Origin of the sequence: Novosphingobium kaempferiae, from assembly GCF_021227995.1 — a bacterium.
In the GTDB taxonomy this organism is placed as follows: domain Bacteria; phylum Pseudomonadota; class Alphaproteobacteria; order Sphingomonadales; family Sphingomonadaceae; genus Novosphingobium; species Novosphingobium kaempferiae.
Genome location: NZ_CP089301.1, coordinates 3,481,784 through 3,938,634, shown reverse-complemented (window position 1 = coordinate 3,938,634; position 456,851 = coordinate 3,481,784). Strand labels below are relative to the sequence as shown.

417 protein-coding genes, 5 tRNA genes, 1 pseudogene and 2 riboswitches (2 of these 425 running past the window's edge) are annotated in these 456,851 nt (G+C 66.2%); of the genes and pseudogenes, 201 read left to right on the top strand and 222 right to left on the bottom strand.

From position 1 onward, the window contains the following. A protein-coding gene (locus tag LO787_RS17975) for a TonB-dependent receptor (protein ID WP_232492358.1) crosses the window boundary here: on the top strand, positions 1-380 show its 3' end. Its footprint begins 2,107 nt before the window's first position; the window shows 380 of its 2,487 coding nt (coding positions 2,108-2,487); its start codon lies off the left edge, out of view; the stop codon is at positions 378-380. 455 nt (positions 381-835) lie between these two features. Here LO787_RS17975 and LO787_RS17970 read toward each other — a convergent pair whose 3' ends face one another. The 3 genes from LO787_RS17970 to LO787_RS17960 form a co-directional block, all read right to left on the bottom strand. Beyond that, positions 836-1,264, bottom strand: a complete 429-nt coding sequence (locus tag LO787_RS17970) for a nuclear transport factor 2 family protein (RefSeq protein ID WP_232492357.1) — start codon at positions 1,262-1,264, stop codon at positions 836-838. Between the two features lie 181 nt (positions 1,265-1,445). Further along, positions 1,446-1,796 carry a Rieske (2Fe-2S) protein gene (locus LO787_RS17965; protein ID WP_232492356.1) on the bottom strand — a complete coding sequence of 117 codons (351 nt, stop codon included), beginning with the start codon at positions 1,794-1,796 and terminating at the stop codon, positions 1,446-1,448. 22 nt (positions 1,797-1,818) lie between these two features. Continuing rightward, a complete protein-coding gene (locus LO787_RS17960; RefSeq protein WP_232492355.1) occupies positions 1,819-2,826 on the bottom strand; it encodes an NADP-dependent oxidoreductase in 1,008 nt (335 codons plus the stop codon). 113 nt (positions 2,827-2,939) lie between these two features. On the opposite strand from LO787_RS17960, the gene LO787_RS17955 reads away from it, so the two are divergent. After that, a complete protein-coding gene (locus LO787_RS17955) occupies positions 2,940-3,350 on the top strand; it encodes a nuclear transport factor 2 family protein (RefSeq protein ID WP_338045386.1) in 411 nt (136 codons plus the stop codon). Between the two features lie 4 nt (positions 3,351-3,354). Here the strand turns inward: LO787_RS17955 and LO787_RS17950 are convergent, their stop codons facing one another. Together LO787_RS17950 and LO787_RS17945 are read right to left on the bottom strand one after the other, a co-directional pair. Next, positions 3,355-4,686, bottom strand: coding sequence for an ATP-binding protein (locus LO787_RS17950; protein ID WP_232492354.1), 1,332 nt, complete (start codon positions 4,684-4,686; stop codon positions 3,355-3,357). Continuing rightward, the gene (locus LO787_RS17945) at positions 4,686-5,366 is read right to left on the bottom strand and encodes a response regulator (protein WP_232492353.1); all 681 of its coding nucleotides are present in this window, start codon (positions 5,364-5,366) and stop codon (positions 4,686-4,688) included. The genes LO787_RS17950 and LO787_RS17945 overlap by 1 nt, the downstream gene beginning before the upstream one ends. 141 nt (positions 5,367-5,507) lie before the next feature. On the opposite strand from LO787_RS17945, the gene LO787_RS17940 reads away from it, so the two are divergent. The 3 genes from LO787_RS17940 to LO787_RS17930 all read left to right on the top strand — a co-directional run bounded on the left by LO787_RS17940 (position 5,508) and on the right by LO787_RS17930 (position 8,228). Continuing rightward, on the top strand, positions 5,508-6,242 hold the full coding sequence (locus tag LO787_RS17940) for a hypothetical protein (RefSeq protein ID WP_232492352.1): 735 nt from the start codon (positions 5,508-5,510) through the stop codon (positions 6,240-6,242). Positions 6,243-6,337: 95 nt separating this feature from the next. After that, positions 6,338-7,561: a glycosyltransferase family 4 protein gene (locus LO787_RS17935; protein WP_232492351.1), complete on the top strand. Its 1,224-nt coding sequence runs from the start codon at positions 6,338-6,340 to the stop codon at positions 7,559-7,561. A gap of 16 nt (positions 7,562-7,577) precedes the next feature. Further along, positions 7,578-8,228, top strand: a complete 651-nt coding sequence (locus tag LO787_RS17930) for a DedA family protein (RefSeq protein ID WP_232492350.1) — start codon at positions 7,578-7,580, stop codon at positions 8,226-8,228. 11 nt (positions 8,229-8,239) lie between these two features. Here LO787_RS17930 and LO787_RS17925 read toward each other — a convergent pair whose 3' ends face one another. Genes LO787_RS17925 through LO787_RS17910 form a run of 4 tightly spaced genes read right to left on the bottom strand, consistent with a single transcriptional unit; the run spans position 8,240 to position 13,945 of the window. Then, the gene (locus LO787_RS17925) at positions 8,240-9,472 is read right to left on the bottom strand and encodes a TolC family protein (RefSeq protein ID WP_232492349.1); all 1,233 of its coding nucleotides are present in this window, start codon (positions 9,470-9,472) and stop codon (positions 8,240-8,242) included. Continuing rightward, positions 9,469-9,768 carry a DUF3240 domain-containing protein gene (locus tag LO787_RS17920; RefSeq protein ID WP_232492348.1) on the bottom strand — a complete coding sequence of 100 codons (300 nt, stop codon included), beginning with the start codon at positions 9,766-9,768 and terminating at the stop codon, positions 9,469-9,471. The genes LO787_RS17925 and LO787_RS17920 overlap by 4 nt, the downstream gene beginning before the upstream one ends. Beyond that, positions 9,765-12,842 carry an efflux RND transporter permease subunit gene (locus LO787_RS17915; protein ID WP_232492347.1) on the bottom strand — a complete coding sequence of 1,026 codons (3,078 nt, stop codon included), beginning with the start codon at positions 12,840-12,842 and terminating at the stop codon, positions 9,765-9,767. The genes LO787_RS17920 and LO787_RS17915 overlap by 4 nt, the downstream gene beginning before the upstream one ends. Then, positions 12,842-13,945 (bottom strand): efflux RND transporter periplasmic adaptor subunit, encoded by a 1,104-nt coding sequence (locus LO787_RS17910; RefSeq protein ID WP_232492346.1) that lies wholly within the window; start codon positions 13,943-13,945, stop codon positions 12,842-12,844. The genes LO787_RS17915 and LO787_RS17910 overlap by 1 nt, the downstream gene beginning before the upstream one ends. A gap of 91 nt (positions 13,946-14,036) precedes the next feature. On the opposite strand from LO787_RS17910, the gene LO787_RS17905 reads away from it, so the two are divergent. From LO787_RS17905 to LO787_RS17890, 4 genes are all read left to right on the top strand, one after another. Continuing rightward, entirely contained in the window at positions 14,037-14,693 is a 657-nt protein-coding gene (locus LO787_RS17905; RefSeq protein WP_232492345.1) for a response regulator transcription factor, read from the top strand. Beyond that, the gene (locus LO787_RS17900; protein ID WP_232492344.1) at positions 14,690-15,997 is read left to right on the top strand and encodes a sensor histidine kinase; all 1,308 of its coding nucleotides are present in this window, start codon (positions 14,690-14,692) and stop codon (positions 15,995-15,997) included. Before LO787_RS17905 ends, LO787_RS17900 begins: the two co-directional genes overlap by 4 nt. Positions 15,998-16,071: 74 nt before the next feature. Further along, the gene (locus LO787_RS17895; RefSeq protein ID WP_232492343.1) at positions 16,072-18,336 is read left to right on the top strand and encodes a S9 family peptidase; all 2,265 of its coding nucleotides are present in this window, start codon (positions 16,072-16,074) and stop codon (positions 18,334-18,336) included. 185 nt (positions 18,337-18,521) lie between these two features. After that, complete coding sequence (locus LO787_RS17890; RefSeq protein WP_232492342.1) at positions 18,522-19,220, top strand: pirin family protein; 699 nt, start codon at positions 18,522-18,524, stop codon at positions 19,218-19,220. A gap of 60 nt (positions 19,221-19,280) precedes the next feature. On the opposite strand, the gene LO787_RS17885 is transcribed toward LO787_RS17890, so the two are convergent. From LO787_RS17885 to LO787_RS17875, 3 genes are read right to left on the bottom strand one after another with little or no spacing between them, the layout of a single operon-like run. Continuing rightward, positions 19,281-20,906, bottom strand: coding sequence for an alpha-L-fucosidase (locus LO787_RS17885; protein WP_232492341.1), 1,626 nt, complete (start codon positions 20,904-20,906; stop codon positions 19,281-19,283). Between the two features lie 7 nt (positions 20,907-20,913). Further along, the gene (locus LO787_RS17880; RefSeq protein ID WP_232492340.1) at positions 20,914-22,554 is read right to left on the bottom strand and encodes a DUF5597 domain-containing protein; all 1,641 of its coding nucleotides are present in this window, start codon (positions 22,552-22,554) and stop codon (positions 20,914-20,916) included. 5 nt (positions 22,555-22,559) lie between these two features. Next, positions 22,560-24,800, bottom strand: a complete 2,241-nt coding sequence (locus tag LO787_RS17875) for a hypothetical protein (RefSeq protein ID WP_232492339.1) — start codon at positions 24,798-24,800, stop codon at positions 22,560-22,562. A gap of 192 nt (positions 24,801-24,992) precedes the next feature. Between LO787_RS17875 and LO787_RS17870 the strand changes: the two genes are divergently transcribed. Further along, the gene (locus LO787_RS17870; protein ID WP_232492338.1) at positions 24,993-26,000 is read left to right on the top strand and encodes an alpha/beta hydrolase; all 1,008 of its coding nucleotides are present in this window, start codon (positions 24,993-24,995) and stop codon (positions 25,998-26,000) included. A gap of 108 nt (positions 26,001-26,108) precedes the next feature. Here the strand turns inward: LO787_RS17870 and LO787_RS17865 are convergent, their stop codons facing one another. From LO787_RS17865 to LO787_RS17850, 5 genes are all read right to left on the bottom strand, one after another. Continuing rightward, positions 26,109-28,997 (bottom strand): TonB-dependent receptor, encoded by a 2,889-nt coding sequence (locus LO787_RS17865; protein WP_232492337.1) that lies wholly within the window; start codon positions 28,995-28,997, stop codon positions 26,109-26,111. 206 nt (positions 28,998-29,203) lie between these two features. Further along, complete coding sequence (locus tag LO787_RS26120; protein ID WP_255700808.1) at positions 29,204-29,329, bottom strand: hypothetical protein; 126 nt, start codon at positions 29,327-29,329, stop codon at positions 29,204-29,206. Between the two features lie 192 nt (positions 29,330-29,521). Then, complete coding sequence (locus LO787_RS17860; protein ID WP_232492336.1) at positions 29,522-30,532, bottom strand: SMP-30/gluconolactonase/LRE family protein; 1,011 nt, start codon at positions 30,530-30,532, stop codon at positions 29,522-29,524. Next, on the bottom strand, positions 30,529-31,632 hold the full coding sequence (locus LO787_RS17855; protein WP_232492335.1) for a Gfo/Idh/MocA family protein: 1,104 nt from the start codon (positions 31,630-31,632) through the stop codon (positions 30,529-30,531). Before LO787_RS17855 ends, LO787_RS17860 begins: the two co-directional genes overlap by 4 nt. A gap of 43 nt (positions 31,633-31,675) precedes the next feature. Beyond that, a complete protein-coding gene (locus tag LO787_RS17850) occupies positions 31,676-31,933 on the bottom strand; it encodes a helix-turn-helix domain-containing protein (RefSeq protein ID WP_232492334.1) in 258 nt (85 codons plus the stop codon). A gap of 316 nt (positions 31,934-32,249) precedes the next feature. On the opposite strand from LO787_RS17850, the gene LO787_RS17845 reads away from it, so the two are divergent. Together LO787_RS17845 and LO787_RS17840 are read left to right on the top strand one after the other, a co-directional pair. Further along, positions 32,250-33,596: a GntP family permease gene (locus tag LO787_RS17845; RefSeq protein WP_232492333.1), complete on the top strand. Its 1,347-nt coding sequence runs from the start codon at positions 32,250-32,252 to the stop codon at positions 33,594-33,596. A gap of 43 nt (positions 33,597-33,639) precedes the next feature. Further along, entirely contained in the window at positions 33,640-34,317 is a 678-nt protein-coding gene (locus tag LO787_RS17840; protein WP_232492332.1) for a FadR/GntR family transcriptional regulator, read from the top strand. 3 nt (positions 34,318-34,320) lie between these two features. On the opposite strand, the gene LO787_RS17835 is transcribed toward LO787_RS17840, so the two are convergent. After that, a complete protein-coding gene (locus LO787_RS17835) occupies positions 34,321-34,857 on the bottom strand; it encodes a gluconokinase (protein ID WP_420847761.1) in 537 nt (178 codons plus the stop codon). Between the two features lie 172 nt (positions 34,858-35,029). On the opposite strand from LO787_RS17835, the gene LO787_RS17830 reads away from it, so the two are divergent. The 5 genes from LO787_RS17830 to LO787_RS17810 all read left to right on the top strand — a co-directional run bounded on the left by LO787_RS17830 (position 35,030) and on the right by LO787_RS17810 (position 47,098). Further along, positions 35,030-38,065 carry a glycosyl hydrolase family 28-related protein gene (locus LO787_RS17830; protein WP_232492331.1) on the top strand — a complete coding sequence of 1,012 codons (3,036 nt, stop codon included), beginning with the start codon at positions 35,030-35,032 and terminating at the stop codon, positions 38,063-38,065. 129 nt (positions 38,066-38,194) lie between these two features. After that, positions 38,195-41,161 carry a TonB-dependent receptor plug domain-containing protein gene (locus LO787_RS17825; RefSeq protein ID WP_232492330.1) on the top strand — a complete coding sequence of 989 codons (2,967 nt, stop codon included), beginning with the start codon at positions 38,195-38,197 and terminating at the stop codon, positions 41,159-41,161. A gap of 218 nt (positions 41,162-41,379) precedes the next feature. Then, entirely contained in the window at positions 41,380-44,403 is a 3,024-nt protein-coding gene (locus LO787_RS17820) for a glycosyl hydrolase family 28-related protein (RefSeq protein ID WP_232492329.1), read from the top strand. A gap of 8 nt (positions 44,404-44,411) precedes the next feature. Next, positions 44,412-45,185 (top strand): ThuA domain-containing protein, encoded by a 774-nt coding sequence (locus tag LO787_RS17815; RefSeq protein WP_232492328.1) that lies wholly within the window; start codon positions 44,412-44,414, stop codon positions 45,183-45,185. Positions 45,186-45,256: 71 nt separating this feature from the next. After that, on the top strand, positions 45,257-47,098 hold the full coding sequence (locus LO787_RS17810) for a DUF885 domain-containing protein (RefSeq protein ID WP_232492327.1): 1,842 nt from the start codon (positions 45,257-45,259) through the stop codon (positions 47,096-47,098). 115 nt (positions 47,099-47,213) lie between these two features. On the opposite strand, the gene LO787_RS17805 is transcribed toward LO787_RS17810, so the two are convergent. The 6 genes from LO787_RS17805 to LO787_RS17780 form a co-directional block, all read right to left on the bottom strand. Further along, the gene (locus LO787_RS17805; RefSeq protein WP_232492326.1) at positions 47,214-48,830 is read right to left on the bottom strand and encodes a family 43 glycosylhydrolase; all 1,617 of its coding nucleotides are present in this window, start codon (positions 48,828-48,830) and stop codon (positions 47,214-47,216) included. A gap of 13 nt (positions 48,831-48,843) precedes the next feature. Beyond that, positions 48,844-50,448, bottom strand: a complete 1,605-nt coding sequence (locus tag LO787_RS17800; RefSeq protein WP_338045384.1) for a GH39 family glycosyl hydrolase — start codon at positions 50,446-50,448, stop codon at positions 48,844-48,846. 62 nt (positions 50,449-50,510) lie between these two features. Beyond that, positions 50,511-51,977 carry a GH1 family beta-glucosidase gene (locus tag LO787_RS17795; protein ID WP_232492325.1) on the bottom strand — a complete coding sequence of 489 codons (1,467 nt, stop codon included), beginning with the start codon at positions 51,975-51,977 and terminating at the stop codon, positions 50,511-50,513. A 34-nt stretch (positions 51,978-52,011) separates the two neighbouring features. Then, on the bottom strand, positions 52,012-54,381 hold the full coding sequence (locus LO787_RS17790) for a glycoside hydrolase family 31 protein (RefSeq protein ID WP_420847760.1): 2,370 nt from the start codon (positions 54,379-54,381) through the stop codon (positions 52,012-52,014). A 442-nt stretch (positions 54,382-54,823) separates the two neighbouring features. After that, a complete protein-coding gene (locus LO787_RS17785) occupies positions 54,824-55,957 on the bottom strand; it encodes a LacI family DNA-binding transcriptional regulator (RefSeq protein ID WP_232492324.1) in 1,134 nt (377 codons plus the stop codon). A gap of 96 nt (positions 55,958-56,053) precedes the next feature. Further along, positions 56,054-58,114, bottom strand: a complete 2,061-nt coding sequence (locus tag LO787_RS17780; protein ID WP_232492323.1) for a DUF3857 domain-containing transglutaminase family protein — start codon at positions 58,112-58,114, stop codon at positions 56,054-56,056. A 290-nt stretch (positions 58,115-58,404) separates the two neighbouring features. Here LO787_RS17780 and LO787_RS17775 point away from each other — a divergent pair, with 290 nt between their 5' ends. After that, complete coding sequence (locus LO787_RS17775) at positions 58,405-60,468, top strand: putative bifunctional diguanylate cyclase/phosphodiesterase (RefSeq protein WP_232492322.1); 2,064 nt, start codon at positions 58,405-58,407, stop codon at positions 60,466-60,468. Positions 60,469-60,738: 270 nt separating this feature from the next. Here LO787_RS17775 and LO787_RS17770 read toward each other — a convergent pair whose 3' ends face one another. Continuing rightward, the gene (locus LO787_RS17770) at positions 60,739-62,178 is read right to left on the bottom strand and encodes an NAD-dependent succinate-semialdehyde dehydrogenase (protein ID WP_232492321.1); all 1,440 of its coding nucleotides are present in this window, start codon (positions 62,176-62,178) and stop codon (positions 60,739-60,741) included. Between the two features lie 233 nt (positions 62,179-62,411). Here LO787_RS17770 and LO787_RS17765 point away from each other — a divergent pair, with 233 nt between their 5' ends. Next, a complete protein-coding gene (locus LO787_RS17765) occupies positions 62,412-63,473 on the top strand; it encodes an aromatic ring-hydroxylating oxygenase subunit alpha (RefSeq protein WP_276574168.1) in 1,062 nt (353 codons plus the stop codon). A 48-nt stretch (positions 63,474-63,521) separates the two neighbouring features. Here LO787_RS17765 and LO787_RS17760 read toward each other — a convergent pair whose 3' ends face one another. After that, positions 63,522-65,864 (bottom strand): TonB-dependent receptor, encoded by a 2,343-nt coding sequence (locus LO787_RS17760; protein WP_232492320.1) that lies wholly within the window; start codon positions 65,862-65,864, stop codon positions 63,522-63,524. A 75-nt stretch (positions 65,865-65,939) separates the two neighbouring features. Continuing rightward, complete coding sequence (locus LO787_RS17755; protein WP_232492319.1) at positions 65,940-66,611, bottom strand: type IV toxin-antitoxin system AbiEi family antitoxin domain-containing protein; 672 nt, start codon at positions 66,609-66,611, stop codon at positions 65,940-65,942. Between the two features lie 207 nt (positions 66,612-66,818). Here LO787_RS17755 and LO787_RS17750 point away from each other — a divergent pair, with 207 nt between their 5' ends. Next, positions 66,819-68,153, top strand: a complete 1,335-nt coding sequence (locus LO787_RS17750) for a sensor histidine kinase (RefSeq protein ID WP_232492318.1) — start codon at positions 66,819-66,821, stop codon at positions 68,151-68,153. A 4-nt stretch (positions 68,154-68,157) separates the two neighbouring features. Here the strand turns inward: LO787_RS17750 and LO787_RS17745 are convergent, their stop codons facing one another. Beyond that, the gene (locus tag LO787_RS17745; RefSeq protein ID WP_232492317.1) at positions 68,158-68,817 is read right to left on the bottom strand and encodes a response regulator; all 660 of its coding nucleotides are present in this window, start codon (positions 68,815-68,817) and stop codon (positions 68,158-68,160) included. A gap of 113 nt (positions 68,818-68,930) precedes the next feature. Further along, complete coding sequence (locus LO787_RS17740; protein WP_232492316.1) at positions 68,931-69,374, bottom strand: Rrf2 family transcriptional regulator; 444 nt, start codon at positions 69,372-69,374, stop codon at positions 68,931-68,933. A gap of 87 nt (positions 69,375-69,461) precedes the next feature. Between LO787_RS17740 and LO787_RS17735 the strand changes: the two genes are divergently transcribed. Next, positions 69,462-70,241 (top strand): class I SAM-dependent methyltransferase, encoded by a 780-nt coding sequence (locus LO787_RS17735; RefSeq protein WP_232492315.1) that lies wholly within the window; start codon positions 69,462-69,464, stop codon positions 70,239-70,241. A 10-nt stretch (positions 70,242-70,251) separates the two neighbouring features. Here the strand turns inward: LO787_RS17735 and LO787_RS17730 are convergent, their stop codons facing one another. Further along, entirely contained in the window at positions 70,252-70,653 is a 402-nt protein-coding gene (locus LO787_RS17730; protein ID WP_232492314.1) for a hypothetical protein, read from the bottom strand. A gap of 172 nt (positions 70,654-70,825) precedes the next feature. On the opposite strand from LO787_RS17730, the gene LO787_RS17725 reads away from it, so the two are divergent. Further along, positions 70,826-71,437, top strand: a complete 612-nt coding sequence (locus tag LO787_RS17725; protein WP_232496357.1) for a 5'-methylthioadenosine/S-adenosylhomocysteine nucleosidase — start codon at positions 70,826-70,828, stop codon at positions 71,435-71,437. Here the strand turns inward: LO787_RS17725 and LO787_RS17720 are convergent. The 3 genes from LO787_RS17720 to LO787_RS17710 all read right to left on the bottom strand — a co-directional run bounded on the left by LO787_RS17720 (position 71,415) and on the right by LO787_RS17710 (position 74,487). Continuing rightward, positions 71,415-72,020: a hypothetical protein gene (locus LO787_RS17720; protein ID WP_232492313.1), complete on the bottom strand. Its 606-nt coding sequence runs from the start codon at positions 72,018-72,020 to the stop codon at positions 71,415-71,417. The genes LO787_RS17725 and LO787_RS17720 overlap by 23 nt on opposite strands. A 112-nt stretch (positions 72,021-72,132) precedes the next feature. After that, a complete protein-coding gene (locus tag LO787_RS17715; protein ID WP_232492312.1) occupies positions 72,133-73,122 on the bottom strand; it encodes a sterol desaturase family protein in 990 nt (329 codons plus the stop codon). A gap of 381 nt (positions 73,123-73,503) precedes the next feature. Further along, entirely contained in the window at positions 73,504-74,487 is a 984-nt protein-coding gene (locus LO787_RS17710) for an aldo/keto reductase (RefSeq protein ID WP_232492311.1), read from the bottom strand. A 145-nt stretch (positions 74,488-74,632) separates the two neighbouring features. Between LO787_RS17710 and LO787_RS17705 the strand changes: the two genes are divergently transcribed. Then, positions 74,633-75,520, top strand: a complete 888-nt coding sequence (locus tag LO787_RS17705) for a LysR family transcriptional regulator (RefSeq protein ID WP_232492310.1) — start codon at positions 74,633-74,635, stop codon at positions 75,518-75,520. A gap of 28 nt (positions 75,521-75,548) precedes the next feature. On the opposite strand, the gene LO787_RS17700 is transcribed toward LO787_RS17705, so the two are convergent. Continuing rightward, entirely contained in the window at positions 75,549-76,154 is a 606-nt protein-coding gene (locus tag LO787_RS17700; protein ID WP_232492309.1) for an OmpA family protein, read from the bottom strand. A gap of 267 nt (positions 76,155-76,421) precedes the next feature. Here LO787_RS17700 and LO787_RS17695 point away from each other — a divergent pair, with 267 nt between their 5' ends. The 15 genes from LO787_RS17695 to LO787_RS17625 all read left to right on the top strand — a co-directional run bounded on the left by LO787_RS17695 (position 76,422) and on the right by LO787_RS17625 (position 103,535). Next, entirely contained in the window at positions 76,422-77,753 is a 1,332-nt protein-coding gene (locus LO787_RS17695) for a tetratricopeptide repeat protein (protein WP_232492308.1), read from the top strand. Between the two features lie 20 nt (positions 77,754-77,773). Then, entirely contained in the window at positions 77,774-80,890 is a 3,117-nt protein-coding gene (locus LO787_RS17690; RefSeq protein WP_232492307.1) for a FecR family protein, read from the top strand. A 51-nt stretch (positions 80,891-80,941) separates the two neighbouring features. Continuing rightward, positions 80,942-84,070: a CHAT domain-containing tetratricopeptide repeat protein gene (locus LO787_RS17685; protein ID WP_232492306.1), complete on the top strand. Its 3,129-nt coding sequence runs from the start codon at positions 80,942-80,944 to the stop codon at positions 84,068-84,070. Between the two features lie 15 nt (positions 84,071-84,085). Then, entirely contained in the window at positions 84,086-85,324 is a 1,239-nt protein-coding gene (locus tag LO787_RS17680; RefSeq protein WP_232492305.1) for an alkaline phosphatase family protein, read from the top strand. A gap of 53 nt (positions 85,325-85,377) precedes the next feature. Then, positions 85,378-87,033 (top strand): FAD-binding protein, encoded by a 1,656-nt coding sequence (locus LO787_RS17675; protein WP_232492304.1) that lies wholly within the window; start codon positions 85,378-85,380, stop codon positions 87,031-87,033. Between the two features lie 492 nt (positions 87,034-87,525). Continuing rightward, complete coding sequence (locus LO787_RS17670; RefSeq protein ID WP_232492303.1) at positions 87,526-88,026, top strand: RNA polymerase sigma factor; 501 nt, start codon at positions 87,526-87,528, stop codon at positions 88,024-88,026. A 1-nt stretch (position 88,027) separates the two neighbouring features. After that, positions 88,028-88,957, top strand: coding sequence for a FecR family protein (locus tag LO787_RS17665; protein ID WP_232492302.1), 930 nt, complete (start codon positions 88,028-88,030; stop codon positions 88,955-88,957). A 171-nt stretch (positions 88,958-89,128) separates the two neighbouring features. Further along, entirely contained in the window at positions 89,129-92,077 is a 2,949-nt protein-coding gene (locus LO787_RS17660) for a TonB-dependent receptor (protein ID WP_232492301.1), read from the top strand. A gap of 82 nt (positions 92,078-92,159) precedes the next feature. Further along, entirely contained in the window at positions 92,160-93,602 is a 1,443-nt protein-coding gene (locus LO787_RS17655) for a CehA/McbA family metallohydrolase domain-containing protein (RefSeq protein WP_232492300.1), read from the top strand. 142 nt (positions 93,603-93,744) lie between these two features. Continuing rightward, on the top strand, positions 93,745-94,920 hold the full coding sequence (locus tag LO787_RS17650; protein ID WP_232492299.1) for a TetR family transcriptional regulator: 1,176 nt from the start codon (positions 93,745-93,747) through the stop codon (positions 94,918-94,920). A gap of 127 nt (positions 94,921-95,047) precedes the next feature. Then, positions 95,048-97,333: a TonB-dependent receptor gene (locus LO787_RS17645; RefSeq protein ID WP_232492298.1), complete on the top strand. Its 2,286-nt coding sequence runs from the start codon at positions 95,048-95,050 to the stop codon at positions 97,331-97,333. Positions 97,334-97,400: 67 nt separating this feature from the next. Further along, on the top strand, positions 97,401-98,204 hold the full coding sequence (locus LO787_RS17640) for a hypothetical protein (RefSeq protein WP_232492297.1): 804 nt from the start codon (positions 97,401-97,403) through the stop codon (positions 98,202-98,204). Positions 98,205-98,386: 182 nt separating this feature from the next. Beyond that, the gene (locus LO787_RS17635; RefSeq protein WP_232492296.1) at positions 98,387-101,215 is read left to right on the top strand and encodes a TonB-dependent receptor; all 2,829 of its coding nucleotides are present in this window, start codon (positions 98,387-98,389) and stop codon (positions 101,213-101,215) included. A gap of 77 nt (positions 101,216-101,292) precedes the next feature. Next, a complete protein-coding gene (locus tag LO787_RS17630; protein WP_338045383.1) occupies positions 101,293-102,705 on the top strand; it encodes a purple acid phosphatase family protein in 1,413 nt (470 codons plus the stop codon). A gap of 131 nt (positions 102,706-102,836) precedes the next feature. Further along, positions 102,837-103,535, top strand: coding sequence for a response regulator transcription factor (locus LO787_RS17625; protein WP_232492294.1), 699 nt, complete (start codon positions 102,837-102,839; stop codon positions 103,533-103,535). Positions 103,536-103,551: 16 nt separating this feature from the next. Here LO787_RS17625 and LO787_RS17620 read toward each other — a convergent pair whose 3' ends face one another. From LO787_RS17620 to purL, 3 genes and pseudogenes are all read right to left on the bottom strand, one after another. Continuing rightward, positions 103,552-104,913, bottom strand: coding sequence for a HAMP domain-containing sensor histidine kinase (locus LO787_RS17620; RefSeq protein ID WP_232492293.1), 1,362 nt, complete (start codon positions 104,911-104,913; stop codon positions 103,552-103,554). After that, positions 104,906-105,580, bottom strand: coding sequence for a response regulator transcription factor (locus LO787_RS17615; protein ID WP_232492292.1), 675 nt, complete (start codon positions 105,578-105,580; stop codon positions 104,906-104,908). Before LO787_RS17615 ends, LO787_RS17620 begins: the two co-directional genes overlap by 8 nt. A gap of 515 nt (positions 105,581-106,095) precedes the next feature. Then, positions 106,096-108,249, bottom strand: a pseudogene (gene purL, locus LO787_RS17610) (phosphoribosylformylglycinamidine synthase subunit PurL); the annotation flags it as partial. 179 nt (positions 108,250-108,428) lie between these two features. On the opposite strand from purL, the gene LO787_RS17605 reads away from it, so the two are divergent. From LO787_RS17605 to LO787_RS17555, 11 genes are all read left to right on the top strand, one after another. Then, positions 108,429-108,674 (top strand): exodeoxyribonuclease VII small subunit, encoded by a 246-nt coding sequence (locus tag LO787_RS17605; protein ID WP_232492291.1) that lies wholly within the window; start codon positions 108,429-108,431, stop codon positions 108,672-108,674. Next, positions 108,671-109,579, top strand: coding sequence for a polyprenyl synthetase family protein (locus LO787_RS17600; protein ID WP_232492290.1), 909 nt, complete (start codon positions 108,671-108,673; stop codon positions 109,577-109,579). Before LO787_RS17605 ends, LO787_RS17600 begins: the two co-directional genes overlap by 4 nt. Then, positions 109,579-110,115 carry a pantetheine-phosphate adenylyltransferase gene (gene coaD / locus LO787_RS17595; protein WP_232492289.1) on the top strand — a complete coding sequence of 179 codons (537 nt, stop codon included), beginning with the start codon at positions 109,579-109,581 and terminating at the stop codon, positions 110,113-110,115. Before LO787_RS17600 ends, coaD begins: the two co-directional genes overlap by 1 nt. Positions 110,116-110,227: 112 nt before the next feature. After that, positions 110,228-110,938, top strand: a complete 711-nt coding sequence (locus LO787_RS17590; protein ID WP_232492288.1) for a peptidylprolyl isomerase — start codon at positions 110,228-110,230, stop codon at positions 110,936-110,938. Between the two features lie 365 nt (positions 110,939-111,303). Further along, entirely contained in the window at positions 111,304-112,332 is a 1,029-nt protein-coding gene (gene queA / locus LO787_RS17585) for a tRNA preQ1(34) S-adenosylmethionine ribosyltransferase-isomerase QueA (RefSeq protein ID WP_232492287.1), read from the top strand. A 19-nt stretch (positions 112,333-112,351) separates the two neighbouring features. Next, complete coding sequence (locus tag LO787_RS17580) at positions 112,352-112,837, top strand: hypothetical protein (RefSeq protein ID WP_232492286.1); 486 nt, start codon at positions 112,352-112,354, stop codon at positions 112,835-112,837. 74 nt (positions 112,838-112,911) lie between these two features. Further along, positions 112,912-113,874, top strand: coding sequence for an ABC transporter ATP-binding protein (locus LO787_RS17575; RefSeq protein ID WP_232492285.1), 963 nt, complete (start codon positions 112,912-112,914; stop codon positions 113,872-113,874). Then, positions 113,871-114,644 (top strand): ABC transporter permease, encoded by a 774-nt coding sequence (locus LO787_RS17570; RefSeq protein WP_232492284.1) that lies wholly within the window; start codon positions 113,871-113,873, stop codon positions 114,642-114,644. The genes LO787_RS17575 and LO787_RS17570 overlap by 4 nt, the downstream gene beginning before the upstream one ends. Positions 114,645-114,668: 24 nt before the next feature. Beyond that, positions 114,669-115,715, top strand: coding sequence for a DUF481 domain-containing protein (locus LO787_RS17565; RefSeq protein WP_232492283.1), 1,047 nt, complete (start codon positions 114,669-114,671; stop codon positions 115,713-115,715). A gap of 170 nt (positions 115,716-115,885) precedes the next feature. Continuing rightward, a complete protein-coding gene (gene tgt, locus LO787_RS17560) occupies positions 115,886-117,013 on the top strand; it encodes a tRNA guanosine(34) transglycosylase Tgt (protein WP_232492282.1) in 1,128 nt (375 codons plus the stop codon). Positions 117,014-117,054: 41 nt separating this feature from the next. Beyond that, entirely contained in the window at positions 117,055-117,699 is a 645-nt protein-coding gene (locus LO787_RS17555; protein ID WP_232492281.1) for a pentapeptide repeat-containing protein, read from the top strand. Here LO787_RS17555 and LO787_RS17550 read toward each other — a convergent pair. The 8 genes from LO787_RS17550 to rpiB form a co-directional block, all read right to left on the bottom strand. Next, positions 117,696-117,890 carry a hypothetical protein gene (locus LO787_RS17550; protein WP_232492280.1) on the bottom strand — a complete coding sequence of 65 codons (195 nt, stop codon included), beginning with the start codon at positions 117,888-117,890 and terminating at the stop codon, positions 117,696-117,698. The genes LO787_RS17555 and LO787_RS17550 overlap by 4 nt on opposite strands. 154 nt (positions 117,891-118,044) lie before the next feature. Then, complete coding sequence (rpsD, locus tag LO787_RS17545; protein WP_232492279.1) at positions 118,045-118,659, bottom strand: 30S ribosomal protein S4; 615 nt, start codon at positions 118,657-118,659, stop codon at positions 118,045-118,047. Between the two features lie 239 nt (positions 118,660-118,898). Further along, on the bottom strand, positions 118,899-119,189 hold the full coding sequence (locus LO787_RS17540) for a hypothetical protein (protein ID WP_232492278.1): 291 nt from the start codon (positions 119,187-119,189) through the stop codon (positions 118,899-118,901). Positions 119,190-119,289: 100 nt separating this feature from the next. Beyond that, positions 119,290-120,030 (bottom strand): RNA methyltransferase, encoded by a 741-nt coding sequence (locus tag LO787_RS17535; RefSeq protein ID WP_232492277.1) that lies wholly within the window; start codon positions 120,028-120,030, stop codon positions 119,290-119,292. Next, entirely contained in the window at positions 120,014-120,490 is a 477-nt protein-coding gene (gene nrdR / locus LO787_RS17530) for a transcriptional regulator NrdR (RefSeq protein WP_232492276.1), read from the bottom strand. Before nrdR ends, LO787_RS17535 begins: the two co-directional genes overlap by 17 nt. A 40-nt stretch (positions 120,491-120,530) precedes the next feature. Further along, the gene (locus LO787_RS17525; protein ID WP_232492275.1) at positions 120,531-120,755 is read right to left on the bottom strand and encodes a hypothetical protein; all 225 of its coding nucleotides are present in this window, start codon (positions 120,753-120,755) and stop codon (positions 120,531-120,533) included. 4 nt (positions 120,756-120,759) lie between these two features. Beyond that, positions 120,760-122,058 (bottom strand): serine hydroxymethyltransferase, encoded by a 1,299-nt coding sequence (gene glyA, locus LO787_RS17520; RefSeq protein WP_232492274.1) that lies wholly within the window; start codon positions 122,056-122,058, stop codon positions 120,760-120,762. Positions 122,059-122,072: 14 nt separating this feature from the next. Further along, complete coding sequence (gene rpiB / locus LO787_RS17515) at positions 122,073-122,510, bottom strand: ribose 5-phosphate isomerase B (protein ID WP_232492273.1); 438 nt, start codon at positions 122,508-122,510, stop codon at positions 122,073-122,075. A gap of 158 nt (positions 122,511-122,668) precedes the next feature. Here rpiB and LO787_RS17510 point away from each other — a divergent pair, with 158 nt between their 5' ends. Further along, positions 122,669-122,911 (top strand): subtilase-type protease inhibitor, encoded by a 243-nt coding sequence (locus LO787_RS17510; protein ID WP_232492272.1) that lies wholly within the window; start codon positions 122,669-122,671, stop codon positions 122,909-122,911. A gap of 52 nt (positions 122,912-122,963) precedes the next feature. Here LO787_RS17510 and rpoD read toward each other — a convergent pair whose 3' ends face one another. From rpoD to LO787_RS17495, 3 genes are read right to left on the bottom strand one after another with little or no spacing between them, the layout of a single operon-like run. Then, positions 122,964-124,994, bottom strand: coding sequence for an RNA polymerase sigma factor RpoD (gene rpoD / locus LO787_RS17505; protein WP_232492271.1), 2,031 nt, complete (start codon positions 124,992-124,994; stop codon positions 122,964-122,966). A 47-nt stretch (positions 124,995-125,041) separates the two neighbouring features. Beyond that, positions 125,042-126,928 (bottom strand): DNA primase, encoded by a 1,887-nt coding sequence (gene dnaG, locus LO787_RS17500; RefSeq protein ID WP_232492270.1) that lies wholly within the window; start codon positions 126,926-126,928, stop codon positions 125,042-125,044. A gap of 22 nt (positions 126,929-126,950) precedes the next feature. Beyond that, the gene (locus LO787_RS17495; RefSeq protein WP_232492269.1) at positions 126,951-127,403 is read right to left on the bottom strand and encodes a GatB/YqeY domain-containing protein; all 453 of its coding nucleotides are present in this window, start codon (positions 127,401-127,403) and stop codon (positions 126,951-126,953) included. 163 nt (positions 127,404-127,566) lie between these two features. Between LO787_RS17495 and carA the strand changes: the two genes are divergently transcribed. The 4 genes from carA to greA all read left to right on the top strand — a co-directional run bounded on the left by carA (position 127,567) and on the right by greA (position 133,223). Beyond that, positions 127,567-128,733, top strand: coding sequence for a glutamine-hydrolyzing carbamoyl-phosphate synthase small subunit (carA, locus tag LO787_RS17490; protein ID WP_232492268.1), 1,167 nt, complete (start codon positions 127,567-127,569; stop codon positions 128,731-128,733). A 146-nt stretch (positions 128,734-128,879) separates the two neighbouring features. Next, positions 128,880-129,263: a hypothetical protein gene (locus LO787_RS17485; RefSeq protein WP_232492267.1), complete on the top strand. Its 384-nt coding sequence runs from the start codon at positions 128,880-128,882 to the stop codon at positions 129,261-129,263. 37 nt (positions 129,264-129,300) lie between these two features. After that, positions 129,301-132,624, top strand: a complete 3,324-nt coding sequence (carB, locus tag LO787_RS17480) for a carbamoyl-phosphate synthase large subunit (RefSeq protein WP_232492266.1) — start codon at positions 129,301-129,303, stop codon at positions 132,622-132,624. A 122-nt stretch (positions 132,625-132,746) separates the two neighbouring features. Then, positions 132,747-133,223, top strand: a complete 477-nt coding sequence (gene greA, locus LO787_RS17475; RefSeq protein WP_232492265.1) for a transcription elongation factor GreA — start codon at positions 132,747-132,749, stop codon at positions 133,221-133,223. 74 nt (positions 133,224-133,297) lie between these two features. Here greA and LO787_RS17470 read toward each other — a convergent pair whose 3' ends face one another. From LO787_RS17470 to LO787_RS17450, 5 genes are all read right to left on the bottom strand, one after another. Beyond that, a complete protein-coding gene (locus tag LO787_RS17470) occupies positions 133,298-133,519 on the bottom strand; it encodes a DUF4170 domain-containing protein (RefSeq protein ID WP_232492264.1) in 222 nt (73 codons plus the stop codon). Positions 133,520-133,665: 146 nt separating this feature from the next. Beyond that, on the bottom strand, positions 133,666-134,235 hold the full coding sequence (locus tag LO787_RS17465; RefSeq protein ID WP_232492263.1) for a hypothetical protein: 570 nt from the start codon (positions 134,233-134,235) through the stop codon (positions 133,666-133,668). Positions 134,236-134,253: 18 nt separating this feature from the next. Then, the gene (locus LO787_RS17460; RefSeq protein ID WP_232492262.1) at positions 134,254-134,556 is read right to left on the bottom strand and encodes a hypothetical protein; all 303 of its coding nucleotides are present in this window, start codon (positions 134,554-134,556) and stop codon (positions 134,254-134,256) included. 16 nt (positions 134,557-134,572) lie between these two features. Then, positions 134,573-134,956: a phage holin family protein gene (locus tag LO787_RS17455; RefSeq protein WP_232492261.1), complete on the bottom strand. Its 384-nt coding sequence runs from the start codon at positions 134,954-134,956 to the stop codon at positions 134,573-134,575. A gap of 26 nt (positions 134,957-134,982) precedes the next feature. Then, a complete protein-coding gene (locus LO787_RS17450) occupies positions 134,983-135,462 on the bottom strand; it encodes a hypothetical protein (RefSeq protein WP_232492260.1) in 480 nt (159 codons plus the stop codon). 187 nt (positions 135,463-135,649) lie between these two features. Between LO787_RS17450 and eno the strand changes: the two genes are divergently transcribed. Beyond that, positions 135,650-136,933 carry a phosphopyruvate hydratase gene (eno, locus tag LO787_RS17445; RefSeq protein ID WP_232492259.1) on the top strand — a complete coding sequence of 428 codons (1,284 nt, stop codon included), beginning with the start codon at positions 135,650-135,652 and terminating at the stop codon, positions 136,931-136,933. Between the two features lie 67 nt (positions 136,934-137,000). Here the strand turns inward: eno and LO787_RS17440 are convergent, their stop codons facing one another. From LO787_RS17440 to LO787_RS17410, 7 genes are all read right to left on the bottom strand, one after another. Then, complete coding sequence (locus LO787_RS17440) at positions 137,001-137,567, bottom strand: helix-turn-helix domain-containing protein (protein ID WP_232492258.1); 567 nt, start codon at positions 137,565-137,567, stop codon at positions 137,001-137,003. After that, on the bottom strand, positions 137,546-137,728 hold the full coding sequence (locus LO787_RS17435; protein WP_232492257.1) for a hypothetical protein: 183 nt from the start codon (positions 137,726-137,728) through the stop codon (positions 137,546-137,548). Before LO787_RS17435 ends, LO787_RS17440 begins: the two co-directional genes overlap by 22 nt. Positions 137,729-137,750: 22 nt before the next feature. Continuing rightward, positions 137,751-138,026: a hypothetical protein gene (locus LO787_RS17430; RefSeq protein WP_232492256.1), complete on the bottom strand. Its 276-nt coding sequence runs from the start codon at positions 138,024-138,026 to the stop codon at positions 137,751-137,753. 205 nt (positions 138,027-138,231) lie between these two features. Then, positions 138,232-138,654 (bottom strand): 6,7-dimethyl-8-ribityllumazine synthase, encoded by a 423-nt coding sequence (ribH, locus tag LO787_RS17425; protein ID WP_232492255.1) that lies wholly within the window; start codon positions 138,652-138,654, stop codon positions 138,232-138,234. A gap of 14 nt (positions 138,655-138,668) precedes the next feature. Further along, a complete protein-coding gene (ribB, locus tag LO787_RS17420; protein ID WP_232492254.1) occupies positions 138,669-139,979 on the bottom strand; it encodes a 3,4-dihydroxy-2-butanone-4-phosphate synthase in 1,311 nt (436 codons plus the stop codon). A gap of 57 nt (positions 139,980-140,036) precedes the next feature. After that, positions 140,037-140,840 carry a crotonase/enoyl-CoA hydratase family protein gene (locus LO787_RS17415; RefSeq protein ID WP_232492253.1) on the bottom strand — a complete coding sequence of 268 codons (804 nt, stop codon included), beginning with the start codon at positions 140,838-140,840 and terminating at the stop codon, positions 140,037-140,039. Positions 140,841-140,937: 97 nt separating this feature from the next. Further along, the gene (locus tag LO787_RS17410) at positions 140,938-141,768 is read right to left on the bottom strand and encodes a coniferyl-alcohol dehydrogenase (protein WP_232492252.1); all 831 of its coding nucleotides are present in this window, start codon (positions 141,766-141,768) and stop codon (positions 140,938-140,940) included. Positions 141,769-141,962: 194 nt separating this feature from the next. On the opposite strand from LO787_RS17410, the gene LO787_RS17405 reads away from it, so the two are divergent. Next, positions 141,963-142,658 carry a TetR/AcrR family transcriptional regulator gene (locus LO787_RS17405; RefSeq protein WP_232492251.1) on the top strand — a complete coding sequence of 232 codons (696 nt, stop codon included), beginning with the start codon at positions 141,963-141,965 and terminating at the stop codon, positions 142,656-142,658. Here LO787_RS17405 and LO787_RS17400 read toward each other — a convergent pair. Next, positions 142,642-143,715, bottom strand: coding sequence for a YihY/virulence factor BrkB family protein (locus LO787_RS17400; protein ID WP_232492250.1), 1,074 nt, complete (start codon positions 143,713-143,715; stop codon positions 142,642-142,644). The two genes, LO787_RS17405 and LO787_RS17400, sit on opposite strands and share 17 nt — an antisense overlap. 107 nt (positions 143,716-143,822) lie before the next feature. Between LO787_RS17400 and LO787_RS17395 the strand changes: the two genes are divergently transcribed. Genes LO787_RS17395 through LO787_RS17380 form a run of 4 tightly spaced genes read left to right on the top strand, consistent with a single transcriptional unit; the run spans position 143,823 to position 151,028 of the window. Next, positions 143,823-146,174: an autotransporter assembly complex protein TamA gene (locus LO787_RS17395; RefSeq protein WP_232492249.1), complete on the top strand. Its 2,352-nt coding sequence runs from the start codon at positions 143,823-143,825 to the stop codon at positions 146,172-146,174. Further along, on the top strand, positions 146,174-150,451 hold the full coding sequence (locus tag LO787_RS17390; RefSeq protein ID WP_232492248.1) for a translocation/assembly module TamB domain-containing protein: 4,278 nt from the start codon (positions 146,174-146,176) through the stop codon (positions 150,449-150,451). Before LO787_RS17395 ends, LO787_RS17390 begins: the two co-directional genes overlap by 1 nt. Further along, entirely contained in the window at positions 150,451-150,642 is a 192-nt protein-coding gene (locus LO787_RS17385) for a hypothetical protein (protein ID WP_232492247.1), read from the top strand. The genes LO787_RS17390 and LO787_RS17385 overlap by 1 nt, the downstream gene beginning before the upstream one ends. Before the next feature lie 59 nt (positions 150,643-150,701). After that, the gene (locus LO787_RS17380; protein ID WP_232492246.1) at positions 150,702-151,028 is read left to right on the top strand and encodes a PilZ domain-containing protein; all 327 of its coding nucleotides are present in this window, start codon (positions 150,702-150,704) and stop codon (positions 151,026-151,028) included. A 5-nt stretch (positions 151,029-151,033) separates the two neighbouring features. On the opposite strand, the gene LO787_RS17375 is transcribed toward LO787_RS17380, so the two are convergent. The 10 genes from LO787_RS17375 to LO787_RS17330 form a co-directional block, all read right to left on the bottom strand. Further along, positions 151,034-151,450 (bottom strand): putative quinol monooxygenase, encoded by a 417-nt coding sequence (locus tag LO787_RS17375; protein WP_232492245.1) that lies wholly within the window; start codon positions 151,448-151,450, stop codon positions 151,034-151,036. A 26-nt stretch (positions 151,451-151,476) separates the two neighbouring features. Continuing rightward, positions 151,477-152,310, bottom strand: coding sequence for a VOC family protein (locus tag LO787_RS17370; RefSeq protein WP_232492244.1), 834 nt, complete (start codon positions 152,308-152,310; stop codon positions 151,477-151,479). A gap of 142 nt (positions 152,311-152,452) precedes the next feature. Continuing rightward, positions 152,453-152,528 (bottom strand) — tRNA-Lys (locus tag LO787_RS17365). 26 nt (positions 152,529-152,554) lie between these two features. Continuing rightward, positions 152,555-152,630: transfer RNA gene (locus LO787_RS17360), tRNA-Lys, on the bottom strand. A gap of 24 nt (positions 152,631-152,654) precedes the next feature. Next, positions 152,655-152,730 (bottom strand) — tRNA-Lys (locus tag LO787_RS17355). Positions 152,731-152,855: 125 nt separating this feature from the next. Next, on the bottom strand, positions 152,856-153,968 hold the full coding sequence (rodA, locus tag LO787_RS17350; protein ID WP_232492243.1) for a rod shape-determining protein RodA: 1,113 nt from the start codon (positions 153,966-153,968) through the stop codon (positions 152,856-152,858). Beyond that, complete coding sequence (gene mrdA, locus LO787_RS17345; protein WP_232492242.1) at positions 153,965-156,052, bottom strand: penicillin-binding protein 2; 2,088 nt, start codon at positions 156,050-156,052, stop codon at positions 153,965-153,967. The genes rodA and mrdA overlap by 4 nt, the downstream gene beginning before the upstream one ends. Further along, positions 156,049-156,597, bottom strand: a complete 549-nt coding sequence (mreD, locus tag LO787_RS17340; RefSeq protein ID WP_232492241.1) for a rod shape-determining protein MreD — start codon at positions 156,595-156,597, stop codon at positions 156,049-156,051. The genes mrdA and mreD overlap by 4 nt, the downstream gene beginning before the upstream one ends. Positions 156,598-156,599: 2 nt before the next feature. Next, positions 156,600-157,484 (bottom strand): rod shape-determining protein MreC, encoded by an 885-nt coding sequence (locus LO787_RS17335; protein WP_232492240.1) that lies wholly within the window; start codon positions 157,482-157,484, stop codon positions 156,600-156,602. Between the two features lie 103 nt (positions 157,485-157,587). Then, on the bottom strand, positions 157,588-158,634 hold the full coding sequence (locus LO787_RS17330; RefSeq protein WP_103094580.1) for a rod shape-determining protein: 1,047 nt from the start codon (positions 158,632-158,634) through the stop codon (positions 157,588-157,590). Between the two features lie 237 nt (positions 158,635-158,871). On the opposite strand from LO787_RS17330, the gene mutL reads away from it, so the two are divergent. Both mutL and LO787_RS17320 read left to right on the top strand, forming a co-directional pair. Continuing rightward, the gene (mutL, locus tag LO787_RS17325; RefSeq protein ID WP_232492239.1) at positions 158,872-160,686 is read left to right on the top strand and encodes a DNA mismatch repair endonuclease MutL; all 1,815 of its coding nucleotides are present in this window, start codon (positions 158,872-158,874) and stop codon (positions 160,684-160,686) included. After that, complete coding sequence (locus LO787_RS17320; RefSeq protein ID WP_232492238.1) at positions 160,683-161,177, top strand: hypothetical protein; 495 nt, start codon at positions 160,683-160,685, stop codon at positions 161,175-161,177. Before mutL ends, LO787_RS17320 begins: the two co-directional genes overlap by 4 nt. A gap of 6 nt (positions 161,178-161,183) precedes the next feature. On the opposite strand, the gene LO787_RS17315 is transcribed toward LO787_RS17320, so the two are convergent. After that, entirely contained in the window at positions 161,184-162,419 is a 1,236-nt protein-coding gene (locus LO787_RS17315) for an alkaline phosphatase family protein (protein WP_420847819.1), read from the bottom strand. Between the two features lie 106 nt (positions 162,420-162,525). Continuing rightward, positions 162,526-163,626, bottom strand: coding sequence for a redox-regulated ATPase YchF (gene ychF / locus LO787_RS17310; protein ID WP_232492237.1), 1,101 nt, complete (start codon positions 163,624-163,626; stop codon positions 162,526-162,528). A gap of 122 nt (positions 163,627-163,748) precedes the next feature. Between ychF and LO787_RS17305 the strand changes: the two genes are divergently transcribed. Then, entirely contained in the window at positions 163,749-165,266 is a 1,518-nt protein-coding gene (locus LO787_RS17305) for a tetratricopeptide repeat protein (protein WP_232492236.1), read from the top strand. 103 nt (positions 165,267-165,369) lie between these two features. On the opposite strand, the gene LO787_RS17300 is transcribed toward LO787_RS17305, so the two are convergent. The 8 genes from LO787_RS17300 to LO787_RS17265 all read right to left on the bottom strand — a co-directional run bounded on the left by LO787_RS17300 (position 165,370) and on the right by LO787_RS17265 (position 170,302). Continuing rightward, positions 165,370-165,756 carry a PEP-CTERM sorting domain-containing protein gene (locus tag LO787_RS17300; RefSeq protein WP_232492235.1) on the bottom strand — a complete coding sequence of 129 codons (387 nt, stop codon included), beginning with the start codon at positions 165,754-165,756 and terminating at the stop codon, positions 165,370-165,372. 147 nt (positions 165,757-165,903) lie between these two features. After that, positions 165,904-166,479, bottom strand: a complete 576-nt coding sequence (gene pth / locus LO787_RS17295; protein ID WP_232492234.1) for an aminoacyl-tRNA hydrolase — start codon at positions 166,477-166,479, stop codon at positions 165,904-165,906. Positions 166,480-166,581: 102 nt separating this feature from the next. Beyond that, complete coding sequence (locus tag LO787_RS17290) at positions 166,582-167,196, bottom strand: 50S ribosomal protein L25/general stress protein Ctc (RefSeq protein ID WP_232492233.1); 615 nt, start codon at positions 167,194-167,196, stop codon at positions 166,582-166,584. A gap of 184 nt (positions 167,197-167,380) precedes the next feature. Then, entirely contained in the window at positions 167,381-168,232 is an 852-nt protein-coding gene (locus LO787_RS17285) for a TraB/GumN family protein (protein ID WP_232492232.1), read from the bottom strand. Positions 168,233-168,238: 6 nt separating this feature from the next. Beyond that, on the bottom strand, positions 168,239-169,150 hold the full coding sequence (locus LO787_RS17280) for a TraB/GumN family protein (protein ID WP_232492231.1): 912 nt from the start codon (positions 169,148-169,150) through the stop codon (positions 168,239-168,241). Between the two features lie 38 nt (positions 169,151-169,188). Continuing rightward, entirely contained in the window at positions 169,189-169,833 is a 645-nt protein-coding gene (locus LO787_RS17275; protein ID WP_232492230.1) for a hypothetical protein, read from the bottom strand. After that, positions 169,817-170,014: a helix-turn-helix transcriptional regulator gene (locus LO787_RS17270; RefSeq protein ID WP_232492229.1), complete on the bottom strand. Its 198-nt coding sequence runs from the start codon at positions 170,012-170,014 to the stop codon at positions 169,817-169,819. Before LO787_RS17270 ends, LO787_RS17275 begins: the two co-directional genes overlap by 17 nt. A 6-nt stretch (positions 170,015-170,020) precedes the next feature. After that, the gene (locus tag LO787_RS17265) at positions 170,021-170,302 is read right to left on the bottom strand and encodes a hypothetical protein (protein WP_232492228.1); all 282 of its coding nucleotides are present in this window, start codon (positions 170,300-170,302) and stop codon (positions 170,021-170,023) included. Between the two features lie 187 nt (positions 170,303-170,489). Between LO787_RS17265 and LO787_RS17260 the strand changes: the two genes are divergently transcribed. From LO787_RS17260 to ppdK, 3 genes are read left to right on the top strand one after another with little or no spacing between them, the layout of a single operon-like run. Then, positions 170,490-171,392 (top strand): glycine--tRNA ligase subunit alpha, encoded by a 903-nt coding sequence (locus LO787_RS17260; protein WP_232492227.1) that lies wholly within the window; start codon positions 170,490-170,492, stop codon positions 171,390-171,392. Continuing rightward, positions 171,389-173,653 carry a glycine--tRNA ligase subunit beta gene (gene glyS / locus LO787_RS17255; protein ID WP_232492226.1) on the top strand — a complete coding sequence of 755 codons (2,265 nt, stop codon included), beginning with the start codon at positions 171,389-171,391 and terminating at the stop codon, positions 173,651-173,653. The genes LO787_RS17260 and glyS overlap by 4 nt, the downstream gene beginning before the upstream one ends. A gap of 55 nt (positions 173,654-173,708) precedes the next feature. Beyond that, entirely contained in the window at positions 173,709-176,372 is a 2,664-nt protein-coding gene (gene ppdK / locus LO787_RS17250) for a pyruvate, phosphate dikinase (RefSeq protein WP_232492225.1), read from the top strand. Positions 176,373-176,457: 85 nt separating this feature from the next. On the opposite strand, the gene LO787_RS17245 is transcribed toward ppdK, so the two are convergent. Then, entirely contained in the window at positions 176,458-177,216 is a 759-nt protein-coding gene (locus tag LO787_RS17245; protein ID WP_232492224.1) for a methyltransferase domain-containing protein, read from the bottom strand. A gap of 86 nt (positions 177,217-177,302) precedes the next feature. On the opposite strand from LO787_RS17245, the gene LO787_RS17240 reads away from it, so the two are divergent. Next, positions 177,303-178,043 (top strand): ComF family protein, encoded by a 741-nt coding sequence (locus tag LO787_RS17240; protein ID WP_232492223.1) that lies wholly within the window; start codon positions 177,303-177,305, stop codon positions 178,041-178,043. Between the two features lie 348 nt (positions 178,044-178,391). Further along, complete coding sequence (gene hisI / locus LO787_RS17235; protein ID WP_232492222.1) at positions 178,392-178,769, top strand: phosphoribosyl-AMP cyclohydrolase; 378 nt, start codon at positions 178,392-178,394, stop codon at positions 178,767-178,769. A 75-nt stretch (positions 178,770-178,844) separates the two neighbouring features. Here hisI and LO787_RS17230 read toward each other — a convergent pair whose 3' ends face one another. From LO787_RS17230 to tyrS, 6 genes are all read right to left on the bottom strand, one after another. Then, complete coding sequence (locus LO787_RS17230) at positions 178,845-179,555, bottom strand: dienelactone hydrolase family protein (protein ID WP_232492221.1); 711 nt, start codon at positions 179,553-179,555, stop codon at positions 178,845-178,847. Positions 179,556-179,586: 31 nt separating this feature from the next. After that, a complete protein-coding gene (cysK, locus tag LO787_RS17225; RefSeq protein WP_232492220.1) occupies positions 179,587-180,504 on the bottom strand; it encodes a cysteine synthase A in 918 nt (305 codons plus the stop codon). Continuing rightward, positions 180,501-181,769 (bottom strand): MFS transporter, encoded by a 1,269-nt coding sequence (locus tag LO787_RS17220; protein WP_232492219.1) that lies wholly within the window; start codon positions 181,767-181,769, stop codon positions 180,501-180,503. The genes cysK and LO787_RS17220 overlap by 4 nt, the downstream gene beginning before the upstream one ends. Positions 181,770-181,826: 57 nt before the next feature. Then, the gene (locus LO787_RS17215; RefSeq protein WP_232492218.1) at positions 181,827-183,998 is read right to left on the bottom strand and encodes a TonB-dependent receptor; all 2,172 of its coding nucleotides are present in this window, start codon (positions 183,996-183,998) and stop codon (positions 181,827-181,829) included. Positions 183,999-184,090: 92 nt separating this feature from the next. After that, entirely contained in the window at positions 184,091-184,429 is a 339-nt protein-coding gene (locus tag LO787_RS17210) for a PilZ domain-containing protein (protein ID WP_232492217.1), read from the bottom strand. Between the two features lie 104 nt (positions 184,430-184,533). Further along, complete coding sequence (tyrS, locus tag LO787_RS17205; protein ID WP_232492216.1) at positions 184,534-185,763, bottom strand: tyrosine--tRNA ligase; 1,230 nt, start codon at positions 185,761-185,763, stop codon at positions 184,534-184,536. A gap of 135 nt (positions 185,764-185,898) precedes the next feature. Here tyrS and LO787_RS17200 point away from each other — a divergent pair, with 135 nt between their 5' ends. Beyond that, positions 185,899-186,435, top strand: a complete 537-nt coding sequence (locus LO787_RS17200; RefSeq protein WP_232492215.1) for a DOMON-like domain-containing protein — start codon at positions 185,899-185,901, stop codon at positions 186,433-186,435. Beyond that, a complete protein-coding gene (locus LO787_RS17195; RefSeq protein WP_232492214.1) occupies positions 186,432-187,631 on the top strand; it encodes an exo-beta-N-acetylmuramidase NamZ family protein in 1,200 nt (399 codons plus the stop codon). The genes LO787_RS17200 and LO787_RS17195 overlap by 4 nt, the downstream gene beginning before the upstream one ends. Before the next feature lie 131 nt (positions 187,632-187,762). On the opposite strand, the gene LO787_RS17190 is transcribed toward LO787_RS17195, so the two are convergent. The 3 genes from LO787_RS17190 to LO787_RS17180 form a co-directional block, all read right to left on the bottom strand. Continuing rightward, on the bottom strand, positions 187,763-188,944 hold the full coding sequence (locus tag LO787_RS17190) for a vWA domain-containing protein (RefSeq protein ID WP_232492213.1): 1,182 nt from the start codon (positions 188,942-188,944) through the stop codon (positions 187,763-187,765). 223 nt (positions 188,945-189,167) lie between these two features. Further along, positions 189,168-189,599 carry a GFA family protein gene (locus tag LO787_RS17185; RefSeq protein ID WP_232492212.1) on the bottom strand — a complete coding sequence of 144 codons (432 nt, stop codon included), beginning with the start codon at positions 189,597-189,599 and terminating at the stop codon, positions 189,168-189,170. A gap of 1 nt (position 189,600) precedes the next feature. Beyond that, entirely contained in the window at positions 189,601-190,446 is an 846-nt protein-coding gene (locus LO787_RS17180) for an AAA family ATPase (RefSeq protein WP_232492211.1), read from the bottom strand. A gap of 127 nt (positions 190,447-190,573) precedes the next feature. On the opposite strand from LO787_RS17180, the gene LO787_RS17175 reads away from it, so the two are divergent. Further along, positions 190,574-191,752, top strand: coding sequence for a glycosyltransferase family 87 protein (locus tag LO787_RS17175; protein ID WP_232492210.1), 1,179 nt, complete (start codon positions 190,574-190,576; stop codon positions 191,750-191,752). Here LO787_RS17175 and LO787_RS17170 read toward each other — a convergent pair. The 3 genes from LO787_RS17170 to LO787_RS17160 all read right to left on the bottom strand — a co-directional run bounded on the left by LO787_RS17170 (position 191,749) and on the right by LO787_RS17160 (position 196,502). Next, positions 191,749-193,044 (bottom strand): serine hydrolase, encoded by a 1,296-nt coding sequence (locus LO787_RS17170; protein WP_232492209.1) that lies wholly within the window; start codon positions 193,042-193,044, stop codon positions 191,749-191,751. The genes LO787_RS17175 and LO787_RS17170 overlap by 4 nt on opposite strands. Positions 193,045-193,072: 28 nt before the next feature. After that, positions 193,073-195,082, bottom strand: a complete 2,010-nt coding sequence (parE, locus tag LO787_RS17165; RefSeq protein ID WP_232492208.1) for a DNA topoisomerase IV subunit B — start codon at positions 195,080-195,082, stop codon at positions 193,073-193,075. A gap of 223 nt (positions 195,083-195,305) precedes the next feature. Then, a complete protein-coding gene (locus LO787_RS17160) occupies positions 195,306-196,502 on the bottom strand; it encodes a penicillin-binding protein activator (RefSeq protein WP_232492207.1) in 1,197 nt (398 codons plus the stop codon). Between the two features lie 42 nt (positions 196,503-196,544). On the opposite strand from LO787_RS17160, the gene rsmI reads away from it, so the two are divergent. Continuing rightward, the gene (rsmI, locus tag LO787_RS17155; protein ID WP_232492206.1) at positions 196,545-197,372 is read left to right on the top strand and encodes a 16S rRNA (cytidine(1402)-2'-O)-methyltransferase; all 828 of its coding nucleotides are present in this window, start codon (positions 196,545-196,547) and stop codon (positions 197,370-197,372) included. Further along, positions 197,369-197,737, top strand: coding sequence for a YraN family protein (locus LO787_RS17150; protein ID WP_232492205.1), 369 nt, complete (start codon positions 197,369-197,371; stop codon positions 197,735-197,737). The genes rsmI and LO787_RS17150 overlap by 4 nt, the downstream gene beginning before the upstream one ends. 116 nt (positions 197,738-197,853) lie before the next feature. Here the strand turns inward: LO787_RS17150 and LO787_RS17145 are convergent, their stop codons facing one another. Continuing rightward, positions 197,854-198,039 carry a hypothetical protein gene (locus LO787_RS17145; protein WP_232492204.1) on the bottom strand — a complete coding sequence of 62 codons (186 nt, stop codon included), beginning with the start codon at positions 198,037-198,039 and terminating at the stop codon, positions 197,854-197,856. Between the two features lie 121 nt (positions 198,040-198,160). Here LO787_RS17145 and gshB point away from each other — a divergent pair, with 121 nt between their 5' ends. Next, entirely contained in the window at positions 198,161-199,132 is a 972-nt protein-coding gene (gene gshB, locus LO787_RS17140; protein WP_232492203.1) for a glutathione synthase, read from the top strand. Positions 199,133-199,303: 171 nt separating this feature from the next. Further along, on the top strand, positions 199,304-199,906 hold the full coding sequence (locus LO787_RS17135; protein WP_232492202.1) for a DedA family protein: 603 nt from the start codon (positions 199,304-199,306) through the stop codon (positions 199,904-199,906). Positions 199,907-200,002: 96 nt separating this feature from the next. Here the strand turns inward: LO787_RS17135 and LO787_RS17130 are convergent, their stop codons facing one another. From LO787_RS17130 to rph, 5 genes are read right to left on the bottom strand one after another with little or no spacing between them, the layout of a single operon-like run. Next, a complete protein-coding gene (locus LO787_RS17130; RefSeq protein WP_232492201.1) occupies positions 200,003-200,899 on the bottom strand; it encodes a tyrosine recombinase XerC in 897 nt (298 codons plus the stop codon). Further along, the gene (gene hemW / locus LO787_RS17125; protein ID WP_232492200.1) at positions 200,900-202,051 is read right to left on the bottom strand and encodes a radical SAM family heme chaperone HemW; all 1,152 of its coding nucleotides are present in this window, start codon (positions 202,049-202,051) and stop codon (positions 200,900-200,902) included. A gap of 31 nt (positions 202,052-202,082) precedes the next feature. Then, positions 202,083-203,591, bottom strand: coding sequence for a tetratricopeptide repeat-containing sulfotransferase family protein (locus LO787_RS17120; RefSeq protein WP_232492199.1), 1,509 nt, complete (start codon positions 203,589-203,591; stop codon positions 202,083-202,085). Further along, positions 203,575-204,216, bottom strand: a complete 642-nt coding sequence (gene rdgB / locus LO787_RS17115) for an RdgB/HAM1 family non-canonical purine NTP pyrophosphatase (RefSeq protein WP_232492198.1) — start codon at positions 204,214-204,216, stop codon at positions 203,575-203,577. The genes LO787_RS17120 and rdgB overlap by 17 nt, the downstream gene beginning before the upstream one ends. Beyond that, positions 204,216-204,932 carry a ribonuclease PH gene (gene rph / locus LO787_RS17110; protein ID WP_103095892.1) on the bottom strand — a complete coding sequence of 239 codons (717 nt, stop codon included), beginning with the start codon at positions 204,930-204,932 and terminating at the stop codon, positions 204,216-204,218. The genes rdgB and rph overlap by 1 nt, the downstream gene beginning before the upstream one ends. Before the next feature lie 101 nt (positions 204,933-205,033). Between rph and hrcA the strand changes: the two genes are divergently transcribed. The 3 genes from hrcA (at position 205,034) to LO787_RS17095 (ending at position 207,087) form a co-directional block, all read left to right on the top strand. Next, positions 205,034-206,077, top strand: coding sequence for a heat-inducible transcriptional repressor HrcA (gene hrcA / locus LO787_RS17105; RefSeq protein WP_232492197.1), 1,044 nt, complete (start codon positions 205,034-205,036; stop codon positions 206,075-206,077). 17 nt (positions 206,078-206,094) lie between these two features. Further along, the gene (gene grpE / locus LO787_RS17100; protein ID WP_232492196.1) at positions 206,095-206,661 is read left to right on the top strand and encodes a nucleotide exchange factor GrpE; all 567 of its coding nucleotides are present in this window, start codon (positions 206,095-206,097) and stop codon (positions 206,659-206,661) included. A 162-nt stretch (positions 206,662-206,823) separates the two neighbouring features. After that, the gene (locus LO787_RS17095) at positions 206,824-207,087 is read left to right on the top strand and encodes a YgdI/YgdR family lipoprotein (RefSeq protein WP_232492195.1); all 264 of its coding nucleotides are present in this window, start codon (positions 206,824-206,826) and stop codon (positions 207,085-207,087) included. Between the two features lie 138 nt (positions 207,088-207,225). On the opposite strand, the gene LO787_RS17090 is transcribed toward LO787_RS17095, so the two are convergent. Beyond that, positions 207,226-207,723, bottom strand: coding sequence for a vgr related protein (locus tag LO787_RS17090; RefSeq protein WP_232496355.1), 498 nt, complete (start codon positions 207,721-207,723; stop codon positions 207,226-207,228). Beyond that, positions 207,720-208,256 carry a copper chaperone PCu(A)C gene (locus tag LO787_RS17085; RefSeq protein WP_232492194.1) on the bottom strand — a complete coding sequence of 179 codons (537 nt, stop codon included), beginning with the start codon at positions 208,254-208,256 and terminating at the stop codon, positions 207,720-207,722. Before LO787_RS17085 ends, LO787_RS17090 begins: the two co-directional genes overlap by 4 nt. Positions 208,257-208,451: 195 nt before the next feature. Between LO787_RS17085 and dnaK the strand changes: the two genes are divergently transcribed. Beyond that, complete coding sequence (gene dnaK, locus LO787_RS17080) at positions 208,452-210,359, top strand: molecular chaperone DnaK (protein ID WP_232492193.1); 1,908 nt, start codon at positions 208,452-208,454, stop codon at positions 210,357-210,359. Positions 210,360-210,440: 81 nt separating this feature from the next. After that, positions 210,441-211,571, top strand: coding sequence for a molecular chaperone DnaJ (gene dnaJ, locus LO787_RS17075; protein WP_232492192.1), 1,131 nt, complete (start codon positions 210,441-210,443; stop codon positions 211,569-211,571). 49 nt (positions 211,572-211,620) lie between these two features. Here the strand turns inward: dnaJ and LO787_RS17070 are convergent, their stop codons facing one another. Then, positions 211,621-213,933 carry a patatin-like protein gene (locus LO787_RS17070; protein WP_232492191.1) on the bottom strand — a complete coding sequence of 771 codons (2,313 nt, stop codon included), beginning with the start codon at positions 213,931-213,933 and terminating at the stop codon, positions 211,621-211,623. A 69-nt stretch (positions 213,934-214,002) separates the two neighbouring features. Here LO787_RS17070 and radA point away from each other — a divergent pair, with 69 nt between their 5' ends. The 9 genes from radA (at position 214,003) to rnr (ending at position 223,274) form a co-directional block, all read left to right on the top strand. Continuing rightward, positions 214,003-215,370 carry a DNA repair protein RadA gene (gene radA, locus LO787_RS17065; RefSeq protein ID WP_232492190.1) on the top strand — a complete coding sequence of 456 codons (1,368 nt, stop codon included), beginning with the start codon at positions 214,003-214,005 and terminating at the stop codon, positions 215,368-215,370. A 12-nt stretch (positions 215,371-215,382) separates the two neighbouring features. Continuing rightward, entirely contained in the window at positions 215,383-215,910 is a 528-nt protein-coding gene (locus LO787_RS17060) for a CvpA family protein (protein ID WP_232492189.1), read from the top strand. Between the two features lie 3 nt (positions 215,911-215,913). Next, positions 215,914-216,333: an iron-sulfur cluster assembly scaffold protein gene (locus tag LO787_RS17055; protein WP_232492188.1), complete on the top strand. Its 420-nt coding sequence runs from the start codon at positions 215,914-215,916 to the stop codon at positions 216,331-216,333. Between the two features lie 73 nt (positions 216,334-216,406). Then, complete coding sequence (gene alr, locus LO787_RS17050; RefSeq protein ID WP_232496354.1) at positions 216,407-217,438, top strand: alanine racemase; 1,032 nt, start codon at positions 216,407-216,409, stop codon at positions 217,436-217,438. Positions 217,439-217,544: 106 nt separating this feature from the next. Continuing rightward, entirely contained in the window at positions 217,545-218,108 is a 564-nt protein-coding gene (phaR, locus tag LO787_RS17045; protein WP_232492187.1) for a polyhydroxyalkanoate synthesis repressor PhaR, read from the top strand. Positions 218,109-218,130: 22 nt separating this feature from the next. Beyond that, positions 218,131-218,580 carry an NUDIX hydrolase gene (locus LO787_RS17040; RefSeq protein ID WP_232492186.1) on the top strand — a complete coding sequence of 150 codons (450 nt, stop codon included), beginning with the start codon at positions 218,131-218,133 and terminating at the stop codon, positions 218,578-218,580. A gap of 32 nt (positions 218,581-218,612) precedes the next feature. Continuing rightward, positions 218,613-220,160 carry a proline--tRNA ligase gene (gene proS / locus LO787_RS17035; RefSeq protein WP_232492185.1) on the top strand — a complete coding sequence of 516 codons (1,548 nt, stop codon included), beginning with the start codon at positions 218,613-218,615 and terminating at the stop codon, positions 220,158-220,160. An 18-nt stretch (positions 220,161-220,178) separates the two neighbouring features. After that, the gene (locus LO787_RS17030; protein ID WP_232492184.1) at positions 220,179-220,763 is read left to right on the top strand and encodes a DUF805 domain-containing protein; all 585 of its coding nucleotides are present in this window, start codon (positions 220,179-220,181) and stop codon (positions 220,761-220,763) included. A 195-nt stretch (positions 220,764-220,958) separates the two neighbouring features. Then, a complete protein-coding gene (rnr, locus tag LO787_RS17025) occupies positions 220,959-223,274 on the top strand; it encodes a ribonuclease R (RefSeq protein WP_232492183.1) in 2,316 nt (771 codons plus the stop codon). Positions 223,275-223,365: 91 nt separating this feature from the next. Here rnr and LO787_RS17020 read toward each other — a convergent pair whose 3' ends face one another. Then, a complete protein-coding gene (locus LO787_RS17020; protein ID WP_232492182.1) occupies positions 223,366-223,821 on the bottom strand; it encodes a universal stress protein in 456 nt (151 codons plus the stop codon). Between the two features lie 171 nt (positions 223,822-223,992). Here LO787_RS17020 and LO787_RS17015 point away from each other — a divergent pair, with 171 nt between their 5' ends. The 4 genes from LO787_RS17015 to lpdA are packed head-to-tail and all read left to right on the top strand — an operon-like array spanning position 223,993 to position 227,496. Next, positions 223,993-225,303: a pyruvate dehydrogenase complex dihydrolipoamide acetyltransferase gene (locus LO787_RS17015; RefSeq protein WP_232492181.1), complete on the top strand. Its 1,311-nt coding sequence runs from the start codon at positions 223,993-223,995 to the stop codon at positions 225,301-225,303. 1 nt (position 225,304) lies between these two features. Next, positions 225,305-225,694 carry an acyl-CoA thioesterase gene (locus LO787_RS17010; protein ID WP_232492180.1) on the top strand — a complete coding sequence of 130 codons (390 nt, stop codon included), beginning with the start codon at positions 225,305-225,307 and terminating at the stop codon, positions 225,692-225,694. Between the two features lies 1 nt (position 225,695). After that, positions 225,696-226,076 (top strand): acyl-CoA thioesterase, encoded by a 381-nt coding sequence (locus LO787_RS17005; protein WP_232492179.1) that lies wholly within the window; start codon positions 225,696-225,698, stop codon positions 226,074-226,076. 4 nt (positions 226,077-226,080) lie between these two features. Continuing rightward, the gene (lpdA, locus tag LO787_RS17000) at positions 226,081-227,496 is read left to right on the top strand and encodes a dihydrolipoyl dehydrogenase (protein ID WP_232492178.1); all 1,416 of its coding nucleotides are present in this window, start codon (positions 226,081-226,083) and stop codon (positions 227,494-227,496) included. A gap of 58 nt (positions 227,497-227,554) precedes the next feature. Here the strand turns inward: lpdA and LO787_RS16995 are convergent, their stop codons facing one another. After that, positions 227,555-227,872, bottom strand: coding sequence for a PilZ domain-containing protein (locus LO787_RS16995; RefSeq protein WP_232492177.1), 318 nt, complete (start codon positions 227,870-227,872; stop codon positions 227,555-227,557). 83 nt (positions 227,873-227,955) lie between these two features. Then, positions 227,956-228,468 carry a GNAT family N-acetyltransferase gene (locus tag LO787_RS16990; protein ID WP_232492176.1) on the bottom strand — a complete coding sequence of 171 codons (513 nt, stop codon included), beginning with the start codon at positions 228,466-228,468 and terminating at the stop codon, positions 227,956-227,958. Positions 228,469-228,677: 209 nt separating this feature from the next. On the opposite strand from LO787_RS16990, the gene acs reads away from it, so the two are divergent. Beyond that, entirely contained in the window at positions 228,678-230,627 is a 1,950-nt protein-coding gene (gene acs, locus LO787_RS16985) for an acetate--CoA ligase (RefSeq protein ID WP_232492175.1), read from the top strand. Positions 230,628-230,663: 36 nt separating this feature from the next. Here the strand turns inward: acs and LO787_RS16980 are convergent, their stop codons facing one another. After that, positions 230,664-231,110, bottom strand: a complete 447-nt coding sequence (locus LO787_RS16980) for a c-type cytochrome (RefSeq protein WP_232492174.1) — start codon at positions 231,108-231,110, stop codon at positions 230,664-230,666. 76 nt (positions 231,111-231,186) lie between these two features. Beyond that, positions 231,187-231,276: transfer RNA gene (locus LO787_RS16975), tRNA-Ser, on the bottom strand. Positions 231,277-231,420: 144 nt separating this feature from the next. Between LO787_RS16975 and LO787_RS16970 the strand changes: the two genes are divergently transcribed. The 10 genes from LO787_RS16970 (at position 231,421) to mazG (ending at position 240,487) form a co-directional block, all read left to right on the top strand. Further along, positions 231,421-232,446 (top strand): lytic murein transglycosylase, encoded by a 1,026-nt coding sequence (locus tag LO787_RS16970; RefSeq protein WP_232492173.1) that lies wholly within the window; start codon positions 231,421-231,423, stop codon positions 232,444-232,446. Continuing rightward, positions 232,430-233,446: an SPOR domain-containing protein gene (locus LO787_RS16965; protein ID WP_232492172.1), complete on the top strand. Its 1,017-nt coding sequence runs from the start codon at positions 232,430-232,432 to the stop codon at positions 233,444-233,446. The genes LO787_RS16970 and LO787_RS16965 overlap by 17 nt, the downstream gene beginning before the upstream one ends. 60 nt (positions 233,447-233,506) lie before the next feature. Next, positions 233,507-234,664: a D-alanyl-D-alanine carboxypeptidase family protein gene (locus LO787_RS16960; protein ID WP_232492171.1), complete on the top strand. Its 1,158-nt coding sequence runs from the start codon at positions 233,507-233,509 to the stop codon at positions 234,662-234,664. Then, complete coding sequence (tmk, locus tag LO787_RS16955; RefSeq protein ID WP_232492170.1) at positions 234,661-235,302, top strand: dTMP kinase; 642 nt, start codon at positions 234,661-234,663, stop codon at positions 235,300-235,302. Before LO787_RS16960 ends, tmk begins: the two co-directional genes overlap by 4 nt. Continuing rightward, positions 235,299-236,273, top strand: coding sequence for an AAA family ATPase (locus tag LO787_RS16950; protein ID WP_232492169.1), 975 nt, complete (start codon positions 235,299-235,301; stop codon positions 236,271-236,273). The genes tmk and LO787_RS16950 overlap by 4 nt, the downstream gene beginning before the upstream one ends. 83 nt (positions 236,274-236,356) lie before the next feature. Next, positions 236,357-237,916: a methionine--tRNA ligase gene (gene metG / locus LO787_RS16945; RefSeq protein ID WP_232492168.1), complete on the top strand. Its 1,560-nt coding sequence runs from the start codon at positions 236,357-236,359 to the stop codon at positions 237,914-237,916. Beyond that, entirely contained in the window at positions 237,916-238,695 is a 780-nt protein-coding gene (locus LO787_RS16940) for a TatD family hydrolase (protein WP_232492167.1), read from the top strand. Before metG ends, LO787_RS16940 begins: the two co-directional genes overlap by 1 nt. Further along, positions 238,692-239,474: an MBL fold metallo-hydrolase gene (locus LO787_RS16935; RefSeq protein WP_232492166.1), complete on the top strand. Its 783-nt coding sequence runs from the start codon at positions 238,692-238,694 to the stop codon at positions 239,472-239,474. The genes LO787_RS16940 and LO787_RS16935 overlap by 4 nt, the downstream gene beginning before the upstream one ends. Further along, on the top strand, positions 239,471-239,656 hold the full coding sequence (locus tag LO787_RS16930) for a hypothetical protein (protein ID WP_232492165.1): 186 nt from the start codon (positions 239,471-239,473) through the stop codon (positions 239,654-239,656). Before LO787_RS16935 ends, LO787_RS16930 begins: the two co-directional genes overlap by 4 nt. A gap of 54 nt (positions 239,657-239,710) precedes the next feature. Beyond that, the gene (gene mazG / locus LO787_RS16925) at positions 239,711-240,487 is read left to right on the top strand and encodes a nucleoside triphosphate pyrophosphohydrolase (RefSeq protein WP_232492164.1); all 777 of its coding nucleotides are present in this window, start codon (positions 239,711-239,713) and stop codon (positions 240,485-240,487) included. A 30-nt stretch (positions 240,488-240,517) separates the two neighbouring features. On the opposite strand, the gene hflX is transcribed toward mazG, so the two are convergent. The 7 genes from hflX to dusB all read right to left on the bottom strand — a co-directional run bounded on the left by hflX (position 240,518) and on the right by dusB (position 249,950). Next, entirely contained in the window at positions 240,518-241,864 is a 1,347-nt protein-coding gene (gene hflX / locus LO787_RS16920; protein WP_232492163.1) for a GTPase HflX, read from the bottom strand. A 16-nt stretch (positions 241,865-241,880) separates the two neighbouring features. Beyond that, complete coding sequence (hfq, locus tag LO787_RS16915) at positions 241,881-242,483, bottom strand: RNA chaperone Hfq (RefSeq protein ID WP_232492162.1); 603 nt, start codon at positions 242,481-242,483, stop codon at positions 241,881-241,883. Positions 242,484-242,628: 145 nt separating this feature from the next. Then, positions 242,629-244,026: a nitrogen assimilation response regulator NtrX gene (gene ntrX, locus LO787_RS16910; RefSeq protein WP_232492161.1), complete on the bottom strand. Its 1,398-nt coding sequence runs from the start codon at positions 244,024-244,026 to the stop codon at positions 242,629-242,631. A gap of 31 nt (positions 244,027-244,057) precedes the next feature. Then, positions 244,058-246,268 carry a sensor histidine kinase gene (locus LO787_RS16905; protein WP_232496353.1) on the bottom strand — a complete coding sequence of 737 codons (2,211 nt, stop codon included), beginning with the start codon at positions 246,266-246,268 and terminating at the stop codon, positions 244,058-244,060. Positions 246,269-246,379: 111 nt separating this feature from the next. Continuing rightward, entirely contained in the window at positions 246,380-247,807 is a 1,428-nt protein-coding gene (locus tag LO787_RS16900; protein ID WP_232492160.1) for a sigma-54-dependent transcriptional regulator, read from the bottom strand. Continuing rightward, a complete protein-coding gene (locus LO787_RS16895) occupies positions 247,804-248,922 on the bottom strand; it encodes a two-component system sensor histidine kinase NtrB (protein WP_232492159.1) in 1,119 nt (372 codons plus the stop codon). The genes LO787_RS16900 and LO787_RS16895 overlap by 4 nt, the downstream gene beginning before the upstream one ends. Beyond that, complete coding sequence (dusB, locus tag LO787_RS16890) at positions 248,919-249,950, bottom strand: tRNA dihydrouridine synthase DusB (RefSeq protein WP_232492158.1); 1,032 nt, start codon at positions 249,948-249,950, stop codon at positions 248,919-248,921. Before dusB ends, LO787_RS16895 begins: the two co-directional genes overlap by 4 nt. A gap of 80 nt (positions 249,951-250,030) precedes the next feature. On the opposite strand from dusB, the gene LO787_RS16885 reads away from it, so the two are divergent. From LO787_RS16885 to LO787_RS16875, 3 genes are read left to right on the top strand one after another with little or no spacing between them, the layout of a single operon-like run. Next, complete coding sequence (locus LO787_RS16885; protein WP_232492157.1) at positions 250,031-251,221, top strand: bifunctional 2-C-methyl-D-erythritol 4-phosphate cytidylyltransferase/2-C-methyl-D-erythritol 2,4-cyclodiphosphate synthase; 1,191 nt, start codon at positions 250,031-250,033, stop codon at positions 251,219-251,221. 34 nt (positions 251,222-251,255) lie between these two features. After that, positions 251,256-251,774, top strand: coding sequence for a hypothetical protein (locus LO787_RS16880; protein ID WP_232492156.1), 519 nt, complete (start codon positions 251,256-251,258; stop codon positions 251,772-251,774). Between the two features lie 2 nt (positions 251,775-251,776). Continuing rightward, positions 251,777-252,277, top strand: coding sequence for a CinA family protein (locus LO787_RS16875; RefSeq protein ID WP_232496352.1), 501 nt, complete (start codon positions 251,777-251,779; stop codon positions 252,275-252,277). Positions 252,278-252,346: 69 nt separating this feature from the next. Here LO787_RS16875 and LO787_RS16870 read toward each other — a convergent pair whose 3' ends face one another. After that, a complete protein-coding gene (locus LO787_RS16870; RefSeq protein WP_232492155.1) occupies positions 252,347-252,793 on the bottom strand; it encodes a type II toxin-antitoxin system RatA family toxin in 447 nt (148 codons plus the stop codon). A 1-nt stretch (position 252,794) separates the two neighbouring features. Further along, on the bottom strand, positions 252,795-253,748 hold the full coding sequence (gene lipA / locus LO787_RS16865; protein ID WP_232492154.1) for a lipoyl synthase: 954 nt from the start codon (positions 253,746-253,748) through the stop codon (positions 252,795-252,797). 94 nt (positions 253,749-253,842) lie between these two features. Between lipA and LO787_RS16860 the strand changes: the two genes are divergently transcribed. After that, positions 253,843-254,484 (top strand): carbonic anhydrase, encoded by a 642-nt coding sequence (locus tag LO787_RS16860; protein WP_232492153.1) that lies wholly within the window; start codon positions 253,843-253,845, stop codon positions 254,482-254,484. A gap of 81 nt (positions 254,485-254,565) precedes the next feature. Here LO787_RS16860 and LO787_RS16855 read toward each other — a convergent pair whose 3' ends face one another. Continuing rightward, positions 254,566-255,915, bottom strand: a complete 1,350-nt coding sequence (locus LO787_RS16855; protein ID WP_232492152.1) for an outer membrane protein assembly factor BamD — start codon at positions 255,913-255,915, stop codon at positions 254,566-254,568. A 321-nt stretch (positions 255,916-256,236) separates the two neighbouring features. Between LO787_RS16855 and gyrA the strand changes: the two genes are divergently transcribed. Beyond that, positions 256,237-258,999 carry a DNA gyrase subunit A gene (gene gyrA, locus LO787_RS16850; RefSeq protein WP_232492151.1) on the top strand — a complete coding sequence of 921 codons (2,763 nt, stop codon included), beginning with the start codon at positions 256,237-256,239 and terminating at the stop codon, positions 258,997-258,999. After that, complete coding sequence (locus LO787_RS16845) at positions 258,996-259,346, top strand: DUF952 domain-containing protein (RefSeq protein ID WP_232492150.1); 351 nt, start codon at positions 258,996-258,998, stop codon at positions 259,344-259,346. Before gyrA ends, LO787_RS16845 begins: the two co-directional genes overlap by 4 nt. Positions 259,347-259,978: 632 nt before the next feature. Here LO787_RS16845 and LO787_RS16840 read toward each other — a convergent pair. Further along, a complete protein-coding gene (locus tag LO787_RS16840) occupies positions 259,979-260,629 on the bottom strand; it encodes a hypothetical protein (protein WP_232492149.1) in 651 nt (216 codons plus the stop codon). Positions 260,630-260,730: 101 nt separating this feature from the next. Here LO787_RS16840 and trmFO point away from each other — a divergent pair, with 101 nt between their 5' ends. Next, positions 260,731-262,074, top strand: a complete 1,344-nt coding sequence (gene trmFO, locus LO787_RS16835; protein ID WP_232492148.1) for a methylenetetrahydrofolate--tRNA-(uracil(54)-C(5))-methyltransferase (FADH(2)-oxidizing) TrmFO — start codon at positions 260,731-260,733, stop codon at positions 262,072-262,074. A gap of 9 nt (positions 262,075-262,083) precedes the next feature. Here trmFO and LO787_RS16830 read toward each other — a convergent pair whose 3' ends face one another. The 5 genes from LO787_RS16830 to LO787_RS16810 all read right to left on the bottom strand — a co-directional run bounded on the left by LO787_RS16830 (position 262,084) and on the right by LO787_RS16810 (position 266,321). Further along, positions 262,084-262,533, bottom strand: a complete 450-nt coding sequence (locus LO787_RS16830; protein ID WP_232492147.1) for an EF-hand domain-containing protein — start codon at positions 262,531-262,533, stop codon at positions 262,084-262,086. 66 nt (positions 262,534-262,599) lie between these two features. Then, on the bottom strand, positions 262,600-263,289 hold the full coding sequence (locus LO787_RS16825) for a hypothetical protein (RefSeq protein WP_232492146.1): 690 nt from the start codon (positions 263,287-263,289) through the stop codon (positions 262,600-262,602). Between the two features lie 100 nt (positions 263,290-263,389). Then, positions 263,390-264,766, bottom strand: a complete 1,377-nt coding sequence (locus tag LO787_RS16820) for a pyruvate dehydrogenase complex E1 component subunit beta (protein ID WP_232492145.1) — start codon at positions 264,764-264,766, stop codon at positions 263,390-263,392. A 1-nt stretch (position 264,767) separates the two neighbouring features. Further along, entirely contained in the window at positions 264,768-265,835 is a 1,068-nt protein-coding gene (gene pdhA / locus LO787_RS16815) for a pyruvate dehydrogenase (acetyl-transferring) E1 component subunit alpha (RefSeq protein ID WP_232492144.1), read from the bottom strand. Between the two features lie 174 nt (positions 265,836-266,009). After that, positions 266,010-266,321, bottom strand: coding sequence for an FtsB family cell division protein (locus LO787_RS16810; RefSeq protein WP_232492143.1), 312 nt, complete (start codon positions 266,319-266,321; stop codon positions 266,010-266,012). Between the two features lie 209 nt (positions 266,322-266,530). On the opposite strand from LO787_RS16810, the gene LO787_RS16805 reads away from it, so the two are divergent. Both LO787_RS16805 and LO787_RS16800 read left to right on the top strand, forming a co-directional pair. Next, positions 266,531-268,411: an ABC-F family ATP-binding cassette domain-containing protein gene (locus LO787_RS16805; RefSeq protein ID WP_232492142.1), complete on the top strand. Its 1,881-nt coding sequence runs from the start codon at positions 266,531-266,533 to the stop codon at positions 268,409-268,411. Next, positions 268,408-268,869, top strand: a complete 462-nt coding sequence (locus LO787_RS16800; RefSeq protein ID WP_232492141.1) for a GreA/GreB family elongation factor — start codon at positions 268,408-268,410, stop codon at positions 268,867-268,869. The genes LO787_RS16805 and LO787_RS16800 overlap by 4 nt, the downstream gene beginning before the upstream one ends. Before the next feature lie 20 nt (positions 268,870-268,889). On the opposite strand, the gene serB is transcribed toward LO787_RS16800, so the two are convergent. Continuing rightward, entirely contained in the window at positions 268,890-269,771 is an 882-nt protein-coding gene (gene serB / locus LO787_RS16795) for a phosphoserine phosphatase SerB (RefSeq protein ID WP_232492140.1), read from the bottom strand. On the opposite strand from serB, the gene miaA reads away from it, so the two are divergent. The 4 genes from miaA to ilvC all read left to right on the top strand — a co-directional run bounded on the left by miaA (position 269,764) and on the right by ilvC (position 274,293). Continuing rightward, entirely contained in the window at positions 269,764-270,744 is a 981-nt protein-coding gene (miaA, locus tag LO787_RS16790; protein ID WP_232492139.1) for a tRNA (adenosine(37)-N6)-dimethylallyltransferase MiaA, read from the top strand. The genes serB and miaA overlap by 8 nt on opposite strands. Positions 270,745-270,913: 169 nt before the next feature. Next, positions 270,914-272,656, top strand: a complete 1,743-nt coding sequence (gene ilvB, locus LO787_RS16785; RefSeq protein ID WP_232492138.1) for a biosynthetic-type acetolactate synthase large subunit — start codon at positions 270,914-270,916, stop codon at positions 272,654-272,656. A gap of 15 nt (positions 272,657-272,671) precedes the next feature. Continuing rightward, entirely contained in the window at positions 272,672-273,190 is a 519-nt protein-coding gene (ilvN, locus tag LO787_RS16780; RefSeq protein WP_232492137.1) for an acetolactate synthase small subunit, read from the top strand. 83 nt (positions 273,191-273,273) lie between these two features. After that, positions 273,274-274,293: a ketol-acid reductoisomerase gene (gene ilvC / locus LO787_RS16775; RefSeq protein ID WP_232492136.1), complete on the top strand. Its 1,020-nt coding sequence runs from the start codon at positions 273,274-273,276 to the stop codon at positions 274,291-274,293. Between the two features lie 68 nt (positions 274,294-274,361). Here ilvC and LO787_RS16770 read toward each other — a convergent pair whose 3' ends face one another. Then, a complete protein-coding gene (locus LO787_RS16770) occupies positions 274,362-274,640 on the bottom strand; it encodes an HNH endonuclease (protein ID WP_232492135.1) in 279 nt (92 codons plus the stop codon). A 112-nt stretch (positions 274,641-274,752) separates the two neighbouring features. On the opposite strand from LO787_RS16770, the gene LO787_RS16765 reads away from it, so the two are divergent. Then, entirely contained in the window at positions 274,753-276,279 is a 1,527-nt protein-coding gene (locus LO787_RS16765; RefSeq protein WP_232492134.1) for a TadA family conjugal transfer-associated ATPase, read from the top strand. A 582-nt stretch (positions 276,280-276,861) separates the two neighbouring features. Continuing rightward, a complete protein-coding gene (locus LO787_RS16760) occupies positions 276,862-277,191 on the top strand; it encodes a DMT family transporter (protein WP_232492133.1) in 330 nt (109 codons plus the stop codon). Between the two features lie 37 nt (positions 277,192-277,228). Here the strand turns inward: LO787_RS16760 and LO787_RS16755 are convergent, their stop codons facing one another. Together LO787_RS16755 and LO787_RS16750 are read right to left on the bottom strand one after the other, a co-directional pair. Next, positions 277,229-277,843: a YceI family protein gene (locus tag LO787_RS16755; RefSeq protein WP_232492132.1), complete on the bottom strand. Its 615-nt coding sequence runs from the start codon at positions 277,841-277,843 to the stop codon at positions 277,229-277,231. Between the two features lie 283 nt (positions 277,844-278,126). Beyond that, entirely contained in the window at positions 278,127-278,333 is a 207-nt protein-coding gene (locus tag LO787_RS16750) for a hypothetical protein (protein WP_232492131.1), read from the bottom strand. An 83-nt stretch (positions 278,334-278,416) separates the two neighbouring features. On the opposite strand from LO787_RS16750, the gene LO787_RS16745 reads away from it, so the two are divergent. From LO787_RS16745 to LO787_RS16735, 3 genes are all read left to right on the top strand, one after another. After that, positions 278,417-279,322: a DMT family transporter gene (locus LO787_RS16745; protein WP_232496351.1), complete on the top strand. Its 906-nt coding sequence runs from the start codon at positions 278,417-278,419 to the stop codon at positions 279,320-279,322. Between the two features lie 72 nt (positions 279,323-279,394). Beyond that, positions 279,395-279,526 carry an entericidin A/B family lipoprotein gene (locus LO787_RS16740; RefSeq protein ID WP_232492130.1) on the top strand — a complete coding sequence of 44 codons (132 nt, stop codon included), beginning with the start codon at positions 279,395-279,397 and terminating at the stop codon, positions 279,524-279,526. A 122-nt stretch (positions 279,527-279,648) separates the two neighbouring features. Continuing rightward, positions 279,649-279,780: an entericidin A/B family lipoprotein gene (locus LO787_RS16735; RefSeq protein ID WP_232492129.1), complete on the top strand. Its 132-nt coding sequence runs from the start codon at positions 279,649-279,651 to the stop codon at positions 279,778-279,780. Positions 279,781-279,790: 10 nt separating this feature from the next. Here LO787_RS16735 and LO787_RS16730 read toward each other — a convergent pair whose 3' ends face one another. The 13 genes from LO787_RS16730 to LO787_RS16670 all read right to left on the bottom strand — a co-directional run bounded on the left by LO787_RS16730 (position 279,791) and on the right by LO787_RS16670 (position 291,608). Further along, positions 279,791-280,291, bottom strand: coding sequence for a CcdC protein domain-containing protein (locus tag LO787_RS16730; protein WP_232492128.1), 501 nt, complete (start codon positions 280,289-280,291; stop codon positions 279,791-279,793). Between the two features lie 26 nt (positions 280,292-280,317). Further along, entirely contained in the window at positions 280,318-281,916 is a 1,599-nt protein-coding gene (gcvPB, locus tag LO787_RS16725; RefSeq protein ID WP_232492127.1) for an aminomethyl-transferring glycine dehydrogenase subunit GcvPB, read from the bottom strand. Continuing rightward, positions 281,913-283,283, bottom strand: a complete 1,371-nt coding sequence (gene gcvPA, locus LO787_RS16720) for an aminomethyl-transferring glycine dehydrogenase subunit GcvPA (RefSeq protein WP_232492126.1) — start codon at positions 283,281-283,283, stop codon at positions 281,913-281,915. The genes gcvPB and gcvPA overlap by 4 nt, the downstream gene beginning before the upstream one ends. Before the next feature lie 164 nt (positions 283,284-283,447). Continuing rightward, positions 283,448-283,819 carry a glycine cleavage system protein GcvH gene (gcvH, locus tag LO787_RS16715; RefSeq protein ID WP_232492125.1) on the bottom strand — a complete coding sequence of 124 codons (372 nt, stop codon included), beginning with the start codon at positions 283,817-283,819 and terminating at the stop codon, positions 283,448-283,450. A gap of 11 nt (positions 283,820-283,830) precedes the next feature. Then, positions 283,831-284,985: a glycine cleavage system aminomethyltransferase GcvT gene (gcvT, locus tag LO787_RS16710; protein WP_232492124.1), complete on the bottom strand. Its 1,155-nt coding sequence runs from the start codon at positions 284,983-284,985 to the stop codon at positions 283,831-283,833. Positions 284,986-285,021: 36 nt separating this feature from the next. Continuing rightward, a riboswitch (glycine riboswitch) is annotated at positions 285,022-285,144 on the bottom strand. Position 285,145: 1 nt separating this feature from the next. Beyond that, positions 285,146-285,253: riboswitch (glycine riboswitch) on the bottom strand. Between the two features lie 37 nt (positions 285,254-285,290). Next, positions 285,291-285,983, bottom strand: coding sequence for an NAD(P)H-binding protein (locus LO787_RS16705; protein ID WP_232492123.1), 693 nt, complete (start codon positions 285,981-285,983; stop codon positions 285,291-285,293). 12 nt (positions 285,984-285,995) lie between these two features. Beyond that, complete coding sequence (locus LO787_RS16700) at positions 285,996-287,156, bottom strand: deoxyguanosinetriphosphate triphosphohydrolase (RefSeq protein ID WP_232492122.1); 1,161 nt, start codon at positions 287,154-287,156, stop codon at positions 285,996-285,998. A gap of 112 nt (positions 287,157-287,268) precedes the next feature. After that, positions 287,269-287,586, bottom strand: a complete 318-nt coding sequence (locus LO787_RS16695) for a hypothetical protein (protein WP_232492121.1) — start codon at positions 287,584-287,586, stop codon at positions 287,269-287,271. 202 nt (positions 287,587-287,788) lie between these two features. Further along, positions 287,789-288,214: a protein-tyrosine phosphatase family protein gene (locus LO787_RS16690; protein WP_232492120.1), complete on the bottom strand. Its 426-nt coding sequence runs from the start codon at positions 288,212-288,214 to the stop codon at positions 287,789-287,791. Between the two features lie 392 nt (positions 288,215-288,606). Beyond that, entirely contained in the window at positions 288,607-290,034 is a 1,428-nt protein-coding gene (locus LO787_RS16685; protein WP_232492119.1) for an NAD(P)(+) transhydrogenase (Re/Si-specific) subunit beta, read from the bottom strand. Then, positions 290,034-290,318: an NAD(P) transhydrogenase subunit alpha part 2 gene (locus LO787_RS16680; RefSeq protein ID WP_232492118.1), complete on the bottom strand. Its 285-nt coding sequence runs from the start codon at positions 290,316-290,318 to the stop codon at positions 290,034-290,036. The genes LO787_RS16685 and LO787_RS16680 overlap by 1 nt, the downstream gene beginning before the upstream one ends. A gap of 2 nt (positions 290,319-290,320) precedes the next feature. Further along, positions 290,321-291,451: an NAD(P) transhydrogenase subunit alpha gene (locus LO787_RS16675; RefSeq protein ID WP_232496350.1), complete on the bottom strand. Its 1,131-nt coding sequence runs from the start codon at positions 291,449-291,451 to the stop codon at positions 290,321-290,323. A 31-nt stretch (positions 291,452-291,482) separates the two neighbouring features. Continuing rightward, positions 291,483-291,608 carry an aa3-type cytochrome c oxidase subunit IV gene (locus LO787_RS16670; RefSeq protein ID WP_232492117.1) on the bottom strand — a complete coding sequence of 42 codons (126 nt, stop codon included), beginning with the start codon at positions 291,606-291,608 and terminating at the stop codon, positions 291,483-291,485. A 209-nt stretch (positions 291,609-291,817) separates the two neighbouring features. On the opposite strand from LO787_RS16670, the gene LO787_RS16665 reads away from it, so the two are divergent. Genes LO787_RS16665 through LO787_RS16655 form a run of 3 tightly spaced genes read left to right on the top strand, consistent with a single transcriptional unit; the run spans position 291,818 to position 294,488 of the window. Next, positions 291,818-293,236 carry a sigma-54-dependent transcriptional regulator gene (locus tag LO787_RS16665; protein WP_232492116.1) on the top strand — a complete coding sequence of 473 codons (1,419 nt, stop codon included), beginning with the start codon at positions 291,818-291,820 and terminating at the stop codon, positions 293,234-293,236. Between the two features lie 35 nt (positions 293,237-293,271). Then, positions 293,272-293,736 (top strand): nuclear transport factor 2 family protein, encoded by a 465-nt coding sequence (locus LO787_RS16660; RefSeq protein WP_232492115.1) that lies wholly within the window; start codon positions 293,272-293,274, stop codon positions 293,734-293,736. Continuing rightward, a complete protein-coding gene (locus LO787_RS16655) occupies positions 293,733-294,488 on the top strand; it encodes an SDR family NAD(P)-dependent oxidoreductase (RefSeq protein ID WP_232492114.1) in 756 nt (251 codons plus the stop codon). Before LO787_RS16660 ends, LO787_RS16655 begins: the two co-directional genes overlap by 4 nt. A gap of 67 nt (positions 294,489-294,555) precedes the next feature. Here LO787_RS16655 and LO787_RS16650 read toward each other — a convergent pair whose 3' ends face one another. The 3 genes from LO787_RS16650 to LO787_RS16640 all read right to left on the bottom strand — a co-directional run bounded on the left by LO787_RS16650 (position 294,556) and on the right by LO787_RS16640 (position 297,449). Further along, positions 294,556-294,912: a hypothetical protein gene (locus LO787_RS16650; protein ID WP_232492113.1), complete on the bottom strand. Its 357-nt coding sequence runs from the start codon at positions 294,910-294,912 to the stop codon at positions 294,556-294,558. A 226-nt stretch (positions 294,913-295,138) separates the two neighbouring features. Then, a complete protein-coding gene (gene folP, locus LO787_RS16645; RefSeq protein WP_232492112.1) occupies positions 295,139-296,251 on the bottom strand; it encodes a dihydropteroate synthase in 1,113 nt (370 codons plus the stop codon). 64 nt (positions 296,252-296,315) lie between these two features. Then, positions 296,316-297,449 (bottom strand): site-specific DNA-methyltransferase, encoded by a 1,134-nt coding sequence (locus LO787_RS16640; RefSeq protein ID WP_276574167.1) that lies wholly within the window; start codon positions 297,447-297,449, stop codon positions 296,316-296,318. A gap of 351 nt (positions 297,450-297,800) precedes the next feature. Between LO787_RS16640 and LO787_RS16635 the strand changes: the two genes are divergently transcribed. After that, complete coding sequence (locus LO787_RS16635) at positions 297,801-297,965, top strand: hypothetical protein (RefSeq protein ID WP_232492111.1); 165 nt, start codon at positions 297,801-297,803, stop codon at positions 297,963-297,965. On the opposite strand, the gene LO787_RS16630 is transcribed toward LO787_RS16635, so the two are convergent. Beyond that, positions 297,962-298,597 (bottom strand): ribonuclease HII, encoded by a 636-nt coding sequence (locus LO787_RS16630; RefSeq protein WP_232492110.1) that lies wholly within the window; start codon positions 298,595-298,597, stop codon positions 297,962-297,964. The genes LO787_RS16635 and LO787_RS16630 overlap by 4 nt on opposite strands. 10 nt (positions 298,598-298,607) lie before the next feature. On the opposite strand from LO787_RS16630, the gene LO787_RS16625 reads away from it, so the two are divergent. The 7 genes from LO787_RS16625 (at position 298,608) to LO787_RS16595 (ending at position 304,077) form a co-directional block, all read left to right on the top strand. After that, positions 298,608-299,780, top strand: a complete 1,173-nt coding sequence (locus tag LO787_RS16625; protein ID WP_232492109.1) for a PQQ-dependent sugar dehydrogenase — start codon at positions 298,608-298,610, stop codon at positions 299,778-299,780. A gap of 52 nt (positions 299,781-299,832) precedes the next feature. Then, the gene (locus LO787_RS16620) at positions 299,833-300,363 is read left to right on the top strand and encodes a GNAT family N-acetyltransferase (RefSeq protein ID WP_232492108.1); all 531 of its coding nucleotides are present in this window, start codon (positions 299,833-299,835) and stop codon (positions 300,361-300,363) included. 63 nt (positions 300,364-300,426) lie between these two features. Further along, positions 300,427-300,972 carry a DUF1285 domain-containing protein gene (locus tag LO787_RS16615; RefSeq protein WP_232492107.1) on the top strand — a complete coding sequence of 182 codons (546 nt, stop codon included), beginning with the start codon at positions 300,427-300,429 and terminating at the stop codon, positions 300,970-300,972. Further along, positions 300,969-301,592 (top strand): CoA pyrophosphatase, encoded by a 624-nt coding sequence (locus LO787_RS16610; protein ID WP_232492106.1) that lies wholly within the window; start codon positions 300,969-300,971, stop codon positions 301,590-301,592. Before LO787_RS16615 ends, LO787_RS16610 begins: the two co-directional genes overlap by 4 nt. Continuing rightward, positions 301,585-302,748: a CCA tRNA nucleotidyltransferase gene (locus LO787_RS16605; protein ID WP_232492105.1), complete on the top strand. Its 1,164-nt coding sequence runs from the start codon at positions 301,585-301,587 to the stop codon at positions 302,746-302,748. The genes LO787_RS16610 and LO787_RS16605 overlap by 8 nt, the downstream gene beginning before the upstream one ends. Further along, complete coding sequence (locus LO787_RS16600) at positions 302,745-303,389, top strand: retropepsin-like aspartic protease family protein (RefSeq protein WP_232492104.1); 645 nt, start codon at positions 302,745-302,747, stop codon at positions 303,387-303,389. The genes LO787_RS16605 and LO787_RS16600 overlap by 4 nt, the downstream gene beginning before the upstream one ends. A 49-nt stretch (positions 303,390-303,438) precedes the next feature. Next, positions 303,439-304,077 carry a retropepsin-like aspartic protease family protein gene (locus LO787_RS16595; RefSeq protein ID WP_232492103.1) on the top strand — a complete coding sequence of 213 codons (639 nt, stop codon included), beginning with the start codon at positions 303,439-303,441 and terminating at the stop codon, positions 304,075-304,077. Between the two features lie 7 nt (positions 304,078-304,084). On the opposite strand, the gene parC is transcribed toward LO787_RS16595, so the two are convergent. The 4 genes from parC to LO787_RS16575 form a co-directional block, all read right to left on the bottom strand. Beyond that, the gene (gene parC, locus LO787_RS16590) at positions 304,085-306,379 is read right to left on the bottom strand and encodes a DNA topoisomerase IV subunit A (protein ID WP_232492102.1); all 2,295 of its coding nucleotides are present in this window, start codon (positions 306,377-306,379) and stop codon (positions 304,085-304,087) included. 93 nt (positions 306,380-306,472) lie between these two features. After that, positions 306,473-306,805: a 2Fe-2S iron-sulfur cluster-binding protein gene (locus LO787_RS16585; RefSeq protein ID WP_232492101.1), complete on the bottom strand. Its 333-nt coding sequence runs from the start codon at positions 306,803-306,805 to the stop codon at positions 306,473-306,475. Between the two features lies 1 nt (position 306,806). Further along, positions 306,807-307,886, bottom strand: a complete 1,080-nt coding sequence (locus LO787_RS16580) for a cysteine desulfurase family protein (protein ID WP_232492100.1) — start codon at positions 307,884-307,886, stop codon at positions 306,807-306,809. After that, entirely contained in the window at positions 307,883-308,959 is a 1,077-nt protein-coding gene (locus tag LO787_RS16575; RefSeq protein ID WP_232492099.1) for a cysteine desulfurase family protein, read from the bottom strand. Before LO787_RS16575 ends, LO787_RS16580 begins: the two co-directional genes overlap by 4 nt. 125 nt (positions 308,960-309,084) lie before the next feature. Between LO787_RS16575 and LO787_RS16570 the strand changes: the two genes are divergently transcribed. Next, on the top strand, positions 309,085-309,741 hold the full coding sequence (locus LO787_RS16570; RefSeq protein WP_103095607.1) for an alpha/beta hydrolase: 657 nt from the start codon (positions 309,085-309,087) through the stop codon (positions 309,739-309,741). A 51-nt stretch (positions 309,742-309,792) separates the two neighbouring features. On the opposite strand, the gene LO787_RS16565 is transcribed toward LO787_RS16570, so the two are convergent. Further along, on the bottom strand, positions 309,793-310,005 hold the full coding sequence (locus tag LO787_RS16565) for a hypothetical protein (protein ID WP_232492098.1): 213 nt from the start codon (positions 310,003-310,005) through the stop codon (positions 309,793-309,795). Between the two features lie 64 nt (positions 310,006-310,069). Here LO787_RS16565 and LO787_RS16560 point away from each other — a divergent pair, with 64 nt between their 5' ends. After that, positions 310,070-311,926 (top strand): DUF885 domain-containing protein, encoded by a 1,857-nt coding sequence (locus LO787_RS16560; protein ID WP_232492097.1) that lies wholly within the window; start codon positions 310,070-310,072, stop codon positions 311,924-311,926. Positions 311,927-311,972: 46 nt separating this feature from the next. Here the strand turns inward: LO787_RS16560 and LO787_RS16555 are convergent, their stop codons facing one another. Next, entirely contained in the window at positions 311,973-312,326 is a 354-nt protein-coding gene (locus tag LO787_RS16555) for a hypothetical protein (RefSeq protein ID WP_232492096.1), read from the bottom strand. A gap of 256 nt (positions 312,327-312,582) precedes the next feature. Here LO787_RS16555 and LO787_RS16550 point away from each other — a divergent pair, with 256 nt between their 5' ends. Continuing rightward, complete coding sequence (locus LO787_RS16550; RefSeq protein WP_232492095.1) at positions 312,583-313,635, top strand: MlaA family lipoprotein; 1,053 nt, start codon at positions 312,583-312,585, stop codon at positions 313,633-313,635. A gap of 82 nt (positions 313,636-313,717) precedes the next feature. On the opposite strand, the gene LO787_RS16545 is transcribed toward LO787_RS16550, so the two are convergent. Further along, positions 313,718-315,331, bottom strand: a complete 1,614-nt coding sequence (locus tag LO787_RS16545) for a phosphoenolpyruvate carboxykinase (protein ID WP_232492094.1) — start codon at positions 315,329-315,331, stop codon at positions 313,718-313,720. A 499-nt stretch (positions 315,332-315,830) separates the two neighbouring features. Between LO787_RS16545 and LO787_RS16540 the strand changes: the two genes are divergently transcribed. The 8 genes from LO787_RS16540 (at position 315,831) to LO787_RS16505 (ending at position 321,741) form a co-directional block, all read left to right on the top strand. After that, entirely contained in the window at positions 315,831-316,595 is a 765-nt protein-coding gene (locus LO787_RS16540) for a response regulator transcription factor (protein ID WP_232492093.1), read from the top strand. After that, positions 316,588-318,168, top strand: coding sequence for a sensor histidine kinase (locus LO787_RS16535; RefSeq protein WP_232492092.1), 1,581 nt, complete (start codon positions 316,588-316,590; stop codon positions 318,166-318,168). The genes LO787_RS16540 and LO787_RS16535 overlap by 8 nt, the downstream gene beginning before the upstream one ends. Beyond that, on the top strand, positions 318,165-318,590 hold the full coding sequence (locus tag LO787_RS16530) for an HPr kinase/phosphorylase (protein WP_232492091.1): 426 nt from the start codon (positions 318,165-318,167) through the stop codon (positions 318,588-318,590). The genes LO787_RS16535 and LO787_RS16530 overlap by 4 nt, the downstream gene beginning before the upstream one ends. A gap of 73 nt (positions 318,591-318,663) precedes the next feature. Further along, positions 318,664-319,581, top strand: coding sequence for an RNase adapter RapZ (gene rapZ / locus LO787_RS16525; RefSeq protein WP_232492090.1), 918 nt, complete (start codon positions 318,664-318,666; stop codon positions 319,579-319,581). 48 nt (positions 319,582-319,629) lie between these two features. Then, positions 319,630-320,034, top strand: a complete 405-nt coding sequence (locus tag LO787_RS16520) for a PTS sugar transporter subunit IIA (protein WP_232492089.1) — start codon at positions 319,630-319,632, stop codon at positions 320,032-320,034. After that, complete coding sequence (locus LO787_RS16515) at positions 320,031-320,309, top strand: HPr family phosphocarrier protein (protein ID WP_232492088.1); 279 nt, start codon at positions 320,031-320,033, stop codon at positions 320,307-320,309. The genes LO787_RS16520 and LO787_RS16515 overlap by 4 nt, the downstream gene beginning before the upstream one ends. A 10-nt stretch (positions 320,310-320,319) precedes the next feature. Then, a complete protein-coding gene (locus LO787_RS16510; protein ID WP_232492087.1) occupies positions 320,320-321,153 on the top strand; it encodes a TrmH family RNA methyltransferase in 834 nt (277 codons plus the stop codon). An 84-nt stretch (positions 321,154-321,237) separates the two neighbouring features. Beyond that, positions 321,238-321,741, top strand: coding sequence for an META domain-containing protein (locus tag LO787_RS16505; protein WP_232492086.1), 504 nt, complete (start codon positions 321,238-321,240; stop codon positions 321,739-321,741). Positions 321,742-321,747: 6 nt separating this feature from the next. Here LO787_RS16505 and LO787_RS16500 read toward each other — a convergent pair whose 3' ends face one another. The 3 genes from LO787_RS16500 to recR form a co-directional block, all read right to left on the bottom strand. Further along, positions 321,748-323,301 (bottom strand): DNA recombination protein RmuC, encoded by a 1,554-nt coding sequence (locus LO787_RS16500; RefSeq protein ID WP_232492085.1) that lies wholly within the window; start codon positions 323,299-323,301, stop codon positions 321,748-321,750. Positions 323,302-323,381: 80 nt separating this feature from the next. Beyond that, positions 323,382-323,951, bottom strand: coding sequence for a peptide deformylase (def, locus tag LO787_RS16495; protein WP_232492084.1), 570 nt, complete (start codon positions 323,949-323,951; stop codon positions 323,382-323,384). Between the two features lie 67 nt (positions 323,952-324,018). Next, positions 324,019-324,615 carry a recombination mediator RecR gene (gene recR / locus LO787_RS16490; protein WP_232492083.1) on the bottom strand — a complete coding sequence of 199 codons (597 nt, stop codon included), beginning with the start codon at positions 324,613-324,615 and terminating at the stop codon, positions 324,019-324,021. A 60-nt stretch (positions 324,616-324,675) separates the two neighbouring features. Here recR and fmt point away from each other — a divergent pair, with 60 nt between their 5' ends. After that, positions 324,676-325,584: a methionyl-tRNA formyltransferase gene (fmt, locus tag LO787_RS16485; protein ID WP_232492082.1), complete on the top strand. Its 909-nt coding sequence runs from the start codon at positions 324,676-324,678 to the stop codon at positions 325,582-325,584. 3 nt (positions 325,585-325,587) lie between these two features. Here fmt and LO787_RS16480 read toward each other — a convergent pair whose 3' ends face one another. Further along, positions 325,588-326,112, bottom strand: coding sequence for a cupin domain-containing protein (locus LO787_RS16480; RefSeq protein ID WP_232492081.1), 525 nt, complete (start codon positions 326,110-326,112; stop codon positions 325,588-325,590). A gap of 92 nt (positions 326,113-326,204) precedes the next feature. Here LO787_RS16480 and truA point away from each other — a divergent pair, with 92 nt between their 5' ends. Further along, positions 326,205-326,951: a tRNA pseudouridine(38-40) synthase TruA gene (gene truA, locus LO787_RS16475; RefSeq protein WP_232492080.1), complete on the top strand. Its 747-nt coding sequence runs from the start codon at positions 326,205-326,207 to the stop codon at positions 326,949-326,951. A gap of 125 nt (positions 326,952-327,076) precedes the next feature. Next, positions 327,077-327,235: a hypothetical protein gene (locus LO787_RS16470; protein ID WP_232492079.1), complete on the top strand. Its 159-nt coding sequence runs from the start codon at positions 327,077-327,079 to the stop codon at positions 327,233-327,235. A gap of 38 nt (positions 327,236-327,273) precedes the next feature. On the opposite strand, the gene LO787_RS16465 is transcribed toward LO787_RS16470, so the two are convergent. The 3 genes from LO787_RS16465 to LO787_RS16455 all read right to left on the bottom strand — a co-directional run bounded on the left by LO787_RS16465 (position 327,274) and on the right by LO787_RS16455 (position 329,930). Continuing rightward, entirely contained in the window at positions 327,274-327,945 is a 672-nt protein-coding gene (locus tag LO787_RS16465) for a rhomboid family intramembrane serine protease (protein ID WP_232492078.1), read from the bottom strand. Positions 327,946-328,160: 215 nt separating this feature from the next. Next, on the bottom strand, positions 328,161-329,150 hold the full coding sequence (cobS, locus tag LO787_RS16460) for a cobaltochelatase subunit CobS (RefSeq protein ID WP_232492077.1): 990 nt from the start codon (positions 329,148-329,150) through the stop codon (positions 328,161-328,163). 63 nt (positions 329,151-329,213) lie between these two features. Beyond that, positions 329,214-329,930: a winged helix-turn-helix transcriptional regulator gene (locus tag LO787_RS16455; protein ID WP_232492076.1), complete on the bottom strand. Its 717-nt coding sequence runs from the start codon at positions 329,928-329,930 to the stop codon at positions 329,214-329,216. Positions 329,931-330,017: 87 nt separating this feature from the next. On the opposite strand from LO787_RS16455, the gene LO787_RS16450 reads away from it, so the two are divergent. The 8 genes from LO787_RS16450 to LO787_RS16415 all read left to right on the top strand — a co-directional run bounded on the left by LO787_RS16450 (position 330,018) and on the right by LO787_RS16415 (position 334,698). Beyond that, on the top strand, positions 330,018-330,446 hold the full coding sequence (locus LO787_RS16450) for a VOC family protein (protein WP_232492075.1): 429 nt from the start codon (positions 330,018-330,020) through the stop codon (positions 330,444-330,446). 30 nt (positions 330,447-330,476) lie between these two features. After that, positions 330,477-331,178 (top strand): glutathione S-transferase family protein, encoded by a 702-nt coding sequence (locus LO787_RS16445; RefSeq protein WP_232492074.1) that lies wholly within the window; start codon positions 330,477-330,479, stop codon positions 331,176-331,178. A 1-nt stretch (position 331,179) separates the two neighbouring features. After that, a complete protein-coding gene (locus LO787_RS16440) occupies positions 331,180-331,551 on the top strand; it encodes a DUF1428 domain-containing protein (RefSeq protein WP_232492073.1) in 372 nt (123 codons plus the stop codon). An 11-nt stretch (positions 331,552-331,562) separates the two neighbouring features. Next, the gene (locus tag LO787_RS16435) at positions 331,563-332,387 is read left to right on the top strand and encodes a VOC family protein (RefSeq protein WP_232492072.1); all 825 of its coding nucleotides are present in this window, start codon (positions 331,563-331,565) and stop codon (positions 332,385-332,387) included. A gap of 83 nt (positions 332,388-332,470) precedes the next feature. After that, positions 332,471-333,097: a glutathione S-transferase family protein gene (locus LO787_RS16430; RefSeq protein WP_232492071.1), complete on the top strand. Its 627-nt coding sequence runs from the start codon at positions 332,471-332,473 to the stop codon at positions 333,095-333,097. Beyond that, positions 333,094-333,591 carry a VOC family protein gene (locus LO787_RS16425; protein WP_232492070.1) on the top strand — a complete coding sequence of 166 codons (498 nt, stop codon included), beginning with the start codon at positions 333,094-333,096 and terminating at the stop codon, positions 333,589-333,591. Before LO787_RS16430 ends, LO787_RS16425 begins: the two co-directional genes overlap by 4 nt. After that, the gene (locus LO787_RS16420; RefSeq protein ID WP_232496348.1) at positions 333,588-334,241 is read left to right on the top strand and encodes a glutathione S-transferase family protein; all 654 of its coding nucleotides are present in this window, start codon (positions 333,588-333,590) and stop codon (positions 334,239-334,241) included. Before LO787_RS16425 ends, LO787_RS16420 begins: the two co-directional genes overlap by 4 nt. 10 nt (positions 334,242-334,251) lie before the next feature. Next, entirely contained in the window at positions 334,252-334,698 is a 447-nt protein-coding gene (locus LO787_RS16415) for an SRPBCC domain-containing protein (protein WP_232492069.1), read from the top strand. Positions 334,699-334,761: 63 nt separating this feature from the next. Here the strand turns inward: LO787_RS16415 and LO787_RS16410 are convergent, their stop codons facing one another. Next, a complete protein-coding gene (locus LO787_RS16410) occupies positions 334,762-335,391 on the bottom strand; it encodes a J domain-containing protein (RefSeq protein ID WP_232492068.1) in 630 nt (209 codons plus the stop codon). A gap of 40 nt (positions 335,392-335,431) precedes the next feature. On the opposite strand from LO787_RS16410, the gene LO787_RS16405 reads away from it, so the two are divergent. The 10 genes from LO787_RS16405 to LO787_RS16360 all read left to right on the top strand — a co-directional run bounded on the left by LO787_RS16405 (position 335,432) and on the right by LO787_RS16360 (position 344,462). Next, positions 335,432-335,704: a BolA family protein gene (locus LO787_RS16405; protein WP_232492067.1), complete on the top strand. Its 273-nt coding sequence runs from the start codon at positions 335,432-335,434 to the stop codon at positions 335,702-335,704. A gap of 164 nt (positions 335,705-335,868) precedes the next feature. After that, positions 335,869-336,522 (top strand): ATP phosphoribosyltransferase, encoded by a 654-nt coding sequence (hisG, locus tag LO787_RS16400; RefSeq protein WP_232492066.1) that lies wholly within the window; start codon positions 335,869-335,871, stop codon positions 336,520-336,522. Further along, the gene (hisD, locus tag LO787_RS16395) at positions 336,522-337,811 is read left to right on the top strand and encodes a histidinol dehydrogenase (RefSeq protein ID WP_232492065.1); all 1,290 of its coding nucleotides are present in this window, start codon (positions 336,522-336,524) and stop codon (positions 337,809-337,811) included. Before hisG ends, hisD begins: the two co-directional genes overlap by 1 nt. Then, positions 337,808-338,251 carry a transcription antitermination factor NusB gene (gene nusB / locus LO787_RS16390; RefSeq protein ID WP_232492064.1) on the top strand — a complete coding sequence of 148 codons (444 nt, stop codon included), beginning with the start codon at positions 337,808-337,810 and terminating at the stop codon, positions 338,249-338,251. Before hisD ends, nusB begins: the two co-directional genes overlap by 4 nt. A 189-nt stretch (positions 338,252-338,440) precedes the next feature. Next, positions 338,441-338,788 carry an endonuclease domain-containing protein gene (locus tag LO787_RS16385; protein WP_232492063.1) on the top strand — a complete coding sequence of 116 codons (348 nt, stop codon included), beginning with the start codon at positions 338,441-338,443 and terminating at the stop codon, positions 338,786-338,788. Further along, positions 338,785-339,744: a thiamine-phosphate kinase gene (gene thiL, locus LO787_RS16380; RefSeq protein WP_232492062.1), complete on the top strand. Its 960-nt coding sequence runs from the start codon at positions 338,785-338,787 to the stop codon at positions 339,742-339,744. The genes LO787_RS16385 and thiL overlap by 4 nt, the downstream gene beginning before the upstream one ends. Before the next feature lie 132 nt (positions 339,745-339,876). After that, positions 339,877-341,970, top strand: coding sequence for a sodium-translocating pyrophosphatase (locus LO787_RS16375; RefSeq protein ID WP_232492061.1), 2,094 nt, complete (start codon positions 339,877-339,879; stop codon positions 341,968-341,970). 134 nt (positions 341,971-342,104) lie between these two features. Then, positions 342,105-343,277, top strand: a complete 1,173-nt coding sequence (locus LO787_RS16370; protein WP_232492060.1) for a GNAT family N-acetyltransferase — start codon at positions 342,105-342,107, stop codon at positions 343,275-343,277. Further along, positions 343,274-344,134 (top strand): cupin-like domain-containing protein, encoded by an 861-nt coding sequence (locus LO787_RS16365; protein WP_232492059.1) that lies wholly within the window; start codon positions 343,274-343,276, stop codon positions 344,132-344,134. Before LO787_RS16370 ends, LO787_RS16365 begins: the two co-directional genes overlap by 4 nt. 103 nt (positions 344,135-344,237) lie before the next feature. After that, positions 344,238-344,462, top strand: coding sequence for a DUF2061 domain-containing protein (locus LO787_RS16360; protein WP_232492058.1), 225 nt, complete (start codon positions 344,238-344,240; stop codon positions 344,460-344,462). A gap of 64 nt (positions 344,463-344,526) precedes the next feature. Here the strand turns inward: LO787_RS16360 and uvrC are convergent, their stop codons facing one another. Next, a complete protein-coding gene (uvrC, locus tag LO787_RS16355) occupies positions 344,527-346,482 on the bottom strand; it encodes an excinuclease ABC subunit UvrC (protein WP_232492057.1) in 1,956 nt (651 codons plus the stop codon). Between the two features lie 73 nt (positions 346,483-346,555). After that, positions 346,556-349,717 (bottom strand): TonB-dependent receptor, encoded by a 3,162-nt coding sequence (locus tag LO787_RS16350; protein WP_232492056.1) that lies wholly within the window; start codon positions 349,715-349,717, stop codon positions 346,556-346,558. A 290-nt stretch (positions 349,718-350,007) separates the two neighbouring features. Between LO787_RS16350 and infA the strand changes: the two genes are divergently transcribed. The 8 genes from infA to LO787_RS16310 all read left to right on the top strand — a co-directional run bounded on the left by infA (position 350,008) and on the right by LO787_RS16310 (position 358,239). Then, complete coding sequence (gene infA / locus LO787_RS16345) at positions 350,008-350,259, top strand: translation initiation factor IF-1 (protein WP_103729615.1); 252 nt, start codon at positions 350,008-350,010, stop codon at positions 350,257-350,259. Positions 350,260-350,275: 16 nt separating this feature from the next. After that, complete coding sequence (locus LO787_RS16340; protein ID WP_232496347.1) at positions 350,276-350,863, top strand: Maf family protein; 588 nt, start codon at positions 350,276-350,278, stop codon at positions 350,861-350,863. Continuing rightward, a complete protein-coding gene (locus LO787_RS16335) occupies positions 350,856-351,830 on the top strand; it encodes a ribonuclease E/G (RefSeq protein ID WP_232492055.1) in 975 nt (324 codons plus the stop codon). The genes LO787_RS16340 and LO787_RS16335 overlap by 8 nt, the downstream gene beginning before the upstream one ends. Then, entirely contained in the window at positions 351,827-352,030 is a 204-nt protein-coding gene (locus LO787_RS16330) for a DNA gyrase inhibitor YacG (protein ID WP_232492054.1), read from the top strand. Before LO787_RS16335 ends, LO787_RS16330 begins: the two co-directional genes overlap by 4 nt. Before the next feature lie 99 nt (positions 352,031-352,129). After that, positions 352,130-352,205 (top strand) — tRNA-Phe (locus LO787_RS16325). Positions 352,206-352,396: 191 nt separating this feature from the next. Further along, positions 352,397-353,623, top strand: coding sequence for an efflux RND transporter periplasmic adaptor subunit (locus LO787_RS16320; RefSeq protein ID WP_232492053.1), 1,227 nt, complete (start codon positions 352,397-352,399; stop codon positions 353,621-353,623). Positions 353,624-353,629: 6 nt separating this feature from the next. Continuing rightward, entirely contained in the window at positions 353,630-356,830 is a 3,201-nt protein-coding gene (locus LO787_RS16315) for an efflux RND transporter permease subunit (RefSeq protein ID WP_232492052.1), read from the top strand. A gap of 29 nt (positions 356,831-356,859) precedes the next feature. Next, complete coding sequence (locus tag LO787_RS16310; RefSeq protein ID WP_232496346.1) at positions 356,860-358,239, top strand: efflux transporter outer membrane subunit; 1,380 nt, start codon at positions 356,860-356,862, stop codon at positions 358,237-358,239. Between the two features lie 19 nt (positions 358,240-358,258). On the opposite strand, the gene LO787_RS16305 is transcribed toward LO787_RS16310, so the two are convergent. From LO787_RS16305 to LO787_RS16295, 3 genes are all read right to left on the bottom strand, one after another. Then, positions 358,259-359,299, bottom strand: coding sequence for an NAD(P)H-dependent amine dehydrogenase family protein (locus LO787_RS16305; RefSeq protein WP_232492051.1), 1,041 nt, complete (start codon positions 359,297-359,299; stop codon positions 358,259-358,261). 84 nt (positions 359,300-359,383) lie between these two features. Further along, on the bottom strand, positions 359,384-361,594 hold the full coding sequence (locus tag LO787_RS16300) for a TonB-dependent receptor (protein WP_232492050.1): 2,211 nt from the start codon (positions 361,592-361,594) through the stop codon (positions 359,384-359,386). 101 nt (positions 361,595-361,695) lie between these two features. Further along, a complete protein-coding gene (locus LO787_RS16295) occupies positions 361,696-363,363 on the bottom strand; it encodes an MFS transporter (protein ID WP_232496345.1) in 1,668 nt (555 codons plus the stop codon). Positions 363,364-363,615: 252 nt separating this feature from the next. On the opposite strand from LO787_RS16295, the gene LO787_RS16290 reads away from it, so the two are divergent. Together LO787_RS16290 and LO787_RS16285 are read left to right on the top strand one after the other, a co-directional pair. Continuing rightward, complete coding sequence (locus LO787_RS16290; protein WP_232492049.1) at positions 363,616-364,869, top strand: acetyl-CoA C-acetyltransferase; 1,254 nt, start codon at positions 363,616-363,618, stop codon at positions 364,867-364,869. A gap of 23 nt (positions 364,870-364,892) precedes the next feature. Beyond that, entirely contained in the window at positions 364,893-365,396 is a 504-nt protein-coding gene (locus LO787_RS16285) for a MarR family winged helix-turn-helix transcriptional regulator (protein WP_232492048.1), read from the top strand. 106 nt (positions 365,397-365,502) lie between these two features. Here the strand turns inward: LO787_RS16285 and LO787_RS16280 are convergent, their stop codons facing one another. Next, positions 365,503-365,814, bottom strand: coding sequence for a hypothetical protein (locus LO787_RS16280; protein ID WP_232492047.1), 312 nt, complete (start codon positions 365,812-365,814; stop codon positions 365,503-365,505). A gap of 334 nt (positions 365,815-366,148) precedes the next feature. On the opposite strand from LO787_RS16280, the gene LO787_RS16275 reads away from it, so the two are divergent. From LO787_RS16275 to LO787_RS16255, 5 genes are all read left to right on the top strand, one after another. After that, positions 366,149-367,378, top strand: coding sequence for a CaiB/BaiF CoA transferase family protein (locus tag LO787_RS16275; protein ID WP_232492046.1), 1,230 nt, complete (start codon positions 366,149-366,151; stop codon positions 367,376-367,378). A 99-nt stretch (positions 367,379-367,477) separates the two neighbouring features. Next, complete coding sequence (locus LO787_RS16270) at positions 367,478-367,768, top strand: hypothetical protein (protein ID WP_232492045.1); 291 nt, start codon at positions 367,478-367,480, stop codon at positions 367,766-367,768. 13 nt (positions 367,769-367,781) lie between these two features. Then, entirely contained in the window at positions 367,782-369,281 is a 1,500-nt protein-coding gene (locus tag LO787_RS16265) for a class I adenylate-forming enzyme family protein (protein WP_232492044.1), read from the top strand. Then, positions 369,271-370,470 (top strand): CoA transferase, encoded by a 1,200-nt coding sequence (locus LO787_RS16260; RefSeq protein WP_232492043.1) that lies wholly within the window; start codon positions 369,271-369,273, stop codon positions 370,468-370,470. Before LO787_RS16265 ends, LO787_RS16260 begins: the two co-directional genes overlap by 11 nt. Further along, a complete protein-coding gene (locus LO787_RS16255) occupies positions 370,464-371,903 on the top strand; it encodes an amidohydrolase family protein (protein WP_232492042.1) in 1,440 nt (479 codons plus the stop codon). Before LO787_RS16260 ends, LO787_RS16255 begins: the two co-directional genes overlap by 7 nt. Here the strand turns inward: LO787_RS16255 and LO787_RS16250 are convergent. Then, entirely contained in the window at positions 371,802-372,791 is a 990-nt protein-coding gene (locus LO787_RS16250) for an enoyl-CoA hydratase/isomerase family protein (protein ID WP_232492041.1), read from the bottom strand. The two genes, LO787_RS16255 and LO787_RS16250, sit on opposite strands and share 102 nt — an antisense overlap. 339 nt (positions 372,792-373,130) lie before the next feature. On the opposite strand from LO787_RS16250, the gene LO787_RS16245 reads away from it, so the two are divergent. Beyond that, positions 373,131-373,943, top strand: a complete 813-nt coding sequence (locus tag LO787_RS16245) for a helix-turn-helix domain-containing protein (RefSeq protein WP_232492040.1) — start codon at positions 373,131-373,133, stop codon at positions 373,941-373,943. Between the two features lie 96 nt (positions 373,944-374,039). Here LO787_RS16245 and LO787_RS16240 read toward each other — a convergent pair whose 3' ends face one another. Then, positions 374,040-375,380, bottom strand: coding sequence for an amidohydrolase family protein (locus LO787_RS16240; RefSeq protein WP_232492039.1), 1,341 nt, complete (start codon positions 375,378-375,380; stop codon positions 374,040-374,042). 248 nt (positions 375,381-375,628) lie between these two features. On the opposite strand from LO787_RS16240, the gene LO787_RS16235 reads away from it, so the two are divergent. Beyond that, the gene (locus LO787_RS16235) at positions 375,629-377,815 is read left to right on the top strand and encodes an acyl-CoA dehydrogenase family protein (RefSeq protein ID WP_232492038.1); all 2,187 of its coding nucleotides are present in this window, start codon (positions 375,629-375,631) and stop codon (positions 377,813-377,815) included. A gap of 144 nt (positions 377,816-377,959) precedes the next feature. Next, complete coding sequence (locus LO787_RS16230) at positions 377,960-378,781, top strand: enoyl-CoA hydratase/isomerase family protein (RefSeq protein ID WP_232492037.1); 822 nt, start codon at positions 377,960-377,962, stop codon at positions 378,779-378,781. A gap of 147 nt (positions 378,782-378,928) precedes the next feature. Here the strand turns inward: LO787_RS16230 and LO787_RS16225 are convergent, their stop codons facing one another. The 11 genes from LO787_RS16225 to cysD all read right to left on the bottom strand — a co-directional run bounded on the left by LO787_RS16225 (position 378,929) and on the right by cysD (position 390,596). Beyond that, positions 378,929-379,639 carry a TetR/AcrR family transcriptional regulator gene (locus LO787_RS16225; RefSeq protein WP_232492036.1) on the bottom strand — a complete coding sequence of 237 codons (711 nt, stop codon included), beginning with the start codon at positions 379,637-379,639 and terminating at the stop codon, positions 378,929-378,931. 6 nt (positions 379,640-379,645) lie between these two features. Then, positions 379,646-381,127, bottom strand: a complete 1,482-nt coding sequence (locus tag LO787_RS16220; RefSeq protein ID WP_232492035.1) for an aldehyde dehydrogenase family protein — start codon at positions 381,125-381,127, stop codon at positions 379,646-379,648. A gap of 31 nt (positions 381,128-381,158) precedes the next feature. Then, positions 381,159-381,896, bottom strand: coding sequence for an SDR family oxidoreductase (locus LO787_RS16215; RefSeq protein WP_232492034.1), 738 nt, complete (start codon positions 381,894-381,896; stop codon positions 381,159-381,161). A gap of 318 nt (positions 381,897-382,214) precedes the next feature. Then, positions 382,215-382,652, bottom strand: a complete 438-nt coding sequence (locus tag LO787_RS16210; RefSeq protein WP_232492033.1) for a MarR family winged helix-turn-helix transcriptional regulator — start codon at positions 382,650-382,652, stop codon at positions 382,215-382,217. 67 nt (positions 382,653-382,719) lie between these two features. Further along, positions 382,720-383,139 carry a nuclear transport factor 2 family protein gene (locus LO787_RS16205; protein ID WP_232492032.1) on the bottom strand — a complete coding sequence of 140 codons (420 nt, stop codon included), beginning with the start codon at positions 383,137-383,139 and terminating at the stop codon, positions 382,720-382,722. Positions 383,140-383,143: 4 nt separating this feature from the next. After that, positions 383,144-384,865, bottom strand: coding sequence for a class I adenylate-forming enzyme family protein (locus tag LO787_RS16200; protein WP_232492031.1), 1,722 nt, complete (start codon positions 384,863-384,865; stop codon positions 383,144-383,146). Positions 384,866-384,872: 7 nt separating this feature from the next. After that, positions 384,873-385,856 (bottom strand): acrylyl-CoA reductase (NADPH), encoded by a 984-nt coding sequence (gene acuI, locus LO787_RS16195; RefSeq protein ID WP_232492030.1) that lies wholly within the window; start codon positions 385,854-385,856, stop codon positions 384,873-384,875. 241 nt (positions 385,857-386,097) lie between these two features. Next, complete coding sequence (locus LO787_RS16190; RefSeq protein WP_232492029.1) at positions 386,098-386,766, bottom strand: TetR/AcrR family transcriptional regulator; 669 nt, start codon at positions 386,764-386,766, stop codon at positions 386,098-386,100. A 227-nt stretch (positions 386,767-386,993) separates the two neighbouring features. After that, positions 386,994-387,731: a 3'(2'),5'-bisphosphate nucleotidase CysQ gene (locus tag LO787_RS16185; RefSeq protein WP_232492028.1), complete on the bottom strand. Its 738-nt coding sequence runs from the start codon at positions 387,729-387,731 to the stop codon at positions 386,994-386,996. Next, on the bottom strand, positions 387,731-389,692 hold the full coding sequence (cysN, locus tag LO787_RS16180; RefSeq protein ID WP_232492027.1) for a sulfate adenylyltransferase subunit CysN: 1,962 nt from the start codon (positions 389,690-389,692) through the stop codon (positions 387,731-387,733). The genes LO787_RS16185 and cysN overlap by 1 nt, the downstream gene beginning before the upstream one ends. 1 nt (position 389,693) lies before the next feature. Continuing rightward, positions 389,694-390,596 carry a sulfate adenylyltransferase subunit CysD gene (cysD, locus tag LO787_RS16175; RefSeq protein WP_232492026.1) on the bottom strand — a complete coding sequence of 301 codons (903 nt, stop codon included), beginning with the start codon at positions 390,594-390,596 and terminating at the stop codon, positions 389,694-389,696. A gap of 105 nt (positions 390,597-390,701) precedes the next feature. On the opposite strand from cysD, the gene LO787_RS16170 reads away from it, so the two are divergent. Further along, complete coding sequence (locus LO787_RS16170; RefSeq protein WP_232492025.1) at positions 390,702-391,790, top strand: helix-turn-helix transcriptional regulator; 1,089 nt, start codon at positions 390,702-390,704, stop codon at positions 391,788-391,790. Between the two features lie 3 nt (positions 391,791-391,793). Here LO787_RS16170 and LO787_RS16165 read toward each other — a convergent pair whose 3' ends face one another. From LO787_RS16165 to LO787_RS16150, 4 genes are all read right to left on the bottom strand, one after another. Next, complete coding sequence (locus LO787_RS16165) at positions 391,794-392,711, bottom strand: acyl-CoA dehydrogenase family protein (RefSeq protein ID WP_232492024.1); 918 nt, start codon at positions 392,709-392,711, stop codon at positions 391,794-391,796. Continuing rightward, complete coding sequence (locus LO787_RS16160) at positions 392,711-393,856, bottom strand: acyl-CoA dehydrogenase family protein (RefSeq protein WP_232492023.1); 1,146 nt, start codon at positions 393,854-393,856, stop codon at positions 392,711-392,713. Before LO787_RS16160 ends, LO787_RS16165 begins: the two co-directional genes overlap by 1 nt. Positions 393,857-393,951: 95 nt before the next feature. Continuing rightward, on the bottom strand, positions 393,952-394,725 hold the full coding sequence (locus tag LO787_RS16155) for an SDR family NAD(P)-dependent oxidoreductase (protein WP_232492022.1): 774 nt from the start codon (positions 394,723-394,725) through the stop codon (positions 393,952-393,954). A 20-nt stretch (positions 394,726-394,745) separates the two neighbouring features. Then, positions 394,746-396,494, bottom strand: coding sequence for an FAD-dependent oxidoreductase (locus LO787_RS16150; RefSeq protein ID WP_276574166.1), 1,749 nt, complete (start codon positions 396,492-396,494; stop codon positions 394,746-394,748). 153 nt (positions 396,495-396,647) lie between these two features. Between LO787_RS16150 and LO787_RS16145 the strand changes: the two genes are divergently transcribed. From LO787_RS16145 to LO787_RS16135, 3 genes are all read left to right on the top strand, one after another. Beyond that, positions 396,648-396,962, top strand: coding sequence for a Rieske (2Fe-2S) protein (locus LO787_RS16145; RefSeq protein ID WP_232492021.1), 315 nt, complete (start codon positions 396,648-396,650; stop codon positions 396,960-396,962). Positions 396,963-397,031: 69 nt separating this feature from the next. Beyond that, complete coding sequence (locus tag LO787_RS16140; RefSeq protein WP_232492020.1) at positions 397,032-398,213, top strand: acyl-CoA dehydrogenase family protein; 1,182 nt, start codon at positions 397,032-397,034, stop codon at positions 398,211-398,213. Position 398,214: 1 nt separating this feature from the next. Beyond that, positions 398,215-399,225 (top strand): acyl-CoA dehydrogenase family protein, encoded by a 1,011-nt coding sequence (locus LO787_RS16135; RefSeq protein ID WP_232492019.1) that lies wholly within the window; start codon positions 398,215-398,217, stop codon positions 399,223-399,225. A 220-nt stretch (positions 399,226-399,445) separates the two neighbouring features. Here the strand turns inward: LO787_RS16135 and LO787_RS16130 are convergent, their stop codons facing one another. From LO787_RS16130 to LO787_RS16115, 4 genes are all read right to left on the bottom strand, one after another. Beyond that, positions 399,446-400,468 (bottom strand): alpha-ketoacid dehydrogenase subunit beta, encoded by a 1,023-nt coding sequence (locus LO787_RS16130; RefSeq protein WP_232492018.1) that lies wholly within the window; start codon positions 400,466-400,468, stop codon positions 399,446-399,448. Further along, positions 400,465-401,478 (bottom strand): thiamine pyrophosphate-dependent dehydrogenase E1 component subunit alpha, encoded by a 1,014-nt coding sequence (locus LO787_RS16125; protein ID WP_232492017.1) that lies wholly within the window; start codon positions 401,476-401,478, stop codon positions 400,465-400,467. The genes LO787_RS16130 and LO787_RS16125 overlap by 4 nt, the downstream gene beginning before the upstream one ends. Before the next feature lie 240 nt (positions 401,479-401,718). Then, complete coding sequence (locus LO787_RS16120; RefSeq protein ID WP_232492016.1) at positions 401,719-401,940, bottom strand: response regulator transcription factor; 222 nt, start codon at positions 401,938-401,940, stop codon at positions 401,719-401,721. A 389-nt stretch (positions 401,941-402,329) separates the two neighbouring features. After that, positions 402,330-404,021 (bottom strand): FAD-binding protein, encoded by a 1,692-nt coding sequence (locus tag LO787_RS16115; protein ID WP_232492015.1) that lies wholly within the window; start codon positions 404,019-404,021, stop codon positions 402,330-402,332. Between the two features lie 191 nt (positions 404,022-404,212). On the opposite strand from LO787_RS16115, the gene LO787_RS16110 reads away from it, so the two are divergent. Then, positions 404,213-405,022 carry an enoyl-CoA hydratase/isomerase family protein gene (locus LO787_RS16110; RefSeq protein ID WP_232492014.1) on the top strand — a complete coding sequence of 270 codons (810 nt, stop codon included), beginning with the start codon at positions 404,213-404,215 and terminating at the stop codon, positions 405,020-405,022. Between the two features lie 289 nt (positions 405,023-405,311). Here the strand turns inward: LO787_RS16110 and LO787_RS16105 are convergent, their stop codons facing one another. The 3 genes from LO787_RS16105 to LO787_RS16095 all read right to left on the bottom strand — a co-directional run bounded on the left by LO787_RS16105 (position 405,312) and on the right by LO787_RS16095 (position 408,156). Then, positions 405,312-405,644, bottom strand: coding sequence for a DUF4286 family protein (locus LO787_RS16105; RefSeq protein WP_232492013.1), 333 nt, complete (start codon positions 405,642-405,644; stop codon positions 405,312-405,314). Between the two features lie 99 nt (positions 405,645-405,743). Beyond that, entirely contained in the window at positions 405,744-406,793 is a 1,050-nt protein-coding gene (locus tag LO787_RS16100; protein ID WP_232492012.1) for a helix-turn-helix domain-containing protein, read from the bottom strand. Positions 406,794-407,184: 391 nt separating this feature from the next. Next, positions 407,185-408,156, bottom strand: coding sequence for an enoyl-CoA hydratase/isomerase family protein (locus LO787_RS16095; RefSeq protein WP_232492011.1), 972 nt, complete (start codon positions 408,154-408,156; stop codon positions 407,185-407,187). Between the two features lie 155 nt (positions 408,157-408,311). On the opposite strand from LO787_RS16095, the gene LO787_RS16090 reads away from it, so the two are divergent. Beyond that, complete coding sequence (locus tag LO787_RS16090) at positions 408,312-409,361, top strand: helix-turn-helix domain-containing protein (RefSeq protein WP_232492010.1); 1,050 nt, start codon at positions 408,312-408,314, stop codon at positions 409,359-409,361. 139 nt (positions 409,362-409,500) lie between these two features. Here the strand turns inward: LO787_RS16090 and LO787_RS16085 are convergent, their stop codons facing one another. The 9 genes from LO787_RS16085 to LO787_RS16045 all read right to left on the bottom strand — a co-directional run bounded on the left by LO787_RS16085 (position 409,501) and on the right by LO787_RS16045 (position 419,355). Further along, on the bottom strand, positions 409,501-410,481 hold the full coding sequence (locus LO787_RS16085; protein WP_232492009.1) for an NADPH:quinone oxidoreductase family protein: 981 nt from the start codon (positions 410,479-410,481) through the stop codon (positions 409,501-409,503). Then, positions 410,478-411,233, bottom strand: coding sequence for an SDR family NAD(P)-dependent oxidoreductase (locus LO787_RS16080; RefSeq protein ID WP_232492008.1), 756 nt, complete (start codon positions 411,231-411,233; stop codon positions 410,478-410,480). The genes LO787_RS16085 and LO787_RS16080 overlap by 4 nt, the downstream gene beginning before the upstream one ends. Before the next feature lie 2 nt (positions 411,234-411,235). Further along, entirely contained in the window at positions 411,236-412,540 is a 1,305-nt protein-coding gene (locus LO787_RS16075; protein ID WP_232492007.1) for an acyl-CoA dehydrogenase family protein, read from the bottom strand. After that, the gene (locus tag LO787_RS16070; protein ID WP_232492006.1) at positions 412,540-413,610 is read right to left on the bottom strand and encodes a phosphotransferase family protein; all 1,071 of its coding nucleotides are present in this window, start codon (positions 413,608-413,610) and stop codon (positions 412,540-412,542) included. Before LO787_RS16070 ends, LO787_RS16075 begins: the two co-directional genes overlap by 1 nt. A gap of 6 nt (positions 413,611-413,616) precedes the next feature. Continuing rightward, the gene (locus LO787_RS16065) at positions 413,617-414,081 is read right to left on the bottom strand and encodes a MarR family winged helix-turn-helix transcriptional regulator (RefSeq protein ID WP_232492005.1); all 465 of its coding nucleotides are present in this window, start codon (positions 414,079-414,081) and stop codon (positions 413,617-413,619) included. Positions 414,082-414,112: 31 nt separating this feature from the next. Further along, complete coding sequence (locus LO787_RS16060; protein ID WP_232492004.1) at positions 414,113-415,183, bottom strand: alpha/beta hydrolase; 1,071 nt, start codon at positions 415,181-415,183, stop codon at positions 414,113-414,115. Between the two features lie 107 nt (positions 415,184-415,290). Further along, positions 415,291-417,819 carry a penicillin-binding protein 1A gene (locus tag LO787_RS16055; RefSeq protein ID WP_232492003.1) on the bottom strand — a complete coding sequence of 843 codons (2,529 nt, stop codon included), beginning with the start codon at positions 417,817-417,819 and terminating at the stop codon, positions 415,291-415,293. Between the two features lie 246 nt (positions 417,820-418,065). Beyond that, complete coding sequence (locus LO787_RS16050; RefSeq protein ID WP_232492002.1) at positions 418,066-418,935, bottom strand: N-acetylmuramoyl-L-alanine amidase family protein; 870 nt, start codon at positions 418,933-418,935, stop codon at positions 418,066-418,068. A 279-nt stretch (positions 418,936-419,214) separates the two neighbouring features. Beyond that, positions 419,215-419,355, bottom strand: coding sequence for a hypothetical protein (locus LO787_RS16045; RefSeq protein ID WP_232492001.1), 141 nt, complete (start codon positions 419,353-419,355; stop codon positions 419,215-419,217). 206 nt (positions 419,356-419,561) lie between these two features. On the opposite strand from LO787_RS16045, the gene LO787_RS16040 reads away from it, so the two are divergent. Together LO787_RS16040 and LO787_RS16035 are read left to right on the top strand one after the other, a co-directional pair. Further along, positions 419,562-422,345, top strand: coding sequence for an Rne/Rng family ribonuclease (locus tag LO787_RS16040; protein ID WP_232492000.1), 2,784 nt, complete (start codon positions 419,562-419,564; stop codon positions 422,343-422,345). A 199-nt stretch (positions 422,346-422,544) separates the two neighbouring features. Further along, positions 422,545-423,837, top strand: a complete 1,293-nt coding sequence (locus LO787_RS16035; protein WP_232496343.1) for a chloride channel protein — start codon at positions 422,545-422,547, stop codon at positions 423,835-423,837. A gap of 87 nt (positions 423,838-423,924) precedes the next feature. Here LO787_RS16035 and LO787_RS16030 read toward each other — a convergent pair whose 3' ends face one another. Beyond that, complete coding sequence (locus tag LO787_RS16030; protein ID WP_232491999.1) at positions 423,925-424,677, bottom strand: SDR family NAD(P)-dependent oxidoreductase; 753 nt, start codon at positions 424,675-424,677, stop codon at positions 423,925-423,927. Positions 424,678-425,196: 519 nt separating this feature from the next. Here LO787_RS16030 and LO787_RS16025 point away from each other — a divergent pair. Genes LO787_RS16025 through zapE form a run of 3 tightly spaced genes read left to right on the top strand, consistent with a single transcriptional unit; the run spans position 425,197 to position 427,581 of the window. Beyond that, entirely contained in the window at positions 425,197-425,979 is a 783-nt protein-coding gene (locus LO787_RS16025) for a succinate dehydrogenase iron-sulfur subunit (RefSeq protein ID WP_232491998.1), read from the top strand. Between the two features lie 28 nt (positions 425,980-426,007). Next, complete coding sequence (locus LO787_RS16020) at positions 426,008-426,469, top strand: PaaI family thioesterase (RefSeq protein WP_232491997.1); 462 nt, start codon at positions 426,008-426,010, stop codon at positions 426,467-426,469. Continuing rightward, the gene (gene zapE, locus LO787_RS16015) at positions 426,466-427,581 is read left to right on the top strand and encodes a cell division protein ZapE (RefSeq protein WP_232491996.1); all 1,116 of its coding nucleotides are present in this window, start codon (positions 426,466-426,468) and stop codon (positions 427,579-427,581) included. The genes LO787_RS16020 and zapE overlap by 4 nt, the downstream gene beginning before the upstream one ends. A 399-nt stretch (positions 427,582-427,980) precedes the next feature. Here the strand turns inward: zapE and LO787_RS16010 are convergent, their stop codons facing one another. The 13 genes from LO787_RS16010 to LO787_RS15950 all read right to left on the bottom strand — a co-directional run bounded on the left by LO787_RS16010 (position 427,981) and on the right by LO787_RS15950 (position 446,347). Continuing rightward, the gene (locus LO787_RS16010) at positions 427,981-430,284 is read right to left on the bottom strand and encodes an EAL domain-containing protein (RefSeq protein WP_232491995.1); all 2,304 of its coding nucleotides are present in this window, start codon (positions 430,282-430,284) and stop codon (positions 427,981-427,983) included. Positions 430,285-430,508: 224 nt separating this feature from the next. Continuing rightward, positions 430,509-432,404, bottom strand: coding sequence for an XrtA/PEP-CTERM system amidotransferase (locus tag LO787_RS16005; protein WP_232491994.1), 1,896 nt, complete (start codon positions 432,402-432,404; stop codon positions 430,509-430,511). An 11-nt stretch (positions 432,405-432,415) separates the two neighbouring features. After that, positions 432,416-433,954 carry an exosortase A gene (gene xrtA / locus LO787_RS16000; protein WP_232491993.1) on the bottom strand — a complete coding sequence of 513 codons (1,539 nt, stop codon included), beginning with the start codon at positions 433,952-433,954 and terminating at the stop codon, positions 432,416-432,418. Positions 433,955-433,967: 13 nt separating this feature from the next. After that, positions 433,968-435,191 (bottom strand): TIGR03087 family PEP-CTERM/XrtA system glycosyltransferase, encoded by a 1,224-nt coding sequence (locus LO787_RS15995; protein ID WP_232491992.1) that lies wholly within the window; start codon positions 435,189-435,191, stop codon positions 433,968-433,970. Next, a complete protein-coding gene (locus LO787_RS15990) occupies positions 435,191-436,267 on the bottom strand; it encodes a FemAB family XrtA/PEP-CTERM system-associated protein (protein ID WP_232491991.1) in 1,077 nt (358 codons plus the stop codon). Before LO787_RS15990 ends, LO787_RS15995 begins: the two co-directional genes overlap by 1 nt. Beyond that, a complete protein-coding gene (locus tag LO787_RS15985; protein WP_232491990.1) occupies positions 436,264-437,136 on the bottom strand; it encodes an XrtA system polysaccharide deacetylase in 873 nt (290 codons plus the stop codon). The genes LO787_RS15990 and LO787_RS15985 overlap by 4 nt, the downstream gene beginning before the upstream one ends. Before the next feature lie 13 nt (positions 437,137-437,149). Then, the gene (locus tag LO787_RS15980) at positions 437,150-438,505 is read right to left on the bottom strand and encodes an XrtA/PEP-CTERM system-associated ATPase (RefSeq protein WP_232491989.1); all 1,356 of its coding nucleotides are present in this window, start codon (positions 438,503-438,505) and stop codon (positions 437,150-437,152) included. Positions 438,506-438,519: 14 nt separating this feature from the next. Then, positions 438,520-440,244 carry a preprotein translocase subunit YajC gene (locus LO787_RS15975; RefSeq protein WP_338045382.1) on the bottom strand — a complete coding sequence of 575 codons (1,725 nt, stop codon included), beginning with the start codon at positions 440,242-440,244 and terminating at the stop codon, positions 438,520-438,522. Beyond that, positions 440,244-441,233 carry a P-loop NTPase family protein gene (locus LO787_RS15970; protein WP_232491988.1) on the bottom strand — a complete coding sequence of 330 codons (990 nt, stop codon included), beginning with the start codon at positions 441,231-441,233 and terminating at the stop codon, positions 440,244-440,246. Before LO787_RS15970 ends, LO787_RS15975 begins: the two co-directional genes overlap by 1 nt. Before the next feature lie 10 nt (positions 441,234-441,243). Then, positions 441,244-442,767 carry an XrtA system polysaccharide chain length determinant gene (locus LO787_RS15965; RefSeq protein ID WP_232491987.1) on the bottom strand — a complete coding sequence of 508 codons (1,524 nt, stop codon included), beginning with the start codon at positions 442,765-442,767 and terminating at the stop codon, positions 441,244-441,246. A 1-nt stretch (position 442,768) separates the two neighbouring features. Continuing rightward, complete coding sequence (locus LO787_RS15960; protein ID WP_232491986.1) at positions 442,769-443,413, bottom strand: XrtA/PEP-CTERM system exopolysaccharide export protein; 645 nt, start codon at positions 443,411-443,413, stop codon at positions 442,769-442,771. Positions 443,414-443,588: 175 nt separating this feature from the next. Beyond that, positions 443,589-444,815 (bottom strand): pyridoxal-dependent decarboxylase, exosortase A system-associated, encoded by a 1,227-nt coding sequence (locus tag LO787_RS15955; RefSeq protein WP_232491985.1) that lies wholly within the window; start codon positions 444,813-444,815, stop codon positions 443,589-443,591. Continuing rightward, positions 444,812-446,347: an acyl-CoA ligase (AMP-forming), exosortase A system-associated gene (locus LO787_RS15950; RefSeq protein ID WP_232491984.1), complete on the bottom strand. Its 1,536-nt coding sequence runs from the start codon at positions 446,345-446,347 to the stop codon at positions 444,812-444,814. The genes LO787_RS15955 and LO787_RS15950 overlap by 4 nt, the downstream gene beginning before the upstream one ends. A gap of 37 nt (positions 446,348-446,384) precedes the next feature. On the opposite strand from LO787_RS15950, the gene LO787_RS15945 reads away from it, so the two are divergent. Genes LO787_RS15945 through LO787_RS15930 form a run of 4 tightly spaced genes read left to right on the top strand, consistent with a single transcriptional unit; the run spans position 446,385 to position 449,139 of the window. After that, complete coding sequence (locus tag LO787_RS15945; protein ID WP_420847759.1) at positions 446,385-447,395, top strand: GNAT family N-acetyltransferase; 1,011 nt, start codon at positions 446,385-446,387, stop codon at positions 447,393-447,395. Between the two features lie 36 nt (positions 447,396-447,431). Further along, complete coding sequence (locus tag LO787_RS15940) at positions 447,432-447,692, top strand: acyl carrier protein (protein WP_232491982.1); 261 nt, start codon at positions 447,432-447,434, stop codon at positions 447,690-447,692. Continuing rightward, positions 447,692-448,366: an alpha/beta hydrolase family protein gene (locus tag LO787_RS15935; RefSeq protein ID WP_232491981.1), complete on the top strand. Its 675-nt coding sequence runs from the start codon at positions 447,692-447,694 to the stop codon at positions 448,364-448,366. Before LO787_RS15940 ends, LO787_RS15935 begins: the two co-directional genes overlap by 1 nt. Next, positions 448,363-449,139 carry a hydrolase 1, exosortase A system-associated gene (locus tag LO787_RS15930; RefSeq protein ID WP_232491980.1) on the top strand — a complete coding sequence of 259 codons (777 nt, stop codon included), beginning with the start codon at positions 448,363-448,365 and terminating at the stop codon, positions 449,137-449,139. The genes LO787_RS15935 and LO787_RS15930 overlap by 4 nt, the downstream gene beginning before the upstream one ends. 18 nt (positions 449,140-449,157) lie before the next feature. Here the strand turns inward: LO787_RS15930 and LO787_RS15925 are convergent, their stop codons facing one another. The 5 genes from LO787_RS15925 to rpmF form a co-directional block, all read right to left on the bottom strand. Further along, entirely contained in the window at positions 449,158-449,604 is a 447-nt protein-coding gene (locus LO787_RS15925; protein ID WP_232491979.1) for a MerR family transcriptional regulator, read from the bottom strand. Between the two features lie 28 nt (positions 449,605-449,632). Next, positions 449,633-449,929, bottom strand: coding sequence for an integration host factor subunit alpha (locus LO787_RS15920; RefSeq protein WP_232496341.1), 297 nt, complete (start codon positions 449,927-449,929; stop codon positions 449,633-449,635). A gap of 109 nt (positions 449,930-450,038) precedes the next feature. Further along, positions 450,039-451,010 carry a beta-ketoacyl-ACP synthase III gene (locus tag LO787_RS15915; RefSeq protein WP_276574165.1) on the bottom strand — a complete coding sequence of 324 codons (972 nt, stop codon included), beginning with the start codon at positions 451,008-451,010 and terminating at the stop codon, positions 450,039-450,041. Further along, positions 451,010-452,074 carry a phosphate acyltransferase PlsX gene (plsX, locus tag LO787_RS15910; RefSeq protein ID WP_232491978.1) on the bottom strand — a complete coding sequence of 355 codons (1,065 nt, stop codon included), beginning with the start codon at positions 452,072-452,074 and terminating at the stop codon, positions 451,010-451,012. The genes LO787_RS15915 and plsX overlap by 1 nt, the downstream gene beginning before the upstream one ends. Positions 452,075-452,110: 36 nt before the next feature. Continuing rightward, positions 452,111-452,290 carry a 50S ribosomal protein L32 gene (gene rpmF / locus LO787_RS15905; RefSeq protein WP_232496339.1) on the bottom strand — a complete coding sequence of 60 codons (180 nt, stop codon included), beginning with the start codon at positions 452,288-452,290 and terminating at the stop codon, positions 452,111-452,113. A 160-nt stretch (positions 452,291-452,450) separates the two neighbouring features. Here rpmF and LO787_RS15900 point away from each other — a divergent pair, with 160 nt between their 5' ends. After that, positions 452,451-452,843 (top strand): MAPEG family protein, encoded by a 393-nt coding sequence (locus tag LO787_RS15900; protein WP_232491977.1) that lies wholly within the window; start codon positions 452,451-452,453, stop codon positions 452,841-452,843. Between the two features lie 7 nt (positions 452,844-452,850). On the opposite strand, the gene LO787_RS15895 is transcribed toward LO787_RS15900, so the two are convergent. Together LO787_RS15895 and LO787_RS15890 are read right to left on the bottom strand one after the other, a co-directional pair. Then, positions 452,851-453,537: an MBL fold metallo-hydrolase gene (locus LO787_RS15895; RefSeq protein WP_232491976.1), complete on the bottom strand. Its 687-nt coding sequence runs from the start codon at positions 453,535-453,537 to the stop codon at positions 452,851-452,853. Positions 453,538-453,587: 50 nt separating this feature from the next. After that, positions 453,588-454,238: a S24 family peptidase gene (locus LO787_RS15890; protein WP_232491975.1), complete on the bottom strand. Its 651-nt coding sequence runs from the start codon at positions 454,236-454,238 to the stop codon at positions 453,588-453,590. 103 nt (positions 454,239-454,341) lie between these two features. On the opposite strand from LO787_RS15890, the gene LO787_RS15885 reads away from it, so the two are divergent. Both LO787_RS15885 and LO787_RS15880 read left to right on the top strand, forming a co-directional pair. Beyond that, complete coding sequence (locus LO787_RS15885; protein WP_232491974.1) at positions 454,342-454,542, top strand: hypothetical protein; 201 nt, start codon at positions 454,342-454,344, stop codon at positions 454,540-454,542. Further along, positions 454,532-454,936 carry a hypothetical protein gene (locus LO787_RS15880; RefSeq protein WP_232491973.1) on the top strand — a complete coding sequence of 135 codons (405 nt, stop codon included), beginning with the start codon at positions 454,532-454,534 and terminating at the stop codon, positions 454,934-454,936. The genes LO787_RS15885 and LO787_RS15880 overlap by 11 nt, the downstream gene beginning before the upstream one ends. Positions 454,937-454,984: 48 nt before the next feature. On the opposite strand, the gene LO787_RS15875 is transcribed toward LO787_RS15880, so the two are convergent. Beyond that, positions 454,985-456,658, bottom strand: coding sequence for an acetolactate synthase large subunit (locus LO787_RS15875; RefSeq protein WP_232491972.1), 1,674 nt, complete (start codon positions 456,656-456,658; stop codon positions 454,985-454,987). Between the two features lie 146 nt (positions 456,659-456,804). Further along, positions 456,805-456,851, bottom strand: the 3' portion of a protein-coding gene (locus LO787_RS15870) for a D-2-hydroxyacid dehydrogenase (RefSeq protein ID WP_232491971.1). The gene runs 892 nt beyond the window's last position; only the last 47 of its 939 coding nucleotides appear in the window; its start codon lies beyond the right edge, outside the window; its stop codon occupies positions 456,805-456,807.

The following is a 456,851-nucleotide window of genomic DNA, read 5'->3' as shown; positions in this document are numbered from 1 at the left end:
CGCAGCTTTCGGTTGCGCCCAAGTGGACCGGCAACCTCGGCATCGGTTACGAGATGTCGGTCGGTTCGGCCTACAAGCTGGGCTTCAACGTCGACTCCAAGTACTCGGGCAGCTACCTCGCCTCGGGCTTCGGCAACCCGCTGTCGCGCCAGAGCAAGTACGTGACGCTCGACGCCGGCATCCGCTTCGGCGCCGAGGACAGCAACTGGCAGCTCGCCGTCATCGGCAAGAACCTGACCAACCGCTTCTACGTGACCGGCGTGGTCGATGGTCCCTCGACCGGCGGCGGCACCGGCACCCCGGCGGGCGTCAAGGCCGACCAGCTCGGCTTCGGCACCCTGCCCCGCACCGTCATGGTGGAAGTGACGAAGAAGTTCTGATCCTTCCCAAGACCAAGAGAAGGGGGGCGGAGCCGCAAGGCCCCGCCCCTTTTTCTATGGCGCTTGTCCGGATTTGAATGACGACGACAGAATGCTATGATGCGGCAAGGAGGCCGATCATGAGCATTGCTGCGATAGTCTCGATAGCGGTCGGAGTGGCCGTCGCGATCATCATGAGTACCTGGGCGGTAGTCCAACTGCGCAAGAAAGCCTGAACGCGGTCTGTTCCGGCTTTCCGCGCGAGACGCCCCCTGAATCGTCATTGCGAGCGCAGCGAAGCAATCCAACGGCGCGAGGCCAGTCGTGGATTGCTTCGCTGCGCTCGCAATGACGAACCACGGGGCAAGGGCCTGTTACCCTAATCCCGCTCAGGCTGAGCTTGTCGAAGCCCCCGCCGATGGCACCCGCCTAAAGACGGCCAGCGGTCCCGGATCAAGTCCGGGACGACGGTATCCTCAGACGCCCTTCGGCGCGTGCTGGCGGTGGATGTTGCGGAACGAGCGGCTCTTGAACAGCCACTTGCCGTCGATCTTCACGCAGGTATCCTCGTAGACACCGCGGTCACGCATGGTCACGCCGTCCTGATCGTAGACCTCGGAGGTGTAGCTCCGCATCACAGCGTGCTCGCCGCTGACCTCGACCGAGCCGGGCCATGCCTCGAACATGATGCCGGGATAGGCCTTCATCGCCTCGATCCACATGCCGACGATGGCCGGGCGCCCCTTGGTGGTGCCAAGTTCGGGATAGTCGGGCAGCGACCATTCGGCGTCCTGCGCCCAGGTAGCGCCCCAGGCTTCGGCATCGCGGCGCGTCACCGCGTCGGCGTAAGTCTCAAGCAGTTCGCGAATGGCGAGGCGGTCCTCGAACGGGCCGGTGAAGGGCATTTCGGCATTCTCCCATATGATTTCGGGAGGATGCTAACCCCTGCCTCGACAGGCGAAACTATGCCTTGTGCGAGTAATCGAGCCCGCCCTCACCTCGTCATTGCGAGCGTAGCGAAGCAATCCAGCGCCATCACATCGCGCCGGATTGCTTCGCTACGCTCGCAATGACGCAGGAGGTGCGTCAGACCCCGACCGGCCGTTCGTTCGGACCCGGCGCCTCATCCGGCACGGCGACCTCGATGACGCCGCCCTCGATGCGCAGCGGGAAGGTGCGCAGGTCCGCGTAGGCGCCGCCGATGCAGCGGCCGGTGGCGGCCTCGAAGCGGGCGCCATGCAGGGGGCACATGATCGCCCCGCGCCGCACGCGGCCGGGGGACAGCAGCGCCGCCTGATGGGTGCAGCGGTCGTTCACCGCGCGGTAGCCGTCCTCGACCTTGACGACGAGGACGCTCCAGCCGCCCAGGCGGATGGCGGCCTTGCCCTCCTCGGGAAACTCGGCCTCGGCAATGACGGGGTGGAAGGTTTCGCTCATGGTAGCCATCGTTTGGAGGATCTCAGATGCAGACCAGCGTCTTGCCGATGGTGCGGCCGGACATGAGGTCGATGAAGGCGGCGGGCAGGTTCTCGAACCCGTCGCGCAAGTTGGCGAGCGGGCGCAGTTTGCCCTCGGCGACCCACTGGTCCAGCTCGGCCTGCGCCTGCTCCAGCACATGGGGGTAATCGTAGGTGATGAACCCCTCCATGCGGATGCGGTTCACCACCAGCTGCCACAGCGTCTTGACGCCATAGGGGTGATCGGCGTCGTTGTACTGGCCGATCATGCCGCACACCGCGACGCGGCCGTGCAGCCGCATGAGCGGCAGGATCGCCTCCAGCATCTCCCCGCCGACGTTGTCGAAATAGACGTCCACGCCCTCAGGCGCGGCTTTCGCGATCTCGGCGGCGATGTCGGGCGTGGCGCGGTAATCGATGGCGGCGTCGAAGCCGAGTTCGCGGATGACCTCGGCCTTCTCCGGCGATCCGACGAGGCCGATGACCTTGCACCCCTTGGCCTTGGCGATCTGGCCGACGGTCGATCCCGTGGCCCCCGCCGCCGCGCTGACGACGACGGTCTCGCCCGCCTTCGCCTCGCCCACCGCGAAGAGGCCGACCCATGCGGTCAGACCCACCGGGCCGAGCGCGCCCATGTAGTGATAGAGTTCGGTACCCGCCTGCTGGTGGACCTTCTCAAGCCCCCAGCTCTCGTTCGACAGGATATAGTGGTCCTGCCAGGTCGCGAAGGCGCGCACGAACGTACCCACCGGATAGTCCGGGTTGTTGGAGCGGACCACCTCGCCCAGCGACATCCCGTTGATCGGCGCGCCGAGCGCCACCGGCTCGATGTAGCTGGGCCGGTCATCAAGGAAGCCGCGGATCGCCGGGTCGACCGAACCGACGCGCATGGCCACCACGAACTCGCCGTCGCCGGGCTCGGGCATCTCCGCCTCGGCCAGCTGGAAGTCCTCGGGCACGGGCATCCCTTCGGGCCGCCGTGCCAGCAATATCTGTCTTACCTTTCCCATCCCCCCTGCTTAACCGCGCATCGGGCAAGCGGAAGGCTGGTCTAAACGCTAGGTTTGCGCGGGCGCAGGCTGGCGGCAAACTCCGTCCCAAACAGACACGGAGCAGGATCCCCATGAGCATGACCCCGGAAGAGATCACCGACCTCGTCGACCGCCTCTACGCCTCCGCAGGCGCGGGCGACTGGGAGACGGCGAACGCCATGCTCACGGACGATTTCGTCGCCTATGAAGCGGACGCGTTGCCGATGGCCGGGGCCTATCGCGGCAAGAACGGGCTGAAGGAACTCTTCGCCAAGGCCATGGGCATGGCTGACGTGGTCGGCCTCGACCGCAGCGACCTCCTCACCGGCAAGGACAGCGCCATCGCGGTCCTGACGATGCGCTTCGCCGACCCCGCGCTCAAGCCCGCCGAGCTGTGCGAGATGTTCCGCTTCCGCGACGGCAAGTGCTGCGAGATCAAGCCCTACTACTACGACCCGGCCCACTTCCATGCGGCGGCTGCGGCGAAGGCCGAGGCGGCCTGAGACCTCAGGCGTCGGCGGCCACGAAACCGAGGCGGAACAGCGCGCCCTGCGGCACGTTCGGCACCGCCTCTATGCTGCCGCCGACCTTGCCCATCAGTTCCTGTGCGATGGCGAGGCCGAGGCCGCCGCTGCGTGCCAGATCGCGCCGGGCGAGGCCGAAGCGCTCGAACCGTTCGGTCCCGTAATCCGCCAGCCCCGGCCCGGTGTCCGCGACCGAGAGCGTCGCGCCGGGACCGACGCTGACCGTCACGCTCGTCCCCGGCGGGGTGTGCTTCATCGCGTTCTCCAGCAGCACGTCGAGCGCGCGTTCGGCGAAATGGGCGGACGCGCGGGCCTTCGCGGCGGGCAGGCCGGTGATCTCGACATGCTTGCCTCCCGCGATGAGCAGCGGCGCGATGGCGGCCACGCGCTCTTCGGCGACGGCGCGCAGATCGACCACTTCCGAGGGATCGCAGACCATGGCATCGACCTCGGCGACGAGCAGCAACCGCTCGACGATGGCCTCCAGCGCATCGATCTGCCGCAGGAGCTGCGGGTCGCCGCCTTCCGGCTGCTGGCCGACCCGCAAGCGCAGGATCGCCAGCGGCGTGCGCAGTTCGTGCGCGGCATCGGCGGCGAAGTCCCGCTCGATGCGATAGGCGTCCTCCACCCGATCGAGCGCGACGTTGAACGCGCGCAGCAGCGGCAGCACTTCGCCCGGCATGCCCTCGGTATCGACGCGCTGGTGAAGCTGGTGCGGCGACACCCGCTCCACCTCGCGCGAGGCGCGGTCGATGGGCGCGAGCGAGCGACGCACGATCCACGCATCGGCAGCGAGCAACCCGACGATGAACAGCGCGAGCAGCCCCCCGCCGACGACCGCGATCTGCGTGCGCAGGTCGTCGAAGATGACGTCGGGATGGTCTAGATCCTGCACGATCACCACCCATGTCGCCTTCTGGCCGGGCAGCGGCGCGGTCACGCCGGAGTAGATCTTGGAGCCGCGAAGGCGCGTGAAGTAGGCCGGTTCGCTCCGCGTCGGCACGTTGAGCGCCGGGCCGAAGCGCAGCCCCTCCACCCGCACGCGCCGCCCGCGATCCTCGATCCAGAAGCTGAGGCTGCTTCCCCCGCCGCGCAGCCACGAACCGGCCTGCGGCGAAAGCGTCAGCCCGCCCGCCGGGTTTCGGCTGAGCCCCGTGAGCATCTTGTCTGCATATTCGTCGAGGATCTGGCGGTGCAGCCGGTCGCCGGTGCTGTCCACCAGCATCATCGCCCCGCCCGCCACCAGCGCAGCCGTCACCAGCGTCGCCACCGCATGCAGCAGCAGGATGCGCCGCAGGATGGAGTGGCTGCGCATCAGCCCTCCTGCTCGGCCCGCATGAGGTAGCCGAGGCCGCGCACGGTGACAATCTCCGCCCGCGCGTCCAGCGTCTTCAGGCTGCGGCGCAGGCGGTGGACGCCCACTTCGGCGGCGTTGGAGGAGAACTCCTCCCCCAGCCCGAAGAACACGGATTCGATCTGGGTCTTGCGCACCACCTTGTCACGATGGCGCAGCAGCAGGTCGAGCAACTGGACCTCGCGCGGCGGCAGGACGACCGTCTCTCCATCCACGCGCACCGTCTGCGATCCGGCCTCGTACTGCAGGCGTCCGCAGGCGAGCGTGTCGGCATGCTCGCTGGCGCTACGCCGCAGCAGCGCAGCGACACGGGCGACGAGTTCCTCGGCGGCGAAGGGCTTGGGGAGGTAGTCGTCGGCCCCGGCATTGAGCCCCGCCACCCGGTCCGCGATGGCCGAGCGGGCCGTCAGCGCCAGCACCGGCAGCTTGTGCCCCGCCGCGCGCAAGTCGCGCAGCAGGGCCAGCCCGTCCCGGTCCGGCAGGCCGAGATCGAGCAGCAGCGCCGCGTGGTTACCGGCCTCCACCAGTATGCGCGCCTCCTCGGCGCTGCCGACGATGTCGTTCGCGAAGCCCGCCTGCCGCAGGTGCGAGCCGATCAGTTCGGCCAGTTCGGCGACGTCCTCGACGATCAGCAGCCGCATCGACCGCTCCGATGCAGGGCCGCGCCGTAAGGTCGCCGTAAGTCGCGCCATGCTGCTGGCCGCGCGCAGATGCCATGGATCGTCCTCATCCCGCTCCTATCGCGGCGATGGAGCCATGGCGCAACAGGAGTGTCCTTTCCCATGCGCCCGTGCCGCCCGCCTGCCGTCCCTATACTGGCCGCCCCCATACTGGCCGCCCTGATCCTTCTGTCGGCCACTCCGGCAGCCGCGCAGGACTATCCCGACGTGCCCGAGCCGATGGTCTTCGACATGGTCCGCCCGCTGGGCGCGCGGGCGGGCGAGCTTGAGGTCAACGCCCTCGCCCAGACGCGCCTTTCCGGGCCGGACCGCGTGGTCGAATGGGCGCCCGAGATCGAACTTGCGGTCGCGGACGGGTTCGCCGTGGAACTCGAACTGCCGTTCGAGGACGAGCACGTCACGGCGTACAAGGTAGGCCTTCAGGGCACATTCGGCACGTTCGCGGAAGGCCGGGGCGTCCACGGAGTCCAGTATCTCGGCGTCTACGACCGGGAAGGCGGCCGGTGGGAAAGCAGCCTGCTCTACCTTGCCGGTTACCGCTTCGACGAACGCTGGAGCATGATGGCGATGGCGGGCGTGGGTGATGTCAGCTCGGGCCGGGACGGCGGCGGGCGGCTGTTGCTCAACCATTCGACCTTCTACGACCTCTCGGACGCCAGCCGCGTGGGCCTGGAGGTGAACTTCCGGTCCGGGCAAGAGCGGCACGTCCTGGTCATGCCGCAACTGCACCAGCGCCTTGGCGGGCACCTTTCGATGCAGGCAGGGATCGGCGCGGTCCACAGCGAGGAACTGGGCTGGCGACCACACGCGGGCCTGCGGATCATCCGCGAGCTGTGATTTGGGCCGCTCTTGTAAGGTTGCCGTAAGCCGGGGCGCGGTAGCGCTCGGGAACGCAGGGGAAACGGAAAAAACAAGAAAAACCGGAAGAATTGATGTCGTATTTCGAGCCTGCCACGGCCCTTCGTTCGCAAGAAAATCCCGGTCGCCGTCCCCGTGTCGCGCTGTTCTCAGGCAACTACAACTATGTCCGCGACGGCGCCAACCAGGCGCTGAACCGGCTTGTCGGCTACCTTGAGCGGCGCGGCTGCGCGGTGCGGGTCTATTCGCCCACATCCCCGACGCCCGCCTTCGCGCCCGAAGGCACGCTGGTATCGGTCCCCTCGCTGCCGATCCCGGGGCGCGGCGACTACCGGCTCGGCCTTGGCCTGCCGCGCCCGATCCGCGCCGACCTTGCGGCGTTCGATCCCGAGATCGTGCATGTCTCCGCCCCCGACTGGACCGGCACGGCGGCGCAGCGCTTCGCAACGGAACGCGACATCCCGGTGGTAGCCAGCCTGCATACCCGGTTCGAGACATACGCCGCCTTCTACGGCGCGGCGCTGCTGCGCCCGGCGATGGAGCGACACCTCGACCGGTTCTACCGCAGCAGCGCGCGCATCCTCGTCCCCACCCCCGCCATCGCGCAGGAGTTCGCCGCGAGCGGCCTCGCCAGCCGCACGCGGGTATGGAGCCGCGGCGTCGACCGGAACCAGTTCACTCCCGCCGCGCGCAGTCTCGGCTGGCGCCGCGCGCACGGCATCGCCGACCACGAAGTCGCCGTGCTCCACTTCGGGCGCCTTGTGCGCGAGAAGGGCCTCGGCGAGTTCGCCACGCTCTGCGAACGGCTGCTGCGCGAGGGGCTGCCGATCCGACCGCTGATCGTCGGCGACGGGCCGGAGCGTTCGTGGCTGGCGCGCAAGCTGCCTCAGGCCCGCTTCGCCGGGCACCTGATGGGCGAGGATCTCGGCCGCGCCGTCGCCAGCGCCGACGTGTTCCTCAACGCCAGCACCACCGAGGCTTTCGGCAACGTCACGCTCGAAGCCATGGCGGCGGGCGTACCGGTAGTCGCCATCGACGTGGCAAGCGCGCGCAATCTCCTGCGGGAAGACTGCGGCCTGCTCTATCCGCGCGGCGACGACGAGCGCGCACCGGAGGCCCTGCGCCGCCTCGTCGGCGATGCTGCGCTGCGCCAGCGCATGGGCCGGGCCGGGAGGGAGGCAAGCGGCGCCTACGACTGGGACGCCGCCTCGCATCAGGTGCTCGAATGCTACATGGGCCTGCTCGGCCGCATCATCCGGCCATTGGAACGCGGCACGCGCGAAACCGTCGCGGCCTGACGCGGAGCGCGGCGGGATGATCGAACAGACCACGCAGTTCGTCACCACCCACGCCGCATGGGCGGGGCCGGTCGTCGGGCTGCTGTGTCTGGGCGAGTCACTCGCCATCGTCGGCCTGTTCATTCCGGCGACCGCCGTCATGCTGGCGATCGGCGGCCTCGTCGGGGCGGGGGCGCTGGAGCCCTGGCCGATCCTGCTCTGGGCCGTGGTCGGCGCGATCGCGGGTGACTGGCTTTCCTATACCTTCGGCAACCGGATCGGCCCGGGCATCTACCGGCGCAGGCCGCTCAACCGGCATCGCCATCTCATCGCCCGCGCCCGCCTGATGATCCGCCGATACGGGTTCGCCGCCGTGTTCATGGGCCGCTTCATGGGACCGGTGCGCGCCACCGTGCCGCTCGTCGCCGGGATACTGGCGATGCCGCGCCACGTCTTCCAGATCGCCAACGTCACCTCCGCCGTGCTCTGGGTGGCGGTGATGCTCGCCCCCGGCTACCTCGCGGTCGGGCGGATCGAGGATCTGTGGACGAGCGACGAAGGACGCGTCGTGCTCCTCGGCCTGCTGCTCGGCCTCGCCGCGACCGGCGCGACCTGCCTTGCGTTCCGCATGCTGCACGGCTGGTTCACCGAGACCGTGGCGAGGATCGGACGACACTCGCCCCGATAGGCAACCGGCGCTCAATCGATCCAGAGCGTGTGGGAATCGATCCGCAGCTTGAGGATGAGCCGCGCCGCCGCTGCCCGCGCCGTCAGTTCCTGCGCACGCGCCTCGTTCGCCTGCCGGTCTGCATAGAGCCGGTCGGCGAGGTCTATCGCCCCCAATTCCTGCCCGCGCGCGGCAAGGCTCGCGCCCTGCTCCGCTCGCTCGACCGACGTGCGGCTGGCCTGCCAGGCCATCTGCCGCGCGCGGAACTCGGCGACGTCGGCGGCTGCATTCCCCGCGATCTCGCGCTCCACCACGGTACTCTCGGCCTGCGCCGCGCCCGCCAGCGCCGACGCCTGATCGGCGAGCGCACGGCGATGGCCGCCGCCCAGCGGCAAAGAGACATAGAGGCCCGCCCCCTGCTCCTGCCCGCTGCGCTCGCTGAACACGCGCACGCCGAGCGAGGGATCGGCGAAGCGATCCGCCCGCGCGCGCCGCGCCAGCACGTCCTGACGCTCGGCCGTGCCGACGGCGGCGGCGATCTCGTGGCTGCGCGCCACGACGAGCCGCTGGAGTTCGCGCAGCCCTTCCGGCGGCACGGTGGGATCGGCAAGGCGCGGCGGTTCGACCGGGAGCGGCAGGTCGGGGAAATGCGCCTCCAGCAGCGCCCGCGCGCGGTCACGGGACGCAGCAGCATCTGCGACCTGCGCCTCGGCCAGCGCTGACGCTGCCGAAACCTGCTGGAAATCCAGCTCCGCCGCGTCGCGCAACTGCACACGGCGGCGAGTGGCGGCGACGAGCGCCTGCTGGTTGGTCGCCAGCGCCGAGGCATTGCGCAGAAGCTCACCTGCAAGCACCCAGTCGTACCACAACCCGCCCAGAGCGAGCGCCGACTGGTGCCGCGCATCCTCCATGCGGTTCCGCGCGATGTCGACGCCGAGCACACCCGCGCGGCGGTCGAGCGCGGCCTTGCCGGGCAGCCGGAACGGGCGGCTGACGGTCGCGTCGTACTCGACGTAGCTGCCCTCCCGGTCGACGTTGCGGCGCGACAGGGTGCCTTGGGCGGTTATCTCGTTCGGCCCCCGGCGCAGCGCCTCGGCCTCCGCGTCCGCTCCGTCGATGCGCGCCATCGCCGCCTTCACGCCGGGCTGTGCATCGAGCACGCCGTTGACCAGTTCGGGCGGCGGCAGGTCCGCGTCCTGTGCCTGCGCCGGTACGGCGATTGCGCAGGCGGCGGTGCCGGCCATCAGGAGCCACGCCCAGTTCATGCCACTCGTCCTCCAGCCAGTACCGCCACCGTGCGCCAGCGGAACGGCAGGCTCCGCCGCACCGCCTTTGCCGCGTCGACCGCTGCGGCCACGCGATCGGCACCCGTCTCCACTTCCACCGCCATGCGCGCGAGCGTTCCCGCGACGCGTTCCACGGTCGCGGCATCATCGAAATCGCGACCGAGCACTGCCTCGCGCCGCATATGGACGGGGGCATGGAGGCAATCGCCCAGCGCCGCCGCAATGGCCTCGGCGTCCTGCACGCCGCACAGCAGGGTCAGCACCACCCGACTCATGCCGACATCTCCGTTTCCTTGCGGCTTTCACCGAAGCGTTCGAACAGGATCGGCAGCAGCACCAGCGTCAGCAGCGTCGAGGTGACGAGGCCGCCGATCACCACGATCGCCAGCGGACGCTGGATCTCGCTGCCCGGCCCGGTGGCGAACAGCAGCGGGACGAGCCCGAAGGCGGTGATGCTCGCGGTCATCATGACCGGACGTAGGCGACGCTCTGCCCCGGTGCGCACGGTTTCCGCCATGGACAGACCGTCTTCCCGCAACTGCCGGAAGTAGGCGACGAGGACGAGGCCGTTCAGCACCGCGATGCCCAGCAGCGCGATGAAGCCGACCGATGCGGGGACCGACAGGTACTCCCCCGTCATCCACAGCGCGACGATGCCGCCGACTGCCGCGAAGGGAATGTTGGCGAGGATCAGCAGCGATCCGCGCAGCGACTTGAGCGTCGCGTAAAGCACCAGGAAGATCAGCAGCAGCGCGCCGGGGATCACCATCATCAGCCGTGCCGAAGCGCGCTGCTGGTTCTCGAACTGCCCGCCCCAGACAAGCCGGTAGCCCGGCGGCAGCGGCACCTGCGCGCCGACCTTGGCCCTCGCCTCCTCCACATAGCCGACGAGGTCGCGGCCCGAGACGAAGGCCTGCACCAGCGCGTAGCGCGAGCCGCTTTCGTGATCGAGACGGATCGGCCCCTGCGTCCGCTCGACACGGGCAAGGTCGCTGACGTGCGCGAGTTCCCCGCTCGGCGTGGTGAGCGGCATGTCGGCAAACCGGGTCTCGTCCTCCCGGGTGCCGTCGGCGGCGCGGATGACGAGCGGGATGCGCTTCTGCCCCTCGGCGACGATGCCCGCGGGCAGGCCCTCCAGCTGCGCGCGCAGGGTGTCCTGGAACTGGTCCACCGGCATCCCCGCGCGCCCGGCGGCGGCACGGTCGATGTCGAGCTGGAGGTAGTCCACCTTGTCGTTCGCCACCGTCAGCACTTCGGCCGCGCCGCGCGTCGATTGCAGGACGTGCTGCACCTTGCCCGCGAGATCGGCCAGCGTGTCGAGGTCCGGCCCGAAGATCTTGATCGCCAGATCGCCGCGCGCGCCGGTCAGCATCTCGGCCACGCGCATCTCGATCGGCTGGGTGAAGCTGGGGTCGAAGCCCGGCATCCCGTCGAGCGCCTTGCGCATTTCCGCCACCACGAACTCGCGATCGCCGCGCCACTCGGTCGAGGGCTTGAGCGTGACGAACATGTCGGTCTCGTTGAGGCCCATCGGGTCGAGCCCGATCTCGTCCGTGCCGGTGCGCGAAATCACGCCGGTCACTTCCGGCACCCTGGCCATCAGTTCCTTCTCGACGCGCCCGGCGACTTCCAGCGAGCGGTCGAGGCCGACGGTCGGCAGCTTGGCGATCTGGATCACGACCGAGCCTTCGTCCATCGTCGGCATGAAGGTCTTGCCGACCGCGCCATAGGCCAGTCCGGCCACGACGAGACCCGCGCCCGCCAGGGCGTAGACCAGCTTCTTGCGCGCGAAGGCTCCGCCCAGCAGCGCGGCATAGCGCGGCGCGAGCTGGCGCATGATCCACGGCTCGCCATGGTGGCCGCTCCGCAGGCCGTAGGACGCCAGCACCGGCACCAGCGTCAGCGCCAGCAGCAGCGATCCGGCCAGCGCGAACATGATCGTCAGCGCGACGGGAGCGAACAGCTTGCCCTCCAGCCCCTGCAACGAGAGCAGCGGCAGGAACACCAGCGCGATGATGACGAGACCCGCGGAGACCGGCACGATCACCTCGGCGGTCGCGCGGAACACGACGTTGAGGCGCGGCACATGCTCGTCACGCGCGTGGTTCAGGCGCTCGACGACGTTCTCCACCACCACGACCGCACCGTCCACCAGCATGCCGATGGCGATGGCGAGGCCGCCAAGGCTCATCAGGTTGGCGGACAGGCCCATGCCGCGCATGAACAGGAAGGTGGTGAGCGCCGCCATCGGCAGGGTGGAGGCGACGATAGCCGCCGCGCGCCAGTCGCCAAGGAACAGGATCAGCAGCACGACGACCAGCACGGTCGCTTCAAGCAGCGCCTTCTGCACCGTATGCACCGCACGTCCGATCAGGTCGGAGCGGTCGTAGAAGATCGTCAGCTTCGTGCCCTTCGGCATCGATCCCTGCAATTCGTCCACGCGGGCGCGGATGCCGTCCACCACCTGCCGCGCGTCCGCGCCGCGCAGGGCAATGACGAGGCCCTGCACCGCCTCGCCCTTGCCGTGAGCGGTGACGCCGCCGTAGCGGGTGAGCGAACCGGTGCCGACGCTGGCCACGTCGCCGACGCGCACGATCCGGCCTTCGCGGGCGGTGACGGCCATCTGCTCGATATCGCTCGCATCACGGATGGCGCCGACCGCGCGCACGATCAGCGCTTCCTCACCCGCAGCGATACGCCCGGCGCCGTCGTTGCGGTTGCCGCGCTCGACGGCGGCCTTGAGATCGTCCACCGAAAGCCGCGCAGCCGCGAGCGCGACGGTATCGGGCCGCACCTCGTAAGTGCGCACATGCCCGCCCAGTGCGTTGACGTCAGCGACGCCGGGCACGGTGCGCAGCGCCGGACGGATCGTCCAGTCGAGCAGTTCGCGCTTCTCGGTCAGCGAAAGCGGACCGTCGATGGTGAACATGAAGACGTCGGACAGCGGCGTCGAGATCGGCGCCATGCCGCCCGAAACGCCTTCCGGCAGGTCCGCCATCACGCCCGCGAGCCGCTCGCCCACCTGCTGCCGCGCCCAGTAGATGTCGGTGCCGTCGGTGAAGTCGATGGTGACGTCGGCGATGGCGTACTTGGCGGTGGAGCGCAGCGTCGCCTGATTGGGCAGGCCAAGCAGTTCGAGTTCGAGCGGGGCGATCACCCGCGTCTCGACTTCCTCGGGCGTCATGCCGGGGGCCTTGAGGATGATCTTGACCTGCGCCTGCGCGATGTTGGGATAGGCATCGACCGGAAGGGTCGAATAGGCCCATGCGCCGAGCCCGCCCACGACGAGCGTCAGCGCCAGCACGAGCAGGCGATAGGAGAGCGACCAGGCGACGAGCGCGCGCAGCATCAGTCCTGCCCCGCGATCGACTTGAGTTCGCTCATGCCCGCGACGGCGATCTGCTCGCCCGCACGCAGGCCGGAGCGCACCACGATAAGACCATCGGCGCGGTCGCCGACCTCGACCGGGCGGACCGTGGCACCCTTGGCGGTGCGCACGAAGACGGCAGGCCTGCCATCCACATCGACGACGGCGGCGGCGGGCACGACGACCGTGCCTTCGGGTGCAGGCGACAGCAGAGTGGCGCTGACCGCACGGCCCGACACAACGCCCGCACCCGCAGGAACCCGCGCGCGCAGCGTCGCCGAGCGGGTCTCGGGATCGAGGACGCTGCCCACGCTCGTCACTTCGCCGCGGACATCGCCGGCCAGCCTGACCGTCATGCCGGGGCGCACGCGGGCGAGCAGGCGCTCGGGCACCTGCGCGGTCAGTTCGTAACGGCTGGCGGCGTCGATGACATAGGCCGAAGTCGCCTCGTTGACCGGGCTGCCGGTCTGGATCGTAGCCTGCGTCACCTTGCCCGCGATGGGCGCGGTCAGCGTATAGCTGCCGCTGCCGGGCGCGCCGTTGACGAGGCGCACGACGCGGCGCTGTTCGTTCAGTTCCGCCTCCGCCTCGCGCAGCGCCGCACGGGCCTCGTCGGCGCGGGCACCGGCGATCACGCCTTCGCGGGCGAGCTGGCCGAGGCGTCGGTCGTTGGCGCGCGCCATGGCGGCGCGGGCGGAAGCCTGTTCCATGCCTGCCGCGATCGTGAACATCTCCCGCGCGGCGACGACGGCGAGCGGCTGACCCTGACGCACGGTGTCGCCCTCCACCACCAGCGTGCGGGTGACGACGCCAGGGATCACGGCCGCCACTGCGACGCGTGCGTTGGGAGGCGGCGCCAGAGTTGCGGGCACCGTCGCGACGGGCATCTGCGTCGCCGCATCGACCGGAGCAAAGCGGATGCCCAGCCGCTCCATCTGCTGCACCGAGAGCGGAAGTGCGCCCTTGGCCGGAGCCGCGGCCGCTTCACGCTGCGCAGCGTCGCCTTCCGCTTCGCCGCCGCCCGAGCACGCAGACAGGGCGGCGAACAACGCCAGCAACGGCAAATGCCGGTTCAGAACCATCATGAAAGCCCCCGATCTGTCGCTGCGCCCGAAATCTCGCAGACGCAGCAATTAGCTTCGCAACCTGTCGAAATCCTGTCAGTGAGGCTGCGTCATGAGAATCTTGCTGATCGAGGACGAAGCCGAGCTGGCGCAGCGCATGGTCGCGAATCTCGCGCGCCATGGCTTCACCTGCGAATGGCTGGGCGATGCCGAGGGCGCGCCGTCGTTCGCCGCCGATGGGTTCAGCGTCATCGTCGTGGATGTCGGATTGCCCGGGATGTCGGGGATCGAACTGGTGCGCGAACTGCGCGCGCGGGCCATCTCGACGCCGATCCTGATCCTGACCGCGCGGAGCGGGTGGCAGGAGAAAGTGGAGGGGCTCAACGCGGGCGCGGACGACTTCATCGTCAAGCCGGTGCGCACGGAGGAACTCGTCGCACGCATTCACGCGCTCGCCCGCCGGGCCGCCGGTCACAGCGCCACCCGCATCACCTCGGGCCGCATCGCGCTCGACACCGCGAGCAGCGAGACCTGGCTGGACGGCGCGCCGGTGGCCCTTACCGCGCGCGAGTTCACGTTGCTGCGGATGCTGCTCTACAGCGCGGGCCGCACGCTGACCCGGCAGGCGATCCTCGACAACCTCTACAGCCTCGACCGCGATTGCGACCCCAACGCCGTCGAGGTGCTGGTCGGCCGCCTCCGCCGCAAGATCGGTCGCGAGCATGTCGTGACGGTGCGCGGCCTCGGCTATCGGCTGGTGACCGCGTGACCGACACGGCACACAACAGCCTCAAGGCACGGCTCGTCACCGGCTCGGCGGTCGGCGTCCTCCTTGCCATGGTCATGGCAGGACTGTTCATCGGCAATCTCTACCGCGTCCACACCATCGACCGCTACCAGACCGAGCTAGACCATCACCTCGGCGAACTGATCGCGCAGATCGCCATCGATCCGCAGAACCGCGTGCATGTGACGCGGCCCTTGTCGGACCCTCAGTTCACCGTGCTCCACTCCGGCCTCTACTGGCAGGTCGAGGGGGCGGGCCAGCGATTGCATTCCGCCTCCCTGCGCCCGGATGCCCGGCTCGCGGCAGGACCGGACGACCAGTGGCTGTCGAGCCGTGTCGCGGGCCAGCCCGTGGACCAGCGCAGCGCCCGCATCATGGTGGACGGGCGCCCCCTCATCGTGACCATCGCTTCCGACAAGCGCCTGCTGGATGAGCAGATCGGCAAGTTCCGGGTGGACCTCACCCTGTCGATGGTGGCGATGGGGCTCGCACTCCTTGGCGGGGCGCTGGCGATGGTCCACTTCGGGCTGAGCCCGGTCCGGCGGCTGGGCAAGGACGTGGACAGCCTCCGCAACGGCGAGACCGACCGGCTCGGCAACGACGTGCCGACGGAATTCGCACCCATCGTCGAAAGCTTCAACGCGATGCTGGAAGGGCAGGCGCAGTTCATCACCCGCGCCCGGACGGAATCGGGCAACCTCGCCCACAACCTGCGCACGCCGTTGGCGCTCGTCATCGACGAGGCCGAGCAGATCCGCCTTGGCGGCAACCACCGCTCCGCCGACTTCCTCCTGTCCCGCTGCCGCGCGATGCAGTTGCAGATCGACTACCATCTGGCGCGCGCCAGCGCGGCGGGAACGCGCGGTGCGGGCACCCTCACCGAAGTGGCCCCGCTGCTGGCGCAGATCCTCGAAGCAATGCGCCGCCTTCACGCCGACCGGGCGCTGAGCGTCGAAATCGATATCCCGGATGGCCTGCGGCTGCCCTGCGACCGGGGCGACCTTGCGGAGATCCTTTCCAACCTGATCGACAACGCCTTCAAGTGGGCCTTCAGCCGCATCGTCGTATCAGGCGGACACCGCTACGTCGAAGTGCGCGACGACGGCCCCGGCATCCCGCCGAAGCAGCGTGCGGCGGTCCTTGGCGTAGGTGTCCGGCTCGACCCGGCGACACCCGGTTCCGGGCTGGGCCTTGCCGCCACGTTCGACCTGATGCGCGTCTATGACGGCCAACTCCTGCTCGATGTCGCACCCGAAGGCGGGCTGCGCGCGGAAGTGCGGTTCTGATATCCGCTCCATCCGGTTCCAGTCCTGCACAGGGGCGGCTTCCCCTCGGCTCTGCCTGCCTCTAGGTAGCTGCAATGAACCGATTCCGTCTGCTGAGCGCCTGCATCCTCGCGGCGCTTCCCCCCACCGCCCTTCCCGCATTCGCCGCCCCCGCCGAACACCGGAGCGCCCTCCCCATGTCTGAAACCGCCCTCACTTTCGAGCGCGTCTTCGCCAGCCCCTCGCTCGACGGTGCGCAGCCCCGCGCAGTCAAGGTATCGCCGGACGGCCGCTACATCTCGCTGCTGCGCAACCGCGCCGACGACAAGGACCGCTACGACCTCTGGGCCTTCGACCGGCGCGGCGGAGAGTGGCGAATGCTCGTCGATTCGCTCAAGCTCGGCTCGGGCCGCGCGCTGAGCGAGGCGGAGAAGATGCAGCGCGAACGCCAGCGCGTCGGCAGCCTGAAGGGCATCATCTCCTACGAATGGACCGAGGACGGCAGCGCGGTGCTAGTGCCGCTGGACGGCGACCTCTACCTCGCGGGCGTCGACGGCAAGGTGCGCCGCCTGACCGACTCCCCGCAGGACGAACTCAACGCCGCACTGAGCCCGAAGGGCGCGTTCGTCTCGTTCGTGCGCGAAGGACGCCTCTGGGTCGGCCTGCTCGATGGCGCGGAGCACAAGCCGATCACCCCGCAGGAGAGCGCCGACACCGTCCACTGGGGCGAGGCTGAATTCGTCGCGCAGGAGGAAATGGCGCGCATGGCGGGTTACTGGTGGTCGCCCGACGATGCGCGCATCGCGGTCGAGCGCTATGACGAGGCGCCCGTCGGCGTCGTCACCCGCACCGCGATCGGCGCCGAGGGCACCCACACCTTCGAACAGCGCTATCCGGCTGCGGGCACGCCCAACGCGCTCGTCTCACTCCATGTGATGAAGCCCGATGGCAGCGGCCGCGTCGAGGTGGACCTTGGCCCCGACCGAGACATCTACCTCGCCCGCGTCGACTGGGCCCGCGACGGCAGGACGCTCTACGTCCAGCGCGAGAACCGCGAACAGACCAGGCTCGACATGCTGGCGGTCGATCCGCAGACCGGGGCCAGCCGCGTCCTGTTCACCGAGACGGCGGCCAACGGCAGCTGGATCAACCTCACCGACAACTACCGCTTCCTCAAGGACGGCAGCCTCGTCTGGTGGTCCGAACGCGACGGCTTCGGCCACCTGTATCGCTTCAGGGACGGCAAGTGGCAGCAGCTGACCTCGGGCGACTGGATGGTGAGCAAGCTGGTCTCGGTGGACGAGGCCAAGGGCCGCCTGCTGTTCCTCGGCAACCGCGACGACGTGCTGGCGCAGCAGCTTTACGCGATTGACCTTACGAAGCCGGGTGCTCCGAAGCAGCTGACCGAGGCCGGCTGGAACAACGCGGCATCGGGCAGCCGCGATGGCTCGACGATGCTGGTGACGCGTTCGTCCACCGCCCAGCCCTCGCAGACCTACATCGCCGACGAGAACGGCAAGCGCCTCGCGTGGGTCGAGGAGAACAAGCTGGACGCGAAGCATCCCTATGCGCCCTACCTCGCCAGCCATCGCCCGACCACGTTCGGGACGATCAAGGCCGCCGATGGCTCGGACCTGCACTGGATGATGATCACGCCGGAGCTGAAGCCCGGCAAGCGCTACCCCGTGTTCTTCGAGCACTACGGCGGCCCGCACTCGCAGACCGTCACGCGCGGCTGGAAGGGCGCACTGGCGCAGGCCATCGTCGACAAGGGCTACATCTACTTCGAGATCGACAACCGTGGCAGCGCCAACCGGGGCGTCGCGTTTGAATCGCAGATCCGTCAGGCGATGGGCACCGTCGAGGTGCAGGACCAGCGCAGCGGGGCCGAGTACCTCAAGTCGCTCGCCTTCGTCGATCCGGCCAAGATCGCGACTTACGGCTGGTCCTACGGCGGCTACATGACGCTCAAGATGCTGGAGACCGACCCCGGCCTCTACGCGGCCGGCATCGCCGGTGCGCCGGTGACGAAGTGGGAACTCTACGACACCCACTATACCGAGCGCTACATGGGCGACCCGCGCCGCGTGCCGGAAGCCTATCGCAAGTCCGGCACGCTGGACGACGCCACGAAGATCGCCGATCCGCTGCTGCTGATCCACGGCATGTCCGACGACAACGTGGTCTTCGACAACAGCACCAGCCTGATCGCCCGGATGCAGGGCAGCGCGACGCCGTTCGAGATGATGCTCTACCCCGGCCAGACCCATGCCGTGCGCGGCCCGCGGATCAGTGTCCACTTGTGGAACACGATCTTCGGCTTCCTCGAACGCCGTGGCGTCACCCCGCCGCAGGACTGATCGCGTGCCCCTCGCAGCCGGACGACGATCGTCCGGCTGCGAGGGGTGTTCGGCACCGCATCAGCTTTTCTATTTTCTCGAACTGACCAGAAGATTTTATCCCTCTGATCCTGAAAGCTCGAATCTCCTAGATGGTCTTCAACGGAGCGGCTCCCCCAACCTGCCGCCTCCCACGGAGACTTACGATGATCGAACTTCGCCCCTTCGACAGCCTCGGCGGCGCCAACCACGGCTGGCTCGACGCCAAGCATCACTTCTCCTTCGCCGAGTATCATGACCCGGCCCGCATGCACTGGGGCAACCTGCGCGTGTGGAACGACGATACCATCGCGCCGAAGACTGGCTTCCCGCCGCACCCGCATCGCGACATGGAGATCATCACCTACGTCCGCGAGGGCGCGATCACGCACCAGGACAACCTTGGCAACAAGGGCCGCACCGAAGCGGGCGACGTGCAGGTCATGAGCGCGGGCACCGGAATCCGCCACTCGGAATACAACATGGAGGACGTGACCACCAAGATCTTCCAGATCTGGATCCTGCCCACCCGCGACGGCGAAGCACCGAGCTGGGGCGCCCGTCCCTTCCCCAAGGGCGAGCGTGCGGGCCAGTTCGTCACCCTCGCCTCGGGCTATGACGGCGACGGCGATGCCCTGCCGATCCGCACCAATGCCCGCATCGTCGCCGCATCGCTGAAGGCGGGCGAGACGGCAGAATACCCGATCGGCGCGGACCGCAAGGGCTACCTCGTCCCGGCGACCGGCGCGGTGAAGATCGACGACGTGCAGGTCAACGCCCGTGACGGTGCAGCGATCCGCGACCTCGACGTGATCCGCGTCACCGCGATCGAGGACAGCGAACTGGTCCTCGTCGACGCGGCGTAACATTCCGCGTCATTTCGTGACCGATACCGCGAGGCGGGCCGCAAGGCCCGCCTCGTTGTTTCAGGCAATCCCGCGTCCCTCGATCTTCACGACCGGCACCATGCCCGCGCTCGAGGGCAGGTCCAGCACCATCGCCGCATTCTCCTGCCGCCAGCGCACCGGTCCCGCGCCGAGCAGGGTCACCCGCTCCACCGCGCCGTGCATGGTCCCACGGCCCAGCGCGCGAATGGACAGCGGACCGGGCGACGGCTTCAGCACCAGCATGTAGAGCGCCCCGCCCTTCGCCGTGAAGCGCACGTCGCCGGGCACGAAGCCCTTGAAGGCCCGTTCGTTCTGCATCCCTGTCGGCAGTACCGTCGGCCCTTCACCGAAGACGCGCCAGGGGCGCGAGGCGAAGATCGCCTCCTCGTTCACCGCCATCCATTGCGCCATGCCGTCGAGGATCTTTTCCTCCTCGGCATCGATGGTGCCGTCGCCGCGCTGGGGGATGGAGAGCAGCAGGCAGCCATTCTTCGACACCACATCGGCAAGCCGCTGGATCACCGCCTCCGCGCTCAGGTAGCTGCGGTCGGTGAAGCGGGAGCGGTTGTAGAACCAGTCGCCGATGCAGGTATCGGTCTGCCACGGCTCGTCCCAGATGCGGTTGGTGAAGCCGCGCTCGACATCCTGCACCAGCCCGAACCGCGCCTGCGGGCCAAGCTGCTTGGCGGTGAGCACGACGTCGATCGCGCCATGCCAGTCGATCGAGCGGTTGTAGTAATCCGCCGCCGCCGCCAGCCCGTAGTCCCCGAAAGGCAGGCCATAGTCGTCGAAGTAGCACAGGTCCGGCTTGTACTTCGCCACGAGGTCCATCTGGCGCAGCAGCCAGTTGCGCGCGAAGCGGTCGTCGCCCGGTGGCGCGGTCTCGACCCACTGGCCGTCGTTCCGGTCATGCCAGTCATTCATCGCCGCGATGCCGTCGATCCCGTCCGGTGCGACCATGTGGCGGCCGGTGTAGAGCGCCTGCGGGTCGAGCCCGTCCCACCACTTGCCCCGGCCATCCGCGCGGGTGCGGGTGAAGGCGTCGTAGCGCTCGCCCTTGCGCGGACCTTCGGGGTCGTAGGCATAGGCGGGCTGATACCAGTGCCAGGCGTGGGAGATGTGGTTGGACACCCCGAACCGCAGCCCCGCCGCGCGCGCCGCCTTCTCCCATGTCCCCACAACATCGCGCCGGGGACCGGCCCGCAGCGCGTTCCATTCGTGATGCGCGCTGTCGAAGCAGTCGAAGTTGTCGTGATGGCTGGCGAGGCTGACGAAGTACTTCGCCCCCGCCTTCACGTAGCGGCGCATCAGCCCCTCGGGATCCCACTTGTCCGCCTTCCAGCGGTCGAGCAGGTCGAGCATCCCCGTCTCGGCCGGGTGGCCGTAGGTCCGCAGGTGATGCTCGTACATCGGATGCCCCTGCATGTAGAGGAAGCGCCCGTACCAGTCGCCCTGCTCGGGCACCGCCTGCGGGCCCCAGTGCGACCAGATGCCGAGCTTGGCGTCGCGGAACCACTCCGGGTAACGGTACTGCGAGACGAGCGAGTTCCACGTCGGCGCGACCGGGCCACTGACGGAGGCTCCGGCAGCCACGGCACGCCCGGCGATGCCCGTCGCCAGCGCGCCCGCCATGAAACTGCGGCGATCGGGTCGCAAGGCCGTCATCGCCCGCTCAGCGCTTGCCGGACGAATGGAAGCCGGTCGTGACCTTGAGCACCTGCGGGCGGTCGATCAGGTTCAGGCCATAGTCGGTCTGGTCCCCGTTCCACACGCGCGACATGACCCACTTTCCGTCCCTGAACGTGCCTTCCTCGACCGCGACGATCATCCCGTCCTCCCGACCGTCGGCGGGCGAAAAGCTGACGCGGACGTGGTCGCCCATGACGAGGTATTCGCTGTCGGAAAGCTGGGCCACGGCAAGGCCGCCGACCGGCTCCGAAGACCATGGCGTCGGCTCGGCCTTGATCCAGGTCCAGTCCTTCATGCCGAACTGCCACTGCCCCCAGCTTGCGGTGATCTTCCAGCCGCCCAGCGTCGCCGACTGGTCACTGCCGTCGTCGGGCTTGGCCGCGCCCCAGGTCTGGCGGGTGGCGGCGATCCGCGCCCAGTCACGCATGATCGAGCCGACCGCCGCATAGGGCAGCGCGAAGGCCGCGACCGTCTTCCTGTCGAGCGCCTGTGCGCCGAGCGGGTAGTTGAAGTACCCGGTCGCATCCATGCCGAACGGCGAGAAGCCGATGCCGCCGCGCCCGATGGTGGGCCAGAAGAACCGCGCGAACTCCTTCGCGTTGCCGATCTCGGGCACCATCAGCGCGTTGTCGGGCCGGGCATACTTGTCGAGGTACTGGATGACGTTGCCGCTGGCCCGATCGTAGATGTCGGGCGCGGCGAAGTCGATCGCCGGGGCGGCCGCCTTCCAGATGTCGAGCACGTCCCACTGCGGCCCGCCGCTGGCGACGCCGGTGGGATCGGGCACGTTGGACGGACCGGCGAGCGAGGCGTTGACGTACATCGGCAGCGGCTTCACCGCCTTGCCCGCTTCCGCCACGGCATTGACGTAGCTGGCGACGTGCCAGGTGTTGAAGGCACGCGGCGCCTGCTTGCCGAACGCCTGCTCCCAGGTGCCCGACTTGCCCAGCTTGCGCGCCAGCACCGCCGGGATCGGCTGCGCGAAGAGCCGGTTGCCCTCCGCCGAGAAATCGCGCGGAACGCGGTAGGAGCCGGTCTCGTTCTCCGGCTGCACCATGATGACGGTGTTCTGCCGGTCGTGGTCGCGCAGGTACTCCATCACCTTCACGAAGGCGCGGCGATCCGCCTCCATGGTGGGGCGCGACAGCGGGGTGAGGACGCCGTGGTCCTTGCCCTGCTGGTCCTTCATCCGGGGGAAGCGCGCGTTGTTCAGCTTCACCCAGGCGGGCGCATAGGCCGGGCTGGTGTTCTTCCAGGTGCCGAACCACAGCAGCACCACGCGCTTGTCATGCGCCCGCGCCTGATCGAGCAGTTCCTGCAGGAACGTGAAGTCGTAGCGCCCCTCCACCGGCTCCACCTGCTCCCATGCGATCGGCACTTCGACCGTGTTGGCGTGCATGGCGTCGAGCACCGGCCAGGCCGTGCTCAGCGGTTCGGCGTAGTTGCTGGAGTTGTTGACCTGCCCGGCGAGCATCAGGAACGGCGCGCCGTCGACGATCAGGGCATGGCGCCCGTCGCGCGTTTCCAGACGTGGCAGCGGTGTCGCCTTATCGGCTTCCGCCGCGACGGCCACTCCGTTCGCCACCATCGCGAGTGCGAGAGCCAGCGGTGCGATCTTCAGCATCTTCATCATTCCCCCTTCGCCGGATCGCCGGTCAGCAGGCCGCGTCCGTCCGTCGCTATGTAGACCCGCCCGAACAGGCGCGGGTCGCCCGAGACCATGCGGATGCGCAGGCCCCACTGGTGTTCGTCGTCGTTGATCCGCGTCCACGCGCCGCCGCCGTCGAGCGAGCGCCAGATGCCGCGCACACCGTCGACCGTGCCGAGCGCATAGAGCGCCGGGTCCGACGATCCGGGCGCGGCCTTTCCCAGCCCGAAGCGGTCGACGCGGATCGCCTGCCCGGTCTGCCGCCAGCTTTCGCCAAAGTCGGTCGAGCGCCACAGATCGCCGCCGAGCGCCAGCCACAGCGCGCCCGCGCGTCCGGGCTCGGCAAGGAGCGGCGCGGGATTTTCGCGGTTCGCGGAATAGGCGGGCGTCAGGTCGGCAGGCAGACCCTTGGCTTCGGCGGCATGGAATACCGCGCCGCCATCGTCGCTGCGCACGATGCGGCCTTGGGCGAAATCCACCGCATAGAAGCGCCGCGCATCGACCTTGTCCGCAGTTACCCGCGTGCGGGACGACAGGCCCGAAACGGGCTTCCAGCTTGCGCCGCGATCCCGCGAAACGATCGGCGCGTCCGTCTCGACGAGGAAAGCCTTGCCATTGGCCGAGACGGTGACGGCTGCGTCGCCGGTTGCCTCAGGACAGGGCGAACCGTCCGCGTGCGGCTCGCACGGCGGCACATGCAGGCCGCTCCACGACGCCCCGCCGTCCGCCGACCATGCAAGCGAAGTGTCGGGCACCGTGCGCGCATGGGTATTGCCGCTGCGCACCATGATCGCGGGCGCCTGCCCCGCATAGTCCAGCGTGTTCGTGTTGGTAAGGAACGGCTGGAGATGGATGCGCGGCGGCGAGACGGCGAAGTCGTCGTGCCGGAAGCCGCCGATGTCGCCGAAGCCGGACACCAGATGCGCGCCGCCGGTGGGGCTGGTGAGCGTGATGACGGCGGTCTGCTCGATCCCGCGCGTCCACGGCTGCCAGCGCATTTCGCCCGGCTTGTCGAGGTTCTGCGTGCCGTAGACCGTCGCCCCGGTGACATAGGCGGCGTGACCGGGATCGAACGGGTCGATCGCCAGCCCGGCGATCCAGTGCCCGAAGTTCGCCTTGCCGTCGAAATCGAGGAACGGTGAAGGTGACACATCACGCACAGAGCGACGCCAGAGTTCGTCCCAATGCGCACCGCCGTCACGACTGAGCCACACGGTATCGACGGGCTGGCCCCGATCCACCGTGCTGACGGCGATCATCTTCGGATCGGTCGCGGAAACCGACACGCCCATGTAGCCACCGACGGGGGCGTCCGCCCCGCGCAGCGGCGTCACGTCGCACCACTCCATGGTCGCGGTATCGAGTTGCCAAACCACGCCGCGCCGGATGCCGTTCGGGCCGATGCCGTCGTTGAGCGTCACCGTCAGCCTGCCGTCGCGCCCGAGCACGGCCTTGGCCGCCAGCAGATCGGCGGGCGGGCCGCCCGGCACCGCTGCCCATGTGCTCCCGCCGTCGTCCGAGCGGAACAGGTGATGCGCGCCCGGATCGGCGCTGCCTACGAAGATGCGGCCCTTGTGTGCGGGATCGAAGAGCGCGAAGGAAAGCCCGCCATGCGTCGTGCGGCGCTGGGTGGGCAGGCCCAGCCCTGCGAGCGGGAACGCGGCGACCTGCCGCCAGTGCGCGCCCGCGTCGTCGCTCGCCCACAGGCCCTGATGGCGCGAGCCGAACAGCAGCCGCTGGTTGTCGAAGGGATCGATCGCGAGCCGCTCGCCCAAGCCGCGCCCGTCCTCGTTGCCGCCCATGGCGAAGGGCACCGGAGTCACGCGCCAGTGCGCGCCCCGGTCGGTCGAGCGCAGGATCGCAGACGGCAGTCGCGCGCCCATCCCGGCGGCGAGATAGACCGTGCCGGCGTCCACCGGGTCCGGCGCGACGCTTTCCACGCCCATGTAGCTGCCTTCGGCCATGCCGTCCTGCAAGGGTATCCAAGCCTGCGCCTTCGCATCCCAGCGATAGGCCCCGCCCATGTCGCTGCGCAGGTAGGCAAGGCCCGGCTCCACCGTGCTGAAGACGATGCCCGGCGTGAACCCGCCGCCGCCGACCCGCACGTTGCTCCAGTCGTAGGCGACTTCGGTATGCGCCGCCTGCGCAGGGACCGGCCCCGCCAGCACCGCCACCATGGCGAGCGCGGACGCCAGCGCGTGTCTCGCTCCTGGAATGCCCAAGGCCCTGTCCTCTCGTCCCGATGCTTCTGCCGCCTTGTGCGGAATCGGCACGACGATATCGCTACCAATGCCCAAGGGGAATGCCTGAAACGCAAAAATATCCGATAAATCTTTTCTCGCCTGGCACCGCTGCGATAGCGCAATCATCGAACACCCGCTAACCTGCGCCGATACCCTGGAGAGGACAGCTTGATGAACGATACGACCACGTCCCGGCGCGCGCTGCTGGGCGACCTTGCGGTGGCGGGGCTCTCGGCCGCTGCGATGAGTTCGAAGGCCGGCGCCGGGCCGCGCGCCATCGCCTTTTCCGGCCCCTCTATCCCGCTGTGGCCGGGCGAGGCGCCCGGTGCGCCTGTCACCGCGCCTGCCACCGCTCCGGCCCGCGCCTTTCAGCAGCGTTCGACCGATCCCGCCTTCGACGACCGCTGGCTGACCGGCATCGCGCTCCCGACCGTCGAAGTGCGCCGCCCCGCCTATCAGGACGGATCGGCGGTCATCCTCCTGCCCGGCGGCGGCTACGGCTTCCTCTCCATCGACAACGAGGGCGAGGAGCAGGCCCGCTGGCTGACCGAGCGCGGCGTCACCTGCTTCATCCTCTACTACCGCCTGCCCGGCGAAGGCTGGAAGAACCGCGCGACCGTGCCCTTGCAGGACGTCCAGCGCGCCGTGCGCCTCGTGCGCTCGCGCGCGACAGAGTTCGGCATCGACCCGGCGCGCCTTGCCGTGCTCGGCTTCTCCGCAGGCGGACACCTTGCGGGCAGCATCGCCACGCGCTTCGACGAGAGCGTCTATGCCCCGGTGGACGCAGCCGACCGGCTCTCGGCGCGGCCCGACCTCGTCGGCATGATCTATCCGGTGGTGACGCTGGCGCAGCCCTTCGTCCACGCCGGATCGCGCGATGCGCTGCTCGGCCCGAACTCGGGCGCGGCGGAGCGCAAGGCCGCCTCGGTCGAGAACCGCGTGACCGAAGGCACCCCGCCGGTCTTCCTCGCGGCGGCGAGCGACGACGGCCTCGTCCCCATCGCCAACAGCGTGGCGATGTACGGCGCGATGCTCGCGAAGAACCGGCCCGCCGAGTTCCACGGCTTCGACAAGGGCGGCCACGGCTTCGGCGCGCGCTTGCCGGCCGACGTTCCCGCCCATGCCTGGCCGGACCTGTTCTACGCCTATGGACGGCGCAACGGCATCCATACCGCCTGAGCCGGAACGCCCCCGCAGACAGAAAGGGCCGCCGTCGCATCCCGCGACGGCGGCCCTTTCGTATCGGCAAGAGGCGGGTCCGAACCGGACCCGCCTCCCGTTGGGAGATCAGAAAGTGATGTTCATGCCCATGCGGTAGCGACGGTCGCTCTGGAACCAGCTGCGGCCGTAGAGCTCGCCCGGATAGCCGCCCATGAGCGTCTTCTGGGTGGCGTTGAGCAGGTTGGTGCCCTGCAGCTGCACCGAGAGGTTGTCATTCACGCGCAGCGTCACGCCTGCATCGAGCGTGCCGTAGTCGTCACCGTAGACGGGCAGATTGGTGGCGATATTGCTGCTGACGCCCGGTGCGGTGAAGAAGTTGTAGCTCTGGTTCGTACCGTTGGCGTTGGTCGACTGGAGGTACTTCGAACGCCAGCTGTAGGCGACCCGCAGCGAGAACGGATTGTGCTCGTAGAGGAACGCCACGTTGACGTTGTGCTTCGACAGGCCCTGAAGCGGCACGTCGTTATGTGCCACGCCGTCGATGTCGTAGTACAGGTCGCCCGGGTTCTTGCTGTCGAGGAACGTGTAGTTCGCCTCCAGACCGATGCCCGAGAGCCAGCCCGGAAGCTGGTCGAGGAACAGGCGACCGCCCAGCTCGAAGCCCTTCACCGTCGCCGCCTTGTCCGCCGTGCGGGCGTCGTTGGTGGTCGCCATCGCCTGCTCGGTGGTGCCGTCGGCGAACGTCACCGTCACCGCGCGCTGGGTCGAACCGTAGACGACGGAGTCGGTGATGCGCTTGTAGAATGCCGCCGCATGGAGGCTGGTGCCCGGGCTCGGATACCATTCCACCGAGAGGTCGAAGTTGTTCGACATCGTCGGCTTGAGCGTCGGGTCGCCGGTAGTCGTGGTGTAGTTGGCGAACTGCGGCGGGGTGCCGTTGCCGGTCGTCTGCGCGCTCAGGCTGCCGGAAGCGCGCAGGGCGTTGAACGACTGGTTGTCCATCGTGATGTTGTAGGCCGCGCGGATCTTGACGGGATCGGTCGGCGAATAGGTCACGTTGACGGCAGGCAGCACGCGGGTGAACTCCGCACCGCCGCCGCGCACCTGCGCTGCGTCGCTGAGGGTATAGATCACACCGTTACGCACGAAGCTTGCCGTGTTCTGCTGGAAGTAGCCGGAGCTGGCGTTCTTCACGTTGACCACGCGCGCGCCGACGTTGCCGGTGAGCGAGGATTCACCCCACTCGCTGCCGAAGTTGAGCATCGCGTAACCGGCCAGCGTCTTGGTGCTGTAGTCGGTCCGGTCGTTGGGCAGCACGAAGCCTTCGGGACGTCCGGCCTCGCCGCCGTAGATGTCGTGGATCTCGTCCACGCCGACGTTGTGCGCGAAGTCGGTCGAGGGGAAGTACTGGCTGGCGGGCAGGTCGATGCCGCCGTGGAAGAAGTTTTTGAAGGTGTAGAGCGGGTAATCGCCTGGACGGCTCTGCGAGAACGGAATGACCGGGAAGCCGTTCCAGACCACGCCCAGCGGAGCCCATGCGTAGCCGTTGTTGAAGTCGCGCTCGGTGCGCTCGGCCCAGCGGCCGCCCACCTTTACCGACTTCAGGAAGCCTTCGCCGATCGCGTAAGTCAGGTCGAGCGAGGCGGAGTCCAGCTTGCCGCGGTTGTCCTCGTCATGCGGCATCGCCGCCTGCCAGGCATAGTTCGCCGGATCGAGCAGGTTCGGCACGAAGGAGTCGGCGACAGTGATCGAGGGCAGCTTGCCACTGAGATCGAGCCCGTAGCTGGTCGGGAAATCGACCGTGCGGAACAGGTTCATGCGGTGCTGCTTCGAAGTCGACGTGATGTGCTGGTACGCCGCATCGACGGTGAGCGGGCCGCCGCCCGGGTTCCACTTGACCGAGCCCGAGATGTCCTGCGTCTTGGTGCGGTTCTGCCAGGCGCCGGTAGTGCCGCCGGTGGTGATCGGCGCGTCGCTGGGCAGGAAGGTCGCGCTGTCGCGCTGGAACACGGCAGGCGACGAGATCAGGCCGCCGAAGTCGTCGAAGGTGCTCTGGCTCGGATCGACCGCCAGTCCCTGCGAGGTCACGAACGAGCCGAACTCGTCCGAGCGGCTGCGGTAGCGCGACTGGAAGAACACGCCGGTGAACGTCAGGTCGTTGCTGGGCGCCCACTGCACGGCGGCGTAGAGGCCGTCACGCTTGCGGCGGAAGTCTTCCTGTCCATAGGCGTAGCCGCCGGGGATGAAGTAGTCGTCGCCCGAGATGCGCGTGCGGAACATCGGCTCCATGCGCACGAACTGCGAGGTCGAGGTTAACTGGCTGAACGCGCCGTCGAGCACGAAGCCGATGTCGCCGATGCCGGTATTCCACTTGCCTGCGACGAGGCCGGAGATCGAGTAGTCGGTCTTGAGCGCAAGGTCGCCGAAGCTGAGGTCGCCGCTGCCTGCGAAGTGCAGGCCTTCGCTGAAGTCGAACGGCAGCTTGGTGCGCAGGTCGACCGAGCCGCCGGTGCCGCCTTCGATCTGGTCGGCGGACGAGGACTTGTAGACGTCGACGGCCTGCATGAGTTCGGGCGTCACGTCGCCCCAGAGGAGCGAACGACCGGCATTTGCGCTGAAGATTTCGCGGCCGTTGAGGCGCGAGGCGACGCCGGACAGGCCGCGGATCTGGATGCCCGAGCCTTCGACCGAATAGTGGTCCGGATCGTTGATCGCGGCGAAGCGGACGATGGTCACGCCGGGAACGCGCTGCAGGACTTCGGTGATTGAATTGTCAGGCAATTTGCCCGCGTCATCGGCCACGACGGAGTCCACGATCGAGATCGCGTTCTTCTTGCGGTTCTCGGCGGACTCGAGAGCCGCGCGGCGGCCGGTCACGACGATCGCCTCGGCTTCATCGCCGCTCACCGATGCGGTGTCGTCGGCAGACTGCGCATAGGCCTGCGGCGTTGCGGCCACCGACAGCATCGCCAGGCAGATGGCGCTCGCACGGGTGTGGAACTTGGATTTACGCATGATTCCCCTCCTGACTCCAATGCAGAGAGGCATCACGTTCCATCCTCCCCACCGATCGACTTTGTCGCTATCGCGACTATTTGTCGGACTAGGCGATTAGGCCTCGCCAATGTCTCGGTCAAACGATTTATGAGAGCGATACCATAAATCGGATCAACCGTAGGGAAATGTGCGTCGAGGCATCATTTCTCTTGTGAAACTAATTTTCAGATGCGCAAAAACGCGCGAAAAATGGCGATGTTTAACGGTGATTTGACGATCATCTTGCCAGCGCTTGCACCTACGTATTTCCGACCTTTAGCATCTACATTCAGGTCAAGACTGCGATCCATCCGGTAACGCTCCCAACGGACAATGCCGGGTGAATGGCGCGAGATCCTCGCGACCATTCTCCTGCCGAACAGATGCCTTTCAGCAACACTTCGAGGGTGGAAAAATGGCCTGCAAGGTTAGCGCAAACCCACCGCGCCGGGCGGGGAGCCTGGCGACTCGGAAACACTCCGACACCGATTCGCCACGAGGCGTCAGGTCTGCTTGAGAGTAACCACTGCCAGACGATCGAACGAGGTCATGAACAGCCGCCCTTTCGATCCCAGAGCACAGTTCGCAACCGGCTTTCCGGTACCGATGATCCCCAGCAGTCGCCCGTCCGCGGAACAGACATGGACGCCGCCCGGCCCGGTGGCGAAGACGTCGCCTCTTGGGCTGACTTTGATGCCATCCGGCAGGCCGGGCAGCCCGGCATCGTATTGCGGACGCATGTCACGGAAACGGCGCTGGCCCGTGGGCATGCCCTTGGCATCGAGCGCGTAGGCCAGCACTTCGGGCTCCTTCTCGTCCGAAAGCGCGAGGTAGAGCGTCTTTTCGTCCGGCGACAGCGCGACGCCGTTCGGCCTGCGGTGGGTGCGGTCGAACAACGCCACCTTGCCGTCGGGCGACAGCCGATAGAGCCCGCACCACGCCAGTTCGCGCAGCGGGGAATCGTCCCCACCGGCAAGGCCGTAAGTCGGATCGGTGAAGTAGATCGCACCCGACGAAGCGATGCACAGGTCGTTCGGGCTGTTGAAGCGCTTGCCCTCGAACCTGTCCACCAGCGTGGTGCGCTGCATCGTCGCGAGGTCGATGCAGTCGATCGAGCGTGAGCCGCTGTTGGCACCGACCAGCCCGCCCTTGCCGTCGAGCGCGATGCCATTCAGCCCCGGCTCACTGATGCTCGGCGGCACCGGCAGCGGATGGCCGGAAGGCGAGAGGAAGGTCGAGATCCCCTGCCCCTCGCGCCAGCGATGGATGATGTTGTTGCCCGGATCGCCAAAGAGCAGGCAGTCTTCGGAAGGCAGCCAGACCGGCCCTTCCGCCCAGCGATAGCCCCGCCCGAGCACGTCCACGCGCGCATCGACGGAGACGATACGGTCGAGTTCGGGATCGAGGCGGCGCACGCCTTCGAATGCGGCTTCCTTCTCCGCCGCGAGCGCACGGGCGGCACCGAGCATCGGCACCGCGGCCAGGCCCGCCAGCAGCGCACGGCGGTCGATCATGCGCGCAGACTCACATGGCGGCGCTCGGCGGCGGAGCGGTAGATCGCCTCGATCACGCGCAAGTCGGCAAGGCCCTCCTCCCCGGCGACGATGGGCGTCGTGCCGTTCAGGACGCACTCTGCGAGATGGTCCAGCTGCCCCGCGAACTGGTTCTTCGCCGGGGCAGGCAGGACGCGCGGTTCGGTCTTGTTGCCCTTGCGGATCATCATGGTCTGGCCGGTATAGGGCGTCGCGGGCTCCATGCCGATCCACCCCTCGGTGCCGATGACGCGATAGCCGTTGTGCGCGGAACTGTAGCTGGAGATGCAGTTCGCCTCGATCCCCGAAGGAAAGCGCAGCGCGAACGTGATGCGGTCCTCCACGGTGCGAAAGCGCGGATCGGAGCGGTCGGTGGACTCGATCGCGCTGACTTCGACGGGCTCTTCCCCGGTGAGGTAGCGCGCGGCGTTCAGGCTGTAGATGCCGATGTCCATCATCGAGCCGCCACCGGACAGCGGCTTGTCGAGACGCCACTGGCCGGGCTGGATCGGAAAACCGTGCTCCGCCGTGATGAGCCTCGTCGGGCCGACATGGCCGCCGCGCGCGAGTTCTATCGCAAGGCGATTGTAAGGCTCGAAGCGCGAGCGGTAGCCGATCATCAGCTTCTTCCCGGCCTTGCGGCAGGCGGCGATCATCGTCTCGCACTCGGCCACCGAGGTCGCCATCGGCTTTTCGCACATGACATGCTTGCCCGCCTGCGCGGCGCGCACCGTGTACTCGGCATGGAGGCTGTTGGGCAGCACGATGTAGACCGCGTCGATATCCGGATTGTCGCGGATGCGGTCGAAGTCCGCGTAGCTGTAGCGGTGCGTCTTCGGGATGCCGTATTCGGCGCCGTACTGATCCAGCTTGGCAGGCGTGCCGCTGACCAGCGCGACGAGGCTCGAATGCTCACACCCTGCGAAGTTGGGCATGATCTGCCGGGTCGCATAGTAGCCGAGGCCGACCACCGCGTAGCCGATCTTGCGCGGCGCGCCGATCGCCCGGCCCGCACCCATTCCCGCAAGCACGAGGCCCGCGCCGAGACCGCCCAGAACATCGCGCCGAGAACCTGCCGACATCACCCTCTCCCCAATTCGCACCGGCACTTCGGCCAAGCGTTGCTCAGAACGCGGCCGCGCCTTCGAGACGGCCTGCGGCGATCGCCGCCTGGGTCCGGTTGCGCACGTTCAGCTTGCGCATCAGGGCGGTCATGTGGACCTTCACCGTCGCCTCGGCCATGCCGAGTTCGTAGGCGATCTGCTTGTTCAGCAGGCCCGAATGGACGCAGCGCAGCACCTTGAGCTGCGTGGGCGTGAGATGGGGAGCATCCGGTTCGCCCGGAGCGGTGGGAACGACACAAGGATCCGCAACAAGGTGCATCTCACTCTCCCTCGACATGACCCAGTTTGATGGTGGCAGCCGGAATCCCGACCGCCGTTGCCGGATTTCATTGAAGGCGATGATAAGGGAATCAGTCTGACAGGTTCAAGCGAAAAATCGCCGATACTTCGAAATTCTCTAGTACATCGCCTAATTCGAGCTATAACCTGTCCAACAGGTTTCAGGCGAACGCGCTTCAACGGCAGCGCGAATCGTCGACAAGGGAGAGGGAACGGATGACATCGTCATTACGTCTTGTGCGGTTGCCCGAAGGCCGCCGCCGCGTGCAGCATATCGTGGCCGGGACTGCGCGTTCATGACGCCGGAAGACTACCGGCTCGTCCTTTCCGCCATCACCGGTATCGCGCTTTCGATCCTGCTGATCGTGCGCGGACGGCTGCATCCGTTCATCGGCCTGCTGTGCGGCGCGTTCACTGTCGGCCTGCTCGCCGGGATCCCGCTGGAGAAGACGGCGGAAGCGGTCGAGAAGGGTGCGGGAACGATCCTCGGCGGAACCGGCCTCGTCGTCGCGCTCGGCCTCGGGCTTGGCGCCATGCTGCAGCTGTCGGACGGTGCGGGCGGTCTCGCGCGTGCAGCATTGCGCGTGTCTGGCGTTCGCGGCGCACCGTGGGCGAGCCTGTTCACCGCGTTGCTGATCGGCCTGCCGCTGTTCTTCGAAACGGGGCTGGTGCTGCTGCTGCCGATCGTCGCTTCCGCAGCCGCAGCATTGCCGAGCGGGCAGAACGACGACGCCGCGAAGCTGAGACTTATGCTGCCAGCGCTGGCCGGACTTTCGGTGGTCCATGCGCTGGTGCCGCCACACCCCGGCCCGCTTCTTGCCGTGGACGCATTGGGCGCGAACCTTGGCCTGACGCTGCTCTACGGCCTCATCGTCGGCATTCCGACCGCGATCATCGCCGGACCGGTGCTCGCCCGCTTCACCGCGCGCGGGGTCACGTTGAGCCCGCCGCCGCTCGCTCCGATGACGGTGGACGTGGCCGCGCCGCCGGTAGGCCGTGCGCTGACCGCCGTGCTGCTGCCGGTGGTGCTGATCGCGGCGGGGCAGGCCGTGGCGCTGATGCCGCCTGCCCTCGCCGCTTCGATGGCGTGGCTGGGCTGGGTGAGCGATCCGGTGGTCGCGCTGCTCATCGCCAACCTCGTCGCGCTGCCGCTGCTGTTCGGGCACCGGCTGGGCGACCGCACGATCCAGGGCGCGATCTGGACCGAGGCCATGGCGCCTGCTGGCGGCATCCTGCTTGCCATCGGCGCGGGCGGCGCGCTCAAGCAGGTGCTGGTGACGGCGGGCCTGTCGGACCTGCTGGTGCGCCTTGCGGGCGACGGCGCGATCTCGCCGCTGCTGCTCGCCTGGGGCGTATCTGTCTGCATCCGCCTGGCAACGGGCTCCGCCACCGTGGCGACGATTACCACGGCGGGTGTCATGCAGGGCCTCGTCGCGACATCGGGCGTCGAGCCAGAGTGGATGGTGCTCGCCATCGGCGCGGGATCGCTGTTCTTCTCGCACGTCAACGATCCGGGCTTCTGGCTGGTGAAAAGCTACCTCGGCACGGATATGCCGGGGACGTTCCGCACCTGGTCGATCATGGAGACGGTCGTCGCGGTGGTCGGGCTGCTGCTGGTGCTTGCCGCGAGCAGCATCTTCTAACAAAGGGGAAAACCATGACGCTTGCAGGCAGAAAGGAGCCCCGGTGAACCACGAGCGGCTTTCCGACCACGCCTACGCGGGCATCGTCGAGATCATCAACTCGCGCGATCTTGAGGTCGGCGCGCGGCTTCCTTCGGAGTCGCGGCTGGCCGAGATCTTCGGGGTATCGCGCGCCATCGTGCGCGAGGCGCTGGTGCGGCTCGCCTCTGACGGCATCACCGAGGCACGGCGCGGCGCCGGCTCCTTCGTCAAGAGCCGCCCGTCGGAGCGCCTCGCCGCCTTCGTTCCCGCCGCCGAACTGCCTTCGACGCTCGGGAGCTACGAAGTCCGCTTCGTGCTGGAGGCCGAGGCGGCGCGACTGGCCGCTACGCGCCGCACCGGGCAGGAGATGGCGCATGTGGAGGAGGGCATGGACCTGCTGCGGCAGGCCCTGCTGTCCAACGCCCCCGCCCATGCCGAGGACATGGAACTGCACCGTCGCATCGCCGCGGCGACCGGCAATCCCGCGTTCCTGATCGCCTTCGACGCGCTCTGGGCGGACGTCGAGAAGATCATGCGCGCAGGCGTCGATATCTCCCGCTCGCGCCCGCCGGAGGTCATCGCGACCATGCTGCACGAGCATGAGGTGATCGTCGGCGCCATTCGCGCGCAGGATCCCGACGGCGCGGCGCTGGCGATGCGCTGGCATTTGTGGGAAGGTCGCCGCCGCCTGATGCCCTAGGGCTCAGGCGCTCCGCAGCCAGTCGAGCACGGTATCGCGCAACACCTCGGGCGGCGCCTCGACGGCGAGCGTCATCGTCGCCATTTCCTGCTCGGGCGGCTCCAGCGTGGCGAGCTGGCTGTCGAGCAGGCTTGCGGGCATGTAGTGCCCCGAACGATCGCCGAGCCGCGCCAGCAGGCGCTCGCGCGTTTGCGCAAGGAACACGAAGCGCACCGGCGCATCGATGGCCTCGCGCAGCCGGTCCCGGTAGGCGAGGCGCAGCGCCGAGCAGGCAACGACGACGACGCCATGTTCGCGCAGCCCCTCCACCGCCGCCACGCCGAGCCGGTCCAGCCAGGGCCAGCGATCCTCGTCCGTCAGGGCCTGTCCGCCGCGCATCTTCGCGACCGCGTCGGCCGAATGGAAGCTGTCGCCTTCGAGGAACGGCCCGTCCAGTGCATCGGCCAGCAGCGCCCCGAGTGTCGATTTCCCGCAACCGCTCACGCCCATCACGACGATGGCGCAGGGAGAGGCGGGAACATGACCGGGCGTGGCAGGCAAGACGGCGTCCTTCGTGAGCCATGGCAGCAGGATGGCCTGCCTATAGGGGCACGCCCAAAGGCTTGGGAACTACGACCTTTGTCGCAAGTGCGGTGACGGATGGGCCGCTCTACCGAATTGCAGGCGCCGCAAAGGCGCAGTCGGACTCAAGAACCGGGACAGGGGAAGCGATATGATCGGACGCAGTGGCGCGATGGCTATCATGTTGGCCGGAACCGCGCTTGCGCACGCAGGCCCCGCGCTCGCGGCAGGCGTTTCCGTGTTCCCCGTCGCTCCCGAGGAGCCGACCGCCGTGACCGTGCGCGCCGGTGGCGACGGCAAGGCCGACGATACCGACGCGATCCAGCAGGCGCTCGACAAGGCGCGCGACCGCACCGGCCACGGCATCGTCTTCCTGCCATCGGGCACCTATCGCATCACCCGCAGCCTGATCGTCCCGGCAGGCGTGCGCGTCTACGGCGTCGGCCAGACGCGCCCGACGATCCTGCTCGGCGCGCGCACGCCGGGGTTCCAGAAGGGCGTCTCGACGATGATCGTCTTCGCCGGGGACGACCAGTATGCGGTGGGCAAGGTTCCCGTGCCCGTCCCCACGGTTGTCCCGCGCGACAAGGTGGTGCGCGATGCCAATTCAAGCACGTTCTACTCGGCAATGAGCAACGTCGACATCGAGATCGGCGCGGGCAATCCCGCGGCTGCGGGCGTGCGCTTCCGGCTCGCTCAGCATGCCTTCCTCAGCCACATGGACATGCGCCTCGGTTCCGGCTTCGCGGGGGTCTATCAGGCCGGGAACGTCATCGAGAACGTGCATTTCCACGGCGGCCGCTACGGTATCGTCACCGAGAAGACGTCCCCCGCATGGCAATTCACGCTGCTCGATTCCAGCTTCGAGGGCCAGCGCGACGCCGCCATCCGCGAGCATGAGGTCGGCCTCACCATGGTCAACGTCGCCATCCGCGACACGCCGGTGGGGATCGAGGTGGATCGCGGCTACGGCGATTCCCTGTGGGGCAAGGACGTGCGGTTCGAGAACGTCAGCCGCGCGGCAGTCGTCATCTCGAACGAGAAGAACGTCTTCACCCAGATCGGTTTCGAGAACGCGCTTGCTGCCAAAACGCCAGTGTTCGCGCGCTTCAGGGACAGTGGGAAGACCGTCGCGGGCAAGGGCTCGGCCTACAAGGTATCGGCCTTCTCCTATGGCCTCGCCGTGCCGAGCCTCGGCCAGTCCGGCGACTATGCGACGCAGGCCGAGATCGAGGCGCTGGGCGCCCTGCCCGCGCCGCGTACACCCGCGATCCGCGACCTGCCGCCGATGGCGGAGTGGGTCAACGCCCGCACGCTCGGCATCGCGGGGGACGGCAAGGCGGACGATACCGCCGCGATCCAGAAGGCCATCGACGCGAACCGCGTGCTCTACTTCCCGGTGGGCTTCTACCGCGTCACCGACCGGCTGAAACTGCGCCCGGATTCCGTGCTGATCGGGCTGCATCCGGCGATCACGCAGTTCTCCATCAACGACGGAAATCCGGGCCATGCGGGCCTCGGCCCGGTCGTGCCGATCATCGAGAGCCCACGCGGGGGCGACAACATCCTCTCGGGCCTCGGCCTGTTCACCGGGCGCGTGAACCCGCGTGCTTCCGCCCTCCTGTGGCGCTCGGGCGAGAACAGCCTGGTCGAGGACGTCAAGATCATGGGCGGCGGCGGCACGCCGACGGCGGACGGCAAGCCGCTCGGCGCGCTGACCGCGCGCAGCGGCGATCCGGTGGCGGACGGGCGCTGGGACGCGCAATATCCCAGCATCTGGGTGACGGACGGCGGCGGCGGCACCTTCGCGGACGTGTGGAGCCCCAACACCTTCGCGCAGGCGGGCTTCGTCGTCACCGACACCAGGACCCCCGGCCATGTCTACGAGATGTCGGTGGAGCACCATGCCCGCAACGAGATCGTGCTCGACAACGTGGAGAACTGGGAATTCCTGGCCCCGCAGACCGAGCAGGAGGTCGGCGACGGGCCGGATGCGGTCTCGCTGGAGATCCGCAATTCGCGCAACCTGCTCTTCGCGAACTACCACGCCTACCGCGTGACGCGCAGCTACCACCCCGCGAAGACGGCGGCCAAGCTGTTCAATTCAGGCGATATTCGCTTCCGCAACGTCCACGTCAACGGCGAGAGCGGCTACGCGAGCTGCGACGATGAAGGCTGCGGCACATTCCTGCGCGCGAGCAAGTATCCGTTCGACAACGCGATAGAGGACGTCTCGCGCGGGCTCCTCGTGCGGGAACGGGAATTCGCGCGTCTGGATGTCGGACCGGCGGGCGGGGGCTCCAACCCTCCACCCCCGCCTGCCGGTCCGGCGATCGACAAGCTGGCGGACGGATTCTGGTCGATTTCCGGGGCAGCGGTGGATGCGAAGGGGCAGCTCTATTTCATCGACCGGCGGTTCCAGCGGATCCATCGGTGGAGTGCCGCCAAGGGGCTTGAAATCGTTCGGGATCATGCACTTGATCCGGCGAATCTGGCCATAGACGGCTCGGGGCACCTGCTCGTCCAGTCCTCGCTGGGGGCCAAGGGCGGGGTCTACTCCATCGATCCGGACGGGCCGCAGGACCAGCTGACCGTGATCGCGCCGACGCCCGTGCGTCCCGGCTCCAAGGCGCGCACCCTGCTGCCGGTGAACTGGTGGAACAACGGCGAGTTCCGCGACCAGATCGACCCCAAGACCTATGAATTTACCACGCTTTCCCAGATGTTTGCGCGCGACGTCGGCACGCCGAAGGAGCGCGAGTACGTCTCGCCCGACGGCAGCCTTGCCCTCCCCGCGTTCCGCACCTGGCAGCAGGGGCCGACCGACCACGTCGGCTGGCGCTGGTCCGACAGCCTCAACGCGAACGGCCTGATCGGCGGAAAACCGGGCGATCGCGTCTTCGTGACCAACGGTTCGGAGAACGTCACCTACAGCGCACTGATCGGCACCAAGGGTACACTGACCGACCCCAAGGCGTTCGTGAACCGGGGCGGAGAGAGCGTCGCGGTCGACCGCAAGGGGCGTGTCTACGTCGCCAACGGACAGGTCTTCGTCTACGGCCCGGACGGCTCCGAACAGGGCCGCATCGACGTGCCCGAACGCCCCTTGCAGATCCTGTTCGGCGGCGAGGACGGCGGCACCTTGTTCATCCTCACCCACCACGCGCTTTACGCCACCCGGCCCTGATACCTCCGTATCTACGACCTAAGGCGTAAGTGCGGTGAGAGCGCTAGCAGGATAACCAGAAAACAACGCCTCAATGGCGCGGCCGAGTCCGAAAAGGAGCGGCCGGGGAGATCGAAGGGGAAGGATTTCATGAGCAGGATCACCACCGCGCACCGGCAACGCGCCGGCGTCAGCTTCGCCGCACTGGTAGCGGTTGCCCTCTGCGGCACCGCGCAGGCGCAAGACACCGCACCGGCAGCCCCCCCGCCCGCGCAGGAGGACAGCGCCGTCAGCGAGCGCACCGCCGCCGAGATCGTCGTCACCGGATCGCGCATCACCACCAGCGGCTTCAACGCGCCGACGCCGACCACCGTGATCGGCGAAGCGCAGATCACCGCCAACGCGCAGCCCAACATCTTCACCACGATCGCGCAGCTGCCCTCGCTCCAGGGCTCGACCGGAGCGTCGACCGGCACGTTCAGCACCTCGAGCGGCCAGCAGGGTCTCAGCTCGTTCTCGCTGCGTGGCCTCCAGCCGATCCGCACGCTGACGCTGCTCGACGGCCAGCGCGTCGTCGGCGCCAACGTGACCGGCGTGCCGGACATCAGCATGTTCCCGCAGCTGCTGGTCAAGCGCGTGGACGTCGTGACCGGCGGCGCCTCGGCCTCCTACGGGTCGGACGCGGTGGGCGGCGTCGTCAACTTCATCACCGACACCCGGTTCGAAGGCTTCAAGGGCAACATCCTCGGCAGCATCACCAAGTACGGTGACGACGAGACCGCGCTCGTCCAGGCGGCATGGGGCAAGTCGTTCCTCGACAACCGTCTGCATGTCGTCCTGAGCGGCGAGTACGACCACGAAGGCGGCGTCGGCGCGGGCGACTTCGGCACCGACCTTGCGGGCAGCCGCGACTGGTATCGCGCCACCACGCTGATGAACACCGGCCAGACCAACAACGGGCTGCCGCAGTTCAACTATCGCGACTACGCGCAGCCGTATCAGTACGCGCGCTACGGCCTCATCAACAACGGCCCGTTGCAGGGCATCGCCTTCGACGCCAACGGCACGCCCTACAACTTCAACTACGGGTCGAACGGCGCGCCGCTCGGCAACGGGCAGGTCAGCAACTGCTTCCGCGGCAACAGCTTCTGCGTCGGCGGCGACCTGACCGGCGCGCCGGGCTCGGGCGCATCGCTCAAGTCCGAGCTTGAGCGCATCAACGGCTACGGCCGCATCGGCTACGACTTCGCCGACAACAACGAAGCCTACATCTCCGTCAACATCGCGCAGGTGAAGACCAACAACCAGCCGAGCCCCGGCTACGGTCGCCCCTCGCTGACGGTGCAGTGCGCCAACCCGTTCCTGCCGCAACTGGTGCGCGACCGCTGCACCGCCGCCGGGATCAGCAGCTTCAACTTCGGCACCAGCAACGCCTCGTTCCCCGATCCGCACGTCTACACCGACCGCAAGCAGTACCGCTTCGTCGGCGGCCTCAAGGGCGCGTTCGACATGGCGGGGACTTCGTGGAACTACGACGCGTACTACGAGCATGGCATCACCATCTCGGACATCCGCGTCCGCGACATCGTGCTGCAGAACCGCTACGTCGCGGCGACCAACGCGATCTCGCTCAACGGCGCGATCGTCTGCGCCGATCCGGTGGCCCGCGCCAACGGGTGCCAGCCGATCAACATCTTCGGCAACTTCGCCCCCTCCGCTGCCGCGCTCGCCTATGTCGCGCCGCATGACAACGGCCCGTTCCAGCATACCAAGCTGACGCAGGACGTGCTCAGCGCCAACTTCTCGGGCAACCCGTTCGACTCCTGGGCAGGCCCGGTCTCGGTGGCGTTCGGTGGCGAGTACCGCCGCGAGTTCTACCGCGTGAACGCCGATCCCTACGGCGCGGGTGTCTCGGCGCTCAGCCCCAACAGCCCGGAATATCCTGCAGATCCGCTGCTGAACTCCACGCTCGGCAGCAACTGGGCGGCGGGCAACTACAAGAACGGCCGCGGCAAGTACGAGGTCTACGAAGGCTACGTCGAAGTCGACCTGCCGCTGCTCAACAGCGACAGCCTCGGCCGCGCGAACCTCAACGGCGCGGCGCGCGCCACGCACTACAGCACGTCGGGCACGGTCTGGACCTGGAAGGTCGGCGGCACCTGGGACACCCCGCTCGACGGCATTCGCCTGCGCGCGGTGACCTCGCGTGACGTGCGCGCGCCGAACCTGTCCGAACTGTTCGCCGCGCCCACCGTCACCACGGTGCCCAACTTCAACGATCCGTTCCGCAACGTGGCGGTCCAGATCTTCCAGAACACCATCGGCAACACCGCCCTCAAGCCCGAAGTCGCGCGCAACACCGAACTCGGCGTCGTGCTCTCGCGTCCGTCGTGGATGCCGGGCCTCAGCCTCTCGTTCGACTACTACCACATCAAGCTCGACGGCGTGGTCTCCACCCTGTCGGCGGACCAGATCGTGCGCTTCTGCTTCGACGGTAATCAGGCGTTCTGCGGCGGCTTCCAGCTGGACGGCGCGCAGGGGACCAACTTCGTCAACGTCCAGCCGTTCAACCTCGCATCGTGGAAGACCAGCGGCTTCGACATCGAGGCAAGCTACCAGTGGCAGCAGCCGCTGGGGCTGCCGGGCAACTTCACCGTCCGCGCGCTGGCGACGCACATCCAGAAGTTCATCGTCAACGCGGGCGTCGCCGGCGTCGATCCGATCGATCAGGCGGGCAACAACACCGGCGCCACGCCCGACTGGAAGTGGCTGGCGGTGCAGACCTACGACAGCGACCGCTTCACCCTGACCGTGCAGGAGCGCTGGATCAGCGACGGCACCTTCGGCAACCAGTACGTCGTCTGCCAGACCTCCTGCCCCGCCTCCACCGGCAACCACCCGACCATCGACTACAACAAGATGAAGGGCGCGTTCTACGTGGACGTCGGCGCGACGATCAAGTTCGGCGACAACCTGCAGTTCTACGGCAAGGTCGACAACGTATTCGACAAGGATCCCGTCGCCTCGCCGCAGACCAACACCGGGCTCGACATCAACCCCGCGCTCTACGACACGCTGGGCCGCATCTACCGCGCGGGCCTGAGGTTCAATTTCTAAAATTGCCCTTCGCGTCTTCCCTTCGTCATTGCGAGGCCCGCAGGGCCGCGGCAATCCGGGGCCTGACGGCTCGCCAGTGGATTGCTTCGCTGCGCTCGCAATGACGAACGGGATCGTACAGATTACCCCCCACGAACTGTCCCGGCCGCGCGGCCGGGACATTTTTGCCTTACGGAAAGAACCCTGAAATGAAACGCGGACTGATCGGAGCCTCAACCATGGCGCTGGCGCTTGTGGCCGCCGCGCCGGTCGCTGCATCGCCGTCCGTCTATACCGTCGCGCCGGACGAGCCCACCGCCGTCACCGTGGCTGCCAAAGGCGATGGGCGCGCGGACGATACCGCCGCGATCCAGCAGGCGATCGACAAGGCCGCGCAAGGCCCGGCGGGCAAGGGCGTCGGCGGGGGCATCGTGTTCCTGCCGCAAGGCACCTACCGCATCAGCCGCACGCTGTTCCTCTGGCCGGGCGTGCGCATCTTCGGCGTCGGAGAGAAGCGCCCGGTCATCGTGCTCGGCGCGAAGACCCCGGGCTTCCAGCGCGGCGTCGGCCACATGCTCGTCTTCGCCGGTTCGCCACGCGAACGCGACCCCAAGGACACGCGCGAGGTCGCGTTCCCGCCGCCGGGCTCGGTGCCGTTCAACAAGGACGTGGCGGACGCCAACCCCGGCACGTTCTACTCGGCGCTCGGCAACATCGACTTCCGCATCATGGACGGCAACCCCGCCGCCACCGCGATCCGCTTCCACTCGGCCCAGCACAGCTTCGTCAGCCATGTCGATTTCGACCTCGGCTCGGGCCTCGCCGGGCTCTACCACGTCGCCAACGAGGCGGAAGACCTGCACTTCAAGGGCGGTCGCTACGGCATCCTGGCCGAGAAGACCTCGCCCGCGTGGCCCTTCGCGCTGGTGGACGCCACTTTCGAAGGCCAGCGCGACGCCGCCATCCGCGAGCATGAGGCGGGGCTGACCCTGCTCAACGTCGCGATCCGCGACACGCCGGTCGGGATCGAGATCGACAAGGGCTACGGCGACTGGCTCTGGGGCCAGGACGTGCGGTTCGAGAACGTCTCGAAGGCGGGCGTCGTCATCTCCAACCCCGACAGCGTCTACATGCAGGTCGGCTTCCAGAACACGGTGGCGGCGAACACCCCCGTCTTCGCCCGCTTCCGGGAGAGCGGGAAGACCGTGAAAGGCAAGAGCGCAGCCTACAATGTCACGTCCTTCACTCACGGCCTGACCCTGCCCGCGCTCGGCCAGATGGGCGAATACCGGACGCAGATGGACGCCGAGGCGCTCACCGCCCTGCCCTCGCCCGGCGCCCCGGCGATCCGCGCGCTTCCGCCGGTCTCCGACTGGGTGAGCGTGCGCATCCTCGGCGCGAAGGGCGACAACGCGACCGACGATACCGCCGCGATCCAGAAGGCGATCGACAGCCACCGCGTCGTGTACCTGCCTGCGGGCTTCTACCGCGTCAGCGACACGCTGCGCATGAAGCCCGACACCGTCCTCGTCGGCCTCCACCCCAGCCTTGCGCGCATCGTCCTGCCCGACGGCACCCCCGCATGGCAGGGCGTCGGCGCGCCGAAGGCGCTGGTCGAGAGCGCGAGCGGCGGCGACGCCATCGTCGCTGGCATCGGCCTCGACACCGGCGGCGTGAACCCGCGCGCCACCGGCCTGCTGTGGAAGGCGGGCGCGAACTCGATGGTCAACGACGTCAAGTTCCAGAACGGCCACGGCACCAACGCCTTCGACGGCGCCCGCCTCGATCCCTACAACAACAACGCCACCGCCGACCCCGACGCGGCGAAGCGCTGGGACGGCCAGTACGCGAGCCTGTGGGTCACGCAGGGCGGCGGCGGCACGTTCGCCAACGTCTGGAGCCCCAGCACTTTCGCCAACCCCGGCATCCTCATCTCCGACACGCAGACGCCGGGGCGGCTCATCCAGGCCTCGGTCGAGCACCACGTCCGCACCGAGATCGGCCTCAACCGCGTGTCCAACTGGGAACTCCTCGCCCCCCAGACCGAGGGCGAGGCCGGGGAGAGCGGCGACGCGGTGGCGCTGGAGATCCGCAATTCCAGCAATATCCTCGTGGCCAACTTCCACGGCTACCGCGTCACCCGCACGCGCAAGCCCGCCCCGGCGGCGGTAACGCTCTATAACTCGCACGACATCCGCTTCCGCAACGTCCACGTGAACGGCGAGAGCGGCGTCGGCACCTGCGACGAGAATGGCTGCGCCACCTTCCTGCGCCTCACCAAGTTCCCGTTCGAGAACGCCATCCGCGACGTCACCCACGGCATCGACGTGCGCGAGCGGGAGTTCGCGGTGCTCGACGTGGTGCAGAGCCCCGTGCCGGTCGCCGCCTCCACCTTCGGCGGCGCGAAAGTGGAAAAGCTGGCGGATGGCTTCTACGCCGCGGGCGGCGGCGCGGTGGACGCGGCCGGCAAACTCTACTTCATCGACCGGCATTTCCAGCGCATCTGGAGCTGGTCCGACGCAGGCAGGCTGGAGATCGTGCGCGACGCCGCGCTCGATCCGGTGAACCTGATGGTCGACGCATCGGGCAACCTGCTGGTGCTGTCCTCCTTCGGGCGCAACGGCTCCGTCTACAGCGTGAAGCCCGGCGCGCCGGATACCGAGGTCACGGTGATCGCGCCGACGCCCACCGCCAAAGGCACCTCCAGCACCGTCCTGCCCGTCAACTGGTGGAACAACGGCGAGTTCAGGGACCAGCTCGACCCGAAGACCTACGAGTTCACCACGCTGGCCCAGATGTTCGCGCGCGACATGGCCGTGCCCAAGGCGCAGGAGTACCGCTCCCCCGACGGCAGCGTGGCGCTGCCCGCATGGCGCGTCTTCGCGCAGGGCCCGACCGACCATCGCGGCCTGCGCTTCTCGGACTCGCTGGACAGCTACGGCTTCATCCAGGGCAAGCCGGGCGAGCGGGTCTTCGTCACCAACGGATCGGAGAACCGCACCTACACCGGCACCGTCGGCGCGGGCGGCACGCTGACCGGCCTCAAGGTCTTCGCCGAGCGCGGCGGCGAGGGCGTCGCCACCGATGCGCAGGGCCGCGTCTATGTCGCCAACGGGCAAGTCTTCGTCTACGCTGCGAACGGCAGCGAGATCGGCCGGATCGACGTGCCCGAACGCCCGCTCCAGCTGGTGTTCGGGGGCGCGGACAGGAAGACGCTGTTCATCCTGACGCACCACGCGCTCTACGCGGCGCGCATCGACTGAGGACCGACGTGATCCGTTTCCTGCTGGCGCTGTTCGCCTTCGCCCTGCCCGCAAGCCTGCTCCCGGCGAGCGCATGGGCCGATCCGCAATACAAGCTGCTCGTCGTCGCGATCCCGAACAAGTACCACTACGAGTACATCCCGGTCGCGCGCGACAGTCTGGAACATCTGGCGAAGCTGCACGCCTTCGAGATGACCTGGACCAACCGGCCGGAGGTCTTCGAGGGCGACCTGAAGCAATATGCCGCCGTCATGTTCCTCAACACCCCCGGCGAGGAATTGGACGCGAAGCAGCGCGCCGGGTTCGAGGGCTACATGCGCGGCGGCGGCAACGCCGTGGTGGTCCATCGCGCGCTCATCATGCCGAAGAAGGACTGGCCCTGGTACGAGCAGATGGTGGGCCGCAGCTTCGTGACGCATCCCATGCTCCAGACCGGCGTGGTGACGGTGGAGGATAGCGGCTTTCCCGCCGCCTTCGGCCTGCCCGCCCGCTGGATCTGGAGCGACGAGTTCTACGTCACCGCGAACCCCTACAACGTGCGCATCGACACCGTGCTCGGCATCGACGAGAGCAGCTACGATCCCACCCGCATCTGGCCGGGACAGGTCGCCGGGCCGATGGGCAGGGATCATCCCATCGCGTGGCATCACCCGTGGGAAAAGGGCCGCGTCTTCGTGACCACGCTGGGACATGACGTGGAGATGTACCGCGATCCGCAGTACCTCTCGCACCTGATGGGCGGCATCTACTGGGCGGCGACGGGGCTGGGGCAGCGTAAGTAGGCGTCAGGCGGCGTTTGCCTTTCCGGGGAAGCATGACGTAGGCTCCTGTCATAAGCCACTTTGGAGCTTCCATGATCGATCGTCGTCACTTCCTCGCTTCCGCTTCGGCAGGCGCCGCCGCCGCCGCGGCAGCCGGTCCCGCACTGGCTCGGAAAGCGGCACCCTCGGCCGGTTCCAACCCCGCCCTCGCCCTGTTCATGGACAAGTACTTCGACGCCCAGATCGACGCCTCGCCCGAGACGGCGACGCAGCTCGGCCTCGACACCGGCGCCCGCGCCGCGCTGAAATCGCACCTGACCATCCCCACCCGCGAGGAGGAGGAAAAGAACCGCAAGCTGGTCCGCACCGCGCGGCAGCAGCTCGGCACGATCGACCGGGCGGCGCTGAATGCGCAGGACGCGATCTATTACGACACCATCGCCGCCAACCTCGACGCCGTCATCAGGACTTACGCCATTCCCTATGGCCAGGGCGGATGGCCGCAGATCTATCGCGTCAGCCAGGGCGGCGGCGCCTACCTCAACACGGCGGACTTCCTCGACAACCAGCACACCATCAAGACGGCGGCAGATGCCGAGGCCTATGTCTCGCGCGTCAACGACTTCGCCGACGTGCTGGCCGCCGAGACCGACCGGATGCAGGAGGATTTCGGCCTCGGCGTCATCCCGCCCGATTTCATCCTGAACAAGACCATCGGCCTCCAGAAAGGGATGCTGGGCACGCCTGCCGCCGACTCCACGCTCGTCGGATCGATCGCGCGGCGCACGAAGGAGAATTCCATCCCCGGCGACTGGGGCGCACGGGTGCAGAAGCTGGTCGCCGAGCGGGTCTATCCGGCCCTGCAGCGCCAGAACGACGCCCTGCAGGCCGCGCTGCCCAAGGCCGGGCATGAGGCTTCGGTATCGCGCCTGCCGCAAGGCGCGCAGTACTATGCCAACAGCCTGAACTACATCACCACCACCCGCCTCTCCGCCGAAGAGATCCACCGCATCGGGCTGGAGCAGGTCGCGGACCTGACGGCGCGCTCTGACGCGCTGCTGAAATCGCAGGGCTTCACCAAGGGGACGGTCGGCGAGCGCATGGCCGCGCTGAACGCCGACCCGGCCAACGTCTACCCCAATACGGACGCCGCCAAGGTCGAGCTGATCGGGCACCTCAACACGCAGATGGCGGCGATGCAGGCGCTGCTGCCCAAGGCGTTCGGTCGCCTTCCCAAGTCGGGCGTCGAGATCAAGCGGGTGCCGCCCGAGATCCAGGAAGGCGCATCGCAGGGCTACTACAATGCGCCCAGCCTCGACGGCACGCGGCCGGGCATCTACTGGATCAACCTGACCGACACCGCCAACTGGCCCAAGTACGGCCTGCCGACCCTGACCTATCACGAGGCGATCCCGGGCCATCACCTGCAGATCGCGCTGCAGCAGGAAAGCGCGGCGGCGCCCAAGCTGATGAACCTGCTGTTCTTCTCCAGCTACGCCGAAGGCTGGGGCCTCTACGCCGAACAGCTCGCCGATGAACTCGGTGCCTATGACAACGATCCGCTGGGCCGGATCGGCTTCTACCAGAGCCTGCTGTTCCGCGCGGTGCGTCTGGTCATCGACACCGGCATCCATTCGAAGGGTTGGAGCCGCGAGCAGGCGATCCGCTACTTCCTCGACAACACCGGCCGGGCCGAGGGCGGCGCGACTTCGGAAGTGGACCGCTATTGCGCATGGCCGGGTCAGGCCTGCGCCTACAAGGTCGGCCACAACGAGTGGACCCGCCTGCGCGAAAAGGCCCGGACGGCGCTCGGCAGCCGCTTCGACATCCGGGGCTTCCACGATACCGCGCTGGCAGGCGGCGGGATGCCGCTGACCGTGCTCGAACGCGTGGTCGACGACTGGATATCGACGCGCAAAGCGTCGGCCGGCTGATAGCGGAGCAATCCGGGGGCGCTGACCTCGCCCCCGGGAAAATCATCGGCGCACCGCCCCTTCGGAGGAGGGTTCGGGGGCGGTGCGCCGTGACCGTCGCCTTGCGCTGCGACGGTCAGCCGGTACGGACGCTGCCAAGAGCCCTGTACCGGAAGTCCCGCAGCTTCGCCTGCCCCTCGCCCGCGACATAGATGCCGAGGCGCAGGCTGAGAAAGCCGCCGAAGACGTTGTGATGGATGCCGGACACCTCCATGCGGGTGCCGTGCCGCTGCCAGGTGCGCCCCTCGTCGTAGGAGTAGTGGTGCGTCACCACGTTCTCCTCGTTGGTCACGCGAAGGCGCAGGCTGCGCGCCTGATGGGGCACCGCCGCCCACGGCAGGTCTTCGGAATATTCGTAGACCTTGAGCCTGTCCGGCGTGAAGCCGATGCCGACGAAGGCTTTGTGGTTGTAGAACAGCAGCACGCCCGCCTCGGCATCGCCGGTGAGGTCGATGGAGACTTCCGCCTCATAGCTGCGATCGCCGACGAGGCAGGTCAGCGGCGAAGAGTCGGCGGGCGACTTCCCGCTCGCCGCGATGACCAGACCGCCCCGCTCATACCGCGCGCGCTCCGCCTCGCCGCGCTTCGGCGCGTGGAAGCTCCACTGCACGCCCATGCGGTTGTTCGCGAAATCGTCCGACAGGCCCGGCGCGGACGGGCTCGGCCTGCCGCCCTTCGGCTTGGGCAGCGGCAGCGAGAGGTCGCCGCCCTTTGCCCGGAACCAGCCCTCCGCCGTCCACTCGATCGGCTCCAGCAGGGTCTGGCGGCCGAGCGTGCGCATGCCGTTCTCGTAGCCGTGATAGACCATCCACCAGTCGCCCGCCGGGCCTTCGACCAGCGTGGCATGGCCGCGCGACCACCACGGTTCGTCGGTGCTGACGGTACGCACCAGCGGATTGCGTGGGCAGTGCTCCCACGGCCCATGGATCGACTTCGAGCGCGCGGCGATGACCATGTGCCCCGTCACCGGCCCGGCCGTGCCGCCGATCGCGGTGACGAGGTAGAACCACTCGCCCTTGCGCAGCAGCTTGGGGCCTTCGGGGGCGAAGTTCTCGACCACCCAGTTGTCCGGGTAGCGCCACGGGTCATACGCCTTCTCCAGCGGGCCGTCGGTGGCGAGGCCGTCGTCGGTCAGGCGGATGCGGCGGATGCCGTTGGTGAAGAGGTAGCGCCTGCCGTCCTCGCCGACGATGTGGCCGGGGTCGATGCAGCCGCTGATCTTCAGGTCGACGGGCTCGCTCCACGGCCCGGCGATGTCGTCGGCCCAGATGACGAAGATCGACCAGCCCTCGCCCTTCGGGTCGGCGGGGATGTAGATGAAGTAGCGCCCGTCATGCTTGACGAGATCGACCGCCCAGATCGTCCCGAGATTGCGGTGCAGCGCCGGGCCGACCGGCGCCCAGTTGACGAGGTCGGTCGAGCGCCAGATCACCAGCCCCGGATAGGAATCGAAGGACGAGAACGTCATGTAGTAGACGTCGCCATCCTTCAGGATCGTCGGGTCCGGGTGGTCGCCCGAGACGATGGGATTGCGGTAGAGCCCGTTGCCGAGATCCGCCTTGCGCTGGCCGTCAGCGCCGGTGCCCCAATGCGGCGCGGCGGGCGTCTTGGCAGTTCCGAGGGCGTTTGCAAGCGCAGGCACGGCGGCCCCGGCAAGCGCCCCCTGGAACATGGTGCGGCGGGTGATGGTCATGCCCGTATCTCTCTCACTTGCCCGCAGGTTCGAGCGTGACGAGCGCCACGTCGTTGCTGCGCATCGCCACCTCCACCGTCGCGGTGCCGTCGCTGCCGACGCGGATCGGCTTGTCCTGCTCCGGCCTGTCCGCCGTCTCGCGCTGCAACTGCTCCAGTTGCGCGGGACTGAGCGCGGCGGGCATCCCCATGTCGATGTAGGACGAGAGCGGGTCGTTGAGCCGATATCCGGTCTTGCGAACCTGCAGGCGATAGGTGCCCTTGGCCAGATGCGCGAAGCGGAACGTCACCGGCCTGCTCTGCGTCGCGGGCACGAGGCGGGTGTAGAACGGCTTGTTGCTGACGCTCTGCACCGGCTGCTGGAAATCCCAGACGAGCGCGGCCACGCGCTTGCCGTCCGCCGCCGCCATCGCCTGCGCATCCCCGGTGGCGAGCGCCTGCCCCTTCACCGCGTTGAGGTATTTGTACGCGAACCACGCGGGCTTGCGGATGCCCTCGCGGTTCATCAGCCCGAAGCCGCCGTGGAACGGAGTGGGCGGCGGGCCGGGTTCCTCGAACAGGTCGGTATAGGCCCAGTAGCTCATGCCCTGCACCAGCCCCTCAGTCGCCTTGAGCTTGCTCAGGATGTAGGGCGCGCTCACGTAGCTGTCGTGAACGAAGTCGCGCGGGGTGTAGCTGGTGCTCCATTCGGTGAAGAACAGCGGGATGCCGGGGAAGGCCGACGCCTCGATCTCGCCGCGCACCTTGCGCACGTCGCCGACGATGGCATCGGGCGAGGGGGAGAGCTTGGTGTCCTGCTTGCCCTCTTCGTCGAGGAAGCCGCCGTCGACGCCGTAAGTATGCGTCGCCACGAAATCGACCGGCAGCCTGTTGTCGGCGGCGTATTTCAGGAATTCCGGCACCCACGCCGCGCCCGCCGTCGCCGGGCCGCCGACGCGCAGCGCCGGGTCGATCGCCTTGATGGTGCGCACGGTATCGGCATAGAGCGCGAAGTAGGCGCCCTGATCCGCCTTTTCCCAGAAGCCGTCGAGGTTGGGCTCGTTCCACAGCTCGAAGTACCACTGGCGCACTTCCTCGGCACCGTAGCGCTCGCGCATGTGCGTCACGAAGGCGGTGACGAGATCGCGCCACATCGCCGGGTCGGGGTGCGAGGTGTTGCCCTTCCAGTAGAACAGCTGCTGCGGCGAGGTGCGCATGACCGCGGGCGTCCAGCCGAGTTCCACGAAGGGGCGGATGCGCTTGGCCTTCAGGCCGTCGTAAAGCTGGTCGATCTTCGTCCAGTCGTAGACGACCTTGCCATCCACCTTGCGCACGGTGCCCAGCGCATCGTGGAAGATGTCGTGGAAGCGGATGTAGCGGAAGCCCAGCTCATCCGAGGCGACCTTGAGCTGCGCCTGGCTGTCCTCGCGGATCAGCGTGCCCGGAAAGTCGGAGCCGACCGAGAGGTCGAAGAAGCGGTCCACCGGCCCGGTCGGCGCGGCGACGTCGATGCGGATCTCGCGCGCGGACTGCGCCTGCGCCGCCCACGCCGGTTGCGCCGATGCGATCATCGCGGCTGCCGCGAGTAACCCGTTCCTGACCATCCACTCCTCCATCCGCGCCGAATTATGGTAGCGCAATCATTTTTCGTTGCAACATGGCCGCCACGCCGCCCCGGACATGCTCCGGGGCGGCGCCACGATCACACCAGCCGGTTGGTGCGCACCAGCTCGCGATACCAGTCGGCGCTGAGCTTGGGCGTGCGCTTCTGCGTCTTGAAGTCGACGTGGTGGATGCCGAACAGCTTGGTGTAGCCGTCCTCCCACTCGAAGTTGTCCATCAGGCTCCACAGGAAGTAGCCCTTCACCGGCAGCCCCTCGCGCGCGGCGCGCTGGAGGTGCGTCAGGTAGTTGCGCAGGTACATCACGCGATCGGCGTCGTAGACCTTGCCGTCCTGCGCCACCGGATCGTCCGCCGAGCAGCCGTTCTCCGAGATGTAGATCTTCTTCGGCTGCCACAGGTCGTTGACGGTGCGCACGCCCCAGTACAGCGCCTCCGGCCCGACGTAGAGCCAGGGCGAGGCCATGCGCGGCGAATTGGCGAGGTGCGGCAGGATCTCGTACCCGCTCGGCGTATCCGCCGCGCGCACGAAGTTGGGCGTGTAGATGTTGAGCGACACGAAATCGAGCGCGCTGCCGATCACCTTCATGTCGCCGTCCTTCACCTTGGGCGCATCGGCGCCCTGTGCGGCGAGGTAGCTGTCGAGATAGCGGCCTTCGAGGATCGCGGTGAGGAACATCGCGTTCTCTTCGCGCATGGCCTTCTTCGTCGCCTCGATATGCTCGGGCGTCTCGATGGCTGGCACGAAGATCGTCGCGTTGTCGGCAAGGCCGACCTCGGTGCCCGGCTTCGCCGCCGCGCGGATCGCCTGCACGCCGAGGCCATGGGCAAGCACGCCATGGTGGCGCACCTGATTGACCTCGCCCATCGGCAGCTTGAGGCCCGGTGCCTTGCCGCCGGTCATATAGGACAGGTCGGTGAAGCAGCGCAGTTCGTTCACCGTCATGATGTGCTTCACGCGGTCCGACACCTTGCCTGCCATGTACCCGGCGTAGTCGGCGAAGGCATAGGCGGTGTCGCGCGACTGCCAGCCGCCCTTGAGGCCGGTCGGCAAGTCCCAGTGGAACAGCGTCATGTGCGGCTGTATGCCCGCCGCCAGCAGTCCGTCGATCAGGCGGTTGTAGTAGTCGAGCCCCTTCTGGTTGGGCTTGCCCCGACCGTTGGGGAAGATGCGCGACCATGCGACCGAGAAGCGATAGGCCTTGACGCCCAGCGCCTTCAGCAGCGCGATGTCCTCCGCATAGCGGTGGTAGCTGTCGCAGGCGACGTCGCCGGTGCCGCCATCGGTGGTCTTGCCGGGGGTGTGGGAGAACACGTCCCAGTTGGTCTCGCCGCGACCGTCTTCCTTCACGCCGCCCTCGATCTGGTAGGCGGCGGTGGCGCAGCCCCAGAGGAAGTCGGCGGGGAAGGACAGCGCATCAGCGCCCTGCCCTGTCGCAGCGGCGGCGGATGCCTGCACCTGCGCGGCGGCGCCACGCCCGCCGAGCGCCGCGCCGAGCGCTGCGGCGCCAAGGCCCATGCCAAGCTGGCGGCGGTTGATTCCGGTCATCGGTTAATCTCCTGAAACGCTTTGAGGAGCAGGCTTACCGCCCGCCCATGATCCTGACGAGGCCCGGCAGCGCCTGCCCGGTCGGCAGCGGCTGGCGGCTGGTGAGCTTGCCCGTGGCGTCGTCCCATACCAGTTCGGCCTTCTTGCCGCCGCTCTTGCCGCGATAGGCGTTGGTCGTGCCGTCGTCGTCGTAGAGGGTGAAGGTCGCGTTGGCGCCCGGATAGACGCGGATGCTCTCCAGCGCCTGCTTGCTCGCGGTGCTTTCCACCTGCACGCCGAGCGGCACGATCGAGCCCGCCTTGACGAAGACCGGGATACGCTCGATCGGCGCGTCCACCTCGACGGTCTGGCCGCCTTCGTAGCGCTGGTTGGTCCAGTAGTCGTACCAGGCGGTCCCGGCGGGGAGGTAGACCGACTTCTTCGTCTGGCCCTGCTCGGTCACCGGCGCGACGAGGAACGCCTTGCCCAGCATGTACTGGTCGCCGATGGTCGCGACCTTGGGGTCGTTCGGGAAGTCCATGAACAGCGCGCGCATGAACGGCGCGCCGGTCTCGTAAGTGCCGCGCCCCAGCGAGTAGAGGTACGGGATCAGCGAATAGCGCAGGCGCAGGTTCTCGGCGAGGATCGGCTCGGCCGCCTTGCCGTATTCCCACAGCGCGGTGCCGGGGCGCTGCCCGTGGATGCGCAGCGTCGGCGAGAACACGCTGTATTCGAACCAGCGCACGAAGAGTTCCGGATAATCGGTGTAGTCCGCGCCCATCGCCGTCGCGCCCGCCGGATCGACCAGCAGCGGGTGCTGCGCCTTCGGGCCGCTCGGCCACTGCCAGCCGCCGATGTCGCTGCCCCAGTAGGCAAGGCCCGTCGCCGTGAAGCCGAGGCCCGCAGGCACCTGCCGCTTGAGCGCATCCCAGGTGGACTTCACATCCGACGACCAGAACAGCCCGCCCGTCCGCTGCGAACCGAGGTAGGCCGCGCGCGAGAGGATCAGGTTGCGGAAGTTGGGGCGATCACGCGCGGAACCGTCCGCGACGCCGCTCGTGTGAACCAGCGGGAACAGGTTGTGATAGCGGTCGCCCGAGCCGACCGAATAGAAGTAGTTGTCCGGCACCAGATCGGGCTCGGTCTCGTCGAGCCAGAACCAGTCGAAGCCTTCGGACGCGATGTTGTCGCGCAGCTTGCCCCAGAACCATTCCCGCGCTTCGGGGTTGGTGCTGTCGATCAGCGCACCGGCGCGGTCGAAGCGCACCGGCAGGCCGTCGACCGACTTGCCGTCCTTGTCCTTGAGCAGCCAGCCCTTGGCGTCGAGCATGTCGAAGTAGCGCGATTCCCGCTCGAAGCGCGGCCAGACGCTGATGATCGAGCGCATGCCCATCGACTTGAGCTGCGCGTTCATCCCCTTGGGATCGGGGAAGTAGGTGCGGTCGATGTCGAGCTGGCCCATGCGCGACCAGTAGAACCAGTCGAGCACCATGACGTCGATCGGCAGGTTGCGCTGGCGATAGCCCTGCGCGATGTCGAGCAGTTCCTTCTGCGTCTCGTAGCGGGCCTTGCTCTGGATCAGGCCGAAGGCGGCCTTGGGGGGCAGCGGCGTCTCGCCGGTCAGCTTCGCGTAGCCGGCGTAGAGTTCGTCGGCGGTCTTGCCGGTGATGACGAAGAACGAGACGCGCTCGCCCACCTGCGACTGGAAGCGGGTGCTGCCGTGGAGGCCGGGCCAGACGGTGGTGCGCGCCGGGTTGTCCCAGACGATGCCGTACCCCTTGTTCGTCACCATGAACGGCACGCAGACGGTCTCGCCCGCAGGCGCGTCATAGTTGTGGGCGCAGTCGATCTGGCGGCCCTTGAGGTCGAGCGTGCCTTCCTGGTTCTGGCCGAGGCCGTAGTAGTGCTCGTCCTGCGGCGCGTCGAAGGTCGCGCCCATCTTGAAGGTCTTCTCGCCGTTGACGGTGACGGGGGCCATTTCCCACCCGGTCATCTTCGTCAGCACGGTGCCGTCGGCACCCTTCACCGAAAGGCTGACCGGCGGCAGCGAGGGTGCGAAGTAGCGCTCCATCATCGTCGGCGCGGGCGGATAGGGCTTGGCGTCGACGGTCAGCGTCAGCGCGGCGGAGGTGAAGACGTCGCCCGAGGCGTCGCTGCGGTGCGACCAGCCGGTGGCGTCGGCCTTCGCATTCGGCCCCTCGCCCGGCGCGGCGCTGGCGAGCGCGGGGTCGAGCGCGATGGTGACGCGCACGATGTTGGGGGCATAGGGCTCGACGGCGACGCGGCTGCCGTTACGGTCCAGCAGCGCCATCGGCTCGGCCGCGGCGGCGCCCGCGTTCAGCGCCAGCCACGACAGGCCGAGCGCCAGCGCACCCTTGCGCGCGATCATGCGTGCGGCCTCACCGGCCCGTGCCCTGTTCTTCATCGTCCTGCTCCCACTCTGTTCATTGACCGCCCCTCGCCGAAAATCGTGCCCGGCGCAGGCGCGCCGGGCACAGTCGGGAGGAGCCTTGAAAATCCTGCTACGGAAATACCCGCAGCCATACCCGATGATATCGCTAGCAACGACGGGATGCGTTTCGCAGTACGACCAATGTCAGTCTTGCCAAACGCGAAACCCGCGCTCCACGATGCGCCGGCGAAGCGGACGGGGCTGACCAGCCCATCGGACCTGTGCTCCACTAACGACATCCTCTGCGGGTTCCGGCGGCGTCGAGGCTCCTGCCCCGATCACGCGCCATGATTAGACGAGCAATCTGTTACCGCTATCAAATCAAGGTGTCGAGTAGGAGTTGATCCTGACGCGCGCTTTTTTCTCAGAGTAATGAATTCCGGTCACGGCGAGTACGACAACCGCCGGAAACCCGTCAGGCCGCAGCCCCCTCCTGACGGCGCGGACGCGGCCGGGGGCGGCGGCGCGGGGCGGCGTCGGACTGGCGACGGATCAGCGCGTAGTCCAGCAGCACATGCCCGTGGGCATCCACCTTCGCCATCTTCGCGCCGTCGCGCCGGTCGCCGCGCAGGCGCTGCACGATGAGGTCGATCGCCGCGCGGGCCATGTCGCTGATCGGCTGGCGGATCGTGGTCAGCTCCGGCCAGATCGTCGTCGCCAGCAGGGTATCGTCGAAGCCGCAGACGGTGAGGTCGCCCGGCACGTCGAGGCCGCGCCGGTGGGCGACCGCCACGGTGGCGGCGGCCATGTCGTCGTTGCTGGCGAAGATCGCCGTCGGCGGCTCCGCGAGGTCGAGGATCTGCTCCGCCGCGTCGAGGCCGGAACGGTAGGTGAAGAACCCCTGCGTCACCAGCGCCGGATCGAGTTCGAGACCCGCCTCCGACAAGGCCGATACGTAGCCTTCGTAACGCCGCTCACTGGCCCGCTGGTTCGGGTTGCCCCGGATGAAACCGATGCGCACATGGCCGAGCGCGATCAGGTGGCGGGTCATCTCACCGGCGGCGTGGAAGTCGTCGATGCCGACGATCGCCGACTCCTCGAAGGCATACCCCCCCGCGACGGAGACCGCCGGAATCCCGGCCACCTGCAGCGCCTCGACCATCTCGGGAGAATCGCAAAGCGGCGGCGGCAGGACGATGCCGTTGAGGCGGCCGCGCTGCAGGTGGCGGACGAGTTCCTCGACCGACCAGCCCTCGTCGAACTGCTCGACCACCAGATGCGCGTTGTTGCGGCTGGCCTGATCCAGCCCGCCGACCAAGAACTCGCTGAGGTACGAGGACGAGGGGTTGCTGTAGAGCAGCCCGAGCCGCATTTCCTCGCCGCCCGCCAGCGCCCGCGCCGCGACGCTGGGCGCGTAGTTGAGCGCCTCGATAGAGCGCTCGACCCGCTCACGCGTGGATTCCCGCACCGTGGTACGGTTGTTTATCACGCGCGACACGGTCATCGGCGAGACGCCGGCGTGCTCCGCGACGTCGCTGATGGTCGGCGCCTCGCGCTGGCGGCGGGACGCCTTGGCCGTCTTTTCCCGGGTCTTCGTCTTGTCAGGCATTTCGCCCTTGTGAACCATCATGATGCGCACAGCAATATGGCCGCCCGCAGATGGTTCTTTTCGTGGCGGTTCTCCCGCGAACCTGGGGATTTTCGCCTACTTCGCCGCCATGGATGCGAGACAGGGCACGCCGTCCGCCGTCCAGTCGATGTCGTAGGTCGCCGGGACCGGCCTTCCCGCCTTGTTGTCGGTATCGGCGGCGGCGGGGTCGTAGGTGATCCAGGCCATGCTGTTGTCGAAGCTGGCGACCCGGCCGTTGTCGTGGAGAGCACGCGCGGCATCGACTTCCTTCTGCTCCACGCGCAGGCCGCGAACCATCCGCAGCGCGCCGTCGCGCACATCGAAGGCGCGGTAGTAGGAGCGACCGAACATGCGGTTGTCGATGTCGTCCTTGTGCGTCCACTGCCCCGGCCTGGTCTTCTCCGGCAGGCGCACGGTGGTGACGCGGCAGTCGAAATCGGGCTTGTTGTAATAGGGCAGGCTCTGGTCCTGCTCCGCGGCGCGCAGGCGCTTCTCGGGAGGGTTGAAGCCGCCGCCGGGCAACGCGAGGGACTTGGCGCCATCGCCGCCGTCATCCCAGTCGACCGTGCCGGTGCCGCTGATGGTCAGCACGCTGGCCTGCGCCTTGCGGTCGTAATGCCACTTCACGTCGTCGATCGTCTGCCAGGTGTCGCCGATTGCCTGCTGGCGAAAGCCGCTGAGCATCTGCGCGGGCGTCAGCGCGGAGAACTGGACTTCCTGCTGCAACCCCTCGATCCCGCGCCGGATCACGGTATTGGTGATGCGCGCGGGCTTGTCGAACCCGGCACGCGCGTCGATCTCGAACAGCGTCACCTGATCCGGCCGCGCGGCGGGCTTCCAGTCGAGATGCTGGAGCGTGCTGCCCTCGGTCGTGAGCGGCAGCACCCATTCGTAAGGCATGACCGGGTCCGCGCCGGGCAGCACCACGGCGGGCAGCGTTCCGTCGAGCCAGTAGCTCTTGCCCTCGATCCGGGCCTGCACCAGCACATGATCGAACATGCGCGGGCTCGGCAGGCGCTGGTCGAGGCCATCGTCGCCGCCGCCGTTGTTCACGAGCACCGGCTGCGCCTCGATCCCCATTTCGCGCAGGAGCGCCAGCAGCAGCGCGGTCTTGCCCTTGCAGTCGCCATAGCGCCGCCGCCACGTCTCGTCCGCCGCCGCGGGCGTGAAGTTGCCGCCGTCGAGCCCGACGTAGATGTAGCGGATGTCCTGCTGCACCAGCTTCAGCGCCGCGCTCGCCCGGTCGAGCGGACTGGCACTGGCCGCCGCGATGCGCGCCGCCTCCTGCCTGAGCGGCGACTTCGCATCGAGCTTCGAGGCGGTCGCGAACAGCGGCGCGAACCGGCGCGAGATGCCCTGCCAATCCGAGAACCGGCTGAATTCCACGACCCGCTGCCAGAGATAGCGCGGCGGCGCGTCCTTGGGCGGGGTCAGCGCGGCGGGATTGTCGAACAGGTAGTCGATCACCTGCGCGTCGGGACGCGCGGCCTTCTCCATGTCCGGGCTCATCTTCACCGCTGGCTTGTCCGCACCCTCCCAGCTCAGCCGCAGGTGGAAGCGTCCCGGCGCCGGCTCGGCGGCAAGCACCAGCAGCCCGGCGTCGTTCCTGCCCAGCGTCGGGTCGCTGGAGCGGATCGTCGCACCGAATTCCAGCTCGTCCCCCACGCGCAGGTCGGGGATGCGCAGCACCGCCGTCAGGTTGCCGTCAAGCTGCGCCGCCTCAAGCTGGTCTTCGCGTCGGAGCACTTCGAACGAAGCGTTCTTGAGGACATCGATCACCTCGTCCCCGCGGTAGATCCTGATCCCGTGGACGACCGGCGCCCCCGCCGCCGGGTTCCACGCGATCGACACGTTGCCCAGTTGCAGCGCATTGGGATGGAGAATCCTGGCGCGGTAGGCGTTGAACAGCACCTGCCCCTTTTCGTCGAGGTGAACCTCGGTGTCCTGCCGCCGCATGAACACCGCGCCTGCCGCGTCGTCCGGGACCGGCATCGGCTCCGACTGTACCGCCCATTTGGGCACCGGCCCGCGCTGCACCTGATCCCCGGCCGCATGAGCGGTCCCTCCGGCGAGCATCGTCGCCAGGCACACTGTAATCGCAAGACGCACATCAACCCCCTTGATCCGCGTCGCCATGTTCACCGTCGCCGTATAATAAGCAAGCGCTTGATGATCCGGTGAAATAATTGTCATCCTGGCGGGACGGCGCCGCATCCGGGCAGCGAAATCAACGGCGATCCCACAACGCCCGCTTCTCCCGTCGGTCGGGCTCATGGCTGCCGCTGCCGTCAGTGCGAATGATGACAGTTCGATGACTGTTTAAGACATCGAAGTGACTGTGTTCATTAGAAAATCTTAGGAAATAAACGTTAACCCTGATGCTCGAAGGCCCGGGACGGGGAATCCCGGCACAATTCGGGTGCAAAATGTTCAAAGAGAAGTCGAAACTGGGGCGCGCGTTCGCGTCGCTCGAAACGCGCCTTGTGGGCGCGCTCGCGCTGATCGTGGTGCTGACGATGCTGCTGCAGGTCGTCACCCAGCGCGAGGCCTATGCCCTGCGCGGGCAGAGCGATGCGCTGATTGCCGCCTCGGCCATCGCCGAGAATGCCGACCAGTTCGCCGATGCCGTCGACAAGCTGCGCATGGCGGCCAATCGCGGCATGGCGGCGACCGGCGGCAGCGACGAGCTGACCGACCAGGCCATCGGCATCGACGAGAAGCTGGGCAAGCTGCGCAGCAGCGGCGTTGCGCTCTACGACACGCCGGGGGCGGGAAACCCCTTCGCCGTGCTCGACCTGCACGTCGCCGAAATCCGCAAGATCCAGCAACGCGGCGCGACCAGCCGCGCCCTGATCGAGCGTGTCGAACGGCGCAACGCGGCGATGGCCGCCTTCGCCGACGGCATCGCCCGCCGCACCCATGAAGACCGCCGCGTCGCGCAGACGCAGCTGGTGAACTCCATCGGGCGCTGGCAGCTTCTGGTGGCGGGGACCGGCCTCGTCACGATCCTCGTCGTGCTGCTCGCGCTGTTCGACATCCTGCGCAACATCCTGCCCGCGATCCGCCGGATGCACGGTAACGTGCAGCGACTGGCCGACGGCGATCTCGACATCGAGATCGGCGAATTCCGTCTCAAGGAACTGAAGGCACTGTCCGGCCCGCTGGAAACGTTCCGCCGCAACGCCAATGCGGTGAAGAGCCTCGCCTTCAGCGATCCCGCCACCGGAATGCCCAATCGCCGTGCCTTCCAGGAGACGTTCGGCAAGCTGATGGCAGCGGGCAGCGAGGACCGCTTCGCCTGCATGGTCATCGACATCGACCGCTTCAAGCACGTCAACGACGACTACGGCCATGCCGCAGGCGACGAACTCGTCCGCCCGATCGGGGAGCGCGTGAAGGGTCTGCTCGGCACGGACAGCATGGTGGCGCGCGTCGGCGGAGACGAGTTCGCGGTCTGCGTGCCGCTCGGTGCCGACGGCTGCGGCCTCGCGCTGGCGGGCGACATCGTCGCGTCCATGCGCGCACCGTTCAGCCTCGGCGAATATTCCGTCGCCATCACCGTATCGATGGGCGTGGTGGATCTCGGCATCGGTGAGGTGGACGACGTCGAGGCGGTGCTGCGCAACGCCGACATCGCGCTCTATGCCTCCAAGAAGAACGGCCGCAACTGCGCCACCGCCTTCGATATGTCGATGGCGCGCGAACGGGCGGTGGACCGTGCGCTGGAGAAGGATCTGGAATTCGCCTTCGAGCGCGAGCAGCTGCGCATGGTCTACCAGCCGATCCATTCGGTTGTGGACGACGCGCGCGAGGTGGAGGCGCTGGTGCGCTGGCGGCACCCGGAACTGGGCGAGGTGCCCCCGTCGAGCTTCATCCCGGCGGCGGAGCGCAGCGGCCTGATGGTGCGGCTGGGCGAATGGATCATCGAGCGCGCGCTCGCCGATTTCTCCCGCTGGCCCGGCCTGCACCTCAGCATCAACCTGTCGCCTCTGCAACTGCAGCACGAAGGGTTCAGCGGCTTCCTGCTGGAACGCTGCCGCCGCCACGGGATCGCGCCGCAGCGCCTGTTCCTCGAAGTCACGGAATCGCTGTCGATAGAGCGCAATACGCGGGCTTTGCTGACGCTCAACCTGCTGCGCAACCTCGGCTTCCGCATCGCGCTCGACGATTTCGGGACGGGCTATTCCTCGCTCTCGATGGTCAAGAGCTTCAAGTTCGACCGCATGAAGCTGGACCGCAGCCTCGTCATGGATCTGGGGCAGGATCCGGCCTCGGTCGCGGTGCTGGAGGCGGCAGTCACGATGGCCCGCCACGTCGGCGCGGAAGTGGTGGCCGAGGGGATCAGCGACGCCCACCTCATCGGCGCCACCAAGAGCGCCGGATGCACGCACCTTCAGGGCTACTTCTACAGCAAGCCGATCGAGGCGGGCGAAGTGCCGGGCTATTTCGCGAAGCCGGAAGGGGAGCAGCCTCTGGCGGCGGTGGCCTGAGGCGGGGAGCGCCGCCGTTTTCCTACAGGATGCGGGGCGTGATACGACCGGCGGCGTGATGCCCTTGCCGCCGCTCTTCTCCCCCGTGTTTCCGCGTCCTGCGGAAGGTCACACGCGCTTTATGGGGAAAGCGCAGATTTTCGATAGAGAACACGGTTCTCCGACGACACTTTAAGGCCCTTCTCCCACAACAAGCCCCCTCGAACGAAAAAGGCCGCGCCACCTTTCGATGGCGCGGCCTTCGATGTCCCTGCGGTCGGGAGCGTCGGGTCAGACGTTGGCGACCACGACCGAGCGGATGTTCAGGTAGTTCTCCAGCGCCTCCGGACCGCCTTCGGTGCCGTAGCCGGAGTCCTTGATGCCGCCGAACGGCAGTTCCGCCGATGCTGCGGCAGGTGTGTTGATCCACAGCATGCCCACTTCGACCCGGCGGCTCAGCAGGTCGGCATTGGCGAGGCTGCTGGTGAAGGCATAGCCGGCAAGGCCGAACGAGAGGCGGTTGGCTTCGGCGATCGCCTCTTCCAGCTTGTCGAACCCGCGGATGCCCGCGACCGGGCCGAACGGCTCGTCGTTGAACAGCCGGGCATCGAGCGGAACGTCGGCCAGCACGGTGGGCGACCAGAAGTTGCCCGCTTCGCCGATGCGTCCGCCGCCGGTCAGCAGCCGGGCGCCCCGCGCCACCGCGTCCTCCTGGAACTCGGCCATGGCCGCGACCCGGCGCGCATTGGCAAGCGGCCCCATCTGCGTGCCTTCGGCGAGGCCGTCACCGACCTTCACCCCCTGCGCCAGCGTGGAGAGCGCCTCGGCGAAGCGGTCCTTGACGCTGTTGTGGACGAGGAACCGGGTCGGCGAGATGCAGACCTGCCCGGCGTTGCGGAACTTGGCGTTGCCCGCGCTCCTGACCGCAAGCTCCACGTCGGCGTCCTCGCAGACGATCACCGGGGCATGACCGCCCAGTTCCATCGAGACGCGCTTCATGTACTTGCCCGCCATTCCGGCAAGCAGCTTGCCCACCGGGGTCGATCCCGTGAAGGTGATCTTGCGGATGATCGGGCTTGCGATCAGGTATTCGGAAATCTCGGCCGGATCACCGAACACCAGGCCGAGCACGCCCTCGGGCAGACCGGCATCTTGGAACGCCTTGATGAGCGCCGCCGGGCTGGCCGGGGTCTCCTCGGGCGCCTTGACGATCAGCGAGCAGCCCGTGGCCAGGCCCGCCGAGATCTTGCGGACCACCTGGTTGACCGGGAAGTTCCAGGGCGTGAACGCGGCGACCGGGCCGACCGGATCCTTGACCACCATCTGCCGGATCGACAGGCTGGAACGGTGCGGCACGAGGCGGCCGTAGACGCGGAAGCCTTCCTCGGCGAACCAGTCGATGATGTCGGCGGCGGCGTTGATTTCGCCCTTCGCCTCGGGAAGCGGCTTGCCCTGCTCCTGCGTCAGAAGGAGGGCGATGTCCCCCGACCGCTCGCGCAGGAGAGCGGCGGCGGCGCGCATGATGCGGCTGCGGGCAGCGGGCGTGTAATCGCGCCAGACCTCGAACCCGCGCTGGGCGGCATCAAGCGCACGGTCGAGGTCGGCACGCCCTGCATGCGCGACACGGCCGATCTCCTCGCCGGTGGCGGGATTCTGCACCGCCAGCGTCCTTCCGTCGGTGGCATCGGTCCATTCGCCGTTGATGAAGAGGCGGGTATCCAGATAGGCCATGCGACGAGTCTCCAGTGGTTTCGCCCGTGGCTCCGTCGATGGGACGGGGCCAGCGGGCATCGCGACGGCCGCCATATCGGAACTGGAAGGCGGAAGCGCAACCTCGCCTTGCGTGTTTCCAGGCAATCCAATCCGCTCTAATTTTCGCAACACGACGTGCGGATCATTGCGTTTTACAGAGCATGTCCAAACGCCGAAAATGGGGGCCAGCACTCCACAACGGAAGAATTCCCATGGCCACCGCCGCCGCCATCGACACCGCGCGCCCATCGCTGCCGCTGGGCTGCACCTTCGATCCCGAAGACTGGTTCATCCTTGCCCGCCACTGGTATCCCGTCGCCCTCGCCAGAGAGGTCGGGCCGAAGCCGATCGGCACCAGACTGCTCGACCAGCCGCTGGTGATCTACAAGGCCGGGGACGAGGTCGTCATCGCCACCAACGTCTGCCCGCACCGCGGCGTGCCGCTAAGCCTCGGCGCGCAGCAGGAAGACGGCATCATCTGCCCCTACCACGGGCTGAAGTTCGGCGGCGGCGGCAAGTGCGTCCACGTCCCGGCCCATCCTTCGCGCGACATTCCCGCGCGGCTGCACTTGCGCACCTACCCGAGCTTCGAACGCTACGGCCTGATCTGGACCTGCCTCGACGCGGAGGGCGACACGCCCCCGCCCGGCGCCATCCCCGACATGCCGCACTGGGACGAGCCGGAATTCCAGCAGATCACCTGCCCGTGGATCGACATCAACGGCTTTGCCGGGCGCCAGCTCGAAGGCTTCCTCGACGTCGCGCACTTCGCCTTCGTCCATACCGAGACCTTCGCCGATCCCGACAATGCCGAAGTGCCTGCCTATGCCCCCAGGCGCACCGAGTATGGCTTCGAGGCCGAATACTGGAGCAGCGTCGGCAACTATCCGATCGGCCTGACGCAGCGCGGCGTGCTCGACTTCCAGTGGCTGCGGCACTTCCGCTGCCACCTGCCCTTCACCGCCACGCTGGAAATCCATTTCCCCGACAAGGACCGGCTCGTCATCATGAACGCCGCCTCGCCGGTCTCGGCCAAATTGACGCGCCTGTTCGCCCCGATCGCGCGCAACTTCGATACCGACCTGCCGGTGCAGGACGTCTACGACTTCAACCAGCGCATCTTCGAGGAAGACAAGGCCATCGTCGAAGCCCAGATGCCCGAATGGCTGCCGCTGGATCCCGGCGACGAAGGACACATCCCGGCAGACATGAGCTCCATGACCTACCGTCGCGGCCTCAAGGCGCTCGGGCTCAAGCGCTTCTTCGGATATTGAGCGGGAAAAGTCGGTGCCGCCCATACGGACGACACCGAGCTTCTGTCCTTAGTATTTCAGCGAGAGCGTCGCGAAGGCCGAACGGCCCGGCGCGATGTTCACGAAGTGCGTGGTGTAGGTACGGTCGTAATACCGCTTGTTCGCGAGGTTCTGCACGTTGACACGCAGCGCGATCTTATCGGTGACGTCCATCGCAGCGGTTGCATCGAAGCGCCAGTAGCTGGGGATCGAGCGGACGATGGTGTTGTTGGTGCCGGCGATAACGGCGTTGCCGAAGCTGCCGTACTGCTTCGAGTTGTAGATCGCGCCGCCGCCGATCTGGAAACGCCCGGCGATGTCGAACGTGGTCCAGGTCGTGAAGCTGTGCTTGGGCGTATTGGGGAACGGCTTGCCCAGCGCGAACGCCGTGGTCGGCGTGACGTTGGTGCCGATGCTGCGCACTTCGGAGTCCATGTAGGTGTAACCGCCGAAGATGCTCCAGAACGGCAGCGGCTTGCCGTTGAAGCCGACCTCAACACCCTGGATGCGACGCTCGCCGACATATTCGAGGAGGCCGTTGGCGCCGGTGGTGCGGGCGTTCTTGGTTTCGGTGCGGAACACGGCGAGGCTGAGGCCGAGCGCGGAATCCATGAAATCCCACTTGGTGCCGACTTCGTAGGACTTGGTGCTTTCCGCCTTGAGGTCGTCAAGCGTGGTCAGCGCGATCGCGTTGCCTTCCTGCCCTTCGCCGACGAGGCTGCCCGGAGGCGTGGTCGACTTGGCGTAGGATACGTAGAGGCTGCCGTTGGACATCGGCTTGAACACCAGACCCGCCTGATAGTTCAGGAAGTTGTCCTTCTTCTCCAGCACCGGCGCGGCGGTGGTGGTCGGGATCGTGGTCTGGACCGTCTTGTACCAGTCCTGGCGGATGCCGAGGTTCAGCTTCAGCGAATCCGAGAAGCTGATCGTGTCCAGCGCGTAGATCGCGTAGGTCGTCGCCTCGGTCTTGGCGGTGGCGGCGCTGCGGGTGATCGGAACGCCGGTGGTGCCGCCGACCGGGATGTTCTGCCAGTTGTCGTAGGGGTTCGGGTTGAACAGGCTGGTGCAGTTGAACGCCGCCTGCTGCGCGGCGCTGCAGCGCCCGGCACCGGTGTTGACCGAGGTGACGTTGGTGTTGACCGCGAAGTTGCCCCGCTTCGACTGCTCCCAGCTCGCCTCGACGCCTGCCGAGAACGAATGCTCGATCCCGCCGGTGTCGAACGTGCCCGAAAGGTCGATCTGGCCGACCATGGAGTCCACGTCGCTCCAGCGCGAGTTCGCACGGCGCCAGACGAGGCCGTTCTGGACATTGCCCTGGCTGTCGTCCGGCTGGGTGATGATGTAGGCCTGCTTGACGTTGGCGTACTTGGTCGTGCCGCGCAGCCTGATCCGGTCGGTCAGATCATGCTCCGCACGCATCAGGAACTCGTCGACGTTGGTCTTGCGGAAGTCGCGGTTGGCGAGGCCGTAGAAGTTGCTGCGGTCGACCTTCTGCCCGTTGACGACTTCGGCCGGGCCGATGTGCAGCAGCGAGGTGGACGTGACCTGACCCGCCGAACGCTCGAACGGGATGCCCGGATCGGGGATGTCGTCGCTCTGCATGTGATAATAGTTCACGAAGGCGCGGGTCGAGGTGCCGAGGCCCAGCGCGGCCGAGGGGGAGATGCCCCAGCGGTTGTAGGTGACGACATCGCGCTTGGCGACGTCGGCATCGTGCCACATGCCGTTCAGGCGAATCGCAGCGGTCTCGCCGATCTGGTAGTTTGCGTCGATGGTCGCGCGCTTGTAGTCGTCGGTGCCGTAGCTGAGGTCGGCGCGGGCATCGGTGCCCAGATGCGCCATCTTGCTGACGAGGTTGAGGCTGCCGCCGGCGCTGCCGCGACCGCCCATGGTGGAATCGCCGCCCTTGACCACTTCGATCTGTTCGACCGCGAAGATCTCGCGCGACTGGCCGCCGACGCTGCGGATGCCGTCGATATAGGTGCTGCCCTGTGCGTCGAAGCCGCGGATGAAGGGACGGTCGCCCTGCGGGTTGCCGCCTTCACCGGCGCCGAAGGTGATGCCCGGTACCGTGCGCAGCGCCTCGACGAACGTGGTGGAGCCGCTTTCGCGGATCACTTCGGAGGGCAGGACGACGATCGACTTGGGCGTGTCGAGCAGCGGCGCGGTGTACTTGGGCGATGCCGCGCGATCGACCTTGTAGGGGGTCTCCTCGATCGCGGTGTCGGAGACGGTCACGCCGCCGAGGCTGGGCGTCGTATCCTCCTTGGCGTCCTGCGCCAGTGCGGGCGCGGACGCGAAGCCGACGCAGGCAAGCGCCAGATAGGCCGGGGCGACCCGGGAGGGTGAACGACGGATACGGGAATTGGACAAGAGAGCCCCCTTGGTTGGATTAACACCTGATTTATTTGGTTTTTCGCCGATGGATCGCGGCGTCGATGACGGGGTCTAGGACGCGAGCATGGCGCCCGAGGCCCCCGGTTTCTTGTAGAGGCCGAGCGCGACCCGCTCGACATAGCCGCGACGGCATAGGCGGCTCAGCTTCTGGGTGGAGATGCCGAGCGCGCGGAACTGCGAGGCGGTGGCGAACCGGCAGCGCTCGACGAGCGCGAGCGCCCGTGCCTCGGCGCTTTCCGCACCCGCATCCGGCACCGGGTCGGCAGCGGTATCCGGCTGAAATTCCATGCGAAAACAGCCTTCTCGCGCGATCCGATCCTCGGCCAGAATCGAGCGTGCGGGCAGGCGGCGATCCTCATCCAGAAGCGCGTCGGCGAGCGCGCGCAGGGCCTGCTGGAAGGGATTGGCCATGTGCAGATGGGCCGATTGGGACGGGCGCTGGAGCATCGACAGCCAGCTCAGGATGGCGATTTCGTCGTCGCTGACGAAGCGCGATTGCTCTCCGAAGACGACGAGACCGTTGATTTCCACCTCGTCGGCAAGGCGTTCGAGGATGCCGCGAAGGGGTGACTGAACTGAACCTAGACCGTGCTGAACGTCACCGGCGGTGCGCAGGAGGGCAACGACGCGCCGTTCAAGCACGGTGAGCACGCTGAGAGGACGCCCCGCGCGACGTGCGGCGATCGAGCACGCGCCCGACCCATCGATCGTCTGCTTCTGCATTTTCCCTCACGGCTTGGCGGTATCGCTTGTTGATAGTGAATATTAATAGCGACTAAGGTCATATGCAGGCTGAACGGTGCGGTTCAGTTTCCGTTTCGATTTGTCGCAGTGGGTGCGTTCAGGTTCGGTTGGGGGGCACGGGATATGAGCAACACGCTATCGAGCAGCGTTGGGCGAAGACGCGTCGCGCATGGGGGCACTACCGATATGAAGCTGCTTCCGCGCTCGATCCGCGCCCGGTTGCTGATGGCCGGAGTGGCGCTGACCGGCGTCGCGCTGCTGCTCGCGGCGCTGCTGATCCGCGAGGGCGTCTACGATCTGGTGCGCCGCAGCCTCAACGAGCGGCTCGATGCGCAGATCGCGCTGTTGCTGCGCAGCGTCCGCGCCGACGGAAGCGTGGACGGCGCGATGCTCACCGAACTCGGCCCGTTCACGCAGCACCGGCGCGGCTGGGGCTGGCAGATCGAGACGCCCACGCGCGTCTACGCATCGCGTGACGTCTCGCGCCTCGACGATATCAGCTGGGAAGGGCCGCCGGGGCGCGAGGGGCATTTCCGGGGCGGCGACGAGAGCCTGCTCGCGGGCCGCACGCCGGATTCCTACGTGCGCACGCTGGAGAACCGCACCGCCGCTGGCACCATCCGCATCACCGCCTTCGCGCCCGCGCGGGTGTTCTCCGGCATGCTGGAGAGAGCGCTGACACCGATCCTGCTCATCCTCGGCGGGCTGAGCGTCGCGCTGCTGGCGGCGACGTTCGCGCAGTTGCACTTCGGGCTGGCGCCGCTGGCGCGGTTGCGCAAGGCGCTGACCGCCGTGCGCGACGGCTCGCTCGACCGGGTGCCCGCGCGCCAGCCCGCCGAACTCGCGCCACTGGCGCAGGAACTCAACGCCCTGCTCGACGAGAACGAGGCCGCCTTGGCACGCGCCAGAGGCCATGTCTCCAACCTCGCGCACAGCCTCAAGACGCCGCTGGCGACGCTGAGCATTCGCGTGGCCGAGCCGGGCTGCGATCCTTCGGGACAGCTTGGCGAACTGGTCGGCCAGATCGACGGTGCGATCCGCCACCACCTCGGCCGCGCCCGCGCCGCAGCGCCGGGATCGCCGGGCGGTACGCCGGTGCCGCTCGGCGAAAGCGTTGACGAACTGGTCCTTGCGCTCGGGCGCATCCACGCGGACCGGCACATCGCCTTCACCGCCGACATCGCCCCCGATCTCGCGGTCAGGAGCGATCCGCAGGATCTGGCCGAGATGCTCGGCAACCTGCTCGACAATGCGTGGAAGTGGGCCGCGCGCGAAATCCGGCTGTCGGCTCGGGAGACAGGCAACATGGTCCGCATCGTCATCGAGGACGATGGGCCGGGCATTTCCGCCGAAGCCATCGATCAGGCGCTGGTGCCTGGCCGCCGCCTCGACGAGCGCGAGGAAGGCCACGGCTTCGGCCTGCCCATCGCCCGCGAACTCGCCGAACTACATGGCGGCGCGCTCGATCTCGACCGCTCGTCGATGGGCGGATTGCGCCTGTGCCTGACCTTGCCGCGTTGAACCCTCAGTCAGCCGTCAGCAGGTAGCCGCGCCCCCGGATCGTGCGGATCATGTCCGCGCCGATCTTGCGGCGCAGGCGACCGACGATGACCTCCAGCGAGTTGGAATCGACGTCCGCGTCGTACTCGTAGACCCGGTCGAGCAGTTCGCGCCGGTCCACCACGGTGTCCTTGCGCAGCATCAGCGCGGAGAGCACGCGCCACTCGAACGCGGTCAGCCGCACCGGCAGACCGTCCATCTCGAAGTGGCCAAGCTGCACGTCGAACTCCAGCGCGCCGCAGGTCACCTTGTTCGAGGCATGGCCGCTCGACCGGCGCACCAGCGCGCGCAGGCGCAGGATCAGTTCCTGCACGCGGAACGGCTTGATGAGGTAATCGTCCGCGCCCGCCTTGAACCCGGCGACCTTCTCCGCCCAGGCATCGCGCGCGGTCAGGATCAGCACGGGCAGCGCCTGCCCTTCGGCACGCCAGGATTGCAGCACCGTCAGCCCATCCACCTTCGGCAATCCGAGGTCGAGCACCGCTGCATCGTACCGCTCGGTCGCGCCCAGATGGCGCCCATCCTCCCCGTTCGCGGCGACATCGACCGCGAAGTTCTCCGCCCGCAGGGCGCGGGCGATTTCATCGCTGAGAGCCGCGTCGTCCTCGATCACCAGTATGCGCATCGGTGTTGCGATAGTGCGAAAAGCGGAGACGAACCAGCAACAATGGAATGACCACAATCAATTCGTGACAGTCGTATGTTCGCACCCTCGTCCGGCAGAGCGCCCGGGCCGGATCAGTCCGCCGGCCATGATGCCGACCGGCATCGCGCATCGAAGCTGCGGGCGAGTTCGGCAAGGCTGACCGCGCCCAGCCGGGCGATGAGCTGCGCTTCGGCCTCGCGCAGCGCATCCTCCAGCGCCTCGTTCACGACCTTCTCCACCGCGCAGTCGGGATTGGCGTGCTCGCTGCCGATGGCGAAGAGGCGCGGGCCGCCCACCGCGCGGTGGACATCGAGCAGCGACACCTGTTCCAGATCCGCCGCGATCGCCCAGCCGCCGCCGTGGCCCTTCTCCGACCGCACGTACCCCGCATCGCGCAGGCCCGCCATCGTCCGACGCACGACCACCGGGTTCGTGCCGAGCATGCGCGCGATCGCCTCCGACGTCATCGGACCATCGTGCCGGGCCATGTGCAGCAGCACATGCAGCATGCGGGATAGGCGACTGTCGTTGCGCACCGTTCGCTCCTTCGCACGCTGGCCGGGATTGGCAAGGGAGGGATATCACGATACTTGTAATGTTACATGATTCGTGGAGCCTTCGAAATGTCCGAATTCCAGAGTCCCGACCACTGGGACACCGCCGCCCGGCACTATGAGCAGACCGCCCACCCCTTCACCGCACGCTATGCCGAAGCCGCGCTGGCGCGGGTGCCGCTGACGCACGGCAGCCGGGTGCTCGACGTCGCCGCGGGCACCGGGGCGCTCGCGCTGCTGGCGGCGCGGACGGGCGCGCGGGTGCTGGCGACCGACTTCTCGCCCGGCATGATCGCGCGCATTGCGGCGGCTGGCGTGCCCAATGTCGAGGCGCGGGTCATGGACGGGCAGGCGCTGGCCCTCGACGACGGCGGGTTCGACGCGGTCTTTTCGATCTTCGGCGTCATCATGTTCCCGGACTGGCGCAAGGGCCTTGCCGAGATGGCGCGGGTGACGCGGCCGGGTGGGCATGGCGTGGTGGCGACATGGCAGGACCGGGGCGCCGCGACCTTCCTGCTGCTCGGGCAGATCCGCCGCAAGCTGTTTCCCGAACTCGAAGGGATGACGATGCCGGAGGCGGTGCAGGCGCTCGGCGAGCCTGCGGACTTCGCCCGCGAGTTGATCGCCGCCGGATACCGCGAGCCCGAGATCGAGCACGTCACGCACGATTATCCGCTCGACGTGGCGGCGCTCGCCGAGCCCGACACGCTGTTCGGCATGTCGCCCGACTGGACCAGCCTGAGCGACGCGCGGAAGGCCGAAGTCGTGGTCGAGGTGCGGCGCATGGCGGGCGACCGGACGGTGCTGCCCATCCCCTCGACGGCGCTGATCGGCGTCGCCCGGCGCTGAGGCGCGGCAGCTAGAGAACGGTGCCGGAGGCGCGATGGTAATCGCTGGCGGCGTCGGGATCCTGCACGTCGTAGGTGAACCACGCGGCTTCGGCGTAATCGTAGACCTGCACCAGACCGCCTTCGACCCGCGCCGCAAAGAACGTCGACGAACCTCTGTCGTAGCCCTTCACGCCGGTTCCATCCGCCTCGATGGACAGGGACGTTCCATCTGCCAGATCGCGGATTTCCGGCAGCGTCCCGCCGAACTTCGCTCCGCGATCGCCGTCGAGGCCCTGTAGTTGGCCGTCGCGGAATTCGGCCGCGATCTGAAGGTCTCGCTGTGCGGCGTGGTCGTAGAGGCCCGCGACCTTCTTGCGGGTGACGATGGCGAAGGCGGCAGCGGCGATCAGCGCGCGGGTGTGGGTATGCATGGGCGGACTTGGCACTCCGGCGATCGGAAAATCAAGCCGCCATCAGTGGCGTATGACCGCCCGAGATGTCTTGCCTGTGTCTTGCGCGTTTGCGAAAGCTCGCGCCGCCACACCGATCCAGGAGCCAGTCGTGAAGCCAACGTCAATTGCAGGGAAGCGCGTGCTGTTCGTCATGGCGACCGACCACGAATACGGCCTGCACCTGAAGGCGCGGATGACGCCGCTCATCACCGGCGTCGGCCCGGTCGAGGCGGCGGTCAACACGACCCTGTGCCTCGAACGGCTTCGCGCCACCGGTGAATTGCCGGACCTCGTCGTCTCGCTCGGCTCGGCGGGATCGCGGCGCTGCACGCTGGGCGCGGTGTATCAGGTGGAGAGCGTATCCTGGCGGGACATGGACGCATCGCGCCTCGGCTTCGCCAAGGGTGTCACGCCGTTCGCCGATCACCCCGCGGTCCTGCCGATCCGCGCTCCGCTGCCGGACGTGCCCCGCGCATCGCTCTCGACCGGCGGCAATATCGTCGGCGGGGATGACTATGCGCAGATCGACGCCGATCTGGTCGAGATGGAGACCTATGCCGTGCTGCGCGCCTGCCAGCGGTTCGGCGTGCCGATGATCGGTCTGCGCGGCGTGTCCGACGGCCCCGGCGAACTGGACGGGCTGTCTGGCTGGACCGAACTGCTGGCGCTTCTCGACGAGCGGCTCGCCGACGCTGTGGACCGGCTGTTCGAGACTCTGGCCGCCAAAGTACCGGCGCAGGCTATCCCAGCAGATTCCGCCTGATGAGCGACCTGATCTTCCTGTCCTCCAGGATCCGCCCGATCACGTAGAGCGTCGCGAAGATACCCGCAAAGACGTAGGCGGAAGTGGGCGAGTGCTTCTTGTCCTCCTCCTTGGGCTTGTCCTTCTTGGGCTTGTCAGGAGCGGGGGCGCCGAGGAACTTGTCGATGGGGTTCATCGCCACTTCGGGCTTCTTCTTGTCGGCGTCCTTGTCCTTCTTCGCCGCTTCCTCGGCGGCGGGCTTCTCCATCTTGCCGAGCGTGATGTTGAGCTGCGCAAAGGCGAGGAACAGCAGCGGCGCGAGGAAGCAGAACAGCAGCGCGCGGCTGGTCATGTGATAGCGCAGCACCGATCCGGCCGCGCCGTTCTCGATCCTGAGCGTCCCCCCGTCGAAGACCGACATCCGGTCCTGCGCCGCCTGGTCCTTCTTGCTGAAGCGCAGCGTGTCGTCGCCGCGCTCATGGCTGGTTCCGGTCTGGTGGAACAGCGGGGCAAGCCGGTCGAAGGCGTCATCGCGGGATTGTCCGGGCGCGAGCGGCAGGCTGCCCCTGATGTGCCATATCCAGTCGATGAAACGCGCGTTCATGGTCTTCCTTTCGGCACGGCTTCCCCATGCTCCCCGGGCGGTCGGGGAGGTCATGGGCGCCGGGGCCCGGCATTGCGGGAAATGGTGGAGGGCTGCGGAACGGCGGCCCCGATCATTCGGCGGGGATGGCCGTGGTGGGACGCAGGCCGCCGAAGCGCTCTTTCAGGGTCTTCCAGCCTTCGGTGAAGGGGAAAGTCATCTGCTCGCGGATGCCCATGCGGCGGCCGCCTTCCATGCCCAGCAGCTCCGCCTCGCCATCGACGCAAGTGCCGAACATGCGGTCGATGAAGATGTAGGTGTTGGTGAAGTTGCTGCGGCTCGCCTCGAAATCCTGCGAGTGGTGGAGGCTGTGATGTTCCGTCGTGTGGAACAGGAAGCGCCACCAGCGCGGCGTGTTGAAGCGCACGTTGATGTGCTGATAGCTGCCGATCGCCATGCCGATCGCGCCGGCCAGCAGGAACGCGCGCGGCAGGAAGTCGAAGAAGCCGCCGATGCCGAGGCCGATCAGGAACAGCTCCACCGGGTTGCCGACCGCGCCCTTGTTGATGTTCAGCTGGGTGATGTAGTGATGGACCGAGTGGGGCAGCCACAGCGGATACCAGTTGTGCATCCCGCGATGCATCCAGTACTGGCCGAAATCGAAGATGAACGAGATCAGGAATGCCTGGAGCAGCAGCGGCAGTCCGGTGAACCACGCGAACTTGTCCCAGTCGAACTGGTGCTGGATCGCCTCGATCATCGCGCCGTCGCCGATGTAGTTGTCGACGATGCGCAGGATCGTGTAGCCGAGGCCGACGAAGAACAGGTCGGTGGCGAATTCCTTCCAGGTCAGCCGCCAGCTTTCGTAGCGGGGAAAGAACCATTCCATCGCCAGCAGCAGTGCGCGGAAACCGATGCCGATGCCGATCGCGGTGGACGCCTTGGCGATCGAGTTGGGAGCGTAGTACCAGAACGCGATCAGCGCGAAGAGCACCGTCGGCTGGAACCAGGTGAAGATGAACTGCTTGACCGGCCCGCCCTCGACCCGGCCGATGTTTTCCCATCCGACAGTGACCGGCGCCTCGGCACCGATCACCCGCTTACCAACAAGAACTCCGCCCATACGCCTGCCCTCGTAATATTTGACCACCCATGTCAGTAATACTTATTGCAGATATGGTAATACGGATTGTTTCCGCCGTCTACGCCCTATCGACGTTGCCGCGTCATGCCTTCAAACACGCGGGCTTAAGCGAGTTCGCAGCCGCAATATCGCCCGCTTCCGGACTTCCCATGACCTGAGTCGATCCGCGCGCGGCGCAGTTTTCCGCGCTCAAGATAACACAGCCCCCCGATCCGCTCATGCTGTTTTCGCCGGAGCTTCGAATCGCCAAAGCGCAGCGCGGCGGCCCTGCCGCTGCACTGCGCTTGTGCCTTGAAAGGCGCTGCTGCCCCGCAGGCGAATGCCGGTCCCCTGCGGGGATTCGGCTCGTGCCCGGAAGGCTCAGCGGTTGATGAGACTCTGGTGCGTGGCGGAGTAGCGCTCCCCCCGAAGCTCGATGCGGCCGAGTTCTTCGGCGATGCGCGCAAGGTCGTCGCCGGTCAGTTCGACGTCCGCGCCGCCCAGATTCTCCTCAAGCCGGTGCAGCTTGGTCGTCCCCGGGATCGGCACGATCCACGGCCGCTGGGCGAGCAGCCACGCAAGCGCGACCTGCGCCGGAGTACATGCCTTTTCGGAGGCGATGCCGGTCACGAGGTCGACCAGCGCCTGGTTCGCGGCAAGGGCATCGGCCTGGAAGCGGGGAACGGTGCTGCGGAAATCGTCCTTCGCGAACTCGGTCCCGGCAGTCATCTTTCCGGTCAGAAACCCCTTGCCGAGCGGCGCGAACGGCACGAAGCCGATGCCCAGTTCCTCCAGCAGCGGCAGGATTTCCGCCTCCGGCTCGCGCCAGAACATCGAGTATTCGCTCTGCAGCGCGGCGACGGGCTGCACCGCATGGGCGCGGCGGATCGATTCCGGCCCCGCCTCGGACATGCCGAAGTGCTTCACCTTGCCCGCCGCGATCAGATCTTTCACGGTGCCCGCCACGTCCTCGATCAGCACGTTCGGATCGACGCGGTGCTGATAGAACAGGTCGATCCGGTCGGTCTTGAGCCGCATCAGGGCTTCGTCGGCGACCTGCCGGATACGTTCGGGGCGGCTGTCCAGCCCGTCCGTGGGCACGCCGTTGCGGAAGCCGAACTTGGTGGCGATCACCACTTCGTCGCGAACCGGCGCCAGCGCTTCGCCGACCAGTTCCTCATTGTGGCCCGGCCCGTAAGCCTCCGCCGTATCGAAGAAAGTGACGCCCTTCTCGTGCGTCGCGCGGAGCAGTGCGATCGCATCGTCATGATCCGTCGGCGGGCCATAGCCGAAGCTGAGCCCCATGCATCCGAAACCCAGCGCAGAAACCTCAAGGCCTGACTTGCCAAGCTGCCGCTTTTCCATTTGTCGCTCTTTCGTTCACAGGCCGTCGCCGCCAACCTTCGTCGGAGGACGAGAACGGCATTTCACTCGGAGCACCAACATAGCCCTCGCCACCGCCATCGATTAGAACCTATAATCGGGATGTCGCGATTAGGCTGGCTAATGAATGACTGAGAGCTTCGATCATCTGGCCGCGTTCGTCGCCGTCGCGCGGGAGCGTAGTTTCACGCGGGCGGCGGCGAAGCTCGGGGTTTCGCAGTCCGCCCTCAGCCAGACCATCAAGGGCCTCGAAGCGCGGCTCGGCCTGCGCCTGCTGACCCGCAGCACCCGCAGCGTCATGCCGACCGAGGCGGGCGAGCGCCTGCTCCGCACGCTGGCCCCGCGCTTCGAGGATATCGAGCAGGAACTGGTGGCCCTCACCGCCCTGCGCGACAAGCCGGCGGGCACGGTGCGGATCACCGCCGGCGAGCATCCCGCGATCTCGATCCTGCAACCCGCGCTGAACCGCATCCTGCCGGACCATCCGGACCTGCATGTGGAGATCGTCGTCGATTACGGCCTGACCGATATCGTCGCGCAGGGCTTCGACGCAGGCGTCCGGTTGGGGGAGCAGGTGGCCAAGGACATGGTGGCGGTCCGCATCGGCCCGGACATGCGCATGGCCGTGGTCGGGTCGCCGGACTACTTCGCCCGCCATCCGGCTCCCGAGACGCCACAGGGCCTGACGGCGCACAACTGCATCAACATCCGCCTGCCCACCTACGGCGGTCTTTATGCCTGGGAGTTCGAGCGCGGCGGGCGCGAAATGCGGGTGCGCATCGAGGGGCAGGTGGTCGTCAACCACGGCGGGCTGCGGCTGGCATCCGTGCTCGACGGGCTCGGGCTGGCCTTCGTTCCCGAAGACCAGATCCTCGACCACCTCGCGTCAGGCCGCCTCGTCCGCATACTTGAGGACTGGTGCGCGCCGTTCCCCGGCTATCACCTCTACTACCCCAGCCGCCGCCATCCATCGGCTGCGTTTGCGGTCGTGCTGGAGGCACTGCGCCAGCGCTAAGGCGGCCCATCCCCGGCCGCCGCCATTCCTACTGCCGCACGATCTCGACGCGCCGGTTCGCGGGATCAGTGGCAGCGCGGTTGCCGAGCGGCCGCGAGAAGCCGTATCCCACAGTGCGCACCTTTCCCGGCGGGACTCCCTTGCCGATCAGATAATCGGTGACGGCCTGCGCGCGGTCGCGCGACAATTGCCGGTTATAGGCTGCGTTGCCGATCGCGTCGGTATGGCCTGCGATGGTGAACACCCGGTTGGCGCGGTCGGCAGACAAGGCCCGGGCGATGAGGTCCGCATTGGCCCGGGCCCGAGGCGTCAGTTCGTAGGAGCCGAGTTCGAACTGTATCCTCATGTCGAGCGATCTGCGCGCGGGCGGGCGGGCCGCTTTCGTGGATGTGCCCCCCTTGTCGCCACCCACGGGCAGAGCAAAAGGCCGGGGCGTAGTCATGCTCGGCATCCCGTTATCGGCGGGAGGGCACGCCGCTGCGTCTTCGCAACGCGCAGCATCCTCGTCGCAACCCGCAACGAAGCAATCGACGTCCCGCTCGGAAAGCGCCTCGGTGTCCTGCGCGTGGGCGACGGAACCCGGCGCGATGACGCAGCTCACGCAGAACAACACTGCCCGCACCGACTTGCCCATACGCGCCTCGCTCGAATCCCGCCGCGCTTATGCCCCATACCTATACTCATGACGATAACCGAATGCGCATCTATCGACCACGAGCGCAACGCCAATTAGCGAACTGATTGAAAAGAAATATAAATATAATTCATCGAGAAATTTTTATAAGGAAATTTCAGGAGGATATCATTGTCGTTAATTTACAATTTTCGCAACTCTTCTTGCCAATCGATAAAGAATATGTGTTGATTTAGAAGAATCGGGGCAACAAATGGCGGGGTTGATATGCGGTTTTGGGCTGTAACTGCTCAATTTATTTTCGCGCCACTGGCAATCATCGCTAGTAGTTCCGTTTCCGCGCAGGAGGCTCCGCAAGCCGATCTCGAACAACTCTCGCGCAATCTGGAGGACGCCGAGACATCGTTCCAGTACGCCCGCGCAGCGGCGGCCGCCGGGGACACCAAGGCCGCCATCGCCGCGCTCGAACGCGTGCTCCAGATCAATCCCGATCTGGCGAACATCAAGCTGGAACTGGGCCTGCTCTACCTCCGTGTAGGACAGGCGGATCTTGCGCGCTCCTACCTCGAAGCGGCGGTCAATGCGCCGGACGCACCGCCCGATGCGCGCATCCGCGCCCGGCAGGCGCTGCGCACCGCCGAAGGCAACCTCAGCACATTGCGGCTCGCAGGCTTCCTGTCCTCGGGCGTGCAGTATCAGTCCAACCCCAACGGCTCCCCCGACTTCGTCAGCGTGCAGCCGCAACTCGGCAATGTCTCCCCGATCATCCTGAGCGGCGACGACCTGACCATCCCGCGCGGCGGCGACTTCTCGTTCAACCTCTCCGGCAATCTGGAGGCTGCGGTCGGCCTCGGAGGGCAGGCCGGGCACGAACTGGTGCTCGACGGCTACGCCTCGCAGAACTGGTATCGCGACGAGACCGACATCGACCTGACGTACCTGCAGGGCCGGTTCGGACCCCGCTTCAATCTTGGCGGGGCGACCTCATCGACCGGCCTCGTGCGCCCTTACGTGCTGGGCACGCTGCTGTCGCTGGGCGGCGACCGCTATTACGGCAGCGTCGGCGGCGGCGCCGACCTGCTGTTCCGCACCGGACTGACCACCAGCGTCGCGATCGAGGGACGATACGAGGACCGCACTTACCGCAACTCGACCCTGCGCGGCGCGGCATCCGACCAGTCGGGCGATTACTGGACGGGTCAGGTGCAGGGCACCTGGCAGTTCCAGCCCCGAACCCGCCTGATCGGCAACGTCAACGGACAGATCGTCGATGCTGACCGCGCCTATCAGTCGCGCAAGTCCGGCGCGGCGCAGATCGGCCTCGGCCATGTCTTCGCGCCGCCGGTCGGCACGCTCGCCTGGTATCTCTCGGGCAGCTTCGGCTACCGCTATACCCGCTACGAAGAGCCCGACACACTGGTGGACCGAGACACCCGCCGGCAGGAGGACCGCTTCGACGTCGCGCTGGCCCTCAGCATCCCGCTGAACGCCAGCCTCGCCCTCGACGCGCGTTTCCAGCACACCTGGAACCGGGCCAATCTCCCGAATTACGATTACAACAACGTGTCCGGCCTGTTCGGCGTGACCGCGCGATTTTGAGCGAAGGGAAGGATTTGCCGATGACGAATTCCATCAAGCGCACCCGTTCCCGCACCGGCTGGCTGCGCGCCGCGCTGGCCTGCACGACTGCGGCGGCAGGACTGACGACGCCCACGGCTTCCCGGGCCGAGATCGCCGCGGGCACCGCCCTGCGGGTCGAACTCTCACCCCGCACCGTGGCGCGGACCGAGCGCGCCTCGGTGCGCGGAGAGCGCTTTGCCTCCGGTCCAAACGAGACGTTCGAGATCCTGCTGTCGGACGGCGGTTCGATCGTCCTCGGCCCGTCGAGCGCGGTTCTCGTCAGCGACTACACGTTCGATCCGGCGACCGGCACGGGAAGCTTCTCGGCGCAGCTTGAGGCCGGGTCGGTGCGCTTGATGGGCGGGCAGCTCAACCGTGCCGCGCCGATAGAACTGGTCGCGCCGGGCGGCCGTCTCAGCCTCGCGAACGGCGGGGCCTTCGTGACGACGGAAAGCGGCGGCACCCGCGCATCGCTGCTCGCCGGAACGCTGGCGGTGATGGCCGACAGGGGCGACGTCCGGATCGAAAAACCGGGCTTCGAAGCCGTCATCGCCGACGGCGGCGTGTCCGCTCCCCGACGCCAGAGCCGGGGACGGGCCTTCGCCGACGCCGCCGTCATCAATCCCGGCCTGCGCACGGGCGGCATGGCGCGACTGGTGAAAGTGGCCGAAAGCGACGTCGACGCCGAAGCCGAACAGGCGCCGGAGACCGACACGCAGCTCGTGCGCAGCGAAGTGGCCATCAACCAGCCGACGGGCTCGCTGGAGTTCGGCGGACCGGGGCGGACGATCACGCTGCCGGGGGGACAGGTCATCACCGTAGCGGGCGTGAGTACAGGGACAGTGCCTACGCAGGGGAACCCTTCACTGGGCGACGCTGCCAACGACCTGCTTCTGGCGCAAGATCTCACATCTTCGAGCGCCACGGCCTGCTCCAGCTTTCGTTGCAGAAGAGACGTCGGCCTAGCCTCCAACAGGTTTATCGGATCACCGAGCTTTGACTACGACTTGAAGGAAAACAGCCCCTCTTCCTTAACCAGACACACCATCGGCGGAGTGGAGACCGACAATTTTTCGGAAGACCTTTCATACATTTTCTCTTTAGGCTTGGCTCAAAGCGCGAACCAGGAGTTTTCTTTGGAAATCGAGAGAACCCAGATATCGCAATCTGCCGACAAGTCATTCATAGAATTCAATAACGAGTTATATTATCTGAACTCGGATGGATATGCATACGTAAGCTCGGACGGTAAAGAGATAGGCTACGTCGATTCGATGGACTATTTCTTCATATCGACAAGATTTGAAGAGCAGGATCTGCTTATCCTGACTTCTCAGCCGGAACTGGCAAGCATAAGCGATGCAGGGCGCGGTGGTTACGCTCTTATCCTCCCCATTCTTTCATTCCCCGATGATGGCACGATATCCGTCTCGCAATACAATGGCCCGGTTCTCGCAAAGAGCATAACCGGCGCGGGTGCGCCTTCGATAAGCGATCCGTCCAAGGCACCGACGACTTACGAAGGTTATGTCGCGTATATTAACGAGTATCTGGTCGATAAACTCAGCATAGGCGACATCGATGTCGGTATCGGAATTTTCCAGAAAGGCTTTGGCAGCCTGGAAAAGCCGCCGGGAACCAATGGCGACAGATCACCCAATAATTTCCTTTATATTGAACAAACGTCCTTGTCGGATAATTCGATCTTCGTCTTCGGCACAGGCGACGTTTCACGAACGTCCACCCGCCTTTCGAGCACAGCCAGTATCGATTCCTTCGCGCTGACCCGAGGCTTGAATACCGCTGACCTTGCAACGGACCTGACATTCAAGGCTTCCGACGCGCCCCTCGCCTTCCGCGCCTTCATGCCCACGCAGACATTGCCAGCCGGGATAGACGTCGGGACGCTGCAATCCACCCCGCTCTACGTCGCCAATCCGGCAGGAAGCCTTGTTTCACGGCTGTATCAGGCGGATTTCGGGCTCTCTGCCAACGGTTCCGCAAGCACGATCAGCGTCACGCTGGGCACCCTCACTTACGCCGACGGCGTATTAAATGACGATCGCGCCCAAGTGACGGTCGCAGGTCGCACTTTCGGCTCCACCCATTCGGGTAGCAGTTCGACCCTAGCGATCTCGAGCCCGCTGGTCGCCTCGTCCTTCGGTGGCGACGAGAGCAATCCCGGCTACGCCTCGTACTTCGTGCTGGAGAACGTCGGCGAAGGGTCAGGAACGACCGGCGGCACCATCGATCAACTCAACGGAAACTCCTCGCAATACGGCTTCCTTCGCCTCGCCACGCGTGACGAGACGGTGTTGCGCGGTGCGATCCCGGTTGCGTCGAACACCGGCTATGTCGCCGGTCTGGTCGAGACGGCTGCAGGCGGGCGCCTCGCGCTCGGTAGGGTGAGCAATGTCTCGGTGAACGGTGCGGACAACACCGTGGATGCGGCCATGCAGTTCGATGGCTCGACCTATCAACTCGGCGGCAGCGGCGGGGCGAGCGCCTTCATCGACAGGGAGAACTTCGCCGCCGCGACGACGACCGGCGCGGTGCTCGTCGCGGGCGCGGGACTGGTCGGGGATTCAACCGCGTTCGCGGATCTGAACACCAGGTATCAGCACGTGCAGTGGGGCTTCTTCTTCGGCGACATGTCGACCGGCTCGGCTACCGATCCGCAGCGCCACACCGCGCTGTCGAGCTGGGCCGTGGGCGAGCGGTGGGCCGGAGCGCCGGTGCAGTCGCTCTCCGGCCGGGCGACCTACAGCGGCCACGCCATCGGTTCGGTGATCGACAACCAGACATCGCGGGTCGATGTCGGCAAGTTCACGCAGGACTGGGACTTCTCCGGCCGCAAGTATGCGATGAGCCTGCAGTTCCCGGCGGCGAGCGGAAGCGGCCCCGATGCGACCTACAGCATCGGCCTGACGCCCGGGAGCGGCGCGTCCTACTCGGGCCTCTCGAACCTCGTGAACAATGTGCAGGCAAGCGTGACGGGCGAACTCGTAGGCAACGGTGCGGCCCTGCCGCTGGGCACGGTGGGGCAGTTCCAGATGCTCAATACGACGGGCACTTACTCAGTCGTCGGCACATTCGCGGGCGAAACACGGCCCTGAGCCATGCGGCGGCGCGTCTGGTTGGGGCTGCTCACGGGGCTTGCGGCGTTCATGGGCACCCCGCTCCCCGCAGCGGCGCAGAGCGTGGCGGAGCGCATCACCGCCTCGCGCGCGCTTGCCGCGCAGTGCCGGATTCCCGACGCCCTCACCGGGGCGCAGGCGGCGCTGACACAGGCCCGCACGGAATGGCCTGCGGGCAACCCGCAGCTTGCATTGCTCCTTGTCGATACCTCCTCGCTGCGCATGCGCCTCGGCGACCTTGCGGGAGCGGAGGCCGACGCCCGCGAAGCGATCGGGTTGACGCAGAATGCAGGAGCATCTTTCGCCTTGCTGTTCGCCGTCGCGCAATTGCGCCTCGCCGATGCGCTGATGGGGCAGGACCGGCTGGACGATGCCGCCGCGCCGCTGCAGGCCGCCGACCGTCACTTCCGAGAGACGGCACCCGACATGGCGGTCGGCAGCGCCATCGCTTCAAGCAGGCTCGCGATAGCACGCGGCCTGGGTGCCGAGGCCGTGCGCGAAGCGCAAGCCGCCGTGCAATCGGCCGGGACGGCGCAGGCGCTGCTCGCTCAGGCGCGGCTCCAACTGGCCGAGGCATACCGCTATAACGGACAGATCACGGAAGCCGGACAGGTTCTCGCGACACTCGGCCCGGGCACCGCAAGTGACGGACGCCTCGCACTCGCCCGCGCCGGCCTCGCCTTCGATCGCGGGCAGTTTCATGAAGCGCTGGCGCTGACGAGCGCCGCCGACAAGGCGCTCGATCCGGCAACGCTGGCCTGCGACCGGACGCTGCGCGTCGACCTGCTTCAGCGTCGCGCCTCGATCCACCTACTGCGCCGCGAGGTCAGCGAGGCGCGGCTGGACTACGACGCCGCGCTGCTGGAGCACCAGCGCGTCGGGATCGCGCATAGCCCACGCAAGGGCGAGATATACTTCGGGCTTGCCGATGCCGCCTATCTGGCGGGCGAATACCCCCTCGCCTCCTCCTTCTTCGACCGGTCCTCCGCTGCTTTCCGCGATGTCTACGGCGGCCCCAGCGCGCGCGAGGCGGAGGCGGAGATCGAGCGGGCTTTCGTGCTGGAAGCCGCGGGCGACGCGGCTTCGGCGATCACGACGGTAGAGCGGGGACTGGCGATGCTGGCCACGGTGCCCGGCGACCATACGCGCGCTCGTGCGGGCGCCAATGCGGCGCTGGGCCGATGCTATCGACAACAGAAGCGCATTCCGGAGGCGAAGGCCGCTTTCGCTGCGGCAATCGGCGGGTTCGAACGTGCCCGCGGAAAGGACTCCGCAGACCTGCCGCCCGGCCTCGTCGCGCTGGGCGAGATCGCGCTGGACGAGGGCAAGCCGGAAGTGGCCATGCCCCTGCTCCAGCGCGCGCTCGCGATCCAGCGTGGCGGGGGGAGCATGACGCCGCAATCGGCGGGCCTCACCCTGTCACGCATCGCCGCCGCTCATGCCGCGATGGCGCAGATGGCAGCGGCGCGCAAAGCCAGTTCCGAAGCGGTCGGCACGCTGGAGCAGCGGCTGAACCTCGGGGAAGACGCACCCTGGGCCGATGCCGAGGCGGAACGGCGGCGTTCGCGCGAGATTCTGCAACAGGATCTGGACCTTGCCTTCACCGCGTCCGGGGCAATCGGCAATGATCTCGTCAATCCGGCGTTTCGGACGGCGCAGCTTGCGTCCTCCATCAGCACCGGAGCAGCCATCGCGCAGATGTCGCGGCGCCTGCAGGCGAACCAGGGGCCGCTTGCGGAGATGCTCCGCCGCCGCGACGATCTCGTCCAGGAATGGAAGCTGCTGGATACCGAACGCAACCGTCAGCTTGCCAGAAGTGATCCCGATTCTGCCGAGAGCCCTCAAGCCGAACAGCGCGACATGCTGCAACGCCAGTCGGCCATCCTTGCCGAACTGAGCCGCCTCGATCTGGAACGCTCGCGCAGATTTCCGCAGTCGGATCTCGTGGTGCGTTCGCTCGTCGTCGATCTCGCGGACGTGCAGTCGGTGCTGAAGGACGGCGAACTGGCTCTCACTTTCGCAGTGATGGACAAGCGGACCTACGTATTCTGGGCGAGCCGCGAGGCGGCCTCGGCCTACGCGGTCGACATGGGCCGCGATGAGATGTCCCGTCTCGTCGCGGATCTGCGCGCCTCGATCGCGCCGCCACCGGGCGTGCGACAACTGCCGGTATTCGACGCCATGCTCGCCAGCCGTCTGTACGAGCGGTTGCTTCGCCCCGCCCTCGACGCAGCGCCCGAAGCGAAGACGTTGCTGGTGGTGCCGGACGGTGCGCTGTCGAGCATCCCGCTCGGCGTGCTGGTCAGCCAACCACCCGCCGCCGCCATTCGCCGCGCCTCGGACTTCCTATCCATCGAATGGGTCGCAAAGCGGCATGCGATCGGCGTTTTCCCATCGGCTGCATCGACCGTGGCTTTGCGGCGGCTCAAAAAGGGCGTTGCACCTTCCGGTTCGTTCCTTGGCGTCGGCGACCCGGAACTCTCAGGGAAGGCGGCGGTCAATGCACAGATCGTGCTGACACGCTCGCTGGGACGCACCCGGCTGGCGGATCCGTCGATCCTTTCCGGCCTTACCCCTTTGCCCGAAAGCCGCAGCGAGCTTGAGCAGATGGCGAGCGCACTGGGGGCGGGCTCGGCGAACCTGATGGTCGGCGCCGCGGCATCGGAACGTGCGATCAAGACCGCGCCGCTGGCCGACTATCGCGTCCTGGCATTCGCCACGCATGGCCTCGTGGCGGGCGATCTCGCGGGCTATGCCGAGGCGGCTCTGGTCCTGACTCCTCCGGCGGTAGCATCGGACCAGGACGACGGGCTGCTGTCTGCCAGCGAGATCGCCGGACTGCGGCTCAATGCCGACTGGGTGATCCTGTCCGCCTGCAATACCGCCGCAGGCAGCGACGGACATGCCGAGCCGCTGACCGGACTGGCAAAAGCCTTCTTCCATGCAGGCGTCCGCTCTCTGCTGGTATCGCACTGGCAGGTCGACTCCAAGGCGACGGTCGCCCTGACCACCCAGACGGTTCGCAACTTCGCCTCGGGACAGTCGTCACCGGAAGCTCTCAGGGCGACCGAAATGACCTTCGCCGATGGCAGCACCGGCGCGGGCTATGCGCATCCATTTTTCTGGGCTGCGTTCAGCGTGATCGGCTTTGACAACTGAACGAGCAGATACAACATGCGTCGAGCTCGGAAGGCGGCCTCGACGGGCTGGCCTACGAACAGTCCGCCCATCACCGGGCACAGGGAGACGTTCGCCGAACTCGCCTCTCACTATGACGAGATCGGCGGGCCGCAGGTCTACAACCACTTCAACGCGGCCTGGGCCTGGGCGATGAACAGCCCCTATCCGTGGTGGAAGCAGATCGCCTCGCAGGCGGGCGGGACGCGCAACGGCATGGTCGTCTCATGGCCCGCGCGGATCAGGGATGGCGGCACGTTCCGCAGCCAGTACGCCCACGTCAGCGATATCGCGCCGACCATCCTCGAAGTCGCAGGCGTGAAGGCGCGGGAAACGGTGAAGGGCGTGAAGCAGCAACCGATCGACGGCATCAGTCTTGCGTACAGCTTCGCCGCCCCCGCGGCTCCCTCCGCACGGCGCACGCAGGTGTTCGAGATGATGGAAAACTTCGGCATCTACCACGACGGCTGGATGGCCGGCACCCTGCCCAAGCGCATGGCTTGGGAAGTGGGCGTCGGCGAAGACCGCAAGCTCGGCGTCGGGCCGGGAGACCGCAAGTGGACCCTGTTCAACCTCGACAAGGATTTCACCACCGCCAACGACCTTGCGGCGAAGAACCCGGGCAAGCTCAAGGAACTTCAGGATCTGTTCTGGAAGGAAGCAGCGGCGAACAACATCCTGCCGATCCACGACTATTCGGAAGGGGCGCAAGGTCGTCCGACCATGGGCGGCAACCGTGCCGGCTTCACCTACTACGCCCCGCTCAGTCATCTCAACGAAGATGCCGCGCCACATACGATCGGCAGGTCGTTCACCATCGATGCCGACGTCGAGGTGCCAGAAGGAGCCAGAGGCGTACTGGTGACCCAGGGCGGCCGGTTCGGCGGCTACGCCTTCTACCTGAAGGACGGCGTGCCGGTCTTCCACTACAATGCGGTGGGGACGGACCAGTTCACCATCCGCGCGGACGCGGCCCTGCCCGCCGGATCACACACGCTTTCCGCCGCATTCCAGGCGGACAGGCCCGAACCCGGCTCGGGCGGGACGCTGACGATCAGCATCGACGGCAAGCCCGTCGGCAGCGGACGCATCGGGCGCACGATCAGGGGCTGGATGTCCCACACCGAAGGCTTCGATGTCGGCATGGACACGATCACGCCGGTCAACGGCGACTACACCATTGCCGGGAGCCGGTTCTCCGGAACCATCAAAAAGCTAGTTTTCAACCTGCGGTGAACTGACGCATTCGAAGAGCCGAACTTGTCGCACCAAAGCAGACGGGGAGATGGATGATGACGGAAGACTTCAACTGGGATCTGGAGGCGGACGTCGTCGTCCTCGGTTCCGGCGGCGCGGCCATGACGGCGGCGATCGCGGCACACGATTTCGGCGCCAAGGACGTCGTGATCCTCGAAAAGACCGGCATGGTCGGCGGTACGACCGCGATGTCGGGCGGCATGCTCTGGATTCCGGGCAACCACCACCAGCTCGAAGCCGGGATCGAGGAGGATGACGAGGACGTCGTCGCCTATCTCGACTCGCTCGCGCCCGGCAACCTCGATCCCGATACGCTGATGGCGTTCATGGAGACGGGGCCGGAGATGATCCGCTACCTCGCGGACAGGACGCCGGTGCGCTTCCACGCGTATGCCGATTTCCCGGACTACCAGCCCTACATGCCCGGCGCCAAGCCCGACGGCGGCCGCTCGCTGGACAACGACGCCTTCTCGTTCGAGCGGCTCGGCAAGTGGGCGACCCGCGTGAACCCGACCAAGATGGCCTATCCGGTGCGCGGCAGCCTGATGGAAGCCATCAACGGCACCCTCGATGAAGCCACCCTCGCCGAGCGCGAAGCGGGCGACTATCGCGGACTCGGTCAGGCGCTGGCGGGATCGCTGTTCCTCGCCGTCCTCGATCGCGGCATCCCGGTCGAGTTCGAGAAGCGCGCGCGCAAGCTCGTGAAGGACCGCGACCGGGTGATCGGCGTCGTGGCCGAAGACGCTGGCGGCCGTGATTTCCATGTGCGCGCGCGGCGTGGGGTCGTCATCGCCACCGGCGGGTTCGAGTGGAACGAGACGCTGGTGAAGACCTTCCTGCGCGGCCCCCTCACCGGCCCGGTCAGCGTGCCGGAGAACGAGGGCGACGGCCTGCTCATGGCGATCGAGGCGGGCGCCCAGCTCGGCAACATGCAGCACGCCTTCTGGCAGCAGAGCGTGCTGGAGTTCCAGCCGCAGCACCGCGCGGCCAAGCCCAACTACCTGCTCGGTTCGGACGAGCGGGCGCGACCCGGCGCCATCCTCGTCAACCGCAACGGCAAGCGTTTCGTCAACGAGGCAGCCAACTACAACGCCATGGGTAAGGCCCTCCATGCCTTCGACGCGGGCACCCATTCCTACGCCAACCTGCCTTACTGGCTCATCATCGACCAGCGCTATCGCAACAAGTACCAGACCTTCAACACCCCGCCCGGCGGCCCGGTCCCCTCGTTCATGATGCAGGCCGACACGCTGGAGGAACTGGCAGGGAAGGCCGGGATCGACCCGCAGGGACTGACAGCCACCGTGGCGCGCTTCAACGACATGGTGCGCAAGGGCCACGACGACGATTTCAACCGCGGCGACAACACCTACGACAACTTCTACATGTGGGGCGATGCCGAGTTCGATCCGCCGTACCGCACGCTAGGCGTGATCGATCAGGGTCCGTTCTTTGCGGTGAAGATGGAATCGGGCGCGCTGGGCACCGCCGGCGGGCCGAAGACCAACGCCGATGCGCAGGTTCTCGACTGGAGCGGCAACCCGATCCCCGGCCTCTACGCGGCGGGCAACGTCATGGCGGCAGTGCTGGGCGAAGCTTATGGTGGCGCGGGCGGGACGCTTGGGCCGGGTATGACATTCGGCTACATCGCCGGACGCCACCTCGGCACGCATATCCCCAATCACTGAAGGACGGCTGACGCCTCGGAGTGCAGGGCCGGGGCGTCAACTATAACATCCCGCCATAATCGCACCTAGCTGCGCGCAGAGGTCGAGAACTCCACGGCGAAACCCTGCAGACTTTCGAGGAGGCGGGCATGACCGCCGTGCGCTTGCGCGATCGCCCTCACCATGCTCAGTCCGAGACCAGCCCGGGTGTCGTGCGCCAGATCCCCCGCAGCATTCAGCCGCCCTGCAACATGTAGCCTGCGCCTCGGATCGTTCCGCATCGGCTTGCCCGAGCCAATATAGTGCGGCCCCCGATCTCACCGCACGGGGCGAGGACGGCGTTCGAGGTCAGCTCGATGCCGTGGCGACGACTACGCCGGCAGGTTTCACGCCAGCCTCCAATCAAGCCTGGAAGAAAATCCGGGGGTCAGGTCCGCATGTTTGCGTTGAATCGTCATGCGCCGAACTTGGATGTGTCATCAAACCTCATTTTCGCTTTTCTAAGTGGCCCCGATGGGGTTCTCGAACGCATCGAAGTACGCTCCGGGCTCGGCGTTCAGTTGGGCGCGGTTGCGGGATCAGGTCGCGCGCATGACGCGGCGTGACGATGCCGAGGATCTGCTGCATGATGCATGGGTCAACGTCAGCACCGGCTCGACCCTTGCGCGCAATGCCGACGCGCTTCTGGCTCGTGCGGCGACCAATCGCGGCATCGATGCCCACCGTCGTGAGCGACGGGCCAGGGAAACTCTCGTCTGGGATGCGGATGTGGCTACCGTTGCAGATGACCATCCCCTGCAGGACGAGGTGCTCATCGCGCGCGAACGGCTCGACCGTCTGCGCGTGGGGATCGAGGCGCTAAGCCCTCGAACCCGGCAGATTTTCTTGATGTATCGGCTGGACGGCCGTAAATATCGCGAGATTGCCGAGGAACTCGGCATCAGCCAGAGCGCTGTCGAAAAGCACATTGCCAAGGCGATGGCGCATCTGGCCGAGTGGATGGAGAAATGGTGACGTGATCTTCCGCAGCAAGCCGGAGAATATGAACCGGCAGGCGGCGGACTGGCTGGCTCGACTGCACGCGGATGACCGATCCTCTCGGGATGAGGCGGCATTCCATGCGTGGCTGAAGGCCGATCCGTCACACGCCCGTGCATTCGAGAATGCGTCCACGATCTGGGACGCCGTCGGCGGTCTTCGCGACGATCCGCGGCCTGCGCCCCCGCGGCAGCCGGAGCGCGTGTCCCGGCGCGCGGTGATGGCGGGCGGGGCCGGTCTGGTCCTGACTTGCGGGCTGGGGCTCGGCTGGCAGCAAGCCCGCGCGGGCGTGTACGAAACCGGTGTCGGCGAACAGCGGCGCTTCGTGCTGGACGACCGCACGCGCATCATGCTCGATACGAACACCCGCGTGCGCTTCACGGCGAGTTCCTCGCAGCGCCTGCTGACGCTGTCATCGGGCCGCGTCGATGTGGAGATCGCACGGGATGTGCGACCCTTCGTCATCGAAGCGGGCGACAGAAGCGCGGTCGCGCAATCGGGCAGGCTGGACTTGCGCCGGGACGACGGCGTCGTGCTCATCACTGCAGTGCAAGGCAGCGCGCAGGTGCAGTCGGCCGGTGCCCGTGTCGAACTTTCGACGGGACATCGCATCGCCATGGAGCCGGGCCGGCAGGACAAGCTCGACCGGCCCGAGATCGACGACCTGCTGGCATGGCAGAGCGGGCGACTGGCATTCCGCGACGAAACCGTGGCGCAGGCGGTCGCGGAGATGAACCGCTACAGCAGTCGCGAACTGGTCGTCGCAGATGCTCGCGCCGCCGACCTGCGCCTGAGCGGGGTCTACCGCGTCGGCGATCCCGAGGCGTTCGCCCGCTCGCTGGCGGTCCTGCTGCCCGTCGAGATCGCGGCAGAGCCGGACGTGATCCGGATTGCGACGGCTCGCTGAATTTTATTTGCCTCCGGGGGTGAGGAAAAGCCCGTCCAGAACGACGACGCATTAAGCGGCGCTCACGATGGGCGTCCGGACGGGGTATCGGACATGACTTCTTTCAAACGGCAGCTTTGCCGATCGGTGGCGCTTGCGCTGGTTCTTTCAACTGCGTCTCTGGCGCCCTCTGTGCATGCTCAGTCGCGGCAGGTGCGCGTCGCCATCGCCGCGCAGCCGATGGATCGGGCGCTGGAGCAGCTGGCTCGCCAGAGCGGGCAGGACATCCTGTTCACGCGTGATGCCGTGGCGCGCCTCAATGCTCCGGCCGTTTCCGGCGAGTTCGATGCGGAAACGGCTGTTCGCCGCCTGATCGCGGGCACCTCGCTGACGGTCGTGCGCGACCGTTCGGGCGCGCTCATCGTCCGCCCTCTGGCGGCGGCGGCCGCGCAAACGCCAGAAATCGCGAGCGGCGAGCCGACCCCGGCCAGTGAAATCGTCGTGACCGCGCCGTTTTCGGACGGTGTCGAGCGTTCGCTGGGCGTGAAGCGCAATGCGGATTCGATATCGGACGCGGTCGTCGCGGCCGATATCGGCAAACTGCCGGCCTTCAACGTCGCCGAAGCGCTGCAACGCGTGCCCGGCGTCACCATCGTGCGTGAGGCAGGCGAAGGCCAGTTCATCAGCGTGCGCGGGCTCGGGCCGAATTTCCAGGCGGTGACGTTCGACGGCATGCCGCTCGCCTACAACGAGAACATCCGCAATTCCGGCCAGTCCGGCCGCCAGTTCCGCCTGCAGGTGCTGCCCGCCACGCTGATCGACAGCGTCGTCGTTACCAAGTCGCCCACGGCCGACCTGGTCGAGAGCGGCATCGGTTCGACGGTCGACATCCGTCTCATCAAGCCGCTTGATCGGGAGTCCTTCGTCGCCGCCAATGCCTATGCGGGCTATGAGGAACGGACCGACACGGTCAATCCCAACGGCACGATCTCTGCCGGCTGGCGCAATGAGGACAAGACCTTCGGCGTACTGGCAGGCCTGTCCTATTCGCGCCGCAAGGTCCAGTTCGACCGCCTGCGCATGGGATGGCAGGATGCCGAAGTGGAGGGCCTCGGAACGCTGCGGGTGCCCGGCGATGCGCAGCCCTATCTGGAGACCGAGGATCGCGAGCGCATCAGCGCCGTCGTCGGCCTGCAGTGGCGCCCGTCCTCCAGCTTCGAGATCGACGTCGACGGCCTGTTCTCGCAGTTCAACAACGAAACGACCGAACGCCGCCTGACGTATTACATCCCGAGCCAGCTTTCGCGGCTCGACCTGTCCAGCGCAGTGGTCGAGGACGGCAGACTTGTCGCGGGCACGATCCGCGGCGCGCGGGTTCGCAACTACAGCGAATACATGGACCAGTCGCACCAGAACCTCCAGCTCAACACCACGTTCAAGCTGGACCTCGGCGACTGGCATATCGAACCGCGCGTCAGCTACGCCCGCGCCAGCAGCGACCTCGACACGCCGATCCAGCGCGTCCAGTACCGCACGGCGAGCGGACGGGGCGGCAACCTGACGTTCGATTTCAGCGGCGATGTCCTGAACGAAGGGCGCGTCACGTCGCTCTATACCGATCTTGACCTGACCGATCCTTCGCTCATGCCGTTCGAGAGTTTTGCCGTTCGCCCGATCAATTCGATCGACGAGGACAAGAGCTTCATCCTCAACATCTCGCGCGAGATGAACTTCGACGTGGGCGGCATCCGCCTGTCCAAGCTGCGGTTCGGCGGGCAGATATCGGATCGCTATCGTGACTATCAGCGCCGCGACCGTAACAGTGCGACCCTGCGCGACGGCTTCACGCGCACCGACGCCTTCCTCCAGTATCCCGTGCCGGGCAATGCCTTCGACCAGTCGATCGTGAACCGACAGGCGTGGACCAATGTGGACTGGTCGCTGTTCAACCAAGCCTATACGCTTGGCAGCGAGTACGATGGCGTCAGCCCCGATGCGTTGGATCTGGAACCGACGGCAGCGGACCTGCAGAACTCCTACCGCATCGGCGAGAAGATACAGGCGCTCTATGGCCGCATCGATTTCGAATCCGACGTGGGCGACGTGCCGGTTTCCGGCAACTTCGGCCTGCGTTACGTGCGCACCCAGACCGACGTGCGCGGCACCACTATCGCGCCCGTCGCGGATGGTTCGGGAGGCGTGACCACCGAAGTCCTTCCCACGACCACGCGCGCGACTTATGCCGAGTTTCTGCCCAGCGCCAATGCGATGTTCAAGTTCTCGGACAACGTGCAACTGCGTCTGGGTGTGGCCCGCACGATGACGCGCCCTTCGCTCTCCGAACTGCGCAATTCGATCAACACGAACAGCGTCACTGTGACGAGCATCTACAACCAGGGTGCGGCGGCGCTCGATGATCCGACGCTCAATCTGCAAGCATCGGGCGGGAATCCCGCTCTGCGTCCTTATACCTCGTGGAACTTCGACGCTTCGTTCGAATGGTATTTCGACAAGTTCGGTGCGTTCACCGTGGCCGCGTTCCACAAGGACATCAGCAACTACATCGCATCCGACTTCGAGACGCGCACGCTGGCCTTCGCCGTCAACGACGGCACCACGCTGCCGGTGGACATTCTGGTCGCCACCCCGACCAACGTGGGCGATGCCGCGATCTCCGGCGTCGAGTTCGGCTACACCAACAAGCTGCCGTTCGGTCTCGGCGTCACCGCCACGGCGACCTTCGCGACCTCCAAGCTGGAACTGAACACCACCGGCGTCGGCATCCAGTCTGCGGGCATCCAGGGTGTTTCGGATGTCAGCTACTCGATCACGCCCTTCTTCGAGACGGGACCGTTCGAGATCAACGTCAGCTACACCTATCGCAGCAACTACATGACCGATTCCGGCGCGAACGTGACCTCGCTGCCCAGCCCCGAGGATGTCGTGGCGTATTACCAGAAGGGCTTCGGTATCGTCGATCTCGGCGCCAGCTACAAGATCAGGCCCAATATCGAGATGTTCATGCAGGCCGTGAATGTCCTCGACGAACGGCAGGTCTCGTTCGCGGGCAGCGAAAGCGAAGTCAGCGAGATCCACACGTTCGGGCGTACCGTCAACTTCGGCGTCCGCGCCAAGTTCTGATCCCGCTTCCCGATTGACCTGCGGGCACCGCGCCGAAGCTTCGGCGCGGTGCCCGTATTCCCATTGAAGGCCCATGCGACAGATGATGCGTTCAGGACGGCTTCTTGCCTCGGCGATCACCCTTGTACATGCCTTGCCGGCGTATGCCGATGAGCCCGGCCAACGGCGCTGGCTGGCGGGCGATCATCATGTGCACAGCATCTACAGCGCCCGCTACGAAGCGGATCCCGAACATTCCGAGCACCTGCCGGATCCCGTGATCGGCGGCGATTCTTCCCATACGACCCTGCAGAACGTGGAGATGGCGCGCCGCTTCGGGCTGGACTGGATGGTCACCACGGACCACGGAGGCCCCAGGCATTCCGCGCTCAACCATGATCGTGCCTGGCCGGACGTCGTGGCGGCACGCAAGGCGGTGCCCGACATCGTCCTGTTCTACGGCATGGAATTCGACGTTCCGGGCGGCGAGCATGCCAGCCTCATCCTGCCAACCGATGCAACTGAGCGCGCCACGTTGCGGGATATCGAATCCCGCTTCGGCAAGCGCGAGGCGTTCCCTGCCGATCCTTCACGCAATACCAAGGCGAGGATGATCGAAGCGCTGCGATACATGGCCGGACTGCCCGTTCCGCCGGTTCTCATCGCCAATCATCCCTCCCGAACGGCGACCGGCTATGGCGAATGGGGCCTGCACACGCCTGCCGAGTATCAGGCGTGGCAGGAGGCCGCTCCGAATGTCGTTATCGGCATGGAAGGCGCGCCGGGGCATCAGGCTGCCAGACCGGAAACAGGCAAGGACAAGGCGCACGGCTCTCGCGGCCTGTATGGCGGTTTCCCGACGATGGGTGGTTTCGACCAGATGGTCGCCCGCCTGGGTGGCGCCTGGGATGCGCTTCTCGGGAGAGGGCTGCACTGGACCATTACCGCCAACTCGGATTCGCACGGTCACTGGCGTGAGGGCGGCGCCGACTTCTGGCCGGGGGAGTATCCCAAAACCTGGGTCTTCGCCGAGCCGAACGCCCCGGACATACTCGATGGTCTGCGCAATGGGCGTGTTTTCGTCGCCACCGGCAATCTGGTCGACCAACTGGAGGTCAAGGCGGCAATCGGGCCGACATCGCCAAGGACCGCGACCATGGGGCAAACGCTGGCGATACGCGACGGTGACGAACTCGATATCTCCATTCGCTTCCGTCCTGCGCGCACTCCGAATGCCGCTGGGCAATTGCCGAAAGTCGACCACCTGGACCTGATCGCAGGAGGAGCTTCGGGTGTTGAGGGTGACCATAACGACAGTACCCGGATCGTCAGACGCTTCACATCGCGTGACTTTCGGGCCGATGGGGAAGATATTCTCGTATCTCTGCGAATGAAGGTTTCGAAGGGAACGACCTATCTGCGCGTCCGGGGCACGAATACGGAGCAGGGTGAACCCGAACCCGATGTCGCCGGAGAGGATCCGTGGCGTGATCTGTGGTTCTATTCGAACCCGATCTACCTTTCCGGTGAGGAAATCGCACAATGATGTGATCGGTTCTTTGGTCTGAATCTAGGCGACCGGTCCCCATGCACGAACCGCGTGTCACGGGGACGGGCGAAGACCTTATGGCGTTTTGCCGTTCGATACTTGGCTGGACTGCGTCGGCGATGCCTATATGCCATAAGGCATGAACTCCCAGAGCATACCCCGGACCCGCACTAAGCCTCCCGAGATCGAAAGTGTCGTCGATGCCGCCCGCTGTGTGATCGCAGCCAGGGGCGTGGCGGGCATGAGCCTGCGGACCGTCGCCGAAGCGGCAGACACGTCCGTCGGCTCGATCAGCTATCGGATCGGTGATCGCGCGGCGCTGATAACGGCGGTGCTCGACCGCGAGATCGAACTGATGGCCGAAGCGCGCGCGCAGTGGCGGGAGCGGGTCGGCGAAGTCGACGTGCTCGCCAGCAGCATTCTTCCTGATCTCGTCTGCGAATGGCTGGATCAGGGCGCGGGCCCACGCCGCACTTCGGCGATCGTAGCCTGCGAACTGGCGCTGCTGGCCAGTCGGGAGCCGCAGGCGCTGCCCGCAATCGTCACGCTGTTCGAACAGGCGGAGGCCCTGTGGCGCGACCTGCTGCCGGGGTCTGCTCGCGGCGAAACGCTGGCACGGCTCATCGCGCGGTATTGTCTGGACGAGCAGGTGTTCTCCATCGTCCTGTCGGATGAGACGGACTATCGGCTGCTGCGCCATTCGACTGTGCGCGGCATGCTGCGCAGCGGTTCCGGCGCCATCGATCCGTCCTTTACCCAGTGGCACATGGCGCTGGTCGACCGCCTTGCCGTGCCGGCCGCGGCGGCCCTCGATGAGAAGGCAATCGTCCCGCAGGGGACCAAAGCCGCCATCGCGGAACATATCGCCGACATCATCGTGCAGCAGGGTGTCGGCGCCTTGTCCCATCGAACGGTGGCGCAGGCGGCAGGCGCCGCAACGTCAAGCGTGGCGCATCACTTCCCGTCGCATCGCGACATTCTGTTCGCCGGTGTAGAAGCCGTCTATCGCCGCCTGCGCAGCCAGATCCATGCCAGCAGCGCGCGGCTGGGCAATGGCGACATCATCCGCCTGACTCACGAATGCGCGCTCGCCGCACTCGCCGATACCGCCTTCCGCCCCTTCGCCATCGATATGCGCCGTCGCCGTGCCGAGAATGTCCACCACCTCTATGCGCAATGGCTGGGCATTCCCGAGAATTCCGATCGCGCGCGCGTGCAGGCGATGGTCATCGCCTCGATCGGCGACGGCCTGCGCACTTTGGCCACCGACGCCGAATGGGCTGATATGCGTGAGCTGATCGGAACGTTCACCTGAACAGTACGGATGTTTTTATAAAACATAAAACTGGGATAAAAATACCATACAATCGTCCTGAAAGAGTCATGAAGCGACCCTAGAGGCGCGTCCTGAAGATCCCCGATCAACAGGACGGAGCCCTGCCATGTCTGCTTTCAACCGCCAGCGAACGATCCACCTTCTCTCCACCATCCTTGCCGGCACAGTCTTGCCGTTTTGGGCCGTTACGGCGCAGGCCGAGGAAGCGGCACCCGCCGACGATGCGCTTCCGGAAATCACCGTGACGGCGGAGCGCCGCGCGGAAAGCAGCCAGAAGGTGCCGCTGGCGATCCAGTCGATCGATGGCGAGACGCTGGCCAAGACCGGCTACACATCGGTCACCGACCTGCAGTACACGATGCCCGGCGTGCAGTACGACCCGACCCAGGGCGCCGCGTTCCAGATCCGCGGTGTCGGCAGCACCTCCTTCGACTTTTCCAACGCCAAGTCGGTGAGCGTCGTCGTCGATGACGTGGTGATGGACGGACAGCGGGCGAACGGCCTGACCGGGCTTGTCGATATCGAGCGCGTCGATGTGCTCATGGGTCCGCAGGGCACGCTGTTCGGCAAGAACGCGACCTCGGGCGTGATCGCCGTGACCACCACCCGTCCCAAGATCGGCGAATGGTCGCTGCGCGCCAGCGCCAGCTTCGGCGAGCATGACGAGCGCATCCTCAACGCCACCGCCAACGTCCCGCTCGGCCCGATCGCGGCCCTGCGCGTGTCCGGCTTCGACCAGGCCTTCGACGGGTTCGGGCGCAACGTCACGCTCGACCGCAAGGTCGGCTCGCAGCACGAGTACGGTGGCCGCGCGCGCCTTTACCTGGAGCCGTCGGACAGCTTCAACCTGACGCTTTCCGGCGACTACGCCCATCACTGGGACAGCAGCGTGCGCACGCCGGTGTCCGGCCAGTCGGCAGCGTTGACCGCCATCCTTAACGAACTGGGCGTCTATCCCGGCCCCCGGAGCGCTGATACGGCGGACTCCTCTTTCGGCCAGATCGTCACCGAGGAATGGGGCACCTCGCTACGCGCCAATGCCAAGCTGGGCGATCATGACCTGACCTCGATCACCGCCTATCGCGTCACCGGCTACGACAACTCGACCCCGGCCAGCCTCGCGCCCTACGACCGCTATGCGTACATCCCGTTCAACCTCGGAGAGTTGGATACCGACAAGTTCAGCCAGGAAATCCATCTCGCCTCGCCGACCGGCGGCTTCGTGGAGTACCTTGTCGGCGCATTCTACAACCGCCTCCACGCCCGCCAGACCCAGTTGCAGTGGTCCACCGGCGGACAACCGCTTTACAATGTCGCAGGCACGCCGCTACCGACGCTGATCGCGCTGACCGGGGCGATCGGGCGGGACGGCAATGCGTCGCTGTTCGACTCCGTGAACGAGACGATGGCGGCCTTCGGCCAGCTCAAGTTCAACCTTACCCCGCGTCTCGCCCTGACGCTGGGCGGGCGCTACACGCACGACAACAACTCGCAGAGCATCGACTACGTCACGATCAACCCGCTTGAGATCGCGGGCTATACGCCGAACTTCACCGCTTCCAGCGCGGCGCCCGCATTCGATTTCGGCCGGGTTAAGGGCGACAACTTCTCGTTCCGCATCGCGCCGACGTATCAGCTTGCCGACAATGTGATGGTCTATGCGACCTACTCCACCGGCTACAAACCGGCGGGCATCGCCTTCGTCGGCAACAAGTATGCGCCGTATCAGGACGAGACCGTCAAGGCGTGGGAAGCGGGCATCAAGTCGGAATGGTTCGGCCGCCGCGTGCGGTTCAACCTCGACGCGTTCCGCTCCGACTTCAAGGACTTCCAGGCGACGATCCTGACCCAGATCCCCGATGGTTCGGGCGGCATGATAAACGCTACGGTCATCGGCAATGCCGGCGGCCTGCGCACGCAGGGCATCGAAGGTAGCCTGGTCGTCCAGCCCATGCGGGGCCTGCAGCTGTCAGGGGCGGTCACGTACACGGACGCCAAGTTCACCGACTACGTCTACAACGCGACCACGAACTACACGGGTTCGCGCCTGACGAATTCGCCCGAGTGGTCGGGCACCGCGGCCATCGACTACGATCACGAGTTCGGCTCCGGTCTGGGCCTGCGTGCCCATGCCGATTACGCCTATCGCAGCGAATACTGGACGGTGGTTGGACAGCCCGCCTACTCGAACGTGCCGGGCTACGGCCTCGTCAACGGCCGTCTCAGCGTGACCCTGCCGGGCCGCCCGATCGAGATCGGCGTCTACGCACGCAACCTGTTCGACAAGTACTTCTCGACCGGGTGGCAGCAGTACGGCTCGCTGGGCCTGCTCCACTACACCTCGCCCAATGCGCGTCGCACTGTCGGCGGCTTCGTCAACGTCAGCTTCTGAGCCTTGGGAGCCGGACCGGCCATCCGGTCCGGCTCATCGCTTCGCACCGTATTTCAGGGAGAATTCCATGACCACCCGCCGCGCGCTTCTCGTCGGTGCGCCGACCACGCTGCTGGCCGCTCAGGCGGCATTCGCACCCTCTGCCCTTGCCGCAACGCTGGGGGGAGACAGCAGCGACGTCGATGCCCTCGAACGGCTCATGACCAGGACGCTGGACGGCGAATTGGGCGACCAGGCTATTGCCCGTCAGCTCGCGTCGTACATCACCGAGGCGGGCTTCCGCTGGGAATACCCCACTTTCGCGGTGCGCGAAGCGGACAGCGTGGTCGCCTACAGCTTCGGCTATCGATCGGCGACGGGTAAGGTCGATCCGAATACCGGGCTTTCGGACGGCGCGGAAACCCCCGAGCCGGGCCCGGTCAACGTCCTGCTCGCCGACGCCGTGCATGCCATCGCGCGGGTTCGCCCGGTGCGAATCTACGCGCAGTGGGAAATCGCACAAGTCCTGACCGGGAAGCACGGCATGAAGGACATCGTGCCCATCCATCCCGTCAAGGGGCCGGACGGCAAGACGATCTACCTCAGCACCGATGGCGTGGCCAAGGCCGTGGTGGCCCATGCCGGCTCCGCTCAAGCCCTGGGCAAGGTGGCCGTCGTCGGGCATCGCGATCACGTGAAGCGCTGCGTGCTGGTTTCGCGCGACAACGGCATGACCGCCGCCGTCGCCCGCGAAGTGCCGCTGCCGGTCGAATACGATCCGCAGTCCGCACAGCCCTGGACCCGCCGCCGCGACGCCTATCTCCTCAGCGATCTGATCGCGCAACTCTCAATGACGCGCAACCGGGTCATCGGCGAGCTGGCAGGCCGATAGAACCGAGCCCCTATTCTCCGGCGCGTCGGACGCGTCGGGATGCGCCGAACATTGAAAAGTCCCAATGTTCGATGCTCGGGACAGGTCTTTGCCCGGATTGTAACAGAAGCGTCATGTCGCGCATCGACTAGGCCGCCCCGACAGCCTGCGCATTACCGCAGGCATCCTCAAGGGGGCAGACAATGGGTATCCGCAGCACACTCTGGCACAGCAGCCGGGGCATCATCGCACTTGCACTTCTGGCGCCCGGAGCGGCGTTGGCGGGCACCGTCAGCGGCACCGTGTCGGACGACACCGGAACCCGCGCGCTGCAGTCGGCGCAAGTGCGCATCGTCGAACTGGACCGCAGCGTGCAGGCCGAGCGCGACGGCAGCTTCCGCTTCGCGGACGTCGCGCCGGGCACGTACACGCTGGAGGCGCGCTACGTCGGGGCCGAGGTGACGACGCAGTCGGTCACGGTTCCCGCGACCGGCACTGTCACCAGCGACTTCTCCCTTGCCGGGATCGGCGGGGCGGACATCCTCGTCGTCGGCCAGATCGCCAGCCAGTCCTCCGCCCTGTCGCGCCAGCGCGCTGCGGACGGCGTGGAGAGCGTGCTGACGCGCGATGCGATCGGCCAGTTCCCCGACCAGAACGTCGCGGAATCGCTGCGCCGCCTTCCGGGCGTGAACATCCTGAACGATCAGGGCGAAGGCCGCTTCGTGTCGGTGCGCGGCCTCGATCCGTCGCTGAACGCCGCCTCGATCAACGGCGTGCGCGTTCCTGCCCCCGAGGGCGATACCCGCACCGTGGCGATGGACGTGATCCCGTCCGAGCTGATCGAATCGATCGAGGTGAAGAAGTCGCTCACCCCCGACATGGACGGCGACACCATCGGCGCCTCCATCGAGATCAACACCACCAGCGCCTTCGACCGCAAGAAGGATCTCTACTCGGTCAAGCTGGAGGGCAGCTACAACGACTACGCCGATGCGCTGACGCCCAAGGGCAGCGTGGACTTCTCCACCCGCGTGACCGACCGCTTCGGCATCGCCGGCGGCTTCAGCTACTATCGCCGCAAGTTCGAGAGCGACAACATCGAGGGCGCGGACTGGGCGCTGGACGACAACGGCAACGCCTATGCCGCCGAGATGCAGTACCGTGACTACGACGTCGAGCGCAAGCGCATGGGCGGGTCGCTCAGCTTCGACTGGCAGGCGACGGACACGACCAAGCTCTATGCCCGCGGCCTCTACAGCCAGTTCGAGGACCGGGAGTATCGCGGCGACGTGATCTTCGTGCTCGACGAGGCGCCGAGCCGCAGCACCGCCACCAGCGCAGAGTTCTCGTCCGAGGACGGCCGCGTCGAAGTGCGCCGCCGCATGAAGGACCGTTTCGAGAAGCAGAAGATCAAGTCGCTCACCATCGGCGGCGTGACCGAGGCGGGGCCGTGGAAGGCGGTCTATTCGGGCAGCTGGTCCGAGGCGAGCGAGCGCGAGAACGGCTCGGTCGATCCCACCCGTTTCCGTGCCCGCTTCGAGGAGGGCGACGATGTCACGGTCGGCTTCGACTACGCCAACCCGAGGAAGCCGCGCTTCAGCGTGACAGGCAACACCGATGCCTTCTACGATCCCGAGAGCTACGGGTTCAACGAATTGCAGCAGACGGTCCTGCTCGATGCCCGCGACCGCGAATATTCGGTGAAGGGCGATATCTCCCGCGAGTTCGCGACCGGCAGCGGCACCTTCACCGTGCAGGCGGGCATGAAGGCCCGCTGGCGCAAGAAGTCGCTGGCGCAGCGCGTCGATGCCTATGACGACTATGACGGCGATTATACGCTGGCCGACGTGCTGGGCAGCCAGACCTACCGCATCCAGGATATCCTGCCGCTGCCGAGCCAGCGCGGCCCGACAGACTTCTTCAACGCCAATCGCGACAACTTCGTCCTCAACCCGATCGACACCGCGGTCGAATCCAATTCGGCCGACTTCTCGGTGAAGGAGGACATCCTCGCCAGCTACCTGATGGGCCGCTGGGACAGCGACACCGTGCGCATCATCGCCGGTGTCCGCGTGGAGCAGACCCGCAACGACATCCGCGCCAAGCTGACGCAGGTGGTCGAGGAAGGGCAGGAATATCAAGGCGTCGAGGTGGAGGAGGACACCGTCTTCGTCACCCCGAACCGCTTCATACGCAACTACACCGACTGGCTGCCCAGTCTGACGATCCGCTACGAGCCGGTGCGCAACCTCGTGCTGCGTTTCGGCGGGTTCAAGAGCCTCGTCCGCCCGAACCTCTCCAGCCTCGCCCCGCGCTTCATGCTGAACGAGGATCTGGAGGCGGAGACCGGCAATCCGAACCTCAAGCCGTATCGCGCATGGAATATCGACGCTTCGGCCGAATGGTACTTCGGCAACAATGCGGCGCTGACGGCGGGCTTCTTCTGGAAGTCGATCGAGGATTTCACGGTCGAGCAGCGCTCGCGCACGCCGGGGACGATCTACGGCGTCGCCTATGACGAACTGACCAGCTTCATCAATGGCGACAACGCCAAGGTGAAGGGCTTCGAGGTTTCCTACAGCCAGGCGTTCACGTTCCTGCCCGCGCCGTTCGACGGCCTGCTGGTCAACGCCAACTACACCTACACCGATGCCCGCGGCACGGTGCTTAACGATGGCGACATCACCGATCCGCGCAGCATTCCGCTGGCGTCGGCCTCGAAGAACACGTTCAACGTCGTGCTGGGATACGAGAAGGGGCCGATCTCGCTGCGCGCGGCGGGCACCTATCGCGACAAGTACCTCGACGAGCTGGGCAGCACCCCCGAGCAGGACCGCTACGTCTCCGACCAGTTCCAGCTCGATCTCAGCGCCAAGTACCGCGTCATGCCGGGCGTGCGCCTGTTCGCCGAGTGGATCAACGTCACCGATGCGCCGTACTTTGCCTACCAGAACCTTGGCGGGGCACGTCGCCTGCTGCAGTATGAGCAGTACAACTGGACGGCCAAGTTCGGCGTGACCGCGAGCTTCTGATCCCGTTCCCGTCCTGCCGCCGCCGCCTTGCCTTCGGGCCGGGCGGCGGCGCCGTGTTTTTCCGGAGCTACCGAACCATGGCATCCCTTCGTCGTCTGTCCGCCCGGGTCGCGCTTGGCGCGCTGGCCCTTTGTCTCATTCAACCCGCGAGCGCCCAGGAGGCCGTGCCGCGCTCCGCCGGGACGCCTTATGCCGCCCGTAACCTGCCCGACAGGATCATGCTGACGCCCGCTGCCGATCCGACGAAGGGCATGGCTGTCGCGTGGCGCACCGATGCCGCGCAGAGCGCAAGCGAAGCCCAGATCGCCGTCGCGGTCGACGGGCCGACGCTGGAGGAGAAGGCGAGCCTCGTCACCGGCGCTCCGGGCGTCGCGAAGGACAGCGCCAACGGTCCCGCGCTCTATCATCAGGTCCGCTTCGAGAACCTGACGCCGGACACCGTCTATGCCTATCGGTTGAAGGGCAGCGCGGGCTGGACGGAGTGGATGCAGTTCCGCACCGCCAGCGCCGAGGCGAAGCCGTTCCGCTTCCTCTACCTCGGCGATATCCAGAACGGCATCCTGACGTATGCCAGCCGTGTCATCCGGCAGGCCTTCCATGCCAATGGCGGCATCGAACTGGTGCTCCATGCGGGCGACCTTGCCGCGCAGCGCGACGACCTCGACCATGATGACGAATGGGGTGAGTTCAATCAGGCGGGCGGCTACAACTGGGGCATCGTCCCGCAGGTGCCCGCGACCGGCAATCACGAATATGTCGACGTGGCGCTGCCGAACGGCGCGGAAAGCCGCAAGCTCGGGCCGTACTGGCCGCTCCAGTTCGCGCTGCCCGCCAACGGCGCGCCGGGCGTGAAGGCGACGACCTATTTCGTCGACTATCAGGGCGTGCGCTTCATCGTGCTCGACGGCACTTCCGCCATCGATCTGGGCACCATGAAGCAGCAGACCCGCTGGCTGGACGAGACGCTGGCATCCAGCAAGGCGAAGTGGAACGTCGTGCTGTTCCACCAGCCCGTCTTCACCTGCGCCCGTCCGCAGGATACGTCCGAGGTGAAGGCGGCGTGGAAGCCGGTGTTCGAAAGCCGCAAGGTGGACCTCGTGCTGCAGGGGCACGACCACTGCTACAGCCGCCTGACGTCGGAGGCCGGGCGCGAGGCTTCGGCGGCGATGCGCAAGGACGGCAAGGTGCAGGGGCCGGTCTATCTCGTCTCGGTGACGGGATCGAAGATGTACGGCCTCAACGATCGCGCCCGCACCCAGCCCGACCGGACGGCAGAGGCGACCGAACTCTATCAGGTGGTCGATGTGGCGGGGGATCGGCTGAAGTTCCGCACCTTCACCGCGTCGGGCAGGCTCTACGACGGCTTCGACCTTGAGCGCCGCACCGACGGCAATCACCTTATCGATATCGACGAACCGATGATCTCGGTGCGCACCTGCAACGGCAATGTCGGGCCCGATGGCGGCAAGTGCGTGGCGCGCGGCAAATAGCCCTGAAAACCGCCGGAATATTGCTTCTTCCCAATGTTCCGGCGGCGGCCTGTCAAATCGCGGGCAGCGGTCGCATTAGCCTTCCGGTCAGCCCTGTTCCGGCGCTTGGCTGGCCAGGAGTACCTTTACCGATGCGTCCGCCTTTCACCGTCCTGCACGATGTCCTGATCGTCGAGGACGACGTGCAGCTAGCCGAAAGCCTCTCGCAAAGGCTCCGCAGCGTCGGGCATGCCGTGACGCTTCTGACGAACGGGCAGGCAGCGCTTCGGGCCGTGATCGAAGGCGATTTCGACGTCATCGTGCTGGGGCTCGTGCTGCGCGGAATGGACGGCCTCAACGTCGTGCGCAGCCTGCGAGACGAGGGAGTGACGACGCCTGTCATCATGATGGCGGCTTTCGCGGACAGCGCCGAAAGGATCGACGGTCTGGAAGGCGGTGCCGACGACTACATGGTAAAGCCCATCGACATCGAGGAACTCCATGCCCGCATCAAAGCGGTGCTGCGCCGACGCAACTGGTCCACCGAAGGCGGCGGCACCATCGGCACGGACGATATCACGGTGAGCCCGAGCAGACTGCGCGCGTGGTATCGGGGCGTCGGGCTGGATCTGTCCGTGCAGGAATTTCGCCTGCTGGCGCAACTCGTCCGCAACGCCGATTCCGTCCTCTCGCGCGAGACGCTCTATGAGACCGTGTGGAGAAATGGTTCGCCCCCCAGTTCGAAAGTGGTCGATGCGCATGTAAGCCGGATACGTCGCCGCATGATCGAACAGGTTGGCGTCGATCCGATCGTCACCGTGCGCGGGGCAGGCTACATGGTCCGCAAGTGACAGGCGGGGCTTGCGGTCACGGTCGCTCAGCGAGTGGCAGCTCGATATCGACCCGGAGCCCCGGCTCCGCATCCGACAGGCGGAGGCGACCGCCATGCACTTCAGCCACCGCCTCGACGAGATTGAGGCCGAGACCGTAGCCCGGGCTGCCGCGGGATCGGTCGCCTCGCGTGAAGCGCTGCTTGAGCAGTTCCTGCCTGTGCTCAGGGACGCCATGGCCATCGTCGGTCACGCTCAGTACCACCTTGGTGCCGTTCAGGCACAGCTTTACACGTATGCTGGAACGCGGCGGCGTATGGCGGATGGCGTTCTCCAGCAGGTTGACGAGAGCCTGCGATACCAGCTCCGCATCGCCCAGAACCCGCATTTCCGGGCCGATGCTGCAGGTCAGCGACTTGTCGCTGTCCTCGGCGACGGCGGCATAGCTCTCGCAGACGCTGGCGACGGCGGCGCTGAGGTCGAAGACCCGGAAATACTGCCTCAACGCCCCCGCCTCCACCTCGGCGATACGCAGCAAAGCGCTGAAAAGTGACAGAGTTGCGTCGATTTCGACGATCGAACGCTCGACTTCGTCCTGCAACGCCCCCTCTTCGGGCGTCAGCACCATCATGCGTTCCAGCCTCTGCCGAACCTTGGCAAGCGGAGTGCGCAAGTCGTGCGCGATGCCGCTGGAAACCTGCCGCAAATTCTCGATCAGCGCACTGTTGCGGTCCAGCATCGCGTTGAGCGTCCCGGCAAGCTGGCCGAATTCGTCATCGGGTTGCGACACCGGCATACGCAGGCTCATATCCCCCGAGATGATGCCCTGAGCCGTGGCGTTCATGGCCCTCAGTCGAGACCGGATCGCGCGGGTCAGCCACACGCCGCCGATGATCCCGCCCAGCAGCGTCGCGCCAAGGCCTGCGAGCAGGATCAGCGCCGTAGTGCGGCGCAGCGCACGTTCCGGGGCGAGTTCCATCGCCACCGTCAGGCTGTTTCCGTCCTTCAGATCGACGGTGAAGGCACGCGCCACGTTGCGTCGGCCATCCTGGTCCCGGAACTGAATCTGCTCCCACCCGGTGCGCGGACGATCGGTCGTCAGTTCGCCGCCGAGCCTGCGCCCATTCCCGTCCGTCAGCAGGTAGCCGAGCGCATTGACGCCGCGGTCGTCCCGACGTTGCAGCGTGTCGCGAAGCGCGACGATGCCACGGTGGCGATGAATATCGGCCAGATAGTCGCTCTCGGCCGCGATCCGATCGTCAAGCTGTTCGCGCAATGCGCTTTCGCCGATGATATAGATCGTTGCGCCCAGTCCCAGCGTCGCAATCGTGTAGAACACGACGAACCAGCCCGCGATACGCGTGATCGCCCCAAGGCGGCCGTGACGTGGTTCAGACATCGCTGCGCAGCTTGTAGCCTACCCCGCGCACGGTAACTATCGGATCGCGCTCGAAACCCGCGTTCAGCTTCTGCCGCAGACGGCTCATGTGCGTTTCCACGATATTGGTCTGCGGATCGAAATGGAAATGCCAGACCTGTTCCAGCAGCATCGCGCGCGAAACCACCTGGTCCTGCTGGCGGATGAGTTGTTCCAGCAGTTCGAACTCCCGCGGCTGGAGGACGATCCTCTGCCCTTCGCGCCACACGTCCCTGCGGACCCTGTCGATCTTGATGGTGCCGCATGCCGCCGTATCGCCGAGACCTCCCCGTCCGCGACGACTGAGAGCATCGATGCGCGCGCACAGTTCGGCCATCGCGAAAGGCTTGACGAGATAGTCGTCCGCACCGCTTCCAAGCCCCTTCACGCGGTCCTCGATCGCGCCGAGGGATGTCAGCATCAGGATCGGTTCGGAAAGACCCAGCCCGCGCATCTCCGAAACGAGATCGGTCCCGTCGATATCCGGCAGCATGCGGTCGACGATCAGGACATCGCAGTTCTCGCCTTGCGCACGGCGCAGCCCCTGACGCCCTTCCTGCTCGGTCAGCGTGACATGGCCCTGCAGCGCCAGCCCATCTGTGATGAAGCCGGCCATCTCGGCGTCGTCCTCTATCAGCAATATGCGCATCGCACCCTTCAGCCTTCTTCTGCGCCGTTCCGTTAGCGTGAGTTTCGATCCGACCCAACTCGCGGATGCAGCCATATCCCGCGTGCTTCGCAGGCCTGCGCGCCAACATTGGGAAGAATCAATGTTTGCCATGCGGAAGGCGCGACCTCGTGAACCTATCTCGAGGCGGCCCCGTGAACCGTGACGGTTCGCCAGTTTCCGGCCGAGTGACGACATGCATCTGGATTTCGAAAAGACCGACTTCTCCACTTACGCGACGGACATCTGCATCGTCGGTGGCGGCGTCGCTGCCATTACGATGGCGCGCCGCCTGCTCGCGAGAGGTCGGACCGTCACGATACCGGAAGCGGGGGGCGCCGGCTCCCGTGCTGGTGCTACCCAAGCAGACGATTGACGGCGGTTTCGGCGCTTAGGCGGGGGTTGTGTGGGGCCGGGCGCATCAGCGTGCCGGTCCCGCGATGCGTGGAGTACAGACGCAAGAAAGGCCCCTTTCGGGGCCTTTTGCTTTGTCTTTGCTCCATCCACTCCTTGAAGAAAGCCTCGTTGGCCTGGCGCAGCGCGGCGATCTCGACGCCCGCGACCTTGGTTCCGCCGACGGTGCCGATCTTCACGGCTTCCGGCAGAACCGTACCGGCGGGTGCCGTCAGCACGTAGCGCGACTGGTCTTCGCCGAAGGCCTGCGCCGTGGTGAGATCGGCGTCGAGCGTGCAGCCGAGGCCGCTGGCCAGCGCCATTTCCGCCAGAGCGACGAGGAGGCCGCCATCGCTGATGTCGTGGACGGCAGTGACCTTGCCTTCGCCGACCCAGCCACGGACCACGCCGCCGTTGTGGGCTTCAAGCTTGAGGTCGACCTGAGGCGCTTCGCCGGCTTCCTGCCCTGCGATGTCCTTCAGCCAGAGCGACTGGCCGAGGTGCGTGCCTTCGCCGCCGAGGAGGAAGATATCCTCGCCCTCGGCCTTGAACGCGACGGTCGCCATCTTGTCGTGGTCGGCGAGGATGCCGACGCCGCCGATTGCCGGGGTCGGCAGGATCGCCGAGCCGCCGCCGGTGGCCTTGGACTCGTTGTAGAGTGACACGTTGCCCGAGACGATCGGGTAGTCGAGCGCACGGCAGGCATCGCCCATGCCGTTCAGGCAGCCGACGATCTGCGCCATGATCTGCGGACGCTGCGGGTTTGCGAAGTTCAGGCAGTTGGTGATCGCCAGCGGCAGGCCGCCGACCGCGCTGATGTTGCGGTAGGTCTCGGCCACCGCCTGCTTGCCGCCCTCGTAGGGGTCGGCGTAGCAGTAGCGCGGCGAGCAGTCGGTGCTGATCGCCAGTGCCTTGCGCGTACCGTGGACGCGCACGACGGCGGCGTCGCCGCCCGACTTCTGCATCGTGTCCGCGCCGACCTGGCTGTCGTACTGCTCCCAGATCCATTTGCGCGAGGCGAGGTCCGCGCCGCCCATGAGCTTGAAGAGGTCCGCACCGAGATCCGTGCTTTCGGTGACTTCACCGAGCGCCGGGACGGCAGCCCAGACCTTGTATTCCTCGGGCGAAACGTAGGGCCGCTCGTATTCCGGCGCGTCGTCGGCGAGCGGGCCGAGCGGGATGTCGCAGACCACTTCGCCGTTGAATTCCAGCACCATGTGGCCGGTATCGGTCACTTCGCCGATGACCGCGAAGTCCAGTTCCCACTTGCGGAAGATGGCTTCCGCCATGGCTTCCTTGCCGGGCTGGAGGACCATGAGCATGCGCTCCTGGCTCTCGCTCAGCATCATTTCGTAAGGCGTCATCGCCTCTTCGCGGCAGGGGACGGCGTTCATGTTGAGGCGGACGCCCGCGCCGCCCTTGCTGGCCATTTCGACCGACGAGGAGGTGAGGCCGGCCGCGCCCATGTCCTGGATCGCGACGATGGCGTCGGTCGCCATCAGTTCGAGACAGGCCTCGATCAGCAGCTTCTCGGTGAAAGGGTCGCCGACCTGCACGGTCGGGCGCTTTTCCTCGGAATTCTCGTCGAAATCGGCCGATGCCATGGTGGCGCCGTGGATGCCGTCGCGGCCGGTCTTGGAGCCGACGTAGACGATCGGATTGCCGAGGCCGGTGGCCGCCGAATAGAAGATCTTGTCGGTATCGGCGACGCCGACGGTCATCGCATTGACGAGGATGTTGCCGTCATAGGCCTTGTGGAAGTTCGTCTCGCCGCCGACCGTGGGAACGCCCACGCAGTTGCCGTAGCCGCCGATGCCCGCGACCACGCCCTTGACGAGATGCTTCATCTTCGGGTGGTCGGGACGGCCGAAACGCAGGGCGTTCATGTTGGCGACGGGGCGCGCGCCCATCGTGAAGACGTCGCGCAGGATGCCGCCCACGCCGGTCGCAGCGCCTTGATAAGGCTCGATATAACTGGGATGGTTGTGGCTTTCCATCTTGAAGATGGCGGCCTGACCGTCGCCGATGTCGATCACGCCCGCGTTCTCGCCGGGGCCGCAGATGACCCAGGGGGCCTTGGTCGGCAGCTTCTTGAGGTGGAAGCGGCTCGACTTGTACGAGCAGTGCTCCGACCACATCACCGAGAAGATGCCGAGTTCCACGAGGTTCGGCTCTCGTCCCAGCGCGTGCAGCACACGCTCGTATTCTTCGGGATTGAGGCCATGCGCCTCGACGACGTCAGGGGTGATTCCGGTCATGCGACGCGCCTTAGCCATGTCGGTGCGCCTGCGCTAGACCGCTTGAACATGGGTGTACTGAACGGCACCTAAGTCCACCTGAACGTCCCTGAAGCGTCACCGGCCGGTACAGGACACGATCCTGCGGTAAATCGGGCGGCCACCTTGACCGTTCCCATCCCGAAGGCCATTGCTTGCCCATGGATTCCGACAGCCAGACCATCGATACGCTCAGCTTCGAAGATGCGCTTCGTGCGCTCGAGACCATCGTGCGCCAGCTTGAGAGCGGGGACGTGCCGCTGGAGGATTCGATATCGCTTTATGAAAAGGGCGAGAAGCTGCGGCAGCATTGCCAGAAGCGCCTCGACGCCGCGCAGGCGCGGATCGAGCGCATCGTCGCCGGGCCGGACGGCGCGGCGACGGGCACGCAGCCGTTCGATCTGTGACCACTGTGGGGGCAAATGATTCGCTGCTGGCCGATGGCCTGTCGCGGATCGCGGAAGAGATCGACGGGGCGTTCGACGCGCTGCTGCCGGTCCCCGATGACGCCCGCGCAAAGCTGGTCGAGGCGATGCGCTATGCCGCCATTGGCGGCGGCAAGCGGCTGCGCCCGCTGCTGCTGGCGGCGGTGGCCGAGATGTACGGCGTCCAGCGCGAGGCGGCGATCCGGGCGGGCATCGCCATCGAATCGATCCACGTCTATTCGCTGATCCACGACGACCTGCCGTGCATGGACGACGATGCCCTGCGCCACGGCAAGCCGACGCTGCACCTCGCCTTCGACGAGGCGACCGCCGTGCTCGCGGGCGATTCGCTCCATGCCTTCGCCTTCGAGGTGCTGGCGGACCCCGCTACCAGCGCCGATCCCTTCACCCGCATCGAACTGGTCCGCACGCTTGGCCACGCCAGCGGCGCGCAAGGGATGGCGGGCGGCCAGATGATGGACCTCGTGGCCGAGACCAGCGAGTTCGACCTTCAGACCGTGACCCGCCTCCAGCAGCTCAAGACCGGGGCGCTGCTTGGCGCGGCGGTGGAGATGGGCGCGATCCTGGGGCGTATCCCGCCCGAGGGACGCGGTCACCTGCGTGGCTATGCCCGCGATATCGGCCTCGCGTTCCAGATCGCCGACGACCTCATCGACCATGAGGGCGACGCGGCGGTCGCGGGCAAGGCCGTGGGCAAGGACGCGGCGGCGGGCAAGGAGACGTTCGTCTCGCTGCTCGGCCCGGAGCGCGCGCGCGAACAGGCACGCATGCTGGTCGAGCAGGCCGTCGGACATCTTGCGCAGCATGGCCGCGAAGCCGACCTGCTGCGCGCCGTCGCACGCTATATCATCGAGAGGGATCACTGATGCCTACCAGCGATTTGGCCAGCGATCATGAACGCGTCGGCGTCTATCCCGGCACTTTCGACCCGATCACGCTGGGCCACGCCGACATCATCCGGCGCGGTTCCAAGCTGGTCGACAAGCTCATCATCGGCGTCACCACCAATCCGTCGAAGAACCCGCTGTTCACGCCGGAAGAGCGCATGGCCATGGTCGAGCGCGAGGTGGCGGCGATGGGGATCGACAATGTCACCGTGGTCGGCTTCAACGCGCTGCTGATGAAGTTCGCGCAAGTGCAGGGCGCCAGCGTGATCGTGCGCGGCCTGCGCGCCGTCGCGGACTTCGAATACGAATACCAGATGGCCGGGATGAACCAGCAGCTCAATTCCGCCATCGAGACGGTGTTCCTGATGGCGGACGTGAGCCTGCAGCCGATCGCGTCCAAGCTGGTCAAGGAAATCGCGATGTTCGGGGGTGATATCGCGAAGTTCGTCAGTCCTGCGGTGCGCGAGGATGTCGTCGCACGCATCGCCCAGAACGGGCTGATGGGAGACTACTGAGACCGTGCGGGCAGGCGGGCCCGCGCGACAACTTGTTCATTGTGTCGTCAGCGGGGGCGCTCTATCGCGTCCGACACGCGGCTCGACCGTTAATTGCCCAGGTGACAGATAGATGAAGTTTCGCCTTCCCCTGACCGCGCTGATGCTTGGTGCCGCGCTCGTCGCCGCCCCGGCCTTCGCGAAGGACAAGGATAAAAAGGACAAGGATGCGGCTGCGGAGGTGACTCCGACGCCCGCTCCGCTGTCGACGGTGATCGACACCGACGCCAGCCACGATCCCGATAACGTGCTGCTGCTCGACCTGTCGGACGGCGGCCGCGTGGCCATCCGCCTGATGCCGCAGTGGGCGCCGCACCATGTCGAGCGCATCAAGACGCTCGCCCAGCGCGGCTTCTACAACGGGGTGATCTTCCACCGCGTTATCGATGGCTTCATGGCGCAGACCGGCGACCCGACCGGCACCGGCCAGAGCGGCTCCGACCTGCCGGACCTCCAGGCCGAGTTCAACTCGATGCCGCATCTGCGCGGCACCGTGTCGATGGCCCGCACCAACGATCCGAACAGCGCCAACAGCCAGTTCTTCATCGTGTTCTACCCGCGCTTTGCGCTCGACCGGAAGTATACCGTGTTCGGCCGCGTGATCTCGGGCATGCAGTACGTCGACGCCATCCAGCGCGGCGAGCCGCCCGAGAACCCGACCAAGGTTGTGCAGGCCTCGCTGGCCTCGGAGAACAAGCCCGCCCCGGTGGCGCCGGTCGCGCCCGCAGCGCCGACGCTGAAGGCGCCTTCGATCTCGGACCTGAACAACTCGAAGTCGAACTGAGGCGCTCGTCTTAAGGCCCACGTCGTCCCGGACTTGCTCCGGGACCGCTGGCTGTCTTTAGGCGCGCCCTTGCGCGACGGGGCTTCGACAAGCTCAGCCTGAGCGGGGTTGGAGGGTGATGAATTACCCTTTTCCGTCATTGCGAGCATAGCGAAGCAATCTCATGCTGCCCCGTCCGCTGGATTGCTTCGCTATGCTCGCAATGACGAACGTTGGCGCAGGTCGATGTCATCGCGCCTTACGGGCGGCCTCTCAAACCCGCTCAGGCTGAGGCTGTCGAAGCCCCCTCGCACAGAGCACTGTCGCAGCCGAACACAAGCCCCGCGCCTTGCCGTCCGGCGCATAAAGGTCTAGCGCGCCCCGCCATGCGCGTAGACCTCTTCGATTTCGACCTTCCGCCCGAAAGCATCGCCCTGCGTCCGGCGCGTCCGCGCGATGCGGCGAAGATGCTGCTGGTTGATGGCGACGCGCCCTTCGCCGACCATCACGTCCGCGACCTGCCGGGCCTGCTGCGGGCAGGCGACGTGCTGGTCTTCAACGATACCCGCGTGATCCCCGCCCAGCTTGAAGGCATGCGCGGCGAGGCCCGCATCGGCGCGACGCTGCACAAGCGCATCGACCTGCGCCGCTGGCAGGCTTTCGTGCGCAACGCCAAGCGCCTGAAGGCAGGCGATCGCATCACCTTCCCCGCCGACGTTACCGCCATCTCCGAGGAGCGCCTGCCCGACGGCAGCTGGACGCTCGCCTTCGAGGGCAATGAGCCGGTCGAGGTGCTGCTCGAACGCGCAGGGCAGATGCCGCTGCCCCCCTACATCGCCGGAAAGCGCCCCACCGACGAGGCCGACGCCAGCGACTACCAGACGATGTTCGCGCGCGAGAAGGGCGCGGTCGCCGCTCCCACGGCGGCGCTGCACTTCACCCCCGAACTGGTCGAGGCGCTCGATGCTGCGGGCGTGGTGCGCGAGACGCTGACCCTCCACGTCGGCGCGGGCACCTTCCTGCCGGTGAAGGCCGACGACACCGTGGACCACCAGATGCACGCCGAGTTCGGCCGTATCGACGCGGCGACTGCCGACCGCCTAAACGCCGCGCGCCGCGCCGGTGGCCGCCTGATCGCAGTGGGCACCACCTCGTTGCGTCTCCTCGAAAGCGCGACGGGCGAGGACGGTGTGATCCGCCCGTTCGAGGGCGACACCTCGATCTTCATCACCCCCGGCTACCGCTTCAAGGCCATTGATGGACTGATGACCAATTTTCACCTGCCCAAGTCCACGCTGTTCATGCTGGTCAGTGCGTTGATGGGGCTGGAGCGGATGCAGTCGGTCTATTCCCACGCCATCGAAAACGGCTATCGCTTCTACAGCTACGGGGATTCGAGTCTGCTGATCCCCTGAGCGAAGGGGGATTTGCATCATGAAGACTTTTGCGGCCGCGTTGGCCGTCGTCGCCGTTTCCGTGTCCGGCTCCGCCTATGCGCAGGCCGCTCCTGCCGCGCCGCAACTGGCGCCCGCGCAGGAGGAGCAGTACGCGGCGAAGCTGTCGCAGTGCTTCACGATGAAGTCCAATGGCTCGGATCGGGTGACGCTGGCGCGCTGGTTCGTCGCCGCGCTGGCCTCCGCGCCCCAGATATCCGATGTCGCCCGCGTGGAGCCGGGTCGTAAGGACCAGCTCGACCGGCAGGTGGCGGCGATCTTCACTCGGCTGATGGCCACCGATTGCGCGCAGGAGGCGCGCCCGCTGTTCCGTGCGCGTAGCTCCGCCGGTATCCGCGCTGGCGGCGAAACGCTGGGCCGCCTCGCGATGCAGGAGATCATGGGCGACCCGAAGAGCGCGGCTGCAATGTTCAGCGGCTACGTCTCCTACCTGCGCGATGAGGACTTCGCCGCGCTCGCCAAATGACGCGGATAAAATTATCCGACAAATGATGGCATAGGGGCTTGGATCGGGGGCGATTTCATCCCATTCAAGCGCTCATGCAACCCATTCTCGAAATCAGCCGCCTGACGAAGACGTATGCGGGCGGGTTCACTGCGCTCAAGGGCGTCGATCTCACCATCAACAAGGGTGAGATCTTCGCGCTGCTGGGGCCGAACGGCGCGGGCAAGACGACGCTGATCGGCGCGGTCTGCGGGCTTGTCCGGCCGACTTCGGGCACGATCACCGCCTTCGGCGAGGACATGGGCAGGCACTGGCGCACCCTGCGCGCCCGCATCGGGCTGGTGCCGCAGGAACTGGCGACCGACATGTTCGAGCCGGTGCTGCGTTCGGTCAACCATTCGCGCGGGCTGTTCGGCCTGCCGCCCAATCCGGCGCTGATCGAGGAGATCCTGCGCGCGCTCAGTCTCTGGGAAAAGCGCGATGCGCAGATCCGCACGCTGTCGGGCGGCATGAAGCGCCGCGTGCTGATCGCCAAGGCGCTGGCGCACGAACCCGAACTGCTGTTCCTCGACGAGCCGACCGCAGGCGTCGACGTCGAACTGCGCCGCGACATGTGGCGCCAGATCGCCCTCCTGCGCGAGCGCGGCACGACGGTGATCCTGACGACCCACTACATCGAGGAAGCCGAGGAGATGGCCGACCGCGTCGGCATCATCCGCAACGGCGAAATCCTGATGGTGGACGAGAAGACCGCGATGATGGAGCGCCTCGGCCGCACCGAAGCGCTCATCACGCTGGCCGCGCCGCCGGCCGAACTGCCTGCGGAAATCGCCGCCTATCCGGTCAGCCTTATCGAGGATGGCCGCGTGCTCTGCTATCGCGGCGGCGGCGGGGAGGGGGCGAGCGCAGGCACCGCCGAAGTCGCCGAACTCACCAAGGCACTGACCCGCCTCGGCATCGACTACACCGCGATCGACATCCACGAATCGAGCCTGGAGGATATCTTCGTGAACCTGCTCGAAGGCCCTGAAGCTCCCGTTAAGGAGGACGCGGCATGAGCCTGTTCAACGCCCGCTCCGCCTGGACGATCTACAAGCAGGAACTGATGCGCGCCTTCCGCACGGCGATGCAGTCGATCCTCGCGCCCGTGCTGACCACCACGCTCTACTTCGTCGTCTTCGGCGCCGCCATCGGCGGGCAGATGTCGAGCGGCGTTAACGGCGTGAACTACGGCGCCTTCATCGTGCCCGGGTTGCTGCTGCTCACCATCCTCGGCGAAAGCGTCTCCAACGCCAGCTTCGGCATTTACATGCCGCGCTTCACCGGTGCGATCTACGAGCTGCTCTCCGCGCCCGTCGGCGTCGTCGAGACGCTGCTGGGCTTCGTCGGCGCGGCGGCAACCAAGTCGCTGATCCTTGCCGCGATCATCCTCGCCACCGCCAGCTTCTTCGTCGATTATTCCATCGCGCACCCGGTCTATGCGTTCTTCTATGTGCTGCTCGTCTCGGCCAGCTTCTCGCTGTTCGGCTTCATCCTCGGCATCTGGGCGGACAGCTTCGAGAAGCTGACGATCGTGCCGCTGCTGATCCTGACCCCGCTGACGTTCCTCGGCGGCACGTTCTACTCGATCGACATGCTGCCCGAGCCGTGGCGCTCGGTGGCGATGGCGAACCCGGTGGTCTACCTCGTCAACGGCCTGCGCTGGACATTCTACGGCAGTTCCGACGTGCCGATCGGTCTGTCGCTCGGCCTCACCATCCTGTTCCTCGCGGTCTGCATCGGCATCATCACCTGGGTCTTCCGGACCGGGTGGCGCCTGCGGACGTAACCGGTTACCTTACTGTCCATGACGATGCACCGCAGGGTTCTCGCCAGCCTTCCCGTCCTGTTGCTCGCCGTGCCTGCCCATGCGCAGGCACCGGCTCCGGCGCATGTGGAGGAGCAGCAGCCGCTCATCATCCTTCCGGAGATGCCGCCACCGCCGCTGGTCCTCGACCTGCCCGACTATCCGGAATACGTGCCCTTCGTGAAGGCCGGTCCGCCGCGCCTGCCGCTGCCTGTGCGCGCCATGCTGGAAGCCGCGATGAAGACCGACGACAGCGCCTCGGTCGCCGCGCTCGTCAAGTTCGCGCAGCAGACGCAGCCTTATGACAAGGACGAGATCCGCGACATGCAGCGGGCTTTCAACGACCGCCGCGCGAAGGAGATCGCCGCCAAGACCGAGGCCGAACTCGCTCGCATCCGCGCCTCGGGCGTGCTGGAGCTGTGGACCGGCAAGGTCGAGGTCGGCGCCTTCCGTTCGACCGGCAACACCGACAACTTCGGTTTCACCGCCGCGCTCAACCTCGATCGCAAGGGCATCAACTGGGAGCACATCATCCAGGCCCGTGCGGACTACCAGGAAGACCGCGGCCGCGTCACGCGTGAGCAGTACGCCGCCATCTACCAGCCGCGCTACACCCTGAACGAAGGCTTCTTCACCTACGGCCGCGTCCAGTACGAGCGCGATGTGATCCAGGGCTTCGAGGATCGCTACACGCTCTCGGGCGGTCTCGGTTACCGCGTGCTCGACCGCCCCGGCATGACCATGGCGCTGGAGGCCGGTCCTGCGGCGCGCCGCATCAACTACGTGGATCAGGTGGACCGCACCGACTGGTCGGTGCTCACTTCGGTCGACTTCGACTGGACGATCAACCCGACGATCAAGTTGACGCAGGACGCCAGCGCCTACATCGGGTCGGACAACAACACGCTGACCTCGATGACCGCGATCGAGGCGGGCATGGCCAAGGGCCTCAAGGCCAAGCTGTCCTACTCGATCGAGCACGAAACCTCGCCGCCGATCGGTTCGCTCAAGACCGACACGATCTCGCGCTTCTCGCTGGTCTACGGCTTCTGATCCTGCGCTCTCGACCTTCGTCATTGCGAGCGTAGCGAAGCAATCCAGAGCCGCGTAAACCGCACTGGATTGCTTCGCTACGCTCGCAATGACGACACGGGTCATGAGGGTCGCATTTTCCAACGGCCGGATATTTCCACTCGGCTGCAAAATGCTCTAGTGGGCGGCGCATGAAGCCCCGTTTCCAGTTTTCCATCCACGCCACCGACGGCAAGGCCCGCACCGGCGTCATCCAGATGCGTCGCGGCGAGATCCGCACGCCCGCCTTCATGCCGGTGGGCACCGCCGCCACCGTCAAGGCGATGAAGCCGCAGGACGTGCGCAAGACCGGCGCCGACATCCTGCTCGGCAACACCTATCATCTCATGCTCCGCCCCGGTGCGGAGCGCGTGGCGCGGCTCGGCGGGCTGCACAAGTTCATGAACTGGGACCGCCCGATCCTGACCGACAGCGGCGGCTATCAGGTCATGAGCCTGTCGGACCTGCGCAAGATCACCGAGCAGGGCGTGACCTTCGCCAGCCATATCGACGGCTCGCGTCACATGCTCAGCCCCGAGCGCTCGATGGAGATCCAGCGCCTGCTCGGCTCCGACATCGTGATGTGCTTCGACGAGTGCCCCAAGATCGACCAGCCGCGCGACGTCATCGCGCGGTCCATGGAAATGTCGATGCGCTGGGCGAAGCGCAGCCGCGACGCCTTCGACGCGGGCGGCGAACATGCGGAAAGCTCGGCGCTGTTCGGCATCCAGCAGGGTGCTCTCGACGAAGGGCTGCGCAAGACCAGCGCCGACGCGCTGACCGAGATCGGCTTCGATGGCTACGCCATCGGCGGCCTTGCCGTGGGCGAGGGGCAGGAGGCGATGTTCGCCACGCTCGAATTCGCGCCCGGCCAGTTGCCCGCCGACCGTCCGCGCTATCTCATGGGCGTCGGCAAGCCCGACGATCTCGTCGGCGCGGTGGAGCGCGGGGTCGACATGTTCGACTGCGTGCTGCCGACGCGCTCGGGCCGTAACGGGCAGGCCTTCACCTGGAACGGCCCGCTCAACATGCGCAACGCCCGCCATGCCGAGGACACCGGCCCGATCGACGAGCGCTGCTCCTGCCCGACCTGCGGCACCTACAGCCGCGCCTATATCCACCACCTCATCAAGGCGGGCGAGATGCTCGGCGCGATGCTGCTGACCGAGCACAACCTCTCGTTCTACCAGCAGCTCATGCAGGGCATGCGCGACGCCATCGCCGGGCAGCGCTTCGCCGCCTTCGCGAGCGACTTCCGGCGGGACTATCTGCACAAGTGACGGCTGCGTCGGCCACGGATGGAGCGATTCGCGACCGGACATTGACCCGCAGCGAGATCGAGGCACTGTCCGGCAGCGCACAGCGCCTCATCGGCTGCGATCTGGAGGAAGCCGATCTCGCGGGCGTCGATCTGTGGGGCTGGGCTTTCGAAAGCTGCACCTTGCGCCGAGCCGACTTCGGCGGTGCCAAGCTGGACGGCACGACATGGAAGTCCTGCCGGGGCGCATTCGTCGATTTCACGAACTGCGACCTGTCCGCCGCGACGTTCAATGCGAGCGACTTCAACAACGCTTCGTTCAGGCGGGCGACGCTGGCTTCGGCCCGCATCACCCGATGCAAGCTGACGGGCGGGGATTTCTCCGATGCCGCCATGCTCGATGTGGTGCTGGAAGAGACCCTGCTGGTGAACGCCCGGCTACCGGGCCATGCGTTCAGGCGGGCGGAATTCCGGCAGGTCGATTTCTCTCAGGCCGATCTCGCCAAATGCGATTTCCGGCAGGCGGCGTTCCATGACTGCAGCCTGCGCGATGCGGACCTGTCGGGCACGCGGTTCGATGGTGCCGATCTTCGCGGCGCCGATCTTGGCGGTCTTCGGCTGGTCGATGCGGCCCTGTTCCGGGGAGCGATCATCTCCCGTGCTCAGGCCGGACAACTCCTGAGCGAACTCGGCATCAGCGTGCGTTAGGCGGGGAGCGGGGTGTCCGCCTCTTCCTCGCCATGCATCACCTCGAGCATCGTCTCTACATAGGCGACGAAGCGGCCGGTCATTTCATCGAGAAATCCGGCGCCGATCTCGCACGCATGGCGCTGTGCTGTCCTGAGATCCTTGTACCACTTGCCGGTGCGGTGGGGCGTTACGAAACGGTAGCGAGTCATGATGCTGGGCTAATGCCCGATTCCCACGGCAGTTCCCTTACAAGTGCCGTGAAACGTGTAATTTTTCGTGTCGTTTGGACAGTTCGATACACATGCGAAAAGGGCGGCCCCGAAGGACCGCCCTTTCGTTTTTCGGAAGCCCGAAAAAGCCGGATCAGCGCGAGTAGAACTCGACGACCAGGTTCGGCTCCATCTTCACCGGATACGGCACTTCGTCGAGCGTCGGGACGCGGACGAAGGTCACCTTGTCGGTGCCGTCCTGTGCGACGTAGTCGGGCACTTCGCGCTCGGGCAGGTTCTGCGCCTCGAGGACGAGAGCCATTTCCTTGGCCTTGTTGCCGAGGGTGATGATGTCACCGACCTTCACGCGACGCGAAGCGATGTTGCACTTCACGCCGTTGACGCGGATGTGGCCGTGCGAAACGATCTGGCGAGCCGAGAAGATGGTCGGCGCGAACTTGGCGCGGTACACGACCATGTCCAGGCGCTGCTCCAGCAGACCGATCAGGTTCTGGCTGGTGTCGCCCTTCATCGACGACGCTTCCTGGTAGGTGCGCTTGAACTGCTTCTCGGTCACGTCGCCGTAGTAGCCCTTGAGCTTCTGCTTGGCGCGCAGCTGGATGCCGTAGTCCGACAGCTTGCCCTTGCGGCGCTGGCCGTGCTGGCCGGGGCCGTAGCTGCGGCGGTTGACCGAGCTCTTGGGGCGACCCCAGATGTTCTCGCCCATGCGGCGGTCGAGTTTGTACTTGGCGCTCTGGCGCTTCGACATAAGTCGTCCTTCAATCTGCTTGTCGCTCCGCCACCGTGGCGATGCGATCCTTGGTTCTCCCGGGGCGCACCATCCGACCTATCGTGCCGGACGCGGCCGCCGCTTCACCGGGAGTGCGGGGCCGAATGGACGACCTGCCGATGAGGACAGGTGCCACGTGAAGGGGTGGCCCTTACGGGCTTGGCGCGGAATGTCAAGTTTCTGGATTGTCGCCCGTCAAGTTCTGGCGCGGCGAGAGCTTACAGATCACCCTTGAGCGTGCGTGTATTGCGCAGCTTGTCGATCACCTTTTCCGAGACGTTGGTCGTTGCTTCCCGAATCTTCTGCCATTCGGCGACCGTATGGCATTCGCGCTGCGGAATGTAGGAACCAACGTTCTTGATCGAACGACAAACCCGCTTGTTCGGATCGGCAGGTGCCGCAGCGTTCTTTTCGCTTGGAGCCGAAGGCGCGCTGACATCAGCCAGCGCGGGAGTGGCAAGCGCGGTGGCGGCAGCGATCACGGAAACAAGAGTCAGTCGACGAAACATCTGATTGTACCCCAATAAGTCTGTTGCATTGCAGCGTATCGGTGCAGGTTCTGGGGGTCGAGTGGAAAAAATCCGCAATTTGTTGGAAATTGTTGGCTGACTATTGCTCGCGCGGCCGCCGATTGCCGCCCAGTGCGCTCAGAACGCCGCGCATCGTGCGAACCTCAAGACTGTTCCAGCCCGGCTTGGTCAGCATGTTGCGCAAAGTGCGCCGGGTCGCGGCGGCACGGCTTTCCGGGAAGAAGTAGTTGGTCGTCTCCAGCACGCGCTCGAACTGGCTGATCATGCCCTCCAGTTCTTCCTGCGGGGCAGGGGGGAGCAGTTCTTCGACCGTCGGCTGCGCCAGTGCTGCGCCCTTCGACCATTCGTAGGCGCACAGGATCACCGCCTGCGCCAGATTGAGCGAGGCGAAGGCGGGGTTGATCGGCACCGTCAGAATCGCGCGGGCGAGCGCCACGTCGTCGGTCTCCAGCCCCGAGCGCTCGGGACCGAACACGTAGGCCGAGCGGCCCGTCGCGGCATAGACCTCGCGCGCGGCTTCCTCAGGCGTGACCACCGGCTTGGTGACGCCGCGCTTGCGCACGGTGGTGGCGTAGACGTTGGTGCAGTCATGCACCGCCTCGGCCAGCGTTTCGAACACTTCGGCCTTTTCCAGCACCTCGTCGGCGCCCGCTGCCGCGGGGCCTGCCGAAGGATTGGGCCAGCCGTCGCGCGGGGAGACGAGCCGCATCTCGGTCAGCCCGAAGTTGAGCATCGCGCGCGCGGCTTTGCCGATATTCTCTCCCAGTTGCGGGCGGACCAGCACGATAACCGGCTGCTTCACTTCAATTGACGCCGACATCGCGCACGGTCCCTGCAAATTCTTCGAAATCCTTCGCCTCGTTGAAGGCGCGGTAGACGCTGGCGAAGCGGATGTAGGCGACCGAGTCGAGCTGACGCAGCCCGTCCATCACGAGTTCGCCGATGACGCGGGAGGGCACTTCGGTCTCGCCGATGGTCTCGACCTGACGCTGGACACCGGAGACGAGCCGCTCGATCTTCTCGCGATCGATGCCGCGCTTGCGGCAGGCGAGGGTGACCGATTGCTCGATCTTGCCCCGGTCGAACGGTTCGCGCCGCTCATGGCCCTCGGCGTCGTTGCTCTTGACCACCACGATCTCGCGCAGCTGCACGCGCTCGAAGGTCGTGAAGCGCGCACCGCAGCTCGAACACTGGCGGCGACGGCGGATCGCGGTGGCATCCTCGGTCGGGCGGCTGTCCTTGACCTGGGAATCATCGTGAGCGCAGAAAGGACAGCGCATTCAATCAGTTACTTTCAATATCTCAGGTAAACCCTGAAGCTCAGTCCGGACGGACGCGCTTGTAGAACTTGTAGCCCGCGCCTGCCGCCAGCCCGAGGCCGATGGAGACGAAAGGCAGGAAAGCGCCTGCGACCGCGCCCGCAGCGCCCCAGATCAGCACCGGCTTGGTCGAGGGATGGGAAAGCCCATCCTGCAACATTCCGGCAAGTTCCTGGCGCGCGTCGTTGACGAAGTGGCCATTCTGGGGGCGCTGCGGGTCGGTCATAAGCTCAGTCCTCGTAGATGGGGAAACGATCACACAGCGCTTCAACGCGCTCGCGGACGTTCTGCTCCACCTGAGCGTCGCCCTGTTCGCCGTTCTTGGCAAGACCGTCGAGCACGTCGGCGACCATGTTGCCGATCTCGCGGAACTCTTCCGGACCGAAGCCGCGGGTGGTGCCGACGGGCGAACCGACGCGGATGCCGCTGGTCTTCATCGGCGGCAGCGGGTCGAACGGGATGCCGTTCTTGTTGCAGGTGATGCCCGCACGCTCCAGCGCCTCGTCGGCGTCCTTGCCGGTCACGCCGAGCGGCGAGAGGTCGATGAGGGCGAGGTGCGTGTCGGTGCCACCCGAGACGATCGCGGCGCCGCGCGCCTTGAGCGTGTCGGCCAGAACCTGTGCGTTCTCGATCACGCGGGCGCAGTAGTCCTTGAACTCGGGGCGCAGCGCTTCACCGAAGGCGACCGCCTTGGCGGCGACGACGTGCATCAGCGGGCCGCCCTGCAGGCCGGGGAACACCGCCGAGTTCAGCTTCTTCGCCAGAGCCTCGTCATTGGTGAGGATCATGCCGCCGCGCGGACCGCGCAGGGTCTTGTGCGTGGTGGTGGTGGCGATGTGCGCGTGCGGGAACGGCGAGGGGTGCAGGCCGGTCGCGACGAGGCCCGCGAAGTGCGCCATGTCGACGTGCAGCAGCGCGCCGACCGAATCGGCGATCTCGCGCATGCGCTTGAAGTCGATCACGCGCGGATAGGCGGAGCCGCCCGCGATGATGAGCTTGGGCTGGTGCTCGGTGGCGAGGGCCTGGACCTCATCGTAGTCGATCAGGTGGGTGTCCTTGGTCACCCCGTACTGCACGGCGTTGAACCACTTGCCCGACAGTGCCGCGCGGGCGCCGTGGGTAAGGTGGCCACCGGCGTCGAGGCTCATGCCGAGGATGGTGTCGCCGGGCTTCACGGTCGCGAGCAGCACCGCACCGTTGGCCTGCGCGCCCGAGTGGGGCTGGACGTTGGCGAAGCCGCAGTCGAACAGCTTCTTGGCGCGCTCGATGGCGAGGGTCTCGACCTCATCCGAAGGCTCGCAGCCCTGGTAGTAGCGCTTGCCGGGATAGCCCTCGGCATACTTGTTGGTCAGCACCGAGCCCTGCGCTTCGAGCACGGCCTTGGAGACGATGTTCTCCGAGGCGATCAGCTCGATCTGCTTGCGCTCGCGCTTGAGTTCCTTGCCGATGGCCTTTGCGACGTCGGGATCACTGGTCGCGACCGAGTCGGTGAAGAAGCCGGGCGAACGGATGGCGGTTTCTACGGTCATGGTTCTGTGCTCCTTCAGCAGGACGGATTGGAGAGCTTCTCGACGCGGCCAGCATGGCGGCCGCCGCCGAAATCGGTGGAGAGGAAAGCGTCGAGACAGGCCTTGGCCATGTCCTCGCCGGTCAGGCGCGCGCCCATGGCGATGACGTTGGCGTTGTTGTGCTCACGCGCGAGCGCTGCCGAGAGCGGCTCCGAGACGAGCGCGCAGCGGCACGCTGGGTCACGGTTGACCGCGATCGAGATGCCGATGCCCGAGCCGCACAGGGCGACGCCGAACTGCACCGTGCCGTCGGCGACGACCGAGGCCAGCTTGTAGCCGTAATCGGGGTAATCGACGCGGTCGGCGGTCTCGGGACCGAGGTCCGCGACTTCGTGGCCGGCTTCGATGAGGTATTCGCGCAAGGTCGCCTTGAGGTCGACGGCGGCGTGATCGGATGCGATCGCGATACGCATGGAGAGCGTGCTTCCTTCCTGCGAGGGATTCGTTTGGCGCTCCCTTAGTCTCGTGATCGTCGCATTGCGAGTCTTGTGGGTGGCAAGCCTTGCAACTGCCATTTCGCAGGAGCACGATCAGGTGGTTCTACGTAGATTGGACCGAGAGAGGAGAAGCCATGAAGCGTTTTGTCCTGCCGACGCTGGGTCTGGCCGGCGTACTCGTTCTTGCCGGATGCCTCGAGACGATGCCCGGACCGGATCGTCCGCACCGACCGAGGCCGGAAAAGCCCGCGATGTGTACCCGGGAGTATGCGCCGGTCTGCGCGGTGAAGCGTGGCAAGCGGCAGACCTTCAGCAATGCCTGCATGGCGCAGGCCAAGGGCTACAACGTCATCGAACAGCGGCCCTGCGGACGCTAGGCACAAAAAAGCCCCGCCGAAGCGAGGCTTTTCCTTTAGCTGCTGAACCCGCTCACTGATCCAGGAACGAGCGCATCTTGCGGCTGCGGCTCGGGTGCTTGAGCTTGCGCAGCGCCTTCGCCTCGATCTGGCGGATGCGTTCGCGGGTGACCGAGAACTGCTGGCCGACTTCTTCCAGCGTGTGGTCGGTGTTCATGCCGATGCCGAAGCGCATGCGCAGCACGCGCTCCTCGCGCGGGGTGAGCGAGGCGAGGACGCGGGTGACCGTTTCCTTGAGGTTCGCCTGGATCGCCGCGTCGACCGGGATGATCGCGTTCTTGTCCTCGATGAAGTCTCCGAGGTGCGAATCCTCCTCGTCGCCGATCGGCGTTTCGAGGGAGATCGGCTCCTTGGCGATCTTCATCACCTTGCGCACCTTTTCGAGCGGCATCGACAGGCGCTCGGCCATTTCCTCGGGCGTGGGCTCGCGGCCCTGCTCGTGGAGGAACTGACGGCTGGTGCGGACCAGCTTGTTGATCGTCTCGATCATGTGGACCGGGATACGGATCGTGCGGGCCTGATCCGCGATCGAGCGCGTGATCGCCTGCCTGATCCACCAGGTCGCATAGGTCGAGAACTTGTAGCCGCGGCGGTACTCGAACTTGTCGACCGCCTTCATCAGGCCGATGTTGCCCTCCTGGATGAGATCCAGGAACTGCAGGCCGCGGTTCGTGTATTTCTTGGCGATCGAGATCACCAGACGCAGGTTTGCCTCGACCATTTCCTTCTTGGCGATGCGCGCCTCGCGCTCCGCCTTCTGGACCATATTGACGATGCGGCGGAACTCGGGGAGCGCCATGCCGGTGGCTGCGGCGATGTCGGACACCTCAAGCCGGATGCGCTCGACCGAGTCGGCTTCGTTCTCGGCGAACGCGGCCCACTTCTTGTCCTTCTTCGCGACGTCCGTGATCCACGTATCGTCCAGTTCGCGGCCGACGTAGCTTTCGAGGAAGTCGGCGCGCTTGACCTTGTGACGCTCCGCAAGGCGCAGCATCTGGCCGCCCAGCGTCGTCAGGCGACGGTTGAAGGCGTAGAGGTTGTCGACGAGGTATTCGATCTTGGTCGCGTGGAACTTGACCGATTCCACCTGCGCCGTGAGGTCTTCACGAAGCTGCTGGTACTGGTCTTCCTTGGCGGCCGGGAAATCGATGCCCAGCGCCAGCGCGTCGAGACGCTCGGACTGCAGGCGCTCGAAGGTCTGGAACAGCTCGGTGATGAGCATGAACTTCTCAAGCGCTTCGGGCTTGAGAGCCGCTTCCATCTGCGCGAGCGAAAGAGTGTTGTCCTCTTCCTCTTCCTCGGCCTGGCGCTTGGGGATCGGGTTGCCGTCCTCGTCGACTTCCTCGGAGTTGTCCTCCTCGACGTCGTCCTCGTCCTTGAACGAGGGGCCGGCGGTCTTTTCCGAGATTTCGCCGTCGTCGTCGCTCTCGCCGTCCTCGTTGAGGTTTTCCGGCGCAGGCTCCTTGGAGAGCATCGCGTCGAGATCGAGGATCTCGCGCAGCTGCATCTCGCCGTTGTTGAGCGCTTCGGACCACTGGATGATGGCGTGGAAGGTGATCGGGCTCTCGCAGAGGCCCAGGATCATCATGTCGCGACCGGCTTCGATGCGCTTGGCGATGGCGATTTCGCCTTCGCGGCTGAGCAGTTCGACCGCGCCCATCTCGCGCAGGTACATGCGCACCGGGTCGTCGGTGCGCTCGACCGTTTCCTTCTTCTTCGCGGGATCGACGTTGACGCGCGGAGAGACCTCGTCGCCGTCGTCGGCGTCGTTGTCGTCATTGTCGCGGTCGTCTTCGGCCTGGTTGTCGGCGTCCTCGTCGCTCTCGACGATGTTGACGCCCATCTCCGAGATCGCGGCCATGATGTCCTCGATCTGGTCGGTGGACATCTGGTCCTGCGGCAGCGCTTCGTTCAGTTCATCGACCGTGATCACGCCGCGACGCTTGGCGCGCGCGATCAGCTTCTTGATCGAAGCCTCGTTGAGGTCGATCAGCGGCGCGTCCATGCCGTCGGTGTCCGCGCCGTTGGTGTCGTTCTTGCTCATTCGTCCGCCGTTATCCCGTGCATCGCTGCGTTTGTATAATTATACAATCACGACACATGTCTGGTTGCCATTTGCCTGAGACGGCTATCGAATTCCAGCTTTCTCTTGAGCAAGCGTTGCTGTTCCGCAAACGCCGACTCGGAAAGTTCCGATTCGAAGCGCGCAGTCGCCTTCGCCAGGGCCGCTTCAAGCACGGGTCTCTCCACCAGAAGGTCGATCGCCTGGGCCAGTTCGGCTGCCGCCTGTTCCTCGCTCGTCTCGGGAATCAGGAAGCCGAATCGCAGGCCCGCGTACTCTGCGGCCATGGGCTGAGCCAGGCCGTTGTCGCGCAATATGGTGGCGAGAACGTCGGTTTCAAGCGCGTCGGCAGCGCCGCAGCAGTCCACCAGTGTCTCGAATCGCGGGTCGAGCCCCGGCGTGCGCGCCAGAGCCTCGGCATGGCGGGCAAGCTGGGCGGGCCAGCGAATAAGGCCCGCGATGATCGCGGCTGAAAGCGCGTCGCGATTGCCGCCCTGCGCGAATCGGCTGTTCAGGCGACTGATCGATTCGGGCGAGGAGGGGGCGGGCGTCGGCTTGCCGTTCCACTTGCCGCCGCCGCGCTGGTTCTGGCGGGGCTGGAAGCCTGAGCCTGCGCCTTGGTTTCCACCTTGCTGCCAGCGATTCTCGCGGCGCGGGAAGGCGAATTCGGAATAGCGGTCCTGCAGTTCGCGGCGGTAGAGGCTGGCGATGTCGGGGTGCTGTATCGTCTCGACATGCGCCATGAGGCGGGCCTTGAGCCCCGCCTTGTCCTCGGGCGTGTTGAGGGGAGAGGCGTCGCGCTCGACCTCCCACAGCACCTCGATCAGCGGGCGGGCGTCGGCGAGGATATCCTCCATCGCCTTGCTGCCGCGCGCCTTGATGAGATCGTCGGGGTCGAGCCCTTCGGGCAGGCGCACGATTCGCAGCGAATGGGCAGGGCGCAGCAGCGGCAGGGCACGGGTGATCGCGCGCATCGCGGCACGCTGGCCCGCCGCGTCGCCGTCGAAGCACAGGATCGGCATCTCGACATGGCGCCAGAGCATCTCGATCTGGTGCTCGGTCAGCGCGGTCCCCAGCGGCGCAACAGCATCGGCGATCCCGGCGGCGGCAAGGGCAATGACGTCCATATACCCCTCGACCACCACGATCCGCCCCGACTGCCGCGCGGCGGGCGCGGCGCGGTGCAGGTTGTAGAGCGTGCGCCCCTTGTCGAAGAGGGGCGTGTCGGGGGAATTGAGATACTTCGGGGCGTCGGTCTTGCCCTTGGTCAGGATGCGCCCGCCGAACGCGATGACCCGTCCTCGCGCATCCTCGATGGGGAGCATGAGGCGACCACGGAAACGGTCGTAGGGATCACGCTCCTCGACTGCGATGCGAAGGCCCGCCTCGATCAGCATGGCTTCCGGGAAGCGGGAGAGGGCCTCCTTGAGTGACTGGCGACCCTCCGGCGCGTAACCGAAGCCGAAACGCTGCACCGTATGCGCATCAAACCCGCGTGTGGCGAGGTAGGCGCGCGCTGTGTCACCCTCAGGTGCGCCTAGGTTCCGTTCAAACCACTCCTGCGCGGCGGCCATGACATCATGGAGCGAATCGCGCTTTTCCGCCGCGCGAGCCATCTTCGGGTCGGGGGCAGGGACGTCCATCCCGGCCTCCGCCGCCAGTTCCTTGACCGCATCCATGAAGGCGAGGCCCTGGTGATCGGTCATCCACCGGATCGCGTCGCCATGCGCGCCGCAGCCGAAGCAGTGGTAGAAACCCTTCTCGTCGTTGACGTAGAAACTGGGCGAATTCTCGTTGTGGAACGGGCAGCAGGCCCTGTGCTCGCGCCCCGCCTTCTGCAGACGCACCGACCGGCCGACCAGCGCGGAAAGCGTGGTGCGGGACCGGAGCTGGTCGAGCCATTGGGGGGTGAGCACGAGGTCTGTCGCCTGCCAGCCGTCAGGCCAGCGCGGCCTTCACCCAGCCGCTCGCCTTGGTCATGTCGAGGACGGTGCCGTGGCGGGCCTTCAGTTCGGCCATGACCTTGCCCATGTCCTTCATGCCGGCAGCACCGGTCTCGGCCTTGATCGCCTCGATGGCGGCCATGGTCTCTTCCTCGGAGAGCTGGGTGGGGAGGAAGGTTTCGATCACCTCCAACTCGGCCTGTTCATCGGCCGCCTTCTCGGGACGGCCGCCCTGTTCGAACAGGGTGATCGATTCGCGGCGCTGCTTCACCATCTTCTGAAGGACGTCGATGACGAGTGCGTCGTCGTCCGGAGTGGTCGCGGCGGTGCGCAGTTCGATGTCGCGGTCCTTGATCTTGGCGAGGATAAGGCGGACGGTGGCAAGGCGCTGCTTTTCGCCGGCCTTCATGGCCGAAATCTGGGCGGCCTTGATCGAATCACGGAGCATTGGTTTCCTGCGGATCTGGAGTGAATGGAAATGCGTGTTGCATCGAAGCTAGCAACCTGCGCGCCATTTTGCACGGGTCGTACCTTGACGCGGTGGACAACCCCCTCTAGCGGCCGCGTCTTAGCACACAACGTCAGAAACGCCGTCAACGGAGCGACCCACCATGGCCGACGCCGCATCTTCGCTTGCGCCCAAACCCGAAGGGGCAACGGGCGTTCTTGTTCTTAGCGACGGGCATGTCGTCTGGGGCCGCGGCTTCGGTCACATCGGCGAAGCGGTGGGTGAAGTCTGCTTCAACACCTCGATGACCGGCTACCAGGAAGTCATGACCGATCCGTCTTATGCGGGCCAGATCGTGACCTTCACCTTCCCGCACATCGGCAACGTCGGCGTGAACGAGGAAGACCTTGAATCGCAGGTCGACGGTGCCGTCGGCTGCGTCGTCCGCGAGGATGTGACGCTGCCGTCGAACTTCCGCTCGGCAGGCGGCTACAGCGAGTGGCTGGCGAGCAAGGGGAAGGTCGGCCTTTCGGGCGTCGACACCCGCGCCCTGACACGCCGCATCCGCAACGCCGGTGCGCCGAATGCAGTCATCGCGCACGAGCCGGACGGCAACTTCGACATTCCCGCGCTCATCAAGCGCGCGCAGGAATGGCCGGGCCTTGAGGGCATGGACCTTGCCAAGATCGTCAGCCGCGAAATCCAGGAAGGCTGGGAAGGCTCGGTCTGGACGCTCGGCGAGGGTTACGGCAACGGCGAAGGAGAAAGCCGCCCTCATGTCGTCGCCATCGATTACGGTGCGAAGGACAACATTTTCCGCAATCTCGTGAAGGCGGGCGCGCGCGTCACGGTGGTTCCGGCCGAGACTTCGCTGGAAACCGTCCTTTCGCTCGAACCGGCAGGCGTGTTCCTTTCGAACGGCCCCGGCGATCCGGCGGCGACCGGCGTCTATGCCGTCCCCGTCATCCAGTCGCTGATGGAGCGCGACATTCCGGTGTTCGGCATCTGCCTTGGCCACCAGATGCTCGGCATCGCGGCGGGGGCGAAGACCAGCAAGATGTTCCAGGGCCATCGCGGCGCCAACCACCCGGTCAAGCGCCATGCCGATGGCGTGGTCGAGATCACCTCGATGAACCACGGCTTCGCGGTCGATAACACCTGCCTGCCGGACAACGTCGAGGAAACCCACGTCTCGCTGTTCGACGGCACCAATTGCGGCATCTCCATCAAGGGCAAGCGCGCCTTCGGTGTCCAGTATCACCCGGAGGCGAGCCCTGGCCCGCAGGACAGCTTCTACCTGTTCGAGAAGTTCGTGGGCATGCTGGGCTGATGGTCGCAGCGGGTCAGGCTCCCCTCGCGGCGTTCGCGCCGTTCCCCGCATCGGCGATCATTGCCGCTGCGGCCAAGGGAGCTTTCGACCCGGCACAGCGGATTGCTTATGCATTCGGGCACCTGAAAACGAAAAAGGTGCCTGAAATGTCCGCTCTCATCGACCACATGATCGCCTACTATCTCGCCGGTCCCGCCGCCGACCTCTCGGTGGCACCGCGCTTCTATCCTTACGGTGAGCTCCAGCTCATCTTCGAGGACAAGGTCTCGGTCGCCGTGCGCAAGTTCGGTCCGAAAGTGCGCAAGCACTCCAAGGAAGCCGGCAAGGCCTTCATCGACCGCATGATCGAGAAGGGCGCCTGGTCGACCAGTCAGGGCGAATACGGCGGCTCCATGCACCAGTTCCAGGCCGATCGCTTCCGCGAAGTCATTCGCGCGCAGCAGGACGCCGACCCCATCATCCAGAACGCGAAGGCCGATCCCGAATATTGGGACAAGGCCTTCGGCGATCTGGTGGCGACCGCCACCTGATCGCATTACAAGACACACAGGACACCCAGGAAAGCCCATGCCAAAGCGCACCGACATCTCCTCGATCCTCGTCATCGGCGCAGGCCCGATCATCATTGGTCAGGCCTGTGAGTTCGACTATTCGGGCACCCAGGCGATCAAGGCGCTGAAGGAGGACGGCTACCGCGTCATCCTGGTGAACTCCAACCCCGCTACGATCATGACCGACCCGGACATGGCCGATGCGACCTACGTCGAGCCGATCACGCCCGACGTCGTCGCGCGCATCATCGAGAAGGAGCGCCCTGACGCGGTGCTCCCGACGATGGGCGGACAGACCGCGCTCAACTGCGCGCTGGCGCTGTTCAACGACGGTACGCTGGAGAAGTTCGGCGTCCAGATGATCGGTGCCGACGCCGACGCCATCGACAAGGCCGAGGATCGCCAGCGCTTCCGCGACGCGATGGACAAGATCGGCCTCAACTCGGCCCGCTCCGGCGTGGCGCACACCATGGACGAGGCGTTCGCGGTGCTGGAGCGCACAGGCCTGCCCTCGATCATCCGTCCCAGCTTCACCATGGGCGGCACCGGTGGCGGCATCGCCTACAACAAGGCCGAGTTCGAGGCGATCGTGCGTTCGGGCCTCGATGCCTCGCCGACCACCGAAGTGCTGATCGAGGAATCGCTGCTCGGTTGGAAGGAGTATGAGATGGAGGTCGTGCGCGACAAGCACGACAACTGCATCATCATCTGCTCGATCGAGAACGTCGATCCGATGGGCGTCCACACCGGCGACTCGATCACCGTCGCCCCGGCGCTGACGCTGACCGACAAGGAATACCAGATCATGCGCAACGCCTCGATTGAGGTGCTGCGCGAGATCGGCGTCGAGACCGGCGGTTCCAACGTCCAGTTCGCGGTCAACCCCAAGGACGGCCGCCTGATCGTGATCGAGATGAACCCGCGCGTGTCGCGTTCGTCGGCGCTGGCGTCGAAGGCTACCGGCTTCCCGATCGCGCGCGTCGCCGCCAAGCTGGCGGTCGGCTACACGCTCGACGAGATCATGAACGAGATCACCGGTGCCACGCCGGCCGCGTTCGAGCCGACCATCGACTACGTCGTCACCAAGATCCCGCGCTTCGCCTTCGAGAAGTTCAAGGGTGCCAAGAACGACCTGACCACCGCGATGAAGTCGGTCGGCGAAGTCATGGCGATCGGCCGCAACATCAAGGAATCGATGCAGAAGGCCTTGCGCGGTCTCGAAACCGGCCTTGACGGCTTCAACCGCGTGCCCGCGCTGGAAGGCGCCGGTCGCGACGTCATCACCGCCGCCCTTTCGCGCGCCACGCCGGAACGTCTGCTGCACGCCGCTCAGGCCTTCCGCGAAGGCTTCACCGTGGACGAGATCCACGCGATCGCGCACTACGACAAGTGGTTCCTGCGCCACATCGAAGAGATCATCGCCGAGGAAACCAAGATTCTCGCTGAAGGTCTGCCCAACGATGCGGCGGGCATGCGCAAGCTGAAGGCGATGGGCTTCTCCGACAAGCGCCTCGCCACGCTGGCGGTGCGTTCGGTCGGCGTTGCGGGTGGGCTGGGCGAGACCCAGGCCAAGCGCTCGGGTCTGTTGCACGACGCGCTGCGCGCCATGGCGGGCGCCACCAGCGAGAAGGAAGTGCGCCAGCTTCGCCGCAAGCTGGGCGTCGTTCCCGTCTTCAAGCGCATCGACAGCTGCGCCGCGGAGTTCGAGGCGGTGACGCCCTACATGTACTCGACCTACGAGGCCCCGATCTTCGGCGAGCCCGAGGACGAGGCGATGCCGTCCGACCGCAAGAAGATTGTGATCCTCGGTGGCGGTCCAAACCGCATCGGGCAGGGCATCGAGTTCGATTACTGCTGCGTCCACGCCTGCTTCGCACTGGCCGAGGCCGGGTACGAGACGATCATGGTCAACTGCAACCCCGAGACCGTCTCGACCGACTACGACACTTCGGACCGCCTCTACTTCGAGCCGTTGACCGCCGAGGACGTGCTGGAGATCCTGCGCGTCGAGCAGCAGAAGGGCGAACTCGTCGGCGTGCTCGTCCAGTTCGGTGGGCAGACCCCGCTCAAGCTGGCGCAGGCGCTGGAGGACGAGGGCATTCCGATCCTCGGCACCTCGCCCGACGCGATCGACCTTGCCGAAGACCGCGAGCGGTTCTCTGCTCTCGTCGACAAGCTTGGCCTCAAGCAGCCTGCCAACGGCATCGCCCGTAGCCGCGACGAGGCGGTGAATGTTGCCAACCGCATCGGCTACCCGGTGCTGATGCGCCCCAGCTACGTGCTCGGCGGCCGCGCGATGGAGATCGTCGACAGCGAACAGCAGCTTGACGACTACATCACCACCGCCGTGCAGGTTTCGGGCGACAGCCCGGTGCTGATCGACCAGTACCTGCGCGACGCCATCGAGTGCGACGTCGATGCCCTGTGCGACGGCGAGCGCGTCGTCGTGGCGGGCGTGATGCAGCACATCGAGGAAGCGGGCATTCACTCGGGCGACAGCGCCTGCACCCTGCCGCCTTACAGCCTCCCGCCCGAGATCATCGCCGAGATGGAGCGCCAGGCTGAGAAGCTGGCGTTCGGCCTCAACGTCCGGGGCCTGATGAACATCCAGTTCGCGGTGAAGAACGGCGAGGTCTACCTCATCGAGGTGAACCCGCGCGCCTCGCGCACGGTGCCCTTCGTCGCCAAGGCGCTTGGCCAGCCGGTCGCCAAGATCGCCGCGCGCGTGATGGCGGGCGAGAAGCTGGACACCTTCCCGCCGTTCAAGCGCGAGCTGCCATACATGGCGGTCAAGGAAGCCGTGTTCCCGTTCAACCGCTTCCCCGGTGTCGATCCGGTGCTCAGCCCGGAGATGAAGTCCACCGGCGAAGTCATGGGAATCGATGCCGATTTCCCCAAGGCTTTCGGCAAGGCGCAGCTTGGTGCGGGTTTCCGCCTGCCGACCAAGGGCACCGTGTTCATCTCGGTGAAGGACAGCGACAAGGCCATGATCGTGCCCGCCGCGCGCACGCTGGTGGAGCAGGGCTTCCGCATCATCGCGACCTCGGGTACGCAGAAGTACCTGTCGGAAGCGGGCGTTCCGGTGGACCTCGTGAACAAGGTGGCCGAGGGCCGTCCGCATATCGTTGACAAGATCGTCGATGGCGAGATCGCACTGATCTTCAACACCACCGAAGGCTGGCAAAGCCTCGTCGACTCGCAGTCGATCCGCGCTTCCGCGCTTACCGCGAAGGTCTCGATCTTCACCACTGCGGCGGCCAGCGTCGCCGCTGCGGAAGCGATCGCATCGATCAGCGGGAGCAAACTTGAAGTGCGCTCGTTGCAGGACTACTATAGCTGAAATCGATCTCGCCTTCCCCCACATCGCAGCAGATCGGCTCGACCTTCACGGTCGGGGCAGGAAACTAGTCGCAAGACCGGTCCGGAAGTTTCGGGGAAGGCAGCAGGAGGAAGTAGATAAGAATGGCAAGTGTCGAAAAGCTGCCGATGCTCGCGGAAGGTTACGAGCGGATGTCCGCCGACCTCAAGGCATTGCGCGATGAGCGGCCGCTCATCGTCGACGCCATCGAGGAAGCGCGCGCTCATGGCGACCTTTCGGAAAATGCAGAGTATCACGCCGCCAAGGAGCGTCAGGGCCAGGTCGAAGCGACGATTGCCGATCTCGAAGACAAGATCAGCCGCGCCCAGATCATCGACCCGACCTCGCTGTCGGGCGACAAGGTGATCTTCGGTGCGACCGTGACCCTGCTCGACGATGACGACAAGCCGGTGAAGTACCAGATCGTTGGTCCCTACGAAGCGGACGCCAAGGTTGGTCGCATCAGCTACAACTCGCCGCTCGGCAAGGCCCTGATCGGCCGCAAGGTCGAGGACGAGGTGGAAGTGACCGTGCCGTCGGGCGACAAGTTCTATCTTGTGCAGCAGATCCAGTTCATCTGAACCTGGACACCTTTCAGACAAAGAAAAAGGCCGGCGTTTCCGCCGGCCTTTTTCTTTGTTGTCTACTTCGCCGCTCAGGCTGCCGGGAGTTCCGGCTCGAGCAGGCGATGCAGATGCACGATGACATACTTCATCTCGGCATCGTCGACGGTGCGCTGCGCGGCGGACTTCCACGCATCCTGCGCCGAAGCGAAGTCGGGGAACACGCCCACGAGATCGAGTTCCTTGAGATCGGTGAATTCGAGGCTGCGCGGATCCTTGACCCGGCCGCCCATGACGAGGTGAAGCTTCTGCATGGGAGAGTGCCGCTTTCCTGAGTTGGGAGATGCGGCCCCTATAATTTTGGAGAGGTCAAGGCACAAGTGCGCAAGATGCATTAAACGCGCGCGTTAAGCGAAATTGCGACGCTTCAGCAAAAACTCACGCACCGGCCATGAGCGCGTCAGGATCGGACGCGCTTCTTCAGGTCTTCCGCCAAGTGAACCACCTTGGTCGAACGAGCCGCCGCGGCATCGCCCAGTCGGTTGGCGGTGTCGGCGGCAGCATCGCCAAGCCTGCTGGCGCGGCGTGCGGTCGCTCGACCGAGAGCGCTGGCCGTGGCAACTGCGGCGAGCCCGTACTTCTCAAGGTTGAGAATAGCGAGATCGCCCGCCTTCTCCGCCTTGCCCGCGAATTTCGATGCCTGCTTGCGGGCGTCGATGCCGAGGTCGTGGGCCTTGTCGCCGGCTTTGCGTCCCAGCACCACGCTGGCGGCACCCGCCGCTTCGGCGAGATCCAAGGAGCGCGAGACGATCTTGCGAGATACGCGACGCGGCAGAAGTGCGCTGACGGCTACACCTATCACGATACCGCCGGCGACGGTGATGGCCGGATGCTTCTTCACGAAGGCGATCACCTTCTCGGAGGGGCGCTGCTCCACCGTCTTGGCGGGAAGCGACACGACCGTCGCGCTCTTGGGCGCAGTGACGACGGTCTTGTCGATGGTCGAGGTGGACGGATCGGTCTTGCTCATGGGACGTTCCTTCCTGAGTTAAGAGGCCCGCTCGCGGATGCTGTCCGCCAGATCGCGCGCGAAGCCGATTATGGGATTGCGCAAGAACCAAAGCACCAGCGCCGCCAAGGTTCCGGCGATCGCGGCGGGATGTTCCTCGACCACGGCGACCGCCTCATCGAACACGAGCTTCGCCTGTTCCATCGCCTCGTCGGCTATACGACCGCCGATTCCGCGCTCGTCGATGTCCGCCTTGAACGCCTGATAATGCCCGTCGAATTGCGCCTTGGCGGCATCGCGGGCTGCCTTGTCCGCGATGACCTGTGCTGCCAGCTTGCCCATCAGCCTTCTACCCCCGTCAATCCCTGCTGCCGATGATCGCCATCATCCTCTTGAGCCGCGCGCGTGCGCTCCATGCGCTGAACCCTGCAATCAGTACCAGCGCAAGCGTAACCGCCGCCATCGCTCCCCACAGTCCAAGCAACGGACCCAGAGCAATGACCGTGCCGATGACGAAGGCCATCACCGCAAAGAAAAGCAGGACCACCGCAACGACAAGCAGCAGGGCGATCGAGCGGGTTTCCGCGCCGACATAGGCGGCGCGGGATTTCTGAAAGGCGAATTCTGCCTGGGCAAATGTCTTCGCTTCATCCGCCAACTGGCGCAGATCCTTCGCCAGCGACAGAGTATCGGCCTCCTCGACGCCGGGCGCGAGGTTCGGTGCGGTGTCCTGCATGTCCATCAAGGGTCAGGCGGGCGCGATGCGCCTCACTTTCCCTTGAACAGACGGGCGAGCACGAATCCGGTTGCGACGGCGATCCCGACGGCGAGGCCCGGGCTCTTGCGCACGAATTCCTTCGCGTCCTCGCCCAGTTCGTCGAGAGACTTCTCGTCGAGCTTCGCGCCTGCATCGGCAAGCGACTTGGATGCGCTGCGGGCATAGTCGCCGTACTTTACGCCGACCTTTTCGTCGATCAGGGCGGCATTGTCGTCGATAAGCTTGGAGACGCCGACGATGGCCTGGCTGGCCTTGGCTTTGCCGTCCTCGGCGTAGCCTGCCGCCTTCACCTTGGCATCGGCTGCGAAGGCGCTGGCCTTGTCCTTGGCTTCACCGCTGCGCGTCTTGCATTCGCTGGACAATTCGCCCGCCAGAGCCTGCGCGCCGGCCTTGGCTTCGTCGATCGCCTTGCCGAAATGATTCTTGGCGCTTTCGGTGCCGTTTCCGGCGGAGATGGTGGGGTCGACCATATGGTTATCCTTCCTTTTCTATCCTTGGCGCGGGGTGGCCGCGCGAGTCACCTCGCGGCCATGTGCATACGGAGTAACACAACTTGTCGTTCTGTGCTGCAACGCAACTTGTCACGCGAAGTTCCCCTGCTAAGACCGCCTCCGGACGGAAAGGCGCGCGACGCGCCCGCAGAGGAGAACCGCAGAAATGACCGCGATCATCGATATTCACGGCCGGGAAATTCTGGACAGCCGCGGTAACCCCACCGTCGAGGTGGACGTCCTGCTGGAAGACGGCAGCTTCGGCCGCGCCGCAGTGCCCTCGGGCGCCTCGACCGGCGCGCATGAAGCCGTCGAATTGCGCGACGGGGACAAGAGCCGCTATCTCGGCAAGGGCGTGCTGAAGGCCGTCGACGCGGTGAACGGCGAGATCGCCGAAGCGCTCGTCGGCCTCGACGCGGAGGACCAGCGCGACCTCGATCTTGCCATGATCGAGCTCGACGGCACCGAGAACAAGGCGCGCCTCGGCGCGAACGCGATCCTCGGCACGAGCCTCGCCGCTGCCAAGGCTGCAGCCAACGCACGCGGCCTGCCGCTCTACTCCTACGTCGGCGGCGTCTCCGCGCATGTCCTGCCGGTGCCGATGATGAACATCATCAACGGCGGCGAGCATGCCGACAACCCGATCGACTTCCAGGAATTCATGGTCATGCCGGTCGGCGCGTCGTCGCTGGCCGAAGCGGTGCGCTGGGGTGCGGAAATCTTCCACACGCTCAAGACGGGCCTGCACGAAAAGGGTCTGGCAACCGCAGTGGGCGACGAGGGCGGCTTCGCGCCGAACCTCGCCAGCACCCGCGATGCGCTGGACTTCATCATGGCCTCGATCGAGAAGGCCGGCTTCAAGGCGGGCACCGACATCAAGCTTGCGCTGGACTGCGCCTCGACCGAGTTCTTCAAGAACGGCAAGTACGAGATCAGCGGCGAGGGCCTGAGCCTCGATCCGGTCGCATTTGCCGATTACCTTGCCGATCTCACTGAAGCGTACCCGATCATCTCGATCGAGGACGGCATGAGCGAAGACGATTTCGAGGGCTGGAAGGCGCTGACCGACAAGATCGGCCATAAGGTCCAGCTGGTCGGCGACGATCTCTTCGTAACCAACCCGAAGCGTCTGACCATGGGCATCGAGAAGGGGCTCGCCAACTCGCTGCTGGTCAAGGTCAACCAGATCGGCTCGCTGACCGAAACGCTTGAGGCGGTCTCGATCGCCAACCGCAACGGTTATACCGCCGTCATGTCGCATCGTTCGGGTGAGACCGAGGATGCGACCATCGCCGACCTCGCGGTGGCCACCAACTGTGGTCAGATCAAGACCGGCTCGCTGGCCCGTTCGGACCGGCTTGCCAAGTACAACCAGCTCATCCGCATCGAGGAAGAGCTTGGCAAGGCTGCGCGCTATGCCGGCCTGAGCGCTTTCGGGCGCCTGGCGTAAATTGGATGTGGCGGGTGATCGACTTCGGTCACCCGCTGCCCTCCACTTTTTGCATTATCAGAGCTTATCACCGCGCTGCGACGCTTTCCCGCACCGTATCGTCGAGCAGCACGACCGAGCGTGATGCCGAGGCAAAATATTCGAGCATTGCCGCATAGCCGCGTGCGCTCAGCTTGACGTAGACTCGTCGGGCGTCACCGGGGTCCGCCTCTCGCATCAGCAGGCCCTGCTTTTCGAGGATTGTGATCCACCGCAGCGCCGTGGTGGACGGCACGGCCGATCCGATGCAGGCGCTCGTCACCGAAACACGCCGTCGTTCCTTCGCGGCGATGAACAGGTCGAGCAGGATGTCCCATGCCGGTTCACCAAAAAGTTCTTCCGAGCGGAAGATCTTCGTTCGGCGGCGTCGATCCTCATAGGTCTGCCGGGCAAGTTCGACCCAGATGGGATGGTCCTGACTGGCTGTCGGCTTGGTGCCCTCTCTTGGAGGACCGGCGACATTCAGGCTTTCGAGGATCGCGGAAGGGCTTTCTCCGATTTCCAGTTCCCGCGCCATCGCAAGTAATTCGTTGGCAATGCCGATAAGGCGGATCGCCTTGGCACGATTTCGCATCAACTGGTCGGTGTTCTCCATCGAATAGCATCACCAGAAGGAGGCCTCGAAACTTCATCTGTTGAAGTCATCGCTGCGATTGTTTCCAGCGTTGCGAGAAAAGCTGCGCTGATCGGCGCTTTACTGCCCATCATCGTCGCATTCATGCTTCGTCCGCCACGGATGAAATCATAGGCAATCATCCGCACCGACGTCTTGCGTAGCCTAATCCGTATCGGATGCTTTGCTCGGAAAGCCGAATTCGCGTTTAAGCGCTTCGACGGCAGCGGCAAGATGCGCGGCCGCCACCAGCGCGCCGATCTCTTCCATCTTGGAAAGATGGGCCTCAAGGTCCGTGATCAGCGATTTTGCTATCGTATATTTGTCCACCCAAGCGTTCTCCAGCAGGCGAATGGAGTGCCCTTCGCCCGGACTCGATACCCCGAGTCTCGGTTTGCGACCTGCCGGTTGGTCCGGTGTCGATTGATCCAGGTTATGCATCCGTTTTCGAACAAAATCGGAAGCACCTGAGATCCGACTACACGAAGAGGACAAATTGGGAATCGCCAATTTCGGAATGTCCTACATGTGAACATTTTGAAATGGGATTTACATCATGGAATTCTTGGTAAGAATTATTCGATTCACGTAAAAATACATATTCGGGTCGATCATCCGTTTTCTGCGAATGATCGACCCGAATGTGTCAGGCGCCGAAGCGTTCCTTGAGTTCGTACAGCGCAACCGCAGCCTTTGCAGCTTCGCCACCCTTGTCCTTTTGTGTGGAATCGGCGCGCACCACTGCCTGTTCCTCGTTCTCGACCGTCAGGATGCCGTTGCCGATGGCGATGCCGTCCATCGTCAGCGCCATGATGCCACGTGCGCTTTCACCGGCGACGATCTCGAAATGGTAGGTCTCGCCGCGAATGACCACGCCGATTGCGACGTAGCCATCGTAGTCACCGGTCGCGTCTGCAAGCGAGATTGCCGCGGGGATTTCCAGCGCGCCCGGCACGGTGATGACGTCTGCCCTGTGTCCGGTGGCCTTGAGAGCCGCCTTGGCTCCTGCGATCAGCATGTCGTTGAAGTGGTCGTAGAAGCGGGCCTCGACGATGAGGAAACGGGCCATGTCAGTTCGATCCTTCAGTTCGCATCTTCGTTGGGAGCGAGGATAGGCCGCTCGCCGACGATGTTCAGTCCGTATCCTTCGAGCGCGACCAGCGAGTGGTGCGTGTTGGTCAGCAGTACCATGTCGTGGATGCCCAGTTCTGCAAGAATCTGGGCGCCGACGCCATAGTCGCGCAGTTCCTCAAGGTCCGGTGTGCCGCCATTGCGGAACTCCTGCTTGATGTCCATCACTCGCGACATCAACCTGTTCATGGGCCGGTTGATGACGACGATGACGCCGGTTCCTTCCTCGGCGATGAGGTTCATCGACTGTTGAAGCAGGTCGGTACGGTCGCCGGTGGTCTCGCCGAAGATGTCGGCGAAGAGCGACAGCGTGTGCATGCGAACCAGCGTCGGCTTGGTCGGGTCGATCCGGCCCTTCACCAGAGCCACGGTTTCATCACCGGTGGCGCGGTTGAAGTAGGAGCGGGCAACCCAGTCGCCGCCGTGGCGGGAATGGAAGGACAGTTCGTTGCGCTTCTCGATCATGCGATCGTGACGGCGGCGATAGGCAATTAGATCGCGGATCGTGCCGATCTTGAGGTCATGCATGCGGGCGAAGCCGACGAGGTCGTCCATGCGGGCCATGGTGCCGTCTTCCTTCATGACCTCGCAGATCACGCCGGAGGGGTTCAGGCCGGCGAGGCGCGAGATGTCCACCGCAGCTTCGGTATGGCCGGTGCGGACCAGTACGCCGCCGTCGCGGGCGCGCAAGGGGAAGACGTGGCCGGGCGTCACGATGTCGTCGCGGCTCTTGGTGCCGTCGATGGCGACGGAGATGGTGCGGGCGCGGTCTCCAGCGGAAATGCCGGTGGTGACGCCCTCGCGCGCTTCGATCGAGACGGTGAAGGCGGTTTCGTGCCGGGTGCCGTTCTTGGCGCTCATCGGGTTGAGGCCTAGTTCGTCAACGCGCTGGCTGGTGAGAGCGAGGCAGATCAGGCCGCGTCCGTGCGTCGCCATGAAATTGATGGCAGCGGGCGTCGCCATCTGGGCGGGGATGATGAGATCGCCCTCGTTCTCGCGGTCCTCGTCGTCGACGAGGATGAACATGCGGCCGTTGCGCGCCTCGTCGATGATCTCCTCGATCGGGACCAGGACTTCGCGGTCATCGTTGGCGAACAGGACCCGTTCGAGCTTGCCGAGAGTGTCGGCAGTCGGATTCCAGTCGGCTTCCGTGCAGTCACGCAGGGTGTTGGCGTGAAGGCCGGCCGCTCGGGCGAGGCTGGATTTGCTCATTCCGCCCTCGGTTACGAGCTTGCGGACCTTGTCGATCACATCGGTTGCCATTGGAATGTCCAATCTCACATTTTGATGTGATCGAATTAGGCGTGGCTCACATTGAGATCAAGAGCCTTTGAATTGCGGCTGTCGCTTTTCGAGAAACGCCGCGACCGCCTCTTCGTGGTCGGCGGTCGCGTGCGCAGCGGCCTGCATGGCCGAGGCCATTTCGAGGAGCGTCGGCAGATCCGCCTTCCGGCCCTCCCACAGCAGGCGCTTGGTCATGCGCACGGCGTGAGGCGGATTGGCGGCGATGCGGCGGGCGAGGGTGCGGGCGGCATCGAGCAGGTCGGCGTCGGGCACCACGCGGCTGACGAGGCCGCAGGCGAGGGCTTCTGCGGCGTCGATGGCGTCGCCGGTGAGGGCCATTTCGGCCGCCTTGGACCAGCCGACCACACGGGGAAGGAGCCACGAACCACCGTCTCCGGCGATGAGCCCCAGCTTGACGAAGCTCTCCGCGAATTTCGCGCTCTCCCCGGCGATGCGCAGGTCGCACATGCAGGTGAGATCGCAGCCCGCGCCCATCGCGGCGCCATTGACTGCGGCGATCACCGGCACTTCCAGCGCCGCGAAGGCGAGGGGGAGGCGCTGGATGCCGCGCTTATAGGCAAGGCGGGTCGCGGCGGGGGAGCCGGAGTTGAGATTTCCGCCGGGCTTCATCTCGTTGATGTTGCCGCCGGAGGAGAACCCTTTGCCCGCCCCGGTCAGGATGGCGACGCGCGCCTTCGGGTCCGTTTCCAGCCGGGCGAGGGCGGCGAGAAGTGCCTCGATCACCTCGGCGTCGGAGATGGGATTGCGCAGTTCCGGGCGGTTGAGCGTCAGGAGGACGATGCCGTCCTCGTCGATTTCATAGAGTACCGCGTCGCTCATGGCCTGCCTTCCGGTTGTGAGATGCGCCGGAACCGGTCCGGCGCACCTCACCTAAAGACCGGCGCCGGTCCCGGATCAAGTCCGGGACGACGGGCGTTCAGGCGTCCTGCTTCTTGGCCATCATCTTGGTGATGTCGACCTGCCCGGTGGCGAGGCCGCCCATGAAGCCGCCGTCTACCGGCAGGACCACGCCATTGACCACGCCCGCGAGATCCGAATTGACGAGGACCAGCGGCCCGGCCTGTTCTTCCGGCGTGGTGTAGCGGCCGAGGGGTTCTGCTGCCGCATCAACGACTTCCTTGCCTGATACAGCGTGGAAGGTCGCCATCATCGGGGTTTGCGTGGGCGAGGGGAGCGAGCAGTTGATGCGGATGCCTTGCTTGATCAGCTTTGCGCCCATGAACTGCGTCCAGACGATCACGGCTTCCTTGGAGAAGGCGTAGCCCTCGCCGACCTGGTCCATGTTCGCCTCGCACCAGTCCAGACCGGCCTGGAATCCTTGTGTTGCAAGGAGTTGCATGTGGACAGGGATGCGGCGGCTCCAGCCGAGGCCGCCGGTGGAGGCGATGGAGACGATAGCGCCCTTGCTGCCCATCAGCGGGATCACCTGCTCGGTCAGGTGGCGGGTGCCGAGGAAGTTCACCTTCATCGTGTCCATCGGCGGAAAACCGCCGCCGCCGGGCATTCCCGCGCAGTTGAAAAGGGCATCCACCCTGCCGCCGACACCGGCCACGGCGGCCTCCAGACTGGCCGGATCGCGCAGGTCGATCTGCGTGAACGAGGCCATCGGCACGGCGCTTTCCTTGAAGTCGAAACCGTGGACTTCCGCGCCCAGCGAGACGAGCAGGCGCGCCGCTGCCTCGCCCATGCCGGAGAAGCAGCCGCTGACGATCACGCGCTTGCCCTGATAGCCGAGAACATCACTCATCTTGCCGATCCTTCCTCTCTCGGGCCGCCAGGAATCCCGCCGCAGCCGCCGTTCTTGGCCACTAGCTAGGCCCGGTCGCGGTGCGGGTTCAACCGTCTTGCCGGGTGATCGCAGGCACGATGCGGCCCCTCCGTCTCGCCATCATCGGAGCATCTTGCTAGCAGGTACTGAACGGCACCTAGGAAGGGTTGAGGGTGACAGAGAAGGCGGTGAGACGAGGCAGGCCGGGACAGGCCGACCGCAGGGACGTCATACTGGCGGCGGCCGCGCGCCGCTTCGCCGAATTCGGGTTCGAGGCGACCACCGTCCGCCAGATCGCCGACGATGTGAACATTCTATCGGGAAGTCTCTACCACCACTTCGCGACCAAGGAGGAGATGCTCGACAGCATCGTTCGCGACGCCGCGCTCGACCAGCGCGAGCGGGCGGTGCGGATCGCGTCGGCGGATGCGGATGCCGAGACGCGGTTCGTGACCCTGATCGCCGAGGAGCTTGCCGCGCTGGCCGGTCGGATCGAGGCCTATGCGATCATCTTCAATGAGCGCAAGTTCTTCCGCCGCAGCCCCGATTTTCTCTATCTGATGAAGGCGCGCAAGGAAGCGTTCGAGGCGTGGCGCGGCGTGCTCGACGACGGGATGGCGGCCGGGCTGTTCCATCCCGGCATCGACAGCTACCTGACGATCTCCACCATCCTGCGCATGCTCAATTCCGGCGCCGACTGGTATCGGCATGAGGACGGTTCCCCGCTCGACGCGATGGCGGACTATTCGCTCGACGCGCTGACGACGTTCTATGCCGGGTTCGCGCTGCGCTCCGTGCGTGCGCCGGGGAGGGCGGGCGAGCCGATCCCGTCCGCCCTGTTCTCACCGGCGCTCACGCCTCCTCGCTGATCCCGTCCGCGCGGCGCCGTTCGGCTTCGGCCCGGCGGTGCTTGCGGCGTTCGAGCTGGCGGGCCGATGGCACGTTGTCGTCGATGAGGTCCGCCAGCACCGCGCCGCGTTCTCCGGCCGGGCGGGTCGGGCCGACCGTGGTGTCGCAGAAGGTCTGCCGCTCGATCTCGGCATTGAGCAGCGCGCCCAGCAGCACGCCATAGGCCGAGAGGAACAGCCACATGAGGAACACGACGATGGCCGAGAGCGAGCCGTAAGTCGCGTTGTAGTCGCTGATGTAGGCGACGTAGAGCGAGAAGCCGAACGAAACCGCCAGCCACAGCAGCGTCGCCAGCAGCGAGCCCGGAGCAAGCCAGCGCCACTTCGCCGGGCGGCGGTCAGGCCCATAGCGCATGATGAGCGCAAAGCCGGAACTGCCCAGCGCGATCGCCGCGACCCAGGTCAGAACCTTGAAGGTCATCTGCGTCGCGCCGCCGAGGAACACGCTCGTCTGCGTCTGGAGCCATGCGAAGACGCCGCCTGACAGCACGCCGGTCAGCGCCAGCAGGATCGCCGCCAGCGTCAGCCCGCCCGTGCGCATCGTCAGCGCGAGGAAGCCGCGCGTCTCGCGCTCTTCGTTGATGATGTTGAGCGCGCTCACCATGCCGCCCGCGGCGCGCATCCCGCCATAGACCGCGAAGAACAGCGCGATCACCAGCGCCAGCCCGGTCACGCCCGAGTTGGTGGAGATGATGCGCAGCAACTGCTCCTGCAGCAGCCGTGCGACATCGGGCGGGACGACGTCGACGATGCTGTCCATCTGTTCCTGCACCATGTCGACATCGGCGACGAGGCCGTAGACCATCACCGTCGCCGCGATCAGCGGGGTCAGCGCAAGGAAAGTGTAGAACGCGAGGCCCGCCGAGAGCAGGCCGAGTTCGTGGAAGCCGATCATCGCATAGACGCGCTTGATGACGCGCACCCACGCCTTGCGGGGCATGGTCCATGGAGCATCGGCGTCGGCCCCCGGAACATCGTCGAAACCGGGTGTCTCTGTGGAGCCTTGCACGCTATTCATCGCCAGCCTGTGTAAACGAGGGAACTTTCGCTGTTGCAATGCGATAGGCATCTTCAGGAGGGGCCGGCCATACCGGTCCGGCAAAGGGGTGATTCGCTGCGGTGTCCATGTTCAGGCTAATCGACTACCGCAAGGATCGTTCCCCATCCCTGCGAGATGGATGTGCCACCGGAGCTCTGGCGCTGGCCCTCGCGCTGGCCGTGACGATGCCCGCCGGACAGGCGCTGGCGCAGGACAAGACCGGTGTGGAAAGCGAGCAGACCTCGCCTGACAGGACCGCTTCCGACCAGACGGCAGGCACGCAGGCCGAACAGGCTGCCGACCTCGAAGCAGGGCAGGTTCCCGTGCCGCCATTGCCGGAAGGCTCGACCTTGCCCGAGGTCAAGCCGATCATCCCTGACGGCGAATTCAATTCCTCGATCCCCGGCCTCGATGCCGGGGACGATCCCGAACTCGACAAGCCGCTCGAATCGATCGAGGCGTTCGAACGGCGCATGGCCACGCAGCAGTCCGGCGCGAAGCCGACCGAGGGGCAGACGGCCCCTGCGGGCGATCCCGCGCTGGCCGACGGCGATACGGTGGAGGAAGTGGGCGATGCCCCGATCCGCGATGCCGAACTGACCGCGCCGCTGCCGCCGATCGACCAGTTCGAGGTCACGCCGGTCAAGATCGCCGAAGATTCGGCCAATGGCGAGAAAGACGTCGAGGTCCGCTACCGCATCGACATCCGCGGCCTCGACCTTGCGGACAAGGAAACCGAGACGGACCTCGAAGCCCAGTTCAATTCCTTCTCCGCTCTGAAGAAGGGCGACGGCAAGGCCGCCAACACCGCGATGATCGCGGCGCGACTGACCGAGGACAGCCAGCTCATGCAAACCGTGCTGGCCTCCGAAGGCTGGTACAGTTCGCGCGTCCGCACGCGCATGGAGCCGTCGAGCGATCCGGCGGACAACACGCTGACCGCCGTCGTCCGGGTCAATCCGGGCAAGCGCTACGTCTTCTCCGATATCGTCGTGAAGGCCGACCCCACCGTGCCGCCGACGCTGATCGCGGACAATTTCCCGCTCAAGGTGGGCGAACCCATCGTGGCGGAGCGCGTGCAGGGCGCCGAGGCCCGCGTCGCGGTCGCGCTGCCGGAGAACGGCTACGCCTTCGCGGAAGTGGGCCAGCGCGACATCCTGATCGATCAGGACGAAGGCAACGGCGTCTATACCCTGCCGGTCAGCGTCGGCCCGCGCGGGCGCTTCGGCGGGTTCACCACCGATGGCGATCTCGCCTTCGATGCCGATCATGTGCAGGTGCTCGCGCGGTTCAAGCGCGGCGAACTCTACGACAGCCGCAAGGTGGACGATCTGCGCAAGGCGCTGGTCGCGACCAGCCTGTTCTCCACCGTCACGGTCGAGCCGCAGAAGACCGGCGAGGCGACGACCGAAGGCGACGGCACCGAATACGTGACGATGCACGTCAAGCAGGACGCCGGGCCGCCGCGCACCATCGCGGGCTCGATCGGCTATGCTGCGGGTGAGGGCATCACCACGCAGGCGACCTGGACTCACCGCAACATGTTCCCGCCGGAAGGCGCGCTGATCGCCCATGCCATCGCGGGTACGCGCCAGCAGGGCGCGGGCGTCACGTTCCGCCGCTCCAACGCGGGCAAGCGCGACCGCACCTTCGAACTCGTGGCCGAAGTGTTCCACAACGACTACGATGCCTACAGCGCCTACACCGGCCGTATCGCCGCGCGCATCGCGCGGGATTCCACACCGATCTGGCAGAAGCGCTACACTTACGCGTTCGGTGTCGAGATGCTGGGCACGGCGGAAACCGACTACAACGCGAACACCGGCGGGCGCACGCGGCGCACCTACTACGTCGCGGGCCTCAACGGGCAGGTCGGGTTCGACACTTCGGACGATCTGCTCAACCCGACCAAGGGCTATCGCATGACCGCGCTGGTCCAGCCGGAAGCGACCGTGCGCGGCGGATTCGATCCTTACGTGCGCGCCCGGTTCGACGCCTCGACCTACTATCCGTTCAGCGACAGCTTCGTGCTGGCCGGGCGCATCCGACTGGGCACGATCCAGGGCGCGGGGCTGTTCGATATCGCGCCGTCGCGCAGGCTCTACGCGGGCGGCGGCGGCTCGGTGCGCGGCTATGCCTATCAAGCGCTGGGCGAGCAGGCGCCCGACCGTAACCCGGTCGGCGGCCGCAGCCTCAACGAAGCTTCGGTCGAGGCGCGCTATCGCTTCGGCAACTACGGCGTCGTCGCCTTCGTCGATGCGGGTCAGGCCTATCGCGAGACGATGCCGCAGTTCAACGACCTGCGCTACGGCGTCGGCGTCGGCGGTCGCTTCTACACCAACTTCGGCCCGATGCGCCTCGACGTGGCGACGCCGATCAATCGCCGACCGGGCGAATCGAGGTTCAACATCTACGTATCGATCGGGCAGGCGTTCTGATGGCGGCCGGGGACGAAAACGAAGGCATGGCGCCGCAGGTCGAGGGTGAGACCACCGAGGTCGGGACGAGCGAAGTCGTGGTCGACCAGCCCTCGCGCTGGCACCGCATCCGTATGCGCGCGCTCAAGACGGTGCTGTTCGTGCTGCTGGGCGTGGCGGCGTTCCTCGTCGCCGTGGTGCTGGGCATCAACACCGGGCCGGGCCGCCGCTTCGTGGCCGACCAGATCGCCGCGCTCGAATTCGAGAACGGCATGCGCATCTCGGTCGCCCGGATCGACGGTTCGCTCTACGGCAAGATGATCCTGCGCGGCTTGTCCGTGCGCGATCCGCGGGGCGAGTTCCTCTATTCGCCCGAGATCCGCGTTGACTGGCGGCCCTTCGCCTACCTCGACAATCATGTCGACGTGCGCAGCGCGACCGCGCAGCGCGTGATCCTCAAGCGCACCCCGCACTTCCGCGCAACCCCGCCGAGCGACGCGCCACTGCTGCCCGATCTCGACATCGACGTCGGCGAACTGCGGATCGACCGCTTCATCGCCGAGCCGCCCGTCGCGGGCGTGCGCCGCATCGTGACGGTCGCGGGCAAGGCTCATATCTCCGATGGCCGCGCGCAGGTGAGCGCCAAGGGCGGCACCATCGCCATCGACGGCAAGGGCGGCGGCGACCGCTTCACCGCCGTGCTCGACGCGGTGCCCGAACGCAACCGTCTCGGCCTCGACGTCGACATGGAAGCGCCGAAGGGCGGCCTGATCTCCGGCCTGATGGGCTTCAACCAGCCGGTAACGCTCAAACTGGCCGGCAAGGGCGACTGGGCCGCGTGGAACGGCAACCTCAACGCCAACCTCGGCGACGGCGACCTCGCGCGCCTTGCCCTGACCGCGCGCAACGGCACCTTCACGATCAAGGGCCCGACCAAGGTCGCGAAGCTCTTCACCGGGCCGACCGCCAGCCTGCTCGGCCCGATCACCAACCTCGATGTCACCGCCGCCTTCGAGCAGCGCCGCGCGAAGCTGACCGGCCTGATCTCCAGCGACGCCTTCACCTTGCGTCCCGACGGCCTCGTCGATCTCGGCGAGAACAGGTTCGAGGATCTGCGCCTTGCCTTCGCGCTGCTCAAGCCATCGACAATGGCACCGAACCTGAGCGGTGCGGGCCTCACTGCCAACCTCGCGCTCGACGGCGCGTTCACCACGCCCTCGGTGAACTACGAACTGGCCGCCCGCCGCCTCGTCATGAACGACATGGGGCTGGACAACCTTTCGGCGAAGGGCGCGGCCAAGGTCGACGCCGGGCACATCATGATCCCCGTCTCGGCACGGGTGGCGCGGATCACCGGGCTCGACACCGTGGCCGGCGGCAAGCTCGCCAACGTCACGCTGAACGGCGATCTCGCCATCGAGGGGCCGCGCATCCTGTCGGACAACATGCGCCTGCGCTCCGACCGCATCGACGCCGGGCTGATCCTCGTCGCCGACATGAGCAAGGGCCTCTACACCGGCGCGATCGACGGCCGGATCGACAACTATCGCCTCGACAGCGTCGGCATCTTCAACATCCGCACCAACATGGACCTCAAGACCGAGGGACAGGGCTTCGCGCTGCAGGGCACCGTGCGCGCGCGTTCCACCCGGCTGCTGAACGAGAGTCTGCAAACCTACCTCGGCGGCAATTTCTCCGCCTCGTCGAACGTCAAGTACGGCTCGGACGGCGTCGTGCGGTTCAACGCGGTGCGCCTGACCGCGCCGCTGCTGTCGGTGACGGGCGGGCAGGGCAGCTGGTCGCCGGACGGACGCATCGCGCTCGCCGCCAATGGCACTTCGAAGCAGTACGGCAAGCTGGGCGTGCGCGTGAAGGGCACGATCACCAACCCGGACGCCCACGTCACCGCCGAGAAGCCGGGCCTCGGCATCGGCCTCGCCAACCTCGACGCGCGGATCACCGGCGCGAAAGGCGGCTATCGGCTGGATGCCAAGGCGGACACCGACTACGGCCCGCTGACTGCCGACGTGACGCTGGGCCTCGGCAAGCAGACCTCGGTCGAGATCAACAAGGCCAACCTGTCGGGCGTCGATTTCGCGGGCCGCATCGTCCAGACGCCGAGCGGGCCCTTCGCCGGGCAACTCACGGCCAACGGTAACGGCATCGGCGGCCTCGTGCGGCTCGATGCCGAGGGCAAGTACCAGGCGGCGGACTTCAACCTGCGCGCGCAGAACGCGACGTTCGACGGGCCCGCCAAGCTCTCCATCGGCTCGGCCATCATCGACGGGCGTGCCGTGCTCTACGACAAGCCCTACGTCGTCGCCGATGCCCAGATCGCGGGCGTCAGCATGGGCGCGCTGGACCTCGCCGCCGCGCGCGTCCTCGTCGATTACCGCGACGGGCGCGGCAAGGCCAAGGGCCTGATCGAAGGCGTCAGCGGCGTGCCGTTCCGCCTCGGCCTCAACGCCGACATGCAGCCCGAAGTCTGGCGTGTGGCGCTGCAGGGCCGCGTGCGCGGGCTCGACGTGAAGACGACCACGCCTGCCCGCATCGTGCCCAAGGACGGCACCTACGAACTGCTGCCGACCAACATCGCGTTCGGTGGCGGCAGCCTCAAGGTCGCGGGCAAGTACGGCGACGGCATGAAGGTGCAGAGCCGCATGGAAGGTGTCGACCTCGCGATCCTCAACGCCTTCGCGCCGGGCTACGGCATCGGCGGCAAGGTGAGCGGCAGCCTCGACTTCGAGCAGGCGACGCCCACCGCGTTCCCGCGCGCCGATGCCCGCCTCTCGCTGACCAACTTCACCCGCACCTCGTCCTCCACAGTGAGCCAGGGCGTCGACATCAATCTCGTCGGCAAGCTGCTGCCTGACGGCGGCGAAGCGCGGATGGTGTTCCGCCGTCGCGGCACCGTCATCGGACGGATGCAGGCCAGCCTCAACCCGCTGCCGCCGGGCGAGGGGCCGTGGATGACGCGCCTGATGGAAGCGCCGCTCGGCGGCGGCATCCGCTACAACGGACCTGCCGACACGCTGTTCTCCTTCGCGGGCATTTCCGGCCAGACCCTGTCGGGCTCGGTCGGGCTGGCGGCGGACTTCACCTGCCGCGTCTCCGATCCGTGCATCAACGGCGTCGTGCAGGGCCGCGACATGGTCTACGAGAATCAGGCCTACGGCACGCGCCTCAGCCGCATGGCCCTGTCGGGCAAGTTCACCGGCAACTCGCTGGAACTGACCTCGCTCACCGCCAAGGCGGGCGACGGTACCGTCAGCGCCAGCGGTCGCCTTAGCCTGGCTGCCGACGCGGGCTATCCGATGGACGTCAACGTCAAGCTCGACCGGGCGCGGCTGGCACGCAGCGATGCGCTTTCGGCGACCGCGACCGGCAACTTGCACCTGACCAAGGCAGCGGGCGAACCGGCTCTGCTCGCGGGCGAGATCCGCCTGCCGGAGACGCGTTACCAGATCGTGCGCGAAGGCGCGGCGCAGATCCCGCGCCTGACCGGCGTGCGCTTCAAGCCGCGTACCGGCGTGCAGCGCATCACCGGCGACGAGCAGCCGGACAACATGCCCAATGCCTTCGCGCTCATCCGCCTCGACCTGCACCTGCGCGCGCCGGAGAAGCTCTACGTCTCGGGCATGGGCCTCGAATCCGAATGGAGCGCGGACTTCAACGTCACCGGCACCAGCGCAGCGCCGTCGCTTTCGGGCGAGGTGGAACTGGTGCGCGGCACGCTGGGCTTCGCGGGACGATCGTTCCAGCTCAGCGACGGCCTGATCTCGTTCACCGGCGGCCAGACCATCGACCCGACCGTGCAGATCACCGCGACCGACGACATCGAGGACGTGACCGTTAACGTGAACGTCACCGGCCGCGCGATGAACCCGCAGATCGACTTCTCGTCCAGCCCCAGCCTGCCTGACGACGAAGTGCTGTCGCGCATCCTGTTCGGCAGTTCGATCGCCAACCTGTCGGCGTTGCAGGCAGTGCAGCTTGCGTCCTCGCTGAATTCGCTGCGGGCGACCGGCGGCGGCCTCAACCCGCTGGGCAAGCTGCGCTCGGCGGCGGGCATCGACCGGCTGCGCATCCTCGGGCCGGACGAGCAGGCCGGGCGCGGCACCGCCGTTGCGGCGGGCCAGTACCTGACCGACGACATCTACGTCGAACTCATCACCGACGCGCGCGGCTTCACCGCCACGCAGCTGGAAGTCAGCGTCACCAAGTGGCTGTCGGTGCTGAGCCAGGCCGGTGGTTCGGGCGTGAACAGCCTGAACGTGCGCATCCGGAAGGACTATTGATGCGCACCCGGCTGGTGCTCGCTCTCGCGCTTGCAGCGTCGCTCGGCGGCTGCAAGCGCGAGCCGACGTTCGAGGAACGCTATGACGCCGCCAACAAGTCCATCGTCGAGCGGGCGAAGCGCATCGACGCCCAGCTTGCCGGGACCGCCGCGCCGCCTGCCGACGCCGAGGACGCTTCTGCAGAGGATTGAAACGCAAGGTTTACTTCTGCCTGCTAGGCACCCTCGGGTAACTGCCTAGAGGACATTCCATGCTGGCCGAGGAGAACTGCGATCGACTGGCCGAGCGGCTACCTGTGCTGCTCCGTGCCCGCTGTCGCAAGTCGAGCTGGCACGTCTTTGCGGTCGAAATCGGCGATCTCTCGCAAGGCGGCTGTAGCATCGTCGGCAGTTCCGAAGCTTTCGTGCCGGGCGAGGTGGTCCGACTCAGCCTTGCGCACCTCAAGCCTGTGGAGGCCGAGGTGCGCTGGCTGCGGGAAGACAAGGTCGGCGTCGAATTCCGCATTGCGCTGAAGGCCCGCGTGATCGAGCAGATCGCGCAGGCCTACGCCATGGCAGTGAAGCCGCCGCAGGACTGACCGGCTTACTTCGGCTTGTGGCCGAGAATGCCCATCTGCATCACCGTCACCCCGCCCTGCGCCAGTTCGGGCAGCTTCTCGAACCACGTCTGCACGTAAGGCATGGCGTTGTGCGCCTTGAAATCCGATTCGCTCGCGAAGATCTCGTAGAACACGAAATGGCCGGGCGCGGCGCGATCTTCCTGCAGGAAATAGACGAGGTTCTTGGGATCGCTGCGGACGAGTTCAACCAGCGGCAAAGTCGCTTCGCGCAGGGCGGCTTCCTTGCCGGGTTTGGCGCGCACTTCGGCGACGATCGACCACGCACCTTCGGGCACGGCATCGTAGCGGATGGACGCGCCATCCCCCGCGATGGCGGAAGGGATGAACGTCACCGCCGCGATCGCGGGCAGCATCAGGCGGGCGATGGACATGGGGCGCATGTCAGGCTCCTTGGCGAAGGCGTTGGTCAGGAAGCGGCGCGCTTGCGAGCGGCGAGGGCGTCGGCGAAGCGCTTCTTCACCGGGCCGAGCGCCTTCACGAATTCCAGCTGCTCGCCTTCCGGGCCCTTGCAGTAGATGAGTTCCCAGCCGGTGGAGGGCTCCTCGGTCACCTTCGTGGTGTTGGCGTCCTGCGGTGCGGCCTTGCGCTCCTGTTCCGTGGTCACGCGGATCGAGCGGTTGGCGCGCACCTGCGTCATTCCGCGCCGCGCCGATTCGGCTTCGAGGTCGGTGATGAACTTGTTGAAGTCCACGTCGTCGCCGACATAGAAGCAGATATGCATCATGCGCGGATAGGCCGGGCTCATGTGCTCGACCGGCTCGGCGAAGGCGCGCGGCCCGCCCATCGGCTGGTCGGCGTCGCGGTACTGCAGCAGTTCCACCACCACGTTGTCGAACTGGACGAAGCGCACGTCGAGGCGCTGCGCCCCGCCACGCAGGTCGGGCACGCCCATCGTGCGGGGATTGACGCCGAGTTCGGTGGCGATGATCTCCTGGTCGGCGAGCAGGGTGTTCTGGACCTGGTCGCCCTGGAAGTCGCCATGGCGGAACACCTCGGTCCCGCCGAGCACCTGCGTGTAGAACTCGAAGGCGCGCTCCATGTTCTGCACGGTCAGGCCGAAATGCTGGATGCCCTGGAGCCGGGCACCGAGCGGCGCGCTGTTGCGCTGAGCAGCGGACATGCCTGAAGCGGGCTTGGCGGCCTGTGCTTCCGTGCTCAGCGCTGCGATGGCGGGCGCGGCAAGCGCGGCGGCGCCAGCGGCTCGAAGGATATCACGGCGATCGAGGTCGTTCCCGTTCATGCCCATCTCCCTGTTCACCTGCGGTGCGAGGGACCGGGATATTGGAGGACGACCCGTGCCATCTACGGGTGTTTGCGCATGAGCCCTGTGCGGCAGCGCACAGAGCGATGACTTGCCATCAGGAGAGGGAAGGTGTGGGAGGTGGTGGACGCACTTGGGCTCGAACCAAGGACCCGCTGATTAAGAGTCAGCTGCTCTACCAACTGAGCTATGCGTCCCCACGGATGTCCGCGGGAGATGGTAATGGTGGACGCACTTGGGCTCGAACCAAGGACCCGCTGATTAAGAGTCAGCTGCTCTACCAACTGAGCTATGCGTCCCCACAGGATCTCCGGGGGACAGGATGGTGGACGCACTTGGGCTCGAACCAAGGACCCGCTGATTAAGAGTCAGCTGCTCTACCAACTGAGCTATGCGTCCACGCTACCTGTCCTCGAAGGGCCTTGCGGCCCCGCCGATTCGGCGGCGGAGAGGCTCCTATAACGGCTGATTCCGGCATTGGAAGGGGAAACTTGAAAAAGTTTGCCCATTCGTCCGTCGGGCCCTCAGCGCAGCGAGCCGCGCCCCTGATTCCAACGGTTTACGGCCATGATCGTACCGAGGCAGATCATGTTGGTGAGCATCGAGGTGCCGCCGTGGCTCATGAAAGGCAGGGGAATCCCGACGACCGGGGCAAGGCCCATGACCATCATCAGGTTGATCATGACGTAGAAGAACATCGTCGCCGTCATGCCCGCCGCCAGCAGGCTGGAGAACCGGTCCGGCGCGCGCCGCGCGACGCCCATGCCCCAGCCGATGACGACGGTGAACACGAACAGCACGAACAGCCCACCCATCAGGCCCCACTCCTCCGACATGGTCGCGAAGACGAAGTCGGTGTGCGGTTCGGGCAGGTATTGCAGATGGCTCTGCGTGCCGTTGCCGAAGCCCTTGCCGAAGATGCCGCCGGACCCGATGGCGATCTTGGACTGGGTGATGTGGTAGCCGGTGCCGAGCGGATCGCCCTCGGGGTCGAGGAACACCAGCACGCGGTTGCGCTGGTAGTCGTGCAGCAGGGTGAAGAACGCGATGGGCGCGATGACGAGCAGCGCTCCCGCGGCGCTCGTGAACCACCAGAGCGGAAGGCCTGCAAGGAACATCGTCACCACACCGCCGAAACACACCGCCGTCGCCGTGCCGAGGTCAGGCTGGATGAGCACGAACAGCGCAGGCACGCCGATCAGCACGCCCGCCGGGACGAGCCCCCGCCAGCTTGCCGTCATCGCATGCGGCAGCGTCTCGTAGAAGCGCGCGAGAACGAGCACGATGGCCGGCTTCATCAGTTCCGAAGGCTGGAGCGACATGAAGCCGAGGTTCAGCCAGCGCTGGCTGCCGCCGCCGACCGCGCCGATCAGCTCGACCAGCACCAGCAGGACCGTGATGCCGCCGTAGACCGGGTAGGCGGCCATGCGGAACAGGTTGCGGCTCATCCGCGAGATGACGATCGCCATGACGAGGAACACGCCGAAGCGCACCACATGGCTCAGCGCGTAAGGCTGGAGGCTGCCGCCCGCCGCCGAATAGAGCACCGCCGCACCCAGCGCGACGAGGCCGCACAGCGGAATCAGCATCTGCCAGGGCTGGCGCGAGATCGCTTCCGGAACGATCGAGCGGTTCATTGCGTCGGTCCTCCGGTGGTGGGCGTCGGTGTGGGCGAGGGCGCCGCGGCGGGGCGGTCCGCCTCGTCAGGCTCGGGTGCGGGCGACTGCGCCTCGCTGATGGGCTGGCGGGGTTCGTCCCCCTGATCCGCGCCCTGCAGCTTGCGGCGCTCGTCTTCGGGCGAAACCTTGGGGGCTCCGACGCCGTATTGCGCGGAATAGGCCCGGAACCGCGCGTCGAGGCGCTCCTTCGCGGTGCCGCCCCACTTCTTCTCCAGTTCGTCGAGTACTTCCATGCCCTTCTGCTTGTCGAAGACGTAAGTCAGCACGTCGCGCGCGATCGGATAGGCAGCCCCGGAACCTCCGCCGTGCTCGACGACGACGGAGCAGGCGTAGCGCGGGTTGTCGGCGGGCGCAAAGCAGATGAAGTGGCCGTGGTCGCGGTGCTTCCACAGGCCGCCCTTGCCGTTGCCGACATTGAGCCCGACGACCTGCGCCGTACCGGTCTTGCCCGCAAGCTTGATGTCCGGGAACGGCAGTCGCGCATGCGGGGCCGAGCCGGGGCCGTTGGCGACGTCCGACATCGCCTGCCGCACGTAGGCGAGGTGTTCCTCCGGGATTCCGAGGGATTTCTGCGGCTCATGCTCGTGCCCGTGGATCAGCTTGGGCATGATGATCCGCCCGCTGGCGATGCGGGAAGCCTGAATGGCCTGCTGCAGCGGATTCACGAGGAAGTAGCCCTGTCCGATGGTGGCGTTGACCGTATCGAAGGTCTGCCATTCCTTGTCGTACTTCTTGAGCTTCCACGCGGGGCTGGGCACCGTGCCGTAGGACTGGCCGGCCACCGGCATCGGGAACTCCTGCCCGAGCCCGAGCCGCTTCGCCATCGCCGCGATCGGGTCCATGCCGATGCGCTGGGCGAAGTGGTAGAAGTAGACGTCGCAGCTCTGGTAGATGCCCTTGGCCATGTTGACCTGGCCATGGCCGCGCCGCTGCCAGCAGTGGAACACGCGGTTGCCCACGCGCAGGCCGCCGCCGCAGAACACGGACTCGTTCGGATCGAGCCCGGCCTCAAGGAACGAGAGGCCGACCATCGGCTTGACCGTGGAGCCCGGCGGATAGAGCCCGCGCAGCACCTTGTTGCGCAGCGGAACGTGGTCGTCGTCCGACAGCATCTTCCATTCGAGGCGGCCGATGCCGTCGGAGAAGCTGTTGGGATCGAAGCTGGGCATCGAGCACATCGCGAGCACGTCGCCCGTCTGGCAGTCCATCACCACGACGGCGGCGGACTCCGGGCCGATGCGGCGGGCGGCGTAGTCCTGGATGCCTGCGTCGATGGTCAGCTTGACGGTCTTGCCGGGCACGTCCTCGCGCGTGTCGAGGTCGCGCACGATGCGGCCCGATGCGGTGACTTCCACGCGCCGCGCGCCGGGCTTGCCGCGCAAGTCCTTCTCGTAGAACTTTTCGAGCGCGTCCTTGCCGACCTTGTAGCCGGGCGTGATGAGGACGGGATCGTGATCCTTCTCGTACTCCTCGGCTGATGCCGCGCCGACGTAGCCGATGAGGTGGCCGACCGATGGCCCGGTCGGGTAGAAGCGGGAGTAGCCGCGCTGCGTGACGACGCCGGGCAGGTCGGGCAGGCGCACGCTGACGGCGGCGAACCGCTCCCAGTCGAGGCGCGAGGCGACCTCGACCGGCGCGAAGCCGTGCGCGCGGTCCAGCTTGTCCTGCAAGTCCTGCATCGCGATCGGGGTCAGCGACAGCAGCTTGCCGAGTTCGGTGATCGTGCGTGCCGGATCGCTCATCCGTTCGGGGATCACGTCGACGCGGAAGTCGGCGCGGTTCGAGGCGAGCGGCTGTCCGTTGCGGTCGAGGATCCAGCCCCGGCGCGGCGGAATCAGCGAGAGGTTGACGCGGTTGCTCTCGGCCTTGAGCTTGTACTTCTCGTTCTCGAAGACCGAGAGGTAGGTCATGCGCGCGGCGAGCAGGCAGCCGATGCCGCCCTGGATGCCGCCGACGACGATCGTGCGGCGGTCAAAGCTGTTGCGCAGGGTGCCGGTGGTGACATGCGGCGGACGCAGCAGGCGCCGGAAGTTGAACTTCATCGCATGACCACGAACGGCGTGAGCCGGATACGGTCCATCAGGGCAACGAAACGGCCGACGAGCGGGTAGGAAATCACGGAAATCAGGACCTGGGGCACGATGACACGAAGGGGGGCGGATGCTCCGGCGATGTTCGAAACGCCGAGGCAGAGCACGATATACGCCACGATGAGCCCGATCGCCACCAGCCACTCGGTCAGGAAGTTACGCCAGGGCAGGCGGGCTTCCACGTTGTCGAGCACGATCGTGGATACCGACCAGAGCAGAACGGCGGTTCCGAACGGCGATCCTGAGAACAGGTCGTCGAACAGGCCCAGCGGCAGGCCCGCCCACATCGGCAGCAGGCCGGGGCGCAACTGGCGCCACGCGATGAACATCAGGAAGCCGAGCGGCGGTAGAACGGGTGCCGAGGCGATCAGGAACCAGCTCGGCACCAGCGATCCGAGCATGACCGTCAGCCACGGCAGTCCGGTCGCGATCGAGCGCGACGGCTTGCGGTTGATCCTCTGCCTCACGACCGTGTCGTTGCCGGACAGCAGGGGCATGCTCACTCGCTCCCGGGGGCGGATTCGGCGGGCGGCGGAGGCGGCGGGGGCGCCCAGGCCCTTTCGATCACGACGTAGTCGGTGTCGGAGGGATTGCTGAGGACGCGCGCCACTGCGCCGTCGCGAAGCAGTTCGGTGACGACCGCGAGCGGCGTGCCGGGGCGGTAGAGCCCGCCCGAACCCGAAGTCACCATCACGTCGCCCTTGCGCAGCGGATTGAGGCCGAGGTTGACGAGCCGGATGCGGATCGTGCCGTCGCCGTGTCCCTGCGCGAAGGCGGGGATGCCGTCCTTCGCGCGGCGGACGGGCACGACGCTTTCGGTGTCGGTGATGAGCAGCACGCGCGAACTGGACAGGCCGACTTCGAGCACGCGGCCGACGAGGCCGAGTTGCGAGCGCACCGGCATGCCCTTGACCACGCCCTTGTCGGTCCCTGCGCCAAGCGTCGCGAAACGGCGAGTGCTGGCGCCGGTCGAGCTGACGAGACGGGCGTAGGCGACCGGCTGCGCATCCTCCTCGCGCAAGTCCATCAGCTGCTTGAGCTTGCGGTTCTCGGTCTCGGTCGCCTGCGCCTTGGCGAGCCTTACCTTGGCTTCGGCAAGTTCGCGTTCGAGGCGCACATGCTCGCGGCCGGTCTGGAAGAAGCCGCCGATCTCGGCGAAGAAGTCCTTGCCCGCACGGCGGCCGCCAGCGGTGGCCTGCGCCGGGGACTCGGTCAGATCGGCAGCGGCGCCGCGCAGGGTCGCGAAGGCGCCTGGGTTGACGATCGAGACGACGAGCAGCCCAAGGCCCACCACCGCGCCGAGCACGCCGGCGGTGTAATTGAAGAACGTCGAATACTGCGCCCTGCGCGAAAAGCCGGAGCGCCGATTGGCTGGCGGTGCCATGCGCCATGCACTCCTGTCATTCCCGCGCGACGGTCCGTGCAGGGAGGTCCGCCGCGCCCTTCAGGAGCCCCGCGCCTTTCCCGGCGCGGTGCCCCCTGTTCGATCAGGCGGACATCAGGACGCCGCGATAGACCGGGTCTTCCATCGCGCGGCCAGTGCCGAGCGCGACGCAGGACAGCGGGTCTTCGGCGACGCTGACGGGCAGGCCGGTCTCTTCGCGCAGATAGTCGTCGAGGCCCTGGATCAGCGCGCCGCCTCCGGTGAGGACGATGCCCTGGTCGACGATGTCGGCCGCGAGTTCGGGCGCGGTGTTCTCAAGCGCAATGCGCACGCCCTCGATGATCGCGCCGATCGGCTCGGCCAGCGCCTCTGCGACGTTGGCCTGGGTGATCGTGATCTCCTTCGGCACGCCGTTGACGAGATCGCGACCCTTGATGTGGATCGTCTCGCCGATGCCGTCGGCAGGCATGACGGCGATGCCGTAGTCCTTCTTGATGCGCTCCGCCGTGGCGTCGCCGATCAGGAGGTTATGGTGGCGACGGACGTAGGAGACGATGGATTCGTCCATCTTGTCACCGCCGACGCGGACAGACGTGGTGTAGGCGAGGCCGCGCAGCGAAAGCACCGCGACTTCGGTGGTGCCGCCGCCGATGTCGACCACCATCGAGCCGACCGGCTCGGTGACGGGCATGTCGGCGCCGATTGCGGCGGCCATCGGCTCGAGGATCAGGTAGACCTGGCTGGCGCCCGCGTTCGACGCGGCATCGCGGATCGCGCGGCGCTCGACCGAGGTGGAACCCGAGGGGACGCAGATCACGATCTCGGGATAGCGGAACAGGTTCTTCTTGCCGTGGACCTTGCGGATGAAGTGCTTGATCATCTCTTCCGCGATCTCGATGTCGGCGATCACGCCGTCACGCAGCGGGCGGATGGCCTCGATGTTGTCGGGGGTCTTGCCCATCATCATCTTGGCGTCGTCACCGACGGCCTTGACCTTCTTCACGCCGTTCATCGTCTCGATGGCGACGACCGAAGGCTCGTTCAGCACGATTCCGCGATCCTGCACGTAGACCAGCGTATTCGCCGTGCCGAGGTCGATCGCCATGTTCTGGGAGCCGAGTTTGAAGAATCGCGAGAAGGGGCCGGCCATCTAAAATCCGTTTCTTACCAATCGCTTGTCGAATCATCTTCGACGACGACGACAGGGGGTTGCGGGTGGGAGGGCTCCCCTTAGCCCATCGATTCGCGAAAGGCCAAAATTTTGTGTCGCTTTCCGGGGGGAAACGATGCGCGCCCGTCTCGAATTAGCGGCGCTTCGTCGCTAGTTTGGCGAGCCATCACGATGCTGCCTCCATGGCAGTCGCGAAACGTTGTTGCCGAGACCTCCATGCCCACGATCCGCCGCCTGCCCGAACACCTCGTCAACCGCATCGCCGCGGGTGAAGTGGTGGAGCGCCCGGCCTCCGCGCTCAAGGAACTGGTGGAGAACGCCATCGACGCGGGCTCGACCGAGATCACCGTGCGGATCGCCTCGGGCGGGCTCGACATGATCGAGGTGACGGATGACGGCTGCGGCATGCGGCCGGACGAAATCGCGCTGGCGCTTGAACGTCACGCCACTTCCAAGCTGCCGGACGAGGCGATCGAACTTGTCGCCACGCTGGGCTTCCGGGGCGAGGCGCTGCCCTCGATCGGCTCCGTCGCGCGACTGACCATCGAAAGCCGACCGCACGACGCTGCCGAGGGCTGGAGGCGGGTGGTCGACCATGGCGTCGTCGCGCAGGATGGCCCCGCAGCCCTTCCGCCGGGCACGCGCATCCGCGTCGAAGACCTGTTCGGCAAAGTGCCCGCGCGGCGCAAGTTCCTGCGCTCGCCACGCTCGGAGTATGCCGTCTGCCTCGACGTGGTGCGTCGCCTCGCCATGGCGCGGCCCGATGTCGGTTTCACGATGGAGCATGACGGACGTCGCGTGATTTCGGTGCAGCCGCGCGAGGAACTGGCGGCGCGCGTGGCACGCCTCGTCGCCCGCGAACTGGCGGAGGACGGCGTCGTCATCGAGGCCGAACGCGGCACGGCGCGGCTCACCGGCGTCGCGGGCCTGCCGACGTACAATCGCGGGGTCGCCGACCACCAGTACCTCTTCGTCAATGGCCGTCCGGTGCGTGACAAGCTGCTCGTCGGCGCGGTGCGCGGGGCCTATTCTGACATGCTGGCGCGGGACCGCCATGCGGTGCTGGCGCTGTTCCTCGACATTCCGCCCGACGAAGTCGACGTCAACGTCCACCCTGCCAAGACGGAAGTGCGCTTTCGCGACCCCGCATTCATCCGCGGTTTCCTCGTCGGTGCCTTGCGTCATGCGCTGGAAGGCGCGGGACAGAAGAGCGCACAGCCGCCGCAGAGCGCCGCGATGAACATGTGGCAGGTGGAGCCGGTCACGCCTTCGCCCGCACCGTCGCTCGGTTCGCTGTTCGCCCGCGAGTACAGCGCGCCGCGCAGCGATTATCAGCCGTCTCGCGTGTCCGAGACGGGCGCGGCATGGCGTTCCTACGAAGCCGAGGTCATGGCCCAGCCCGCCGCGCGTGCCGAGGCTGCGGTCGAGGCGAGCGAGGAGGCCTTGCGCTATCCCCTCGGCGTCGCACGCGGGCAGGTGGCCGGCACCTATATCGTTGCGGAGGCGGAAGACGGCCTCGTCATCGTCGATCAGCACGCCGCGCACGAACGTCTCGTGCTCGAGAAGCTGAAGGCGGCGGGCGCGGAGGAGGCGATGAATCGCTCCCAGGCACTGTTGCTGCCCGAGGTCGTCGAGCTTGAGGAAGTCGCCTGCGACGCGCTGGAGGACAAGCTGCCCGAACTGGCGCGTCACGGGCTCGTCCTCGAACGCTTCGGCCCGGCGGCGATGCTGGTTCGGGCAGTCCCGTCGGTGCTCTCGAAGAGCGATGTCGGCGCGTTGGTTCAGGACGTTGCCGACGATCTCGCCCGTAACGGCGACGCCCTGCTGCTGGGGGAGAAGCTCGACCTCGTCCTCGCGACGATGGCCTGCCACGGCTCGGTGCGGGCAGGGCGCGTGCTCTCGGTGGCGGAGATGAATGCGCTACTGCGCGAAATGGAGCGCACGCCGCGTTCGGGCCAATGCAACCATGGCCGCCCTACGTGGGTTAAACTTGCCCATCAGGACATAGAGAAACTGTTCGGGCGGAAATGATGCGAAGACTAGCGACGACCATGGCCGCGCTCGCGATGCTGGCGGGCTGCGGAGAGGACACTCCTGCGGAGAAAGCGGCTGACGATGCCCATGACGTCGCCATGGTTGAGCGGATGAGCAGGGAGCCGTTCAAGCCCATCGTGCCGATCGCCATCACCACCGACGACATCCAGCGCTACGGCCTAGACAAGCCCGGTTGCACCTTCAGCAAGGGCACTGCGTCCGACCCGCTGTTCATCGCCACTCGCGATGAGGGCTACATGCGCGTTGGCAGCGATCTCAAGCGGTTCTCGGCGCGCAATCTCAGCGCCGACCTGCCGAGCGGGGCACGCACGACTTACATCGGGTTGTCGAGCTGGGTGGACATCGTGCGCCAGCCCGATGCGGGTACGAATGCCGATGCGGATACCTGGCCCGCCCGCATCATCATCCACGATGCGCAGGAGCGCGTGGCCTTCCGCGCCGACGGGACGATGCGCTGCCGGACCTGATCTGGTTCAGCGACGCAGAACTCCACGAAACGGAGCGCCGCTGCCGTCGGCATGGGGATCGGCGGGCAGTCCGATCAGGTCGCGCAGCAGGGCGGTGACATCGACGTTGGCGAAGCCGGGCAGGCGACCCGCGACGGCGATGGACGGACCGTTGGCGACGAACAGCGCGGCCATTTCGGGCGCGGTGTTGTCATAACCGTGCGCACCGCCGGTCGAAGCCTTGCCCGGCTTTGTCGCAAGGATCTGCCAGCCCGTCTGGGCAAGGCAGAAGTACGGGAAGACCCGCGGGTTGCTGCCGTAATGGAAACGGGCGGGAATAGCCTCGCGCGGCCAGCATTCCATGTGGGCGTTCGGCTTGGCCAGTGCCTTGGCCAGCTTCTTCTCGTTGCCCGGCGTGGGGGCTAGGCCTGCGAAGGGGCCGCTCTCTATCAGGCGATACCATTTCGGATTGGCGACCGTATCGAGCGCGATGACGCGCTCGCTCGATATCGCGGCCATGCCGTGATCGGCGACGATCACCAGATTGACGGGCTGCCTGAGCGCGCGGAGCCCCTCCACGAGCCTGCCGACATCGCCGTCGACATCGGCAAGCGCCTGCATGGTATGCGCGTCATCCGGCCCGTAGGTATGACCGGCAGTGTCCACTTCATCGAAGTAGAGCGTGATGAAGCGAGGACGGATACCGGCGGGGCGGCGCATCCAGTCGAGCACGGTCTCGACCCGCTGCAGCGGCGTGATCGACCCATCGAAGTGCTGCCAGTCCTGCGGGCGCGTGCCGCCGATCTGGCCGTGCGCGGGCTTGGGCGCCTGCACACCGCCCCACGCTATGTTCGATCCGGGCCAGAACATGGCGGCGGTGCGGATACCGGCCTTCTCTGCGGCGACCCAGATCGGTTCGGCCTCGTTCCACCAGAACGGATCGTCGCTCGCCATCGTGAATGTCTCGCCGGGGCGGTGCGGATCCTCGAAGCGGTTGGCGACGATGCCGTTGCGGTCGGGCACCTTGCCCGTGACTATGGCCCAGTGGTTGGGGAAGGTCTTGCTGGGGAACGAGGGGCGCATCGCGGCGCTGATGCCGCCTTGGGCCAGCCGCGACAGTGTCGGCGTCACGCCGCGTTCGAGATAGTCAGCGCGGAAGCCGTCGATCGATACGAGGATCGTCACCGGCTTGCGGATTTCTTCGGCGATGGCGTGGAATGGCAGGAGCGCGAGCAGCGCGGCGAGCACGAAATCGAAGCGAATCACGCGGGCTCTTTAGAAAGGCTGCGATGACAGTGCCATGTCGCAGTGTCCGGTCCGGCGCTTCGGCAAACGACCGCCCGCCAGATGTGGACGGCCGTTCCCGAGATCAGACGTTGAACTTGAAGTGCATCACGTCGCCGTCGGCGACGACGTATTCCTTGCCTTCCTGACGCAGCTTGCCGGCTTCCTTGGCGCCAGCCTCGCCGTTCAGGGCGACGAAGTCGTCGTAGGCGATGGTTTCGGCGCGGATGAAGCCGCGCTGCATGTCGGAGTGGATCGTGCCTGCCGCCTCGGGTGCCTTGGCGCCCTTGTGGATGGTCCAGGCGCGCGCTTCCTTGGGGCCGACCGTGAAGAAGGTCAGCAGTTCGAGCAGCGTGTACCCGGCACGGATGATGCGCGCGAGGCCGGCTTCGGCAAGGCCCATTTCCTCGAGGAAGACCATGCGATCCTCGATTTCCATGCCGGTCAGTTCGGCCTCGATGGCGGCGGAGACGATGACCGCGCTGGCGCCTTCTGCCGCGGCCTTCTCGAAGACGCGGGCGGAGAAGGCGTTGCCCTCGGCCGCTGCTTCTTCCTCGACGTTGCAGACGTAGAGCACCGGCTTGGCGGTGATGAGCTGCGCCTGCGCGAAGACGCGGGCCTCGTCCTCGTCCTTGGGCTGGGTCAGGCGCGCGGGCTTGCCTTCGCGCAGGAGTTCCAGCGCCTGACCGAGCACGGAAGCGACGATTTTGGCTTCCTTGTCGCCCTGCGTCGCCTTCTTCTGAGCGGCGGGGACACGCTTTTCGAGGCTTTCGAGGTCGGAGAGCAGCAGTTCGGTCTCGACCGTCTCGGCGTCGGCGATCGGGTCGACCTTGTTGTCGACGTGCTGGATGTCGTCGTTCTCGAAGCAGCGCAGGACGTGGATGATCGCGTCGACTTCGCGGATGTTGCCGAGGAACTGGTTGCCCAGGCCCTCACCCTTCGATGCGCCGCGCACGAGGCCGGCGATGTCCACGAACGACAGCTGCGTCGGGATGATCTTCGCCGAACCCGCGATTTCGGCGAGCTTGTCGAGGCGCGGATCGGGCACGCCGACCTGGCCGACGTTGGGCTCGATCGTGCAGAAGGGATAATTGGCCGCCTGCGCCGCCTGCGTCTCTGTCAGCGCATTGAACAAGGTCGACTTGCCGACATTGGGCAGGCCCACGATCCCGCAACGGAAACCCATCGAAAACTCCGGAAATATGTTTGTTGCGCGCCCATAGCGATGCTGGGGCGACTTGACCAGTCGGCGGCGAATATGGGGGCGGTTGACGGAAATTTCAGGTCTTGGGGCCAGAAGCTGCGCGTATGAAGCGCTCGATCCGTCTCGTACTGCCGCTGGTTGCTTTCGGTTCCCTCTCGGCTTGCGGCGACAGTCCCGAAACGCTGTTCGCCAGCGCGCGGGAGAATTTCGCGGCCGAGAACTATCAGGAAGCGCGCGTGAAGGTGGCCGCGGCCTTGCAGGAAAAGCCGCGCGATGCGGCCATGCTGGCGCTACTGGCGGAAACGCACTTGCGGCTTGGCGACCCGGATGGCGCTGAGGGCGCGATTGCGCGGCTGGAGCGGGCCGGAGGGCGCAATACCGCGCGGATGAAGGCCGAAGCGGCGCTCTTGCGGCAGAATCCGAAGCGGGCGCTGGAGCTGCTGGGCGATGATGCTTCGCCTGAGGGGTGGCGTGTGCGGGCCGAATCCCTGCTGGCGCTGGGCGAAGACGAGGGAGCGCGGGATGCCTACGAGAAGGGTATGGCGCAAGGCGGCGATATCCGGCTGGCCGCGTCCTTTGCGCGCTATCTTCTGGTGAACGAAAATCTCGTCCGTGCCGCCAGACTTCTCAAGCGAATGCAGCAGCTTGGACCAAACTCTTACGAGACTTTGGTGATGTCGGGAGACCTCGCTTCGGCTCAGGGACGCGACGAAGAGGCAGCGCGGGCCTATCGCAAGGCGATCGATGCGTTCCCGGATCGCGCTGCGCCGATGCTCGCTCTGGCCCGTCACTACGACGGAATCGGCAAGCTGGATGAGGCGTCGAGGCTGGTCGAACAGGCCGCAGAGGTGGCACCTAACGACACCGAGGTGGACCAGATGCGTATCCAGCTCATGTCAGAGAAGGGTGAGTGGGAGCAGATACGCCTTGCCTTGCAGGCCCGCGAGTCCGAACTCGACGCGGGCTCGCCGCTCAGCATGACCTATGGGGAAGCGCTGCTTCGACTTGGCCATGCGGAGCAGGCGCGGCTTCTGTTTCGCCGGGCAGTGCTGGTGCTTCCGGGCAATCCCTATGCGCGCCTGATGCTGGGCGAGGCGCAACTCGCGACCGGGGATGCGCAGGGTGCCTGGGCGACCCTTGCGCCGCTGGCGGCAAGTACGCTGGCGCAGCCGGAGGTAATCGAACGCGCGGCGCAGGCGGGGCGTGCGGTGGGGGCACCCGAGGCGGAGGCCTTGCAGGCACGGCTGGATCCTACGCGGATCAGGGAGACGATGGCGCTCGTCGAGCAGGGCGAAGGCGCGCTCGCCGGACGGCGGTGGGCCACGGCGGTGACGGTCTACGAACGCCTGCTGGCGCGGGGCGAGGATGGCGAGGTGCTGCGACGTCTGGCGCTGGCGAGCAGTGGGCTAGGCGATGCGGCGGCGGCGATCCGGCATGCCGACCGGGCGGTCTCGCTGGATCGGCGCAATGCCGACTATCTCTACGTCGCGGGCGCCGTTCGCCTCGTTGCCGGTCAGGACTTGCCTGAGGCGCGGCGGTTGCTGGAGGCGGCGGCCTTGATCGATCCGCGCAATGCCGAGATCGCGCGCGAGCTCAGGAAAGCAAAAGCCGCCGCCGGTTGAGACCGGCGGCGGCTGTAGTGTCGGCCCGGCAAGGGAAAGTGCGGGGCCGTATCCGCCCGATGTACCGACGCCCCCCGCGCCGGCCATCGAGCGTGCGGAACTGTCAGGCGCGCGTCTTGCGACGGCGGGCGTAGGCCAGCGCGATCAGGCCAGCGCCGAGCATGCCGAGCATGCCGGGCTCCGGAACCGCGGTGCCGCCCGACGAACTGGTGGTGCCGCCGCTCGAAGTCGAGGTGGTGGTACCACCCGAGGTCGACGTCGTGGTGCCGCCGGACGTCGAGGTCGAGGTGGTCGTGCCGCCCGAAGTGGTCGTGGTGGTTCCGCCCGAGGTCGAGCTGGTGCTGGTCGAGGTGCTGCCGCCACACTGCTTCTTGCTCAGGTGGCCGCAGCCGCAGGTGTGCTTGTGGCCATAAGTCGCGTGCGCCGGCGCGGTCATGGCGACGGTCGCACCGACGGTGAGCGAGAGTGCGATCAGAGTCTTGCGGAACATGGTAGTCTAACCCCTAGTTACCCGTGTTGGTTGACTGCTTCTAAGCAACGGCCATGCCAAACGCTGATTTTCGGGGTTTTTCTAGTTGTCGAGTCAGGTGAAGTGAACTGTTTGTAAGCTAACCCGACACTCGTTGAGCTGGTGGCATCAGGGCTGCTGCCGCAACGCGACGTCGTTCATGAAGCGAGTGTCGTCCCCGCTCGCCAGCCAGTCCGCTTCGGCGGCCACAGCGCCCAGCATGTCCGCCAGCGGGTCCATCTCCGCCTTGGCATAGTTGCCCAGCACGTAGCCGGTCACGCGGTCCTTGTGGCCGGGATGGCCGATGCCGAGGCGCACGCGGCGGAAATCCGCGCCGAGGTGCTGGTCGATCGAGCGCAGCCCGTTGTGCCCGGCATGGCCGCCGCTCTGCTTCACCTTGACCTTGAAGGGCAGGAGGTCGAGCTCGTCATGGAACACGGTCAGCGCCGACAGATCCAGCTTGTAGAAGCGCATCGCCTCTCCCACCGACCGGCCGCTTTCGTTCATGAAGGTCGCGGGCTTGAGCAGCAGCACCTTGTCGCTGCCGATGCGGCCTTCCTGCAGCCAGCCCTGGAACTTCTTCTGGACCGGACCAAAGCCGTGGATCTCGGCAATCGCATCGCAGACCATGAAGCCCACGTTGTGGCGGTTGAAGGCGTATTGCGGGCCGGGGTTGCCCAGACCGACCCAGAGCTGCGTAGCCATCGTGTTCCTTTCGGCCCTTCCGGTAGGGGGAGGGCGCATAAAAGAAAAGGCCCCTTCCACCGAAGCGGAAGGGGCCTGATCCGGACCCGAAGGTGGGAAGGCTTACTCGCCTGCCGCTTCCTGCGTGGTGTCGCCTTCTTCGCTGCGCAGGGCAGACGGAGCGGCGATCGTCGCGATCGTGAAGTCACGGTCGGTGATCGCGCTCTCGACGCCCTTGGGCAGCTTGACGTGGCTGATGTGGATCGATTCGCCCACGTCGAAGCCGGTCACGTCGATGGTGATCTCGTGCGGGATCTTCTCGGCGTCGCAGACCAGTTCGAGGTCGTGACGAACGATGTTGAGCACGCCGCCGCGCTTGAGGCCCGGCGAGAGTTCCTCGTTCTCGAACACGACGGGCACGTTCACGTGCACGGTCGCGCCCTTGACGACGCGCAGGAAGTCGGCGTGGAGCGGACGGTCGGTGACCGGGTGGAAGGCAACGTCCTTGGGCTGGGTGCGGAACTTCTTGCCGTCGACTTCGACTTCGATGATCGAGTTGAAGAAGTGGCCGGTTCCGAGCTGGCGGGCCAGCTCCTTTTCCTGCACGTGGATCGCGAGGGGCTCTTCATTGCCGCCGTAGATGACCGCGGGCACGCGACCGTCACGACGCAGTGCACGGGAGGCTCCCTTGCCAGCCCGATCACGCGTCTCGGCCGGCAGGTTAAGCGTATCGCTCATGGGACTTGCCTTTCAAAACTGGATAAAAGTACGGCGTCGGACCGCTCATCGGCCCGCACCGTCCCGCCACGCCTCCAGGGATGACCATGACGGGAAGGCGCGGCCCTTACTGGCAGATGCCCGGAAAAGCAAGGGGCATGTGGGGTGATGGGGCGCTGGCTGAGCTTGTCGAAGCCCCGGCGTCCTACTCAACGCGTGTGATCTTGAAACCCTCAGCCTCCAGCATCGCGGGCAGCCCCTGCGATCCCGCCATGTGCGCCGCACCGACCGCGACGAAGGGCTTTCGGCCCAAACGCACGGCCTGAGCGATCTTCGTCGTCCAGCTCCGGTTGCGCCCCGTGAACAGCACTTTGCGCAGTTCCGGGTCGGCGAGCAGGCCCGAGCGCGTCTCCTTCTCGATCGCGGCCATGTCGCCCTTGCGCCAGCTTGCGGCGAGGTCGCGATCGGGCGTCGAGGCTTCGACCACGACGGCGGAGAGGAGGTCGCGCTGTTCCTTCTCCGGCAGCGCGTCGAACAGGCCGAGTTGCGTAGCGGCGCCTTCGAGTTCCACCACCGGGCGCGTTCCGGCCGAGGCGATCACCCCCCGGTCTACGCCATTGCGCGTATCGCCCTCGTCCGCTCCGGAACGAGCCAGCGTGAGGGCGACGGCCCAGGTGTCCATCGCGGCGAAGTCGCCATCGGCATGGCCGCTCTTGTTCAGCAGTGTGGCGAGGGCAGGGCGGTCCTTCGGGGCCACTCGCTGCGACAGCGGCGGCTGCCCCTCGCTACCCGCAAGGCGCGCGAACGTGGCGGCGACTTCGGCCTCATTGGCAAGGTTGCCGACCTCGACCATGATCGTGCCCGAGCCGTTGAGCGCGGCATCGACCCTGGGCGTGCGCCAGGCCAGCGGGCGGTCCGATGAATGGATGGTGCCGAACAGCCAGCCTTCATGACCGTTGCCGTCCTCGATCCGCCAGAGCGCGGGGTTGGCCTCCTGCGGCTTGGGCGAGCAGGCGAGGAGCCCCAGAACGCAGAGCGCTACGATGAAGCGGCGCATGAAGGCTTACTGCACCCGCTGCGAACGGATGCCGGAGGCGGCAAGCTGGTCCTGCACGCTGCCCGGCCCGGCAAGGTGCCCTGCGCCGACCGCGACGAATACGGTGCCCGGCTTCTTCAGGCGGGCCTTGAGCCACTTTGCCCATGTGACGTTGCGGTCGGTGATGAGCACCTTGCGCACAAGCGGATCGCTCTCGTCCTCGTTCAGCAGTTCGGCGAGATGCTCGGCATCGCCCGTCTTCCACGCGGCGACCATGGCATCGACATCGGCCTTCACCGAGGGCAGCGCCTCCAGTACTTCGCCGAGATAGGCGCGCTGGGTCGGTTCGGGGAGCTTGTCGAACAGGCCGATCTGATATTCGACCGTCTCGAACGCCTCGTTCGTCAGGTGCCGTGCCTTCGCCCGGGTCGCGACCTGCTGGTCAATGCCGGTCTCGGTACTGTAGCCCGCCGTCTTGAGCGGGATCAGCGTCAGCATGAGGGCGGCGAACCACGCATCGTTGGCGTCGAACGCGGTCGTCGGCAGGCCGAGCCCGGAGAGCGCGGTGTCGTAGGCCTGCTGTTCGGCGGGCGCCAGCGTCTCGCGCAGGGTCTTGCCGTCGTCACGACGGCTCATGCGCAGGATCACGTCCTGCGACTGCGCGGTCTCGTCCATGCGGACTTCGGTGACGAGTTCCTGCGATGCGTCGAAGGCGGCGGCGATGGGGCCGCGATACCAGTCCACCTGCCCGGGCAGGACGTGGATGGTGCCGAACAGCCAGATAGTCGTGTCCTTGTCCGCGACCTTCCACAAGGCGGGCGTCACGACGGGAGCGGGGGCGGCAACCGCCACGGCCTCCGGCTCGGCGTAGGCGGGGAGGGCGGGGAGGACGAACAGCGCGCAAGTCGCGGCGTCGATCCAGAAGCGGAAGCGGGACATTGCAGTCTCCTTAGACGCCGCGCACGCGTTCGACCAGATCAACGATAGCGTCGCCATGCCCAGCCCAGCGACCAGACGGTGCACACCATCACGAAGATCGCGACGCCGTCAGGTTCGGGCGCCATGCCGCCGCGCCACGCCAGCCACCATGCGGGGGCGGCGAGCAGGTAGGCATACATGGCGAGCGTGCCCCCGGCCTCGTATTCGGCGCGCTCGATCTCGTCGAGCGTGAGGTGCCAGTAGATCGAGGCGCCCATCGCGATCAGCCATCCGGCGATGGCGCAGATCGCCAGCGTGCTGCTGATGGGGCCGTGCTCGAACAGCATCGGGAAGCCGTTGCCGTCTCCCGTCAGGTGTCCCGTGATCCCGGCGGCGCCTCCCGCGACGAAGGCGACGCCCAGCGAGAGGTAGAGCGCGATGCGAGAGCGTCTGGCGCGCGGGCTGCGCGGCAGGGGGAAGCGCGTCCGCATGGACAGGAGCAGCCAGCACGCGATGGCGATGCAGGCTGCGGCGACGCCCAGCGCGATGCCGCCCCTGGCTCTCAGCACGCCGTCCTCGATGACGCTCATCGTCACGCCGACCGCGAGGCCCGCGCCGAATATCCCGAGTATGCAGCCTCCCGCCAGTCGGAGCGATGCATGCATGGCGCTCATGGGGCGGACGGTATCAACGGTGTCCGTCATCGAAAATCTCCTCGATCGAGAGGTTGAACAGCCGCGCCAGGCGGAACGCCAGCGGGAGCGAGGGGTCGTGCTTGCCGGTCTCGATCGCGTTCACCGCCTGGCGGGACACGTCGAGGCGCTCGGCCAGTTCGGCCTGGCTCCAGTTGCGCTCCGCGCGCAGCACCTTGAGCCGGTTGTTCATCGCCGGTCAGGCCAGCGGGGCGATGAGGACGACGCGCGTGACAGGCTCCGCTGCGGCCTTGACGGGCTGTCCCGGGCGAGGGGCGGCGTCGGCCTGCACTGCCGTCACCAGCATGAGAATGGCCGCGATGGCAGCCGCCGCCAGCAGGATAATCTTGTGCTCGGCCGACGGCGCGACATGGCCCCAGCGCAGATAGTTGCGGGCTTCTTCCCGAGTGGCGTCGGGCTTGCCGTGAAACAGGGTCTTCAGGACGCTGCGGACGGTGACGCTCTTGAACTGCTCGATCATGGTACACCTCGTCATGCCATCCTGACGTTATGTCAGGTATGCATGACTTTATGTCGTGATTCGCTGACCATGTCAACAAAACCTGACATTGCGCCTCGGGCATCAGGGCATGGCAAAGCTTTGTGCTGTTGATTTGACGGGCCCGATCCGCCAAAGGCCGCGCATTCGATAAAACGACGGAACCGCAATGACCGCCGCCAAACAGCCGCTCAGCTTCCAGGACATGATCCTGACGCTCCACAACTTCTGGAGCGCGCAGGGCTGCCTTATCCTGCAGCCCTACGACATGCGCATGGGCGCGGGCACCTTCCATCCCGCCACGACGCTCCGCGCGCTCGGGCCCGAGCCGTGGAAGGCCGCCTACGTGCAGCCCTCGCGCCGTCCGACCGACGGTCGTTATGGCGAGAACCCGAACCGGCTCCAGCACTACTACCAGTATCAGGTGATCCTGAAGCCGAACCCGGAGAACCTGCAGGAACTGTACCTCCAGTCCCTCGCCGAGATCGGCGTGGACCCGCTGGAGCACGACATCCGCTTCGTCGAAGACGACTGGGAAAGCCCGACGCTGGGCGCCTGGGGCCTTGGCTGGGAAGTCTGGTGCGACGGCATGGAGGTGACGCAGTTCACCTACTTCCAGCAGATGGGCGGCTTCGACTGCAAGCCGGTAGCGGGCGAGCTGACTTACGGCCTTGAGCGTCTGGCGATGTACATTCAGGGCGTGGACTCGGTCTACGACCTCCGATTCAACAACGAAGGCGTCAGCTATGGCGATGTCTTCCTAGCGAACGAGCAGCAGCAATCGAAGTATAACTTCGAGATCGCCGACACGCACGCCCTGTTTGCCGGCTTCAAGGCCGCCGAGGCCGAGTGCATGCGCTGCATCGACGCGAAGATCCCGCTCGCCGCCTATGACCAGGCGATCGAGGCGTCGCACCTCTTCAACCTGTTGCAGGCGCGTGGCGTGATCTCGGTGCAGGAACGCGCCAGCTACATGGCCCGCGTGCGCGATCTCGCCAAGGGATCGTGCCAGGCATGGATCGACGTGAACAAGGACAAGTGGGAAGCCAAGTTCCCCGGGTGGACCGTATGACCGACTTCCTTCTCGAACTGCGCAGCGAAGAGATCCCGGCCCGCATGCAGGCGGGCGCGCGCGCCGATCTGGAAAAGCTGTTCCGCAAGGAAATGGACGCTGCGGGCGTCGCGCTTGGCCAGATTACCGTATGGTCGACCCCGCGCCGCCTCGCGCTGATCGCCAACAGCCTGCCGGAAACCACCGAAGCGGTGAGCGAGGAGACCAAGGGCCCTGCCACGACCGCGCCCGAACAGGCGCTCGAAGGCTTCCTGCGCAAGACGGGTCTGACCAAGGACCAGCTCGAAGTGCGCGACCTCAAGGGCAAGGACACGTACTTTGCCGTGGTCGAGAAGCCCGGCCGCGCCGTGAAGGACGTTCTGGCCGAGGCGATCCCCGCCATCGTGCGCGCCTTCCCATGGCCCAAGTCGCAGCGCTGGGGCGCCGCGTCGATCACCACGGAATCGCTGCGCTGGGTGCGCCCGCTCTCCGGCATCGTCGCCATTCTGGGCGAGGATCTGGTCGAGTGCGAAGTCGGCGGCATCAAGTCCGGCTACGCCACCAAGGGCCACCGCTTCCACGCGCCCGGAGAGATCACCATCGGCGGCGCGCATGATTACGCGCGCAAGCTGTCGGCCTGCCACGTCATCGTCGATCACGTCGAGCGTCAGGATCTCATCCGCGACGAGGCGCGCAACGTCGCTGCCGCCGCGGGCCTCAAGCTCGTCGAGGACGAGGGGCTGGTGATCGAGAACGCAGGGCTGACCGAATGGCCGGTGCCGCTGCTCGGCCGCTTCGACGAGGCGTTCCTCGAAGTCCCGCCCGAGACGATCCAGCTCACCGCGCGCGTGAACCAGAAGTACTTCGTGTGCGAGGATGCCGAGGGCAATCTGGCCGATGCCTTCGTCTGCACCGCCAATATCGACGCCACTGACGGCGGCACGGGGATCGTCGCGGGCAACCGCAAGGTTCTTGCCGCGCGCCTGTCCGACGCGCGTTTCTTCTGGCAGCAGGACCGTAAGGTTTCACTGGCCGATCAAGCGAAGAAGCTGGCCCGCATCACCTTCCACGAGAAGCTGGGCACCGTTGCCGACAAGGTCGAGCGCGTGGCCAAGCTGGCCGAGTGGCTGGCAGCCGAGGGCATCGTCCCGAACTGCGACCCGGCTCTGGCGCGTCAGGCGGCGGAACTGTGCAAGGCCGATCTCGTGACCGAGATGGTCGGCGAGTTCCCCGAACTGCAGGGCCTCATGGGCGGTTACTATGCCCGCGCCGAGGGTCTGCCCGACGCCGTGGCCGACGCCATCCGCGACCACTACAAGCCGGTCGGGCAGGGCGACGAAGTCCCCACCGCACCGGTGACGGTGGCAGTGTCGCTGGCGGATAAGCTGGATACGTTGGTCGGCTTCTTTGCCATTGAAGAAAGGCCTACGGGTTCCAAAGATCCATTCGCCTTGCGCCGTGCCACCATCGGAACTCAGGTTCAGATCACGCAGAATGATCTTCGAGCCGACTTGCTGCCGATATTCGATCGGGTTCTTGCGGTCCTTTGCGAGCAGAATGAGGCTATTCGCGGACGTCTGACTGCGCTTGGTAAAGCTGCCGAAAGCATCTCGGCGTCCCAAAATATACCGTTAAACAAACGTTATATGTCACCGCTGCAACTTGAGATTGAACAAAGATCGCTGGACCTGCTCAACTTCTTCGCTGACCGCCTCAAGGTCCAGCAGAAGGAAGCAGGCGTTCGTCATGACCTGATCGACGCCGTGTTTGCGCTCGGCGGCGAGGACGATCTCGTCCGCCTTCTCGCCCGCGTCTATGCGTTGCAGGCCTTCGTCGGCAGCGAGGACGGCGCCAACCTCCTCGCGGGCTACAAGCGTGCCGCCAACATTCTCCGCAAGGAGAACTGGACCGGCCCCGATGCTGCACCCGCACATCCGCATACCGGCGACGAGGATCCGCTCGAAAACGTCGACGATCCCGACATGCAGGAAATCTATGCTGCGGCGAAGTCGGCGCTCGGCTATGCGGCCGAACCGGCGGAGCAGGCGTTGATCGACGCGCTCGATGCTGCGGAACCTCGGGCGGCCACGGCAGTTGCTGACGAAGATTTCGCAAGTGCAATGAGCGCGCTGGCATCGCTTCGCGCGCCTATCGACGGGTTCTTTGAACAGGTGACGGTCAACGATACTGACTCCATAAAAAGAACATCTCGTCTTGCACTGCTTGATCGCTTCCGTGCTGCGGTGCACAACGTGGCGGATTTCTCGCGGATCGAGGGGTAGGAGGGTTTCCCCACGATCTGCATTCTTGCGCAAAAATCCCGGAGATTTGGGACTAATGACTAAGCAGGTCTACACGTTCGGCGGCGGCGTAAAGCACGACGATCCGCGCGCGAAGGACAAGGTGATCACCGGCGGCAAGGGCGCGAACCTTGCCGAGATGGCCGGGATCGGTCTGCCGGTGCCTCCCGGCTTCACCATCACCACCGAAGAGTGCGTGAAGTATCTCGCGGAGGGCGCGAACTTCTCGGACGAACTGCGGGCAGAAGTCGCCGAAGCGCTCGCCCATATCGAGAAGACCGTGGGCAAGGCGTTTGGAGACGCCGCCGACCCGCTGCTCGTCTCGGTCCGCTCGGGCGCCCGCGTCTCGATGCCGGGCATGATGGACACCGTGCTGAACCTCGGCCTGAACGATGTGACCGTGGAGGGTCTCAGCGCTACTTCGGGTGACGAGCGCTTCGCGTGGGACAGCTACCGTCGCTTCATCCAGATGTATTCGGACGTCGTCCTCGGCGTCGAGCACCATCTGTTCGAGGAAGCGCTGGAGATCGCCAAGGAAGACAACGGCTACGACAACGACGTCGAACTGACCGCGAACGACTGGCGCAAGCTGGTCAAGGAATACACCGCCATCGTCGAGCGTGAACTGGGCAAGCCGTTCCCGCAGGATCCGCAGGAACAGCTCTGGGGCGCGATCCAGGCCGTGTTCGACAGCTGGGACGCGGACCGCGCCAAGGTCTACCGCCGCCTCAACGACATCCCGGGTGACTGGGGCACCGCCGTCAACGTGCAGGCCATGGTCTTCGGCAACATGGGCGACACCTCGGCAACGGGCGTGGCGTTCACCCGCGACCCCGCGACCGGCGAGCGCGCCTACTACGGCGAATGGCTGGTCAATGCGCAGGGCGAGGACGTCGTCGCCGGCATCCGCACCCCACAGTACCTGACCAAGGCCGCGCGCGAGCGTGCCGGGGCCAAGCCGCTGTCGATGGAAGAGGCGATGCCGCAGGCCTACGCCGAACTCGCCGCCGTGTTCGACCTGCTCGAAAAGCACTACCGCGATATGCAGGACATCGAGTTCACGGTGCAGCAGAACAAGCTGTGGATGCTGCAGACCCGCTCGGGCAAGCGCACCGCGAAGGCCGCGCTGAAGATGGCCGTCGACATGGTCGAGGAAGGCCTGATCGACGAGGCGACCGCGATCAAGCGCGTCGATCCGATGGCGCTCGACCAGCTTCTGCACCCGACGCTCGACCCCAAGGCCCCGCGCGACATTCTCGGCAAGGGCCTGCCGGCGTCGCCGGGCGCGGCTTCGGGCGCGATCGTGCTCGATGCCGACACCGCCGAAAAGCGCGCGGAGATGGGCGAGGCGGTCGTCCTCGTTCGTGTCGAGACTTCGCCGGAGGACATCCACGGCATGCACGCGGCGAAGGGCATCCTCACCGCGCGCGGCGGCATGACCAGCCACGCGGCGGTCGTGGCGCGCGGCATGGGCCGTCCCTGCGTCTCGGGCGCGTCCGGCCTGTCGATCGACATGAAGACCCGCACCCTGCGCATGGGCACCCGTGAGCTGAAGGAGGGCGATCTCATCACCCTCGACGGCGCCACCGGCGACATCATGGCGGGCGAAGTGGCCACCATCGAGCCGGAACTCGCGGGTGACTTCGGTACGCTAATGGAGTGGGCCGACAAGCACCGCCGCATGAAGGTGCGCACCAACGCTGAGACGCCCGCAGACTGCCGCATGGCCCGCCAGTTCGGTGCCGAGGGCATCGGCCTGTGCCGCACCGAGCACATGTTCTTCGACGCCACCCGCATCTCGGCCGTGCGCCAGATGATCCTGGCCGAGGACGAGAAGGGCCGCCGCGAGGCGCTCACCAAGCTGCTGCCCGAACAGCGTGCGGATTTCCAGGCGATCTTCGAGGTGATGGCGGGCCTGCCCGTCACCATCCGCCTGCTCGACCCGCCGCTGCACGAGTTCCTGCCACACAGCGACGCGGAGTTCTCGGAACTGTCGGACGCCATCGGCATCGGTGTGGATACGCTCAAGCGCCGGGCGGACGAACTGCACGAGTTCAACCCGATGCTCGGCCATCGCGGTTGCCGCCTCGGCATCACCTTCCCCGAGATCTACGAGATGCAGGCCCGCGCCATCTTCGAGGCGGCCTGCGACGTCGCCCTGGCTTCGGGCGAGGCGATCGTGCCGGAAGTGATGATCCCGCTCGTCGCCACGAAGCGCGAACTGGCGATCCTCAAGAAGGTCGTCGACGAGGCTGCGACCAAGGTCTTCGCAGAGAAGGGCAAGACGCTCGACTACCTCGTTGGCACCATGATCGAACTGCCGCGCGCCGCGCTGATGGCAGGCGAGATCGCGGAAGAGGCGAAGTTCTTCTCGTTCGGCACCAACGACCTGACGCAGACCACGCTGGGCGTCTCGCGCGACGACGCCGCGCGTTTCCTCAGCCCCTACGTCGAGAAGGGCATCTATCCGCGCGACCCGTTCGTCAGCCTCGACGTCGAGGGCGTGGGCCAGTTGGTCCAGCTCGGCGCCGAGCGTGGCCGCGCGACTTACGATGCGCTCAAGCTCGGCATCTGCGGCGAGCATGGCGGCGATCCCGCCTCGATCGCGTTCTGCGAAAAGGTCGGCCTCGATTACGTCTCGGCCTCGCCCTACCGCGTGCCGATCGCGCGTCTGGCTGCGGCTCAGGCTGCGCTGGCCTGATGGCGTTGTCCCGGGCCTGACCCGGGACCGCTACCGGAAAAATTCATCGGCGAGGCTCCCATGGGCCTCGCCGATTTTTTGTGCCTCAACGCTTCCAGCCGGACAGCGTCAGGATTTCGAATCGCTCCACCGTACGTCCGCCTTCACCGGCAGCAGCGAACGCATCATGCGCCCGCGCCAGCGCCGCCTTGCCGAGCGGCGGGCCGGGATCGGCGAGCACGTTCGCCAGGCCCTGCGCACGCAGGTCGCCCGCAAGGCGCTCAAGGCTGCGGAAACCCACGTCGAGATGACGATGATCCGCCACCGGGTCCGCATAGAGGGTGCGCTGGAGCAGTTGTGCCCCCGCGCGCACATCGACCGAGGGGTGAACCCGCGCCGCCGGTCGGTCGCCGTCGGCTGCCAGCATCACGTCGCGCAGCTTCTGCACGCTGCCCGAGGCGAGGAAGCTGGCGATCAGCATCCCGCCCGGCGCCAGCGCCTTGCGCGCATGGACGAGCGCGCCCGGCAGGTCGTTCACGGTGTCGAGAGTGCCGAGGCTGGCGATGAGATCGATGTCCGCGAACGGCCAGGGCTGCTCCTCGACGAAGCCCATGGCGGGATCGACTTCGGTCACGGTCACACCCTGCGCGCGCAACTGAGTGGCGAGGGCACCCGAATAATCGCCCACCACCAGCGCGGTCTTCGGCTCGAAGCGCAGGAAGGACAGGCGCTCCAGCACATCCTCCACCATGTCGTCGATCAGGTAGCGCGGTGCATCGGGCAACTGCTGGAGTTGCAGCATGCGCCGGCGGAGGGCCATGCGGCGGGCCGGGGAGAAGATGCGGGGGGGAGCCTTGCTTGCCATGGACGTTCCCCTGCCGCGTCGATGAAAACCTTGCAATGCCCCTCGTGCGGGCTTGTTGCGCAAGGGCGGTTGCATAGGATCGCGCCATGTCGCCCGGACAGGCCCTTGCGCCGTTGATAGACCTGATCTTTCCGCCACGCTGCCCGCTATGCGGAGCGGCGATCGGTTCGGCGGCGGGGCTGTGCGTGGACTGCTGGAACACGCTCGTCATTCCGGGGGAGCCTTGCTGCGCATCCTGCCAGCGGCCGTTCGGCGACGCCATGCCGGAGGGCGGAACCTGCGCACCATGCCTCGCCGATCCACCGCGCCATGGCGGGATCGCTGCGGGCACGCTCTACAACGATCCGTCGCGCAAGCTTGTGCTTGCTTTCAAGCACGGCAACCGCATTGCGCTCGCGCCGATGATGGCGGGGCTGATGGTGCCCAAGCTGTCATTCGTGGACGAGGACTGGGTGCTCGTGCCCGTCCCTCTGCATCGCTGGCGCTTGTGGAAGCGCGGCTATAACCAGGCGGCCGAACTGGCCCGGCAGATCGGAAAGCGAACCGGGGCACGGCTTGCGGTCGATGCTCTCGTCAGGCGCAAGGCGACGCGCTCGCTGGGTGGGCTTGGCAAGCTGGCGCGCAAGCGGGCGCTGTCCGGCGCGATTGCGGTGCATCCCGGGCGAAAGGCCGTGCTGAAAGGGACGAAGGTGGTTCTCGTCGACGACGTGCTGACCAGCGGGGCCACGAGTGATGCCTGCGTCTCTGCCTTGAAACGGGCGGGGGCGGAGCGGGTGGTCATCGCCTGCTTCTCCCGCGTGCTGGACGAGGCGCTCGATATCGCCTGATCAAACGAAAACGCCCGGAACCTTGCGGCTCCGGGCGTCCTCGTGACGAAACTGTTGAACCCTGCTTGCGCAGTTAGACGGTGCCCCTGATACCGTCTGGTCCGATCCCTCATCGTAAGCATTCCCTGAACCGTGGCCCGCTTTCCGTTTCAGGCCGGTGTTCCTTGCCGAACACTTGCCTGCGAGCGACCTGTGGGTCAGAAGCAGCCCCCCAGCTGCAAGGACAGATTTCACCGAATCGTCTTTTTTGGAAAGAGGGTTCGCCGGTTAACGTGGATTTTGATCCGCCGCTGTGGCTGTGCTGCAACAATTATGCCGCTGGTAGCGGAAACAGGGATGATCGGGGCTATGACGGACGTGACGACTGAGGAACGGGAGATGGGAACAGCGTTCCTGCCGCGCTTCGATGCGCAGGGATTGCTCATCGCCATCGCCGTCGATTCGCGTTCGCGAGAGATCCTGATGGTCGCCTATATGGACGCCGAGGCATTGGCGAAGACCCGTGAGACGGGGCTGGCGCATTTCCACTCACGCTCTCGCGGGAAGCTGTGGCTCAAGGGCGAGACTTCAGGGCACTTCCTGCGTGTGGACGAAATCCGGGTGGACTGCGATCAGGACGCGCTGGAACTGCGCGTCACGCCCGAAGGCCCGGCCTGCCACACCGGTGCGCGCAGCTGCTTCTATCGCAAGCTGGATGGCGAAGTGCTGGAGCGGGTCGAGCGCTGAAGCCTCGCGCCACTGCCCCACCGTCAGCGCTTCGCGCCGCCACCTCCCCGAGACAAGCTCGGGGAGGAATGTATATCAGCCCAGGATTTCTTCGAAGAACGACAGCATCGACGCCCAGGACTGGCGATCGGCGCTGACGTTGTAGTCGAGGAACGCCATGCCCTTGTCGGGGCTGTGCGGGTCGGTGAACCCGTGCTTCACGTTGCCGTAGCTGTGGAAGTGCCAGTTCGCTCCGGCTGCGTCCATTTCCTCCCAGAACGCCACGACATGTTCGCGCGGAACGAGGGGGTCGGCATCGCCGTGGCAGACGAGGATGCGCGGGCGGATGCCGCCGGGCTGGGCCGGTGCCGTCGTCGGCAGGGTGCCGTGGAAGCTGACCACGCCTGCCAGTTCCTCACCCGCGCGCGCGGCTTCGAGCACCGCCTGGCCTCCCATGCAGTGACCGATGGCGAAGAGTTTCAGGCCATCCGCCAGCCCGCGCAGTACGTCGATCCCGGCGATGATCCGGGCACGGTAGTAGTCGTTGTTGGCGCGCAGCTTCTCGGCGATGGGGAACGACGCCTCGAAGCTTGCGATCGGCTCGCCGTAGAAGTCGGTGATCATCACCAGATAGCCTTCCGCGGCCAGCTTGCGGGCGCGCTCTTCCATCAGCGGGATGACGTTGGCGATGGTGGGAAACAGCGCCACGGCCGCACGGGCCGTGCCCTCCGGCCGGGCCAGCCAGCCGGTGAGGTCGACGCCCGCATGCGAGTAGGCGACGGGTTCGAGCGAAGGGGTGTAGGTCATTGTTCTCTCGGGCAATTCGCGGGAAGGGCGCTTATTCGGGCAGGAAATCCGGCACCGAGAGGTAGCGTTCGCCGGTATCGTAGTTGAAGCCGAGGACGCGGCTGCCGGCGGGCAGATCCTGCAACTTCTGTGCGATGGCGGCAAGCGTCGCGCCTGAACTGATGCCGACCAGCATCCCTTCGGTCGTGGCGCAGCGGCGTGCCCATTCCTTGGCGTCGGCCGGATCGACCTGGATAGCGCCGTCGATCGACTGGGTGTGGAGGTTGCCGGGGATGAAGCCTGCGCCGATGCCCTGGATCGGATGCGGGCCGGGCTGGCCGCCGGAGATGACGGGCGAAAGCGTCGGCTCCACGGCATAGGCCTTCATCGACGGCCATGCGGCCTTGAGCGTCTCGGCGCAGCCGGTGAGGTGGCCGCCGGTGCCGACGCCGGTGACGAGCACGTCGATGGGCTCTTCCGCGAAGTCCTTGAGGATTTCCTGCGCGGTGGTCTTCACATGGATATCGACGTTCGCGGGGTTGTCGAACTGCTGGGGCATCCACGAGCCGGGGGTAGCCTCGATCAGTTCCTTGGCGCGTTCGATGGCGCCCTTCATGCCCTTCTCGCGCGGGGTCAGGTCGAACTTTGCGCCATAGGCCAGCATCAGGCGGCGGCGCTCGACCGACATCGATTCGGGCATGACGAGGACCAGCGTGTAGCCCTTGACCGCGGCTGCCATGGCGAGGCCGATGCCGGTGTTGCCGGAGGTCGGCTCGATGATCGTGCCGCCGGGCTGGAGGCTGCCGTCGGCCTCGGCCGCCTCGATCATGGCGAGACCGATGCGGTCCTTGATCGAGCCGCCGGGATTGGCGCGCTCGGCCTTCACCCAGACCTCATGGTCCGGGAACAGGCGGGACAGGCGGATGTGCGGGGTATCGCCGATGGTGGCGAGGATGCTGTCGGCCTTCATGCTTTTTGCTCCCAACGGGCTTCAAAGGTGCGGGCCCGGCGGATTTCCGGGAAGAGCCAGGCCCAGGCAAGGGTGATGACTATGGCAGCGCTGCCTCCGAAGACAACCGCTCCGGTAGCGCCGAGCAGCGCGGCGGCGAAACCGGACTGGAACTCGCCCAACTCGTTCGAGGCGGAGATGGCGAGGCCGGAAATCGCGGAGACGCGGCCTCGCACTTCATCCGGGGTGCGCAACTGGACGAGCGAACTGCGGATGAACACGGAGATCATGTCGGCGGCGCCCAGCAGCGCCAGGAACGCCAGCGACAGCAGGAAATGGCGCGAGAGGCCGAAGCCGATGGTCGCCGCTCCGTAAGCCACGACGGCGGCGAGCATCTTGACGCCGACGTTCGACTGCATCGGTTGGAACGACAGCCACAGTGCGACGACCGCAGCACCAGCGGCGGTGGCGGCGCGCATCTGGCCGAGGCCCTCGGGGCCGACATGGAGAAGGTCGCGGGCGAAGACCGGCATCAGCGCGGTCGCGCCGCCGAGGAGCACCGCGAAGAGGTCGAGCGTGATGCAGCCGAACAGGAAGCGCTCGCTCCAGACGAAGTTGAACCCCTCGACGATCTGGCGGATCGGGTGGGCCTTGGCGGGATCGCGCGGGATCGCGGGCAGGTTGCGGATCGACTGGACCGAGATCGACGCGCCGAGGGTGAACAGCGCCGAGCACCAGTAGGGCATGGCGTGATGGCTCGCGAACATGAAGCCGTAGGCCGCAGGGCCGATGATGGTCCCGGCCTGCATCGCGATCGAATTGAAGCCGATGGCGCGTGGGATCAGCTTGGGCGGTACGATGTTCGGGGCGATGGCAGACATCGAGGGGCTGATGAAGACGCGGACCACGCCGTGCAGCACCGCGAAGGCGTAGAGCACGGGCAGGCTGCGCACTTCCATCGTAGTCGTGATGCCGAGCCCGATGGCGACGCACATGTCGAGCAATGAGGCAGTGCCTGCGACGCGGCGGCGGTCGAACCGGTCGGCGACGAAACCCGCCACGGGGGTCAGCAGGAACACCGGCAGGAACTGCGCGAAGCCGAGGAGGCCAAGCTGGAACGAGGCTTGGGCGATCGACATGCCATAGTCGGTCCGCGCCACGTCGTAGAGCTGGTAGCCGATGATGACGACGGTGCCCGTGGTCGCCAGTACGGCGAGGAAGCGGGCGAGCCAGAACTTGCGATAGTCGGCGATCTGGAGCGGCGATGTTGGGGCGGGGAGACTCACGCCGTGCTGAATGACAGCGTGGTCTCCCCTTGCCAAGACAAGCTTGGCTTGATTTTCTTAATAGGTGAATTTCGCCGTCAGGCGAACGTCGCGTCCGGCGATGGGCACGAAGTCGCTGGTGAACGAAGCCGAACGGCGGCCGATCACGTCGAACAGGTTGTCGGCCGAGAGCATCAGTGTGACGGGGCCGTTGTCGCCCATCGGGTGCCAGTCGGCGCTGAGGTTGACGAGTGTGAAGGAACTGGTCGGGTTCTCGTACTGGCCGACGCGGTCCTGCTTGGCGTTCCATTCGACTTCGCCGCGCAGACGGACATCGCCGAATGTCACCGCACTGCCACCACGCAGGCGCAGCGGGGGGATGCGCGGGACGGGGCCGTAGCCCTTGATCTGCGCATGGGTGTAGTCCGCCGCGCCGTCGAAACGCAGCTCGCCGTTGTCCCAGGCCACGGCCTGGAAGCTGCCTGCAGCCTCGAAGCCCTTGAAGCGCGCCTCGACGCCCGTGTACTGGTAGACCGGTTGGCCGTCCTGTTCGGCACCGGTCGCGAGCGGGGCGATGTAGTTGTCGAAGTCGGTGAGGTAGCCGGTCAGCGAGAAGTCCACCGTCGGCGTGTTGTAGCGGACGTAGGCCTCGAAGCCGTTGCTCTTTTCCTTGCCCAGCGTGCGGTCGCCGAGTTCGTAGGACTGGGTGGCGACGTGGATGCCGTCGCTCAGCAGTTCCTCGGGCGAGGGCGCACGTTCGCCATGCACGAAGTTCGCGCCGATATTGATGCCGGTGCCCGACTTCCAGCTTGCGCCGACTGCGCCCGACCACAGGTCGAAGCTCTTGTCGAAGTCGGCGCCGCGCGACTGGACGTGCGAGCTATCGTAGCGGCCAGAGGCATCGAAGGTGAAGCCGGAGCCGACGTCGAGCGATTGCAGGGTGAAGAAGCCGATGCGGTCGATCTCGTAATCGGGGACCACTGCTTCCGGACCGGTGACGGTCAGGCTGCGCCAGAGGTACTGCACGCCGCTGCGGCCGCGCCAGCCGCCGTGATTGGCCTGGACCAGATCGAGGCGGGTTTCGATGCCTTCGCCCTCGAAGACGGTGCCGACCTCGTCTCCCTCGAATTCGGTGTGCTGGTAGTCGGCATAAGCACCGCGCACCTGCACGCTGTCGAGGAAGCCGCTGAGCTTGAGTTCGCCGCGCAGGTCGAAGCGGTCCTGCTTGAGCCCGATCGTCACGGGGCCTTCGCCGTGATCGTGGCCGCCTTCGCCTTCCTCTTCGTGCCCGTGGCCGGTCTCTGGTCGCTCCGGCGCGCCGTAAGTCGTGTCGTAGTGCTGATAGGAAATGCCGAGGCTGCCGCCGGCGTCGATGAACGCAAGGCCTGCGCCGATGGTCGTGGTGCGTGCCGCGGAGTTTGGCAGACGGCCGCTGCGGCCTGCTTCGGTTTCGAGTTCGGCTGCTTCTTCGGTCTCGCCATCTTCGCGCAGATGCTCGGCAGCGTGGAGCATGTCGCCGCGCAGGGCCTTGGAATAGACGTTGCCTCCGACACGCAGGTCGTCCGCCTTCCGCCAGGACGCATCGACGTGCGCGACGAACCGGTCGCCGAGCGGGGCGTCGATGGCGCCGCTGACGGCGCGTTCGTCGGCCGCAGTGGCATAGCTGCCGATGCCGGTTGCAGTGATGCGGTCGGGAACTTGACGCGGGATGCGCTTGTCGATGGCGTTGACCGCGCCGCCGATGGCGTTGCCGCCGAAGAGCAGGACCGAGGGGCCGTGGAATACGTCGATGTGGTCGACCGTCAGTGCGTCGAAGACGACGGCGTGGTCGACCGATACGTTGGATGCGTCGAGAGAGCCGATGCCATCGGTCAGCACGCTCACACGGTCGCCGCTGAAACCACGTAGCACCGGGCGCGAGGCGCCGGGCGAGAAGCTGGTGGAGGAAACGCCCGGCAGCGAGTTCAGAATTTCACCGATCTGGCCACGCGTCTGGGCAACCAGCGTGTCGCCCGAGACGCTGGCAGTGGCAGCAAGGAGGCCATAGTCCGTCGGCGGATGCCCGACGACGACGATGTCCTTGCCCGCATCGTCGTCGGCATGAGCCGGCGCATGCGCCGCCTTCTCATTGCGTGGCGAGGCAGGCGTCGATGCCGTCTGCGCATGCACGATGTCTGGAGCAAATGCGGCGCCGGAAGACAGAACGCTGGCGCAGGCCAGCAGGGCGAAGCGGGAGGACCGGGTGTTCATGCTGCACCCGCTAACTGTCATGTTATACTATATCAAGATACAATGTATCGTCATCGGTGAAACGTGCTGCAGAAGCGGCAAGCCGTTACGGCTCAGCGACGAGGACGGAGCCGGGGGTTGGGTTGCAGGGTATCAACCAGCTTGAGGAAATCATCGATGCGGATGATGCGTTCGAACTGGAAGCCGGAACGACCTTCGTGAGTCCAGATCATGTGCGCTTCGATGCGGCCGATGACCGGCAGACGCATCACCAGTCGTTCGCCGCGCTCAAGGTTCATCTCGCCTTGAACCATGAAGCCCTGCGCCGAGATATTGACGATGTGCAGATCGAGGTCGCCAAGTTGGCGATGCTCGGCAATCACCGTATAATCGACCGGATGACGCGTCGCGCGCCGTTTGTCGGTTACAGTGAGCTGCGCTCCTGCACTCATGGTTCCTGACCTTCGTTCTTGATCGAGGCGGAACCTTGGCACCAATTGGCAAACAAGGGGTTAATTCCGGCCATCCATAGTATTCAGGATGGCCGGACTAACTATTATATACCCTTGATAACGCCGTGCTTTTTCTTGCCCAGACTGAGCTTGCGGCTTTCGCCTGCGGGCACGGTCACGAGCAGGGCAGGGTCATCCACCGCCACATCATCGAGGCGCACCGCGCCCTCGGCGATCTTGCGCTTGGCTTCACCGTTCGATGCCACGAAACCAAGGGCGGTGCATGCCGCGCCAAGGCGAATGCCTTCCGCATCGATTTCGATGGTCGGCAGGTCTTCGCCAAGGCCGCCGCCGGCAAAGGTTGCCTGTGCGGTGGCCTCGGAGGACCTGGCGGCTTCATCGCCACGGCATAGGCGTGTCGCCTCGTTGGCGAGCACGATCTTGGCGGCGTTGATCTCGCTTCCCTGCAGCGCTTCCAGACGCTCGATCTCGTCCAGCGGCAGGTCGGTGAAGAGGCGCAGGCGCTTGCCGACGTCGCGGTCGTCGGTGTTGCGCCAGAACTGCCAGTAGTCGAAGTGCGACAACTGGTCCTCGTTCAGCCAGACCGCGCCGCCGACCGTCTTGCCCATCTTGGTGCCGTCGGCGTTGGTGAGCAGCGGCGTCGTCAGGCCGAAGACCTGCGTGCCGTCGACACGGCGGGCGAGTTCCACGCCGTTCACGATGTTGCCCCACTGGTCCGATCCGCCCATCTGCAGGCGGCATCCGGCGCGGCGCGACAGTTCCAGGAAGTCGTAGGCCTGCAGGATCATGTAGTTGAATTCGAGGAAGCTCAGCGACTGCTCGCGGTCGAGGCGCAGCTTGACCGAGTCGAAGCTGAGCATGCGGTTGATCGAGAAATGCTGGCCGATGTCGCGCAGGAACGGGATATATTCCAGCTTGTCGAGCCATTCCGCGTTGTCGACCATGATCGCGTCGCTGGGACCGTCGCCGAAGGTCAGGAAACGTTCGAAGACGTGGCGGATCGAGGCGACGTTCTCCTTGATGAGATCCTCGGTCAGCAGCTTGCGCGCTTCGTCCTTGAAGCTGGGATCGCCGATCTTGCCGGTGCCGCCGCCCATGACCACGATCGGCTTGTGACCGGCCCGCTGGAGCTGGCGCAGCATCATGATCGATACAAGGTGCCCGACGTGCAGCGAGGGCGCCGTCGGGTCGAAGCCGATATACCCCGGCACCACCTGCTTCGCTGCCATGGCGTCAAGGCCCTCGGCGTCGGTGAGCTGGTGGATGTAGCCGCGCTCTTCGAGCAGGCTGAGCAGGGTCGAATTGTAGGTCATCGGTTCCGCTTCGTGTTGCAAGGGAGCGGCGCGCCTAGCACGCCGGTCCCGCGAAACAAAGCCGTGAGCGCTTGGAGGCATCCTCTCGACGAATCCGCATTGCCAGCAGCCACCGCCGACGATTAGCGGTTGGGAATGACCGAACTCGTCTTCCATCCCGCGCATCCCCCGCTTGCCGTTCGCAGCATCGAGGCGCGGATCATCGGGTTCGATGCGACCTGGCTGCGGGCACGGTGGAAGATCATGGGCGCCGGGAGCCTTATGGTGCCCTCGTTTGCGGGGAAGGGCAGGGCCGATGGCTTGTGGCAGACAACCTGCTTCGAACTGTTCCTCCAGCCGGGCGAGGGACCGGGCTACACCGAACTTAACCTGTCGCCATCGGAGAGGTGGAACGTTTATGATTTCACCGCCCCGCGCGAGGGTATGGCCGAGCGCCCGATGCCACGCGAGCCCGATTGCACCATGCGGCTCGGCACCGACATGGCGATCTTCGATGCCGCCATTCCCGCTACTGGCCTGCCCACCGCTCCGTGGCGCTGCGGATTTACCGCCGTGATAGAGGAGCAGGCCGGCCACAAAAGCTACTGGGCGCTTGTCCACGGTTCCGAGGTGCCGGACTTCCATGATCCGGCTTGCTTCACGGCGACCATTGCGGCACCCACCGCGCCATGAAGTTCGGCATCGACCGCCTGCTGGCGGACCACACCCTGCGCGCCCCGCTCGATGACAAGCGCGTCTCGCTCATCGCCCATCCTGCCTCCGTGACGCAGGATCTGGTTCATTCGCTCGACGCGCTCATCGCGGCGGGCGTCAATGTCACCAGCGCCTTCGGACCGCAGCATGGGCTCAAGGGCGACAAGCAGGATAACATGGTGGAGACCATGGACGAGGTCGATCCGCTCTATGGCATCCCCGTCTACAGCCTCTACGGCGAGGTCCGTCGCCCGACCAAGGCGATGATGGCCAGCGCCGATGTGTTCCTGTTCGACCTGCAGGATCTCGGCTGCCGCATCTACACGTTCGTCACCACGCTGCTCTACCTGCTCCAGGAAGCCGCTGCCGAGGGCAAGAGCGTCTGGGTGCTCGACCGTCCCAATCCCGCCGGTCGCCCGGTCGAGGGGACCACGCTGCTCCCGGGACAGGAGAGCTTCGTCGGGGCCGGGCCGATGCCCATGCGCCACGGGCTGACGCTGGGCGAGATGGGCCACTGGTTCGTTCGCCACTTCAAGCTCGACGTCGACTACCGCGTCGTCGCGATGGAGGGCTGGCAACCCGACGCCGCGCCCGGTCATGGCTGGCCGGAAGACCGCATCTGGATCAACCCGAGCCCCAACGCCGCCAATCTCAACATGGCCCGCGCCTATGCCGGGACCGTCATGATCGAGGGCGCTACCCTTTCCGAAGGCCGCGGCACCACGCGCCCGCTCGAAGTCCTGTTCGGCGCCCCGGACATCGACGCCAAGGCCGTGCTGGCCGAGATGCAGGCATTCGCTCCCGAGTGGCTGACCGGCTGCGCGATCCGCGAATGCTGGTTCGAGCCGACCTTCCACAAGCACGCCAAGACGCTGTGCAACGGCCTTATGATCCACGCCGAGGGCGCCTTCTACGATCACCACGCCTTCCGCCCGTGGCGGCTTCAGGCGCTGGCCTTCAAGGCGATCCGCAGGCTCTATCCCGACTATCCCATCTGGCGGGACTTCCCCTACGAGTACGAATTCGAGCGCCTTGCCATCGACGTCATCAACGGCGGTCCGGCCCTGCGTGAGTGGGTCGACGACCCGGCTTCGCTTCCGGTCGACCTCGATGCCATCGCAGGCCGGGACGAGGCCGCGTGGCGGGAGGAAGTGGCCGACCTGCTGCTCTACTGATCCCGTCGTCCCGGACTTGATCCGGGACCGCTGGCCGTGAACAGCCCACTTCGCCGCGCGCGCCTGAGCGCAAGCTCTCACCTAAAGGCCGCCACCGGTCCCGGATCAGGTCCGGGACGACGCCGTGATCCCTACCCCTTCTTCCGCGTCAGTTCCCGCATCGCGCCGTCCAGTCCGTCGAGCGTCAGGGAGAACATCGCCCCGCCCATGATCTCGCGGATCATGCGGGTGGAGCCGGAGTAGCCCCACTGCCGTTCGGGCGTGGGATTCAGCCACACCGTCGCGGGGTAGGTCTGCACGATCCGCTGGAGCCAGACCGCGCCGGCTTCCTCGTTCATGTGCTCTACCGAGCCGCCGGGGTGGCTGATCTCGTAGGGGCTCATCGCCGCGTCGCCGACGAAGATCACCTTGTAGTCGTGGCCGTACTTGTGGAGCACGTCCCATGTCGGAGTGCGCTGCGACCAGCGGCGGCGGTTGTCCTTCCAGACGCCTTCGTAGAGACAGTTGTGGAAGTAGAAGAACTCCATGTTCTTGAACTCGGCGGTGGCGGCGCTGAACAGTTCCTCGACCAGCCGGATGAACGGGTCCATCGAGCCGCCGACGTCGAGGAACAGCAGCACCTTCACCGCATTATGCCGCTCCGGCCGCATGACGACGTCGAGCCAGCCCTGCTTCGCCGTGCCCGCGATCGTGGCGTCGAGGTCCAGTTCCTCCGCCGCGCCTTCACGGGCGAAGCGGCGCAGGCGGCGCAGCGCGACCTTGATGTTGCGGGTGCCCAGTTCGCGCGTGTTGTCGAGGTTGGCGAATTCGCGCTTTTCCCAGACCTTGATCGCGCGACCCTGCTTGCCTTCTCCGCCGATCCGCACGCCTTCGGGGTTGTAGCCCGAATGGCCGAACGGCGAAGTGCCGTTGGTGCCGATCCACTTGTTGCCGCCCTGATGGCGTTTTTCCTGTTCCTCCAGACGCTTCTTCAGCGTCTCCATGATCTCGTCCCAGGAACCGAGCGCCTTCACCGCTTCCATTTCCTCGGCCGAGAAATAGCGCTCCGCCAGCTGCTTCAGCCAGTCCTCGGGGATCTCGACCGGCTGCTGGCCGTAGTCGCTCATCACCCCCTTGAAGACCTTCTGGAAGACCTGATCGAAGCGGTCGAGCAGGCCCTCGTCCTTCACGAACGTCGCGCGGCTGAGGTAGTAGAACGCCTCGGGCGTCTGCTCGATCACGTCCTTGTCGAGCGCCTCCAGCAGGACGAGGTGCTCCTTGAGAGAGGCGGGAATGCCCGCCGCGCGCAGTTCGTCGATGAAGTTCAGGAACATGCGATGGCCCTGACGAAGCGGGGTTTCGTTGAGCCGGAACGGCCCTGAAGTGTCTTCCGTTTGGCGCGATGAACCGCGGAAATCCGGGCATTCCCACGAAAACGGGTGTGACCTTCCGCGTGCACTGAAAAGACACCCGTCCGGGGAGTGGCGCAAGACGAGTACATGCCGGTCACGGCGCGCATCCTACGCATCGCGCGACCTGTAGGAAAACGCGCGCGCCTCACTGCTGCGAGACATTCGGCGGCGGGGGCTGCTGCGGCCAGCTTTCCAGCGCCGGGTCGATCACCGCCCATGGCGGGGCTTCCTCGGTCCAGATCGCCATTGCCGGGCCGAGGCCGTGGCCTTCGTCGAGCAGGCCGAGGCGGATGGTGCGGAACTGCGGCCGCGCGCTCGACCGGCCGAGCACCGGCGTGCCGCATTCGAGACAGAACTCCTGCGTCAGCACGTTGCCGCTGGCCGCGACGTAGACGTAGTCGCCGCGCAGGCCTTCCAGTTCCACCGCTTCGGTCGGGAACATCGCGTTGTTGGTCGGGCCGCCCGCCGCAGACTTCTGGCACTGGCGGCACCAGCACTGGCGCGTGGCGACGGGTTCGGCGGTGATGGTGACGCTCACCGCCCCGCAGTTGCAGCGTCCGGAATAGGGTGCCGTCATCTCACCGTCCTCCGCGCGCCATGAAGGCGAGCCGTTCGAACATCATCACGTCCTGCTCGTTCTTGAGCAGCGCCCCGTGCAGCGGCGGGATCGCCTTGCCCGGATCGCGGTTCTGCAACACGTCGAGCGGCATGTCCTCGTTCATCAGCAGCTTGAGCCAGTCGAGCAGTTCGCTGGTGGAGGGCTTCTTCTTGAGGCCCGGCACTTCGCGCAACTCGTAGAAGATCTCCATCGCCTTCCTCACCAGCGTCTTCTGGATGCCGGGGAAGTGGACGTCGACGATGGCTTCCATCGTCTCGCGGTCGGGGAAGCGGATGTAGTGGAAGAAGCAGCGGCGCAGGAAGGCGTCGGGCAGGTCCTTCTCGTTGTTGGAGGTGATGACCACGATCGGGCGTTCGACGGCGGCGACGTGCTCACCGGTCTCGTACACGTCGAAGGCCATGCGATCGAGTTCGGCGAGGAGGTCGTTCGGGAATTCGATGTCGGCCTTGTCGATCTCGTCGATCAGCAGCACCGGAAGCTGCGGCGCGGTGAACGCTTCCCACAGCTTGCCCTTGCGGATGTAGTTGTTGATGTCGTGGACGCGCGCGTCGCCAAGCTGGCCGTCGCGCAGGCGGGCGACCGCGTCGTATTCGTACAGGCCCTGATGGGCCTTGGTGGTGGACTTGACGTTCCAGGTGATGAGCGGGGCGTTCAGGGCCTCGGCGATCTGTTCGGCCAGCACGGTCTTGCCGGTGCCCGGCTCCCCCTTCACCAGCAGCGGGCGACGCAGCAGGACGGCGGCGTTGACCGCGACCTTGAGGTCTTCGGTGGCGACGTAGTTGCTGGTGCCTTCGAAACGCTGCATCGGCTCTTCCTGATCGCTTTAACTGTCCGATTAAGCCCTATGTGGTGCGTCGCAGCAAGGCAATACCGACGGGCCGTGCGCGAGAGCGCGATGGACAACCCCGCCGGGGCGTTGCACATCGGCGCGCATGGGGCTTCATTTCCTGCGGCGAATGGACTGGCTGGGCGCGGCGCGCAGCCTCGGATACCTGCGCCTGCTCGCACTGCTCAACGTGGCGATGCTGGTGCTGCTGGTGGCGACTTCGCGCGACGGCGTCGACCGCAACGGGTTCCTTCTGGGAAGCGACTTCATCAGCTTCTGGACGGTGGGTCGGATGCTGGGCGAGGGCGCGAACGTCTACGACGGCGCCGCCCACGTCGCGGCGCAGCGCGCCTATTTCGCGCCGGAAAACGGCTATACGGCGTTCTTCTATCCGCCCTCTTTCCTGCCGTTCTGCCGTCCGCTGGGGTGGCTTGGCTATTTCCCGGCGCTGGCGACGTGGCTGGTCGTTACGGGCGCGGCCCATCTCGCGGCGGTGCGGGCTTGGTGGCGGGATGCCGGAGTGCCTGCGCCGCTCTGGCTGCTGTTCCTGGGCTTTCCGGCGGTGCCGATCGTGGCGACGCACGGGCAGACGGCGTTCCTGGTCGCGGCGCTGCTGGGGGGAGGGGCATGGCTGGTCCGTTCTCGTCCGGTGCTGGCGGGCGTGCTGCTCGGCCTTGCGACGATCAAGCCGCAGTTCGGCCTGCTGCTGCCGGTGGCGCTGCTGCTGACGCGGGAATGGCGGACCATCGGGTCGGCTCTGGTGACGGCGATGGTGCTCGCCGCTGCGACGACAGCACTTTACGGCGCGCAGGTCTGGCCGGACTGGCTTGCCGCCAGCGCGAGGGCGCAGGACGCCATGGCCGAGGGCGCCGTCGGCTATGCCAAGATGGTGAGCCCCTTTGCCGCGCTGCGTCTCCTCGGGGTGCCGACCGGCGCGGCTTATGCCGTGCAGGCGGTTGTGTCGCTCGGCGTCGCGGGCCTGTTGGCCTGGGCAGCATGGAACAAGCGCTGGTCGCCCGGACTGGCCGCGCTGACCCTCGCAGGCGCGCCGCTGGTGACGCCCTTCGTGCTCGACTACGATCTGGTGCTGCTCGCCTTCCCGCTGCTCTGGCTGACCGGGCAGGGGCTGCGCGACGGCTTCCGCGACTGGGAGAAGCTGGCGATCCTCCTCGCCATCGCCGCGCCCGCCTTCGCCCGTCCGCTGGCGATGAACGCGGGCGTGCCGGTCATGCCGCTGGTGCTCGCGCTGCTGTTCGCGGTGGTCTGGCGCCGCGCGAGAGCCTAGCCCGCGACCTTTGCGAGCCTGCGCATCAGCATCTCTAAGCGCTGGTTGTCGACGGGGGCCCTGGCATCGTTCCAGCTTCCGGTGACGACCTTCCATGCGCCGTCCCGGCCGCGCAGCAGCCAGGTCATGCTGATGACCCCGTCTTCCGAGCCCCCCTTGTACCCGACATAGGACCACGCCCGCCCCGTCGCGCCATCCATCGCGGGATTGACGGCGAGGATGTCGAGCGCCTCCCGACTGTCGAAGCGGCGCAGGTCGTCCATCACGCCCGCGAGGTCGGCGGAGGAGGCGAACCATTCCACGCTGTCGATGGCGACCGGACCGTGGCCGAAGACCTCGCCGGGATCGGCCTGTGCCACGCCGGACAGATCGAGCGCTGCCAGCAGCCGGGCGCGCTCGGCAGGTGAGGCCTTGGCATAGCGCGCGGCCATCGGCGCGCCGCCGCGCTTGAGGGCGAAGAGTTGCGCCGTCGTCAGCATCGGCGCGAGGGCATCGGGCCTTGCATGGCCGGACAGCCGCACTTCGCGGGCCAGCGCCTCCTGCCCGACGAGGCGCACCAGCATGTCGGTCGCGCTGTTGTCGCTGATCGCGATCATCAGGCTGGCGAGCGTGTGCAGCGTCACTGGCGCGCCATCGGGCAGGGTGTGTACAGTGCCGCCGGGGAAGGACTTGCCCGAGACCGGCACCACGTCGTCCCACCGCCGCGCGCCGTCCTTCACCTGCCGGACCAGCGCCGCGAGGACATAGAGCTTGAACGAGGAACCGACCGCCAGAGCCTTGTCCGCGTTGCGCCCGCCGACCAGCGCCGGAGCGCCGTCACCCAAACGGTAGACCGCGAACCCGGCCTTGCCGGGCAATGCCGCGAACTCGGCCTCCAGCCTGTCGAGCGTGTCGCCCGCAGGCGTCAGCCCGAAGATGCGAAAGCCGGAGACGAGGCCCGGCGCAGCGGGGTTCAGCTCGATCCGGGCAGGCGCCGTGCCATGTGCGAAGCGGAGCGTGAACGTCGCCGACCCTGCCTGCTCGCGCCGGAAATCCGTCCAGTCTTCCAGCGCGCCGCCCTGATCGACAAGCTGTGCCGAAAGGGCGCGCAGCTTGTCGGGCGGCACTTCGGCAAGGAACCGTGCGTCAAAGGTATCCGCCGGGGCGCGGGTGCCGCGCATCACCGCGACGACCTCCGCTATACGGGATCGCAGCAGCGCCTCCCGGTCGTCAGCGGCCAGTGCGGTTGTGGTCACAACGCTGCCCAGCACGAGGACCATGATCCAGCGCAGGCAGCCAAGCCATCGGTTCACCGCCGAAAGCACCGCGCCTGCGTGCCGGTCACGCGTCGATCAGTTCGCGATCGACGTCGCCTGCGCGGTTCTGGATGAAGTGGAAGCGGTGCTCGGGATTGCGGCCCATGAGGCGGTCCACCAGATCCTTGACCGCGAAGCGCCCTTCGCTCTCCTGCGGCAGCGTGATGCGGATGAGCGAGCGGGTGTCCGGGCTCATCGTCGTTTCGCGCAGTTGCCCCGGGTTCATCTCGCCGAGGCCCTTGAACCGGCCGACTTCGACCTTCTTGCCCTTGAACTTGGTCGCTTCCAGTTCGGCACGGTGCGCATCGTCGCGGGCATAGGCCGAAGTCGCGCCCGAGGTGAGGCGATAGAGCGGCGGCTGGGCGAGGTAGAGGTGCCCGCGCCGCACGATCTCCGGCATCTCCTGGAAGAAGAAGGTCATCAGCAGCGTGGCGATGTGTGCGCCGTCGACGTCGGCGTCGGTCATGATGACGATACGGTCGTAGCGCAGGTTGTCCGCGTTGCAGTCCTTGCGCGTCCCGCAGCCGAGCGCGAGGCCGAGATCGGCGATTTCCTGGTTGGCGCGGATCTTGTCCGCCGTGGCGCTGGCGACGTTGAGGATCTTGCCGCGGATCGGCAGGATCGCCTGCGTCTTGCGGTCACGCGCCTGCTTGGCCGAGCCGCCTGCCGAATCGCCCTCGACGATGAAGAGTTCGGTCTCGCCGGGGCCGTCGCCCGAACAGTCGGTCAGCTTGCCAGGCAGGCGCAGCTTGCGGGCGTTGGTCGCGGTCTTGCGCTTGACCTCGCGCTCCGCCTTGCGGCGCAGGCGCTCGTCCATGCGCTCCATCACGCTGCCGAGCAGCGCCTTGCCGCGATCGAGATTGTCGGTGAGGAAGTGGTCGAAGTGGTCGCGCACCGCGGCTTCCACCAGCCGCGCGGCCTCCGGGGAGGTCAGGCGATCCTTGGTCTGGCTCTGGAACTGGGGCTCGCGGATGAAGACCGAGAGCATCACCTCGCTGCCGGTGATGACGTCGTCCGGCGTGATGTCCTTGGCCTTCTTGGCCTGCCCCACGAGTTCGGCGAAGGCGCGGATGCCCTTGGTCAGCGCGGCGCGCAGGCCCTGTTCGTGGGTGCCGCCATCGGGCGTCGGGATGGTGTTGCAGTACCAGGAATACGACCCGTCCGAGTAGAGCGGCCAGGCGATCGCCCACTCCACGCGGCCCTGCTCGGAGCCGTCGTCGCCCTTGGCGAAGTCCTGACGGCCGGAGAAGAACTGCGTGGTCACGCATTCGCGCCCACCGATCTGCTCGGCCAGATGGTCGGCAAGGCCGCCGGGGAACTGGAACGTCGCCTCCGCCGGGATGCCGTCCACCGCGAGCGAGGGCGCGCACTTCCAGCGGATTTCGACGCCTGCGAAGAGGTATGCCTTCGACCGGACCAGCTTGAACAGGCGGGCGGCCTTGAACTTCTGGTCGCCGAAGATCTCGGCGTCGGGGGTGAAAGTGACGGACGTGCCGCGCCGGTTGGGTGCCGCGCCGATCTTCTGGATGGGCCCAAGCGTGATCCCGCGCGAGAATTCCTGCGCGTAGAGTTCCTTGTTGCGCGCGACTTCCACCCGCGTCTTCACCGAAAGCGCGTTGACCACCGAGATGCCGACGCCGTGGAGGCCGCCCGAAGTGGCATAGGCTTTCCCCGAGAACTTGCCGCCCGAGTGGAGCATCGACAGGATGACTTCGAGCGCCGACTTGCCGGGGAACTTGGGATGCTCGTCCACCGGCATGCCGCGCCCGTTGTCGGTGATCGTGATCCGGCCCGGGGTGCCGGCTTCCTCCTCCAGCACGACCTCGATGCGGTTGGCGTGGCCGGCGACGGCCTCGTCCATCGCGTTGTCGAGGATTTCAGCCGCGAGATGGTGCAGCGCACGCTCGTCGGTGCCGCCGATATACATGCCCGGACGGCGGCGGACGGGCTCAAGCCCCTCCAGAACCTCGATCGCGGAGCTGTCATAGGACTCGCCGGTGGCGGCGGGGAGCTTGTCGAAGAGGTCGTCGGACATGAGCGCGACTATAGGACGCGCGGAATCGCGGCGGCAAGCGGTTGCTTGCGCTTTATCCGCAGGGGAGGTTCAAAGCGGGAACGAAGGCGCGTCGTCATCCCGGCGAATGCCGGGACCGTGGGCGGTTTTTAGGCGCAAGCTGGCGCCAGGGCTCCCGCCGTGAAGTGGGCTGTTCACGGCCCACGGTCCCGGCATTCGCCGGAATGACGCGGTTTCGGAAGCCTTACTCCCCGAACTTCACCGGAGCCGGGCTCACCACCTTGACGGTTCCGGCCCCAACCTCGCGCACTTCCAGCGCGCGCTCGATCAGCCCGCCGCGGGTGAAGCGGAATGCGCCGTCGACGCCGAGGAAGCCGCCGGGGAACGCCCTGGTGTCGCGCAGGGTATCGACCGGGAAGCGGGTGCCGGGCTTCCAGTCGCGGGCGACGCGCAGGGTCAGCAGCACCGCGTCGTAGCCGAGCGTGGCGATGCGGAAGGGCTGGCCGCCGAAGCGGGCGCGGTAGCTCTTGGAGAACTGGCCGAAGCGCTGGTCGGAAACGGTGGCGTACCATGCACCGGCAAGCGCGGGCGAGGCGTTGACGTCGCGCTCGCCGCTCCACAGCTCGGTGCCGAGCAGGCGCACGCCGGTGCCGGCAGGGGCCTTCGCGGTGCCCTTGAAGGCAGTGGCGGCGCGGACCGACAGGCTGCCGCTGTCGGCGATCAGCAGCGCCTGGAAGCCGCCCTTGGCCTTTACGCGCTGGGCTGCGGCGGCGATGGAAACGGAGCTGCGCTCATAGGGCTCGAGCGCGACGACCGATCCGCCGCCGGTGCGCACGGCGGCGAGCAGGGCGGCGCTGGTGCGGTCGCCATAGTCGCCGCGCGGGACGAGGGCGGCGAACGTCGAGACGCCCTGCGCGCGGGCGTATTCGACGGTGCGCGTCACCGACTGGCCGGGCAGGTTGCCCATGATGAAGACATCGCGGCTGGCGGCCTTCTCGTCGTTGGAGAACGAGATGACCGGGATCTTCGCACTACGCGCGACGGCGGAAACCGTGGGGATATCGTCCGCCAGCAGCGGGCCGAGGATCAGCTGGTTGCCGTCGGCGATGGCCTTGCGGGTGGCCTCCGCCGCGCCGGTCGAGGTGTCGTAGGTGGTGACGCGCAGGTTCTTCGCCGAAGTATCGAGCAGCGCCATGTTGGCGGCATTGGCGATGGCCTGGCCGACGCCCGCGTTGGTGCCCGAGACGGGAACCAGCAGCGCGACGCGGTGGCGCTCGGTGTCGACGGGGATGTCGCTCTGGCTGGGCGCGGGAGTAGGGGCAGGCGGCGGGGCGGGCTGCGGGGCCTTGGGCACCACGGCGCAACCGGCGACCAGTGCCATTGCGGCGGCGGCGAGAAGATTCCGGCGCTTGAGGCGAAGACCCTCGCTGACGTCGAACATGGCTTGCCGCTCCCTCGGTCTATGGGCCATGAGTCCGGCCCTATGGAAAACACACTGTCGCCGGGCCTTTACATAGTCGCAACCCCCATTGGCAACCTGGGGGACATTACGATGCGCGCCGTCGAGACCCTTCGCGGGGTCTCCGTAGTCGCCTGCGAGGACACTCGCGTGACGGGCAAGCTGCTGCATCACCTCGGCCTCAAGAAGAAGCTGGTGCGCTATGACGACCACGCCGGGGAGGGGGATCGCGAGCGCCTGCTGGCGACGATGGAGGCCGAGCCGGTGGCGCTCGTCAGCGACGCCGGGACGCCGCTGATCTCCGACCCCGGATACCGTCTCGTCCGCACCGCGCGGGAGCGGGGAATCGCGGTTACCAGCCTGCCAGGGCCGAATGCTGCGGTGGTGGCGATGACGCTTTCGGGCCTGCCGAACGACCGCTTCCTGTTCGCCGGGTTCCTGCCCAACAAGGCCAAGGCGCGCGAGGATACGCTGGCGGGGCTTGCCGCGGTTCCGGCTACGCTGATCTTCTACGAGACCGCGCCGCGTCTCGACGCCTCGCTTGCCGCCATCGCGCAGGTGCTGCCGGGACGCGAGGTCGCGGTGGCGCGCGAGCTGACCAAGAAATTCGAGGAATGCCGCAGCGGTTCTCCACAGGAACTGTCGGAATACTACGCCGCGCACCCGCCCAAGGGCGAGATCGTGCTGCTGATCGCCCCGCCCGGCGACGAGCCCAGGGGCGAGGTCGATGTCGACGCCCTGCTGCGCGAGGCGCTGGCCGGGGCCAAGGCGTCGCAGGCGGCAGCGGCGGTGGCCAAGGCGACCGGGCTCGACCGCAAGATGCTCTATGCCCGCGCGATGGAGCTTAAGTGAGCGGTGAGCGCAGGCGCACGGCAGAGCGGCACGGCAGGCGCGGGGAGTGGCTCGCGGGGCTCTACCTGTGGATCACCGGCTGGCGCGTCGTCGGGCGACGGGTGAAGACCCGCAAGGGCGAGATCGACCTCGTCGCGCGGCGCGGGCGGACGGTGTGCTTCGTCGAGGTGAAGTGGCGGCGGACGCAGGCGGAACTCGCGACGGCCATCGATGAGCGGCGGCTGCGGCGCGTGGCCGATGCGGCGGAAATGATCTCCAGCCGCTATGCGAAGCCCGGCGACGACCAGCGGATCGACGTGATCCTTATCGCCCCGCGCTCATGGCCGCGCCGGATCGTCAATGCCTGGCAACCCGGCGCGTTCTGAAAGGGCATTGGCCCACCGGTTCGTCATTGCGAGCGAAGCGAAGCAATCCGGCGGTCCGCGCCGACCATGGATTGCTTCGCTTCGCTCGCAATGACGAAGGGTGGTTTCAACCGATGTCAGCCTTTCGGATGATCGGTCGGATGCGGTGACGGGTGATCGGTGGGATGCGGGCTCGGATGATCGGTCGGAGCCGGGGTCGGGTGCGGTGTCGGATGGGGCTCCGGGTTGGCCAGGCTCATGCCCGGCACCGCAAGGATGCCGGCGGCGCAGACGAGGGCGATGAAGGTGTGCTTCGTGCTCATGGAAAATTTCTCTCCGCGATTAGAAGTTGAGGTTCGCTTTGCGCGCTGCGACCTATATGCGGCGAACCACAGCCGGCTCCTTAAGGGAGCACTCCGGACGCCCCCTTAGGAGCGCGATTACATGTCTTTGCGTATTGCCGTTCAGATGGACCCCCTCGAAACGATCAAGATCGGGGGCGATTCGAGCTTTGCCCTGATGCTGGCGGCGCAGGCGCGGGGGCACACGCTCTTCCACTACGACGTGAAGACGCTGGCCTACGACACCGCGCACGGCGCAGGCGGCCGCCTGACCGCATGGGGCGCGCCGGTCACGGTGCAGCGGGTGGAGGGCAACCACTTCACGCGCGGCGAGTACCGCCTGATCGATCTGGTCGAGGATATCGACGTCGTGCTGATGCGACAGGATCCGCCGTTCGATCTCGGCTACATAACCGCCACGCACCTGCTGGAACGGCTGGAGGGCCGCACGCTGGTGGTCAACGACCCGGCATCGGTGCGCAATGCGCCGGAGAAGGTCTTCGTGCTCGACTACGCGCGCTTCATGCCGCCGACATTCATCGCCCGCCGCATCGAGGACGTGAAGGCGTTCAACCTGCGCCATCCCGGCGACCTCGTCATCAAGCCGCTGCACGGCAACGGCGGCAAGGCGGTGTTCCGCGTGCCCGCCGACGGATCGAACCTCGGCGCGCTGATCGAGATGTTCGAGAACGCGTGGGTCGAGCCGTTCATGGTCCAACCCTTCCTTCCCGACGTGTCCGAGGGCGACAAGCGCATCGTCCTCGTCGACGGCGAGTTCGCGGGCGCCATCAACCGCAAGCCGGGCGCGGGCGAGTTCCGCTCCAACCTCGCGGTCGGCGGATCGGCGGAGGCGAGTACGCTCACTTCGGCGGAAGAGGAAATCTGCGCGGCGCTCGGACCGGAACTCAAGGCGCGGGGGCTGGTTTTCGTCGGCATAGACGTGATCGGCGGGAAATGGCTGACGGAAATCAACGTGACTTCGCCGACGGGCATCGTGGCGATCGACCGGTTCAACGGAACCGACACCGGCGCGCGTATCTGGGACGCGATCGAACGGCGCCACGCGGCGATGTGAAGGCTGTCGCCGCGCGGGATTGCTTCGCTTCGCTCGCAATGACGAGCTGTGGGGAAGCAATCCCCGGTACAGCTTTCGTGACGTATCGCCCCCACCGTCGTCATTGCGAGCGACCGCAGGTCGCGCGGCAATCCGGAGCGGCAGGCGCCTCGCCATCAAGGGCCAGCACGAATGTCTGAGTGGGTCTACGAGATCGTCCGTCAGGGCGGCTATCTCGGCATCATGTTCCTGATGGCGCTGGAGAATATCATCCCGCCAATCCCGTCGGAGCTTATCATGGGCCTTGGCGGCATCGCGGTGGCGCGCGGGGACATGCAGTTCTGGCCGCTGCTGTTCTGGGGCACGCTCGGCGCGGCTATGGGCAACTATGTGCTGTTCCTCGTCGCCGACCGGCTGGGTTACGAGCGGCTACGTCCCTTCATCGACCGCTGGGGTCGCTGGCTGACGCTGGAGTGGCATGACGTCGAGGTCGCGGGCCGTTTCCTGCGCCGCCATGGGCACTGGGTCGTGTTCCTGTTCCGCTTCATGCCGATGTTCCGCACGGTGATCTCGATCCCGGCGGGCCTTGCGCATATGGGGCACTTCAAGTTCCTGGGCTTCACCTTCGTCGGCGCGGCGATCTGGAACGTGGCGCTGATCCTCGGCGGCAAGTGGCTGGGGCACACGCTGTCCGAGGCGGAGCAGTGGCTGGGTTACGCGACGCTGGTGGTGGGCGCGGCGACGGTGGTGTTCTACCTGTGGCGCGTGATGAGCTGGAAGCCGCGGGAGAAGTGACGTTGCCGATCGTCATTGCGAGCGTAGCGAAGCAATCCAAGGCACCGCCACCGGCTGGATTGCTTCGCTACGCTCGCAATGACGAATGAAGCGAAGTCACCCCCGCTCCCGTGGATGCGCGTTCCGATAGACGTCCAACAAGGTCGCCGCATCCACCTTGGTGTAGATCTGCGTCGAGCCCAGCGAGGCATGGCCCAGCAGTTCCTGCAGCGAACGCAGGTCCGCTCCCGCGCCAAGCAGGTGGGTGGCGAAGCTGTGGCGCAACGCATGGGGCGTCGCGCTGGCGGGCAGGCCGAGCCACACCCGCGCCCGCGCCACCGCCTTCTGGACCATCCCCTGCGACAGAGGCCCGCCCTTGGCGCCGCGAAACAGCGCATGGTCGCGCTCGACCGGCCAGGGCGACTTGGCGAGGTAGTCCGCCACGGCATCGCGCACGATGGGCAGCAGCGGCACGACGCGCTGCTTGCCGCCCTTGCCGGAAACGGTCAGCGTCTCGCCCAGCGGCAGCACCGCGCCGGTCAGCGAAAGCGCCTCGGCAATGCGCAGTCCCGCGCCGTAGAGCAGCAGCAGCACCGCCCGGTCGCGTGCGCCGATCCACGGCTGGGAGGCATCTTCCTCCACACCGGCGGCGAGGTTCACCGCCTCGTCGGGCGTTACGGGGCGCGGCAGGCCCTTCTTGACGCGGGGACCACGCAAGCGCGGCGCGGAGGCCTGCGGCACGCCCGCCTTTTCCCGTGCGAAGATCAGGAACGCCTTGAGAGCGGACAGTTCACGGGCGGCGGAGACATTGCCGATCCCATCCTGCCTCCGAGCCGCCAGATGCGTGCGCAAGGCCGCCGCGTCGAGGTTCGCCAGCCGGTCCCAGTCGCAATCGCCAAGAGAGTCGATCAGCCGCCCAGCCGTCGCCAGATAGGCGCGCACCGTATGCGGACTGCGGCGACGCCCTTGCGCGAGATGGGCTCCCCACGGTTCGAGCAGGTCGGCCTTATGCACTCAGCCTTCCACCAGCTGTTCGGGCACCAGTTCCGCCAGCAGCGCGTCGAGCAGCACCATGCCATCGCCGGTCACGCCGATCCGCGCGCCATCGCGCCAGACGAGGCCCTGTCCTTCGTAGAACTGCGCCTTGGCGGGATCGCAAAGCTGCGCCTCGTCCATGCCGAAGCGCGCTGCCATGGCTGCAAGATCAACGCCTTCACGCAGGCGCAGGCCCATCAGCATGGCCTCGCTCGCCTGCTCGGGAATGCCGAGCGGGCGCTCTTCCACGATGCCGTGGCCGCTGCGGGCGATCTCCGCGAGCCAGTTCTCCGGCTTGCGGTGGCGCACCGTAGCCATGCCCCCGCGCCGCCCATGCGCACCGGGGCCGATGCCGCTGTAATCGTGGTAGCGCCAGTAAGTCAGGTTGTGGCGGCTTTCCTCGCCGATGCGGGCGTGGTTGCTGACCTCGTAGGCGGGCAGGCCCGCGCTGGCGGTCAGTTCGCGGGTGAGGGCGAACATGTCGGCGCAGGCGTCCTCGTCGAGCGGCGCGAAGTCGCCCTTGCGCACCATGGTCTCGAACTTCGTGCCGGGCTCGATGGTGAGTTGGTAGAGCGAGAGGTGCCCGGTGCCGAACGACAGCGCCCGCTCCAGTTCGGCGCGCCATGCGTCGAGCGACTGCCCGGGACGTGCGTATATGAGGTCGAAACTGACCCGCTCGAAGTGCGTCTGTGCCACCTCGAGCGCCTTCAGTGCCTCCTCGGTGTCGTGAAGTCGCCCGAGGAAACGCAGCGTCTGGTTGTCCATCGCCTGCACGCCGAGCGACACGCGGTTGACCCCGACCCCGGCGAGAGCGGCGTAGTTCCCGGCCTCGACCGAGGAAGGATTGCCCTCCAGCGTGATCTCGATACCGGGCGCGAAGCCCCACAGCCGTTCTGCTTCCTCCAGCAGCCGCGCCACCAGCGCAGGCGGCATCAGCGAGGGTGTGCCTCCCCCGAAAAACACGGATTCGAGCGGTTCTCCGCCTGCAAGCGCGTGCTCGTGGCGCATGTCGGCAAGCAGCGCCTCCTGCCAGTGCGCATGGTCCACGCGGTCGCGGACATGGCTGTTGAAGTCGCAGTACGGGCACCTGGCGAGGCAGAACGGCCAGTGGATGTAGAGGGCGCGGGCCATCGTTCTCTCAGGCGCGGGTCGGCGCGGGAAGTCAATAGCCCCAATCGTGCAGGGCGGGGGCAAGGATGTGCTCGACGGGGGCGAATTCCGGCTCGTAGTGCCGCCAGCGCTCCACCGAGGCGCGGTTCAGCGGGCGTGTCACCTGGCTGCGGCTGGGCGTGCTGATCGCGCGGGTAGCGGCGTTCTTGTGGAAATCGCGCATGGCCTCGGTCCACGCGATTCCGGTCGAGGCGAGGGCCTTGCGCATGGTACCCTCCAGATCGGAAACCAGCGCTTCGTAGCGCACTTCGCAGGCCTGCAACCCCAACGCATCGCGCCATTTCCGCCACGCTGCGGTGACGAGCGCGTGGAAGCGCACGGCGTCCTCCCAGCGCAGCAGGTTCACCGTCGAGGGCGAGGGCGGCATCATCTGCAGCACGCTGGAAAGGCACACGTCGCGCGGGTTGCGGACCATGAACAGGATCGGCGCTTCGGGAAACAGGCGCAGGATCACCGGCAGGTCGAGCACGTTGAGCGCGAACTTGTCGACGAGACGGCTGGCATCGGCATCGGGACCGAACCGCATGGCGGCAAGGCGACGATAGCGTGCGCGCAAGGCCGCAATAGCGTCGCGGCTGAGCGCATCGAGCGCGCTCAGCCGCGATGTGCCGATGCGAATCGCGGCCTGCGTTCCCGACAGCAGCGGGGCTTCGTCTGCCACTATCACGCCCGGCGCGCAGGCCAGCAGTTCCTGCATGAGGGTGGTGCCCGAACGCAGGTAGCCGATCAGGAAGACGGGAGCGGGATGGTCGTCCGCAGGGGCTTGTTCCCGCCAGCGCTGGATCATGGCGGCGTCGAAATCGGCGTCATCGCGAGCCAGCAGGCGGGCGACCAGCGACTTGTCCTGCGCCGCGTACTCGGGGAGTTCTCCCGCAAGGGCTGCGCCCGCCGCGATATCGGGAAAGACCTCCCGCCAGCGGCCCAGCTTGTCCCGCGCCCGGGCGCGTTCTCGATGGGCGCGCATGCGTTCGCGGGGGGCGGGCGTTCCGGCAAGCACGCGGTCGAGCCGCGCCGCAGCGTTCTCGGCAAGTCCCGCGTCGGTTTCGATACTGGCGGTCAGAACCTCGATCTGCGGCGCTTGCGGGTCGTGATGCAGCGCTTTGGTGCAGGCTTCGAGCGCGAGATCGTGCCGCGAAAGTTGCGCCGCTGCGGTGGCGGTGGACTGCCATAGGGGGAGGGTGTCGACGCCTCGACCAGCGATGGCGTCCAGCAGTGTCAGCGAAGCCACAGGCTGTCCGACAGTCTGCAACAAGTGCCCCACCGGGAGCAGATCGCCGGGAGCGACGCCCGCATCGATCCGCGCCAGCGCCCCGTCGCGCAGCAGGGGAGCCCCCTCGAACAGATGCCCTGACGCGCAGAGCGCCTGTCCGAGCCAGATGGTGATCGCGGGATCGCCGGGAGCCTGCTCCAGCGCCGCGCGGAAATGCCGGACGGCCGCGTCGAGTTGCCCCTTCGCGGCCGCCTCCCGGCCGAGGCGGATGGCCTCAGCCGTTGTGGCCATCGCCGAACTGCTCGGCCACCAGCTTTGCGAAAGCGTCCGCGCGGTGGCTCATCGCCTGCTTTTCGGCGACGGTGAGTTCGGCAAAGCTGACTTCATGTCCTGCGGGCACGAAGACGGGATCGTAGCCGAAGCCCATCGTTCCGCGCGGCGGCCACGAGAACGTGCCGTTCACGCGGCCTTCGTAGACAGCCTCGTCCCCCTCGGGCCAGGCGATGGCGAGGGTGCAGGAGAACCAGCAGGAGCGGTCGACGTCGAGGCCCTGCTCGCTCAGCAGGCCCTCGACTTTGCCCATCGCCATGTACCAGTCGCGGCCGGGTTCGCCTTCGAACCACTGCCGTTCCGCCCAGTCGGCGGTGTAGACGCCCGGCCGTCCGCCGAGCGCCGTCACCGACAGGCCGCTGTCGTCCGCCAGCGCCGGAAGGCCCGCCGCCTTGGCAGCGGCATGGGCCTTGAGCAGCGCATTCTCGACGAACGTGGTGCCGGTCTCCTCCGGCTCGGGCAAGCCGAGATCGCCCGCCGAGACGCAGTCCACGCCGAACGGGGCGAGCAGCGCGGAGATCTCGCGCAGCTTGCCCGCGTTGTGGGTGGCGATGACCAGCTTCGATCCGTCGAGCTTGCGGGTCATCAGCGACCGACCGCCTTGGCCTGCGCCGCGAAGATGCGCTCGCAGCCGATGCGGGCGAGGCGGAGCAGGCGCAGCAGGCCCTCTTCGTCGTACGTCGCGCCTTCTGCGGTCGCCTGTGCCTCGGCGATCAAGCCGCCTTCGATCAGCACGAAGTTGGCGTCGGCGTCCGCCGCGCTGTCCTCGATGTAGTCGAGGTCGAGCACCGGCGTGCCCTGGTGAATGCCGCAGGAGATCGCGGCGACGCGGGCGGTGATCGGGTCTTCCTTGATCTTGCCCTCGGCCATCAGCTTGTCGACTGCGAGGCGCAGCGCGACCCACGCGCCCGAGATCGAGGCGGTGCGAGTGCCACCGTCGGCCTGCAGCACGTCGCAGTCGAGCACGATCTGACGCTCGCCGAGCTTCTTCATGTCGACTACGGCGCGCAAGCTGCGGCCGATGAGGCGCTGGATTTCCTGCGTGCGGCCCGACTGCTTGCCCTTGGCGGCTTCGCGGCTGCCACGGGTGTGCGTGGCGCGCGGCAGCATCGAGTATTCCGCCGTCACCCAGCCTTCGCCCTTGCCGCGCAGGAACGGCGGCACCTTCTCCTCGACCGACGCGGTGACGAGCACGCGCGTGTCGCCGAAGGAGATCAGCACGGAGCCTTCGGCATGCTTGGTGAAGCCGGTCTGGATGTCGATGGCGCGCATTTCGTCGGGGGCACGGCCGGAAGGTCGCATTTCAGGAGTCCTTGCTGTGATTATCGTATCGTGGATTACCGGTTCGCCCTAGGCGCATTGGGCTTGAGGGTTCAAGGGCATTGCCTAAATTGAGGAGCAAGATGCCCACGCCTCCGATCACCGAACTGACCACCCGCGCGCGGGAGATCTTCCGCCTCGTGGTGGAGGGATACCTGGCGACCGGCACGCCGGTCGGCTCGAAGACCTTGGCCGGCCCGGGCGGGGTGAGCCTGTCGTCGGCCTCGATCCGCTCGGTCCTGGCCGATCTGGAGGGGCTGGGCCTGCTCGCCGCGCCGCATACGAGTGCGGGGCGGCTGCCGACCGAGGCGGGGCTGCGCCTGTTTGTGGACGGCATCATGCAGGTGGCCGAGCCCACGGTCGAGGAGCGGCAGGCCATCGAGCGCCGCATCGCCGCGCCCGGTCCGATCGAGGCCGCGCTGGAGGCGACGAGCGCGTTGCTGTCGAATCTCTCGTCCGGCGCAGGCGTCGTCATGGTGCCCCGCCGTGAGCCGCGTCTCATGCACCTGCAACTGGTACCACTGGCGCCGGGAAGGGCGCTGGCGGTGCTGGTGGGGCAGGACGGCGCGGTGGAGAACCGCGTGCTCGAACTGCCGATGGCGCTGCCTTCCGGTGCGCTGGAAGAGGCGTCGAACTACATCTCCGCGCATCTTGGCGGGCGCACGCTGGCACAAGCCGCCCGGGCGATGCGCGCCGAGATCGCCTCGGGCAAGTCGGCGCTCGATTCCGCCAGCCGTGATCTGGTGGAGCGCGGCCTTGCCGTGTGGAGCGAGGACGCGGCGGCGCGCCCCGTTTTGATCGTGCGCGGGCAGGCCAACCTGCTCGATGAGGCGGCGCTGACCGATCTGGAACGCGTCCGCTCGCTGCTCGACGATCTGGAGAACAAGCAGTCGGTCGCCGACCTGCTCGATACCGCCCGCGAGGCGCAGTCCACGCGCATCTTCATCGGCTCGGAGAACCGGCTGTTCGCCTTGTCGGGCTCATCCGTCATCGCCTCGCCCTATCGCGACCGCGAGGGCAGGGTGGTCGGCGTGGTGGGGGTAATCGGGCCGACTCGGTTGAATTATGCGCGGGTCGTCCCCATGGTGGACTTCACCGCCCAGAGCCTGGGCAAGCTCATCGGATAGCTGGAACAGATAGAATAATGACCGACGACAAGACGCAGTCGCCCGCCATCGATCCCGCAGTGGCGGAAGAACTTCAGGGCGTGCCGGAGGACTTCGTGGACACCAAGGGCGAGAACGAGGAAATCGCGAACCTGCGCGAGAAGCTGGCCGGTGCGGAACAGGACGTGCTCTACGCCCGCGCCGAGACGCAGAACGTGCGTCGCCGTCTCGAAAAGGACATCGCCGACACCCGCGCCTATGCCGCGACCAGCTTCGCGCGGGATATCCTGTCGGTGTCGGACAACCTTGCCCGTGCGCTGACCGCGATCCCCGCCGAACTGCGCGAGGACGAGAAGCTCAAGGGTCTCGTCGCCGGGATCGAGGCCACGGGTCGCGAAATCGACAAGGTCTTCGCCAGCCACGGCATCAGCCGCATCGCCTCGATGGGCCTGCCGCTCGACCCCAACCAGCATCAGGCGATGATCGAGGTTCCCTCGGCCGATGCCGAGCCGGGCACGGTGATCCAGGAACTGCAGGCCGGTTACATGATCAAGGACCGCCTGCTGCGTCCCGCCATGGTCGCGGTGGCGAAGAAGCCGGACTGAACCGACTTCCATTCGACTGAATAACGGGACGGCCCGCCTCGGAACGACCGAGTGCGGGCCGTTCACGTATCCGATGGGCAACGTGTCGTATTGTTGCGCGGGAACCCCTTGCGTTCACTTCCGTTCACTTTTCAGAACCAAGGAATTTCGCGGAGAACAACGATGCGCAAGCTCATCCTTCCCATTCTCGCCGCCGGTGCGCTGAGCATCGGTGGCTGCGCCAGCAACTATGCGGGCGAAGGTGCCCTCGCCGGTGGCGCGCTTGGCGCGGGCGTCGGTGCGATTGCCGGTGGTGACGTCGGCACCGGCGCTGCAGTAGGCGCGGCGGCGGGCGGCCTGATCGGCTCGCAGGCCAAGAAGAACAACGACCGGGGTTGCTACCGCTACGACCGTCGCGGCGACCGCTACTGGGATCGCGACTGCTGATCCATCGGTCCTGACGGATGTTGAAAGGGCGCGAGCACTGCGGTGTTCGCGTCCTTTTTATGGAGAGGTGGTGTGCGCTTATGCTTCGACAGGCCCAGCATGAGCGGGATAGAGCAGTTTCATCTTGTACAAATCCGCTCAGGTTGAGCTTGTCGAAGCCCCCGGCGTGAACGGAAGAATGCCCCGATAGGCGCCAAGCTCCGGCGCTCCCGGGAAGTGATACCCCTCGCGCAGCAGGAAGACATGGCGCACGATCTCGGCCTGCTGCTCGATGCCGTAGCGGTCCAGCGTCCAGCCCGGGCGCAGGGCGTAATCATAGCGACAGAACGGATGGCGCATGAGCGGCAGGTAGTATCGCCCCTTGTGCTGGGCCTGCCACACATGCGTCATCTCGTGGATGAAGAGCCCACGCAGATCACCCGATTGGTCCGCGAAATCATCGCGATAGAGCTGGCTGCGCGGATGGAAGTGCAGGTGCCCGCACGGCGCCATCACCGTATGCGCGGGCTGGAACGGAAACCACCGCCGCCGTCGGATGCGTACCGGCGCGCAGTCCACGGCGTCGCCGAAGACCGAGCGGACGAGGTCGACCTCGCCCGCCGTCAGTGCCCGTTCGTCGCCCGGTCCGGGGTTCAGTGGTGCATCCCTTCCATGCCGTCATGCTCGCCGGAACCGCCACTCGCAGCGCCCATCGCCTCCACCTTGAGCGGCATCGACAGCTTGTCTCCGTCGGAGAACGTCAGCGTCAGTTCCGCATTGCCGCCGGCCTTGAGCGAGGGCGCGATGTCGAACACCATCACATGCAGCCCGCCCGGCGTGAACACCATCGAGGCGCCGGGATCGATCGGCAGGCTCTCGACCTTGCTCATCGAGCCGCCGTTGGTCTGGTGCATTTCCGCCTTGCCCGCGCCGGAGACATCGACGCCCGCAAGCGTCACCGGCTCCGCGCCGTCGTTGCGCACGGTGAAGTAGACCACGCCGGGCCGCCCGGCGACGACGGGGAGGACCAGACGCGCGTCGCTCGCCACCATACCGGGCTTGGCGTCGGGGCCGCTCAGCGTCGCCTCGTTCGATTGCGTCGGACTGTCGGGCGTCTTCCCGCACCCGCCTAGCGTTGAAACGAGTGCAGCGACAGCGACAAGGGCGAGCGAAAGGTTGCGTTTCTTCACAGGTATTTCCTCTATCGTCGGCCCCGTTGGAAAATCGCCCGGGTAATGCCATTCGGACGGGCTTGTTCCAAGCGAAACGTCACCTATATCCGGGCTCGACGACTTGGAACGTCACAGAGCCGAGCAAGCCGCCTTGCCTTGATGGAAGGGAGGCGATCCGCTTGGTGTCATCCACTGACGTGAGGAATGGGGATAATGGCAAAAGTAATTGGTATCGACCTCGGCACCACCAACAGCTGCGTTGCCGTCATGGACGGCGGCAAGCCGAAGGTCATCGAGAATTCCGAAGGCGCACGCACCACGCCCTCGATCGTCGCTTTCACCCGTGATGGTGAGCGTCTGATCGGGCAGCCCGCGAAGCGTCAGGCCGTGACCAACGGCGACAACACGATTTTCGCGGTGAAGCGCCTCATCGGCCGCCGCTTCGACGACCCGGTGACCAAGAAGGACACCGAGCTGGTTCCGTACCACATCGTCAAGGGCAAGAACGGCGACGCTTGGGTCCAGGCCGGTGGTGAGGACTACTCGCCCTCGCAGATCAGCGCCTTCACGCTCCAGAAGATGAAGGAAACCGCAGAGTCGTACCTCGGCGAGGCGGTCACGCAGGCGGTCATCACCGTGCCGGCATACTTCAACGACGCGCAGCGCCAGGCGACCAAGGACGCTGGCCAGATCGCGGGCCTCGAAGTGCTGCGCATCATCAACGAGCCGACTGCCGCGGCGCTGGCCTATGGCCTCGACAAGCAGGACGGCAAGACCATCGCGGTCTACGACCTTGGCGGCGGCACCTTCGACGTCTCGATCCTCGAGATCGGCGACGGAGTGTTCGAGGTGAAGTCCACCAACGGCGACACGTTCCTGGGCGGCGAAGACTTCGACACCAAGGTCGTCGAATGGCTGGCCGACAAGTTCAAGGCCAAGGAAGGCATGGACCTGCGCAGCGACAAGCTCGCTCTGCAGCGCCTGAAGGAAGCGGCCGAGAAGGCGAAGATCGAGCTGTCGTCCACCGCGACGACCGAGGTCAACCTTCCGTTCATCACCGCGCGCATGGAAGGCGGCGCGACCACCCCGCTGCACCTCGTCGAGACGATCACCCGTTCCGACCTGGAGCGCATGGTTGCGGACCTCATCCAGCGCACGCTGGAGCCCTGCCGCAAGGCGATCGCCGATGCCGGTCTCTCGGCCAAGGACATCGACGACGTCGTGCTCGTCGGCGGCATGACCCGCATGCCCAAGGTCCGCGAAGTCGTGAAGGACTTCTTCGGCAAGGAACCGCACACCGGCGTGAACCCTGACGAAGTCGTCGCCATGGGCGCGGCGATCCAGGCAGGCGTGCTGCAGGGCGACGTCAAGGACGTGCTGCTGCTCGACGTGACCCCGCTGTCGCTGGGCATCGAGACGCTGGGCGGCATCATGACCAAGATGATCGACCGCAACACGACGATCCCGACCAAGAAGAGCCAGGTCTACTCGACCGCCGAGGACAACCAGCAGGCGGTGACGATCCGCGTGTTCCAGGGCGAGCGCGAGATGGCGCAGGACAACAAGCTGCTCGGCCAGTTCGACCTCGTCGGCATCCCGGCGGCGCGTCGCGGCGTGCCGCAGATCGAAGTGACCTTCGACATCGACGCCAACGGTCTCGTGAACGTGTCCGCCAAGGACAAGGGCACGGGCAAGGAACAGCAGATCCGCATCCAGGCCTCGGGCGGTCTCTCGGACGCCGACATCGACCAGATGGTCCGCGACGCGGAGAAGTTCGCCGAAGAGGACAAGAAGCGTCGCGAATCGGCCGAAGCCCGCAACCAGGCCGACAGCCTCGTCCACGCGACCGAGCAGCAGCTCGTCGAGCATGGCGACAAGATCGACGTCGCGCTCAAGGGTGAAGTCGAGGCTGCGATCGCCGCGACCAAGACCGCACTCGAAGGCAACGACGCCGCCGAGATCAACGCCAAGGCTCAGGAACTGACCCAGGTGGCGATGAAGGTCGGCCAGGCGATCTACGAGAAGGAGCAGGCTTCGGCGGCATCGCCGAACGCAGCTCCGGCCGGTGACGACGATGTGGTCGACGCCGAGTTCTCGGAAGTCGACGAAAACAAGGGCTGACAAGTCCTGATGAAAATCCTGACCGCCACCGGTGCAAACCGCGCCGGTGGCGGTTAGGTTATTCCCCAGGGGAAGAATCACGTGTCAGCGACTGAAATCGACTATTACGAACTGCTCGAGGTAGAGCGCACCGCCGACGACAAGGTATTGAAGTCGGCGTATCGCAAGCTCGCCATGCGCTTCCACCCGGACAAGAACCCGGGCTGCGCCGATTCCGAAGCCCGCTTCAAGCAGATCAGCGAGGCTTACGACTGTCTCAAGGATCCGCAGAAGCGTGCCGCCTACGATCGTTACGGCCATGCCGCGTTCCAGCAGGGCATGGGCGGTGGCGGTGGTCCCGGCGGCGGCGACTTCGGCGATATCGGCGACATCTTCGAATCCATCTTCGGCAGCGCCTTCGGTGGCGGCGGGCGACAGCAGCAGCGTCGCGGCGCCGATCTGCGCTACGACATGGAAGTCTCGCTCGACGAGGCGTTCCGCGGCAAGCAGACCGAGATCACCATCGAAGTCTCGCAAGGCTGCGAACCCTGCCACGGCAGCGGCGCGGAGCCGGGCACCAGCAAGCGCGGCTGCTCCATGTGCGGCGGCCACGGCAAGGTGCGCGCGCAGCAGGGCTTCTTCGTGGTCGAACGCACTTGCCCGACCTGCCACGGTCGCGGCGAGGTGATCGAGAAGCCGTGCCGCTCGTGCGGCGGCGAAGGCCGCGTGGACAAGCCCCAGACGCTGCAGGTGGACATCCCGCCGGGCGTAGATTCGGGCACCCGCATCCGTCTCTCCGGCAAGGGAGAGGCCGGGCCGTTCGGCTCGCCTCCGGGCGACCTCTATATCTTCCTCCACGTCAAGCGCCACCGCGTCTTCGAACGTGACGGGACGACGCTGGTGACGAAGGTGCCGATCACCTTTACCACGGCGGCGCTGGGTGGCTCCATCGAGATCCCCGGCATCGACGGCGAGACGATCGCGCTCGACATCCCGGCGGGCATCCAGTCCGGTAAGCAGCTGCGCAAGCGCGGCGAGGGCATGCCGGTGCTGCAGGGGCGTGGCCGCGGCGACCTCGTGATCGAGATCGCGGTGGAGACGCCGACGAAGCTCTCGGCCCGCCAGAAGGAAATCCTGCGCGAGTTGCAGGCAACCGAGACGGGCGACGAATGCCCGCAGTCGAAGGGCTTCTTCGACCGCATCAAGGACGCCTGGAGCGACCTGACGGAATAAGGACGAAACGGGCGGGGCCGATGCTCCGCCCGTTTTGCTTATTTGCCCCTCACTTCCCGCCCAGCACCTCGCGCCGCAATCGTCGCACCAGCCCCGGATCGGCGCGCAGCCGGTCCTTCTCCTCATCGAGAATCGCCAGGAACGCCCGGCGCTTGAACCCCAACAGTTCCTGCGCGCTCATCGCATGCTCGGCGGACAGTGTGGAGGCGATCAGGTCCATCATTCGTTCCGCGCCGTGCAGGCGGCCCCAGAGATAGTCGTTCTCCCGATAGGTCCGGCTGAAGAACGCGCCGAAGTTGAAGAACTCGGTGCCTTTGAGTGTCTCCCCAACACCGCGCCGGATCGCATGGCAGTCCTCGGGCGAAATGCGGTCGACGAGCACCGGATCGAACTCGGTCAGGCCCTCGCCGCGCAGCAGCGGCAGCGTCACCGTATCGTAGAACGGGAAGCCTAGGTAGGCGAGCAGCACCCGCCGCCGCAGCGCCTGCGGCATCGCCGCAAGCGCCTCGGCCAGCAGTTCGTCCACCGCCGCGTCGGTCTCCAGCAGCCTGCGGGCGCTGGCGAGATGCTCCATCGCAGGTTGCGGATCCTCGAAGAACACCGTCGCCAGAGCCGGGAAAGCCTCACCCATCGCCGCCAATGGCTCGCGCTCGATGTAGAGCGCCAGCGCGTTGTAGATCGCGGTGCGCGCCGCATCGCGGTCCTGCTCGGTGACGCCGGGCTCAGCCTCCCACTCCTGCGTCACCCGCCGCGCCAGCAGGCGAAGACGCCGGATGCGGAAGGCGATGTCGTGGGTGCGGAAGAACTCGATCATCGCCGGTGAGTGCGCGTCGCGCAGCGCCCGCGCGCGGTCGAGACCGTTGGCCGCCAGATGCGCGATCAGCCGTGCGCGCACCGGCTCGGGAGAGGGCAGGTCCAGTTCCGGCGCGGCTTCGAGGATCATGCGCGAGAGCATCATGGCAATTCCGCTGAACTTCACCTGCGCATAACCGTGATAGGCGAACCCGGCCTGCTCGAACGCGGCGAACTGCGCCTTGGTGCGCCACGCCGCAAGGCGCTTGGGAGTGGGCCGGTCGAGGAAGAAGGTGCCGCCGAACAGCTTCTCTACCGTCTCTTCGATCTCGGGCCGCAGCGCGATGACGATCTCGCGCAGCGCCGCCATCTCGCGCGAACGTTCCTCAAGAGCCTCCAGATTGTCGCGGATCGGCTGTTCGCGCGGGATGGCCGACAGCGAGCCGAAGATCACCGGGAAGAACCCCGGAACGCCGTTATCGCGCCGCATTTCCGCACCGACATGGTCGGGCGAGGGATCGACATAGACGAAGCGCCGATCCACCTCGCGCGTGGCGGGACGATCACGCAGCGCCTCCATGGCATCGGCAAAGGGCGCGTTCACCAGCACCGATCCGTCGATCAGCGACACGCAGTCGAGATCGCCGCGCCGTGCATGCTCGGGCATGATGCGGGCGAGGAACGCGTCGCGAGTGGGCCAGCGTTCGCCTTCCTCATCGACGAGACGGTCGATCTCCGCGATCTGGAGCGGCGGGAACGCGCCCGGAAAGCTGGCCGACGCACGCCCGGCCATCACGAGTTCCGGGATCGCTGCCAGCGGTTCCCCGTCATGGCCTGCCTTGGCATGGAACCCGAAGGTCAGCCGGTGCTCGCTCTCCAGCACCAGTGCGGGCGAGTGCAGGCGCAGCGTCTCCAGATGGCCCTTGAAGTCGGTGGCGGTGACGAACAGGTCGAGCGGATGCCCGCTCGGCAGCAGCGGCTTGCCCGCAGGCGCCTGCGCCATCGCGGTCAGCGCCCGGTGCAGCAGCCGCGCGAAGCCGATGCCGCTGAACGGCGGCTCGAACCAGCGCGAGCGGACGAGGCGCGACAGCTTCTCGCGCACTTCCGTCCGCGTCTCCGGCGCGACGCTCTCGCTCACCGCGTTGCCGGGCCGGTGGAGCAGGTACGTCACGAGCGGGCTCGCCCAGAACTTCGCCGCGCGCGACCACGGCTTCGCATCGGGATCGAGCAGCACATCGACGTCGGCGGTTTCCAGCCAGAGATCGGTCAGCGGCTCGAGCGACTGCCCGGAATGGATCGCCTGCGCGAGAAAGATCGAGTTGATGCCGCCTGCGCTCGCCCCTGCAACGATGTCGGAAAGCACACGCAGCTTCAGATTGCCGCCGCTCTCAAGCCGCCTGAGGAGATCGAGGTAAACCGCTGCGCTTCCAGAGGGAACCGCCTCTCCCGACCAGTGCACCCGACTGGCCTGGAGCGTCTTCCACAGCTCCTTGGTGACGCCGTGCATGTACACGGCGAGGCTGACTCCCCCGTAACAGACCAGAGCGATCCGCAGTTCTTTTTGCTGCATCCCGTTATCTTACGCAGGGTTACAGGATTGGCAATTGCGTTCTCATTCCGTTCCGGTTACGCGAACGCCATGGCGAAACCCAAGCGTCGATATGTCTGTCAGTCCTGCGGCGGTGTCTCCACCCGCTGGCAGGGGCAATGCGCCGATTGCGGCGAGTGGAACACGCTTGCCGAGGAGGCGCCGCAGACGGTGTTCTCGGCCAAGCATGACCTGTCTTCGGGCGGAAGGCCGATCCAGTTCACCCCGCTCGATGCGCCGGGCGAAGTGCCGCAGCGGCAGAAGAGCGGCATTTCGGAGTTCGACCGGGCGCTAGGCGGCGGTCTGGTGCCCGGCTCGGCGATCCTGATGGGCGGCGATCCCGGCATCGGCAAGTCCACGCTGCTGCTGCAGGTCTCGGCCAACATCGCCAATGCGGGCGGCCTCTCGGTCTACGTCAGCGGCGAGGAAGCGGCGGGGCAGGTGCGGTTGCGCGCGGAGCGGCTTGGCCTCTCGAAGGCGCCGATCCAGTTGGCGGCAGCCACTTCTGTGCGCGATATCCTGACCACGCTCGGCATGATGGACAAGCCGTCGCTGCTGGTGATCGATTCGATCCAGACCATGCACTCGGACCAGATCGAGGGTGCCCCCGGCACTGTCAGCCAGGTGCGCGGCTGCGCCTTCGAACTGATCCGCTACGCGAAGGAAACCGGCGTCACCCTCGTCCTCGTCGGCCACGTCACCAAGGATGGCAACATCGCCGGCCCGCGCGTGCTGGAGCATATGGTTGACGTAGTGATGAGCTTCGAGGGGGAGCGCAGCCACCAGTACCGCATCCTGCGCAGCCTCAAGAACCGCTTCGGCCCAGTGGACGAGATCGGCGTCTTCGCCATGGAGGGCGACGGCCTTGCCGAAGTCGGCAACCCTTCGATGCTGTTCCTGTCGGGCCGCGAGGAACCGATGGCGGGCAGCGCCGTGTTCCCGGCGATGGAGGGCACGCGCCCCGTCCTCGTCGAGATCCAGGCGCTGATCGTGCGGCTGCAGAGCGGTGCGACGCCCCGGCGCGCCGTCGTGGGCTGGGATTCGGGCCGCATGGCGATGCTGCTGGCGGTGCTGGAGGCGCGCTGCGGGCTCAGTTTCTCGAACTGCGAAGTCTATCTCAACGTCGCGGGCGGCTATCGCCTGAGCGACCCGGCCGCCGACCTTGCGGTGGGGGCGGCGCTGATCTCGGCGCTCGGCGACAAACCGCTGCCGACAGACGCGGTATGGTTCGGCGAAGTCTCGCTCGCCGGAGAGATCCGGCCGGTGGCCCACGGCTCGATCCGCCAGCGCGAATCGGCCAAGCTGGGCTTCTCCAAGGCCTTCGGTCCCGCCAACGGTCCGCCGCCTGAAAAGGGCCTGACGTTTTCGGGGCTGACGATGCTGCCCAACCTCGTTGACCGCATCCTTGCCGATGCCTAATTCAGCGGGTCTATGACAGGCTTCGACATCGCCGTTCTGCTCCTCGTGGGCCTCGGCGCCATTACCGGCTTCATCCGCGGCTTCGTGCAGGAGATTCTGGCCCTTGCGGCCTGGGTCTTCGCCATTTTCGCGATCCGCCTGTTCCACACGCCGGCAACGGCGTTCCTCGGCGACTACATCGGCTCGGATTCGGGCTCAGCGGTGCTGGCCTTCGCACTCCTGCTCGGCATTCCCTTCCTCGCCGTGAAGCTTGTCGCCAAGTGGGCGGGGGCGAAGAGCCGCGCCTCGGTGCTCGGCCCGATCGACCGAGTGCTCGGCCTCGGCTTCGGTGCAGTCAAGGGCGTCATCATCATCGTGCTCGGCTTTTCGGTGCTGGTGCTTGGCTACGACACGATCTGGGGCGTCGGCGGGCGGCCGGACTGGATCACGCAGGCGCGTACCTATCCCTTCATCAACGCGAGCAGCGAGGCGCTGGTCCAGCTCATCGCCGAACGCCGGGCGGAAGCTCGCGCCGCCGAAGCTGCGCGAGAGGCTGAATAAAGCGTGGCGACCGCCGTTCTCTACACGCCCGAAGTGCTCGGCCTCGCCATCGAACTGGCCGCCTGTCCACTGACCGACGACCTGCCGCTGCGGGGCGAAGCGCGCTCGAAAAGCTGCGGCAGCACCATCACGCTCGGCCTTGCGCTCGACGATGCGGGCAGGATCGCGCGGGTCGGCCTGCGCAGCCAGGCCTGCGCGATCGGGCAGGCTTCGGCCGCGATCTTCGCGCGAGCAGCCTCCGGCACATCCGGCGCGGACATCGTCAGGGTCAGGGGCGAAGTCGCGGACTGGCTGGCGGGCGAGGGCGGCCTGCCCGAATGGCCGGGCTTCGCGACCATCGCTGCCGCGCGCGACTATCCGGCGCGGCATGGCGCGGTCATGCTGCCGTGGGACGCCGCGGTAAAGGCGCTTTCCGCCGTCTGATCCGGCCCCTGAGTTGCCCTCGCGCGCAAGGTGACGCTATGGGCGCTCGGTGACGAAGTTTCCCGACCTTTCGATGCCGAGTCCGGCGCTGCGCCTGAACCTCGATCCCGATGCGCTGCAAGCGAACTGGCGTGCGCTCGACCGCATGTCCGGCAACGCCCGCGCAGGCGCGGCGGTCAAGGCGGATGCTTATGGCCTTGGCGTGAAGGGCGTCGTTCCGTTGCTCCGTGAGGCGGGGTGCCGGGACTTCTTCGTGGCGCACTGGTCCGAAGTCCCCGACGTCCTCGAAGTGGCCGAACCGCAGATGCTCGCGGTGCTCCATGGCCCGCTGAGCGATGCCGACGCGGCCTTTGCGCGGGAGACGGGAGTGAAGCCCGTCATCAACTCGCTCGAACAGGCCCGGCGCTGGCTCGACGCCGGAGGCGGGCGTTGCGATCTGATGGTCGATACCGGGATGAACCGTCTCGGCGTGACGCTCGACCAGCTTGGCGAGCCGGTGCTGGCGGCTCTCGATATCGACGTGCTGCTCTCGCACCTCGTCTCCTCGGAGGAGGATACGCCGCTCAACGAACTGCAGCGCCAGCGGTGGGAGCACGCCCGCACCGCGCTGCCCCACCGGCGGGCAAGCCTTGCCAACAGCGGCGGCATCGCGCTCGGCACGGCCTATCACGGTGACCTGACCCGCCCCGGCATCGCGCTCTACGGTGGCGTGCCACGCCCGGAAATGGCGGCATCGCTGCGACAGGTCGTGCAACCGCAGGCGGCGATATTGCAGGTGCGCGAGGTCGCGGCGGGCGAGACGATCGGCTACAACGCGACTTACACCGCCACCACCGCGATGCGCGTCGGCACGATCGCGCTGGGCTACGCCGACGGCTACCTGCGCTGCTGGTCGGACCAGGGCGAGTTCACGGCAGGCGGACATACGCTGCCCGTCCTTGGCCGTGTGAGCATGGACCTGACCGTCGTCGACCTCAGCCACGCGCCGGAAATCGGCGAGGGCGACTGGATCACCGCGCAATACGCGCTGCCTGAAGCTTCCGCCGCCTCCGGCCTGTCCCAATACGAGCTGTTAACCTTGCTTGGACACCGTTTTGGACGCTGAAATTCGCGGAATTTCGAGCGAATCCCTCTTTTGCTGCGCAGCAATTTGTGTTGCAATGCGATATCCCGGAATGGTAACTTAGCTATCCGGCAAATGGGGACTGGAAATGGCTGAAACGGCGTCTGGCGACGACAACACCGTAATCATCAAGAAGTACGCGAACCGGCGACTCTACAACACCCGTTCGTCGAGCTACATCACGCTTGACCACCTCGCGAAGATGACCCGCGAAGGCGTGGACTACAAGGTGCTGGACGCCAAGACCGGCTCCGACATCACGCACACGATCCTGACGCAGATCATCATGGAAGAGGAATCGAACGGGGAGCAGATGCTTCCGGTCAACTTCCTGCGCGAACTGATCAGCATGTACGGCAACCAGATGCAGTCGCTGATCCCGCATTACCTCGAAGCCTCGATGGAGAACTTCCGCGCCAACCAGGCGAAGCTCGCCAAGGCGTTCGAGGACAGCCTCGGCAACAACCCGCTGGCGAAGCTGGCCGAGCAGAACATGGCGATGTTCCGCGCCGCTTCCTCCGCCTTCATGCCGGGTGCGGAAAAGCAGCCGGAAACCAAGGCGCCGCCCGCTGCCGAGAACCCCGGCGACCTGTCCGCCCTGCGCGACCAGATGGCCGAAATCCAGAAGCGTCTCGACGCGCTGGGCAAGTAAGACCGCGCAAGGGGCGAGAGCGATGACCTCCCGCGTCGCCCGCCCTGCCGCGCGCATCATCCTGCTCGATCCGGCGGACCGCGTGCTGCTGTTCCGCTTCGACCCGCCCGACCGCGAGCCGTTCTGGTGTACGCCCGGCGGGGCGGTCGATCCCGGCGAAAGCTACGAGGACGCCGCAAGGCGCGAACTGCTGGAGGAGACCGGCTTCGTCGCCGAGCCCGGGCCGCAGGTCGCTCGCAAGATTGCCGACTTCATCACCATCGAAGGCGTGCCGGTTACGGCGGACGAGCGCTACTTCCGCGTCCGCACGCCCGCCGGGGCCGATCCCGAGGCGATTGACACGGGCGGCCACACCGAACTTGAACGCTCGGTCATGCGCAGCTGGCGCTGGTTCGACCGCGCCGGGCTCGCCGAACTGGCGGAGCCCTATTTTCCCGAGGATCTCGTCGATCTGCTCGATCCAGAGGTTTGAACCTTCCGGCGAGTCCCGCTAACAGGCGCGGCATGAATCAGAAGACAGCGATCCGCCACGCCCTCTCCACCAAGCGCGAAGACGATTTCGCCCAGTGGTATCAGGAAGTCATCTCCGAAGCCGAAATGGCCGAGGAATCGGGCGTGCGCGGCTGCATGGTCATCAAGCCGTGGGGCTACGGCGTGTGGGAGCGCATTCAGCGCCTGATGGACGACCGCATCAAGGCGGCGGGGGTGCAGAACTGCTACTTCCCGCTGTTCATCCCGCTGTCGTACTTCGCCAAGGAAGCCGAGCACGTCGAGGGTTTCGCCAAGGAAATGGCGGTCGTCACCCATCACCGCCTCGTCGGTGACGGCAAGGGCGGCCTCGTGCCGGATCCCGAAGCGAAGCTGGAAGAGCCGCTGATCGTCCGCCCGACGTCGGAGACGGTGATCGGCCAAGCCATGGCGCGCTGGGTGCAGTCGTGGCGCGATCTGCCGTTGATGGTCAACCAGTGGGCCAACGTGGTGCGTTGGGAAATGCGCACGCGCATGTTCCTGCGCACCAGCGAGTTCCTCTGGCAGGAGGGGCACACCGCCCACGCCGACCGCGACGACGCCATGGCCGAGACCCTGCGCGCGCTCGAAATGTACCGCGACTTCGTGGAAACCGAGCTGGCCATGCCCGTTATCGCCGGTGAGAAGCCCGAGAACGAGCGCTTCCCGGGCGCCGTCGCGACGTATTCGATCGAGGCGATGATGCAGGACGGCAAGGCGCTCCAGGCGGGCACCTCGCACTACCTCGGCACCGGCTTCGCCCATGCCGCGGGCATCACCTTCCAGGACCGCGAGGGCACGCAGCAGTATGCCCACACGACGAGCTGGGGCACTTCGACCCGCATGATCGGCGGCCTCATCATGACGCACGGCGACGACGACGGCCTGCGCGTGCCGCCCGCCGTGGCGCCGCACCAGATCGTCATCCTGCCGATGCTGCGCGACGCGCCCGAGGACGACGCGCTGCTCGCCTACTGCGAGGAACTGCGCAAGGCGCTCGCCAGCCAGTCGGCGCTGCGTGAGCCGGTGCGCGTGCTGCTCGACAAGCGCCCGGGCAAGGCCACGCAAAAGCGCTGGGCCTGGGTCAAGAAGGGCGTGCCGCTGATCCTCGAGATCGGTGGCCGCGATGCTGCGGGCGGACAGGTCTCGATGCTGCGCCGCGACCGCCTCTGGACCGAGGCGGGCAAGGCCAACTTCGTCGGCATGGCCAAGGACGATTTCGTCGCCCGCGCCGTGGCGGAAATCGAGGATATCCAGTCCTCGCTGCACGCCGAAGCCAAGGCGAAGCGCGACGCGAACATCTCGAAGGCGTCGACCTTCGACGAACTCGCGGCGTTCTTTTCGGACGACAAGCGCTATCCGGGCTGGGTCGAAGTCGAATGGGCGCGCCCGACCGGCGATGAACTGGAAGCCGTGGTGCAGAAGCTCAAGGGCCTCAAGCTGACGATGCGCAACACGCCGCTCGAAAGCGAGCCGGTGACGGGTGAATGCATTTTCACGGGACGCCCGGCGGTCGAGCGGATATACGTGGCGCGATCCTATTGATCCAAAAGGGGGAACCGGATGCTCGAAGCGATCAAGTACAACCTCGCCAACCTGACCAATTTCAAGGGGCGTGAGGGACGTTCGGCATTCTGGTTCTACGTGCTGTTCCTCGCGATCATCCAGATCGCGATCTCGTTCCTGATCTCGATCGCGCTGACCGGGCCGATGATGGCGGAAGTGTTCACGTCCGCGCAGCAGGGCCTCAGCGAGATCGAGATCCAGAAGCGCATGTTCGAGCGTCTCACCGGCATGATGCGCACTTCGGTGTGGGTGTCCGTGGCCGTGACGCTGGTGATGATGGGCCTGCTGGTCGCCTCGTTCACCCGGCGCCTGCACGATTCGGACAAGCCGGGCTGGGTGGCGGCGCTGACCGTGGTGATCCAGCTTGCGGCGCTTGGCATTCAGGTCGCGTCGATCGACGCGGTGGCACAGGTCATGGTCATTGCCCAGAGCGGCGACATGGCGAAGCTGCAGGCGGCGCAGGGGCAACTGATGCTCAACGGCCTGCTGGCATGGGTGCCGCTGGTGATCGTGGTCATCTTCGGCGTCTGGCCGTCGAGCGACGGCGTCAACCGTTATGGGCCGGAGCCCGATCACTTCTGAGTGGGGTTCGGCCCCGTTTACCTCTTTTCGTCATTGCGAGCGTAGCGAAGCAATCCGGCGTCACTGAACCGCGCTGGATTGCTTCGCTATGCTCGCAATGACGAAAGATGGGGCCGACGCGCGGGAACTACCTTTCAGTGTGCAGCCGTCCCTTGCGCGATTGCATTGCGCGGCGGCAGGGGGCATTTGCGAGGGATGCCCTTTAAGAACCGTCCCGCAAGCAATCGGCCCACCGGCAACCGCCCGATAAAAGATCGTTCGGTAAAGGATCGTCCCGCTCCCGGCCTGCCTACTCGCAAGCAGATTCTCGACTTCATCCAGAACTCGACCGAACCGGCGGGCAAGCGTGAGATTTCGCGCCACTTCGGGCTCAAGGGCAATGAGAAGATCCAGCTCAAGGCGCTGCTCAAGGACATGGCCGAAGAGGGCCTGATCGACGGCAAGCGCACCGCCTTCCACAAGATGGGCGGCCTGCCCAAGGTCACCGTCCTGCGCGTGATCGACATCGACGAGGGCGAGGCGATCGCCGTTCCCGATACCTGGCAGCCCGAGGACGCCACGCCGCCGCCGCGCATCCGCCTGGTCGAGAAGGGCCGCGGGTCCGCGCTCAAGAAGGGCGACCGCGTGCTGTCGCGCACCGAGGAGACCGGCACCGGCTGGCGCGCCTTCCCGATGAAGAAGCTGGAACTGCGCTCCGAGCAGATTCTCGGGGTCGTTGAGATCGACGGCGGCGGCAAGCCCTGGCTCGCGCCCGTGGACAAGCGCATCCGCAATTCCTCGCCGATCTCGGACCTCGGCGAAGCCAAGGCGGGCGAACTGGTGCTGGGCGTGCCCATCGGCCGTTCGGCGCGGCCTTCGGTGAAGATCACGGAAGTGCTGGGGGAGCCGCTGGCGCCCAAGTCGTTCAGCCTGATCGCCATCCACAAGCACGGCATTCCCAACCACTTCATCGAGGAAGTGCTGGAAGAGGCGCAGGTTTCGGCCAAGCTGCCGCTCAGCCCCGACCATCGCGAAGATCTGCGCCACCTGCCGATCGTCGCCATCGATCCGTCCGACGCGCGCGACCACGACGACGCGATCTGGGCCCAGCCGGACGGCCAGGGCGGTTTCGACGCGCTCGTGGCCATCGCCGACGTGTCCTTCTACGTGCGCCCTGGCGGCCAGATCGACCGCGAGGCGCGGCGGCGCGGCAATTCGGTCTACTTCCCCGACCGCGTCGTGCCGATGCTGCCCGAAGTGCTGAGCGCCGACGTCTGCTCGCTGCGCTCGGGCGAGGACCGCGCGGCAATGGCCTGCCATCTCAAGATCGATGCCGAGGGCAAGGTCGTCGACTGGCGCTTCACCCGCGCCATCGTGCGCATCGACGAAGTGATCGCCTACGAGGAGGCGCAGGCGCGCATCGACGAGGGCCGGGCTCAGGAGCACCTGACGAACCTCTGGGCAGCTTGGAAGGCGCTGGCGACGGCGCGCGCGAACCGCGATCCGCTGGAACTGGAACTGCCCGAACGCCGGGTAAAGCTGGACGAGAAGGGCCGCATCACCGAGATCGCCATTCGCGAGCGGCTCGATGCGCACCGCGTGGTCGAGGACTTCATGATCGCCGCCAACGTCGCCGCGGCGAAGGCGCTGGAGGCCAAGGTCGCGCCCGTCGTCTACCGCATCCACGAGACGCCGAGCCGCGAGAAGCTGATGGCGCTCAAGGACTACCTCGCCACGTTCGGCAAGAAGCTGGCGATGGGGCAGGTCATCACGCCGAGCCTGTTCAACCGCATGCTCAAGGACGTGACTGACGAGACCGAGAAGGCGCTCATCATGGAAGCGGTCCTGCGCAGCCAGACGCAGGCGTACTACGGCCCTGCCAATGCCGGGCACTTCGGCCTGGCGCTGGCGTCCTATGCGCACTTCACTTCGCCGATCCGCCGCTACGCCGACCTTCTGGTCCACCGCGCGCTGGTCGATGCCTATGGACTGGAGCAGCCGAAGCCCAAGGCGGACATCCCGGCGCTGTCGGGCCTGTCCGAGCGTGATCGCGAAGACCTAGGCCGCGTCAGCGACGCCATCAGTCAGGCCGAACGCCGCGCCATGGAGGCCGAGCGCGAGACGATCGACCGCTACGTCGCCGCATGGCTGGCGAGCCGCGTGGGCGAGGTGTTCGACACGCGCATCACCGGCGTCCAGAAGTTCGGCTTCTTCGCCACTATCGTCGGCCTCGGCGGCGACGGTCTGGTCCCGGTCTCGACGCTGGGCGACGAGCGTTTCACCTATGACGATAAGGCGCAGGTGCTGGTCGGCGACGAGACGGGAACGACCTTCTCCATCGGCCAGATCCTCAAGCTGCGACTGGCAGAGGCGAACCCGCTGACGGGTGCGCTCAAGTACGAACTGCCCGACGGCGGCGGCCGGATCGAACCGCGTGGGAACGCTCCGGCGCTCAAGCACAAGGGCAAGCACTTCGTCGGCCAGCGCGGTCGACCGAAGAACATCCGGCATCAGGGGCGCGGCAAGCGGTAGGAGTTCGTCGCCCCGGATTTGCTCCGGGACGACGACGTGTCTGTACCCCCTTGATGGCGCTGTGGTGCCGCTAGGTGCCGTTCAGTACACGCTAGCTGAGCCGTTCGATGGCCTCCGCATCGAGCCCGCCGGGCACCACGAACACCGGGCAGGTCATGTGCGCCATGCCGACCCCGGTGAAGTGCGAAACCAGCGCGCCGGGCCCGCCTTCCTTCGCCGCGCCGAGGACGAGCGCGGAAACCTCGGGGTGTTCCTCAAGGTATTTGCGCACGACCTTGATGTCCTCGCCCATCCGCACCGAGATGACCGGCATCTTGGCGCCTTGCGACAAAAGGTTGCCGGCAGCCGCTGTAACCAGCGTTTCCGCCCGCGCGCGCGCCTCTTCCTCGATGGTTGCCTGAACCCCGGCGAAGGCGTTGAAGGGCTGCGGCGGGACCAGCGCCAGAAGGTGCAGCGCACCGTCGGTCTTGGCCGCGCGGCGGGCCGCGAACTGCAGGGCGACGAGCGCTTCCTCGCTCTCGTCGACGATCACCAGATAGATGCGCATTGGCTGTACCCTCTCCATCGGGCTTATCGATACGTGAAGGCTGCAACACAAGCCACCACTGTTGCGAAAAAAGAAACTGTAAGGCGCTTGAACGCAACGCTCAAGCCGTCCAAGGAGGGGGCCAACTCCGATTAATGGCCTCCCCCGGACAATAAGGAACGCGAAGTTTCCATGCCCATCGAGATCAAGATGCCCGCCCTTTCCCCCACGATGGAAGAGGGCAAGCTGGCCAAATGGCTGGTGAAGGAAGGCGACACCGTTTCCTCCGGCGACATCATGGCCGAGATCGAGACTGACAAGGCGACCATGGAATTCGAAGCCGTCGACGAAGGCGTGATCGGCAAGATCACCGTCGCCGAAGGCACCGAAGGCGTCAAGGTCGGCACCGTGATCGCCATCCTCGCCGGTGAAGGCGAAGATGCGTCCTCGGTCGAGGCTCCCAAGGCCGATGCGCCGAAGGCTGCCGCGCCCAAGGAAGAAGCTCCGAAGGCAGAGGCTGCTCCGACGCCCACTCCCGCAGCGGCTCCGAAGGCCGCGGCTTCGGGTGATCGCGTCGTCGCATCGCCGCTCGCCAAGCGCATCGCCGATGCCAAGGGCGTCGACCTGTCGGGCGTGACCGGCTCGGGTCCGAACGGCCGTATCGTCAAGGCCGACGTCGAGGCCGCGCAGGGTGGCGCCGCAAAGAAGGCCGCTCCGGCTCCCGCAGCTTCTGCTCCGGTCGCAGCGCCCGCTGCCGCGACTTCCTCGGTCGAGATGGCCGACGAGACCCGCGCCCTGCTCGACGCCCGCGTGCCGCACACGGTCGAGAAGCTTTCCGGGATGCGCAAGACCATCGCGCGGCGCCTTACCCAGTCGATGCAGGAAGCACCGCACATCTACCTCACCGTAGACGTGCAGCTCGACAAGCTGATGGCGCTGCGCTCGCAGATCAACGCCACGCTGGAGAAGCAGGGCGTCAAGGTTTCGGTCAACGACATGCTGGTCAAGGCCCTCGGCATGGCGCTGATCGCGGTGCCGGAATGCAACGTGACCTTCGCCGGTAACGAGATCATCAAGTACGAGCGCGCCGACGTTTCGGTCGCCGTGTCGATCCCGAACGGCCTCATCACCCCGATCGTCACCGGCGCGAACGAGAAGTCGTTCTCGGCCATCGCCAAGGCGACCAAGGATCTCGGCACGCGCGCCAAGGAAGGCAAGCTCAAGCCCGAGGAGTACCAGGGCGGCACCGCCTCCATCTCCAACATGGGCATGATGGGCATCAAGCAGTTCACGGCCGTCATCAACCCGCCGCAGTCGACCATCCTCGCCATTGGTGCAGGCGACAAGCGTCCCTGGGTCATGCCAGACGGGTCGCTGGGAGTGGCGACGATCATGACGGCAACGGGCAGCTTCGATCATCGTGCCGTGGACGGCGCCGATGGCGCACGCCTGATGGCCGCGTTCCGCGAGTTCGTCGAGAACCCGCTTGCGATGATCGCCTGAGATGGACGCTGAGGCCGGAGATCTGGTCATTCGCGTTACCGCGATGCCCACCGACCTCAACCCCTATGGCGGCGTCTTCGGGGGCTGGCTGATGAGCCAGCTTGCCCTTGGCGCCGCCTCGCTGGTCACTCGCCGCACCGGCCACAAGGCCGTGGTGGTGGGGGCGACCGACTTCACCTTTCCCGGCGTCATGGTCGTGGGCGACGAGCTAAACGTCTATGCGAAAGTGCAGCGCACCGGCCGCACCTCGATGACGATCGCCACGCGCGGCTTCGGCCGGGCGCGGGCGAGCGAGCAGGAGGTGGAGGTTGCGACCGGCCTGTTCACTTTCGTGACGCTGGACGAGAACGACAGGCCGCGGGCCGTAACCCCGGCCTCGGAGATTGTGTGACATGGCGGAAGACTACCGCGAACCCGTCATCCGCATCACTGCCATGCCCGCCGATGCCAACGCCTATGGCGACATCTTCGGGGGCTGGCTGATGAGCCTGATGGACATGGGGGCGGGGCTGATCGCTGCGCGCCACTCGCATGGCCGTGCCGTGACCATCGCCATGGACGGGATGCAGTTCCACAAGCCGGTGAAGATCGGCGACGAGGTCAGCGTCTACGGTGAACTGCGCAAGGTGGGCCGTTCCTCGATGACCATCGCGGTCGAGGCATGGCGGCGTCACCGGCATGAAGAAGAACAGGTGAAAGTGACCGAGGCGGTCTTCACCTTCGTTGCGATAGACGACGCGGGCAGGCCCCGCGCAATCGAGCAGGAGAGCTAATTCAGTGGCTGATACTTACGACGTCATCGTTCTCGGTTCCGGCCCCGGCGGCTATGTCGCGGCGATCCGCAGCGCACAGCTGGGCCTCAAGACCGCCATCGTCGAGCGCGAACTGCTCGGCGGCATCTGCCTCAACTGGGGCTGCATCCCGACCAAGGCGCTGCTGCGCTCGGCCGAGGTGCTGCACCACATGAAGCACGCCAAGGACTACGGCCTGGCCGCAGAGAACATCACCGCCGACCTCGACGCCATCGTCAAGCGTTCGCGCGGCGTGGCCAAGCAACTCAATCAGGGCGTCACGCACCTGATGAAGAAGAACAAGATCACCGTCCACATGGGCACCGGCAAGCTCGTCGCGCCGGGCAAGCTGGAAGTGACCGGCGACAAGGGCACCGAGACCCTTTCGGCCAAGCACATCATCATCGCCACCGGCGCCCGTGCGCGCGAACTGCCCGGCGCCAAGTCGGACGGTAACCGCATCTGGACCTATCGCCATGCGATGACTCCGAAGGAAACCCCGACCAAGCTGCTGGTCCTCGGTTCGGGCGCCATCGGCATCGAATTCGCGAGCTTCTACAACGACCTTGGCGTCGACGTGACGGTCGTGGAGATGATGGACCGCATCGTTCCGGTCGAGGACAAGGACGTCTCCACGTTCCTCGAAAAGGCGCTGACCAAGCAGGGGATGAAGATCCTCACCGGCGCCAAGGCGAGCGACGTCAAGGCTTCGGACAAGGGCGTCTCAGTCAAGATCACGCCCAAGGGCGGCAAGGAAGAGACGCAGGAATTCAGCCACGTCATCGTCGCCATCGGCATCGTGCCGAACGTCGAGAACATCGGCCTGGAAGAACTCAAGATCGAGCCGGACGAGAAGTTCTTCGTCAAGGTGGACGACTATGGCCGCACCAACGTGCCAGGCGTCTGGGCCATCGGCGACTGCGTGAAGGGCCCGTGGCTTGCCCATAAGGCCAGCCATGAAGGTGTCACCACCGCCGAATCGATCGCCAAGGAACTCGGCAACAAGGAGGTGCACCCGCACCCGCTCGACCGTCGCAATATCCCGGGCTGCACTTACTGCCACCCGCAGATCGCTTCGGTCGGCCTCACCGAAGCCAAGGCCAAGGAAGAGGGCTACGAGGTCAAGGCCGGCACCTTCCCGTTCATCGGCAACGGCAAGGCTATCGCGCTGGGCGAGCCGGAGGGCTTCGTGAAGACCGTGTTCGATGCCAAGACCGGCGAACTGCTCGGCGCGCACATGATCGGCGCGGAAGTGACCGAGATGATCCAGGGCTACGTGGTCGGCAAGACGCTGGAAACCACCGAGCAGGAACTCATGAACACCGTGTTCCCGCACCCGACGATTTCGGAGACGATGCATGAGGCGACGCTGGCCGCCTATGGTCGTGCGATCCACATCTGACGTCTGGTTCAGAGCTGAAAAAGAAGAGGGCGGGCCGCAAGGTCCGCCCTTTTTCGTATCAACTGGCGGCGCGGACGATGTGTTCGAACACGGCGACGTGGAGGCTGTCGGTGAACTCGCAGCCGACCGCGCCGTCGCGGATCCAGCAGATACGGGCGCTCAGCAGTTGCAGGCCGGGAATGCGGATGCGCAGCGGCACTTCCATGCGCGCATCGGGCAGGCGCGCGATGCGAAAGCCGCCGGGTGACAGGTCTTCGAGCCGGGCCTGCTGCCACGGACGGGTGCCTTGCCGCACTTCGCACAGGATCGAGACACCGACTCGTGCGGAGCGCGGCATACGGTCGCCGCTGAAGCCGGTGATGGGGGAATCGCGCATGGGGTCTCCTTGGGGGGACCACCCCATGCGACGCAAAAGGTTACCAGTGCGTTAGCGATTTGCGAGCGCTTTCCCGCTGTCCCTCAGCGGAACGATTTTGCGAGCACCACCAGCGTCGGATCGCCTTCCAGCGGTTCGGGCCGGAAGCCCTTTTCACGCTCCAGTTCAATGGCCGCATGGTTGTCGCGGCTCTCGATTGCGATGGCTCGGCGACAGCCCCGCGCGGCAGCCTGATCGGCGATGTAGTCGAGCATTGCCCAGCCGATTCCCTTGCCGCGATGGCTCGCGCAGACCGATATCGCGATCTCGGCCGTATCGAGCGGCCCATCGCAAGCCAGCACGCCCGAGGCGACGACCTGTCCGCTCGCGCGGTTGAAGCCGAGCCACGATTCGGTGCGGAAGTGATCGGCATGGACGAGCGGCTCAAGCTGTTCCGCACAGACGTGATCGGCGGCGGCGAGAAAGCGGAAACGGCGGTCCTCGTCAGTCACGCGCTCGAAGAAATCGACGAGCGCCGGTCCGTCCGCCTCGGTTGCGGGACGCACGTCGAGGTCGATGCCCGAACGTGTGGGGAGGGTGACTGTCCAGAACGGCATGGGATGCTGTCTTTCATCAAGGAACGATGCGACATGGCTACGCCGAAGCGCGTCGCAGTACCTTGATCGAGATCACATAGCCCGCCATCCTGCACGAAACCGGCGGGGCCGTTCGACCATTGTCCAATGTGATCGGCACCCGTCCAGTGTGCTATTGCAGCATCAAGGCCGGGCGCCCCGGCGAGAGAGACCTGAGAGGAGAAACCGAAATGGCCGAGGCCGTCTATCCCGTTCCCGCCGCGTGGAGCCGGGATGCCCTGATCGACGACGCCCGCTATCAGGAGATGTACGCAAAGTCGGTCGCCGATCCCGAGGCATTCTGGGCGGAAGAAGCGAAGCGGATCGACTGGATCAAGCCGTTCAGCGTGGTCAAGCAGACGAGTTTCCATGAGGAGGACTTCGGCATTTCGTGGTTCACCGACGGAACGCTCAACCTTTCCGCCAACTGCCTCGACCGTCATCTAGCCACGCGCGGCGATGACATCGCGATCTTCTGGGAGCCGGACAGCCCCGATACCCCGGATCGCCGCATCACTTATCGCGAACTGCACGAACAGGTCTCCCGCTTCGCCAACCTGCTGAAAGCGCGCGGCGTGAAGAAGGGAGAGCGCGTCACCATCTATCTGCCGATGGTGCCCGAGGCTGCCGTGGCGATGCTGGCCTGCGCGCGCATCGGGGCGATCCATTCCATCGTCTTCGCCGGTTTCTCTCCCGATGCACTGGCGAACCGCATCCAGGACTGCGACAGCCGCATCGTCCTGACATCCGACGAGGGCCTGCGCGGCGGCAAGAAGGTGCCGCTCAAGGCCAATGTCGACGAGGCGCTGAAGATCTGCCCGGGTGTCGACAGCGTGATCGTGCTTGCCCGCACCGGCGCGGATGTGCCGATGGTCGAAGGCCGCGATATCGCCTGGGCCGCCGCCGTCGCCGAACAGCCTGCCGAATGCGCGCCCGAAGAGATGAACGCCGAGGATCCGCTGTTCATCCTCTACACCTCCGGTTCCACCGGCAAGCCCAAGGGCGTGCTGCACACTACCGGCGGCTATTCCGTCTGGGCCTCGATGACGCACGAATACGTCTTCGATTACCGCCCGGGCCAGATCTACTGGTGCGCCGCCGATATCGGCTGGGTCACGGGCCACTCCTACGTCGTCTACGGCCCGCTGATGAACGGCGGCACCACCGTGATGTTCGAAGGTGTGCCGAACTATCCCGATCCCAGCCGCTTCTGGCAGGTCGTCGACAAATACAGCGTCGAGATCTTCTACGGCGCCCCCACGGCCCTGCGCGCGCTGATGCGCGAGGGGGACGACTGGGTGAAGAAGACCAGCCGCACGTCGCTGCGGCTGCTCGGTTCGGTCGGCGAACCCATCAATCCAGAGGCATGGGCCTGGTATCACGAAGTCGTGGGCGAGGGGCGTTGTCCCATCGTCGATACCTGGTGGCAGACCGAGACGGGCGGCGTCATGATATCGCCGCTGCCCGGCGCCACCGCGCTCAAGCCCGGCTCCGCCACGCGCCCGATGTTCGGCGTGCAGCCCAGACTGCTCGACAACGACGGAGCGCAGATCGAAGGCTCGGGCGACGGCTGCCTCGTCATCACCGACAGCTGGCCCGGCCAGATGCGCACCGTCTGGGGCGATCACGAGCGCTTCTTCCAGACCTATTTCACCACCTTCAAGGGCAGCTACTTCACCGGCGACGGGTGCCGCCGCGACGAGGACGGCTACTACTGGATCACCGGTCGCATCGACGACGTGATCAACGTATCGGGCCACCGCATGGGTACGGCGGAGATCGAAAGTGCACTCGTCGCCCATCCCAAGGTCGCCGAAGCGGCGGTCGTCGGCATGCCGCACGAGATCAAGGGGCAGGGCATCTACGCCTTCGTCACCTGCAATGCCGAGGTCCAGCCCGACGAGGCGCTGCGCAAGGAATTGGTCGCCTGGGTCCGCCACGAGATCGGCCCGATCGCCACGCCCGACGTAATCCAGTTCGCCCCGGGCCTGCCCAAGACCCGTTCGGGCAAGATCATGCGCCGCATCCTGCGCAAGATCGGCGAGAACGACGTCTCGAACCTCGGCGACACGTCGACGCTGGCCGATCCTTCGGTAGTGGACAATCTGCTCGCCAACCGACCGCAACCCGCAACCGCGTGATATCTTCGGCGTCGCGGCGTAGTGCCGCGACGCCGTTTACGGTGCCCCGGACTGGCTGCGCAGATAGACGATGATATCGGCGCGATCGAGCGGGTCCGGAACGCCAGCAAACTGCATGGTTGTGCCTGGCACGAGCTTGGCCGGGTTCGCCAGCCATTTATCCAGCGTGCTCGCATCCCAACGACCACCTGCATTACGCAGTGCAGCGGTATAGCCAAAGCGCCCGCTCGTCCGTCCCATGGACTGCCCGTAGACGCCGTGCAGATTGGGGCCTCCCATATCCGGCGCCCCTTCCGTAATCCGGTGGCAGGCTGCGCATTGTCTGAACTTGCGGGCCCCGGCATCGACCTCCGCCACCTTCAACAGCGCATCGAGTGTCGGGTTTGGTCCTGCAGCGCGCATGCGCTCCTCATGCCTGTCGTCCGCGCATCCCGAAAGAAGCGCGGCAACAGTGACGAGGATTAGAAATCCGGCTCTGGTCATTACCGAGCTCTAGTCCCGCCGCCCGGGACTTCCCATCGGACGATTTGTCCCAGTGATCGGGGCTATGTGAGGGGTGTGGCGGACAGGGTGGGATTCGAACCCACGGTGAGCTTGCGCCCACGGCGGTTTTCAAGACCGCTGCCTTAAACCACTCGGCCACCTGTCCGCTGCGTCCCTGCGCATAGCTCAAAGTTGCGGCAGCGCAAGAGCGATCATGGGCGGTGAGGGGCATCGGGCTTGCGGCGACTGTCCACGACAGCAGGCGCACAGCCATTTGCAACCGCAGCGCTTTGTGCGAAGTTTCGTCGTGATGACCTTTGCCTCCTTCATCCGATCGCTACGCCTTCCCGTCTTTGCCATCACCCTTGCGCTCCCCGCGGCGCAGGCTTGCGCGCAGCCGGAGAGTTTCCCGGACTACCTGCAGACCGTCGCCTCCCATGCCCGTAAGCAGGGGGTCAGCGACAGCGCGATCACCAGCGTGCTGACCGGGCTCACCCCGAACGACCGTGTGATCGCACTGGACACATCGCAGCCAGGAAGCCGGGGCGCACCGCCACCGCTCGCGCCTTACATCGCGCAGCACGTCGGCGCGTCCATCGTTGCGCGAGGCAAGGCGCGCTATGCTTCGCTTGGCTCGATCCTGCCGCAGATAGAGCGGCGCTATGGCGTGCCCGCACCGATTCTCTTCGCGATCTGGGGCCATGAAACCAACTACGGCAGCTACACCGGCGATTTCGATCTCGCCCGCTCGCTGGCGACACTCGCCTGGGAAGGCCGTCGCCGCGAACTGTTCGAGAGCGAGTTGATCGCGCTCATGAAGATGGTCGATCGCGGCGTGCCCCGCTCGCAGCTCAAGGGCAGTTGGGCCGGGGCCTTCGGCTATCCGCAGTTCCTGCCGAGCGTCTATTTGCGCCTTGCAGTCGATGGCGATGGCGACGGACGCGCCGACATCTTCAACAGTTCCGCAGACACGCTGGCGTCGATCGCCAACTACTTCCGCGATGCCGGATGGCGACCGGGCCAGCCGTGGGGCGTCCGGGCCAGTCTGCCTGCGGGGTTCAACGTCAACAGCTATGCCACGAAGCTGTCGTCGCCAGCCTGCGCGGCCGTTCATGCGCGCCATTCGCAATGGAAGACCGTATCGCAATGGCGCGCGCTTGGCGTGACACCGCAGACGGCCATCGGCAGCGACGTGCTCGCCTCGCTGTTCCAGCCCGACGGACCAGGCACCCCGGCTTATCTGTTAACCGGTAATTATCGGGTCATCCTCCAGTACAACTGCTCCAACTACTACGCGATGTCCGTGGGGCTGCTTGCTGATGAGATTTCCCGTTAACCACGCCCTGCCGCTTGCGGCGCTGGTCCTGCTCGGCTCGGGCGGCGCTTTCGCCGCGACCCGCAGCCCGCAGCCCGCCTCTCCGGCAACAGGGCCGGCTGCCGACTACCCGGTTGTCGTGGGCGAGCCGTTCACCATCGGCAGCACCGTCTGGACGCCCAGCGACCAGCTCAACTACGACGCGGTAGGCAATGCAATCGTTGGCGAAGGCGTCGGCGTCACCGCCGCGCACAAGACGCTGCCGCTGCCATGCTATGTCGAAGTGACCTCGCTTGAGACCGGACGGACCATTCTCGTGCGCATCGAGCGGCGCGGGCCGATGGTCAACGATGCGCTGATCGAACTTTCCCCAGACGCCTCGGCGCAGCTTGGCATGGCACCGGGATCGAAGAGCCCCGTGCGGGTGCGCCGGGTCAACCCGCCCGAACAGGAGCGCGCTATGCTGCGCACGGGTGGCCGAGCACCGGAGCGAATGGCGACGCCGGACGGGCTGCTCAAGGTTCTGCGCCGAAAGCTGGCGGACCAGTCACCGCTGCTGCCGCCTCCCTCCACGCCACCCACCATGCCCAAGGGCGAGCCGCCTGTAGTATCTTCAAAGGTCGCGGCGCCTTCTGCAATCACCATGAAGCCCGTTCCGTCGGCCAAGACAGCTCCGGCTCCGAAGCCTTCCAAACCTGCAGTCGCTGCTCCTGCAATCGCGCAGCCAGCGAAGCCGCCGGTCGCCGCGACGCCGAAACCGTCCGCCAAGCCTTCAGTCGAAGTGGTCAAGCCAAAGCCGGATGTCGCCGAAAAGGGCGCATTCGTCGTGCAGGTCGCCGCGTTCTCGTCCGAAGCTTCGGCCCGCAAGGTCGCGGCACAGCTCGGCGGCAGCGTTTCGCCTGCGGGCAAGTTCTGGCGCGTGCGGCTCGGACCCTACGCCAACCGTGCAAAAGCTGCTCCGGCGCTGGAGAAGGCCAAGGCGGCGGGCTATAGGGATGCCCGAATCCTCGGCGCGGACTGAAACTGAAACGTCTCCCGCGCGCAAACCAGACGCCGCAGGGCGCGCGGGAGAAGTCGGGTCTTGAAGTCGTTTTCCAAAGTTCTGAAGCTGGCCCTCGCAGTGACGATTCCTGTGAGCGCGTCGGCCGCCACCATCCCGACGCCGCCCCCGCAAGTCGCGCCGATCCCGGTCAGCCTGCTGGTAGATCTCGGTTCCGGCCAGGTGCTCGAGCAGAAGCACCCCGACACGCCCTTCCTGCCCGCCTCCGTCACCAAGGTCATGACCGCGTTCGTGGCGTTCGAAGAGATCGGCGCGGGCCGCCTCAGCCTCGACCGGCAGTTCCAGGAGCGGCCCGAGACCGAGAAGGAATGGTTCGCCAAGGGCACCAACATGTACATCACGACCAAGGACAGGCCGACCACGCGCGATCTGCTCCACGGTATCATGACGGCCTCGGCCAACGATGCCGCCGTCGTGCTGGGCGAAGGCTATGCGGGCAGCGTTGCGGGCTGGGCTGCGAAGATGAACGACGCGGCACGGCGCCTCGGCATGACGCGCAGTCACTACAACACGCCCAATGGCTGGATGGATGAGGGCAACACTTACGTCACCGCCAGCGACCTCGTGCGCCTCGCCGATGCGATGATTACCCGCTACCCGGACCTGTACCGGGAATTCTCCGGCCACAAGCGCTGGGTCTGGCGCGACGTGAACATGCGCAGCCATGACCCGACGGTCGGCGTCGTGCCCGGCGCGGACGGCATCAAGACCGGCTACACGCGCGAGGCAGGCTACAACTTCCTCGGCACGGCCGAGCGCGGCGGGCGCCGTCTGGTGATGGTGCTGGCCGGCTCGCCGTTGCCCAAGGTGCGCGACGATGCCGCCAAGGCACTGCTCGAATGGGGATTCGCCGCCTGGGACACGCGCCATCTGTTCGATCAGGGGCAGACCGTGGCACAGGCGAAAGTGCAGGGCGGCGATGCCCGCTCTTTGCCGCTTGTCGCCAATCGAGAAGTCCACGCGACCATCCCGCGCGGGACGCAGCCCGGCATTACCCTCGCCGTCCATTATAACGGTCCGATCGTCGCACCCGTCCGCAAGGGCGAGCAGGTGGGTGAACTGGAAATCCGTGTCGCCGGCCTCGCTCCGGGCCGCGTGCCGCTCTACGCCGGGCGTGACGTCGGCACGGCGGGTTGGCTGGACAGGCTGCTGAACGGGCTTATCAACCTGTTCTCATGACGCAGGGTCGATTCATCGCGCTTGAGGGCGGGGAGGGGGCGGGCAAGTCCACGCAGGCCCGCCTGCTCGCAGATGCCCTGCGTATCCGCGGGTTCGACGTCGTGACTACGCGCGAGCCGGGCGGCACTCCGGGAGCGGAGGCGATCCGCGCGCTTCTTTTGAACGGCGTGGAGGGGGACGGCGGCGAAAGTTGGAACCCGCGCGCCGAGGCGTTACTGTTCGCTGCGGCACGCTCTGATCATGTACACCGCCTCATCCGCCCGGCACTGGCGCGCGGCGCCTGGGTGATCTGCGACCGTTACCTCGATTCGAGCAGGGCCTATCAGGGTGGCGGTGGCGGGCTGTCTGACGCGGATATCGCTACGCTCCACGACATCGGCAGCGATGGGCTCCTGCCCGACCTGACACTGCTGGTCGAGGTCAGTCCGGCGATCGCGGTACAGCGACTGGCGTTGCGGGACACCGAAGGCAGCGATCGCATCGGTGGTCGCGATGCCGGATATCACGCCCGCGTCGCCAGCGCCTTCTCGGCCTTTGCCGACGAAGAACCGGCCCGCTTCGCACGCATCGACGGTGACGGCGATCCGCAAGCGACGCATGCGCTGGTCGTCGCCGCACTGGCCCGGTTCCTGCCATGAGCGTGCCAACGCCCGTAGTCGGTCAGGACGCTGCATGGCAGGAATGGCTCGCCGCTCTGGCCTCCGAGCGCATGCATCACGCGTGGCTGCTGAGTGGCGCCAAGGGCCTCGGTAAGCGCGCCTTCGCCCGGGCAGCAGCAGCCGAACTGGTCCGCGTGCCCGGGGCGCCGGTGCCGGACATCGACGCGCATCCCGACATCCATATCCTCGACCATCTCCCCGCCAACGACGACGAAGCGAAGAAGAAGGCCGAGGGCAAGCCCTACCAGACCAAGCGGAACATCACCGTGGACCAGATCCGCGCGATGATTCGCCGCCTGGCCACCAAACCCACCTTCGGCGACCGCCGCGCCATCGTCATCGACCCTGCCGACGACATGGAGAAGGGCGCCGTCAATGCGCTTCTCAAGGCATTGGAAGAGCCGCCTGTGGGCACGTATTTCCTGCTCGTCGCCCACCAACCCGGACGCCTGCTGCCGACGATCCGTTCGCGTTGTCGCGTCCTGCGCTTCGCGGCATTGGGAACCGACGAACTCGACGCGGTAATCCGGCGCGATGCGCCACAGGCCGATGCTGCAGCGCGCGCCTCCGCCATCGCTGCCGCTCAAGGCTCGCCCGGTATCGCACTCGATATTGTCGAGCATGACCTCGGCATCATCCACGCCCTGATGATGCGCATCCTCCAGCGCGGCGACGCCGATTTCTCGCTACGCGGCGCACTGGCAGACGAGATGGGCGGGCGCCCCGCACGCGACCGGCAGATCGCCACGCTGGAACTCGCGCGCGCCGTGCTGGTACATGAACTGCGCGACGCGCCGCGACGCCGCCAGCTTGGTATCATCGAGGCATACGGGGCGTTGACCAAACTCGCGACTCAGGCTCCGACCTACAATTTCGACGCCGGGCTGCTCATAATGGAAATTGGCGGGTTGCTGGCCTCGGCTGCGATGCCTAGAGAAGCGGCACGCTAGCGCGTTTTACTGGGCCGTGGCCTGAGTTCAGAACGCACTTGAAGAACGACCTGTAAACACCAGCCAGGGAAGCGCGACGCCACATGGGCGAGCCCTATTACATTACGACCGCTATCAGCTACCCCAACGGGCGCCCGCACATCGGCCACGCCTACGAGGCGATTGCGGCCGACGTCATTGCCCGCTTCAAGAAAGCGGAGGGCTTCAACGTCCGGTTCCAGACCGGCACCGACGAGCATGGCCTCAAGATGGCGCAGAAGGCGCGCGACCTTGGCATTACACCTGCCGCTCTGGCTGATGAAATGTCGTCATATTTCAAGGAAATGTGCGACGCTCTGAACATCGGCTACGATGTCTTCATCCGCACCACCGAACCGCGTCACCATGCCGCGACACAGGAACTGTGGCGCCGCATGGAAGCCAATGGCGACCTGTATCTCGACCGCTACGAGGGATGGTACTCGGTCCGCGACGAGGCCTATTATGACGAGAGCGAACTCGTAGCGGGCGAGGACGGCGGCAAGCTGTCGCCCCAGGGTACGCCGGTCGAGTGGACGGTCGAGGAATCATGGTTCTTCCGTCTGTCGAAGTACCAGGACAAGCTTCTCGAACTGTACGCCACCGGTGACTTCGTCCGCCCGGAAAGCCGCCGCAACGAGACACAGCGCTTCGTCGAAGGCGGCCTGCGCGATCTGTCGGTTTCACGCACCAGTTTCGACTGGGGCATCAAGGTGCCCGGCAGCGACAACCACGTCATGTACGTCTGGGTCGATGCGCTGACCAACTACATCACCGGCCTTGGATTTCCTGAGGCGGACGGCGATTTTGGCAGGTTCTGGCCTGCAGACGTCCACCTTATCGGAAAGGACATCGTCCGCTTCCACACTGTCTATTGGCCCGCCTTCCTAATGAGCGCGGGCCTCGCCGTGCCGAAGCAGGTCTTCGGACACGGCTTCCTGCTCAACCGCGGCCAGAAGGAATCGAAGTCGCTTGGCAACGTCACCGACCCGATCGGGCTGGCGGAGACGTTCGGCGTCGATACCCTGCGCTATTTCTTCCTGCGCGAAGTGGCGTTCGGGCAGGACGGTTCGTGGTCTGCCGAAGCGATCGTCACCCGTGCCAACGCCGAACTGGCGAACAGCTTCGGCAACCTTGCGCAGCGCAGCTTGTCCATGATCTTCAAGAACATGGATGGCGAAGTGAAGGCCGGGCTTGAAGAAACAGAGGCAGACGCCGCCCTGTTCGCTGCCGTCGCCGAGGGCATCGCCGGGCTTCGCAGCGCCTTCGATGATCTTGATTTCAGCACCGGCCTGGAAAGCTGGATGCGCGCGGTATTCGCTTGCAACCAGTATGTCGACGAGCAGGCCCCGTGGGCGCTTCGCAAGAGTGACCCCGCCCGCATGGAAGCCGTGCTGATGACGCTGTTCCGCGTCGTGCGGGATCTCGCCATCGCGGTCAGGCCCGTCGTACCGACCGCGATCGATACCCTGCTCGATCAGATGGGGCAGGCTGCCGATGCGCGTCACTACGCCGCATTGGCCGACGCCGAATGGTTAGCAGCGCTCGCCGCCTCCGGCTACAAGGTGGACAAGCCGCAGGGCGTGTTCCCGCGCCTCGAACTGCCTGAGGAAGCTGCCGCCTGATGCTGATCGATTCCCACTGCCACCTCGAATACGAAGGGCTCGTCGAGGACCAGTCGGGCGTGCTTTCTCGCGCGCGTGAAGCCGGGATCAAGGGCTTCCTCAATATCTCGACGCGGCAGCGGGAATGGGATCGCGTCGTTGCGACTGCGGCGCGCGAACCCGATGTCTGGGCTTCCATAGGCATCCATCCGCACGAAGCGGACCAGCATGCCGATCTGGGCGAGGGGGCGCTGCTCGAAGCGGCAGCCCATCCGCGCGTCATCGGCATCGGCGAGACCGGCCTCGACTATTATTACGACAAGTCCGATCGCGACGTGCAGCAGGCGCTTTTTCGCACACACATCACTGTCGCACGCGAAACCGGCCTGCCGATAATCATCCATACCCGCGATGCCGAGGACGATACCGCGCGCATCCTTGAGGAAGAAATGGGGAAGGGCGCCTTCCCGGCGCTCATCCACTGCTTCACCGCAAGCGCCGATTTCGGCCATAAGGTGTTGGATCTCGGCCTCTCTATCAGCATTTCCGGCATCGTGACTTTCAAGAACGCGAAGGATTTGCAGGAGGTCGTGAAGACAATTCCCGAGGACCGGTTGCTCGTGGAGACGGACTCACCGTTCCTCGCGCCCGTGCCGCATCGCGGCCGCAAGTGCGAGCCAGCGTTTACGGCAGATACTGCGCGCTTCGTCGCCGATCTGCGCGGGACCAGCGTCGAGCAACTTGGCCAGGCGACGACGCGCAATTTCTTCGCGCTGTTTACCAAGGCCGCCTACGCGTGAAAGTGACGATCCTCGGCAGCGGCACCTCGACCGGCGTGCCGCGCCTTGGCGGCGAGAATGGCGGCCCGGACTGGGGCTCGTGCGACCCGGCCGAACCGAAAAACCGCCGAACCCGCGTCGCCATCCTGCTGGAGAGCGATGCCGGTTCTCGTATCCTCGTCGATACGCCGACGGATTTGCGTGCGCAGTTGCTGGCCAACGACGTCCATCGCATCGACGCGGTGTTCTGGACGCACGACCATGCCGATCACTGCCACGGCATCGATGATCTGCGTCCGCTGCGTTATGGCCGCGCCGGGCCGATCCCGGGTTACGCGGATGCAGAGACCGTGCGCCGGTTGCGCCAGCGCTTCGGCTACGTCTTTGCCGGGCAACATGGCTATCCGACGCTGATATCGCTGGAGAATCTCGACACTGTACGCCTGTGCGAAGGATTCCGCGTTGGCCACACGCAGATGCCGCATGGTGGAATGGACTCGACTGGTTTCCTGTTCGATGCGGACGGAAAATCAGTCGGTTACGCGACAGACTTCAACCAGATTACGCGCGGAATGATCGACTTGTTCTACGGTTGCGACGTGCTGGTGGTCGACTGTCTGCGTCGCGAACCACATCCGACCCATGCGCATCTTGCGATGTCGCTTGAGCTGGCGGAGGTCTGTCGCGCCGGCACGACGGTGCTGACGCATCTCGACAAGAGCATGGACTATGCCACACTGAGTGCATCCGTGCCTGCCAACGTGCAGGTCGCTTATGATGGACTGGTGATTGCGCCGTGAACTCGACCGCCATGATCGTATCGATGATCTCCATCATCGGCTGCCTGATCCTGGCGGTGCGCAATCCGGAAATACGTGGGCTCGGGGGAAGCAAAGCTTTACGGCTGGCATCGATATGGGCTGCGATCATCATCGGTCTGGTGCTGGTCATCCAATGGTCCGGCTTCCGTATCCAGCCATGAGAATGCACGCTCTCACCACTTCATATTTTACATAATCATAATTATCATCTTCATATGGCTATGACCCGACACCAGCAGATAGACCGCCTCCTTTCCATCATGGCCCGCCTGCGCGATCCGCAGGACGGCTGCGAATGGGACAAGGATCAGACCTTCGCGACCATCGCTCCCTACACGATCGAGGAAGCCTACGAGGTTGCCGAAGCCATTGCGCACGACGATCTCGGCGCGCTGCGTGAGGAACTCGGCGACCTGCTGCTTCAAGTCGTGTTCCATGCCCGCATGGCCGAGGAAGCCGGACACTTCGCGTTCCCCGATGTCGCCGCTGCGATTTCAGACAAGCTGGAGGCTCGCCACCCACATATCTTCGGCGACGATGCATCAGGCGATGCACAGACCGAACGTTGGGAAAGCCTTAAGGCCAAGGAACGCGCCGCCAAGGGTGCCACCAGCGCCATCGATGGCGTCGCGCTTTCGCTGCCCGCACTCATGCGCGCCGAAAAGTTGCAGAAGCGAGCGGCGCGTGTCGGATTCGACTGGCCGGACCCGAGCAGCGCGGCGGATAAGGTTCTCGAGGAAATGGACGAGCTCGCCGAAGCTTCTTCCGCCGAAAAGCTGGAGGAAGCAGGCGACCTGCTATTCGCCGCGGTCAATCTCGTGCGATTGAACGGCATCGCGCCCGAAGACGCGCTGCGCGCCGCCAATGCCAAGTTCGAGCGTCGATTCAAGGCGATGGAAAGCTTCGCCAAATCCGAAGGCGAGGACTTCGCGGCGCTCTCGCTCGATGAGCAGGAAGCCTATTGGCAGGTGGTCAAGCGCTCCGAACGCTGAGCCGGATATTCGCCCCGGTGCGAGTTTGTTTCACAGAGCCATGAAGCGCCCGAATTCACGTTCGGAAAGACGGACCTGCAACCGCAGTTGCGGGCCCTGCTCTCCCTCGCCGGAATCCTGTTCCGACACGACCTCGCCTCTCGCGTGCAGGAACGCCAGTCGTTGGCCATCTGCCGCAGGAATGACGAAAGTGTAAGTCTTCGCGTCCAGCGTCAGTTTGCGGCCGGCTGTTTCGAGCAACTCGTCACAGCCTTCGCCAGTCAGCGCAGACAACGGCACGATGGTTTCACCGTCGCGATGGTCCATCGCCTCGCGCAATCCTGCGGCCTGATCGGGGCCGAGCAGATCCCACTTGTTCCAGACCTCGATGATCGGAATTGCGGGCACGGCTTCATCAGAGGCCTCCCCTTCCCGATTATCCTGTTCGGCGAAGACGCCGAGATCGGCCAGAACTTCGAGGACCTGTCGCTTCTGCGCTTCGGTATCGGGATTGGCGATATCGCGCACATGGACGATGACGTCGGCGGCAGTCACTTCCTCCAGAGTCGCGCGGAAGGCCGCGACAAGCTGGGTCGGGAGGTCCGAGATGAACCCTACCGTGTCCGACAGGATCGCCTTTTCGAGCCCCGGCAGGCGGATCGCCCGCATCGTCGGATCGAGTGTCGCGAACAGCAGGTTCTCAGCCATGACATCCGCACCGGTCAGGCGGTTGAACAGTGTCGATTTGCCCGCGTTGGTGTACCCGACAAGCGCAATCACCGGCCATGGCGCTTTTTCACGCCGGTCGCGGTGAAGACCGCGCGTGCGGCGCACCTGCTCCAGTTCGCGACGGATCTTGGCCATGCGATCGCGGATCATGCGGCGGTCCGCCTCGATCTGCGTCTCACCGGGACCACCGAGGAAGCCAAAGCCGCCGCGCTGACGCTCGAGGTGAGTCCAGCTGCGCACGAGACGTCCGGCCTGATAGTCGAGGTGGGCGAGTTCCACCTGCAGTCGGCCTTCCGCCGTCGCTGCACGCTCACCGAAGATTTCAAGGATCAGGCCGGTGCGGTCGATGACCTTGCGCTTGAGCTTTTCTTCGAGGTTGCGTTGCTGGATCGCCGTCAGCGAACCATCGACGATGACGAGTTCAGCCTCGTTAAGCTCGCAGGCGACGCCGATGTTCTGGATCTGGCCTTCGCCAAACAGAGTGCCCGGACGCGGATCGCGGATGACAATCGCCATCGCCTCGACCACTTCAAGGCCGATGGCGAGCGCCAGCCCCCTGGCTTCTTCAAGGCGCGCTTCGGGATCAAGGTCGCCCCTGCCCCTCATTTGCGGATAGGCGACGAGGGCCCGCGCGCCGCGCGTGACCTCGCCCTTCAATTCGTCGTTCAATTCGGTTCAGCTTTTCTCAGTCGTCGGCTTCTTCATGCGCCTGAAGGTCGACCGGAGTCACGGGCTGAATCGTCGAGACGGCATGCTTGTAGGCCAACTGCACGTAGCCTTCGCGCTCAAGCAGCATGCAGAAGAGGTCGTAAGCGGCGACGCGGCCCTGGAGCATCACGCCGTTGATGAGGAACATCGTCACTTGCACGCCGGCATTGCGGATGCTGGAGAGGAAGACATCCTGCAGCACGCGCTGCTTCTTGGCGTTCTCCGGTCCGCTGCCGAACTGGCGCGCATCGACCGGGGTCGAAGGCATGATCGTCGAGATCGCGTGCTTGTAGACGAGCTGCGACTGGCCATCACGGCGCAGCAGGATCGAGAAGTTGTCGAACCAGGTAACGATTCCCTGCAGCTTCACGCCCTTGACGAGGAACATGGTGACCGGGGTCTTGTTCTTGCGCAGCAGATTCAGGAACTGGTCCTGAAGGTTCTGGCCGCCCTTGCCGGACGGAGCCGGAGCCGAAGTACCGGCGCTCACGGGCGCAGCGGCTACTGACTCGGCGGCTTCTTCGACCTCAGGGGTCTCAGGTGCCGGTTTGGGTCGCGCGGAAAGGGTACGACCAGCCATTGTGTATGCTCCTTCTTTTTGGCGGCCGCCCATGCGGTCCGCGATCTGGTCCCGCGAATTGCGCGGGCCGTTCTCGAATCAGAAACTACCCATTTGCTGCAATGCAGTAAACGGGGTTTTTGTAGCAGAAATGTTACACCGAAACTCAGATCGGTTCGTCGAGGTCCGGTTCGTCCTCGCGCCGCTCCGACATTCCGAGCAGCTTCAGCTTGCGATGCAGGGCCGAGCGCTCCATCCCGATGAACGCCGCCGTCTTCGAGATATTGCCGGAAAACCGCCGAATCTGGACGCGCAGGTACTCACGCTCGAAGGTTTCGCGCGCCTCGCGCAAGGGCGCGCTCATCATCACGGTGACGCCTGCGTCCGCCCCTCCCCGGCTGTTGAAGATTTCGGGCGGGAGCATATCCGCCTCGATCTTCGACAACTTCTCGCGCGGGGCCATGATGACGGTGCGCTCGACAACGTTACGCAACTGTCGCACGTTGCCCGGCCACTCATAGGCCTGGAGTGCGGTCATGGCCTCGCCGCTGACATGTGGTGGCGAAACGCCCTGTTCATTGGCATAGCGCGCGAAGAAGTGGTCGATCAGCGCCGGAATATCGTCGCGCCGCTCGCGCAGTGCCGGAATCACGATCGGGACGACGTTGAGGCGGTAGAACAAGTCCTCGCGGAAGCGGCGCTCGGCGATTTCCTTTTCGAGATCGCGCGAGGTCGAGGAGACAACCCGCACATCCACGCGAATCTGGCGTGTGCCGCCGACACGCACGAAGGCCTGGTCAGTCAGCACGCGCAGGATGCGCGCCTGCGTCGAAAGCGGCATATCAGCCACTTCGTCGAAGTAGAGCGTGCCGCCGTCCGCGCTTTCGAGCAGGCCGGAGCGGATCAGCGTGCCGTCCGCTTCCTCGCCGAACAGTTCCTGCTCGAAGCGTTCGGGCGTGATGCGCGCGGAGTTGACGCTGACGAAGGCGTTGCCCGCACGCGGGCTCCACGAATGGAGCAGGCGTGCGGCGACCTCCTTGCCCGATCCCGCCGGTCCGGTGATCAGCAGGCGGCTGCCGGTATTGGCGACGCGCTTGAGCGTGGCACGGACCTGGTTGATCGCGCCGCTGGAACCCGTGAACTCCTCATTGGTCGAGACGCCTTGACGAAGCTGCGCATTCTCGCGGCGCAGGCGCTCGGTCTCGGTCGCCCGGCCGACGAGATGGAGGAGTTTCTCGGCCTCGAACGGCTTCTCGATGAAGTCGACCGCCCCGCGGCTGATCGCGGCCACCGCCGTGTCGATGTTGCCATGGCCGGAGAAGATGATGACCGGCAGTTCTGGCTCACGCGCCTTGATCGCATCAAGCACTTCGAGCCCGTCCATCGGACTGCCATGGAGCCATACGTCGAGCAGAACCAGCGACGGGCGACGGGCATCGACGGCGGCGAGCGCGGCCTCGCTATCGCCCGCCGTTCGGCAATCGTAGCCTTCGTCGCTCAGCACCCCAGCGACCAGTTCGCGGATGTCGCGTTCGTCGTCGACGATCAGGATATCAAGTGCCATGCGCCAATCTTCTTCGTGCTGGTAAAACGGGTCATTGCGCTGCCTCCGGCTTGCGGGAGGGCAGCGCGCCGGCGGATTCCTGGGCGAGCGGGTCGTGCGCGAAGCGCATCGTCACTGTGGTGCCGCCACCTTGCGCGGCGGTGAACGTCATCTCGCCGCCGTGTTCCTCGATGATCTTGTTGACGATCGCGAGGCCGAGCCCGGTGCCCTTCTCGCGCGTGGTCACGTAAGGCTCGATCAGGCGTTCCTTGTCCTGCGACAAGCCGATGCCGTTGTCGGTGACGCGAACGAGGATCGATTCGTCCTGATGGGTGACTTCGACGAAGATCGCACCGCGATATGGCTCGCCCGTATCCCTCGCCTCCATGTCCTTGGCTTTCGCCTCGGTCGCCTCGACGGCGTTCTTGAGGACATTGGTCATCGCCTGGCCGAACTGGTGACGATCGCAATCGATGAGGCCAATGCCGCGATCGGCAGCAAAGCTGAAGTCGATGTCGGGGCGCGCGACTTCCTGCAGGAACAGCGCCTGTCGGGTCAGCGCGACGGGATCCTCGGCGCGGAACACCGGCTTGGGCAGGCGCGCAAAGGAAGAGAACTCGTCCACCATCTTGCGCAGGTCACCCACTTGCCGGATGATCGTGCGCGTAAGATCCTCGAACAGTTCGGGATTGTCGGTGATCTGCTTGCGGTAGCGGCGGCTGAGGCGCTCAGTCGCGAGCTGGATCGGGGTCAGCGGGTTCTTGATCTCGTGCGCGATGCGCCGCGCCACGTCGGACCATGCGGCGGTGCGCTGGTCGAGCAATTGGCGGGTGATGTCCTCGAAGGTGATGACATGCCCCGTGACGTCGCGGCTCGTCTTGACCGCGAGCGTGAGCAGATCACCGCCACGGTTGTACTGGACGATCCCGCCGGGCGTGCCCTGCTCCACCAACGCAGCGATGGCGGGCGCGAGATCGGCGATAGCCATTCCTTCCGGCACTTCACCTGCCCGGTCGGTCAGCAACTTCTGCGCGGTCGAGTTCATCAGCAGGATCCGCCCCTGCTCGTCGAGCGAGATGATGCCCGAGGTGACGGATTCCAGCACCGCCTCAATGAAGACGCTGCGCTCATGAACCTGCCGGTTCGCGCCGAGCAGTGCCTGCGTCTGCTTGTCGATCTGCGCGGTCATGCGGTTGAAGGCGCGGTTGAGCAGTCCGATCTCGTCGGCGCCGGTACGCCGCTCGATCCGCAGCGCATAGTTGCCCGCGCCGACCCTTCGCGCCGCATCGACCAATTCGTAGAGCGGCTCGACCTGTCGGTCTGCAAACCGTAGGGCAAACCACACCGACAGGCCGACAAGCGCAAGCGAAGCCACGAACAGCGCCACGTTGAAGCGCAACTGCAGCACGCGCGCACGGCTCGTCAGCACCTCGTAAGCCTGCACGATGTTCTCGGCCCGCTCTCCCTGGCTCAACGACAACAGGTCGGAACTGCGGACCACCAGCAGGTAGACGCCGGAGGAACGCTCGATCGGCGCGGCAGCGACAATGCGGTTGTCCTTCGCGCTGACGACATAAGGCTCACCCTTGTCGAGCCGTTCGAGGCCATCCGTGCTCAGGCGATTGTTCTCTGCGACGCCTTCGGGATCGACGATAATCGGCGTGCGCTGCTCGCCGTTCGCATCGATTTGCACGATCGCGGCGCCGCTGAGGTTCCGGCGCACGACCTGATAGGAGAGGAACGTCTGGAATTCGCGACTGGCGACCGGCACCCGGCTCAGTTCGTCGCGGGAGTCGGTAGCCATCGCCACCGACTCGTAGCCGACGTCGCGCAGAGTCTGTTCGTAGTAGCCGCGCGCCAGCTTGTTGGCGTTCTCCAGCAACCCGCGCGAACTGTCGGAGAACCAGAATTCGACGCCGGACTGGAACAGCCACGAAGCGAAGACCACCACCAGCAGCGTCGGGATCGCAGCGATCAGCGAGAAGATGAACACCAGGCGGACGTGCATCTGGCCCGTCCCGCCCGTCGCATGCTCGGCTGCGCGGCGCAGCGCCATGCGTCGGCCCAGCAGGACGAGGATCGCCATGGCCGGAACCAGAGTGCCGACGAGCAGGCTCGCAGTGAGGTTCGAAGGCAGCAGGTCGCGCCGATCACCGCCGCTGTTGAGCGCAAACCAGGTGATCGCCGTCATCGTCAGGAAGGCGACCAGCGAGAGCACCTCCATGATGGCGAAAAAGTTCGCGCGGCGTGCAGCCACCTGCATCCGTCGCCACCATCGCGGCCAGGCCCGTTTCTGGACTGCTCCTTCGCTCATCGTTGCGCCGTTACAACAGGACTGTGGCCTTGCTGCAAGAGCAAATCCACGAAGGCGCCTCTACGATCGACGAGCGAATTCCTCAGGGTCGAGCATCAGCTCGCCGAGCCGCTTGCGCAAAGTGTTGCGATTAATCCCCAGCGCCTGCGCTGCGCGCAACTGGTTACCGGCGGTTTCGCGGAGCACTTCGGCGAACAGCGGGCGCTCGAATGCGGCCATCGCACTGTCGTAGATCGTGCCGCTGGCGGGCCGCGTGCTCGAGAGCCACTGAGCGACGGCGCTGGCGATATCGAAGACGGTGATCGCCCCGTCCCCGTCGGCGGCAGGCGCCGCCGGTTCGGGCGTCAGCAGCGGCGCGATCGAGTCGATGTCGATCACATCCTCGCGCGCCAGCAGGGCGAGGCGATAGATGAAGTTCTTGAGCTCACGCACGTTGCCGCGCCATGGCTGGCGACTGAGCAGTTCTGCGGCCTCCCGCGTAAGCTGGCGGCGCGGCAGCCCCTCGTTGGCGGCGTGCTGGAGGAAATGACGTGCCAGCACGTCGATGTCGTCGCGACGGTCGCGCAGCGGCGGCATGTGGATCGGCACCACGTTGAGGCGATAGTACAAGTCCTCGCGGAACCGCCCGGCGGCAATCTCCGGTTCCAGATCCTTGTTGGTGGCGGCAACGATGCGGGTATCGAGGCGGATTTCCTCGCGCCCGCCGACGCGGCGCACGGTGCCGGACTGCAGGGCGCGCAGCAGGCGGGTCTGCGCCTGCATCGGCATGTCGCCGATTTCGTCGAGGAACAGCGTGCCGCCCGCCGCCTGCTCGAACTTACCGACATGACGCGCGACGGCGCCGGTGAAGGCGCCCTTCTCGTGCCCGAACAGTTCACTTTCGATCAGTTCGGCGGGGATTGCGGCCGTGTTGACCGCGATGAACGGCCCTTCCCGGCGGTTGCCAAGCTGGTGGATCGCCTCGGCCACCAGTTCCTTGCCGGTGCCCGACTCGCCGAGGATCAGCACCGTCAGATCATTGCGCAGCACGCGCGTAATCATGCGGAATACCGACTGCATCGCGGCGCTGCGCCCGACGAGGGGAAGCCCGTCGGCCACCGGTTCGTCGTCCGACGCCTGACCCTGCGCCGCCCCGGCAGCTTGCCGCACGGTCCGGGCCAGTTCGTCGATGTCGAATGGCTTGGGGAAGTATTCGAAGGCCCCGGTATCCGTCGCGCGCACGGCGGTGTCGAGAGTGTTCTGCGCCGAGAGGATGACGATCGGCATCTGCGGATGAAGCGCGCGGACGCGCTCAATGGTCTCGATACCGTCGCCGTCGGGGAGCATGACGTCGGTGACAAGCGCCGCAAAGCTGCGCTCCGCCAGCATCCGGTCGCGCTCGGCCAGCGTCTCGCAATGAGCGACGGCGAACCCCTCGGCCTCCAGCGCGGCGGTGATGACGATGGCGATGGACATGTCGTCCTCGACCAGGAGCACGTTCATCGTCATTCCGCTTTTCTCCGGGGACGGTTGCGCGTCTCGCGGGCGAGCGGCAGGTGGATGCGGAAGTGCGTCATGCCGTTCTCGTCGTCGCGGTCATGCGTGATGCGCCCGTTCATGTCGCGCACCAGCTTGCGAACCAGCGGCAGGCCGAGGCCTTGCCCCGACTTTTTGGTGGTGACGAAAGGCTCGAAGATATGGTCGCGCATGACCGCGTCGATGCCGGGGCCGTTGTCGCTGACGCGCACCTCGATCGGCAGGCGCAGCGGCGCGCCGTCGTCTCCGGTGTGAAGCTGGAGCCCGCTGGCGAAACGCGTGCGGATGGTGACACGCGGCTCGCGCGCCGTCTTGCAGGCATCGACGGCATTGGACAGCAGGTTGATGAGCACCTGCACCAGCCCGTCGGGGCTGCCCAAGACTGGCGGAAGGGACGGGTCGAACTCCTCGACGAGCCGGAACGAGGGCTTGTCGCCCTTCGCGGCATTCAGCACGTCGATGGCACGGCGGGCGGCCTCATGGAGATTGCAGGGTTCGACCGGCGGAGTGGTGCGCCCGCTCAGCTTCTGCATCCGCTCGATCAGACCGGCGATGCGATCGACCTCGCCGGTGATGAGGTCGGTGAGGGCCTTGTCCCTGTCCTCGATCTTGCGCGCGAGAAGCTGCGCCGCGCCGCGTATTCCTGCGAGCGGGTTCTTGATCTCATGGGCCATGATCTCGGGCCCGCGCAGGACGGCGTTGTCCGGACCTCCCGAATCGTCACCAAGCGCTTCGGCGGCGCTGTTGTCCTGCAGCGTCACAACCTGCCAGCCCGGGCTGTCGGCCACCGGTGCGACGTTGATGTCGACGCGCCGCGCGCCCTTCCCCTTGAGCTGGACCACCACTTCGCGCGCAGAGACCGGCGCTTCGGAATCGGAAAGCCGGTCGAGCAGGCGCCGGTCGGAAATCGACAGGATGTCCCGCAGCCGCGTACCGACAAGGCGCCGCGCCGACTGTCCGAAGAACTGCTCGGCGGCAGGATTCAGCGAGGTGATCGTCAGCCCGTTCTCCAGCAGCACCACGGCATGTGGCAGGCTGGAGAGCAGCCGATGGGCGTCAGGAAGTGCGGTCGCCGTCTCCGGGGTCATGCGGCCTGGCGCTGGCCGTCGTCGCTGTCGCGGTAGGGCGCGTAGAATTCGGCCAGTTCACGAAGAACTTCAGCGGGATCGGCGATGAAGTTCAACTTGTTCCTGAACTCGGCCGACCCGCGCACACCCTTGATGTACCAGCCCAGATGCTTGCGGGCCATCTTGACGCCGGTGTCGGCGCCATAATGGTCGAGCATGTCCTCGTAGTGGCGACGGATGATCTCGTACTGCTCGGCGACGGTCGGGTCTGCGGCGACCGGCTGGCCGCGCCACCACTGCATGACCTGCGCGAGGAACCACGGACGACCGTAGGCGCCACGCCCGATCATCAGGCCGTCCGCGCCGGACTGCTCCAGTGCCTGCGCGGCGTCGTTCACGGTGCAGATGTCGCCGTTGACGATGACCGGGATGGAGACCGCATCCTTGACCTTGCGCACGAAGGCCCAGTCCGCCTCGCCCTTGTACATCTGGTTGCGGGTGCGGCCGTGGACGGTGATCATCTTCGCGCCAAGATCCTCGGCGATACGCGCGAGTTCGGGGGCGTTGAGGCTGTCATGGCACCAGCCCATGCGCATCTTGACCGTGACCGGCACCTTGACCGCCTTGACGGTCGCCTCGATCAGCTTCGTCGCCAGCGGAACCTGTCGCATGAGCGCCGAGCCTGCGTCACCGTTGACGACCTTGCGGACCGGGCAGCCCATGTTGATGTCGATGATCGCGGCGCCGCGATCTTCCACCAGCTTCGCCGCCTCGGCCATCTGGTCCGGCTCGCAGCCGACGAGCTGCATGGAGACGGGATCCTCGATCACATCCCACATCGCCTTCTGCAGCGACACGCGCGTCTCGCGGATGGCGGCGGGGCTCGCGATCATCTCGGTGACGTTAAGGCCCGAGCCGAACGCGCGGACCATCTTTCGGAACGGCAGGTCGGACACGCCCGTCATCGGGGCGAGCACGACCGGACAGTCGATCGTCACGGGACCGACATGGATCGGCTTCAGAGCCGGCGGAAGGGGCAATGAGGTCATGATACGTGCAGCGCTGCCTAAAAAACAGGCAGCGCATAGTGGATTGCCCTTGGCACGGCAAGCTATTACCGGCGTCGACAATGTCGCAAATCGTCTCAGACCCCCGGAATTGTGCCGTGCATCGCTCTGGTGATGGCCCGAAAGTACGAACTGCCGCGCTCGTCGTGGCAGCCGGACAGGGCCTGCGTGCCGGTCAGCCGGTGCCCAAGCAGTTCGCACGCTGGCGCGGCAAGCCGGTCGTCCGGCACTCCGTGGAAGCGTTAGTCGGCGCTGGATGCGAGCCGGTGCTGGTGATGATCCCCGAAGGCGCGGACGCCGTGGCCGCCGAGGCGCTGGCGGGGATCGCGGGCGTGCAGTTCGCTCATGGCGGCGCGACACGGCAGGAATCGGTGCGCCTCGGCCTCGAAGTGCTGGCTGCGAGCAGCCCGGACCGCGTGCTGGTTCATGACGCCGCCCGCCCTCTGCTGCCCGGCGCGGTGATCGAGCGGCTGCACGCCGCGCTCGACGAGCACAAGGGCGCGATCCCGGTGCTGCCGGTGGTGGACAGCCTCACCCATGCCGAAGGCGCGATGATGGGTGCCCCCGCCCGCCGTGAGGACTTGCGCCGCGTGCAGACCCCGCAGGCCTTCCGCTTCGCCGAGATTCTCGCCGCGCACCGCGAGTGGGACGGCCCGACCAGCGCCGGAGACGACGCTCAGGTGGCGCAGGCATGGGGCATGGACGTGGCGCTCGTCGAAGGGGACGAAATCTTGCACAAGCTGACTTACGCCTCCGATTTTGGAACGACCCGTCCGCTGGTCCGCGTCGGCTCGGGCTACGATGTGCATCAGCTTGAGGAAGGCGAGGAACTGTGGCTGTGCGGCGTGCGCATTGAGCATACCCACGGCCTTTCCGGCCACAGCGATGCCGACGTCGCAATCCATGCGCTTGTCGATGCCCTGCTTGGCGCGATCGGCGCGGGGGATATCGGCCAACACTTCCCGCCCAGCGATCCGCAGTGGAAGGGCGCCGCGTCCGACCGCTTCCTCGCTCACGCGGGCAAGCTGGTGACGGAGGCGGGCTATGCGCTGTCCAACGCCGACCTCACCATCATCTGCGAGGCGCCGAAGATCGGGCCCCATCGCGAAGCCATGCGCGCGCGGCTTGCCGACATCCTCAGCGTTGACATCGCGGCGATCAGCGTGAAGGCAACGACCACCGAGAAGCTGGGCTTCACCGGGCGGCGCGAGGGGATCGCGGCGCAGGCGGTGGTCAGCCTGAGCCTGATGTAACCTGCGGGGGCCGCAAGGAATACCAATGCGCGCAATGCTTCGATCCGTCGCCTTCGCTATCGCCATGACGCCCTGCGCGGCGATGGCCGCACAGCCCGTCTGCATCACCAAGGCGGAGGCGACCTCGCTCATCTCCTATGCCCTGCCGCAGGCCATCAACGGCACCGCCAAGCGCTGCGCGCCCTCTCTGCCCGCCAATTCCTTCCTGCGCACGCAGGGCACGGCGCTGGCGAACCGGTACGCGGCCCAGAAGGGCCAGTACTGGGTCAAGGCGAAGCCCGCATTCATGAAGGCGATGAGCGCCCAGAACGACGGCTCGTCGAACATGATGGCCGGGCTTCCGGACGAGACACTGCGACAGCTTGCCGACGTCTTCGTCGAGGGCTTCGTGTCGCAGCGGATCGCCACGAAGTCCTGCAAGCAGTTGGACCTTGCGATCGACCTGCTTTCGCCCCTTCCCCCCGAGAACACCGCCGGGCTGATCGCGCTGACGCTCGACGCAGCGGGCAGCGCCGACCCGAAGCTCGGCAAGATTTCGCTCTGCAAGGATTGATGATGGCCGCGAACCCGTTCTTTCCCGAAGACCTCTATGAACTCGCCCGCCGCGTGATCGAGGAGAACAAGGCGGTCGGCCGCATGGTTTCGGTGGCGGAGAGTTGCACGGGCGGTCTCGTCTGCGCGGCGCTGACGGAGATCCCCGGCTCATCGGCGGTGCTGGATCGCGGGTTCGTGACCTACTCCAACGAAGCCAAGATGGAGATGCTGGGCGTCCACTCCGACATCATCGATTCGTTCGGCGCGGTGTCCCCGGCGACGGCGTGGGCGATGGCGCAGGGCGCCATCGCCAAGAGCCGCGCGGATGTCTCCGTGGCGATCAGCGGCATCGCCGGGCCTGACGGCGGCAGCGAGATGAAGCCGGTCGGCACGGTCGTGTTCGCGTGTGCGCGGCGGGGCGAGGAAGAGATCAACGCGGAGCAGAAACTGCTCGACGGCAAGAGCCGCGCGGAAATCCGGCATCAGGCCGCGATCATCGCGCTGGAGCTTCTGTTGCCGTGACGGCTGTCTCTAAGACAGCCCGCGCCTAAAGACAGCCACCGGTCCCGGATCAAGTCCGGGACGACGCGCTCATCCCGCCTGCGTCGCGCCGTAAAGCTCGGAAGCGCGCACCTCGAACGCCGCGACCATCTTGCGGAACGCCTTGTCGAAGTACTGGCCGGCCAGCTTCTCGAACAGCGGGTTGCGGAAGGTGAACTTTACGTCGAACTCGATGTCGCACGAACTCTCGTCGACCGCACGGAATGTCCAGACGTTGTGCAGGTCACGCATGGGACCGTCGACGTAGTGTACGCGGATCTCGTGAGGGCGCTCCTTCTCGACTCGCGAAGTGAATTTCTCGCGCAGGGCCTTGAAGCCGACGAGCATGTCCGCGATCATCTCGCTGCCGTCATCGGACTTCACCCGGGTCGCGACGACCCAGGGGAGGAACTCCTGATAGCGGCCGACGTCGGCGACAAGATCGAACATCTGCTCGGCGCTGTAGGGAAGGCGCCGGGTTTCGTGAATTCCGGGCACGTCAGGCCTTCGCGGTTGCCGGTGCCTGCTTCGCCAGCTTCGCCTCTCGCGCCGCGCGCATCTGGGCGAAGTCGTCGCCCGCGTGGTAGCTGGAGCGCGTCAGCGGCGAGGACGCCACCTGCAGAAAGCCCTTGGCACGGGCGATGGCACCGTAAGCCTTGAAAGCCTGCGGGGTGACGAATTCCTTCACCTCGGCATGCTTGGGCGTCGGGCGCAGGTACTGGCCCATGGTCAGGAAATCGATGTCGGCGCAGCGCATATCATCCATCACCTGATGGACTTCGAGGCGTTCCTCACCGAGGCCGAGCATGATACCCGACTTGGTGAAGATCGACGGGTCGTGCCGCTTAACTTCCTCCAGCAGCCGCAGCGAGGCGTAGTAGCGCGCGCCGGGGCGGATGGTCGGATAGAGGCGGGGCACCGTCTCGAGGTTGTGGTTGTAGACGTCCGGACGCGCTTCGACGATCGCCTCGACGGCGCGCTGCATCTTGTTGCGGAAGTCCGGGGTCAGAATCTCGATGGTGGTGGCGGGCGAAGCCGCGCGCACCGCCCGGATCACCTTGACGAACTGGCTCGCGCCGCCGTCCGGCAGGTCGTCGCGGTCGACCGAAGTCACGACGATGTGCTCCAGCCCGGTCTTGAGGACCATTTCCGCCACGTTGTCAGGCTCCGCCGCATCGACGCGACCGGGCATGCCGGTCTTGACGTTACAGAACGCGCAGGCGCGGGTGCAGGTGTCGCCAAGGATCATCACCGTGGCGTGCTTCTTCGTCCAGCACTCGCCGATGTTCGGGCAGGCCGCTTCCTCGCACACCGTATTGAGCTTGAGGTCGCGCATGAGCTGGCGAGTCTCGCCGTAGCCCTTGCTGGTCGGCGCCTTGACGCGGATCCAGTCGGGCTTGCGCTGGCGCTGCGGCGCGCCCTCGGGTGCGGGGACGGAAGAGAGATCGTTCATGCCGTTCAGATAGTCATATGGACGCAACCTTGCCAGCCCGAATATCCGGCGTAAGGAAAAGCGCAGCTTGATAAAAGAGCAACGGAGCCCCCGCATGACCGAAGTGCTGAACACCCTCCTCGACGGCTACCGCCGCTTCCGCGACACCGGCTGGTCGCACAACCGCGAACGCTGGGACCAGCTCGGCCAGGGGCAGTCGCCGCAGGTCATGGTGATCGCCTGCTCGGACAGCCGAGTCGATCCCAGCCAGATCTTCGACGTCGATCCCGGCACGATCTTCGTCGTGCGCAACGTCGCCGCCCTGGTGCCGCCGTTCGAGACGACGCCCGGCCATCACGGCGTCTCGGCTGCGCTGGAATTCGCGGTGCAGGTGCTCAAGGTGAAGGAAGTCGTGGTCATGGGCCATGGCCTGTGCGGCGGCTGCAAGGCGGCGCTGACGCAGGATTTGAAGGATGCAGAACTCGGTCAGGGCGGCTTCGTCGCCGACTGGATCTCGATGCTCGACGAGGCGCGTGAACCTGTCGCCCATACCCACGGCACCACTGGCCGCGATGCCGAACGCGCCATGGAGCAGGCGGCGGTCAAGGTCAGCCTCGACAACCTGATGACCTTCCCCTGCGTGAAGAGCAAGGTCGGCAAGGGCGAACTCACGCTGCGCGGCGCGTTCTTCGCGATCTCGGATGGCGTCCTGCACCTGCTGGACGAGCAGAGCGGTGAATTCTCGCCGGTATCATAATGCGGCCTTGATCCGACATCGAACACGAAAAAGGGCGCCGGGAAACCGGCGCCCTTCTCGTTTCGGCAATGCTTGCGAAGATCAGTTCGCAGCGGGAGCCGCAGCAGCCGTCGCCGGAGCGGCCTTGCCCTTGGCATAGGCCGACCACAGCTTGGCGACCGGCTGCCGGGTGCCGGTGACCTTGGCGAAGTTGGCTTCCGCATCGGCGTACTTGCCCTGCAGAGCCTGCGTCATGCCGAGGCGCAGCGCGACCTTGCTGGCGTCGACGCCAGGCATGGAAGCCGCCTTCGCGTAGAAGGTTTCGGCCTTGGCGGGCTGGTCGTAGCTCAGGAACACGTCACCTGCGGCAACCACGGTCGCGCCGGTAGCGCCCGGCTTGTTGGCATCGCGTTCAGTGGCGGGCAGCGAGGCCTTGTCGGCGGCAACGCGGCCTTCGGTGTTCGCCTTGTCCGGCACGTCGGCCGAGGTCAGCTTGCCCTTCGAGATACCGTCGTTCATCACCTTGCTCGCCTCGCCCGGGAAGGCGCGCGGATCGACGTTCTCGAGGTACTCGTAGTAGTCGCGCTTGTCGTTCATCGAACCCGTGAGGAACATCAGGCGCATGAGATCGAGGTTCTGGTCCCGCGGCAGCGAAGCAAGCTGGCGGACGACCGAGACCGCCGTGTTCCAGGTGCCGGGATAGTATTGCGCCAGCAGCGCCGCATACTCGGTCGAAGGCGCGAGCTGCTTGGCGGTGTAAGTCTGCTGCAAGACGCTGCGCAGCGCGGTTTCCGAAGGCGCGACACCCTTGGCCTGCGCGGCGGCAACATCGTCCTTGGCCATCTGCAGTGCGGCTTCGGGGTTGTTGTTGCGCTTGTACGCATCGGCAAGCACCAGGTCGAGCTGGCCTGACGAATCCACAAAGCCTGCATCCTTGGCAGCCTTGAGGTACTTTGCCGAGTTGGCATAGTCCTTGAGCTGATATGCCGTGACGCCGGCATCGTAGTTGGTCATCCCGACATTCGCAGCGTCGAGCTTGCCGCTTTCCAGCAGCATGAGGCTGCCCTGAAACTTCAGAGCGAGATCCTGCGAGATGATGCCGTAGTTGCGCATCATCGAACCGAGCGCATTCTTGTCGTCTGGCGTGGTGGCGGCTGCCGATGCCGACTGGAACGCAGCCTTGCCGTCACTGCCGACGCCTGCCTCGAACGCCTGCTTGGCAGCGGCGGTCGTTTCCGGGGTAGGCTTGCCACCGGGGATCTTTGCGATCGCGTCGTTCATAGCCTTTTGCAGCGGCTGCGCGACCTTCACGAACTCGGGGGAGAACTTGCCGGCGGCTTCCTTCTCCTTATCCTTCTTCGCGGCCATCGCGGGGGTGGCAACCGTCATCGCCAGTCCGCTCGACAGCGCGACTGCAAGGGCGACACGGGAAACAAGGAACTTGCGAGCCATCAAGGCTACTCCTCTCAAGGACAAAACCAACATCCTGCGGGACATGCGAAATCCTGCCCGACAGGATCGAAAATGGGCCGGGAGGGTTTGGCGGGGAAAAAGACCCTTGGCAACCTCTCGCCGCAAATAGGATCGCGCCACTGAACGCGCATTGAATGCAATTCGTCGCAGCCGTTCAGGTTCCCGTCCGAAGTGGCGTCCATATATGTGGAAAACGAGGCTCCCTGCCCCGCCCCACCCCCGGTTCCGGTGGCTTTCCCTGAGCGCATGTCCTAGTGCGATTCATCAACCCCTTCCCGCAACAACGGCGAAACAAAGCGCGTGAGCGACGACATCAACGATAGCCAGCCCGGTAGTCAGCCCCTTGGCCCGGAGGGCGAATTCACCCGCGTCGACATCGTCGACGAGATGAAGACGAGCTACCTCGATTACGCGATGAGCGTGATCGTCAGCCGCGCCCTCCCGGATGTGCGCGATGGTCTGAAGCCCGTTCACCGCCGCATCCTCTTCGCTTCGCAGGAAGGCGGCTTCGTCGCTGGCCGTCCGTACCGCAAGTCGGCCAAGATCGTCGGCGACGTGATGGGCAACTACCACCCGCACGGCGACGCCGCGATCTACGACGCGCTCGCACGCATGACGCAACCATGGTCGATGCGACTGCCGCTGATCGACGGTCAGGGCAACTTCGGCTCGATGGACCCCGATCCGCCAGCCTCGATGCGCTACACCGAGGCGCGTCTGGCCCGCGTCGCGAACTCGCTGCTCGACGATCTCGACAAGGACACCGTCGACTTCGCGGACAACTACGACGGGTCGCGCCAGGAGCCTACCGTCCTGCCCGCCCGCTTCCCGAACCTGCTGGTCAACGGCGCAGGCGGCATCGCGGTCGGCATGGCGACCAACATCCCGCCGCACAACCTCGGCGAAGTGATCGATGGCTGCTTCGCGATGATGGACAATCCGGGGATCACCTCGGAAGACCTGTTCCAGATCATCCCGGGCCCCGACTTCCCGACCGCACCGCTGATCCTCGGCCAGAGCGGCGCGCGCAATGCCGCGCTCACGGGCCGCGGCTCGATCATCCAGCGCTGCCGCAGCCACGTCGAGGAAGGACGCGGAAGCCGCAAGGACGCGCGCTCGATCGTCCTCACCTCGATCCCCTTCCAGGTCGGCAAGTCCAACCTCGTCGAGAAGATCGCCGAGGCCGCCAAGGACAAGCGGATCGAGGGCGTCTCCGACATCCGCGATGAATCCAACCGCGAAGGCGTGCGCGTGGTCATCGACCTCAAGCGCGACGCCTCGCCCGAAGTCGTGCTCAACCAGCTGTGGCGCAGCACTCCGGCGCAGTCGAACTTCGCCGCCAACATGCTGGCGATCCGCGGCGGCCGTCCCGAGATCATGTCGCTGCGCGACATCCTCCAGAACTTCATCCAGTTCCGCGAGCAGGTCATCACCCGCCGCACCAAGTTCGAACTGAACAAGGCGCGCGATCGGGCCCATATTCTGCTCGGCCTCGTCGTCGCGGTCTCGAACCTCGACGAGGTGGTGAAGATCATCCGCTCCTCGCCCGACCCGGCCGAGGCGCGCGCCAAGCTGATCGCCAAGGAATGGCCGATCGGCGACATCGCGCAGTACATCCGCCTCGTCGAAGCGATCGAACCGGAAGCCGAGGCCGAAGGCGGCATCTACCGCCTGTCCGAAGTGCAGGTGAAGGCGATCCTCGACCTGCGCCTGCACCGCCTGACGGCGCTGGGCCGCGACGAGATCGGCGACGAGCTGAAGCAGCTCGCCATCGCCATCGAGGAATACCTCTCGATCCTCGCCGACCGCGTGAAGCTCTACGCCGTCATGCGCGAGGAACTTCAAGCCGTGCGCGACGCCTATGCGACGCCGCGCGTGTCGGAGATCACCGCCGCCTTCGACGGGATCGACGACGAAGACCTGATCGAGCGCGAGGACATGGTCGTCACCGTGACCATGGACGGCTACATCAAGCGCACCGCCCTCTCCACCTTCCGTGCCCAGAACCGCGGCGGCAAGGGCCGCGCCGGCATGGCGACGAAGGACGAGGACGCGGTGACGACGATGTTCGTCACCTCCACCCACAACCCGGTGCTGTTCTTCTCGACCGCCGGAAAGGTCTACCGCCTCAAGGTCTACAAGCTACCCGAAGGCGGCCCGACCACGCGCGGTCGCCCGATCGTCAACCTCCTGCCCGCGCTGGACAAGGACGAGACGATCCAGACCGTGCTCGCGCTGCCCGAGGACGAGGCGGAATGGAGCAAGCTGTCGGTCGTGTTCGCCACGGCCAAGGGCAACGTGCGCCGCAACGCGATGGATTCCTTCGCGAACATTCCGAGCAACGGCAAATTCGCCATGCGCTTCGACGAAGGCAGCGATGACCGCCTGATCGGCGTGGCGCTGCTGGAGCCGAGCGACGACGTGCTTCTCGCCACCCGCCAGGGCAAGGCGATCCGCTTCCCCGGCGACGACGTGCGCGAGTTCACGAGCCGCACTTCCACCGGCGTGCGCGGAATGAGCCTCAAGGGCGACGACGAGGTCATCTCGCTCTCGATCCTCCACCGCGTCGGCACCGATGCCGAGGAGCGCGAGCAGTACCTGCGCTTCGCCCCGTGGAAGGGCGAGAAGGAAGGCGAGCCGACCATCGCTGCCGAGCGCGTCGCGGAACTGGCCGAGCGCGAGCAGTTCATCCTCACCGTCTGCGCCAACGGCTACGGCAAGCTGTCCTCGGCCTACGAGTACCGGCGCACCGGTCGCGGCGGTCAGGGCATCACGAACATCGACAACATCGGTCGTAACGGTCCGGTGGTCGCCAGCTTCCCGGCCACTCGCGCGCAGCAGCTCATGCTGGTGACCGATCAGGCGAAGCTGATCCGCCTGCCGCTCGATTCGCTGCGGGTGATCGGCCGTGGCTCTGCGGGCGTGCGCCTCTTCACCGTCTCGGGCGACGAGCACGTCGTCAGCGCCGTGCGCCTCGACGAAGAGAACGAGGAGGAGGCTTCGACAGTGGATACCCCCGCGAGCGAGACCGCCGCTCCGGAAGCACCCGAAGGCGAAGCATGACCGACGCTGCCGCGCCTGCGGTCGCTTATAAGATCTTGACCGGCGAGCAGCTTTCGCGGTTGCTCGCCGACGGGACTTTCGCAGGGGCCCCGGTCGATCTGGCCGACGGCTACATCCACATGTCCACCGCCGAGCAGGCGCAGGGCACGCTGGACAAGCATTTCGCCGGACAGGACGACCTTCACGTCGCCGCCGTCGATCTTGCGGCCTTGGGGAGCACCGTGAAGTGGGAAGTCTCACGCGGCGGCGCGCTGTTCCCGCACATCTACGCCGATCTGCCGCTTTCGGCGGTGATCGCTCATGCGCAGGTCGAGCGAAACAGCGATGGGGTGCTCGTTCTTCCTTGAGAGCGTCCGCGGATATCCTCGCGATCTTGACAAATATCGCCAAATAGGTTATATGGCCCAGCATCCGCCGGACCTGACGTACAAGGGTTCGACGGTGTATCGGGTCGGCGTCGTGGGCCGGGATGCGGTATCAAGCCGTAGCTACGCACCACGGTGTCCATCGAAGACCCGGACCGTCCTCTAGGCTCTGGCCCGGCCGTTCCCCCAACCGAGTATATCGGCCTGGGAGCGGCTCTCCCGGAAGTCCCATGACCGATACCGACGCGAGCCCCAACGTCGGCCATACCGGACAGGTCCGATGGAATACAGGTCGAGCCGGGCTGACTGCACCTACCCGGCCACTCGCAACGCGCTGTGGAAACCAGACCCCCGCGTCCCGTCCGGACGCTCACGACGCCGACCCGATGTTCACTCTCGGATCCTCGCGTTTCCTTCCCCGGCGTTAGGCCCGCACTCGCCAGCGGGCGTTTTCGTGTGTCCATTCCAGACGTTCGTCATTGCGAGCGTAGCGAAGCAATCCAGCGCAGTTCTATGCCGCTGGATTGCTTCGCTGCGCTCGCAATGACGAAGTGTGGGTGCGGATAACGCCAATCCCTCCCCGAGCTTGTCTCGGGGAGGGATTTACACAACGATCACCGCAACTCCTCGCGCATCCGCAATTCGCCGGTCACGCCCGTGGCCAGCACCAGATTGCCCAGATAGAACAGCGGCCATGCCGCCAGCGCCAGTACCGCACTGCCGCTCGACGCCGCGATCTCCAGCACCACGCCTGCGACGATCAGCGCTGCCCCTGCTCCCACGCGCGATCGCGGAAATGTGCTGATCCACGCTGCCGCAGCCATGCCGCCCAGCGCCAGTCCGAGAAACAGCGGCACTCCGACACCCGCGCGGTCGGCCGCGAAGAAGCAGAGCAGCGGCGTCCCCACCGTCAGCGCCAGCGCCGAAGCGCGCCGCCCGCTGTCCATGACCGGCGTGCGATGGACGAGGAACAGCGTGAGCCCGATCAGGAACGCAACCAGCATCGCGTTGAGCCCGATCACCGGCACCTCGTACCACAGCGCCGATCCGACAGCCTCCAGCCCCAGCATTCCCGCCAGTGAGCGGGTGTCGTTACCGCGATGGCGCAACACCGCATAGACCGCGAGCAAGGCCAGCGGCGCTCCCTTGAGCATCAGCAGGTAGAGGCCCGGAAGGCGGCTGTCCTGCAGCCATACCCACATCACGGCGAGGATCATGCTCGCCAGCAACCATGGGCGGCGTTCGATCAGCGCACGTCGGGACATTCATACTCCTTGCGATTGGCCGGGCGGAAACTTGCGCGAACGGCCATGGCAGATGCTCCGCCCCTTTTCCATGGCGGCGAGAAGGTCTAGGCGCATGCGCCATGACCCACCAGATCCACATCATCGGCGGTGGCCTCGCCGGAAGCGAAGCCGCATGGCAGCTCGGCCGCCGCGGTTTCAACGTGCGCCTTTCCGAAATGCGCGGCACCGGAGAGCGCAGCCCCGCCCACCAGGGCGACGGGCTCGCCGAGCTCGTCTGCTCGAACTCGTTCCGCTCCGACGACAGCGAGAAGAACGCCGTCGGCCTGCTCCACCACGAAATGCGCCAGTGCGACTCGCTCATCATGGGCGCCGCCGCCATGGCGCAGGTGCCCGCCGGCTCGGCGCTGGCGGTGGATCGCGAGATCTTCTCCGCCGAAGTCGAGGCGCGCCTGTCCGCCCTCCCCAATGTCGAGATCGTCCGCGAGCGCATCGACGCCCTGCCCTCCGACGGCCCGGTCATCGTCGCCACCGGCCCGCTCACCGCCGAGGCGCTGGCGGGCTCGATCGGCGCGGCGACTGGCGCGGACAGCCTCGCCTTCTTCGATGCCATCGCGCCCATCGTCTACCGCGACACCATCGACATGGACGTGTGCTGGATGGCGTCTCGCTGGGATAAGGGCGAGACCAAGGACTACATCAACTGCCCGATGACCAAGGAGCAGTACCTGACCTTCCACGCCGCGCTGTTGGCTGGCGAGAAGACCGCGTTCAAGGAGTGGGAAGAGAACACCCCCTACTTCGACGGCTGCATGCCCATCGAAGTCATGGCCGAGCGTGGCGTCGACACCCTGCGCTTCGGCCCGATGAAGCCGGTCGGCCTCGACAATCCGCACTGGGCGACGCCCGAGCATCCGAACGGCCGCTGGGCTTATGCCGTCGTGCAGCTGCGGCAGGACAACAACCTCGGCACGATCTGGAACATGGTCGGCTTCCAGACCAAGCTCAAGCACGCCGAGCAGGTCCGCCTGTTCCGCACGATCCCCGGCCTTGAAAACGCCGAATTCGCGCGCCTTGGCGGTCTGCACCGCAACACCTTCCTCAATTCGCCGATACTGCTCGACCGCACCCTGCGCCTCAAGACCGCACCGAATGTGCGCTTTGCAGGCCAGATCACGGGCTGCGAGGGCTACGTGGAAAGCGCGGCAGTCGGCCTGATGGCAGGCCTGATGGCGGCCGCCGATCTCGCCGGTCGAGAATGGCAGGCCCCGCCGCGCACGACCGCGCTGGGCGCCCTGCTCTCGCACATCACCGGCGATGCCGAGGCGGAGACCTATCAGCCGATGAACGTGAACTTCGGCCTCTTCCCGCCCCTGCACGACGTGAAGAAGAAGCAGCGCAAGGAAGCCTACACCGAACGTGCCAAGGAAGAGATCACACCCTGGCTGGCGACGCTGGCAGGCTGATCCGGACCGTCAGCAACTGCATCTGGCCTTTTGTTTGGGCGGCGGCGCGGTCTTGCGGAACTCGACGGGCGTGAGATAGCCGTCGCGATCGCCGTCCGCGCCGTCGAACTTGTCGACGGTGGCGACGGCCCATTCCTCGAAGGTCAGCAGGTTGTTGCCGTCCTTGTCGAGCTTGCGGAAGCCGTCGGAACGCGTCGACAGCATCTCGTTGCGGGAAATCCGGCGGTCGCGATCCCGATCGAAACGGCCGAAGCGCCGCTGCTCACGGCTGAGATCGGTCGCCTCGGGAAGTTCGGGCCCGACCATGTCGCCGGCATCGGCGCTCGGCAGAGGTGCGGGCTCGGTAGCCATGGGTTCGGGAGGCGGCGCCGCGGCTTCCACCTCCGCATGCCCCTGCCACCAGAACAGGCCGATCCCCAAGGCCACCAGCACGAGGCCACCTAGCAGAAAGCGATTCATTGCGAGCCATCCATACCCGCAAGACTAGGCGCGCCGCAGTGCCTGAGGGAAATTACAAGGCTGCAATCAGAAGCCGAGCAGCCCGAGCCGCATGGCCTTGAGCAAGGCAGCGGGCGAAGTCGCGCCAGCTTCGTCCCCCTTGGCAAGCCGCCGCTCGGCGAGGCCGTGGAGCACCATCAGCGGACGCAGCGGACGCGACACGCGCGCTTTCTGAGCAGAACGCGCCAGTTCATGCACCACTTCGCGCTCCTGCGGATGACCGAGGCGCATCGCGAGATCATTGAGTGCCCACGCCCGGCCGAGGCTCAGCACCGCCTCGCGCTCATTGCCTCGTCCCAGGACTTCGGCCAGCGCAACGAAAGCTTCGGCCCTGCCATTCGCCATCGCCTCCAGCGCATTCGCGGGCAGAGGCGCGGCACCGGTCATCGTTTCCCAGCCATCGACAAGCGCCGACAGGGCGCCGTGTCGGCCGTTCCAACTCCGAAGCAGCGCCAGCAAAGGCTCGCCCTCCGGCCATTGCTCCGCGGGCTGCCCCAGCGACTCGCGCCACCATGCAAGGCGCAGTTGCGCCATCATCGGCTCGCGCGAATGGCGCAGAAGGTGGGCAAGACGCGCGTCGAGCGCCAGGAGCGCCAGCGTCGGCTCGCGCGCCGCTTTCGGCGCATAGGCCAGCGCCAGTCGCGAAACCGTGGGCAGCGACTGGACGAGGATGTCCTCGTTCGAAACGGTAATTTCGGGGGATCGGGAGTCGGTCACGCGGCCTCCCTAAAGCAGCACCGCCACCATGCAAGCCCGTGGGCAAAGTGGCCGGTGCGAAGGCGGGCGGCGGTTTAGAAACCGCCGCCCGCGCGTCACATCAACGATAGGTGACCTTCTTCACCGCCGCGACGATGCGGTCGGCGTCGATGATCGCCAGCTTCTCGAGGTTCGCGGCGTAAGGCAGCGGCACGTCCTCGTTGCACACGCGCACGACCGGCGCGTCGAGGTTGTCGAAGCCTTCTTCCATGCAGATCGCGATGATTTCCGACGCGATCGAGCAGACCGGGAAGCCCTCTTCCGCCACGACCATGCGGTTGGTCTTGGCGAGGCTTGCCAGCACCGTTTCCTTGTCGAGCGGACGCAGGGTGCGAAGGTCGATGACTTCGGCGTCGATGCCGTCCTCGGCCAGACGCTCGGCCGCTTCGAGAGCGAGACCGACGCCGATCGAGTAGGACACGATCGTCACGTCCTTGCCTTCGCGCATGACTCGGGCCTTGCCGATCGGCAGGACGTGGTCGTCAAGCTCGGGCAGCTCGAACGAACGACCGTAGACCAGTTCGTTCTCGAGGAACACGACCGGGTCTTCCGAGCGGATCGCCGCCTTGAGCAGGCCCTTGGCATCCGAAGCGTCGTAAGGCGCGATGACCACGAGGCCGGGGACGTTGGCGTACCATGGACCGTAGTTCTGCGAGTGCTGCGCGCCCACGCGCGAAGCCGCACCGTTCGGACCACGGAACACGATCGGGCAACGCATCTGGCCGCCGGACATGTAGTTGGTCTTGGCGGCCGAGTTGATGATGTGGTCGATCGCCTGCATGGCGAAGTTGAACGTCATGAACTCGATGACCGGGCGCAGACCGCCCATAGCCGCGCCGGTGCCGATACCGGCGAAGCCGTACTCGGTGATCGGCGTGTCGATGACCCGGGTCGGGCCGAACTCTTCGAGCAGCCCCTGGGTCACCTTGTAGGCGCCCTGGTATTCGGCGACTTCCTCGCCCATCACGAAGACGCGGCTGTCGCGGCGCATTTCCTCGGCCATTGCGTCGCGCAGGGCTTCGCGAACGGTCGAGGTCTTCATGTTGGTACCATGCGGCAGTTCGGGATCGCGCGCGGTCTTGAGGTCGCTCGCGAGATTGGCCGTGCCGCTGGGGGCCGGCGTCTTCTCTTCCGACTTCGGCGCTTCGTCGGCCTTGGCTTCGGCCTTCGGAGCCTCGACAGCCGAGACGTCCTCGCCGTCGCCCGCCAGCATCGCGATCACGGTGCCGACCTTCACGCCCTCGGTGCCTTCGGCCACGAGGATCTTGCCGACGGTGCCTTCGTCGATGGATTCGAATTCCATCGTCGCCTTGTCGGTCTCGATTTCAGCAAGGATAGTGCCCGAGGAAACCTCGTCGCCTTCCTTCACCAGCCACTTGGCCAGCTTGCCCTCTTCCATGGTCGGCGAGAGAGCGGGCATCTTCAGTTCGATCGCCATCTCAGTAGCTCTCCACCAGGACGTCGGTATAAAGTTCGGGTGCGTTGGGCTCCGGCGAGTTCTCGGCGAAGTCAGCGGATTCGGCGACCTGCGCACGGACGCGCTTGTCGATTTCCTTGAGCGCCTCTTCCGTCACGCCCATGCCCATCAGCTCGGTCTTGGCGTGGTCGATCGGGTCGCGCTTTTCGCGCACGCCCTGGACTTCCTCGCGGCTGCGGTACTTCGCAGGGTCGGACATCGAGTGGCCACGATAGCGGTACGTGTTCAGTTCCATGAGGACCGGGCCGTTACCGGCGCGCACATACTCAAGGGCGATCTCTGCCGACTTGCGAACTTCGAGAACGTCCATGCCGTCCACCGACATGCCGGGGATGCGGAACGCGGTGCCGCGGCGGTGGAAATGGGTCTCGGCCGAGCCACGCTTCACGGCGGTGCCCATGGCGTAGCCGTTGTTCTCGATCACGAAGATGATCGGCAGCTTCCAGAGAGCAGCCATGTTGAAGCTCTCGTAGACCTGGCCCTGGTTGGCCGCACCGTCGCCGAAGTAGGCCATCGCGACGCCACCGTCCTCACGGTACTTGTGCGCGAACGCCAGACCAGCGCCGAGCGAGACCTGCGCGCCGACGATGCCGTGGCCACCGTAGAAGCGATGCTCCACGGAGAACATGTGCATCGAACCGCCCTTGCCCTTCGAGATGCCGGCTTCGCGACCGGTCAGCTCGGCCATGATGACCTTGGGGTCGATGCCGTAGGCGAGCATATGGCCGTGATCGCGGTAGCCGGTGATGACCGAGTCCTTGTTCCCGTCGAGGGCGGACTGCAGGCCGACGGCAACAGCTTCCTGGCCGATGTAGAGGTGGCAGAAGCCGCCGATCAGACCGAGGCCGTAAAGCTGGCCTGCCTTTTCCTCGAAACGGCGGATGAGCAGCATCTGCTCATAGAGATGGAGCAGCTCTTCCTTGGACGGCTTGAAGCGCTTGTCGGCATCCAGGGCTTCCTGGAGACTGTGAAGCGCGAAATCCTCTTCAGTGGCAGCCGTTTCGGCTACCGATGTCTTTGCTTTGGGCAACGGGTGCTCCCCATCGTTGGTGCGATCGTTTCAGTTCGGGCGGTATAGGAAGGACGCTCGCAAAGCGAAAGCGTCGAGGCTCGAAATCGGCCTTCGAACGTGGACTTTTTTGCAACGAGGTTTGCAAAAAACTGCATCGCGCTACCTCTCCGTCGGGAGAGAACGCGCAACTCCTCAGGGGAGTTGCATCACCATTTCGTCGGGGCGCGCCACATTGAGGTTGCTGCGCACCAGCTCACCAGCAAGATCCGGATCCATCTTCTTGGGATCGAGAAGCCCGACACGGTTCTTCAGATGATCGCGATCGACCTTAAGGTCAGCAAGCTGCTGCTGGCGCTGCTCAAGCAGGCGCTGGTTTTCACCCCAGGCGAGCAACCCGCTCGGTCCGGCGACGCACCAGAGCCCCATGAGCAAAAGCACCGCCAAGGCAAGGCCCTGCACGAGACGCTCTCTGGCTATGTTGGTGTCCTGTCGCACGGTCCGCATCAGTCGCTTGAATCACATGTGATTCGGGGTTGCAAGCCTAAACCTAAAGGATTCCTGCGGTTTGCGACAGGTGGAAGCAATTTGCTTCGAACTCCGCTGAAGGATTTCGTGTTGATAAGTTTTCATTCTCGTCAAGTGTTACCCAGTGAACATTCCCCGAGTGCGTATCGCGGTTCCGCTTTGCCGCCCTTCCTGCTAGGCGCGCCGCCATGTTGAGCATTCGTGACATCACCGTGCGCCTCGGCGGCCGCACCATCATCGACAGCGCCTCGGCGACTTTGCCCCAGAACGGCAAGATCGGCCTGATCGGCCGCAACGGTGCCGGCAAGTCGACGCTGGTCAAGACCATCATCGGCCAGCTGGAGCCGGACGGCGGCTCGGTCGACATGCCGCGGCGTGCGCGCCTCGGCTACATCGCCCAGGAAGCGCCGAGCGGTACGCGCACGCCGTTCGAAGCGGTGGTGGAGGCGGATACTGAGCGCACGGCGCTGCTGGCGGAAGCGGAAACCTGCACCGACCCGAACCGCCTCGGCGACGTTCACGAGCGGCTGATCGCCATCGACGCCTATACCGCCCCTGCCCGCGCCGCGCGCATCCTCGTTGGTCTCGGATTCGATGAGGAGATGCAGGGTCGCCCGCTAGACAGCTACTCCGGCGGATGGAAGATGCGCGTGGCGCTGGCGGCGCTGCTGTTCTCCGAGCCCGACGTTATGCTGCTCGACGAACCGTCGAACCACCTTGATCTCGAAGCGACTCTGTGGCTGGAGAATTTCCTCAAGAGCTATCCCAAGACGCTGCTGGTCATCAGCCACGAGCGTGACCTGCTCAACACCGTCGTGGATCATATCCTGCACCTGCAGGCAGGCCGCCTGACGCTGTACCCGGGCAACTACGACAGCTTCGAGCGCATCCGCGCCGAGCGCGCCGCGCAAGCTGCGGCCGCGCGTGCGAACCAGGAGGCGCAGAAGAAGAAGCTGGCCGACTACGTGGCCCGCAACTCGGCGCGCGCCTCGACCGCCAAGCAGGCGCAGTCGCGCGCCAAGATGCTGGCGAAGATGCAGCCCATCGCGGCGATGGCCGAGGACAGCTCGCTCAGCTTCAACTTCCCGAGCCCCGACGAACTGCGCCCGCCGCTGATCACGCTCGACCTTGCTGCGGTGGGCTACGAGGCGGAGAAGCCGATCCTGCGTCGTCTCAACCTGCGCATCGATCCCGAGGACCGCATTGCGCTGCTCGGGCGCAACGGCAACGGCAAGACCACGCTGGCCCGACTGCTCGCACGGCAGCTCGATCCGATGGAGGGTGAGATCAACTTCTCGCCCAAGATTCGCATCGGCTACTTCACGCAGTATCAGGTCGAGGAACTGCCGTCCGATGCCACGCCGCTCGAACTGATGACGCGCGCCATGGACGGTAAGCCGCCGGTGGCGGTTCGCGGCCAGTTGGGCCGGTTCGGTTTCTCGGGCGACCGCGCCACGGCCGGCATCCGCACCCTGTCGGGCGGTGAACGCGCCCGCCTCGCTCTCGCGCTGGTGACACGCGACGCACCGCACATGCTCATCCTCGACGAGCCCACGAACCACCTCGATGTCGATGCACGCGAAGCGCTGGTGCAGGCACTCAACGACTTTGCAGGCGCGGTCATCCTCGTCAGCCACGATCGTCATATGGTCGAACTCGCGGCGGACCGGCTGGTGCTCGTCGATAACGGCACGGCGGCGAACTACGACGGATCGATGGAGGACTACATCGACTTCGTGCTTGGCCGGAACCAGCCGAAGCCGGAAGCAGCCGCCAAGGTCGGCGAGGCTCCGGCGAAAAAGTCGGGGGCCATCGCGCGCGAGGAGTTGAAGGCCCTGCGCAAGAAGGTCACCGCCGCCGAGACGCGCATGAAGCGAGCGCAAGCGGAGGTGGACGCGCTGCTTGACGCCCTTGCCGATCCGGCGTCGGCCAAAGGAGATCTCAAGGGGCTGGCGATCGGCGCACTGGGCAAGCGCCATGGTACGGCGGCAGAGGCGCTCGAAGTGGCTGAAACCGAATGGCTTGAAGTTCATGAGGAACTCGAAACCCTGATGGGACGAGGCAAGTGAGCGTCGCCTTTCGGCGCGACGGAGACGAGGAGCATTTGGAGCCCAAGTTCGAGGTGCCGATTCCACCCGGCCCTAACCTCGTCACCACTCGAGGTCGCGAATTGATCGTCGAGCGGATCGCGGAACTGGAAGTGCGCGTTGGGGCACTGGTCGAGGAAACCGCTCTCGCGTCTGCCAATCGCGACTTGCGCTACTGGCGGTCACGCCTCGATACGGCGCAGGTCCAGCCAGAGCCGGTGGGCGACACTATCCGGTTCGGCAATCGGGTACGCTTCGTACTGGGAGGAAAGACCCGAGAAATCGTGATCGTCGGCCATGACGAGGCCGATCCGGCACATGACCGGCTGGCGTTCATCTCCCCGCTCGCCCGCGCGCTGCTCGGTGCGCAGGCGGGTGACTTCGTCGATTTCAACGGTCGCGAAGATGCAATCGAAGTTCTGGAAGTGGGCGCCGCATAAGGCGCCCACCCGCAAGCGCTTCAGCGCACCCAGTCCTTTTCAGGGATACCCAACAGGCGCAGCACGCTGGTCAAATCACCCCGGTCGATCCAGCCATTCGCGGAGGCACGCGCCTTGGGCTTGGCGTGATAAGCGATGCCGTAAGTAGCTGCCTCCAGCATCGGAATGTCGTTGGCCCCATCACCAGTCGCCAAGCTGGTGACGCCCTCGCCCGCAGCTTCCAATTCGGCCAGCAAAGTCGCCTTCTTTACTGACGAATCGACGATCCCGCCGACGAGGCCTCCGGTCAGCTTGGCATCCGCCACTTCCAGGCGGTTGCCTACTACATGCTCGAACCCGAGCATCGCTGCCACCGGATCGGCAAAATGGTGAAAACCGCCGGTCACCAGTACCGTGCGGCACCCCAGTTTCTTGAGCGTCTCGACCAACACCTTCGCACCCGGCATCGGTGTGATGCGAGTAGCGAGGCATTCGTCGATAGCGCTCGTCGACAGGCCTGCAAGCAAGCCGACCCGCTCGCGCAGGGCCTGCTCGAAATCGAGTTCGCCCTGCATCGCGCGTTCGGTGATCTCGGCGATGCGCTCCTTGAGTCCCGCGAAGTCGCCCAGTTCATCGATGCATTCCTGCCCGATCATGGTCGAGTCCATGTCGGAAATGAACACCTTGGGCACCACTGGTTCGTCGGCGGTGACAAGCCCATCGGTCTTGCCGAAATGCAGATCCAGCGCGGTACGCAGCACCTGCGCATCATCGTCAGGCGAGTCGATCTGCATGGTCTGCCCGCAGAAATCGAGCATCGCGGCATCCGCGATCCGCACGCCGCCTTCGGCCATCTGTGCTTTCGCCGCTTCAAGGCTGGTCGAAAGATGATCCGGTTCTGCTATCAGCCGGGCAATGAGCACTGCGAATTCCCTTGATGCGCCATACGATATCGAAGCCGGAGATCGGCCGCCGCTGGCGCTCATCGCAGGGCCGACCGCCAGCGGCAAGAGCGATTGTGCCGTCAGGCTGGCGCAGGAACTTGAACGCCGGGGCCGTCGTGCGGTCATCGTGAACGCCGACAGTTCGCAGGTCTACGCCGATCTCACCATCCTGAGCGCACGCCCGACCAGTGAGGAAATGGGCGGCATCGAGCATCGCCTGTTTGGCGCATGGGATGGTGCGCAAAGCTGCTCCGCTGCGGACTGGGCCCGCGTCGCATCGGCGACGATCACCGAACTGCATGCCGATGGCGCTGTCCCGATCCTCGTCGGCGGAACCGGTCTTTACATCCGCACTCTGCTCGATGGCATCGCGCCGATCCCATCAATTGATCCGCAGATACGAGAGGCCGTGCGCGCCTTACCCGTAGCCGAGGCCTATGCTGCGTTGAGCATCGAAGACCCCGAACGTGCCGCGCGCCTTGCTCCCGCCGATACCACCCGCGTGGCGCGTGCGCTCGAAGTCGTGCGCTCCACCGGTTATGGACTTGCGCACTGGCAGGCGCAGACCAGCGGGGGGATCGTCGACACGGTGCGACTCCATCCCGTCGTTCTGCTGCCTGAACGGCAAACGCTTTATGCGCGCTGCGATCTGCGCTTCGATCGCATGATCGAACGCGGAGCCGTCGCTGAAGTCGAAATGCTCCTCGCACGAAACCTTGACCCTACGCTGGCCGTAATGCGCGCCATCGGCGTGCCCGAACTGGCTGGCGCGATCCATGGAGAGTGGTCGCTGGAATCTGCGGTCTCGCGAGGTGCTCAGGCTACGCGAAACTACGCCAAGCGCCAGTTCACTTGGCTAAGGCATCAGCCTCCGGAACAATGGCCTCGTGTTAAATTTCAAAATTACAACGAAACGACACTGAGTGATATTTTATTGCGTTTTCTGGGTTGACCTGACATATCCGCATCCTTAGAGGCCCATCCTACCTGCTGATGGAAGTTATGCAGGAAGGAGAGGAGACGACCCGGTACGCCCAGACCGACGTGCCGGGTCGGATTCATTAGGGGCCAGCCGGAACTGCCGGCGCTCCTGTCCAGACGGATTTGTGAAGGAATGTGTTGTGAGTGAAGAGCGCAGCGGCGCGAGCATCCTGGTTGAAAGCCTGGTCCGACAGGGGGTCGAATTCGTATTCGGCTATCCCGGCGGCGCCGTGCTTCCGATCTATGACGCTCTCTTCGGTGACGAACGACTTCGCCACATCCTCGTCCGGCACGAAGCCGGTGCGGCTCATGCCGCCGAGGGGTATGCACGTTCGACCGGCAAGCCCGGTGTCGTGCTCGTCACCTCCGGCCCCGGCGCGACAAATGCGATCACCGGCATCGCCGATGCCTTCCTCGATTCGATTCCGCTCGTTGTCATCACCGGACAGGTTCCGACCGCGCTGATCGGCTCGGATGCATTCCAGGAAGCCGACACGGTCGGCATCTCGCGCCACTGCACCAAGCACAATTACCTAGTGAAAGACCCAGCCGACCTCGCCGCGATCGTCGACGAGGCGTTCCAGATCGCCACTACCGGCCGCCCCGGCCCGGTGCTGATCGACATCCCCAAGGATGTGCAGATCGCCCTGGCCACATGGAGCGACGGCCCGATCCAGCGCCATCAGCGCTACAACCCGCGCACCGAGGGAACCTCGGAGGAAATCAAGCGCGCGGTCGAGATGCTGGCCAATGCCAAGGCTCCGGTGTTCTACACTGGCGGCGGCGTCATCAACTCCGGCCCGCGTGCGACGGCACTTCTGCGTGAGCTGCAGGCGAAGACCGGCGCGCCCGTCACTTCGACGCTGATGGGTCTCGGCGCCTTCCCGGCCGACCATGCTGACTGGCTGGGCATGCTGGGTATGCACGGTACTTTCGAAGCCAACATGGCGATGAACCAGGCGGATCTGATCGTCTGCGTCGGCGCCCGCTTCGATGACCGTGTAACCGGCCGCCTCGACGCCTTCGCGCCGAACTCGGAAAAGATCCACATCGACATCGACCGCGCATCGATCAACAAGACGGTTCAGGTCGATCTGCCGATTATCGGCGACTGCGCGACCGTGCTCGATCAGATGCTGGCCGAGTGGGGGAGCCGCAAGCCGCAGGATCTCACCGCATGGAAGGCGCGCGTCGATGGCTGGCGTGAGCGCAAGAGCCTCGCCTACCCTTCGAACGCGCAGGCTATCATGCCGCAGTTGGCAGTCGAGCGTCTTTACGAGCTGACCAAGGCCAAGGATCCGGTGATCTCGACGGAGGTCGGCCAGCACCAGATGTGGGCGGCGCAGTACTTCCCGTTCTTCTCACCCAACAAGTGGCTGACCTCGGGCGGTCTCGGCACCATGGGCTACGGCCTGCCCGCCGCGATCGGCGCTCAGTGCGGCAACCCGGACAGCCTGGTCATCGACATCGCGGGCGACGCCTCTATCCAGATGAACATCCAGGAACTGGGCACCGCCACGCAGTACCGCCTGCCGGTCAAGGTGTTCATCCTCAACAACGAGTGGATGGGCATGGTCCGCCAGTGGCAGGAGCTCACTTACGAGAGCCGCTATTCCAACTCGTACTCGGACAGCCTGCCGGACTTTGTGAAGCTGGCCGAAGCCTACGGCTGGAAGGGCATCCGCATCGAGAACGAGAGCGAACTCGACGTGGGCATCCAGGCGATGATCGACTATCCCGGCCCGGTGATTGTCGACTGTCTGGTCCACAAGGAAACCAACTGCTTCCCGATGATCCCCTCGGGCGCGGCGCATACCGACATGATCCTCTACGGCGATACCGTTGCCGGCACGATGGATGATGAAGCCAAGGCGCTGGTCTGAGGAACGAGACGAACAATGATGCATATCCAGCATGAAGCCGAGGAACGGCACGTCCTGACCGTCACGGTCGACAACGAGGCGGGCATCCTCGCCAAGATCGCCGGGCTTTTCACCGCGCGCGGCTACAACATCGACAGCCTCACCGTGGCCGACATCACCGACAATCACGCGGTAAGCCGGATCACGATCGTCACCCACGGGCCGCGCAGCCAGATCGACCAGATCCACGCGCAGCTTGAACGGCTGGTGCCGGTCCACAAGGTGGTGGACCTCACCGAGGTCGGCCCTCACGTCGCACGCGAACTCGCGCTCGTGAAGGTGGCGGGCGTCGGCGACAAGCGCGTCGAGGCGCTGCGCATCGCCGAGGTTTTCCGTGCGCGCCCGGTCGATACCACGACCGAGAGCTTCATCTTCGAGATGACCGGCGCGCCGGACAAGATCGACAGCTTCGTGGCGCTGATGCGCGACCTCGGCCTTGTGGAAGTCGGACGCACCGGGATCGTCGCGATGGCGCGTGGGCCCGAGGAAGCCTGAGTTTCAAATTTGCGCCGCCCCGCCCGGGACGGCGCTTGGATCGATAACCGTCCCGGTCAGCCGGGATGACGGAAGGAAGAACGATGAAGGTCTATTACGACGCCGATTGCGACATCAACCTGATCACCGAGAAGAAGGTCGCGATCCTCGGTTACGGCAGCCAGGGTCACGCCCATGCCCAGAACCTGCGCGACTCGGGCGTCAAGGACGTTGCGATCGCCCTGCGTGACGGTTCGGCCACCGCCAAGAAGGCCGAAGCCGCAGGCTTCAAGGTGCTGTCGAACAAGGACGCCGCCGCCTGGGCCGACGTCATCATGATCCTCGCTCCCGACGAGCATCAGGCCGCGATCTACGCCGCCGACATCCATGAGAACCTCAAGCCCGGCGCAGCGCTCGCCTTCGCTCACGGCCTCAACGTCCACTTCGGCCTGATCGAGCCGCGCTCCGACATCGACGTGTTCCTGATCGCGCCCAAGGGCCCGGGCCACACCGTCCGCTCCGAGTACCAGCGCGGCGGCGGCGTGCCCTGCCTCATCGCGATCCACCAGGACGTGACCGGCAACGCGCAGGACGTCGCCCTCGCCTATGCTTCGGCAGTCGGTGGCGGTCGTTCGGGCATCATCGAAACCAACTTCCGCGAGGAATGCGAAACCGACCTGTTCGGTGAGCAGGCCGTGCTGTGCGGCGGCGCCACCGCACTCGTCCAGGCCGGTTTCGAGACGCTGGTCGAGGCCGGCTACGCTCCCGAGATGGCCTACTTCGAGTGCCTCCACGAGCTGAAGCTGATCGTCGACCTCATGTACGAGGGCGGCATCGCCAACATGCGCTACTCGATCTCGAACACCGCCGAATACGGTGACATCACGATCGGTCCGCGCATCATCACCGAAGAGACCAAGAAGGAAATGAAGCGCGTGCTCGACGACATCCAGTCGGGTCGCTTCGTCAAGGCCTTCGTCATGGACAACCGCGCCGGCCAGCCGGAGCTCAAGGCGGCCCGCAAGAACGCCCTGCGTCACCCGATCGAGGAAACCGGCGCAAAGCTGCGCGCCATGATGCCCTGGATCGGCGCCAACGCCCTGGTCGACAAGACCAAGAACTGATCTTCTAAGCGAGATCCTTGCGGCGGGCGGGCGGTCGAAAGACCGTCCGCCCGTTTTGCGTCGTGCCTCTATTTCCGCCGCCGGGTCGGTGCGTGGAAGTCCGGCGGCTTTCCAGCCACCCAGCGCACGAACCGCCCGATCTCCTCCACTTGCAGCAGTACCGCCGCCTCAGGCTTCATCCGCGCCAGCTGTGCGTTGCCGAGAGTCGCATGGATCGTGCGATGGCAGATCGGATGGAGCGGCACGGTCTCGCGCCCGCCCCGGCTCCTGGGCACCGGATGATGCCATTCCACCTTTCTTCCCAGTGGCCGGGCGCAGAGCCAGCAGGTCTTCGTATCGTCGTCCATGCGCCTCCACCCGATCCGGGGCATTAGTAAGTTATCAAAGTTTCAACCTTAACAGTGCCTTCATTCAGCACTGATCGCGCCCGATCGGGCAGCGTTTGAGGTTCACGGTTTCATGACGGCATTCGGTCGGCGTAGCGGTATTGGTGGGATGGGCCAGGGCGCCCGTCCGGCATTCGGCGTGGCAAAGCCGCTCAAGGGCGGCGCGGAAAAGGCGCCCGCGGTTCCCGGCGGCGCGCCGGTTCCCGGCGGCGCGCCGGTCCCCGGCGACCAGTTCCCGCCGATCCCCGGCGAGTCCCTCGCCCCTTCGCGCGACGATGCCATGTCTCGCCTTGCCGACCGCGCCAACGCGGTCCACGCGGAGTCCGAGCAGAACGGCTTCGAAGCCTCGATCCACAAGATCAAGGAACAAGTGCTCCCCCGCCTGCTGGAGCGCGTCGATCCCGAGGCCGCCGCCACGCTCACCAAGGATGAGCTGTCCGAAGAGTTCCGCCCCATCATCATGGAGGTTCTCGCCGAGCTCAAGATCACCTTCAACCGCCGCGAGCAGTTCGCGCTGGAGAAGGTGCTGATCGACGAACTGCTCGGCTTCGGTCCGCTCGAAGAGCTGCTGAACGACCCCGACATCTCCGACATCATGGTCAACGGCCCGAACCAGACCTACATCGAAAAGAAGGGCCGCCTCCAACTCGCGCCGACCAAGTTCCGCGACGAGCAGCACCTGTTCCAGATCGCCCAGCGCATCGTCAACCAGGTCGGCCGCCGCGTCGACCAGACCACGCCGCTGGCCGACGCCCGCCTCAAGGACGGCAGCCGCGTCAACGTGATCGTGCCCCCGCTGTCACTGCGCGGCACCGCCATCTCGATCCGTAAGTTCTCCGAGAAGCCGATCACCATCGACATGCTCAAGGACTTCGGTTCGATGAGCGACAAGATGGCCACCGCGCTCAAGATCGCCGGTGCCTGCCGCATGAACATCGTCATCTCGGGCGGCACCGGCTCGGGCAAGACGACCATGCTCAACGCCCTGTCGAAGATGATCGACCCCGGCGAGCGCGTGCTGACCATCGAGGACGCGGCCGAACTCCGCCTCCAGCAGCCGCACTGGCTGCCGCTCGAAACCCGCCCACCGAACCTCGAAGGCCAGGGCGCGATCACCATCGGTGACCTCGTCAAAAACGCCCTGCGTATGCGCCCGGACCGCATCATCCTGGGCGAAATCCGTGGCGCCGAGTGCTTCGACCTGCTCGCCGCCATGAACACCGGTCACGACGGCTCCATGTGTACGCTCCACGCCAACAGCCCGCGCGAGTGCCTCGGCCGTATGGAGAACATGATCCTGATGGGCGACATCAAGATCCCCAAGGAAGCCATCAGCCGCCAGATCGCCGAGTCGGTCGATCTCATCGTGCAGGTGAAGCGCCTGCGCGACGGTTCGCGCCGCACAACCAACATCACCGAAGTGATCGGCATGGAAGGCGACGTCATCGTCACGCAGGAGCTGTTCAAGTTCGAGTATCTCGACGAGACCGACGACGGCAAGATCCTCGGCGAGTTCCGCCCCTCCGGCCTGCGTCCCTATACTCTGGAAAAGGCGCGTCAGTTCGGCTTCGATCAGGCCTATCTGGAAGCGTGCCTCTGAGGGGGCAGCACGCTTTTCAGTTGAAGCAGCAGCCGACCGAACCGCAGGGCCCTCGGCATCGCGCCGGGGCTTCCTGCGCCGCGACCGCGCGAACTGGCCCCACAGCGAAATAAGCGCGCGATTGTCGAGGTTTACGTCAAGACCGACGTATTCCCGCCGGAAGATCCTCGGCTTGAGAAGCCCGACGCGGACACGCTGCACGCGCTCCTCGGGCGTGACCTTCCGCCGGACCTTCGCTTTCCTGCCGACGCACCGGTCCCACGCCGCCGCGAAACCGCCCGCTCCGGGACGACGGCGCAGGCGATAGGCCGTCTCCCGCGAGCGCCCGACCATGCGCGCGGCAAGCTCCACGGAGTTGCCCTGCGCCAGACCGGCCAGAAAACGCGCCTGCCGTTCCGGCGTCCACCCGTCGCTGCGCGTCCGCAACGGGACCGGGGTGAAAGCGGGCACGCGGACATGACCGGTGTTGCGGGGCAGATGAGCTGGCATCCGCGATGTTAGACGCGAATCCCGCCCTGTAGGAAAGCATGCCTTGCCAGCGCCGTGTTGCCGCTCGGGCAGCCGCGCTCTAACCCTGCACCGATGAGCTATCTCTACCTTGGCATCGCCATCGTCGCCGAAGTGATCGCGACCTCGTTCCTGCGCCAGTCGGCCGGGTTCACGCGACTGGTACCGACCCTTGTCATGGCGACGGGATATGGCGTGGCCTTCTACTGCCTGTCGCTTGCGCTGCGCGATATTCCGACCGGCATTGCCTATGCGATCTGGTCTGGCGTCGGCATCGTTCTCATCGCGCTGATCGCGTGGATCGTGCAGGGGCAGCGGCTCGACGCCCCTGCGATGGCAGGCATCGGCCTCATCATGGCCGGGGTTCTGGTGATGAACCTGTTCTCGAAGACCACCGGCCACTAACGGGCAGGACGACGCGAGGCACCGTCCCGCACCCGGATCAGTTCGCCTGCTTCTCGAACGCGGCGGTGATCGCGATCTGCGTCTCGTCGCTGACCAGCGGCGCGTACTTGCTGACGCCGAACTCGGTGCGCCTGATCGTGCCAACGGCGTTGAAGCCCAGCGTGTAGGCCTTGTTCATCGGGTTGACGTTGGCAGCCTTGAAGGTCGCCTTCAGCGTCACCGGCTTGGTCACACCATGGAACGTCAGGTTGCCGGAAATGTCGGCGGTTCGCGCGCCGGTCTTCACCACCTTGGTCGAGACGAAGCGCATTTCCGGATACTGCGCCGCGTCGAACCACTCGGCGCTGACCAATTCCTCGTCGAGCACCTTGTTCGTCGTCGAGACGCTCGCCACCGGCACCGAGACGTCCAACTTCGCCGCGCCGAGGTTCTTCGGATCGAGCGAAAGCGTGCCCTTGGCGCCCGGCAGCGTGCCGAAGAACTCGCTGATGCCGAAGTGGTCGACGGTGAAGCGCACCAGCGTGTGCGAACTGTCGAGCGCGTAGTTCCCGGCCTGGACCGCAGCGGCATTGGTGTCCGCCTGCTGGGCGACGATCGGCGCGGCGACAAGGACGGAAGCGGCAGCGAAGGCCGACATGAGGATGCGATTCATCGAGGACTCCGAATGGGTTGCGAGGAGGATTTCACTCGCCCTCCCGTTTCCATTCGTGGCGGAAATCGGCCACTCGGATAATGTCGATGCACTTGTTCGGGTTTTTCGAACATTGGGCCGCGCGGCGCTTGTTCGAATTTATCGAAAGGCTGGCTACCGGCCGTAGCCCCCCTTCTCGTCATTGCGAGCGGAGCGAAGCAATCCAGCGGCCTACCCTCCCGCTGGATTGCTTCGCTACGCTCGCAATGACGAAGTTATGGTGCTGAAACGGCGGAGAGCGCCCCTACCCCGCCAGCCACTCCCGCGCCGACAATCCCAGCAGCAGCACCGCCACCATCAGCGCGAAGAAGAAGATCGTCGTCCACGGCATGAAGCCGACCCGGTCGATGTGCCTGCGGCGATGGCGGCGGTGATCCCCCACCCACGCCACCAGCGCCAGTACGGCGGCCAGACTTCCGCAAATCACCATCAGTCGGAGAGAATCGTCCATGCCATGCCTTGCCCTCGGGCGAGGCGGAGTTAAAGCGCCGTCTCGTGAACGCTGCCGCAAAGCCTCCCCGCGCCGACCGCCCGATGCTCGCCATCGCCCTTCGCCTCATGGCCATGGTGATGCTCTCGACGATGTTCATGCTGGTGAAGGTCGCGGGAGAGGCGGGCGTATCGCTGCCGGAACTGGTGTTCTGGCGGCAGGCGATGGCGGTGCCGATCATCCTCGGCTGGCTGGCGGCGACCGGCAACCTCGGCCTGCTGCGCACCCGCCGCATGGGCAGTCATGCAATGCGTGCGACGACGGGGACGCTCGGCCTGTGCTGCAACATCGGCGCGGCCACCCTGCTGCCGCTGCCGGTGGGCACGACGCTGGGCTTCACGACGCCGCTGTTCGCCGTGCTCATCACCGCGCTCGTCCTGCGCGAGAAGGTCGGGCCGTGGCGCTTGACCGCAGTGGTGCTGGGCTTCATCGGCGTGCTGGTCATCGCGCAACCCGGCAGCGCCCCCGTCCCGCCGCTCGGCCTCGCGGCGGGCCTCGGCGCGGGGCTGATCGTCGCCATCGTCAGCTTCCAGATCCGCGACCTCTCCCGCACCGAAGCGCCGATATCGTGCGTGTTCTGGTTTGCGTTCTACGGCGCACTGATGACCGCCGTGGTCCTGCCGTTCTACGCCACCTCGCACGGGACATACGAGTGGCTCCTGCTTCTCGGCATCGGCCTCGCCGGAACGCTAGCGCAGTTCCTCATCACCTCGGCCCTGCGCTTCGGGCAGGTGGCAACCGTCGTGGTGATGGACTACACCGCATTGATCTGGGCGACGCTCTACGGCTGGACGATCTGGGGCCACGTTCCTTCCGCCGCGATGTGGCTGGGCGCGCCGATCATCGTTGCGGCGGGCCTCATCATCACCTCGCGCGAGCATTTCCTCGCCCGCCGCGTCTCGCCGACCTCGGCCATCGACGAAGGCGCTACGGAAGAGGCTGGAACCTGACCTGACCTTGCGTGTTCAGACCCGTGCGCGGCATGAGGACCACCCCGCCGCACCGAAAAAAGGAACACGAAGATGGTCAAGAAACTCGTTCTCGCCCTGGTCGCCGGCGGCATCGTTTTCTCCGCTGCAGCCTGCAACACCGTCAAGGGTGCGGGTCGCGACGTCGAGTCGGTCGGCCAGGCCGGACAGGATGCGATCAACTGATCGCGTTCGACTGACGGATTGACGGGCAGGCCCCAACGCCACCGACCGGGGCCTGCCTGCCATCTTTCCCGGCATCGAAACTTGGGCTAGTCCGACAGGACGAACCAAGGACCAAGCATTCGATGACCAGGAAGATTCTCGCCGCCATGATCCTGAGCGGCGTGCTTTTCACCGCCACGGCCTGCAACACCGTGAAGGGCCTCGGCCGCGACATCGAGTCAGTCGGCCAGGCGGGATCCAACGCTATAAATTGATCGCGACGCCTCAGGCGTCGAAGACGTGATTGGCCACCATGGTCCGCGCGCGCAGCCAAAGGACAAGGCGCAGCGCCACGACCATGCCGAGCGCGAAGCCCAGCGTGGCGTCCATCACCAGCAGCGCATTGCCCGCCGGATGACCTGAGCCCTGCATCCCGCCGGACGGCAGGACGAAGCGGCGGGCGATGAAGACCGCGACGATCAGCAGGATCGCCAGCGGCGACTGGCGCATCATCACGCGCGCCTTGCTGCCCTCACCCTCGATATGCAGGTGCATCAGCCGCGCCCGCTGCGCGCCGATGGCCCCGCCGACGACGACACCCGCCGCCGCGCAGAGCCAACCGAGGCCGCTCGGGGGCATGCCGTAGAACGCCAGCGCGACCGCCGCCGTCACGAACAGCGGCATGATCCACAACAGGGGAAGGCGAAGCGGCCGGGCCTTCTTCATCCGCATCATGCGCAGCGCCATGATGCCGACGAAAATCGCCAGCGGCAGATACGTCGCCATGGACCGTCCACCTTCCCCCATCTGTATCAGCTTCCCCCGATCTCGCTGAGCGAGGGCGTGCCCGGAACGCCCGGTTCGCCCTGCCACACCAGCACAGGCTTGCGTGCGGCGAGGGTTTCGTCAAGGCGCCTGCGCGGCGCGAAGTGCGGCGCGGAGTGCAGGCTCTCGTCACCGGCCTTCGCACGCTCGGCCAGCGAACGCAGCGAGGCGATGAAGCGGTCGAGGCCCGCCTTGCTCTCGGTCTCGGTCGGCTCGACCAGCATCGCGCCCTTCACCACGAGCGGGAAGTAGACCGTCATCGGGTGGAAGCCCTCGTCGATCAGGCCCTTGGCGATGTCGAGCGTCGAGAAGCCCTCGGCCAGCCCGGCGTCGCTGAACAGCGCTTCGTGCATGCACGGGCCGCTGTCCGCGAACGGAGCGGGCAGCAGGTCTTCGCACGAACGCAGCACGTAGTTCGCGTTGAGCACCGCGTCCTCCGCCACCTGGCGCAGACCGTCGGCGCCGTGGCTGAGGATGTAGGTCAGCGCACGAGTGAACATGCCCATCTGGCCATGGAAGGCGACCATGCGGCCGAACGCCTGCGCGTGGCCCTCACCCATGTTCTCCTCCTCGACGAGGTGGATCGAACCGTCGGCGCCGCGCGTGACGAAGGGCAGCGGCGCGAAGGGCGCCAGCGCTTCGGACAGCACGACCGGACCGGCACCGGGACCGCCACCGCCGTGCGGGGTGGAGAAGGTCTTGTGCAGGTTGATGTGCATGGCATCGACGCCGAGGTCGCCCGGGCGCACCTTGCCGACGATGGCATTGAAGTTCGCGCCGTCGCAATAGACGTAGCCGCCCGCCGCGTGGACCGCATCGGCGATCTCGCGCATGTCGGGCTCGAACAGGCCGCAGGTGTTCGGGTTGGTGATCATCACGCCCGCGACGTTGGGGCCAAGCTTGGCCTTGAGCGCCGCCACGTCCACGCGGCCCGCCGGGGTCGCGGGGATCGATTCCACCTTGAAGCCCGCGAAAGCGGCAGTGGCAGGGTTGGTGCCGTGGGCGCTCTCGGGCACCAGCACGACGTCGCGCGTCTCGCCGCGTGCATCCAGAGCGGCGCGGATGCAGAGGAGGCCGCACAGCTCGCCATGGGCACCCGCCTTCGGGCTCATCGCTACCGAGGCCATGCCGGTCAGCGTGATGAGCCAGTCGGCCAGTTGCTCGATGACTTCCAGCGCGCCCTGCACCGTCGTCTGCGGCTGCATCGGGTGCACGTCCGCAAAGCCCGGCAGGCGGGCCATCTTCTCGTTCAGGCGCGGGTTGTGCTTCATCGTGCACGAGCCGAGCGGGAACGGCCCGAGGTCGATCGCGTAGTTCTGGCGCGACAGCCGGGTGTAGTGGCGCACGGTTTCCGGCTCGGTCAGGCCCGGCAGCGCGGGCGCGGACTTGCGCAGGAACTTGCCGAGACCGGCGGCGGGAGCGCGTTCGGCTTCGTCGATATCGACGCCGCACTTGTCGGCGCTGCCCAGCTCGAAGCTGAGAGCCTCTTCCAACATCAGGCCATAATCGCCTGACGACGTTGCGAATTTTGCTTCTGAAGCCTCGCCCATGGAGGGGCGCCAGCCGGATGCGTTGGGGGCGTTCATGCGCTCGCTCCTGCAAGAACGGCTTCCAGCGCGGTGGCGAAAGCCTCGATGTCTTCGTCGGTGGTGGTTTCGGTCGCGGCGACCAGCAGGCCGTTGTGCAGGCCGTCGGCCACCGGGAACAGGCGGCCCAGTGACACGCCGCCGAGCACCTGACGGTCGGCCAGTTCGCGCACGACTTCGCGGGCGTCGCGCGGCAGGATAACCGTCGCTTCGTTGAAGTAGGCGTTGTTGAGGATCGACACACCCGGCACCTTGGCGAGACGCTCGAAGGTCGCCTGCGCCTTGGCGTGGTTCACCGCTGCCAGACGGGCAAGGCCTTCACCGCCCAGAAGGGTAAGGTGAATACTGAAGGCCAGCGCGCAAAGACCTGAATTGGTGCAGATATTGCTCGTCGCCTTCTCGCGACGGATATGCTGCTCGCGGGTCGAGAGCGTCAGCACGAAGCCGCGCTTGCCCTCGGCATCGACGGTCTGGCCGCAGAGGCGACCCGGCATCTGGCGCACGAACTTCTCGCGGCAGCCGAACAGGCCAAGGTAAGGCCCGCCAAACTGGAGTCCGACGCCCAGCGACTGGCCTTCACCGACGACGATGTCCGCGCCCAGCGCGCCCGGCGCTTCGATCAGGCCCAGCGCCACCGGCTCGGTGACGACGGCGATGACCAGCGCGCCCACAGCGTGTGCGGCTTCCGAGATCGCGGCGAGATCCGGGATGCGGCCCAGAACGTCAGGGTACTGAACGACGACGCACGAGGTCTTGTCGTCGATGGCGGCGATCACGGCGGCATCATCGGGATCGGCGGTCAGTTCGGGGGCGAGGCTGACGATGTCGTCCTTGGTGAACTTCGCCATGGTCCGCACGACTTCGCCGTAGTGCGGGTGCAGGCCGCCCGAGAGCACCGCGCGGCCCTTGCGGGTTACGCGCGCGGCCATCAGGATCGCTTCCCAGCACGCGGTCGAGCCGTCGTACATCGAGGCATTGGCGATGTCGGTGCCGAACAGGCGCGCCACCTGCGTCTGGAACTCGAACAGCACCTGCAGCGTGCCCTGCGCGATTTCCGGCTGGTACGGCGTGTAGGCGGTCAGGAACTCGCCACGCTGGATCAGGTGATCGACCGAAGCGGGGACATGGTGGCGATAGGCGCCCGCGCCGATGAAGAACGGCGCCGAACCGGCGCTCAGGTTCTTCGCGGCAAGCGCGGACATGTGGCGCTCGACGGCCATTTCGCTGGCGTGAGGGGCGAGGCCCTCGATCGGACCGGCAAGGCGGGCCTCGGCGGGCACGTCGATGAACAGATCATCGACGGTGGCGGCGCCGATCGTCTCCAGCATGGAGGCGCGGTCGGCCGGGGTCAGGGGAAGGTAGCGCATGAGGGGCGGGTTCCTGGGTCTTTTCTGGTTCCTCTCCGAGCTTGCTCGGGGAGGTGGCGCCGCCAAAGGCGGTGACGGAGGGGGAGCGGCTGGGCAAATCCCCCTCCACCACCCGCTTCGCGGGCGGTCCCCCTCCCCGAGACAAGCTCGGGGAGGAATTGGGCTCAGAGGCTGTCGACGAAGGCCTTGTACGCGGTCTCGTCCATCAGCGCGCCGAGTTCGGCGGCGTCGGAGAGGGTCACGCGGAACAGCCAGCCGCCGGTTTCGGCTTCGGTGTTCACCAGCTCAGGCTGGTCGGCGAGAGCGGCGTTCACTTCGGCGATGGTGCCCGAGACCGGGGTGTAGACGTCCGACGCGGCCTTGACCGAGTCGACGACCGATACGGAATCGCCCTTGCCGACGGTGCTGCCCTCGGCAGGCAGGTCGACGAAGGTGATGTCGCCAAGCTGGCCCTGGGCGTAGTCGGTGATGCCGACGGTGCCGAGGTCGCCTTCGACTTCGATCCACTCATGGTCTTCGGAGAAATAGCGGGTCATGGGATAGCTCCTCAGCGGTAATAGCGGTGGGGGACGAAGGGCATCGGCACGACGGTCGCGTCGAGCTTCTTGCCCCGCATCTCGATGGTAAGCGCGGTGCCCTCTGCAGTGAGGGCGGTATCGACGTAGGCCATGACGATGGGGTTCTGCAGCGACGGCGAGAAACCACCCGAAGTCACGACGCCAACTTCCTGATCTCCAAGAAGAACTTTCGCGCCTTCACGAGCGGCCATGCGGCCTTCGAGCACGAGGCCGATGCGGCGGCGGGCAGTGCCCTCGGCGAAGTCATTCAGCACGCGGTCGGCGCCGGGGAAGCCGCCTTCGGTGCGGCGGCGCTTGTTGACGGCGAACTTGAGGTCGGCGTCGATCACGCTGGTTTCGGGCGAAAGATCGTGGCCGTAAAGCGGGAGGCCCGCTTCCAGACGCAGCGAATCCCGCGCGCCGAGGCCGATGGGCTTCACTTCCGGCTCGCCGCAAAGCAGGTCGGCGACATGTGCCGCGGACTCGCCCGGGATGGCGATCTCGAAACCGTCCTCGCCGGTGTAGCCCGAACGGCTGATCCAGGCATCGACGCCGCCAAGCTTGTAGGCCGCGCCCTTCATGAACCGGAGGTCGGACAGCGGGATCTCGCCCTCGACGTGACGCTCCAGCGCGGCGAAGGCCTTCGGCCCCTGCAACGCCAGCAGCGCGCTCTCGTCGAGGTGGTTGAGAGTGACATCGTCAGGCAGCAGCTCGCGCAGGGTGCCGATGTCGTCCCACTTGGTCGCGCCGTTGACGACGAGGTAGAAGCCGGTCGCCCAGCGCGTGACCATCAGGTCGTCGAGGATGCCGCCGTTCTCGTCCAGCAGCAGCGAATAGCGCGGGGCGCCGTTCTTCAGCGTGGCTAGGTCGATCGGCAGCGCGGCTTCCACCGCGGCTTCGAGAGCCGGGGTCACGCCCTCCTCGCTGGAGATGTAGACCTGCCCCATGTGGCTGACGTCGAACAGGCCCGCGCTCTCGCGCGTCCACAGGTGCTCGGCCATGATGCCCTCATACTGGACGGGCATGTAGTAGCCGGCGAACTCGACCATGCGGCCGCCCTTCGCGCGATGCCACGCATCGAGCGGCAGGGTCAGCGTCTCGATCTCTTCGACGCCATCTTCTTCGGAAACAGGAAATTCGCTCAAGACACGACTCCGCGAGCAGACATGGTACACCAATCCGGTGCCCCCTCTGTCACGGAAACCTGAGAGCTTCCCCCGCGTCATCCCCAATGGGACGGGCCGGGTTACACCGTCGGCGGCCTTGCACGCATGACGCACAAGGCACTTTCCAGAGGCTCGCTGTCGACGCTGCGCGGTCCTTTTGCCTGAGAGATTCCGGGGCGGTTGCTCCTTCGGCGCCGTTCCGAAACAGCCGGGGCCGAATCAGTCAGGTCTCTCCCGCGCGTGTCAGCGAGTGGCCTGAGCCTTGGGTGAGGCTCCCGTGCAAGTCAACGCAAAGCTTCGGATATTCCCCGGCCCGCCCGTCGCAAGGCATCGTATTCATGCACGAAGCGGCCCTGCGCCTTTTCCTGCACGAGCCCGAGGATGGCGCGCGCCACGTCCTTCGCGTGGATCGACCGGAAGCGGCGCAGGCGGCCGTGGAGCGCGAGATGATCCAGCACCGGTGCGACGATCTGCCACGCCCCTTCCAACATGCGCCTTTCGGTACGCGGACCACGCAGCAGGCTGGGCCGCAAGATGTCGAGCCGCCGGAAACCGAGACGACCCAGCGCCTCCTCCGTCTCCCCCTTCACGCTCAGGTAGAAGCTGCGGCTAGCCCGGTCCGCCTCCACCGAGGAAACGACGATCATGTGCTCGATTCCCGCCGCGCGGGCCGCCTCGGCGGCGAAGCGGACGAGATCGTGGTCGACGGCGCGGAACTGTTCCTGGCTGCCCGCCGCCTTGATCGTGGTGCCCAGCGCGCAGACCAGCACGTCGGCCTGCGCCGCCTTGATGAGATGCGGCCAGTCGATCGGCTCGCCCACCAGCATCTCCATCCGCGCACCCGGAGGCAACACCGCCTCGCGCCGCCCGACGCCGATCACGCGCACGTCTTCGCGGCCCACGCACTCCGCCATCAGGGCGGAGCCGATCAGCCCGGTCGCGCCGACCAGGCAGATACGCCTGCACTGCTGGGCCATGGTCAGTCCCGGTCAGACATTGCTGAGACCCTCGGGCGTGCGGCCGTAGATCTCGGCATGACGGGCGATGGCGAAGCGGTCGGTCATCCCGGCGATGTAGTCGGCGATGTGGCGGCTGCGGGCGGGCTCGAAGCGGGGCATCGTGTCGATCCAGCTTTCCTCCATTAGCACCGTCTCCTGCGAGTAGGCGGAATAGAGTTCCGCCAGCACCGCCCGCGCGCGCTTCGCGGTCTCAAGCTGTTCGGGGTGGTAGTAGAGCTTGTCGTACATGAAGCGCTTGAAGGTGCGCTCCGCCTCGGCCATCTCCGGGGAGAACGCCACCAGCGCCCTGCCCGCGTTGCGCACTTCGTCCACGCTGCCGACGCCAACGAGGTTCGCCCGCGTATGCGCAACCAGATCGTTGACCATGACGCCGATCTGCCCGCGGATCAGTTCGGCCAACTGGCGGTCGAGCGGTACGCCGGGATAGCGCCTCTCCACCTCGTTCCAGCGCTCGACCACGAACGGGTGCGCAAGCAGTTCGTCGAGATCGAGGAACCCCGCGCGCAGGCCGTCGTCGATATCGTGGTTGTCGTAGGCGATATCGTCCGACAGCGCCGCAACCTGCGCCTCCAGCGAGGAATGGGTGCCGAGATCGAGATTGTAGGCTGCGTCGAGCTCCGCCAGCGCCCAGGTCGGCTCGGCCACCGGACCGTTGTGCTTGGCGAGGCCCTCCAGCGTCTCCCACGTCAGGTTGAGGCCGTCATGCTCGCAATAGGGGCTGTCGATGCGCATCAGCGTGCGCAGGGTATGGGCATTGTGGTCGAAGCCGCCCGCCTTATGCAGCGCCGCGTGCAACGCGTCCTCTCCGGCATGACCGAAGGGCGGGTGACCGATGTCGTGAGCGAGCGCCAGCGCCTCGGTCAGATCCTCGTCCAGCCCGAGGATACGCGCAATGACGCGGGCGATCTGCGCCACTTCCAGGCTGTGCGTCAGGCGCACGCGGTAATGGTCGCCGTCGGGCGCGATGAAGACCTGCGTCTTGTAGCGCAGGCGGCGGAACGCGATGGAATGGATGATCCGGTCCCGGTCGCGCTGGTACGGGCTGCGCGCACCGCGGGCGAGGCCGTTCTCGATCGGAAACTCGCGCCCGCGCGAACGGGCCGGGTCGGAAGCATAGGGAGCTAAGGTCAAGCGCGCGGTCTTTCGCGAGAGGCGACGAAGGGCTGGTTGGAAGCGTCCCTAGAGCATTTTCAAGTCAGGTGGAATCACCTGACGGCTCGGAAAATGCGGCACCAGACGATTATCAACGGGCGAGCCCAGTGCTGCACAGGAACAGCGAGGAGGCCGTCACCTTCACCACGCGCGGATCGTCGATCCGGTGCGCAGCCTCGACCATGCCCTCGGGCGTGTGCGCGGCATCCTGCAACGCCGTGAGCTTGCCGATCTGCTGGAGGGAGAGCTTGCGCACGAGGCGTTTGCCCATGCACTCCGCCGCCTTCTCGCTGAGCCCCGCATCGGCGAAGGCAGTGCGGACGCGGTACTCGGCATACCAGTGCGCACCGAACCATGTGACGATGCATAGGGCAGCGATGACGACGATGGTCTTCAGGAGGTGGATCATGTGCGGGGCATTACATCGGGCGGTGTCGAGCACAAACAGGTGAGTTTGCGGGCTCGGTTGGAGCGGCTAGCTTTTTGCCGCGCACCTTGCCCGGAGTCATTGAAAAGCTCCGGCTTTGCACAAGGTCAAGCTTTGGATGGATTACGGAACGACGGCTATCGAAACGGCACAAGCGAAAGCGGACCATCGAAGCGATGGAATTTCAACGTCGATCGAGGCTAAGTACCCATTCGCGTTGCGCCTCGGTATCTGGCACCTGCGTCCGACGCGCTATGCTGATCGCCGACAGCGCGGCTTCCGCACTGACACCACGACTGACCAAAACGGCGGCGGCGATGATCGAAGAGCGTCCAATGCCAGCGCGACAGTGAACGGCGACTGTCTTTCCCGAACTGGCAACCTCAGATGCAAAACGCCGCGCTTCGTTGAGGTCGCTTGGCACGCCGCGATCTTTGATGGGAAAGGAGACATACTCGATGCCCTTCTTCAGGCACAGAGGCGCTTCCGCTCGAAGATCGAGATCGTCGATCTCCTCCGCCTCAAGGAGGCTTACGACCATTTCGACGCCGGAGCGTTTCCAGTTTTCCACCTCATCTTCCAACCAATCCCCGGCGCGTGGTCGCGCCATGATTGCGAGTTTGGGTGGCGGGCCGACCTCGATCCAATATAATTCTGATAGCATCTTTTAAGATATCCAAATGGCAGGTTTAACGTAAAGGTGACGCGGCCTGGTTGACCGTAGAGGGGCGCGTCTCGACCGCCTGCAGTTTGCGTCAGGTACAGGTAGCTTCCGATTGCGCGCGGCATTCCAAAGAAGTCGAGAAAGTAGTTCAAGCAGAGGCGCGGAGGATCGGCGCTCGCGGTGAAGCCATGCTTGCTTTCAAAGGCTGCGGCTTACGCTCGGTCCAGTGACGGAATAACGCGGCGGATCAACGCAACACCTCTGCGTCTCCGCGCCTTTGCGTGAACCAATCTTTGTTCAACCGAACGACCATGCGGGGCGCAACCAGCCCCCTCGCATCAATCCGCCAGCGCCTTGTTGATGTCCTCCACCATCTTCTTGGCATCGGCGAGCAGCATCATCGTCTGGTCCATGTAGAACACGTCGTTGTCGACGCCCGCATAGCCCTGCCCGCCCATCGAGCGCTTGATGAAGAAGATTGTCTTGGCCTTGTCCACGTCGAACACGGGCATGCCGTAGATCGGGCTGGACTTGTCGGTCTTGGCGGCGGGGTTCACGACGTCGTTGGCGCCGATGATGAAGGCGACGTCGCACTGCGCGAATTCGCCGTTGATGTCCTCAAGCTCGAAGACCTCGTCATAGGGTACGTTGGCTTCGGCCAGCAGGACGTTCATGTGGCCCGGCATTCGGCCCGCGACCGGATGGATGGCATATTTCACCGAGACGCCATGCTTCTTCAGCTGGTCCGCCATCTCGCGCAGGACGTGCTGCGCCTGCGCCACCGCCATGCCGTAGCCGGGGATGATGATGACGTTCTCTGCCTCCTTCATGAGGAACGCGGCATCTTCGGCAGAGCCGCGCTTCCACGGGCGCTGTTCCTTTGCCTCGCCACCGCCCGCACCGACCTCGGCGCCGAAACCGCCGGCGATGACCGAGATGAAGCTGCGGTTCATCGCCTTGCACATGATGTAGGACAGGATCGCGCCGGATGAGCCGACCAGTGCCCCGGTCACGATCATCGCGGTGTTGTGCAGCGTGAAGCCCATCGCCGCCGCCGCCCAGCCCGAATAGCTGTTGAGCATCGAGACGACGACCGGCATGTCCGCTCCGCCGATCGGGATGATGAGCAGGAAGCCGATCACGAAGGCGAGGCCGACGAGCACCCAGAACAGCGGGTTCTCCCCCGGCCCGGCTGCGCCCGAATGCGCGAAGAGCGCCGTCAGGATCAGGATCGCGCCCAGGGTGCCGAGGTTGATGACATGGCGCGCGGGCAGCAGGATCGGCGCGCCGCTCATGTTGCCGTTGAGCTTGGCGAAGGCGATCACCGATCCCGAGAACGTGATCGCGCCGATCGCCGCGCCGAGCGCCATTTCCACCCGGCTGACCGGCAGGATCTGCCCGTTGCCACCAAGGATGCCGAACGCCTCCGGGTTGAGGAACGCCGCGACCGCCACCAGCACCGCCGCCAGCCCGACCAGTGAGTGGAACGCGGCGACAAGCTGCGGCATGTCGGTCATCTTGATGCGGCGGGCAATGACGAAACCGATGCCGCCACCCAGCGCGATGGCGACGAGTATCTCGGGCAGGCTGGCGATCTCGTGCGTGACGAGCGTTGTGGCTACGGCCACGCCCATACCGACCATGCCGTAGCGGTTGCCCGCCCGGCTCGTCGCGGGGGACGACAGCCCCCTAAGCGCCAGGATGAAGCAGATGCCCGCGATGAGATAAGCGACGGCGACCCAAGGGGAGATCGCGTGCGCTTCCATCACTTGCGGTCCTTCTTCTTGTACATCGCCAGCATCCGTTCGGTGACGGCGAACCCGCCGAAGATGTTGACGCTCGCCAGCACGACGGCACCAAGGCCCAGCCACTTCGCCAGCGGCGATCCAGAAGCCGCGCTCGCCACCAGAGCGCCGACGACGATGACCGAGGATATGGCGTTCGTCACCGCCATCAGCGGCGTGTGCAGCGCGGGCGTGACCGACCACACCACGTAATAGCCCACGAAGCAGGCCAGCACGAAGATCGAGAGGATCGAGACGAAGTCCATGCCTAGCTGACCACCTCATTCAAGCGCGGATGCACAACGGCCCCGCCGCGCGTCAGGCGCACCGCATCGCCGATCTCCTCGTCGAGCACCGGCCCGCCCTGCTCCTTGTCCCAGAATGCCGAGACGAAGTTGTAGAGGTTGCGCGCATAGAGCGCCGAGGCGTCCGCAGGCAGGTGCGCGGGCGTGTTGGAATAGCCGATGATCCTGACGCCATGCCGCTCGACCACCTGATCGGGCACAGTGCCCTCGACGTTGCCGCCCTGCGGTGCCGCTAGGTCGAAGATGACGCTGCCGGGTTTCATCGAAGCGATCTGCGCGTCGGTAATGAGACGCGGCGCCGCGCGGCCGGGGATCAGCGCAGTCGTGATGACGATATCCTGCTTCGCAATGTGGCTCGACACCAGTTCGGCCTGTGCGCGCTGGTATTCCTCACTCATCTCGCCCGCGTATCCGCCGGAGCCTTCGCCTTCGATGCCCGCGACGCTCTCGACAAAGATGGGCTTGGCTCCAAGCGACTGGATCTGTTCGCGCGTCGCGGAGCGCACGTCGGTGGCCGAAACCTGCGCACCGAGACGCCGGGCAGTGGCGATGGCCTGCAGCCCGGCGACGCCCACGCCCATGACGAAGCATTTCGCCGCACTTACCGTGCCCGCCGCCGTCATCATCATCGGAAAGGCGCGGCCGTAGGCATCCGCAGCGGCGAGGACCGCCTTATAGCCGGCAAGGTTCGACTGGCTGGAGAGGACGTCCATCGACTGCGCGCGCGTGATGCGCGGCATGAACTCCATCGCGAGCGCCTCCAGCCCGGCGGCGGCATAGCGGTCGATCCGGTCGCGCCGGACGTAAGGATCGAGAATGCCGACAATCCACGCACTGGGAGCCACCGCGCCCAGTAGTGCCACGTCCGGCCCCTGCACTCCGAAGACGATCTGCGCCCCCGCCAGCACGGTTTCGACCGGACCGACCTCGGCCCCGGCGCCGCGATAATCCCCGTCGGAAATGCTGGCAGCAAGCCCCGCCCCGCTCTCGACCGCTACACTGGCGCCGAGAGCGATGAACTTGCGGACAGTCTCGGGCGTCGCCGAGACGCGGGTTTCGCCGGGATCGCGTTCCCTGAGGACCGCGATCCGCAGGCCTGCGGGCGCGCTCAAGCGGCGCAGCCGGTCAGGAGGCGATGAGCCCGACGACGAAGGCGACGATCACGATGCAGCCCACCGTGCCCCAGGTCGCGACCTTGACGAAGCCGTTGTAGGTCTCGGTAGCTGCCTTGATGTCGTTGCCCGAAGCCATTGTCTCTTTACCCCAAAACCGTTTCTTTCCACATGACCGTAGCCGCCCCTCCCGTCCCGCTCAAGGGGGAAGAAAGTCCATCATGGTGGGCTTGATCGAGCAGGAGGCGATTGCTCCGCGCGATCTGCCGACAGCCTTAAGCGGGTATTTACCCGTTTGCTCTAGAAGCGGGCTTTCTACCCGAGGAGGCTAAGCAAAGCGGCACAATCATGGCGGATCTGGACCAACGCCTTCTCATGCTCATCGACGATGAGCCCGCGCAGAGCCGACTGATCTCGGCGCTCGCTTCGCGCGAAGGGTGGCGCACGCTCATCGTGCGCGATGCCGAGACGGCCATCGCGACGCTCGGCACCCGGCAGGGCATGCAGCTTTCCGCGATCATCCTCGACCAGTGGGTGCCCGGCGACGACGCCTGCGCGCTGATTTCCGAACTCAAGGCCCGCCGCCCGGCGCTGCCGATCCTGATGCTGACGGCCAGCACCTCGCCGCTCCTTGCGGTCGAGGCGATGCGCGCAGGCGCGACCGACTATCTCGTCAAGCCCGTCGCACCCGACAGGTTGATGCACGCCCTGCGCTCGGCGACGACACGCGAGGCCCCGCGCGACGAACTCGCACCGCTGACGGAAAAGATGCCGTCGAACCCCGATTTCGAATCGATGATCGGTGCGGCCCCCAACTTCCGCAAGGCGCTGGCCGTCGCCGCCAAGGCTGCGCGCGGTCATGCTCCGGTGCTGATCGAGGGCGAGAGCGGATCGGGCAAGGAAATGCTCATCCGCGCGATGCACGCTGCATCACCGCGATCGCGCATGCCGCTGCGGATCATCAACATCGGCGGCGTACCCGCGAACTCCATCGAATCCGTGCTGTTCGGGCACGAGAAAGGCGCATTCCCCGGCGCGTTCGACCGCCAGATCGGCGCGCTCCAGCACTGCGACGGCGCGACGCTCGCGCTCGACGAGATCGACCGCCTGCCCGAATCCGTTCAGGAGCGCCTGCTCGAAGCGGTGAAGAAGGGCGATTGCCGCCCCATCGGCGCACGCCATTCGTTCCGCGTCGATGTGCGCCTGATCGCGGCGAGCAACCTGCCGCTTGCCGACCTTACAGACCAGGGCCACTTCCTGCCCGAACTGCTGACGGCGCTGTCGCCCACCAAGGTGCTGCTGCCGCCACTGCGGGAGCGTACCGGCGATATCCCCGCCCTCACCCGCTTCTTCCTCGCGCGCATCGGCGAACAGCCGGGCCTGCGCGAGTTGGGCATCACCGACGGCGCGCTCTCGCTGCTGGCCGCCTACGACTGGCCGGGCAACGTGCGCCAGCTTCAGGCGGTGCTGTTCCGCGCGGCGGTGTTCTGCGACGGTGACGCGCTGACCTCGGAAGATTTTCCACAGCTTCTCAACATACTGGGCACAGGTCCATCCACAGCCCCGCAAGTGCCTGAAAGCGCGGGCGTCATGCTCTACACGCCCGATGGAAACCTGCGCCCGCTCGACGAGATCGAGGCCGACGTCATCCGCCTTGCCATCGGCCTCTACCGTGGCCGCATGACCGAAGTGGCGCGTCGCCTCGGCATCGGGCGCTCGACGCTCTACCGCAAGCTCAGCGAACTCGGCATCGACAACGCCGCCTGAGCCGTCCAGTCTTCTCCCGAGAACGGGAGAGATGGATGGAAACGGTGGAGCGGCTTGCCGCAATCGAAGCGATCAGGCAGGTCAAGGCGCGTTACTTCCGCGGCGTCGACAATCAGGACAGCGCTCTTGTGCGCTCGATCCTCGCCGAAGATTGCGTGCTCGACTATCGCGGCTGCTGCACCGACCCGGCCACCGGGATCGACCACCTGCCGATGATGAACAAGGTGATGGAAGGTCGGGCAAGCTGGCCGGACGCCGTTCCGTCGGAAGGGCCGCGCCTTGTGACCGTCCATCAGGGCCACGACCCTGACATCACCGTCGACAGCGAGAGTTCGGCCAGCGGCATCTGGGCCTTCACCGATCGCCTGTTCCTGCCGCCGGGAGGGCCTTTTTCGCAACTCACCGGCTGGGGCCGCTATCATGAGACTTACGTGAACCACGGCGATGGCTGGAAACTGCGCACGACCCGGATCGAACGGCTGCGGGTGGAGGTGGCGTGACCGCATTCTCCGGCCGTACCGCGCTTGTGACCGGCGCCGCATCCGGCATTGGCGCGGCTTGCGTCGAATGGCTCGCCAAGCAGGGCGTGGCGCGACTGCTGCTCGTCGATCTCGATGGCGACAAGCTAGATGCGCTTGATCCGGGCTGTGAGTGCCTGCGGTTTGCGGGCGACGTTGCCGACCCAAAGCTGTGGCAGCGGATCGGTGCGGCCTCCGCAGGACTGGACCTTGCCGTGCTGAATGCAGGCGTCGCGGATTCCGGCACCCTCGTCGATTTCGACTTCGCGCAGTGGCGCAAGGTCTTGAGCGCCAATCTCGACGGCATGGCCCTGTCGCTCGGCTGCGCCATGCGGGGAATGCGGGAGAACGGCGGCGCGATAGTCCTCACCGCCTCGGTCAGCGGACTGAAGGCGGAACCCGGAACCGCCGCTTACGGCGCGAGCAAGGCGGGCGTGATCCAGCTTGCCAAGGTCGCCGCGAAGGAAGGCGCGCCGCTCGGCATTCGCGTCAATGCGATTGCGCCCGGCGGCGTCGACACGCCAATCTGGGATCAGGTGCCGATGTTCCGCGATTTCGTGCAGGAACAGGGAGGACGAGAAGCCGCCATTTCCGCGATGGGCAAGCTCGCCACGCCGCTCGGCCGCTATGCCCGGTCCGACGAGATCGCCGCGCAGATCGGCTTCCTGCTCTCGGATGCGGCGGCGACGATAACGGGCACCGTGCTCGTCAGCGACGGCGGATATTCGCTCTGACATGCAAAACCGGGCCGCGCGATGTGCGCGGCCCGGCCAGGAGTACCGTCAGGGACGGGTGCAGGTGTCAGAGACCTTCGATGTAGACCGAGGGCACGCGATAGCCGCGCTTCACCATGGCCTTGGTATAGGTGCCGCGTTCGTGACGCAGTTCGGAGCCGTATTCCTCCCAGGCGTCGCGCTGGTCCTCGATGTCGCTGGCCTTGCGCAGATCGGTGGCGAGTTCCTTCTGGCTCTCGTTCACGTTGGCGCGATAATTGAACCAGTGCTTGTTCTCGATCCCGCCGAGAGGGCTCTGGATGATGCGGTTTTCCTCGACGCGGGCGACGCGCTCCTCGTACATGGCCGGGACAACGGCCATAGCAGTGGCGGGAACGATGGCGAGCGCCACGGCAGCGGCGCGGAACATGATGGTCTGCTTCATGGGTGAATCCCCTTTGTCGCTTTCCAGTGCGGAAGGCGGAATTGCCTCACGCTCGGTGGGACAAACGGGCACAAGTGCGATTGGCGTCCGGCAAAAGGACGAAACGAGGCGTCAACGGGACGTTTTGCAGCGCGGCATAGCGTTGTGATGCCACGGTCACATAACTTGCCCCCGCGGTTAATCTGGCAGAAATCTGCGGTTCATCCGACGTGCAGGATGGGAAGCCTCAATCCGGCAGTTGCGAGAAGTCGGTCAGTGCAGCGTCGCGCAGCCCACGCCAGACGCGGACGGCCTGCACCGTTTCGGGCACGTCATGCACGCGCAGGATGTGCGCACCCGCATCCATCGCCTTGACCGCAAGCGCCACCGAGCCACCGAGCCGCCGATGCGCCGGAGCCTCGTTGGACAACGCACCGATCATCCGCTTGCGGCTGACGCCGACCAGCAGCGGCTGGCCAAGCGCATGGAACAGCGGCAGCGCGTTGAACAGCGTGAGGTTCTCCGCCAGCGAGAGGCCGAAGCCGAAGCCCGGGTCGAGAATGATGCGCTCCGGCGCGATACCCGCCGCCACGCAGGCATCACGACGCTCCGCCAGCCAGTCGAACACGTCGAGCACCACATCGTCGAACGGCGTCCCCGAGTGCAGGTCGTCTGCCTTGCCCGGTGCGTGCATCAGTACCACGGGCGCGCCGGACGCGGCCGCCAGTTCCAGGCTGCGCGGATCATAGCGCAGGGCCGAGACGTCGTTGATGATGTGCGCTCCCACCTCCAGCGTCGCCTCCATCACTGCAGGACGGCGCGTGTCCACGCTGATCGCCGCGCCCATCGCCGCGAGCCGCTCCACCATCGGCACCACGCGCTTGAGTTCGTCGCCTTCCCACACGGCCGCCGCACCGGGCCGGGTGGACTCACCGCCGATGTCGATGATCGCCGCTCCCGCCTCAAGCATGGCAGCGGCATGTTCGGCGGCCGTCTGCGCATCGTCGAGGAACTTGCCGCCGTCGGAGAAGCTGTCCGGCGTCATGTTGAGGATGCCCATGACCTGCGGCTGCTCCAGCCGGATCGTCCGGGGGCCGCACTGGATGGGCGCATGGACCTTGCGCAAGTTCGCCCACTGCGCCTCCGCCGCCGCGCCGAGATCGGCCGGCAGAGAGGCGAGCGCGGCAGGCACCTGCGCGGTGGAGACCCGCTGGCGGGAGATCACGCGCCCGTTCTCGCGCACGATGATGGCGAACCGGCTCGCCCAGACCATCGCGCCGCCAAGGCGGATGGCCTCCCCCTCCTCGCTCTGCGGGCTTTCGGCGAGGGCGATCGGGCGGATGTAGAGCTTGCGGGTCATAGGCGCGCCTTAGCGCGCGCCGCCCCGGATTTGAAAGCCATTCGTCGTCCGGGCCAACCTGATCTCACGGCTCCGTGGCGAGGAGGTAAAGCTGGCGGATCGCGTCTATCGGCTTGATCTGGCCTTCGTGCTCCATGTGCCAGAACGTCCAGCCGTTGCATGACGGCGCGCCCTGCAGATCCTTGCCGACGCCATGGATCGAACCGTTGACGTCACCCGCCAGCAGCGAGCCGTCCGCGCGGACGGTGGCGACATGGCGACGCTTCTTGTCGAACAGCTGCGTGCCGGGCTCGATCCAGCCGGTCTCGATCAGCGTGCCGAACGCCACCTTGGGTGCGGTGCGCTTGGACTGCATGGTCTTAAGCGCGCTTTCGTCGAGCGGCAGCGCCATCTCGATGCGTTCCAGCGCGGCTTCGCGATAGTCGTTCTCACGCTCGCAGCCGATCCACTCGCGACCGAGGCGCTTGGCGACCGCGCCGGTGGTGCCGGTGCCGAAGAACGGGTCGAGCACGACGTCGCCCTTGTTGGTGGTCGCCAGCATCACGCGATAGAGCAGAGCCTCGGGCTTCTGCGTCGGGTGGACCTTGCGGCCGCCCTTCTTGAGACGCTCCGCACCATTGCAGATCGGCAGCACCCAATCGGAGCGCATCTGCAGTTCGTCATTGAGCGTCTTCATCGCGCGGTAGTTGAAGGTGTACTTCGACTTCTCGCCCATGCTCGCCCAGATCAGCGTCTCGTGCGCGTTGGTGAAGCGGGTGCCCTTGAAGTTGGGCATCGGGTTCGCCTTGCGCCACACGATGTCGTTGAGGATCCAGAACCCCATGTCCTGCATGATCGCGCCGAGGCGGAAGATGTTGTGGTACGATCCGATAACCCAGAGCGAACCTTCCGGCTTCAGCACGCGGCGGGCCTCGGTCAGCCAGTCGCGGGTGAACTGGTCGTAAGTCGCGAAGCTGGAGAACTTGTCCCAGTCGTTCGTCACCGCGTCCACGTGGCTACCGTCGGGACGCGACAGGTCGCCGCCGAGCTGGAGATTGTACGGCGGATCGGCGAAGACCATGTCCACCGACGCGTCCGGGATCGAGCGCATGGCCTCGATGCAGTCGCCGGGCAGGATGTGGCCGAGCGGAAGCAGCTCCTTCGGGGTGGGCGCAGGCGCCTTTGCCCGAATGCGTTCCCTGACCAAGATCTGACCCATGACTGCTCCGATAAACTGTGGATATGGCCCATAGGGTGATTCATCCGGAACTCCGCGTCAAGGCGCGACTCGCGGTGAATCCTTGTGATTCAGGTGTTCAGTTCGGAGGAACAAAACGAATCCGACACAAGATATCGAGTCAGGGCGAATCGGCGAGACTCAAGATGTGGTGGGTGTTGCCCTTGCGACTCGTGGATAACTTTTTGTCACAGCCACAAACGCGCCACGAACGAGCAATGCAGTTTTATGCAACCTCCGTCCGATACGTTGCATTTGCTACAACCGGCGCGGCGATCCAAATGGCACCTCGATGCTGCACCGCAGCAAGCCCATTATCGAAGGTCGCCTAGAATGTTTTCGCTTATCTCGCTCTATTTCGCCTACCGCCGCGACGTCGTCATGGCCGAGCGCTATGTCGCCGGTCTTGCCGAGCAGCCGGTCGCTGTCGAGCCTGCGGTTGAAACCGCACGGACCGCGGAAGTCCAGGCCTCGGAAGACCTCGCTCTCGCGGCCTAAATCGCCAGCGAAAGCTGCGCCACCGGCGCGAAGCTGCGGCGATGATGCGGGGTAGCCCCGTGCAGCCGCAGCGCCGCCAGGTGCTCGGGCGTGCCGTAACCGGCATTGCGCTCCCACCCGTAATGGGGATGCGCCAGCGCCAGATCGCGCATCAGCCGATCGCGGTGCTCCTTGGCGATGATCGACGCGGCCGAGATGCACGGCTCGATCGCATCGCCCCCGACGATGGCCCGGGCGGCCCAGCGCCATTCCTCGCGCCGCCCATGCGGCGTCATGTTGCCGTCGACCAGCACTTCATGCGGATCCTCGCCCAGCACCTCGCATAGCGAGGCCACGGCGCGGGTCATCGCCAGCATCGTCGCCCCGAAGATGTTGAGGCGGTCGATCTCCTCCACGTCGACCACGCCCACCGCCCACTTACAGCGCCGCTTGATCGTCGCCTCCAGTTCGGAGCGGCGGGCCGCGGAAAGCTTCTTGGAATCGTCCAGCCCGGCGGGACGCGGCTTGCAGAGCAATACCGCCCCTGCCACAACCGGGCCCGCAAGCGGGCCACGACCGGCCTCGTCGACGCCGATCACGTAACGTTTCGTGGCTGAAGGCTGCGGGGTGGAACCCGTGAGAGGTGCAAGCATTGGGCCTGTCATGATCGCAAGACGTCTCCTTGTCGCCCTATCGCCGCTAGCCGTGGCGCTCGCAAGCTGCGGCAGCGCCGCCACCGGGGAAAAGGCAACCGCCGCCGCAGTCGAAACCAACACTCCCTTCAAGGTCGAGACGCTCGATCAGTTCGACGAACCCTGGGCCATGGCGTTCGACGAAGGCACCGGCACGCTGTTCGTGACCGAAAAGAAGGGCGCGATGCGCTTCCGCACGCCCGACGGCCGCCTAGGCACCGTCAGCGGCGTACCCAAAGTGGACTACGGCGGCCAGGGCGGCCTCGGCGACTTCATCTTCGCGCCCGGCCAGACCGGCAAGACCCTCGACCGCCGCGTGGTATATCTGAGCTGGGCGGAAGCGGGCGACGGCGACACGCGCGGCGCGGCGGTGGGCAAGGCAGACCTCGTGTGCGAGGCGCCGACGCGGTGTGCGCTCCAGAACCTCGCCGTGATCTGGCGACAGACGCCGAAGGTCAGCGGACGCGGGCACTACTCGCACCGCCTGCGCTTCTCGCCCGACGGCAAGTACCTCTTTATCGCATCGGGAGAGCGGCAGAAGTTCACCCCCGCGCAGGATCTCGGCACCAACCTCGGCAAGGTGATCCGCCTGCTGCCTGACGGCACGCCCGCTCCCGGCAATCCCTATGCCGACAAGCCCGCGCCGACCAACCAGATCTGGTCCTACGGCCACCGCAACATCCTCGGCCTCGCCTTCGATCCGCAGGGACGGCTGTGGGATCTGGAACACGGCCCGGCGGGCGGCGACGAGCTGAACCTCGTCAAGCCCGGCGCCAACTACGGCTGGCCGCTGGTGTCGGACGGCGATCATTACGATGGCAAGAAGATACCCCGCAATTCGACCCGGCCTGACCTCGCGCAGCCCGCGATCAGCTGGAACCCGGTAATCGCACCGGGCGACTTCATCTTCTACACCGGCGACATGTTCCCCGCGTGGAAGGGACAGGCGCTCATCACCGGCCTCGTCGCCACCGGTCTCGTCCGTGTTAAGATCGATGGCGAAAAGGCCAGCGAGGAAGCGCGCTACCCGATGGAGAACCGCATCCGCGAAATCCGTCAGGGTCCGGACGGCGCGATCTGGCTGCTGGAGGATGGCGAAGGGCCGGACAGCGGCCACCTGCTCAAGCTCACCGCCGCAGGCTGACGCGGCGAATTGAATCGACAAAGGCGCGGCGCGCTCCTATCGCGCGCGCGCCATGACCCAGACCCAATCCGAAGCCGCCACGATCATTCCGCTCGACAACGTCGATCCCGCGCTCGTCGAAGCACTGCTCGATGCCGCCTTCGAACCGGAGCGTCATAAGCGCACCGCCTACAAGGTGCGCGAAGGTACCGACTGGCTCCCCGCGCTCAGCTTTGCAGCGCTCGACGGCAACGAGATGCTGGTCGGCACCATCCAGTGCTGGCCGGTTGCGCTCAACACGCCCGAGGGACGCCCCTTCCCGATGATCATGGTCGGCCCGGTCGCCGTCATGCCCGGCCATCAGGGCATGGGCTATGGGCAGGCGCTGATGTCGACCAGCATGGCGAGCATCGACGACCGCGCGCCGCTGCCGCAGGTCATGATCGGCGATCCCGAGTACTACGGCCGCTTCTGGGGTTTCTCCAACGAAGGGACCGAAGGCTGGGATCTCCCCGGTCCCTTCGAGCGTCGCCGCCTGCTGGTGCGCTGCGCGAACACCGCCGTGCTGCCGGAAAAGGGCATGCTCGGCCCCTGGTTGCGCTGACGCAACAGGGAGCGCGGGCATCTGGACCTTGGCGCACGCGCCCCTATCTGGCATCGCGAAACGATGCCTTATGAACCGCCTCCCGAACTCGCAGCGCTGAGCCTTGCCGAAGTCGCCGACCTCGTAGCGACGCGCAAGCTTCCGCCGGTCGCGGAATGGACGCCGGAAGCCCAGGGCGATAGCGAGATGCGCATCGCCGCCGATGGTCGCTGGTTCCATCAGGACGGCGAAATCCGCCGCCCCGCCATGGTCCGCGCCTTCGCCTCGCTCCTCACGCGGGACGAGGCCGGACAGCATTGGCTGGTCACGCCGATGCAGAAGCTGTCGATCGAGGTGGAAGATGCGGCCTTCATCGCCATCGACGTCAAGCGGGAGGGAGACGCCCTCGCGTTTCGCCTCAACACCGACGACCTCGTCATCGCCGGTCCGGAACACCCGATCACCGCCGAAGGCGACGCCGAAACGCCGGCGCTCTACGTCGCCGTGCGCAATGGCACCCGCGCGCGCCTGAACCGCAGCACTTATGCGCAACTGGTCGAGATCGCGCTGGAAGGCGACGATCTTTCGGTCGGCAGCAAGGGCGTCCGTTTCCCGCTGGTTCCCGCATGAGCGCCCTGTTCGAAGAAGTCTCCCGCCGCTTCGAGGCAGGCCACACCGGTGCGCCGCCACGCCTCTGGAGCGATCCGCGCATACACGACATCGAGCGCTTCACGCCCGCCGCCGTGCTCGTCGCCATCACCGAGCGACCGCGTCCCGGCGTCCTGCTGCTCCACCGCCCCTCCAACATGCGCGCGCACCCCGGCCAGATCGCCTTCCCCGGCGGCCGCGTCGATCCGGGCGAGAACGCGGTCGAGGCTGCCCTGCGCGAGGCGAACGAGGAACTCGGCATCTGCGCGAAGGACGTGCGCGTGATCGGCGAAAGCGACCTCTATCGCACCGGCAGCGGGTACGAGATCACGCCGGTCGTCGCCGTGATCCGGGCTGACGTCGACATCCATCCCAACCCCGCCGAAGTCGCGCAGTGGTTCGAGGCACCGGTCGATTTCGTGCTCGATCCCGCCAACCAGCTGACGCGAACCGTCGACTGGGAGGGCCGCAGGCACAGCTTCATCGAGATCACCTGGAACGATGCGCGGCAGGACCATGTGATATGGGGCGTCACCGGCGCGATCCTGCACAACCTTGCCGGACGGCTGAATTGGCCCCATGAACCGCGCCGGAATGACTGACCTGCTCGAAGCCCCCTGGATGCACCGTGAAGACCTTGCCGCGCTCGTCGCCGCGCTCGGTGTGGACAACGCGCGCTACGTCGGCGGCGCCGTGCGCGACACCTTGCTCGGCCTGCCGGTCAAGGACATCGACATGGCCACCACGCTGCTGCCCGAAGCCGTCATCGAACGGCTGGGGGGAGCCGGGATCCGCAGCGTGCCGACCGGCATCGAGCACGGCACCGTCACAGCCATCCTGCCGCACGGACCCGTCGAGATCACGACGCTGCGCCATGACGTATCCACCGACGGCCGCCGTGCCACCGTGGCCTTCGCCAGCGACTGGCGCGAGGACGCCGCCCGCCGGGACTTCACGATCAACGCGCTCTACGCCGATCCTCTGACCGGCGAGATCTTCGACTGGTTCGGCGGAAAGGCAGACCTCGATACCCGCCGCGTGCGCTTCATCGGCGATGCCCGCCAGCGCATCCGCGAGGATCACCTGCGCATCCTGCGGTACTTCCGCTTCCAGGCGCGCTTCGGTTCGACGCCCGCCGATGAGGAAGCCGAGAGCGCGTGCGCGGAACTGGCCGCGACGCTCAAGGGCCTGTCGCGCGAGCGTGTCGGCATGGAAATGATGAACCTCCTAAGCCTGCCTGACCCGGCTCCGACGGTGCGGCGCATGGAGGAACTCGGCGTGCTTGCGGTGATCCTGCCCGAAGCCGATCCGAAGGCGTTGGCGGCGCTCGTCGAGGTCGAACATGTTCGGCCCGATGCTCTCCGGCGCCTGGCTGCGCTGCTGCCTGCACAGCCCTCGCTCGCCGAACAGGTCGCATCACGCTTCCGACTGTCGGCTGCCCAGAAGAAGCGCCTTTCGCTCGCCGCTGCGCGTGACGGTGAGCCGGGTGAGCCCCGCGCCCTGGCATATCGCCTCGGCCGGGAGGCAGCGCTGGACCGGCTGCTGATCGCTGGCACGGACACCTCAGCACTGACTGATTGGGAAATCCCCGCATTCCCGCTCAAGGGCGGACAGATCGTCGCGCGCGGGGTCGGCGCCGGACCGGATGTGGCGCGCATCCTGCGCCGGGTCGAGGAGCGCTGGATCGCCGAGGCCTTCCCCGATGCAGCCCGCGTCGAGGCCCTCCTTGACGACGTGCTCGCTGAGGCGCGCGCATGAATCTCGGCGATCTCGGCGGCTTCCTGTTCGAACAGCCGCTGCTGTCGCTGACGATCCTCGCCATCCTGCTGGCGGTCGGCGCGGGCATGATCGCCGCGAGCCGTCCCCGCCTTGGCCGAGCCATGCGCAATACGGCCTACCTCGGCCTTGTCGCGGCGCTGTTGCTGACGGTGGCGGAGCTTGCCGGGCACAACAGCCGCTCCGAAGCCGCACTCTGGCTCGACGCCACGCGCCCCGCCGAGATCGTCGGCAAGGAAACGGTCGTCGCGATGCGCGCGGACGGGCACTTCTGGGTGGAAGCGGAACTGAACGGCGAGCCGGTCGAATTTCTGATCGACACAGGGGCGACCTACACCGGCGTATCTCGCCGCATCGCCGAGAAAGTGGGCATCCAGCCCGACGTCGAGGATCGGGGGATGATCCTCGAAACGGCGAACGGCTCCATCGTCGCAAGGCGCGGCACGGCGGATTCTCTGCGTTTCGGTGGGATCGAGGCCAACGCGCTTACCATCGCCATCGGCCCCGACAACGAAGTCGACACCAACGTAATCGGCATGAACCTGCTCTCGCAACTCGCCGCGTGGCGCGTCGAGGGTAACCGCCTGATCCTGACACCAAAGGCACGCACTGCCCGGACTTGAGGCGACAAAGTCAGCCTTGCGAAAGCTGGCCTGTGCTAGACCTGCTTGCATGAGCCTTTCCGAAATCCTCAGCTTCCTTGCCGGACAGCCGCTGCTGGCGCTTGCCTTTGCGGGCATTGTCGCGAGCGTTGTCGGCGGCATGCTGCGGCGGCCACTGCCCCTGTTCGGCGGCTTCCTGCGCGGGCTCGGCAATCTCGGACTGCTGGCGGCGATGCTGCTGACGATCGCGCAGGTCACGCGGCTGACTACCGGCACCGACTTCGCGCTCCCCCAACTCGGCATCGAGCGTCAGAGCGTGGCGGGCGGCGAAACGCGGGTGCCGATGCAGCCCGACGGTCACTTCTGGATCAGCGCCACGCTCAACGGAGTGAAGCGCGATTTCCTCGTCGATACCGGAGCGACGTTGACAGCCATTTCACCCGAGACGGCTCAGGAAGCCGGGTTGAAGGCCAATCCGCTCAACCGCTCGGTACTGATGCGCACCGCCAACGGCACCGTCGAGGCGCAGCTTGCAGTGATCGACGAGCTGCGGATGGGGAACGTCGTGGCGCGAGAGATCGACGCGGTCGTCGCGCCTGGCCTCGGCGATGCGAACGTCATCGGCATGAACCTGCTCTCGCGCCTCGCAAGCTGGCGGGTGGAGGGCAAGACGCTGATCCTCGTGCCCCATCATCCGCAGGAAACGTGACCCGGCGCTAACCCTGGAACTTGTTGTCCCGCGGGAATCCCACCGGAGGCAACCGGCCCGCTGCACCGCGCGCGACCTTCCAGAGCGCCATGTCCTTCTCGGTCCGCGTGCGGCCGGTATCGCCACCCATGGTCCAGGACAGACCGTCCTCCAGTTTCAGCGTCGTCACGTCGGCCATGCCGCCATCGCGGTAGCGCTGGAGAGTGACGCCCTGCCCCTTGGCCATGACCGGCAGTTCCTCAAGGCTGAAGATCACCAACTTGCGATTGTCGCCGACCACCGCGACGTGGTCGTGCTCGGCCGGGATCTCACGCACGACCGTCAGCGTTACGCCGGGCTTGGTGGACATGACGGCGCGGCCCTTGCGGGTCTCGGCCAGCAGTTCGTCCATCTCCGCCGCAAAGCCACGCCCGATGTTCGACGCAAGCAACAGTTGCGCCTTGGGCTTGTAGGGCACGACGGCAATGATGTGCGCCTCCGCGTCGATGTCCACCATCGTGCGGATCGGCTCGCCGAAGCCACGCGCGCCGGGCAGCTTGTCCGCGCCCAGCGTGTAGAAGCGCCCGTTGTCGAGCGCGATCAGCAGCTTGTCCGTCGTCTGCGCATGAAAGGCATAGGCGGGACCATCGCCTTCCTTGAACTTGAAATCACCATCCAGCGGCACGTGACCCCTGGCCGCCCTGATCCATCCGCGCTGCGAGAGGATCACCGTCACCGGCTCCTTCTCGATCATCGCATCCATCGAGAACTCGACCGTCTTGGCGGCCTGCGCGATCGTGGTACGACGACGGCCGAGCGCAGTATCCTCGGCATAGTCCTTGCGCAGCATTGCGAGATCGCGCTTGATGCGGGTGCGCTGGCGGGCCGGGCTTTCGAGCAGCTTGTTGAGATCGTCCTGCTCTTTAAGCAGTTCCTCATGCTCCTTGCGAAGCTCCATTTCCTCAAGCTTGCGCAAGCTGCGCAGGCGCATGTTGAGGATGGCTTCGGCCTGCCGGTCGGTCAGTTCGAACTCGGCGATCATCACCGGCTTGGGCTCGTCCTCGGTGCGGATGATCTCGATGATCCGGTCGAGGTTGAGGTAGGCGATGATGTAACCCGCAACCAGTTCGAGGCGCGAGGCGATCTTCTCAAGCCGGTGCCGGGTACGGCGAAGCAAGATGTCGATCTGGCTGTAGATCCACTCGGACAGCAGCAGCTTGATGCCCAGAACCCCCGGCGTGCGGTGCGAATCCAGCACATTGAAGTTCAGGCTGAACCGGCTTTCCAGCTCGGTCAGCTTGTAGAGGCTTTCCTTCAACAATTCCGGATCGACGTTACGGCTCTTGGGGACGAGGACGATGCGGATTTCCTCATCGCTCTCGTCGCGCACGTCCTCGAGGATCGGCAGCTTACGGTCGCCGATGAGGGCCGCGATCTGCTCGATCAGCTTGCCCTTGGGCAGCATGTAGGGAATTTCGCTGACGACGAGTTGCCACTGCCCCGCGCCCAACTTCTCGATCCCGGTCTCTTCCCACGAACCGTCGGGATTGCGCCCTGTGGAGAAGCGACCGCGCACACGGAAGGCGCCCTTGCCGGTTTCGTAGGCGTGGCTGATCGCCTCGGGGCTGTCGACCACGAGTCCGCCGGTCGCGAAGTCTGGGCCCTTGAAGACCTCCATCAGCTGCGCGTGCTCGGCGTGCGGATTGTCGATCAGCAGCAGCGTCGCGTCGATGATCTCGGCCACGTTGTGGCTCGGGATCGAGGTCGCCATGCCGACCGCAATGCCGGTCGCGCCGTTCGCCAGCAGGTTCGGGAACAGGCCGGGGAAGATATCCGGCTCGCTCTCCTCGCCATTGTAGGTCGGGATGAAATCGACCGTACCCTCGTCCAGCCCGGCCATGAGTTGGATCGCGGTCTTGGTCAGGCGTGCTTCGGTGTAGCGGTAGGCAGCGGCGTTATCGCCGTCGATGTTGCCGAAGTTCCCCTGCCCCTGCACCAGCGGATAGCGCAGCGAGAAGTCCTGCGCGAGGCGCACCATCGCGTCGTAGACTGAGGCGTCGCCATGCGGGTGGTACTTACCGATGACGTCGCCGACGACGCGGGCGGACTTCTTGTAGGCACTCGCCGGGTCCAGCTTGAGCTGGCGCATCGCCCAAAGCAGGCGGCGGTGGACCGGCTTCAACCCATCGCGCAGGTCAGGCAGCGAGCGGGCCGTAATGGTTGACAGCGCGTAGACGAGATAGCGCTCGGACAGCGCTGCATCGAAGGGCGCGTCGACGATGGCGTCGAACGGATCGGAGTCGTCGTCGGTCGTGGTCACCATGATAGGAACGTGTTAGCAACACCGCAGGCCGAGAGGAACCGGCCATCGCCAAGTTTTCCGCGATTCATTGCACTTGCGAAGCAGGCGGCTTCGTCAGCCGATCTGCATGTCGCGCACGACGCCCGGGATGCGTACCGCTATGCCATCCATCGCCTCGGTCACTTCGATCTGGCAGGAAAGGCGACTGGTACGCGTGACGCCGGCCGCGAGGTCCAGCATGTCCTCCTCATCGTCGGACGCGGGGACGAGCTTGTCGAACCAGTCGGGCGAGATGATGACGTGGCACGTGGAGCAGGCCATCTGCCCCTCGCACGTTCCCTCGAGCGGCATTCCGGCGTTCTGCGCGACTTCCAGCAGCCGCGAACCGGGCTCAGCCTGCGCCGTCACCCGCGATCCGTCGATATTCACAAACAGGACGTCAACCAAGTCATACTCCCTGCGCCGCCGCAGCGGCTTCTATTCTGGCGCAGGCATCCTCCACTTCCCGAAGTTCACTATATCGCCCGAATCCCAGACGGATAGAGCTTTTGGCATCCCTATCCGAAAGACCCAAAGCGCGAAGCACGTGGCTGGGGCGGCCCGACCCGCTGGCACAGGCCGATCCTGCCGAAAACGCCACGTCCCGCAACTCTGACATCAGACGGGCGACATCGAGCCCCGGCAGGCGCAGATTGAGGTTCCCGTGCCAGCGCCGGGTGGCCGAGCCGTTGAGCGTCCAGCGCGAGAGGATCGTCCGGGCGCATTCCCAAAGCAGCGCGACGTGCGCCGCATCTTCGTCCATCCGCGCCTTGGCGAGAGCCGCCGCAGCCCCGAAACCGGCGCAGAGCATCGGGCTCAGCGTTCCTGAGCGCAGGCCCTGCTCCTGCCCCCCACCGCGGATCAGCGGCGCGAGATCGAGCCCATCGCGAACCCACAGTGCGCCGATGCCCTTGGGTCCGTAGAGCTTGTGTGCGCTGATCGCGATCAGATCGGCGTCGGCCGGCGGCGTGATCTTGCCCGCGCCCTGCACCGCATCGCACAGAAACAGCGCTCCCGCCGCATGTGTGCGCGCGGCGAGGCGCTCTACCGGTTGCACCGTGCCGATCTCGTTGTTGACCTGCATCACGGCGACAAGGCCGGTATCGTTGGGCAGTGCGACGTCCACATGGACGAGCCCTTCGGTGTCGACCGGCAAGACCGCGAGCCCGGAATCGAGCGCCTGCGCGGTATCCAGCACGGCAGCGTGCTCGATCGCTGAGACGGCCAGCTTGCGTGCGCCGCTGCCGAGGATCGCAAGGTTGATCGCTTCGGTCGCCCCGGATGTGAATATCACCCGGCCACCGGGCGGCAGCAATGCGGCGACCTGCGCACGCGCTACCTCCACGGCTGCGGCGGCTGCACGACCGGGGCGATGCGGGCTGTGCGGATTGGCAAAACCTGTCGTTTCGGGCCCGCCGAGCCATGGCAGCATCGCCTCGCGCGCTTCGGGAGCGAGCGGTGTCGTCGCCTGATAATCGAGGTAGATCACGCGTTCACCTCGGCCAAGGCGGCGGCGAAAGCGTCGAGTTCCTCGGGCGTGGTGCTCCACCCTATGGATACCCGGACGGTGCGTTTGGCCAGATCCTCGCCAATGCCGAAGCCTTTGAGAACACGGCTTTGTTTCAGCGTTCCGGACGAACAGGCGCTGCCTGCCGAGATCGCGAAGCCCTTGGCGTCCATGCGGATCAGCATGGCCGTCGCCGAGATTTTCGGCGCAGCCACGGCGAAGATGTACGAGCACGGGACGCCGGGCTGGATCACTTCACCATGTTCCCGGAGCCGGTCCCGGAACGCCAAACGCTGCGCCTCACTGGTCGCCCATTGCCCGATCCCTCCGGCCTCCAGAGCCGCCGCGAAAGCCAGCGCTGCGGGAAGGTTTTCGGTGCCTGCGCGATAGCCGCGCTCCTGCCCGCCGGTCGGTTCCAGCATCGCGAAGTCGCGCACCAGCAGCGCGCCGATGCCGACCGGGCCGCCCAGCTTGTGCGCCGAAACGACCACCATGTCGGCATCCGGCAAAGCCCACTTTCCCGCCGATTGCGAGCAATCCGCAAGGAACAGCCCGCCCCCTTCCCGGACCCGAGAGACTAGTGCATCGGACCGTGCACTGAACGGCACCAAGCCGTCACCGAGAAGCACCGAACCGGTCTCTGAGTTCACCGACTGCACCGCGACGACAGCCCTGCCCTGCCCAGCCAGCGCCGCAGCCAGCGCATCGCCGTCCACCTCGCCACCCACCACCGGCAGCACCTGCGCATCGGGTGCCGCGCGAAACACGGCGTCATGCTCGACCGCCGAAACCAGTCGCCGTTCCGCCTTGGCACGACCGAGCCCCAAGGCCAGCGCCTCGCTCGCACCCGAAGTGAAGAGCACTTCGCCCTGCCAGCCCAGCGCCGCCTTCACGCGGGCGCGGGCATCTTCGAGAGCGGCACGGGCGGCGCGGCCGGCGGCGTGGGGGCTCGACGGATTGGCCCATAGGGCGGCACCCTCCAGCCAGGCCTCGCGGGCGGCGGGGAGGAGCGGCGTGGTCGCCGCGTGGTCGAGATAGATGTTCGGAAAGGCCATTGTTTGTGAAAGTTGTCTTTAGGACGAAGATTTCTATATAGCCAACCTTCCTCTTTTCCACTCCCGCGACTTGTCGCTGCAAAAGCGACTCGCGGGAGTTTCAACAGGTCAGGCCGCAAACACACATGCCCGCAGTCATCTTCCCCGGTCCCGAAGGTCGTCTCGAAGGTCGTTTCCAGCCCGCAACGCGCCCGCGCGCGCCGGTGGCGATGATCCTCCATCCGCACCCGCAAGCGGGCGGCACGATGAACGACCGCATCACGCAGCACCTGTACAAGACGTTCGTGGCGCGCGGCTTCGCGACCCTGCGCTTCAACTTCCGCGGCGTCGGCCGCAGCCAGGGCAGCTTCGACAACGGCATCGGCGAACTGTCCGACGCGGCGGCAGCGCTCGACTGGGTGCAGTCGATCCACCCGGAAGCTTCGACCACCTGGATCGCGGGCTATTCGTTCGGCGCGCTGATCGGCATGCAGCTGCTTATGCGCCGCCCGGAGATCCGCGGCTTCATCTCGGTCGCGCCGCCCGCGAACATGTACGACTTCTCGTTCCTCGCGCCCTGCCCGGCCTCGGGCATCATCATCCAGGGCACGGGCGACACGGTGGTGACGCCCAACGCCGTGCAGAAGCTGGTCGACAAGCTGCGCACGCAGAAGCACATCACCATCCACCACGACGAGATCCCGCGCGCGAACCACTTCTTCGAGCACGAGACGCCGGAGCTGATGCGCTCGGTCGACAACTACCTCGACATGCGCCTCGCCCCGGATTGCCCGATCAAGTAACCGGCCGGACCAGAGATCGATAGGTCACGGATCAACACAGGCGTCGGAGCATCACTCCGGCGCCTGTTCCTTTTTCGCCTCGCTCGACAGCGATTTGCCCTCGCGGTTGGGCAGCGTCCAGATGACGATGTTGACGATCATCACCCCCGCCAGCACCAGCATCAGCCCCGCCTGCTTGCGATATCCCCCGCGCCGATAGAGCACGATGGCGCCCAGGATCAGGGCGATGACCGTCAGCACGAGAAGCGAGAGCGCGATGTCCATGGCGCTGTCCTAGCTCAGCCCGGCGCGGTTTGACACCCGCCTGTCGCGCCGCCATCGTCCGGCCATGACAGACACCCCCAACTCGATTTCCGGCCACTCGATTTCCCGGCGCAGCACGCTGCACCTGCTCGCCGCAGGAACCGCCACCCTTGCCATGCCGATGCGCGCCGTCGCCGCTGCCCAAAGCACCGCTTCGACCGGAGCCGACGCCCTGCTCGACAACATCGCATGGAGCCTGCTGGAGCACGTCCCCGAAACCGCCACTGGCCTCGGCGTCGACACCGGCGAACATGCTGGCCTGCGCGCCCGCATGGAGGACCGCTCCGAAGCCGGACGGCAGGCTTATGCCGCCACCTTGCGCAAGGCGCTCGCGCAAGTGGAAACGTTCGACACGACCGGACTCGACCACTCCACCCGCACCAGCCTTGCCGTAGTAAAGAGCGCATTCGCCACCTCGCTCGAAGGTTTCGCGATGCCGTATGGCGATGTCGCCGTGGGCGGCTGGCGCAACACGCCCTACGTCGTCATCCAGAACGTCGGCGCCTATCTCGACGCGCCGCGCTTCCTCGACGCCGATCACCCGATCAAGGCTCCCGCCGACGCCGATGCGTGGATCGCTCGCCTCTCGCAACTCGATGCCCAGCTTGATGGCGAGCGTGGCCGGATCGAGGCGGCGGCGGCCAAGGGCCTCGTCCCGCCGGACTTCCTGCTCGACCGCGCCATCGCGCAGATGACGAGCACGATCGCGGACGCGCGCAAGGACGGCGGCAGCCTCGTCACCTCGATCGCCGGGCGAACGGGGCAGATGACCGGGACGTGGGCTGCGGACGCGAAGACAATCGTCGCCACCGAAGTCGTCCCGGCGCTGGAACGCCAGCTTGCCGAACTCCAGCGTCAGCGCGGCGTTGCCAAGGGCGATCCTGGCATGCGCGAGCGTCCGCACGGCGCGGAGTTCTACGCCTGGGCCCTGCGCGCCAGCACGACGACGCGCGTTCCGCCCGAGGAAGTCCACCAGCGCGGACTTCAGGAACTCGCCGATCTCCATGCCCGCATGGACCCGATCCTGAAGTCGCTCGGCTACACGCAGGGCACCGTGGGCGCACGCATGACCGCGCTCGGCGAGGACAAGCGCTTCATGTTCTCCGAAGGCGATCCCGGTCGTACCGAGATCCTCGCCTTCATCCAGAAGCGCATTGACTGGATCCGTTCGCAGATGCCCCGCGCCTTCCGCGAGGTCGTTCCCGGCAATGTCGAAGTGCGCCGCCTGCCGCTTTCGGAGGAACCCGGTGCGCCGACCGCCTATGGCGGCGCGGGCTCGAAGGACGGCAGCGTGCCGGGCAAGATGTGGATCAACCTTCGCACCACCGACCTGCACCGCAAGTACGACCTGCCGACGCTGGTCCATCACGAGGCGATCCCCGGCCACGTCTGGCAGGGCGAATACGCCAACCGCCTGCCGCTGATCCGTTCGATCCTCGCGTTCAACGCCTATTCCGAAGGCTGGGCTCTCTATGGAGAGCAGTTGGCGGACGAACTTGGCGCCTATGACGACGATCCGGTCGGACGGCTCGGCTACCTACAATCGCTGGCGTTCCGCGCCTGCCGCATGGTGGTGGATACCGGGCTCCATTCGAAGGGCTGGACGCGCGAACAGGCCGTGCGCTTCTTCATGGAGAAGAACGGCAACAAGCGCGAGGAAGTGGTCAACGAGGTGGACCGCTATTGCTCGTGGCCGGGTCAGGCCTGCGGCTACAAGATGGGTCATTCGCAGATCGTGGCGCAGCGCAACCGGGCGCAGGACGCGCTCGGCGCGGCCTATGACCTGCGCGATTACGATCAGGCAGTGGTCGATGGCGGCAACGTGCCGCTGGATGTGCTGGCGCAGAACGTCAGCGAATATATCGCGGGCAAGACGCGCTGAAATGGATACGTCGTCCCGGGTCGATCCCGGGACGACGTTCAAAAGCTCAGCTCTTGCCGAACAGGCCCTTGGCCATGCCGGTCAGGTCGTCGATGACGCTGCCGTCGCCGTCCTTGTCGAAGAAGCTGGCGGCCTTGCCGGGATCGGCCGCGATGGCGCTGGCGAACTGGGTCAGCGAACCTTCGCCGCCGATCTGAGTGATGAGCTGCTGGATGGTGCCGACATCGAGGCCGCTGCGCTCGGCGGCCAGTTCTGCGGTGTCGCCATCCTGCTGATGCGCGATGCCGAGGGCGGCGATCGCCTTTTCGGCCACGCTCGGGTCGAGGCCCAGCTTGTTGGCGAGATTGGTCACGTCAGCGTGCTCGCTGACCTGGCCGAGAATGCCGTCGAAAAGTCCCATGTGCCTCACTCCATTTGTGGCGGACGGCATCGAATATGGGCCTAACCCGTGACGAACGGAAGGCACCAATTTGTCCACCCCGACGCGTCGTTCACCTGCCTTCACGCATCGACGAGATGCATGGCGTGCAATTGACGAATAGGGCAGCGCCGCCTAGCGCGTGAATTCACCTAGAGTATGGTTGGGCCAGCCGTTTCCATGGTGTAACCTGTTGAAAGAGGCGCGCCCGGTGCGGGCGCCCGGCAAGGATCTGTGCATGAGCCTTACGGCCACCGCCGTTGCGGTAATGATAAGTTCGGTGGCTCCGCAGGCCGTTGATCCGGCGACGACCGCTCCGACTTCGCAGCCTGCAACGGAAGCGGGCGCGGCTCCGCAGATCCCGGTATCACCCGATGTCGCGACTTCCGAGGTTCCGGCAGCACCCGCCGCAGATGCGCCTGCCGCCGGGGCGCAGGATGCCGCTCCCGCCGCAGGCGCGGGCTCCGAAATCGTCGTCATGCCGCGCAAGGCGCCGCCGCCAGAAGACCCGCTGGAGCGGATCAACGAACAGTCGTTCAAGACGGTGCAGGCCGTCGACAAGGCCGTGCTGGAGCCGGTCGCCAAGGTCTACAACAAGGGCTTGCCCAAGCCGGTGCGGCAGGGTCTGCGCAACTTCTTCTCGAACCTCGGCGAACCGGTGGTCTTCGTCGCATACCTGCTGGAACTGAAGCCCGGCAAGGCGTTCGAGACGGCGGGGCGCTTCGCGATCAACACCACGATCGGCGCGGCGGGGTTCGTCGACATGGCGAAGCGCAAGCCGTTCAACCTGCCCTACCGCCCCAACGGCCTTGCCAATGTGCTCGGCTATTATGGCGTGAAACCAGGACCTTACTTCTACCTGCCGATCGTCGGCCCGACGACGCTGCGCGATATCATCGGCGATTCCGTGGACCGCTTGCTGCTCCCCGCCGCCGTGGGCAGCCCGTTCAACAAGCCGGAGGTCGTGATCCCCTCGACCATCCTCAGCCAGCTGGGCGAGCGCGCCGCGTTCGACGAGCAGATCCGCGATATCCGCCAGCAGGACAACCCTTACGCCTACTACCGCGAGCTGTATCTGAAGCAGCGCGAGGCGGAGATCGAGGCGCTGCATGGCCGCATCGTACCGGATGCTCCGGCGGTCTACGGCCCGGGCATGAAGACCGCAGGCAAGCCCAAACCCGCAGAAGAGGCCGCTCCCGCAACTGCTCCTGACACGCCGACCGATGCCACGCCGCCGCCTGCGGAAGCACCCGCGACGGCTCCCGAGCCAGCGCCCGCAACCATGCACTGAACGGCACCTAACCCGCACTGAAGCAAACAGAAGGGCTCCGGAGGCGAACCTCCGGAGCCCTTCGTGCATTCAGCGGTAAGCCTTACGCGGCGACGCTGGCCGCGACCGGAGCCGCCTTGCGAACGCCCTCGTCGACATGGGCTTCGAACTGCTCGAAGTTGTCGATGAACTGCTTCACCAGCGTCTGCGCCGTCTTGTCATACTCGGCGCCGTCGGCCCACGCACCGCGCGGATCGAGCAGCTTCGTGTCGACGCCCGGCACCGCCACCGGAACCTCGAAGCCGAAGTTCGGATCCTCGCGGAACTCGGCATCGTTGAGGCTGCCGTCAAGCGCAGCGTTGAGCAGCGCGCGGGTGGCCTTGATCGGCATGCGCTTGATGCCTTCCATCGTCGCCTTGCCGCCCGACCAGCCGGTGTTGACCAGCCAGCACTTCACGCCGCCCTTGGCGATCCGCTCCTTGAGCAGGTTGCCGTAGACCGACGGGTGGCGCGGCATGAACGGCGCGCCGAAGCAGGTCGAGAACGTCGCTTCCGGCTCGGTCACGCCGATCTCGGTGCCCGCGACGCGCGCGGTGTAGCCCGAGAGGAAGTGATACATCGCCTGGTCCGGGGTCAGCCGCGCGATCGGCGGCAGCACGCCGTAGGCGTCGGCGGTGAGGAAGATCAGGTTCTGCGGCACCGGCCCGAGGTTCTTCTCCGAGCAGTTCGGGATGAAGTCGATCGGGTAGGAACCGCGGCTGTTCTCCGCCAGCGAGTTGTCGTCGAGGTCGATCTTCCGGGTCTCCGGGTCGATCACCACGTTCTCCAGCACCGTGCCGAAGCGGCGGGTGGTGGCGTAGATCTCCGGCTCGGCCTCTTCCGAAAGGCGGATCATCTTGGCGTAGCAGCCGCCCTCGAAGTTGAAGACTGCGGTGTCCGACCAGCCGTGCTCGTCGTCGCCGATTAGCGTGCGCGAGGCATCGGCCGAAAGCGTCGTCTTGCCGGTGCCCGACAGGCCGAAGAACACCGCCGTGTCGCCGTCCGGGCCGATGTTGGCCGAGCAGTGCATCGGCATCACGCCCTTCACCGGCAGCAGGTAATTGAGAATGCCGAAGACCGACTTCTTCATCTCGCCCGCATAGGCGGTGCCGCCGATCAGGATCAGCTTCTCGGTGAAGTTCACCGCGATCACCGTCTCGGAGCGCGAGCCGTGGCGCGCAGGGTCCGCGCGGAAGCTCGGCAGGTCGATGATGGTGTATTCGGGCGCGAAGCTCTCCAGCTCGCCTGCGGTCGGGCGGACCAGCAGCGTGCGGATGAACAGGTTATGCCAGGCGAACTCGTTGATGACGCGCACGTTGACGCGGTGCTCGGGCTGCGAGCCGCCGAACAGGTCGGCGACGTAGAGCGTGTCCTTCTCACCCAGCGCGGCGAGGAAATCCTCCTTCAGCGCGGCGAAGTGCTCCGGCGTCATCGGCACGTTGGTCTTCCCCCACCAGACCGTGCCTTCCGTCTCCGCGTCCTTGACGATGAACTTGTCCTTCGCCGAACGTCCGGTGTGCTTGCCGGTGGCGACGACGAACGGACCGTCCGCCGAAAGAACGCCCTCTCCGTTCCTTACCGCATGTTCCACCAGAGGGGCCGTGCCGAGATTCGCGAAGATCCGGGCCGTCGTCGCGATGCCCTGTTTTGCTAGCGGATAGCCAAGGGAATTGGTCAAATGTCATCTCCTCCAAAAGATGGCGCCGTTACGGGTTTTCCCGCTGACGCTAAGCCAGATGGCTCTACCGATTCCTGCGCAAGAATCGTGCCGCACGTAGGCCGCCACTTCTTTTCCGTCAATTTGACTGCAATTGGAACCATCAAGGGTTGAACCCGCGGATTTTTGGGCATGTTTGCCTTTTCGAACATCCGATTAAGCTGATTTATGCTGCACCTGCTTCGCGTTATTTCCGACCATTCGTGACGATTGTCCGACAGTCGGTTTTCACCCAGCGAAGCGTCGCCCGACCGATCCGAAATTGCCACGCGCCAATGCAGTGGCTAGTGTCGGGTGACATTACCCTTGGATCGTCATTGCGAGCGCAGCGAAGCAATCCGGCACCGAACGACCCGCGTGGATTGCTTCGCTGCGCTCGCAATGACGAACTGCGGTTCAAGCCGATGTCGCCACGCCAGTCAGCGTGATCCATGCATGAGAAGGCAAAGTCCGGGCGCCCATGGCCGAACCACTGAACGCCCCGATCCCCGCCGACGAGACCCCTGCGCCAAAGCGCCAGCAGGTCATCGCGCTCGTCGATGACGACCGCAACATCCTGACCACGCTGTCGATCGGCCTGCACGCGGAGGGCTTCGCCACGCGCGTCTATGCCGATGGCGAGACGGCGCTGAAGGCCCTGCTGGAGAACCCGCCCGACCTTGCGATCTTCGACGTGAAGATGCCGCGCATGGACGGGCTCGATCTGCTCAAGGCCCTGCGCGCGCAGTCCAGCCTGCCGGTGATCTTCCTGACATCGAAGGACGAGGAGCCGGACGAGGCGCTGGGCCTTGCGATGGGCGCGGACGACTACATCGCCAAGCCCTTCAGCCAGCGCCTGCTCGTCGCGCGCATCCGCGCCATCCTGCGCCGCAGCGAACTGGCGAAGGCGACGCCCGAGGAAGCGCCCGGCGTCGAGGTTCCCGACCCCGTCGTGCGCGGCCGCCTCGCGCTCGACCCGGCGCGCCATCAGGTGACGTGGGACGGGCGCCCCGTCTCGCTGACGGTCACCGAATTCCTGATCCTCGAGGCGATGGCCCTGCGCCCCGGCGTGGTGAAGAGCCGCAACCAGCTGATGGACGCGGCCTACAGCGACGACGTCTACGTCGACGACCGCACCATCGACAGCCACATCAAGCGCCTGCGCCGCAAGTTCCGCGCCGCCGACCCGGAGTTCGCCGCGATCGACACGCTCTATGGCGCGGGATACTCCTTCACCGATGGCTAGGCGCCAGAACCGCCGCAGCCGAAGCCGCCTGCCGTCATGGCGCGTCTCGCTGACGGCGCGCATCCTCGCGGTCAACTTCATCGCGCTGGCCCTGCTGGCCGGCAGCCTGTTCTACATCGACAGCTACCGCAACGAACTGCTTGCCGAGCGCTACCGCCTCGCCAAGTCCGAAGCCGAGATCACCGCCGATGCGCTGGCGGACGAGAACCCCGCAGGCCGTCTCGCGCTGATCGCCCGCATCGGCCCGGAGCAGGACTTGCGCCTGCGCCTGTTCGATGCGCGCGGCGAACTGGCGGGGGACAGCTTCGCCCTCGCCAGGCCCGCCTACCGCCTGATCGACCCGGCGTCGGAACCGTGGTTCCAGGACGCCGCGCGGATGCTCGACCGCGCGATGGACTTCGTGCTCGGCGCGCCGGAGATACCGGACTATCGCGACCCGACCGACACCAGTGCCCGCGCATGGCCCGAAGTCGGCGCAGCGCTCGTCGGCAGGGAAACGTGGATCAGCCACAAGGCCGCGCCCGACCGCACGCCGATCATCATCGCCGCGACGCCGGTCGGCACCGACGGCTCGGCGCTGCTCGTCACCCGCAACGCGCGCGACATCACCGAGAACGTGCGCATGGCGCGCCAGACCCTCGCCATCATCGTCGGCGGCGCGCTCGGCGTCTCGATCCTGCTCTCGCTGTTCCTTGCCCGCACCATCGTCGAGCCGCTGCGCAAGCTGGTGCGCGCCGCCGTGCGCGTGCGCCTCGGCCGTGATCGCAGCGTCGTCGTGCCGCGCCTGCCCGACCGGCGGGACGAGATCGGCCTGCTCGCCCGCGCCATCTCCGACATGAGCGGGGCGCTGCGCCAGCGCATCGACGCGGTGGAAAGCTTCGCCGCCGACGTCGCGCACGAACTCAAGAACCCGCTGACTTCGCTGCGCAGCGCGCTCGAAACACTGGAGCGCGTGGACGAACCGGACTTGCGCGGCCAGCTCATCGGCATCGCCAAGGACGACGTGCGTCGCATCGACTTCCTCGTCAGCGAGATCGCCGACGCGAGCCGGATCGACGCGCAGCTCAGCCGCACCACCTTCGAGCCGGTGGACATGGGCGGCCTAGTCCGCGCCCTCGTCGGCGAGCGCGACCAGCGCGGCGTCAACGGCGGCAGCCCGATCCGGGTCGTGCAGGAACCGGGCGCCGACGCCGAAAGCGACAGCCTCATGGTGCCGGGCGACGCTGCGCGGCTGGAACGCGTGCTGCAAAACCTGCTCGACAACGCCGTCTCGTTCTCGCCTCCCGGCGGCTCCATCGAGATCGTGCTGTCGCGCGTGGACGGCCGCGTGAAGATCGCCGTCGCCGACCATGGCCCCGGCATCCCGCAGGCCTCGCGCGAGCGGGTGTTCGAACGCTTCCACTCGCTGCGCCCCTCGCGCGAGGAGTTCGGCACCCACAGCGGCCTCGGCCTCGCCATCGCGCGCACCATCGTCGAGGCGCACTTCGGCCGCCTCGTCGCCACCGACCGGACCGACGGCGAACCCGGCGCGCGGTTGGTCATCTCGCTGCCGGTCTGGGAGCCGGGCGCGTGAGCCTGTTCCCGCGCCAGTCCACCTGCGTCGCCATCGACGGACGCGGCGTGTTGATCGAAGGACCGCCGGGTGCGGGCAAGTCCAGTCTGGCGCTCACGCTGATAGACCGGGGTGCCGTTCTGGTCGGCGACGACTCCGTGATGCTGGAAGTTCGCGACGGCACGCTCATCGCGCACCCGCATCCCCGCACGCGCGGCCTCATCGAAGTGCGCAACCTCGGGCTGCTGGCGTTCCCCTGTGCCGAAGCCGTCCCCGTGGCCCTCGTGCTCGCGCTGGATGCCGACGCCCCGCGCTACATCGAGGAGCCGGAGACGCTCGCCATCGCGGACGTGACCCTGCCGCTCATCCGCCTCTGGCCGGGTGGCGAGGCTCTGCCCCTCAAGGCCGAACTGGCGCTGCGCCGCTACGGCCTTCCCGGCTGACCGCCCTCTCATATCGAGCATAGCCCTTTCGCCCCCTTCCCTTTCCGGGCGAGTGCGCGCAGAGAAGCAAGCTATGGGGAATCAAGCGGGAAATCCGCAGCGCGTGCTGCTGGTGACGGGAATGCTGGGGGCCGGCAAGACCACGGCGCTGCGCGTGCTGGAGGATCTCGGCTGGGAGATCGTCGACAACTTCCCGGTCCGCATGCTCGACGCCCTGATCGACGGCGCGCCCGAGGGCGATCCCACGCCACTGGCGATCGGCTTCGATTCCCGCACCCGCGGCTTCGACCCCGAACGCGTGATCGCGCAGGTCAAGAGCCTGAGCGAACGCCGCGACCTCCAGCTGACCACCATGTTCCTCGACTGCTCCAGCTCCGAGCTTGAGCGCCGCTACAACGAGACCCGCCGCCGCCACGCCCTCGCCGCCGACGCGCCGGTATCGACCGGCATCCGCGCCGAACGCGAACTGCTCGCCCCGCTGCGGCGCTGGGCGGACCTGCTCGTCGACACCAGCGAATTCACCTCGAACGACCTGCAGCGCGCGATTCGCGAACGCTTCGCCGACAGCGCCGCCGAGGAACTGACGGTCACCGTATCGAGCTTCGGCTTCTCGCGCGGGATGCCGCCGATCGCCGATCTCGTCTTCGACATGCGCTTCCTCGACAACCCGCACTGGGACGCCGAACTGCGCCCCCAGACAGGGCAGGATGCGGCGGTGGGCGACTACATCCGCAAGGATCCCGCATGGGAAGAGGCCTTTATCCGGATCCGCGATCTGGTCCTGATGTTGCTGCCGCGTTACCGCGCTCAGGGAAAAGCCTATGTTCACATAGCTTTCGGTTGTACCGGGGGGAGACACCGCTCGGTATTCACCGCCGAACAGATCGCAGCGGCCTTGCGTCTCTCAGGATTTTCGCCCACATTGCTGCACCGCAACCTGGGCTCGCGGGCAGCCGATCTTCTGGAAGGAGGTCTGCGGCGTGAGAAATAGGAACATCAACCGGGTGCGATTGCAGGAAATTCGGAGCGCTCTCCCGGCATGATCGGCATGATTCTGGTTACTCACGGCAATCTCGCCGAGGAGTTCGTACACGCGATGGAGCACGTCGTCGGCGACCAGCCCGACGTCGCGACCGTCTGCATCGGCCCGAACGACGACATGGAACGCCGCCGCTCCGAAATCGCCGACGCCATCACCAAGGTGGACAGCGGCGAAGGCGTCATCATCCTGACCGACCTGTTCGGCGGCACCCCCTCCAACCTCGCGATCTCGCTGATGCAGGCGGGCAAGGTCGAGGTGATCGCTGGCATCAACCTGCCCATGCTGATCCGTCTCGCCAAGGCGCGCGGCTGCATGCCGGTGCGCGAAGCCGTCGCCGCCGCGCGCGACGCGGGCCGCAACTACATCACCATCGCCAGCGAATACTTGGGGCAGGACGCATGATCGACTGCCGCGAGTCGGTGCTCATCGTGAACAAGCGCGGCCTCCACGCCCGCGCCAGCGCCAAGTTCGTCGGCCATGTCGCCGACCTGCCGCCTGCCGTCTCCGTCACCGTCAGCAAGGACGGCATGTCGGCCGCGGGCGGCTCGATCCTCGGCCTGATGATGCTCGGCGCCGCCAAGGGCGACACCATCGAGATCGCCTGCGCGGGTGACGGCGCCGACCAGGCGCTTGCCGTGCTCGCCGGCCTCGTGCGCGACGGCTTCGGCGAAGAGTGAGCCCCGGCCAGTGAGCGAGTACCCTGCACCGGGCGGCACCTATCGCCGCACGATCACCGGCTTTTCCAATCCCCTCGTCAAGTTCCTGCGCTCGCTGCGCGACAAGAAGCACCGCAAGCGCGAGCGGCGCTTCCTGGCGGAAGGCCTGCGCCTGCTGACCGATGCGCGCGAATGCGGCGTCCTGCCCGAGATGCTGGTGATGGCCATCGGCCGCGATCCGCATCCGCTGCTCGACGCGCTGGAGGCCGCAGTCTCCGCCAACGGCGGCGAGATCGTCGAGATGGACGTGGACATCCTCGCCAAAGTCACCGGCAAGGACAACCCGCAGGCCGTCGCGGGCGTCTTCGCGGAGTTCGACACCAGCCTCGCCAACCTCGACCGCGCAAGCTCGCCGATCTGGCTGGTGGCGCAGGCGCTGCGCGATCCCGGCAACCTCGGCACCATGCTGCGCACCGGCGACGCGGTGGGCGCGGGCGGACTGATCCTGATCGACGACTGCGCCGATCCCTTCTCGGTCGAGGCCGTGCGCGCCAGCATGGGTGCGATCTTCACCCAGAAACTCGCCATCGCGCGCTGGGACGAGTTCCAGCAATGGCTGCGCGAAGGCGACGGCCAGCTTGTCGCCGCCTCGCTGCGCGATCCGACCGACTACCGGCAGGCGCCTTACGCCGCGCCGTGCTTCCTGATGGTCGGCAACGAATCGCAAGGGCTGCCCGCCGCCTACGAGGAAGCGTGCGACCTGCGGGTCACCATCCCGATGCTGGGCCGTGCCGACAGCCTGAACGCAGCGGTTGCCGGAGCAGTGCTGGCCTACGAGGCGCTGGCGCACCTGCGCACGTCCTGATTTCGCCACACCCCTCGTCATTGCGAGCGTAACGAAGCAATCCACGGTCAGAGCGCGCCGCTGGATTGCTTCGCTACGCTCGCAATGACGAAAGGAAGCGGGCAGCGCGCCGTTGCGGCGTTCATCTGCCCCTCACCTGCCACGTCTTATCGTGCGCGCATCATGCAGCGATTCGGCTTTTTTCTGTTCTGTCCGATGCTTGTGGCGGGATGTTCAGACGCTGGCGACAGCTCTCACATCGCGCAGCGCGAGCCGCTGGCGAAAGCCTGGGTCGGTAGCCAATGGCGCTTCGACACCATCGACGGAAAGCGTCCCGCGTCCGAGGCTGCCGGGATTTCCTTCGACGGCAAGACGATCGTCATTCAGGCAGGCTGCAACCGCCTGCTCGGACCATGGCGCGTCGATGAAGACCGCCTGATCGCCGGTCCGCTGAACCAGGGCGAGGCTCCCTGCGAACAATCGTCATGGGAAGAAGGCAACGCCGTCAGCGCCCTCCTCGTCGCAACACCGCGCGTCACTGTCGAGGGTCAGCGCATGACCCTCCAATCGAGCGGCCACACTGCCGAACTGACCCGCCCCGCCGACTGAGGCCGCTTATTCGGCTGCCTCTTCGGTGATCTCTCCGGCGCGGTCCTCGATCTGCGCGGCGGGATCGGCATAGCGCGGCGCGGATTCGACAAGCGGCACTTCGTCGGAGATCTCGCGCTTGCCGATCTTGATGTGCTTCTCGCTCAGGCGGCGCGCACGGCTCATCACATTACCCTCATAAGTGCGCGCGAAGTCGTTGAAACTGTTCACCGCTCGGCCAAGGTGTGTGCCGACCTTCGACAGATCGTCCTGCGTCTTCGCAAGGCTGTCGTAGAGGTCCGCGCCAAGCTTGCCGATCTCGCGCGCTTCCTTCGCCAGACCTTCCTGCTGCCAGACCTGCGCGATGGTGCGGGCGATGGCGACGAGGTTGGTCGGGCTCGCCAGCAGTACCTTGCGGTCGAAGGCGAAGTCCCAAAGGCCGGAATCGTGGTCGAGCGCGGCGGCAATGAAGTGCTCGCCGGGGACGAACATGATCACGTAGTCGGGAGCATTCTCGAACTGGCTCTGGTAGCTCTTGGCGCCGAGCGTCTGGATGTGGTTGCGCATCGATCCCGCATGCTGGTTCAGGAACCCGATCCGCGTCGCCTCGTCCTCCGCCTCGAAGGCGTCCTGATAAGCGTTGAGCGAGACCTTGGCGTCGATCACCAGTTGCTTGTTGCCGGGGATGCGCACGATGGCGTCGGGCCGCAGGCGGCCGTCCTCGGTATCGATCGACTGTTCGGTCTCGAAATCGGTGTGTTCGGTCAGGCCGCACTGTTCGAGCACGTTCTTGAGCTGCTGCTCGCCCCAGCGCCCGCGCGCCTTGGGGGCATTGCGCAGCGAGTTGCCGAGCCGCACGGCTTCGGCCCGCACCAGTTCCTGCCCGACGCGCAGCGCCTCGATCTGGCCGGTCAACTGGCCGAAGGCATCCACGCGCTTGGCTTCCAGCGATGCGACCTGTTCCTCGTAGCTTTTCAGCCGCTGGCCAACGGGCGCGAGGATCGAGTTGATCCGCTCGGCGCTGGCCTTCTCGCTCTGCTCGAAACGCTCCCCGGCACGGCGCAGGAAGGCTTCCTGCGCGCCCGCCAGCACTTTGGCGCCAGCGTTTTCGAACTCCTTGCGCAGCGCTTCCTGCGCCTCGATGAGCAGGCGCTTCTGCTCGTCGAAGTTGGCGGTCTTTTCACGCAGGGTCGACAGTTCGTCCGACAGCGCGCGCTGTTCGCGCAGCAGCGTATCGACGCGGCCTGCATGTTCGGAGCGCGCCTTGTCGAGCATCTGGGTCAGTTCGCTGCGGGTCCGCTCGATGGCGGAGGCGCCGTCATGGCGCAGCCGCTCGGTTACGCCTTCGTGATCGATACGCGCACGTTCGAGCGCCTGTTCCAGCGCGTCTGCACGGCCCGCGCGTTCGCGCGCGGCTTCGAGATCGGCGAATGTCCGCAGATACCTGGCGTCGCCTTCGCGCGCCTCACGCTCGCGCGCCTCGGCCTGCGCGCGCCATTGCGCGACAGGCCGGGAGCCGAAGAACCAGCCTGCGGCGAGGCCGATGACGAGAGCGAGAATCGTGGCGACTGCGAGTTCCATTGCGCCAAACTAATGGAACATTTCAGGAACTCCAGCCCCTTTTCGGCGATTGTCCACTGCCCTCATCAGACGGCCGGAAATCAGGCCGCCTTGCGCAGCTTTTCGAGCTTCTTGAGCGCCATCTGGCGCTTCAGGCGCGAGAGGTGGTCGATGAAGAGGATGCCTTCGAGGTGGTCCATCTCGTGCTGGAGGCAGATCGCGAGCAGGCCGTCCATCTCCTCCTCATGAGTCGCGCCGTCGAGATCCTGCCAGCGGGCGCGGATGCGCGAGGGGCGCTCAACGTCGGCGAAGATCTCGGGGACCGAGAGGCAGCCTTCCTGATAGACGATATGTTCTTCGGAAGGATCGAGGATCTCCGGGTTGATGAAGATCCGCGGCTCCTTCTTGGTGGGCTGGTGCGTGTGGTGATGGTCGCCGTGCGAGTGGCACACTTCCGGCTCCGCATCCTCGTCCTCGGGCTGGAGGTCGATCACCAGCACGCGCAGCGGCACGCCGACCTGGATCGCGGCGAGCCCGATGCCGGGGGCGTCGTACATCGTCTCGAACATGTCCTCGACGAGCGTCTTCAGCTCGTCGTCGAACGTTTCGACGGGGACGGAGACCTGCTTCAGACGCTGGTCGGGAACTTCGAGGATTTCACGGATAGCCATGTGCGCCAGATAATCCCGAAGCCGCATTTTCGCAAGCAGGCCGCGGCGATCACCGTGATCGGTGTTCTCAGGCTACCGGACGGCGCGCGCGGATGGCCTGCGCCAGCGTGCCTTCGTCGAGGTAATCCAGCTCGCCGCCGACCGGCAGGCCGTGGGCGAGCTGCGTCACGCGGACCGGGAAGCCTTCGAGCCGCTCGGCGATGTAGTGCGCGGTGGTCTGCCCCTCCAGCGTGGCGTTCATCGCCAGCAGCACCTCGTCGATCCCACCCTCCTCGATCCGGCGCAGCAGCGTGTCGATGGCAAGATCCTCGGGCCGCACGCCGTCGAGCGCGGAGAGACGACCGCCAAGGACGTGGTAGCGCCCGGTGAACAACCGCGCGCGGTCGAGCGCCCAGAGGTCGGCGACTTCCTCGACCACGCAGATCGAGCGGGCATCGCGGCGCGGATCGGCGCAGATCGCGCAAGGGTCGGTGGTGTCGACGTTGCCGCAGGTCCGGCACTCGACGAGCGCCTCGCGGACCGCCGCCAGCGCATCGAGGATCTGGACGAGCGCGGACTCGCGCCGCTTGATGAGCCAGAGCACGGCGCGGCGGGCCGAGCGCGGGCCAAGCCCCGGCAGGCGCGACAGGGCGGCGGTCAGTGTCTCGATCTCTTGCGATGCCATGGCGAGGGAGATAGGGCCTGCGCCGGTTCTTAGAAAGCCCGCTCAGGAGTTCCCCACATCATGCGCATCGTCTTCATGGGCACACCCGACTTCGCGGTGCCCGCCCTCGTCGCGCTGGTCGAGGCGGGGCACGAGGTCGTGGCCGTCTACTCGCAGCCGCCCCGTCCCGGCGGGCGGCGCGGCAAGGAACTGACGCCCTCGCCGGTCCACAGGGAGGCGGAGACGCGCGGGATCGAGGTGCGCCATCCGGTCTCGCTGAAGGGCGCTGACGAGCAGGCTGCCTTCGCCGCGCTGGAGGCGGATGTCGCCGTGGTCGCGGCGTATGGGCTGATCCTGCCGCAGGCGGTGCTCGATGCGCCGCGCCTCGGGTGCCTCAACATCCATGCCTCGATCCTGCCGCGCTGGCGCGGGGCGGCGCCGATCCAGCGGGCGATCCTGGCGGGCGATCCGACGACCGGGATCACGATCATGCAGATGGAGGCCGGACTCGACACCGGGCCGATGCTGGCAACGCTGCGTACCACGATCGACCGCAAGACGGCGGGCGAACTGACTTCGGAACTCGCCGAGCGTGGCGCGCAACTGCTGGTCGGGACGCTGCGTGATCTTGCGGTGCATCGGGCGGTGCCGCAGCCGGAGGACGGCGTCACTTACGCGAAGAAGATCGACAAGGCCGAGGCGCGGCTCGATTTCGCGCAGGACGCGGAGCAGGTGGAGCGACAGATCCGCGCCTTCATGCCCGCGCCGGGAGCGTTCTTCGAACTCGACGGCGAGCGATACAAGGTGCTGGCGGCGGATATCGTCGAAGGCAGCGGCGAGCCCGGCGTCACGCTGGACGATGCGCTGACCGTCGCTTGCGAAACCGGGGCACTGCGCGTCACCCGCGTCCAGCGCGCGGGCAAGCCGGCCATGGCGACGGCAGACCTGCTGCGCGGCAGGCCGATACCGGCGGGCACAAAACTCGGCTGAGGTTCAGGCCTTTTCCGGCATCTTGCGCACCGGCGGCTGCTCGTCGGCCCAGCGGGCGTGGCCCTCGCGCAAGGTGGCGGCGGTCTTTTCCCAGGCGGCGACGGGCTTGTCCTTCACGCGGATGTTGAAGCGGTCCGTCGCGCGAAACTCCAGCACTTCGGCGCCTTCCGGCCCGGCGGTGTAGGCGTAGGGCACCTCGGCGCCGACGAAGAAGCCATCGCCGGTCGACAGCGTCTCCGTCCCCATGCGGATTGAGCCCGCGACGATGTAGTAGAGGCAATCGCAGTCGTGCGTGTGGAGCGGCAGCGGGAAGCCGCTCTTCACCCACAGGCGCGCAAGGCTCATGCCCTCGCGGCGATAGGGAACGTCGGCATATTCGCCGCGCACCGCCATCGCCTCCATGAGTTGCGGCTGCACGGCGGCGAGGTTCGGCGTCTCGCCCTCGTAGGTCATGCAGGCGCAGTCATCGAGCGTAGGCGCGTCCGCGCCGCGGAATATCTCGAAGCGGGGTTGCTGGTTGTCGGCCATGGTGGGCTCCTTTCCCGGTCGGGCATGGTGCCACCGGCAGGCCCTCGCGCCAATACTTGCGCGCACACGCCAGTCCTGTATCGGCGGGGCGAATGACCCGTTTCGCGCTCACCCTCGAATTCGACGGCGGCCCCTTCATGGGCCTGCAACGCCAGGCGCATGGCCCCTCCGTGCAGCAGGCGGTGGAAGACGCCGCCCATGCCGTCACCGGCGAGGCGGTGGTGATGCACGCTGCCGGGCGCACCGATGCGGGCGTCCATGGCCTTGGCATGCGGGTGCATATCGATATCGCCAAGCCCTTCGTGCCGTTCCGGCTGATGGAGGCGCTCAACGCGCGGCTGCGGCCCAATCCGGTCGCCGTGCTGTCGTGCGAGGTGGTGCCGGACGACTGGCACGCGCGGTTCTCGTGCATCGGGCGCGCCTATATCTACCGCATCGCCAATCGCCGCGCGCCGCTGACGCTGGAGCGGGGCAAGGCATGGCAAGTGACCAAGCCGCTCGACGAAGCCGCCATGCACCGCGCCGCGCAGGCGCTGGTGGGGCGGCATGACTTCACCACGTTCCGCTCGGCCCACTGCCAGTCGGCTTCTCCGCTCAAGTCGCTCGACCGGCTGGATGTGCGGCGCGAGGGCGAGATGGTGCTGATCGAGGCGGAGGCGCGCAGCTTCCTGCATCATCAGGTGCGCTCGATGGTGGGCACCCTCGCCCTCGTCGGCATGGGTCGCTGGCGCGAGGAGCAGGTCGCCGAAGCTCTGGAAGCGAAGGACCGCCAGAGGCTGGGCCTCAACGCACCGCCGGACGGGCTGTACTTCGTGCGGGCGGTGTATCCGGGCGAGTAATCGCGCGCCGCTATTGAGATTACCGGTCAATACAGTTTCGGACATATTGGTGCAGGCGCGGCATAGCCGTGCGACAACTGGCGGGCATTTGGGACAGGTCTTCCAATAGCCACGGCGCTGCGTACATGACCAGACTGCTCCCTGCCCTTTCCGCGCTCGCCCTGTCCTGCGGCATGTTCTCCGCCGTCGCCGCGATGCCGGTCGCCTCGCCGGAACCCAAAGTGATCGGCGCGGACAAGCCGGTGTTTCTGGGCTCGATGGTGGTGACGGCGACGGCGTTGTAAACGGAGATCGCTATTTCTCGATCATGCCGTGCGAGCCATCACAACGGTTTTCTGCGAAGATAGGGCGCAAGCGCCAGGCCTGCACAGAAGCCTCCAAGATGCGCCTCCCAAGCCAAGCCTCCAGATCGACCGAGAAGAAGCGGTAGCAATCCGAATTGCAGGAATAGCCAAAGGTGCTCCTTGACCTGTTCCACCAGCACTCTGAACATGTCCGATGACCAGATCGGGACCAGATTGTTATCATCCTTCGGTATTCTCACGAGGAAGCCGACAAGGCCGTATATTGCTCCAGATGCCCCCAGCATCGGCACGCTGCTCCACTGATGGATGCACAGGAAAGCGACGGCCCCGAACAATCCACATACCTCGAACAAGATGAGATAACGAAGCCACGCACCCAATCCGCTCCCCAATCGGTGAACTATGGCTCCGCTGACTGCCACCAGAGCCGAACCATTCATCAGGATGTGAATTACCGACCCGTGCGCGAACATATGAAGCTGCAGGGGCGCCCATAGGCCGGCGCTCAGCCTCTTTCGCGAGATGGCCCACTCCAGCATTCCGTCGCTCTTCGTGAACATCCAGACAAAAGGAATTGTCATCGCCACGAGAAGGATCGCGCCGGGAACGTGGTCATGCCAAAAGACCTTGGCATCCTCCTCGTCCTCGGCAGCGGGGGATTGAGCACAAGACTGTGTGGCGGTGGTCATAGGGCCACATGGCATGGGTATTTCGGTGGCGGAACCGAAATGCTCATCACGCACCAGATAGGCACGATTAAAATCCTGTCATTCCGATTTTGGCTGAAACCTCTGCTTTGCCATTCCGGCATTGGCGCATGCGATCAACCTTGAAACGAAAAGGGCGCGCTTCCCATCGGAAAGCGCGCCCTTTTCTGTCCGTCAGCGAGCCGAGGCCCGCAGCGTCACGCCTTGGCGACGACGCTTTCCGGCAAGTCCTGCCCGAAGACGCGCTGGTAGTATTCGGCCACCAGCATTCGCTCGGTCTCGTCGCACTTGTTGAGGAACGAGAGGCGGAAGGCGAAGCCCACGTCGTTGAAGATCGCGGAATTCTGCGCCCAGGTGATGACCGTGCGCGGGCTCATCACGGTGGAGATGTCGCCGTTCATGAAGCCCTGGCGCGAGAAATCCGCGACCTTGACCATGTTGGCGATCACGCCCCGGTCGATGCCCGGAACCTTGGCGGCGACGATGCCGGTCTCGGTCTCGGCGGGCAGGTAGTTGAGCGCCACGACGAGGTTCCAGCGGTCCATCTGGCCCTGGTTGATCTGCTGCGTGCCGTGATAGAGGCCCGACGTATCGCCGAGGCCGACCGTATTGGCGGTCGCGAACAGCCGGAAGTGCCGGTCCGGGCGGATCACGCGGTTCTGGTCCAGCAGGGTCAGCTTGCCCTCGGTTTCGAGGATGCGCTGGATCACGAACATCACGTCCGGGCGGCCCGCGTCGTATTCGTCGAACACCAGCGCGACCGGGTGCTGCAGCGCCCAGGGCAGCAGGCCTTCGCGGAATTCCGTCACCTGCATGCCGTTGCGCAGCACGATGGCGTCGCGGCCGATCAGGTCGATGCGGCTGATGTGCGCGTCGAGGTTGATGCGAATGCACGGCCACTTGAGGCGCGCGGCGACCTGCTCGATGTGCGTCGACTTGCCGGTGCCGTGGTAGCCCTGCACCATGACGCGGCGGTTGTAGGCGAAACCCGCCAGGATCGCGAGCGTGGTGTCCGGATCGAACACGTAAGTCTCGTCAAGGTCGGGCACGCGCTCGTCCGCGATCGAGAAGGCCGGAACCTTCATGTCGATGTCGATCCCGAAGGTCTCGCGCACGTCGAGTTCGATGTCGGGAGCGGCCAGTACGGTGGCGTCGCGATTCTCGGTCTGGATCTTGGAGTCAGTCATTGCGCGCACTCGCGTAAAGGACGGGGCGCTGCATCGCAATAAGCTTTGGGCGACTCAGTGCGCTCAACTCGCGCATTTGGGAGGGAGGCTGAACAGGTCGATGAAGCGCTGGGCCAGCGCCGCGTCGCCCTCGATCCGAAGCCCGGTGCCCTTGACCGGCCACTTGCCATAGAACACCGCGAGGAACGGGAAACCGCCGTCCGCCGCGAAGATCAGGTCCGGCGTACCGTCGTCATCGCGGGCGGGACGAATATCCAGGCCCTCGCCGTCCAGCCGCCCGGAGAACGCCTTGCTCCCCACATCGAAACGCACAGTCAGCGAAAGATCGCCGATACGCTCGGGGTGGATCATCGTCCGCAGCGAGAGCATCAGCGAGACGGGAGTGATCGGCAGCGTCGGGTCGTGCAGCGTCGATCGCACCGCCCAGCGGCCGAGTTCCTGCATCACCGGTTCCAGCGCGAGTCCCCACTCCGTCAGGCGATAGACCTGCACCGATGCGGGCGGCGGCAGCGTGGCGCGGGCGACGATGCCGGTCTGCTCCAGGCTTTCCAGCCGCTCGGTCAGCGTCTTGGCGCTCAGGCCCGGCAGTTCGGCGCGGATCTCGGAGAAACGGCGCGGTCCCAGCATCATCTCGCGTATGATCGGCAGCGCCCAGCGTTCGCCGATCAGTTCCATGGCGAATGCGGCCCCGCAGGCGTCGCCATACCAGCGGCCGTGAAGGCGAGATTTCTCGCCATTCATCGCGGCCTCGGAGCGACTCGTTTCTTTTTGTAACTTCATGGTTGCTTTTAGTTACCACTGTCGGCACGTTCGGGCAAGAGGCGATTCGGCGCGATCCCAAAAGCGCCCTTCTGAAGGAGAGAGCAGATGGCACGCATGATCTTCGTAAACCTTCCCGTTGCCGACCTGGAGCGCGCCAAGGCGTTCTATTCCGCCGTCGGCTTCGTCAACGAACCGCGCTTCACCGACGATACCGCCGCCTGCATGGTGTGGTCGGAAACGATCTTCGTGATGATCCTCACGCATGAGAAGTGGAAGACCTTCACCACCCGCCCGATCCCCGACACCGGATCGAGCGAGGTCATGCTGTGCCTCTCCTGCGAGAACCGCGAGGAAGTGGCCGACATCAACGCGAAGGCAGGCGCGGCGGGCGGCACCGCCGACATCAATCCGCCGCAGGACTATGGCTTCATGATGAGCCACGCCTTCGCCGACCCCGACGGCCACGTCTGGGAAGTCATGTGGATGGACCCGGCGGCAGCCTCCGGCGAGATGGACATGCCCGAGATCGCTTAAGCCAAGCAAACAAGACGGAAGGAGGAGACGATGCCGATCGATCCGAACGCCGAGATAGAAATCACCGCCTTCGAGTGGGTGCCCTCGTTCGCGCAGGGGCAGGTCCGCGACTTGCGCCCGCGCTGGGCCTGCGAGGAGTTCGGCTTGCCCTACAAGGTCCGCCTCATCAGCGCGATCGAGCGGCCGGAATGGTACTACGCCGACCAGCCCTGGGGGCAGGTGCCCTACGTCCGCGACGGCGAGGTGGGCGTCTTCGAAAGCGGCGCGACGCTGATCCACCTTGCGGAAAAGGCGGGTGCCCTGCCCCCGCCGGGCTCGCAGGAGCGTGCGAAAGTGCTGAGCTGGCTGCTGGCCGCTTTCAACTCGGTCGAGCCCTATATGATGGAACTGGCGAACGTCTCCATCTTCTCCCGCAAGGAGGAATGGGCACAGCTCCGCAAGCCCTCGCTGGTGAAAGACCTTGATGCGCGGCTCTCCCGGCTGGAGGCGGCGCTGGAAGGTGACTGGCTGGCGGGAGAATTCTCCATCGCCGACATCGCGATGGCGACCATCCTGCGCGCGCTGCCGAGTTCCGGCGCCGGGACCGAAGTGCTGGCCGCACATCCCAAGCTCGCCGCCTACCTCGACCGCGCAACGACGCGACCGGCGTTCCAGCGGGCACTGGATGCGCAACTCGCACCCTTTGCCGAACATGACCCCAATCAGAACAAGAAGCAGAAGGAAGGAGCCTGACATGACCTACGTAGAAGGTTTCGTGATCGCCGTTCCCAAGGCGAACAAGGACAAGTTCATCGCTCACGCCGAGATGGGCGACGCCGTCTTCATCGAGCACGGCGCCACCCGCATCCTCGAATGCTGGCAGGACGACGTGCCCGAGGGCAAGCAGACCGACTTCTTCCGCGCGGTCGAATGCAAGGAGGACGAAGCGGTGGTCTTCTCGTGGATCGAGTGGCCCGACAAGGAGACCCGCGAAAAGGGCATGGCCGCCGTCATGGACGCCATGAACACCGACCCGCGCATGGACCAGGAGAAGAACCCGATGCCCTTCGACGGCATGCGGATGATCTACGGCGGGTTCCAGCCCGTCGTGATGCTGACCAAGTAGGGAGAGACGCCATGGGCAACCCCACAGGCAGCTTCATCTGGTACGAACTGATGACCAGCGATTCCGACGCCGCATCCGCCTTTTACGGCAGCGTCGTCGGCTGGAAGATCGGCCCCAACGTCATGCCGCAGATGGATGAAACCTCCGGCATGGACTACCGCATGATCGAGCGCATAGACGGCGGCGGCGCGGGCTGCGGCTATACCGGCGGCGTCTTCGCGCTCGATGCCGGGATGATCGACCAGGGCGCGTCGCCGGGGTGGATGGGCTACATCTACGTACCCGACGTCGACGCCAAGCTGGCCGAGATCGTCGCCGATGGTGGCGCGGTCCATGTCCCCGCCACCACGATGGCGGGCGTCGGGCGCTTCGCCATGATGACCGATCCGCTGGGCGGGATGTTCTACATCATGACGCCCGAACCGCCCGCCGACGATCCCGACGCGACGAGCGACGTCTTCAGCGTCGACATGCCGCAGACGGTGCGCTGGAACGAACTCGTCACCCCTGACGACGATGCCGCCGTGGCCTTCTACACGAAGCACTTCGGCTGGACGCAGGAAGGCGCGATGCCGATGGGTCCGCTCGGCGACTATCGGTTCCTCCAGTTGGAGGACGTGCAGATCGGCGCGGTGATGAGGAAGGCCGACATGATGCCGGTGCCGGGCTGGACCTACTACATCGGCGTCGACGACATCGACCGCGCGCTGGCGGCGGTGAAGGACGGCGGCGGCAAGCCGATGGGCGATCCGCAGGAGATCCCCACCGGCGAGTACACCGTCCACGCCTTCGACCCGCAGGGGGCGTACTTCGGCCTCGTCGGACCGCGCAAGTAAGCGGCATGCGACGGACGACAGGCGGCGATTGACGCCGCCTGATCGTTCCACCAATGTTCCCCTGCTGCAATGGAGGAATCGCGATGGCCGACTACACCTTCTTCACCAACCCGATGTCGCGCGGACAGATCGCCCGCTGGGCACTGCACGAGGCTGGCGCGGACTACGAACAGGTTCTCGTCGATTGGAAGGACAAGCCCGCCGAGTTCCTCGAAGCGAACCCGATGGGCAAGGTGCCGACCATCGTCCACCACGCCGACGACCGCGACCGGGTGGTGACGGAAGCCGCCGCGATCTGCCTTTACCTCGCCGAAATGCACCCCGAGGCGAAGCTGCTCCCCAACGACGGGGAAATGGCCGAGTATTACCGCTGGACCTTCTTCGCATCCGGCCCGATCGAGCAGTCGATCACCTCGCGCGCGCTGAAGTTCGAGCCCAAGCCCGAACAGGAAATGATGGCCGGCTGGGGCAGCTTCGACCGCGCCATCAGCACCATCGAGGAAAAGCTGGCCGAGGACGACTGGATCTGCGGCGAACGCTTCACGATGGCGGACGTCTATGTCGGCAGCCAGATCGACTGGGGCATGACCTTCGGCATCATCCCGCCCCTTCCCCCGCTCGTCGCCTATGCCGAGCGTTGCCAGGCCCGGCCCGCCTACAAGGCCGCCAAGGCCATCGACGGCAAGCTGATAGAGGAGATGAAGAAATGACCGCAAGTTCCTCTGCTGCAAACAAGAGCCGTGTCTGCCTGTGGTATGATGGCGACGCGGAGGAGGCGGCGAACTTCTACGCTTCCGTCTTCCCGGACACGCACATCGATTCCGTCCAGCGCGCGCCTGCGGACTATCCCGACGGCCAGGCGGGCAACGTCCTCGTAGTCGAGTTCACGGTGATGGGCATCGGCTGCATCGGCCTCAACGGCGGACCGCAGTTCCCGCATTCGGAGGCGTTCTCCTTCCAGGTCGCCACCGACACGCAGGAAGAGACCGACCGCTACTGGAACGCCATTGTCGGCAATGGCGGAGCGGAAAGCGCCTGCGGCTGGTGCAAGGACAGGTGGGGCCTCAACTGGCAGATCACTCCGCGTGCTCTCACCGATGCGATGGCGAACCCCGACCGCGCCGCCGCCAAGCGCGCGATGGAGGCGATGATGACCATGCACAAGATCGACATCGCGACGATCGAAGCGGCAGTTGCAGGCTGATGCTCGCACTCTACGGCCACCCGTTCTCGTCCTACACCTGGAAGGCGCAGATCGCGCTGCTCGGCTCCGGGCTTGAGCATGAATTCCGCATCATCGACGGCGATCATCCGGACCATGTGAAGGTGATCCAGCTCGCCGGGCCGCAGGGCAAGTTTCCGGTCCTGCAGGACGGCCACAACCTGATCTTCGAGGCGACCTCGATTATCGAGTACATCCAGCAGCACCATGTCGAGCCCGATGTGCTGTTGCCCTCCGATCCCGATGCGGCGATCGGCGTCAGGATGCTCGACCGCGTGTTCGACAACTACGTCATGAACAACATGCAGGAGGTCGTGAACGAATACCTGCGCGACGCCCAGAACCCCGACATGGCCCGCGTCACCGAGGCGCGCGAGCGGCTCGAACGCAGCTATGCCTGGCTGGAGGGATGGCTCGAATACTACCCGGCGCAGGGACAGGTGACGCTGATCGAATGCGCCGCCGCGCCCTCGCTGTTCTACGCGGACTGGGTCCATCCCATCGGCGAGAGCTTCCCGCGCCTGAAGGAATGGCGCGCGCACCTGCTGGCCCTGCCGCCCGTCGCTGCCTGCGTCGAGGCCGCCCGTCCCTACCGCGCCGGTTTCCCGCTGGGCGCGCCCGACAGAGATTAAGGAGAGAACGATGTCCAACGAACTGTCCGTCACCCGCTACATCGCCGCGCCGGTCGAAAAGGTCTGGGACGTCATGGCCAACCGCCAGAACGAGTGGTGGTGCCCCACCCCCTGGCGTGCCGAAGTGGACGAGCAGGACAAGCGTGCCGGCGGCGTCTGCAAGATGACGATGTACGGCCCGGACGGCGAAGTCATGCCGCAGAACGGTATCTTCCTTGCCTACGACGAGGGCCGCCGCTTCATCTCCACCGATGCCGTGGTGGACGATTTCCAGCCCGCCGGGCCGTTCATGATCGGCATCTGGGAAGTCGCCCCCGAAGGCGAAGGCACCCGCTACACCGCCACCGCACGCCACTGGAGCGAAGAAACCTGCAAGCAGCACGAGGAAATGGGCTTCGTCGGCGGCTGGAGCGCCTGCGCGGACCAGCTTGCGGCGATCTGCGAGGGTGAGGGCTGAAGTGCCTGACCCTTCGACAAGCTCAGGGTGAGCGGGGTTGGGGTAACACCCTCTAAAACCCGCTCAGGCTGAGCTTGTCGAAGCCCCGTCGGCAGGGCGCGTTTCCGCCAGCGCTGCCGCCTTGCGAAGCGTCTGGTATGCTTCGACCACGCCCTGCAGCCGCGCGGCGTGGCTGTGGTCGCCGCCGTTGTGGTCGGGGTGATACTGCCGCAGCAGCCGCGTGTAGCGCAGGCGCACGGTCTTGCGGTCGGCATCGCCGTCGAGCCCCAGTGCCTCCAGCGCGCGCCGCTCGTCCGGGGTGAAGCGCGCGTTCTGCGGCTTCATGTCGGCCTGACGCCGCTTCACATGGGCCCGTGCCCGCGCCTGGATGGCCTCCAGCGGATCGGCGAAGTTCGCCCAGTTCGGCGCGCCGTCCACGCCCGCATCGGGGCGGAAGGCGCGGGTCTGGGTCTCCCAGCCGTGGAGCGGCGACTGGGCGCGCATGATCTCCTCGGCTTCCATGCCCTCGAAGTAGTCGTAGCCCGAATTGAACTGCCGCACGTGGTCGAGGCAGAACCAGCGGTAGTCGCCCGGCCCGTCGAAACCCGATGGCCGACCACCCGGCGCGCGGAACTCGCCTGCCTCTGCACACCCCGGCCAGGTGCATTCCCGACCGGTGGATTCGAACCTTCCATGAAATCTATGCTGTCTCACCGGGTTCCAGATGGGGCATGGATCGCCTAAATGGAACCCCATGTCCGGACCACTCGAACAGGAAATGCGGCAGCTGCTGACCGCCGCCTTCGCCCCCACGTCGCTCGACGTAGTCAACGATTCCGCCACGCACCGCGGCCACACCGGCGATGACGGCAGCGGCGAATCGCATTTCACCATCGTGATCGAGAGCCCGCAGTTCACCGGCGTCTCGCGCCTCCAGCGGCAACGGCTGGTCAATGCGGCGCTCGGCGACATTCCGGGCAACCGCGTTCATGCCGTGGCGATCAAGGCGAGCGCTCCGGGAGAATAAGACCCTACGCTCAGTTCGTCATTGCAAGCGTAGCGAAGCAATCCAGCGGTTTACGCCATGCCGGATTGCTTCGTCGGCTTCGCCTCCTCGCAATGACGAGGCATTGACGAGACGGATTCATCCCCGGTTGCCCTTTGCCGCCCGCGCGACTAATGCGCGCAACCATGCCGACACCTCTGACCTTCGCCGTGCCCAAGGGCCGAATCCTCGACGAGGCGCTGCCGTTGATGGCGCGCGCAGGCGTGATTCCCGAGGCGGAGTTCCATGACAAGAAGTCGCGCGCCCTCTCCTTCGCCTGCGAAGGCAGCGACACGCGCCTGATCCGCGTGCGCGCCTTCGACGTGGCGACGTTCGTCGCGCATGGTGCCGCGCAGGTCGGCATCGTCGGCTCGGACGTGGTGGAGGAGTTCGCCTATTCCGACCTCTACGCGCCGGTCGACCTCAACATCGGACACTGCCGCCTCTCGGTGGCTGAGCTTGTCGGAGAGACCGGCGGCCCGGTGCCCTCGCACCTGCGGATCGCCAGCAAGTATCCCAACCTGACCCGCCGCCACTTCGAGAAGCTGGGCGTGCAGGCGGAAGTGGTGAAGCTGAACGGCGCGATGGAACTGGCCCCCTCGCTCGGCCTGTCGAGCCGGATCGTCGATCTCGTCTCCACCGGCCGCACGCTCAAGGAGAACGGCCTCGTCGAGACGAGCCGCATCCTCGACATCTCCGCCCGCCTGATCGTCAACCGCGCCGCGCTCAAGACCGACGAGCGCGTGGGCGCGCTGGTCGAGGCGTTCCGCGCGCTGGTCGCCGAAGCGAAGGCGGCCTGATGCTGCGCCTTTCGAGTAGCGACTCCGGCTTTGCCGAGGCTTTCGCCCGCGTCGTCGCCGACCGGCGCGAGAGCGCGGTGGACGTCGCCGCCGACGTCGCCGCGATCCTCAAGGACGTGCGCCAGCGGGGCGATGCGGCACTGGCCGAACTCACCGCGAAGTTCGACGGCCACGATCTCGACCAGACCGGCTGGAACGTCGATGCCGCGACCTGCAAGGCCGCCTTCGACGCACTCGATTCCGATCTGCGCGCGGCGCTCGAACTCGCGGCGGAGCGCATCCGCGCCTATCACGCCGCGCAGTTGCCCGAAAACCGCGACTACACCGACGCCGCCGGGGTCCGCCTCGGCGCGACGTGGAACGCGGTGGACGCGGCGGGCCTCTACGTTCCCGGTGGCCGCGCGGCCTATCCATCTTCGCTGCTGATGAACGCCATTCCCGCCAAGGTCGCGGGCGTGGAGCGTCTCGTCGTCGTCACCCCGACGCCGAAGGGCGAAGTCAATCCGCTCGTTCTCGCCGCCGCGCACCTTGCTGGCGTTGACGAGGTCTGGCGCGTGGGCGGCGCCCATGCCGTCGGCGCCCTCGCCTACGGCACCGACCGCATCGCGCCCGTCGATGTCGTCACCGGCCCCGGCAATGCCTGGGTGGCCGAGGCCAAGCGCCAGCTCTACGGCGTCGTCGGCATCGACATGGTTGCAGGCCCGAGCGAAATTCTGGTGATCGCCGACGCGAAGAACGCGCCGCACCGGATCGCCGCCGACTTGCTGAGCCAGGCCGAGCACGATCCGACATCGCAGTCGATCCTCATCACCGACGATGCGGCCTATGCCGACGCGGTGGCCGAGGCGGTGGAACTCGAACTCTCGGCGCTCGCGACCGAAAAGACCGCCCGCGAAAGCTGGACGGTCAACGGCGTCATCATCGACGTTTCCAGCTTCGACGAGGCACCCGCGCTCGCCAATGCGCTGGCCGCCGAGCACGTAGAGATCGCCACCGACGATCCCGAAAGCCTGATGCGCCGCATCCGCCACGCCGGATCGGTGTTCCTCGGCCGCATGACCCCCGAAGCTGTCGGCGATTACGTCGCCGGACCGAACCACGTCCTGCCCACCGGGCGGCGCGCGCGGTTCTCCTCGGGCCTGTCGGTCCTCGATTTCATGAAGCGCACCAGCTTCATCCAGCTCGATACCGCGGCGCTGGAGGCCATCGGCCCCGCCGCCGTCGCCCTTGCCGAAGCGGAAGGGCTTCCCGCGCATGCGCGCTCCATTTCCGTAAGGCTAGAATCATGAGCAATTCCAAGCAGAAGCGGGCAGCCGCCCGTCTCGCCGCCGTCCAGGCATTGTACCAGTTCGAGATGGAAGCCACGCCGATGGCCAGCCTGCTCGACGAATTCCACCGCCACCGCATCGGCATGGAGATCGACGAGGCGCAGTTCGCGCAGGCCGAAGTCGCGTTCTTCGACGACGTCGTGAAGGGCACCATCGCCCGCCGCGACGAGATCGACGAACTGCTGGCCTCCAAGCTGACCGAGGGCTGGTCGCTCGCCCGTCTGGACAAGACCATGCTCCAGATCCTGCGCGCGGGCGCCTACGAACTGCTCGCCCGCCCGGACATCCCGACCGGCGCGGCGATCAGCGAATACCTCGACGTGTGCCACGCTTTCTTCGACGCGCGCGAAGCCAAGTTCGCCAACGGCGTGCTGGATTCGGTAGCCAAGGCCGTCCGCTGACAACGAATTAACTCCCCCTTCCCCCTTGATGGGGGAAGGATAGCGAAGCTTGGCCCGAAAGGGCCTAGCGCAGCTTGGATGGGGGTGAGAGGCAGGCGCTTAGCCTCGTCACCCCCACCCAACTTCGGCTAGGCAGCAAACTGCCAAGCCTTCGTATCCCTCCCCCATCAAGGGGGAGGAGGGGGTTTGATGAAACGCGCTCTGCCACCGCTCGCCGTCAAACGGGCGCGCGAACTGCGGCTCAACGCCACCGATGCCGAACGTGCCATGTGGCGTTTGCTCCGCCGGCACTTCCCGCGGGCCCACTTTCGGCGGCAAGTGCCGCTCCTCCACTACATCGCCGATTTCGCCAGCCATTCGCTGAAGATCGTCATCGAAATCGACGGCGGCCAGCATTCGCCTGAAACCGACGCGGCCCGCACACACGCCATCGAGAGCCAAGGCTACCGCGTCATCCGCTTCTGGAACACCGACCTGCTGTCCAATCCCGAAGGTTGCATGATCGCGCTCGACGCGGCACTTGCTCCGGCGTCATGACCACCGAGCACGCCTTCATCCACGCCCTGCGCGCCATCGCCACCGATCCGGCAGCGCGGCGACTGGCGGACGACGCCGCCGTGCTCCAGATCGGCGGCGAGGCGCTGGTGCTGACGCTCGACACGGTGGTGGAGGGTGTCCACTACCTCCCCGACGATCCGCCGGGCGACGTGGCGTGGAAGCTGGTGGCGGTGAACGTATCCGATCTCTCGGCCAAGGGCGCGACGCCGATGGGCTGCCTTTATTCCCACGCCTTGGGCGACGAAGCGTGGGACACCGCTTTCCTTGCCGGGCTGGACGAAGCCTGCCGCCACTTCGCCATCCCCCTGCTCGGCGGCGACACCGTGCGGATGCCCAAAGGCGCGCCGCGCAGTTTCTCGCTGACAGCACTGGGCAAAGGGCAGGCGCATTGCCCCGTACCGTCGCGCACTGCGGCGAAGCCGGGCGACCGCGTATGGGTGAGCGGCACCATCGGCGATGCCGGACTAGGGCTGAAGATCGCGCTAGGCGAACTCGACGGACCGAAGGCGGCACGGGCCACTCTGGTCGCACGCTACCGCCGCCCGACCCCCGAACCGCGCCTCGGCGTGGCGCTGGCGCCGCTGGTAAACGCCATGATGGACGTCTCGGACGGTCTGCTGGTCGACAGTGCCCGGTTGGGCACCGCCAGTGACGTCTCGGTGCATCTCAGTACCGCCTCTGTGCCGCTCTCCCCGGCGCTGAAAGCGGTCTGCGGAGAGACTCTGGAAGTATTGATGGCGGCGATGACGGCGGGCGACGACTACGAGCTGCTGTTCACCGCACCGCCCGAAAACACCGCGCAAATCCGCGAGATAGCGAGTGCGTTGGGCTGTCAGGTGACAGCCATCGGCACCGTGGCAACCGGCTCCGGCCTCTCCCTGACGCACGAAGGACAGCCCCTCCCATTGCCGGAACGCCTCGGTTATCAGCACTGAAACCGAACAGGCTCCAAAACCGCTCAGTTTGCCGCCAGTTACCGGCTTGCCACTCCCCCGGCTTGTCTATAGCCCTAGTGACCTCGAACGGGAAAACCCGTCGTAACAACATAATGGGAAGGGGACGTATTCGTGAATCTCATCACGATCGCAATTGTCCTGGGACTTCTGGCCATAGTCTATGGCTTCATCACCAGTCGCCAGGTGCTGAGTGCTCCCGCAGGCTCCGAAAAGATGCAGGAGATCGCCGCCGCCATTCAGGAAGGGGCTCAGGCCTACCTGAAACGACAGTATTCCACCATAGCCATCGTCGGCGTCATCGTCGCCATCATACTTGCCGTTACTCTGGGTACGATCTCGGCAACCGGCTTCGTGATTGGCGCGATACTGTCCGGAGTTGCCGGATTCATCGGGATGAACATCTCGGTCCGCTCCAACGTCCGCACCGCCGCCGCCGCGCAGAAGGGCCTGCAGGACGGCCTGACACTGGCCTTCCGCGCCGGCGCTATCACCGGAATGCTGGTGGCGGGACTGGCCTTGCTCGCGATCGCGGTGTTCTACTGGTATCTCACCGGACCCGCCGGACACACCGTCGGCGGTGAGGATCGCACTGTGGTAGAGGCGCTGACCGCCCTCGCCTTCGGCGCCTCGCTGATCTCGATCTTCGCCCGTCTCGGCGGCGGAATCTTCACGAAAGCCGCGGATGTCGGCGCCGATCTCGTTGGCAAGGTGGAGGCCGGAATCCCCGAGGACGACCCCCGCAACCCTGCCGTCATCGCCGACAACGTGGGCGACAACGTGGGCGACTGCGCCGGAATGGCCGCCGACCTGTTCGAGACTTACGTCGTCACCGTGGGCGCGACGATGGTGCTGACCGCGCTGCTGCTCAAGGGCGCGGACAACCTGAGCGCGATGATGGCCCTGCCCCTTCTGATCGGCGGCGTGTGCATCGTCACTTCGATCATCGGCACCTATTTCGTGCGCCTCGGCGGCGGAAAGAACATCATGGGAGCCATGTACAAGGGCTTCCTGGTAACGGCAGTACTGTCGATCCCGGCGATCTGGTGGGCCATTTCCCACGCGCTCGGCGACATGGAAACGGCCATTGCCGGAGGCGACTTCAACGGCCGCACACTGTTCTACTGCGCCCTCGTCGGCCTCGCGATCACCGGGCTCATCATCTGGATCACCGAGTACTATACTGGTACCAACTATCGTCCGGTCCGCTCGATCGCCAAGGCGTCGGTGACCGGCCACGGGACCAACGTAATCCAGGGCCTTGCAATCAGCCTTGAGGCCACTGCGCTGCCGACCATCGTGATCGTTGCGGGCATCATTATCGCCTACCAACTGGCTGGACTGCTGGGCATCGCATATGCAGCCACCGCAATGCTGGCGCTGGCGGGCATGGTCGTGGCGCTCGACGCCTATGGCCCCGTCACCGACAATGCGGGTGGCATTGCCGAGATGGCGGGCCTCGACGATGCGGTGCGTGAGAAGACGGACGCGCTCGATGCGGTGGGCAACACCACCAAGGCCGTCACCAAGGGTTACGCCATCGGCTCGGCGGGCCTCGCGGCGCTGGTGCTCTTCGCCGCCTACACCACCGATCTACGCGAGTTCTTCCCGAACCTGAAGGTCGATTTCAGTCTGGAGAACCCCTACGTCATCGTCGGCCTGCTGCTGGGAGCGCTGCTCCCTTACCTGTTCGGCGCGATGGGCATGACGGCGGTGGGGCGTGCGGCGGGCGACGTGGTGGTCGACGTGCGTGAACAGTTCCGCGAAAAGCCGGGCATCATGACCTATGCCGAGAAGCCCGACTATGCGCGCACGGTCGACCTCGTCACCAAGGCGGCGATCAAGGAGATGATAATCCCCTCGCTGCTGCCGGTGCTGGCGCCGATCGCAGTCTACTGCGTGATCGGCTGGGTCGCCGGACCACAGAACGGCTTCGCGGCTCTCGGCGCGCTGCTGCTCGGCGTGATCGTCGGCGGGCTGTTCGTGGCCCTTTCGATGACCTCGGGCGGTGGCGCGTGGGATAACGCCAAGAAGTACATCGAGGACGGCAACCATGGTGGAAAGGGTTCCGACGCCCACAAGGCGGCCGTCACCGGCGATACCGTAGGCGATCCCTACAAGGATACCGCAGGACCGGCCGTCAACCCGATGATAAAGATCACCAACATCGTCGCCCTGCTGCTGCTCGCGGCAATGGCGGCCGGATGAAACAACGGCGCCCTTCTCCTTCGCGGGAAGGGCGTTCCCGTTAGCGTTTCCTTGATTTCTGGGCGCTAATCTCGGCCAAGAAAGCGAAACGTCCCGGCAATCGGGGTGTCAAGCAAGTGGCGGGATCGCATCAAGTGGCAAGCGAGGCGCACCGTGAATACGGCTCCTCGGCGCTCGACGCCGAGGCTTCACCGTCGCGCGCGCCGATCGGTCGTCTGACATGCGTTCCGTGGCGGTCGCTTGAAGCTGAAGTCGCGGACTGGGACGGGCTCGCCGCCCGCGCAAGCGAGCCCAATCCCTTCTTCGAGAGCTGGTACCTCCTGCCTTCGTTGCGGCACCTTCCGGGCACCGATCGCCTTATGGTTCTGCGCTACGAGCAGGGCGGCAAACTCGCGGGACTGCTCCCGATCGAGCGAGCATCGCGCTATTACCGCTGGCCGGTTCCGCAAATGTCGAACTGGCTGCACTCCAACTGCTTCTGCGGCGTGCCGCTGGTGGCACGGGGTACGGAAGTTCCGTTCTGGCAGGCGGTCCTGCGCTGGGCCGACGATAGTCCCGGCGCGGCACTCTTCATGCATTTGCGTGGAATCGTGCTCGGCGGCCCTCTTCACACAGCGCTGGAGGCAGTCGCCTCGAACGAAGGTCGGCAGATCGAGATCGTCCATCGGGAGTCACGCGCTATGCTGGCTTCCAAGCTTTCGCCCGAGGCCTATCTGGAAGCCTCACTGACCGGCAAGAAGCGCAAGGAACTGCGGCGGCAGGCCAATCGGCTGGCGGAAGAGGGCAGCGTCGTCTTCGAACGGCGTACCGATGCCGAAGGCGTGGCGCGTTGGTGTGAGAGCTTCCTAGCACTGGAATCTGGAGGGTGGAAAGGCAAGGCAGGCTCTGCCCTTGCTTCGGCTAACGGCACCGCAAGGCTGTTCCATGATGCGCTTAACGGCGCGGCTGCGCGCGGGCGGCTCGAACGCCTGACCCTGAAGCTGGACGGCAGGCCCATCGCCATGCTGGCGACATTCCTGACGCCGCCGGGTGCCTATTCGTTCAAGACCGCATTCGATGAGACCTATTCGCGCTTCTCGCCCGGCGTTCTGCTCCAGATCGAGAACCTGCGCATTCTGGAACGCGCGGGGATCGCGTGGAGCGACAGTTGCGCCAGCGCCGATCACCCGATGATCGACCATCTCTGGCGTGAGCGTCGCGGAATTGGCCGACTCTCCATAGCCATCGGCGGCCGCCTGCGTCGCGCCGCCTTCCGCCAGTTCGTTCGCGCCGAAACCGCGCGCCATCCCGCCGGAACCCTGCCATGAACGCGCATACCCACCTTGATCCAGGCACCGTCTTCCCGGAAAACGCGCGCACGGACTTCGCTGCGAACTACCCCGAAATTCCGCACAAGCTCACGCATGTACTCGGCGCGCATCCGTTGATGGAACTGGAAGCGCTCGCCCGGCTGGCCGAAGCTCTGCCGCCTGCCTCCATCGAGTACAACGCCAGCGACCAGCCCATCGGTGTCGAGGGTAAGCCAACTGCCACCGGCATTCCGATCGGCGAAACCATCCGTCATATCGAGACGACGAAGTCTTGGGCCGTGCTCAAGAATGTCGAGCAGGATCCAGCTTATGCCGCCCTGCTGGCCGGTCTGCTCGACGAAATCCGCCCTGCCATCGAGGCAAAAACTGGCGCCATGCTCAAGACGCAAGCATTCGTCTTCATCACCAGCGCGGGCGGGGTCACGCCATACCATTTCGATCCCGAGCACAACATCCTCATGCAGGTGCGCGGATCGAAGATCATGACGCAGTTTCCGGCCGGAAACGCGGCCTATGCGCCCGACGAGGTGCACGAAACCTATCACACCGGAGGCGGTCGCGAACTGCGCTGGCGCGAAGAGTTGCTGGAAGGCGGCCGCGAGTTCGCGCTGGGGCCGGGCGAAGCACTCTACGTTCCCGTCATGGCACCGCATTTCGTGCGCAACGGGCCTGAGCCGTCCGTCTCGCTTTCGATCACCTGGCGCTCGGAGTGGAGTTTCGCGGAAGCGGACGCGCGGGCCTTCAATGGCCTTTTGCGACGGATCGGCATGAAGCCGGGTGCTCCCGGGCGATGGCCGCAAACCAACCGGGCCAAGGCGCTGGCATGGAGAGTCGCGCGCAAGCTGGGCCTCTGACTCAGGTCCACATTTAATCGCCGCTTACGATCACAGTGCTGACCATCGCCAGTTTCCAGTTGCAATCCATTCGCATTAAGAATGCATGCGAAAGGATCGACCGATGACCCGCGACCTCACAAAGACGCTCAGGTTCCTGTCCCTTCACCTGATGGTGGGCTTCACCGTCGCTTACCTGATCACTGGATCGGTGAGTATGGCTGGAGGCATCGCGCTGATCGAGCCCATGGTGAACGCCGTGGTGTTCTTCTTCCATGAGCGCGCCTGGAATGGCGAAACCACACCGTTGCTCGACCATCTCCTGCACCGCCACCACGCTGCCCACTGACCTTCGGTCGAGCCGCGAAACTTCCCATATACGGCAACCTTTCCCGTCGGTTGCCGTGCAGCTATCAGCCGTTGGGGTGGTAGAAGTCATAGATCGTCTGCGCGACCGCCACACTGACACCCGGCGCGCGACGCAGATCGTCTAGACTGGCCGCGCGGACCTTGCTCGCCGTGCCGAAGTGCAGCAGCAGGGCGCGTTTACGGGCCGGACCGATGCCCGGGATCTCATCGAGCGGGCTCGCCGTGATGGCGCGGCTGCGCTTCGCGCGGTGCGCGCCGATGACGAAGCGATGGACCTCGTCCCGCAGGCGCTGAAGGTGGAACAGCACCGGCGAGTTTACCGGAAGCATCTTCTCGCGACCGTCCGCGAAGTGGAAGACCTCGCGACCTTCCCGCCCGTGATGCGGGCCCTTGGCGATGGCGATGAGATTGACATCCTCGATGCCGAGTTCCTCCAGCGCATCCTTGACCGAATTCATCTGCCCCTTGCCGCCGTCGATCAGGACGAGGTCGGGCCAAGTGCCGCCGGTGCGCTCGGGATCTTCCTCCTGCACGCGGCCGAAGCGGCGGGTCATGACCTCGCGCATCATTGCGTAGTCGTCGTCGGTCTGGGCGCTCTTGATGTTGAACTTGCGGTACTGGCTGGTGATGAAGCCCTCCGGCCCGGCCACAACCATCGCACCCAGCGCCTTCGTACCCGAGATATGGCTGTTGTCGTAGACTTCCACGCGCTGCGGCACATCGGGCAGTTCGAGGAAATCCGCCATTTCGCGCCAGACTTTGGCCTGCGAACCCCGCTCTGCCAGACGGCGGTCGAGCGCTTCCACGGCGTTACGCGTGGCCTGCGCCATAAGCTGCCGTCGGTTGCCGCGCTGAGGCACTGAAATCTCGACCTTGCCGCCCGCACCTTCGCGCAGAGCCTCGGCGATCAGGTCCGCCTCAGGCAGTTCGCGGTCGACCAGAATGCAGCGCGCGGGCGGCACTTCCTCGTAGAACTGCGCGAGGAAGCTCTGCATGACTTCCTCCTCGCTCAACCCTTCGGTGTGCGTGGGGAAGAACGCGCGGTGCCCCCAGTTCTGGCCACCGCGTATGAAGAAGGCCTGCACACCGACCTGCCCGCCCTTGCTGGCCATCGCGAAGATGTCCGCGTTGTCGAGCCCTTCGGCATTGATGGCCTGGCTGCCCTGGATGAATGTCGCCGCTCGCAAACGGTCACGCAGCATCGCCGCGCGCTCGAAATCGAGATCGGCGGCCGCTTCGGCCATCTGTGCTTCGATCTTGCGCTGGACTGCGCTGGACCTCCCGCCAAGGAAATCCTTCGCCTCCTGCACGAGTTCGGCGTAGCCCGCCTCGTCGATACGATCGACGCAAGGGGCCGAGCATCGCTTGATCTGGTAAAGCAGGCACGGCCGGTCGCGACGGGAGAAAAAGCTGTCGGTGCAACTCCTGAGCAGAAAGAGCTTCTGCAGCGCGTTGATCGTCGTGTTCACCGAGCCGGCGCTGGCGAAGGGACCGTAGTAATTGCCCTTCATCTTGCGCGCGCCGCGATGCTTCATGATGCGCGGGAAAGCGTGGTCCGAGCGCAGCAGGATAAAGGGGAACGACTTGTCGTCACGCAGAAGCACATTGTAGGCGGGACGGAAGCGCTTGATGAGTTGCGCTTCCAGCAGCAGCGCCTCGGCCTCCGAGTTGGTCGTGACGATGGTCATCGAGCGCGTCTGGCTGACCATGCGCTGCAGGCGACCGGGCAGGCGCTCCCACTGGGTATAGTTGGCGACGCGGTTGCGCAGCACCCGCGCCTTGCCGACGTAGAGCACGTCTCCGCGCGCATCCTGCATGCGATAGACGCCGGGCTTGGCTGGCAACGTGCGCACCGTGTCGCGGATCACCTCGACCCCGGCCTGGAGATCGGGCTGATCGGAGCCGCGCACGGTGTAGGTCGCCCGCTCCTCGTTGAAGCGTTCGAGGCGATTGGGTTGGTCGGGAGTGCCGGCAGGCGTCCTGCCAGATGTTCGTGCCATGTTCGTCCAGATAGGACAGGATAGGCCGGATCGGTAGCCCCCGACCCGGCCTATCCTCAGAACAGGTAACGCCTCAGAACATCTTGCGGAAATCGATGCCCAGCACCCGGCCCTGCGGTTGGCGATAGGCACGCTGGTACGCGATCGGCGTCGCGCCGGTCTGGTCGGTGACCTTCTGGCGCGAGTCGAGCAGATTGTCCGCCACCAGCGACAGGCGCGCGCCCTTGAAGAAAGGCATCTTTGCAACGAGGTTCTCGTTGCGACCAAGGTCCGCGAACACGCGCAGCGAGACGTCGAAAGTGCTGCCGAAGCGCAAGTCCTGACTGCTGGGCGCACCCGAGCCGTCGACGCGGGCCGGTGCTTCCCACTCCGCCTTCAGGCGCAGGCCGTAGCCGTTCTTGAACAGGCCACCCTCCGCTTCGATCGAGTGACGTGGCGTGCCGCCGGCCGAGGTCGAATCGCCGTTGAGCTGGTCGAGCACCGGCACGCCCGGCGCGATGAGGATCGTGTCGGTGAAACGCCATGTGTGGTAGATCGACAGGTTCCAGCGGCTGCCATTGCGACCGCCCGGAGGTCCGAAACCTCCCCCCGGAGGACCACCCATGCCGCCCGGCCCCCGCCCACCGGCTTCGGAGCGAGTTCCGCCTGCGCCGCCACTGCCGGAATTCGATGCCATAGGCGGCGGTCCGCCGAAAGCGCCCGGCGGTGGGAACATCGGCTGCGCCTCGCCTCCACCATTGCCCCCGCGCTCGCCGCCCGCGCCCGGCGTCGGAGCATTCCCGCTGCAGAAGCGCTGCTTCAGTTCTTCGAGTTTGGCGGGATCGACCTTGCCGTCCGCGCCCATGATGCGCTCGCGCATACGGTCGGGCAGGCTCGCGACGTCGGGCGGGCCGCTGCCGCCTGAGCACAGCGCCGTGCGGATGCGCTCGAAACGCTCGGGATCCATCGGACCGCCCTGCCCCGGGCCGCCGGGACCGGCGCCCGGGCCGTCCGCTGAACAGGCGCGCTGCTTGAATTCGGCCAGCTTGGTCGGATCGAGCTTGCCATCGGGCCCGGAGAGGCGGTTGCGCAGCCCCTCGGGCAACGTCGCAGGATCGGGATCGGCCGCGCCGGGTGCGCAAAGCTTCTCGCGGATCGCGGCGAAGCGCGAGGGATCGAAGCCCTGCCGTCCAGCACCGGGCGCACCCGCAGGCTGCCCGCCCAAGGTCTGAGCACCAGCCATCGGACCGTTCGGCCCGGTAACGGACTGCGCCGGAGCAGAAGCCATGCGCGCGCCCGACGGACCGCCGGCATTGCTACCCGCTCCTGCGCCGCCGCTCGACGAAGAAGAACCCCCGAGACTGCCGGAGATGTTGAAGCCCCAGCGCAACGACGAACTCTTCACTTCGTCGAAAGTCACGGCACGGCGGTCGATGGCGATCAGGTTGCCCTCGGCGTCGCGGGTGACCCGGTTGGGGAACGCTGCCTCGATCGCCGGGGTAAGCAGCGGGAACGACTGCGTGACGTCGCTCGACCGATTGCGGAAATATTCGACGATCAGGTTGGAGCGCTGCATGAACGGCAGTTTCCATTGCGCCGAAATCTTCCAGTCGCGCTGCGTCTCCTTCCGGAGATCAGGGTTTCCGCCGGTGGTCGTGGTGACGAGCGCCGTCTGGCCGCGCGTGAAGTCGTAGACCGCGACGTTGTAGTTGACGATGTTCGGGGCCGCGAGTTGCGTCAGCTTGGGCGCGGCCTCGTCCACGATATAGCTGGCCTGCAGCATCAGCGTATCGGTCGGCGACCAGGTGACGCCCGCGCTCCAGTCCTTCAGCGTGCCGAAGTCGGACAGGTGATCGAGACCGCCGCTGAAGTTCAGCGTGATGTCGCCAACCGCGCCGAGGAAATCCTCTCCCTTGCTCGTCAGCGGCAGCGCCAGATTGACGCCGCCCAGCACGTCACCACGCTTGAGCGTGACATTGCCGAGCGTATTGCGGGTGTCCTCGCTCATCGAGCGGTCGTAATCGTAACCCGCCTTGATAGTCAGGTTCGCTTCGCCAGCGGGCATACGGAACGGCTTGCCCGAGATCGTCGCGAGATTGCTGAGCGTCAGTTGTCGCGTGCGCGCGGTATCGACGCCAGCGCCGGGCACGTCCGGCAGAGCTCCCGCAATGTCGAGCGCACCGGAAGCGACAGCGGCGCGCAGATCGGCGGTGGAATCGTCGCCTCGGCGGCGATCGACGCGGGTATTGGCGTCCGTGTAGGTCGCGTTGGCGGTGGCACTGAACTGCCACTCACCGATCATGGAACTGTAGCCGAGGCCGCCCTCGAACGTATCCGTGACCGACCGGTTGGTCAGCGGATCGGGCAAAGTGCGACGCAGCGTCTGTCCGTCATAAGTCAAATCGACGGTATCGAGGCCGGAGAGCGAGACGGTGTTCGAACGGGTGTAGCCACCCGTCACCGTGATCGCACCGGCCAAGCCCTTCTCGCCCAGGCCCTGCGTCATCGTGCCTTCGAGCGTCAGTTCGTGATCCTGCGCCGCGAGGCTGCGATAGCGCGCGGGATCGGGATCGCCGGCGACCTGCGACGTGCGCGATTCTTCCTGCGTGATGCCGCGCTCGGCCTCGGTCAGCATGCTCGTGTTGTCGAGCTTGCCGTTGATGTTGTAGCGGCGCGGGCCGGAAATCTTGAAGAGGCCGCCTTCCAGCTCGTAGTTGTCGTAGCCACCGCGCGTCGGGCGATTGTATTCGCCCGAGGTGGTGACCGCCGCGAACTGGTCCTTGAGGATGATGTTCACGACGCGCTGGTTGGCGGAATAGCCGAAGCGCAACGCCACTTCCTCAGGCAGCACCTCCACCCGGCGGATCGCCTCGGGCGGGATGCCGCGCATTTCGCGGAAGCTGGAGATGCGCTGGCCGTTCAGCAGCATCAGCGGGCGACCGTCTCCGCGGCCGCGACCGCTGCCGGTCTGTGGGCTGATCGCGTCCAGCAGCTCCTCGATCGAAGCCACGCCGTAGGAGGCGATGTCGTTCTCGTCGAAGACCTCGATCGGCTTCTGCGGAACGTCGATAGAGCCGATGATGCGCGGCGCAGTGACGAGAATCTCGTTCCCGTGAACCTCTAGGGGCGCTTCGGGGTCTTTATCGTCATCCTTGATGACCGGCGCGGCCGGCGCGTTGGCGCCGGCATCTGCCGCAGACGCCAGCGTCGGCATGGCGAGGCACGCCACGAGGCTGATCAGAGGTAAGGAACGCAAGTGCAATCTCCGCCAAGATACATGTTCGAAATAGTGCAGTGTTCCTTCCCCTCCCTCGCTATTGCCTCGCCCCCTTCCTCACGACAAGCCGCCGCGCGGTATCATTTTGTCGCAATCGTCTTGCGCCCGGATGAACCGGCGTCACTCCTTCGTGGACGGGACATTTGCGCACCGCTGTCGGGAAATCGCCGCCGTGCAGAAGGCAAAATGCCGCCAAGGCTTCCATTTTCGTGGAGTCGTGGCTATGTCGCGCGCCGATGACACACCAGAACAACGGAAACTGATCGCCGATGGCGAAAGAAGAACTCCTCGAAATGCGCGGCCGGGTGGTCGAGCTTCTCCCCAACGCGATGTTCCGCGTCGAGCTGGAGAACGGCCACGAGATCCTCGGTCACACAGCCGGCAAGATGCGCAAGAACCGCATCCGCGTGCTGGTCGGCGACGAAGTCCTCGTCGAACTGACCCCCTATGACCTCACCAAGGGGCGCATCACCTACCGCTTCATGCCGGGCCGTGGCGGCCCCGGCCAGTTCGGTTCCTGATCTGACCGTGGCTGACCTGTCGGCGGGGCCAGGCGCCCCCCGGCTCATTCTCGCCTCGGCCAGTCCACGACGCCGCGAACTGCTCTCCCGCATCGGGATGAGCGATTTCACGGTCGAGGCAGCAGACATCGACGAGACACCGCTTCCCCGTGAAGCGCCGCGCGACTACGCCCGGCGCATGGCGCGGGAGAAGGCGCTGGCATTGCCCGCGAGTGACGCCTTCGTGCTCGCCGGCGATACAGTCGTTGCCTGCGGGCGCCGCGTGCTGCCCAAGGCTGAGGACGAGAAGACCGCCCGCGATTGCCTGGCACTGCTTTCGGGCCGTCGCCATCGCGTGCTCTCCGCCATCGCCCTGCGCGCGCCGGACGGACCCATGCACGAACGCCTGAGCGAAACGATCGTCCGGTTCAAGCAACTCTCGCACGACGAGACCGAAGCCTACATCGCCGGCGGCGAGTGGGAGGGCAAGGCCGGAGGCTACGCCATCCAGGGCAGCGCCGAGGGTCTGATCGCCTGGATTTCCGGCAGCCATTCCGGCGTCGTAGGACTTCCCCTGTTCGAAACGCGCGCGCTGTTGCGCAGCGCGGGCTTCTCCATTGGCTGAATGGCTGGTCGAGGACGGGATCGGCGAAACCCGCGCGATCCTCGTCGAGAACGGTCAGGTCCACGCCGCAAGGCTCGACTGGCCCGGACGGCTGGCAGCGGGTGAAGTGGCCGACGCGGTGCTCGTCTCGCGTCGTTCCGGGTCTTCTCGTGGCACGGTAAGGTTCGATTCGGGCGAGCAGGCGCTGGTCGACGGCCTTCCCAAGTCGGCCAGTGAAGGCGCACCCCAGCGGGTCATCGTGACCCGAGCCGCCATGGCCGAAACGGGCCGCCTGAAGCTCGCGCAAGCTCGCGCCAGCGATCTCGCCCCCCGTGCTGCGCCTACACTGGCCCAAGCCCTCAGCGCCGATGGTGTTCCGGTAAAGGCGGTGCGTCGCTTTCCCGAAGACCCATGGCCGGAGATCGTGGCCGAAGCGCTAGACGGCGTGATCGCCTTCAACGGTGGCTCACTGGTCGTCACGCCGACGCCCGCGATGACGCTCATCGACATCGACGGTGCCTTGTCTCCGGCAGCGCTGGCGCTCGCAGCCGTGCCTGCCATTGCCGACGCAGTTGGTCGGCTCGACCTCGCCGGGTCGATCGGCATCGATTTCCCATCGTTGGAGCGCAAGGAAGATCGCCGCGCGGTGGACGAAGCCCTCGCAGCCGCGCTCGATCACTGGCCGCATCAGCGCACTGCCATGAACGGCTTCGGCTTCGTTCAACTCGTCGCGAAGCTGGAGCGCCCCTCCATCCCCCAGCGCGTGCGCTCGGCTCCTGCGTCTGCCGCAGCGCGCCTGCTGCTGCGCAGCGCCGAGGCGGTCTCCGAGCCGGGAGCACTGCTGCTTACCGCTAATCCCGCCGTGCGCGCCGCGACTACCGACGCATGGCTGGACCAGTTGTCGCGGCGCACTGGTCGCGTGGTCCGTTGGCACGAAGATCGCGCGCTTGCACTCACTGCCGGATTCGCTCAGGCCGTTCCCCTATGACCCTCTCCGAACGCAAATGCCCCATCTGCCGCAAGCCGCGCGTCGCCGAGCATGCACCCTTCTGCTCCAAGCGCTGCCGTGACCGCGACCTTCTCCAGTGGCTCGACGATGGCTACGCCCTGCCCGGCCAGCCCAGCGATCCCGAGGACTTCACGCATGGCCCGGAAGGCGGTCCGACAAACAATCCACAGGGCGATTGAAATTTGTTCGTCATTTAGGGGTTGCCAAGGTCGGCGCGCTTCTTCATAGGCCCGCCCACACCGCTCGCCGGTCTCTTCGAAGACCGCCGCCGATCGGATGCCCGAGTAGCTCAGTTGGTAGAGCATGCGACTGAAAATCGCAGTGTCGGTGGTTCGAATCCGCCCTCGGGCACCACTTCCTTCCTTGGTGCCATCAGCCGAAAAACTTCCCCATCGGGGACCAGCGCGCAGCCTTTGTGCGCCAGCGACAGGATTGTCGTGCGACTTTGATCTTTAGTCGCAAATTGTCGCACCTGCGAAATGGGCGCTTGCGGGCGCACCGCTTTGCTGAATAGGACAGGCACGACATCCAACAAGGCGTGCGACTTGACCACCTATCCCCCCAAAGCCCTTCGCCGGCCCTCCGGTTGGCGCTGGCCGCTCCTGCTCGTTGCAGGCGCGTCGCTTTCCGCGTGTTCCGGCGAATCGTCCAAGGGCCAGCAGCAGCGCATCGCCGAAGTCGGCTATATTGTCGCCCAGACGAGCAGCGTGCCCATTGCCGTTACGCTGAGTGGCCGCACGGTGGCTTTCGAGACCTCAGAAGTTCGCCCGCAGGTGACGGGCGTCATCAAGCGCCGCTTCTTCACCGAAGGCAGCACCGTGAAGGCGGGGCAGCCCCTGTTCGAGATCGACCCGAGCCTATACCGCGCTGCGGTGAACCAGGCACAGGCGAACCTCTCAAGCGCGCGCGCCACGGCAGATGCCGCGTCGGTCAAGGCGGAGCGCTATCGCCCGCTTGCCGACATGGAGGCGATCGCCAAGCAGGACTATACCGACGCGCAGGCGCAAGCACGCACTGCCAAGGCGGCGATCGCCCAGAACGCGGCTGCGCTCGACACGGCGAAGATCAACCTGCGCTTCACCACCGTGCCTGCGCCGATCAGCGGGCGCATCGGGCGTCAGTTGTTCACCGTCGGCGCACTCGTCAGCGCCAGCCAGGCCGATCCGCTGGCGGTGATCCAGCGCATGGACCCCGTGTACGTCGATATGCAGCAGTCCGCGACCGAACTGACCGCCCTGCGCCGTCGTCTCGCGGAAGGTGGCGTCAACCCCGGAAGCACCGAGGTGCATCTCCAACTCGACGGCGGCGCCCGCTATCCGCAGGCGGGCACAGTCCAATTCTCCGAAGTCACCGTCGACCAGACGACCGGCACCGTGACGCTGCGGGCGCGTTTCCCGAACCCGGACGGCATGTTGCTGCCGGGCATGTTCGTGACTGCCATGTTCGACCAGGCCAACGACCCCAACGCGATCCTGATCCCGCAGAACGCCATCCAGCGCGACTTCGACGGCTCGGCATTCGTGATGCTGGTCGGCGCAGACAACAAGGCGGAACGCCGCAAGGTCACTGCGGAGCGTACCTATAACGAATATTCGGTCGTTACCGCAGGATTGAAGAAAGGCGACAAGGTCATCGTGCAGGGTCTGAATGGTCTGCGCCAGGGTGCCGCCATCAAGCCGGTGATCAACACCACGCCGCAGAACGTAGCGCCGCCGAAGAAGGGCGAAGGTGGCGAGCACGCCGGCGGCCAATCGGGCCGCAAGGGCGCCTGAGCCGGCATGTCACGCATCTTCATCGACCGGCCGATCTTCGCCTGGGTTCTGGCGATCATCGTGATGCTCGCCGGCCTCGGCGCGCTGAACTTCCTGCCCAACGAGCAATACCCCGACATCGCGCCGACGCAGGTCAATATCCGCGCGACATATCAGGGCGCCTCTGCCCAGACGATCGAGAACTCGGTCACCCAGATCATCGAACAGCAGCTGACCGGCATCGACGGCCTGCTGTACTTCAGTTCGGAATCGAGCAATCGCGGACAGGCCACGATCAACGCGGTCTTCGCCAAGGGCACCGATCCCGACATCGCTCAGGTGCAGGTCCAGAACAAGGTCCAGTCCGCGATCCCGCGCCTGCCCCAGACGGTGCAGCAGCGCGGCGTGACCGTGACCAAGTCCAATCCCGATCAGCTCCTGCTGGTCGCGGTCTATGACGAGACCGACAGCCGCTCCAACCAGGACGTGTCGGACTACCTCGCGTCGAACATCCAGGATCCGTTGTCCCGCGTCGAAGGCGTGGGTGACGTCAACGTGTTCGGTGCGCCGCACGCGATGCGCATCTGGCTCGATCCGCGCAAGCTGGCGGCCGTGGCGCTGATGCCCAGCGACGTGACATCTGCGATCACCTCGCAGAACACCGAGGTCGCGGCGGGTGAGATCGGCGGCATGCCTGCGGTCGAAGGCCAGGCGATCAACGCCGTCGTCACCGCCGGTTCGCGGCTCCAGACCGCCGACCAGTTCCGCAACATCGTGGTCAAGACCAATCCCGACGGTTCGACCGTGACCATCGGCGATGTGGCGCGCGTCGAGATCGGCGCGGACAACTACACCACGATCAGCCGCGTGAATGCCCACCCCGGCGCCGGTATCTCCATTTCACTCGCCCCCGGCGCCGACGCGCTGCGCACTGCCGAGGCGGTGAAGGCCAGAATGCAGGAACTCTCGGCAGAGATGCCGGACGGCCTGAAATACAGCTACGGCACCGACTCCACGCAGTTCATCAAGCTGTCCGTCGAGGAAGTCGAGAAGGCGCTGTTCGAGGCGATCATCCTGGTCGTCATCGTGATGTTCGTATTCCTGCAAAGCTGGCGCGCGACGCTGATCCCCGCGATCGCCGTGCCGGTCGTGCTCCTCGGCACCTTCGCCGTATTCTACGTCATGGACTTCTCGATCAACACCATGACCCTGTTCGGGCTGGTGCTGGCCATCGGCCTGTTGGTCGACGACGCCATCGTCGTGGTCGAGAACGTCGAGCGCCTACTGGAGGAAAACCCGGGCATGAGCCCGCGCGAAGCCACCATCAAGTCGATGGAGGAAATCCAGATCGCGCTGATCGCCATCGCGCTGGTGCTGTCGGCGGTGTTCCTGCCGATGGCGTTCTTCGGCGGATCGACAGGTGTCATCTATCGCCAGTTCTCGCTCACCATCGTGACGGCCATGGTGCTGTCGGTCTTCGTAGCGCTGATCCTCAGCCCGGCGCTTACTGCCACGCTGCTCAAGCCCAAGGTCCATGCCGAGCATCGTGAACCGACGTGGATCGAACGCCACGCTCCATGGCTGGTCCGTGGTTGGGACAAGTTCGCAAACTGGTTCAACCGCAGCTTCGAGCGCACGACCGACGCCTATGTCCGGCAGGTCGACAGGGTCGTCGCCCACAAGTGGCGCTGGCTGGCGCTGTTTGCCGTCACCTGCGTCGCGACGTTCGTGCTGTTCCAGCGCCTGCCCACCGGCTTCCTCCCCAACGAGGATCAGGGCAACGTGATGGTGCAGTGGCGCCTCCCCGCCGGTACGCCGCGTGCGCGCACCGAGCAGGTGCAGCGCGCGGTGGAAACCTATTTCAACACGCACGAGAAGCACAACGTATCGGGCATGTTCTCGGTCACGGGCGGTGGCATGGGGGCATCCGGCCAGAACAGCGGACAGGCCTTCATCAACCTGACCGACTGGGAAGAGCGCAAGGGATCGGAGAACAGCGCACAGGCCATAGTCCAGCGCGCCAGTGCCGCATTCCGCAACCTTCGCGACGCACAGGTCTTCGTACTGGTGCCGGGCGCCGTGCGCGGCCTCGGCAGCTCGTCAGGCTTCCAGATGGAGCTGCAGAACGCCAGTGGCCTTTCCGCTGCCAAGTTCGCCGAAGCCCGTGAAAAGCTTCTGGCTGCGGCTGCTTCGAACGACCAGCTTTCGGGCGTTCGTCTGAGCAACCTGCCCGATGTTTCCACGCTCAAGATCGATACCGACATCCGTGCACTCACGGCATACGGCCTGACGGCGACAAACGTGAACTCCACGCTGTCGACCGCCTGGGGTGGCAACTACGTCAACGACTTCATCGACAAGGGCCGCGTCAAGCGCGTCTACGTCCAGGGCGATGCGCAGTTCCGTTCACGCCCGGAAGACCTTGCACAGTGGTTCGTGCGCGGCTCGGACGGGCAGATGGCGCCGTTCTCCGCTTTCTCGAAAGTCAGCTGGTCGACCGCCCCCAGTTCCACCTCGCGCTTCAACGGACTTCAAGCCTACGAATTCTCGGGTGAGGCGGCTTCCGGTGTGAGTTCCGGGACCGCGATGAACGTCATGGAGCAGCTTGCCGCCGACATCCCCGGCGTCAGCGTGGCATGGGCAGGCTCGTCCTATCAGGAACGGCTGTCCTCGGGTCAGGGCCCGATCCTCTATGCGCTGTCGTTGCTGGTCGTGTTCCTGTGCCTTGCCGCGCTCTACGAGAGCTGGTCGATCCCCGTCGCGGTGATCCTGGTCATTCCGCTCGGCCTGCTGGGTGCAATCGCCTTCGTGACGCTGCGTGGGCTGGAAAACGACGTCTATCTCCAGATCGGCCTGCTGACGACGATGGGGCTTGCCGCGAAGAACGCAATCCTCATGATCGAGTTCGCCGAGCAGGCCGAACGACAGGGCAAGCGCGTGATCGATGCGGCACTCGAAGCCGCAAAGATCCGCCTGCGCCCGATCCTGATGACCAGCTTCGCGTTCATCTTCGGCGTGCTGCCGCTCGCCATCGCGACGGGCGCGGGTGCCAACAGCCGCGTCGCAATCGGTACGGCGGTGGTCGGCGGCATGCTGACCGCGACGATCCTTGCGATCTTCTACATCCCGCTGTTCTTCGTGCTCGTCCGCCGCGGCGTGCGCGACGGCCTCGCCCTCGCCCGGGAGAAGCTGCACGAACATCGCGAGCATTCGGGAGATCAGGCGTGACCCGTCTCGCCATTCGCCTCTTGACCGGCATGCTGCCCGCAATCGCGCTGGGCGCATGCTCGATGGCGCCGAAATACGTCCAGCCAGCCGCACCTGTACCTACCTCATGGCCGGTTGGGGACGCATACCTCACGCAGAGTGAATCCGAGCTCCCGCTCGTGTCTTACAAGGACATCTTCCGCGATGCGCGGCTCCAGTCGCTGGTGGAGCAGGCCCTCGTCAACAATCGTGACCTTCGCGTGGCGGCGGCCAATGTCGCCGCAGCACGGGCGCAGGTGCGGGTGACTCGCGCGAACCAGTTCCCCGCCGTGGGGATCAGCGGTTCGGCCACCGATTCCGAGACAGGCGGCGGGTTCGGTCGCAATGGCATGAACTACGCGCTTCAGGGCGGCATTTCATCGTTCGAGCTGGACCTGTTCGGCAGGCTCGCCAACGCCACCCAGTCCCAGCGCGACACCGCGCTGGCGACCGAGGCGTCGGCGCGCACGGTACGTCTCGGCCTCGTCGCCGATCTGGCGCAGGCTTGGGCTACTTATGCCGCCGACGCGGATCTGCTCAAGGTCGCGCAGAATACCGCCGCGAACGCAAAGGACAGCGTGCGGCTCTCCGGCGCGCGCCTCAAGGGCGGCATCGCGGCAAGGACCGAACTACGGCAGGCGGAGCAGGTGCTCGAAACCGCCAATGGCGACGTGGCATCCCAGACCGCTGCGCTGGCGCAGGACGTCAATGCGATCCGCCTCCTCGTCGGCGCCGACTTCGATACCACATTGCTCCCCGCCGGGATCGACGAGGTGAACGGCAGCCTCGGCGAAGTACCCGCGGGCACTTCCACGCAAGTGCTGTTGCGCCGTCCGGACGTCGTTCAGGCCGAGTACCAGCTGCGCGCGGCCAATGCCGACATCGGGGTAGCACGGGCGCAACTGTTCCCGACCATATCTCTGAGCGCGCTCATCGGCTTCGCGAGCCAGTCGCTATCGAGCCTGTTCGACGCTGCCTCCCGCACGACCACGCTCGGCGCGGACGGAAGCTGGTCGGTGTTCAATGCCGGTGGTCGCTCGGCCAACGTGCAGGTCTCCAAGGCGCAGCGTGACGCTGCGCTGGCGACTTACGAGAAGGCGATCCAGTCCGCCTTCCAGGAAACCGCCGACGCGCTTGCCGATCAGGGTACGCTCACCGAACGCCTGCGCGCCGCAAGTGCCTTCACGAAGGCTGCGCAGGACACCGCGACGCTGACCGAGGCGACGTACCGGCGCGGCATCGTCAGTTCGCTCGACAACCTCGACGCCCAGCGCAGCCTCTATTCAGCCCGGCAGGCTGAAATCGCGGTACGGTTGGCGCAGGCGAACAACCGCATCACGCTCTACCGTGTGCTCGGTGGCGATCAGGCGACGGCAACGCCCTCCAACTAACGCCCTCCAACTAACGACCTCAGCCGTAGAGCGGTACGATCTGCGGCAGTTCCACGGTAGTGCGGATCCCCGGCGGCGCGGCGCATACGGCGGGGATCGCGTTGATCGGACGGTGGGCCGTCAGCCCCGGCGTATAGGCGGCATAGTCCTCCTCGGCCACGGGGAAGTAGATATCGACCTTTACCGGGGTGTCACCCTCGGTCGTGATCCGCCAACCGGACTCGCGCAGTGCCCAGTCGTGCTCGATGTCGGTCGTCACGTACCAGTTGGCGCGGAAACGCAGGATCGGCTTGCCGGCGTGCTTGCAGGTGATCGTCGTGCGCATCGCGCCGACCGTTCCGGCTGGCACCTTCCCTGCCGCGATGTCGAGATCCTGCCGCGTTGCGGAAAGTTCGCCGACCGCCTCAATATCATCGCAAGGCAGGCCGATGGCTTCGGCGATCTGTGACAGCGAACTGCCGAAATCGCCCTTGAGATGCTCGGAACGACGCTGGTCGAAGGGCGCCATCGGGGCGGCGAACCCCATGATATGGAACAGCATGTCAGGGGAATCGCGGCTCGAAACGTCCGCATATTCGTCGATCGTCAGCAGTCCGTGTTCGCGCTGCAGAGAAAGCAGCGGGATCGCCAGAGCCTCGGTCACGAAACCGGGGCTGGAACCCGTAGAATAGATCGAGGTTCCGCCAGCCGCGCAGGCTTCCTCGATCCGCGCCCGCCTGGCAGCGTCCATCATCGGCGGGAAATGGAAGTCCCCGCGCGTCGTCACCACGTTCTTGCCCGAGGCAAGCAGCGCGCAGAGCGCGTCCCAGTCGGTCCCCTGCGGCATGTAGAGAACGCAGTCGGCGTCCAGCGCAACGATCTCGTCGAGTGAACCGGTGGCCTTAACGCCGGTATCCGTCAGACCGCACAGTTCCCCCGCATCCTTGCCGAGCTTGTCCGGCGAACTGACCCAGAGGCCGACGAGTTTCATCCGCGGGTGCTCGATCACCATGCGCAGCGCGCGGCTGCCGACGTTGCCCGTCGCCCACTGGACGACGCGCCAGACCTTCTGCTCAGGCATCGCATTCTCCCACTCGTGCTCTCACGCACCGGACGATCATCGTGCCGCCCCACCGATGACGGACAATCCCCAAGCGGGAACGCCTCAGAACTCGACGCCGAACTCGATGCCGTAGGTCGTCGGCTTGCTCCAGTTCGCGCCGAGGCCGAAACTGGAATACTGCGCTTGCGTCAGATAGCGGCTGTTGGTCACGTTATCGCCGAACACCGCGACGTGGAACTTGTCGCCCGGGGCATTCCACTGCGCGCGCAGAGCCAGCGTCTCGTACCCGCGCTGCTTGAACTGCACGCCGGACGGCCCGAAGAAGAAGCTCGACGAGTAGAACAGGTTGCCCGACAGCGCGAGTTCGCCGCCCGCCAGGTCGGTCTCGTAGCGAGCGCCGATGAAGCCGGTGAATTCCGGCGTCCGCTGCATCGTCACATCTTCAAGCGTGGTCGGAACCACGACGAACGTCACGCCATTCGCAAGACAGGCCGCAGCCGTGTCCGCGTCGAGCGTCGCACAGCGCACGTAGACCGGCGCGTTGTTGAACCGCTTGTAGCGCGCGTGGACGTAGGAGGCGCCGGTGTTGATCTGGAACGCGGGCGTAACCTGATAATGCAGCGAGCCTTCGAGGCCATAGATTTCGGAGGTGGCCGCGTTGATGATCTCCGCCGTGCCGGTGCGGTATATGGAGACCTGCAGGTTCTTGTAATCATAGTAGAATCCGGCTGCCTCGAACGACAGGCCGCGATCCTCGTATTTGAAGCCGACCTCATAGGCGTTGATGTCCTCGGGCCGGACGTTGTTGCAGGTGTAGTTCGTGTCCGGAATCTGGCACGAGCCGCCCACGTCGGAAATCGCGGCCTTGTAGCCCTTGGTGAACGAGGCGTAGACGCTGGTCCGGTCGGTCGGCTTGTAGCGGAGCACGGCACGCGGCGTCAGCTTGCTGTTGGAAATGTCGGGCACCGGCACTTCCGTCACGACGAACTGGCGGTTCCAGTAGGCGTCGACGATCTTGTCCTTCGAGTATCGGGCACCGGCGGTCAGGAACAGCTGCGGCGTGATCTCGTAAGTCGCGTCCACGAAGGCGGCGTAGCTCTTCACCGTCGTGCTCGACCCGCCGAGCCGGATACGATCGTTGGGATCGTTGCCTGCGTTGTTGATGTAGGTGATGTAGGTGTCGGTGTTCTCGAAGTAGAACAGCCCTGCCGTCCATTGCAGCTTCGATCCGCTCTTGGAAGTCAGCAGCAGTTCCTGGCTCCACGTCTCGTTGAGATTGGGCAGGCCAAGTTGGAACAGGTCGAGGCCCGAGTAGTCGAGATCCTGCGACATCACCGTGTTTTCGCTGCGGTACTGGCTGTAGGATGTAAGGTCCGCGAAGCCGAGGTAGGCGCGGATCGTACCCTGCACCACATCGCTGTTCACACGCAGCAACTCGCCCACCGAACCGGTGGCGATCCGGTTCTTCGCCGTGGTGTAAGTGCCCGGAATACCGCCGAAGGGAGCGCCAAGGCCGAAGTCGGACGTGTTCAGGGTCGATGCCAGCATCGGCGACGGATCGTCGACCGCCGCGTGCTTGTAACGCAGCAGCACATCGACGGTATCGCTCAGTTCCGCCTTGAGGCCGAGGCGTATCGACCAGTTCTCGTAGTCGCCTACGCGCCGGTCGCTGGAGATGTCGCGCTGCCAGCCGTCGCCGCGGCGGTACTGCCCTTCCACGCTGAGCGCGACGCGGTCCGAAATGACGTAGTTGGTGTAAGCCTCCGCTCGGGCCTCGTTGTAGCGACCGTAGGAGACGCGGCCCTCGAAAGCGTTGGCAGAGGTGGACGGTTCATGCGTGGTGACGAGAATCGCACCGCCGGTGGTGTTGCGACCGAACAGCGTGCCCTGGGGACCTTTCAGTACCTGGATCGAGTCCACGCTGATGAGATCGAAGTCGGCTGCCAGCGGGTTCGGCGAGTAAAACCCGTCGATGTAGATGCCGACGTTGCCGCCGCCGCCCGAGGTCGTCACCGCCGTACCGATGCCGCGGATGGTGGGCTGAAAGAAACCGCCCGCGAAGTCGAAACGCAGGGCCGGCGTGACCTTGCCGATATCCGCAAGCTGCTGGACGCTGGCCGTCTGCAGCGCGTCACTGGACAGGTTGGTGATCGAGATGGGCACGTCCACCTGCGCCTCGGCGCGGCGCTGTGCGGTCACGATGATCGCGCCTTCCTCGACGCTGGCTGCGTCCTGCGCTTCCTGCGCGAATACGGGTAGCGGCGTCATTGCGGCGAGCGCCATGACGGACGCGCAAGTCCGGGCGTTTTTCACGATTTCCCTCCCATCTGCTTTTCGCGCAAACCTACACTACGGTCCTGCGCGTTCCAGCGACGCGACTGTGCATGCGCCCAGATATCGCGGAGGCAGATTCGTCAGGTGCCCGGCGTGATGTAGCCCATCGTCTCCTGCTGCGGATCGTAGGAATCCGCCTTCCATCGCACCGATCCGAAGGGTCGTTCCAGACGACGGCGGACGCGACGACCGTGATTGGTTCGGTTGAATCCGTCAGCCTGCGCCTGGATGTCGTAGTCGCCTTGCGTATAGCGGCCCCGCATGCGCAGGTAATCGCCCCAGGTCGGGCAGTGATAGCGCTCGGTCCAGAGCGCGGGATTCTCGATGTCGCGAGAGATCGTCCAGTCGAAGGCGCCGATGCGCTTTCGCACTTTCTGCATCTGCATCATGACCTCGTAGAACTCCCGCGCAAGTTCGGGATCGACGTCATATTCCACCTCGACGACGATCGGGCCGGAACGCAACGTCACGCCAAGGTTGGGCGCGGGGTCGTAGCCGATGTCCACTGTGTCCATGTCGGCCTCGGAATCCTTGCCGATAGGCAGAATGATGCCCAGCAGAGCCGTGCCGGCAACGGCCACGCCGGAGGCCACCAGCGCGAACGCGACATCGTGGTGCGCGGCGACGACGCCCCAGGCCCAGGCGCCGATTCCGATCCCGGCGGTGATGGCGGAGGAGAACAGCGAGAGCGCCCTCGCCGTCACCCAGCGCGGTGCGGACAGTTGCACGGTGACATTCAGCATCGCGATAGTGAGGATGTTGCATGCACCTACGACGAGGAACGCGAGGCAGGTCACCACCAGAGAATGGCTGAAACCCGTCACTACGAGAGCGACGCCGGTTCCGATTGCGAACAGACGCACCGCCCATTCGGTGGAGATCACAGCGCGGATCTGGCTCACGAAGAGGGCTCCGGCCACCGCACCCACCCCCTGCGCGCCGAGCAGGATGCCGAAAGTCGCCGCGTTGCCATGCAGCAGATCCTTGGCGACCAGCGGAGCCAGCGCCGAGGCTGTCGCGGTGGTCAGGCCGAAGCCCAGCACGCGCAGCAAGGCGGTGCGCACGGCTGGCGCGTGGAGAGCGTAACGCGCACCCGTCACGATCGCGCGGTCGATCCGCTCGGGCGGGAGGCGCGAAGGGACGTGTTCGCGCCGCCAGAAGAAGAACGCCGTCAGCAGCGGCAGGTACAGCAGCGAGGTCATGCCGAACACGGCCTTGACGCCGTAGACCACCACGATCAGCCCGCCCAGCGCCGGACCGAAACTGCGCGCGACGTTGTAGCTGATTGTGCCCAGCGCCACGGCGGCAGGCAGGTGCGCACGAGACACCTGCTCGGGGATCGAGGCCTGCCATGAGGGCGAGAACAGCGCCACACCGGCACCTATCAGCACGCAGAACGCCAACAGCAGCAACGGTGTCGTCAACCCGAGGAAGGTGACCCCCGCCAGCACCGCCGCGCTTACCGCACTGAACGCGAGGCCGCTCATGGCGATGCGGCGGCGGTCGAACATGTCGGCGATAGCGCCCGCGGGAAGCGTGACCAGCATCAGCGGGATCATCATCGCCGTCTGAACCAGCGCGACCATACTGGGCGAACTGCTCAGCCGGGTCATCTCCCACTGCGCGCCGACGCCGAGGAAGAGCTGTCCGAAATTGGAGAACAGGCTGGCGGTCCAGATATTGCGGAACGTGCGCTCGCGCAGCGGTGCGAACGCGCCTCCCGCTTCCTCATGCTGCGCCGTCGCCATCCCTGCTCGTCCCCTGCCTTCGTTCTTGGCGATCGATCTTGAACCGCCCTCGCCCGTCGTCAACCCGCCCATCGCGAAGACGATCCGTTGGTGCAGGCCCTTGATGCAACGCTGCGCGATTCCAACATACTAACCATAGTCAGCAATCGCCGCGGCGATAGCGCCGGGAGCGCCGATTGCCAAACCCTGCCCGCACTAGCATCACGCGGAAAACCGCGCTTTGCTGCGCGAAGGAACGCGAGGAGACCTGCTTTGACCGAGGCCTACATCATCGACGCCGTCCGCACCCCGCGCGGGATCGGCAAGATGGGCAAGGGCGCGCTCTCGCAGATGCATCCCGAACACCTTTCGGCGACCGTCCTCGCCGCGCTCAAGGAACGCAACGATCTTGAGACGGCCGATGTCGACGACGTGATCTGGGGCGTCTCCGCCGCACTCGGCCTGCAAGCGGGGGACATCGGCCGCATGGCGGCGCTCGATGCGGGCTACGACGTGAAGGCGGGCGGCGTGACGCTCAATCGCTTCTGCGGATCGAGCCTGACCGCGACCAGCCTTTCCGCGGCGATGATAAAGTCCGGCATGGCGGACCTCATGGTCGCGGGCGGCATGGACATGCTGTCCTACGCCAACATGTACGGCATGAAGATGCGTGAGGCCGGCGTCGGCAGCGCAGGAATGGGCGCGGGCAATCCCCGTCTCCAGGCCAGGCACCCGCAGTCCAACCAGGGCGTCTGCGCCGACGCCATCGCCGCGATGGAAGGCATCACCCGCGAGGAACTCGAAGCGCTCGGCGTCGAGAGCCAGCGTCGCGCCGCAATCGCCATCGCCGATGGTCGCTTCGACAAGTCCACCATCGTCGTGAAGGACGATGAGGGGAACGTCATCCTCGATCACGAAGAATATCCGCGCCCCGAGACGACCGCCGAAAGCCTGTCGCAGCTCAAGCCCGCCTTCGAGATGTTCCTGAACATGCCCTCGGCGCCCGGCGGCAAGACTTACGGCGAACTCATTAACCAGGTGTACCCGGACGTGGAGATCAAGCCGATCCACCACGTCGGCATCTCCTCCGGCGTGGTCGACGGCGCCTCGGCGATCCTGCTGGCGTCGAAGGACTATGCCGACGCCCACGGCCTGAAACCCCGCGCGCGCATCGTCGCCATGGCCGAGACGGGCGACTGCCCGACCCTCATGCTGAACGGGCCGGTGCCCGCCGCGCGCAAGGTTCTGGCGAAGGCGGGCCTCACCACCGACGACATCGACGTCTTCGAAGTGAACGAGGCCTTCGCCGTCGTCGTCGAGAAGTTCATCCGCGATCTTGACCTCGACCGCGCCAAGGTCAATCCAAACGGAGGGTCGATCGCGCTCGGCCATCCGATCGGCGGCACAGGGGCCATGCTGATCGGGACCGCGCTCGATGAACTCGAACGGACCGGCGGGCGTTACGGACTCATAACGATGTGCGCGGCGGGCGGCATGGCCCCCGCGATCATCATCGAACGCGTCTGACGGCGCACGACATGGAGCAGTTGGTGGCGACAGAAGCGCAGGACGAAACGACCGGCAACACGTCCAAGGGGACGATCAACGACCCGTTCATGATGCGGGACGAGAGTCCCAGGCGGCAGGTCGGCCTGCGCATGACCATCGTCTCGCGGCTCCAGCGCAACAACTTCGACCGCAAGGTGGCGGCGCTGAACGTCACGCGCTCGCAGTGGGCGATGATCGCCATCGTCGCGCGCTATCCCGGCTCCACCCAGCGCACCATAGCCGAATACCTGGAGATGTCCGAGGCTTCGGCAGGACGTCTGATCGACCGCCTCTGCGCCGACGGCCTGCTCGAACGGCGCGACCGTCGCGACGACCGTCGTGCCCGCGCCGTATTCCTGACGGAACAGGCAAGGCCCATGCTCGACAAGCTCGGCGCCATCGCCAACGAGAGCGAGCAGAAGATGTTCGCCGGGTTCTCCGACGCGGAAGTCGACACCCTGCTCGACTTCATGACCCGCATCTACGAGAACGTCAGCCGCGGCTGAGGCCGCGCTCCCGCACTTGCGGGGATGCCAGCACCATCATCCGGGCAAAGAAAAAGGGCGACGCCTCACGGCGCCGCCCTCTTCTTCTTGAGAGTATCCGCAGAACTCACTTCGCGGCAGCAAGTTCCTTCTTCGACATCGAAGTGGTGACCTTGCCAGCGACGTCGCTCAGGCTCGAGGCCGGGACGGTCACGAGACGACCGTTGAGAATGACCTGCGGGTTGCCCTCGGCGCTGACGCGATAGATCGGGGCGATGCGGAAGCCGTCGGCAGCGTAGAGCATCTTGCCGGCGTTGAGAGCGACCGGAGCGCCAGCGGCTTCCTCGGTGGCTTCGCGGACCTGGGTGGTCTCGGCGAAGGCGACTGCGGGAACCGAAGCGACGGTGGCGAGAGCGACGAGCGTGACGAACTTCTTCATGGCGTATCTCCGAAAACTGCGACCCTCAGGAGGTCGGGCTTATTTACTTACTAAGCTGGGTTAGTATTTTTTGAACGCATGGTCAATTGCGAAATATGCATGTTTCTCGGCGATTTCAGCAACGTTATCGCCGCTGCGGGTTTTTCGCCAACGCCTGACCGACTCTCTTTGTCAAACCCTCGGAAAACAGCGGATTTCCGGCATGATCGTCCGCACGATGGGCCGACCGGTTGATCCCTTCCGGCTTTGCGCGCACACCGGGCCGACGGGCGGAAACGGCAGAAAACCGGGCCGCCACGCACGATCATAAGAACACCACGGGGATTGGCAGCAGATGTCGACTAAGGTCATGCAGGGCGTGCGCGTCCTCGAAGTGGCGCAGTTCACCTTCACGCCCGCAGCGGGCGGGGTACTTGCCGACTGGGGCGCCGACGTCATCAAGATCGAGCATCCGGTGCGCGGCGACACGCAGCGCGGTTTCCTCAACATGGGCGGCGTCCAGCTCGACCCGCTGCGCCACACGCTGTTCGAGCACCCCAACCGCGGCAAGCGCAGCGTCGGCATCGACCTGTCCACGCCCGAGGGGCAGGAAGTGCTCTACGAACTGGCGAAGCAGTGCGACGTCTTCCTGACCAACTATCTCCCGCAGGTCCGCCAGAAGAACAAGTTCGACGTCGAGCACATCCGCGCCGTCAACCCGAACATCATCTACGCGCGCGGCTCGGCGCTGGGCAACAAGGGGCCGGAGCGCGAGGTCGGCGGTTTCGACGGCACCTGCTTCTGGGCCCGTAGCGGCGTCGCCTATTCGATGACGCCAGAGGAACTGGGCGCGCCGCTGTCGCAGGGGATTCCCGCATTCGGTGACTCGATCGGCGGCATGTTCATCGCCGGCGGCATCTCCGCCGCACTCTACCACCGTGAGAAGACGGGCGAGGCGACCGAACTCGATGTTTCGCTACTCAGCACCGCCGCCTGGGCATCGGGTGCGCTGATCGCGCAGGTGGCCGAGACGGGCATCCTCACCCGCAACCCGATGCCGGGCTCGGGCGGCGCCGCGCGCAACCCGTTCATGGGCAACTACCAGACGAGCGACAACGGCACGATCAACCTCTGCACGATCTCGCCGACCGGCCACATCCGCAGCCTGTTCGAGCATCTGGGCGTGCCCGAAGCCGCCGACGACCCGCGCTTCTCCGAACCGCGCGCGCTGTTCGAGAACGCAGGTGCCGCCAGCGACGTGCTGGTGAAGGCCTTCGCGCAGCATCCCTTCGAATACTGGCGCCAGCACCTCAAGACCTTCTCGGGTCAGTGGGCGCCGATCCAGAGCTTCCACGATCTGCTGACCGACGAGCAGGCGCTTGCCAACGACATGATAGTCGAGGTCGAGGGCGCGGACGGCGGCGCGCCGCTCAAGCTGGTGCGCGGCCCCGTCCAGTGGAACGGCGAGCCGGTGGAGACCACGCGCTCGCCGCAGGCCTCCGAGCATACCGAACTCGTGCTCATGGAAATGGGCGTCGAATGGGACAAGATCGAGGAATGGAAGGCCAAGGGCGCGATCGCCTGAGCGCCTATCGACCATACTGCAAGGGCACTCGGCCTCGTCCCTGCTTGAACGGACGACCACCGAGGGCGTAAACTGCGTCAAAAGAACAAGGAACCCGAGATGAAGCCTGGAACCCGCCTGAAGAGCGCCGCCTGCGACACCGAAGTCATGGTGATCCGCGCCGCCGACGGGCAGATCGAATGCGGCGGCGCGCCGATGGGCGAGGCCAAGCCCGCCGAAGCTGCGCCCCTCGCCGCCGATTTCTCGGCCGGGACGCTGATGGGCAAACGTTACGTCGATGCCGACGGAAAGTACGAACTGCTCTGCGTGAAGCCCGGCAAGGGCTCTCTCTCGGTCGACGGGCAGGCGCTCGTCGTCAAGGACGCCAAGCCCCTCCCCGCCTCGGACTGACGCGCAAACGCCGATGAACATCGCCCTCCTTCTCGAAATGGCCGCAGAGGCCGCGCCGGACCGCATCGCCCTCGTCTGCGACGGCAAGCGCTGGACTTACGGCGACCTCCTAGCCGCGGCGCGCGGGGCCTTCGCGCTGATCCAGGACAGCGAGGCCGAATACGTCGCCCTGCTCGACGAGAGCAGCGAGGCGGCGGTGATCGCGGTCTTCGGTGCGGCGCTGGCGGGCGTGCCCTACTGCCCGCTCAACTACCGCCTGCCCGACGCCGACCTCGCCGCCCTGCTGGGCCGCATAGCGCCCGCCCTCGTCATCGGTGACGAGGAGCGCGTCATGCGCATCGCGGGCGGTCAGGGCCACACCATCCTCTCGCGCGAGGAATTCACCCTCAAGGCGCAGGAAACCGTGCCCGACGACGATGCGCGCGAGTACGATCCGGGCGAAGGGATCGCGATCCAGCTCTTCACCAGCGGCACCACCGCCGCGCCCAAAGCCGCGATCCTGCGCCACTCCAACCTGCTCGGCTACATTCTTGGCACCGTCGAGTTCGCCAGCGCCGACGAGGCCGACGCCGCGCTGGTGGTCGTGCCGCCGTACCACATCGCGGGCATTTCGGCGCTGCTCTCCTCGATCTACGCACAGCGCCGGATCGTGATGCTGCCCGCATTCTCACCGGAGGCGTGGCTGGCGCTCGTGGCAGCCGAGACTATCACCAACGCCTTCGTCGTGCCCACGATGCTGGCCCGAATCGTCGATGCCATGGAAAAGGGCTCCAGCGCCGACACCGCATCGCTGCACGCCATCGCCTACGGCGGCGGCAAGATGCCGCTGGAGGTGATACACAAGGCGCTGGAGCGCTTCCCCTCGGCGGGCTTCACCAATGCCTACGGCCTCACCGAGACCAGCTCGACGATCGCCCTGCTCGGCCCGGAGGATCACCGCGAGGCGCTCGCCTCCGACGATCCGAAAGTGCGCGCCCGCCTCACCTCGCTCGGCCGCCCGATCCCCACCGTGGAGATCGAGATTCGGGGAGAAAACGGCGAAGTCCTGCCGCTTGGCGAAGCGGGTGAAATCTACGTGCGCGGCGATCAGGTATCGGGGGAATACAAGGAAAAGAGCGCGCTCGACGCCGCCGGCTGGTTCCCCACGCGCGACGCGGGCTACATGGACGAGGACGGCTACCTGTTCCTCTCCGGCCGCGCCGATGACGTGATCGTGCGCGGGGGTGAGAACATGTCCCCCGGCGAGATCGAGGACGTGCTCCTCACCCACCCTGCCATCGCCGATGCCTGCGCTTGCGCGATCCCTTCCGTGGAGTGGGGCGAGGCCGTGGGTGTCGCCATCGTCACGCGCGATGGGCATTCCGCACCCGACGAGGGTGAGTTGAAAGACCTCGTCCGCTCCCGCCTCCGCTCGTCGCGCGTGCCGGAGAAAGTCGCGTTCGTTCAGGAACTTCCGTACAACGAGATGGGCAAGCTGCTACGCCGCAAGGTCAAGGAAGTCCTTGCCGGCTGACCCTCTCCGCCCCGGTCCGGCGATCCCGCTCTCGCGCTGGGCGGACCGGCAGTTGCAGGCGATGGCCGAGCAATACGGCCTGCCGAGGCTAGACGGTGCGACACTCATGGGCGAGCGGGCCATGGCGGGATGTTACCGCATAAACGGCAGGATTTCTGCGGGTCTTGGTGGCTCCCACCTGATGCCGACGCGCGACGGAAGCTGGTTCGCGCTGACGGTGATCCGCGATGTGGATCGCGAATTGCTGCCTGCACTGTTCGGCGACGCCGCTGTCGACGTGACGAACTGGGACGCCATCGCAGCCGTCGTGTTGCGCCACGATGCCGCGCATCTGCTCGCCATCGGTCGCGCGCTTGGGCTGCCGGTTGCGAGCATCGACGAGACGCCGGTTTCGCCGCCGATCGAGATCATGACGCGCGGAAAATGGCGGAATCGCGGGAGTTTTCACCGGCCGCTGGTGGTCGATATGTCAGCAATCTGGGCGGGGCCGCTGGCGGGGCATCTGTTCTGGCTGGCCGGGATGGAGGTCGTGAAGGTGGAGAGTCGCAGCCGCCCGGACCTTATCCGGCGCGACGATCCGGCGACGTTCGAGCGCATCAACCAGGGCAAGGCCAGCCTGCTCGTCGACTTTGCGAATCCCGCAGAAAAGCGGGCCTTGGTGGACCTGATCCGGCGGGCGGACATCGTCATCGAGTCCTCGCGTCCCCGCGCCCTGCTGCATCTGGGGATCGATGCGGAGGCGCTGGTTCGGGAGGTTCCGGGGCTCGTCTGGCTGTCCGTGACGGGGCACGGGGCGAGCGGGGAGGCGGCGAACTGGGTCGGGATCGGCAACGATTGCGGGGTCGCCGGGGGTCTGAGCCGGGCGATGGCGGAGGCTGGGGGCGGGATCGGCTATGTCGGGGATGCGATTGCCGATCCGCTAACCGGGATCGTCGCCGCACGCGAGGGATTCCGCGCTTTTCGGAGCGGAGAGGCGCAGCGCATCGGGCTTTCGATGAGCGCCATCGTCGCCATGGCGCTCGCCGAGGAGCGTGCGCACGACCCTGCACTGAACGGCACTGAACTGAACCTATGGGGTACTTCGGTGGGCGAGAGGTTCCCCGAAGTGCCACTGCGACCGCTGACGGCACCCGTGAGCGCCATCGGTGCCGACACCGCGCGCTACCTCGGCGAGATCGCCCGATGCTGATCCGCGATGCCGAAGTCTGGACCACCCACGCCCGGCTAGTTCGTGGCGACGTTCGCATCGCGCACGATCGCATCGCTGCGATCGGAGCACTGCCTCCGTTACCCGGTGAGCACGTCATCGACGGGCGTGGCGGCTTGCTGCTGCCGGGGCTGCATGACCATCATATCCACCTGTCCGCCCTCGCCGCGCGGCGTTCCTCGGTCGAGTGCGGGCCACCGCAGGTCTTCGATGCGGAGGGGCTTGCCCTGGCGTTGCGTTTACCGGGCAGCGGGTGGCTGCGCGGCATCGGCTTCCATGAGAGCGTGCTGGGTGGCGTGCTGCCCGATGCGGCAGCGCTCGACCGCTTCGTTTCCGACCGGCCCTTGCGGTTGCAGCATCGCACCGGGCGGATGTGGCTGCTGAACTCGCGGGCGTTGGACATGCTGCTGGCAACCGCCGCGCCGCCGCCGGGACTGGAGCACCAAGAAGGTCGCTTCACCGGACGGCTGTTCGACGAGGACGACTGGCTGCGCCGGACCCTCGGTAGCGCGCCTCCTGATCTTGTTGATATCAGTGCCGATCTCGCACGCCGGGGCGTGACCGGCGTGACCGACATGTCGCCTCGTAACGACCCTCATGTTGCGCAGCATTTTGCGGCGCAGGTTGCGGATCGTCGAATGCTGCAAAGGCCGGTTCTGGCGGGCAGCCTTGCGCTGGCCGAGGCCGCACGACAGGGCTGGCGCCTTGGGCCGCTCAAACTGCACCTGCATGAAAGCGCCCTGCCCGATTTCGACGAAACGCTCGCACTCATCCGCGCGGGCCGCGATCAGGGGCGTGCGCTGGCGGTGCATTGCGTGACCGAGGTGGAACTCGTCTTTACCCTTGCGCTGCTGGAGACGGCGGGTGCCATGGCCGGGGACCGGATCGAGCATGTCTCGGTCGCCTCGCCCGATCTGGTGGCGCGGATGCGCGCGCTCGGGCTTGCCGCCTGCGTGCAGCCGCACTTCATCGCCGAGCGCGGCGACCGTTATCTTGCCGACGTGGAGCCACGCCATCACGCCGACCTCTACCGGCTGCGCAGCTTGCGGGATGCCGGGGTGCCTCTCGCGGGTGGGAGCGATGCGCCATATGGCGATGCCGACCCGTGGAAATCGATGGCCGCCGCCGTCAGCCGCCGCACGCCGTCCGGGGCGGTGATCGGCGCTGCGGAGGCACTGTCGCCGGAGGATGCACTGGCGCTCTACCTCGCCGATCCGCTTGGCCTTGCTCGTCAGCGTCGCATCGACGTGGGCGAGCAGGCCGACCTCTGCCTGCTGCCGCAGCCCTGGACCGAACTACGCGAAAGCCTCGAATCAGCCCGCGTCGTCGCCACCATCGCGGGCGGAAGGCTGATCCACGATGGCGTCGATCAGGCCCCATTCGAGCGCCTTGCGCGCCGGGATGCGGCGGCCTGACAGGACCATGAGCGCGGTGCGCTGGCGCCCGATCCGGCGCGTCAGCGACACGCAGCCGCCCGCGCCGGGGATGATGCCCATCGCCAGTTCCGGCAACTGGAACCACGAGCGCGCCGTCGCCGTGATCCGGCCCGCAAAGGCCGCGAGTTCGAGCCCCGATCCGACGCAGGCACCGTCGATCTCCGCCACGAACCGCTCCCCACAGCGCGCCGCCTCCAGCGCGGGCAGAGTGCGCATGCGGATCGCGTGAGCCATGGCGGGATCTCGCGTGGTGCCGAACTCGGCAAGGTCCGCGCCGAGACTGAATGTTCGACCAGCCCCGCGCAACGTGATCGAACTGATCGTCGGATCGAGGTTCACCAGCGCGAAGGCTTCGTGCAGCGCGTCGCGCATCGGGCGGTCGATGGCGTTGCCCGCCTCCGCGCGGTCGAGCATGGCCATGGCGCGGTCGTCCTCGCGGGTGAGCACGACGCGACCGGGCGGCGTCGGCGTGCCCGACTCGCGCACCGCGATCCATGTCCGATGCGCTTCGCTCGCCTGCAGCGTCGCATAGGCCAGCGACTCGGCGACGAGGCCGTCGGCCACCGATAGCGAAGGCAGCAGGCGCAGGAGCTGAATCAGCGTCGCGGCGGCCTTCGGCTGCGCCCGTACCGCAAGCACCAGTTGCACTGCGTCAAAACCCGGCTCGACCAGTGTATCCAAACGTGCAGCCAGCGGATGCGCGGGATTTCCTATGCCGATCACCGGCCATGGCGGCAGATCAGGCGCTTCGCCATGCTGCGGCGCAATGTCGAGATCGATCACGGCGACCGGCTCCGGCCAGGCGAATCCCTTAGGGGCAAGGTCATCCGCCGTTACCGTCAATCCCGCGATAGTCTGCGCCTGCATATGGTCTCTGGATGATTCCCTTTTCCCCTGCACAGGCATGGACCGGCCGCGCGGCATTGACCAGCCCTGCCCTCTGGCGGACCATCGGGCGACCACGGCACACGGCCCTGAAAGCGGGCGTTGAGCAGCGCGAAAGCAACTCGTCGGCCCGGAAACAACGCTCATCGCAGTCAACTTGATCGTATACAAAGATCGCGCTTGATGAACAGCGTTGTTGATGCTAACCAAAGTCAGCAAAAAACGAGAATGGCTCAGTTATCTGAGAAACGACTCGGGGATTGAGGCACGGCTCGGCAGCAAGATCGAGTTCAACAACCAACTGGAGGGAGGAGAGACCTCATGGCTGGAAAGACGTCGTCATCGAACAAGGCAAAGATCGCACGCCGCGTGATCGAGGTACTGGAGTACTTCGATGATGCGCACCGCGAGGCCACCGTCATGGACATCGTGCGTCGATACAATCGACCGCAGTCGAGCACTTCGGAATTGCTGTCGAGCCTGGTGGAACTGGGCCTGCTTCACAAGGATCCCTATTCCCGCGCCTACAGCCTGACGCCGCGCGCCGCGCTGATCGGCACTTCGGGCCAGCCCGAACTGGTGCGTGACGGACGCATCGTGCGCCTGATGGACCGCCTCGTCGCGCAGACCGGCCTTTCGGTGGCGCTGCATTCGATGGTCGGCCTCGACGCGCAGATCGTGAACTGGCGCCATGGCCCCCGCGCTCCCGCCGCCACCCGCGAACTGGCCGGCGGCGTCAAGGAACCGCTCGCCCGCAGCGCGCCGGGCTGGCTCATGCTCTCGACCGTGGCGCGCCAGCGCTGCGAGGGCATGGTGCGCCGCCTGAACGCCGAAGCCGCCGAGCAGGACAAGTTCGCCTTCTCGGAAATGATGGCCCGCATCGACGCATGCCGGGATCCGCGCCACCTCTTCGGTCCCGCGGGTTTCAGCACCGGCGCCGACGCACTGAGCGGCCTTGTCCCGCGCCAGCCGGACGGCCACCCGCTCGTCGTCAGCATCGTCTACGGCAAGGATGACAAGGTGAACCCCGAAGCGCTGTTCCAGTGCCTCGGCGATGCCATGCGCGCCTGCCTGCCCGACCCGGTCGCACAGCATGCGCAGTCGAGCGTGGAGCAGTTCTCGCACGCGGCCTAAGGTTAGAGTTCCCAACGAGGAAGGGCCTCGCGGGTTTGCCCGCGGGGCCCTTTCTTCGTGTGCGTCGTCCCGGGTCGAGCCCGGGACGACGTGGGGTCAGGCCTCCTGCCCCGCCATGCGGCTCAGCCGGTCCGCATCCTCGTGGCGCATGAACATCTTCATGATGTCGCCCGAAGTCACCGGGCGCACCTCGCCCTCTGCCAGCGGGCGCTCGCCGAGCGAGGACTTGGGCGTGATGTCCACGCCCTCCGCCGCCGCCTTCGCCCGCAGCGCGCCGACGGTGAGGTCCGCCTTCGCATGGTGCTGGAACGGATCGAAGCGGAACCAGCGCATCGCGTTGAGGTGCGTGATCTTGTCGATCTGCGCGTCGGTCAGGTGGTTGATGGTCGGCCAGAGGCGTTCGGGCACTTCGGGCCACAATGTATCCGAATGCGGGTAGTCGCATTCGTAGGCGATGTTGTCCTCGCCGATGAACTGCACGTTCTGGAGGCCGAAGGCGTCGTCGATGAAGCAGTTCAGGAAATGCCGTTTGAACATCTCGCTCGGCTTCAGATCCTGGAAGCGCGAATGCGTCCAGTACTTGTGGCGGGAATTCGAGAAGTCCGCCCGCTCGGTGAAGTAGGGCACCCAGCCGATCGAGCCTTCCGACAGCGCGATGCGCAGGTCCGGATACTCGTGCAGCGCCTCAAGCTGGAGCCAGTCGGACGCGGCGTAGGCAATGGTCATCGGCATCGTCGATATCCACGCCTCGATCGGCGTCTCCATCGAGGCATGCGGCGCGGGGTTGCCGCCGCCGATGTGGATGCAGATCGTCATGTCGAGGTCGTTGATGGCCTTGTAGAACGGCTTCCAGTATTCGTTGTGGATGCTGGGCAGGCCCTGGCAGGTCGGGTTCTCGCTGATCGAGACGGTGTGGCAGCCCTTGGCGCTCACCCGCTTCAGTTCGGCGATGGTGGCGTCCATGTTCCACGTCGGCAGGATGGCGCAGGGGATGAAGCGCCCCGGATGCGCGCCGCACCATTCGTCGATGTGCCAGTCGTTGTAGGCGCTGACGTGCTTCACCGCGAGGTCGCGGTCGGGCACGCGATGGAGGCGGCCGCCCGCAAAGTCGAACACCGAGCCGAAGTTGAGCGAGGCGGCCACGCCGTTGACGTCCATGTCCTTCACGCGCTCGTCCACGCGGTAGACCCCGTCGCGCAGTTGGTCGAGCGAGGTCGGCTCCATGCCGTATTCCTCGAAGGGCCGGCCGACCACGGCATTGAGCGCCACCGAGGCGAAGCTCTGCCCCTGGTAGACCCACACGTCCTTGCCGTTCTCGTCCTTGACCATCTTCGGCGCGGATTCGAGCAGCGCGCCGGACAGGTGGTTCCGGAACATGTCGGGCGGTTCGCTGATGTGGTCATCGACGCTGATGATGACCATGTCGTTCATTTCCATCTCTCGTCTCCCGTGAGTGCGTGCGCCGGTGCTTCGCCCCGCTTGTTCTTGTGCGCCCGAGAATACCGTTCCCGCCCTCGCCCGGCCACAGAGCGCGCCAGCCATCGCTTGTGCGATTGCCATCCCCATCCGGGAGGAGCCCTGCCGCATCGCGCCCGCGATTCCCGGTGGGGCCGGATTGAACGCCCCCCGAACCTGTGTTCAGGACGATGCAAAGCCACAACGATAAGCTCCCGGGAAAGCCTGCCATGAACTTCGATCTCACCGACGAACAGCACATGATGCGCGACACCTTCGCGCGCTTTCTCGACGAGCATTCGAGCACCGTGAGGGTGCGCAAGGCACAGGAGACCGACGGCTTCGACCCGGCGCTGTGGAGCGGCCTTGCCGAACTCGGCGCCTTCGCGATGCGCGTGCCCGAAGGCGCGGGCGGCATGGAGCTTGGCCTGTTCGATGCGGCGCTGCTGATGGAGGAGGCCGGGCGCACGCTCGTCTCCGGGCCGCTGGCGGAGGCGCTGGTGGCGGCGCGGCTGCTGGGCCAGCTTGGCGGTCAGGACGAACTGCTGGAGCAGGTCATCGGCGGCGAGGCGGTCGTTACGATCGCCATGCACGATCTGGCCGACAAGCCGAAGCAGTGGATCGCAGGCGGCGCGGTGGCCAAAGCCGTCGTAGCGCGGCGGGGCTCCGACGTGGTGCTCGTCACCGCGTTCGACGGCAAGGCCGAAACCAACCTCGCCACCACGCCCATTGCCGAGATCGAACTTGCGAACGCCGACGCCGTAGTGCTCGGCTCGGGCGACGCGGCGGTGGCCACTTTCGCGGCGGCGCTGGAGGAGTGGAAGCTCTACATGGCCGTCGCCCTATCGGGCATTGGTCGTCAGGCGCTGGAGATGGCCGCGGTCTACGCCGGGGAGCGCAAGGCGTTCGGCCAGCTGATCGGCACCTTCCAGGGCATTTCCCACCCCCTCGCCGACCTGCTCTGCGATACCGACGGCGCCAAGTTCCTAGCGTGGAAGGCGATCCGCGACATTCATGACGGCTCGGACGAGGCCGCGCCGACCATCTCGCTCGCCTACTGGTACGCCTGCGACGCGGCGGCGCGGGCGGTGGCGCAGGGGCTGCACACCTTTGGCGGCTATGGGCTGTCGAACGAGTACGACGTCCACCTCTACAACCTGCGGGCAAAGGCCTGGCCGCTCGTCGCCGGAGACCCGGCACTCGCGCTGGAGGAGGCCGGACGCCGCCTCTACGCGGGCGAGACGCCGCCACTCCCCGCTGCCGGCGAAGTCCCGCTCGATTTCGACCTCGGAGACGAGGCGCGGCAGGTCTGCGCCGAGATCGCCGAACTGTTCGCCACCAAGGTGACGCCCGAGCAGAAGGCGAAGTTCCACTATTCCTGGGAAGGCTACGTCCCCGAAGTCCACAAGATGCTGGCCGAGCACAGCCTGCTCTTCCCCGGCCTCCCCGAGCACCTGTCGGGCCGCAACATCACGCCTTACGCGCGCATCGCCGCGATGGGCGAGATGGAACGGCAGGGCTACAACACACCGGGCGCGAACGTCGCCGCGATGGTCGCGATGATGATCGACAAGTACGGATCGGACGAACTGAAGGCCGAAGTCCTGCCGAAGATCGTCGGCGGCGACGTGCTGTGCTCGCTCGGCTATTCGGAGCCCTCCTGCGGGTCGGACGTCTTCGCCGCGCAGTGCAAGGCGACGCAGCAGCCGGACGGATCCTGGCGCATCGACGGCACCAAGATGTGGACCAGCGGCGCGAACCTTTCGAGCTACGTCCTCATGCTGACGCGCACCAACCCGGACGTGCCCAAGCACAAGGGCCTGACGATGTTCATCGTCCCCCTCAAGACCAAGGGCGTCACCGTGCAGGCCGTCCACACCTTCCAGGACGAGCGTACCAACATCACCTTCTACGACGGCGTGGTGATCCCGGATTCGTGGCGCCTCGGCGAAATCGACGGCGGCACGAAGACAATGAGCGCCGCCCTGGAACTGGAGCACGGCGGCGGCTTCTCCAAGGTCATGAAGGCGATGATCCACGCCGCAGAGGAACTGACGCGCGACCTCGGTATCGCCGGGGAAGTGCGCACGCAGACCCGCCTCGCCCGCAGCGTGGCGCACTTGTGGATCTCCGACATGCTGACCTACCGCGCGCAGTGGTCGAGCGTGGAGAAGAAGCCCAACCACGCTTTCGGGCCGATGTCGAAGATGTACTCCTCCGAGAAGTTCCTCAGCGACAGCCGCGACCTGCTGGACCTGACCGCGCCCGCCTCGCTCTCCAAGCGCGATGGGCCTGCGGGCTTCCTCAACCAGTGCTATCGCCATGCGGCGGGCACCACGATCTACGGCGGCACCAGCGAGGTTCACCGCTCCATGGTGGCGGAACGCGGGCTGGGCCTGCCTCGCACGCGCGGGTGAGCCGTCGTTCGTCATTGCGAGGGCCGCAGGCCCGCGGCAATCCAGAGCACGGTGATGCCGCTGTGGATTGCTCCGCTACGCTCGCAATGACGAAGCATTGATTCCCGAAAAATGCCGCACGCCATGCCGTGGGAGTAAGACGAGATGACCGAAGAAGCCCCGCACCTGCTGACCGAGGAAGTGGACGGCATCCTGATCGCCACGCTCAACCGGCCGGACAAGCTGAACGCCATCAGTCGCGAGATGATGGACTTGCTCACCGAAGCAGTGTGGCGCCTGCGCGAGCGGGCGGACCTCAAGGTCATGCTGATCCGCTCCGCCGGACGCTATTTCTCATCCGGTGCGGACTTGCGCGGCGGCAACCGCAACATCCAGTCGGAGGCCAACGTCGCCGCGAACACCGCCAGCAAGGTGCGCGAGAACCATCGGCTCAACCTCAACAACATGCAGCAGCTGTGGGACGAGATGGAGCATGTCGAAAAGCCCATCGTCGCCGCGCACCATGCGATGTGCGTCGGCGGCGGGCTGGAGATGAGCCTGTCGTGCGACTTCCGCCTTGCCGCGAAAAGCGCGGGCTATGCCTTCCCGGAAGGGCTGTTCGGCGTGCTGCCCGCATCCGGCGGCGTCTCGCGGCTGACGCGGATCTGCGGACCGCACTGGGCGCGCTGGCTCATCATGGCGAACAAGCCCGCGAGCGCCGACATGGCCTTCACCATGGGCCTCGTCCACCAGGTCTACGAGGACGACACGTTCGAGGCCGAGGTGATGGACTTCTGCCGCCACCTCGCGAAACAGAACGGCGAACAGATGGGCGCGGCCAAGGTGGCGATCGAACTGTGCGCCGAAGTCGGGCGCGATTCCTCTCGCCATGTGGAGCGCATGGCCAACAGCGGGCTGATGCTGAACCCGGCCTACATCGAGGGCATGGAAGCCTACCTCAAGGGTGTAGGCGGCAAGGGGAAGTAAGCGGACGCAAATTCCTCCCCGAGCTTGTCTCGGGGAGGGGGACCGCCGCCGCAGGCGGTGGTGGAGGGGGAGAACCTCGCGCAATTCCCCCTCCGTCAGCGACTGCGTCGCTGCCACCTCCCCGAGACAAGTTCGGGGAGGAATTATTCACCCCCGCGCGTCGCTGATCGCGAACTCCATCAGCCTTGCCCCCGGCACCAGATAGCGGTCCTCGCTCAGTTCCGGCCACATGCCCACCAGCTTGCGCAGTTCGCGGTCGGTCACCAGCGTCACCGAGCGCTCGATGCCGATCATCACCATCGTCGCCATCGAGGTATGGGGCCCCAGGCCCACTTCCTCGTCGCTCATCTGCTGCACCAGCAGGGCGATGATCGGGCGGCTGGAGCGGATGCGGTGGGCCATCATGCGTGCGTCCTGCTGGTCGGCCAGCGCGTTGCGCATGTGGAGCAGACGCGAATGGCGTGACCAGAACCCGTGGTAGGCGCGCACGAAGCGGTAGCAGTGCTCGTAGAGATCCGCGTCAGACCACCGCTCGCGCACGGTGCAGAGGTAATCGTCCTCCGCCGTCGCCATGACCGGATCGAGCACCGCCAGCAGCAGTTCGGTCATGTCGGTGAAGTAGTTGTAGACCGAGGTCATGCCCAGCGACGCCCGCTTCGCCACGCGAGCGAGCGTCACGGTTTCCTCCGAAGTCTCGATCAGGTCGATCGCGGCGGCAAGTATCCGCTCACGCGTGACCCGTCCCTTGCGACCGAGGCGCTGGCCGTTGAGGTTGTGGCTGACCGCCCCGCAGGCCGCTGCCACCGCCGCTGCAAGCGACGGCGGCAGGTCCACGAGATGGTCGGCCTCGTCCTCCATCGCGCCTCAGGCGGCTTCCACCTGCCCGACCGGCCAGGCGAGCATCTTGACGTCGGTGAACTCCTCGATGCCCTCAAGACCCCATTCGCGGCCCATGCCGCTGGCCTTGAAGCCGCCGAAGGGGATGTCGCCGGCGATGCACATGCCGTTGTTCACGCTCATCGAGCCGGTACGCACCTTGCGGGCGATGTTGATCGCGCGGTCGTGGCTGCCCGAAACGCCGCCCGAGAGTCCGTAGGAACTCTCGTTGGCGATGCGGATGGCGTCCTCGTCGTCTTCATAGGGAATGACGACGAGGACCGGGCCGAAGATCTCTTCCTGGGCGATGCGCATGGAGTTGGTAACGTCCACGAAGCAGGTCGGCTCCACGAAATATCCGCCGCCCTTGTCAGGACGGATGTTCCCGCCCGCCAGCAGCGTCGCACCTTCCTGCTGGCCGAGATCGATGTAGCTCTTCACGCGCTCCATCTGCCGCTTCGATACGACCGGGCCCATGATGTGCGCCGGGTTCTCCACGTCGCCCCAGTTGTCGCCGAAGTTGCCGTAGGCGCCCTTGAGGATGGCCTTCGCCTCCTCGTAGCGGCTCTGCGGCACCAGCAGCCGCGAATGGACGGCGCAGCCCTGCCCCGCATGGAAGACCAGCATGGTCATCGCCACGTCCATGGCGAAGTTGGGCGCATCGTCGAGCACGATCTTGGCCGACTTGCCGCCAAGCTCCAGGAACACGCGCTTCAGCGTGCCCGCGCCCTGCTCCATGATGCGCTTGCCGACGCCGGTGGAGCCGGTGAACGAGATCAGGTCCACGCGCGGATCGGTGACGAGCATCTCTCCGGCCAGCGCCGGATCGGCGCCGAACACGACGTTCATGACACCATCGGGGAAGCCCACCTCGGCGGCCAGTTCACCGAAGATTGCGCCCATGCCCGGCGTGTCCGGCGCGGGCTTGAGGATAACCGTGCAGCCCGCCAGCAGCGCCGCCACGACCTTGCCGATGTTGACGTAGAGCGGCACGTTCCACGGGGTGATCGCGCCGACCACGCCCACCGCCTCGCGCACGCCGAGGCGCTTGTGGATCATCCCGAAGGCCGGCTTCTCGCCATAGTCCTTCTCCCACTCCAGCTTGTCGAACACGGCCATGTAATCGTCCCAGCCGTCGATCGCCATGCCGACATGCGCGCGGCCGACCGCGCCCTGCGCCGCGCCCGCCTCGTGGATGGCAAGCTGCGCAAGGCGCGGGCGTTCGCGCTCGAACAGTTCGCGGTACTTCTTCACCAGCGCCACGCGCTTCTCGACGTTGGTGGACCAGTCGGTCTCGTCGAAGGCGCGGCGAGCGGCGGCGATCGCCTCATTCACGTCGTCGGCGGATGCGTCCGCCGCCTTGCCCACCGGCTCGCCGGTCCACGGGCTGATGACGTCGAAAGTGGCGCCCCCGGCCGCATCGCGCAGCTTGCCGTCGATGTAGAGCCTGGCGTCGGGAAGAGTTGTCATTGCTATGTCCTTGCCGAGAGATTCGTGAAGATCAGGCTTTTCGCGCGCCGATGGAGACGTGGCTGACGCGCACGTCGGGCGGCAGGTCGATCACCGCGCGGAACACGCTGGTGGGCGAAGCCGAGTGCGAGACGGGCCGTGCGCGCAGGTCCAGCCCGTTCTTCGCGCAGCCCATGTGGAAGCGCATCGCCGCATCGCGGTCCCAGTTCGGCGAGGACTTGCCCTCGTCGTACATCGGCCCGGCGCGCAGCAAGGCGACGCGGATGCCGCTCTCTTCCAGTTCGGCTTCGAGCGCCGTCGTGAACATCTCCAGCCCCGCCTTGCTGGACTGGTAGAGCGAGAGCATCACGAACGGCACCGCCACCGATTCACTGCCCACGTTGATGATGAGGCCGCCCGCCTCCATCATCGGGATCGCCGCGCGGCAGCAGTAGATCGGACCCTTGAGGTTGGTGTCCAGGATCGCGTCGATCTGCGCGTCGCTGGCCTCCGCCACCGTGAACGGCTCGTAGATGCCCGCATTGTTGATGAGCACGTCGATCTTCGGATGCTGCGCCGCGATCGTCGCGAAGGCGGCGCGCACGGAGGCGGCATCCGCCACGTCGCACTCCACCGCCAGCGCCGGAGCGCCCAGTTCGTCCGCCAGCGCCTGCACTTTCGACAGCGTGCGGCCGAGCAGGATCACCGTCTCGCCCTCGCCCGCGAACCTTTGCGCCAACGCCTTGCCGAGACCGGCCCCCGCGCCTGTGATGACGATGGTCTTGCCCACGCTTCCTCCGCTCCCCGGCCGCCCGCTGCATGCGGGTCGGCTGCTTCGAGGGGCACCATAGCGCCTGCCCCCTGCCCCGCCTATCGCCGGGCGATGCGCCGGGGCGATGAAGATGAACGCGAGCCCTCTCCTTCGTCATTGCGAGCGCAGCGAAGCAATCACGCGTTATGCACTGCCGCTGGATTGCTTCGCTACGCTCGCAATGACGAACACCCTTTGAGCCCGCTCAGGCTGAGCTTGCCGAAGCCCCCGCATTCTGCACACAGACCGGCTGTTCACAGCCAACGGTCCCGGATCAAGTCCGGGACGACGAGGCCGTCAATCCTCCGAAACCGGCGGCTTCCCGGTCAGGTTCGCCAGCATCCGGTCGAGCGTGCGCATCATGTGCGCCTTGTCCGCATCGTCGATCCCGGCGAGCGCGGCCTCGGACGTCTCCTCCGCCAGCGGTTGCAGGCGCTCGATCATCTCGTCGCCGCGTGCAGTGAGGTATAGCCGCCAGGCACGGCGGTCGGCGGGGTCGGCGCGGCGTTCGACCATGCCGCCGTCCTGCATGCGGTCGATCATGCGCCCGGCGGTGATCGGCTCGACCTCCAGGATTTCGGCGAGTTCGGCCTGCTTGATACCGGGATGGCGGCGCAGCACGCTCAGCACCTGCCACTGCGGTCGCGTGACGCCGATCTCCCGCGCGCGCTCGTCGAAGGAGCGGCGCATGAGCCGCGCTACTTGCGCCAGAACCGTGCCCACCCTGCGTTCCATGGCCACAGGATTACTGAGCGTGCTCAGGATTGCCAGCCGAATTGTGCGCAGCAATTCGCGCGATGCGTCACGAAGCGGGACGCTCGATGTCGAGGATCAGGCGAGTCAAGCGCTGCTCGGCGATCTTCCAACCCTCGGCGGTCCGCACGCACGTTTCGTGATAATGGCCATAGCCGGTGAGTGCGAAGTCGTCCTTGATGACGCGGTCCTGCATCGCCCAGACCACTTCGGCCCGGTCGCCGTCGACGGTGATCTGCGGCGAATGGATCTGGTGTGCGGTCTTCGCCCCGGCCAGCGCCGTGCTGACCTGCGCCACGATACGATCCCGCCCCTGCTCGCGCGTGCCGCCGCTGCCCGTGGTATCTAGCACGCAGTCCTCGGTGAAGAGCTGCTTCCAGCCCTCCCAGTCCTTGGTGTCGAGCAGCCGGCAGTACGCGGCCTTGAGATTGCAGATGGCGAGCCAGTCGGCGAAGTCGGGGGTAGTCATGGCCTCACACCTCCGCCAGCCGCTCCGCCGCCAGCTTGCGCAGTTCGGCGGTCTTGATCTTGGAGCTGCCGGTGGTCTGGAGATCGTCCTCCGCCACGAACAGGATGCGGCGCGGCAGCTTGTAGCTGGCGAGCTTTTCCTTCGCGAAATCGCGGATCGCCTCGGCGCTCGGGCTCGCGCCTTCCACCGGCACGATGCACGAGACGACGAGTTCGCCCAGCAGTTCGTCCGGCACGCCCACGGTCTGCGACACCTTCACGTCCGGGTGCGCGCGGATCACTTCGTCGATCTCCAGCGGAGAGACGTTGGCGCCGCCGGTCTTGATGATGTCGTTGAGGCGACCTTCCCAGAACAGGCGGCCTTGCGCGTCCACGTAGCCGCCGTCCGCCGTGCGCAGGAAACCGTCGCCGTCGGTCGAATCGCTGAGCGGAATGCCGAGGTAGCCCAGCATCACCGTCGCGCCCTTAACAGCGATCTCGCCGCGTTCGCCCAGCGGCATCGTCGCGCCGGTCATCGGGTCGACGATCTTGATGGTGGAGCCCGCCGTCGGCTCGCCGTGGGACTTGCCCGCGACTTCCTCCGGCGTTCCGGAGGGGAAAACGGTGATGAGCGTGAACGTCTCGGTATTGCCGTAAGCCTGCCCCGGCTCGCGCCAGGTGCTGTTCACGGTGGGATGGCGCGCGATCGGCATGTGCATGTCGACGTAGACGAGCGAGGAGAGGTCGACGTCCTGATAGTTCGGCGCGGCCTCAAGCTGCGGCCACTGGTGCGGCCAGGCGAGCGCCATGTTGGCGCGCTCCTTTGCCATGAGGTCCAGTGCTTCTGCCGCGTCGAACCAGCGCTGGAGGACCAGCGTCCCCCCGCGCGAAAGCGTGCCGCCCAGCGCGCAGGCGAAGTTGCCGGACCAGAAGAAGCCGTTCGCCGACCATGTGCGCGCGGGCACCTCGTCGCGGATGGCGTACCACTGCGGCCAGCGCCAAAGTTGCAGGCAGACGCCGCGATGGGCGCTGAGGATGCCCTTGGCCTTGCCAGTGGAGCCCGAGGAGAACAGCAGGATGCCCGGATCGGCAGGCGTCACCGCATCGCTGGCGGCAAGCACGAGTTCCTCGGCCACGCCCGCGCCGCGCCGGCGGAACGCGGCGAAAGTCTCGATCATGCCGAGCGGTTCGTCGCTGTCGATCATTGCCGCATAGCGCAGGAACGGGAACCTGCGCGATGCCAGCGCGCCGGGCTGCGCCGCCATGACCTCGGGCTCAAGCCCGGCGAGCATCTCGGCGAAGTCCTTCTTTAGCACCGAGCGTTCGAGCAGCAGCACCGATACGCCCGAGGCCTTCAGCACCACTTCCAGTTCGGACGGCGTGAAGAACGTGCTGATCGGCGTCGCCACGCAGCCCGCCAGCGCCGCGCCCAAGACGCCCGCGAGGAATTCCGGCCGGTTGGTCATGAGGATGCCGACGCGGGTGCCCTTGCCGGTGCCGAGCGCGATGAGCGACTTCGCCACCTGTAGCGAGCGGGCGTAAAGCTCGTCATAGGTCCAGCGCACGACCTGCCCGTCAAGGTGGATCACTGCCGCCTCGCGCGGGCCGTAGCGCGCGGCGATTTCGCGCACGTAACCGCCCAGCGTGAGGGCGCCGATGCCCTGTTCGTCCTCCAGCGCGATGCCGTGGACCACGGAAAGGCCGTCCACCACCTTGACCGAACCCGTCATGCCCATCCTCTTAGTCATGGTGACGTCAGGCGTTCACATCGACGATGAAGCGGCCCTTGACCTCGCCCGACATGAACTTCTTGGCGGCATCCACCGCATCGCCAAGGCCGATGGTCTGGCCGATGGTGTCGAGCGCGGCGGGATCGAGATCCTTCGCCAGCCGGTCCCATGCCTTCAGGCGCTTGGCCTTGGGCGCCATCACGCTGTCGATACCGAGCAGCGCCACGCCGCGCAGGATGAAGGGCATGACCGTTGCCGGAAGGTCCGCGCCCTGCGCCAGACCGCAGGCCGCCACCGCGCCGCCGTACTTCGTCTGCGCGCAGGCATTGGCGAGGGTGAAGCTGCCCGCGGTGTCCACCACGCCCGCCCAGCGCTCCTTCTGGAGCGGCTTGCCCTTCTCCGCCAGTTCGGCGCGGTCGATGATCGTCTCGGCGCCCAGCGCCTTGAGATAGTCCGCCTCGGCAGGCTTGCCGGTCAGCGCGGCGACCGAATAGCCCAGCCTCTTGAGGATCGCGATGGCGACCGAGCCGACGCCGCCGGTCGCGCCCGTGACGAGCACTTCGCCCTGCTCCGGCATCACGCCCCAGTCGACCAGCGCATCGACGCAGAGCGCGGCGGTATAGCCCGCCGTGCCGATCGCCATGGCCTGCGCCGGGGTGAAGGCCGCAGGCAGCGGCACCAGCCAGTCGCCCTTGAGCCGCGCCTTCTGAGCCAGCCCGCCCCAGTGGCCCTCGCCCACGCCCCAGCCGTTGAGCACAACGGTGTCGCCCGCCTTCCAGTCGCCATGGCTGCTCTCGGTCACGGTGCCGACGAGGTCGATGCCCGGCACCATCGGGAACTTGCGCACGACCGGCGAACTGCCGGTGATGGCGAGGCCATCCTTGAAGTTGAGCGTCGAATAGGCGACGTCGATGGTCACATCGCCTTCGGGCAGCACGCTTTCATCCAGCTGCTGCAGGCCGACGGTCTGGCCCTCTTCGGTCTTGTCGATGACGATAGCGGAAAACATGGAACCGGCACTCCCTCTTCGGCCGCGACACGACCGAACTCGCCAACCCTGCTGACGGGTGGAGCCCCCTCGCGTCAATGGCGGCGGGGCATGGCATCGCGGAGGCGAAAGGTGTGCGGATGCTTTGGGACAGGGTGTTCCTCCGTTTCGTCATTGCGAGCGCAGCGAAGCAATCCAAATTTGGCTCTCGCCGCTGGATTGCTTCGCTGCGCTCGCAATGACGAAAGGCAAGGTTGCTCCCTCAATCGCGCTTCGGCGGGCCCTCCGCCGCCAGCCGCGCAGCGATGTCCGGGAAGCGCGAGGCGTTCATCGAGCCGTACATCGAAAGGCGCAGGATCTCGTGGCTGAAGCGGTGGCCCAGCGTGCTGCGCTCGGCATCGTCGGCGGCGTGGGAACGGGCGAAGATCGGCCAGAAGAACACGCCTGCAAGGTTCATTACCGCCAACACTTCGGCATCGATCCCCGGCATCGCGAGCTTCGTATCGGCGAACCGCTGGAGCGAGCCTGCATACTCGCGCCAGAAGGGATCCTGGCTCGGGTCGGGCGAGGCGAGCACCTGCTGGAGCCAGACCCGGCAGATCTCGGGATTTTCCATCGCGAAATCGCACAGGCGGTCGGTGAGCGCGGCGGTGTCCACCTCCTCGACGCGGCGTTCGCCGATGGTGTCGGGATCGCCGAAGACGGCACGGAACAGCTTGTCCGAGACCCATTCGATGGTCGCCTCGATCAGCTTCTCGCGCGTTTCGAAATGCTGGTAGGCGGTGCCCCGGTTGACCGCCGCCAGGTGGGCCACGGCGGAAAGGCTCACGCCCTCCAGGCCGTCCTTGGCGAGCAGGTTGCTGGCCGCTTCGAGGATCGTCTCGCGCGTGGCGATGGGATCCCTGACCCTGCGCCTGGTCCTCGCTTCCATGTCTGCCCCTGAATTCCCGGAAAAGGGGGCGGCTATAGCGGGGGCGTCACTGAACAGCAATGTTGACTGAGATGTGATCCACCGTCGCCAGCAAAATGCCGTCGGGGCGATTCTGCGGGGTCGGATCGTGTTTGCGAGCGTGGCGAGACAATCGAGCGTGGTGTGGTGCGCTGGATTGCTTCGCTGCGCTCGCAATGACGAAGAGTGGGTCGGGTACTGACGCTACCTCAAACCAGCGCCGCGACCTCGCGCAGCACCATCTCGGCATGTTCCTTCCGACAGATCAGCAGGTCGGGCATGTAGACGTCCTGCTGGTTGTAGACGAGCGGCGAGCCGTCGATCCGCGAGACATGCAGCCCCCAGCCGAGCGCGACGGCGGCAGGAGCGCAGCTGTCCCACTCGTACTGACCGCCCGAATGCAGGTAGATATCCGCCTGTCCCAGCACGATCGCCATGGCCTTGGCCCCGGCCGAGCCCATGGGCACGAGTTCCGCGCCGATCGTCTCGGCGACGCTGGTGGCCTCCCGCGCCGGACGGGTGCGGCTGACGACCATGCGCAGGCGTTCCGGTGCGGGCGGAATTTCGCCCGGCTGGTCCGAGCGCAGGACGAGGCCCGCGCCCGGCAGCGCCACCGCACCGAGCGCCGGCACGCCGTCCACCGCGAGACCGACGTGGACCGCCCAGTCGGCGCGCTCCTCGCCATATTCGCGGGTGCCGTCGACCGGATCGACAATCCACACGCGGCTCCTGGACAGGCGCTCGGCGTTGTCCTTCTCCTCTTCGGAGAGCAGGCCGTCATCCGGGCGCTGTTCGCGCAGGGCGTGGCAGAGGAACTGGTTGGCGGTCTGGTCGCCCGCCTTGCCCAGTGCCTTGCCGCCGAACAGGCCGCAGCCGCGCACGCTCAGCAGGATCTTGCCCGCCTCTTCGGCCAACTTCGCCGCGAGATCGCCGTCGGACAGGCTCATCAGGCGTCTCCCAGCAGGGTGTCGACGATGAGGTCGGCAGCTTCCTCGGGCGACATCACGGTGGTGTCGATGCGGACCTCCGGGTTGCGCGGCGCCTCATAGGGGCTGTCGATGCCGGTGAAGTTCTTCAGCTCGCCCGAACGCGCCTTCTTGTAGAGACCCTTCACGTCGCGCGCCTCGGCCACCTTCAGCGGGGTGTCGATGAACACCTCGATGAACTCGCCCTCGGGCAGCATCGAGCGCACCATCTCGCGGTCCGCCTGGAACGGCGAGATGAACGCGGTGATGACGATAAGCCCCGCGTCGGTCATCAGCTTCGAGACTTCGCCGACGCGGCGGATGTTCTCGATGCGGTCGGCCTCGGTGAAGCCGAGATCCTTGTTCAGACCGTGGCGCACGTTGTCGCCGTCGAGCAGGAAGGTGTGCCGGTTCATCCGGTGCAGCTTCTTCTCGACCATGTTGGCGATGGTGGACTTGCCCGAGCCCGAAAGGCCGGTGAACCACAGCACCGCGGGCTTCTGGTTCTTGAGCCCCGCGTGCTGCTTGCGGTCGATGTCTACCGCCTGCCAATGGACGTTCTGCGAACGGCGCAGCGAGAAATTGAGCATGCCCGCCGCCACCGTGGCGTTGGTCATCTTGTCGATCAGGATGAACCCGCCGAGCGTGCGGTTCTCCGCATAGGGCTCGAAGACGATCTGCTTGTCGGTGGTTATCTCGGCCACGCCGATGGCGTTGAGGTCGAGCGTCTTGGCCGCCATGTGCTCCATGGTGTTGACGTTGACCGTGTACTTGGGCTCGGCGACGGTCGCGGAAACCTGCTGCGTGCCGAGCTTGAGCCAGTAGGCACGGCCCGGGATCAGCGCCTCGTCGGCCATCCACACGATGGTCGATTCGAACTGGTCGGCGGTCTGCGGCGGATTGTCCGCGACCGAGATGACCGACCCGCGCGAACAGTCGATCTCGTCCTCGAAGCAGACGGTGACGGACTGGCCGGCGACGGCCTCGTCAAGATCGCCGTCGAAGGTCACGACGCGCGTGATCGTGCTGGTCTTGCCCGAGGGCAGGACACGGATCTTGTCGCCCGGCTTGACGCCGCCCGTGGCGATGAGGCCCGAGAAGCCCCGGAAGTCGAGGTTCGGACGGTTCACCCACTGCACCGGCAGGCGGAACGGCTTGTCGGCATCGACGGAGGACAGAACCTCGACGGTTTCGAGGTGCTCGACCAGCGTCGGGCCCTGATACCACGGCGTATTGTCCGAGAGCGTGGTGATGTTGTCGCCCTTGAAGCCGGAAATCGGCATCGCGGTGAAGCTCTCGATCCCGATGGACTTCGCGAACTCGGCGTAGTCCTTGACGATGGCATCGAACACGGCCTGGTCGTAGTCGACGAGGTCCATCTTGTTCACCGCCAGCACCACGTTCTTGATGCCGATCAGATGGCACAGGTACGAATGGCGGCGCGTCTGGACCAGCACGCCCTTGCGCGCGTCGATCAGGATCACCGCAAGGTCGGCGGTCGAGGCGCCCGTCACCATGTTGCGGGTGTACTGTTCGTGGCCCGGGCAGTCGGCGACGATGAACTTGCGCTTCTCGGTGTTGAAGAAGCGATAGGCGACGTCGATGGTGATGCCCTGCTCACGCTCGGCGGCGAGGCCGTCGACGAGCAGCGCGAAGTCGATCTCCTGCCCCTGTGTGCCGACCTTCTTGGAGTCCGACTGCAGCGCGTCGAGCTGGTCCTCGAAGATCATCTTCGAATCGTAGAGCAGGCGTCCGATCAGGGTGGACTTGCCATCGTCGACGCTGCCGCAGGTGATGAAGCGCAGCATCGTCTTGTGCTCGTGCTGGACGAGATAGGCGTCGATGTCCTCTGCGATGAGGCTGTCGGTGACGTAGCGTGCTTCGGCGTCGTTCTGCACGGGCTTGGTGTCGCTCAGTACCGTCTCGGTGTCGTTCTGTGCCATGTCAGAAGTACCCCTGCTGCTTCTTGACTTCCATGCCGGCACCGCCGGCGTCCTTGTCGATGGCGCGGCCCTGCCGCTCGCTGGTGGTGGTGAGGAGCGTCTCCTGGATCACCTCGGGAAGCGTCTTCGCCTCGCTCTCCACAGCGCCCGTCAGCGGGTAGCAGCCCAGCGTGCGGAAGCGGATGGAGCGCTCCACCGGCACTTCGCCGTCCTTCAGCGGGAAACGCTCGTCGTCGACCATCAGCAGCATCCCGTCGCGCTCCACGGTGGGACGCTTGTCCGCGAAATAGAGCGGGACGATGGGGATGTCGTTGAGGTGGATGTACTGCCAGATGTCCAGCTCGGTCCAGTTGGAGATCGGAAACACACGGATCGATTCCCCGCGCGCCTTCTTCGCATTGTAGAGGTTCCACAGCTCCGGGCGCTGGTTCTTGGGATCCCAGCCGTGCGAGGACGTGCGGAACGAGAAGATGCGCTCCTTGGCGCGGCTCTTCTCCTCATCGCGGCGGGCGCCGCCGAAGGCCGCGTCGAAGCCGTACTTGTCGAGCGCCTGCTTGAGCCCTTCGGTCTTCCACATGTCGGTGTGGAGCGCGCCGTGGTCGAACGGGTTGATGCCCTTCTCGGCCGCTTCGGGGTTCTGGTAGACCAGCAGTTCCATGCCGCTTTCACGCGCCATCTTGTCGCGCAGGTCGTACATCGCCTTGAATTTCCACGTCGTATCGACATGGAGCAGCGGGAACGGCGGCGGCGAGGGATAGAACGCCTTCCGCGCAAGGTGCAGCATCACCGCGCTGTCCTTGCCCACGGAATAGAGCATCACCGGCTTCTCAGCCTCGGCGACGACTTCGCGGATGATGTGGATGGATTCGGCCTCGAGCCTTTCGAGGTGCGTGAGGGTCTTCATCAGGATCTCTGGTCCTTTGGCCTTCGCAGGGTCGCCCTTTCCGTGGGCTCGAATCGCTCTTTGCAAGGATGACAAATCGGAGAACCTCCCATATGGGAGGAAGCCATGGCGCTTACATCGCGAGACGAGACAGATTTGCTGCTGCCGCTGATAGCGGGGATTGGCGATGCGGCGCAGTTCTCCGAGTTTCTGGAGCGCCTGCGTCGCCGGAGCGATGCCGAGTACGTCAGCATCGTGATGAAGCAGGGCGACGGTCCACACGCCCAGATCACCGACTTCCACGCCGGTCTCGACTTGCGCGCGGAGGCGCGGGAGGTCGATCCCTTCGAGATGCATGCGCTGGAGCGGCTGCACTACGACCAGCTGCGTCCGGGCCGGGTCTACAGTGTCGGCGAGTTCGTCGACCACGACCCGGTGTTCCGCGCTGAACGCATGGCCAAGATGGCCCGCCTCGGCATCGCCGACGAGCGCGTGGTGCGCCTGTCCAAGGCTGGAGAGACCGACGCCTGGCTGATCCTCGCCCGCGCCAAGCCGTGCGAGGCGGCGGACAGCGCCCTGCTCTCCTCCCTCGCGCCCTATCTGGAGGCGGCCCTGCGCAGCTACGTCATGCTGGAGGACCACCGCATCCGCGCCAGCGTCAGCGCACAGGGCATGGCTCGCAGCGCGACGGCATGGATGGTGTTCGACCGAGAGGCGCGTCTGCTCAGCATCGACCCGCGCCTTGATGCGTGGCTGCGCATCAACCTCGGCTACGTGCCGCGCATCGGGGATCGCCTGCGCGATCTCGGCGTCCATGCCGAACGGGAACTCAGCGCGGCAGCAGGGCTCTATGCCTCGGACAGTCCGCCGCCGCCGCGTGCGGTGATGCTGCACGAGGAACCGAGGCTGGAGGCGCTGCTTACGTCCACCAGCGACATGCCGCGCCCCTCGATGCTGGCGCTCTGCCGCCTGCCGAATGCGCGAACCCCTGCCAGCGTGGAACGCCTCGCCCGCCTGTTCGACCTGCCCGCGCGCGAGGCCGAACTGGCGATCGCGCTCAATGAGGGGCTGTCCATCGCCGAAGCCGCCGAGCGCATGGGCCTGACGCTGGAAACGGCGCGCAATTATTCCAAGCGGCTGTACGCCAAGCTCGGCGTGCGCGGGCAGGCGGAACTGGTCCGGCTGGTGTGCGACAGCGTGGCGGTGATGGGCTGATCGCTAGCCCCAAAGCGCCTCCGCCGCCGCCAGCCCCTGCTCCCCGCGTCCTCCCAGTTCCGCGCTCAACAGCTTGAGGCGATAGGTCCACAAGTGCAGCGGATGCTCCAGCGTCATGCCCATGCCGCCGAGGAACTGGTGATAGTCGTAGCAGACCCGCTTCGCCGCCTCCTGCGCGTGCAGCAGCGCCATCGCCGCATCGCCGGGATCGCCGGTCCCGGCCGCACGCAAGGCCAGCCAGTAGACGCTGTTGGTCATGACCTGATCCTCGGCCAGCCGGTGCCGCATCCCCTGGAACGTGGCGAGCGGGCGGCCGAACTGCTTGCGATCGGACACATAAGTGACGGTACTCGCCAGCGCCGCGCCCAGCAGGCCCGCTGCTTCCGCCGCCACTGCGACGCGCCATGCGCGCAGGACTTCGGACGGGTCCACGTCATGCGCCATCGTCGCATCGGGAATGCCGGTCAGGAAGGCGACCGGATAGCCGTAGAGCGTATCCTCCTGCGCAGGTGCGATCAGGCTTTCGACGGCCCTGAAGCTGCGCACGCCTGAAGCGCCCACGACCACGACGGTCGCACCGGAACGCAGGAAGCGTATGGGCGCGCCGTCTCGACCTTCCTCCACCAGACACAGCGGGCGCGGCAGGTCGGGATCGATCAGCGGTCGCACGAACGCCGAAGCCGCAGCCTCCACCGCGAAAGGCAGGCGCGCCAGCTTCTCCACCACCAGCGCGGCAGTCACAGGGCCGAGTTCCTCCACCGCCATCACGTCGAGGAAGCCGTTCTCCACCAGCGCCGCGTCCAGTTCCTCACTTTCCAGCGCCAGCGAGACGTCGTGCATCGGCACGCCCGCAAAGGGCCGCGCAAGGCTGTCGATGAAGTCCAGAACCTGCCGCTGGTCCTCGTTGAGGGACAAGTCCATCAGCGCGGCTCCCGGGGCAGTTCCAGCACGTCGCTGGCGATGATGTTGAGCTGGATTTCCGCCGACCCCGCCGCGACACCCGCCACGATCCCGCGCTGGTGGTGCATCTTGAGATATGGCGAGGCCCCGGCCAGCGCTTCGGGCAGGAACTCCACCACGAACTCGCACACCGCGCGCTCGGCCATGACGGTGGCGTAGCGGGCGGAACTGGACTCCGCGCCGATGGCAAGGCCATCCACGCGCTTCTGGACGACGGCGTAGTTCGCCGTGCCCGCCGCCTCGCACAAGGCCGCGCAACGCGCCGCCTCGATCCGCACATGTTCGCGCGAGAACCGCCCCTGCGCCTGCAGCATCTGCACCGCCCGGTCGAGCGCGGCGCGGGCCAGCGTGAAGCGCGGAATGCCGAGGCGTTCATTGCGTAGCGAATAGGCGACGATCTCCCACGCCTGCCCTTCCTCGCCGAAGCGGGCGGTTTCGGGCACGGTCACATCGTCGAAGAAAACTTCGTGGATGTCGCCCTCGCCGATCAGCGAGGGGATCTGGCGCACCGTGATGCCGGGCGTGTCCATGGGCACCAGGATGATGGTGATGCCCTTCTTGCGATCATCGCTGGTGCGCGTCAGCAGGAAGCAGGTATCGGCAAGGCCCGCATAGCTGGTCCAGATCTTCTGGCCGTTGATGACATAGTTGCCATCGGTCAACGTGGCGCGCGTGCGTAGCGAGGCGAGGTCCGACCCGGCATCGGGCTCCGAAAACCCCTGACACCACAGCGATTCCCCGCGCGTGATCGGCTCCAGATAGCGCGCCTTCTGCTCTGCCGTGCCGTACTTCTCCAGCGTCGGGCCGATCCAGTTGACGTTCATGTACTGGCCGCCGCGCGGCTCGCCCGCGATCCACATCTCTTCGGAGAGGATCTGCTGCTCCCAAGGCCCGAGCCCCTCGCCGCCCATTTCCACCGGCCAGTGCGGGAAGAGGATGCCCGCCTCCGCCAGCTTCACGCAGAACTCGCGCGCGAAGGCGGTCAGCGCGGGAGACGCAGGGCCGTGCTCTGAGAACTTCTCCCAGTCCGCAGGCAGGTTGGCATGCAGGAAGTCCCGGATCTTGTGCCGGAAGGCGTCCTGCTCCTCGGTCCATTCGAATTGCATCGGGGCGGCGCCCTCCTCTCAGGCCCGGGTTAGGCCCAAGGAGGCACCCGCGACAACGGCACCGCCGCCGGAATCGCGGGTGCGATTGCTGTGCGCTATTGCCTGAGGGCGCCGACCGCCTCGGGTGCCAGATAGCGTGTTGTCGATATGCCGCCGTCCACCGCGATGGTCTGGCCATTGACGAAGCCCGCATCGTCGGAGGCGAGGAACGCGGTCATTCTGCCGATGTCCTCCGCCGTACAGTCGCGCCGCAGCGGCGTCAGTTCGTGATTGGTGCGGCGGAAGAAGTCGAGATCCCAGAAGGCGTCGGTCATCTCGGTGCGCACCACCGTCGGCGCGATGTAGTTGGCGCGTATGCCGCGCGGACCGTATTCGGCGGCAAGGGTCTGCATGAGACCGATCTGCCCCGCTTTGACGGTGGAATAGGCCCCGCCGCCCGGTGTGCCATAGAGCCCCCAGGTGGAGCCGATGAACAGGATCGACGCGCCCTCTCCCATCCTCCCCAGAGCCTCGCGGCACAGGCGGAACGGCGCGCGCAGCGAGATGTTCAGAACCTCGTCGAGCATCGCATCGGTGGTCTGGTCGACCGGGCCGAAATTGAACGATCCGGCGTTGTTCACCAGCACATCGAGGCGGCCGAACCTCTCGACCGCCCGCTCGACGATGCGAACCGGCGCGTCTTCCGCAGCGGCATCGACCGCGACGAAATCGAACGCGAGTTCACCGTCCAGCGCCTGCTTCAGCGCCGCGAGTTTGGCCTCGTTGCGCCCGGTACCGAGCACGCTCACGCCCCGCGCGCCCAGCGAGCGCACGATCGCCTCGCCGATGCCACCCGCCGCGCCGGTGACGATCGCTACCTTGCCCTGCATACTGCTCTTCTCTCCCGTTCTCACAATTCGGCTTCGGCCAGCGCGGGCTCGATTGCGCCCCGCTGGTTGGCGGAGCGCGCGGCGATATCGTTCGCCGCGACGTACCCGAAGGTCATGCCCGGCCCGATGGTAGCGCCCGCGCCGGGATAGGTGTCCCCGAACGGCGTCCCGGCATTGTTGCCCGCCGCGTATAGCCCCGGGATCGGATCGCCCGCCCCGTCGAGCACCCGCGCCCGCGCATCGCATCTGAGGCCGCCCTTGGTGCCGAGATCGCCGTTGTTGATCGGCACCGCGTAGAACGGCGCGGTGTCGATGGGGCCGATGTTGGGATTGGGCGTCGAACTCGGATCGCCGAACATCTGGTCGTAGGGGTTCATGCCGCGCCCGAACTCCGGGTCCACGCCGGTCTTCGCATAGGCGTTCATGTTTGCGACGGTCTGCCGGACGGCCTCCACGGGAAGATGCGTCTTGTGCGCCAGTTCCTCGATGGTGTCGGCGCGGAAGACGTAGTGGTCCCACCAGTCTGCTGGCACCTTGCGCTCCGGTGTGTGGACCGTGGGCATGAGGCCGCCTGCACTGAACTTGCGGCGGAACTTGGCGTCGAAGATCAGCCAGCACGGCATGTTCGCGCCGGTTTCCAGATGGTCTCGCACCATGGCCTGCCCGAAGCGGTCGTAGCCGCAGGCCTCGTCGACGAAGCGCAGGCCCTTGCGGTTGACGACGACGCTCCACGGGCGGCCCACGTCGAAAGCCGCCTGATGGATCTCGTGGAAGTTCGACGCGCCCTTCATCGGCAGGGTCATCGTCGGTATCCACCAGCCCTGCCCGGTATGCTCGGTGCTCGCGCCGATACTTTCAGCGGCGATCAGCGCCTCGCCCCGGTTGCCGTCCTCGGGGGTTGAGGAATGGCGCGTCAGGCCGGGGACCGGGTAGAAGCGGTCGCGCAGTTCCTGGTTCCACTCGAAGCCGCCCGCCGCCAGCACGACGCCGTGCCGCGCCTCGACCGCGTAGATACGCCCGAAGCTGGAGACTTCCACGCCCGTCACGCGGCCGCCGTCATCGACCAGCAGGCGCTCCAGCTTCGTCTCCAGCCGCAGTTCGACCCCGCGCGCGAAGGCCTGCTCATACGTCGCGCCCATCAGCGCCGCGCCTTGCGTGAAACGCTTGTCGCGATGCGAGACGCGGCGAGTGCCGCGGTCCATCCAGTAGCGCCCGATCATCCTGCCCGCGACCGTACGCCAGCCCTTCGACTGCATCATCAGCGCGAACGTCTCGGTCAGGTCCATGGCGTAGCGGCCGAACAGCTTGAAGCGGTTGTACTGCTCGCGCATCAGGGCATAGCGCCCATCACCCAGCCGCCGCCCGTCGAAGGTCGGGACGATCACGGAGCGGTCGGCACGCGCTCCGGCACGGTCGGGGAAATAGTCCGGCCATGCCGCTGCCAGAACCTGCACCCCCGTCGATTTCAGGTAGCGCAGCATCTTTGGCGCCTCATCGACGAAAGCCTCCAGCCGCTCGCGATTGACCGGCACGCCGATGGTCGCGTCGAGGTATTCCAGCGCGCTGTCCCGACTGTCGCCGACATCCCCGTCGAGCCGGTGGTTAGGCACCCACATCACCCCGCCCGACGTCGCCGACGTGCCCCCGAACTTGTGCGCCTTCTCTACGATCAGCACCTTCATGCCGAGGTCCGCGCTGCGCAGCGCCGCCATGGCCCCGGCAGCGCCCGATCCGACCACGACGACATCAAAGCTCTCGGCGAATTGCACCCGTTCTCTCCCGGAGGTTTTCGGGTGTTATCGCGGGCGCGGCTTGCTCTGGAAATGACCGCCGGGGTACTGCGGGTTGCTTGGTTCTGCTCCAGCCCTTGCGCCATGGCGCGCGCCGAAGCAGACCCGGGTGGAGAGATGCGAAAGGGTACGATGAGCGAGAAGGCATTCGTCGCGGTCGCCAGGCTGGAAGAAGTTCCACAGGGCGGCAAGAAAGTGGTCGAGGTGAACGGGGTCAGCGTGATCCTCGTCGGCGCGAAGGACCGCGTCTTCGCGGTACGCAACTTGTGCAGCCACGCCTACGAAACGCTCGAATGCGGCCGCGTGCGCGCGGGTTGGATATCGTGCCCGGTCCACGGCGCGCGCTTCGACCTCGAAACCGGCAATCCGATGAACCCGCCCGCCTCGATGCCGATCGAGACGTATGAAGTGCGGATCGAGGGGGATGTGATCGAGGTCGCCGTCTAGCACCGCGATATCGCCCGCGCGTACCGCCCATTCTGGACGCGCCGCGGCTGGCCGTGCTTGGACGGTGGCATGACCGACAAGCCCGATCTCGAAGCGCTGCGCAGCGAAGTGCGCGCCTTCCTTGCCGCCGAGGCGCCGACCGGCTGGCGCGACGCGAGCCGCACGCAGGACGACTTCGTGCGTACCCAGCGCGACTGGTTCGGCAGACTGGTGAAGGCAGGCTATGCGATCCCGCACTGGCCCGCCTCGTTCCCCGGCGGCGGGCGGTCGCTGGCCGAGCAGAAGGTGATCTACGAGGAACTGGCGAAGGCCGATTGCCCGCGCCTGCTGCTCTCCTTCGTGTCGACCTACCACGCCTTCGCCACGCTGCACGAATGCGCGAGCGACGAGCAGCGGGCGCAGTACCTCCCCCGCATCCTCGAAGGCGAAACCTGGTGCCAGGGCTTCTCCGAGCCCGGCGCGGGGTCGGACCTCGCCGCGATCAAGACCCGGGCCGAGCGGAAGGGTGACGTCTACGTCGTAAACGGACAGAAGGTCTGGTCGACGATGGCCCAGTTCGCCGACAAGTGCCTGCTGCTAGTGCGCACCGCGTCCGACGGCCCCAAGCAGGCGGGCATCACCTACCTGCTGATGGACATGAAGACGCCCGGCGTCTCGGTCCGGCCGATCCACCAGATCCAGGGCGACGAGGAGTTCGCCGAGATTTTCCTCGACAACGTGGAGATTCCCGTCTCCGAGCGCGTCGGCGAGGAAGGCAAGGGCTGGGCCGTGGCGCAGGCGACGCTGGCCTCCGAACGCGGGCTGACGCTGATGGAACTGTCCTATCGGATGCGCGGTGCCCTCTCCCGCGTGGCCGCGCTGATCCGCGAGCATGGGCACGAGGAGGACCGCGGAATTCTGCGCGATTTCGGCGAACTCGTGACGCAGGTCGATGCTGTCTGCGCCATCGCCGACCAGTTCCTCGACAACCGCATCCGGGGGATCGAGCGGATCGGCGACGCCTCGATCGTCAAGAACAGCTACAGCCGCGCCCTGCGGGCCTACGCGAAGCTGGGCCTGCGGCTGGGCGGAATCGCCGAGCAGTACATCGCGCCGATCACTTTCGGCGATCTCAATACCGGCAACTGGATGGCGGATTTCATGAATTCCTACGCCTGGACCATCGCCGGGGGGAGCGAGGAAGTACAGCGCAACATCATCGCCGAACGCATGCTCGACATGCCGCGCGAACCCAGGGCGTGGGTGGCCTGAGATGATCGAACTCAACGAACTGACCGACGCAGCGCAGAAGGCGTTTCCCGCGGATTCGCTCTCTCCGGGGCGTGACGAGAGCTGGCGGCTGGTGGCGGAAATGGGCTGGCTGATGGTGCGTCTGCCGGAGGAGGACGGCGGGCTCGGCCTCGACCGGGAGGCTTCCGCCGCGATCCATTTCGAGATGGGCCGCGTGCTGGCAACGACGCCCCTGATCCCCGCGCAACTGGGCCTGCAGGCCGTTCTGGCGAGCACGATCCCGGCCCGAAGCGACTGGCTGGAGCGGCTGGCGGGCGGTGAATATGCGCCGCTGCACATGCTGCCCGCGAGTGTACTGAACGGCACCAAGGGCACACTGAGCGGCACCGTGGGGGGCGTATTCGACGCCGACATGGCGGTGGCGGTGGTAGCAAAGCTGCCGGACGGCTACGCGCTCATCCCCACCGACGCGCCGGGCGTCTCGGTGGTCGAACGACCGATCTGGGACACCAGCCGCCGCCTGTTCGACCTTGTGCTGGACGGCTACACGCCCGACCCCGACCTCATGCTCACCGACGAGGCGGGCGCGCAGGCGCTGCACGATGCGCTGGCCCCCGAGGCGCACCTCGCCATCGCCGCCGACTGCCTCGGCGCGGCGAACGCGGCGCTCGACATGACGGTGGAGTACATGAAGGTGCGCCGCCAGTTCGACCGGCCCATCGCCATGTTCCAGGCGCTCAAGCATCGGGCCGCCGACATGAAGATCCGCATCGCCGCCGCCGAAGCGCTGTTGTGGAACCGCGTGCGCGATCCCGAAGCGACGCTGACCCAGTGCGGCGCGGCCAAGACGCTGGCGGCGGAAGTCTTCGCCTATGTCACCGAAGAGGCGATCCAGCTTCATGGCGGCATCGGTCTCACCGACGAGCACCCGATCCACCGCTTCATGAAGCGCGCCATGCTGAACCTCCAGCTATGCGGATCGTCCGACCTGTGGAACGAGCGTACCGGGCGAGAGGCGCTGGAGGTTTCATAAAGCCCTCTCCCATAACCCTTCGTCATTGCGAGCGCAGCGAAGCAATCCAAGGCGGCTCGCACCGCTCAGGATTGCTTCGCTGCGCTCGCAATGACGAAAGGTGAGGCGGGAAATGCGTTTGCGACGGGGGCTTCGACAAGCCCCGCCGTAAGCCCCCGCCTAAAGACGGCCAGCGGTCCCGGAGCAAGTCCGGGACGACGCCGTTTTCACCGCGAAAGGCTTACCCCATCGCCGCCAGACGCTTCGCTTCGGCCACGATCTCGGGCGGCTGCACCAGATAGGCGTCTTCCAGCTTCTTCGCGAAGGGCACCGCGCAATACGGTGCGCCGAGGCGGCCCACCGGGGCCTTGAGTTTGCCGAACAGCGCTTCCTGCGCAGTTGCTGCGATTTCGGCGCCGGGGCCGAAGTTGCGGCCCGCTTCGTGGACGACGAGCAGGCGGCCGGTCTTCTCCGCAGAGGTCAGCACCGTCTCCTTGTCCCACGGCGAGATCGTGCGCAGGTCCACCACTTCGACCGAGACGCCCGCCGCCGTCAGTTCCTCGACCGCCTGCATCACCGTGAACATCATCTGCCCGTAGGAGACGATGGTGAGGTCGGTGCCCGGCATCACCACGTTCGCCTTGCCCAGCGGGATCGGCCCCTGGTTCACCGGCACGTCCATCGGCACGAACAGGGTCTTGCCGCTTTCGATGATGATGACCGGATCGGGATCCTGGATCGCCGAGAGGTAGAGGCCCTTCATGTCCGCCGGGGTCCAGGGGATCACCACCTTGATGCCTGCGGTATGCGCGAACCACGCCTCGTAGAAGTCGGCGTGCTGACCCGCCGTCTGGTTGCCCGCGCCCGTAAGCGTGCGGATCACCAGCGGCACCTGGCTCTGCCCGCCCGACATGAAGCGCAGCTTGGCCGCGTGGTTCACGATCATGTCCATGGCCACGGTCGTGAAGTTCATCAGCATGATCTCGGCCACCGGCTTGTAGCCCGCCATCGCCGCGCCGATCGCCGCGCCCATGATCGCCTGTTCGGAGATCGGGGTGGAGCGCACGCGCAGGGTGCCGAACTTGGAGGACAGCCCGCGCGTCACGCCGACGACGCCGCCGCCCTCGTTGTCGGCGATGTCCTCGCCCAGCACGAGAACCTTGGGATCGGCCTCCATCGCCTCGAACAGCGCGGCGTTGATGGCCTGCAGGCCGTTCATCTTCACCGTCTCGATGACGGGGGCTTCCAACGTATCGGTGCTCATGCATAAATCTCCTTGGCCGCAATCTCCTCGGCAAAGACGTCGCGGCGCAGTTCGTCGTCGGACGGGAATTCGCAGGCCATGGCGAAGTCGATGGCGTCGTTCACTTCGGCCTCGATCCTCGCGGTCAGCGCATCGAGGTCCTCGGCAGATGCGACGCCGTCGTCGATCAGCTTCTGGCGGAAGCGCGGCAGCGGATCGGCCTCGATTGCGGCGGCCTTCTCTTCCTTGGTCATGTAGGCGTCGTTGTCGCCGAAGACGTGGCCCATGAAGCGGAAGGTCTTGCACTCCAGCAGGGTCGGGCCTTCACCGGCACGGGCGCGCTCGATCGCGGCGTGGGCATGGGCGTAGACGTCGAGCGGATCGTTGCCGTCCACGGTGTAGCCCGGCATGCCGTAGCCCGCCGCGCGCTTGGCGATGAGGTCCACCGAAGTGCCGTTCTCGTACCGGGTATGCTCGGCGAAACCGTTGTTCTGGCACACGAAGATCACCGGCAGCTTCCAGACGGAGGCCAGGTTCAGCGCTTCGTGGAAGGCGCCGATGTTGCTGGCGCCGTCGCCGAAGTAGGCGACCGTGACCTGCTTGGTGCCGTCGAGCAGCGCCGCCCAGCCGAAGCCGTTGGCGATCGGCATGGAGGAGCCGACGATGCCCGTCGTCACCATGACGCCGGTTTCCGGGTGCGTGAGGTGCATCGGCCCGCCCTTGCCCTTGCAGGTGCCGTCGACGCGGCCGCAGATCTCGGCCCAGAGCGGGCGCAGCGGCATGTCCTTGGCGACCATGTCGTGAATGCCGCGATAGATCGTGCAGATCTTGTCGTCGTCGTTCAGCAGCACCGAGATGGCAGAGGGGATGCACTCCTGCCCGCGCGCCGAATAGTACGGCGCGGTGATGCGCCCACGGCGGATCTGCTGGCGGGTGAGGTCGTCGTTGCGCTCGATGCGGATCATGCGCCGATAAATGTCGAGCTGCGTGGCGGCGTCGGGGGTGGCCCGGTTGGTTAGCGTGTCGCTCATGGTTCCTCTCTCGGACAGCTCGTGGCTGCTGGGATGGCTGAACATTGGTTCAGGCCATGCCCCACTGGCAAGAGAGAGCGAACCGCCCCTGCGGTATCGTCATCGGTGTGGGTATCAAGGCAGGCGCACCCTGCCCTGAAAAGCCGAACGGCCGGAGATTGCCCCCCGGCCGCATGGTCATCCGACAGTCGGACTTGTTCGTGGGTGCCGTGGGCGATCCGCCGCCCTCGGCACGGGATTTCAGATCAGGTTATCCTGCAGGATCTGCGCGATCATGTGCGCGCGGTTCCGCGTGCGGGTCTTGAGGCGCACGTTCTCGACATGACGCTCGACCGTACACGGTGCGATCTTCAGCTTGATGGCGGCCTCCTTGGCGGAGAACCCGTCAGCTACAAGACGGAGGACTTCGGTCTCTCGACCTGTCAAGACGACGATGTTGTCTCCAGTATTGTTTCCAAACATTTCTAACCCCTCTTTGCTGAATCACAGTGAACCTTCACAGACCACGATTCGCCATTCACAATTGTTGTTATTCGAGTTTATTGATAGGATTCACTGGAGCACGTCCCGTTTCGGGACATATGCCGACGATAAATAACCTTGGGGAAAATACCCATGTCGCGCGAAGGCGGCGATCATCGGGAGTCGTGCTCAACGCGTTGGAGAAGCTGGAAAAGATCGCCATGAATGGCGACTGCGCGCAAGCTCATCCCAGCAACCTCTTCGGTAGCCTGCTACTCGGACCCCGAATGCAGTTCGATCTCCGGCGCGTGCCCGGATGAGCTTTGAAGAAGCGGAGTCAGCTACGGATGAGCGGGAATCGCGCTCTGCGAGCCCCCGCTGCGGCAGGCTCAGGCGAGCTGATTGCCCAGCCCCGCCGCGTGCTTCGCCGCGATCCAGCCGAAGGTCATCGAAGGCCCGACGCTTGCCCCCGCGCCCGGATAGACGCGGCCCATCGGCGATGCCGTGGTGACGCCGCAGGCATAGAGCCCCTCGATCGCCGAGCCGTCCGCGCGCAGCACGCGGGAATCGCTGTCGCACACCACGCCGCCGTAAGTGCCGACGTCGCCGGGATAGACCGGGAAGGCGTAGAACGGGCCCTTCTCTATCGTACCCATGGTCTGGTTCGGGCCATCCTTGAAGAAGGGATCGCCGAGGAAGTTGTCGTAGGCGCGCTCGCCCCTGTGGAAGTCCTCATCCCTGCCGCCGCGCACGAAGCCGTTCCAGCGCGCGACGGTGGTTTCGAGCGCGCCGGGCGGCACGCCGATCTCCTGCGCCAGCGCGCCCACGGTGTCGGCGCGGCGCATCCAGCCGGATTCGAGCCACTTTGCCATGTTCTTCTTCGCCATGCCCTTACCGGCGACGGCGTATTCGTCCATGTACTGCTGGTCTAGGATTGCCCAGCTCGGCACGGCGGGGACGGTGCGGTTGCGCACCAGCATCGTCTCGCAGAACTCCTCGTAGGAGCCGCCCTCGTTCATGTAGCGCAGGCCCGACTGGTCGACCTGGATCGCGTGGGGCTTGGCCGTGGTGCTCTGGGTGCCGGGCTTGACGTAATCGGTGTCCCAGCCGGGCGCCTCGGTCATCTGGAAGCCGACCATCTGGTCCATCTGCGCCAGCGCCGCGCCCTTGCTCTCAAGTTCGCGGTGCATGTCGCCGGTGTCGGTCTCGATCCCGTTGGACCACTTCGACTGCGTGCCCGGCATGTAGCGGTCGCGCATGGCCTGGTTCATCGAGAAGCCGCCCGCGTTCATCAGGATGCCCAGCCGCGCGCCGATGCGCCATGGTTTGCCGTCGCGCGTGGTGACGACGCCGGCAGCCTTGTCCCCGTCCATCACCACTTCCTCGACCGCAGAGTTGATGCGGATGTCCGCCGCGTCCTTCTCCAGCACCGCCTTGAGCATCCGCCCCTGCAGCGCCGCGCCCGCCGTGACCCAGTGCTTGCCGGTCAGCTTGCCCAGCACCAGCCGGAACGCGATCTTCATGAAGCTGCGCTTGATCGCCCACGAATGCTTCATGAAGGGCAGCTTCATCCCGTCGTCCAGCTTGGCGGGAACTTCGAGGAAGCCCTTGCGCAGCTTGGGCGCCCATTCCCTGCCCAGCTCGTTCTTGTCGAAGGGCACTGCGGTGACGGTGCGGCTGGTCTTCATGCCGCCGGGAAGCTCGTCGTAGTAGTCCGGCCAGAAGGTCGACCCGCGCTCCATCCGGACCCCCTGCCCGACGATGAAGTCCAGCATCTTCGGCGCTTCCACCGCGTAGGTGCGACGCCGCGCGGGGCTGGTGCCGGGCGAATCCTCGCCGTCGGGCACCACCGCGTCGAGGTAGCGGCAGGCCTGCTCCAGACTGTCCTCGCCGGGGTCCATGAAGCGGTTGTTGGGGATCCACATGACGCCGCCCGACTTGCAGGTAGTGCCGCCGACCCATTCGGCCTTTTCGAGGATGACGACCGACTTGCCCGCCTGCTTCATGAGCAGCGCCGAGGCCATCGAACCCGCCCCGCTGCCCACGACCACCCAGTCGAAAGTCTCGTCGAACTGCGTCATCGGGCTGCTTCCTCTCCACCGTGCCGCGCTGCTGCGCATGCGTTCAGTCCGGTAGATCGGACTTCGCCCGGTTTGGCAACGAAGCGCCCGCAGGTTTCGCCGGAGCGAAGGGTTGCCCGCCACGCACGTTTTGCGCTGGCCGGACGCGACCGCGCGCCTATGACGAAGGTTGGAAGAGGAGACCCACCGCGATGACCGACAATGCGCCTGATCTGCCCGTGCTCGGCACGATCGCGATGGCCCGCGAGGGACGGCTGCTGCGCATCACGCTGAACCGCCCCGATGCGCTGAACGCGGTGAACCTCGCGCTGCACGACGATCTGGCCGAGGCGCTGTGGTTCGCGCAGGGCGACACCGGCTCCGACGTCATCGTCCTGACCGGCGCGGGCCGCGCGTTCTCGGCCGGGGGCGACCTCGACCACATCGAGAACAATGCCCGCAATCCGCACCTGTTCGACCACGAGGCGCGCGTCGCCAAGCGCATCGTCTCCACCCTGCTCGACATCGACAAGCCGGTGGTGTGCCGGATGAACGGCCACGCGGTCGGCCTCGGCGCGACGCTGGCGCTGCTGTGCGACGTGATCTTCGCCGCCGAGGGCGCGAAGATCGGCGATCCGCATGTCGGCCTCGGCCTTGTCGCGGGGGACGGCGGCGCGGTGATCTGGGCGCAGCGCATCGGCCTGACGCGGGCCAAGGAATACCTGCTGACCGGAGACCTCCTGACCGCGAGCAAGGCGGCGGAGATCGGCCTCGTCAACCACTGCGTCCCCGCCGATGAACTCGACGCGCGGGTGGACGCCTTCTGCGCCAGGCTGCTGGCGGGCGCGATGGTGGCGATCCGGGCGACGAAGGTGCTCACCAACCTGGAACTCAGGCGACTGGCGACAGCGTTGATGGATGCGGGCATCGCTTATGAGAGCGTGTCGGTGCGCAGCGCGGATCACCTCGAAGGCATCCGCGCGCTGCGGGAAAAGCGCCAGCCGCAGTTCAGCGGGCGGTGAGAAGCCGTCCGGGCTTATCAGGCAGGATCGCGTGGGATCGAAAACAAGCCGTCATCCCCGCGAAGGCGGGGAATCCATCTGATGATCGTGCAACAGGCGCAGTCAGGAGATGGGTTCCCGCCTTCGCGGGAATGACGGTGATATGATCGGGCAATACCTCAGCCCTCGGGCGCATCGACAGCGCCTCTTGTCGTCATTGCGAGCGCAGCGAAGCAATCCAGCGTTGCAGGCCGTCCGTGGATTGCTTCGCTACGCTCGCAATGACGATGATGGTGGAGCGATTTGCACCTCAGCCCGGCACCACCCGCTCGCCGTGTTCGGTGAACAGCGCGGTATAGCAGGTGCCGAAGTCCTGCGCGTCGCTCTGCGTCAGCTCGCCCGACTGCGAGGCGGCACCCACCGCGCCGAGGAACGCCATCGGATCGTCGGCGTCGAGGTCGTAGATGGCGAGGTATTCGTTGGGATCGTTGCCCATCAGCCGCGCCGCCAGCTTGTAGCGCTGGGCGCCCGCCATGCCGAACTTGTTGACCAGTTCGGGCAGGTGCTTGGTGTCGTACCATTCGTGGTACTCGGCCTCGCGGCCGGGCTGCGGACGGGTCAGCGCGACGAGCTTCATCTTCATGGCATCTCTCCTGATTTCCTTGTCGCGAAGGATTGGTCAGCGGGAGGAGCGATGCAAGTGTCCGCTATCTAGCGTAGACAAAGCATCGCCCCGCCGTACTCACTGGAGAAGATTGCTGCCCACGGGATATTCGGCGGGATAATCGGAGAACGGCTCCACCGCGCTCACAAGTACCGGCTCATCCGCACCGCTTTCGCCGCGATATTCACGCGGGTTCGCGCCGAACACGCGCTTGAACATGCGGCTGAAGTGCGCCGGGCTCTTGAAGCCGACGCCGTAGGCGATCTCGCTGATCGAGATGTCGCGCGGGTCGGAGCTGGAAAGCCATGCCTTCGCCATCGCCAGCCGCTGCTCCCACACCAGTTCGGAGAACGAGGTGTCGCGCAGGCGCAGCAGGAACGAGAGGTAGCGCGGGGAAATGCCGCAGCCCTTGGCGACCATCGCGGTCGACAGCTGCGGGTCGGACAGGTGGACCTCGATGAAGCGCAGCACTTCCTCCAGCCGCCGGTCGGCTATGGACTGGCGGGCGGGCTGCATGTCCTCGGTCGCACGGATTGCGTTGCCGACAAGGCCGAGCGCGGTATCGACCAGCAGCCGGGCAGAGGCATCGCCGATCCCGCCGTCGTCGGCGAAGACCTCGGTCAGCAGGTGCTCGGCCATCGCCAGTTCGGCGCGCTCCATCGCCATGAACAGGCCGGTGCTGAAATCCTGCCGCACGAAGCCGCGCAGGATGTGGGTGGGCACGGTGACGTGCAGCACTTCGTGCATGCCATCGCCGCCGGTGCGACACTCCATGAAGAAGGGCGACATCGAACGGGTGATGATGAAATCCCCGGCGCGCGCCACCTTGTTGCCGCACTGGTTCGAGATCGCGAGTTCGCCGCGCTTCACGAACCACAGGATCGACAGGTCGGTCGCATCCTCGCGGATGTGCTGGCGCGAGCGGCGGAAGAACAGGTTCGCCGCCGAACGCTGCCGGATGATCGAGATCGCGCCCACCGCCTTGCGTTCCGAACGCACGTCGATGGTGGTCGATCCGTCCTCGATCCAGAAGTCGCCGCGATAGTATTCCTGGTCGCGGGCGCCGCGGAACATGCTCTGGCAATCGCGGTAATTGCGCTTGTCGAACGAGAACAAAGTCTCTGCCATGGCTCTCTCCCAATGGCGGGAAACGAAGCGCTTCTGCTGGCGTCGGTTCCTGCCCGTGACTGCCGCCGACTCTTTGCCGGTCGGGTCCATCTACTTCGTATCACCTGATCGCGAAGCTACTCTACAATGCGCGCAAATCGATCCGCATTGCGCGCATTGTAGATGCCATCGCCGGGGCGCTATCCAGCCGGTGCTCAGTCATTGCGAGCAGCGTGCGCGTCGCTGGATTGCCGCGCGGCTTCGCCGCTCGCAATGACGAAGGTGTGAAATGAGGGGGTGATCTGTCCCCTCCGCTCGTCATTGCGAGCGAAGCGAAGCAATCCAGCGCGGTTCGTGCCTCCATGGATTGCTTCGCCTGCGGCTCGCAATGACGAGCGGAAGGGCCGCATCATCACCCCTTGCGCCCCTCCTTCGAGAGCCGCCATTCGGGCGGATAGTTCAGGTCGTGGTTCTTCACGACCTTGCCGATGCCCTGCTGGAACGTGCCGTTCTTGCCGAGGTTCACGTCGTCGGCGCCGTCGTCCTTCATCAGCGGGAGCATACCTTCCAGCCAGCCGGTCAGCAGGCTGCCCATGTATTCGCCGCGATACTGCTTGTACGCCTCGATGAAGGTCTTCTGCGCCACCACCACGTCGGTCGGCCGCGTGATCGAACAGGCGTGGGCGTACTTGGCCGTCTCCGCCTCCAGCCGGTCGCGCGGGACGACGGAGTTCACGAAGTTGCAGTGGTACATCTCGTCCGCGGTGAACGGGCGGCCGGTGAACAGCATCTCGGAAAAGCGGCGCAGGCCGACCATCTCCAGCCACTGCCACATGCGCGGCCCCCATCCGGCGTAACGGAACGAGGGGTGCCCGAACAGCGCGTCGTCCGAGGACACGATGATGTCCGCATCGGCGCACTGGTAGAAGTGCCAGCCGTAGCAATAGCCCTTGGCCTCGACGATGGAGATCTTCTTGAACTCCTGCAGCGGGCGATTGCCCGAACGCGCCTTCGCGTAGAAGTCGGTCAGCCCGTGGAGGTAGCGGTAGGAACCCGGCGGCGGGTATTTCACGTCCGGATCCTCGATCTCCATGTCGACCAGGAATCCCTCGCCCGGCTTTGGGTTGAGGTAGAGGTCGCCATGCTCGTCGAGGTCGCCACCGCTGCCCAGGTTGTCGCCCTCGCCCCGGATCACCAGCACCTTCACGTCGTCGTCGATGTTGGCGCGGAACACCAGTTCGCCGAACCGCGCGCGCATCCCGATGGTGGCGGTGTTGTGCTTGTCCAGCCGGTTGAAGGTGATCGTCGCGATCTTGGTCGCCTTGTCCTTCTCGTAGCGGATGAGCTGGTCAGCCGCCTGCTTGTGATCGGCCATCGTCTTCATGCGTATCCTCTCCCGCCCGTTTCGAGCTTTCCCGTCTGCTGCCACAGGCAAGCGAGGGGGGATTGGCATTACGCGCAAGGCTCTCGATACTGGACGCCGAGCCAGTGAATGGCGGCAGGACGAAAACGTCCGCCAATCGTGAAAGAGGGACGGCGATGGGCCAGCAGCATTTCTTCAGTCTCGACGGACCGCTCGACGTTACCCCCGGCGGCGGACAGGTGCGCGCGGCGAACTTCGCAGGGCTGGCGGGACTGGCGCGCAGCCACGGACGCGACGCGCGCGGCATCGTCGAGCGGCACGGCATGGAGCCGCGCGTGCTGATCGACCCCGAAAGCCTCGTCGCGCCGCAGCAGGTGGCGGACACCTTCGAATATTGCAGCACCCTGTTCGACGATCCCCTGTTCGGCCTGCACATCGCGCAGACGCAGGATCCCGAGGTGTTCGGCTGCGTCACCGCGCTCTGCCGTTCGGCCCCGACGATGCGTGCCGGGATCCGCTGCCTGATCGACTTCCTGCCGGTCGTCCACGCGCCCGACTGCGAGGTCGTGCTGATCGAGGGGCGCGAGACGGCGGAACTGACCTGGCTGGTCAACACCGACATCGGCGTCAACGACCAGGCGCACTATCAGGCGGCGATGCTCAACGTGAAGCTGCTGCAGGCGATCGGCGGCCCCGCCTTCAAGCCCAGTTGGGTCAGCCTCTCCGCAGACCCGCGCGCCACCGACCTTCCGGAACTGGAAAAGACCCTCGGCTGCCGGGTGCAGAGCCGCGCCAACCGCAATTCGGTGGTCTTCCCGGTCCGCTCGCTAGAACAGCCGGTGCCGAGCGCCAACCGGCTGCTCTATCGCCTGCTCGGCTCGTACCTGCAGCGGGTAAAGTCGGCGCACAGCCAGTCGATCATCGACAAGGTGGACAGCTACATCCGCGGCGCGCTGGCGACGGGATCGTGCTCGATCGAGCGCTGCGCGGAGAAGACCGGCATGTCGGTGCGCACCCTCCAGTCCCGGCTGGCGGCGGAAAGTGCGAAGTTCTCCGAACTGGTGGAGAAGCAGCGCGAGACGCTGGCGAAAGGCCACCTCACCGAAGGCCGCCTCTCGCTGGACGAGATCGCCGACCGCCTCGGCTACGGTGAGCAGACCAGCTTCGGGCGCGCGTTCAAGCGCTGGACCGGGATGACGCCGCAGCAGTACCGGGCGGGCTGTTGATTTCGTCATCCCCTCCCTTCAGTTCGTCATTGCGAGCGCAGCGAAGCAATCCAGCGCCGTGCGGACCGCATGGATTGCTTCGCTGCGCTCGCAATGACGATGCAGGGTAAATCTTTGGACGTTGCTGGCTTTATCGACCTCACCGCATCACCAGCACCACCCGCCCCGCCGCCTTGCCGGAGAACGCCTCGTTCATCGCCGCCGCATAATCCTCCAGCGGGTAGCGCCCGGCGATGGCGGGGGAGAACACGCCCTCGCCCGCAAGCTCCATGACCTTGCGCCGCATCGCCGCCGCCGCTTCGGGCCGCCGCAGCGCATGGTCGCGCATCTGCACGCCGACGAGGCTGGCGCTCTTGAGCAGCGGCAGGTTCATGCGCAGCGCGGCGATCCCGGCGGTGAAGCCGATGACGAGGTGCCGCCCGTCATAGCCGAGGCTGCGGAAGGCCGGCTCGCTCGCCTCGCCGCCAACGGGATCGAAGACCAGATCGACCGGCTTGCCGCCGTTCGCCGCGATCACCCGGTCGCGCCAGTCATCGGCGCCGCTCGTCACCACCGCGTCGGCTCCTCCGGCAAGCGCCAGCGCCTGCTTTTCCGGGCTCGATGCCGAGGCGATGACCCTCAGGCCAAGGTGCCGCCCCACCTGCACCGCCGCGTAGCCGGTCCCGCCCGCCGCGCCGAGAACCAGCAGCGTCTCCCCGCTCTGCGCACGGCCCCGGTCGGCCAGCGCATAGTAGGCCGTCTGGTAATTCACCGCGAAGACGGCAGCCTGCTCGAAGCTCATCGCGTCGGGGATCTTCGCCATGTTGGCAGCACCGAACAGGTTGGCCTCGGCGAAGAGCCCGCCAAGGCCGCCGCAGAACACGCGGTCCCCTGCGGCAAGGTGGGTGACGCCCGCCCCCACCGCCTCGACCACGCCCGCCGCCTCGCTGCCGGGGATGAAGGGCATCGGCGGCTTGAACTGGTAGTGCCCCATGGCCGTCAGCACGTCGACGTAGGACACTCCCGCAGCCCGGATGGCGACCCGCACCTGCCCCTCGCCCGGAGCACCGGGGTCGAACGCTTCGAGGGCATAGCTCTCCGGCGGGCCGAAGGCGCGGCCGACGACGGCGCGCGGGCTCAATGCTGCCCCCCGTCGCAGCGCACGATGGAGCCGGTGACGTTGACCGAGGCGGGGCTGGCAAGAAACAGCGCGGCGGTGACGATCTCCTCCGGTTCCGCCGCGTGACCACGCGGGATCGGGATCGGCCCCTGCCCCTTGTCCGGCCATGCCTCGACGATATCGGTGCGGAAGGCTCCGGGCGACAGCGTGTTGACCCGCACGTGCGGCGCATATTCCCACGCCAGCGACCGGCTCATCGCGTTGAGCGCCGCCTTGGACGAGCCATAGGTCACCACCTGCGGCAGCGGCATCATCGAACCGGACGAGGTGACGTTGATGATGCAGCCCCCCGGCCCGCCCGCCTCCGCACGGTCGAACATGCGCTTGCCGACTTGCGTGGAGAGGCGGAACGGCCCCTTGAAGTTGAGGTTGAGCACGGAATCGAACAGCTTCTCGGTGACTTCGTGACTGGGCATGCGCGGACTCATCCCCGCGTTGTTCACAAGGATATCCACAGCCCCGAAGGCTTCGTAGGCCTCCGCGACCAGCCGATCGCACTCATCCCAGCGGCCGACATGGGCCGACAGCGCCAGCGCCCTGCGGCCCAGCCCGCGCATCTCCTCGCAGACCGCCTCACAGGCATCCAGCTTGCGGCTGGCGACGATCACGTCCGCGCCCCGCTCGGCGAAAGCGCGGACCATCTGGTAGCCGAGCCCGCGCGATCCGCCGGTGACGAGCGCGACCTTGCCGGTGAAGTCGAACAGCGGGTCCATGCTCAAGACCCTCTCGCATCGGGGTAGCGCTCCAAAGCGCGTGCCGTCCGCGTGGGGATGTGCTCGCTGGGGAACATGCCCTCCGCCGGTGTCACGCGCTTCATGTAGGCCCGCGCCAGTTGCGAGCGGTGCGCGTCGGTCGGGCCGTCTGCAAAGGCCAGCGCCATGTTGCCGCCGTACCACTTGGCCAGCGGCATATCGAGCGAGATGCCAAGCGATCCGTGGACCTCCAGCGCGCGGCCGACGACGTTCGCATAGACAGACGCCATCGCCACCTTGCACATGCCGATATGCTTGCGCGCCGCGCCGTGCTTCATGCGGCCCGCCTCGATCTCGTCGATCAGCCACGCGGTCTTGAGCACCAGCAGGCGGAACTGTTCCAGCTCGATCACCGAGTCCGCGATCTTGGCCTGCACCAACTGGTGATCGCCCAGCATCGCGCCCTTGGTGCGGCGCGAGACGGCGCGTTCCAGCATCATGTCGAGCGCGCGGTTGCACATGCCGACGGTGCGCATGGCATGGTGGATGCGCCCACCGCCGAGCCGCGCCTGCGCCACCTTGAACCCCTCGCCCGGCTTCCCGAGCATGTGGTCGAGCGGCACATTCACGCGGTTGTAGCGGATGTGCGCGTGGTGGCCGTTTTCGGGGTCGAAGTCCCCGGCGATGGCGACATTGCGCAGGATCTCGATCCCCGGCGTATCTGCGGGGACGACGAACATGCTCATCCGTCCGGTCAGCGGCGCGTCCGGGTCGGTCACGGCGATCACCAGAAGGAACGAGGCGAACCGCGCGTTGGAGGAGAACCACTTCTCCCCCTCGATCACCCATTCGTCGCCCTCCCGCGTGGCGCGGCAGGTGAAGACGTCAGGGTCCGCACCACCCTGCGGCTCGGTCATCGAGAAGCACGAGACGATCTCCCCCGCCATAAGCGGGCCGAGGTACTTCTGCTTCTGCTCCGCCGTGCCGAACAGGGCGAGGATTTCGGCATTGCCGGTGTCGGGCGCGGCGGTGCCGAAGACGGTAGGCGCCCATGTCGAGCGGCCGATGATCTCGTTCATCAGCGCCAGCTTGACCTGCCCGTAGCCCGGTCCACCCAGATGCGGTCCGAGGTGGCACGCCCACAGCCCCTGCGCCTTCACCTGTTCCTGCAACGGCTTCAGGTGCCGCCGCGCCGCCGCGTAGGACGGATCGAACTGCGCGCCCTGTTCGGGAAACAGCAGGTCCATCGTCTCGCACTCGTCCCGCACGAAACGGTCCATCCAGTCGAGCTTCGCCTGGAACTCGGGTTCGATTGAAAAGTCGATCATCAGGCAATCCTCCGCACCATCTTCGCGGTGTCCTCGAAACAGTTGAGGACGATCTTCGCGAAGAAGCGCCCTGTTTCCTTCGGCAGTATCCCCGCCTCGGCCTGCGCCACCTTGTATTCGAGCAGGCAGCCCGACTTGAACTTCGCGAGGATCGAGAAATAGTCGAAGTCGCGGATGTCGCGGCCCGTACCGGCGCAGTAGTAGCGGCCCAGTTCCTGCCGCGTCGGGAAATGCGCGGGGTTGTTGAGCGCGGTGGGGAACGTCTTGTCCGGCTCGTCCTCGTCGCGCATGCCGCCGGTGAACCAGCCCATGTCGATCATCGGATCGCCGATGGTCGAAAGCTCCCAGTCGATCATCGCTGCCAGCCGCGCGGGCGGGCCGTGGCGGAACATCATGTTGGGCGTGCCGACATCGCCGTGGATGATCCCGCGCCTCTCGTTCGGCAGCACGTTCGCGCGCAGCCATTCCTCGGTCTCGGCATAGCCCGGCAACTCGCGGCCTTCGTAGCCGTAGCGCTCCTTGTACGACGCCAGTTGCCCTGCCCAGCGGTCGACCTGTCGTTGCAGGAACGGGCCCGGCTTGCCGTAGTCGTCAAGGCCGATGGCCTCATGATCGACGTTGGCGAGCGCGATCAGCCCGTCGACGATGGCGAAGGGAATGCCGTATTCGTAAGGCATGCGGTCGAACGGCGGCTCGTTGTGGATCCGCTCGTCGCGCAGGTTCGGCGCCCAGCCCTCCACCTTGTCCATGACGTAGAACGGCGCGCCGACCACGCCGTCGTCCGCGCAGGAGCCATGGCACACCGGATGCGGCACGTCGGTCGCATTGAGCGCGGTCAGGATGCGCGCCTCGCGCAGCACGCCCTTTTCGGCACCGGGCGGGGGCACGGCGGGCGGGCGGCGCATGACCATGGGCCTGTCCCCACGGTCGAGCGTCAGCACCACGTTGGAGGTGCCGCCGGACAGCACCGCCGTCTTCAGCGGTCCCTTGCCCAGTTGCGGCACATGCGCGTCGAGCCATTCGGTAAGCGGCCCGATCGGGGCCAGCCGGTCGAGATCGGCGTCCATCATCTCTCCTTAGCGGGCGCGCAAATGCGCCTCTATCTGGCGGCGCAGCGCGCGCAGCGCGGCGACCGCATCGGCCACTTCCTCAGGGTCGAGGGAAGGCACCAGCTCGCGCGCGATGGCATCCGCCCGCGCGTCGATCGCGCGCTTGAGCGCAGCGCCTTTCTCGGTAGCGCGCAGCAGCAGGGCGCGCTTGTGATCGGGGTTGTCGAACGTCTCGATAAGCCCCGCATCGCGCAGGGCATTGGCGGCGCGCTGTACGAGCTGGCGCGCATGGCCCAGCGAACGTCCGATCTGCGCGACGGTGGGCGGCCGGTCCGCCTCCACCACCGCATTGAGCACCATGTGCTCGCTATCGTTGAGCGAACAGCCCGCCCGCGCCGTTCCGAAGACCGTGCGCAGGCGGCCGTTCAGCCGCAGCGTCTCATCGACGAGGCCCACCAGCGGATGGCGCGAATCAGGTCTGTCCCTCTCCATCCATCCGGGGTGTCATGTTGACACGATCGTGTCATTTCCCGGCGGGAGCGCCCTCGTCAAGCATCGCCCGGGCGACGTGGAGGAAGGCGACCGTATCGGCCTGCGCAGAGGGGATCGCCTTGCGGAACGTCGCGAAGCCGTGGATCAGCCCGCGCCCCTCGTAGTAGGCGGTCGGCACCCCCGCCTCGACCAGTTTGGCGGCGTAGGCGCGCCCCTGATCGCGCAGCGGGTCCAGCCCCGCCGTCACCAGTACCGTCGGCGGCAGGCCCGCCAGATCGCCGAGGATCGGCGAAGTGCGCAGGCTCTTCGGATCGGCGGCATAGTGCTCGGTGAAACTCGCCATGCTCTTCTCGTCGAGCATGTAGCCCGAGGCGAACGCCTTCGAGGACGGGTAGAGCTTGCCGAAGTCGGTCGCCGGATAGATCGGGATCTGCATCACCACCGGCAGCGCCGCGGGCTTGTCTCGCAGGGCAGCGGCGGCGATCAGGGTCAGGTTGCCGCCCGCACTGTCTCCGCTGAGGATCAGGCCGGTGAACTCGCGCCCGAACGCCTTGCCGTTGGCAGCGACCCAGCGTGCGGCAGCCTCTCCGTCATCGGGCGCGGCGGGCCAGGGATTCTCGGGTGCAAGACGGTACTCGACCGAGACGACCGGCAGGTCCAGCTGGCGCGCGATCTCCGCCGCGAGGCCCGCATGGGTGTCGATGCTGCCGAGCACGTAGCCGCCGCCGTGGTAGAACACCACGACCGGGCCGGGGCCGCGCTCGGGTCGGGGATCGAACAGGCGCAGTGCGATGGGGCCGCCGGCGCCGGGCATCGTCACGTCCTTCGTCGTCACCGCGCCGACCGGCAGATCCTGCTGCGCCATGCCTGCGAGCGCGGCGGGCGGCAGCTTGTGGATCTGCATCAGCAGTTCGCGGGTGAACGGCGGGTTCGGCTTGGCGTAATAGGCCTTGAGATAAGCCTCGACGTCCGGACGGACGTAGGGCTTGGCGTCTGTCGCAGAAGCCTGCGCAGCGACCGGCGCGGCTTCCTTTGCGGCGAGCGGCGCGCAGACCGTCGCCAGCACGAATGCGAGTGCAGATATCTTCGTCAGCTTCCTCATGACCGGACCTCTCCCTGAACGATCTCGACGATAACCGCATGTAAAGACGGCCAGCGGTCCCGGAGCAAGCCCGGGACGACGATATCGCGGATCGCAGCGTCAGCCGGTCAGTAGACGCCGCCCTGCTGCTCCGCGAAGTTGCCGAGATCGCCCGCAGCGGCTGCCGCCCCCGCCTCGCGCGCTTCGCGGGCATTGCGGATCGAGGCGACCAGCGCGTCGCGGCGGCGGCTGAATTCGTCCTCCGCAGTGTACTGGCGTGGCTCGGTGTCGGGCTTGAAGGCTTCCCAGATGACCGCGGCCTTGACCTCTTCCGAGGGTTCGACGCCCATGACGCGCTTGCCGGTCACGCGGTCGATGCGGACCATGCGGATGCCCTGCGGCGCGACGAAGGGCTGCTGACCCCAGCGGTCGCGCGTGGCGAGGATCACGTCCTTCATGATCGGCGCGGCGATGCGGCCGCCCTGCGCATAGCCGCCCAGCGAACGGGGCGTGTCGTAGCCGATGTAGACGCCGCCGACGTAGTCCTGGTTGCCGCCCATGAACCACACGTCGGTCGGGCCGTTGGTGGTGCCGGTCTTGCCGAACAAGGGCATCTTGAGATCGCGCAGGCGCTCCGCCGTGCCGCGCGTGACGACGCCTTCGAGCATATGGACGACCTGATAGGCGGTCGGCGCGTCCATCACCTGCTTGCCGACGCGCGGCATGCGCGGCATCGGCTTGCCGTCCCAGTCGGCCATGTTGCAGCCATTGCAGGTGCCCTTGTCGGCACGCCAGATGACCTTGCCATTGCGGTCCTGCACGTAGTCGATGACCGAGCCGGAATACTGCACGCCGTTGTTCGCCAGCGCCGCATAGGCGTTGATCATGCGCGCCACCGTCGTCTCGCCCGCGCCGAGCGCGAAGGAGAGATACTTCTGGTAGTCGCCGATGCCCATGTTGTGGAACGTGCGCGTGACCTTGGCCATGCCCACGTCGTTAGCGATGCGCACCGTCATCAGGTTGCGCGACTGTTCGAGGCCCCAGCGCATGGTGTGGCTGCCCGAACCGCCCGCGCCGCCGAAGTTGCGGAAGCACTTGTTGCCCAGCCCTGCGCCCTGGAACACGCAGAACGTGCCGTCGAGAACCTGCGTCGCGGGGGTCATGCCGTTCTGCAGCGCCGTCGCGTAGACGAAGGGCTTGATCGTCGAGCCCGGCTGGCGCTCGGCCTGGACCGCGCGGTTGAAGCTGTCGAGCCCGGAATCAAACCCGCCCTGCATGGCGACGATGCGGCCCGAGGACGGCTGCTCGATCACCATGCCGCCCGACACTTCGGGAATGCCGCGAAGCGCCCAGGTGCCGCCGCCGACCGGCTGCGCGGCGACGAGATCGCCGACCTTGGCCCGCTCCGAAACGCCCGTCAGCGTGCCGACATCGCCGTTGGAGAAGCCGATGCGCCCGGTGCTGCCCGAGGAATCGAGGATGACGCCCACGCGCCAGTCCTTGTAGTCGATCGTCTTGTTGGCGACGACGAGCTGGCTCTGCCAGTTCTCGAGGTCGTTCAGATGCGCGATCGGGCGCACGAAACCGCGATTGCCGTGGTAGAGCAGCAGCCCCTTGCGCAGCGCATCGCGCACCGCGACCTGCATCGTCGGATCGAGCGAGGTGCGCACCCACAGGCCGCCCGCATAGACGCTGTTCGGGCCGTCTTCGGCCTTTTCGCCGTACTTGCCGATCAGGCGGCGGCGCACTTCCTCAAGGAAGTAGCCGTTGGACGGCTCGTAAGTGCTGGTGCGCTGGGTGACGAGGCCGAGCGGCTCGGCCTTGGCGGCGGCGGCGTCCTGCGCGCTGACCCAGCCGTTGCGGACCATCTGGTCGAGCACCCAGTTGCGACGCTCGATCGCGCGTTCCTCGTTCTTGCGGCGACCATAGACTTCCGGCGCGCGCGGCAGGATCGCAAGGAACGCGCACTGGCTGAGCGTCAGGTCTTCCACGTCCTTGTCGAAATAGGCGCGCGAGGCGGCCTGAACGCCGAACGAACGGCGGCCGAGCGGGATCTCGTTGAGGTAGAGTTCGAGGATCTGCTGCTTGGTCAGCACGCCCTCGATACGGCGGGCGACGATCATTTCCTTGAGCTTGCGCGTCACGGAATACTCGTCGCCGATCAGGATGTTCTTGGCGACCTGCTGGGTGATCGTCGAGCCGCCCTTGGCGCGTTCGCCGCTGCCATACTTGGAAGCGTAATCGACCACCGCGCCTGCAAGACCGCCGATGTCGACGCCGCCGTGCGTCCAGAACGTGCGGTCCTCGGCCGAGAGGAACGCGTTCACCAGCGGACGCGGGAAATCGACGTAGCGCAGCTGCACGCGCCGCTCGCGGGCATAGGAATAGACGATCTCGCCGTCGATCCCGCGCACCATCGTCGGCAGCGGCGGCTGGTACTCCAGCAGCTTGTTGGCGTCGGGCAGATCGTGGGAGAGGAACACCCAGAACGCCACCACGCCGGCGAATCCCGCCATGCACAGATAACCGAAGCGGCGCAGCCACTTGCGTTCCCGCCATGCCTTCGCGAGAGCCGCCAGACGGCCGGAACCCTCACGGCGGATGCGGTAGGTCGCGTCTTCGGACGGCTGCTCGCCGGGATCAATCGCGTCGTTCATTGCGTGCGCCCTCTAGCACGTCGTTTCCGCGCAAGGAAACCGTCCTCGTCGCAAGTCTTCGTCGTCCCGGGCTCGACCCGGGACCGCTGGCGGGGAACGGTGCGGGTATCGGGGTAGAACGCGGGGGCTTCGACAAGCTCAGCCTGAGCGGATTTGAGAGAATACCTTTGAATTCCGCTCAGGCTGAGCTTGTCGAAGCCCCCTCCGCAGGGCGCGCTCGAAAACCGCCAGCGGTCCCCGCTCACACTAGACACCCGCATTCCTCGCGAAATAGGCCCGGATCGCCTTCGCCGCCGCATCCGCCAGCACCTGCCGCCCCTGTGCCGAGCCGAGCGCCTGCGCGTCCTCGGCGTTGTTGATGTAGCCCGTCTCGAACAGGATCGAAGGCATGTCTGGCGCCTTGAGCACGGCCAGCGCCGCGGTTTCCGGCTGGTCGCGGTGCATGCCGACGCCCGCATCGCCCAGTTCGCGCAGCAGCAGGCTCGCCACCTGCGTGGAGCGGGTCTGCGCGCCGCGTTGCGACAGGTCGAGCAGGATCGCGCCGACATTCTCGCTCGTCTTCGACAGCGCGACGCCGTTGACGCGACCCGCGCCGTTCTCGCGCGCTGCGAAGCGCTCCGCCGCCTGGCTCGATCCGCGCTCGGACAGGACGTAGACGCTGGCGCCGCGCGCCGAATCGTTCTCGGCGCTGTCGGCGTGGATCGACAAGAAGAGGTCGGCATTGAGGCGGCGGGCGATGTCCGGACGGTCGGGAAGCGCGATGAAGCGGTCGGCGTCGCGCGTCAGCGCCACGCGCAGACCGCCGCCTTCGAGCAGCTTCTGGCGCAGAGCGAGCGCGATCTGCAGCGCCACCGTCTTTTCCTTGAGGTCGCCCTGCCCCGCGCCCGGATCGAAGCCGCCGTGGCCCGCGTCGATCACCACCAGCGGGCGGCTGGCGTCGGGCAGGCCGTCGACGCGCGGCAGGCCGACCGGCGCATCGGCGCCCGGCAGGTCGAAGCGTACCACATAATCGTAAGCCCCGGCGCGCGCCGGAAACACGCCGGTCACCACGAACGCCGCGACGAGCAGCGCCAGCGGCACGAGGAACAGCAGGGTCAACTGGACGGTGCGCGACATTATGCGCCAAGGACTAAGGGGGCATCGCGCGGCCTGCAATCCTTGGCCAACGGGCTTTCCCACAGGCTGATCGGCTTAATAAGCTTGCGCAAATTCGGGCCGGTCAAGCAACTTGCCGTCTTGCGACATGAATGCTACGCCAGCAGAACCGGGGCAAGAAACGCGCGTCGGTCCTCGTAATCCGGAAAAACCATACCCATATGGCGCCGGAGTGGACCGGCAGAGCCAGATGGAGCCCCGGCCCAAGGGAGCCGGAAATAATCCTTTTTCCGGAAAACCTCACAGGTTGATGCGAGCCATGAGAAGCCAGTTGCCGCCCTGCCAGTCGACGCCCGAAAGGGCGCGGGCGGCGTGGTCGCAACTTTCCGCGCGTTCGAACCGATATTCGGAAACGTCGCGCGAACTTCCGCTCGCAGACACACGCTTCGTCCTCGGGACGATCACTACTTTCGCCGCGCACGGAGCGCTGGATTGCTCCGACACTGCGCAGAAACTCGTCCCCTCAGCATGGAGCGCCGCCGAAAATGGCCGCGTCGTGATGCTGCGGGGCGCATCCGCCTACAATGAACATACGCGCATCCGCCTGGCTGATCCGGCCTGGCGTCGACGCGCACGGAGACTATCAAATGGCAACGCGCATGCTGATCGATGCGCGCCACCCGGAAGAAACGCGGGTGGCGGTCGTCAAGGGAAACCGCATTGAAGAGTTCGACTTCGAGTCGACCGAACGCAAGCAGATCAAGGGTAACATCTATCTCGCGAAGGTGACGCGCGTGGAGCCTTCGCTCCAGGCCGCCTTCGTCGATTTCGGTGGCAACCGCCACGGCTTCCTCGCCTTCAGCGAAATCCACCCGGACTATTACCAGATCCCCAAGGAGGACCGCGAGGCCCTGCTGGCGGAAGAAGCCGCGCACGCCGAGGAAGAAGCCGCCCTGCGCGCCTCCGAAGGTGACGATGAAGACGAGGACTACGGCGATGACGACGGCGGTCTGACCGAAGTCGATACCTCCGAGAAGGACCAGGTCGCCACCATCGAGGACGGATCGGTCGAGAACCCGTTCCACGCCGACGAGGAAGGCGAAGCGGGCGACGAGGAATCGGAAGGCAACGGTCGTCGCGGCCGTGGCCGTCGCCGTCAGGGCAAGCCCTCGGGCCGCTCGAAGGAAGCCGATGACCTGCGCGCAAAGCGCATGGCGCTGCGCCGCCGCTACAAGATCCAGGACGTCATCCAGCGCCGCCAGGTGCTGCTGGTGCAGGTCGTCAAGGAAGAGCGCGGCAACAAGGGCGCTGCCCTCACCACTTACCTCAGCCTCGCGGGCCGCTACTGCGTGCTCATGCCGAATTCGAGCCACGGCGGCGGCATCAGCCGCAAGATCAGCTCGGCCTCGGACCGCAAGCGCCTGAAGTCGATCATCGCCGAAATGCAGCTGCCCCGCTCGATGGGCTGCATCGTGCGCACCGCCGGCCTCCAGCGCACCAAGACCGAGATCAAGCGCGACTTCGACTACCTCGCCCGCCTGTGGGACGAACTGCGCGAGCAGACCATGCGTTCGGCCGCGCCGGCGCTGATCCACTCGGACAGCGACCTCATCAAGCGCGCCATCCGCGACATCTACAACCGCGACATCGAGGAAGTCATCGTCGAGGGCGAGGAAGGCTACCGCGCGGCGAAGGACTTCATGAAGCTCCTGATGCCCAGCCACGGCCGCAAGGTTAAGCCTTACGCCGACCCCGTCCCGCTGTTCCAGCGCTTCGGCGCCGAGGACCAGCTGACCGCGATGTACGACCCCGTCGTGCAGCTGCGTTCGGGCGGCTACATCGTCATCAACCCGACCGAGGCGCTCGTCTCGATCGACATCAACTCGGGCCGCGCCACCAAGGAGCACGGGATCGAGCAGACGGCGGTCGCCACCAACCTCGAAGCGGCGGCGGAAATCGCCCGCCAGCTGCGCCTGCGCGACATGGCGGGCCTCGTCGTCATCGACTTCATCGACATGGAGTACGGCTCCAACGTCCGCAAGGTCGAGAAGGCGATGAAGGAAGCGCTCAAGAACGACCGCGCGCGCATCCAGGTCGGCCGCATCTCCAGCTTCGGCCTGATGGAGATGAGCCGCCAGCGCCTGCGTACCGGCGTGCTGGAAGCGACCACGCGTTCGTGCCCGCACTGCGACGGCACCGGCCTCGTCCGCACCGCCAGCTCGGCGGGTCTGTCGGCCCTGCGCCTGATCGAAGACGAAGCGGCCAAGGGCAAGGGCATCGTCGTGTCGCTGTTCGCCTCCACCGAGGCGGCGGTCTACCTGCTCAACGCCAAGCGCACCGACCTTGCCGACATCGAGGACCGCTACGGCGTCACCGTCGAGGTCATCCCCGAGGGTGAGAACGAAGGCGCCAAGATGCGCGTCATGTCGTCCGGCCCGCGCAACGAGTTCGTGCCCCGCTTCGAGCCCATCGCCGAGGACGTCGAGGACGACTTCGTCGAGGACGAGTACGAGGACGAAGAGCTGGAAGCCGAAGAAGCAGCCGAGCGCGGTGAGCGTGGCGAGGCTTCGGAAGGCGAAGGTGACGGCAACGGTCGTCGCAAGCGTCGCAAGCGCCGTCGTGGCCGCAACCGCGACCGTCGCGAGGACCAGGCCGACACCGCCGAGGCCGAGGGTGAAACCGAAGGCGCCGACGAAGGCGACGAGGACGAAGGCGAAGAAACCGAGGCCGCACCCGCTGCTGCCGAGGGCGACGAAGCCAACGCGCCCAAGAAGCGCCGCCGTCGTGGTGGTCGCCGCCGTCGTGGCGGTCGCCGCGAGGAAGGCGAGAACGGCGTAGAGGGTATCGAGGGCGATGACGCCGTTCGCGGCGCCGAAGGCCTCGAACTGGCTACCGACGGCACCGCGCAGCCGGTAGCCGATGGTGGCATCGGTGCCGAGTCGGTGATCCCCGCCGCACCCGAAGCGGTCGCGGAGGAAGCGCCCGCCAAGCCGAAGCGCACCCGCCGCAAGAAGGCCGACGTCGAAGCCGAGGCAGTGGTCGAAGCTCCGGCCGAACCCGCTCCGGTCGCCGAGGAAGCTCCGGCAAAGCCCAAGCGCACCCGTCGCAAGAAGGCCGAAGCCGTGGTCGAGGCTCCGGCCGAACCCGCTCCGGTCGCCGAAGAAGCGCCTGCCAAGCCCAAGCGCACCCGTCGCAAGAAGGCCGATGTCGAGGCCGAAGCCGTGGTCGAAGCTCCGGCTCCGGTCGCTGAGGAAGCCCCGGCCAAGCCCAAGCGCACCCGCCGCAAGAAGGCAGATGTCGAGGCCGAGGCCGCAGTCGAAGCTCCGGCCGAGCCCGAAGCCGCTTCTGAGCCGGAAGCCGCCGAAACCGTCGATGCCGAGGCGGCACCCGCTCCGCGTCGCGGCTGGTGGCAGCGCACCTTCGGCGAATAACCGAAGATGACACGATAACAGGCGCCGCGCGCGATCTTCGGATCACGCGCGGCGTTTGTCGTTTCGGGCAAGTGTCATTCGCAGCAGGTGGAGTTTCCGCATGCCCATATGACTTTGGCCGGTGGACACGGGCTGCCCCAGACGCCATGAGGCTCGGGAGCGTTCCCCGCCCGTCATTCGAGATCGTTTCGTGAAGCCGCTGGCCCGCCTGCTACCCCGACGTTTCCGCGTGCTCCTGCGCCGCCACGGCCCGGAGGCGCTGATCTGGCGGCGACGGGTGGCGCTGCTGGGCGGTGCGGTTCTGGTCGGCCTCGTCGCGCTGGTGTTCGCGGACCTTGCCGACCGCGCGAACCTGCTTTTCCACGCGATGTCCGCTCGCGTCTGGTGGGCGCCCCTGATCGTCACGCCGCTCGGCTTCGCCGGGATCGTCTGGCTGACGAACCGCTTCGCACCGCTCGCCAGAGGTTCGGGCATCCCACAGGTCATGGCGGCGACGAAGAACCCCGAAGCCGCCGTATCGACATTCGTCTCGGCCCGCGCCGCCATTGCCAAGTTCGTCCTGACGGCGGGCGCGCTGCTGGTCGGGGCTTCGGTCGGGCGCGAGGGGCCGACGGTGCAGATCGCCGCCGCCATCATGGGCCGGATGCACCGGCTGATGCGCATCCCGATCCGCTCGTCCGTCTATATCGCGGGCGGCGCGGCGGGCGTGGCGGCGGCCTTCAACACGCCGCTTGCCGGGGTCGCCTTCGCCATCGAGGAACTCGCCGCCGCCTACGAACAGCGCATGACGCTGCTGGTCATGGCCGCCGTTCTCGTCGCGGGCATGGTCAGCCTCGGCCTTGCAGGCGACTACATCTATTTCGGCGCGATGCGCCAGACGCTCGGGTTCTCGCAAGCCATCGTCGCCGCGCCGGTCGCGGGCGTGGTCGGTGGGCTGGCGGGTGGTCTGTTCTCGCGCCTCATGCTCGCCAGCGGCAGCACGCCGTTCGCGCCCATTGCCTGGCTGCGTGCCCGTCCGGTGCTGTTCGCGCTGGGATGCGGCGCGGTCGTGGCGGCGATCGGCACTGCGACCGGCCTGACCTGGGGCACCGGGTACGAGACCGCGCATGGCATCATCGTCGGCGAGGACGTTCCGGTCTGGTTCGGCGCGGCGAAGTTCGCGACGACGCTCGCCACTGCCGTTTCCGGGTTGCCGGGCGGCATCTTCGCTCCGTCGCTGTCGATCGGCGCGGGTATCGGCGACCTGCTGCGCACCGCGTTCCCCGGCTATCCGCCGGGCGCGATCGTGCTGCTGGGCATGGTCGCCTACTTCACGGGCGTGGTGCGCGCGCCGCTGACGGCAGTCATCATCATCTCGGAAACCACCGCAAGCCGCGGCCTGATGATGCCGCTGGTCGCCGCCGCGCTGGTCGGCGACTTCACCGCGCAGTTCGTCTGCAAGGAAAAGCTGTACCACGCCCTCTCACAGCGCTTCCTGAAACAACCCGCCTGACCCCGAAACGAAGCGCAAGACCGCTGCACGCGCAACGTCGACAAGTCCGGGAGCGCGAGGGCAATGGCCCTCGCCCTTCCCTTCTTCTTAGACCCCTGCCCCCATGCCACCCGTGACCCGCAACGTCTCGCCGGTAACGAAGCGCGCCTTCGCGGAGGCGAGGTAGAGCAGTGCATCGACGATGTCCTGCTCCAGCCCGTCGCCACGGATCAGCTGCATCGCCTGGACGCGCTCTTTCGTGGCTTCGGGAAGTTCGTTGCGGATCGTCTCGGTCAGCATCAGACCGGGCGAGATGGCGTTGACGCGGATGCCGTCCGGGCCGAGTTCGCGGGCATACGTGATCGTCAGCCCCGCCACCGCGAGTTTGCTGTCGCCATAGGCCGAGCCACCCATGTGCGCGGCGCTCGACGCGATGTTCACGATGGAGGCCCCTGCCCGCCCGCGCATGTGCGGGTGGACGGCGAGCGTGCAGCAGACCACGCCGAGCACGTTGACTTCGAACAGTCGGCGCACCTTGGCGAGCCCCATCTTCAGGATGGGCTGGCCGTATTCGTCCGAATGAAGCCCGGCGTTGTTTACCAGCAGGTCGACGCCGCCGTTCACCGATGCGGCCTCCGCCATGATCGCGGACATGCGCGTCTCGTCGGTGACATCGCCGCCCAGCCCCAGCGCCGATCCGCCTGCCGCGACGATGCCCTGCGCGGTTTCGGCGGCGACGGCCCCGTCGATATCGACGAGCACGACATGCGCGCCCTGCATCGCCAGCGCGTTCCCGAATGCCTTGCCGAAGCCGCGTCCTCCGCCGGTCACCACGGCAGTACGGCCGCTCCATTCGCCCATGTAGTCTCTCCCTTGATGGCGGCACGCAAGCACCCGGCAGGCGGCATCGCAAGCCATGGCGCGCGGGTATCGCGGAGACGGTGGCGGGCCTTTCCTACATGTCGGAAAAATGATCTGGTCGCACCGGGCGGCAGATTCTTTCGCAATCGCGCTTGCGATTGACGCGTCGGTTCGGAGGCTGTTTGTCTCGGTTGGCGATTCTGGAAGGTCACACGTCGAGAGAGGAAATGCAGGCCTGAGGCGCGGACTCAGCGACGAGTATAATCATTTCAATACAAAGATTTGACGTCATTTCATGCGGGAAAATCGAGATTGACCCGCCTTCGCGGCGGCCGACACAAACAGCCGCTTCTGATTTAACCAGCCCGCCACATTGTCCGTCATGCGAATAGCTCGCAATTCCGTGATCTTGCTTCGGCCTCACCTCGCCTTTGTCACCTCTTGCCCTACGCGGGCGAATCGCTAGAGGGGGACCACAAGGCGGCTCATGCCGCACTGCAAGATCACGGGGATTCTTACATGGCGACCTTCACCCTCCCGGCGAACAGCAAGATCAGCAAGCGGGGCAATGTCCACAAGGCTGAGGGCGCCACCAAGGTCAAGAAGTTCACCGTCTATCGCTACGACCCGGATTCGGGCGAGAACCCGCGCTACGACCAGTTCGAGATCGACCTCGACGCGTGCGGCCCGATGGTCCTCGACGCGATCATCAAGATCAAGAACGAGATGGATCCCTCGCTGACGTTCCGCCGCTCGTGCCGCGAAGGCATCTGCGGTTCGTGCGCGATGAACATGAACGGCAAGAACGGTCTCGCCTGCACCACCGCGATCGAGGATCTGAAGGGCGATATCCGCATCACCCCGCTGCCGCACATGGACGTGATCAAGGACCTCGTGCCGGACTTCACGCACTTCTACGCGCAGTACGCCTCGATCCGCCCCTGGCTGCAGACCGTCTCGACGACCCCGTCGGGCAAGGAGCGCCTGCAGAGCCCCGAACAGCGTGAGAAGCTGGACGGCCTCTACGAGTGCATCCTGTGTGCCTGCTGCTCGACCTCCTGCCCGAGCTACTGGTGGAACTCCGACAAGTTCCTCGGCCCGGCCATCCTGCTCCAGGCCTACCGCTGGCTGGCCGACAGCCGCGACGAGATGACCGGCGAGCGTCTGGACGAGTTGGAAGATCCCTTCCGTCTCTACCGTTGCCACACCATCATGAACTGCGCGAACGTCTGCCCCAAGGGCCTCTCGCCCGCGCGCGCGATCGCCGAGATCAAGAAGATGCAGGCGGAGCGCCAGGTCTGAGCCTTCGGGCCGAGACCCGGGTTCTCCCGTGGCACACGACGGTGCATTCATCCACGAGCCGGACCCGGAGTTTCCGGGCTGGCATACGTGGAAGCTGAACGAAGGCTCGCGATTCAACTCGCAAGGGTTGGGCCGCATGCTGGTCCGCCGCGAAGGTGATCGCAGCGCGCGCCTCCGCCTCGTCGAAGCGGGCGTGCAGCACAGCAACGTCCTCGATGCCGTCCACGGCGGCGTCACTCTCGCGCTGATCGACGTAGGCATGTTCGCGGCGATGTTCACCGTGATCGGTGCGGATGCCGTCGGCGCGGTCACGCTTGATCTCCAGAACCAGTTCATCGGCGCGGGCCGCATCGGCCAGCCGCTTGATGTCGTGGCGGAGATCATGAAAGAGACGCGCCGCCTAGTCTTCGTGCGCGGCACCGTCGAGCAGGACGACCACCTCGTCGCCAGCTTCATGGGCACCCTGCGCAAGCCGAGCGCTTCACGGTGAGCGCGATGCTCGAACGCTACGAAGCGCTGGTCGCGACCGGCGAACTTCGATCGGACCCGGAACAGGCTGGCGCGGCGGAACGGCTGAACCAGCTTCAGCGTGAACTCTACAAGGCGAGTTCGTCGACGGGCCTTTTCGGCAAGTTGCTGGGCAAGAAGGCCGCCGCCCCGCGCGGCGTCTACATGTGGGGCGGCGTCGGACGCGGCAAGTCGATGCTGATGGACCTCTTCGTCCAGACCCTCGACATCCCCGGCAAGCGCCGCGTGCATTTCCACGCCTTCATGCTCGAGGTCCACGCCCTCCTGCGCGACGAGCGCAAGAAGGAAACGGGCGACCCCATCCCCCCGGTCGCCGCCGCCCTCGCCCGCAACGTTCGCTGTCTCGCGTTCGATGAGATGGTCGTGAATAACTCGGCCGACGCGATGATCATGAGCCGGCTGTTCACGCATCTGATCGTGAACGAAGGCATGACGATCGTCACCACATCGAACCGGGCGCCGTCCGAACTCTACAAGGACGGTCTCAACCGCGAACACTTCCTGCCGTTCATCGGACTGATCGACCAGCAACTGGACGTTCTCACGCTCAACGGGCCGACCGACTATCGCATGCAGCGCCTCGGCGGCATGGCGACATGGCACCAGCCGCTGGGCGAGCCCGCCACCGAGGCGGCACGCGAGGCATTCTATCGTCTTACCGACTACCCGCCCGAGGACAGCGAGCATGTTCCGTCAGCGGATCTCGACGTCGGCGGCGGCCGCATGCTCCATGTGCCCAAGAGCCTCAAGGGCGTCGGCGTGTTCAGCTTCAAGCGCCTTTGCGGAGAAGCGCGCGGCGCGGCAGACTATCTGGCCATAGCGCGTGCCTATCATACCGTGATCCTGGTCGGCATACCGCGCATGGGTCCGGATCGACGCAACGAAGCGGCACGCTTCGTGACGCTGATCGACGCGCTGTACGAGAACAAGGTAAAGCTCATCGCCGCAGCGGATGCGGCTCCCGAAGACCTGTACGAATCCGGGACTGGCCGCTTCGAATTCGACCGTACGATCAGCCGCCTTAACGAAATGCAGAGCGCCGACTATCTTGCACTGGGCCACGGCGAAAGCTGAGTTAGCTAACGAGTCCCGAATCGGGAAGCGCCTTACTACGCAATGCGCGCAAATCGAGACAAGCTCATCGCGCCATCATGAGCGAATAAGCTCACCCGGATTATACTCAACACAATTATTTGAGTAATAATGCCCGAGGATTGCGAAATCCCATAAACAACAGACAAAGAAAAAGCGCTTTCCAAAAGACAGGAGTTCTTCTGGAAAGCGCTTCTTTTTACGTGCGATGATCCGAACTAAAGGTCCGGATTAAGGCCAGCATAGTCGTTATTAACGACCGCTGCCCCACCAACCACCGCCCCAGATGTCCTTGTTCATTGTCATTCCCCATGTGAACGACCGCATTCTCAGCGGTCGAGCACATGGATAATAGTTAGTTAACCAGACATCAAGGAAATTTTAACCAATCAAGCGCGCTCTCCGTCCGGACACGAAGTCCAGGAAATCCCGGAATGGGACGGGCCGGCTTACGTAGTAACCCTGGACCAGATCGCACTTGAGACCGGACAGCATCTCGAGAACCTTGGGCGTTTCGACGCCTTCCGCCACGACGACTCGGTCCAGCGAATGCGCCATCTCGATGATGGACTGGACCAGCAGCAGATCCTCCTTGCTGCCTTCCATCGAGGACACGAAGGTCTTGTCGATCTTCACTTCGCTTGCCGGGAGGTAGCGCAGGTAATCGATGGTTGCGTTGCCGGTGCCGAAGTCGTCGATCGACAGACGCAGGCCCGACTGTACCAGCCGCTGCAGCATCTGGAACGTCTTCGAACTGCGGTCGAGGCGATCCGTCTCGGTGATTTCGAGTATCAGGCGATTGGGCGACAGACCGTGCGCGGCAAGGATTTCGGAAATCATGCCTGGCAGACCGGGATTGCGCAGAAGCTGGGCCGAGATATTGACGGACATCGTCATCTCGTAGCCCTGCCGCTCCAGTTCCACAGCAACGCGGACAGCGTCGTTGATGACGAACCGGGTGATACGCTCGATCCTGTGGAATTCCTCGGCAATACGAATGAACTTGTCGGGACTGATCGGTCCGCGTTCGGGGTGCGTCCAGCGCACCAGAGCCTCGGCACCGCTGATGCGTTTCGAGCGAAGATCGAGCTTGGGCTGGTAGGCCACCCAGACCTCGCCATTGTCGATCGCGCGATCGAGCGAGGTCAGCAGCGAGATTTCCCACTGTGCCTCATGCTTGCGGTCCTCGTTCTGGTAGACGAGTTCGTCGTTCCGCACGGCCTCTTCCGCTGCCTGCATGGCGCTCGCCACGCGGCTCGAAAGCGTGCGTTCGAAGTCGGAATCGATGCCGCAGTTGAACGAGAGGTCGATGTCCACGCCGCCGATCTGGATGCCGTTCTGCACGATACGGTGCAGGCCTTCGAGGTTCTCGAAGAGGTCGAAAGTGCTGCGGATCGACGAGAGCCAGACGAACATCCCGCCCTCGTGATAGATGAGCACGCCCTCGTCGCTGATGCGGACGCGGCGAACGATCTCCTTGGCCAGTTGCGCTTCCACATGCTCCGCGAAGCTGCCGATGATGGCACCGTAGTTGCGGATCTTCAGAGAGACGAGGATGCGCGTCGAAAAATCGCCGGAATTACGCAGCGCCTGGACGCTCGGGAGCCCCGAACCAAGGTTGGTTTCTCCCGCAACCTCGACACGATCGAGATTGCGCATGCGGATCACCGCCACCAGCGCCACGGAAAGCGCAGGGATGATGTCGACCTGGATTGCGAAACGATCAAGCAGGAACGGCACGGCTCCGATCACGCCCACCAGCGCAGTGAAGCGATAGATGTCGAGCACCCGTCCCCTGCCGAGACCGGAGATGACGACGATCATCACCAGCAGGTACGGTGCGAACCACCCGTAATCACGCGGCGCGTAGAATTTCAGCGTCTCCGCGCCGATGGCATGGAAGAACCCGCCCGGTGCATTGACGCTCTGACCGGGGATGCGGTGGATATCGTTGAAACTGTCGGCCGCCGTCGTGATCAGGACATCCTTGCCGCGCACGACCGAAGGCTTGAACTCGCCGCGCATGACATCGATGTAGCTCGCTGTCGGAAACGAGCCGACGGTGATCGAGAAGTCGGGGAAGAACAGTGTGTTGGGATCACCGTGGACGTTGGAGATCTGCGCCGCGAGCGAAGGAATGCGACCGATCGGACTGTCGGACGAGTACGGAAGCTGCACGTTGAGATTGAGCGGACGATGCCGCACCAGCAAAGACACGGTGCCGGCATACTCGCGGAACGCCTTGAGCGGCACGCCCGCAGCATAGTTACCGCGCTGCGTTCCTTCACCGCCGATGGCGCCCAGATAGACGCGGCCGGGATGTTCCTTCAGTTCTTCGATGAAGAGGTTGTCGTCAGCCGCGCTTCCACGCTTGGAAAAGGCGCGCGCGAAATAGACGTTCTTGACGCCTGCCGCAAACAACCGCCGCATCAGCTCCGCATCATTGCCGCGAGAAACATCGACCGTGCCGAGTTCGTCGAGAGTCCGGTCATCCTGCTGGATGACGACGATCTGCTGGTCGGACCGATGCAGCCTCGACCACCAGCGCATGTTGCGCAGGTAATCTTCGGCAGGCAAGCCAAGGCCCAGCACGCCGACGACTGCGCCGGTCAGGGCTGCCCAGAAGACGATGCGAACCCGCGGCATCTTCCAGAAATCGCGGATTCTCGAAAGGGCGCCGATCATGCGAGGTGCTCCCGGTCAGGAGTCACAAAGGCGCAGGCATGGTCGGTCATCGCGGAAACATTCCGCTCGAAGTACCGATTATGGCGACCATTTCCGTGCATTTACGTCCCGCATGGCGTTTCGATGCACCCGGTCTAGAGCGAAGGTACTAAGAAACCGTGTAGTTAATGGCGCACAGCATCAGGAATACGAAAAAGGCGAAAAACCGCGCTTTCCGTCCTAATTTAACTGCCACCCATTGCGGTAAACGCCTTATCAAGCATGAGCATCTGCCACAGCAGCCGGGAATTATCCGATGTTCCCGATACATGCGCGTCAACCATGGCCAGCAGGCGGCGCTGGTCGAACCAGCCGGTCCGCGCGAGTGCCGTGCCGCTCGCGATCTCCCGCGCGGTTCCTGCCAGCGGGCCACGAAACCACTGCGCGATCGGGGTCACGAAGCCCTGCTTGGGGCGATAGAGCACATCGTCGGGCAGATAGCGGCGCATCGCCCGCTTCATCAGCCACTTGCCCTGCCCGCCCTGCACGCGCATCCGCTCGGGCAGGCTGGCGGCAAACTCGATCAGCCGGTGGTCGAGCAGCGGCTCGCGCGCTTCGAGGCTGACCGCCATGCTGGTGCGGTCCACTTTCGTCAGGATGTCGCCCGGCAGCCAGACCTTGAGGTCGGCATACTGCGCCCGGTCGAGGCCGGACCGGGCGGGCGCGCCGCGCATCAGCGCGAGCACCTGGTCTTCGGCGCGATAGTCGCCGCGCAATTTGCGGAAATCGTCGGAGTAGAGCTGGTCGCGCAGTTCGGGCGGCAGGAACGCCATCGACCGCGCATAGCCTTGCGCCGAATCTCCCGCCAAAGACAGCAGGGTCGACTTGGCGCGCAGGGGGCGCGGCGCCCAGTCGGCCTTGGGGTAGGCCCTGCCGAGCGCCCCGAACACCGGTCCGCGCAGGGATTGCGGCAGCAGCGCGCGGACCTTGTCCTCGCCGTATTGGAAGACATGGCGGCGATATCCGGCCAGCGCCTCGTCGGCACCGTCGCCGGACAGAGCCACCGTCACCGATTCGCGCGCGAGCTGGCACACCCGCCATGTCGGCAGGGCGGAAGCATCGGCGAAAGGCTCGTCGAACATGTCGGCAAGCTGGTCGATCGCGTCGAAATCGTCAGGCGAGACGATGCGCGAGGCATGGTTCGTGCCGAAGCGCTGCGCGACTTTCGTGGCGTAGGCGCTCTCGTCCAGCGCGGCGACGTCGAAGCCGATGGAACAGGTCTTCACCGGACTGTTGCTCGCCTCGGCCATGAAGGCGACGACGCTCGAACTGTCGACGCCGCCTGACAGGAACGCGCCCAGCGGCACGTCGGCGACCATGCGCGAGGATACCGCCTGCCGCATGAGGTGGAGCAGTTCCGCCTCCAGATCGGCGGGCTTGCCCTTGCGGCGTTCGGCGAAGCTGACATCCCACCACTGCGTCGGGCGCGGCATCGGCGCTCCGTGGCGTAACAGCAGCGAGTGCCCGGCGGGCAGCTTGCAGACGCCCTTCAGGATCGCCCGGTCGTCCGGGACATAGCCCCAGGTCAGGTAATCCTCGACCGCTAGCGGATCAATCTCACGGCGCAGCAGCGGATGGGCGGTCAGCGCCTTGAGTTCCGAGCCGAATGCAAGGCTGCCGTCGCTCAGCTGCGCATAATACAGCGGCTTCACGCCCAGACGGTCGCGGGCGAGGAACAGGGTGCGCGCGTCGAGATCGTAGATCGCGAAGGCGAACATCCCGAACAGGCGCGTGACGCAGCCCGGTCCCCACTGGCGCCACGCGGCAAGGATGACCTCGCTGTCGCCATCGGTGCGGAACTGCGCCCCCAGCGCCTTCAGTTCTTGCCGCAGTTCACGGTAGTTGTAGATCTCGCCATTGAAGACGAGCATCGCGCGGCCGTCGAGCGAGGCCATCGGCTGCGGCGATCCGGCGAGGTCGATGATCGAGAGGCGGCGGTGGCCCAGTGCCACGCCCGGCGCGGTCCAGACGCCCTGCCCGTCCGGCCCGCGATGCGCGATGGCGTCGCACATCGCCTCGACCCGCGCGCGATCGACCGGCTTGGGCGTCTCCAGATGATAGATACCGGCAATACCGCACATGGGGAGAGGCCCTACCTGACCTGCGCCACGCGGTCCATCCAGCCCGCGAGCGGACCGGCGGATGCGCGGAAGGCGTATATCGCGCTTTCGCCTGCGCCACGCGGGGAATCCTCGGCAGACAGGATGAGCATCGTCGTCGGCTCGGCACGGAACAGCAGGTGATCGGCGATCACCGCCAGCTTGAGTCGGGCATTGCTCCCGCTCAACAGCTCGCCCTGACGATACCAGGTGACGGCCGTCCGCTCGATCCGCCCGTTGCCGAGGAGCCGCTCGCCCTTGCCGCCCTCGATCGACGGGCCGGACGATTGCCACGCCCATGCGCTGTTGGGCACCAGCGCCCCCTGCCCGAAACCACCGGCTTCGCAACCCTCACCCTGGCTCGCGTAGAGCGCGATGAAGACGTCGACCTCATGCCCCTTGCCGTCACGATATCGACCGAGCAGGCGATGGTCCGCACCCTCGGCGCGCGGCTCCCACCAGATTGCGGGGGCATAATCGACACGCGTCCAGCCCTCTACGGCAGGCAGGTCGATGCGCGCGGGCATCGGTGCGGCGAGCGTGTCTGCGACCAGCGCCCAGCAGCGCGCCATGATGAGAACCAGCGCGAACCCGGCCAGCGCCGCACGCCCGGACAAGGCGCGCCCCTGCAGCCGCCCAAGCCACGCCATGCGCTCGATGGCGCCGATATCGACCGCGGGCGTGCCCAGCGGCCGGTCGAAGAAGCGCCAGGCTCCCGCGATCACCAGCGCCAGCACGATGGCGAAGAAGAACCAGCCGTAGATGATGTGGTCGATCCCGGCGGCCGCTTCGACGCCGAATATCTGCGCCGCGTAGATCGTCCCCCAAGCCCGCACGCCGTTTGCGACGATCGGCACGACGATGCAGGTCGCCAGCATCGCCACGCGCCGCCGCCAGCTCAGGAAGCAGACGTTCGCCGCGAGCACGCCGAACGCGATCATCGCGATCAGGAACTTCACGCCCGAGCAGGCCTCCGCCACCTCGAACAGACCGGCGGGCGTGTCGATGAACACGCCGTCGATCTTCGCGGGAATGCCGCTGAGGTGCGTGAGCGCGATGGTGATCTCGGCGGTGATCGTCTGCAGGACCTTGACCAGTTCCTCCCCGACGGGGACGAGGAAGACGAGATAGCCGAGCGGAAAGACCAACGCCGCGCTGACGCGCACGCCGAGCATCAGGGGCACGCAGGCCCCCAGCATGGCGACGACGCCCGCCTGCCGCGCAAGGTCCAGCCCCGACATCGCTCCCAGCAGCCAGAGGAAAGCCGCCGCACCGAGCAGGACCAGTCCCGGCCACCAGCCCATCGGCGACAGGGTCTTGAGCTGCGGCCACCGCTGCCACACCAGCCAGCCAAGAATCGCGGGGATCAGCAGGACGTGATTGTAAGTGGAGATGTCCCACCATTGCCGCGCCATGGCGGCCCAATCGCCGATGAAGCCGACGAGGATCACCAGCCACGCGATGCCGAGGCGGATGATGCCTGCCCGCCATTCGGTCGAAAGCGTGCTCCAGGCACGACGGGAACCGGTCATCGTCACGAGTGCCTCAGGCCGCATCCAGCGTTCTTTCCGCCTTGATGCCGAGATACTCCGGCAGGCGTGCCAGAGCCGCCTCCCAGCTTGCATTGGCGATAATCCAGTCGCGCGCGGCGCGGCCCATCATGCGCGCCGCTTCGGGCGCGCGCGCCAGATCGGCGACGGCCTGCGCCATCGCCGTGTCGCTGTCCCGCACGGCGAAATCGCGAGCGTCGAGTGCGTCGATACCCGTCGCCGCGCCGGGCGAAAGCACGACCGGCAGGGCCATCGCCATGGCTTCGAGCACCTTGTTCTGCACCCCCCGCGCGATTTCCAGCGGCACCAGCGCAACGTCGGCGGCGGCGAGCCACGGCCGGATGTCATCCACCCGGCCCCATACCTCGACGCCGTCCCGCCCGGACCGGGCAGTCAGCGCAGGAGGTGGATTGCGGCCGACGATGTGCAGGGTCGCATCCGGCAGAGATTCGCGCACCAGCGGCAGTATCCGGTCGATGGCACGGGTCGCAGCCTCGATGTTGGGCGCATAGTCCATCTGGCCGGTGAACACGATGCGAGGACCGCCATGCGCGGTCATGCGCGGCTCGGGCGTCACGATGGCGGGATCGAACACCGCCGCGTCGAGCCCGTTGCCCATCGGCCGGACGAGACCGTCATCGGTCAGGCGCGAGCGCAGGAGGTCGGCCTCGGCCGCGCTTACCAGCAGGCTGACGTCCGACTTCGCGGCGATGCGGGCCTCTTCCACACGCAGGAGACGGCCTTCACGCTTCTCCATCCATGAGCGGAACCCCCGCCCCTTGGCGGCATAGGCATCGAACTTCGCGGAATCGACATCCACCAGATCGGCGATAACCCGGCCCCGGAAGTCCTCGGGAATGTACTGCGCCATCTGGCCCGAGAAGACATAGATCGCGTCGATATCGCGGGTTTCCAGCACGTCGCGGACATAGCTTTCCAGCCGCTTGTCGTGGAACGCGGCGAGGCTCAACGCCCGGCCGGAGGCGAGCGCTTCCAGACCGGCGACCGGCAATGGCTTGCTGCGCTCGACCAGCCGGTAACTGGCAGCCGTGGCGGCAAGATCGGGCTCGCAGCGCTGGTCGTCGGCATCGTCGAAGAACGTCGCGACGTGGACCGGCGCAAGGCTGGCGAGAGCCTTGAGGATATGATGCGAACGGATCTTGTCACCGCGATCCGGGGGAAACGGGATGCGGTGCGACAGGAACAGGATCTCGCCCATCAGCCGATCCCGCGCGCGATCATGGGACCGAGGCGATTGGCGACGCCGAGCGGCAGGCGCTGCCACAGCCTGATCTGCATCGACAGCTTGCCGCTGGTCGGGTCGGCATCGCGCTTGGCGACACCGGGGGCGGTCCAGCTGGCATAAGTCAGCGGCTCCGGCTCGAAGCCCCAGTTGCGCTTGAAGTGATAGGCGCCGCTGTTGGTCTTGGAGCGGCCGAAGTCGAACGTCGTGCAACCACGCCGCCGGGCGTGGAGCATGAGTTCGTAGTACATTCGATCATTCGCCCGCAGCCGCCGCGCATCCCAGGTGCCGCCGCCCCAATAGGGCATGACCGCGCCCTGATGGTAGACGCTGATGACGCTCGCCACCGGCTTGTCCTCGTGCCGGACGGTAAGGATGTCGGCGTCGTCGCCGAACCCGTCCACCACCGCATCCAGCAGCGCGCGCGGGAACACCGGGGTGCCGAGATTGCGGTAGCTTTCGCAGAACACCGCGTAATGCGCGGCGCGGTCGCGTTCCGAGGTGCCGACTTCGATCGTCAGGTCGATGCTCAGCGAGCGGCGCACTTCGGCGCGCTGCTTGCGCGGGATGTCGAGCAGTTGCGCCTCGTCGTCGGCGGCGAGCGGACGGGCGAAGTTGGCGTGGGACTCGGTCTTGAGCGCCCAACCCTCGTTCGATTCCGGCAGCACGCCGCCGCGCAGTTCGATGGTCGGGCAGGTCAGGCGCAGCGCCAGTTCCTCCGCCGCCGCGAAGACGGCAGCGGTGTCGGCTCCGTCCGAGACGAGCAGGCCACCACCCACGGCGAACCCGGTCGATGCCAGCAGTCGCCCGAAGACCGGCGAGTGGATCGCGTCGAGCGGCAGGAAGGCGACGATCTCGCCCGCCTGCTCCTGCACCAGCGCCAGCGCGCGGTTGCCGGTCGCCTTCGCGACGGAGACGAACCACGCAGGCCGATGGAACGGCGTCCCCTGCGGATGGCGCACGACGTAGCCTTCCAGCCGCGCGATCTCGTCGGGGTCGTTCAGGTCGATGAGGCGCACCTCCGACGTCAGGGGCACGAAAGGCGCGTTCATGCCGCCAGCGCCAGCGGCTCTGCACGCAGGGCCTCGCGCGCGGCGAGTTCATCCATGCGGCCCCAGCGGAATTCGCCGACCAGCCGCTCCAGCTTGTCGGCCATGACCGACAGGTTGGTGTAGTGGCGCAGGCGCGAACGCAACGGTGCGCCCTCTACACGGGGCTGGCCGGGGTCGATCTCCCACGGGTGGAAGTAGAACACCGCCGGGCGCTCGTCCTCGCGGTTGACCTGCCGGATCGCCCAGCGGGAGAAGCCGTAAGGCAGCACGCGGAAGAACCCGCCGCCGCCCGCCGCCAGACGACGCCCGGCGAAGCGCGCCGTCGTCACCGGAATTTCGATCAGTTCGGCATCGGCGATGGGGCGGAACGCAAAGCGCGGAGCCTCGCGCCAGCCGTAATGATCATGCGCGATAGGCGCGACGCTGGAACTGTAGGCATAGCCCTGCTCTGCCAGCACCTCGAAGGCCCAGGGCGTGCGCGCATCGATGGAAAAGCTGGGGGCGCGGTAGCCCTTCACCGCCTGGCCTGACGCATCCTCGATCACCTTGCGAGCGCGCTCGATGTCGGCGGCGAAAGCCTCCCGGCCAAGCCGGAACACGCGCTCGTGATCCCAGCCGTGGCTGGCGACTTCGTGGCCTTCATCGGCGATGCGGCGCATCAGCGCGGGCTCGCGCTCCGCCACCCAGCCGAGGGTGAAGAACGTGCCCTTCACCCCCGCGTCTGCGAACAGGCGAAGGATCTCGTCGCAGTTGCGTTCGACCCGTGTCGCCAGCGAGGTCCAGTTGCCCCGGTCGATCACCTTCTCGAAGGCGCCGACCTGGAACCAGTCCTCGACATCGACGGATAGGCCGTTGATCGGCACTGACATCGGGGCGGCTCCCTCAGGCGACGTTACGCTGGCCGTCGCCGCTCTCGATCCACTCGATCAGCATGGTCAAGGTGTGCCTCAGTGTACGCTCGGTGTCGCTCAGTCGCGCATCGAGACGCTCTGCACGGGCCGTCGCCTCGGCAAGCTGGCCTTCCAGCGCGGCGATGCGATCGCCCTGCAATTCGACCGTAGCACCCTGAACGGCGGTCGCTTCCCGCTCTTCCGCAGCGGCGGCGAGCTCCACGACGGCGGACTGCAATTCACCGATCAGCACGTCGCGATCCGCAAGCGCCGCATCGATGAGCGTCTGCGCGGCAGCGCCGTCAAGCCCGTCACGGTTGGCGAGCGCGGTCTCGATCAGCGCGATGGCTCCCGCCGTGTCGAGCGTCTCGCGATCCGCAAGTGCCTGTTCGATCAGCGAAATCGCAGTGGCCGTGTCGATTGCATCGACCGGCGCCGCGAACGTCTGGACCGGCGCGAAACCGCCGGCCGACGCGAACGGGCCAGCCTCTGCCGGAGCCGCAGGCTCCTCGACCGGCGTGACCACGGCAAGCGCGCCATCGTCGTTCATCTCGTCGAGCACCTGCGTGAGCATGGCAAGGTCGAGATGCTCGCGGCGGTCCACCGCGCCCAGCAGCAGCAGGCGGTTGACGATCTGGTTGATACGGCGCGGAATACCGCCGGTCGCCTCGTGAATTGCCGGGAATACCTCGGCATCGAAGCCCGGATTGCCCTTCCAGCCGACGCAGCCGAGGCGATGCTCGACGTAGGCCTGCACCTCGCGGACGTGCATCGGGCCGAGGTGATGCGTCGCGATCACGCGCTGGCGCAGCTGCTCAAGCTGGTTGCTCTGCAGCAGCGTCTCGCGAAATTCCGGCTGGCCCAGCAGCAGGGTCTGGAGCAGCGGGTGCGAACCGAGCTGGAAGTTGGAGAGCATGCGCAGCTCCTCCAGCGCGCTCACCGAAAGGTTCTGCGCCTCGTCCACGATCAGCAGGCAGCGGCGGCCCGCGCGCGCTTCCTCGTGGAAGAACGCCTCAAGCGTACCGAGCGCGGACGCCTTGTCATGCCCCTGCACCGGCAGGCCGAACGACTGCGCGACGACGTGGACGATCTCCTCGCCGTCGAGCGCGCTGGTCACGACGTTGGCGGCGGTCATGCGCGCCGGGTCGATGGTCGCCATCAGGTAGGCGACGAGCGTGGACTTGCCCGCGCCGACTTCGCCGGTGATGACCACGAAGCCCTCACCCTGCGCGAGCCCGTAGCCAAGGTAGGACAGCGCCTTACGGTGCGTGCTGCTCTCGAAATAGAACGCCGGATCGGGGGTGAGCTGGAAAGGCCTCGCGTCGAGCCCGTAGAAGTCGTCGAACATGGCGGTTTTCCTTATCAGAACGAGTAGCGCAGACCCGCGAGCGCCGAGGCGGTCCACAAGTCGTCGATGGAAGGCGTGTCGTACTTCTGGCCGTTGATCGCGACGGCGACGGTACCACGCAGGCGCGGTGCGAACATCTTGTACAGGCTGGCGGTCGCGCCGTATCCGGCGACGTCGTCGGTCAGCGGATCGTTGCTGCTGATCCAGTTGGCGTAGACGTTGGCGGACCAGCCCGCATCGCGGCCGATATCGCCGCCGACGTAGGCAGCCAGCCACCAGTTCTCGTCGATCACGCCGTTCGCCGCAGCAAGGATGGTATTGCGCGCGGCGATGTACTTGCGGCGGTCGTAGCCCGCGCCGATCCCCGCGCTCAGGCGGCCGATCTGCATGGTGTAGTTCGCTGCAATGCCACGCGCGCGGAAGGTCGAGGAACGGACCGATCCCAGCACGCCGGACAAGCAGTTGCCGCTCTCCAGCGAGGATACGCAGCCGCGCAGTTCGCCGGTGATCGGATCGCGCACGACCTCGAAGTCGTCGGGCAACTGGTCGAGCGCGCGGTTGAGCTGGCCGCCGAAGCCGGAGACGTTGTCATAGACCGAGACGCTGAACTGGCTGCGGTCGTTGGGCGCATAGGCCAGCGTGCCGCCATAGCTGGTCGAGCCATAGCGGCGACCGACATGAGCGGACAGCGAGGTGCGGCGGCTGGGCCGCCACATCACCGCCACGTCCCACAAGAGGCCGCTGACGTCGTAGGCCAGTTCGCGCGGGGCGGACTTGTCGGTGACGTAGCGCCCGTCCCGGCCGATCACCGGCAGGCCATTGGCGTCGCGCACCGCGTCGCGGCTGGAAATCTCGACATCCTCGTAACCGATCGCGCCGACCACCTGCACGGTGCGGCTGACCGGCACCGTGACCATGGCGCGCGCCTGCATGTCGCGGGCGCGCTGGTCGAGGTTGGAGATGTCCTCCTGGTAGAAGCTGCCACCGACGCCCACGCCGACCGGCAGGACAGTACCCGGCGCGAAACCGGCTTGGATATCGGCCATGTGGACGGTGCTTTCGTCGAACACGTCCGCAGCGGCGCCGGTCTGGGCATCGCGGGCAGAGTTCGACTGGTCGACCTTGGTGTAGCCGAAGCGATAATTGCCCGCGATGGCGAGGTCGCCCGCGCGCGTCGCGACCGAGGGACCGGCGTAGGCGGAATAGACCGTCGTCTTGCCGTTGCCCGACAGCGTACCCGCCGCCAGCGCGGCGCCGCCATTCTCGACATTGACTTGCGAGGCGAGCGCGCCCGCTTCGACCGTCACGCCGGGGACCACGGTCGCGTAGCCGCGAACGAGGCCGCTGATCGCGTCGCCATCGCCCGCTCGCTTGCCCCAGCCGAACTGGCGCTGGTAGCGCACCGAGGCGGACGCACCGTTGTTGCGGCCCTGGATCGACGCGTCGATACCGGCGGCGACCTGCGTGTAGGTCAGCACCTCGTCACCGGGCGAAAGCTCAGCCGTGACGATCTGGTCAACCTCAATGTAGGGCTGGATGTCGATGCGTTTGGCGCCCTGCCCGCGGCTTCCCCGACGGGATGCGCGGTCAGACCTGTCGCCGGAGCCCTCGGAAGCACTGTCGCGGCCACCGCCGCCGGAACCGACGCCCTCGTAGCCGATCGACTGCGCTTGCACGGTCGCAGGCAGCGTGAGCGCCGCAACCGTGGCCAGCATCGCGATGCGGGTCATCGCCATCATCAACCCTTGTATCCGTAGTAGGAGCCGAAGCGTCGGCCGCTGGGGCTGAACTGCGCGGCGTTGAGAAGAAGCTGCACGTTCGGGCAGGCATTGAGCAGCGAGATCGCGTCGTCGAGCGCGCCGCGCCCGGTCTTGTCCGCGCGCACGATGACCACCGTCTGCCCGACGTACTTGGCCAGCTCCGCAGCGGGAGACGCGGCGAGCGCCGGGGGAGAATCGAAAATCACCATGCGGTTCGGCGCACCCTGCGTCAGCTGGTCAAGGACATGGGCGGTGCGCGAGCTGGACAGGTATTCGCTGTCGTGGCTGGTCGTGTCGCCCGCAGGCAGCACCCAGAGCCCCGGGATGTCGGTGCCCAGCACGCAGTCGGCGACGTCGATGGTGTCATCCATCAGCGCATCCATCAGGCCGGGACCGCCCGGCAGGCCGAGCGCCGAAAGAATCGAGGGCTTGGCGAAGTCGGCATCGACGAGGAGCACCTCGCTCTCCTTCTCCGCCGCGATCGACAGAGCGAGGTTGAGCGCGCAGTAGGTCTTGCCCTCGCCCGGATGGGGGGAGGAGATCAGCACGCGCTGCGCCATCGGCCCGGCCTTCTGGCGGCGCAGGTCGGCGGCCTGGACGAGAAGCTGGCGCTTGACGATGCGGAACTCTTCGAGGAGCGCGGTGACGGCGCCTTCGGGCACGATCAGGCCCTGTTCGCGCAGATGCTCGCGGTCCACCGGGCGCTTTTCGCCGTGGAAGCGGGCCGCTTCCGGCTCGACCACGGGAGCCGGAGCCGGAGCAGCCTCTGCCACCGGCGGCACGACCGGCGCGGGAGCCACTGCCTCGAAGGGCGCGGCGGGCGCTCGGCGTGCCGGACGCTCCGGGAACGCCGTCGGCTTGGCGATCAGGCTGTTGAAGTCGAAGCGGCCGTTGGCGCGCTCGAACAGCGATTCGCCTGCGGGTTCGTCGGGCTGCTGCGGCACGGGGATCTTGCGATGATCGGTCATGTCTTCCCCCTCACGCCACCATGCCGCGCTGGATGAACTCGGCGGCGAGCAGCACCACGAACAGCCCGCAGAGCGCGGCGGTCCCGGCGTAGAAATACTTCAGGCGCTTGGCCCGCAGCGCCCGTGCGCCATCGGTCAGGCTGTGCGAGATCGCGCCGAGCACCGGCAGGCCCGTGACGCTCTCCAGCTTGGCCGTAGTTGCGAACACGGAGCGCACGCGGCTGAGTGCGAAGGCACCGGCGCAACCGCCCGCAAAGCCCACGATCAGCACGCCCAGCAGCAGCACCGGACGGTTCGGCGCGACGGGAGCGCGCGGGCTCGTCGGCGGATCGACCACCTCGAACTTCACGGCCTCGCGCTCGGTCCGCACTTCGCCGCGCAGACGCAGTTCCTCGCGGTCCTGCAGGAGCTTGTCATACTGCTGGCGCAGCACGTCGTAGTCGCGGTTTATGCGCTGGGCTTCGGTCGCGAGTTCGGGATCCTGGATCGCCGAGGCGGTTAGCTGGGCGATGTCCGACTGCGTCGCCGCCTTGCGCGACTGCAGCGCCTGCACGCTCGCCTGACGCTCCGCGCGGATCGACTGGAGCGACGAATAGGCCGGGTTGATCGTGCCGCCGCCGGTCGCCGCTTCCTGCGAGGCAGGACCGCGCAGCGCCGCGATCTGGTTCTTGGCCGCGATCACGTCGGGGTGGTTCTCGGTCAGGCCGCGTGCCCGCATCGAGGCAAGGTCGGCCTGCGCGCGCGCCAGCGAGGACTGCGCGCCGCCGTCCGCAGCACCGCCCGCGATCGTGCGCGGAGTGCCGGCAAGCTGGCCGTCGATGGCCGCCAGCGCGCTCTGCGCCGCCGAAAGGTCGGCGTCGATATCGCGCGAGGTCGAGCGCGCGCTTTCCAGACGCTGCGCCACGGCAGCGCCGCCGAGCGCCATCTCCGGATGCTGCGCCTCGAAGGCGGTGCGCTTGGTCTCGGCCGATTCCAGCTCGCGCTCGCGCGCCTTGAGCTGCTGGTTCACGAATTCCAGCGTCTCGACCATGTCGCCGCGATTGCCGGAAAGGTTCTCCTCGCGGAAGATGTCGATCAGCTTCTGCGCGACGCTCTGGGCCAGCTTGGCGTTCTCGGCGTCGGAGAAGGAACTGTCGTTGGCGGTCGCGGTGATCTCGAAGAGGTTGTCCTCCTGGCTCACGACCTTAACGTTCTTGCCCAGCTTGAGAACCGCGGCCTCCATCGCCTTGGGGCTCTCGATGGTGTCGCCGAGGCGGGTCGAGCGGACGACCTTCTCCAGATTGACCGCGCTGGTCAGGGTCTGGCGGATGCGCTCAATGTCGCGCTTCTTGTCGGCAACGCCGATGCCCACCTGCTCGGCCAGCGCGTCGTCGAGCTGGATGAAGATGCGCGCACGCGACTCGTAGCTGTTGGGGATCAGCGCCACCACCAGCCAACCGGCAAGGCAGATCGCCCAGGCGGCGGCCAGCGCGATCCAGCGGCGGTGCCAGATGCTGTGCAGCCCGGCGAGCAGTTCTTCGTAGAGCGAATCCATCTTAGAACATGCTCTCCGGAATGATGATGACGTCGCCAGGCGCGAGCATCACGTTGGCCTTGCTGTCACCCTTCTTGAGCAGATCGCCGAGGCGCAGCTTGTATTCCTGCTGCTTGCCCGCCGCCTTGTCGAAGCGGATCAGGCGCGCGCTGTTGCCCGAGGCATATTCGGACAGGCCGCCGACCGCGATCATCGCGTCGAGCACGGTCATGTTCGCGCGATAGGGGATCGAGGCGGGCTTCTCGGTCGCACCAACGACACGGATCTGCTGGCTGAACGTGCCGGAGAACCCGTCGACGATCACCGAGACCAGCGGGTCTTCGATGTACTGCGAAAGCTGGAGGCGGATGTCCTCCGCTAGCATCGAGGGCGTCTTGCCGACGGCGGGCATGTCGGTGATGAGCGGGGTGGTGATGCGCCCGTCGGGGCGGACCTGCACCTTCGCGCCCAGTTCCGGGTTGCGCCAGACGAAGACGGTCAGCTGATCGAGCGGGCCGATCACGTATTCCTCGCCCGGGCCTTCCTGCATCGCCACGAAGGATGCGGGCGGCAGTTCCTTGGCGGGGCGGGACGAGCCTCCGCATCCGGTCACGACGAGGCTGGCGAGCGTCGCTGCGGCCAGAAGTCGGGCTGGAGTGTGCGGCATGAAAACGTCCTCGTCCTTGCGCCCTCCCGGCTCCCGCGCGGACGACGCGCAGGATCGGGGTGGGAAAATTCAGCCCCCGTATCAGTGCAAACGGTGAATATTGCGTTAGCCTTGCAAGGCTAATTCCACGCCGGTCCCAATTCGGGACGCAGGCGTGGAGGGTGTTAACGCACGGTCAGACCAGCATTTCCATGGCCGGCCCCTGCCCGAGGAAATGGGCCGGGCTGGCGCTGGCGCCATAGGCCCCGGCGCAGAACACCACGATCAGGTCGCCGACATCAGCACGCGGGAAACCGCCCTTGTCGGCCAGCTTGTCGAGCGGGGTGCAGAGGCACCCGACGATCGAGGCTTCTTCCTCGACCTCGGCACCGAAGCGGGTGGCGATGGCCGATGGATAGTTGCGGCGCACGACCGTGCCGAAGTTGCCCGAGGCCGCAAGCTGGTGATGCAGTCCGCCGTCGGTGACAAGGAAGACCTCGCCGTGGCTGATCTTGCGATCGACGATGCGCGCCAGATAAATCCCTGCTTCGCCAACGAGATAGCGGCCAAGCTCGATGCAGAATTCGGTATCACGAAGCCCATCGGGCAATGCGTCCATCTGCGTCGCCAGCCGCTCGCCGACGAGCGCGAGGTCGAGCGGCGTGTCGCCGGGGAAGTAGGGAATACCGAGCCCGCCACCGAGATTGCAGTGCGGCAGCGGCACGCCGCTGTCCTCTGCCAGCCGCGCGGCCAGCGCCAGCGCCTGCCCCTGCGTCTCCGCGATGGCCTCGGCATCGAGCGCCTGGCTGCCCGCGAAGATATGGAAGCCGCGCCACTCGGCCCCGCTGGCGACGACGTGCCGCACCAGCGCGGGCACGCGCTCGGCATCGACACCGAAGGGCTTGGCCCCTCCGCCCATCTTCATGCCCGAGCCCTTGAGGTCGAAATCGGGGTTAACCCGGATCGCGAGGCGCGGCGTGATGCCCAACTGCTCGCCGATGGCGATGGCGCGCGCGGCCTCCCCTTCCGATTCGAGGTTAAGCGTAACCCCGCTGCGGATCGCCGCTTCCAGTTCGGCATCGCGCTTGCCAGGCCCTGCGAAACTGATCTTGCCGAGCGGCAGGCCCGCGCCGCGCACGATCTCCAGTTCGCCGCCCGATGCGATGTCGAACCCGTCGACCAGCCCGACCATGAGTTCAAGCAGCGGCGGGAACGGGTTGGCCTTCACCGCATAATGCAGCGCCACCCGCTTAGGCAGCGCGGCGCGCAGCTGCGCGACGCGACTGCGCACGAGGTCGGCGCTGTAGAGGAACAACGGCGTCGCCCCCGCCTGCTCGACCCAATGCGTCACCGGGCGGCCCGCCACCGCCAGCACGCCGTCGACGGCATCGTAGCCCGCCGGGATCGGACCCAGCGGCTTCATGCCGAAGCTCCGGCGACGATCTCGGCCGCAAGGCCCGTCCGGTCGAGCTTGCCGTTGGGACCGACGGGCATGGCCTCGCGCCAGTGAATGACCTTGGGTTGCATGAAATTCGGCAAGTCCTGCATGAGCCTGCGCGGCAGTTCCGCCGCCGCGTCCTCGATTCCGGGAGCGGCGCGGACGACGAGGTGGACCGCCTGCCCCAGCCGCTCGTCCGGCACGCCCAGCGCCACCGCTTCGGCGACGAGGCCGGTTGCGAGCGCGACTTCCTCGACCTCCTGCGGCGATATGCGGTTGCCCGCGCTCTTTATCATCGCGTCGCGGCGCCCAACGAAATAGAGCAGGCCGTCCGCATCGCGCTTGGCCCGGTCGCCCGACCACACCGCGATTCCACCATAGCGCGAGGCCGCAGGCGCGGGCTTGTAGCGCTCGGCCGTGCGCTCCGCATCGCGCCAGTACCCCTGCGCCACCAACGGGCCGCAGTGGACGAGTTCGCCTTCTTCTCCATCCTGAGCCACTTCGCCCAGGTCATTGATGATGAGGATTTCCGCATGGGGAATCTCGCGCCCCATAGAGGTCGGGTGCGTATCGACCAGCGACGGGTCCAGATAAGTCGAGCGGAACGCCTCGGTCAGTCCATACATCGGGAACAGCCGGGCCTGCGAGAACAGCGCGCGCAGTTTCCGGACGAGATCCACGGTCAGCGCGCCGCCGCTGTTGGTCAGCCGCCGCAGCCGCGCCGCGGTCTCGACAGGCCAGTCCATCTCGGTGACCTGCACCCACAGTGGCGGCACCGCCGCCAGCGTGGTGATCGCATGACGCTCCACCGCCTTCACCAGATCGCGCGGCATCAGGTAATCGAGCGGCACCACGCACCCACCCGCGAACCAGGTGGAGAACAACTGGTTCTGGCCATAGTCGAACGAGAGCGGCAGCACCGCCAGCGTGCGGTCGTCCGCAGCCAGCCCGAGATAGTCGGCGACGCTCTCCGCCCCCAGCCACATGTTCGCATGGCTGAGCATGACGCCCTTGGGACGACCGGTCGAACCGCTGGTGTAGAGGATCGCGGCGAGGTCGTCCGGATCGGCTTCCGACGGGCCCATCGTGCCGTCGAACTCGATGGCCGCCGCAAGCGCCGCGTCTTCCGTCATCAGGCGGCACTCGGAGGGCGTATCGGCCGCCTCAAGGCTCTTCAGGCGCGCCTCGGTGCCGATCAGTACCACCGCGCCGCTGTCTGCCAGAATGTGCGCAACCTGCCCGTGTTTCAGCAGCGGATTGACCGGAACATGCACCAGTCCGGCCCGCGCAGCCGCCAATGGCATCAGGCAGGTCAGCTCACCCTTGGCCGCCCAGGTGGCCACGCGAGCGCCCTTGTCCGGCACTTCCGCGGCAAGCCAGGCCGCCAGCCGAGAGACACGCTCTCTTAAGTCATTCCAGCTAAGGACACCGCTACGCAGCGTCAGCGCTGCATCAGCGTCGTCTCCGCGCAGCGCGAGATGGTCGAGCGGCAGGATCGGCAAATCTGGGCCGGACATATCTGAGGAAAGGCTCCGCGAGGGGGACGTGACAGGATTGAAGATCGAATATCACTCCGATCTTAAGGAAGTGCAATCGGATGAGGCGCTTGCCGCGCTGCTCTCCGATGCGCAAGCCCGTGCGCCGTTCGATCGGCTGGAGTGGTGGCAGGGCCTTTCCAAGCATTGCGGAATAGAGCCGCTGCTGGCGGTCGCGCGGACGGAGATCGGCACCGCCATGCTGCCCCTGAGCGGCCGTTCCGGCCACCTTTTGGCCCTGTCCAACTGGTACACCTTCCGCTTCCGCCCGCTCCTGAGTGGCGACGCGCCGCTCGAAGCACTCGCCCGCGATCTGGCGCGCAGAGCGCATCGGGTTACACTCCACGGCCTGCCTGACGAGGACGGCAGCGCCTCAACCGCAGAGGCCGCCTTCCGCGCCGCGGGCTGGCTCGTCCGCCGCGAGGTCTGTGACACGAACCGCTTCCTCGCGGTTTCCGGGCGCGATTACGAAACCTACCTCGCCGCCCGCCCCGGCAAGCTGCGCACGACCCTCAAGCGCAAGTCGGGCAAGGTCGCGACCCGCATCCTCACCCGCTTCGATGCCGATGCCTGGGCCGAGTACGAGGCCATCTACGCCGAAAGCTGGAAGCCCGAGGAAGGCTCCCCCGCATTCCTGCGCGCCTTCGCCGAGGCCGAGGGCGAAGCCGGCCGCCTGCGCCTCGCCCTCGCCCATCAAGCCGACGATCCGCAAGGCCCCGCCATCGCCGCGCAGATGTGGACGGTGGAGGGCGGCACCGCCTTCATCCACAAGCTCGCCCATCGCGAGGCCGCGAAGCCGCTCTCTCCGGGCTCCGTGCTCACCGCCGCACTCATGCGCCATGTGATCGAGACGGATCGCGTGGATCACGTCGATTTCGGCACCGGCGATGATCCCTATAAACGCGACTGGATGGAGGAGCAGCGCCCGCGCTATCGCCTCGACATGTTCCGCCCCCTCGACCTGCGCAATTGGCCAGAACTCGCCAGGATCGGCGCGCGATCCCTTGCCGCAACTGCGAAGCGACGCTAGAGGCCCGCGTTGAGAATGACAGAACGCCGAGGGGCCATGCCAGACGATACTGACCTGCTGCTGCGTCGCATCCTGACGGATGTGCTCGGATTGAAGCCGGGGCAGGCCGACGCGTTCGATGCGGACACTGGTCTTTTCGGCCACCTGCCCGAACTGGATTCGATGGCGGTTGCAGGCCTCCTGACCGAACTCGAAGACCGCCTCGACATCATGATCGAGGATGACGAGATCGAAGGCGAGATGCTGGAAAGCTACGGCGGCCTGCTCGCCTTCGTCGAGGCGAAGCGCGGCAACTGATGCGCCCGGCGAGCTGGCCCTGCCCGCTTCCCGGCGGCGGAACCAGTGAGGAATACGCGCTCGTCAGTGATACAGGGCATGCGCGGCGGCTTCTGATCGTCCCCGCCCTGTTCGACGAAGGCAACAAGCTGCGCCGCTTCACCGTCGAAGTCATGCGACGGCTTGCCAATGCCGGTATCGACAGCGTCCTGCCCGATCTTCCCGGCTGCAACGAGAGCCTTCAGGCGCTCGACGCGCAGGATCCGACCGACTGGCTCGACGCCATGACCGCCGCCTCCCGCCACTTCGCGGCAACGCATGTTCTGGGCATCCGTGGCGGCTGCCTGTTCACACCCGCGCACCTTCGCGCGTTTCACTACGCCCCGGTCAAGGCCGTCGCGATCCTGCGCCAGATGCTGCGCGCCCGCATCCTCTCATCGCGCGAGGCGGGCCGAGACGAGAACCGGGAGGCATTGGCGGAAGAGGCCGTTCTGCGGGGCATCACGCTCGCAGGCTACGATCTCGGCGCGGATTTCTATCGCCACTTCGAACCGATGACGCCCCATGCGACTGCTGTGGCTATCACTCAGGACGAGGTCGGCGGCAGCGGCTTGTGGCTGCGCGCCGAACCCGACGAGAACCCTGTGCAGGCCGACGCCCTCGCCGCCGAAATCGTCAAAAGGCTTGGCGCGTGAGCCGGGAACAACTCATCTTCCCGTGCGAGAGCGCACGCCTCGTAGGCACGCTGGACGATGCGCCCGGCCAGACCGCACTGCTCCTGGTATCGGGCGGCAACGAGGTGCGTGCCGGTGCATGGAACGGGCAGGCGCGATTCGCCGCCCGCATCGCCGCGCAGGGCTTTCCCGTGCTCCGCTTCGACCGTCGCGGCATCGGTGACAGCGAAGGCTCGAACGGCGGCTTCCGCTCCAGCGCGCAGGACATCGCGGCGGCCCGGGACGCCCTGCTGGCGCGGTGCCCGCAAGTGAGGCGCGTGGTCGGCCTCGGCAATTGCGACGCGGCCAGCGCGCTGATGCTCGCGAAGGGCGCCGGGCTCGATGCGTTGGTGCTGTCCAACCCATGGACCATCGAGGACGAAGCGGCAGAGGCTCCCGCCGAGGTGGTACGCGATCACTACCGGCGGCGACTGGCCGATCCTGCTGCGATCCGGCGGTTGCTGACCGGGAAGGTATCGCTGCTCAAGCTTGCGCGCAGCCTCGCTGCTGCCTTGCGTCCGAAGCCCGCCGCGCCGGACGGTCTTGCCGCCGAAATCGCTCAGGGGATCGCCGGATTCGAAGGGGCGATCCGGTTCCTAGTCGCCGGGCGCGACCGCACCGGCCTCGCGTTCCTGTCGCATTGGGACAAGGCGGACCAACGGGTCAGGACATGCGCCGACGCCAGCCACAGCTATGTGGAACCGCCCGCTCAGGAATGGCTGGTGGAGCAGGTTCTCGAGATGCTGCGAACGTAACCGGGAGGAGGCTGGCCGTCAGGCCCTTTCGAGCGCCGCAGCAAGCTCGCCCCGGATGGCGGAAAGTCTGCGGAAGAAATCATCCGGGATTATACCTTCCGGATTATTTGCATCTGCAATCGAATTACTTTGCACTTCACCAGTCGACTTTGTGTCGATCGCCTTGGCCGCACCGCGCAGCGTATAGCCTTCTCGGTGTACGAGGCGGTCGATGTCGACGATCAGCGCGATGTCCTCGGGACGATAGTAGCGACGATTGCCGCTGCGCTTGATCGGCTGGAGCGAAGGAAACTGCTCTTCCCAGTAGCGCAGCACATGCGGACGGATGCCGAGCGCCTTCGCGACTTCGCCGATGGTCCGCAGTGCCTGCGGATCCTTGCCGTCATCGAAAGGCGTCGCCGCCAGGAACCGGCCATTGTCGAAAAGTGAGGCGTCGTGCGCCTCGCCAGTTACTGTATCGTCCATACCTGCCTCTATCGCGACGGTTTTTCCGTCAATCCTCGGCGATACGGTCCTTCAGCATCTGGCTGGCACGAAAGGTCATGACGCGACGGGGGGTGATCGGAACCTCAACGCCGGTCTTGGGATTGCGGCCAATCCGCTCTCCCTTGTCACGCAGCAGGAAAGTGCCGAAGCCCGAAATCTTGACGTTCTCGCCATCGCCGAGGGCCGTGCACATGTGCTGCAGGATCGCTTCCACCATGGCAAGCGACTCCGCACGGGATATGCCCAGCTTGCGATGAATGGCCTCTGCAATTTCGGCCCTGGTCAAAGTATCCGTAGAGCGCATCAAGCCCGCATCCCCATAGTGCGCCGATCGGGATGCATAATATTAGAAACAGAGAAGAAATCAACGGTGCGTCCAATATTGAACGCAACTCCCCCAAAGGAGTTAGTGGTCAGATGCGAATGAGGCTCGCACCCCACGTAAAACCGCCACCCATCGCCTCCAGAACCACCAGATCGCCCTGTTTGATGCGCCCGTCGCGCACTGCGACGTCGAGCGCCAGCGGCACCGATGCTGCGGAGGTATTGGCGTGCCGGTCCACCGTCACGACCACCTTTTCGGGCGGCAGGTTGAGCTTCTTCGCCGTCGCATCGAGGATGCGCGCATTGGCCTGGTGCGGCACCAGCCAGTCGATATCGGAGTTCGAAAGTCCTGCTTCTTCAAGCACTTCGCGCAGAACTTCGGCGAGGTTCACGACCGCGTGGCGGAAGACTTCGCGGCCCTTCATGCGCAGCTTGCCAACCGAACCGGTGGTCGACGGACCGCCGTCCACGAACAGCAACTGGTTGTGCGCGCCATCGGCGTGGAGGCGGCTCGCGAGGATTCCCCTCTGCGTTTCACCCACCTGTTCCTGCGCCTCGAGCACGATGGCGCCCGCCCCGTCGCCAAAAAGCACGCAGGTCGTGCGGTCTTCCCAGTCGAGGATGCGGCTGAACGTCTCCGAACCGATCACCAGCGCACGCTTGGCCATGCCGGTGCGCAGCATCGAGTCGGCGACTCCGACAGCGTAGAGGAAGCCCGAGCAGACGGCGGCGACGTCGAAGGCGATGCCGCCCGGACGGCAGCCGAGGTTGCTCTGGACGATCGTCGCGCTGGCGGGGAAGGTCTGGTCGGGCGTCGCGGTGGCGAGCACGATGAGGTCGATCGACGAGGCCTCGATGCCCGCGGCTTCGATCGCGCGACGCGCAGCATCGGTGGCGAGGCTGGAGGTCGTCTCGTCGTCCTGCGCGATGTAGCGGTTGGTGATGCCGGTACGCTCGACGATCCATTCGTCGCTGGTATCGACGCGCTCGGCGAGTTCGGCGTTGCTGACGGCCGTGCGCGGCAACGCGGAGCCGGTTCCGATCAGTACCGAACGAATCATCAGGCGCGCTCTTCCTGTACGCTCTTGGGCATGCGCCAGGTCGACCCTCCCAGGCGGGCAAGGTCGGCAGAGATGCGCTCGGTCACGTTTTCCTCCAGCAGCCGGGCGGTGACCGCCACGGCATTGGCCACGCCTGCAGCATTGGCGCTGCCGTGGCTCTTCACGACAATGCCGTTGAGGCCCAGGAAGACCGCGCCATTGTGATTGTTCGGGTCGAGATGGTGCTTGAGCAGGTCGGTCGCCGGCTTCGAGATCAGGAAACCGATCTTCGAGCGCAAGGAACTGCTGAAGCCGCGGCGCAGCAGGTCGGCCACGAAACGCGCCGTGCCTTCCACCGCCTTCAAGGCGACATTGCCGGTGAAACCGTCGGTCACGACGACATCGACATCGCCGCGGCAGATCTTGTCCGCCTCGGTGAAGCCATCGAAGGACATCGCGAGATTCTCGGCCGCGCCCTTGAGCACGGCGGCTGCATCGCGCAGTTCCTCGGTGCCCTTGGTCTCTTCGGTGCCGATGTTGAGCAGGCGGACGCGCGGCTCCGAACGCCCCGTCGCGACGCGCGAATAGGCAGCACCCATGATCGCGAACTGGACCAGGTTGCGGCTGTCGCACTCGGTATTGGCGCCGAGATCGAGCATGATGACGTCATTGTCGCCCAGCGTCGGCAGCAGAGCCGCCAAGGCAGGACGATCGATGCCGGGCATCGTGCGCAGCGTCAGCTTGGAGATCGCCATCAGCGCGCCGGTATTGCCACCGCTGACCGCAGCGCCGGCATGGCCGAGCTTCACCGCCTCAATGGCGCGCCCCATGGACGTCCCCTTGGCGCGACGCAGAGCCTGACCCGGCTTGTCCTCGCCACTGATGACGCCATCGGTGTGCAGGATTTCGGAGCTCGCCCGCAGGTTCGGGTGATTCTCGAGCGCGGACTTGATCCGCACCTCGTCACCCACGAGCAGGAACTTGAAGCGGTCATGACGGCGGCGCGCAAGCGCGGCGCCTTCGATCATGACGCGCACGCCCTCGTCGCCGCCCATCGCGTCAATGGCGATACGCGGCAAGCTCATGGGGCTCTCTCCGAAATACGTCTTGAGATCTAAGTCTTAGACTTCGACCGCGACGATTTCACGACCATTGTAGTGGCCGCAAGCATTGCACAGGTTGTGCGGGCGCTTCAGTTCACCGCAGTTGCCGCATTCATGGAATGCTTCAACCTTCAGCGCGTCATGGCTGCGGCGCATGCCCCGGCGGGAGGGGGTGGTCTTTCTTTTAGGGACAGCCATCTCGGCACCTGTTCCTGCAAATACGTTTCTGTCAAAAAGGCCGCCGGTGACCGTCAAGGGACACGGCGGCTTGCGAAGGCGCGCCTATAACCGATTTGACGCGAGTTGCAACCCGTTACTCCCTCGACCATGACCTCGTCCCCAACGGGAGTACACATACATGATTCTGCAGACCACGCTCAGCCTTTCCGCCGCTGCGGCCGTGCTCGCCTTCTGGCTGGCAGTGCGGACCGGCAAGGCACGCATGGCGGCGAAGGTGTGGCACGGCGATGGGGAGAATCCGCTGCTCCTGCGCCGGATGCGCGCGCAGGCCAACTATGGAGAGAGCGCGCCCTTCGTGCTGATCCTGGTCGCCGCGATCGAACTGTCCGGCAAGGGCGGCCAGTGGCTGTCGATCATCGGCGCGCTCTATCTGCTGGCCCGCCTCGCCCACGGAATCGGCATGGACAAGCCCGAGAAGTCGCCGCTGCGCGCCGTGGGATTCATTGTCAGCGTGCTCACGCTTCTCAGCCTCGCGACGATGGCAGTACTGATCGCGCTCGGCCGATTCTAAACGCTCTTCAGGCCGGGAGCCCGCGCTTGACCGCCTCGTCGCTGACGTAGGGATTGGTGCGGCGCTCTTGCCCGAAAGTGCTCACCGGCCCGTGGCCCGGCACGAAAGTCACGTCATCACCGAGCGGCCATAGCTTCCTGGTGATCGAGTGAACCAAGTCCTCGAGGTTCCCGCGCGGGAAATCCCAGCGACCGATGCCGTTCTGGAACAGCACGTCGCCGACCATGGCGAACTTGCTCGGTGCATGGTGGAACACGACATGGCCCGGCGTATGGCCGGGGCAGTGGACGACATCGAGTTCCAGTTCGCCGACAGTGACCTTGTCGCCATCTTCCAGCCAGCGGTCGGGCTCGAAGGTATAGGCCTCCATGTTCCAGCGCGGACCGTCGTCATTGAGCTGCGCGATCCAGAAGCGGTCCTCCTCCTGTGGCCCCTCGATCGGCACGCCGAGTTCCTTGGCCAGCACGCCCGCCTGCCCGCAGTGATCCAGATGGCCATGGGTGACGAGAATCTTTTCCAGCTCGACACCGGTCTTCTCCAGCGCCTGCTTCAGCTTGGGCAGGTCTCCGCCGGGATCGACAAGCGCACCCTTCATCGTGGCGGTGCACCACAGTAGCGAGCAGTTCTGCTGGAGCGGCGTCACGGGGATGATGCCCACGCGCGTCGGTTGAGTCTTGTCGGTGCCTTGCGTCATGCCCACGGAAATGGCCGCAGAAGCGCGTCAATGCAACCGGACAGGCCGACTCAGATCCGCCCGCCCTTCCACACGACACGCCCCACGACATCGACTTCATCGACGGCGCACTCGGCGGGCGGATAGGCGGCGTTGTCGCTGATGAGGACGAGCAGGCCGGGCCGTGACGTATCCAGTCGCTTGACCAGCAGGGTTTCACCAAGGCGCACCACATGGATGCCGTCGCGCGGCGCCCGTGCGCCACGGTCCACGAGAATCTCGTCCCCATCCCGCAGTGTCGGCTCCATCGAATCGCCAGTCACGACGATGATCGAGAGACCATCCGGCTGGAGTCCGAGGCTGCGCAGCCAGCGAGCCGAGAAACGGATGGTATCGAACGCCGATTCGTCGTCCGAGCGTGCACCGGGCCCTGCCGAAGCACCGATGGCGAGGCGGGGAACGTCGTGCCAGTCCCTGCGCCGCTCATATTCCTTCGATATGTAGGATTTTTCTTTCGATCGTCCCAGTTCCGATTCGGGCACGCCGAAGAACCGGGAGAGCATTCCCCGGTCCTGCTCCTCCAGCTTGCGAGGGCTGCCTTTTCGCACAAACTGTTGAAGATAACTCGGGTTTTTCCCGATCATCTGCGACAGTTTCGCAAGGCTCACGCCCCTGCCCTCGGCAAGTTCGAGCAAACGGAGGCGGATCGGGTCGATGTCCATCTTGTAATCCATAGTCGTAGGATTTTTCCTAGACAAGTGGGGTCATGATGTGAACATAAAGAGAACGAAAGGGCGAATCCAGATAGGGAAAGGACCACACCGGATGCTGCTACGCGAAATCGAGCGCTTCCTACGCCAAACCGCCATGCCCCGTACCAAGTTCGGCCGCCTTGCCGCTCACGATCCCCGCTTCGTGGGTGACCTGCGCAACGGCCGCGTCCCGCGCGACAAGACGGCCACGCGGGTCGAAAATTTCATGAATGCCTACCTCACCGGCGCGATGGAGAACCGCCATGCACACTGATCTGGTCCGCGAAGCCCGCCAGCCTTTCGCCTCCGCCCCTGTCACGGCCCCGCTTGCCGCCCCCATGCGCTTTGCATCGGCCACGCGCGGGCCGTGGCTGCGCCTGCTTTCCGAAGTCATGCAACTCGCAGGTCCGGGTGTGGAGTTTGTCCAGCACGGCGAGCGTGCCTGGGCGAGCGCCACGTTCACCGGCGCGCGTCACACCATCGTTCTCGCCTTTGAAGGCGCGCAGGCGATCGCGCACGGGGAGACTTTCATCGCCGCGCTCCCCGATCACGAATTCAGCGTGCCGCGCCACCTCGTCGCCGATGCGGCGATCGTGGCGGTCGAGCATCGGCAGGGCCCGCCGTACATGACGGTCGAGGTGGAACTGCTGGTACTCGAAGACTGCTGAAGGACCGCGTCGTCCCGGATTTACTCCGGGACGACGCATGGCGAGCGCTCAGAGCGCCCGCGACAGTTCCTTGATCTCGGTGTTGAGGATGCGGTCGTTCTCGGAATAGTCGACCGGGCAGTCGATCAGGTGAACGCCCGGCGTATCACGACAATGCGCGAGCAGTTCCTTGAGATGCGCCGAACTCTCCACCCGATAGCCGTTCGCGCCATAGCTCTGCGCGTACTGCACGAAATCCGGGTTGCCGTAGTTCAGCCCGAAGTCCGCGAAGCCCATGTTGGCCTGCTTCCAGCGGATCATGCCATAGGCATTGTCGTTCAGGATCAGCACTGTCAGGTTCAGGCCGAGGCGCACGGCCGTCTCCATCTCCTGACTGTTCATCATGAACCCGCCGTCGCCGCAGACCGCGAGCACCTTGCGATCGGGATAGACCATCGCGCTCGCCATCGCCGACGGCAGCCCCGCCCCCATCGTCGCCAGCGCATTGTCGAGCAGCACCGTGTTCGACTTGGTCGCACAGTAGCCACGGGCGAACCACAGCTTGTAGACGCCGTTGTCGAGGCAGACGATCGCATCGTCGGGCAGCGCATCGCGCACCTGCTTCACGGCATGCGGCGGGAAGATCGGGAAGCGTTCGTCCGATGCCAGCTTGTCGGTGTGCTCGACCTCGGCGGCGCGGTAGCGCAGCATCGCGTCGAAGTTCCACTTGGGCGACGGGGTGATCGCCTCCTTGATCTGCCACACGGCGTTGGCGATATCGCCGATCACCTCGATATGCGGGAAGTAGACCGGATCCACCTCGGCCGTCTTGGTCGAGACGTGGATGACCTTGCGATCATCGCGCGTGCCGTCGTTGTGCATGAAGAACGGCGGCTTCTCGATCACGTCATGGCCGATGTTGACGATGCAGTCGGCATCCTCGATAGCGCGGTGGACAAAATCGCCCGCAGATAGCGCCGCGCAGCCGAGGAACATCGGGTGCCGCTCGTCGATCACGCCCTTGCCGAGCTGCGTCGTCAGGAACGGGATGCCGGTCTTCTCGACGAACTCGCCCAGCATCTTGCTTGTCATCTTGCGGTTCGCGCCCGCACCGATCACGAGGAGCGGCCGCTTCGCCGTCTGCAGCGCGTCGACCGCCTGCACGATCGACTTCACGTCCGCCGTCGGACGACGCACGATCGAGCGCGGCACAGGGCGCGAATCGGTGTGTTCGTCGGCGATATCCTCGGGCAGTTCGATATGCGTGGCGCCGGGCTTTTCCTCCTCGGCGATGCGGAACGCCTCGCGCACGCGGCTCGGGATGTTGTCCGAAGACGCCATCTGGTGCGCATACTTGGTGATCGGCTGCATCATCGAGACGACGTCGAGGATCTGGAAGCGTCCCTGCTTCGACTTCTTGATCGGCTTCTGGCCGGTAATCATCAACATCGGCATGCCGCCCAGCGTCGCATAGGCGGCGGCGGTGACGAAGTTCGTCGCGCCCGGCCCCAGCGTCGAAAGGCACACGCCCGCCTTGCCGGTATGGCGGCCATAGGTCGCCGCCATGAAGCCCGCGCCCTGCTCATGCCGCGTCAGAATCAGCCTGATCTGTTTCGAGCGCGACAGCGAATCGAGGAAATCGAGGTTCTCCTCGCCGGGAACGCCGAAGATGTACTCGACCCCTTCCTGCTCCAGACATTCGATGAACAGGTCCGACGCCTTGCGCTTGTCGCTCTCAGCCATGATCCGCTTATCCCCACTCGTTCTTGTCAGCCGGTCCCTCAATGTCCGGCCGTCTTGATCGAGGCTGATACGCGATTTGACTCAGGGTCGTCCCTGATAAATCGGCCAGCCCATCCGAAGAAAATATCAGGTGCGGCCAAGCAGAGCTAGTAACCGACCGAAAGATCGACCTGGTGCGCCAGTTCCTCGCCCC

What these genes read in the sequence shown, in the direction of transcription:
- LO787_RS17040 (WP_232492186.1), top strand. Translation starts at nt 218,131, where the DNA reads ATGACCTCCCGCGTCGCCCGCCCTGCCGCGCGCATCATCCTGCTCGAT.
- rpsD (WP_232492279.1), bottom strand. Translation starts at nt 118,659, where the DNA reads ATGTCGAAGCGCCAGAGCGCCAAGTACAAACTCGACCGCCGCATGGGC.
- LO787_RS17145 (WP_232492204.1), bottom strand. Translation starts at nt 198,039, where the DNA reads ATGAGCACGAAGCACACCTTCATCGCCCTCGTCTGCGCCGCCGGCATC.
- LO787_RS16615 (WP_232492107.1), top strand. Translation starts at nt 300,427, where the DNA reads ATGCCTTATGAACCGCCTCCCGAACTCGCAGCGCTGAGCCTTGCCGAA.
- plsX (WP_232491978.1), bottom strand. Translation starts at nt 452,074, where the DNA reads ATGAGCTTGCCGCGTATCGCCATTGACGCGATGGGCGGCGACGAGGGC.
- LO787_RS16205 (WP_232492032.1), bottom strand. Translation starts at nt 383,139, where the DNA reads ATGACTACCCCCGACTTCGCCGACTGGCTCGCCATCTGCAATCTCAAG.
- LO787_RS16250 (WP_232492041.1), bottom strand. Translation starts at nt 372,791, where the DNA reads ATGCAGGCGCAGACTATCGCGGGATTGACGGTAACGGCGGATGACCTT.
- LO787_RS16610 (WP_232492106.1), top strand. Translation starts at nt 300,969, where the DNA reads ATGAGCGCCCTGTTCGAAGAAGTCTCCCGCCGCTTCGAGGCAGGCCAC.
- LO787_RS17950 (WP_232492354.1), bottom strand. Translation starts at nt 4,686, where the DNA reads ATGCGCAGCCACTCCATCCTGCGGCGCATCCTGCTGCTGCATGCGGTG.
- LO787_RS17890 (WP_232492342.1), top strand. Translation starts at nt 18,522, where the DNA reads ATGATCGAACTTCGCCCCTTCGACAGCCTCGGCGGCGCCAACCACGGC.
- LO787_RS16690 (WP_232492120.1), bottom strand. Translation starts at nt 288,214, where the DNA reads ATGGCGCGACCACGCGCCGGGGATTGGTTGGAAGATGAGGTGGAAAAC.
- LO787_RS16160 (WP_232492023.1), bottom strand. Translation starts at nt 393,856, where the DNA reads ATGCAATTCGAATGGACCGAGGAGCAGGACGCCTTCCGGCACAAGATC.
- LO787_RS16940 (WP_232492167.1), top strand. Translation starts at nt 237,916, where the DNA reads ATGCTGATCGATTCCCACTGCCACCTCGAATACGAAGGGCTCGTCGAG.
- LO787_RS17215 (WP_232492218.1), bottom strand. Translation starts at nt 183,998, where the DNA reads ATGAACACCCGGTCCTCCCGCTTCGCCCTGCTGGCCTGCGCCAGCGTT.
- ntrX (WP_232492161.1), bottom strand. Translation starts at nt 244,026, where the DNA reads ATGGCACTTGATATCCTGATCGTCGACGACGAACGCGACATCCGCGAA.
- LO787_RS17060 (WP_232492189.1), top strand. Translation starts at nt 215,383, where the DNA reads ATGACAGGCTTCGACATCGCCGTTCTGCTCCTCGTGGGCCTCGGCGCC.
- cysN (WP_232492027.1), bottom strand. Translation starts at nt 389,692, where the DNA reads ATGGCACAGAACGACACCGAGACGGTACTGAGCGACACCAAGCCCGTG.
- dnaK (WP_232492193.1), top strand. Translation starts at nt 208,452, where the DNA reads ATGGCAAAAGTAATTGGTATCGACCTCGGCACCACCAACAGCTGCGTT.
- LO787_RS16185 (WP_232492028.1), bottom strand. Translation starts at nt 387,731, where the DNA reads ATGAGCCTGTCCGACGGCGATCTCGCGGCGAAGTTGGCCGAAGAGGCG.
- LO787_RS17020 (WP_232492182.1), bottom strand. Translation starts at nt 223,821, where the DNA reads ATGCGCATCTATCTGGTGATCGTCGACGAGAGCGAGGAAGCGCTCGTC.
- LO787_RS17440 (WP_232492258.1), bottom strand. Translation starts at nt 137,567, where the DNA reads ATGGAGAACACCGACCAGTTGATGCGAAATCGTGCCAAGGCGATCCGC.
- LO787_RS17820 (WP_232492329.1), top strand. Translation starts at nt 41,380, where the DNA reads ATGGCGCTGGCGCTTGTGGCCGCCGCGCCGGTCGCTGCATCGCCGTCC.
- LO787_RS17455 (WP_232492261.1), bottom strand. Translation starts at nt 134,956, where the DNA reads ATGGACATGCAGGACACCGCACCGAACCTCGCGCCCGGCGTCGAGGAG.
- LO787_RS16830 (WP_232492147.1), bottom strand. Translation starts at nt 262,533, where the DNA reads ATGAATCGCTTTCTGCTAGGTGGCCTCGTGCTGGTGGCCTTGGGGATC.
- LO787_RS15920 (WP_232496341.1), bottom strand. Translation starts at nt 449,929, where the DNA reads ATGCGCTCTACGGATACTTTGACCAGGGCCGAAATTGCAGAGGCCATT.
- LO787_RS17615 (WP_232492292.1), bottom strand. Translation starts at nt 105,580, where the DNA reads ATGCGCATATTGCTGATAGAGGACGACGCCGAGATGGCCGGCTTCATC.
- LO787_RS16210 (WP_232492033.1), bottom strand. Translation starts at nt 382,652, where the DNA reads ATGGAACGCAGGGTGGGCACGGTTCTGGCGCAAGTAGCGCGGCTCATG.
- phaR (WP_232492187.1), top strand. Translation starts at nt 217,545, where the DNA reads ATGGCTGAAACGGCGTCTGGCGACGACAACACCGTAATCATCAAGAAG.
- ilvC (WP_232492136.1), top strand. Translation starts at nt 273,274, where the DNA reads ATGAAGGTCTATTACGACGCCGATTGCGACATCAACCTGATCACCGAG.
- LO787_RS15950 (WP_232491984.1), bottom strand. Translation starts at nt 446,347, where the DNA reads ATGTCCGGCCCAGATTTGCCGATCCTGCCGCTCGACCATCTCGCGCTG.
- LO787_RS17175 (WP_232492210.1), top strand. Translation starts at nt 190,574, where the DNA reads ATGGGGCTTCATTTCCTGCGGCGAATGGACTGGCTGGGCGCGGCGCGC.
- LO787_RS16465 (WP_232492078.1), bottom strand. Translation starts at nt 327,945, where the DNA reads ATGACCACCGCCACACAGTCTTGTGCTCAATCCCCCGCTGCCGAGGAC.
- LO787_RS17070 (WP_232492191.1), bottom strand. Translation starts at nt 213,933, where the DNA reads ATGCAGCAAAAAGAACTGCGGATCGCTCTGGTCTGTTACGGGGGAGTC.
- LO787_RS16165 (WP_232492024.1), bottom strand. Translation starts at nt 392,711, where the DNA reads ATGGACTTGTCCCTCAACGAGGACCAGCGGCAGGTTCTGGACTTCATC.
- mreD (WP_232492241.1), bottom strand. Translation starts at nt 156,597, where the DNA reads ATGCCCCTGCTGTCCGGCAACGACACGGTCGTGAGGCAGAGGATCAAC.
- LO787_RS17955 (WP_338045386.1), top strand. Translation starts at nt 2,940, where the DNA reads ATGAGCATGACCCCGGAAGAGATCACCGACCTCGTCGACCGCCTCTAC.
- LO787_RS16535 (WP_232492092.1), top strand. Translation starts at nt 316,588, where the DNA reads ATGGCTAGGCGCCAGAACCGCCGCAGCCGAAGCCGCCTGCCGTCATGG.
- LO787_RS16895 (WP_232492159.1), bottom strand. Translation starts at nt 248,922, where the DNA reads ATGACCCCGGAGACGGCGACCGCACTTCCTGACGCCCATCGGCTGCTC.
- LO787_RS16805 (WP_232492142.1), top strand. Translation starts at nt 266,531, where the DNA reads ATGTTGAGCATTCGTGACATCACCGTGCGCCTCGGCGGCCGCACCATC.
- LO787_RS16075 (WP_232492007.1), bottom strand. Translation starts at nt 412,540, where the DNA reads ATGATCGACTTTTCAATCGAACCCGAGTTCCAGGCGAAGCTCGACTGG.
- LO787_RS17910 (WP_232492346.1), bottom strand. Translation starts at nt 13,945, where the DNA reads ATGATGGTTCTGAACCGGCATTTGCCGTTGCTGGCGTTGTTCGCCGCC.
- LO787_RS16650 (WP_232492113.1), bottom strand. Translation starts at nt 294,912, where the DNA reads ATGAAGCAGACCATCATGTTCCGCGCCGCTGCCGTGGCGCTCGCCATC.
- LO787_RS17960 (WP_232492355.1), bottom strand. Translation starts at nt 2,826, where the DNA reads ATGGGAAAGGTAAGACAGATATTGCTGGCACGGCGGCCCGAAGGGATG.
- carB (WP_232492266.1), top strand. Translation starts at nt 129,301, where the DNA reads ATGCCAAAGCGCACCGACATCTCCTCGATCCTCGTCATCGGCGCAGGC.
- LO787_RS17450 (WP_232492260.1), bottom strand. Translation starts at nt 135,462, where the DNA reads ATGGTCGACCCCACCATCTCCGCCGGAAACGGCACCGAAAGCGCCAAG.
- LO787_RS17945 (WP_232492353.1), bottom strand. Translation starts at nt 5,366, where the DNA reads ATGCGGCTGCTGATCGTCGAGGACGTCGCCGAACTGGCCGAACTGATC.
- LO787_RS15975 (WP_338045382.1), bottom strand. Translation starts at nt 440,244, where the DNA reads ATGATGGCGATGACCCGCATCGCGATGCTGGCCACGGTTGCGGCGCTC.
- LO787_RS16740 (WP_232492130.1), top strand. Translation starts at nt 279,395, where the DNA reads ATGGTCAAGAAACTCGTTCTCGCCCTGGTCGCCGGCGGCATCGTTTTC.
- LO787_RS15960 (WP_232491986.1), bottom strand. Translation starts at nt 443,413, where the DNA reads ATGCCGCACACTCCAGCCCGACTTCTGGCCGCAGCGACGCTCGCCAGC.
- LO787_RS16275 (WP_232492046.1), top strand. Translation starts at nt 366,149, where the DNA reads ATGTCGACTAAGGTCATGCAGGGCGTGCGCGTCCTCGAAGTGGCGCAG.
- LO787_RS15885 (WP_232491974.1), top strand. Translation starts at nt 454,342, where the DNA reads ATGCTGCTACGCGAAATCGAGCGCTTCCTACGCCAAACCGCCATGCCC.
- LO787_RS16660 (WP_232492115.1), top strand. Translation starts at nt 293,272, where the DNA reads ATGGAAACGGTGGAGCGGCTTGCCGCAATCGAAGCGATCAGGCAGGTC.
- rpmF (WP_232496339.1), bottom strand. Translation starts at nt 452,290, where the DNA reads ATGGCTGTCCCTAAAAGAAAGACCACCCCCTCCCGCCGGGGCATGCGC.
- LO787_RS16885 (WP_232492157.1), top strand. Translation starts at nt 250,031, where the DNA reads ATGTCGCAAATCGTCTCAGACCCCCGGAATTGTGCCGTGCATCGCTCT.
- LO787_RS16305 (WP_232492051.1), bottom strand. Translation starts at nt 359,299, where the DNA reads ATGCCTGAGCAGAAGGTCTGGCGCGTCGTCCAGTGGGCGACGGGCAAC.
- LO787_RS16880 (WP_232492156.1), top strand. Translation starts at nt 251,256, where the DNA reads ATGCTTCGATCCGTCGCCTTCGCTATCGCCATGACGCCCTGCGCGGCG.
- LO787_RS17540 (WP_232492278.1), bottom strand. Translation starts at nt 119,189, where the DNA reads ATGTTTCGTCGACTGACTCTTGTTTCCGTGATCGCTGCCGCCACCGCG.
- LO787_RS16115 (WP_232492015.1), bottom strand. Translation starts at nt 404,021, where the DNA reads ATGACGCAGTTCGACGAGACTTTCGACTGGGTGGTCGTGGGCAGCGGG.
- LO787_RS17715 (WP_232492312.1), bottom strand. Translation starts at nt 73,122, where the DNA reads ATGGGCGGAGTTCTTGTTGGTAAGCGGGTGATCGGTGCCGAGGCGCCG.
- LO787_RS17300 (WP_232492235.1), bottom strand. Translation starts at nt 165,756, where the DNA reads ATGTTCCGCAAGACTCTGATCGCACTCTCGCTCACCGTCGGTGCGACC.
- LO787_RS15915 (WP_276574165.1), bottom strand. Translation starts at nt 451,010, where the DNA reads ATGATTCGTTCGGTACTGATCGGAACCGGCTCCGCGTTGCCGCGCACG.
- LO787_RS17305 (WP_232492236.1), top strand. Translation starts at nt 163,749, where the DNA reads ATGAAGCGCTCGATCCGTCTCGTACTGCCGCTGGTTGCTTTCGGTTCC.
- alr (WP_232496354.1), top strand. Translation starts at nt 216,407, where the DNA reads ATGCCGAGTCCGGCGCTGCGCCTGAACCTCGATCCCGATGCGCTGCAA.
- LO787_RS16900 (WP_232492160.1), bottom strand. Translation starts at nt 247,807, where the DNA reads ATGACGATGAACGTGCTCCTGGTCGAGGACGACATGTCCATCGCCATC.
- LO787_RS16875 (WP_232496352.1), top strand. Translation starts at nt 251,777, where the DNA reads ATGGCCGCGAACCCGTTCTTTCCCGAAGACCTCTATGAACTCGCCCGC.
- LO787_RS16145 (WP_232492021.1), top strand. Translation starts at nt 396,648, where the DNA reads ATGAGCGAGAAGGCATTCGTCGCGGTCGCCAGGCTGGAAGAAGTTCCA.
- LO787_RS16330 (WP_232492054.1), top strand. Translation starts at nt 351,827, where the DNA reads ATGACCCTCTCCGAACGCAAATGCCCCATCTGCCGCAAGCCGCGCGTC.
- LO787_RS17465 (WP_232492263.1), bottom strand. Translation starts at nt 134,235, where the DNA reads ATGAGCAAGACCGATCCGTCCACCTCGACCATCGACAAGACCGTCGTC.
- LO787_RS16950 (WP_232492169.1), top strand. Translation starts at nt 235,299, where the DNA reads ATGAGCGTGCCAACGCCCGTAGTCGGTCAGGACGCTGCATGGCAGGAA.
- LO787_RS16735 (WP_232492129.1), top strand. Translation starts at nt 279,649, where the DNA reads ATGACCAGGAAGATTCTCGCCGCCATGATCCTGAGCGGCGTGCTTTTC.
- LO787_RS16100 (WP_232492012.1), bottom strand. Translation starts at nt 406,793, where the DNA reads ATGGCAGAGACTTTGTTCTCGTTCGACAAGCGCAATTACCGCGATTGC.
- LO787_RS16440 (WP_232492073.1), top strand. Translation starts at nt 331,180, where the DNA reads ATGACCTACGTAGAAGGTTTCGTGATCGCCGTTCCCAAGGCGAACAAG.
- LO787_RS16695 (WP_232492121.1), bottom strand. Translation starts at nt 287,586, where the DNA reads ATGATCCACCTCCTGAAGACCATCGTCGTCATCGCTGCCCTATGCATC.
- LO787_RS16855 (WP_232492152.1), bottom strand. Translation starts at nt 255,915, where the DNA reads ATGGCTCGCAAGTTCCTTGTTTCCCGTGTCGCCCTTGCAGTCGCGCTG.
- LO787_RS16760 (WP_232492133.1), top strand. Translation starts at nt 276,862, where the DNA reads ATGAGCTATCTCTACCTTGGCATCGCCATCGTCGCCGAAGTGATCGCG.
- glyS (WP_232492226.1), top strand. Translation starts at nt 171,389, where the DNA reads ATGACCGACTTCCTTCTCGAACTGCGCAGCGAAGAGATCCCGGCCCGC.
- LO787_RS17655 (WP_232492300.1), top strand. Translation starts at nt 92,160, where the DNA reads ATGATGCGTTCAGGACGGCTTCTTGCCTCGGCGATCACCCTTGTACAT.
- LO787_RS16560 (WP_232492097.1), top strand. Translation starts at nt 310,070, where the DNA reads ATGACAGACACCCCCAACTCGATTTCCGGCCACTCGATTTCCCGGCGC.
- LO787_RS16265 (WP_232492044.1), top strand. Translation starts at nt 367,782, where the DNA reads ATGAACATCGCCCTCCTTCTCGAAATGGCCGCAGAGGCCGCGCCGGAC.
- LO787_RS17385 (WP_232492247.1), top strand. Translation starts at nt 150,451, where the DNA reads ATGCGCACCCGGCTGGTGCTCGCTCTCGCGCTTGCAGCGTCGCTCGGC.
- LO787_RS16555 (WP_232492096.1), bottom strand. Translation starts at nt 312,326, where the DNA reads ATGGGACTTTTCGACGGCATTCTCGGCCAGGTCAGCGAGCACGCTGAC.
- LO787_RS16010 (WP_232491995.1), bottom strand. Translation starts at nt 430,284, where the DNA reads ATGATCGGCGCCCTTTCGAGAATCCGCGATTTCTGGAAGATGCCGCGG.
- LO787_RS16255 (WP_232492042.1), top strand. Translation starts at nt 370,464, where the DNA reads ATGCTGATCCGCGATGCCGAAGTCTGGACCACCCACGCCCGGCTAGTT.
- carA (WP_232492268.1), top strand. Translation starts at nt 127,567, where the DNA reads ATGGCCGACGCCGCATCTTCGCTTGCGCCCAAACCCGAAGGGGCAACG.
- LO787_RS17720 (WP_232492313.1), bottom strand. Translation starts at nt 72,020, where the DNA reads ATGAACGCGCGTTTCATCGACTGGATATGGCACATCAGGGGCAGCCTG.
- LO787_RS17965 (WP_232492356.1), bottom strand. Translation starts at nt 1,796, where the DNA reads ATGAGCGAAACCTTCCACCCCGTCATTGCCGAGGCCGAGTTTCCCGAG.
- LO787_RS17570 (WP_232492284.1), top strand. Translation starts at nt 113,871, where the DNA reads ATGAGCCTGTTCAACGCCCGCTCCGCCTGGACGATCTACAAGCAGGAA.
- LO787_RS16770 (WP_232492135.1), bottom strand. Translation starts at nt 274,640, where the DNA reads ATGGACGACGATACGAAGACCTGCTGGCTCTGCGCCCGGCCACTGGGA.
- hisI (WP_232492222.1), top strand. Translation starts at nt 178,392, where the DNA reads ATGACGGACGTGACGACTGAGGAACGGGAGATGGGAACAGCGTTCCTG.
- mrdA (WP_232492242.1), bottom strand. Translation starts at nt 156,052, where the DNA reads ATGAAGTTCAACTTCCGGCGCCTGCTGCGTCCGCCGCATGTCACCACC.
- LO787_RS16405 (WP_232492067.1), top strand. Translation starts at nt 335,432, where the DNA reads ATGTCCGGACCACTCGAACAGGAAATGCGGCAGCTGCTGACCGCCGCC.
- miaA (WP_232492139.1), top strand. Translation starts at nt 269,764, where the DNA reads ATGAGCACTGCGAATTCCCTTGATGCGCCATACGATATCGAAGCCGGA.
- LO787_RS17015 (WP_232492181.1), top strand. Translation starts at nt 223,993, where the DNA reads ATGCCCATCGAGATCAAGATGCCCGCCCTTTCCCCCACGATGGAAGAG.
- LO787_RS16570 (WP_103095607.1), top strand. Translation starts at nt 309,085, where the DNA reads ATGCCCGCAGTCATCTTCCCCGGTCCCGAAGGTCGTCTCGAAGGTCGT.
- radA (WP_232492190.1), top strand. Translation starts at nt 214,003, where the DNA reads ATGGCGAAACCCAAGCGTCGATATGTCTGTCAGTCCTGCGGCGGTGTC.
- LO787_RS17750 (WP_232492318.1), top strand. Translation starts at nt 66,819, where the DNA reads ATGAAGCTGCTTCCGCGCTCGATCCGCGCCCGGTTGCTGATGGCCGGA.
- LO787_RS15990 (WP_232491991.1), bottom strand. Translation starts at nt 436,267, where the DNA reads ATGAACGCGCCTTTCGTGCCCCTGACGTCGGAGGTGCGCCTCATCGAC.
- LO787_RS16970 (WP_232492173.1), top strand. Translation starts at nt 231,421, where the DNA reads ATGACCTTTGCCTCCTTCATCCGATCGCTACGCCTTCCCGTCTTTGCC.
- mutL (WP_232492239.1), top strand. Translation starts at nt 158,872, where the DNA reads ATGCCCACGATCCGCCGCCTGCCCGAACACCTCGTCAACCGCATCGCC.
- LO787_RS16050 (WP_232492002.1), bottom strand. Translation starts at nt 418,935, where the DNA reads ATGTCGCGCACCGTCCAGTTGACCCTGCTGTTCCTCGTGCCGCTGGCG.
- rodA (WP_232492243.1), bottom strand. Translation starts at nt 153,968, where the DNA reads ATGAACCGCTCGATCGTTCCGGAAGCGATCTCGCGCCAGCCCTGGCAG.
- LO787_RS17395 (WP_232492249.1), top strand. Translation starts at nt 143,823, where the DNA reads ATGTTCAGGCTAATCGACTACCGCAAGGATCGTTCCCCATCCCTGCGA.
- LO787_RS16455 (WP_232492076.1), bottom strand. Translation starts at nt 329,930, where the DNA reads ATGAAGTTACAAAAAGAAACGAGTCGCTCCGAGGCCGCGATGAATGGC.
- LO787_RS17005 (WP_232492179.1), top strand. Translation starts at nt 225,696, where the DNA reads ATGGCGGAAGACTACCGCGAACCCGTCATCCGCATCACTGCCATGCCC.
- LO787_RS17535 (WP_232492277.1), bottom strand. Translation starts at nt 120,030, where the DNA reads ATGTCGGCGTCAATTGAAGTGAAGCAGCCGGTTATCGTGCTGGTCCGC.
- LO787_RS16095 (WP_232492011.1), bottom strand. Translation starts at nt 408,156, where the DNA reads ATGAAGACGATGGCCGATCACAAGCAGGCGGCTGACCAGCTCATCCGC.
- LO787_RS17725 (WP_232496357.1), top strand. Translation starts at nt 70,826, where the DNA reads ATGGCGACCGACCACGAATACGGCCTGCACCTGAAGGCGCGGATGACG.
- rsmI (WP_232492206.1), top strand. Translation starts at nt 196,545, where the DNA reads ATGGAAAACACACTGTCGCCGGGCCTTTACATAGTCGCAACCCCCATT.
- LO787_RS17510 (WP_232492272.1), top strand. Translation starts at nt 122,669, where the DNA reads ATGAAGCGTTTTGTCCTGCCGACGCTGGGTCTGGCCGGCGTACTCGTT.
- LO787_RS17270 (WP_232492229.1), bottom strand. Translation starts at nt 170,014, where the DNA reads ATGAACAACCGGCTCAAGGTGCTGCGCGCGGAGCGCAACTGGAGCCAG.
- LO787_RS17635 (WP_232492296.1), top strand. Translation starts at nt 98,387, where the DNA reads ATGGGTATCCGCAGCACACTCTGGCACAGCAGCCGGGGCATCATCGCA.
- LO787_RS16990 (WP_232492176.1), bottom strand. Translation starts at nt 228,468, where the DNA reads ATGCCGTTCTGGACAGTCACCCTCCCCACACGTTCGGGCATCGACCTC.
- LO787_RS17285 (WP_232492232.1), bottom strand. Translation starts at nt 168,232, where the DNA reads ATGCGCCGCTTCATCGTAGCGCTCTGCGTTCTGGGGCTCCTCGCCTGC.
- grpE (WP_232492196.1), top strand. Translation starts at nt 206,095, where the DNA reads ATGACCGACGACAAGACGCAGTCGCCCGCCATCGATCCCGCAGTGGCG.
- LO787_RS16385 (WP_232492063.1), top strand. Translation starts at nt 338,441, where the DNA reads ATGAAACGCGCTCTGCCACCGCTCGCCGTCAAACGGGCGCGCGAACTG.
- LO787_RS17430 (WP_232492256.1), bottom strand. Translation starts at nt 138,026, where the DNA reads ATGCATAACCTGGATCAATCGACACCGGACCAACCGGCAGGTCGCAAA.
- LO787_RS17190 (WP_232492213.1), bottom strand. Translation starts at nt 188,944, where the DNA reads ATGTTCCTGAACTTCATCGACGAACTGCGCGCGGCGGGCATTCCCGCC.
- gcvH (WP_232492125.1), bottom strand. Translation starts at nt 283,819, where the DNA reads ATGACCCGCTATTTCTCCGAAGACCATGAGTGGATCGAAGTCGAAGGC.
- rph (WP_103095892.1), bottom strand. Translation starts at nt 204,932, where the DNA reads ATGCGACCTTCCGGCCGTGCCCCCGACGAAATGCGCGCCATCGACATC.
- LO787_RS16565 (WP_232492098.1), bottom strand. Translation starts at nt 310,005, where the DNA reads ATGGACATCGCGCTCTCGCTTCTCGTGCTGACGGTCATCGCCCTGATC.
- rpoD (WP_232492271.1), bottom strand. Translation starts at nt 124,994, where the DNA reads ATGAGCAAGAACGACACCAACGGCGCGGACACCGACGGCATGGACGCG.
- LO787_RS16515 (WP_232492088.1), top strand. Translation starts at nt 320,031, where the DNA reads ATGATCGACTGCCGCGAGTCGGTGCTCATCGTGAACAAGCGCGGCCTC.
- ribH (WP_232492255.1), bottom strand. Translation starts at nt 138,654, where the DNA reads ATGGCCCGTTTCCTCATCGTCGAGGCCCGCTTCTACGACCACTTCAAC.
- LO787_RS16125 (WP_232492017.1), bottom strand. Translation starts at nt 401,478, where the DNA reads ATGAGCGACACGCTAACCAACCGGGCCACCCCCGACGCCGCCACGCAG.
- nrdR (WP_232492276.1), bottom strand. Translation starts at nt 120,490, where the DNA reads ATGCGCTGTCCTTTCTGCGCTCACGATGATTCCCAGGTCAAGGACAGC.
- trmFO (WP_232492148.1), top strand. Translation starts at nt 260,731, where the DNA reads ATGACCCACCAGATCCACATCATCGGCGGTGGCCTCGCCGGAAGCGAA.
- LO787_RS16090 (WP_232492010.1), top strand. Translation starts at nt 408,312, where the DNA reads ATGGGCCAGCAGCATTTCTTCAGTCTCGACGGACCGCTCGACGTTACC.
- LO787_RS17870 (WP_232492338.1), top strand. Translation starts at nt 24,993, where the DNA reads ATGAACGATACGACCACGTCCCGGCGCGCGCTGCTGGGCGACCTTGCG.
- tgt (WP_232492282.1), top strand. Translation starts at nt 115,886, where the DNA reads ATGAAGCCCCGTTTCCAGTTTTCCATCCACGCCACCGACGGCAAGGCC.
- LO787_RS15940 (WP_232491982.1), top strand. Translation starts at nt 447,432, where the DNA reads ATGCCAGACGATACTGACCTGCTGCTGCGTCGCATCCTGACGGATGTG.
- hisD (WP_232492065.1), top strand. Translation starts at nt 336,522, where the DNA reads ATGCTGCGCCTTTCGAGTAGCGACTCCGGCTTTGCCGAGGCTTTCGCC.
- LO787_RS17880 (WP_232492340.1), bottom strand. Translation starts at nt 22,554, where the DNA reads ATGCTGAAGATCGCACCGCTGGCTCTCGCACTCGCGATGGTGGCGAAC.
- LO787_RS17370 (WP_232492244.1), bottom strand. Translation starts at nt 152,310, where the DNA reads ATGAACGGGAACGACCTCGATCGCCGTGATATCCTTCGAGCCGCTGGC.
- LO787_RS15895 (WP_232491976.1), bottom strand. Translation starts at nt 453,537, where the DNA reads ATGACGCAAGGCACCGACAAGACTCAACCGACGCGCGTGGGCATCATC.
- LO787_RS16630 (WP_232492110.1), bottom strand. Translation starts at nt 298,597, where the DNA reads ATGCTTGCACCTCTCACGGGTTCCACCCCGCAGCCTTCAGCCACGAAA.
- LO787_RS16070 (WP_232492006.1), bottom strand. Translation starts at nt 413,610, where the DNA reads ATGATGGACGCCGATCTCGACCGGCTGGCCCCGATCGGGCCGCTTACC.
- metG (WP_232492168.1), top strand. Translation starts at nt 236,357, where the DNA reads ATGGGCGAGCCCTATTACATTACGACCGCTATCAGCTACCCCAACGGG.
- LO787_RS17575 (WP_232492285.1), top strand. Translation starts at nt 112,912, where the DNA reads ATGCAACCCATTCTCGAAATCAGCCGCCTGACGAAGACGTATGCGGGC.
- LO787_RS16840 (WP_232492149.1), bottom strand. Translation starts at nt 260,629, where the DNA reads ATGTCCCGACGTGCGCTGATCGAACGCCGCCCATGGTTGCTGGCGAGC.
- tyrS (WP_232492216.1), bottom strand. Translation starts at nt 185,763, where the DNA reads ATGACCTACAATTCGACCCTGCTCAGCCTGCTCGAAGAGCGCGGCTAC.
- LO787_RS17920 (WP_232492348.1), bottom strand. Translation starts at nt 9,768, where the DNA reads ATGAGTCGGGTGGTGCTGACCCTGCTGTGCGGCGTGCAGGACGCCGAG.
- LO787_RS17650 (WP_232492299.1), top strand. Translation starts at nt 93,745, where the DNA reads ATGAACTCCCAGAGCATACCCCGGACCCGCACTAAGCCTCCCGAGATC.
- LO787_RS17850 (WP_232492334.1), bottom strand. Translation starts at nt 31,933, where the DNA reads ATGCACCTTGTTGCGGATCCTTGTGTCGTTCCCACCGCTCCGGGCGAA.
- coaD (WP_232492289.1), top strand. Translation starts at nt 109,579, where the DNA reads ATGCCTACCAGCGATTTGGCCAGCGATCATGAACGCGTCGGCGTCTAT.
- LO787_RS15965 (WP_232491987.1), bottom strand. Translation starts at nt 442,767, where the DNA reads ATGGATTCGCTCTACGAAGAACTGCTCGCCGGGCTGCACAGCATCTGG.
- LO787_RS16995 (WP_232492177.1), bottom strand. Translation starts at nt 227,872, where the DNA reads ATGCGCGATTCCCCCATCACCGGCTTCAGCGGCGACCGTATGCCGCGC.
- LO787_RS16365 (WP_232492059.1), top strand. Translation starts at nt 343,274, where the DNA reads ATGAACGCGCATACCCACCTTGATCCAGGCACCGTCTTCCCGGAAAAC.
- LO787_RS17845 (WP_232492333.1), top strand. Translation starts at nt 32,250, where the DNA reads ATGACGCCGGAAGACTACCGGCTCGTCCTTTCCGCCATCACCGGTATC.
- cysK (WP_232492220.1), bottom strand. Translation starts at nt 180,504, where the DNA reads ATGAAGGCCGACAGCATCCTCGCCACCATCGGCGATACCCCGCACATC.
- LO787_RS17790 (WP_420847760.1), bottom strand. Translation starts at nt 54,381, where the DNA reads ATGAAGAACAGGGCACGGGCCGGTGAGGCCGCACGCATGATCGCGCGC.
- queA (WP_232492287.1), top strand. Translation starts at nt 111,304, where the DNA reads ATGCGCGTAGACCTCTTCGATTTCGACCTTCCGCCCGAAAGCATCGCC.
- LO787_RS16450 (WP_232492075.1), top strand. Translation starts at nt 330,018, where the DNA reads ATGGCACGCATGATCTTCGTAAACCTTCCCGTTGCCGACCTGGAGCGC.
- LO787_RS16200 (WP_232492031.1), bottom strand. Translation starts at nt 384,865, where the DNA reads ATGACTAAGAGGATGGGCATGACGGGTTCGGTCAAGGTGGTGGACGGC.
- fmt (WP_232492082.1), top strand. Translation starts at nt 324,676, where the DNA reads ATGCGCATCGTCTTCATGGGCACACCCGACTTCGCGGTGCCCGCCCTC.
- nusB (WP_232492064.1), top strand. Translation starts at nt 337,808, where the DNA reads ATGAGCAATTCCAAGCAGAAGCGGGCAGCCGCCCGTCTCGCCGCCGTC.
- LO787_RS16680 (WP_232492118.1), bottom strand. Translation starts at nt 290,318, where the DNA reads ATGGACTTCGTCTCGATCCTCTCGATCTTCGTGCTGGCCTGCTTCGTG.
- LO787_RS17435 (WP_232492257.1), bottom strand. Translation starts at nt 137,728, where the DNA reads ATGATTGCCTATGATTTCATCCGTGGCGGACGAAGCATGAATGCGACG.
- LO787_RS17685 (WP_232492306.1), top strand. Translation starts at nt 80,942, where the DNA reads ATGGGCACCCCGCTCCCCGCAGCGGCGCAGAGCGTGGCGGAGCGCATC.
- LO787_RS16480 (WP_232492081.1), bottom strand. Translation starts at nt 326,112, where the DNA reads ATGGCCGACAACCAGCAACCCCGCTTCGAGATATTCCGCGGCGCGGAC.
- LO787_RS17400 (WP_232492250.1), bottom strand. Translation starts at nt 143,715, where the DNA reads ATGAATAGCGTGCAAGGCTCCACAGAGACACCCGGTTTCGACGATGTT.
- thiL (WP_232492062.1), top strand. Translation starts at nt 338,785, where the DNA reads ATGACCACCGAGCACGCCTTCATCCACGCCCTGCGCGCCATCGCCACC.
- LO787_RS17410 (WP_232492252.1), bottom strand. Translation starts at nt 141,768, where the DNA reads ATGAGTGATGTTCTCGGCTATCAGGGCAAGCGCGTGATCGTCAGCGGC.
- parC (WP_232492102.1), bottom strand. Translation starts at nt 306,379, where the DNA reads ATGGTGACCACGACCGACGACGACTCCGATCCGTTCGACGCCATCGTC.
- dusB (WP_232492158.1), bottom strand. Translation starts at nt 249,950, where the DNA reads ATGACCTCATTGCCCCTTCCGCCGGCTCTGAAGCCGATCCATGTCGGT.
- LO787_RS17700 (WP_232492309.1), bottom strand. Translation starts at nt 76,154, where the DNA reads ATGGGCAAGTCGGTGCGGGCAGTGTTGTTCTGCGTGAGCTGCGTCATC.
- LO787_RS16980 (WP_232492174.1), bottom strand. Translation starts at nt 231,110, where the DNA reads ATGACCAGAGCCGGATTTCTAATCCTCGTCACTGTTGCCGCGCTTCTT.
- LO787_RS16670 (WP_232492117.1), bottom strand. Translation starts at nt 291,608, where the DNA reads ATGGCTTCGGGCAACGACATCAAGGCAGCTACCGAGACCTACAACGGC.
- LO787_RS16220 (WP_232492035.1), bottom strand. Translation starts at nt 381,127, where the DNA reads ATGACAACTCTTCCCGACGCCAGGCTCTACATCGACGGCAAGCTGCGC.
- LO787_RS16280 (WP_232492047.1), bottom strand. Translation starts at nt 365,814, where the DNA reads ATGAAGAAGTTCGTCACGCTCGTCGCTCTCGCCACCGTCGCTTCGGTT.
- LO787_RS17810 (WP_232492327.1), top strand. Translation starts at nt 45,257, where the DNA reads ATGATCGATCGTCGTCACTTCCTCGCTTCCGCTTCGGCAGGCGCCGCC.
- LO787_RS16190 (WP_232492029.1), bottom strand. Translation starts at nt 386,766, where the DNA reads ATGGAAGCGAGGACCAGGCGCAGGGTCAGGGATCCCATCGCCACGCGC.
- LO787_RS17645 (WP_232492298.1), top strand. Translation starts at nt 95,048, where the DNA reads ATGTCTGCTTTCAACCGCCAGCGAACGATCCACCTTCTCTCCACCATC.
- acuI (WP_232492030.1), bottom strand. Translation starts at nt 385,856, where the DNA reads ATGTTTTCCGCTATCGTCATCGACAAGACCGAAGAGGGCCAGACCGTC.
- LO787_RS16225 (WP_232492036.1), bottom strand. Translation starts at nt 379,639, where the DNA reads ATGGAGGACGAGGCCGACCATCTCGTGGACCTGCCGCCGTCGCTTGCA.
- LO787_RS17195 (WP_232492214.1), top strand. Translation starts at nt 186,432, where the DNA reads ATGAAGTTCGGCATCGACCGCCTGCTGGCGGACCACACCCTGCGCGCC.
- LO787_RS16140 (WP_232492020.1), top strand. Translation starts at nt 397,032, where the DNA reads ATGACCGACAAGCCCGATCTCGAAGCGCTGCGCAGCGAAGTGCGCGCC.
- LO787_RS17825 (WP_232492330.1), top strand. Translation starts at nt 38,195, where the DNA reads ATGAGCAGGATCACCACCGCGCACCGGCAACGCGCCGGCGTCAGCTTC.
- LO787_RS15875 (WP_232491972.1), bottom strand. Translation starts at nt 456,658, where the DNA reads ATGGCTGAGAGCGACAAGCGCAAGGCGTCGGACCTGTTCATCGAATGT.
- LO787_RS17030 (WP_232492184.1), top strand. Translation starts at nt 220,179, where the DNA reads ATGCTCGAAGCGATCAAGTACAACCTCGCCAACCTGACCAATTTCAAG.
- LO787_RS16005 (WP_232491994.1), bottom strand. Translation starts at nt 432,404, where the DNA reads ATGTGCGGTATTGCCGGTATCTATCATCTGGAGACGCCCAAGCCGGTC.
- LO787_RS17755 (WP_232492319.1), bottom strand. Translation starts at nt 66,611, where the DNA reads ATGCAGAAGCAGACGATCGATGGGTCGGGCGCGTGCTCGATCGCCGCA.
- rdgB (WP_232492198.1), bottom strand. Translation starts at nt 204,216, where the DNA reads ATGACCCGCAAGCTCGACGGATCGAAGCTGGTCATCGCCACCCACAAC.
- ppdK (WP_232492225.1), top strand. Translation starts at nt 173,709, where the DNA reads ATGACTAAGCAGGTCTACACGTTCGGCGGCGGCGTAAAGCACGACGAT.
- lipA (WP_232492154.1), bottom strand. Translation starts at nt 253,748, where the DNA reads ATGAACGATCTCTCTTCCGTCCCCGCACCCGAGGGCGCGCCGCAGCGC.
- LO787_RS17375 (WP_232492245.1), bottom strand. Translation starts at nt 151,450, where the DNA reads ATGCGCCCCATGTCCATCGCCCGCCTGATGCTGCCCGCGATCGCGGCG.
- LO787_RS17970 (WP_232492357.1), bottom strand. Translation starts at nt 1,264, where the DNA reads ATGCCCTTCACCGGCCCGTTCGAGGACCGCCTCGCCATTCGCGAACTG.
- LO787_RS16765 (WP_232492134.1), top strand. Translation starts at nt 274,753, where the DNA reads ATGACGGCATTCGGTCGGCGTAGCGGTATTGGTGGGATGGGCCAGGGC.
- LO787_RS17855 (WP_232492335.1), bottom strand. Translation starts at nt 31,632, where the DNA reads ATGTCGGCAGGTTCTCGGCGCGATGTTCTGGGCGGTCTCGGCGCGGGC.
- LO787_RS17095 (WP_232492195.1), top strand. Translation starts at nt 206,824, where the DNA reads ATGCGCAAGCTCATCCTTCCCATTCTCGCCGCCGGTGCGCTGAGCATC.
- LO787_RS17605 (WP_232492291.1), top strand. Translation starts at nt 108,429, where the DNA reads ATGGATTCCGACAGCCAGACCATCGATACGCTCAGCTTCGAAGATGCG.
- LO787_RS16360 (WP_232492058.1), top strand. Translation starts at nt 344,238, where the DNA reads ATGACCCGCGACCTCACAAAGACGCTCAGGTTCCTGTCCCTTCACCTG.
- LO787_RS16025 (WP_232491998.1), top strand. Translation starts at nt 425,197, where the DNA reads ATGGCGACCTTCACCCTCCCGGCGAACAGCAAGATCAGCAAGCGGGGC.
- LO787_RS17675 (WP_232492304.1), top strand. Translation starts at nt 85,378, where the DNA reads ATGATGACGGAAGACTTCAACTGGGATCTGGAGGCGGACGTCGTCGTC.
- gshB (WP_232492203.1), top strand. Translation starts at nt 198,161, where the DNA reads ATGTCTTTGCGTATTGCCGTTCAGATGGACCCCCTCGAAACGATCAAG.
- LO787_RS16080 (WP_232492008.1), bottom strand. Translation starts at nt 411,233, where the DNA reads ATGGACCCGCTGTTCGACTTCACCGGCAAGGTCGCGCTCGTCACCGGC.
- LO787_RS16435 (WP_232492072.1), top strand. Translation starts at nt 331,563, where the DNA reads ATGGGCAACCCCACAGGCAGCTTCATCTGGTACGAACTGATGACCAGC.
- LO787_RS17390 (WP_232492248.1), top strand. Translation starts at nt 146,174, where the DNA reads ATGGCGGCCGGGGACGAAAACGAAGGCATGGCGCCGCAGGTCGAGGGT.
- LO787_RS16445 (WP_232492074.1), top strand. Translation starts at nt 330,477, where the DNA reads ATGCCGATCGATCCGAACGCCGAGATAGAAATCACCGCCTTCGAGTGG.
- mazG (WP_232492164.1), top strand. Translation starts at nt 239,711, where the DNA reads ATGGCTATGACCCGACACCAGCAGATAGACCGCCTCCTTTCCATCATG.
- LO787_RS15925 (WP_232491979.1), bottom strand. Translation starts at nt 449,604, where the DNA reads ATGGACGATACAGTAACTGGCGAGGCGCACGACGCCTCACTTTTCGAC.
- LO787_RS17330 (WP_103094580.1), bottom strand. Translation starts at nt 158,634, where the DNA reads ATGGCCGGCCCCTTCTCGCGATTCTTCAAACTCGGCTCCCAGAACATG.
- LO787_RS16425 (WP_232492070.1), top strand. Translation starts at nt 333,094, where the DNA reads ATGACCGCAAGTTCCTCTGCTGCAAACAAGAGCCGTGTCTGCCTGTGG.
- LO787_RS16120 (WP_232492016.1), bottom strand. Translation starts at nt 401,940, where the DNA reads ATGTTTGGAAACAATACTGGAGACAACATCGTCGTCTTGACAGGTCGA.
- truA (WP_232492080.1), top strand. Translation starts at nt 326,205, where the DNA reads ATGACCCGTTTCGCGCTCACCCTCGAATTCGACGGCGGCCCCTTCATG.
- rapZ (WP_232492090.1), top strand. Translation starts at nt 318,664, where the DNA reads ATGGGGAATCAAGCGGGAAATCCGCAGCGCGTGCTGCTGGTGACGGGA.
- tmk (WP_232492170.1), top strand. Translation starts at nt 234,661, where the DNA reads ATGACGCAGGGTCGATTCATCGCGCTTGAGGGCGGGGAGGGGGCGGGC.
- LO787_RS16310 (WP_232496346.1), top strand. Translation starts at nt 356,860, where the DNA reads ATGCTGCCCGCAATCGCGCTGGGCGCATGCTCGATGGCGCCGAAATAC.
- LO787_RS17620 (WP_232492293.1), bottom strand. Translation starts at nt 104,913, where the DNA reads ATGTCTGAACCACGTCACGGCCGCCTTGGGGCGATCACGCGTATCGCG.
- LO787_RS16810 (WP_232492143.1), bottom strand. Translation starts at nt 266,321, where the DNA reads ATGCGGACCGTGCGACAGGACACCAACATAGCCAGAGAGCGTCTCGTG.
- LO787_RS17380 (WP_232492246.1), top strand. Translation starts at nt 150,702, where the DNA reads ATGCTGGCCGAGGAGAACTGCGATCGACTGGCCGAGCGGCTACCTGTG.
- LO787_RS17780 (WP_232492323.1), bottom strand. Translation starts at nt 58,114, where the DNA reads ATGGCGACGCGGATCAAGGGGGTTGATGTGCGTCTTGCGATTACAGTG.
- LO787_RS17830 (WP_232492331.1), top strand. Translation starts at nt 35,030, where the DNA reads ATGATCGGACGCAGTGGCGCGATGGCTATCATGTTGGCCGGAACCGCG.
- LO787_RS17335 (WP_232492240.1), bottom strand. Translation starts at nt 157,484, where the DNA reads ATGGCACCGCCAGCCAATCGGCGCTCCGGCTTTTCGCGCAGGGCGCAG.
- LO787_RS17735 (WP_232492315.1), top strand. Translation starts at nt 69,462, where the DNA reads ATGTCCGAATTCCAGAGTCCCGACCACTGGGACACCGCCGCCCGGCAC.
- parE (WP_232492208.1), bottom strand. Translation starts at nt 195,082, where the DNA reads ATGTCCGACGACCTCTTCGACAAGCTCCCCGCCGCCACCGGCGAGTCC.
- LO787_RS16135 (WP_232492019.1), top strand. Translation starts at nt 398,215, where the DNA reads ATGATCGAACTCAACGAACTGACCGACGCAGCGCAGAAGGCGTTTCCC.
- LO787_RS17865 (WP_232492337.1), bottom strand. Translation starts at nt 28,997, where the DNA reads ATGCGTAAATCCAAGTTCCACACCCGTGCGAGCGCCATCTGCCTGGCG.
- LO787_RS17915 (WP_232492347.1), bottom strand. Translation starts at nt 12,842, where the DNA reads ATGCTGCGCGCGCTCGTCGCCTGGTCGCTCTCCTATCGCCTGCTCGTG.
- LO787_RS16110 (WP_232492014.1), top strand. Translation starts at nt 404,213, where the DNA reads ATGACCGACAATGCGCCTGATCTGCCCGTGCTCGGCACGATCGCGATG.
- LO787_RS16665 (WP_232492116.1), top strand. Translation starts at nt 291,818, where the DNA reads ATGGCGGATCTGGACCAACGCCTTCTCATGCTCATCGACGATGAGCCC.
- LO787_RS17630 (WP_338045383.1), top strand. Translation starts at nt 101,293, where the DNA reads ATGGCATCCCTTCGTCGTCTGTCCGCCCGGGTCGCGCTTGGCGCGCTG.
- LO787_RS15985 (WP_232491990.1), bottom strand. Translation starts at nt 437,136, where the DNA reads ATGTCAGTGCCGATCAACGGCCTATCCGTCGATGTCGAGGACTGGTTC.
- LO787_RS17210 (WP_232492217.1), bottom strand. Translation starts at nt 184,429, where the DNA reads ATGAGTGCAGGAGCGCAGCTCACTGTAACCGACAAACGGCGCGCGACG.
- LO787_RS16520 (WP_232492089.1), top strand. Translation starts at nt 319,630, where the DNA reads ATGATCGGCATGATTCTGGTTACTCACGGCAATCTCGCCGAGGAGTTC.
- LO787_RS17320 (WP_232492238.1), top strand. Translation starts at nt 160,683, where the DNA reads ATGATGCGAAGACTAGCGACGACCATGGCCGCGCTCGCGATGCTGGCG.
- LO787_RS17895 (WP_232492343.1), top strand. Translation starts at nt 16,072, where the DNA reads ATGAACCGATTCCGTCTGCTGAGCGCCTGCATCCTCGCGGCGCTTCCC.
- LO787_RS17280 (WP_232492231.1), bottom strand. Translation starts at nt 169,150, where the DNA reads ATGTCCCGCTTCCGCTTCTGGATCGACGCCGCGACTTGCGCGCTGTTC.
- LO787_RS16170 (WP_232492025.1), top strand. Translation starts at nt 390,702, where the DNA reads ATGGCGCTTACATCGCGAGACGAGACAGATTTGCTGCTGCCGCTGATA.
- LO787_RS17230 (WP_232492221.1), bottom strand. Translation starts at nt 179,555, where the DNA reads ATGACCTACACCCCTTCGCTCGAACCCGTCGCCTACTCGCATGCGGGC.
- LO787_RS16620 (WP_232492108.1), top strand. Translation starts at nt 299,833, where the DNA reads ATGACCCAGACCCAATCCGAAGCCGCCACGATCATTCCGCTCGACAAC.
- LO787_RS17730 (WP_232492314.1), bottom strand. Translation starts at nt 70,653, where the DNA reads ATGCATACCCACACCCGCGCGCTGATCGCCGCTGCCGCCTTCGCCATC.
- LO787_RS17695 (WP_232492308.1), top strand. Translation starts at nt 76,422, where the DNA reads ATGCGGTTTTGGGCTGTAACTGCTCAATTTATTTTCGCGCCACTGGCA.
- xrtA (WP_232491993.1), bottom strand. Translation starts at nt 433,954, where the DNA reads ATGACCGGTTCCCGTCGTGCCTGGAGCACGCTTTCGACCGAATGGCGG.
- LO787_RS16030 (WP_232491999.1), bottom strand. Translation starts at nt 424,677, where the DNA reads ATGGGCGAATGGAGCGGCCGTACTGCCGTGGTGACCGGCGGAGGACGC.
- LO787_RS17860 (WP_232492336.1), bottom strand. Translation starts at nt 30,532, where the DNA reads ATGATCGACCGCCGTGCGCTGCTGGCGGGCCTGGCCGCGGTGCCGATG.
- LO787_RS17885 (WP_232492341.1), bottom strand. Translation starts at nt 20,906, where the DNA reads ATGACGGCCTTGCGACCCGATCGCCGCAGTTTCATGGCGGGCGCGCTG.
- LO787_RS16040 (WP_232492000.1), top strand. Translation starts at nt 419,562, where the DNA reads ATGGCAACGCGCATGCTGATCGATGCGCGCCACCCGGAAGAAACGCGG.
- LO787_RS17415 (WP_232492253.1), bottom strand. Translation starts at nt 140,840, where the DNA reads ATGAGCGACGCGGTACTCTATGAAATCGACGAGGACGGCATCGTCCTC.
- LO787_RS16060 (WP_232492004.1), bottom strand. Translation starts at nt 415,183, where the DNA reads ATGAGGAAGCTGACGAAGATATCTGCACTCGCATTCGTGCTGGCGACG.
- LO787_RS17485 (WP_232492267.1), top strand. Translation starts at nt 128,880, where the DNA reads ATGTCCGCTCTCATCGACCACATGATCGCCTACTATCTCGCCGGTCCC.
- LO787_RS17590 (WP_232492288.1), top strand. Translation starts at nt 110,228, where the DNA reads ATGAAGTTTCGCCTTCCCCTGACCGCGCTGATGCTTGGTGCCGCGCTC.
- LO787_RS16415 (WP_232492069.1), top strand. Translation starts at nt 334,252, where the DNA reads ATGTCCAACGAACTGTCCGTCACCCGCTACATCGCCGCGCCGGTCGAA.
- LO787_RS17925 (WP_232492349.1), bottom strand. Translation starts at nt 9,472, where the DNA reads ATGAACTGGGCGTGGCTCCTGATGGCCGGCACCGCCGCCTGCGCAATC.
- LO787_RS16055 (WP_232492003.1), bottom strand. Translation starts at nt 417,819, where the DNA reads ATGAACGACGCGATTGATCCCGGCGAGCAGCCGTCCGAAGACGCGACC.
- LO787_RS17670 (WP_232492303.1), top strand. Translation starts at nt 87,526, where the DNA reads ATGGGGTTCTCGAACGCATCGAAGTACGCTCCGGGCTCGGCGTTCAGT.
- LO787_RS16500 (WP_232492085.1), bottom strand. Translation starts at nt 323,301, where the DNA reads ATGGAACTCGCAGTCGCCACGATTCTCGCTCTCGTCATCGGCCTCGCC.
- pth (WP_232492234.1), bottom strand. Translation starts at nt 166,479, where the DNA reads ATGGCTACGCAGCTCTGGGTCGGTCTGGGCAACCCCGGCCCGCAATAC.
- LO787_RS17745 (WP_232492317.1), bottom strand. Translation starts at nt 68,817, where the DNA reads ATGCGCATACTGGTGATCGAGGACGACGCGGCTCTCAGCGATGAAATC.
- ribB (WP_232492254.1), bottom strand. Translation starts at nt 139,979, where the DNA reads ATGGCAACCGATGTGATCGACAAGGTCCGCAAGCTCGTAACCGAGGGC.
- LO787_RS16240 (WP_232492039.1), bottom strand. Translation starts at nt 375,380, where the DNA reads ATGGAAATGAACGACATGGTCATCATCAGCGTCGATGACCACATCAGC.
- hrcA (WP_232492197.1), top strand. Translation starts at nt 205,034, where the DNA reads ATGCCCACGCCTCCGATCACCGAACTGACCACCCGCGCGCGGGAGATC.
- LO787_RS17290 (WP_232492233.1), bottom strand. Translation starts at nt 167,196, where the DNA reads ATGAGCGATACGCTTAACCTGCCGGCCGAGACGCGTGATCGGGCTGGC.
- LO787_RS16905 (WP_232496353.1), bottom strand. Translation starts at nt 246,268, where the DNA reads ATGCAGGTGGCTGCACGCCGCGCGAACTTTTTCGCCATCATGGAGGTG.
- hfq (WP_232492162.1), bottom strand. Translation starts at nt 242,483, where the DNA reads ATGGCTGGTCGTACCCTTTCCGCGCGACCCAAACCGGCACCTGAGACC.
- LO787_RS17185 (WP_232492212.1), bottom strand. Translation starts at nt 189,599, where the DNA reads ATGACGGCACCCTATTCCGGACGCTGCAACTGCGGGGCGGTGAGCGTC.
- LO787_RS15995 (WP_232491992.1), bottom strand. Translation starts at nt 435,191, where the DNA reads ATGGGCGAGATCCTGTTCCTGTCGCACCGCATCCCGTTTCCCCCGGAT.
- LO787_RS15955 (WP_232491985.1), bottom strand. Translation starts at nt 444,815, where the DNA reads ATGAAGCCGCTGGGTCCGATCCCGGCGGGCTACGATGCCGTCGACGGC.
- LO787_RS17275 (WP_232492230.1), bottom strand. Translation starts at nt 169,833, where the DNA reads ATGACGGACACCGTTGATACCGTCCGCCCCATGAGCGCCATGCATGCA.
- LO787_RS15880 (WP_232491973.1), top strand. Translation starts at nt 454,532, where the DNA reads ATGCACACTGATCTGGTCCGCGAAGCCCGCCAGCCTTTCGCCTCCGCC.
- LO787_RS16575 (WP_232492099.1), bottom strand. Translation starts at nt 308,959, where the DNA reads ATGGCCTTTCCGAACATCTATCTCGACCACGCGGCGACCACGCCGCTC.
- LO787_RS16235 (WP_232492038.1), top strand. Translation starts at nt 375,629, where the DNA reads ATGAACTTCGATCTCACCGACGAACAGCACATGATGCGCGACACCTTC.
- LO787_RS16550 (WP_232492095.1), top strand. Translation starts at nt 312,583, where the DNA reads ATGAGCCTTACGGCCACCGCCGTTGCGGTAATGATAAGTTCGGTGGCT.
- rpiB (WP_232492273.1), bottom strand. Translation starts at nt 122,510, where the DNA reads ATGCGTATCGCGATCGCATCCGATCACGCCGCCGTCGACCTCAAGGCG.
- LO787_RS15890 (WP_232491975.1), bottom strand. Translation starts at nt 454,238, where the DNA reads ATGGACATCGACCCGATCCGCCTCCGTTTGCTCGAACTTGCCGAGGGC.
- LO787_RS17795 (WP_232492325.1), bottom strand. Translation starts at nt 51,977, where the DNA reads ATGACCGGAATCAACCGCCGCCAGCTTGGCATGGGCCTTGGCGCCGCA.
- LO787_RS16685 (WP_232492119.1), bottom strand. Translation starts at nt 290,034, where the DNA reads ATGGAAGCGCACGCGATCTCCCCTTGGGTCGCCGTCGCTTATCTCATC.
- LO787_RS17010 (WP_232492180.1), top strand. Translation starts at nt 225,305, where the DNA reads ATGGACGCTGAGGCCGGAGATCTGGTCATTCGCGTTACCGCGATGCCC.
- LO787_RS17805 (WP_232492326.1), bottom strand. Translation starts at nt 48,830, where the DNA reads ATGACCATCACCCGCCGCACCATGTTCCAGGGGGCGCTTGCCGGGGCC.
- LO787_RS17775 (WP_232492322.1), top strand. Translation starts at nt 58,405, where the DNA reads ATGTTCAAAGAGAAGTCGAAACTGGGGCGCGCGTTCGCGTCGCTCGAA.
- LO787_RS16540 (WP_232492093.1), top strand. Translation starts at nt 315,831, where the DNA reads ATGGCCGAACCACTGAACGCCCCGATCCCCGCCGACGAGACCCCTGCG.
- LO787_RS17940 (WP_232492352.1), top strand. Translation starts at nt 5,508, where the DNA reads ATGCGCCCGTGCCGCCCGCCTGCCGTCCCTATACTGGCCGCCCCCATA.
- LO787_RS16230 (WP_232492037.1), top strand. Translation starts at nt 377,960, where the DNA reads ATGACCGAAGAAGCCCCGCACCTGCTGACCGAGGAAGTGGACGGCATC.
- LO787_RS16130 (WP_232492018.1), bottom strand. Translation starts at nt 400,468, where the DNA reads ATGAGCACCGATACGTTGGAAGCCCCCGTCATCGAGACGGTGAAGATG.
- LO787_RS16730 (WP_232492128.1), bottom strand. Translation starts at nt 280,291, where the DNA reads ATGGCGACGTATCTGCCGCTGGCGATTTTCGTCGGCATCATGGCGCTG.
- def (WP_232492084.1), bottom strand. Translation starts at nt 323,951, where the DNA reads ATGGCTATCCGTGAAATCCTCGAAGTTCCCGACCAGCGTCTGAAGCAG.
- LO787_RS16640 (WP_276574167.1), bottom strand. Translation starts at nt 297,449, where the DNA reads ATGGGTCAGATCTTGGTCAGGGAACGCATTCGGGCAAAGGCGCCTGCG.
- LO787_RS16705 (WP_232492123.1), bottom strand. Translation starts at nt 285,983, where the DNA reads ATGGCCCAGCAGTGCAGGCGTATCTGCCTGGTCGGCGCGACCGGGCTG.
- LO787_RS16065 (WP_232492005.1), bottom strand. Translation starts at nt 414,081, where the DNA reads ATGGAGAGGGACAGACCTGATTCGCGCCATCCGCTGGTGGGCCTCGTC.
- gcvPA (WP_232492126.1), bottom strand. Translation starts at nt 283,283, where the DNA reads ATGCGCTACCTTCCCCTGACCCCGGCCGACCGCGCCTCCATGCTGGAG.
- LO787_RS17905 (WP_232492345.1), top strand. Translation starts at nt 14,037, where the DNA reads ATGAGAATCTTGCTGATCGAGGACGAAGCCGAGCTGGCGCAGCGCATG.
- LO787_RS15900 (WP_232491977.1), top strand. Translation starts at nt 452,451, where the DNA reads ATGATTCTGCAGACCACGCTCAGCCTTTCCGCCGCTGCGGCCGTGCTC.
- recR (WP_232492083.1), bottom strand. Translation starts at nt 324,615, where the DNA reads ATGGCATCGCAAGAGATCGAGACACTGACCGCCGCCCTGTCGCGCCTG.
- LO787_RS17935 (WP_232492351.1), top strand. Translation starts at nt 6,338, where the DNA reads ATGTCGTATTTCGAGCCTGCCACGGCCCTTCGTTCGCAAGAAAATCCC.
- LO787_RS16845 (WP_232492150.1), top strand. Translation starts at nt 258,996, where the DNA reads ATGACCGACGCTGCCGCGCCTGCGGTCGCTTATAAGATCTTGACCGGC.
- LO787_RS17640 (WP_232492297.1), top strand. Translation starts at nt 97,401, where the DNA reads ATGACCACCCGCCGCGCGCTTCTCGTCGGTGCGCCGACCACGCTGCTG.
- hisG (WP_232492066.1), top strand. Translation starts at nt 335,869, where the DNA reads ATGCCGACACCTCTGACCTTCGCCGTGCCCAAGGGCCGAATCCTCGAC.
- rnr (WP_232492183.1), top strand. Translation starts at nt 220,959, where the DNA reads ATGCCCTTTAAGAACCGTCCCGCAAGCAATCGGCCCACCGGCAACCGC.
- LO787_RS26120 (WP_255700808.1), bottom strand. Translation starts at nt 29,329, where the DNA reads ATGGATCGCAGTCTTGACCTGAATGTAGATGCTAAAGGTCGGAAATAC.
- LO787_RS17625 (WP_232492294.1), top strand. Translation starts at nt 102,837, where the DNA reads ATGCGTCCGCCTTTCACCGTCCTGCACGATGTCCTGATCGTCGAGGAC.
- hemW (WP_232492200.1), bottom strand. Translation starts at nt 202,051, where the DNA reads ATGGCCCGCGCCCTCTACATCCACTGGCCGTTCTGCCTCGCCAGGTGC.
- LO787_RS17765 (WP_276574168.1), top strand. Translation starts at nt 62,412, where the DNA reads ATGGCCACCGCCGCCGCCATCGACACCGCGCGCCCATCGCTGCCGCTG.
- eno (WP_232492259.1), top strand. Translation starts at nt 135,650, where the DNA reads ATGACCGCGATCATCGATATTCACGGCCGGGAAATTCTGGACAGCCGC.
- LO787_RS16635 (WP_232492111.1), top strand. Translation starts at nt 297,801, where the DNA reads ATGTTTTCGCTTATCTCGCTCTATTTCGCCTACCGCCGCGACGTCGTC.
- LO787_RS17120 (WP_232492199.1), bottom strand. Translation starts at nt 203,591, where the DNA reads ATGGCCACAACGGCTGAGGCCATCCGCCTCGGCCGGGAGGCGGCCGCG.
- LO787_RS17930 (WP_232492350.1), top strand. Translation starts at nt 7,578, where the DNA reads ATGATCGAACAGACCACGCAGTTCGTCACCACCCACGCCGCATGGGCG.
- LO787_RS17770 (WP_232492321.1), bottom strand. Translation starts at nt 62,178, where the DNA reads ATGGCCTATCTGGATACCCGCCTCTTCATCAACGGCGAATGGACCGAT.
- LO787_RS15980 (WP_232491989.1), bottom strand. Translation starts at nt 438,505, where the DNA reads ATGTTCGACGACTTCTACGGGCTCGACGCGAGGCCTTTCCAGCTCACC.
- LO787_RS17265 (WP_232492228.1), bottom strand. Translation starts at nt 170,302, where the DNA reads ATGATCGAGCAGTTCAAGAGCGTCACCGTCCGCAGCGTCCTGAAGACC.
- LO787_RS17135 (WP_232492202.1), top strand. Translation starts at nt 199,304, where the DNA reads ATGTCTGAGTGGGTCTACGAGATCGTCCGTCAGGGCGGCTATCTCGGC.
- proS (WP_232492185.1), top strand. Translation starts at nt 218,613, where the DNA reads ATGAATCAGAAGACAGCGATCCGCCACGCCCTCTCCACCAAGCGCGAA.
- LO787_RS16430 (WP_232492071.1), top strand. Translation starts at nt 332,471, where the DNA reads ATGGCCGACTACACCTTCTTCACCAACCCGATGTCGCGCGGACAGATC.
- glyA (WP_232492274.1), bottom strand. Translation starts at nt 122,058, where the DNA reads ATGACCGTAGAAACCGCCATCCGTTCGCCCGGCTTCTTCACCGACTCG.
- LO787_RS17160 (WP_232492207.1), bottom strand. Translation starts at nt 196,502, where the DNA reads ATGTTCGACGTCAGCGAGGGTCTTCGCCTCAAGCGCCGGAATCTTCTC.
- LO787_RS17200 (WP_232492215.1), top strand. Translation starts at nt 185,899, where the DNA reads ATGACCGAACTCGTCTTCCATCCCGCGCATCCCCCGCTTGCCGTTCGC.
- LO787_RS16750 (WP_232492131.1), bottom strand. Translation starts at nt 278,333, where the DNA reads ATGGACGATTCTCTCCGACTGATGGTGATTTGCGGAAGTCTGGCCGCC.
- LO787_RS16605 (WP_232492105.1), top strand. Translation starts at nt 301,585, where the DNA reads ATGACTGACCTGCTCGAAGCCCCCTGGATGCACCGTGAAGACCTTGCC.
- cysD (WP_232492026.1), bottom strand. Translation starts at nt 390,596, where the DNA reads ATGAAGACCCTCACGCACCTCGAAAGGCTCGAGGCCGAATCCATCCAC.
- LO787_RS16820 (WP_232492145.1), bottom strand. Translation starts at nt 264,766, where the DNA reads ATGGCGATCGAACTGAAGATGCCCGCTCTCTCGCCGACCATGGAAGAG.
- LO787_RS17260 (WP_232492227.1), top strand. Translation starts at nt 170,490, where the DNA reads ATGACCGCCGCCAAACAGCCGCTCAGCTTCCAGGACATGATCCTGACG.
- LO787_RS17680 (WP_232492305.1), top strand. Translation starts at nt 84,086, where the DNA reads ATGCGTCGAGCTCGGAAGGCGGCCTCGACGGGCTGGCCTACGAACAGT.
- acs (WP_232492175.1), top strand. Translation starts at nt 228,678, where the DNA reads ATGGCCGAGGCCGTCTATCCCGTTCCCGCCGCGTGGAGCCGGGATGCC.
- LO787_RS17690 (WP_232492307.1), top strand. Translation starts at nt 77,774, where the DNA reads ATGACGAATTCCATCAAGCGCACCCGTTCCCGCACCGGCTGGCTGCGC.
- LO787_RS17565 (WP_232492283.1), top strand. Translation starts at nt 114,669, where the DNA reads ATGCACCGCAGGGTTCTCGCCAGCCTTCCCGTCCTGTTGCTCGCCGTG.
- LO787_RS16295 (WP_232496345.1), bottom strand. Translation starts at nt 363,363, where the DNA reads ATGGCGACGGCGCAGCATGAGGAAGCGGGAGGCGCGTTCGCACCGCTG.
- LO787_RS17245 (WP_232492224.1), bottom strand. Translation starts at nt 177,216, where the DNA reads ATGGCAAGCAAGGCTCCCCCCCGCATCTTCTCCCCGGCCCGCCGCATG.
- LO787_RS16860 (WP_232492153.1), top strand. Translation starts at nt 253,843, where the DNA reads ATGACCGAAGTGCTGAACACCCTCCTCGACGGCTACCGCCGCTTCCGC.
- ilvN (WP_232492137.1), top strand. Translation starts at nt 272,672, where the DNA reads ATGATGCATATCCAGCATGAAGCCGAGGAACGGCACGTCCTGACCGTC.
- LO787_RS17785 (WP_232492324.1), bottom strand. Translation starts at nt 55,957, where the DNA reads ATGCCTGACAAGACGAAGACCCGGGAAAAGACGGCCAAGGCGTCCCGC.
- greA (WP_232492265.1), top strand. Translation starts at nt 132,747, where the DNA reads ATGGCAAGTGTCGAAAAGCTGCCGATGCTCGCGGAAGGTTACGAGCGG.
- LO787_RS16595 (WP_232492103.1), top strand. Translation starts at nt 303,439, where the DNA reads ATGAGCCTTTCCGAAATCCTCAGCTTCCTTGCCGGACAGCCGCTGCTG.
- LO787_RS16245 (WP_232492040.1), top strand. Translation starts at nt 373,131, where the DNA reads ATGGCTGGAAAGACGTCGTCATCGAACAAGGCAAAGATCGCACGCCGC.
- LO787_RS16745 (WP_232496351.1), top strand. Translation starts at nt 278,417, where the DNA reads ATGCTCGCCATCGCCCTTCGCCTCATGGCCATGGTGATGCTCTCGACG.
- LO787_RS17180 (WP_232492211.1), bottom strand. Translation starts at nt 190,446, where the DNA reads ATGCAGCGTTTCGAAGGCACCAGCAACTACGTCGCCACCGAAGACCTC.
- infA (WP_103729615.1), top strand. Translation starts at nt 350,008, where the DNA reads ATGGCGAAAGAAGAACTCCTCGAAATGCGCGGCCGGGTGGTCGAGCTT.
- LO787_RS17525 (WP_232492275.1), bottom strand. Translation starts at nt 120,755, where the DNA reads ATGACCGACCCGCAGCGCCCCCAGAATGGCCACTTCGTCAACGACGCG.
- LO787_RS17470 (WP_232492264.1), bottom strand. Translation starts at nt 133,519, where the DNA reads ATGCAGAAGCTTCACCTCGTCATGGGCGGCCGGGTCAAGGATCCGCGC.
- folP (WP_232492112.1), bottom strand. Translation starts at nt 296,251, where the DNA reads ATGACCCGCAAGCTCTACATCCGCCCGATCGCCCTCGCCGAAAGCCCG.
- gcvPB (WP_232492127.1), bottom strand. Translation starts at nt 281,916, where the DNA reads ATGAACGCCCCCAACGCATCCGGCTGGCGCCCCTCCATGGGCGAGGCT.
- LO787_RS16155 (WP_232492022.1), bottom strand. Translation starts at nt 394,725, where the DNA reads ATGCAGGGCAAGGTAGCGATCGTCACCGGCGCGGCGGGTGGCATCGGC.
- LO787_RS16625 (WP_232492109.1), top strand. Translation starts at nt 298,608, where the DNA reads ATGATCGCAAGACGTCTCCTTGTCGCCCTATCGCCGCTAGCCGTGGCG.
- cobS (WP_232492077.1), bottom strand. Translation starts at nt 329,150, where the DNA reads ATGACTGACTCCAAGATCCAGACCGAGAATCGCGACGCCACCGTACTG.
- ychF (WP_232492237.1), bottom strand. Translation starts at nt 163,626, where the DNA reads ATGGGTTTCCGTTGCGGGATCGTGGGCCTGCCCAATGTCGGCAAGTCG.
- LO787_RS16965 (WP_232492172.1), top strand. Translation starts at nt 232,430, where the DNA reads ATGAGATTTCCCGTTAACCACGCCCTGCCGCTTGCGGCGCTGGTCCTG.
- LO787_RS17550 (WP_232492280.1), bottom strand. Translation starts at nt 117,890, where the DNA reads ATGACTCGCTACCGTTTCGTAACGCCCCACCGCACCGGCAAGTGGTAC.
- LO787_RS16470 (WP_232492079.1), top strand. Translation starts at nt 327,077, where the DNA reads ATGACCAGACTGCTCCCTGCCCTTTCCGCGCTCGCCCTGTCCTGCGGC.
- LO787_RS16315 (WP_232492052.1), top strand. Translation starts at nt 353,630, where the DNA reads ATGTCACGCATCTTCATCGACCGGCCGATCTTCGCCTGGGTTCTGGCG.
- LO787_RS16600 (WP_232492104.1), top strand. Translation starts at nt 302,745, where the DNA reads ATGAATCTCGGCGATCTCGGCGGCTTCCTGTTCGAACAGCCGCTGCTG.
- LO787_RS15970 (WP_232491988.1), bottom strand. Translation starts at nt 441,233, where the DNA reads ATGACCGATCATCGCAAGATCCCCGTGCCGCAGCAGCCCGACGAACCC.
- LO787_RS15935 (WP_232491981.1), top strand. Translation starts at nt 447,692, where the DNA reads ATGCGCCCGGCGAGCTGGCCCTGCCCGCTTCCCGGCGGCGGAACCAGT.
- uvrC (WP_232492057.1), bottom strand. Translation starts at nt 346,482, where the DNA reads ATGGCACGAACATCTGGCAGGACGCCTGCCGGCACTCCCGACCAACCC.
- LO787_RS17240 (WP_232492223.1), top strand. Translation starts at nt 177,303, where the DNA reads ATGTCGCCCGGACAGGCCCTTGCGCCGTTGATAGACCTGATCTTTCCG.
- LO787_RS17710 (WP_232492311.1), bottom strand. Translation starts at nt 74,487, where the DNA reads ATGGAAAAGCGGCAGCTTGGCAAGTCAGGCCTTGAGGTTTCTGCGCTG.
- LO787_RS17580 (WP_232492286.1), top strand. Translation starts at nt 112,352, where the DNA reads ATGAAGACTTTTGCGGCCGCGTTGGCCGTCGTCGCCGTTTCCGTGTCC.
- LO787_RS16755 (WP_232492132.1), bottom strand. Translation starts at nt 277,843, where the DNA reads ATGAATCGCATCCTCATGTCGGCCTTCGCTGCCGCTTCCGTCCTTGTC.
- LO787_RS17460 (WP_232492262.1), bottom strand. Translation starts at nt 134,556, where the DNA reads ATGGGCAAGCTGGCAGCACAGGTCATCGCGGACAAGGCAGCCCGCGAT.
- LO787_RS17705 (WP_232492310.1), top strand. Translation starts at nt 74,633, where the DNA reads ATGACTGAGAGCTTCGATCATCTGGCCGCGTTCGTCGCCGTCGCGCGG.
- LO787_RS16105 (WP_232492013.1), bottom strand. Translation starts at nt 405,644, where the DNA reads ATGAAGATGAAGCTCGTCGCGCTGACCCGTCCGCAGCCCGGCCGCGAG.
- LO787_RS17495 (WP_232492269.1), bottom strand. Translation starts at nt 127,403, where the DNA reads ATGCTCCGTGATTCGATCAAGGCCGCCCAGATTTCGGCCATGAAGGCC.
- LO787_RS16505 (WP_232492086.1), top strand. Translation starts at nt 321,238, where the DNA reads ATGACGAAAGGAAGCGGGCAGCGCGCCGTTGCGGCGTTCATCTGCCCC.
- LO787_RS16270 (WP_232492045.1), top strand. Translation starts at nt 367,478, where the DNA reads ATGAAGCCTGGAACCCGCCTGAAGAGCGCCGCCTGCGACACCGAAGTC.